Genomic DNA, 461,373 nt, shown 5'->3' with positions numbered 1-461,373 from the left:
AAGACTTTAAATCTCGTTACCCTTCAAAAGCATTTCATCCGACATATACTTCTTATCCAGTTCTGCCCAAATTACAATTGAAGAAAGTCCGATATTGGTAATATTTACGAGGATCATCAACACGTCAAATGACTGAAAATGAGTATACATAGCACCACACATGATCGCCATTTGGATGAGACTGGCTTTAACTCGTGTGGCCGGAATAAAAAGTCCTAAAACAGAAATGGCCTCTAATAACCCAATGAACATCATAAACTCGTAGCCGAGGCCATTGGCCATAAAATGTTCACACATTTGGCCTGTTAATTTAGCAAAAGCGGCTCCGAGAAACTGTACCGATAAAACCAGAATGATTATTCCCCGAAGCCACATTTTACTTTTCGTTGTCATATGAAGTTTTTACTACCTACACCTAATACGTAGAACTTTTCAGTCAGCTATTAAAATATGTTGAACGGCAAATTTTATAGGACAGATTACAATTTGATTGGCATTGGAGTTACCTCTTTCTGTATATTCACATAATGAGTTTGTTTAAAAAGTTCAGCTTTAAAGTAATTGTACGGATAAGTTTTATTCTTATCACCGTATTGCTACTCGCTTACATTTTCGGAGATGACCGCCTCTTCTTTAATCAGATTATTCTTTTTATTCTGCTGGTGTTACAGGTGTACGAGCTCATCCGATTTGTGAATTATACGAATCGCGAATTGGCGAAATTCATCCTCTCCATTAGACATAACGATTTCTCGATCAATTTCAGAAGGTCGAAAATTGGCAAATCTTTTGAAGAGCTGCACGATGCCTTTGATGATATCATTCAGTCGTACGAAGAAGCCAAAATTGAGAAGCAGGCTCAGTTTGAGTACCTGAGATTGGTGGTAAATAACATGAACATCGGTATTATCTCGCTTGAGAATAACCAGAATATAGCCTTAATGAACAAATCGGCTGAACGGATACTTGGTGTGAAAGGCATTAAGAACTGGAGAATTTTGGAAGAAAAGAGTCGCTCGTTTACAACTAAAATTAATGAAATGAACGAGTCTGGCAGGCGATTAATAGAAATATCAATCCAAGGTCAAAGCCATACACTTTCAGTGGATGTAGTTTTGATAAAGATGTTAGATACGCAATACAAGCTCATCACCTTTCAGGATATCCATGGCGAAATTGAGCAAAAAGAAATTGAGGCCTGGCATAAACTCATTAAGATTCTTACACATGAAATCATGAACTCTGCCACTCCTATTTCTTCGCTTACAGAAACCATGCAGTCAGTCATTGAAGCTGATGGTAAAGCCAAAAAAGTAACTGAGCTGGATGATGAAACGATTGAAGATTTATTGTTCTCATTAAAGACAATCCAACGTAGATCGAACGGTATGCTCACTTTTATTGATGATTACCGCAGACTCACCAAAGTAGCTAAGCCTAAACTTGAAAAGGTGAACATACAGGAGTTTTTAGGTTCGATTGGCGATTTACTGCATGCACAACTACAAAAGGACAACATTAGTTTTGAGTATTCAGTGGATGGCATTGACGAGTTGACGCTCGATAGCGCCTTGATAGAGCAAGTGCTTATTAATATGGTGAAGAATGCCACCTATGCTTTGCAAAATATACGAGACCCAAAAATTGTAATAAAAGCTTACATAGAAAATGGTAAAAAGACGATTGAGGTTACGGATAATGGAGCAGGCATCCCTGAGAAGGAGATTAGGGAAATTTTTGTACCATTCTTCTCTACCAAGAAAGATGGCTCAGGCATAGGTTTGAGTTTATCCAAACAAATCATGCACCTCCACAATGGCAATATTCGAGTAAAATCGGAGGAAGGAAATGGCACTAGTTTTTATTTGGTTTTTAATAATTAAGAGATCTAATTTCTTATTCTTTTAAAATAAGAACCACTTAAAATTTCCTTAACAATTAGTATTAGAAATTGTGGAATAAAAATTAATAAATTAAAAATAGTTCCGTTGTAAACGATTGGAAAAAATCTATTTAAAATATAGTTTCGCGAAAAATTTAATTGCTCAACCATATTTATGACTAAAATATTACAATCTTCATTAATCATTTTATATTTCATCGGTATAGCCATATCTTCAACAGCTCAAGATTTTACCATAGCACAAAATGTTACAGGGAATAGTAATTCAACTATTCGTGGGCAGGTGTTCAAGCCGGCAATTCAAGAAGATGGCTCAGGAACAATTACCTCAGAAGATGCTGTTTACTTGACCAGCTTTAATGTGATTTATTCAGGAGGCACAGAAGCGCCTATTATGTACATATATAGTAGCTTACCCAGTACAACGGCCAATCTTGATGATGGTAGTGGAGGAGTGCTGGTAGGAGAAAGCACCACAAAAACCGATGGTGAATTCCCTTATACCAATTACACATTTGATTATTTGGAATTAGATAAAAACACGACCTACTATGCGGTTTTTAGACAAAACGTTGAGCTAGAATTTGGAGGAAGTGGTGATGCTGCTGGACCATATGGCGGAGGTAAAATGCTTAAGAATGATGGTGTAAACGTCATTGAAAATGACTTTGCCGCTTTGAAGTTTGTAGGAGAATTTAATAATAACCCTATTCCCCACCAAAGCGATGTTGATGCATTAGTAGCGTTATACAATGCTACTGATGGTGATAATTGGACCAACTCGTGGGATATAAACGGCAATCCCTATGAATGGGAAGGAGTATCTTGGGATAATTCAAGAGTTAGTCGTCTATATTTCTATGGCAATAATTTAAACGGCTCTCTGCCAGAAGAAATTGGAAATTTAACTGCATTAAAATCTTTAAATATTGGCAACAACAACTCTCTATCTGGCGATATTCCAAGCTCAATAGGTAATCTATTGAGTCTAGAATATATAGATTTTTTCCAAACTTCAATATCAAGTATCCCGCCTGATATTAACAAGCTAGTGAATTTAGTGAGTTTAGAATCAACATTCAGCAACATAACGAGTTTACCAGAAGAGCTATTCTCTCTAGTAAACCTAACAGAACTTAATTTGTTTTCTAATAATTTAAATGGGGAAATTCCCACTCAAATAGGAGAATTAAGTAATTTAATCTACTTGAATTTGGGCAATAATGATTTCAATAATGCAACTCTTACTTCTGAAATTTTAAAACTTACTAAATTAGAAAGACTGGATCTTCGTGGCTGTAGTATTACCAACCTACCACAGAACTTTTCTGAATTAACTTCTTTAACAAACTTAAACTTAAGTAACAATTCTTTTGAATCTATTCCGGATGTGATTTGGGAATTAAATCAGCTTACCTTTCTTGATTTAAGTAATAATGATTTTAGCCCATCTCAATTTCCTATTGACATAGTCAATCTGACAGCTTTAAAAGGTCTCTATTTAAGTAATGCAAATTTAACAGGCTCAATACCTGTTGAATTAAGCCAAATGCAAACTCTAACAGGAATTAGATTAAGTGATAACGAGCTCGAGGGTGAGATTCTATCAACATTGTCGAAAATACCCGGATTATATAATTTAGAAATTTCAGGGAATAATTTTGAAGAAGTGATTCCAAATGAGTTGCTCGACCTTGTTAATGTTCAAGCAATTGATATATCTGATAATAATTTCACTGGAATATTCCCTTCTGAATTTGGTTCAAGGGATAATTTTTATCAATTGGATCTATCCGGGAATGATATAACTAGTATTCCTGATTTTAGCGCAGCACCATCTTTTTATAGATTAGTAATTTATAATAACAGAATTGAATTTGGAGATATTGAAAAGAATATTACAAATAGTAATATTGATTTTTATTATTCTCCACAAAAGAATCTTCATGTAGATACAAATATGATAATAAAAAGCATTGGAGAATCTGTCAATTTAAATGTAAATGTTACTGGTGATAACAATCTATATCAATGGTTTTTAAACGGTACTCCTGTATCTGACAAATCCACATCATCCGATTATGTCATTTCTTCAGTTTCAGAGGCTGATTATGGCAACTATTATTGTGAAATTACTAATGCAGTAGTAACAGATTTAACATTACGAACCGAAGACATTATACTTTCAACTCCAGTTGAATTTACAAATTCACCAACAGTCATTGTGCAAAATGCATTATCATTAGAACTAGAAACCACTGTAAACAAAACAGGTATATTGTATTATTTAGCTTTACCTGCAGGAAGCAGTGTACCAACAGAAAAGCAAATAATTGAAGGCACTAATGCTTTAGATGAAATAGTAGCCAACGCAGCTAATGTCGTTATTACAAAAGATGAACCAATTCAATTTACTATTTCAGGCCTTGAAATCAACAGTAGCTATGATATTTTTTGTGTTGCTGTAGATGGGGAAGGCGAAGGAATAAATACTGTCATGGATAACTTAACTTCTTCCACTACTGTAGGAATAGAATTTATTGAAGGATATCCCTCTTTATTAACGATAAATGCTACTAATATTATATGTAATATTAATACAACTAGAGATGGAAGTATTTATTACTCCGTTCTTGATCAAGGAGATGCTGCTCCGACTGCAGAGCAAATAAAAGCAGGGAAAAATTCAATTGACGATCCAGCAATCTTTAATGGCTCACAAAACATTTTATCAGAAACTGTTGCTGAATTAACTGTCCGTGGGCTAAACGGTCAAACCAGTTATGATATTTATTTAGTTGCACAGGATAAGGAGGAATTCTTTAGTAATGTGGCAAAAATACAGGTTGAAACGATAACAAGCATAGATAGCCCATTTTCTATCAATGAGTTGAAGGTATATCCTAATCCAACTAATGGCCATGAACTCAATGTTATCTTTACTACAAACGAGTTGTTCGATATACAAATTGTGAGCTTAGAAGGTAAAAAGATGTTTGTGAAAAAGGATATCCAAAACATGACAAAGCTAAACCTTCAGTTCTTGGAAGAAGGGACATACTTAATTAATATAAAATCTAATAAGCGAACGGGTTGGATTCGTTTTATTAAAAATTAAGATTGTTGTTTTGGATAAAGTAGTCTTGTTAAAGCCGCGAAATACTGACGGTCAAAAATTTTCTATACTTGAATAAACAGCAAACTATATAAACTGTATCAAACTTGAGACTAAAAAAGGGGGCAGGTTCAATCTTACAAAAGCGTTTAGAATTTTTCAAATACTTTGGCTACTAACAAAGTTAGGATTGACACTGTTGGTGTATGCAAGAATTCAAAGTTTTAATAGAATAAGTTACTCAAACTCTAAAAAACCTCCACCCCTACATTCACGATCACATCAGAATCATGGCAGATAGTTTTCTGTAGTCCGCGGCAGCGAGACATCTCATATTTATAGAAGTAGTCCAGCGTATGGAGCTTGCTTTCTTTGAAGGCTGTATCTTCAGCCATGGCGGCTAATCCCATCTTCAGCCACTGCCAGCCAATCACTACCGTACTAAACAAGTCCATAAAAATGGTAGCATCTGCCAGGTAGCGCTCATGGTTGCCCTGCATAGCGTAAGGCAACAGGTGTGTCATACACGTCTCTATCAACTTGGCATTCTCACCTAACGAAAGTGCGTAGCCACTCAGCTGGTCATGCTGCATAGCAGCAGCAATAACTTTCTCAATCTCCTTAGCCAACAGCTTCATAGCTGCACCTTCCATCATGGTCACTTTTCTTCCCAGCAAGTCCAACGACTGTATGCCAGTTGTACCCTCATAAATGGAGATAATTCGGATATCACGATAATACTGCTGCAGGATAAAGTCCATCATATAGCCATAGCCACCCAATACCTGCAAACCAGTATCCACAGCATCTTTACCTGCTTCGGAAGGGTACGTTTTAGCAATGGGAGTCAGTATTTCTGCCAATAAGTGGTAGTTATTTTTCTCATTACTCTCGGTAGTCAACTGTTTATCAATGTAATAAGCACATTGCATCACCAGACTTAAGCTGCCTTCTACAATCGCTTTTTGGTGGAGCAGCATGCGCTTTACATCAGGGTGGTTGATGATCAACGTCTGCTCTTCGCTCGGATCTTTCTTACCCGAGCTTTGAAGCTTACGGCCTTGCGGTCTTTCTTTGGCATATTGCAAAGAAGCATAATACGCTGCTGAGGCAATCCCCGCTCCCATTCTGCCTGTAGCTATACGCGCTTCGTTCATCATCTGAAACATATAATTCAGCCCTTTATTGGCATCACCAACCAAATACCCTATGCTCTCGCCACTGTCCCCAAAGGCAAGGTGATTGGTACAATACCCGCGCTGTCCAAGCTTTTCAAACTCCCCTACTACATCTACATGATTGTAATCTCCCAGGCTGCCGTCATCATTTACACGATACTGCGGCACTGCAAATAAGGAAACGCCTTTTGTTCCTGCCGGTGCGCCTTCCAATCTGGCCAGCACCAGGTGGATGAAGTTATCCGCAAACTGATGATCACTAGCCGAGATAAATATCTTTTGTCCTTTTATTGAAAATGATCCATCACCCAAATCTTTGGCTGAAGAAGTAATATCTGAAAGCGAGCTTCCGGCCTGTGGTTCTGTAAGGCACATGGTACCGCCCCACTGCAAGTCCAGCATCTTGGGCACGAATTTCTTTTTGATCTCTTCAGATCCGAACGTTACTATCAGGTTGGCTGAGCCTGCTGTCAAACCCATATAACCTGTTACATGATTATTAGCCGCCTCCATAATAAAGTACAGCGCATTAAAAACCGTTATCGGCAATTGAACGCCACCATCCTTTTCATCCATAAAAGCACCTACCAAACCCATTTCACCAGCCTTCTTCAGTATCGGGCCAAACTGCTCATGCACAGTTACTCTTCCATCTTTAAAAACAGAAGGCTTTTCGTCCATCTCCTTTATGTAAGGAAAAAGTGAGGTATCACTAAAATCTTTAACTGCCTCAAGGAGGAGATCAATAGATTCCTTATCATAAGCAGCATAGCGCTCATGCTTAAGCAGCTCGTCAAGGTGGTGAACTTTAGACAAAAGGAAAGACAGCGTTTTCGGATCGTAGTATTGCATAGGGTTTTGGGGTTAACGTATTAAATTAAGCAATACATTCTCATCTGCCAATCTTAGTGTTTCCAATTTCGGGGAATATCTTATTATCCCAATAATTAAGGTTAGCTTTGCAACTTATTTTGAAAGCACAGCTATGAAACGTATCAACGAATACAAAAAACTTTTTAATGTAACAGGAGCAATTGACTTGAAAGAACTTAAAACTTCTTACAGAAATTTGGTGAAAGAATGGCACCCTGATAAGTTTCAAGCTGGAAACCCACTAGCAGCAGAAGCAGAGATAAAAAGTCAGCAGATTATCGATGGCTATCACTTTTTGGTAAGCATCGCCCCTGAGACCAAAGCGGCTAATTTGGAAGCATACAACGCGACAATCAATGAATCAGGTATCGCTGATTTTAAGCATAAAGGACTAACATTGGAAGTTACCTTCCAGGATGGCAGTGTGTACGAATACTTTGGTGTAACCCGTAGTCTTTACATTAAATTCGTGAACGCTGATAAACCTTTGCGATTTGCTAAGCGAAATATCTTTCATACGTTTCTTTACAGAAAATCAAAAAGAGCTGAGGTAGCAGCCTGATAACACCCTTCATTACTCATAATTGATTAATTTTAGTAGTGTATCATACATCCACTATTAAAATAGATTATGAGTTATCAAAAAGACACAGTGCATCTGGGTGATGTTATTAAAAATCACTCTCAGGACATGACCAATAAAGTAGTAGCAATTACAGGTACTACGAGTGGCACGGGCTATGTGTGCGCCAGAGAAGTAGCAAAAAAAGGAGCTTCCGTTATCCTCCTCAATCGTGAAAGTGACCGATCAGCTAAATCATTAAAGCAGTTACAAGAAGAAGTACCTAATGGTAAATTCGAAGCCGTGGCGTGTGATCTTCAAAATTTTGATAGCGTTAGAAAAGCAGTCGAAGCCATCAAGGCAAAACATGATGTCATTGATGTATTGGTAAACAATGCAGGTGTGATGGCACTGAAAGATTATGCGACTGGTGATGGCTATGATGTGCAGATGCAAACCAATGTGATTTCTCATTTTCTATTGACGAAAGAGCTCTTTCCATTGATTAAGAAAAGCAAGCAAGGCAGAATTGTAAATCACACTTCTATGGCAAGAATGGGTGTGCAATTAAAGCCTGAATATTTTGGTAAAAATGGTGGCAACCTTGGCGGTGATGGTACTGATGAAGAAAGTCAAAGCTTTCAGGGCCCTAGATGGGAGCGTTACAGACAAACCAAATTGGCCAACTGCGGCTTTACGTATGGACTGAAAGAAAAGCTGGAAGCAGCAGGTATTACCAATGTACTTCCACTATTAGCTCATCCGGGATTAGCAAGAACTAATCTTCAAGTAACTACGGCCAAAGATGGTGGTATGGAAAAAGATTCTGATTTGATGCAACATGCACAAACGGCTGAAGATGGAGCAGCAGGAATTACCAGAGCTGCTATGGATCCTAGTTCAAAATCCGGTGACTTTTATGGTCCATCTGGTCAGGGCTGGCAAGGCTTCCCGGAAATCCTTACTCCTGAGGAGCATATCAACAGTGCTGATACGATTAGAATAAATTGGGAAGGTTGTGAAAAGGCAGTTGGGAAGTTTGAGATTTGAGGTGGTATAAGAAAAGCCATCTACTTTATTAGCGGCTTTTTCTCTTTGCGAAAATCGCCTTATAATACTTTTGATATAATTCTGGCTTAAGTCAACTTCTACTCCTAATTGTCTTCCATAATTATGTATTACAATAAACAACATTGTACTTTGCCACTAAATCATTGTTAAATACATATTTTTCTCGGCTCTGTTTTAATATTTAACTAACATTGCAACCTTAAAATATTAATGCATTCCGTGTACCGTTATTTATTAGTCTTAATTCTCTTCAGCTTATCATTCAGTAGTATAGCTCAAAAAGTTGATCAAGAATCAATTAATCAGGCAATTCAGCTTAGCAAAATATATGATGATGACTTAGTTATTTTAAAGTCATTGGCCACCTATACCTTTTATATAGATAAAAAGACCAATAAGCCGATGGTCAAAAAGAAAGATAAAGTTGAGTTGTTGGCTTTGAAAAATAACGTTACTTATATAATGTCGATTGGCTACAATGATAATAGCTCAATTGCTGATTTTTCGCTAAAAACTGACAGAAACAAATCCTACGATTACGAAAAGGCATGCGGTCATGTTAAATCTGGCGAAATCTTTTACTCGGACGCTCAATTTTGCGCATACAAAATTGACTTTAATCTTCGAGGAAGGTCATTGGTTTTTGAATCGGAAGTAATTTATGAAGACCTGAAATATCTTACAAAGGCTTTCTTTCATTCAGATGCACCGACATTAGAGAGTGAAATCATATTTGAAATCCCAAAGAATATTAATGTTGAGCTAGCTGAATTTAATTTTGATAACTACGAAATTAACAAAACCACAAGCTCAGGAGAAATAAATAAATACACTTATAATCTTAAGAATCTTGAATCGACAAAGTTTGTAGATAACGCTCCTGGCAGATTGCATTACTTGCCTCATTTATTAATACTTACTAAGTCATATGTTGAAGATGGTGTTTCAGTAAATATTTTAAGTTCAACTGATGATTTATACAAATGGTATAAAATGCTAACTCAAAACTTGAACTACCGCTCAACCACTATTGAACAAAAAGTAAAAGATATAACGAAAGATTTAACAACGGACAAAGAAAAAATCGAGTCGATATATTATTGGGTACAAGACAATATCAAATACATTGCTTTTGAAGATGGTTTAGCAGGATTTCAACCAGAAGATGCTGAAAAGGTGTTTTATAATCGTTTTGGTGATTGTAAAGGAATGGCAAACCTTTTAAAAAGCATGTTAATTTCTGCAGGCTATGAGGCTAAATTGGCTTGGCTAGGGACATCAACTATACCTTACAGTTATGATATCCCTTCATTAGCTGTTGATAACCATATGGTTTGTTCAGTTCAACTTGGAGAAAAAGAATATGTTTTAGATGCTACAGAAAAATTCAATCAAATAGGATACAATGCTGAAAGAATACAAGGCAAACAACTTATGGTTGAAAATGGCAATGACTATAAAATTTTAAATATCCCTGTTGAGCCAATTAATAAATACTTGGAAAAGTCTACCATAAATTATAGCATAGTTGACGGTGCTTTGATGGTTAAAGGTGAGACGATAATCAATGGTGAAAAGAAGAAAAATTTACTCTATTATATCAATAATACTAAAAAAGATGAGGTACAAGATTTTGTTAAATCCGAAATCAGCGGTAATCAATCACCAGACAAATTCAAACTCATAGACTATTCAGCTGTGGATAGAAATAATCCATTTATCATAAAATTTGAAGCAGCATTAGACGACAATCTAAGCAGTTTTGGAAACGAAATTTACATAGACCTTGATTTTACGGAAGACTTTAAAAATGAAAAAATAAAAGATGATCGTATAGTTCCTTTTTCATTTGGAGAAAAAATATTTAAAAAATGTACCTACAGCCTTATTGTTCCAAGAGAATATAAGATTGTTAACCTTCCAAAAGACTTCTCCTATTCGAATGAATATTATTCTTTTCAATTTAAATATGAACAAGAAGATGATAAGCTATTCTATCGCAAAGAAATTAAAATATTAAACCCTATTCTTCCTAAAACAGAATTTAACAACTGGAATACAACAATTGAGCAAATCAATAAATTTTATAATGATCAAATCATACTTGAAGCGGCAGACTAAGTCAACATTAATTCTCTTAGGATTAATTATTTATTCAACTACATCTTTTGCAACTGATAATTTCAATTCTGAAAAGGCTAAGGAAATAAAATCAAAAATGTGGGATAACCCCAGCAAAGATTTTACAATAACAGAAATACCAGAAAAATGGAATAATGAATCTGCCGTTTATATAGCCAAAACTCATGATCTATCTTACCGAAAAGCTCCGATTATTAATGAGCTTTACTATGATAAATCTTTCCACCACAGAATCAAATTACTTGATAAATCTGCTGTTGAAAAATACTCAGAATTCAGCTTTGCTGAAAGTGGTTATTATGGCGACATGAAAATTGATATCTATCCAGGATTTAAAATTATTAAACCAAATGGAGAAGAAATTGAGGTCTCAATTGAAAATGCAGTAAAACAAAAATTAGAAATAGAAAGGCAGGGATATAATACATATAAATTGGCCATACCTAATTTGGAAATAGGAGATATTGTTGATTTTTACATAGCAGAAGAACGCACTATTAGAATCTACACTAAGCTTTATAACTTCGATGCCATAATTTTTCAGTTAAATGACGAATACCCCATTCTGAAGCAAAAAATCTCATTTGATGTATTAAGAAGGTGTTTTATAAATTTAAAAAGCACAAACGGTGCTCCAGAGTTTCAGCTCACTCAAGATTATAAAGGCGACAAAAATCAGTACACCTTAGTGGATGAGAATAGAGAAAGTATTAAAGAATTAAGATGGTTTTATCCTAACAGACAGCTTCCAACCGTTAAATTCAAAGTATCTTATGCGTCATCTATGATGGCATCTGTTTCACCAACCTTTCTAGGTGAACCAGGTCAATTGAAATCCAACGTATCTAAAGCTGAACTTGAAAAGTTAATTAAATACATTTTTGAAAGAACAAGTTATAAAGGGGCTGAACTTAAAAAGTACATGAAATCACATTACAAAAAAACCCGTGATTTAAATGTATTAGCTCGAAAAGGATATTATGCTTACAGAAACATGAATGAAGTAAAATTTGCTGAATACAGAATGCTATCTGAGAATTCAACAAATCAAGATTTAACCGTTACTGATGCCAATAATTTATCATACTATTATAGATCAAAAAATATTCCACACGAAATTCTAATTGGTGTTCCAAGATCAATTTCTACTATAGACGAGTTGATACTCGAGAATGAATTAACAGTAATGATGAAGGTAAATACTTCAAGCCCCTTTTACATAAGTGATTGTTCTGAGATTTCTAATTTAGGCATGATCACTCCTGACCTTCAAAACACAGAAGTTTACTCTTTTAATGCTACAAAAAATGTTTCGGATTGGTTTGCAACGAAGACCATGGTACCTGCCGAAAAATCAGAGCAAAATTTAACCTACACCGAAAGTATAGTTGAATTAGAAAACTTGGAAGAAGATAAATTGATATTAAATGTAACGAAAGAAATTAATGGTAATCCTAAGCCATTCTTTCAAAGAAATTTAATGGATGTCTATGACTACCTTGCTGATGAAAGAAAAACTTATGAAATGGATGATTTTATTGAAAGTCTCGCAAGATCAAGTCGTAAAGAGCTGTATGCTAAGAAGAGTGCTTATATGGATAATAGAATGAAAAATATTTATGATGTTCTCTTAAACATGACAAAGAATGATTACCAATTTGAAATAAAGGAAGTTACAGACTTGTCCATTCAACAAACCGGAAGAAAAGAGAACGAAGATAAATTCATTTATACCTTTAAAATAGAAGCAAATGACGCTGTAAAGAAAGTAGGGCAAAATTATCTCATCGACATTGGAAAACTTATTGAAGGTCAGGTAAACCTTAGTGATGATGAACTGGATAGAGAATATGATGTTTATCAACCATATGCTAGAAAGTTTAAATATGACATTAAAATGAAAATACCTGAGGGTTACGAACTTCAAGGATTTGATGAATTAAACTTTAATGTTGATAATGAAACTGGCTCATTTAGAAGCTTTGCTTCTATTGATAACAATGAACTTATAATTAGAACTATTAAAGACTACAAGAGTAATTTTGTTAAGAAGGAAGATTGGCCACTAACGGTGGAATTCTTAAAAGCAGCCTATAAATTTACTCAACAGAAAGTTCTGTTAAGAAAAATTTAATTCTTGGTCTGACAGTTTATTATGTAATTAAAAGGCCAACGAATTAAAATAGGATTCAACAGATACAAATAAAACCCATCCACTAGCTAGTGGGTGGGTTTTTCGATCTATATAATTGGCCTTTCTGGCTCTTAGTTTAAACCTGGCTCAATCCACCATCAACTTCTAGCTCCACTCCATTTACAAATGATCCATCATTAGAAGCTAAGAACAATACTGCATTCGCTAGTTCATCAGCAGAGCCAAATCTTCCCAATGGAACCTGGCTGGCAAACCCTGCACCCATTTCTTGCACTGCTTCTTCAGGCATTCCTAGTTTACCGTAAATTGGAGTTTCTATCGGACCAGGAGCTACACTAACCGTTCTGATTTTCTTAGCTTTCAACTCACTGGCTAATACTCTTGTTAGTGACCTCAAGGCTGCTTTTGTCGCACTGTAAACGCCCGTGCCGTCAAAGCCTTTTTGCCCTACAACTGAGGTGTTTGAAATGATTACGGCACCTTCTGGTAAATGAGGCAATGCTTCTTTTACTGTAAAGAATGGATTCTTCACATTAATATTGAATTGCGTATCAAAGTGATCTTCATCAATCGCATCAATTGGCAAGAAGTACGCAACACCAGCATTTAAGAAAAGAATATCTATTCTTCCGTGTTTAGCAACTGTAGCATCCACTACCTTTTTAGCTGAGCTCACTATGGCTGCATCCGCTAGTACATAATCAGCGCCATTTCCAATTTGTGCAACAGCATCCTTTAGTGCATCTTCTCTCCTGCCTGATATTACTACCTTTGCCCCTTCTTTAGCAAATAATTTTGCTGTGGCTAAACCAATTCCACTATTTCCACCAGTTATTAAAGCCACTTTGCCTGCCAGACGGCCAGGCTGGTTATCTAATTTTCCCATTGTTAAGTTGTTTTAAAATTTTATTTGAAACGTTTGTTTCAGATAACAACAATATTGAAACGATTGTTTCAAATAAATTAAATAAAAATGAAATTATTTTATAACTCGTTGATATACAGAGATATTAAAGAACAGACAACACCTGATCTGCAATGCCTTTGATGTGTTTCTTGTTGCCATCAATCATAGAAGTAACCCTTAAACCCTGGAGTGAGGAGAATAGATAATGCGCTAATACCTCGGCATCTTTAGAAGAATCAATCTCACCAGAATCCTGCGCTTGTTCTATCAATGATTTAAATGTAGTTACAACAGCGCACTTATTATCTGAAAGAAATCCTTTGATTTTTGGGTCAGCATTACTCATTTCGGTAGCACAATTAGATAAAAAACAGCCCTTGTTATGTTCTTCATGCAATTGCTCCCAAGTGGCGTTGAACAACATCTCAATGGCCTTCTTAGGTGACTGGGATTTCTGTGCAGCCGTAGACAATAAATCATTTTGTTGTGCCTGATAATGCTTCAAGGCGGCAACAAACAAGTTGTATTTATCACCATAGGTATTATAAATACTTGATCTATTCAGCCCGGTGGCATCTACCAAATCCTGCATAGAGGTAGCGTTATAACCCTTCTCCCAAAAAAGATCGGTCACTCTGCTAATTACATTATCTCTATCAAATAGTACTGACTTAGGCATATATTGAAACAAACGTTTCAAACAAAAATAAGTTCAAAAATCAAGATTAACCAATTAACTGCTAAGTTGTTATCTCTGCGTGTCAGAAGCAGTTACAATTGTCTGGTTGAAGAGAGACCTTCGTTTGAGGGATCACGCAGCCTTGTTTGATGCAGCAAAGTCGGGCAAGGCGATACTTTTTCTATATGTGTACGAGCCTATCCTATTAAATCATGATCATTACTCCGAAAGGCATTTTCAATTTATCCAGCAATCGTTAGAAGAGCTGGATAAACAACTCGCTAGTTTTAATACGGAGGTTTTAAAGTTGCGAGGTGATTTTATTGATGTGTTTGACAAGTTAAGTAGTCAAATTCAAATTGATTCTATTCACTCTCATGAAGAAGTTGGTGTGAAGGTCACTTTTGATCGTGATTTGGAGTTTAAAGCTTACTGTACTCAAAACAATATCAAGTGGATTGAACATCCTGATAACGGCATTATCCGTGGTTTAACTAATCGCGAACAGTGGACAAAGCATTGGTACAAGTTTATGTCGCAGCCAGTTTATAGAGTGGATATGGCTTCTACTACATTCTTCACCTCAGAGCAAATTAATAGGCTCAGCAGAGTATCCAAATCCAACTTATCTAAAACGCATATTGCAGATACTTTTCAGGTCGGTGGCGAGTTGCAAGCACATAAAGTTTTGAAGTCATTTACCTATAGCCGTATCAAGGAGTATTCAAGAGGTATTTCCAAACCGGAAATGAGTAGAACTAGTTGCAGCCGGTTATCTCCTTATCTGGCCTGGGGTAATATTTCAATCCGGCAAGTATATCAGGCTTTACAAGATTTAAAAAAAGAGGGCAAGAACAAATCTCAAATTTCAGCGGTCTCCTCAAGGTTAAGATGGCGCAGTCATTTCATGCAAAAATTCGAAAGTGAATGTAGTATGGAATTCGATTCCGTAAATAAAGGCTATCGCACATTAGCGAAACACTCGTCTAATGAAAAGTTGAATGCATGGAAATCCGGCAAAACTGGCTACCCATTGGTTGATGCCTGTATGCGCTGTCTCAATGAAACAGGCTACATCAATTTTCGGATGCGAGCGATGCTAACATCTTTTGCTACTCACTTGCTATGGCTTCCTTGGCAAGATGTTACTCCTCATTTGGCACAGCAATTCTTAGATTTTGAGCCCGGCATCCATTTTCCTCAAATTCAAATGCAAGCTGGAGTCACTGGCACAAACACTATTCGAATTTACAATCCTATTAAGCAATCAAAAGATCATGACCCGCAAGGCACATTCATTAAACGATGGGTACCCGAATTAAAAGAATGTCCGGAACAATTTATCCACGAACCCTGGCTCATGACTACCTTGGATCAGCAGCTATCAAACTTTTATCCGGCACAAGAATACTATCTTCCATTGGTTGATCAGAAAGAAGCATCTAAACATGCCAGACAAAAGATTTGGAGCCACAGAAAAAATGAATTGGTGAAAGATGAAAAAAAGCGCATCTTGGCGAAACATGTGATTCCGGGCCGTAAAAATGCTTAATACTCAAAATCTCACACTTAGAAAAATATCTTTTGATGATGCTTTATTCATTCAAAAGCTGGTCAATAGCGCAGGCTGGTTACAGCATATTGGCAACAGAAATGTGCACGACATCCATTCTGCAAAAACCTTTATTCAATCATGGGCTATTGAAAGATATGAAAAGTATGGTTTTGGTCCATACCTTGTAGTTTTAAACAAAACAAAGGAACCTATTGGAGTATGCGGCCTATTCACGCGTGATTATTTAGATGCGCCTGATATTGGCTTTGCTATTCTTCCGGAATATATGGGTAAGGGTTTTAGTTATGAAGCTTCAGTGGCTGTTATCCAACAAGCCAAAAAACTGAACCTTAAAACCGTTTACGCCATTACCTCCACCAACAATTTAGCCTCTCAAAAACTGATTAAGAAATTAGGTTTTGGTACCAGCACACAAAAAATTCCTACTAAAGACCTGTTATTTGAACTGCAATTAACAGATTCATAAAATCAATATTCATTAGCTTTACCATGTTTAAAAAATCATTAAAACATGGAAAAAGCGAATTGGAAAATAGCTAAAGAATATACTGATATTACCTATAAGAAATCTGGTGCTGTGGCCAGAATAGCCTTTAACAGGCCAGAGGTAAGAAATGCATTCAGACCGAAAACCACCGCGGAATTGTATGATGCATTTTCCGATGCAAAAGAGGACAGCTCTATTGGTGTAGTACTTCTTTCATCGGAAGGACCTTCACCAAAAGATGGTGTTTATTCATTTTGCTCCGGAGGTGATCAGAGAGCCAGAGGCGAATCAGGATATGTTGATGATGGTGGTGTTGGTCGCTTAAACATACTGGAGGTTCAGCGCTTAATTCGCTTTATGACCAAGCCCGTAATAGCAGTTGTTTCAGGTTGGGCAGTTGGTGGTGGCCATAGCTTACATGTTGTGTGCGATTTAACGTTAGCAAGTAAAGAACATGCCATTTTTAAGCAAACCGATGCTGATGTTACCAGTTTTGATGGAGGGTATGGGTCTGCTTATCTGGCTAAAATGGTAGGTCAAAAGCGTGCCAGGGAAATCTTCTATTTAGGTAGAAACTATTCTGCACAAGAGGCGTATGATATGGGCATGGTTAATGCCGTTGTTCCACATAACGAATTAGAGGATACTGCTTATGAATGGGCTCAGGAAATTTTAGCAAAGTCGCCTATGTCTATTCGTATGCTAAAGTTTGCCTTCAACTTAACTGACGATGGTATGGTTGGCCAGCAGGTGTTTGCTGGTGAGGCCACTCGTCTAGCGTATATGACGGAAGAAGCCAAAGAAGGAAGAAACGCCTTTTTGGAGAAAAGAAAACCTGATTTTAGTAAATTCCCAAGGGTTTCCAATTAAAACTATGTCGTGAATCAGAAGCTAAAAATCCAATGTCAGAAATGGGGGATAATAATTATCGCATGGATTTTCATTGGAATTTGGCTAGCCGTTTATGATCACCTTGCCCTTTTTACTGATTTTTCAAAAGGACCTTCGGAATACTACAGCTTTACTGATTCACTTCTATTTCATGTTTCCGCAGCATTCATGGGCTCCGTTTTAGGAGGAGCCTGGCTTGTGTTCTATGTAAATGAAAAGCTGCGAGACAAACCCTATTCACACAGCATCTTTGCTGTCTTAATATCCTTTTTTGTCATCGTTCTCTTTATCACAGCCATCCTAGGTGTGGTGTATCTACCCATGGTAATTGGCGTGGAACTTGGCTCGCCTTATGGCAGATCTGCTTATTACGCATACATGGTGGATTTTAACCATATTAAAAACATCATGTTTTGGATCGTGGTAACCTTCCTCACTCAATTTATTCTTATCATAAACGATAAATTCGGCCATGGCACACTCTGGAAAATAATCATCGGAAAATACCACGTAGCTGTGCAGGAAGAACGCATTTTTATGTTTGTTGATATCCGCTCATCGACCACCATTGCAGAAAAACTGGGTAATAATAAATATTATGAGCTCTTGAAGGATTTCTTCTCAGATATTACTGATGACATTATTTCAAACCATGGTGAAGTGTATCAATATGTAGGCGATGAAATAGTAATCAGTTGGCCAGTAAGAAATGGAATCAAAAATGCCAATTGCCTCAATTGCTATTTTGATATGCGTAAAACCATTCAGGGAAAGAAAGAAAAGTACATGGCCAAATATGATCTAATTCCTGAATTTAAAGCAGGCATCCATTTTGGTGAAGTAACGGCCGGTGAAGTTGGCATCATTAAAAGAGATATAACTTTCTCCGGAGATGTTCTCAATACAGCTTCAAGAATTCAGGGCTTGTGTAATGTGTACAAAGTAGATTTTCTTATTTCTAACGACTTGCTGAGTATCATCAAACATAATTTTAATGCTCGCCCAATAGGTTTTATTGAACTAAGAGGTAAGGAATCTAAAGTGGAGCTAAGTACGCTATCCTTCTGAAGGACTACCAAACAATTTTTTCTTTCGCCTATTACGCCAAGTGTTAAATAATGGCATTACCAAAGAGTACAACCAGTAGGTAAAACCACTTAACATAAATGAGTACTTGCCTCCAATCATTGCAATAAAAACTGATAATAGAGGAATACTAGCCATTATAAAATTATCGTACATGCTTGTTTTCGTATGAAAGACTTCGATTGGCGATAACTCAAGTGCATGTCTGCGATTGAAAGCAATCAAATACATAAGCCCAAGCACGATAAAGACAGCAGCAGCACCAAAGCCATAAATAATCATCAAAGAGTCAGTTTCATCTAATGCTATCATTTCTGTGAACGTATAGTCGATCAAATTCTGATCCCTCGTAATTAATGCAACGTTTATCTGGTAAAGTATAGTAAATAGAAATTTGAGTGGGTATACATATATGAGAATTAGGAAGAGAAGTAAAGCATTGATAGCCACAATTTTAACATCTCTGAAGCCATATCTGATAAAGAAAATATAATGCTGATACCAGATAATCATCAGTAGTATGATACATATCCCAAAGGGAACAATATTCGAAAAGGAATCTACTAACTCTTTAAATGTTTCGGGAACTGAAGAAGATAAAACAAGTAATGTTACGGCCAATGCAAACACTGCATCACTAAATGTTTCAATTCTGGTTTGCTCTTCTCCCCTGTTTTTAAACTCAGGGTTCATGCCAAAGTCAGTGCCTTTTAAAGATTGTCGCATTGTTGAAAATAGTGATTAATTCAAATGCAACAAAACTTTAATAATTTCTGAGCCATCAATACTATCAAAATATCTGGTTATAGCGAGCAGCAGCGAAGCAATCTCAGAACATAGTGTTTATCGCCCAGATCGCTTCGTTACCTCGCGATAACCATTCCAATTTGGGCTTTCAGTAGTAAAAAAGCCTGACTCTTATTTGAGTCAGGCTTTTCATTTCTACAGCATCAATTAATGCTTCATAGAAAATGTAAGAACCGGCCGCTTAGAATGGTTAACTACTTCTTCAGCAATACTGCCTGCCACTAGATGTGCTAAGCCTTTTCTTCCATGAGTAGCCATCACAATCAAATCAGCATCAATTTCATCAGCAAAGTGAATGATGCCTTCTTCCTCCGTTACATCATTGAAAATTCTTACATCGTATTTTTGAATACCGCTTTCCTTCGCATATTCATGCAGTTCGCGTACAGAGTCTACATCAGTTTGGAAATTGTTTGGAGTATTGATTCGTACTATGTGAGTATTCACATCGAAGAATTCGCTGATTGTTTTAATGATTTCTATGTGTTTGCCTTGTGCATCTTTCAAACCTGTAGCAAAGGCAATATTTTTTAATTTATTGATATCGGCCTTGCCATGAACAGTAAGTACCGGGCATTTAGCATGCCTTACCACCTTTTCGGCATTAGATCCAATGAACAATTCTTTGGCGCCAGATGCTCCTTTGGTACCCATCACCACTAAATCAATATTATACTCACCCACCATATCCTGTACACTGTAATACGGATTACCTACTCTTATCTCCTCCTTAATTTTTACTCCTTTATGTTTATCCTTCACCTCATCGAATTCATGTTTGGCGTTTTCAATGAGTTTATAGATGAATAATCTGTCCTGCATATTTGGCATTGCCAATTCACCGGTATATTGTACCGAAGCAACTGAAGCATCCTCTACCACATGAAGTAAGATTATTTCGGCATTGACTTTTTGTGCGAGATTAGCTGCAAGGTCTGTCGCATTTTTTGCCAGCTCTGAAAAATCGGTAGGAACGAGTATCTTTTTCATGATTAATATCTTTTGTTAATACAATATTGAGAAACTACAATCTAGATTCGTATGCTCTAAATCACGCTCTCAACTGATCTTAATCAAATTATTAAATTAATTGCCCTATTCCAAAAAGGACTACAAACAACAACGTAGACAAAGCCATTTGTTTAAGATAAGGGTCCAATTCATTAGGGTTCATCTTGGTTTTCACTGCTTTTATGTTGGCGATGAATAGCGGTACCATAATTACAAACGAAAACTGGGTGATTGATGTGTAATTCAAAAGTATGTATGTGCATGCTGAGGCAACTCCAATAAAAATAATAGCCACATGATAATTAATTGCTGCAGACCTTCCTATCCTCACTGGCACAGAGTATTTACCGGCCTTCTTATCTGATTCTATATCACGAATATTATTCACATTTAATACCGCCACAGAAAAAAGTCCACAGCTAATTGCAGGCAATAACAGATCCCATTTAAATGTGTTGGCGTATAAATAATACGATCCGACCACTCCAACAATACCAAAGAAAATAAATACTGAAAGGTCGCCCAGGCCAATATACCCGTAGGGTTTTCTACCAGCGGTATACGCTATAGCGGCCAATATAGCTCCTATGCCAACAGCAAAAAAGAATAGGAATGCCTGCCAGTTTAAACCAAATGATACATACAATAACAAAATACCACTTATCAACGAAAGTAAGACAAACACAAACATAGCCGCCTTCATCTGATTTAAGGTAATGGCACCTGACTGAACCATACGACTAGGGCCTTGTCTTTCATTATGGTCAGCTCCGTTTACTGAATCGCCATAATCATTCGCCAAATTAGATAGTATTTGCAAAAAAATGGTGGTTAAAGCACACAGTGTGAATATTGCTACATTGAAGACTCCCTCAGCAGCGGCAATAAAACTGCCCATTCCTATGCTTGATAATGCTAAAGGCAGCGTACGTAATCTAAATGCCGTTAACCATTTTTTCATTGTAGTTGTTTTATAAATAATGTAAATTATAGAAGCAAAAATACAACGCCATGGAAAAGAAACTGTTATTATTCGTGTTAATTCTATTATCTACTAATAGTTGGGGGCAAATAAATAAGTACTTTGAAAAAAAGGAAGTGAGTAATTTGATTACTAAACCAGAATTTACTTTTCCTGATTTCCGTCAAAACTATACGCTTGAGTTCTCAAGCTTACAATTTGTGGAATCTGGTAATATTTGGGATGTTCAAGTACCATTTGTACCTGTCAATCAATCATGGATTGGCACCACGCAAGAAAGTAACTTTATGTGGAACAACAGGCCGATAAAAACGACCTATCAATTTGATGTGAATGGACGATTAAGAAGCTCATCTATGAGTTTTAAGCTTAATAAATAACTACATTAGTAATATGAAATTTTTAACAATAGTTATTGCTATAAGTGTATTTTTGAATATCAATTCAGTTCACGCTCAGGTTAACCCAAATTTGAACAAGGCTCAAGTAACTAACTTAACGGAAGCTAACCTTAGCAATTACAATTTAAATCTTGATAATGCTCCACTATTATTTCAATACCCAATCGCTTATCAGAGTAATTTAAAAACAGCTTTTGATCCGTCTCAACTTCCAGAACCAATTAACTATGGTTACGAAACAGATCAATTTGAACAGCCAGGTGTTACCATTAGAGTAAAATCTAAATGGTTTGGTCGAATTAAATTCCCAATTTCTCCATAAAATGATACACTTAGTATTCGGACCACTAATGACAGTCATGGGTCTTTTATTTTTAAATTTCCCGCCAAAGAGTAACAATGCGTTCTATGGCTACAGAACTCCCATGTCAAGAAAATCGCAAGAAACATGGGATTTTGCGAATCAACTATCTGCTAAAATGATAGTTGGAATAGGAATAATTACCAGCTTGTTTCAAATCCTATTGATATATTCCTTACCCACAGAATCAGCAATAAATTTCTCAGTAATAACGCTCATCGTGCTATTAATAGCACATATACCCTATGTCGAACATAGGTTGAGAAATGAATTTGACAATAACGGCAATCCTATAAATTGATTACATTCTCTCCGGAACTGTAATGCCTAATAGTCCCATTGCTTTCTGAATAGTTTCCGCCACTACTTTTGAAAGTGCTATTCTAAACTTAAAGGCAGCTTCGTTTTGCTCATTGAAAATCGATATTTCCTGATAAAAACGATTATACTCTTTTGCTAACTCATATACATAATTGGCAATGGTATCAGGTGAATAGTGGTCACCAGCTTCCTTAATTTTTTCGGGATAATCGTTCAATAGAAATATCAGATTCCTTTCAGAGCTCTGTAGCCCTTTATCAAGGTCAAAGTCAGCCGCGGTGGGCACAACACCTAATTGATTGGCTTTTCGCAGTATCGCTGAGATTCTTGCGTGCGTGTATTGAATAAATGGTGCTGTATTTCCCTGAAATTGAATGGATTCCTGGGGATCAAACAACATACGTTTTTTAGGGTCAACCTTCAATAAAAAGTATTTCAATGCTCCGAGCCCCAACGTATTATATAGTTCCTCTGCTTGCTCTTCTGTGAAATCGTCTACCTTGCCCAGCTCTTCTGTATGTTCTTTTGCAGTGGTCATCATTTCCTGCATCAAATCATCGGCATCTACCACTGTACCTTCTCTTGATTTCATCTTGCCGGTAGGCAGATCTACCATACCATAGGAAAGATGATAGCATTCTTTCGCCCACTCATAACCTAGTTTATCTAGAATCAGAAACAAAACTTTGAAGTGATATTCCTGCTCATTACCGACTGTATATATTTGTTTTGAGATTTTAGGGAAATCCTTAAATCTTAAAATGGCCGTTCCAATATCCTGAGTCATGTACACAGAGGTGCCATCAGCTCTTAAAATCAGCTTTTCGTCAAGACCATCTTCCGTCAGGTCTACCCAAACCGACCCATCATCTTTTTTAAAGAAAATACCTTTGTCTACCCCTACCTGTGCCTGATCTTTCCCCAATAAATAGGTATCAGATTCATAATAGAGCTTATCAAAATCAACGCCCATTTGCTTATAGGTAGCATCGAAGCCTTCATATACCCAGCCATTCATCTTCTCCCATAGCTCGTAAACTTCAGGGTCTTTTTTCTCCCATTTTAATAATAAGTCCTGAGCTTTTTTAAATATAGGCGCTTGCTTTTCAGCCTCCTCTTTAGTCATGCCTCCTTCAACAAGCTCAGCGATTTGCTTTTTATATTCTTTATCGAATTTCACATAGTAATCACCCACCAGTTTATCGCCTTTCTTCCCTGTTGATTCAGGAGTTTCACCATTACCGTAATCCAGCCAGGCAATCATTGATTTACAGATATGAATGCCTCTGTCATTAATGATCTGTACTTTATGCACTTTATTACCATTGGCCTTTAAAATTTCAGCCACTGACCAACCCAAAAAGTTGTTTCTCAAATGTCCTAAATGCAAAGGCTTGTTTGTGTTTGGTGACGAATACTCCACCATCACCTCTTCTCCGTTCGATGGAAAGAAACCGAAGTTTTCAGCTCCATGAATATCTTTAAATACGGCTAACCAAGTAGCATCAGAAAGCTCAATATTTAAGAAACCTTTTACCACGTTAAAATCGGCAACTATGTCGCAGTTGGATTTTAAGTACTCCCCGATGGCCTTCCCTGTTTCCTCAGGATTCTTTTTGGATAAGCGAGCATAAGGAAAGCAAACAAAAGTGTGTGAACCTTCAAATTCTTTTCTTGTCGGCTGAAGGCTGATTTCACTTTCACTTAGAGATGCATTAAATAGCTCACTAAATGCCTTTGAAATGGATTGTACTAATGTGGTTTCTATGTTCATTTATTTTTTCAATTTCACCTCATAGAGGTCTTTTCGTCTATCGTTTAGGTTTCTTACACTACCATGCATATTCAAATGTTTAAGATCATTCAAATCAACATCGCAGATAATGGTATTTTCTGTATTGGGTGTGCCTTCAGCAACTGTTGCATTGGATGGAAAGGCAAAGTCAGAAGGTGAAAAAACCGCTGATTGACCAAACTGAATATCCATATTCACTACTTTAGGCAAATTACCCACACTACCAGATATAGCTACATAGCATTCATTTTCAATGGCCCTTGCTTGCGAGCACAATCGAACTCTTAAATACCCATTCTGCATGTCGGTGGCAAATGGCACAAATAATATTTGCATACCTTGATCGGCCAAGATCCTGCTCAACTCAGGGAATTCTGCATCATAGCAAATTAGGATACCTATTTTACCTGCATCAGTATCAAAAGCCTTGATTTTATTGCCCCCGGTCATTCCCCAATCGGAACGTTCAGCTGGCGTTACATGTATTTTTGGTTGTACTTCCCATGTTCCATCCCTTCGGAGCAAATAAGCCACGTTGTAAAGCTTATCGTCCTCATACACAGGCATACTGCCCGCTATAATGTTGATATTGTACTCCAAAGCAAATTGAAGCATTTTATCTCTTATCTGATCTGTATAACCAGCTAGATTTCTGATAGCGGTAGCGGCATTATCCTCATTAAATTCAGCCATTAAAGGCGCATTAAATAGCTCTGGAAAAAGCACAAAATCTGCTTTATAACCACTTACGGCATCCACAAAGAATTCAACATTATCAAAAAATGACTCTAAGTTTCTAACCGCACGCAACTGCCATTGAACTACACCAATTCTGGCATGAGACCTTCCTGATCCGATGTCAATGCTATCCTGATAGTAAATATTATTCCACTCAATGAGTACGGCATTCTGTGCACTTTCCTTATCATCTGGCAGGTATCTCTTTAATACCTTTTTTACGTGAAAATCATTGCTCATCTGAAAGTAAAGCACAGGATCATAAATTTCCTTGTCCCTCACTTTTTGTATGTACTGTCTGGGTGTTAGCTCCTCACTATGCTTATGATAATTAGGCATTCTTCCACCTGCTATTATTGATTTAAGGTTCAGATTCTCGCACAATTCCTTTCGAGCGTCATATAAACGTCTACCCAGTCTTAGGCCTCGGTAATCTGTATCAACACACACATCTATACCATACAACACATCCCCTTCATCGTCATGTGTCTTAAAAGAGGCTGCTTTGCCACCAATGATTTGGTCGTACGTGTGATTGTCTCCAAACTTTTTATAATCAACAATGATTGAAAGAGCAAAAGCTACAAGCACACCATTATCCTCCACACATATCTGACCCTCAGGAAAAATATCAAGTAGCTTCTTGATGTTTTTCTTTTCCCATAAATCATCGCGCATGGTGGGGTAGCTCTTGTGCATGACCTCAACAATCCTTTCATAGTCGTCTAAAACTATGTTTCGAATCTTGAGTAGATAGGTAGAATTGTCTTGTGTTTTAGCTTCCATATTACCAGCCCAAAACGTATCCAAAAATGAGTGGTGCAACAATAGTCGCATCTGACTCCACAATGTATTTAGGTGTATTAATATCTAGCTTGCCCCAGGTAATTTTCTCGTTTGGTACAGCTCCTGAATAGCTACCGTAACTAGTGGTAGAATCAGAAATCTGACAGAAATAACTCCAAAATGGGGTATCTTCTCTTTCCATGTCCTGATACAACATTGGAACCACGCAAATAGGAAAGTCTCCAGCAATACCTCCGCCAATTTGGAAGAATCCTATTCCTTTATCTTCAGCATTATCTGTGTACCAATCGGCCAACCACATCATATATTCAATACCAGATTTCATGGTTGAGGCCTTCAGCTCGCCTTTAATGCAGTAGGAAGCGAAAATATTTCCCAGTGTAGAATCTTCCCAGCCTGGAACTACCATTGGTAGGTTCTTCTTGGCAGCTTCAACCATCCAGCTATTTTTAGGATCAATCTCGTAGTATTGTTCCATAATGCCTGAATTTAGTAGTCTGAACAGGAATTCGTGTGGAAATAGTCTCTCACCATTATCTTCAGCATCTTTCCAAATTTTGAAAATATGTTTTTGTATTCTTCTGAAAGCTTCTTCTTCCGGGATGCACGTATCTGTTACTCTGTTTAATCCTTTTTCTAACAAATCCCACTCTTCCTGTGGAGTTAAATCGCGGTAATTGGGAACCCTTCTATAATGTGAATGCGCAACTAAATTCATTACATCTTCCTCCAGGTTGGCTCCTGTGCATGAAATAATATGTACTTTATCCTGCCTGATCATTTCAGCCAATGACTTGCCTAGTTCACCGGTACTCATTGCTCCGGCAAGCGAGATAAGCATTTTCTTATCTTCTTCAAGATGCTTTTTATATCCTTTTGCAGCATCAACTAAAGCAGCAGCATTAAAATGTAAATAGTTATTGTCAATAAAGTTTGATATAGGACTTGTTGCCATGATAATGTCTTTTTAATTGAATTTCAAAGTTACACTATAATCTTTTGGGCAAAAATATTTCTGCCATCATACAGCGAGCACTGCCCCCACCTAGTGCTTCAATGGTATCAAGTGAACTGTATAGTATTGAGCAGTACTTTTCAATGTGCTTTATTTGAGATGGTTCTAATGATCGATAAGCTGCCTGACTCATAATTAAGAAAGGTTTGCCTTCTCTATTTCTAACTTGAAGCATATTGCCTGCAAAATGCAGCTTTTGACCTTCAGTAATCTCAATAATTTCTTTATTGGTCTCTTTTAACTTGGAAACAACCTGCTGCTTTTCTTCTACATTGTCAATTGACTCTAGGCAGATAATACAAAAATCCTCTGCTACACACATCATCACATTTGTGTGATAAATTGGTTTTCGTTGATTATCAACGGTCTGATTTGCCACAAAAGTTACTGCTTCATAACCAAAGGCCTTGCAAAAATCCTCTAGCGGCTTGCTGTTCGTTCGTTCAGATAAAGCAGCGTATGATAGTTTATTCACTCTATCTAAAATCATACTTCCTGTACCTTCCAGAAATTGATTTGAGCTTTCAAACTCCGTGAAATCTACAAGAGCTTTCACATTGTGGGTCTCCCTGATTTTCTCAATGATATCTGAACGCCTTTCTTGTCTCCTATTCTCGGCATACATCGGATATATACCTACTCTCCCATCTTCATGAAATGATATCCAGTTATTGGGAAAAATAGAATCTGGTGTATCAGGTGAAAGTGTATCTTCAACAACAATCACTTCAACTAAATGAGATCTTAGTTTTTCAACAAATGAATCAAACTCACCCAGAGCTTGCTCCTGAATTTGCTCAGCAGTTAAATTCTCTATGGCTCGCTGGTAGTAATTATTTAATGCTGTCTGCTCGTTCATTCTAAAACGTGCCGGACGAATCATTAATATGGTATCCGTTATTTGTTTGGCCATTGCTTAACCAAGCATGCTATTGGTAGTTTCTTCCAATATTTCAAAAGCAGTTTCTGCCATTTTGTTTTCAGTATCCAATGTTGGATTTACTTCCACCATCTCCCAGCCTACTAACTTTGGAGATTTTACTAACTCGCAATTCAAAATTTTAGCCTCTTCTGCAGTTAATCCATTTTTTACTGGTGTACCGGTACCAACAGAAATCTCTGAGTCCATACTATCAACATCAAAAGAAACGTAAATAATGTCGCAGTTATCAAGACGGTCTAATGCTTGTTTGGCCACTTCTTTGGCGCCAAGCTTTCTAACCTCATCAGTAGTGAAGTTTTTAATTGAGTATTTATTCAGCAAGAACTGTTCTGGTTCTTCCAGGTCGCGGGCTGAAATGAATACAATGTCAGAAAGGTCAATTTTCGGGCCTTTGAAACCGATATTTTTTATTTTTTCCCACAATTCAACAGTTTCCTTTTTTGGGTTGTTGATTCGACAATCCATATTATCTAAAGAACCAACCATAGCTAACGGCATACCGTGCATATTACCTGAAGGGGTAGTGTAAGGTGTATGTAAATCGGCATGTGCATCAATCCAGATTACACCAAGTCGTTTGTTTTTATAGTGATTTTTAATGCCCATGATTGTGCCGGCCGCAGTGGAATGATCGCCAGCAAGTACTAATGGAAAATTATCTTCATCCAGCACCTTTTTCACCATTTCAGAAACCCTTGACTCCATCGTATAGACGCCATCAATAAACTTAGCATGTGGATGCTCAAAACCATCAAAAAGAATTTCGTTAACCGTCTCAACTTCTTCTTCATCAAATCTTGTGAAATAATCAGAGTTAAGGTCTAAGCTTGCTATTTTAAGGGCATCTATACCTAAACTGGCTCCTCTTGTACCTGCTGCAATTTCTGATTTCACCTGTATGATTCGTATCCTATCTTCGGAAATATTCTTTTCCATAATTGTTTTTTATTAACTTATCAGTAGCCTCAAGAAATTTGGCTTTGCAAAGATTGCTAATTTATACCAATATTGCATGGTAATGTTAAAAGACAGAAAAGCACCAGATGCATGAAGAAATACGTTGATTTAATAGAACAAACATTTTACTTTCCTCAGAAGGAATTCCAGGTTATTAATGATGAACTACATTTTCATGATGTGCCTTTGATGGACATCATTAAAAAATATGGAACGCCTCTTAAATTAACTTATTTGCCAAAAATTGGCGAAAACATCAGGTATGCTAAAAAGTTGTTTGCCGATGCTTTCGAAAAACATAAATATGAAGGCTCATACACCTATTGTTATTGCACCAAATCATCGCATTTCAACTTTATTCTTGAAGAAGCTTTAAATAATGATATTCATATTGAGACTTCATCATCTTATGATATTCCCATTGTTAGAAAACTACATGAGAAGGGAAAGATCAATAAAAACACATACATCGTTTGCAATGGTTTTAAAAGGCCACTTTACCGTGAATACATTTCAGGCCTATTGAATGATGGTTTTAAAAACTGCATTCCGGTGCTTGATAACCTGACGGAACTCAGTCACTATGAAGAGCATGTGAATGGTGAATATCATGTTGGTATTCGTGTGGCTGCAGATGAAGAACCAAATTTTGAGTTCTATACTTCTCGGTTAGGAATCCGATATGGTGATATCAACCATCTGTATAAAGATCAGATTAAGCCAAGCAAAAAGGCTAAACTTAAAATGCTTCACTTTTTTATTAATACAGGCATTAAGGATACCGCCTACTACTGGAGTGAACTAAGCCGATTTATTTTCAAGTATTGTGAACTTAAAAAGGACTGCCCCGAGTTAGATACTATTGATATTGGTGGTGGCTTTCCTATCAAAACTTCATTGCACTTTGAATATGACTACAAGTACATGATCGAGCAGATTGTAGAAAATATTAAGTGGATTTGCGGCAAGAATAATGTTCCAGTACCAAACATTTTTACTGAATTTGGAAGCTTTACCGTTGGCGAAAGTGGTGCAGTGCTATACTCCATCATGAATGAAAAGCTGCAAAATGACAAAGAGTTGTGGTATATGATTGATGGTTCTTTCATCACTCATTTACCTGATGCATGGGGTCTGAACCAAAAATACATCATGTTGCCATTGAATAAATGGGATAATATGTATCATAAGGTGAATATAGGTGGTTTAACATGTGATAGTATGGACTATTATAACTCTGAGGCACATACCAGTGAGGTATTCTTGCCAATGTTAGAGTCTAATGAGACAGACCCATTGTATATTGGATTTTTCCATACTGGGGCTTATCAAGAGTCGCTAGGTGGCTATGGGGGTATACAACATTGTTTAATACCCGCACCTAAGCATGTTTTAATTGATAAGGATAAAAACGGTAAGGTTACAACTAAGCTATTTGCCGATGAGCAAACCAGCGATTCAATGCTTAAAACGCTTGGCTATTAACCGAAAATAACTTCTACCGCATCAGGTAGATCTTTTACCTTATAATCAGCGTTGATGCTGTCTGAATGATCTACCTGGATAGTTTTAATCCCTAGTTTTTTGGCTGGAATCAAATCTCTGTCTTTATCACCTATCATCCAAGATAGTTTTGTATCGATGTTGTACTTCGCAATGGCTCTTTCAAACATTAACGAACCTGGCTTGCGCGACAAGGTTTCTGAAAAACTTGGATGGCCAGGAGCAAAGTAAAAATCATCGATGGCGTTATCCCACTTTTGTTGCATAATGTCGTGCACCTTATGCATATCTTCTTCTGAATAAATTCCTTTCGTAATTCCTGATTGGTTGGTGATTACTATAATCAAGTATCCTGCATTTTTTAGTGACTTTAGTGAATCCTCCACCCCAGGAAGGATAAATAACTTATCCTCAGAATACACATAATCAACAAAATCCTTATTTAAAACACCGTCTCGGTCAAGAAAAATACATTTATTCAAAATCCATGAATTTTAGTAAAACAAAAGAGGGGTAAAAATAGTATAATGATTAGAAATTCAAATCTTATAAAATAAGATTGGTTTGGATTTACTATTTTTGAGATTCATAGCAACTACAAAACTTGAACGACAGCCTAGTAATTATACCTACCTATAATGAGAAAGACAATATACGTCTAATCATTGATGCAGTCGTTTCACTACCGAAAGCTTTTGATATTTTGATAGTGGATGATGGTTCACCTGATGGTACAGGTAATATTGTTAAGGAACTGCAACAAACTAATTTGGGTGAAACTACACTTCACCTGATTGAGCGTTCGGGCAAATTAGGGTTAGGCACAGCCTATATTACGGGATTCAAGTTCGCCATTGAAAAAGGCTACGATTTTATTTTTGAAATGGATGCCGACTTTTCTCACAACCCCAAAGATTTAATCAGACTTTACGATTCTTGTGCTAAAAACGGCAACGATTTAGCTATTGGCTCACGATATATTTCAGGTGTTAATGTTGTGAATTGGCCTATGGGCAGAGTGATAATGTCGTATTTCGCTAGTATTTACGTACGTTTTATCACCGGAATGCCTATAAATGACACCACGGCTGGTTTCGTTTGCTTTAGAAGGCAAGTACTGGAAGCCATTGATTTGGATAATATTAAATTCATTGGGTATGCGTTCCAAATAGAAATGAAGTTTACGGCATTGAAATTTGGGTTCAAATTAAACGAGGTTCCAATTGTGTTTACTGATAGAACCCGTGGAAAATCCAAAATGTCTGGCTCCATTTTTAAAGAAGCTTTTTTTGGAGTAATTCGAATGAAAATCGATAGTTTCTTCAAAAAATACATACCGGCTTCGGCCTCTTAATAAAAAAATATTTTATTTTTTTTATTCTAGCACCTACTGTTTTTACTAATTACACTTTTTGTTCGCAATTAGCTTAAAATCAACGTTTTTCAAATTTACGATTAGGTAAAATCACCTATTAAATTGATTGAAAACCACTAGTATTTAATACTCTCTTCCAAAGATCCCCACTTTACCCAGTCTACTTAATTGATTACAATTGAAGGGTCAAATGTATGAAGTAACGATGAATGTAGAATTAGACGAACTTTTAGACTTTGGGATTGTGGGTGAAAAGGCATATAAATCCAAAATTGAATATATACTTGCCACCAATAAGGGTGAGTTAAGCAGGATGAAAAATACGCAGGACAAAATAGATTACTTTATCAATCATTTTGTGATGACTGATTACGACACAAAGCAATTAAAAGCTTATCTCAACAGATATGGCGAAGAAGGTTTTCTTCAATTAATAGAAGAAATTATTATGAACAAGGGCTAACCTTTAAAATCCTCGGCCTTATGTGATCCATCGCAAAAAGGCTTATTCGCTGAGTGTCCGCATCTGCAAAACGCTGCTTTTTCTTTCGTTTCTTTAGTGCCATCTTTATGCGTGATTTCACATCCACCGGATACCATTAAAGGCCCGTTTTCTAAAACTGTTACTTCAATTTTACTCATCTCTTTTTTGTTTTCTTCGTTGTTCATGTAATAACTCAATGCACCTGAAGGGCATTTCTTCACCTGACTTACAATTTCATCGGTAGATGCTCCTTCCGCATCAATCCAGGGTTTTTCTTTTGGTTTAAAAACCTCTGGCAATCCGCGCCAGCATTTTTCTGAATGTATGCAAGTTTTTGGCTTCCAAACAATTGTTACTTCGCCATTGGTGTATTCTTTAACTGGTTCCATTCTTTTGCTTATTTAAGAGATATAAGTTAAGCAACGAAAAGTGGATACACCAATATTAATCGAATTTTATGCTCTTTATTGGCCTTATTCTGGAAATAAGTATGGTTGGAATGATAATAATTGCCGTTACTACCAGAAGTGTTAAAACATTAAGTGCCAGTACTATTTCCCAATTCCACCCTATAGGCACGTAGCTCATATAATAATCCTTGGGGTTTAAGGTAAATATTTTGAGATAGTACTGAATAACACAGATACCAATACCCAATAAATTACCAATCAAAAGCCCCTTCGCTACCAGTTGCACACCATTAAGACTAAAAATTCTACGAATAAGAGCATTCGTGCCTCCTAGTGCTTTCAACAAACCAATCATCTGAGTACGCTCCATGATCAAAATCAAAATAATGGATATCATATTCACACAAACAACAAAAAGGATTATCCCTAAAAAAATATTTACCTGGCGACTGATTAAATGAAGCCATTCAAATATCTGTACATATTTATCGCTCACCTTTTGCACCCATAAATCCAGCGGAACTGCTTCATTTAAAGCTTCTTCCACATAATCCATCTGATCAGGGTTCTTCACAAATACTTCTAATCCACCTGCTATACTATCGGGCCAATCATTCAATTTTTTAATTAGGCGGATATCACCAATCATAAACTTATCATCATAATACTCAGACAGGTTAGTTTCGTAGATCCCCACCACATCCAACTTTCTATATCTGGGCGGGTTCTGAAAAAAATGAACGATAATATCATCTCCTAAATTGATATCCAGCTTATTGGCCGTGCTTTTACTAATTACAATTTCTTTAGAGTAACTGGGATCACTAAAATCTATAAACCTACCCGATTTCAGGTTTTGTTTAAACCGTTCCTGATCAAACCGCTCACTCACCCCTTTAATTACCATTCCGGTAACGGCATCATCTGTTTTTATTAACCCTGCTTTGTGGCTAAATTCCTGCACATGATCTACATAAGGAAAAAGCTCCGGAGTATTATACAATGGTGTATTAATGGATATAGGATATTCTTCAAACGAATTGTCCAACGTATATTTTGTTACCTGTAGGTGTGAACTGAAACTGTAAATTTTATCGGTTACTGTATTTTGAAAGCCTTTTAATATCAGAAAAGAAACTATCATTGTTGCTAGTCCTACAGAAATACTTGCCACAGCAATCTTATGTACGGTAGAAGAAAATGTCTTGTCTTTATTCTGAGTGATTCTTCGGGCTATGAAATAGGACAGGTTCAAACGATTTCTTTATTTTTAACTTTCGACAAATGTAAATAAATGCAAAAACCCATCTTCTTATTTATCCTATTACTTACCAATCTTTCATGCATTGGACAAAATAATCAGCCCAACTCTGAAGCCATTGTAGTGGGTGCTGAGCAAACACAGCTTTATTTACCTCTATTGAATGATAAAAAAGTGGCTTTGCTTGCCAATCACTCGTCATTGGTAGGCGAACAGCATATTGTAGATGTTTTACTGGCCAATAAAGTGAATATAGTTAAAGTGCTCGCGCCTGAGCATGGCTTTAGAGGCGATAAATCCGATGGGGTGGATATTAAGGATGCTAAAGATGAAAAAACGGGCATTCCTATCGTTTCGATTTATGGTGATAACAAGTACATACCGGAAAAGCTTATCTCAGATGTAGATGTCTTACTGTTTGACATCCAGGATGTTGGAGTTCGGTTTTATACATTTATCACTGCCATGCATTATGCCATGGAAGCATGCGCCAAAACTGGAACAAAGTTTATCGTACTCGACAGGCCTAATCCCAATGGTATGTATGTTGATGGGCCGATTTTAGACCCTAAAAAGAAATCTTATGTTGGAGTGCATCCAATACCTATTGTTCACGGTTTAACCGTGGGTGAACTAGCGACTATGATTAACGGAGAAGGCTGGCTAGAAGCAGGAAAGTGTGAATTAACCGTTATCTTCGTGAAAGGATATACGCATTCCACTGTTTACTCATTGCCAGTAAAGCCATCACCAAATTTACCTAATGATCAATCGATAAAATTATATCCTTCACTGGCACTTTTTGAAGGAACGGCAGTGAGCGTAGGACGTGGCACTCAGCAACCTTTTACTATTATTGGTCATCCTGAGTTAACTGAGTTAAAGTACAGTTTCACTCCAAAGTCCATACCTGGAATGTCGGTTAATCCGCCATTGGAGGGCAAAAAATGCTATGGCTATGACCTCTCCAAAATAGATTTTAAACCTCATTTCACGCTCAAATACCTGTTAGAGTTTTATGAAATGTTTGATGAACAGGATCAGTTCTTCAAAGATTATTTTAATAAGCTTGTGGGCAATGATTCTACTATCCAACAAATTAAAGCTGGCTTGAGTGAAAGAGATATAAAGGCAACGTGGGCCAGTAAGCTGAATGCTTATAAGAAGATGAGAAAGAAGTACCTGCTATACAAAGATTTTGAATAGTGCTTTCCTAGCTTTGCAGCAATTAATCGAGTTATGCAGGATTTACGAATTATATACATGGGAACGCCTGATTTTGCAGTTCCCAGTCTGGAAATATTAATTGAAAATAACTTTAATGTTGTTGCTGTAATTACAGCGCCTGACAGGCCAAAAGGCCGCGGCCAGCAATTAGCTACATCACCAGTAAAAGATTGTGCTGTGAAGCATAATATACCAGTGTTGCAACCTACAAATCTGAAAAGCCCTGAGTTTATTGAAGAACTCAAAAGCTATAATGCCAATCTGCAGATTGTTGTAGCCTTTAGAATGTTGCCTGAAGTTGTTTGGAACATGCCAGAAATTGGCACCTTTAATTTGCATGCATCATTACTACCGCAATACCGTGGTGCTGCACCTATAAACTGGGCAATTATTAATGGCGAAAAAGAAACAGGTGTCACAACCTTTTTTCTGAAGCATGAAATTGATACCGGCAAAATAATTTTTCAGGAGAAAGAAACCATTCGAAATGAAGATACTGTTGGTGATTTATATGCAAGACTAATGGAAAAGGGTGCCGGGCTCGTACTAAAAACAACTCAGGCGATTGCTAATGAAGATTACCCTCAAATAGCACAAAATGAGGATCAGGAACTAAAACATGCACCTAAAATTTTCAGGGAGACTTGTGAAATTGATTGGAGCCAACCCACAGAAAAGGTGTATGATTTTATCAGAGGCTTATCGCCCTACCCTGCTGCATGGACAACCCTGAATGGTAAAAACCTGAAGATATACATCACTAAACCAGTGGTTAAACCTCACAGCAAAAATGCAGGAGAGTATAGTACCGATGGAAAATCGTATCTGCATTTCGCTACTAATAATGGCTTTATTGATGTGAAAGAGTTACAACTAGAAGGCAAAAAGCGTATGGAGATTGAGGAGTTTTTAAGGGGGAATAAATTATAATCCTGAAGGAATAAAGCAAAATACCATCTCATCTTGAAAGGATTAAATGAGAATAGAATCCAGTTTCATAGAAAGTATCCATGATGGGTTCAAACCCGTTAGGGTTTCAATTTTTTAGATTTTTAGATTTATTCACATTTAATCCCTCTGGGATTGATATTAGGTAAATTAATAGTAATTATTTCCAATCCATATTGTAAATGGCAATCAAAGTGTAACCAACGAATTGAAAGAGCGAATCCCAAGGGGATTCAACATAAATAGAAAGTTTAATATTATAGCAACCCTGAAAGGGTTTAACATATGAGCACCTACACACAGATTCTATATCAAATTGTATTCAGTACAAAAGGTCGAGAAAAATCATTATCAAAATTGAACAGAGAGAAACTGTTTAAATATATTTCGAGGTTATTAGAAAATAAGAAATGCCATTTGTATAGAATCAATGGAATTAAAGACCATATCCATATTTTAACCCATTTACATCCTACAGTTTCACTATCAAGTCTGGTTAAAGATATTAAACTTGCAAGCACGGCATTTATAAAGGAGGAAAAATTATTTCCAAATTTCAAAGGCTGGCAAGAGGGTTATGGAGCATTCACCTATTCAATCAAAGCGAAAGAAAGGTTAATTAATTATGTAATGAATCAGGAAAAACATCATTCTGAATCCTCTTTTTTGGAAGAATATAAGAATATGTTAATATCACATGAAGTTGAATTTGATGAAAAATATTTGCTATGATAGGTTCAACCCTTTCAGGGTTACAATTCGTTAATTTTAATTTTTTATTAATGTTTAATCCCTCCGGGATTATCAGCAATTCTTGAATAACAATTTAAACATCGCTAAGTCAGATAAGGTAAAAAGTTAAAAATGAAAATATCAATGATAGCGGCTGTGGCCGAAAATAGAGTAATAGGTAAGGATAATGATCTCGTATGGAGATTACCCGATGATATGAAATTTTTCATGACTAAGACTACAGGGCATCATGTAATTATGGGTCGCAAAAACTTTGAGTCGTTGCCTCCAAAGTTTAGTCCACTTCCAAACAGAACCAATATTGTAGTAACAAGGCAAAAGAGTCTTACCATTGATGGTGCTGAAGTGGTTAATTCATTGGAAGAAGCATTAGAAATTGCTCGGAAAAATGGCGAAAATGAAGCCTTTATTATTGGTGGTGGTGAAATTTATAAATTGGGTTTATCCGTTGCTGATACTATGTATATTACTGAAATAAAAGAATCTTTTGACGGTGATGCCTACTTTCCAAAATATGATACATCAGAATGGGTTGAAATTGATAGAAAGAACCATCCCACTGATGAAAAGCATAAACATGAATTTGACTTTGTAACTTACGAGAGAAAAAATGACAGATAAACCACTAAAAAAGGAATTCGAAGTTCAATGGTCAGATCTCGACCCTAATCGTCATATGCGTCACTCTGCTTATAACGACTATGCTGCTCATATGCGTTTGAAAATTTTTGAAGAAGCTGGCATTAACATCAAGTTAATGGAAGAGTTGAAGATTGGCCCTATATTGTTTAGAGAAGAAACCATCTTTTTACGTGAAATTGGTATGCAAGGTAATATCACGCTCACGGTGGCGCTATCAAAAATGCGAGAAGATGGAACCCGTTGGTCGTTTTACCATGAGATATTTAGGCCTGATGGTATTAAAGCAGCAGAATTAAACATAGATGGTGCCTGGTTAGATCTTGTACAAAGAAAGCTGGCGCATCCACCAAAAGAAGTGGTAGATTTATTAAAAAGCATGCCCAAAACGGAAAGTTTTGAACTTTCAAAAGCTAAGTGAAGGCTTCTTTTTTCCATGTACTATTTTGAACATTAATGTTTCATAATGAAACATTAAGTTTTTTAAAATGATACATAACAGGTCCCAATTGGAATTTTTAGTGGTGGCATAGTCATTGAACCATATGATTTAAAATTAAGTCATATCTATGAAATCTACCATAAATAATTCACCCACATTTTTAATACAGAATTACCTAAAAGTTGCACTACGTAATTTATTGAGAAATAAATCATACACGGCTATAAATGTAATTGGGTTAGCTATAAGTATTTGTAGCGCATTGCTTATACTCTTATTTGTACAGTATCAACTCGTATATGACAAGCACTTTCCAAAATCTGAAAATATTGTTCGTATAACTTCTAAAATTAAGTCAGCAAATACAGATGATATTAATCATCTAACTTATACACCGGGTTTATGGGGGCCAGAATTAACTCGTGAGTTCAAAAACATAGAGTCATACACCAGATTCTTTAAATACCGTGCCGACATTATAATTAACTATGAAAAAGAGGATAAGCAGTTTTTCGAAGGGCAATTTTTCTGGACCGACCCAACAGTTTTTGACGTTTTCGGATTTAAGCTAAAAAATGGAAACATTTCTGAGGCTTTAGTGAGACCCAATACCGTTGTTATTGATGAAAACATTGCTTTCAAATATTTTGGTGATTCCAATCCAATTGGCGAGGTAATTAATTATGTTAACGGTGATTCATCAATACCACTTGAAATAACAGGTATCATGCCGAGTGTTCCTGAACAATCGCATTTTCACCCACATTTTTTTGCCAGTCTTTCTACTATTGCCGATGAATGGTGGATTCAGGATTATGATCGAATGGATAGTTGGAGCACACCATTTTGGATTACTTATTTAAGAGTTAATAACAACAAAGATCCTCGATTAGAAGAAATGGTAAATGAGTATCTGGATCTTAAACTCCAACAAGACTCTTCGCGCTACACAGCATATTTACAGAATATTCATGATATACATTTGAAGTCAAATTTAGCCGGTGAGTTTGAAGATAATGGTGATGTTAAATCATTGTATATTCTGAGTTCCATTGCCTTTTTAATATTACTTATTGCATGCTTCAATTTTATGAATCTTGCTACAGCACAGGCATCACAAAGAACAAAGGAAATAGGGATTAGAAAAGCGTTAGGAAGTAGCCGAGAGCAACTTATCGGGCAGTTTATTGGTGAATCTCTCTTACTAGCTATTGTGAGTTTTATATTTGGTGTGATAGGTGTAGAAGTACTACTTCCATACTTAAATGAATTTGCAGGAACCCACATTGCCAATAGCTATTTACAGAATGATTGGTTCTGGGGCTATAGCACCATTCTTATTTTATTTGTTGGGATTTTAGCTGGTAGCTACCCTGCCTTTTACCTTTCTTCATTTAGCCCTCTCAACGTATTAAAAAATAATTTATCTGGTGTATTCAAAGGTGAACTTTTCAGACAAATATTGGTGGTTGGGCAGTTTACTATTGCTGTATTATTACTAATCGGGACAATTGTAATAACCGATCAGTTGGCATTTGTAAAAAACAAACCCTTAGGATTTAAGCAAGACTATATTATTACAATTCCTCTCCGAGGTGATGGTCTACAATCTCAGTACAGTAGACTGAAACGGGAATTAAACATACATCCTAACATTGCAAGTGTATCTGCTTCTTCAGCTATTATTATGCAAGGAAGGCACAGTGCACCCATATCGTTACCAGACATAAGGCCAGATGATCCGGTAAATTGGGAATTTCTAAATGTAGATCACACATATCCGGAAACTATAAATATTGAACTGTTAAGTGGACGATTTTTTGATGAAAATCGTGCATCAGATTCTTCAGCTGCAATATTAAATGAGGCTGCGGTTAAGGCTTTAGGTATGACAAATGAGTCTATTCTCGGAACCAGAATTCAAAATGGATGGGGTACTGACGGTAAAGTAATTGGTGTAGTTAAAGATTTTCATTACGCTACATTACATCAAGATATCAAACCGTTCGCACTTTTATTAAACTATGAGTTTGGTGTAAGATTCATAAATATAAAAATAGTAAATAATGATATTCAAGGATCAATATCACACATACAAAAGCTATGGGAGAAATACTCTCCAGGTACGCCTTTTAATTATTCATTTTTGGATGACAATATAGACCAGCTCTACAAAACGGAAGAAAAGGAAGGCAAGCTAATCACCTACTTCACTTCAGTCTGTATGATTATCTCATGTCTTGGACTATTTGGATTAGCCTCTTTCATGGTAGATAGAAGGATTAAAGAAATAGGTATTAGAAAGGTACTGGGTGCAACTGTGCAACAAGTTATGCTGCTGCTTTCTTTTGCTTTTTTAAAGCAAGTTCTAATCGGATTTGTAATTGGTGCGATATTGGCATGGTTAGTTATGGATTATTGGCTTAATGAGTTTGCTTATCGTATTAACCTGAATGTAAGTATTTTTTTAATTTCAGGGTTAATTACGTCTTTCATAGCACTACTTACAGTCGGCTGGAAAACTTTAAAAGCAGCACACACTAACCCAGCCAATACACTGAGGCAAGAATAATAACGCTTTATAAACTAGAATTAGTAAGATAGATTAAAGTGTATTGTCAAGTTTGTAACTTAATACATTCTTTTTATTGTGAATGATAGATGAAACTAGAAAACAAAGTTATATGGATCACAGGAGCATCTTCAGGCATTGGAGAAGCATTAGTTCATGCATTAGCTGAAAATAATCAGCTAATAATTTCAGCACGTAGGGAAAGTGTTCTCCAACAAATTCAGGCAAAATATCCGGAAAATATAAAGGTGTTGCCACTAGATTTAGGCGACCTTGATTCACTAAAAAGTAAAGCTGACTCAGCTATAAAACTTTTTGGAAAGGTTGACCTACTTATAAATAACGGAGGTATCAGCCAGCGCTCGTTGGCAGCAAAAACGGATTTATCCGTAGATAAAAAATTAATGGATGTAAACTATCTGGGCACAATAGCATTGACCAAAGCGCTTTTACCACATTTTCAGGAGAAGAAGGCCGGCCGCATAGCAGTTGTAACAAGTCTTGTAGGAAAATTCGGCACACCATACCGCTCAGGTTATGCGGCATCAAAACATGCTCTACATGGCTTTTTTGATGCATTAAGAGCTGAAGTTTATCAGGATAATATTAAGATTACAATGGTCTGCCCAGGCTTCGTGAAGACTAATGTGTCGGTAAACGCACTTACTGAGGATGGCTCTACACTTAACGAGATGGACAGCGCTCAAGCCAACGGAATGCCTGCCGATATTTTTGCTAAAAAAATGATTCGGGCTATCGAAAAAAATAAAGCTGAAGTAAACATTGGAGGTAAAGAGGTTTATGGAGTTTATCTGAAGCGATTTTTTCCTGCATTATTTAATAAAGTGGTACGAAGAGCTAAGGTGAGATAATTTCATTCCTAATTCATTTCTACGAATTCGTATTCGCATCTATTGATAGCATGGTTTGGTAAACTCAAAGCACAATACCCATTGGCATGAATTTATTATCTTTATTTCAATCCTGCTGAAATAAACACTTTGAAAATGGAACCTGCATTAAAAACTATGATTGACAATATGCCTGAAAAAACAGGCAAGTCATTGGACGAGTGGAAGAAACTGCTCAAATCAAAATCATTTGAAAAACATTCAGAAGCTGTAAATTTTCTAAAGAAAGAACATGGGGTAACTCATGGTTTTGCCAATACCATTGTTCTATTGTCTAAAGAAGATAACAGCTCAGAGGAAGACCTAGTTGCCAACCAATATGAAGGAAAAGAAAACCTGAAACCCTTCTACGAAGCGCTTTTAAAAGTAGTTACTAGTTTTGGAAAGGATGTAACAGTTACCCCGAAGAAAGGCAGTGTAAGCATCATCAGAAAAAGGCAATTTGCTTTAATAAAACCTGCTACAAAAACACGTATCGATTTAGGCCTGAAGCTTCCTGGAAAGGAATTTACAAATCGCCTTGAGCATTCAGGTCCGTTTGGAACCATGTGTACTCACAGAGTTCAAATTACTGATATTAAGAATGTTGATTCTGAACTTAAAGGCTGGTTGAAAGAAGCTTATGATTTATCCGTTTAGGAATTAATTTCTGCCCAAATTACTAATACCGGCAGCCCAGTAAAGTGTTGCTACATCTTTTTGGTAGGCCGATTTCAACTTAATCAGCTTCGACTGCGACTCAATGAGTTTATCCATCTGTACGTTTAGTTTAAACAGATCGCTCTCACCATTTTCTAAGTTGAGGCGCTCAGCCGTTAGGAGTAATTCATAATTATTCACCATTTCCTGCTGCTGCTCAAGTATGTTAGCCGTTGTCACCGCTTCATTATATTGAGCATTGATGTCATTCAATACCTGTCGTTCGGTAAAATCCAGCTGATAGCTGTTTTGCTCTAATTTGATATTGGTCTGGCTAAGTTTAGCTCTCTCTTTTCGTAAAAAGATAGGGAAAGCAAACTCCACTCCTACTTTATAGTTTTCATCAAAAATCAAATCATTCGTATTTCCTTCATAATCAAATGGCTGATCTAATAAATAGTAGTTAAGGTTTAACTTAGGCTTGATATTTTCTCTCGCCAACCTTCTATCTACCATTAGCGATTGATTCTTTAAATCCAATTTTCTTAACTCCGGATGGTTTTCAAGGGCCATATTAAGTAACTCAGAGAGCAATGATGCAGATAGTGTATTCACAAGTGGTTGCTCGGGTATTACATTCAATTCTAATTCCAGTGGTGCTCCGTCCGGTGTCCATAAATGATTAGATAAATTCAGGCCGGCCTTTATTCTATCTATGTTGGCTTGCTGCATTGCCGTAATTCTATTAAGCAAATTAATTTTGGCCTGCACTGTATCTATCGGAGCGGCCTCACCGTATTCGTGTGCCATTTTGGTTCGATCGAAAATATCTTGTGCCAGAGCAATACTACGCTGTAACAACTCATAATTGTTATAGGCGAAGTACCACTCCCAATAATCTTTTGTTGCCGTTAATAAAATTTTGTTAATGGCCTTTATCTGTTCGGCCTCAGCCATTTCCTGAAGTAATTGTGCTTGCCTGATGGTAGCTCTACGCTGATCGATAAACAACCCTTGACCAATAGGTACAGAAACCCCGGCATAAACCTGCTGGTAATCCGTTTCTTCTGATATGAAATTTTCTGAACTGAGATACTCGCCTAAATTTCTTTGCATCCCAACTACTGGATTAACAGGAAACCAGGTAGGTATCTTCAATGAGACATCGAGCTTGTTGTAATATTCTGAATCTTTAAACTCCTTAAAATCCCAGGTGCCTTCCAGTTTAGGGTCGAATGACCCTCTGGCTAACCTTAATTCCATTGCTGCGTCAGCAGTAAGGAGTTCAGACTGCTTAACAATCGGATGGTTGTTAATCACCAAGCTATAGTACTCATCAAAAGTGAGTACCACAGTAGTATCAGACTGTCCGTAGGCTGGCAGTCTCAGGCAAATGAAAAGTAAAACAACTACAATTCTCATTTTGTGGTTTTCTTTTCAACTGTTTCTTTCGCTTTCTGAGAATCCAAATCCAGCGGCTCTTCATATAAGCTTGGAGGGAAGCCATTCAGGTTTCGCCAGATTTCATACCAAATAGGCACATCATCCAACATTACCCAACCTTTGGTACCTGAGCCTATCCTGAGTATTGATGGCCATGGCTCATCTTCAGGATCAGGGGTCACTAATATTCTAAACTCACCGGCCCTGCTATTTACAAAGTCAATTACCTGCACCTCGCCACCAAATGTACCTACCGATACACTTGGCCATCCTGACACTTGCAGCGCTGGCCACCCATCAAATTCAACCCTCACTTTTCGTCCTTTTGACAATAGTGGAACATCCATAGCTTTAACATACATTTCCACCGCCATATCCGGGTTTTCCGGCATTATGGTAACTACAGCTTCTCCCTCTTTTATTGTCTCGCCAATACCTGCTTGCATGGCTTTAACCACATAACCAGATTGCGGAGCAATTAATTGATATTGGTCATTCCTAATTTGCATGTTTGCAAACTCGTTACGCGTTTTTGATAAATCTCCTTCAGATTCGTATAAACTTGCTAAAGTTGCATTTAATTCAGACTCAGACTTACTGATTTTATCCTGATATTCGGCCTGTACACCAGCCAGGTTTACTTGAGCATTAATAAGTTCGGCCTTTGTTTGTAAAAATTTATTTTCAGAAGAAACCACCTTCATTTTAGATTCCTGATACTTGGACTCTATATCCTGATATTTAGTCAATGCAATGTTTCCTGCTTCAAATAAAGTCTTATTTCTGGCGTATTGACTTTCAAAGTTTCTAAATCGGATTTGCTCAGCTTCATAATCAACGCTATCACTTACAAGCTTTAATTCCGTTTGCTTTAGTTTGTTCTGAGCCTGTTTGTACTTTACGTCCAATGCACTTCTTAAGGCTTTAATTTGCGTTTTTAAGGCCTCAGCTTTCAATCTTTTAGATTCTATGCTGCTCCTTTTGGCCTCTACCTGTTCCGATAACCTGGTTAGTAAATTAGGATCAAAGAACTTATCTTTTATTTCACTTAAAGTAACAATGGTGTCTCCCTTATTCACAAACTGTCCTTCCCTAATATTCCAACTGGAAATTCTACCTGGAATTGCCGATTCGACAGTCTGAGGCCTATTGCCAGGTGTAAAGGCTGTTACCTTTCCAGTACCTCTGATATTCTGCTGCCATGGGAGAAAAAGTAGAATGAAAAACAACCCAGACAGACCCATTAGCCATCTGGCCAAAGCTCTACCTGCACTTGGTGTTTTAAGTATCTTTAACGTATAAAGTTGATTGTCAGTAAGCTCGTCTTTTAAGTTCATGGCATTAATTAATGATTTTACTTAACTCATCAGATTTAACCAGGTCCTCAAACGGGCCTTCTGTCTTTATTGTTCCATCTTCCATTAGAATAACTCTGTCGCATGCAGCCATGATCACTGGATCATTGGAAACAACTATTAAAGTCCATGAATTTTCTTTATCTGCCAGCATACTTATTAGTGCTAATCGTTCGCTCTTTAAGAAGTCATTAAAAAAGTCATTCAATATCAACAAACTAGGATGCTTCGCTAAACATCTTGCCAGAATTATTTTATTCACCAAACCATTTGAAAGGCCCTTGCCGCCACTAAGCATTTGAGTATCCAGCCCCTCAGGCATATTATGAATTGCATCGGCAATGCCAACCTTCTCAATAGCCCACATTGCATCTTCAGATTTTGCATGTGGCTTTGACAATAAAATATTCTCAATGATAGTGCCCTCAAAAATATCTTCCTGACTTACATTTTTGCCAATCTTATCTCTCAAATTGGTTACATCTAAGTCTCTTAATGAGTAATTATCCATTGTGATGATACCTTCATAATTCATATTAAGGCCTGCAATGGTATTCGTAAACACGGTTTTACCCGATCCTCCACCTCCTGAAATACAGACTCGCTCACCACTTTGGATATTAATGTTTACATTGTTTAATGCATAGCCACTAGAACCCGGGAATTTATATTTTAAGTCTTTAACCCTTACATTAAATCCTTTTCCCTTATTTGTAGGTATATCCATACCGCCACTCTTTTCTAATGGCAAATCTGTTACCTGAGAAATTTTATCAACAGCCGTAAGCATATCATATACTACATCCATATACATGATAATTTTCTCAACAGAACTTAGTGTTAAAATGATGATTACCTCAGATGCTACAAACTGACCCAAGGTTATTTCTCTTTGAATCACCAAGATGGTACCGATTATTAATAACCCACCAGTAACAAGTGCTTTAAAAAGCAGGATAAATGCATACTGACTTATTAATATACCGAAGTGGGCCTTTCTGTTTCTTAAGTAGTTGTTTACATTGTAATCTGTTTTCCTAATTGGCAAAGGGGTATTTCCTGAGAGTTTAAAGGAGTTGATTGTTCTTGCCAGCTCCTCTAACCAATACACAACCTTATATTTATATTTTGATTCTTTGATGGATGACTGCAATCCTTTTGGCCCTGTGAAGTAGAAAATCATCACAAGGTTACCCACTAACACCAAACTGAAAAACACGAAAAACGGGTGATAGAATGAAAGTAATAACAAGCCAAAGGCAATTTGAATAACCCCTGCCGATAAGTCTATCAATAACTTTGGTAACCCTTTTTGAATGGTAAGCACGTCAAAAAAGCGGTTCATGAGTTCTGGCGGATAGTACTTTAATAAAGCCTCGGCCTTTATACGAGGTACTCTAAAAGCAAATTCAAATGCCGCTTTAGTAAATACCCGCCTTTGCAAGTATTCCACCAATGTAATCTGCATTACCTGCAAACCTCCTGTGGCCATTACGCCTGCTATTACTAACCCTATAAGTACGTAAACAGAACTAAATACTACACCACCAGATATTAGTGAAACTGTAGCCTGAATACCCAATGGCAGCGTTAAACTGATGAGACCCACCAACACTGCATATACATAGATGTAGAAAATATCTTTTTTCTCTTCAGAAAGAAGACGGATCAACCTCTGCACCGGATTTAACTTTCTTGTCTCTTCGCCATCTTCAGGATCGTCACTCACCAAACTTTGGTAAGAGAATACACCCATGAATTGAACCTTGCCATCTTCCTGATAAAGCTTTTTGCAATACTCTTGATCGTAATCGAATGTGTGAGAAACATCTTTACCCAAACGAAGAACTTGAAGTTCTCTATTTCGCTTGTAGAGAATAATCGGTACTAAATCCTTTCCACTATCTTCAAACGCAACGATGGGAATCTCAACTTGCTGAATAAAGGTGGTGAACTCATCGTAAGGAAGCTGATTATCCAGATATATAATACGCTGCTTGTTGGCAGCTTCAATAAGGTCTCTTTTGAACTCTGCTAGTTCTAAACGCTCATAGTTTCTTGGGCTCGAGTCTATATCGCTCAGCGCTAATCCATCGAAATCTTGCTTTAAGAGATTAGCTGAATCACGTATGATTTGAATTATCTGATTACTGTTCATGGATTAAGCTTTGATCGTTTTAAGAACCATATCCGTTAGGAAGAGTTTGCTTTGTTCGTGAATGTTTTCGTCACATTTCAAGTCAGTTAAGGCCGGTAGATGCTCGGCATAAAATAACTGATGATGTGCCGCCTGCAAAACCGTACTGATTAATGAATTTGGATGCCCGTAATTTGGGTTATATTCTTTAATATATGAAGCAATTCTGGTACATAATGATTTATAACCTCTGAATAACCCTTCCTTATTATCACTATCCACCTGCTTTGTAAGGTAGGTTTTGTCAGATTCTACTTTAACAATTCTGTATAAGGCCTCTTCGTCAATTTGAGGAAATGAACTATCCTGCTTTTTATCTTCAGAAACTATACGCAATGCAATTTCAAGTTTTTGAATGGGGTCATCTATGTTCTGAGTTCCATAATCGATTTTGTACTCAAGCCAATTCCAGTACCAGGCTATCAGATATACCAGGAGTTTATGTTTATTCTCAAAATAGCGGTAAATAGATGCCTCTGTTGATTCAATTTTTGCAGCTAGCTTTTTGAAGGTAAACTTTTCAAAGCCAAGCTCATCAATCATAGCAATACCTTCTTGAAGGATTTTCCTTCCCAGCTCCGTTTCCTGCGGATCGCGAAGAAAAAGCTTATCGCTCATTAATAATTGTAATACAGCCATTGTACTCTTAAAGATAAAACTTGAACTCTATTTTATAATAGTATTACTATTATTTACGATATACGTTTAACGATAATGCGATTAAAATGTTTTGAGAATTAGAAAATTAATTGAAAAAGGCAGTCAATAAATGACTGCCCTTACTTCAAACATCACCTTATTGAATCAAGCAAAGTTTAAAATGGCTTTAAAAAGGCTTTTATTTTCATCTATGAATGCACCTTCCTTGGCTACTATATAATATTTATCATCATTAAAATTCATTGAATAAGGTACTTTACCTAACAAGCCAGGTTGATCTTCCTTATTGGTAAACGCTCCCAAAACTATCAGTTGGCTGTTAGATTGTTGAATGGCTTCATTAACAGCTCTGTGGGGATCAATTCCCTTGGAAACTTTATAGTCGCTCACCTTCAAGTCATTTAAATGTGAATGGTCTGCAGTAAACCTTTCTCTTTTATGTTTTGAATAAGTATTTAGCTTGCCATTGAGCTCAATTCTCTCTTTAATCAATTCCTCTACTTCGTAAGGAGACTCACACACTTTTTGAATGTAATACGATGCATCTTTATAAAAATGAATAGCTTGTACATTCTCAATACTTAAATTCGTATCTAACGCATTCACTAGTTCCATGCTCAGCTCCGTTTGCTTAGAAAAGTCAATGGGAATGAAAATACTTTTAACATCTACTTTCTTTTCAGGAACAACCATTACGTGACACGGTGCTTCTTTTATTACTCTTGTAATTACTGAAGCAGAGCAAGTTGTTAAAATTAAATCCGACTGGTTTTCTGTGGCAACGTTTAAAATCTCAGCGAGCACATCTCCGATTTTGGCTGTCACACTTACTTCAATTTCCTTTGAAAGTTCGGAAGCTGCAAGTTCCATTACTTTTTCTGCCTGGCTTTTTATTTCTACTTGCTGCAAATCAGGGAATTCTGATTTAAGATCAGCAGGTAGCTCTACTTTCTTCGCCACATGAATAAAGTGTATTGTCTTTGGCTTTAGCTGATTAGCAAGCGACATTATGTTTTCCAGGGCTTCCGAACCTAACGTAATTGCGTTTAAGTCTATCAGCCAATTTTGCATTTTCTTCATAGTTCTTTTATTTATTCTCCCTGACCTAATGAAAATCCTCTTCTACCATCAAACTCGTATAAGTTCTCAGTCTTAATTACATCAAAGCCTGCATTATTTAGTTTTGATAATAAGTCAACCACCTGCTCAAAATTTACAGGCTGATACGTTGGTTCACCATCTGCTTTGCTGTCTATCGCCACGAACCTGCATCTCCAATGATCGGTGCAATAAGTTTCTTTTAACCCTTGCGGATATACCTTCACACCTCTATTAGTGATCATTTTTAGCTTTAGCTTGTAAGCCTCAATGTTGGATAATGCCTGGCCTATTTCTTCAGGATCATTCCCTTGCCAATCGATGAATGCATCAACTCCAACAAGCTCTTTCTTTTCCTGCTTGCGCTGATAAGCAGGAATCTTTATTTCTCCATTTCCTTTACTTAGTTCACTCATAGGAAGGTTCTCAGGCTGCAGACCGAGCCTTGCTATCACTTCATCGGCAAAATTATCTGTAGATACTTTATGTTTACTAATACCTTCCTGGTAAATATCAGCCGTATGATAGCCATGCTCTAATGTTGTTAACCAGGCATTTTTAATTTTATCGGCCACTTTCGCCTGACCTATGTGGGCAAGCATCATTACAGCGGCATTTAGCAACCCTGATGGATTTGCGATATTTTTTCCAGCTATATCAGGTGCAGAACCATGAATGGCCTCAAACATGGCTACATTGGTACCTATATTTGCCGAACCCGCCATGCCTACCGATCCGGCTATTTCAGCTGCGATATCTGAAATAATGTCGCCATACAAATTGGAGGTTACAATCACATCGTAGTTCTGAGGTTTAGCAGCTAATCTTGCAGAGCCGATGTCAATTATCTGAGTTTCAGATTGGATAGTAGGATATTCGACCGCGATTTCATCAAACACCTGATGAAATAAACCGTCAGTTAGTTTCATGATGTTATCCTTTACCATACAAGTTACTTTCTTGCGGCCATATGCTTTGGCATATTCAAACGCATACCTGATTATTCGCTCACAACCTGGGCGCGTGATCAGCTTTAAACACTGTACCACATCCTGAGTTTGCTGGTGTTCAATTCCTGCATATAGATCTTCTTCATTCTCACGAATAATCACCACATCCATGCCCGGAAAATGTGTTTGAATGTAAGGGTGCAAAGCGCTTACGGGTCTAACATTGGCATATAGGGCCAATGATTTTCTTAGTGTTACATTTAAGCTTTTATAACCTTTCCCTTGAGGCGTTGTAATGGGTGCCTTTAAAATAATCTTGCTCTTGTGGATGGTATCCCAAGAGTCTTGTGTGATACCCGATGTATGACCTGATAGATAGGCCTTCTCACCCAATTCGATATACTCAGGTTCGATTTTAGCACCTGCCGCCTGCATTATTTTTAATGTGGCGTTCATTATTTCAGGGCCAATTCCATCGCCTTTGGCAACAGCTATTTTAACCGCTTGGCTTGTTTTATTATTCTTTTCCTGTTGTTCTAATATTTGATTATTCATAAGAATATTGTTTTAGTAATTTTTAAATGACGAAGTGAGTAATGATCATGTAGTAAAAGGGTATTCCAATAATCACATTAATTGGAAACGTTATGCCCAAAGCCATAGGTAAATACAAACCCGGGTTGGCTGAAGGAACTGCATTTTTCATAGCTGCAGGTACCGCGATGTACGAAGCGCTAGCTCCCAATAGAGCAAATAACAACATGTTGCCGGCTGAATTGGTAAGTAATGACGCAAAATAAAGTGCCAAAAGACCATTGATGAATGGTATGACTGTTGAAAAGACTACTACAAATACACCGTTTTTAAATAGGCTCTTAATTTGAGCGCCAGCAGTAATTCCCATATCTAGAAGAAATACCGCTAAAAACCCTTTGAAAATATCTGTTGTAAAAGGCCTAATACCTTCTGCCTGTTCTTCGCTCGCCAGAAAACCGATGACCATACTACCAAGAATCAGAAGTACACTAGCATTATTTAAAGAATGCTTAATTATACTCGGCATTGAAGCATTCGTGTATTTTTCCTTTGCACATAAGTTTATGAGAAGTACTCCCACGATAATGGCAGGAGCCTCCATTAAAGCCATTACAGCAATCATGTGCCCGTTATAGGAAACTTGCTCAAAGTCAAGAAATGAAATTGCCGTTACAAATGTAACGGCACTTACTGAACCATAAGCTGCGGCAATGGCACCTGCGTTATCAATACTAAGTTTTGTTTTTAGAATAAAGAAAGTATACAGAGGTACTATAAGCGCCAAGAAGATTCCCAAAAGCATACTCCATATTATTTCGCCATCTAAGGCCGAGTGTGCTAATTCCTGCCCCCCTTTAAAACCTATGGAGAGGAGTAAATAGATAGAAATGAACTTTGAAGAGTTATCAGGTATCTTAAGATCACTTTTGACCTGCGAGGCAAAAATACCAAGCAGAAAAAAGAGCAATGCAGGATTTGTTAAGTTATCTAGCAATCTAGAACTAATTAAGAGATCTCTATGATGGTCTTCTTCGTATATTTAATCTCCTTACCCAACTCTTCAGCCTTCAAGACAAAAGTGTGAAGTGCCATCGGTGCTACCCCATTAATTTCTAGCGTATTGTCATCAATCCACTTTATATTTTTTCCTGACTCACTTTTCTCGTTAAGAGTTTCTTTTAGCAAGCTCTTTAAATCTGCATTGTTATCTGGTCTTTCCAATACATCTGTTCTTTCGCCTGAATAAGTAGAGTTAATGTAAATAGTCATAATGTATTAATTTTTGTTTATGCAAATGTGAAAAACATTTTTTATAAATTTTTATTTAATATATTTATACAATACATTAACTAATATTTATGCACTATACCCTTCATCAACTTAAAGTATTTGCCAAGGTTTGTGAACTAAAGAGTATTACAAAGGCCGCTGAGGCATTACATTTAACACAGCCGGCAGTTTCTATTCAGCTAAAAAAATTACAGGAGCAATTTGATGTACCCTTAACTGAAATTATTGGTCGACAGCTTTTTATTACTGATTTCGGTCAGCGCATTTATATATTAAGCGAAAGACTGCTTGAAGGTGCCGACCTGATTAATGATACAACTAATCAATACAAAGGGTTATTGACAGGCCGCATTAAAATATCATCGGTATCTACTGGTAAGTATGTTATTCCTTACTTTCTCACAGAATTTGTTCACGAGCACCCCAACGTTGATATTTCCATTGATGTAACGAACAAAAACCTGGTAGTTGAGAGTTTGGCTAAAAATGAAACTGACTTCGCGTTGGTATCTGTTTTACCGGAAATGGCTTTAGAAAGGATTGAATTGATGGATAATGTTTTACAGCTAGTATGCGGTAAGGCATATTTTGAGCAGATTAAAAAAATGGGACTTCAAAGCCTCGAAGATATTCCCTTAATATTTAGGGAGCAGGGTTCAGCTACCAGAAAGGCTATGGAAGGCTTTTTGGCTAAAAATAAGATACGGGCAAAGAGAACTATGGAGCTAACCTCTAATGAGGCGGTTAAGCAAGCTGTTATGGCTGGTTTAGGTGTTTCTATTATGCCTATGATTGGGTTGCGTCATTCCTTACAATTAGGGCTTTTACAAACAATTACACTCCCTGGCTTGCCCATTATTACTAATTGGAATTTGGTTTGGGCCTCTGGAAAAAATTTAACTCCAGCAGGAACAGCATTGGTAAAGCATATGGAAACTCATAAATCAAAAATTATTAGTGAATATTTTGAATAATAACTTAGCTACCCACTCCCCTTTGCCCTATTGTAGAGTTTGTTAGGTGGTACAAGAAAAATAGCAAAGTTTATATATGGAGCTGTTCTCGCCTCAATAGTAATTACGGCATCAGCTCGCCTGTCGCCAGGTTCAGATAAAAATATATTGATAGGAATTCGATAACCGGCAGTAAGGCCAAACCATAGCCAATCGTGTATTTCCCTTTCATAGGTAAGTGTAAAGCGAACAGACGACCTTCTAAACTCCAGCTCATTATAACTTTCCAAAACGCTATCCCTCAAGTAATAGCTGGCACCCTGAAGCTCCAATGTGGAAATAAAGTGATTCGAAACATTGGGTGAGTACCTTAACTTGGCACTTTTTGGCAATAGTAATTCATACCCCCAATGCAGAGAAAAATCATTATTTAACATAAATAGTGGAAAAACAGCAGGTTGACCAAAATCATAGCCAAAAGAAATGCCGTAACCAATCTCTTTATGAAGACCAATGCGCTTACCCTTTAATGTAGCAAGTGATATCTTTAATTGTGGTAGAAAATATCTAAACCTTGGCTTATCGCTATTTAAAGAACTATTGAAGTACATAAACAAGAATTTCTTTTCATTGAAATCATGCTTTAGGTAGCTGCTGAAAGTAACTCGCTTTAACGATTTATCATCAAATCTTTCGAACAGTGGGTAGTTTGCATCGGTCAGATTATTGAATTTAAACTGCTCGTGCCGATAGCCAAACCCACCGATGATATTCGTGCGTTCTTTCAATATAATTGGAAATTTAATCTTACCCTCTCTTATCAGGTTTTGAGACACATTAGCTTCCGCATTACCAATTTCATCTGAATTAGAAGTTACCGTGAAATTGTTAATAAACTCTGTTTCGAATACAAGGAACTTGGGGCGTGGTTTATATCGATTAGCCGCCTCTACTAATTCGCCTTCCTCTTCAATCACCAATGCTTCGTCTTGCTGACTATAAACCGAGTACTGGTTGCTAATGAGCAAAACTAAAATCAGAAAGATGTGATAACTGCGACTCAACTATAGTAGGTTCAATGAACAGATAATTTAACGAATTCCGCGGAATAACATTATAAAAATTCCATTGTGAACTATTGGCACAGATATGATACCTCTATTTAAAACTGTTCCAGCGTTTCAATACGTTTTTCAATAGGTGGGTGAGTAGCAAACAGAGTAGTGAAAAATGAGAAAAAGGATGTTTTCTTCTTCTTGGGGTGCTCAATAAACATTTGTGCCACATCGTCTCTTCTTACCGCTTCAATAAGCGGATCTTCTGAAATTTTGCGTAACGCACTAGCCAGCGCTTGAGGATTTTTTGTCAACTCAACCGCTCCGGCATCAGCCATAAATTCCCTTTTTCTGGAGATGGAAAACCGAATTAGTAAAGAGATAAGATAACTCACCAGAACTACTATTACAATGAGCGCGATACCTCCTCCACCACCTTTACCCTTTTTCCCATTGGAAGAAGAACTTGAGCTTCGTCTTGTTGAACTGCGCAAAAATGTACGCATCAAACCTTCGGCAATGAAAGAGAATATGCCAACGAATATGATGGAGATTACTAACAACCTAACATCCTTATTGATTATATGAGTTAATTCATGAGCAATTACAGCTTCCAACTCCTTATCGTCAAGCTTATTAATAATGCCACTCGACAGGGTTATGGTATAATTTTTCTCAGTGAGTCCGCTGGCAAAGGCGTTAAGCGAATCATCTTCGATAATGTTAATTTTAGGAGTGCGCATTCCGCGAGACATGGCCAGATTTTCCACCAAATTATACACCCGCATATTTTCTTTTCTTTCCAATGGCTTCGCACCTGTTGCTTTGCGAATCATGGCGCCTTGTGCAACCCAGGCAATTAAAAACCAGATGGTGACCCCGGCTATTACATAAGGTGCAGCGATGAGAAAATATTGATTAGCAAGATCAAGGGCGCCAATTTCATCTTTATTTAGGATGAGAATGATGCTCCAAACCATGCCTAAAAGCAATACAGGAAACCCAATTAAAAGTAATATGGAATGACGATTATTTCGCCAAATTTGAGTTTGTACTCCTACGTATTGCATCAATCAAAACTTATCTTGGGAGCGGTTTCGTGTGCTTTTCTATCCTCAGCAGCAATTTCAAACATTGGTTCTTTCTTGAAGCCAAACATACCTGCAAAAACATTTGACGGAAATGTCTGTACAGCATTGTTCAATTCCTTAGTAGCTGAATTGAAATATCTTCTTACTGCAGCCAGCTTATTCTCCACATCTGAGATTTCAGCCTGAAGGTTGCTGAAATTTGAGCTAGCTTTAAGATCGGGATAAGCTTCTACGGCCACTTTTAATCCACTCAAAGCATTGGTGAGCATATTTTCAGCACCAATTTTATCATTAATGGTATTTGCCCCCATGGCCGCAGCACGCGCCTCAGTTACTCGGGTAAGCACCTCGTTTTCGTGTTTCATATAACCGCGTACGGTATCTACCAATTGAGGTATCAAATCATGGCGTTGCTTCAGTTGCACATCAATATCTGCAAAGGCATTTTCACGGTTATTTCTAAGCTTAACAAGGCGGTTATAAATACTTACGACCCATATTACGAGTAAAGCAGCTATTCCTATTCCAATAAACATTTCCATGGTTGTTTGATTTAAAGCGAGATAAATATAATGAATTATCGTTTCTGTTTTTATGCTTAGGTAAAAAGTAGGCTTGCTGTAATATTTCCAAAATTCAATTTGTGTACAAAGTCAAAGAACAGGCTATAGCAATTAATATTGATTCCTATTATCTTGTCTTAAAATCAAAACACTTTTAATAAGATGAAATCTAAAATCCTTTTTGTTGTCTACCTGTTGTTTAGCTTAATGTTTATTAACGCTGGGCTTAATAAATTATTCAACTACATCCCCGTTCCAGAGGACCTTCCTGAAAAAGTACAGCAGATGAATGCAGCTTTCGAAGAGATATTCTGGCTAATGCCACTTATTGGAATTGTAGAAGCCCTTGGAGGCATACTTTTCATTTTTGCCAGAACAAGGCCATTAGGAGCTATTGTGCTCTTCCCTATTATGATTGGGATTATGATTGTGCATTTAACAGTTGCGCCATCCGGTTTGATATTGGCTTCTGTATTCTTCGCCATTAATATTTGGGCGATTTATGAAAACAGAGAAAGGTATATGCCAATGATTTCTCGTTGAAAAACTTACTGAAAAAACCTCCTAGGTTTATCTGCTGTGAGAAAATTAAACCTAGGAGGTTTCCTACGTTTTAAAAAATTTATGAAAATAGAGAAAAGTACTTACCACTAATTAATAATTAAATCGCAAGCCTATGTCAGAAAAAATCACTATTCAAGCCCAGGTTGCTGCACCCAGAAACAAGGTTTGGGAATGCTATACTTCGCCAGAACACATCACTAAATGGAACTTTGCTTCAGATGACTGGCATTGTCCATCTGCAAAGAATGATTTGAAGGTAGGTGGCCAATTTAACGCGCGAATGGAGGCCAAAGATGGCAGTTGGGGCTTTGATTTTATTGCCACCTACTCAGAAGTAACCCCCAACAAATCGTACACTTATACAATGGAAGATGGCCGTGTGGTTGATGTTTTGTTAAAAGATGAAGGAAACGGCACTCATATATAAGTGTGACATTCGACCCTGAAGACGAGAACCCAATTGAAATGCAACGAGACGGCTGGCAAGCAATTTTAAATAGCTTTAAGAAATATACAGAGGGTCTTTAGTTAAATTCGTAGTTCAACTTACAAATCATGAAAAAGCTAACCTATCAAACCTCAATAAAAGCTCAGGCTGATAAAGTATATCGGGTCATGTTAGGTCTGGATAATAAAAAGACCTATGAGCAATGGACGGCAGAATTTAATCCCACTTCCACGTATGAAGGCAGTTGGGATAAAGGCTCAAAAATACATTTTGTTGGAACCGATGAGAATGGAAACAAAGGCGGAATGGTTTCTGAAATTGTAGAGAACGCACCTGGCAAATTTGTTTCGATCAGGCATTACGGAATATTGCAAGGCGATAAAGAAATAACGGAAGGGCCACAAGTTGAACAATGGGCAGGTGGACATGAAAACTATAAATTTGAGGAAAGCAATGGCATAACAACATTAACTGTTGAAGTTGATACTGCAGATGAATATGCATCCTATTTTGATGAAACCTGGCCGAAGGCTTTTACCAAACTGAAGGAACTAGCAGAAAATTAATATAATATGAACGAAAGCGAAGAAAAGAAAGGGTTTAAGGATTTACTTTTTGAAGTAATCTTACCTAAAGTTGAATTGATAAGTTTAGTGTTGGTATTAGTGAGTATTGTTTTCAAAATGCTGCACTTGCAAGGCACCCCTGAACTACTTATGATCTCACTTTCCACTTATGCCGTTGTCTGCTTTTTAAGAGGATATCAACCCATTGATTCTGACAGTACACTTGATAAAATTATCGTAAAGTTTGGTGGTGTTGGCTCTGCGATATTGGTGATAGGTGTTCTTTTCCTTATGCTTTCATTACCGGGCTATTCTGAAATGCTATGGATTGGCGGAGTAACTTTTGGTATAACTATGGGGCTTATCATTGTTAAATCCTCAAACAGAGAGTCTGAACTATACAAAAAATTAGTGAGCCAGTATTTAAAAACATTAGCAGTGGTAAGTGTCGTCTATTATTCCAGTTATCTTCTTTAATTGAATAAAGCATAATATATTAGTAGTTACACACACTATTTTTATTATGCTGAGAGTTCTGATTATTGCGATCGCATTACTCGCGACATGTTTTAGTGCATTGTGCCAAGGACAACCTCAAAATGAGAGCACGAGTAAACCAATAGATATTTACAATGAGATTCTGACAACCAGAAACCCAAACACGGTAATTGAAATTGTCAATAAATTAAAAATTGAGGAAGTTGCCGAGGACTCTCTTAAATCCTATCTCTACTACTACAAAGGGTCTGCTTACGGCCAGTTATCAAAGTTTGACTCAGCGCTATACTTTATGGATAAGGCCAGTGAAGTACTGCCAAAAGATGAGCATCCCATGATAGAAATACAAATACTCCGTGCTTATGGTAACATAAACTGGGCTAAAAGTTTTTATCACATAGCACTTGAGTATTACGAAAAAGCTCTGGATATAAGTTATAAGCTAAACAATGCAGAATTTCAAATATCATTGTTAGGCAATATTGCCGGCATTTACAATAAGCTGGAAAACTTACCACTTGCTCTTGAGTATGCTCTTAAATCCGAAGAGATATCTGACAAAACAGGTGTTATACGCCCAAGAAGCCATATGAAAATTGGAAATTATCAAAATGGCCTTGGTGAATATGAGGCAGCATTAAAAAGCCTTGATAAAACGAGACGATTAATCCTTAAAGAAGGAAAAGACTCCATAGCCCTTGGGGTTAATTATGTAAACATTGCTACTACGCATTTATTTCTTAAAAATTATGACTTAGCTAAGAAGCATCTCGATTCAGCTGAAGTAATCTTAAACAAGTTTGGCTATAAGTATCAAGGATTATATCTGCAAAAAATTGAACACGCCTTAGGCACCAATAATTTAACCGGGGCACAAAAATTAATTGAGCAAGCAGCGCCACTTTTTACCAAGCAACAAGACTTGCAGGAAGTAAAAAGCCTCAAACTTTTAGCGAAAGAATTAGCGATGAAAAAAGGCAATTTAAAGGAAGCTATTCAATTACAAGATGAAATTTATGCGCTGAACGATACCATTAAGAATACCAATATGGTAAACCGTGTTTATGAATTGCAAACACAATACGAAACTGCCAGGAAAGAGGCTGAGATCGAAAAATTAAAACTTGAAAACAACCTGAAAGAATTGAGTCTTGCCAAAGCCAGAAATCAAACAATTGGCTTGTTTATTATCGGAATTATGCTGCTTGCCATTGTTGCTGTTTATTTCACACAACGAAACAAAAAGTTACACGCAGAAAAATTACAGCAAGAATTTCAGCTAGATGCCCTTAGAAAACGAATTGTAGAAATTCAAGCTGGCGATGCCATTTATGAAGAGTTGGAAGTAGATACCATTAACGAAAAGATTAATACACCCCTTACGGAAAGGGAACTGGAAGCTCTTAAACTAGTGATGCAAGGCAAAGCCAATAAAGAAATTGCTGATACACTATTTGTGTCGATTCACACGGTTAAATTTCATTTGAGCAATATTTATCAAAAACTCGGAGTTGCCAACAAAAAAGAAGCCTTGGAGTATGTGGTTAAATCTTCATAAGATTAGTGTTTTTTTATTGCTCTTCATTGTAACTCAAGCGCTTAATGCTCAGGGTATCGATGAAGTTGAACAACTCATCAAAAATTCTGAATACAGTGAAGCAATAGAACAAGCTAATCATCAATTAAATAATGCTAAAAACTTAGTTGATAAAGCCAGACTTATTCAACTGCAAGCTGATGCCTACTACTATTTAAATGATATTGATAAGTCATTACAGTATTACCAAAATGCGATAGATATTCATGAGCAAATCAGTCCAAAAAGCATCCTACGCTATTTAGAATGTGTTAGCCATGCAGGATTTTGTTATCGAGAATTAGGCATCTATGATAAGGCCCTCCTTCAATACCTTATTGCGCTGAAGTTAGCTCAAAACTTAGGTGACTCAACGGAGATAGCAGGCCAATATGCTAATCTCGGACTTATTTATGGGAAGCTTGGTGATATTGATGAAGCAACAGAATATCATATGAAGGCCTATAACATAGACCTGGCTTTGAAAGATACTGCCGGAATAGGCTTTGATTTGAGAAACATCGCTGATTTAAAAATAACTCTTGGCGACTATGCTGAAGCTATAGAAGACATCAAGGAGTCAATCGAACTGCTTGAATTAAGTAGTGGCAACCCAAACAGTTTAGCATTGCGTCAGGGTGTATTAGGTAAAACTTACCTGGCTATGAACATTTTAGACAGCGCGAATCATTACCTAAACTTATCGCTAACCCAGCACTTAGACATGAATGACAGTATTCATGTTGCACTAAGAAGGAACGATTTGTCACAATATCATCTAAAAACAAAGGAATATGAGCGCGCCATCACCTTAGCAAGCCAGGCTCGTCAATATCTGTTAACAAAAGATGAAACTCTACACATTGCCGCAACCAACTTAACGCTCATTAAAGCATATCTGGCACAAAAAAATGCCAGGATGGCACTTCAGATTAGCAGAGAAAATATAGCGCTATGCACTAATAAGCAATTACTTGTAGAATTAAGAGATACTTACAAATTACAATCCCAGGCATTTAAACTGAGCAATCAACCTTATGACGCATTAGCCGCTTTAAATTCTTTTCAACAACTGCAGGATTCTATTATCAATATCAATAATAAAAAAGCTGTTTCACTTCTCGAGATAAAGTATGAGGTGTACAAAAAAGAGCAGGAAAATGAATTATTGGCTTTAGAAAATATTTATAACAAAGAACAATTGGCTAGCCAACGTACTCAATACATACTTACCGCGGTCATATTTGTAATCATTTTAATTTCTTTAATCGTTATTGTTTGGGTTATCATTTCCAGACAAAAGCTCAAACAAAAGCTTCTAACCGCAGAGATTAATGACCTTAGAAATCAAATTAAAGTGGCTTTAGAGGGTGACACTTCCGGTTTAAACATCGATAAGCTTAATAAAGAACTTGAAAACCCATTAACTGAAAGAGAGGCTGAGATATTAAACCTCGCCCTCAGTGACATGAGCAACAGCGAGATCGCTGAAAAAACCTTTGTTTCGGTGAATACTGTTAAGTTCCACCTCAAAAAAATCTACGATAAAATAGGTGTAACCAGCCGCAAGGAAGCATTGCAATTCGCCATTAAATCTGGCAGATAAATTCTGAGTACCGTTCACTCTACACAGTATTCATGTAACTATTTTAAGATTATATAAAAACTACCCGGGTGGGTAGGTACAAAACTAGCCCTAGAGTCTAGGTAAATGGACATAATAATAAGTGTACTTCATGGCAATTATATAACTAACCCAAATTGTCATGAAAAAAATTACACACACAAATTTATTAGTGACATATATGATGAGAGGCCTAGCCCGTAATCATATATTTCATGAAGGTATTTTCAACAAACTTTTTACAAAGAGAATAATTCTCTCATTACTCACTGCCTTGCTATGCATGTCGAGTGTATTAGCACAGAATGTTAATATTCCTGATGCCAACTTTAAAGCTTATTTGGTAGGAAATACAGCTATCAATACTAATGGTGACACTGAAATTCAAGTGAGTGAAGCCAGTGCGTTTACCGGATTGATCGATTGTAACTTTTTGAACATTTCTGACCTAACAGGGATTGAGGCATTTACATCACTAACCAGCCTTAGCTGTTACTCCAACCAACTTACATCTTTGGATGTGAGTAATAATACGGAATTGACCTTTCTTCTCTGTTATAACAATCAACTTACTGCATTAGATGTTAGTAATAATACCAAACTAACTTGGTTAAATGCGGGAAATAATCAAATTTCTACTTTTGATGTTAGCTCCAATTCCGATTTAGAGTATTTGTACGTCAATACTAATCCTATTACTTCACTAGATATCAGTAATAATACATCTTTAATTTCCTTGATATGTAATAATAATCAACTTTCAACATTAGATGTGAGCAATCAGCCCAACTTAAGTGTGCTTCACTGCTTCAGCAATGAATTAACATCCTTGGATGTGAGCAACAACACATCCTTAACTCAACTGAGGTGCTATAACAACCAATTGACCTCATTGGATGTAAGCAACAATTTAGACCTAACTCAATTGTTTTGCCAGAACAATGAGCTTACTACTTTGGATGTATCACAACATGCCAGCTTAGTTGATTTACGATGTGGTAATAATTTGCTAACTGAAATGGATGTGAGCCAAAATTCAAGTTTAACTAATTTATATTGTGAGAATAATCAATTAGAAAGCCTAAATGTCGCCAATGGGAATAACTTAAATTTCACAGATTTCAGAGCCCAAAATAACCCTAACCTTACCTGCATACAGGTTGATGATGCCGCCTACAGTACTACTAACTGGACAGACATTGATGCGGGGGCTGACTTTAGTGAAGATTGCAGCGCTGCATGGTGCACGATTGATATCCCGGATGCAAATTTTAAATCTTATTTAGTCGGTAACACCTCGATTAATACTAATGGTGATGGCGAAATACAATGTGATGAGGCAAGTAGCTTCAGTGGGAGTATCATTGTATCATTCCAATCCATAACAGATCTTACAGGTATAGAGGCTTTTACTGCTTTAAATATGTTAGCTTGCGAAAATAACCAGCTTACTTCCCTAAACGTGAGCCAGAATGCAAACTTAACTTTTTTGAGCTGTGGAAGTAACCAACTTACTTCTCTAAACGTGAGCCAGAATGCAAACTTAACTTTTTTGAGCTGTGGAAGTAACCAACTTACTTCGCTGGATATAACTCAAAACACGGCATTAGAATCTCTGGATGTTTCTTTTAATCAGTTTACTTCTTTAGATGTGAGCCATAACACAGGATTAACTTACTTGAGGAGCCGCAATAACCAACTCACAACTTTGGATGTGAGTCAGAATACAGACTTAATCGAATTATATTGTAATAATAATCAACTTACCCAATTAAATATCGCCAATGGAAACAACACTAATTTCGTAAACTTTTATGCCACCAATAACCCCAACCTTACCTGCATACAAGTAGACGATGCTTCTTACAGCTCTTCCAACTGGCCAGAAAAAGATTCATGGGCAAGCTACAGTGAGGATTGTACTTCAGTATTGTGTATGATTGATATTCCGGATGCTAATTTTAAAGCTTATTTGGTAGGAAACATATCAATTAATACAAATGGGGATAGTGAAATACAGTGCAGTGAGGCAGAAGCTTTTACTGGAACTATAAATGTAGCAAATGGGTCTATTTCAGACTTGACTGGCATAGAGGCTTTTATTAACATAACCCGATTATTCTGTTCTCAAAATCAACTAACTGCTTTGGATATTAGTCAAAACACAGCATTAACGTTATTGAGTATCAGAGATAACCAAATCAGTTCTTTAAATTTAAGTAACAATGTTGCCTTAGAAGAAGTTGATCTTACCTCTAACCAACTTACGTCCTTGGATGTAACTAATTGTCCCGCTTTAGTGGATTTGGGTTTTGACAACAATCAACTTACATCAATTGATTTGAGTAATAATGCCTCATTAGCATACTTATTTTGCGAAAATAATCAACTTACTGAATTAGATGTGAGCAATAATACCAGTTTGATTGAACTGTTTTGCTTAGGTAATGAAATCACCTCTTTAGATTTGAGTCAACATGCGGATTTACAATATTTCGATTGTAATGACAATCAACTCACTGAGCTAAATATTGCCAATGGTAATAATGTAGACATTCAAAGTTTTGATGCAACTAATAACCCTAACCTTACCTGCATAACTGTGGACGATGTGGCCTATGCAGAAGCCAATTTCACAGATGTGGACGAGGCGGCCAACTTCAGCACCAACTGTAATAATACTGCCAATGACATCTTAACTTTCAGCTTTACAGAACAAGTTATAGATGCCATCATTGATACAGAGAATCATACGGTGGTTATTGATGTAGTATCAGGTACGGACTTTAGCAATCTTACTCCTACTTTCACCGTTTCTGCAGGTGCTTCGGTAAATCCGGCATCTGGTGTTGCTCAGGATTTTAGTAGTGCTTTTGTTTACACTATCACCGCTGAAAACCCAACCGCCATTCAGGAATGGACAGTGACTGTAAGGGAAGAAAACACGGCTCCTTCTGATATTGCATTGGATAACAATACGATAGATGAAAACAATGACATTGATGCAGTCATTGGCACTTTCAGCACAACTGATGTTGATGCTTCTGATACACATACCTATTCATTAGTAGTAGGATCAGGCGATACTGACAATGCCTCTTTCGATATTTCCGGCAGTGATTTAATCGCATTAGAATCTTTTGATTTTGAGACTAAATCAAGCTACTCAATCAGAGTACAAACGGATGATGGTCGTGGCGGTACTTTTGAAAAAGAGTTTACTATTTCAATTAATGATGTTGAAGACAGAAGGGAACAAACTATCACCTTCGAACCCATTGAAAGTCAATTTTTCGAAGCTGGTTCTGTTACACTTTCGGCTAGTTCCTCTTCTGGTTTAACAGTGAGTTTTGATATTGTAAGCGGAGCTGCAACGGTTAGTGGTAATGTAGTTACTTTCACAGATTTAGGAACGGTGGTAGTTAGTGCCAGTCAGGCTGGTGATTCAGAATTTCTTCCTGCAGTTTCAGTAGAACAAACTTTTGAAGTAATTACTGTAACTGGCTTTGAGGAAGCAGCCTCTGTCCTACTTGTTTACCCGAACCCTGCTTCTAATTTGATTACAGTTCAAACGCAACGAGAGAATATCACGCTCAGTTTACTGAATATTCAAGGAGCAGAAATTATGGAAGTTAGACCAAATGTGGGTAATGATATTTCTCAATTAGATAATGGAATCTACTTTCTGAGAATTTCTGATGCACAAGGCGTAACTACTCATAAAATCATTAAAAAATAAATACCCACCCCTAACCCCTCCAAGGAGGGGAATAAGTCTCCTCTCGGGAGGTGATTTAGAGATGGGTCCACTTAAAATATAAAATCATGAAAAATATAAAATATAGCATATTAGCAATAGTTTTTATCTGGGTGGCGACATTTACGAGTTGCAAAGACGACTCTGAATCAACACCAAGCGAAACAGATCAACAATTAATAACACTTCAAAACAACGGTACCAACTGGGTATTGGGTAGTGACGGAGTAACCAAAGATGGTTTTGATGTAACCAGTCAGTTTGCAGGATTTAAGCTAAATATTGGAAATAAAACCTATACCACAGAAAATGGTCTAAGCCCTGTTTGGGAACCATCAGGCAACTGGGATTTTATAGACAATAACCCAAGCCTAATTCTAAGAGATGGTGATACTCAGATAGTAGTGAGTGTTACTTCTAATGCGTTAACCTTAACATTTACTGCCGATGCAGTACCAACAGGTGGCCGAGTAGAATCGGTTTCCGGAGAATACCAATTTCACTTGGTAAGTGAATAGTGTGTGTATGTCAGCTAGCCTCTGCCTGTTTGGGTGGGGGTGCTGATATTCTTTTGACAATTCCTCTCTTCTTCCCCTACTAGTTACTTGCATCACTTCCAAGTTATTTCTTAACCAGGTAAACAAGCACCTTACCCATTAATGTATATTTCATTCTTTGTATAAAGGAATAATAAGTCATTGCTTCAAATACTAAACTAATCTTCTTTTACTTCACTTTTGCATGTGGTTATATAATTATACCAAGATTATATAAAAACTACCCGGGTGGGTAGGTACAAAACTAGCCCTAGAGTCTAGGTAAATGGACATAATAATAAGTGTACTTCATGGATGATTTTTAATTAAACCCTATAACCATGAACAAGTTTACACACACTTTATTTATGCTATTGGTAACATATGGACTGGCTCAAAGTCAGGCCTTTGTAACCACCTGGAAGACGGACAATCCCGGTTCTTCTAATGATAATCAGATAACCATTCCCACCACTGGCACTGGTTATAACTACACTGTGAATTGGGGTGATGGCTCCAGTGATGCGGGTGTTACAGGCAATATAACTCATACTTATACTTCACCGGGTATTTACACTCTTTCAATCTCGGGTGACTTTCCTAGAATATATTTTAATGATTCCGGAGATAAAGACAAAATCTTGACCATTGAGCAGTGGGGGGCTATTGAATGGACCAGTATGATGAATGCATTTTTTGGATGCTCGAATGTAACTAGTAATGCGTCTGATGCTCCTAACTTAACAAATGTATCAACCATCCAAGGCATGTTCTCAAAAGCTTCATCATTCAATGGCGACCTTAATAATTGGGATGTGAGCAACGTTTCCATAATGTACGCAACGTTTTTCCGTGCGAGCAGCTTTAATGGAGATATTTCCAATTGGGATGTAAGCAACGTTAATAATATGTCTTACATGTTTGCATACGCAAGTGCTTTTAATCAAAATTTAAATGATTGGGATGTTTCGAATGTATCAAATTTCGAAATGATGTTCAGACAAGCAACATCCTTCGACCAACCACTTGATGAATGGGATGTATCTAATGCCTCAAACTTCTCTCACATGTTTAGAGAAAGTGGTTTTAATCAAGACTTAACAACATGGATCACAACAGCCGCAACTAATATGTCTGCAATGTTCTTTGATAATAGCTCTTTTAATGGTGATGTATCAGGGTTTGATATGAATGGAGTAACAAACACTGCTTCCATGTTTTCATTTGCAGATAATTTCGATCAGAATTTAGCAGGTTGGGATGTGTCTACCATAACCAACATGACTGAAATGTTTAATAACTCTGGTTTATCAACCACCAACTATGATAATCTTTTAGTCGGATGGGCACCCCAGTCAGTTCAGTCTGGTGTTCAATTTGGAGCAAGTGGCACTAGTTTTTGTCATTCAAGCACGGAGCGAGATAATCTCATCAACGATCATGGATGGGTATTTACAGATGCAGGGCAAGAATGTCTACCCTTTATAACTACATGGAAAACCGATAATCCAGGTACATCTGCTGCTAACCAAATTACGATTCCTGTAAAAGGTGGTGTAATCTATAATTATGATGTGGACTGGGGAGATGGAAGCAGTGACACTGGAGTTAATGGCAGCATTACTCATACCTATGCCAGTGCCGGTACATACACCGTTCAGATTTCTGGGGATTTTCCTCACATCTATTTCAACTTTGGTGGAGATAAAGAAAAACTTCTAACGATAGAGCAATGGGGTGATATTAAATGGTCTTCCATGGAAGCTTCCTTTGGAGGCTGCACTAACCTTACAAGTGATGCAACAGATGCTCCAAATTTGTCAAACGTTACCTCCTTAGAACGAACCTTTACCAGCTGTTCAAATTTCAATGGAGATGTTAGTAATTGGGACACTTCTACCATCACTGAAATGATCAGAACATTCCATGGTGCCACCATCTTTAATCAAGACATTTCTGACTGGAACACTTCGAATGTCACTATTATGCAAGGTATGTTCCAAGAAGCCGTCATATTTAATCAGGATATATCTGGTTGGGATGTAAGTAATCTTGAACGTGCGAATTATATGTTTTACAAAGCAACCTCATTTAATCAAGACTTATCTGGTTGGAACATGAGCAAAGCCATTAATATAAATAGTATGTTTCATGAAGCTTCTTCTTTCAATCAGGACATAAGCGGATGGAACGTAAGTAATGCTGTACGAATGGATGAAATGTTTCATGATGCTTCCGCCTTTAATCAGGATTTGAGTAGTTGGGATATCAGCAGTGTAACACATATGCCAAACATGTTTGATGACAGCGGACTTTCTCAAATCAACTATGATAAAATTCTTCAGGGTTGGGCAGCTCAAACAGTACAACCCAATGTAACTTTAGGAGCACTCAATGTAGATTACTGCTTGGGCTCAACAGCACGAAACACTCTACTTGCAGGACCAAACAACTGGACAATCAATGACGGTAATGAAAATTGTGTCGTCAACATACCTGATGCCAATTTTAAAGCAGCCCTTTTAGCAAACGGATCAATCAACACAGATGGTGATCCTACTGAGATTAGTTATCAGGAGGCAGAGGTTATCAATAACCTACAATTAGCAGGTCTGAACATATCGGATTTAACTGGTATAGAAGCATTCACAGCACTTAATGTATTAGCTGCTAACAACAACAATCTCACTTCAATTGATCTAACTAATAATGAGTCCTTGGATTATCTCTCTTTAAGCGGAAATGATTTGACAGAGATAGACTTGAGCAATAACCCTACTCTTATCGAGGTAATACTAAGTAATAATCAACTTACAGAAATTGATCTGGGTAATAATGGGCAAATAACTACACTTTGGGTCGATCAAAATGATATAACTAGCATTGATTTATCCAACAATCTATTACTTGAAGATTTAAGGTTGGATAGAAACCCCAATCTTTCAGGGCTTAACATATCTGTTAATGATCAATTGACTGTCTTGCATGCATACAGTTGCAATATTTCAAATCTGAATGTATCCAATAACACATTACTCGAAGGCCTTTTTATCTACGGCAATCCAATTACAGCAATCAATTTATCAGGCCTTACCAACCTGGACGATCTAAGGGTTGGCGGGCTAAGTATATCAACGCTCGACCTATCTGATAATCCGAATCTTCGATTTTTGAGAGCTTCTGGTATGGGATTAACGTCTTTAACCTTAGAAGGCTCAAGTTTAGTTCAATTGTTTGTTCAGAATAATAACCTGTCCGGTGCCCTCGACTTAAGTATGTTTCCAAACTTGACAACTGTAAGAATTGAGCAGAATGATTTTAATGAATTGGACTTAAGAAATGGCAATAATGTTTCTATATCTAACTTTAACACTACAAGCAATCCAAATTTGACTTGCATTTCTGTTGATGATGTGGCTTTTGCTGAAGCGAATTTCACAAATATTGATGCACAAACTGAATTCAGTACAAACTGCAACGCTGTTCATATACCTGACACTAATTTCAAAACAGCTCTATTAGCCAATACAAGCATCAATACTATTGATGATGGTGAAATAACATTTGATGAGGCAGAGGCATTTACAGGCACTATTAATGTAGCAAATGGGTCTATTTCAGACTTGACTGGCATAGAGGCTTTTATTAACATAACCAGATTATTCTGTTCTCAAAATCAACTAACTGCTTTAGATATTAGCCAAAATACAGCATTAACGGTATTGAGTATCAGAGATAACCAAATCAGTTCTTTAAATTTAAGTAACAATGTTGCCTTAGTAGAAGTTGATCTTACTTCTAACCAACTTACGTCCTTGGATGTAACTAATTGTCCCGCTTTAGTGGATTTGGGTTTTGACAACAATCAACTTACATCAATTGATTTGAGTAATAATGCCTCATTAGCATACTTATTTTGCGAAAATAATCAACTTACTGAATTAGATGTGAGCAATAATACCAGTTTGATTGAACTGTTTTGCTTAGGTAATGAAATCACCTCTTTAGATTTAAGTCAACATGCGGATTTACAATATTTCGATTGTAATGACAATCAACTCACTGAGCTAAATATTGCCAATGGTAATAATATAGATATTCAAAGTTTTGATGCAACAAATAACCCTAACCTTACCTGCATAACTGTGGACGATGTGGCCTATGCAGAAGCCAACTTCACAGATGTAGATGAGGCGGCCAACTTCAGCACCAATTGTAGTAATACTACCAATGACATCTTAACCTTCAGCTTTACTGAACAGGCTATCGATGCGATAATTGACGATATAAATCATACAGTGGTTATTGATGTAGTATCAGGTACTGATTTTACTAACCTCACTCCTACGTTTACAGTTTCTGCTGGCGCATCAGCTAATCCAGCATCGGGCGTAGCTCAGGATTTTAGCAGTGATTTTGTTTATACAGTTACCGCTGAGAATCCGACAGCTATTCAGGAATGGACAGTGACTGTAAGGGAAGAAAACACGGCTCCTTCTGATATTGCATTGGATAACAATACGATAGATGAAAACAATGACATTGATGCAGTGGTTGGCACTTTCAGCACAACTGATGTTGATGCTTCTGATACACATACATATGCATTGGTGGCAGGAACAGGAGACTCAGACAATGCCTCTTTTGATCTATCGGGCAGTGATTTAATTGCTTTAGAATCATTTGATTTCGAAACAAAAGCATCTTATTCTATCAGAGTTCAAACAGATGATGGCCGCGGTGGTACTTTTGAAAAGGAGTTTACTATTTCAATTAATGATGTTGAAGATAGAAGCGAACAAACTATCACCTTCGAACCCATTGAAAGTCAATTCTTCGAAGCTGGTTCTGTTACACTTTCGGCTAGTGCATCCTCTGGTTTAACAGTGAGTTTTGATATTGTAAGTGGACCTGCAACGGTGAGCGGTAATGTGGTTTCGTTTACCGATTTAGGAACAGTGGTAGTGAGTGCCAGTCAGGCTGGTGATGCAGAATTTCTTCCTGCAGTTTCAGTAGAACAAACTTTTGAAGTAATCACTGTAACTGGCTTTGAGGAAGCAGCCTCTGCCCTACTTGTTTACCCGAACCCTGCTTCAGATGTGTTAACGGTACAAACACAACAGGAGAATGTTTCTCTTCGGTTATTAAACCTAAATGGATCGGAGGTGATGGAAGTAAGACCAAATGTAAGCAATGACATTTCTCAATTAGATAATGGAATCTACTTCTTACTTATTTCAAATTCTCAGGGTGTAATAACTCATAAAATTATTAAACAATAAAATTACCCACCTCTAAATCTCCTCCCAAGAGGAGACTTATTCCCCTCCCTGGAGGGGTTAGGGGTGGGTCTAACTTAAAATATAAAATCATGAAAAATATAAAATATAGCATATTAGCAATAGTTTTTATCTGGGTAGCGACATTTACAAGCTGCAAAGACGACTCTGATTCAACACCGAGCGAAACAGATCAACAATTAATAACTCTTCAGAACAACGGTACCAACTGGGTATTGGGCAATGATGGAGTCACCAAAGATGGCTTTGATGTGACGAGTCAGTTTGCAGGGTTTAAGCTAAATATTGGAAATAAAACCTATACTACAGAAAATGGCCTGAGTCCTGTTTGGGAACCATCAGGCAATTGGGATTTTATAGACAATAACCCAAGCCTGATCCTTAGAGATGGTGATACTCAAATAGTTGTGAGTGTTACTTCTAATGCTTTAACCTTAACATTTACTGCCGCTGCAGTACCTACAGGAGGCCGAGTAGAATCGGTTTCCGGAGAATACCAATTTCACTTAGTAAGTGAATAGTGTGTGTATGTCAGTTAGCCCCTGCCCGTTTGGGTGGGGGTGCTGATTACAATGCTCAATAATCAGGTCAAAACCGTTGAATAACAGTTTTTATGTTGATATTCGTCATGTAAAGTCCTCCTCTATTCCTCTAATTTAGATATCAACAAAACAGGGGAAATCATGACAACCACAGTAGTAGTAGGTGGCAGTTTTGCAGGCATGACTGCCGCAATCGAAATCAAAAGGAAGGGCAAAAAAGATCATCAAGTTATCCTCATTGATAAATCACCACTCTTTTTATTCATTCCATCCTTAATTTGGGTTCCTTTTAAAAGAAGAGAAATGAAAGACATCTCTTTCAAAAAAGAAAATATCTTGAAAAAGAAAGAGGTGGATTTTGTACATGCAGAAGCTTTGAATGTGGATACATTCAATCAAATAGTTACCACAACCAAAGGCGATTATCATTACGATAATCTCGTAATAGCAACAGGCCCAAAAGTAAAATACGATGTAGCACCAGGAGTAGCTGAACATGCGCATTATATTGGAACACCTAATGGCGCTATGAAACTCAGAGCCGCTTTAGATGAGTTTAAAAAGAACCCAGGCCCGATAGTAATTGGTGCAACCCAAAATGCTGGCTGCATGGGTGCTGCTTACGAATTTCTGTTTAATATGGAAAAGTGGCTTCGAGAGCAGAACATTAGAAAGAAAGTTGACCTTTATTGGATAACCCCAGAAGACTACCTCGGTCACTTTGGTATTGACGGCATGCCTATGGGCGAAACCATGCTAAAAGGCTTTATGAAAATGTTTCACATCCATTACGAAACCGGTGTAGCTGTTAAAGAAGTAACTGCTAACTCAATAATTCTGACTAATGGTGAAGTGATTGATAGTTCCTTAACCATGTTAATGCCTCCTTTTGTAGGCGTAGATTTCGTCAAAAACTCTCCTAACCTGCCTTCTACTGAAGTGGGTTACATTCCGGTAACAGAAAGTTACAGACATAAAGAATTGAAAAACGTGTGGGCCGCTGGTATTGCTGTTCATGTGGATTTACCATTTGAATGCAAAAACATACCTTTTTCTGCACCAAAAACGGGTTACCCATCAGATGAGACAGGAAAAATTGTAGCGGAAAACATTATTAGAACGGCTAAAGGACGGGAAGACCTAATCAAAAAGCCTTGGGGCAAAATACCCGGACTATGCGTAATGGATGCTGGTAAAAAAGAAGTCTTAATTTTATCTAACCACCTGTTCAAACCAAGAACATTTGCGATTATGATACCAAACATCTTTTATGACTTCACTAAAGTGTTTCTTGAAAAATACTTTTTATGGAAGTCTAGAAGAGGTTTGGCCTGGTTACCATAAAATTGATTTCTACCAGTTGTCTGATGAAGGCAATGCCTTACTTTAATTAGTAGGGCATTGTTGTTTTATTGCTCATCTTAGTTTGAAATTAACTTACTGATGAAGAAAAGTATCTCTACTATTCTATTTATTCTTTTTGCTCGCTGCCTTGTTGCGCAAGATGTCTTATCTAGCGAGATAACTTTCACGATTAAAAATGCTAGAATCAATGTAAATGGGAGTTTAGAGCTAGAAAAAGTCATAATGCAATTTAATCCTAACGATTTAAACAACAGTTTAATCAAGGGTTCCGTGAATGTAAAAACAATTGACACGGGAATTGGCTTGCGCGATAAGCACCTGAAAAAAGAAGACTATTTTGATGTAGAAAAATATCCCTTCATTGAATTGACATCGAAATCATTTAGTAAAGTTGGGCCCGATCAATTTGAAGGTCTATTTAATCTAACGATTAAAGTAACAACGAAAGAGTTAACCATTCCATTTTACATAGTAAAAGAAGAATCGACCGTTACATACAAATCGGACTTCGAAATTAACCGACTAGATTTTGGAGTTGGCAGCAACAGTTGGGTAATGGGCGATGAGGTGAAGGTAAGAATCGAATTAGTAGTTCAATAAATTCAGTATTTTGAATTATAATAATTGTGAAAACTATCAAAATGTGACCTTTGAGAATCCTATGGATTACAATAATTAAAGAACTTTGATGGAAGCACTAAACTCGTAATTATCCCTCTTTTATTTTAAGAGATAATGAAACAAAACAATTGACCATAAAAAGACATTATGAAATTCAATTTAGTTTATCTGATATTTCTATTTATCTATATAAGTGCTTGTGATGATAAAAAGGATGCATCAAATCTTCAACAAATCAATCCCCCATTTAATGGCTTTAATGTTAAAAGTAATAGTGTACAAATAGATCCAAATATCCATCAAATAGCAAGATTTGAAAATGGAGTAAGTTTGGATATACCTGCAAATACTTTTATAAAAGCAGATGGTTCGGCAATTACTAATAAGGTAACCATCGAAATCAAATCTTATAATTCAGTTTCAGAAATTATTGCTTCAGGTATTCCCATGACTTTCAATCATAATGACGAGGTTTTCAATTTCGAGTCTGCCGGCATGTTCGATATCAGAGGAACTTCTGATGGTGAACCCATTTTTATAAAAGAAGGCAGTAAATTAAACATTCATTATCCATCTACAGCCAATGGCGATTTTGATTTCTTTTATTTCAATGAAGAAAGCACGTCAGACTCAATAATGGCAGGTCAATGGAAAAAACTAACCGATGTTCAAGCAAATATAAATGCAGTCGACACAACAAAAATTATTGATAATTTCAACTTAAAATTTGCTTCTAAAGAATATCCTGAACTAGCTCCACTTGAAGACATAAAGTGGAAACTAGCTACTAATTATGCTAATCCGAAGTCTAATGAAAACAACTGGGTTCTAAAGGAAAATTGGTCTTCACTTTCTATTTCGCAACCAAAGTATGGATTTGGTAAAACGCTGATCAATGAAAAAATCTATTCTAATAATGACTCATGGTTTACTAATAATATTAAAACAATAAAGAATGGAAGCTTCATTATTATACCTGAAGAGACAAAAATTAACATCTGGAATAGATCGGGTGACTTTATAAGATCAATCCCGAAATCTGAAAGCAGTTATGGTGGCTACTATGACAATTTTGAAATTTGGGAAGATAATTATATTGTGATTAATGGTAAAAATGGTTTGTTCCTTTTCAATCATATAGGTGAATTCATCTGTAGGTTTGATTTTTCTTATGGCTATGAAATTATACCTTCTTATAAGAGAGTAATAAGTCAAATTAATTATGATAAAAGTCACATTAGAATTCAAGGATTTGATGGGAAATTAATTAAAGATGTTTATCTGAATTTTGACGACAGTTATGATAACAGAGGCATAATTGAAAATTGGCTAATTACACCAAATCAAAAACTAGTTACAAATTCTTATGATGGGATTAAAATCTACAATCTCGATGGTAATCTTTTTAATGAGAGACCAGGTAAATATAGAAATATCGAAAGTCTATCTCCTGACACTTTATTAATTCATGAATTAAATGGGACACTAACATTATGGGATTACATGAAAGATGAATCAATTAATTCAAAACAAAAGTTAATTATCAATACTAATTACAAGGAAAGAAATGAAAACTACTACAATTCCATAAAATCGGTTCATGGGACAAATAAACTTTTAGTTACAGAATATACCTATGAGGAAGAAGGTCGTAAAAATTTCAATTCACGGGTTTGGGATTTCAGGTCAAATACAGTTAAGGCTTTACCATTTGTTGAAATGTATTCTAATTACCATTCATTGCCAAAAAACGTAATTCCTGGTTACAGCCATCCTAATTCAACATTTCGCCTTTATGACCTAAGTAAAGAAAAGAATTTATTGACTATAAAAAATGCTGGTATATGCCTTCATTGTGATGTTTATGATTATTCAATTAAGATATCACCTAAAAAAAGTTACTTATTATTTGAGGGTAATTCTCAACAAAAGCTTTACACATTAAAAGGTCAAATGATTAGAGATCTTACAATGGTGGATTCTTTAATATTTACATCTGATTTTATAACAGATAGTACTTTTTATACCCTTTCCAAAGATGGGTATTTTCGATTATGGTCAGTTGAAGGAAATGAAATTGAAAGTAAAATATTAGGCACTTATGATAACTTCTATGCTAGAAAGTATGCAAATATGATAAAGGTATTTGAGATGGATTTGGAGAAAAGTAAATATTATAACCTGAATGGTCAATTACTTTTATCAACCAGCTCATTACCTATTTATGAAATATATGATTCTAGCCAAATACTTTATAAAGGCAACGATAATAATCTGGTTTTAAAAAACCTTTTCGAATTGAAGTCCTCAATATATCAGCTTGAGTTAAAGAAGGGAGAAAAAATATTTAATACGTATGTCTATCTTGACAAGAATGATTTAGAATTGATAAATCAATATCTTCCAAAAAAGCTAGCAAATTACAACAAAGAAAAAAAGCGTAAACAACAAGAGGCTAATGTATATAGAAGCTTTGAAATTAATAAATTCGGATTATACAATTGGGATAGGTTAATTAAAGAAGCTGGTAGTTTACAATTTACAGCGAACTTCGAATTTGATGTACCAAATGACTTTAATAATATTTCAGTATTTCACGTTACTTATATCAACGGTAAAAGTGTAATCAAATATCCCGTTCAGGATAATATAAGATTTGCATATAATCCAAATGTTTCAAATCAACTTCTTGCTGTACTACCTGATAACAAAGTAGCGATCTTTGAGGAAACAGATTTTAAAAACATAAGTACTGAGCAAATAAAGAAAGATGATACCTATACCTTCAAATTAAGATCAATCAATAAACCAATCAAGAGTATTCTAGAACTTGACTCAGTAATCAATATCCAATTATAATTGCAGATTAAAGTGGAAGGTGGTTTTAATAACGTCAATGTTTTAGGAAGCTGACAAAATTAATTCCAGGACAATTGCGTAACTATTGTTACAAACTAATTCTCTAAGTACCGTTAAAATTGTAAAAGTTAAATTTTAAAAAATGATAGACGCACTTAAAAAAATAATCGGAGGCTCCAATACTAACTACAAAGAACTAGTGGAAATAGGAGCCATTATTATAGATGTAAGATCTGCCGCAGAATATGCCGGTGGACATGTGGCAAATTCAATTAATATCCCATTAGATCAGCTAGACAAAAAATTAAATCAATTAGATAAAAAGAAACCTATTATTACTTGTTGTGCCTCAGGAATGCGAAGTGGCGTAGCAAAAGGTGTACTTAAATCTAAAGGGTTTGAAGAGGTTTATAACGGTGGGGGCTGGATGAGCCTGAATGGTAAGTTGGTAAAATAAATCGACATCCGGTACATTCTGGATTTTACCATTCAATCTCTTTTCTATCCCTTAAAAACTTTCCATTGGGTATGTCTTCAGCGGTAGCTAACCACACTGCTGTATCTGCCCCTTGTTCTACAGAACGTTGAGCACCTTTGCCTCCCATATCTGTTTTAACCCAACCGGGGCACATGCTGTTTATTTTAATATTCGTTTCTGACAAATCATCGGCAGCTATTTTCGTAAAAGCATTTAGACCAACTTTCGATAACCGATAGGCAGGATGCAAACCAGCCATCTCTATCATTGCTCCAAGTTCACTGCTAATATTTATTATCCTTCCTTCTTCACTACCTTTTAATAGATTAATGAGCGTTTTAGTTAAATCCATCGGGCCATAAAGATTTATCTGCACGGTTTTTCTAACAGTATCCATGGCAACAGATAACACATTCTCTCCCTGGTCTAAAAACACAGCGGCATTATTTATAAGCACATCTATCTTTTCATAGTCTGTGTATAAACCTTTGGCGAAATCATGAATACTCTCAGGGTTTTCTAAATCCAACTTCCTAAACTCAACTTGGTATCCTGAGTCTTTTAATTCAGTAGCGAATTGGCTGCCAGATTTGTTGTCCCTTGCCGCAATAATCAGATGATGCCCCATTTCAGCCAATTCTTTTACTATTTGCTTACCTATACCTCTATTCGCTCCCGTTACAACAACAGTTTTACTTTTCATTTTACTGTATTTATTTACTCATTGATTATACTTTTACTAAACTATAACAAGTCGATGTTTAAATAGATTAATTAGATGAAAGTTGTTCCTAATCCATTCAAAATAGTAGATTAGCGCATGACTGTTTGGGAGGCTCTATTATTATTAGGTACTGGCATTTTGGCCTCTTTTCTTAATGTTACTTCCGGTGGAGGTTCTTTGGTGTCACTTCCAGTATTAATATTTCTTGGCCTCCCTCCCACCATTGCAAATGCCTCCAATAGAATTGGCATAATCAGTCAAAATTTATTTGCAGTTGCCGGTTTTCGTTCAAAAGGTGTACATGCATGGCCATACAGTTTATACATTGCACTTTCAGCATTTCTGGGTGCCATCATAGGCGCAAAGATATCTGTCGATCTCAGTGATGATATTTTCCAAAAAGTAATTGCCATTGTTATGGTGGGTGTGGTATTACTCACGGTTTTTAACTCAAAAAAAACAAATACTATAATCAAGGAAAATATGAGTGTTAAGGCTCAGGTACTGGGTGTTATTGTTTTCTTTTTTGTAGGAATTTATGGAGGTTTTATTCAGGCTGGAGTTGGTTTTATAATGATAGCGGCACTTACAGGAATTAACGGATTCAGTTTAGTAAAAACGAACAGCGCTAAAGTATTTGTTGCTTTAATCTACACATTATCTGCCGTGGCTGTATTTATTTATGAAGATGTTATCAACTGGACTTATGGGTTAACTCTGGCAGCCGGAAACGCTATTGGCGGTTGGTTAACCAGCAGATGGTCTGTAAAAAAAGGAGATAAATGGATCAAAAGAATTTTGGTGATCACAGTAACAGCATTGGCCATTAAGCTCTGGTTTTATTAATTTAAACCTCTATGAAAATTATTAAAGAGTTTAGAGAGTTTGCCATTAAAGGCAATATGTTCGATATGGCTATCGGTATAATAATCGGTGTAGCCTTTAATAAAATAGTTTCCTCCCTTGTTAATGACATAATCACACCTGTTTTTGGACTTGTACTAGGTAAGGTTAATTTTCAGAATTTAAAGGTGGTTATACAGGAAGAAATTAAAACTTCTACGGGCGAAATTGAGCAGGAATTAATTACTCTCAATTACGGTATTTTCATTCAATCGATTCTGGATTTTTTGATTATCGCTATGACAGTCTTTCTTATTGTTAAAGGAATTAACAAGTTGAGAGCCAAGGCTGATAATGAAAAAGACGACTCGGTACCAACACCAAAAGACATTCAGCTCCTCTCTGAAATAAGAGATCTTCTTAAGAGCAACAAACAGTAGTAAATAGTATTGAATTAGCCAATTTTGAACATTAATCAACTTATTGGTGTTGATTATGCATGAAACCTAAAACATTAGAACAAATCGGATTAAAGTGGGGACTGATCGTATTTGGGTTACTCTCCGCATATTTTTTTGCGCTACAGGTACTTGGGTATGTCCACGAGATAGAACTCAGGTTATTCAATGGAGTGATCATGTATTTTGGTGTGTACAAAGCCATCAAAGAATTTAAAAACTCAGATCACGACTTCAATTATTTTCAAGGATTAGGTACGGGAATTATTACTGCATTTGTAGCATCCCTTGTATTTTCAGTATTCGGGTTATTATATCTGACAGTGATCAACCCAGCTTTTATGGAATCCATAAAGTTGAATGAACCACTCGGGTTATACATGAATAAATACGGTGCAGTATTTCAAATTTTCATAGAAGGTATGGCCTCTGGGTGCCTAATGAGTTTCGCTAATATGCAGCTGCTTAAAAAATCGCATATGGCGGGTGCCAATGAAATAGGTTAACTTACTAATTGTATTATTCAAGCCATTTGGTATCGCATCAAATGGTTTTTTTGTGGAAAATAATACACACTTATGTACCTCAATTCCCCATAATCTTACTAAATATTAGCTTTTAAGCTTCTTAGAGCATAGGAATGAATATTGCAGTATATAAGGTGATTGCTTCTAAACTCTAGAAGCCTTCAACGAATTTTAAAATACATAACTATGGAATTATTATTAGACGGAAAGTGGAAAGAAGTAAAAGGAAAACTAAAACAAAAATATGGTGAATTAACAGATGACGATTTAATGTACCAAAAAGGTATGGAAGATGAGTTATTCGGACGTATAGAAAAAAGAATCGGAAAAAGTAAAACCGATATCCGTAGAGAAGTTGAGTCACTAATCAACAAATAAATTTGATAATTATTTATAAAAGGCATTCGCTAGCTAGCGAATGCCTTTTTTTATCCTTTCGGCTTCAGCGGCCTTACCTCTATATCTACATGATGGTAATTAGCATCTGATTCCAAACAATGAACAATGGTGCTGGCAATATCTTCAGGCTGCATCATATTATCGTTAGCAGTAACGGAATCTATTGAATCGAAAAAGTTAGTTTGAACTGAGCCCGGATAGATGCAGGTGACTTTTACACCATCATTCCTCACCTCTTTATAAAGTGATTGAGAAAAACCTCTTACAGCAAACTTAGTCGCACAATAGCCAGACATACCCGGAATACCCGTTTGACCCGCAATAGAAGAAATATTTATTATATGTGCTTCACCTAACTCTTTCATTCCGGGTAGAACTTGCTGGGTACAATAAAATACACCATCCACATTGGTTCTAAACATGGTGCTCCATTGCTCTTCTGTTAGTTGTTCTAGCTCGCCTTCAAAGCCAAGGCCTGCATTGTTAACCAAAATTGAAACGTCATCACCAATGCTATTAATCGTACCGTGGTAAGCATTCTTAACCGAACTCAGGTCTTGAACATCCGTCTCAAAAAAGTAAAAATTGGTGTGCTGTATGTCTGGTGCTGTCCTGCCCCACCCTGCAACTAAACATCCTTTCTTGAGCAAAGCCTCTACTGTAGCCCTACCAATTCCTTTACTTACACCGGTAACTACAGCCACCTTATCTACTAATTCCATAAAATTATTTTGATCTCTCTATTGTGAATTGCACTAATTGCCCCAATGATTGTTTATAAATGGATTCTTCAAATTCATTGAGCAATTCCATTGCCTCTTCATAAAACTTGCGCATCACTCCCTGGGCATATTCCAGGCCACCTGATTGCTTTACAAATTGTATTACCTCAGCAACTTTCTTATTATCTTCAGAATGTTTTCTAATTATCTTTATTATCCGTTTTTTATCCGATCTGGATGCCTCCGACAAGGCTTTTATTAACGGAAGCGTCATTTTCTTTTCCTTAATATCGATACCCAGCGGTTTACCGATCTCATCATCACCATAATCAAATAAGTCATCTTTAATCTGAAAGGCCATTCCCACTTTCTCACCAAACAGTCGCATTTTCTCAACCTGCCCATTTTGAACACCTGCAGAACTCGCACCTACTGCACAGCAAGATGCAATTAAAGAAGCCGTTTTTTGTCTGATAATCTCGTAATATACATCCTCAGTGATATCTAAAACCCTGGCCTTTTCTATCTGCAATAACTCGCCTTCACTCATCTCTTTAACCGCAGAAGATACTATTTTCAACAACTCAAAATCATTGTTATCTACTGACAACAGTAACCCTCTCGATAGCAGGTAATCCCCAACCAATACAGCAATTTTATTTTTCCATAATGCATTTATCGAGAAAAATCCACGTCTATAATTGGCATCATCCACAACATCGTCATGCACCAACGTTGCCGTATGTAAAAGTTCAATTAATGACGCTCCTCGGTAGGTTGACTCTTCTATTTTACCACAAGTACCAGCGCTTAGAAATACAAACATAGGGCGCATCTGTTTTCCTTTGCGCTTTATGATGTATGTCATTATTTTGTCAAGAAGTAGCACCTTGGTTTTCATAGATGAACGGAATTTCTTTTCAAATTCCTCCATCTCGGTGGCAATCGGTGCTTTTATTTCTTTTAGATTTAAGGCCATCTATCGACTAGTTGGCTACAATATTAACTCCAACGGGGAGCTTATCAAAACAAATAGTATGGCGAATCAAATAAAACAGGATTTTGAGCTTATAAGTAAAAATGATAACCGTCCATTTCTTGCTGATTTAACAGCTAGAAAGGCAATCGGTTCTCTACCAGTAATACTATTTATTCACGGATTCAAAGGTTTTAAAGACTGGGGCCATTTTAACCTGCTGGCTCAAAAATTTGCTGAGCACGGGTTTGCTTTTTTTAAGTTCAATATGTCATTCAACGGCATTTCAAACGATGACCCTAACAACTTTACAGATTTGGAGGCCTTTGGAAATAACAACTTTACAAAGGAATTGAACGACATTGACACGATGATCGATTTCATCCACTCAAACCCTGTTCCCGAATTAAATGTAGATACTGACAAACTGTTTGTAATTGGTCATAGTCGTGGTGGTGGAATTTCCATCGTTAAAACTAAAGAAGACAAACGTATAAAGGGGTTAGCTACCTGGGCAGCTGTGAATGATTTTTCTATGGGATTCACTGATCAACTTGTTGAGCACTGGCGTAAAGAAGGTGTACATTATGTTGAAAATACCCGTACAAACCAGATGATGCCTATTTACTTCCAGGCTTATCACGATCTAATGAACAATAGGGACAGATATAACCCTAAAAAAGCAATAAGTGAGTTGGAGCAACCAGTAATCATTTTTCATGGCGATAAAGATCCGACCGTTCCTGTGCAGCATGCCTATGAACTGAAGGAGTTAAAACCGGAGGCGGAGCTGCATGTGGTTGCTGGAGCAGACCATGTGTTTGGTGGCTCACACCCTTTTACACAGGACGATTTACACCCTCATACATACGAGGTATTGAATAAAACCGTATCTTTCTTCAAGAATATTTAAAACATGGATATCGATTTTAACTCAGAAGTATGGCGCCATATTCTGGTGTCACTTATCATTTTAGTAATTGCATTTATTCTTACAAAAATACTGAGGTATTCACTAAATAAGTTTGTGAAAACTGCCTCTCAAAAACTTAATGTAGACCCTACCAAGTATAACTTCATTAAGAATGCAGTAAGCTTTATCATTTTCATTATTGCCATAATCATCATATTCTATCGAATACCTGAATTAAAAGATTATGGCGTAACAATATTTGCAGGTGCCGGTGTATTTGCCGCCATTATTGGTTTTGCATCGCAATCGGCCTTTTCAAATATTATTACCGGAATTTTCCTGGTAATCTTTAAACCATTTCGTGTGGGCGATCATATTAAAATAGGCACTGATTTAATGGGCGAAGTGGAAGACATTACTCTCAGACACACAGTAATTAATAATTACGAAAACAGACGAATCGTTATTCCCAACTCGGTGATAAGTAATGAAACTATCATTAACTCTACGTTGAATGAATTTGAAACTTGCATGCACATTCACGTTGGCATCAGCTATGACTCAAGTGTAGATGTGGCTACCAAAATAATTCAGGAAGAGGCTGAAAAACATCCTGACTTTTTAGATGCTAGAACACCTGAAGATAAAGCTAACGGTGTACCTGCTGTAAGAGTTAGGCTTATTGAGTTTGGAGATAGCTCGTTAAATTTAAGAGGCTATGTGTGGGCAAGAGATCCAATGGTTGGTTTTGCCATGAAGTGTGACTTACATAAGTCAATTAAAGAAAGATTCGATAAAGAAGGTGTGGAAATACCATTCCCGCACAGAACCATTGTTTATAAAGACAAAAAATAGTTTATGCAGTTTGACTTTCCTAACCCGTTTGATTTTCCAAAAATTAAGTTTCCAAGTCTGATTAAGTCATCAAAAACAGCTGGCTTACCTCCCGGCCAATTGGTGCACTTGGGCGAGAAACTCACAGACAAATCGTTAGTTGAACTGATCAGCTATAACGATAAAGAATTTAGAGAAGCTAGCAGTGGCAAGTCTAACGAAATAACTGAAGGGCTTTCAGCCGAAACTGTTAACTGGATTAATATCGATGGGTTGCATAATGTGGATCTTATTCGCGAGGTAGGTGAACATTTTGCCGTAAACTCCCTAATACTTGAAGATATACTAAACTCCGATCAGCGGCCTAAAGTTGAAGAGTACGAGGAACACTTATTTTTCACCTTAAAAACTCTTAATGCCTTAAATACTGAGAGCATCATTTACGAGCAAATGAGTTTTGTTTTAGGCAAAAACTATATTCTATCTTTTCAGGAAAAGGAAGGTGACCTTTTCGAAGGAATGAGAAACCGATTGAAGAATGATCCCAATAGTAAAGCACGGAAAAAGCATGCCGACTATCTTTTTTACAGGTTTATAGATACCATAGTAGATAGTTACTTTTTAATTCTTGAAAATATAGCAGAGCGTATTGAATTGCTGGAAGACGAGGTTTTTGTTAATCCAACTAAACGCACCCTACAAAAAATACAACAGTTAAAAAAAGAATTGATTTTTCTTAGAAAATCAGTTTATCCGGTAAGAGAGGCCGTGAGTAAAATTAGTAAAGGCGAGTATCACTTTATTAAAAAAGAAACCATACAGTACTTCAATGATGTGTACGATCATACGATACAAGTAATTGAAACAATGGAAACCTACCGTGATCTTACTACCAGTTTAATGGACATGTATATGACCAGTGTGAGTAATAAGATGAATGAGGTAATGAAAGTGCTAACCATCATTGCTACTATCTTTATTCCACTCACATTTATAGCAGGTATTTACGGAATGAATTTCGAATATATGCCGGAACTCCAATGGAAGTATGGCTATGCTGCGGTTTGGGGTTTGATGCTTACCACTTTAATGATTATGGTAATCTATTTTAAAAGGAAGAAGTGGTTTTGATTCAGTCAATCACAAGAAAAAATGAAATTACCACAATTGTTGATGAAGCGTTAAGTACTTCAAAATCTAACCATGAATTAGCTCATCGGCTATTTTCCAACTTGCTTAACTACAAAGTAAAGTTTCCATTATTAGAACATGCTTCGACACTTATTTATAACCAACTGGATTCCAAACAGCTGATTGATTTTTGTTTTGAAATTGAAAAGCTCAAGACTATTGGAGGGAATGTAATAATAGGTAAACTACTGGAGCATAAACTTCAAGATAATTTCAAAGAATCAATAGATACTGCAACTGAGATTATAGCACTTGCTGATGATTGGTATGTAACAGATATTATTGGTGAGCGAGTTTATGGTGTCGCTCTATTAAATTACCCTGAACTAATGCTAACAGAATTTCAACCAATTGCTAAACACCCTGTCAACTGGGTAGTTAGATCAATTGGTCCGGGAGTTCATAGAGCAGTTAAACATGGGTTAAGTTATGCTAACTCCGAGAAGGCGTTTCAACTTCTTCTTAGTTTGGCTGCGGCAAAAGACTACCATATTAAAACGGGAATTGGTTGGGCCGCTAAAACTATTGCGAAGTTCCATCCAGATATTATTGAGAAGTATGATGATGAGATTAACTCTGAAAGTGTAGGACAATGGTTTCGAGGAAAAGTGAAAATTGGTCTTTCAAGACATGATTATGCCAAAAAAAAGAAAGGCTAAATCGATATTAAACAAAACCAAACGCAGAGACGCATGGTTTCTGGATGATTATACAGTAAACCCTTATTCTGCTTGCTCTTTTAATTGCCTCTTTTGCTTTATCAGAGGGAGTAAATATGGTACTCACATGGGTACGGCATTAGAAATAAAAACGAATGCTCCCGAACTTTTAGAAAAACAACTTTCAATACGTGCACGTAAAAATGAGTATGGTTTTATTGTATTATCTTCAGCCACTGACCCGTATCTAAAAGCTGAAAGTGAGTACAGGTTAACTCAGCAAATGCTGGAAGTTATTTGGAAATACAAATTTCCCGTTCATATCATCACCCGGTCAGACTTAGTAATAAGAGATTTAGAAATATTAAACTCAATTAATGAAGACGCTATTCTGCCCTCAGATCTGGCTCAAAAGTTAAAAGGAACTTTAGTTACATTTTCATTTTCAACCATTGAAGATAGTATAGCCCAAATATTTGAGCCGGGTGCCACTCCCCCCTCAGCGCGAATAGAGGCTGTACAAAAAATCAAAGAATCTGGACTCAAAACCGGCATTAGCTTTATGCCTATGATCCCTTATATAACAGACACTACAGAGCAATTAACTGCTTCATTTGAGGTATTCAAAAAAGTTGATGTTGACTATATTCTACCTGCAACCATTGCGCTTTATGGCGAAGGAAAAGCAGATAGCAAAACATTGGTTCTTGGTGCTATAGAAAAGCATTACCCAGAACTAGTCCCAAAGTATCAGAGGCTATTTTCGAAGCATAACGAGCTGCCAGCCTACTATCGCGAAGCTTTTGATAAGAAAATGGATGAGATGTGTGCCACATATGGAATAAAGCGTGCTATTATTTAGAAACTCTTTCTAATCAAAACGTCCAACTGCAGTTGATTCAGAATAAATTGTTATTTTAATTGTATGAACGCAGGCTACTCAGGAACCCCACTAGCCAAAAAACTTGGAATTAAAGAAGGCTACAAAGTGCTATTTGTAAACCAACCTGAGCATTACTTTAACCTGTTTGCCGACTTACCTGAAATTGAAGAAGCTAAGAAAACTGATTCTGAATTAGACTTCATTCATCTTTTTGTATTTACACATAAAGAAATGGATGCTCATTTTAAATCATGCAAATCTCAACTAGCAAAAAAAGGAACTCTTTGGGTGTCATGGCCCAAAAAGGCATCAAAAGTACCAACCGATTTGGATGGCAATATCGTTCGCGAATATGGCCTGGCCAATGGTCTTGTAGATGTGAAAGTTTGTGCAGTAGATAAAACCTGGTCGGGATTAAAGTTTATGTATCGGATTAAAGATAGATAGCAGAAACCATCAAATAACACATTAAGGGCAAGTTCCAATTAACTTCAGTACAGCATTACACTTTGCAAAACACCACTCACTGCTAAACTATTTTCTGTAATAATGTCCCCGATTAAGTAACTTAATTGATATATAGGTGAACCAAAACACTTTATTGAAATGAAAGAATACTTAATGCTCATTAGAAACAATGCAGAGAATGAGAATGAAATGAGTGCTGAAGAAATGCAAAAAAGCATTGAAGCACATACTAATTGGGTGGCACAATTAATGGAAAAAGGTCATTTTAAAGGCGGCAACCCCCTCATGCCACATGGGAAATGTATCAAAGGAAGTTCTGCTATAGTTACAGACGGACCATTCATTGAGTTAAAAGAAAGTATCAGCGGTTATTATTTTTTATTGGCCAACTCTCTGGAAGAGGCTACTGAGATTTCTAAAGGTTGTCCATCTCTTAAAATGGATGAAGCAACATTAGAGGTTAGAGAAGTTATTGATGTTGAAAAACCTTAATGCCAACTGAAAAAATTAAACAATTAACAGCACATCTTTTCAGGGAAAATTCTGGAAAGATGATTGCTGTATTGTCTAAAATATATGGCCTGCATGTACTAGATGAAATAAGTGATGTGGTGCAAGATACCTTTGAAACTGCATTAACAAAATGGAAATACGGAAGCATCCCGGATAACCCACCGGCATGGCTGATGAGTGTTGCAAAAAATAAAGCCGTAAACTATTTTAAAAGAAATAGTCGTTTGGCTCCATTAGATGCATCCCAAGAAGTAGAAAGTAATTCAGAAACCCATGAGGTGTATTTGGAAAATGAAGTAAGTGATAGTCAACTTAGACTACTTTTAACTTGTTGTAACCCTTCATTCTCTAAGAGAAATCAGATTTTAATTACACTTCATATTTTATCAGGCTTCGGGCGTAAAGAATTGGCCAATGCACTTTTAATGGAAGAAGAAGCCGTTAAAAAAGCACTTACTCGAACAAAAAAACATCTAAGGGAAAAGGTGGTGGAAATGGAAAGCCGCACTTTATTACAATCAGAAGAACGCATAGGTGTAGTTCACACCGTGTTATACCTAATGTTTAACGAAGGCTATAAATCCACCCGATCTGATCAGGTTATCAATCATGATCTGTGTTTTGAATCTATTCGCTTAACGAAGCTTTTACTAGAACCAGATACTTCACTTAGATACGAAACGTTTGCTTTGCTGTCGATTATGTTTTTTGCCTTGGCCAGGTTTCCTGCCCGTTTAAACGATACAGGTGACATTATTACTCTTGAAAAGCAGAATAGAAGTTTATGGGATAAGAAATACATCAATGAAGGAATCTTCTTTTTGAATAAAGCCACCAAATCTCAGGAAGTAAGTAAATATCATTTAGAGGCCATCATTTCATCCATTCATTGCTTAAGTCCAAACTTTGAAGAAACCAACTGGAAGCAGATTGTTTATTTATATGAACAATTGGAAAAAATAGAATACTCACCGCTATCACAGTTAAATAAAATTGTGGCTAAAAGCTATGTGAATGGACCGGCTATGGCATTGCAGGAATTAGAAGCAACAAAACAATCAGGTATACTAAATAACCATTATCTGATTTATGCCCTCGAGGGTGATTTACTTGCACGATTGAACAAACCAAATTTGGCCAAACGAGCATTTAATAAAGCTCAGGAATTATCAAAGAATAGACGCGAACATGAATTTCTAGCAGTCCGCATCCATGAACTTTAACATAATAATTGAAGAACTATGAAAAATATAATAATCACAATTGTTTTACTATTTGGAATTACCTTGAGTATACGAGCTCAAGAAGTGAATAAGTATTTTGTTTTACATTATACGATAGGCGAAAAATGGGACGTCAATAAACCATACGCTGAACAACCATACTTTTCTGAACACTCACAATTTTTAAAAGACCTGCGAAGCAGAGGTATTATCAAATTAGGAGCTAGATATTCAGATATTGGTCAAATCATATTCACTGCTAAAGATCAATCAGCGGCAGACAGTCTAATTTCATTAGATGCATCCGTTAAAAACGGCATTTTTAAAGCTGACATTTACCCTTTCAATGTATTTTATTATGGAGAGATTAATCAATTAAATAAACAAAATGAAAAGATGATGAAAAGTGCAATTCAAAATTTTCAAATTCCTGTAACAGACTTTGAACGCGCCTATCTGTTCTATACAAAAATTTTAAATACTGATCTACAAAAATTAGAATATGAAGGATCACAATTAGCAATATTCCCATTTAATCCTGATTCAGGTGTTGGAGGGACATTAATTAAAAGTGAGGGGTTAATACCTTCTAAAGAAGGCACAATGGTATACTTACATGCAGGAGAAGATTTATCTCCTCATTTAGAAAGAATTAATAAAAATGGTGGTGAAGTAATCAATGAAAAAACATCACTGGGTCCTGGAAATGGCTATTTTGCAATTTTTGATGATACTGAGGGCAATAGAGTGGGTTTGTATTCTACACATTAAAAAAGGGGTATTCCTAGAGAAAACAAGTTTACTATAGTACTATAAATTTAAAAGAAGGTCCCTCAAAAGACTGGCCATCCAGAGGAAACGAGGGATCTTTCTCAGTTAGAAGCGAATACATTAATATCTGAGTAAGATTCTTCCTACGTCAGAATGACTCCATATTTAATTTGTCTACCTTTTCAGGTTCCCTCTTTTCATTTGTAGTTGCTACTACTGCATCGCATTGGCCATTACGTGATAGCGTGGATCTTCAATATCTTTCTCAATAACTGCCTCCAGTTTCGGAGAAGCCTTTACCATTAATCTCTGACACTCTTCGCTCAGGTGTCTTATTTTAACTTCTTTGCCTGCCGCCTCGTATTTCTCTACTAAGTTGAAAAGGGCTTCCAAAGCAGAATGGTCAGAAACTCTGGATTCTATAAAGTCAATAATTACTTTATCAGGATCGCCATTTACATCGAACTTGCTGTTGAATTGCTGAATGCTACCAAAAAATAACGGCCCCCAGATTTCATACACCTTGGTGCCATCTTCTAGTGTGTGTTTTCTCGCTCGAATGCGTTTTGCATTTTCCCACGCAAAAACCAACGCACTGATAATGATACCAGCGATTACAGCAATCGCTAAATCAAAAATTACTGTTAGCGCTGAAACAGCCACAAGTACAATGGCATCACTCAAAGGAATTCTATTGATAATTCTGAAACTACTCCATGCAAATGTGCCAATCACCACCATAAACATTACTCCAACTAAGGCTGGAATAGGTACTTGCTCAATTAGACCAGAGGCAAATAAAATAAATGCCAACAATGAAAGGGCTGCTACAATTCCTGAAAGTCTGGTTCGTCCACCGGATTTAATGTTAATGATAGACTGACCGATCATGGCGCAACCGCCCATTCCACCAAATAAACCAGTGACAATATTGGCACCACCTTGTGCCATACATTCTCTATTAGAATGACCTCGTGTTTCAGTCAACTCATCAATTAAATTCAAAGTCATTAATGACTCTATCAACCCTATGGCCGCTAGAATAACTGCATAAGGTCCTATAAACTTCAAGGTTTCCCATGTAAATGGCACCTTATTAAAAATGTCTATTTGAAACGTTGGTAAGCCCCCCTCAAGACCAGAACCACCTCCACTTCTGATAAAGCTACCTACTGTAGCTACATCCAAGCCACCAAATATCACGATTCCGGAAACCACAATAATGGCGATCAATGCCTCTGGTAATTTCTTATTTATGCGCGGCAGGAAGTGCATAATGGCCATGGTTAAAAATACCAAGCCAATCATCAAGCCTAAGTCCAGCCCTTGCAACCACACCTTTTGCCCATCTACTACTTCTTTAAACATCCCTAATTGCGAAAGGAAGATTACAATGGCCAAACCGTTTACAAAACCCATCATTACAGGATGAGGAATTAAGCGTACGAATTTTCCCAGCTTTAAAAGGCCTACGATCATTTGAATGATTCCCATCAAAATCACCGTTGCGAAGAGATAATAAAGCCCAAGATTTTCACCTTCAGCACCCATAGCATTTCCTTGAGCTACCAAAGTAACCATCACCACTGCTAAGGCACCTGTTGCCCCTGAAATCATCCCCGGTCTGCCACCAAAAATAGAGGTAATCAAGCCAATCATAAATGCAGCGTAAAGACCCACCAAAGGATCTACACCAGCCACAAAGGCAAAGGCCACCGCCTCCGGCACTAAAGCCAACGCAACGGTTAGCCCACTTAAAATATCATTCTTGGCGTTAGCCGTTCTCTTTATTATAAATTCTCTCATAGTTTCCTGGAAAAGGGTGCAAAGCTAGAGCTTTAAGTATAGAAGGGCAAAGTATTCTTATTTCTAAATTTTTCATTCCATATTGCAATCGTATGCAAGCAAAGCTACCCATCATTGTTCTTGCTCAATTCTATTGCACCTCATTGTGGTTTGCTACCAATGCCGTAATAGGCGGACTGGTAGAAGACTTTTATTTAGAAACTACGGATGTTAGCTATTTAACTTCTGCAGTTCAGTTCGGGTTTATTTCAGGAACGCTTCTCTTTGCTATTCTTAATTTGGCCGATCGATTTTCACCATCAAAATTATTTTTCTGGTGTGCCGTATCCGGATCATTGATCAATTTAGCATTAACAGTACACTCCAACACACTAGTATCACTTCTTATCATTCGATTTTGTGTAGGTGTGCTGTTAGCAGGTATCTATCCGGTTGGAATGAAAATAGCGGCAGACTACTATCAAAAAGGCCTTGGAACTGCTTTGGGGTATTTGGTAGGTGCTTTAGTTTTAGGTACAGCACTGCCTCACCTCATTAAGTTCTTCTCAGGAAGTTTAGACTGGCAAGTAGTAATCTATTGCACTTCAGCCCTCGCCTTTCTTGGTGGACTTAGCATTCTGCTTTTTGTACCTGATGGTCCATATCGTAAACCCGGTTTGCAAGTTAAATTATCTGCCTTCTTTGACGTTTTTAAAAATAAAGAACTCAAGTCAGCAGCCTTCGGCTATTTCGGACATATGTGGGAGCTGTATACCTTTTGGGCATTTGTACCTTTGATGCTTGCAGCCGTTTCAGAATACAGTAATTATGAAGTGAACATTTCAGGCTGGTCCTTTTTGATTATTGCCATAGGCGGAATTGGTTGCGTAATTGGTGGCTATCTATCCGTTTCTGGAGGTGTTAAACAAATCGCTTTTATTTCGCTATCAATATCTGGTATGTGTTGCCTGCTGTCACCCATCGCATTTAGTTATTTACCTACCGAACTATTTTTAACTTTCCTGCTCATCTGGGGTTTTACTGTAATTCCTGATTCACCGCTCTTTTCTACATTGGTAGCCACTCACGCAGAGGCTCAAACGAAAGGTACTGCACTTACTATCGTAAATTGCATCGGCTTTTCCTTAACCATCATCAGTATACAACTCACACAATACTTGCTTGACATTTTTGCAACACCACTGGTATTTTTAGTCCTTGTTATTGGGCCACTTTTCGGTTTGATGAGCCTGAAAAAAGTGCGTATTTAGAATTCTATTTGAACCGACTTCCCCACCGGTAGTATCCTGCCCGATATCTCTACACTATCGTTGGTATACGACTGCACATGGTCTTTATTAATTACAAACGACTTATGCGACCGCATGAAGGAATCCGGCAATAATTCTTCTGCTTCTTTTAATGAAATATAACTGATCAGTTTTTTATCATCCTTCAAATAAAAGATCACATAATTACCCAATCCCTCAATGTATCGGATGTCCTTTGGGTTAACCCGATAGTTTCTTTTCTCTGCACGTATTTCTATTAACTCTTCCAGAGCATCTTCCTTTTTCTCATGCTCTATTTTCCAATATTGAAATATTTTCAATGCTGATAGTAAAAGAACTGTGGTATTGATCAATACAACTGACTGTATAATTCCACCGATTGATAACAAACCATGTGTAGTTTCCAGTATCAATAACTCATAATAGAAATAAGTGAACAGCCGCTGAAGGATGCCACCGATAATGATCACCAACAAATAGTACATTCCGAACTTAACTTCCTTTTTTTTCAACAAGAAGTTCGGTATCAAGAAATACATTGAAATGTATGAAGCCGTAATTCTAATGGGCAGCAAAATAAACTCCAGCCCAAAGCTTTCATAATAGCTACCCTTGGCCCATATCAGACTAAACAGAATATAATAAGCAGCCCAAAATAATGTATGGGTTAATATTCTTGAACCAAATAAATAGCCGTTTCTAAACATCCGCAGTTTTAGAATATCATATTTTGAGAGTCATACGCATAACAAGTCGCATCGTTCACATAAATAAGAAAAATCAATGAGCTCTATTCTACAAATTGGCAGAAAAACAAGAAAACTATGCGGTCAATTACATTACTATTTTTAATTATCACAGTTGCTACTTCAGCACAGAAACTAACGCGAAGAGCGCAATGGCAAGCATCATTAAACAAAGTGGATGGAGCACCCGGTGCCATTCTAAAATCCATTGAAAAAGATAGCCCACTCGATAAGTCGGGCTTAATGATAGGTGATATTTTACTTAGTGTTGATGGAAGGTTAATCACAATACCTGAGGATATTACTTCCGTTACCTATGCCATAAGAGCCAACACCCCTACTGAACTGCTCGTGCGAAGAGGTGCCGATGTTTTTAATAAATCAGTAACTCTTAATGCCCTGCCACTCGAAGAGCATGAAGGTTTGCAAACTAATTATACTGAAATAATTAGTGACTATGGGTTGAGCCATCGGGCGATTATCACCAAACCGGAAAATAGCCAAGGTAAACTACCAGCTATATTTTTCGTGCAAGGTTTGAGTTGCAGCACATTAGAAACCTACACCGACCGAAGCCATAATTGGGCACGAATGATACGCACTGTTGTTGAGCAATCCGGAATGGTTGTAATGCGGGTAGACAAACCGGGCGTTGGTGACAGTGAGGGTGATTGTGCCTCGGGAGATTTTGAAATGGATCTGGCCGGCTACAAAGCGGGCATTAGAAAGCTGAAATCATTGGATTATGTAGATACCACCAAAATTATACTTTATGGTTCAAGTATGGGCAGCGCCCAAGCACCTATGCTGGCCAATGAGTTTAACCTTGCAGGAGTAATTTCAGATGGTACTTTCTTTAAAACCTGGTTTGAGCATATGCTGGAAATCGAACGAAGGCTTCAGGAAATGCAAGGGGTTGACGAGAGCACCATCATTAAGAAAATGAATGAAGGGTACATTCCGCTTTATTACAACATGCTAATTCTAAAAAAGAGCTATGGCGAAATTATTGATGAATATCCTGCTTTAGCCGAATACAATTACCACTCACCCAATCACATGTATGGCAGACCCATGGAATATTACCATCAATTGCAGGATTATGATTTAGCCGGAGAATGGGAGCGGCTAAAAGCACCTGTAAGGATATTAAGAGGCACCAATGATTGGATAATGTCAGATTTCGACAATGATATGATCATAGAAGTTTTGGAAAAAGCAGGCCATAAAGATCACGAATTGGTAAGGTATAAGGATTTGGATCATTGGAATACTATCCATGAGTCGCCAGATAATTCATTTTTTGGAAAGCCGGGTACATGGGATCCAAAAATGGCCGAATTGGTAGTTAATTGGGCCAGGGAAATGGCTGGAATGAAACCCATTAAGCTCAAATAAACGTATGAGTGGTATGGATAGAAAAACATTTATCAGAAACGGCCTGCTTGGCAGTGCCGTTTTTTTAACCCCAAACATGGTTAGCGCTGCTGATAACGAACCTTATAGCAGAGATATAGTAAAGGAGTTCGTAGCTGCTGGCCACAATAATCTCGATCGGGTGAAAGAAATGCTGGCCAATGACCCTAACCTCATTCATTGCCGGCACGATTGGGGAAGTGGTGATTTTGAGGAAGCCATTGAAGGTGCCGGACATGTTGGAAACAAAGAAATAGCCAATTATTTGATCGAATCAGGCAGCAGACTAAACATATTCGCTTTAACAATGCTAGGCAAAGCGGAGTTGGTAAAACCCGTATTGGAGATTTATCCGAACGCCATCCATTCTATAGGCCCGCATGGGTTTACCTTATTACATTATGCTAAAGTTGGTGGTGAAGAAGCTGCTCAGTTGTATGAATATCTTCAGTCAAAAGGTTTAAAAGAAACGAAAGTGAATATCAAATAGCGAAGGCGGATTACACCATGTGAATATTTGGGTCCACTACCTCTAGCTTTTTAGAATTCAACATATTTTTTGGAATGCTGGCAACGATGTGATCCATTAAAACACTAATCATATTTTCCTTATTTGTTCTGGGGCGTTTGATCAAACCTACTTCTCTTGCTTTCGTTTTTCCTGTATTTATTTCGCTAATATTTTCCTCTTGTTCTTCGTTAAGAATTAATGTAGTTAGCTCTGGCAAAATAGTCATTCCGCCTTTACTATCCACAATTCTGATGAGTGCATCAATGGAGTTACTTCTATAAATAAAATCTTTATTTTCCCTGATTTTAGAAACATTACAAAAATCATTCACCTGATCTCTAAAGCAGTTACCCTCATCTAAAAGCCATAGTTTACGGTAATCGATAGTAGATAATGTCCGTTGCCGTTTAGGAACCTTTGGAGAGGAATACAAAAAAAATTTCTCGTAAAACAACGGAAATGACTCCACACCTGAGGCATTGATGGGTGTAGATAAAATACCCGCATCCAGCTGGCCATCTCTCACGCCCACTACCGTTTTTTCGGTAATCACTTCATTAATGTCTAGTGAAATACCCGGATACTTTTCCTGAAAAGAATAGGCAAATAGCGGCACCAGAAAAGGAGCCAGTGTAGGAATAATTCCAATTTTTAAAGTGCCTGATAATGAATCTGATGTATTCAACGCAAACTCCTTTAAGTCATCTGCCTGATGCACCACTCCACTTGCTTTATCTAAAAATGCGCGGCCTTCAACTGTAGGCACTACCGGGCTCCGCGATCGATCAAAAATGAGTAGCCCCATTTCTTTCTCCAGCTTGCTTATTTGTAAACTCAGTGCTGGCTGACTAATTTTTAAATGATGGGCGGCCTCTCCAAAATTGCCATATTTCTGTAACTGTAAGGCATAGTTTAATTGCTGTAGTGTCATAATAAGAACTTATAAAGACATAAAACTAATAAATACAACTTATACTAAGTTAGAGGTAAACTTCTAAATATTACATAACCATGACCATTACAGAAGCACTGAGAAATAAAGACCTGGTTGCACTTAAAAATATTATTACCAACAATCCACAAGTCGTTAACCATCCGGATGGACGCGGTTTCACCCCATTAATTCTCGCTACTTACTTTGACGATGTTGATGCTGCCAAAATACTGCTTGAATCCGGAGCCAATATTAATGCCCAGGATGCGAGTGGCAATACAGCATTAATGGGTGTTTGCTTTAAAGGGTCAGAAAAAATTGTTAATTTACTATTGGATCATGGAGCCGATACCTCATTAAAAAATCATCAGGGGGACACAGCACTTGCATTTGCAGAAAAATATGATCAACCAGCAATTGCAAAATTGCTTAAAGAAAGAGTGAATAGTTAAAAGCAAAAAAGTATAGAAAAATTGGCTTGAGATGAAATTTATAAGCATACAGGGACCAGCTGCACCCGGCTTTTTCATGGACAATGAAAGATGCCAGCGATTCCATAGTTTGCTTCACTCCATGTTCGATAGCCAGTATTTTCTTACCAATTCAAAGTACAAAACGGATATCATTTACGAGAATTCGTTGAACTTGAATGACTATATTATCAATCAATTATTTAAATACGCTGATAAGCCATTCGATGGTAAATGTCGTAAGCATTTTTACACTTCTTCAGAAGCCAAAAACACATTAGAAGCATTTTTTATCCGGCTATATCATTTTACACAGCGTAAAGAGTGGTATGAGGAGTTTATCCAAAAATTTGATCAGGAGATAAGAGAAAACCCTCAAAACCCGATAGCAAGACATCTTCTCGGGTGCTTTAAACATATTGAATTGAGTAATTTCCAAAATCTGTATGAAGATGTATTGCAGCAAAAAAAGTTAACTATAGACCGCCACCAAACATATGGTCTGTTAGTAGAGTACCTTTCAAGGTTTAATGTGAATTAAACAGAGGCAAGCTCATCCGAATATAAAGGCAGATTCACTAAGAAGGTTGTCCCCTTCCCTTCGTCACTTTCAACTTCAATAGTACCTTGGTTCATTTTTACGAACTCATAAACGAGCTGCAAACCAAGACCTAGGCCCTTTTCCCCATCTGTGCCATAAGATGACTTACTACCCACCTGGTTGAACAATTGTGATAATTTTTCTTTGGGGATGCCTATACCCGTATCCGTAATTTTTATCTCAGCACTGTTCTCTAGTTGCGAAACAGATGCTGTAACACTTCCTCCTTCAGGAGTGAACTTGATCGCATTATTTACTAGGTTTCTAAAAATGGTCTGCGTAGAGTTTTTATCCACCCATACCTGAGCATCAGAATCAACATCTAATTGCAATTGGATATTCTTGGCTTTCGCACTATTAATAAACAATGTATTAATACCTTCAAATATTGATTTCAAAGAAACCTGTTGAGGTTTGTAATCCATTCTACCCTGCTGCTGCATGGCCCATTCTAGCATGCCATCTAACATTCCGGAAAGATCTTTAGACGTTTTTTCGACATGCTCTGCTATTTCTACTAACCCCTCTTTATCATTATCTTCTGCGGAGTATTTTATGAGCCTGCTTATGCCTGTAAATGCATGCACCGGCCCGCGCAAGTCATGTGAGATAATGGAGAAAAACTTGTCTTTAGTCTTATTCAGTTCTTCTAGCTGAGCCTTTTGATCTTCAAGAATGGCATTAATCCTGGTTTTGTCTCGGTTATTTTTGTAAATCAAGCCAACAAGAGCAAGTAGTAAGATTGCTCCTCCAGTACTTGCATAGAGTAATATTTTTTGAGTCTTCTTTTCTGCCGTTAGCAAGTCTACTTCTGCCTGCTTCTGCCCAACTTCAAATTCAGTTCTTAAATCACCTAGTTCACGAATTTTTTCTGCACTCATCAAGCTATCACGATATGCATAATATTTAGATTGATATTCAAAGGCCTTTTCAATGTAGCCTTTTATTTTATAAGCTTCTGATAAGTGCTTTGATGCATTCTGAATTTGTTGCTTAAGTCCGTGTTCCCGTGCAATATTATAACCCTCCTCAAGATTTTTAATTCCCAATTCTATTTGACCATTATCGATATATACCCCACCAATCTCTACTAAACAATCTGAAATAGCGTAGTAATCTTGATTATTTTCCATTATTACTACGGCCTCATTTAGTTGAGAAGTGGCTGCTGCTATTTGATTTGTTTTGGCAAGTACAAGAGCTAGATTACTTTTTGCATAAGATTTAACTCTATTACTTATTCCGTTTTTAATGGCACTTGCTTTATTTAAAACTTCAAGAGCTAGTTCAAATTGTTCTGCTTTATAGGCTGCATATCCATAATTAACAAATAAAACTGCAATTCTTGAAGGATCAACTTTGTTCCTATAGATGGCCTCAACCAATTTATAATATTCAATTGCTTTACCATAGTCTTCTTGCGCTGTATATAATGAAGCAATATTTGTATATGCATCACCAAGGCTAATTGAATCTGATTTTTGATTAGCAATTTTTACTGCATTAAGATAGGCCTCTAATGAAGAAGTATGATTGCCTAATAATTTTTGGGCAAACCCTTTACTGATATACCCTAGATAATGATATCTATAGTTTTTCTGTTTAACAGCTTCCTCAATTAGTAAATCAGCATACTTGGCCTTTTTATTTGGTTGGGGTACTTGATAACTTATATCATGTAAAATATCAAGCTTTGATTCCCCAACTTCTGTATTCCTGTCTAATATCTCAATGAGACTATCAGAGACATTGTATTTCTGAGCAACTAATGAATTCGAAAAGAAACAAAAAATGGCGATTATTATCGCCATTTTATTTCTTATCAAGAATATATTGTTAAGCTCCATCAGGCTGTTTGAGCTCTGGATCCTTTTCTTTATCACCATCTGCTGTCTTATACTTAATAGTATAGCCATTGTATTTAGGAGTATTATCCAAACCTGATTCAATAAGCCCTTGAAATGACTGACCTCCATCATTAGACTTTGGTTTTGTTTCCCAAATATCTGTTGACTTACGACCTCCCTTAGTTTCATTAACATTTATGTTGTTGATTTTCAGAATATTGCTATTAGAAGCAAGTCTCCAAACAACTGTATCACCAGTATCAACGCCAGTTACAGTATCTTCCTCTAAAGGACTAAAGTTGGTGTTATCCATAGAATAATACAAGTCGTCATTTTGGTACTTTAAGTACATAGTTATTGTAGCCATCTTATAAACTTTAATTAAACAATTAATTTGAAGGCTTGAATTTAAAACTTAATCGGTAAGTATTACAACAATTCTAATACAACTGCTGAATTAAAATTCTGAAAGTTTATATACCAAAATTCAGACTTAACTTATTTCAACGATTTGCCCTCCGTAGCTACCAGAATTTGATTAGAATTAACATTTTCATACCTATCCACCTGACCGGAAGGCCAAATCAGTTCTACTTTATCAATAGTTTTAGACTTATTCAATCCGAAATGAGCTCGTAAGTCGTTGATACCCAAAAAGGTAGCGTTAGAGCCAATTTCACGATACTGGGTAACGGCTTTACCATCAATTTTAGAAGTGAGTTTTATTTTGGTTCCTATTCCTGTTTTATTTGATTTTTCGCCCACACACTTAATAATAATCCAGTTGTTATTGTTATTGGTATCATTCCTGTAAAGAAAATTTACATCGCCCCCTCGTATGTAGCCAGTCTTGTTGGACACAAATAAATCTACTCGGCCATCATTATTATAATCTCCGGCACTTACACCCCACGTGTTTTTAGCAGTTTCTACAAAGTGTCCTTTTTCAATACTCGTGAAATTTCCTTTTCCATCATTTTCATAATATCTATTTGGCTGATTACCGCCATTTCCAACATACACATCAAGGTCACCATCATTATCAAAATCTGCCCACACATTGGCTAATGAAATACCAATGTCATTTACTATTGCTCCTTCATTCACTCGCACAATAGTATCGCCTTTATTCAGATACAAATTATTCTTAAATCCACCTTGTACACCGCCCCAGTTGGTCATGTAGGCATCTAAATCACCATCATTGTCAATGTCTATCCAATTCCATGTTTGTCCGTCCAAAGAATCATTAGCAAAAGTTGTGTTTCGTATTTGCTGAAATGATAACGCACCTGTCTCATTCAGCATATTTTTGTAATGAAAATCTGGGGCCAACGTTCCGTTAGCCGGACCGCTGCCTATGAACAAGTCTGAGTCGCCATCCATATCATAATCTACCCAATTGGCATTGGTAAAAGGTGCTGTTCGTCTAGTAACAGGTGTAGTTAATTCCTCTGTAAAACTCCCAAACTGATCTCCATTATTCTTAAACAGGAAATTTCCTGTTGTTGGCAAGCCTACAAACCCTCCGGCCGGGTGAATCACAGTCAGATCCAAATACCCATCATTATCAAAATCCCGCCAGCTGGCGGCAAAACCCATTACATTACTCTTCCCTGAATTGTAATTCTCATTTCGCTGAAACTTGTCGTTACCCAGATTTTTATAAAGAAGCGAGCCAATATTTGTAAAGGCGTTTACCACAAAAAGATCCAGCAACCCATCATTATCGTAATCACCCCAGGTATGGCCAAAAGAGACTGTCTGCATGTTAGTAACCTCTCCGGCATTTACTTTTTCAAACACGTCATTCCCTTGATTCTTATACAGCGTATTGAAACCAAACGGTGTATTGGCATTGGAAAGAAAAATATCCAGGTCGCCATCATTGTCATAATCGACAAAGCTGGCACCGTTGGTATTGGTGGTATCAGTGGCTATTTCGCCTTTTTCAATAAGCGTAAATTGTTGCGCGAATGTTTGTGAGCAAAAGGTGATAAGTAAAATTGCAAGAAGGTATTTCATGGTCTTTTTATTTGTAAATACCTTCTATTTCCTTTGTATGCAGGTAATTCCTATAATATTTGACTAAATGTTAATAGCTGAAAAGCAGTTTGTTTGTCATTCTGAACTTGATTCAGAATCTCTGCGCGATGGTGTGTTTCAGAATTAGGGATTCCAAATCAAGGTTGGAATGACGGTAGGCTTTTCAGCTTGGGGAATTCAACGCCTCGTATTCTTCAATGAATTCATAAATAATTTGAATCACCGAATTAATATTCTTCTTAACATCCATATCATCAAAACGCAAGAAGTTGAGTCCCATAGATTCAAGTATAGTCTGCCTTTGTGCATCTCTAATTGGTGCATCGCCATGATAATGAGAGGAACCGTCTACTTCAATGACGAGATTTAATTGCTTGCAATAAAAATCTACGATGTAATTGTTCAGAGGCTTTTGCCTGTTAAATTGATAACCCTTGATCTTCCGAGCTTTGATTTCATTCCAAAGAAGCACTTCAGAGAGTGTACTATTGTTTCTCAAATAGCGTGAAAATTGCTTCAGGTTTTTATTGTAAGGTAAGTAGTACATTGTTATCCCCCGTCCTTTGGACACCCCCTTTTCAAGGGGGACTTATTATTAACTAATTTATTAAAATACAATTAAATATTACACCAATTCTTATGTAGAAAGCACAATAAATCCCCCTTTTATAAAGGGGGTATGGGGGATTAAACTCACCTCGAAACCACAATACCCAGCACCTTGGCCAACTCCATTTCAGATTTTTTGAGGCGGTCGTGAATGATAAACAGCTTGTCTTGCTCTTCGGAGTCTTTTTCAACTTTCATTTTGGCAAGATTCTCTGTAATAAGCTTTTGAATGACTCTGAATTTCAGGCGAGCCACGTGTGTGTAAACTACTGTCTCCAATAAATCGTGTTCTGCAGGTATAAATATTTGATATTTATCATTCCAGTTCGGACTAATTTCTCTGCGTTCGGTCACAAGATCAATCACTTCTTTCTTAATAGCCTCAGAACCATTGGCTATTAAATACTGATCATCTATCACCTCTCCCTGATCTAAACGCTCTTTGAAGAGCTCAAATATTTCTTTGTAAACGGGAGTTACAAACTCAACATCCTCCAACTCATTGAGCAGGTAATTATATATTTTATACTCCTCCTCAATTTCATTCAACCCATAATTAACGAGTAACCGGATGCTTTCACGCTCCTGAATCCTAATCTGGTCTTTAACATCTATGGACTTAACCTCAGTTTCTGTGATCAGCTCATCTAAAAGCCTTTCTCCAGTAGCTTCTTCCTCCCTTTTTTTAGTATCTTTTCTTCTGTCCTTTATCAGGATTTTATTCAACTCAGCAACCAGCACTGATTCATCGATATCCAGAAGCTTCGAAGATTCTTTGAGGTAAACCGCGCGCTTGATCCCGTCCGGTATTTTACCAATAGAGCTTACGATCTCTTTGATTGATTCTGCCTTTTTTAATGGATCACGAGCAGATTCTTCGGCATACAAGCTTGTTTTAAAGCTGATAAAATCTGTAGTATGCTCTTTTAAAAAGGCTTTAAATTCTGATGTCCCAAGTTTTTTGGAATAGCTATCCGGGTCTTCTCCTTCAGGGAAAACCACCACGCGCACATTCATCCCGGCTTCAAGAATCATATCAATACCCCGAAGCGAAGCCTTCATTCCAGCAGCATCGCCATCAAATAGTACGGTTATATTCTGCGAAAAACGGCTGATAAGTTTAATCTGCTCGTCCGTTAGTGATGTGCCACTTGAGCTTACTACATTCTCAATATCAGACTGGTGAAGCGAGATAACATCCGTATAGCCTTCTACTAAATAGCAATTATCCTGCTGCCGTATGGCGCCTTTTGCCTGATACAACCCGTAAAGGATTTTGCTTTTGTGATAAACATCACTTTCAGGAGAGTTAAGGTATTTAGGTTTGTCATCTTTCTTGAGCGTTCGGGCACCGAAAGCCACCACCTTACCTGTTACATTATGTATTGGAAAAATTACTCTGCCTCTAAAACGATCGTACTTTTTATCGCCCTCCTTCCTTACAATCAGGCCTGCTTTTTCCAGCAAGTCTTCATTGTATGCGTTTTTAGTAGCATCCTGCAAAAGTGAGTCCCAGGCACTTTGGCTATAACCTAACTGAAATTTTTCAATGATGGGTGCATCATAGCCGCGCTCTTTAAAATAGCTTAAACCGATGGATTTGCCTTCATCTGTCTCCAGAAGTTGTTTTTTGAAGTATTCATTGGCATAATTAAGAACAATGTACAGACTGTCTTTTTCATTCTGTTCAGCTAACTGATCATCAGTCTGTTCATCTTCTATAATCTCAATACCATACTTTTTTGCCAGATGCCTGATGGTTTCCACATAATTCAATCCATCATGCTCCATTACAAAGTTGATGCTGTCTCCTGACTTACCACATCCGAAACACTTGTAAATACCTCTATCTGGAGTTACAGCAAAAGAAGGAGTTTTCTCATCATGGAATGGACAGCAAGCCCACAAGTATTTACCGCTACCCTTCCGTTTAAGGGTAACGTAATCAGATACAATATCTTCAATATCTGCCCTATCCTGAACTTCCTGTATGGTCTGTTTTGCTATCAATTTTTGTAGTTGGACATCAAAGTTAAATATAATCAAATAGAAAGGTGATTGACCACAACTTATTTTGTATTTCAATTGTTACTAAAAACGAACCAGAAAGGCTAAATTGCGCAAAAATTGAATTGAAGACGAGGGAATATGGCATTTAAGGAATCAGACGTACTAAAAGCACTATCTACAGTTGATGATCCGGATTTAAAGAAAGATCTGGTAACGCTCAACATGATCAAGGATATTGAAATTTTCAGTGATACTGTAAAATTCACTGTGGTGCTTACCACACCGGCATGTCCGCTGAAAGAATTAATAAAGAACAACTGTATAGATGCTATTCATAAGCATTTGGATAAATCATTGTCTGTGGAAATACACATGACATCGAATGTGACTACCACCCGAAACGATGGGCCAATACTTCCCGGAGTTAAAAATATTATCGCCATATCATCAGGTAAAGGTGGAGTTGGTAAATCTACGGTTACGGCCAACCTGGCTGTTGCACTTAAAAACAAAGGTGCCAAAGTAGGTATTATTGATGCAGATATTTACGGTCCTTCCATTCCTACAATGTTTAATTGTGAAGGTGAGCAGCCTGAGGTTAAACAAGTGAACGGTAAAAACCTGATCGTACCTCTTGAACAGTATGGTATCAAACTTATTTCAATTGGATTTCTTGCACCTGCAGATAATGCTGTAGTTTGGCGAGGACCAATGGCAAGTTCTGCCTTACGCCAGTTTATTGCTGATACAGAATGGGGCGAACTGGATTATTTACTGATAGACTTACCGCCCGGAACAAGTGATATTCACCTAACACTAGTGCAAACGGTGCCTGTAACCGGAGCTGTTGTAGTGACAACACCACAAAAAGTGGCTTTGGCAGATGCCAGAAAAGGATTGGCTATGTTCAAACAGCCACAGATCAATGTGCCTGTGTTGGGTATTATTGAAAATATGGCGTACTTTACTCCTGCAGAGCTACCAGACAATAAATATTACATATTTGGACAAGATGGTGGTTTGAACTTAGCGGAAAAACATAATGTCCCGTTACTGGGGCAAATACCTTTGGTTCAGAGCATTAGAGAAAGTGGTGATAGCGGGTTGCCGGTAGTAATGAAAGATGATGCAACAGCAGAATCCTTTAATCAATTGGCCGAAGCAATGGCTCGACAAGTAGCTATTAGAAACGCCAACATGGAAAAGACGAAAAAAGTGGAAATGAACGCATAATGGAAACATCAAATTTAGTGTCGGAGGAGTTAGTTTCAAGAATAGATAAGGCGTTGGATAGTATTCGCCCTTACTTAGAAACTGATGGTGGAAATGTTAAAGTAGTAGAAATTACTGATGACATGACTGTGAAGTTAGAATTATTAGGAGCGTGTGGCTCTTGCCCAATGTCAACCATGACGTTGAAGGCTGGTGTAGAAGAAGCTATCAAAAAGGCAGTTCCTGAAATTAAACATGTGGAAGCATTGAATATCACCTTACCGGATGATCCTAATGCCAAGCTTCCAGACAATATGATGTAAAAAACATCGTTTTCAACTCATTAATTAGTGAGAAGCTGAAAAAAATAAGAAATATCGAAATCATAAAGAGCCTGTTGATCGCAGGCTTTTTTTTCATCACTCTTTTAGGCGTTGAAGCGCAAGATCGTTGCGGTATTGAAATGTATCAGCAAATGCTCAAAGACAAAAATAAGGTGAGCGAAACCACCGAGCATTTTGAGCAATGGATGCAGCAAAGGCTATCAATACGCAAGAGTGAGACTAACCGGCAAGAACGCACCGAAGCCGAAGTGGTTACAGTACCTGTAGTAGTTCACATCATACACAAAGGTGAAACTATTGGAAGTGGCTTAAATATTTCCGATGAGCAAATTTTATCACAGATAGAAGTGCTCAATGAAGATTTCCGCAGAACCAATGCCGATCGTGACAACACCCCTACCACCTTTCAGCCCATAGCAGCAGATATCGAAATAAACTTTGAATTAGCCAGTAGAGACCCCGAAGGTTTAGCAACAACAGGTATCAATCGAATCGATGGCGGCAGAGATTTATGGTTTCTGGCAGATAATTATGAATTAAAATCTTTGAGCTACTGGCCTGCCGAAGATTACTTAAATATCTGGGTTACGGATTTGGGTAATGATTTTCTTGGCTATGCCCAGTTTCCCGTTTCCTCATCGCTGGAAGGGCTGGAAGAGGCAAGTAACAGCAGGCTTACCGATGGCGTAGTCATTGATTATCGAACATTCGGATCAAAGCTTAAATATCCGCCTGCAAATGTGAGTACCGCCTATGATAGAGGAAGAACTACCACCCATGAGGTAGGTCATTATTTTGGCCTAAGGCATATCTGGGGCGATGGAAATTGTAATGTGGATGATTTCTGTGATGATACGCCACTAGCCAGAACCGATAATGGCGGCCTGGGTTTGTGTGACTTCCCCGGCCCAAACAGCTGTAGTAATGATTCTCCGGATTTGCCTGATATGTTTCAGAATTATATGGACTACACAGATGATGTCTGTATGAACCTATTCACTTCGGATCAAAAAGACAGAATGCGGGTAGTAATTGATAATAGTCCTAGAAGAGCATCCTTAAAAAATAGTTTAGGCACAGTACCTCCAGTGATAGTAAGTAATGATTTAGGGATTAGAACCATTGTATCTCCAACGATAAGCATTTGTGGTGATTCATTTACTCCAATCTTGGCAGTGCGTAATTATGGCGATAACATCATAAGCACTTATGAACTCACAGCGTCAATTGATGGTGCTGAAGTAGCTACCAATACGTTTAACAATTCTCTCAACCTATTAGAAATTGACACAGTCACATTCGAGGAGTTGAGCCTCGCTAATATTGACCCAGGAAAATTTGAGTTAACATTTGAAATTACTTCGGTGAATAATACCACTGATGAAAATGGCTTGAATGATTTAGAAACTGTTGAACTTTCTCTGCCTCCCCTTGGCACTGCACCCATTGCTTTAAATTTTAATCAACCACCCGATTCATGGTTCACTTCCAATTTAGATGGACTACGCACCTGGGAATTGGTGGCCGCTGATAATGGTGAAATAAGTAATCAGGCCTTGTATGTTGAGTTTTACAGCTATGAAAATGAAGGTGCCATAGACTTGTTTAGCTCACCTGTAATAAGCCTGCGGGATAGAACCACAGCCAAGCTTTCTTTTGATGTGGCCTATGCCCGATACCCGGGAGTTGAATTAGAATCACTCACCGTAGTGATGGGCAGACAATGCGCCAACCCATTAACCGATGCAGATACCATTTACTTTAAGCAAGCAGCGGAATTGAGCACTGCGGGCAATTCCACTGGCAATTTCTCACCTGCTTCGGAAGCAGATTGGCGCAATGAATCTATTGACTTGGCAGAATATTTAGGTGAAGAGTCTCTTCAAATCACATTTATTGCTAAAAATGCCTTTGGCAATAATTTATACATCGATAATATAAGTGTAGATGATGTAGAGAACAGAATTGTTTCACCTTCACCGGTATCTTGTGTGTCAGACCAGGAATTAATTATTGAAGTAGTTAATGATGGAATTGTTCCTGTTTCAACGGTTGATATTGCCTATATACTGGATCGTAATACAGAACTCGCTCAAACATTCAATTTTACAAGCCCGCTGCAACCTGGTTTTAGCGAAAACATCAACATCCCTCTTTCCAACTTAGCCATCGGAAGTCACACGCTGTCAGTTACTATTCAACTTCCTAATACCGCTGAAACTTCAACCTTAGCTTATGAATTTTATATTGATGAAAGTAGTGATATTGTCCCGCTAAGGAAAGACTTTGATGACCTGGACTTCTCAGAATGGGTAGTGGTTAATCATGACCAAAGCAATACATGGGCCGCGGCTTCCAGCAATGGCAGAGAGTATGCGTTTATGGAAAATGCAGGCTATCCAGAAATTGGAGAACGCGATTGGCTGGTAAGCCCGACACTTGATTTTAGCAATGCCAGTGAGATTACCCTCACTTTTGATGTTGCCTACTCACGATTGAATAACACAGAAGACGGCCTTGCCCTACTTCTATCCACCAATTGCGGTGATGATTTTGACATTGTTCTTTACAACAAGGTTGGTGATGATCTGGCAACTGGACAATTCAATGGCAACCCGCCTACTCCATCTACATGGAGAACCGAGTCGCTTAACTTAAATGATTTCAGGGACTTAACTGAAGTGCGACTCGCCTTTGTGAATACCAATAGAAACGGCAATAATATCTACATTGATGATGTACAGATTTATACAACTGAAATTTTCCCGGATGCTGAATATTACCTGTTCCCCAACCCCAGCACTGGTGAATACAAACTGCGATTCGATTTAAAAGAGAGACAAAAAGTAAAGGTGCAAGTTGTGAATTTAAGCGGTCAGGAAGTGTATGCAGGAAACTTAGACAATATACTCAATCAGACGTTTGATTTTTCAATTGTGAATGAACCTGCCGGTATTTATCTCGTTCGGCTGGAAGGCGAAACCTTTTCTACCACCGAACGCATTATGAAGCTTAATTAATATTCAATAAGCTGTTTCTTTGCCTTATATTTGAGGCAATTATCAAACCTCAAAATGGCTATTAAATCAATCGCAATCATCTTTGGTGGGAAATCGGTAGAGCACCAAATATCTATTAATTCAGCACGCAATATTTTCGAGTACATCGATAAATCAAAATTTGCACCAATACCTATAGGAATTTCACCAAAAGGCGATTGGTTTTTAAAAACAACAGTAGATGACACATTTGAAGGTTGTGACCCGCTAGCCCTGATTTTGTCAACACAAAAACCGGGATTTAAAAACCTTGCTACCAATGAGGTAATCACTCCTGATATCATCTTTCCCGTACTTCACGGAACAGATGGTGAAGATGGTAGCATCCAGGGTTTGCTGGAGGCTTTTGAATTACCTTTTGTTGGCACAGGTGTATTGGGTTCTGCACTATCCATGAGCAAACTATATTCAAAGAAACTGCTTGAAAGTGCTAATATTCCAACAAGTAAGTTTCTCACTTACACTTTCAGTGAAAAAAATACCATTGATTTCGATTACTTGAATGCTACACTCGGTTTGCCATTTATGGTGAAGGCTGCCAACCTGGGTTCATCAGTAGGTGTGGCTAAAGTAAAATCAAAGGACGATTTTAACAAAGCACTCGAAGAAGCCTTCCGCTTTGATAATGTGGTTTTGTTTGAAGAATACATTTCCGGCAGAGAACTGGAATGTTCAGTAATGGGTAACAGAGAGCCTATAGCATCCTTACCTGCTGAAATTGTGATCAGTAAAGACTATGAGTTTTACACCTATGAAGCTAAATACCTGGACCCTAATGCCGTTGAATTAAAAGTACCTGCTGATGTGGATGATGTAGTAGCGAAACAGATACAACATCTATCATTAAGGGCTTATAAAGCGTTGGGTTGTGAAGATTTTTCCCGTGTAGACCTATTTTTAAAAGATAATGGTGAGATATTAGTAAATGAGATTAACACCATACCGGGTTTTACTAATTCAAGTATGTTCCCTATGATGTGGCAAGAACGAGGCATCTCCTTTACTGATTTGATTACCAAACTCATTGACATGGCATTAACAAAGTATCAGGAAAAGCAACGAGTGAGCAACGAATACCAACCATAAGGTTATTTTCTTCATCCTCAAACAAGATTTAGTTAAGTTTGACCGTTTGTTTATTAATCTAAATAAAAAGCATTGAAACTACCTTTCAATATTGAATCGGATACGATAAGAGGCTTTCTCATTCAACTGGGCATTGCCATAGTTATACTCATAGGTTCTACCTTATACTTTTTTTATGGCTATTTGCCTGCTTTTACAAATCATGGTGAAAGTATTACCGTACCTAATCTGGAAGGAATTCAGATGAAAGACCTGGAGGATTTTCTGTTAAAGCGTAATTTACGTTACGAGGTGAATGATTCAAGTTATTCAGAAAAACATCCGCCACTTACAATTCTGAAGCAGTATCCAAAACCTGGATCTCGAGTAAAAGAAAATAGGAAAATATTTGTGTCGGTAAACCGAGTAAAGCCACCAACAGTACCGGTGCCTGAATTGGTTGACAGGTCATTAAGAAATGCAGAAGCAGTATTAGCTAGTAATGAATTAAAAAGAGGTCAAATTACTTATCGCCCGAGCCAGTTTTTGAATTTGGTATTAGAGATGAGCAGCAACGGCAAGGTATTAAATGAAGGCGATCGTATTGATAAAGGTTCTACCGTTGATTTAGTGGTAGGTAATGGTTACGCTCAGAGTAATTTTAAAACACCTCGATTGACAGGTAACACCTTTGAAGATGCTCAATTTATTATTTTGGGCTCGAACCTGGGTGTTGGATTAGTTACAGTGGAAGGTGATACGGTAGGTCAAAAAAGTATCGTAATCAAACAAGACCCTGAAGAAGGTGCTGAAATTAAAATTGGAGATGTAATTAACTTGTGGATAGTACCCGAAAGCGATGTGGAGTTGAATTCAGAAATGGAAGAATGAGGTACTGCTTAGGTTTCATATTATTTTTTACCACACAAATACTTTTCGGGCAAATCACGTATTCGCCCATTGTTAAACCGACTAAGAAAAGTAAAAACACCAATGCTCGTACTGAAAACACGACCATCAACTTACCGTTTTGGGACGATTTTTCCTTTGCTATAGATAATGTACCCTCCGATAGTTTATGGTTTGAAAGTGATGGCGTGTACGTAGGAAACGGATTGGGTGCCAACCCTCCGAGTATTGGGGTAGCCAGTCTGGATGGGGTGAATGCTTCGGGTCAGGGCTATACCGGAAGCACTACCGGCCCTACAGATGCACTTACATCTTGCTTTATAGATTTAAGTTCACTCACAGTTGCCGATGAAGTTTTTCTAAGTTTCTATTACCAGTTTGGCGGAAATGGCGAAAACCCAGAAGATAGTGATTCAATAAGAGTGGAGATGCTTAATTCAAACGAAGAGTGGATTACTGTCTGGCCGAGAGGTAGTATATTGGATCGTTCGGGAGAATTTGTACAACAACTCATAAGATTGGACAGTGATAACTTTTTTCACGAAGCGTTTCAGTTCAAAATTCAGAGTTTTGGGAGACCTGTTGGCTTCTTTGATGTCTGGAATATCGATTATGTGTACATGAATAGTGACCGTAGTTTAAATGATGATAACTACCCTGATAGAACCATTGGCAAGCCACTAACGAGTATATTAAATGGATTTACTTCCGTACCTGCCAAGCACTATCGAACCAATCAAAATCAAATACCAGAATACGAGGTAACTTCAGTCGATAACCCAAATGATGAACGCCAACCTTACGATAATTTTTATTCAGCGCAGCTAATTACATGGCTTAATAATGTGGGCGATACATCTGAAATAGCACCTGTATTCAGAGATACGGAAAGTGTACAGGCTCCCAATAGAAACACTGAAAGTATTGATGACTTTTTTACGAATATTAACATCCCGGAAGATCAGGATTCCATATTTCTAAATGTAAAAACATTTATCAACCCAACTGATAATGTCCTTCCTCCTACCGGAGATTATGATTTAATATTTGATCCGATTGATTTTAGAATTAACGATACCGTCCGAAATCACTATGTTTTAAAAGATTATTATGCCTATGACGATGGTTCAGCAGAACTCACCGCAGGATTAAACTTTTCAGGAAACCGACTGGCCATTCAATTTCCCGTGCCTCCTACTGTCGAGGACACATTAATTGCCATAGACATGTACTTTCCACTTTCAATTACTGAGCCCGCTGGAAGATCGGTTGACGTGATTGTTTGGGATAAAGTGGATACCATTCCGGGTGATATTATTTACAGAGAGACATTCACCATTTTAAGAGATGCCAAGCCCAACAAATTTATTCGCTATGAATTTAGTAATCCCGTAGCTGTAGCTGATACTTTTTTTATTGGCTACCGACAAAACAATGAAGGTGTTTTGGGAGTGGGGTACGATATCGATAACAACTCCAATGATAAAGTATTTTTTAATATCGGTACGTTATGGCAACAGAAGCCAGCCGAAGATTTGAAAGGGAGTTTTATGATTCGTCCTGTATTCGGAAAGTTTGTTCCGGATGATGTCACCGGAATAGACGATCAATTATTTAAGAATACATTGATTTACCCCAATCCTACCACAGGCGTTATCCATATTGAAGGAGAAATTGATAGGGCTTCACTCTATGACCTTTATGGCAGGGCTATTGAAACCAGTAAGCCATCAGGAGATAAAATCACGTTCGACCTATCGCAGCAGCCTGCTGGTATCTACCTGGTGAACGTTATCAAATCGAATCAAACCAAAACGTTTAAAATCATCAAAAAATGAGTGTAATCAGTGCAACGGAATTAAAAAACCGGTTGACAAATGGTGAAAATTTAATAATCATTGATGTAAGAGAAGCCTGGGAATATGACGAGTTGAATATTGGTGCCGAAAATATTCCTTTAGCTGATTTACCACACTCGTTACATAAACTGGATTATTGCAGAAATAAAGAGGTGATCGTTCATTGCAAGTCCGGCTCCAGAAGTAATCAGGCTATGAAGTACCTCACACAACAGGGTTTTAAAAATGTAAAAAGCCTGCAAGGTGGTATTGAGGGGTATTTGGGGTGATTTACCTTTAACGTCATGCCGACATTAGGAGGCATCTTACTCAGTAGGGTCGACCATGTTCTTCGCTATCGCTGTTCTAATCTAGGAAGGTCCCTTGCACCTCAGAGTGCCTATTTATTGAGCCTGTCATGCCGACAAAAGGAGGCATCTTACTAAGTAGGGTCGACCATGTTCTTCGCTATCGCTGTTCTAACCAAGGAAGGTCCCTTGCACCTCAGAGTGCCTATTTATTGAGCCTGTCATGCCGACAAAAGGAGGCATCTTACTAAGTTCGATTGACGATGTTATTTATATTATTGAACTAATCAAGGAAGATCCTTCCTCCGTCAGGATGACTTTGAATTTGAGCGTGTCATACCATTCTTCGACAGGCTCAACATGACGATAGACTACATTTTTACTCAAAAATAATAGGTGCCGGACTCACCGAAATAATGAAAATGATTAGTGCCAACCAGCCTAAAAGTTTTCTTTCAGGGCTAAGAGCACGTTCGTCTACCGAAGGCGGGTGATAAATACCAATAAAGCGTCCTAGAATCAGTCCGAAAAACAGCCAGCCCGAATATCCTTTTATAGGAATAAACATGGGCACAACAAACTGAATCGAAAAGAGGATTAGCGCATACATCAATGTTTCTTGCTGCGTTTTCTTTAATCCTCGCAGTGTTATATATAGAAACCCGATGTAGATTGGTACATTCCACATGAGATTATCAATACCATCATACGGTGTGAGATAACCCATCCCAGCATAGAGCAAAAACCCTAGAAAGAACCATGTAGCAATTCGTTTATGCCAATGAAACCCCACCATGCCATAAAGCACATGTCCACCATCAAGCTGACCTATAGGTAGCAAGTTTAAAGCTGTCACGAGCAAGGCCAGAAAACCTGCCATCAGAATTGGGTAATGCATCATTTCACGTGAATTTGGAACCAGCTTTTGGTCGCTTACGAAAGACTCCATAAACAGCATTAGCAATGGCTTGCTAACAGAAATATTTGGTATTTCCGATTGCTTCTGAAATTCAGGGAATGACCAGCCATCAATTTTCCCATCATTTACAGCATTTAGGGAATCTTGAGTTCGGGTATCCAAATAGGCCTGATACATCATTTTTTCCTGAAACTCCCATGTATATACATGATCTTCGTAGTTCTCTCCAAACTGTTCGTATTCTGGGTGAATTTCGAACAGGTAATCTAGCTCGGGCAAGGTGCTATAGCCGTAAATAAGGGCACCTACAGCTATCACAAAACCCGCAATCGGGCCTGAGATACCAATATCAAAATGAACTTTGGTTGATTTAATGTGCTCCTTAATTCTGATGATAGCGCCCATTGTGCCGATTGACATTGGAAATGGTGGAATGGGAATATAAAAAGGTAGGGTGGTTTTTACTTTATGGTATTTAGCAGTGAAATAATGGCCAAATTCATGCACAGTTAAAATCAACAAGAAAGGTATAGAGTAAGCCATGCCTAGCTCAAAGTCTTTCCAGTTATAATCCGTGAAGAATAAGATTTTACCGTTGATCCACCATGTACCTGCTACCGTAGCAGTGAAAAAGGTGATTATAAATAGTCCGCTATGTATTAAGTACTTTTTTAGCTTATCGTCCATTGTTAAAGTATTCCATCATCACCAATGGCGAAGTTACATGAAGCGTTTGTAAACCAAGCCGGCTTGCGCCTTCAATGTTGGCTAAATTATCATCCAGAAAAAGAGTATGCTCAGGATTGAGGTTTTGCTCTTGAATTACCTGCTCAAAAATAGCAGCATCAGGCTTACGTTTACCCATGATATGGGAATAGTAATCTTGATGAAAGAGTGTATTAAACTCCGGATGCCCTGCCTCACTCCTCACTTCATTGACACGATCCATGTGAATGAAATTTGTGTTGCTTAACAAATAAATTGAATAGTCTTTTTTGAGCTGCTGAAGTAGTTGTATTCGCTCCAATGGCAAATCCAGAATCATTGCATTCCATGCTAAGTCTATTTGCTCATTGGTAATTTCCCTTTCGGCCATTTCCCGAATCACGTCTCTAAATTCACTATTGGAAATTTCTCCCTTCTCATACGCGTGAAAACCACTATGTGAAGTAGAAAATTCTATCACCCGATCTATTGATTTATTGGTGAGTTCCGCAAATGCTTTGATGGTTAATGCGGTATCCAGATTAATGATTACACCGCCCAAATCGAAGATTAAATGCTTAATAGATTGGCTACTCAATTTTAAAATTTTTGTTTGTGATATTGTAGGCAAATATCTAATATTGCAGTCCCAAAATCAATTAGCAATGGGCAATTAACAATGAGCAATTATTTGTTAATTGAACTTTGAAAATTGCTAACTGTAATAGGGCCTATAGCTCAGCTGGTTAGAGCACTTGACTCATAATCAAGGGGTCCCTGGTTCGAGCCCAGGTGGGCCCACCCTGAAAATCAAGCACTTACGTTAATACGTAGGTGCTTTTTTGTTTTAATTGCAAACAATTTGCAAACATTCAGATTAATTATTTCTTGTTATTTACTGATTTTAAAATAGAAGTTCATCCTGGTGGTAATTGAATAATACATTGAGTGAACTTTAAACAAACGAGTATAATTTCACATGAAGATATCTACTTCACTTACTAATATTAAACCCAAACCTCACAACTAACGGCTTATTATACACTCCAGCACTATTATCATGCGTAAAATTATAGAGTAATGCTACCTGTCCATTTAAGTTTTTAAACACTTTGAATTTTCTTCCTATACCGGCAAATAAACCCGGTATCCAGTCTTCACGAGATAATTCTTCAGATTTGTATTTTTTTCTTAGCATTTCAATCTCTGAGGCAAAGAAAAAATTCTTGGCAATGTCATAGTTAGCAAAAAGTCTACCGCCACTCACGGATATCGAATCTGCTTCTGCGATTCTATGTGAAGCTTGCAAACCTATCACCCATTTCTTAGATAATTTATACCCGATGGAGCCTGTTAAATCTAAAACCAATGGATTAGATTCAACGATAGTAAAATTACCTCCCAAAATTAGACGATCACCTATTGGCTCTCCTTCCAAAGAGTTTCTTTTCACTGCAGAACTTAAATCATTCGAATTTACAATTTTGCTATACTTACTTTTCAATCTCCCTATTTTACTAAAACCCGCTTGCTCTGTTGCTAGCTTCATTGCCTGTTCTTTAGCACGGTTTTTTAACTTTTCTTCATCTATGCCACTACTATCTATTGGTAATTCTCCTTGACCCAGCCACTCTTCCTTCATGGTTTCAGATTGTTCAGAGGCATTATTTAGTTCTTTGAACTCATCAGTATTGTTTAAGGTCTCCTTCCCTAATTGTTTCCCTTTTTGTTCAACTGCCGATACATTAGCACTATCAATGCCTGAAGTAATATCTATGCCTTCGATTGACATTAACTCCTGTGCCAACACAGGTTTTTCAGTTTTATTTAGTTCTTCTTTAGCCTTGTTTTTTAGCTGATCATCCCAAGTTGAATCAGGTTTAATGTCCGTAATCAAGTCTACCTCTGCTGGCTTTTCTATTTTATTTACAACCTCTTTCCCTTCTTCTACACCCACATTAAAAAATGAAGAGTCATTAGTTATTTTAGTGACCTTGTTTAGTTCTACTTCGCTCACTTGTGCGTCTACTGAATCAAGTAATTGAGTGTTAGTGTCAGATGAGTGTAGGAGACTATCTGCTTTATTTCTCCAGTATTTACGTTCTTTTTTTGCTTGCTTAGCGCTATCCTTGGAATAAAGCTTTTTGTATTTCTTTAACTTTTTTACTGGATCTTCAATGGCATTCACTTTATTAATACTCTTTTCTGAAAGAATACGATCAGTAATTCTTTCTGATTGAGCTGACAGATTGTAAAAACATAATACTATAAAAAGTGATAAAATTGGCTTCACAGAATTATATTAAGAATTTAGGCGGTTTTCTGTAAGGAGAAACTCGTAATATATTTGAAATTCTGGTTCTAAGTCTTTCAGCAAACGGGATGGAGATTTTATTCATTAATTCCAATTGTTTCTCAAGTAGCTTTTTCCTTGGATCTTCACCTGATTCTCTATTTTTCAATTCATAATCACTAGCCATTAAATAAGTGATATCATCAAACACGTAATACATTAGTTCGTTTAAGTCCTTAGCCAATTTACGTTCGTGTTCAATGCCACTCTCTTCATAAACCAAATAAAATTTTGAACCTTCAATTTTAACACATGGATGACCATCTCCTTTAGGAGTATTATATGTTGGTAAATAATCACTAGGCGCATTGATTATTAGAGCCAAAGTTAAAATATGCTTATCAATTTGGTCAATCTTAGACGTCAAATAATTTATATACTTTAGTTGTTTGTACCATAATTTAGAAAGAATAAGGCTATATAATATTGCAGTTCAATATCGCATTTTAAGGCAATAGGTCAGGAGGCAAAGTACGTGGACCTTTTGTAAAATTCTTATACCATCGATCATAAATATACACAAATTGATCATCTTTAGTATCTCCCTCTGCAAGGCCAATTGTTGTAGTCCGAGATATCTGCAATACTATCATAGGATGGTATTTAATAGGTGAGTTTTTCTTTAATGCTAAAATAGGACTACCTTTACTTGCCATTCGTTTTCTCTTTTCATACTGCCACTCCAAGTGTTCAATATTTTTTTTCAAAGTTTCTCCCAAATAGATACCTGCATCGAAACGAATGCGTTCCGAACCTGGGGAAAGCTTCTCATCCATTTCCCGGATCAAATCTGCCTGGAATTTAGTCATACCTCTTTCCCTTATCATGTTTTCTTTTTCATGCTCTTCAAACTTTCGCATTTTTACATGGGACTTTACCCATTTACCCAAATTAAACAAGGATTCACGCGTATAATCAGCCCGCCATGTTGGATAATCCTGATGGATTTCATTTTCCAAAATGGCCATCCTTTCGGGGATAATTCCAATAAACCACTCAAAGGTGATTCTACCCTCTTTTGGGGTCATTTCGTCAAAGGCTTTACCTACAGGAAATTCAATTATTGCGTAATCTTCCATAAGTAATCCTAACTCCTTCAATATTAATTTTTAACTCCTAAATGTTTGTCATAAAATTTTCTAGAAAAGAACACTATTAGAGCTTCATCTGGGCACATAAAATTGTACTCCCCACTTACAATTTCAAGTTCGCTAGCTGCAATGACAATACTTTTATGCTCAGAAAACTTAATTTCCAATCCTTTTGGATAAAGATCAGAAGGATTGTCCTGATAAAAATTATTGTATAAATAATCCCAAAGTACATCTACTTTAGACACTTGCTCATTTAAAAACTTAGTCCATTGATTATATTCAGATTGTATGATTTTTTTTGAATCGATATCTAAAGACTCTTCCACCTTTATGTCTAAAGTGTAATATCCTTGATTCTCCAAAAACTTCGAAGAGTCAAAAAAAGTGAAATATCTACCTGAAGCCATCTCTAATATCAATTTAGAAAGTGGTATATACTCAAACTCTAATTTCTTGATCTCTCGTGTATTAACAAATCCTTCAACATCAAATTGATAATAGACGTTAACAATAGCATCAGATTCAAGGCTTTGACTGACTCTTTCAAACTCAAGGGCTGCTTTATTCAATATCGTATTTTTCTGTTCTATTTTAATAAAAAAGAACTAAAATTTAATTAAATCCGGCCTATTCGCCTTAAAAAGCCCAATAATTTCTAGTTGAGCTTCCTTAGATAATTTGTTGTAAGCTGTGATATCAAATATTTCCTTTCTTAGCCACATGAATGCTATTGATTCTCCACAAGAACCTTTAAGCATTGAGATATCATCATCATCATCTCCAGGTATCTTAAACCCTTCACTTGCATACAATATTAAAGCTTCCAGTGCTTCGGGTTGATCATAATCTCTCAGATAATAAGGAGCATCATCTCGAGCATTTAAATCTGCAGAAATATCAAATAAAAGGCCTATAAGTGATTTTAGTTCTTTTTTCATCTCCACCACCAATTTATCTTTACAGGAGCAGGCTGTACTTTTGGGTAACTCTGTTGTAACGGTATATGATTACCTTGGGATGCAGGGACTGTCTGATTAATAAATGGATCAAAATACAGACCTTCCGCCAATCTTACAGAAGCTCTTGGGACATTACTTCCAGATTTCAAACCAACTCTAAAACTACCTTGTTGCTTTATCTTAATCCTCCAAGAGAAATTTCCATCTTCACCATATACCCCGTAAGTTTCTACGTTTTTATTCGGTCCTCTTTCCCAACCTTTAGAGCTAGCAAATTTTCTTAAATAATTAGTATTATCAGCTTGAAATTTGGTTGGCATAGCTTTTCCTGTCCATGGACTTATGCCTTGTTTCGTAGCCGAATAATAGGCACTTGCACTTGCGATGCCACCTCCTAAACTTGCACCAGTCTTTAAACCACTAAATCCATATTTGTTTGCTGCACTTAGATCTCCAGTTAATGCGTAACCCGCGGTAAAACCGCCTGCATAGCCACCCACTCCTCCACTTATTGTACCGTTAATGAATGCCGAAAATACTGGACTTTGTACATTCCAACTATTAATCAATGGCGAGGCTAAATTGTTAGAAGCCCAAGTTCCTGCACCATAACTCGCCACACCAGAAATACCGCCAACAGCAGCACTCATACCAACATCCCCCCAATTAACTCCATCTAACCCAACACCGTCACCCGTCTGAGCAATGACATTATTTGTGGCCCCAATTAGTGCTCCGCCACCTAAAGCAATAGCTACTGCACCTCCACATGTCCCACAGGCAGCAGTTGCACCGCCTACAGCTGCTCCAACACCAAAAGCAGCGAACCCCTCTCCAAAGCTATCAATATTATCTAAGTTAGTCAGTAAGTTGATTGTGCCACCAACAGCAGCACCAATTACAATATGCCAAACCCTTCCATCAGGATCAATACCTAAAATCGGATTATTACCCATACCATTGTATGGGCTGGCAAACTGCCCAGCTGGGTCTACCGCCAGAAACCTTCCGGTTCCCGGGTCATATAATCGAGCATGAAAATCATACAAATTTATTTCTTCTTCCAGCTTTTTGCTTTGGTAGAGGTACATTACATCCGTAAGTACTTGATTTTTATACAAATTACTCGGCATACCAAACGGATAATAATCTGCAGCGTGCGTTATCTGCATAGCACTGTTCACAGATTGATGAACAATCGTTAAGTCATCAAAATAAACATCAGCCGAAGGAACTGTACTTTCATTAGCCACATAAATAAATATAAAGCCTTTACCAGGACTCTCAATATCAATAGATAGCTCCATAAAGCTATTCTTCGCTTTGTCAGTTACCTCATGATAGCCAAATTGAGGGTTAGCAAAATTTTCATCCAAATAAATGTAATTCAAATAAGCTTTCGGTACATTTTCGTGTGTATCAACACCTGCAGAGAAACCCGGAATAGCAGAATTTAATGACGATATGGAGCCTAGTAACTCTGCATCTGCTAGCATGTTCATGGAAGAAGTTACTGCTCCGGCCAAATCACTAATTAACGCAGTATTACCTTCAGTAGAGTTAATATAGCTAGCAAATACTTTCATGGAAATTTTATCGCCTGCATTAACTTCAAGTACCTTTGCCGGCCCAACTGCATTGTTACCTCCGTTAAGTGTGGCAACGTTACTAGGATTTGTCACATCTTTACTTGGCACTGTGCGGTTAAAATCCGGAACAAATGACTTAGTAGAAACAATATTATCAAAATGGGAAACTTCCGTGCTTGAATAGGCATCTTCCATGGTTGCCTGATATACAAAGGTTTCAGGCAGCATACCAAATGAAACACGGTTATTACCTAAATGATCAGAAAGCTGATACTCATAATAAAAGTTATCATCAATTTTGATGGCTGTTCCATAATCGGTACCTATTGATACAATCTTCCCATCAACATATTGAATACCCCCCACCTGATCGATACTTTTTTCTAAATCTCCACCATTAAGGTATTTAGTAGAGATTTTATTTCCAGTCGCATCAAATATATAATCAATACGTTTGTTATCATGTGTAATAGACGTAGGGAGGTTCAGAATATTATATTGAATATTGGTAATTGAGCGGTTAAGATCATATTTCATATTACCGGCATTATCATATCCATAATCATCAATGCCCGTAGTGCCATTATTAAAACCTTGTTCACTGCCCGCATCTTCAACTTTAACGAGCTTATTGCCACTATAGGTAAGTGTTAGATCATCCAACAATTCTTTTGAACCGTTCAATTTTCCATAGCGCTTTAAAGATTCAATATTCCCATTTCTATCATATACAACATTCTTTACACTAAATAGACCTGCCTCACTTGTATATGAGGAGCCTGACGCATAGTAGGCATTTGTTAATTGATTCTCATCATCATATTTATATCCATATATTTGCTGTTTTTTACCATCATCTGGGAAATCAGTATTCCACTTCATTGCGGTAATTTGGCCATCATAATTTAAATCTATTGCAGTACCTTCTACATTTAATGCTTCATCCCCAAAAACTAACTCCATACCGAAAAGGTCATTTGCATCATTATTTACCGGAGACACCGAAAGTTGGGCGTTATTAATTGTCCTTAATCGCCCCTCTATGTCATAGCTATAATCAATAGATTGCAAATATTCATTAGATGATAAGCCATGTAAGTTGTTTTCAATTACCTGACCCAGCTCGTTATAAGCATAATTTGCCAATAGCGTTCTAGCACCGTTATCAATAGTATGATATGTGTTTAATAACCTTCCTGAATGATCGTACTCAAACTCCTCTAATATTGAGACCGCATCTGTGTTGCTTGAATGGTTTAGCAAACTTTTAATTAACTGTCCCTTAAAATCATATTGAAATGATATGCGATCTACGCCCGACAAATGATTCTCTGCTACCACCTGCACTAGCTCGCCATCGACATTAAAATAGGATACCGAATTTAACCAAGTATCTGTATCTAATATTCTTACCTTGTTACCGGTAGCATAATCATTTAATGTTAATGAAGTGGTTGTTTCATTGAAACCGGATGGACTTGCAAATGAAAAAATATGACCATCAGTATCCCAACTTGCATTTAACAGGAAATTATAATCATCATAGTGTGTGATTGATAGTAAATCTGATTCACTTATTGAGGTTGGATATGTTCTGTTAAGACTATAGCCAATGCTATTTGCCGACTTAATTTCATAGGCAACAGTGTGAGCGAGAGCTTCTGTTCGTAATTCTGATCGACTTAAACCTGTATTAAATACTCCGGACAGAACCACTCTATCAAACTGATCATACTTTACAAAAGACCATAAGCCGTCTTGTCTTAACCTGGCATCTTGTTGAAGCACAGGCCTTCCCCATTGATCATAGATGATATATTCCCAACCGGCACCCGGTTTTTTACTTTCAGTAATTCGTCCTTCGGTATCATGTTTAAATTGGAAGGCATAGGTATTTAAATCAGAAGCACTGATAGCATCTTGATTGGTGAGCAAGGGGGTAAGAATAAATTTAAGGTTATTGTATTGATCGTATACATAGCGTGTTTCTTTCCATGTTTCTACAGTGATAGTCTCAGTTATCGGTGGAGTTAAACATTTACCCGTTTCGAAGTCTCGAAGACATTCGCTCACCTGGTAAGTTCTTTGTTCTTCTCCTTCATATATACCCTTTAAGATTAATTTCCCATCTAAATCAGTATAAGTTCTCACTCGCTTGCCTTCATTGGTAATCACCTCCTGGTAGAATAATTCACCTTCGTCAAAAAAAGTATCTGCGGTTAATTCACTTCCATTAATTACCCACTTTTTGATTTCTACTTTACCACTAGTACCTGTTTTAGTGGTAGAATATTTGTTGTTATTTATGTAATAGCTTCCTACACCAAATGCCTTTTCGACTTTACCCCGTGTTGAAGCTTCATAAACAACTTTTGAAAAAGGTTTATTTTCTGCAGGAATTGTATTTTGGCCATTGTAGAAATTATTTAGGTCTGTAAGCCAATTAGTCTGATAATCTCCATCACCAGTATTACCAACATAAGGCAAATAGCCTTTTTCCTGTCTGCCAAGGTCATTAATACTGCCAGAACTTATAATATCATTTCCTGCCGGGGTGGCACCCAACGACAACTGTTGTATAGGCCTACCCAGTGCGTCAGTATATTGAATATTTCTTGAAACACTTTCTGATGGAAGCGTACCTACCACCGCTGGGTCAGTAACTGGTACAAGAGGTACCTCCACCTTGCTGATGTTTTTGGATTGCCCCAAAACTGCCAGGGGAGCACAAATTATTATAAATATTTTTAATATAGATTTCATACTTTTGACTCTACGGTTGTTCTCCTACTGGTAAAATTGGTTTTGGTTTTGGCGGGTTTGAAATAGTAACACCTGTACCACTAATACTTCTAGAACTAGTACCTGAAGTACTGTTACTCATAACGGTTACATTACCTCCATAGGTTATGTTTTCTGTTGGACTAAAAGTTATGGTGACATTTCGAGAAGATCCGGGAGCTATTGTTCCAGACCAATTTCCAGAAAATCCAGGCGGAGTTCTAACACCACTTACTGTTAGGGGACTATACCCATTATTATGTATTGTTAATGTTCTTGTCGCAGTTGCACCTCTGGCAAGTTGCCCAAATGAAAGGTTTCCAGATAAGGCAATTACCCTTGTTCCTCCTGCTTGACCACTTATACCTATAGTATGGGTTCCCCCTGTTTTATTTGAACTCACTGATAATGTTCCAGAATAATATTGCCCGGCAGTTGTAGGAGTAAATTGGATAGATACATACTTAACAGTTCCGGGATTTATTGTGCCACTCCAATTACCACTAAAACCTGAAGGGGTTGATATTGAATTGATAGTAATAGGTGAATTTCCATCATTCACAATCCCAACATTTCTGGAAAGCGTAGATCCAGGCTCAACTGTTCCAAAATCAAGATTCCCGGTTAAACGAATAATTCGTGTCTTTCTTCCATGCCCGGTAATAGTTAATGACCCAGAACCGGACGTCTTGTCTGAGAATATTGTTATCATCCCTGAATATTCTACTGGTTCAGTAGGTGTAAATTTTACTTCTAAAGACCTTGAGTAACCAGGTAAAATCATTACTTGATCAGTATAAGTAGGCCGTGTTCCGTCATTTATATCCTGAATGTTTCTAAAACCTCCAGAAAACCCGATTGGCATTCTTACCCCTGTAATATTAAGTGTGGAATTGCCCGTATTAGATATCACTACTGATTCTGTAACAGTAAAATTAAGATTAACAGTACCTACAGAAACTGAATTAGGCATCTCAATAATACGTGTCGGTAAAATATTAGCAGACGTAGAAATCGAATTTCCACCACTGGTTTTGTTTGACTGTACAATTATATTACCGCCATATGATTGTGGGTCGTTGGAATTAAACCGAACGCTTATGTCCACATCTGCTCCCGGAGCCAATACCAATCCATTGCTATTATATGGAACTGCTAATGAAGAGGTTGACGATGATGAAACTGAGGTCCATCCATAGAAATTACTCGGATAGGAAATTGAGTTGATGGTTAAATTAGAATTACCATTATTAGATATTTTAAGAGTTCTATAAGCATTAGTATTGGAGCTAACATCCCCAAAACTCATATTTCCTGAAAGGGCAATTATTCGTTTAATTCTACCCTGTCCACTCACAGGTACGCTTGATGTACCCCCTGTTTTATTAGAATTAACAACCAAGTTACCATCGTATGCAATAGGACTGGAAGGGCTAAAAGTAACAGGTACTACTTGGCTCCCACCAGGCGATATTGCACCACTCCAGCTTGACTGAAATCCACTTGGAGTGGTAATACTATTAACGGTTAAATTTGAATTACCATCATTGTAAATTGTTATGTTTCTTGTTGTGGAATTCCCAGGGTCAATCGTCCCAAAATCTAAATCCCCAACCAATCTTATTATTCGTGTAGGCCTACCTCTTCCTGTGATGTTAATTTTATTATTACCACTTGTGAAGTCACCGTTTATTGTGATTTGCCCATCATAAGTGATCGGCTGATCAGGGGTAAACCTTATCTCAATTGTACGAGCATACCCAGGATTAATAATAGCCTCACCTTTTAATAATTTATTATGGTCTATTACATCTTCTTCAGGATTGTTAAAGGGATTTTCAGGGTCGGTATACTCAGGCATTATATTCTTCCATCCATAATAATAACCGTCAGCTATACCTGTAAGAGATGAAATTGTTAATGGATAATTTCCTGAATTGGTGATTACAACATTTTGAATTTCAGTAGATCCAACATTTACAACTCCAAAATCTATATTCGAATCAAACGAAGCCGTTCTTATTTTTTTACCTTCCCCTTGAACATTGATCGTGTTAATACCTTCTGTAGAGTTACAATTAACAGAAATCACACCAGAATATGCAATTGTTTCAGTTGGTGTAAATTCAATAACCAAATCATAAAAACTACCCGGAGCGACTACAAATGACGTTGGCATAGAAGTTCCTTTTTTTATCAGCAGTAACGAGCCCTCTGGATCTTCTTCATCGATTATAACTCCTTCTTCATCAATTGTAACAAGTTGACTTATAATTACAGGCGCATATTCATAAGGACCAGTAAATGGTTCAGGGTAATCTAAATCATACACTTCAAGTGAACGATTTCCCTCATTTCTTACTCTTATTGTCGCTGTGTGGGTATTGTTAATATTAACATCTCCAAAATTCAATTCAGCTTTTTCTACGCCACCATCTAAATAAGTAACGCTAATTTCGCGTATAGCCCTTCCAACACCATAAAGAAATAGATCGTCTGTACCACTTGTGGCATTCGAACTTATAATGAAAGAGCCATTATATGACTTCTCAAGAACAGGATTAAAAGTAATAGGTATCTCAATACTCTGAGACGGTGATAGTGTTCCTGACCAAGTATTAAAACTAAATCCACTAGGTACAGAAATACTAGATATCAAAATATCTTCAAAACCTTCATTCACAAGCTTGATAACATTAGTTTTTGATTCATCTAATAAAACCTTGCCAAAATCTAACTGTCCATACACACCCAATCTTCTAAAGTCATTATGCAAGTATGTTTGGTGCTTTTCAATAATTGTATTATCATGATCTCTAACAAGGTTGAGCCTGTTAAGCTTATCATATTCATATTTGATAATTTCGTTATTTACCCCACAATTGGTAATTAAATTGCCTTGCTCATCATATGAGTTTGATGTAAACCTGGCATTTACTGGCATTAACCTTACCTGATCAATTTTAACATCACTTCCACCAATAGAAACATTACTGCTAATCGTTTCATTAATAAATTGCCATGCTTGAGTTCCATTCTTTTTCCAATACGTTAATTGATAAGTTCCGGAACTTGGAAGAGTAATGCTATAGGCTCCAGACCTTGATTTTCTACCAGTCTTGGACACGGTGCTGTTACCATTTTTTTCAAAGTCATCGAATAGAACTTTATTTTTTCTAGCATTGTAAACCGAATAGACTAATCTCCCATCATCGTCATAGCCGTTTGTTGTGTAAACTCCTTTTGCATCTTTTAACTCTTCCACTCTTCCATACGTGTCTTTCGCAGTATAAATCACATTGCTTCGCCAATTATTCCCCGGGTCAGAGCCAGCCGCCCAGCTTGAGAAATCAGGGCTTCCTGTTCTTTTCCACTCGAATGATTGATATATTGAAGGATTAGAAGCTCCTCCATTAAATACATTAACCGTGGAAGATAGTGTGACTCCATCCTTTATAGTTTTAGACTGTATAATTGGTGAAAGGATATTTTTTGATCTACTGGAGTTATACTCTTGCCACCAATATTTATGAACTACCTTAGTCTTATTTATTTCCGTACCATCAACAATATGGGCTGTTTCTATCTCCTTATTTAACCCTGTGTTGTCATCCAAAGTAAATCTTGTAACACTTTTTATATCTTCATTTTCCAAATTCAATTCGATTGGTCTTGCAAAATATACATTCGAATTCGAATTGGTTCCTGCAGGAACAGATTTGGTGAAAACTTTATAAGTTGTCAACTGACTGCTCAATAAATCATTAGAAGCATCATAAGTTTTTATTGCATAGGGCAACCCAGTTAGTAATGAATAATGGGAATTGCCATTACCTCCCCCTTTTGTCGGGTAACTTAAAGACACTTCCCCAGAATTTAAACCATTATAAAAGTAATATTCAGTTCTACCCAAAGGAGTCTCAACTCCATTATCACTACCTTGATATATGGTTACTTTATTGAATCGAGGAAGTCCATTTGATGAACTAGCGGTTGCCTGATCATACTTAATATAAACATTCATCGGATTCTCAATACCACTTATTGTAATTTTTTGAACGGGATGATTAATAACCTTTCCCTCTATTTTATCATTCTCTACTCTGTGAATTTTTAAGGTATTTACATCTTCAAAATTAATATTATCAGATGTCCCTAGCCATGAAACCACAGTTTTAGCTCCAACAACACGACTGCCATTGTTATCATTATTAATATTTATGCGACCTTCATATTCGAATCTGGCACCAAATTCACCATTTTTGTAAAATCTAATATCATCATCTCTTCCTACATCTGTAACTATATAGGAATTCTGATTAACTACCATAGATGGTTTCTTGCTATTTCTTGTGATAGAATTTACATGATAACGTGGAGTAGGACCTATATACTCCCATTTACCTGCAGTTGTTCGAGAATATCCTTTCTGGTTATATAAAAAAGTATTATTGGCAGGATATAAACCATCCAATAGTAAATCAGTATGAGAACCTAAATCAACTAATCTACTTAAGGACATTTTCTTCTTCCAAACATTCGAATTGGGATCAAACTCATAAAAATCAGTGTAATCTCCCACTGAGAAAAACATGTTATCATTCCCGTAAGAAATTGGAGACTGTATACCCGTTGCTAATTTCGAAACCCAATTGGTACCTGTATACCTGAAAACTTTCATCTGATTGCCTCCGAATAATCCAACCATAGAATTTCCAGTGATAACAACTGGTCCATTATCAGCGTAACCTACACCAGTATCTGTAATAACTACATTTTCAAAATTCTCATCCCAGTTATAAATAAATTCGTGACCTCCTTCAGCCATAACTGCAGCAAAACTTTCAGAAGAATGCCAGTAAGATTCTTTATCCGGGTGGGTATTCATTCCTGGATTATTAGGAAATGATTTTTCAACCCACTCCTTCATTTCATTGAGATACACTATCTCAACAAAGTCTGATGAAGTTGTAGAATGTCTCAATACATAATTAGTTGAGGATGTATAAAAAACTGTTTCTTTCCATGGTTGAGAAAACCCATGAACTTCATGATTCCATTGATCTCCATTCATAATGAATGTATGAAGGTCAGAATCATGCCTTTCTCCAACTGCAACAAAATTATCACCTGATAATAATTTTGGTTTCCCGTTACCAACATCTATAATATCGGTAGATACTATCCATTTAGATGTATTTTTAGGATCCTTCTTAAATAAATGTAATTTGTAATTATTCCCAGTATACATCGGTTTTAGAATTGCGAAAAAATCATCCTCTAGTTTAATTTCTATGTCCTGCTTAATTATTGCAGGACCCCAAGGACTTGTTTGAATATCACTCCGCCTAACCGAGCCAATTGAATTACTATATTCATACTCCAGCCACTCACCATCCCATCGATATACAAATACTTTAACATTTCTATCTGAATTGACATGTACTCCTCCAGAAAGCTGTCTCCATGTGACAACTACGAAATCTTTACCAACTTTTACAATAGGTTCAGCATACCCTGATGGTGCTGTTATCCTTAAATCAGCTTGAGAATGATTAATGAGAATTCCTTCTGTGTTATAGTGGTAATCTATCTCCGCACCAGTAGGAGTGCTTATTCGGTTCAAACCAAACGGACCATATTCAAAGCTTGTTTTCGGAAATGATGATTGAGTATAATTAACCTTTTGTATTGAGCTTAAAAGTCTTTTAGTAGTATTACCATCACCGGTAAATTCATATGCTAAATTAAAGTAGTGATTAAGTGATTGATCACTGTTCAAAACTTCTACTTTATCAAGATATTTTGTTTCATAAAATTCTTGATAAGCATCGTTTTTATTTCTGCCATTTTCTATGTGAGGTTCCATGAACTCATTAGGCTGTTTATCTTTGTAGATAAATTCTAGAGATCTCCCTAAAGGTTCGACTACCTTAGATAAGTAAGAAGCCTCCGTTTGATCTAGTCCTAAACCTGTTCCGACCTTTCTTGTTTGACTTATATATGAAAAATCAACTGACTTATTTTGTAAATTGATTATTTGAGATAAATTCCAAACATGAGCTAAATGTTGTTGCGCATTTGTATTTGAACTGTTACCAATCCAATTTCCCCATTTTACAATCCACTGTACTGTATTTCGTTGAGAGTTTTTATCACCATAAACATATTTAACTCCATTCTCTTTGATAATCTCCCATTTCTCAAGATTAGGGTAATAGTTAATTATCCAAAAATTATACCCTGTAGTAATAAATGATTTGGTGGTTGAAGTCTTGCTGGTTAAAATAAGTTTATTTGGCGACCCACCCTCAATTAAATAATATTCATCATCATGTACATTCCCAGTACCTTTGTGGTTTCTTACAATTTTAGGGACATCCATCGACCAACCAAGGCCCAAAATGCCAGTTGGTGCATCTAAATTCCATAGTGGGACTTGGTAGGCATAATTAGATGAATTGTATCGAAGGCTAACATTTATTGATAATCCACCTACTGACGGAATATTAACCAAATTCAATGGCAGGTTAACGCTACCATTAAAGAGGTTAACATTATTTTGAATAGTTGCTAATTGATTGGATGTGAGATTGAATGGATCTATTTCTGGAGCAACAGAAATATTCTGTGAATATAAATCCAATTGACAAGTCAAAAGAATAACACAGGCTACAAACTTGCGGATTGCAGTCTTCATTGTCTGGTTTAGGGTTAAGGTGGAAAACTTTGCAAGTATAGCCAGATGAAAAAGATCAAAAAAATCTAATTTAATACATATATTACATTATATTATTTTTATATTATAATGTATTATATCAATTGATTAATTGATTTTCAAGAGATTAGAAAACAATATATGTTTAATCTTTTTGAAAAAATTACATGATGTTTAAACAACGAATTCAATTATTAATTGATATTTTCATTGTCCTAACCACTAATCATTCAGAAACTTCTATAATCAGAGTCGTGTAATCTGTAAAACCATATTTTTCAATTGCGAATTGGCCTCTCAAAAATCAAGATAGTTATATACTCATTCGTGTTTAAAATATTACTTTGAGAATTATTGCCTGAATCTCCCTCATATGGCATAATGTGATTAGAAATTAAGCGCCATCCAAAACTGGCCATCCAATTGATCATTGCCGCGAGGTTTTTGAATTCTTCTTTTGTGTTGGAGTCAGCATATGCAAAACCTTGCACGCCTCCGGGCCTAGTAACTACTGGCTGGTGCAACACCCTAAAGAGGCAATCATTTTTAAGGAAACTGAAAAGACCTGGACAGAAATTAAGACTACTTAACAAACAACACTTAATGATCTAGTGATAGGTGAGTTGCCATCAGAAACAGATATAAATAACTCCATAAAATTAATCTCAAATTGGATAAGTGAGATTAAGTGGGATGTTAATAATAAAGATTATTAAATAAACTAGAATTAGTATATCACTAGTTTTCCATCTCACTAAAGGTATCCTTATCAAGCAAATTGTGAGGATTTATAATTGGAAGGATAACCCCATTAAAATCCGTAGTTTGTGTCCTATCTAGAATTATCCCTCTACTTGTAGAATATGAAATTCCAGCTATTGTCGCCCCTAAGTTAGCATCAACATTTATTTCAGTATCATCATTTTCAAATGAAACAAATTCACTCAAGTTCTCAACTATATAATGAAAATCAATATGGTATTCTCCTCTCACCCTAACTTGTTTCTCATTTTTATCAAATCCTTGAATTTTAATGTAAAGACGAAAAAAATGATACTTCTCGTCAACATTAAATGCCGATTCAGATTTACATCCAAGCTTTATATTCTCCACTAGTTCAGGCTCTTCTAATGCCGATTCGTCAACTTCAAAATAGGACTTTGTAATCCTCAGTCCTAACATATTAATTTTCTCAGGATCTACTTTTACTTGTGTCATTAGGCAGTTCTTAATCCTTTATTGAAAAATTGAATTTTTGATTTTTTCCAAATCGTTTGTTGGGTTGTCACCTTCTCTTTTACCACAGGTCTATTAATATTGGCATATACTACAACCGGAATCATTTTTAAACTAGAATATTCCTTATTAGCTTGATTTGGAGTAATAATTATTGACTCGCCAAGAACTACTTCCAATTTAGAAATACTCTTCAATGTGAAATTGTGAGTTCCCCTCATCCACTTGCTCACTTCTGACTCCCTTTTTTCCAGTAAAATAGCCAAGTCACGCTGAGTCATGCCTTTACTTTCCAATATTGCATGAATTTGATCAACGATTGCGAACGAGTGATCAACTTGTCTTTTGACTTCATCACTTACTTCAATAGAATCGAATATCATACTCATAGTTGTATTATTTAACAAAAAATGTCAGATCACCATTCAAGTCACTTCCATTCATTGTAATTTCTTCCTTCTGGATTTTTAAATTAATTATGTATGCTACTGAGTTCATTAGCTGAAAATGAGGGTATGCATCTGGACTGTCTTTCACTAATTGTGAAGTCTTTTTACCTCCGTTACCAAGTATTAAAATTTCATTTGTTATGCGAAAACCATAAAGTCGTAAACCCGATCGTCCTAGTGGGATCGCCACCGCATCATTTTCAGGCCTAAAATGCCTTTCCAGTACTCCGGTACTTCCAATTTTTGTAATCCAATATTTAATTGTTTGAATGTCCTCATTATGATCTGGATTATCTTTGAAACGAATAAGAAAGTCATCTGTCTCACTATATTCTGCATTTTGTTCATGAATAGTGTATATGGTAGCCTTTTCAAATGACTTAAATATTTCAATCTTATAACGCTTCACTTATAAGTTAAGTTTTCAAATGTAATAAAAAAATTAATTAAAACAATATTTATATAATTACCCAGTCAACTCATTCACTATCATCTCCCATTTCTTCAACACCATTTCTGTGGCAAGCTTCTGCATATCAAGTCAATATATTTAGTAGATTGTTCATCATGACAATTGATTACTGGAGAGATAAGGGTTTGTAATACTATATGCGCCATTGATATCTATTATATCCTGACAGAATACATTATCATTATTTATTTGATAAGAAATAACTACTTTACTGAATTCATTTAGTCTTGATGTGATAATTGAAATTGGGCCAACGATATCACCTTCCTTTCTTAATTTCAGAGTTCCATCATCTTCATTAAGAGCCCAACTAAATTGCTCATTTTTATGTGTATTAAGACCTATAAGTTTGCAATCTCCATAATACACTCTTAAAAACAATTTAGTCTCTTTATCTCCAATAATTAATTCTTCTACCTTATACTGCGGAATAAGCTTATCCTTATTGATAGCTCTTGTGAGTTCAACTAGTTCATTATGTGCCTTTGCACTAGACTCTAGTTGTTTACGGTTTTCCTCCAACTCCTTTCTTTGAAGTTTTAGTTCTTGGGTTTGAAGCAATGATGTGTATATAAGAAGGGAAAAAGCCAAAGCAGAGAATAAGGCATTTACCATTCCGAAACTATCTCCTATTTCCCCAGATTTGGATGTATTGAGGAAAATAAATGTGGAAGCCCATAACAGCACAACAACCAAGAGAGATGCCACCAGAATCGCACTCAGCTTAAGTTCACCATTTTTGTCTTTAAATAGGCTCATTTATTCTTCAGTAAAATCTTGTTCATCCTCTCCCAACTCCAAAGCCTTCACAGATTGTACAGCATTACCGGCAATGCCTTTGATAGAGCCATACATATCAATGGTATTGGTGATCACTTTATCAATCTGCTTTTCACGCTCTTTCCAGATGCGCTGCATCGATCTCTTCTCACTTTCTAGGGCATTCTTCATAGAGCTGAAGCCTTCTACTATAGCTTCTACCTGCATACGAAAGGTTGTGCTAGTCAGGAAGTCATAAAGCATATGCATTTTATCTCCTTTGCCCTCCTGTGTGGTGAGAGCTACACTCAATTGTATTACAGACTCTCTTAAAACTGCACAAAGGCCTTTGAACTCATCATAGCTACAAATCCAGACTCCATCACGAATGCCCATACGATCCATACCTGAAGGCATGGCCTCGGTTACTAATACACCAACATCTGCGCCTTTATCACGCATATCCGCTTTGAACTTTTCTATCCAACCAGGTTGAAAATCCTTGGTGCGCTTACTTTCATAATAGATGGTACCACAATTCTGACGGGCTCTTGTGTTTACTGTTTGGATGCAGTCTCCACCTCTGGCACCTTTTTTAATTTCTTCAATAGAATCTAAAGGAAATTGACTCATGAGCCATTCTTCTATGGCCAATTCCTGAATTTCTCCCTGTAGCTGCATAGAGCCCTGCTCCTGTTTACGTTTCATTTCTTCTGTAAGCTTCTTCTGATCTTCCAGCTGCTTTTGAAGTTCTTTGAAGCGCAATTCATTTTTATCTTCTTCGGCCTTTCTGATTTTATCCTTTTCTGCAGTAAGCAACTCATTCAATTTTTTCTGGGCTTCAGCTTCTGCTACCTCTTTTAATTCCTCCTTTTCACGCTTGAGTTTTTCAATTTCTGCCTTGGTGCGGTTAAGTTCCTTTACCTGCTCCGACTTTTCATTGAGCTCGGATTGTAAGGCTTTGAATTGCTCCTGATTTTCTTCTAATAACTTGAGTTTCAGCCTTTCTTCGGCCTCTTTGCTACGCTCCTTCAACTGCTTTTCCAAACGCTCTTGAAACAGTTCATTCTCCTTACGTTTCTTCTCTTCAAACTCCTGTTTGAGCTGAGCCAGTTGAGCTTCCTTTTGCTCATACTCCTTTTTAAACTGCTCTTCTACCTGATGGGCAAGAATATCCTGCACATCTATGGAAGTGCCACAGTTTGGGCATTTGATTTGGGTTGAGTTGTTCATGGACTAATTATTTATAAAATCAGATATTTGATTTAACCACATTACTATTTCATCAAATCCTTCTGTTTCTTGTAATCTAGGCACAGTCATTTTTGATATTGCATCGGTATTCAATCTCTGTTTAACTCTACTTATTTTACTTTTTTGTTTCTCAATTAGTAAACGAGGGTCAGAATGCATTTCTTCCCATGTACCTTCGCCATTAACAGAATGAACGGCTTTAGCAACTTCTAATGGCAAATCAGTGTCTTCCTCTATAGCCTCTAATGTAATGTCAATTCCTTTTTCCGCGTAACATTCTAAAATAGCATCAATATGTAGATAACTTTCCAATTCACGTTTTGTCGTATTAAATCCTATTTTACGAGGATTATTCTCAGCATTTAACTCTTGAACTTTTTGTACGTATTCGGGCTTATCTGAATCATATAAGTGAAATTGTGCTTGAGTCAATCCATCCAAATATTTCTTTTCAACATAGAACTTCAATTGAGACCCACCAACAGGTATAAAAGCTACACTTTCATTATTATCTAGGTTAAGAATATTGGCATCATGATTATTTAACATTTTACTATAATTAATCAACCCATTAACATCATTTTCACCCTCAACAAAAATTAAGACTTTTACTTTGTTTTTAGGATCAGGTAAGGCTCCCAGCGTTTCGATAATTCTATCTATTATTTCAACATTATCAGTTCCATCTTCATTTGTGCCTGATTCAATTTGGGTATTTCCATCTTCTTTGAATATATATCTTAGTGATGACTTAGGAATTTCACCAGCTAAATTTGAATTATGCGTAGTAAAAATAACCTGAGCATTTTCTGTCTCTGCTAATTCCTTCATTGAATTAACAATCATCATCTGAAAATCTGGATGTTGCGAGGTTTCAGGTTCTTCAAGTGCGTATATAACATTTGGCGCTTGATCTGTCTTTCTTCTATCAACCTGGGCTCTAAAAAAACTTAGTAAAACCAGTCTTCGAATTCCAGATCCTCTTTTGTTAAGTGAAATTCCCCTATCATCTTCTAGACTTAATTTGAAAATTGTATTCCATGAGGGTTCTTTAGGGAAATTTGAACGTAAGGTTTCTGCCAGAGTCACATCTAGTTCATTTACCTTTTCTATAGTTGCATCGGCAAGAACAGTTGAAGCACTCTGAATCTGTTCTTTTAGTTGCTCAAGTAGTGGTGCAATGTCAGGACGACCCAAAACCTCTTTTACGATTTCCTTCATCGGATCTTGAATGTCAGAATCCTGATCATCCAATTTCTTATCGACAAAAAATAAAGAGTATATAGGTAAATACTTACTAATACTTGCCCATATCTTTTTTCTATTATCTTCATTATCCAATTTACCCTCAATCTTTATCAGCTTTTGAGTAGTTTGAACTTCTTGACCTGGGTAATAATGATCGCGAATTGCCCTTCTCAAATCCTTACTTTGGGTTCTATTTACTCCCTCATGACCAATACCAAGTTCATCTAATTGCAACTTTAAAGTGTTCCTTTTTTTTGAAAGCAAATCATCTAGTGCTTCATTATCAGGGTATAAACATTTTATAAATGACTCTGCCGTTAACGTCCCAGCTCTTGAGAATTTGAATTGCTTAACTATTTCTAAATCTCCATCATCATTTAGCAAAAATTCACTTGCTAAACTTGTTGATACGGAATCGTCCAAAATCAAGCTATCCGGTAAATCGCTAAATACGCAGGTTATATCAATTTGTAATTCTCCTGCTCCTATCGATAAATCACTAAAATCTGGTTTTCCATTAAAGAATATATCCAAAGCTTCCATGATCGAAGATTTGCCAACATCATTCCTACCAATCAAAACATTCAAATCATCAATACGAATTTCAACTTCATTTGAATAACTTCTGAAGTTCCTGATTTTTAACAACTTTAATTTCATGATTAATTATTTTAAGTTGATCAAACTATATCAATTAGTAACCCTATCGATATCCGTTATCATAAATCTCAGCATGTCATATTCCTTGAGTGCTGTACTGTTGTTGCCCAAGTCTTTTCTTATTTCAAGCACAACATTTCCCAAAGCATGAAGCATCTTATATGGATCTAAATTAGATTCATTGTTATAGAGATATTGAAAAAAGTTATTGTAGGCATTTACAACTCCATCAGAGCCGAAAAGCATCAACTGAAATGCAGATTTCCTATACTCATGTGATTGAATCTGTTTAACAGCCTTAGCCATTTCAGACTTATTTTTAGCACCTGAAAAAACACGGATAATTGGCTCCAATATCTTCTCATAGTTTAGCCGTTTCTCTTCAATTAATTTCTCTCTTTGAAGCTTAAGTTTTTCTGACTTGTCCTTTAGGAACCAGGTAAGTAAACCAGTGGATACTACCAATAATGTTGGCAATATGTTTTGTATCCAATCCATATCAACTGCCCTCCACAATTTTAATTTCCTCTTCCGTCAACCCATACAACTCATACACCAACTGGTCTATTTCCTTTTCTAATTCTAAAGTATCTCTTGAAGGGTTTTCATTTTTATCATTTAGTATTTGGGTGACTTTATTTTCAATCAATGGATTAGTTTTATCAATTAAAGGCAATGCTTTAATTTCTCCTGCCTTTATTTTTGGGAACAGGTCGTCAAACTCATTATTAATATTCCTAAAATACCAAAAGATCAATTTTGAATTAAAAATTGCTAAATCATGAATTGGATTAACAGCATCGTTCTTTGGTTTTAATACATATGCAGTTTGATCTATAACAAAATCATCTTTGACTAAAGAAGTTACCAAAGAATCCTTACCAGGTATTTGCCGAATTAATAATCTAGTACCCAAAGAATATTTCACATCTCTCGGTTCTGCAAGCCATGATCCATAGCTGATGTATTCGTTATTCCATGAAAAAACGTATTTTCTTAAATTCTTACCTCTTAATTCAGGTAAATACGTTACATCAACTTTTGAGAATGAATTAAATACCTTGTTCTTTACTTGACTTGATGTTTGAGCAGGTTTTCCTTTTCCTACTTGATATTCCTTAATTCCTGAACTGCAATCATACTTGTCTTCAACATTAATGCTTTGACTTTCAATCTTCTGTATAATAGTATTTTCATTTGGAGAGAGTGTAGTTGTAAAATTGAATCCACGATTAGTTTTAAAAGATCCGGGGTTAAATTCATTTTGAACAATTATGCTTTGATTCTGACCTAAATGATTTATTGAAACTCCGTTAAACTTGGCTTTTGAAAATAAATATATTAAGACATCCACAGATGCCTCCTCAAATACATCATCCCTAATATCTACAAATGATAGTATTCCAAAATTGGAAAGTATGAATTCTCTTAACTTAAAAGTATTCTGATTTGCTAAAAATGCATTGGGTACAATAAAGGAATTGATGCCCTTTGAGTCAAGTATTTGATGAGACTTTTCAATGAAAAGATGATATAGGTCTAATTGATTTTCGGCCGTTAAATATCGTTCTGCTAAAAAAGATTGACTATCGTCCCGTACTCTTAAATAAGGCGGATTCCCAATCACCACATCAAAGCCTTTGAAATTACCTGCATCATCCAATACTTCTGGGAATTCAAATCGCCATTCAAAAGCATCCTCAAAAATTTGGTTGCTACGCACCTCTTCCAGCTCCTGCTCAAGCTTTTGCAAGGCTTTGGTTTTATCATTCACCTCTTTCTCCCAGGCTTTCTTCTTTGCCCCTACCAAGCCAAACAAATCCGTTTGTTGGGTGAGTTTCATCAATTCTCCTTTCAACTTTTGAGAGCGTATCAGTCGCTTGTCCTTTTTGCCAATCTCGGTTTCAAAGTCACCCTTTATGCTCTCAATCAATCGCTCAAACTCGCGCTTGTCCTCCTTGCTGGTCGCATTTTTATAGCTGTTTACCGCATTACGATACGTGGTAATATCCCATTTGCTTTTCTTTAGCGCCTCGCTAATATCAGTATCCAAATCAAAACGGCTAATGAGGCTATTGCCGGTTTTAATGTTGATGTCAATGTTGGGCAGGGTTTGTAACACCTCCCGCCCTTCGGGCACCCTCCTCAAGGAGGGATTGCCCACCCCTTTGTCCCCTCCCGAGAGGGGATTAATGTAGTAGGCGTTTTTAAGAAGCTCTATCCACAATCGTAAACGACAAATCTTTACCGAGTTCGGGTTAATGTCTACTCCAAAAAGACAGTTTTCAATAATAGTCTGCTTTTCATGAAAGAGCGTTTCTTGCACCCGTTGCTTCTCATTACTACCAACGGTATAATCAAAGAAGGCTCCATTGTCATCGGTAATGATCAGCTCATCGTTTTCAATGGTTATATCATAATCTCGTAAGGTTTTGCCTTCCTTATCTAACAAGATTCTTAGCTCAGATTTTATTGCAATGATTTCATTTAAAGCAGATACTAGAAAGTGGCCTGAACCTACAGCAGGGTCGCAAATCTTCAGGCTATTGATAATGTCATTCGCCTCTTTTTTGTCTTCAATCTTGTCGTATAACTGCTCAAAACTTTCAAGCGCCCAACCCTTAGCTTCATTAAACTTTTGTACAACAGCCCTTCTTATCGTTTCACGGCACATGTACATCGTAATAAAGCCAGGGGTATAAAAGCTGCCATCTTTATAACCATTAATCTTCTCAAAGATTAATCCTAATACTGAAGCGTTAATTAATGACTTGGACTCATCCTGAATGGCTTCCTTTCCCTCACTGGCAAAGTCATAGGCTTCCAAAAACTCAAAGAGGTATGTGAGTGGGTCTTTCTTTCCACCAATGCGTTTGCCCTTTTCATCCTTCAGGACCGTTTGGCTATATACCTCAATAGGTGTATCATGGCTGAGCATCGATATAGAAAGTACTTCTTCCAAACCCGTTGGTTCGAAAAGTGAACTGTTCAGATATGGGATATGCGCAAATAATTCCTTATAACGCTCGTGTCTATCCTGCTGCTTGCGTGCCAATACGCCAAAGAAGAGTCGGTCAAGTACATCATAATCAGGTATGGTTTTAGAGTCTAAAAACTTGTAGGTCTTATCTCCTTTATGATAACTCACTAACTGCGATTCTAACAGCTTGAGAAATAGCACACGATTCACCCAAGTAATACACAATTCTAAACCAACGTTATAGGCTTGCTCTTCTGCATTCTTACCAAAGTGTGAAGGTCGGTCAAGCATACGCAGTCGATCCCGCTCATCCATGATGAGCATGGCATTTTCCAGAAGAGATCCAGAATCTCGTTTACCCTTTTCTTTACGCTGGATGATTTTCTTACCCTTATCCTTTGTTTCTTCTAAACCAATGATATGCAGCAACTCATGATAGAATTGTTTGTTTAGGCTATTACTATCATTGGCAAAGGGCTGCTTTAGTAAGTGCACGGGTGAAAGCAACTTGTATAAACTAATCAGCTTAGTTGAGTCGCCCTCCTTCTTTAGTTCCTTTTCAAATTCACGAAAGTCAAACCAGGTATAAGTAAGTTGTTCCTTTAATTTATCGATGGCCGGGGCGGCAATATCTTTATAAAACAGCTCTGTTTTAGTAGTGTCTTTCTGCCCTGCATTCCATTGTTTAAACTCCTTTACAAGCGCTGAATTTTTATAGAAAGCTTCATAAAAAGTACTGGCATCAAACACAAACCATTCATATACATTCGTAACTACTAGGTGCTTGATGTCGGTATTTTCTTTTTCAATGCGTTCTCGTAAATAATACAAGACAAGTTCTTGAAGTGCCTTTGCATTCAACTTGTCTTTACTCACCATCTCACTTTTATTGGAGGGCTTCTTTACTTCTAATAAAACTCCTGCTGTGCTCTTCGTAGTTTTTTCATTATGGATGACCAGATCAGTTCGGTCTTTGGTGTTGATAGCAAAGTCTCCCTTATACCAGGTATCATTCAAGAATTGAATCACATCATTCTTCACATGCTCTTCACTCTCTTGCTCATCCAGCTCGCCCAAGAGTTTAGAGAGATTATTACGGAAGAGTTCGATATCCCCACTGTAGACTTTTTGTTTACGGTACGCCTTGTTTAACGCTTGTGTAGGTGTGATAAATGGTTTCTTTTCTCGGGCCATCCAACTAAGATAAATATGTAATGAGTACTGATAAAGATAGTATTTGCGTTCGCAACTTTCGTGAAAGTAGCGAATAAATTTATGCGTAATTTTAACGTATTAGGGGTTTTTACCTAATTTGATAGGGGTTTTTACCTAACTACCTCACATTTACTTTCGCATAAATTTTGAGGAAAATTAATAGAATCTTATCGAACTAAACTCACCTAAAATGGTGAGTTTTAATATTCAAGAGTTGAGTACCTTGCCAATAAAATGAGTTGCCATGAGATATGTAGTATCACTCGTCATTGCTTGTGTTTGTATAATTCATGTATCAGCACAGGAACCACCTGGTTCTTTTGAGTCGGCCAAAAAACTTCTGGCCGATCTGCACGAAGAAATAAATTATCAATTCACCTTGTATTGTGGCTGCCCATATTCACGAACCACAACTTCTGGTGGACAGGTTGATAGAGAAGCATGTGGAATTGAAGCGAGATCTAACGAAACCAGAAGTAAGCGCATAGAATGGGAACATGTTGTTCCCGCCAGTTGGTTTGGCCAAACCCGTGCCTGCTGGATGCTTAAAGAGATTGCCTACCCTGAAGAATGTGAAGGTAAAAGCGGCCGAGAATGCTGTGAAGCTGTGAATGAAGATTTTGAGCTTGCACACAATGACCCTAACAATCTCTTCCCAGCAGTGGGTGAAGTAAATGCTGACCGATCGAATCATCCCTATGGTGAAGTGCCAGGTGAGCCAAGAGTGTATGGACTATGTGATGCTGAAATTATTGAATTGCCCGATGGCAATAAGCTCTTCGAGCCTGCTGAAGGAAAGGTACGCGGCACGGTTGCTAGAGCAATGCTTTATATGGCTCAGGTATATGGCGTTAATGTTCAACTACCGATGGAAGAGATATGGTCATGGCATCAAAATAACCCTCCGGAAGCTTGGGAAATTGAACGTGCAAAACTTATTGCTGAAAGAACAGGGTTATGCAATGAGTGGGTATTGAGTAATTGTAATTCAGGGCACTAACAATACAATAGAAATGAGAGGGGATTTTACCTTTATGAAAAAACCAATAAAGAAATTTAATAATTCCAAATAAGTCTGGATCGATCAAATCCCTTCGGATTTTCAACATGCACATAACCTAATGGGTTCGAATAAAGCATTGTATCTCCAATTTGTTTTGGGAGCGAATTTGAATGACTATGGCCGTACACCCATGCGATTGCTTTACTTTCATGAATCAGGCCGTCAGACATTGATGCAAAGCCGGCATTTAAATCACTTCCGAGATACTGTTTGTCAATTAAAGAAAAACTAGGCAAATGATGGGTAATTACAATGACCTCATGTTGCCTTGGGTTATCTTCAATTTCAACACTGATGTATGCTTTGGCTCGCTTATGAAGTTCATTGTAACCCTCGGTTGTGAGCATTTCTCCTTTGAACTTACACCTCATAAAATCTGCAAATTCATTTTTTCTAAAACTGCTTGGCACGTAAGACCATAGTGTACTGAATATCACTTTATGATTATCAATGACCACAGAAGAATTGTTCAGCAATGTGATATTATCTCTAAGCTTCAGCTGAAACTCTCCTATTGAGTTATTGAGATCAAAACCATTGTAATATTCATGATTACCAGGGATGGCATAAACCTGCTCGAAGTCCTGAGATAACCGATCAAGAAAGGGTTCATACACATCGTCTACTGAACCATCGTCATTCAAAACAAGTAAATCTCCGGCAAGAATTAATGTATCTGCAACAGGGACTAATGGATATTCTCTTAAATACTCCCTATTTATAGGGAATTCGAGATGAAGGTCGGATGCGAATTGGATCATGAGCATTACTAAACAACACTAATCTTAAATATAGGAATTTACAAATAATGTTACTTATAAGTTCATATATTTAAATTCAATCAAATCCTTCACTAAAGAATTCTAGTGGCGTCATTTCAAATGCCTGAATTACTTTCATCAAGTTTACAAAAGTGATGTTCTCGCCTCTTTCATACCTGCCGTACTGTGCTCTGGGGATGTTATGCTCATAGGCAAAAGGCTCATAACTTGTATATCCCTTCTGTATTCGAAGAGCCTTCATACGAGCCCCAAGCTTTAGAAGCCATTCCTGTTTTTCAGCATCATCCATTTCACAAAAGAAATTTGAATAATACTTTTGTGTTACTACTTATATGTTCATATATTTAAATCATGAAAGTAGAAATGGAATACGAACCAGAAATTCAAGCCTTATTGCTTTACTTGACATATGCAGACATAAAGGATAGTGAAAAAAGAATGGCACTATTAACCCTTAGTAATTTGATGGACAAGCTCAAAGTTGTGAAAAATGACATCTGCTATTTATCAAAAAAAGTGCAAGGCATGGATCAATTTGGTAATGAAATAGCCGAAAAATATTTGACTGAAAGACAAGCTGAAAGGTATTTACAAAAAGGAGTAATAGACTAACTAAGCTTATATCCCCAGTTTGTTGCCTTTGTCATTATCATCATCACTATCTCGCTTTTTTCTGCGTCTATATTCAGCTTGTTTTTGAGAACCCTCAACAATATTAGTAAGTGATTTCAATGAAACCTTTTTAGAATCATATTGATCCGTTTTTAATTGTTTGAGGTTAGGTTGTTTAGTTTCAAGTGAATTCCCCTGAAATAAAATCGATAACTTTTCTTCCATTGATTTTCCATTTTTCAAAGTGTTTTGGTACTCAAATGTCTCATAGAATGATCTAGAATAATCAAACATTTTGTTGAACAATGTTTCAGATGTTTGTCTGAATTTATTTCTATTGAAACCATGGCTGATAGGTCCTTTACTTTTGCCCCTATGTGAAGTTCTAGGTGATAGTTTAATTTTATTTGTCTTATCCTTTCTACTAACAAGAACATGTACATGCCAATTGGGGCCTTCTTTACCCTTTCTAAACTCTTCAATCTTGGCAAAATAAAGCAAATCATCTGCTCTCAAACCTTTATCAAAATTCATGGCATAAACGTCCATCAGGTTTCTAGTGTAAAGTTTAATCTTCTCTTCACTACACCCAATATGCAATAATTCATTTTTTGATGGACTAATTATCAATTGAAAAAATTTAGCTTCATGTTTACACAACTTGGCCTTATTATTATCGAGTGACTCAACAACATAGCTCGACTTTATATTATCATTCGACTGGTCAAAAAATAATCTCTGATCTTTTATTAATTTCTCTTCATTTTCCTTCTCCAAATATTCTACAGCCGACACTGATGAACCTGTTCCACCTACTTCAATTTTGACGTACATACTTTTTACAGATTTTGAATTTTTTTAAATGCCATCCGATAAGCTTTATCAACTTCTGAAACATTCATAAGATTTGAGAATTCATTTCTGGTTTCGTGATAAACTTTTAAAGATTTAAGAGCCTGTCTTTTTACCTCAGTTTTTTTATCATTCGTGAAATTATTGTTGTTCGCGAAATTCACGAGATGCACTAAAGTCTGTTCCATATTTGATGTACTGTTATTAATAGCTATCAAATATTTCATTATATCCTCCTTAGTTGGAAGTTGCGACATTTGTTGTGAAAACCCTTTAACCACTAATCGAACGTCATTTGTTAATGGCTTTAAATGTTCTTTTTCATGAACCTTGAAGTAACCAACAACTTGATCCTTTAGTTTTTTCACTTGCTCTGTAGGGTCTCCCTCTCGATACTTTGAGGGATTTATTTTATTACGATCCATATATATAATGGCCTGTTCTATTATTGCCTTTTTAGACATATCAAGCCTGTTCTTCAACTTTTGAAGTATGTCATCATATCTATCTTCTATCTGTATATTTTTCATCTTATGTATACTGAAATGTATTTCAAAATGTATTTATCAAAGCTGATAATCAGCCAGTTATGCTCTTATATAATGTGCAAAATGCAGTTAAGGGGGGAGAAAATGTATATAAAAAGGGGTTTAAAGGTTATTTAAGCATTTTTTAAAAAGTTGGATTGGGCATTTGCCCCATCCCCACTTGCTCCCCCCTAAATACTCCCCGGCTATCATCAAAATCTTACCAATAGTATCAATCATTTTCTCAGAATAGGTTTGTCAAATAATAGATCTAGTGCCTCTTCAATTGCATCACGATAAGAGTATTCTGTATCGCCTGCCATTCTTCGTTCATTTCTGTAGAGCTTTAATCTCGCTCTATGTTTCAAAGACATTTGATAACCAATTGTCACGTAATCTTTTGCCTTACTTTTCCTTTTAGGGTTTTCTGAAATATTCCTAAGTTGTTCGCTATTTTCTTTTGTTACTTGAATTACTTGCTTTTCGCGAGACTCACTAGCTTCACTATTTTCTTGACTTTCCTGAGGATTGCTAGTTGCCTGATACTCTTGGTATACACGAGATTCAAGACCTTCGCTAGATTCTTTTTTCTCGCGACTTACTAAACCTTCTATGCTTTCGTTAGACGTACTATTGAACTTTTCTTTTTTATTAGACAGCGACTCTAATGATTCTAATTCTTCAAAAAAGTCTTTTTTAGGATTATCCCTCCGCCTTCTATTTATATTGAAATCCCTTGGCATATTACATCAAGTTTATTTGCTAATAAATTATAGTCTTGAGCTCCATTTGATTCTGGTGCGTAAGAAAATATATCTTCTCTATTACTTGGGGACTCTCGGAGTTTTGTGCATTGCCTGATATTAGATTCTAAAAGCAATCCTGGATACTCCTTATGAACTATACTTTCAGTCTCCTTTGTTACCAGCAGTCTATGATCATATCTAGTAAAAAATGCTCCTAAAAGTCTTAGGTCAGGATTCAATTTTTTAGAGAGCCTTTCAACAGATTCATTTACTAAATCAAGGCCATCAAGTGAGAACTCCATTGCCTCCAACGGTACAATTACATTGTCAGAGGCTAAATATGCATTGGTACTTATCAAGCCTAATGAAGGTGGGCAATCAATTAATACATAATCCACTATTGAATTTTCTAATAGTGATTCTAGCTTATCCCTAAGCAGAAAGAAACTATTTATGTCTGATCCATAATTCTTCTCAAATACTGGAAAATTCTTACTACCAGGAATCAGTAACAAGTTCTTTCTAATTTTAAACACAGCAGAGCGAATACTACAGTCTTCTATTAATAAGCCATAAATATCATTTTCACATTTTTCAGCTCCCAAACTCTTACTTAAATTACATTGGGGGTCCATATCTATTAGTAAAGTCTTTTTACCGGCAATTGCCAATGCTGCACCAATGTTTAATGTGGAAGTAGTTTTGCCCACTCCCCCCTTTTGATTTGATATTGAAATAACTCTTGTCATTTTTCTATTTTTAAATTGATAAACCTTTTTTTCCATTCAATTCCATATATAGTTTTCTCCCCTTTCTTAAACCGTATGAATAGTCATTTTTTGATCTTAACGAGAGAAGTAGATCTTTTAGATAATTAGGATTTTCATTGGCTAATATATAGCCATGATTTATGCCTTTAATTAGCAAATCATCATTGTTCTTAGAATCTATCATGAGTCTTTGACTTTATATATTGATTAATACTTTCTAGTGAGTAGATAATTGTTTTTGGAGTCACCTTAGCATAAGTAAGCTTACCTTGGTTTCTAAAGTTTTGAAGTGTAGTATCAGAACTTATTTGAAGCAATTCCTTAGCTTCCTTAGCTGACACCCAAGGAGACTTGGGTTTATCTTTATATGAAGGGCATGTCTGATCGATGATGTTTGTAACAGCCCTGATTACAAAATCTTTTTCTAAACATATTTGATTCATAATTGATGCTTTTAATTTTGAATCAAACATATAAGGCTAGATTTTAACCTGCAAAGACCTACGAACACCTACATTTAATAGTTCATACTCAATTGATTATCAATACGTTGTAAAATCATGACTTAATCCAAATTGATCGGTTAACAATGATTTCAATTATTTAGAGTTAGATCAAGACTTCATTCGTCAAACACTTTTTCAATATTTTCCATAATTTGGTAAAAAAATAACCATGGAATATTTCAAATTAGTTATTGTTATATCTCTAAGTCTATTGTTCGGTTGTAACGCTAATGAATCCAAAAAGTCAGAGACTGATACAACAAAACAATCACAATCTTCAGTAACTGAAAAAAAGGAACCTGTGTCCTTATTAACCACTTATCAAGATCAAATTAAGGAGTCCTTTTTTCATTATTTTAGAAAAGAAATGTATGGCTTGGGTAGTTATAATTTGATTAAATATGAAAGTATCGAAATAAATAATGACCAAGTAGAATATACGCTTGTCACAATACCGTATTCAGAAATTGAAGATTTTGTAATAGCATATGAGAATGGCATTTTAGAGGCTTCTCTTTTTAGCGCTTCCTCTTTTAAGATTACTGACACCAATTCTCAAAATGACACCATTATATATAAGGGTTCAATAAGTGTTTTGGATACTATTAGTAACAATGCTGAAGGTTCAATCTCATCAATTAAAATTGGATTTACTGGGAATTATTCTGGAAGTAAGATTGGAAGAAACCCTTACGAAGAACCAGGACGAATTTTCTATGAAGACCAATTCACAACTGGATTATGGGTCAATCCTGATGAGCCTCGAATGTATAATAGAGATGAGATGTTTCTTAAGGCTAGGATATTCAAATTAACTAAGGAAGAATTGAATGGCTACTCCAAGGATGATTTGGCTTATTTAAGAAATGAGATTTTTGCCAGACATGGTCATTTTTTCAAAACGGACAAAATGAAGAATTACTTTGCTAACAAGGAGTGGTACAAACCTTATGTTAATGATGCTACAGAATTCTTAAATGAAACAGAGAAGGATAACACTTTATTTATCAAAAATCTTGAGCAAAATATTTAATCTTCTCGCTCTTATTCTATTATTTGGCTGTCAATCAGGCACCACTTCCAGTGATCAAACAGAGTTAATTAAATCTCAGAATGATTCTTTAAATCTTCCTGAAATTGATGTAGACACCTTTTCAATTCTATCCAATAATAAGCTTGATTTAACCAAAGAGTATTTTACGAAGTATTACAACAAATCAATTTATACTATTGAGCCACAAATGATTGTAGTTCACTACACGGCTATTCCTACATTGGATGAAACACTAGATTATTTCAAATCAGATAGTTTAGACATTACCAGAAAGAATATTAGAAACAAAAGCATCCTTAATGTTGGAATACAGTATGTGGTTGATAAGAATGGAGACATATATAACTTAATGCCGGATACAGTGATGGCCAGGCACATAATAGGCTTCAATCATGTATCTATAGGAATTGAAAATGTTGCCAAAGATTCTACTGAACTTACTGATGAGCAGTTAGAGAGTAATTTGAAGCTTATCAATGTTCTGGCGATGAAATATAAAACCATTAACTATCTGATCGGGCATAATGAATATGATAATAAGACCTGGGCGCATTACTCTTTATTCAAATCTGCAGATTCAAGCTATGTGCCATATGAAAAGCCTGATCCGGGTGAGGAGTTTATGGCTAATTTAAGATTTAGATTAAAGAATGAGTATGACCTTGAGTTTAAAAGGTAATGCTTGGATAGGAGTTGGATTATTCATCCTTTCCTTTATTTTGAGATTAGCTGCACTGCTCCAAACTGACTATGCTAACGGATGGGATGGTTATTATTATGTGATGCAGTCACATAGTCTGATTGAATATGGACACATGCAGTCTCTGGACTACTCTTTAATCTATCCATATTTTACGCTACTGTCATTACTTATCAATGACTACGTCTTGGCAGTTAAAGTTGGTTCAGCTCTACTTGCCGCAGTTTTAAGTTTTTTAATCTATACGATAGTAACAAAAGTTTCATCCAACCGATATTTAGGGTTACTGGGAGCGTCATTTTCATTATTTAGCCCAGGCATCACCTTTATTACGGCCTCGTTTCCTAAAAACCTTCTTGGGATTATTTTTCTTCTACTAATGGTTGTGTTTTTAACTCAACGAAAATTTCTATTAGCAACTCTGTTCTTAATTCTTTCCTTGCTAACTCATAGAATGACAGCCGGTTTAGGCCTGCTGGCTTTTGGAATTATTTTACTCCCAAGTTTTAATATCAAATATCTAATCATTGCAATCCTTGGTCTTGTTGCGTTCTCCTTTTTACCTGGTATTTTTCATTGGAGTGACCTTGAAAGATTCAATGGGGTTTTTACAGCATTACCTCAACTTTCACCGTTATCCTTTTACCAATTGAATATTACACACAATAATACTTACTGGATCATTGAACTTTTTATACTTACATCTATCATTTGTTATTTGATAAGACTCCTCTACACTGAGTGGAAGACGATCTTTAAAAACAAGTCACTACAGCTCTATTGGATATTTTCATTGATCTTCTTTTTTCCTTTTTTTGAATTCGACTTTGGAAGCATGGGATTTCGCTTCTTCTTGGTGAGTAGTATTTCAGCGCCATTTATTTTACTCTTTGTATCTAAGAAAATATCAAACACCATTTTATTGTCGCTGAGTATACTATTTATTGCTTCTTCATTTATTAGTTACAAGTCATATAATCCAAAGTACCATGATGCACCAAACGAAACCTACTTTCGAATAACAGAAGGGTTAGTGAAAAACTTTACTGCCGAGGAGTACACTTTGGTCATTGCTCACAAATCTCTAGCAGAAGTTATCATTTACAAAACTGATTTTGATGCCTTAAATTGGGCTAAACCTGAAGACATAGAATTGGAGAAAGTATTAAGAATTGTACATGGTGTCCCAAAAGTTTCAATGATAGAATATTTAAGCTCTGAGGAAATTAATAAACTTATACAAGTTGAAAATCAATATTACATCCTACCAGAAAGCTTATGGTTGAAAGCTTATCAAAAAGCTGCAAATGCCAATGATGTAAAATTCTTAACATTGGTATCGAAAGGAAACAATCCAATGACTGAAAGACCAGACTATCTACTGAAAGGGAAAAATGATGAGTGAGATAATTCTGATTTTATATACAACCAAGTACCGAAAGGGAGGAGATAAATTCAAAAGAGTAGCTCGAACCATGAAAGATGAATTATCTAGCAATGGTTCTGAGGTAATAAGTCTTTCGATAGAATCGAAGGCTGAGATTAAAGAGATTTTCAAAACCTTAGCTAGTCAGAATAAATCAATAAAGGAATTTCATTTTATTGGTCATAGCGGAATGTATGGCCCAATGTATGGCACAGTTGCATATCCAGAGCAATTTAGTCCTTACGAGTTAAAAAAACTGGTTATACCATTTGCGCATAATGCTAAAGCTTACTTTCACTGCTGTAGGTCAGCAAGATGGTTTGCTCCTTATTTTTCGAGAGTGCAAAATGTTACAACATTCGGGTATCACTGGTATACCTCATTTTCTTCAAATAAAGCCCGGTATAAATTAGATGTGAGCAAAGATCCTTTCAAGCCATTATATTGTTTCGGCTGTCCAGGTAAAAAGTCACACGGTTATCTTACCTCGGTAAAAAAATATTTAGGACTTGTAAAAGCCGAACCACTAAAGGAGTTTAAACCAGAACAGGGGGAAATAGATAGTACTTACAATTCTGTGGCTGAATTGTATAATAATGTCTTTCAGGATATCAAAGTTAGGTCTGATGAGTATAAATGGATCATAAGTCACTTACCAAAAAATAAAGACATAAATGTGCTCGATATTGGGTGTGGTAACGGTGCTCTCTTAAAGGAATTGGCAAATAAAATTACTAGTGGCACTGGCGTAGATATCTCTAAAAACCTCATCCGGTTCGCAAAAAACAACAATGTAAAGCATTCGAATCTTCAATTCGAACAGCTAAATGGCCCAGAGCTTCCATTTAAAGACAATACATTCGATTTGGTTATTTCTATGTTGTCCTTTCGATATTTGGATTGGGATCCTATTATGAAGGAGATTCAAAGAGTCACTAACCCTGAAGGTAAATTATTGATTATTGATATGGTTACCGCTCCGGTTAAGTTGACGGAATATCCACAACTGTTGAGAAGTAAATTAAAACATTACATTCACAGAATTCGATACAAAGCATTCTATAAAAACTTAAGGAAGTTGGTTCATAATCCCAATTGGAAGGGCATGCTCAAGTATAATCCGATTAGAAGTGAGCACGAAATGAAGTGGTACATAGAGAGTAGATTTCCTGGAAGGAAAGTTGAAGTAATTAATATAGGTTATAATGCCAGAATCATTGCTTTTGATACAGAGTCCATGGAAAACATAAAGAATATTAATCTGAGCTACCCGTGATTAATAGATTGGCTATATATGATTATGGTATAGGAGGAATCGATTTATACCTACGAATTAAGGATGATTTCCCTGAATTAGGCATTACGTACTTTTCAGACTCAGGAGAAGTTCCTTATGGTAAGTTAGACAGCCCCACTCTTTCAAATCGAGTAAATAAAGTCATTGATTTTTTAGTAAATGATGGATGCACTTTGATAATAGTAGCCTGTCATTCTGCAAGTACTGTACTTGGTAATATTAGCAATAAACCTCTTAAAGGTATGTTGGATTTTACCAAAGAGAGCATTACTGTTGATGCCAAAAAACGACTAGGAATTATAGGCGGTGGACGCACAATTGAATCAAACATTTATGCCAATCATTTTGAATCATTAGGATTTGAAGTAGTTCAAAACAATGCCCAAATTTTATCAATATTAATAGAAGCTGGTGAGACAGATGCAGGTCTTTATAAAAATGAAATTATAAAGATTCTCCAACCATTAGGGGAAATTGATTATTTACTTTTGGCGTGTACGCACTACCCAGCACTCTTGAAACTCATTAAAGAAGTTCTAGATGAAACTTGCAAAGTAATTGATCCGATGGAGCACATGTATGCTCAGCTAAAATCTCAACTATTGGATTTTAACGCAGGCAAGGATGTTATTTATACTACAGGTGATAGGGATATAATGCATAAATCCATTGTATCAGTTTATAATTTGAAACTTAAAAGCATAAATCAACTCAGTGAGTTTTTCTAATTAAAGCAGATGAATAAAATACATTATTTAATTCTCATTTTAATAAGTACTTCTTCGTTATCATTTGGTCAAAGCCAAGAAACATTTGTTCCTTTCAGGGTTAATGATTTGTGGGGTTATTCTGATATTCAAGGGAATATACTAATTGAACCCCAATATTCTGAAGCTCACTTCTTCTATGATGATCTCGCAACTGTTAAACACAAGTATGGGAAGCAATATGTCATTGATAGAAATAATGAAGTCATTTTTAAGACCCCTGATTCATTAAAGATTGTTGATAATTTCTATGAAGGAATAGCCATTTACGAATCAAATAAAACTTATAAAAAAGGTTATATAAAGAAAACGGGAGAGCTTATTACACCAGCCATTTATTATCAGGCTGAAAAATTTATTGATGGTAAAGCCATTGTTAAATTAAAGTATGATCAGGTAGGTATTATAAATTCAGAAGGTACATATAAAATTGAGCCAATATATCAAACACTATGGCAAAGCAATAATGTATATGTAGTAAGGTTTAATGAAAAATATGGTCTGCTAAATGAAGAGGGCAATGTAGTTTTACCAATAACACACGAACATTACGATTATAACCTATCTGAAGATTTTCGTATTTACACATTTGGAAATAACGGTAAATATAAAGTATACGATCAGGAGGGTAAACAGCTGCTTTCTGAGCTAGTTACTGAACTTTATGTGATTAATGAAAAAAGAAAAATCATTGTTGCTAAAATTGATGATAAGTACCAACTCATAAATTTAAACAGTGGTCAGAAAAGAGAAATTCAAGCAGATCAAATCTTCGTAGATCAATACTCCAGGAACTTGAATGAAATTTATTTTACAGCCAAGCTGCAAAAGGAATTCCTCATATATAACCTCGATGGTCAAATCACAGGTAGATTAAACAATATTAAAAGAATTGATCACATGTCAGAAGGTATGGCACGTGTGGATATGGGAGATGTAAATAATTATGTAAACCACAAGGGCACATTCATTAGTGAAAAAATGTATCAAAGAAACCCGGGTGATTTTGTCAATGGTTTTGCTTCAGTTAGTAGAAATAACTTATTTGGATTTATTAATAAAGAGGGCAAAGAAGTAATACCTTGCCAGTTTAGTCGGGTTTCTGATTTTAACAAGGATGGTCATTCGATAGTAGAGACTATTAATCCGATTGATAATACAACTTATCATGGCATAGTTAATACTAAAGGTGATATAGTCCTGCCTCTGGAATATAGAGGAGATATTTATGATCCTAATCACTATTTAGGTGAAATAATTTCCGACTTTCCAAAAGACTTTTATTTCATTCAAAGGTACGGCTATGTTGGAAAAAACGGATTCAAGTATTTCAAATCAGACAATCAGGAAAAAGTAATTACCGAAGAAAGTGTTGTTGAATCAATAAGAGCTAAATTCTATCCTACAAATGCCAACATTTCTAAATTCAAAGAATATAGTACAACAATTGATGACACTTTATTTGTTGGACATTACGAAAATGATGTAATAAGAAAAATAACTGTCAAGAGCCCAAACAATACTAGTGAATACTACTACCATGAAGATTTAAATAGTTTTCATCCATACTTTATCTATAAAGTTGAGGGAAAAAAAGAACATCGATTTTATTACTACAATAGAAACCTAATCAGATACATTAACCCCGAAGGTGAAAATGAAGAAAGAGAATCATTTGACTCTATTGAGAAAGGTCTAATGCCGGGTATCAATAATAGTCTCGCCACAATTCAAGAAAAGTATCTTACGGAAAGCTACCCTTCATTATTTGAGGCAAAGAAAAAGTTTGATAGAATAAGTGATTCTTATCTACAGAATATTGAAAATTGGAAGAAAATTGAGGATAACTGTGAGGAATGCGAAGGAACCGGAGAAACCGCCAAAGACATTTATTATGTGAATAATGGAGATACGTTATTAATAAAGCATGAATATTGGACAGATCATCATTATTCAAAAATTTATAAGTTCTATTCAAAAGGCGAGCTTTTTCTGGAGCATTCATATAGTTCCTCATGGGGATTTACAGGGTATACCCCAGAAGGTCGCTCAACATCATCAGATCATTATGATGAATCTAAAACCTACTTCATTGATAATAAAAGATTAGTAGGAGAAAGGAGTATAACTGATCAAGAGTTATCCAAGTTCAAATTCAAATGGAAAATTTGGTAGTTCAATGTTGGAAGGAATCATTAAACGTTAAACATCTTTACGTTTTAGAGTCTAGAGATAATTAGTTTATCTATATGATTAGCTATGAGTACTTTTCAAACTATCATTTGAATAAATACAAATGAAAAATAATCTAATCATCATTCTAAATGAAAATAATAAAAGATCGGATTTTAAAACCAAAAATTAGATCTAGACTTAGAAGAAGTTTAGGTAAGATCTTTTATATAAATAAGCGCAGAATTGAATGGCTTAGAGAGTTCTCTAACTATTCAAAAGTGATTAGGAAAGATTACTTTGACCATAGTGTAGTTAGGCATAAATCTCTTCTATTAAGACCTCTTAAGGATGTTGATATGAGATTACAACATAATAAAGTCAAGAACCTATCTTTAGCTATTAACAAGATTGATGGCATAATTATAAAGCCAAACCAAGTATTTTCTCTATGGTACTTAATTGGGAAGCCTTCTGCAAGAAAAGGTTACTTACCGGGACTTGTATTGAATCAGGGGAAAATTGAAGAAGGTATTGGAGGTGGGCTTTGCCAATTGGGCAATTTACTCTGCTGGATGAGTTTACATACTCCATTAGAAATAAAGGAAAGGTATAGGCATGGTTATGATGTATTCCCAGATGTAAATCGAAAAATACCTTTCGGATCAGGAGCAACATTAGCTTATAATTATATAGATTTCCAACTAAGAAATACAACCCCACATACATTTCAAATAAAACTTAATCTATCTGAAAAGTATCTAGAAGGTGAGATTCTTTCCTCCGAAATAATACCTTCCAAATACGAGGTTTTTGAAGATAACCACCATTTCGTACAACAGTCATGGGGAGGTTATACACGGCACAATCAAATCAAGAGAAGAATTATTGAAGACAACAATGTGAAAGAAGAATTACTATTCGAGAATCATGCAATAATGATGTATGAGCCATTCTTGGAAAGCTAATTTTTCAGCAAAAATGAGGGTCTAATAGTATGTGGATTTTTCCAAGTATTGAATAGTTCATTGATCTCTTTTGATTCATTCTTTTGAATATTACGCATAAATGCTCTCCACTCACTTTCCTTCAAATAAATGTAATTGCTTGAAAGCTTTAAATAATTATCCTTCAAGTAATATTTTTGAAGTTGATTTAATGGAACATAAGCAATTCTGAATAATTGATCTTTTTCCACCTCATATTCAGGTATCCACGGCATAGCATCAGCATTAGTTTGAAATGTAAAGTATTCAGCCAATGACTTGTGCGCAATAATTAATTCCGGTCTATTATCGCACCAATGTGATTCAATTTTTTGAGTAATTAACGAAAACAATCTATAGGGCGGATCATGTATTTCTGGGTTGTAACTATGAAATGTAATAGTCGATAATCCCAGTAGTATAATCGAAAACAAGCTAGTGATTACATAGTGATACTTAAGCCGACAAAAAGCTGGTTGAAGAATAATGAACAATAGAGGAATTAAAATAGCACCATTATGAAAAAATCTGTACCCTGCCCCGTCCAATGAATAATTATATATTGGAAACCAAAGGGTCAAAAGAAGCATCCAAATTATTATATCAAATTTATCTGATGACCTTTTGAAGGCTTTTGTCAAAATAAAAAAGCCACTTATAACTATAACGGCAAAGTATATCCATAGCTCAGATTTCCAAACGATACTTACCTTTTCAAAACCCAATATGGATATGAACTCATTTGGCGGCAAAATTATATCTTTCCCAAAAAGTGCATTTAGTCTTTCAATATCATAAAATGATAAAAGACCCGGAGCGAAATGTAATACCGCTAGAATTAGCAGTAGTCCTAATGTTGAGATTAAAATAACTTTCACATTTAGATGGGGTATTACATACCAACCAACAACAGCAACTAAACTTATTACAGCTGTTAGTCGATGCCCAAAAAAACTTAGTATTAAAAATAGCAATGCCCATTTCCACTGATTTTTAGTCAGGAATAATAACATATAAACAAGTAAATTGAGACCGAGTAAATTCTTAGGCCATTGGGCGGCAAAGTAGGTTAGTTCCGGGCTAGCTATTGACCATGTCGCTATAAATAGTGCTAAGTAGATTGAATTAGTCTTGCTATAAGCAAGGAGTATAAGTCCCAAGGTTAAGGTTGCAGCAAGTAAGCTTGATACTATTTTTACAGCAATTACATAATCGAAAATTAAAGAAATAAACATTAGCAATGGATAAAACAAAGTCCATTCTTCTGAATGCATTCTACCTGTTTCAAAAATAGATTTAACCTGAACCAGATAGAAGTACGAGTCCCATCCGTTTGCAAAACTTGTTTGATTTAATGCAATGAATCGACAAATGAATGATAATAGAGTTGCTCCAATAGCAATCCATACAATGGTCTTTTTCATTCACATAGTGGCTGATCTGAAATTGAATACCTAGAATTTCCTCCAAAATTATAATGCCACCACTCTGTCCTTATTGAGTTAAAACCAAAGTGCTCCATAATACCCTTTAATATCTTCCTATTATTAAGAACTTGCTCAGAAAAACCTGTATAGGCATGATGCGCTTCTTCACCAAAGTGATCGAATTCTGTTCCCATATCTACAGGCTCACCATTTAGGCCTTCAATAGTTATATCAAGCGCGGCACCTTTATTATGAACAGAGCCGCTTTTATTTGGATTCGCCACATAACGAGCATCTGGATATATCTCCCACATTTTAAACTGTACTTCCACCGGTCTGAAGCAATCGAAAAACTTTATTCTATAACCGCGTTGCATTAAGCTATCATTGGCTTTAATTAGTGCCCGTGCTACTGCATAACGCATTAAGCAATTCTCACAATCATAAACGACCGTATCTAAGAAATTATTAGAAGTAGCATATCGCATATCAAATGCAAAATCACTTGAATAATCTTTAATATTTACAAAGCTTGTATCAGCAAGAATCTGTGACTTTGGCTTTTCTTGCTTCTCTTCAGATATGGAAGTCTTTATTGAATCAACAACCGCTATAGGACTATCCTCTACTACATCTTGTTGAACACTCTTTTCTTTGGAACTACAAGCAAATAGGATTGTGAGAATAGAAATCAAAATTCGGCTACTCATATTCCCCTAAGTTTACTATACCTGGAATAAACTTTCCTCCTTCAACCCCTTTAGAAGTTATGGTTATAAAATCTTGAAAGATTTGTTCAAAACTAGCTTGACTATCTCCCCCATAATAATCAAAGGTTTCGGACAATTTACTGTACTTCCCAAAAACTCTTATTTTGGCAGATTCAGTACTAATATCTTTTATTTCCCAATTACCATCCGCCACAATTTCTTCGCCTTGGTTCCCTTCGTAGGTTTTCTGATATGCCACAAAAGTATAATCCGAGCGTAAAATGATTGATTTATTATTAGTGTAGTCAACCATTTCTTCATTATTATCCAATCTTCTATCAATCACATTTTCAAGAACGGTTCCCTTAACTTTTGAAAGCGCATTGTTAATAATAGTTTCGGTCATATCTTCCCTAACAATCACATCCATTCCGTTATCGATCAACTTGAGTTCACTTATTACAAGATCTTGATATTTTGAGCCAGGGTAAGCTTCAAGTATTGTAAATGTGAAGTTGCTGCCCCTAAGTGGTTTGTCAAAAGTGATAACCTGCTCACCTTGTTTATCTACTACATTAAAGGTCAAATTATCACCAGAGTCCGAAGATACCTTCATAGATTTTAATCTTGAATTGGAGGTAAAGTGTTTATCAGATCTTTGAAATCCGTTGGATATTTTAATTCCAACTAAATCGATCTCTTTTTCTAAATTAACTGTAAACGACTCATTTTCACCATTTCCTTTGGCTCCCTCAACCCAAGCAAATTCTTTTCTGGAATCAAATAAATTTCTAACCCCATAGGATATTTCTGGCTCTAGAGTGGATGTCGCACTTACTTTGCCTTTCATTTTTAAAGGAAGTAGTAGATGCAATTTATTATCAGATTCAAAAATCTCCAATTCAGTAACCGCTGCAGACTTCGTTCGATCAAAAGAAGAAGCATATAATTCTGTATCACCTTTAAATTCGTTATTCATGTCTTTTAACCTTGCCAAACGAATATATAGTGATTTAACACCTTCTTGATCTAGCTCAATAATATTTTCAGTTACAGCCCTATATACAGGAGCATTGCCATTAGCATAGACCATAATATTTGTAATTTCAGAATATTCATCCCCCTCTTTCTGTTTCAATCTTATTCCCGAAATTTTCTGAGGTTCTTCGAAATAAATCATGATACCTTCGTCAGGCCCTGCACCAGGCATGGTAGCCCAAAAGGTGTTTTCATTTCCATCAAATAGTTGTTCATAACCATAAGAATTTTGAGGCATTTTGGTGGATGTAGCATAGACACCTTTTACCTGGACAGTTATATCATTACTGACAACCTGTTTTTCAGGTGCAGATTCTTCCTCTTTAATAGTTTCTTTGGTTTCACCACCACACCCTATAAAAAGAAGTGCGGAGAGGGTACTTATTAAAAAATTCTTCATTGTGATTTGATTTAACTCTAATTTATATGGATTTATAACCCAATCCAATTTTGATCAAATCGAATCTTATTTGTGTGTAACCAGAAGAATCAGAATAAATTATTAATAATCTAAAAAGGCTACAAATCATTAAACATCTCCTCATTGTATTTATCTAGAACTTCATTACCAAAGCTATTCAGGTAAGTTTGGGTCATTTCTTCGGTTTTATGCCCTAGCCCTTCTTGAATTGCCGCTGTTGGAGTACCGTTTCTTTTTAATGAAGTAGCATAAGTATGTCGTGCAGTATAAATAGTAAAGTGATCTATATTCAACTCCTCACCTATTTTCTTCAAAGCCTTATTCACTTTTTTCCTTTTATTAGCCATTCTATGTGCTGCAATCAGGTCAGGTTCATGATTTAATATCGGCAGTACAAACTCATTTTTCCCTATTTGTGATATTGACCTTCCCGATAGGTTTTCTATAATCTCTTTTGCCTGCTTAAAAAATTTAATACTAAATCTCTTTCCAGTTTTGTGACGAACATAGGTAATTCTCTCATAGTCAGAACTTATGTTTTCTCCCTTAAGCAAACACATGTCCATCCAGTTCATACCTTGTAAAAAGAAACTGAGCAAATAATAGTTTTTAGCATCTTCCAAAACCTTGCTTTCGAAAAAGCTGTCTATGAGCTTTTTCACTTCTACTTGACTTAATGCAGTTCTCTTCGCATCCGATTTTCTAATCGTGTATTGTTTGAATGGATAATCTTCTAGCTTGGCGACACCATTCTTAATAGCTTTATTATATACTGCACGTAGTGTTCTCATATATACACCAAGTGAACCTAAATTGGAGCCTTTATTGAGATGAACTTTCTCCAGGTCAGAAAGAAACTTATAGTCAATCTCATGAAATCGCAGTGTCAAATCTCCGTTTCTGAAATTCTTAATCTTATTGTATAAACTCTTGTATGAATCAGCGGTCCCAAATCTCCTAGCCTCTTTCAAGTCCTCAATCTGTTCCTTCAGAAAGATGAAAAATGAATCCTGCTTATTTCCAGTTTTCTTTTCTGCTTTCTCTTTTAGCTGAGCAGCGGTTAAATGAGAGAACCCTTTCGATAACAGATCGTAGATTGAATCATTTAATTCAGCTTTTTTCTTTATAAGTTCATTATTAAATCGAGACACATTCTCAACTCTTTTTGAACTAGACTTTAGCATTTCCTTAGTGTCATCCCACTCTTTGGGAGACAAATAAAACCCTGTTGAAATATGGGCACTCGATCGATTGTAAATCAACCTTAATTTCAATGGCCGGTCACCATTACTTTTAGTGGACCTCGTATCTAATACATATTTTAACGTAATACTCATTTGCAAACAATTTGCAAACAAATATAGGTTTCTTAAGGTCTCATCAAAATATAAATATGTATTTAAATCAAATTAAAGGATATTTTATACCACATCAAGCCAATAAATATTTGACTCATAATCAAGGGGTCCCTGGTTCGAGCCCAGGTGGGCCCACCACTAAAACCCTGCCTTAAGGCGGGGTTTTCTGTTTATGGGTATTGAAATCCTATTGAGATTCATGAACTACTGCTACATTTTATATAGCCCAAAATTGAATAAGTACTACATCGGCAGTACCAGCCTACTTCCTGAAGAAAGACTTGAACAGCATATTAATAAAAAATATGGCAACAATAAGTTCATCGCCAAGGTTTACGATTGGGAGTTGTATGTTGTAATTGAATGTGAATCAAAAAAACAGTCCATTCAAATTGAAAAACACATTAAAAGAATGAAGAGTAGAACCTATATTGCCAATCTAGTCAAGTATCCTGAAATCATTGACAAACTAAAATTGAAATATCTCTAGACTGGTTCGTCCCGATAGCTATCGGGACAAGTGGGCCCAAAGAAGTGGACAAAGCATCATACGAACGTGTGATGCTTTTTTGTTTTCATAAAAAGAATACTCACAACAGCACCATCACCTCGTGTAAAACCAATGTACCCCAAAACCAACCATGCTCCGGATTTCTTTTATTGAAAGCTCTGGATAAATTGCACTATAGTCAGTAGTCATTTGTTCGACATCAAAGTCTTTTACTTGCGCATATTTTGAGAGCGTTTTCTCAAAATATTTAGACCTACTAAGCAATCGTATTTCTTCTGAAAGGGCTTTCTTAAAACTTCTCACATAATTTACCCTGTTTTGATCGTAAGGTGCCAGATTATTATATTTTAACCTGCGTTTTATTTTAGCTTCCACAGTTTCCTGCTGGGTCTCATCATATTCATAAATGAGTTCCATGAACAAGATGTAATCATATGAGAAGCTTGTTTTTCCTTTCATAATACAATATAATGCAATTATTTCAAGTGGGTAGATTCTTGGATAATTTAACGATTTTCATTTGTCTTGCATCTTAATTCAAAAGCGGAAGTAGTTACGATGAGATCACAATTAATTACCCCGGAAGGAATGCAAAAGCTAAAGGAAGAATTAGATCACCTTTGGCGAGTAGAACGCCCTGACATCACCAATAAAGTAAACTGGGCCGCCAGCCTGGGCGACCGTTCTGAAAATGCGGACTACCACTATAACAAAAAACGCCTGCGACAAATTGATAGCCGTGTACTCTACCTCCGCAAATGCATCGATGACTTTAAAGTGATCAGCTACCACCCTAGTCAGGATGGAAAAGTATCATTCGGTGCCTGGGTAGAAATTGAAAATGATAAAGGCATGTACAAACGCCTGCGCATAGTAGGTTATGAAGAACTTATTGGTAACCCGGACTATATCTCCATGGACTCCCCCATGGCCAAAGCCTTATTAGATAAAAAGGAAGGTGACGAAGCCATAGTAAAAACACCTGCGGCAGAGTTTGTTTGGAAGATTAAAAAGATCGAGTACCAAAAATAACTTCATTTCTTCCCCTTTTATTGATTATAACCAACTCGCCACTACACAAATAAAAATCCCCGGCAAGGTACATGGCCAGGGATTACTATTACTTCTTTGAATAATAATGCGTCTCTTTCAACCTTCAGGTGTGTCGTTACATGTGCCATCTGTCCAAAACACCATTTCAGTCTCTACTGCTCCGGTTTCTGGTGTTACTCCTTTAATGACTATCAGATAAGCATTTCCTAACTCAAACGTGAGCTCTTCTTGCATAGGTATTTCAGAGCCTGTATGATATTCAATACCATCAATTTCAAAAATTATATCCTGAATATAGGCCAGCGTAAGCATAAAATCGGGACCACCAACATATACGAAATCTGAAAAAGTACCATTAAAGGCAGGTCTAAAATCTCCGCTTGACGCTTTAAATAACAAATTATCAATCTGATACTCTGTATCATTTACAACAGAAAAATTGATTCTATCCTGCTTAATGTCCCCATTAAATTTGATACATGAAAATCGAAGATCACCATCTTCTTCGCCACAGCTTATGGCAAATAATGAGATGAGGGCGAGTGATAACAAATTAAGTTTCATCTTCTGAGTGTTTATATCGTCTAAGACACTTCTTGAAACAAAAAGGTTGGAATTTGTAAATACAATTATCGCTGCAACTGCTTCACAGTTTTGGTTGAACCATCGGGGCTCCAGCCGGGTTCACCAAAAGTATACATAAAGGCCTCATACACACTGCTCGACTTCTTAATGTCGCGCCAAATGTTGGCATATTCGTGTGTTACAATGACTAACGGGTTGTAAGATTCAGGGTCATGAACAACGCCATACTCAATTTCTACATTCTCATCCAACTCCTTCCAGGTACCGAAGAGCTTATCGAAAATGTTTAAATAGCCACCATGGTTTTTATCCAGATATTCTAAATTTTTTGCATGGTGCACCTGATGTTGTGTATGTGTATTTAGAAATCTCTCTAAAAAGCCCAGTTTAGGCACAAACTGCGTGTGCAGCTGGAATTGCCATAACGCTTCAATACCTAAGCATACCAACACCATTTCCGGATGGAAGCCAATAGCAGGCAACCACATGTAGAAGAGTGGCTTGTATAAAAGGGTGAACCATCCGTTTCTTAAACCGGTTCCAAAATTGAAGTTCTTGGATGAATGATGTACAATATGCGCAGCCCACATAAACCGCACGGTGTGATTAAAGCGATGCAACCAATAATACGTAAAGTCATCTAAAAACTGGCAGATAAGCCAGATATACCATGCCCAACCGAAGGATTCATACCCCAGAATATTGGTGCGCACGCCATTTACTTCAGGGTTAAAAAGCTCGTACACTACATAAAAAATGGCTGCTGCAGAAATAAGTTTAATCAATGGGCCGATTAATACTGACCCCAAACCCATGGCAGAACTTGCCAACAGGTCTTTCCATTGGTACAGTTTTTTATCGTGAGTGTGACTATACGTAAGTTCTACTAAAACCAGAACTATGAATAAAGGAACACCCCAAACTAACGGATTGACAAATTCAAGATTCAAAATTAGACTTTTAAAGTGAAGGTTGATTTAACACAATACTACGCACTGTATTGTCTTTAACACAATAAACCACGAATAGTTGTACTATCAAAAAATTGTGCCTGCTTTATTATTGGTTATTGTAATGTGGTCGGATAGCCATTGTAAAAACCCGGCTGTTAAGTTTGTGTGGAAGATTAAGAAGATTGAGTATCAGAAGTAAAATTTGCTCGTTGATTCGTGATTCGTGAATTGAGAATTAAGTAAACAAAAAAGTGGGTGGAGGGTGTGCCGCAAAAACGTTATTGATTTCTGTTAAGCACACTCACGATTATATTTTTCACCGTTTCCATTTCTTCAGGTTTACTGGCTGCCACAAAGAGTGTTAGACTTGCCAGTGCTTCATTACTTATTAGTAGGTTTCCCTGCCGATCGTGCAATAGATTATTTTCTTTTAGAAAGAGTAGAAAGCAGGCTGCGCCAATTCTTTTGTTACCATCTACAAAGGCATGATTTTTAATAATAAGATATAAAAGCATGGCTGCCTTTTCTTCCAGACTTGGATAGAAATCTTCGCTGTCAAATCCCTTTTCAATCTGAGCTATCGCACCATAAAACCCTTCATCTTTTTCAACTCCGAATACAGCAGAATCGAAGTCCTTTTTCATCTCCTCAATAATAGCCTGATAAACCTCAGGTTTGGGGTAAGTAGCCTTTCGAAGTGTTATCCCCTTTTTATCCAGTTGCTCATGGTCATAATCATCGAGGAGTTCCAGCCCTTTGGCATATTGGTCCAGCCATTCAAAACCTGCTTCTTCTGCTTTGGATTCTATAGCACGACTTAGAATTTGAATGCCTGACTTGAGTAATTTAACTTCCTGTTGTGTTTGCTCAAGACGTTTTTGGTTAATGGCATAGCCCTGAACGAGGTAGTCTTTTAATCGTTGGGTTGCCCAAATCCTGAATTGTGTACCTCTTTTGGAATTAACACGATATCCAACAGAAATAATTGCGTCTAGATTGTAATGCTTGATCGTTCTTTTGACATTTCTACTGCCTTCTTTTTGAACTACCGAGTAATCCTCGGTAGTTGAATGTTCATCAAGCTCTTGTTCATTAAAAATATTTTTAAGGTGCAGGCCTATAGTATCTGTATCTTTCTCGAAAAGTGTGGCCATCTGCTTTTGAGATAGCCAAATGGTTTCTTCCTGAAATCGTACTTCAACTTCAGTTTGGCCATTAGCGGACTGAAAAATTTCAATTTGATTTTGATTACTCAATTTTATGTATCTATACTTATCTAACTCTATTCCTGTTAGTATTGTGGTATGTGCATTTGTTGCACTTACCACTTTTTGTTGCAATTCCCATCCTTGATTACATCAATCAGTATGAAGGCTGATTACACTTAAACCTTCTTACTACCTCTTTCTTTTTGAACTGTTGCATTTTTTGCAACAGTTGCATACTCCTCCAGCTCGCCTTCCTAGTAGATGTTTTTAATATGCCGAGAGATCACAGATTTGTCTCAATCGAAAAGAGAAGCGATCTGGTTTAAACTTAACCATAGAGATTCATCTTCATAGGTAACTTCTACCTCTACCTGATTATCGGACTCATAAATTAAAACTTCACTCATGGTATTAATGAAATCACTGACATCATACTTTACATCTACTAATAGGCGATATATCCAAAATTAAACTTTTTATATTGTGATAAGTGCATTTAGTGCACATACCACTTCATTAAAATTATCTTTACAACACACCCATGGCCAAAGCATTATTAGACAAAAAAGTAGGTGACCAAGCCATTGTAAAAACCCCGCAGCTGAATTTGTGTGGGAGATTAGGAGGGTTGAGTATGGGAAGTAGCCATACAACTGCAGGAGGTTGTGCTTATTAAGCAAAAATAGGCAAGTTTCGGTGGTAGAATATACTATGAGATGAAAGATACTTTTGGTTACTTTTATCAGTGCCAGCAATTCAAATACCTAAACCTCATTAATTCCGTTCCTATTTTTGAGTTTATGAGCATTTTATATGGTTCAAATAACTCATGCGTCATTCGAGCCTGCTCATTAAGAAATTTCTCATAAATGGAATTGTCGGTTTGATTATTTGATCTGCAAATACTCATACTAGTCTCATTAAGCAACTTACCTACCAGTTGAAAGCTATTAATAAAATCAACTTCTTTTAGTGCAAAAAAGAATGGAGGATCTAAAACCTTGCCTTCAACTAGTTTTTTAAATTCCTTAAAAATTGGATGTGCCACCCAAAATGAAACCCAATTTCCATTAACCTTATCTACAGATACTGGCTTTGCTCCTTGAATTAAAAAACTTTTATTATTAATATTTAAGACAAAAAGACCATTCTTCAATTCATTTGTTTTCACCTCCAAACTTTGAAGTAACTCCGATTTTTCCTTAAAATATGAGTCAGGCAAAAATAATTCATTAAGGAGGTTTACCATCTGTTCGTATATATTAAGTGATAGAGTTCCATGCAATGAGTTTTTTTCGGGATGCATTGAATAATTTCTGAGTCCACGAGCTACGTGTAAATGTCTACCTGGATTCTTAAAAACTTCCTTTTTGTCTAAATCATTGATCAGACGATTTAAATCCTTCTTTTTTTCCTTTTTGTCTTTAACCTTAAATTTTAATTCAATATCAATCTCCAAACACCTCATTTTAACTGCCATCTCCATAATACGAAGTAGTTTATTAGCTGCCTCATCTAGAAGAGGATAATGATAATAAGCCTGAGCCATAATGTGTTCTGCTGATTTATAAGCCTCAACAACATCCGTTGGCACTTGGCCATGGAATTTGCCCTTTATTATATATTTGGATTCGTACTCTTTGAATGAATTGACGTTAAACAAACTCCACCTCGAGTCAGGAGTTTCGTACTGGGACAATGACTCTTCCTTATCCATTATACCGTTTAAAATTACCAGCTTGAGCAAAAATCTCCTTATACAATTCACCTCGATCAACCTGAGGGTAATCATTTTCAGCACGTAAAATAGTTAGATAGGCTTTCAATAATCTTATCGGTTATTTCCTAAATAATAACTCTGTCGAACTGCCAGTTTATTAATTAAAATTCTGGTCAAATAATAAATCAATTAAGATTGTTCATCTGATTCTTCACCATCTTTTTTATTGCTCTTTTTTATTTTAAAACCTAGTAACCTTGCTAACTCATATATATTTTCATCTGAACTTCTTGCTTGAAGTCCCTCTCTAAAATCAGACTTTGAAGTAGTACTAGATTTGCTAAATAATATTTTTAATTGATCAGCATTTTCTTTCATGAGCCCAACTGAAATCGAATTATCAAGAAGCTCAGAATTAAAGATTGTGCGTACAGAATCATCTGGCTTTTCTATCAACTTACCAAAATCAACAACAGGCTTGAGCAATAAATTAAAAACCTCGGTTGATATGGAGTCGTTTAAAATCAATCTATCACGAATACTTTTAAATGTATTTTCAAGGCTCTTTCCACTGGACTTAAAACTTTCAATTAACCATTCTACGACTTCAATTTCTTCAATCTCAGATTCATCCACTATGTGTAAGAGCAGTGATTTAAATTCTTCCAAGGCGAACGCATTCCACTGATTAAAATTAATTGCTCTTAAATTATCAAAGGTTGAAGAGTTCAAATCAGAGAAAATGTCATTCCAACCTTCCTTAATCAAACCTTTAAAGTGATTAGTTAATAATTCGATTACCATATTGGCGGCTTTACTATCACTTTTAAAAAGTATTTCAAGGGTTTTACTGTCAAGTTTGAGTAACTCTTTTACTAAGTAATCCCCTTCAGGGAAATCCTCTAAAGAATTCAATATTTCCTCAGTATTCAACTCATTAACATCGGCAATTGGAATCAAATTTTTAATAATTGGTTCAATGCAATAAGATTCATGATTTCTTTCAATTAAAAGAAGTTGTTTTACAACAGACTTTACTAAGGCATTAGTAAAAGAAGTTGACCCAACAAGAAATTCGTGATAATTAATATACCATTCTAATTCCTGTGCAACTGAACTACTAAACTCATCATCATCAATATTCAGGACTTTACTATAAACACCTTGATATGAAGCATGGCTTTTGGATAATAAAGATAGACGCAGAGCTGCTAAATCTATCATCACCTCTTCATCGATTTGAGTGTTGCTGATAAGTGTGTAAATATCAGCATCAGCAAGAACCGTTGAAACGTCAAATTTATCCCGATCCACTAGCTTAAGCAGATCAATAATTCTCTTTACATGATCCTTATTATTTTTATTTTGTTGAAGATACTCATACAATTTTTTGGTGAATTTCTTAAAATCCCCTGCATTGCTCATATAATATATGAATTCAGCTTCATCAAGTTCACTAACAGCAAGGCCCTCTAAATATTCATCAATCTCAATACTCGAACAGGAAAGCTTATAATTCAAATATTCATCTCCTTTAAGCTCTACTAGCTGTTTTATATGCTCTACAGATACTTTTTTCTTTTCAACATACTTCAAAACATCTACATCCCAATCCATTTTGGAACAAGCCTCTCTTAATCCATCTATATTCTTCACATAGTCATCTATATTCAAACCTTCATTACCAACCCAAAAAGAGCTTAATATAAGCTTTAACCATTCTGTTTTGAATGAGCTTTTCAGCTTGCTTAAAAGTACAATTTGAGCTTCTTCCAATTTGCCGGTGCTTAATTGCCCTGCCTTGACCTGTGCATATATCGATTGCCAAATGTTATCTAACCTACTCTGAGAAACTTGTTTTGATACCTCTAATTCTTTGAGGACTAAAATGGGGTTTCCGTATTCCTTAATTTCATTTAAGACTGGTTTAATAATATGTGTAAATACTTGTGTCTTGGATATTTCAGTAAACTTTTCATTGTCCTTGTTCACCAAGCTATCTTTCAATTGTTTTCGATAAACTACCTCTAGAGCATTTTCAGGGTTTATTTGATAAGCTAGAGCTGTGATATACTCTGCATACTTGGTATCCTGTTCGTACAATGACTTTAATCCTCTGAGATAGTCTAAATTGTTTATTGCATTTAATGGGTGATTTAGTATAATCTCTCTATTAAGTAAAAATATAGCTATGTACCTGTCAGGAATTGATTCTTGAAGCAATTTAGTAGAAACACAATCATTTATAAATGCGACTATTTCTCTAGGGGTGATGTTGGGTCTTAATATTTCATAAGCAAGCTCCACTCTTTCATATTCATCTTCACTAAAACTTGGAAATGCATTTTTCCAATTAGTTTTAAAGAAGATTTTCCAACTTGAAAGAATTGGAGGTGCAACCCTAAACACTATATCAAAAGTTTTATTAATATAGTCATCGGCAAAATTTTCATTCTCAGATTCACCATTTAAATCCTTAAACGCATTTTTTATGTGTTTCCTATCAAATGGAATAATAACCTTGATATTCGTATATGTTTTTTCGGCAAAAAACACATGAATTGAAGACCAAACGTTTAGTATATGGTTCTTTGGTAACCTATCAAAATTGTCTAAAACTAAAACTAGTTTTTTATCTTTAAGATCTTTATCAATTTCAGACATCCAATCTTGAAATGCTTTAACTGGAGGTTCATATTCTGAAATTGTCTCAATTTTAGTTTCCTTTTTTTGCTTGTCAGTATAAACCTGAAATGTCTCTTGAAAGGCCGATTTTAACAACTCTCTAAATCCTTTAGAATTTTTCCGAGAATCAATTAAATGCTTTATAAATAGAGCGAAAACTATTAGCCAAGGCAATCCCCAAAGTAATACTTTCCAAATAATAGCAGGTATATATAACCAATCTTCAAAAGTAAATTCATCTTTAAACGCGAGTGCAGTGGGGGTGTAGATAACAGAAATTACAGAAGCTATGAATCCTGGGCTCAGATAAGGTTGATTTTCGGTTGTAACTTCCTTTTCCTTGGAAAGTAATTTTTTAAGCTTATTCTTCCATTTGGCTTCATTCTTTACCAAATTATTCTTTTCATCGCTTATAAATTCTGTTAATTCAACAAGTAATGATCTCCTTTGCTCATCTTCCTGATGACCCCAAACGTCATAGATAAAAAAGGAATAACCTTTGAGTTTATCATCAACAATCTGTACTAGGTTACTTTTACCAACTCCCCAGCCTCCATCTATTCCAATTACTTGAAATTGATTTTCTTTTATAATATCGCAAATAACCTTGGCAGTACTTTCTTGTGATTGACTTTCAAATAAGTCTTTTCCAAGCGGTTTGTTGTCAATGAAATTATACTTTTTACTCATTTCGATTTAATTACCTACTATAAAAATAGTTTAGCTGCTATTGTGCAAGACTTTGACCAAGGCCAAGTTTAGATTTAGCAGTTTAACTCTTCGCCTAGATAAAAGCCGTTTAGTTGTCATAAAATTAAATATAGCTTTTAAAGGTTTTACTAAATCGTAATATAGAAATAGATTTCTAATTTCATTTTTCAGCATTAGGTATTTTCACCTAATCAATTGAGCAAAATCCCCTAATCATCAAAACTAAAAAACCTCTCCAAAAGGCTACAATAAGGCTTTCTCAAAACATTCCCTCCGAAAAAACAAAATTTCATTCTTTTCAAATCTTTATATTCAAGGAAATTTTAGCAAATGAAAAACATCATTGTCTGCTGACATGGCACATCCAACAAATTCGGGGAGAATAACTCTAATGTGGTAATGCTCTATTCTTTACTTGAAAAAGGCATAGTGGATCAGGTATTATTTTAATCCCACTGTACGGGACTATCAATGATCTGTACGAAAATATAACAACGAGACCCAACCCATAAACCAACATTATATTATACTTAACAAGTCCTATTCCTTGGATTATAAAAACCTCTAAACCCCACTAACCTTCCTCCTACCCAACATAAACACAAGTAACCCGGAAGTTAGAAACATGATAATGCTATAAACCGCAGGAGTTATCGCATAGGCACTATTGTGTAGGATGGCGGTTGCTATGGTTATCGCTAGCGTACCGTTTTGGATTCCGCCTTCTATTGAGATGGAGATGCGTTGTGGTATTGAGAGTGACATGATCCGGCCAATAAAATAGCCGAAGCCCATAGTTAGTACATTTAAAATAAGCGCTGCAATACCCGCTTGTTGGAAAAAAGGGATGAGATTAGCTCTTTCTTTGGCAATCACTCCAACTAGCACCAAAACAAACACCAATGCCGAGGCTTTTCTAACGGGCTCTAACATACGGTCGGCAAAAGCCTCTTTGCGAGCACGAATCCACATTCCTATACCTACAGGCAGAATAACTATGACAAAAATTTGAGCTATGGTAGACACAACATTGAGTTGGATCAAAGTGCCTTGTCCCAACACCCTGTTCAAACCCATATTGATCAAAATCGGAATACTCAACAAGGTCACTAAACTGCTAATGGCAGTTAATGAAACAGATAAGGCTAAATCTCCTTTGGCTAAATGGGCTATCAAATTGGATGTTGGCCCACCCGGACATGCTGCCAGGATAATCAGACCAATGGCTATCTCAGCAGGCAAGTCCATGACAGAGATAATCCCAAACCCTATCACCGGTAATGCCACCAATTGGCAGAACAAGCCTGTCAGTATTGCTTTAGGATTGATAAATATGCGAGTGAAATCGGCAATGGTTAAAGACAAACCCATGCCCAGCATAATGATGATTAATGACAGGGCTAATATTGCAGTAGAGATAGAATCCATTGGAGATATTTAGTTGAAGATTATATGCAAATGCATAGTATAATAGAAATCAAACGACATGGCTCACCCCTGATGCTCCGCCCGCAACAAATCGTTCACTGTTTTTACCGGGTTGAAGGTTTCGATGGGAACTTCCACAAAAAGGGTTATCCAGTTGGACATGGCGCCATTCCAAAGTCCGGGCATTTCCAGCGCTTTTAAGTCTTTGCCGTTTTTAGATTTTTCGGTAATAAAACCAGTATCAGCATCTACAAACTTCAACAAGTCGAATTTCTTGCCCTGGTAATCTTTAAACGCACAGATTAAATCTACCGGGTTAAAATGTGTGGCTGAATTGAGCGCCTGTTCAGCAGCCTTATCATCGGGATTAAACTGAGAGGTTTCAACAATTTGAAGTGTTTTGGAACCATCTTTTTCTTCTATCCAGAATGGGCCACCACCAGGCTCACCTGTGTTGGGCACCATACCGCACACCCTTAGTGGGCGATGCAGAAGGCTTTTTAAATAGCTTACCTTATCGCCAGCGGAAAGTGTTTCAAACCCTTGCTTAAAGCTGAGCATCAACTCATTTTTGGCAAAACTTTCTATCGCTGCGATATCTCCTTCAGATGGGTTTTGAGTTAGCTTCTCCAGATGTGCGAATAGTTTCTTTTGCACCTCGATAAGCAACCCGCCCAGGGCTTTTTTATACACAATGGTCTTCTCCTTAAAATGATCAGGCACTACATTGTCTATGTTTTTAATGAATACGATATCCGCATCAATTTTATTGAGGTTTTCAATTAAAGCTCCATGTCCTGCAGGGCGAAATAATATACTGCCATCTTCCTCTCTAAAAGGCTCATTATCAGGAGTTACGGCAATGGTATCAGTGTCAGGGTTCTGTTGCGAGAATGAAACTTCGTAGTCCGTAAATGTTTTTTTAAGCTTCGCCACTTCATCATTAAAGGCTTGCTGATGCTCTGGTGAAACGGTAAAATGCAAGCGTACTTGTCCGCCCTTACCTTTAGCATACTTCTCCCCTTCCGAAAAATGTTCTGCTGTAGGTGTTTTGGCAGAATCATCATAAAGGTGGAATTCCAAAAGCCCTTTTGGCAACTGACCGTAGCCCAGGCCATCTTCATTCAACAATGCTTTTACTATCTGATGGTAGTTTTTATTCTTCTTGGCTTCCTCAATAGATGTGCCTTGTGCTTCCAGCTTTTTATTCAAAGAATTGTAGAATGCAAAATGCTCAATGCCTCCAAAAAACTTCTTCAGAAATTTAGAATCTTCAGATTCAGATTCATCCTCCGTTAAAAATTCAAACAGCCTTTTAAACATACGGCTGGCTGCGCCACTGGCAGGTACAAATTTGGTAATCTCATAGTTGCCCGCTTCTTTGCTGTACAATGAAATAAAATGATCGAGATCGGCCTCAGACAGTTTAATTATGCCATTACCTACCGTAGCAGGTTTCTTAATCGATAAAAATGGAAAGCCATTTTTAAATCGGTTCAACTGCTCCTCTACTTTTGCTGGAGATTTGCACAGCTGCTCTAATTCTTTCTTAAGATCTTCGTTCATTCTATTTGTTTCAATAGTTTAAAAAAGTGTCTCTGTGGCCTTTATATAACTTTTTTCGTATGCACTATACAAATTCTTCCAATCAAAACACTCAGATAAGTCTTCCGATTTATTCCGCATATCTATTCTTGCTCTGCTACTGTTTTGTATAAAGTTGAGCATAATATTGCATAAGGCTTCAGCCGATTCGTCAAAACTTTTATTGGCTCTTTTAACAATGAAAATGCCGTGCTTTTCATCTCCGATATCTACGTTTTTCATATAATCTCCAAAGCCCGATAAATCAGAGGTAACAGCTGCTACACCTCGTGCCAAACATTCTAATGGTGTATAACCCCAGGGCTCATAATAACTCGGGAAAACCCCCAGATGGCAGGCGCGCACAAAATCATTATATTCCATTCCAAACAAGGGATTGGTACTGGAAATAAAATCAGGATGGTAGACAATCTTCACCTTATCATCTCTATGGTTCACCAGGTTTGATGTGCGCAAGAAGTTTAAAATTTCATCCTTTTCATCATCTACCAAATTGTGTGTAACAACAGGTGGTAGCTCATTTGTTTTCCACGATTGGATAATCCTGCGGTGCCTTAACTTCAAGTAATCATCTACCATATCATTTAAGTTGGGTAGTTTATGATCGCCCTGGCTCGAGGCCGACTGGCGGATAAGCCGCTGTTTAATTTGTTCTACGATAGATTCGCTATTCGCATGAATTTTATCCAGCATCGCACGAGCGTTCAGCACATCAGGGTTTATGGAATGCACCGGCTGCTTTGTTATAAAAAACATGACCACCGTAAATGGCGAATTCGATTCTTTTAATCGATGGTTAAGTCTGGCAAGTGCTTCTAATGTTAGATCATACCCTTTATTCAAATACTCGAACCTGCCGGAAGTAAAAAAGTAAAGTGTTTTACCCAAGTCAAATGAATAGCTCTGGAAGAAATGTCCCATCACAAATTGCTCCAGCAACTGCTTATACTCGTGATGCAGGTTTTGTACTTCGTGCAACACAGAAAAACGCTCGATATTCAGTCCGTTAGGTAGAATTAAATCAGGACTTCTGCCGAGCAAGTGCATACATTCCTTACCAGTAACCTCACTCACAGTAGTAAACACATGAGCACCATGAACGCATGCTCGTTCCAACTTCACGTTGGCCTCAATGTTAAAATACTGAGCTTCTTTGAGCCAGTCCATAAATGGAAGATGGTCATAAAATTGAGGGTCGTTCATGGCCAAATAGCGGCCAAGTAAAGTAGCATGCGTTGTAAAAACTGTTTGCAATGGCACCTGATCTCTCCGTAAATTGGGCAAGGCCGAAGCGGCCATCCACTCATGGAAATGCGCAATCGGTTTAACCTTATGTTTTAATGCTACTCTGGTAAGCTCCGACAAAAACAAATGCACCATGTACCCAAATGCAAGCACTTCATCCAACAGAGGGTCGTGCTTATTAAAATCAATCGAATGGTCTTGCCAGTAGTAATACTTTATATTTCCCAGCTCGTGAAAAACAGAATGGTAATTAAAGAGAATAGTTTTTGGTCTGCCAGATACCAGCCAAAAGCCACACCTAATATCCAACCCTTTTTCGCGGCAATTATTAATAGCTTCTTTTAAAATAGGATGTTCAAATTCAGATTCCTCGAAATCTGTGCTGGCTTCTTTCTTAGCATAAGGGCCTACTAAAACATAATTTTTACCCCACTTATTTACCATGGTTGGTACTTTGGAGCGTATCACTGTATAGATACCACCCACCTGATTACACACTTCCCAGGCGATTTCGGCAAGTAGATGTTCTTCTGTATTTAATGCAGCCTCTTTAGACATGAAATCCTGTTGTTTTTAAAACGAGCCAATAAATTAATTCAATTTAAGTGCTTCAGTAAGTTTAATTTCAAAAATTAACAGATTTAGTGTTAAAAAGATAGTGCGGCAGCCTAAATAAATATACTTTACGATTGGTGTTTAAACATAATAAGTGTTTTAATTTGAATACGCTTTGATATTATCAAGGCGATATCAATGTGATAAGATGGAAGAACAGAAGAAAGAAACCATACAGGAAGAGCCTAACTTTGAAGGTAATTACATAGAAAAGTTCAAAGGCGTTGAAGAGCAGGAGTTTTATCCGGGTGAGCTGATAAGCTGGAAACTGAAGAAACAATCGTTAAAAATATATGCACAGCATTCTGTGCTGCAATTGAGTATCATCGATCAATCGATATTAAAATTCAGGTACTCTAACGATGGCTATTTTGAAGATGACTTTTCGTATGCCATTGATCCTGAATATTCGTATGGCGATGCACGCTATAAATTTAAAGATCAGAAAGATTACATTCTGGTTCGCACTTCCGTGCTGAAGTGCTATATCTACAAAAAGAACTTTACCATCAAAATCTGTAATGACCAGGACCAGGTAATTATGGAAGATGAGAAAGGGTATCATTGGAAGGAAGAGAAAAAGTATGGTGGCGATGTGGTGATCACCACACTCAAATCATCGCCCGACTATAAATACTACAGCCTGGGCGATAAAACAGGGAAACTAAACCTTAACGGCACCAGAAGGGAACTTTGGGGTACCGATTGCTACGGCTATGGAAATGAGACCGACCCTGTTTATAAAAACATTCCGTTTTTTACCGGTTTAAAGGATGGGCTGGGCTATGGCATATTTCTGGATAGCTCTTTTAGAACTTTCTTTGATTTTGGTAAAGAAAGAAAAGAGGCCTTAAGTTTTTGGGCGCAAGGTGGCGAAATGAGATATTATTTCATCTACGGCCCTAACCTCGTTGATGTTGTAAAAGACTATACTGAGCTTACCGGGTTTTCACCGATGCCTCCAAAATGGGCTTTGGGCTATCATCAGAGTAAATGGAGCTATTATCCTGAAAGTACGGTTCGTGAGTTGGCCGATAACTTCCGGTCCAAAAAGATTCCTTGTGATGTGATCCATTTAGATATCGATTACATGGATGGGTACAGATGCTTTACGTGGGATGAGAAACGTTTTCCCAATCCTAAAAAGATGATTTCAGATCTGAAAAAAGATGGCTTCAAAACCATTGTCATTATAGATCCGGGGATAAAGATCGACCAGTATTATCCAGTATATCAGCAAGGTGTGCATCATAACTATTTTTGCACCAGAATGGATGGCGCCAGATTTAAAGGCAGCGTTTGGCCGGGGCCTTGTCACTTCCCTGATTTTACGAACCCCGAAGCACGAAATTGGTGGTCGGGTTTGTTTAGTGGCCTGGTGAGCGATGGTGTAGCTGGAGTTTGGAACGACATGAACGAACCGGCCGTATTTGAAGAAGGCTCTTTCCCGAGGGATGTGAGGCATCATTACGAAGGGCACCCATGCAGCCACAGAAAAGCGCATAACGTGTATGGTATGCAAATGGCGCGTGCTACCTATGAAGGCCTGGAGCGCTTCAATGGCAATGAAAGAAGCTTTACAATAAGCAGATCAGCTTTTGCAGGTATTCAGCGGTTCAGCTCAGTGTGGACAGGCGATAATATGGCCACCTGGGAGCATCTAAAAATTGCCAACATACAATGCCAGCGATTGGCAGCTTCAGGTATTTCCTTTGCCGGCTCAGATGTAGGTGGTTTTATTGGTTCGCCTGATGGTGAGCTCTACACCAGATGGATTCAATTAGCTACTTTCCACCCGTTCTTTAGAACTCACTCTTCAGGAGATCATGGCGATAAAGAACCGTGGCAATTTGATGATAAGTATTTAAGTATTGTGCGTAGGTTTATAGAGCTACGCTATGAGCTGATGCCGTATTTGTATACCACCTATTGGCAATATGCAGAGTTTGGCAACCCGATGCTGAAATCAATATCATTAGCTTATCAAAACGATACCGAGACGCTTAACAGAGAAGAAGAATTTCTTTTTGGCGACCATATATTGGTTTGTCCTGTTTCAGAGGAAGGAGCAACAAGCAGAAATATGTATTTACCGGAAGGTAAATGGGTAAATTTCTGGACGGATGAAGTAGTGATAGGGAAAACAGAAATAACTGTAAATGCACCGCTCGATCAGTTACCGCTATTTGTTAAAAGCGGGTCTGTTATTACCATGCAGCCGAAAATGCAGTATGTAGATGAGTTTGAACCCGAAGCACTGACACTTCATGTGTATGCCGCTGAAGCAACCACTACTACACTATTGTACGAAGATGATGGGCACAGCAAAGATTTTGAACGTGGATTAAGTACTATCAGGAAGTTTATTCAAAAAACTGATGGTGTTAACTTCTCCATCTCTCAAACTATGGAAGGTGATTACCAGGCACCCTACCAAAGTTTTGACATTGTGTTACATGCCTATAAAGGTGTTCCTAAAAGTATACTGGTAGATGAACAGCCCGTTCATTTCGAGCAGCAAAACAATAACATAAAGTTTACAGTGAGCAAGCAATTTACTATGATAAAATTTGAAACTTAGTTAATCAAAAATCCATCAACCTATGAAGATATTAATGATAGGTCCTTCAAAGTCTGATAGCCAAAATTATGGTTTAGGTCTGGCCACAGAAAACATTGCCAAACAGCTTGGCGCAAAAGCTGATCTTACCATTGTTTCACCAGTTCATGCTTCACAAATGGCTATGAGTAATGAAAGTGAACAGATTAATGTGGCGGTTGAAGAAACCCTATTAGATGCTAAATCGGTTGATGCTACTGCGGTACAAATCAATGTAGAAACGATATTAACGCCCTATTTTTATCATCCTACAAGAGAAGAAACTAAAACTGAAGTTACAGATGCTGCTGTAGAAATTCAGCAGGCATTAAAAATGTATAGTGAGTCTGTGGTTGAGCAAGTTGAAAATCTGGAATACGATGTAATCTATGCTCACGATTGGCTTTCTATTGGTGCTGCCCTTCAATTAAAGGCCAAATACAAAAAACCATTGATGTTACACATCCATGCACTTGATTATGACAGGGTAGGAAAAAAAACCGATTCGTGGATTTATAAACTTGAAAAAGAAGGGATGGATAAGGCTGATGTGGTGGTGGCTGTAAGTGACTACCATGCGAACATCATGCAAAGCATTTATAAAATTGATAAATCGAAAATAAAGGTTGTTCACCTGGCAAGCCAGAAGGTAGAGCCAGTAAATTATACATCTCCTTTTGCAGAAGACATCATACTGTTTGCCGGACGACTAAGTCAGCAAAAAGGCATTTTTATGTTTATTGAAATTGCAGCGGAGCTTGTTAATAACCATAACGACTTAAGGTTTGTTGTGTCGGGTAATGGCGAGCTATCGCAAGAGGTAGTAAGCAAGGTGAATGAAAAAGGCCTTGCCGGCCACTTCAATTTCACAGGTTTGTTGGAAAGAAATGCCCTGCATGCCCTAATGAGGGAGAGTAAAGTATTGGTGATGCCCTCCATATCAGAGCCTTTTGGACTGGTAGCTATGGAAGCAGCTATTAATGAGCTGCCAATTATTATTAGTGGGAATAGTGGTGCAAAAGAGGTTTTAAAAGGAGCATTAATTCCTGAAAAAGAAACTGTAGCCTCCTATATAAAACTGATAGAAAAAGTATTGTCTGGCAAAGAGGTTATAACCAAAGGTGTTGCTCAGAATAAAGAAGCAGCTTCAAAAAGAACGTGGGAGATGGTTGGCAAAGAGATTTTTCAAATCTTAACTGCTTAATATGAATAACTATCAGGTTCTTCATTATCATTTTACTGTGCCAACAAAAGAAATTTCCTTTCTGGAAGTTAGTAATGAAGGAAATTTAATAGAGGAGATTAATATCCCCGATGCCATTAAGGAAGCGTTGGAACACAGCCTTCATTCTTTGTTAGATTTCTTAAAGAATAAAAATGAAGTGTTGGCATACTTCAGTGCTTCCTTTCTGGAAGTGTTGGAAAAAGAATATCCTGCTGAGTTAGAGAAGATTAAAGGCCACGTTGATAGTGGGAAAATTGAGTTAGTAGCTTCATGTGCGTATCATTCTTTCAGCTATTTATGCCACGCAGAGCTTTTTAAAAAGGAAGTTGAATTTCATAAAAATGCTTACAAAAAGCATTTCAATAAAGCGGCTGAGTTATTCATTAATACTGCAGGCTTATTTAATGATCAGCTTATTAATCATCTAAGTGATCAAGGCTTTAAAGGACTGATTGCCCCGGCCAATAGCTGGCACTTGAATGGTGTAAAATCATCTGATAGCTATCAAACTATTGGCGAAAAACCTATGAAAATTCTCCTTTCCAATGGTGATAGCAGTAGCAGCACTTATGTTGGTTTAGTGAATGGCTTTGGAAGTGGCTATGATGACAAAGAATTACTTTCATTATCCATTAAAGGGTTAAAAAAGATACTTTCCAGTACCACTAAAAAGGGCGAATATTCAGCAAGTATGCCATTGAACTCGCCAGAATGGTCACAGCCATTAGCACAGTATTTATCAGGTTCTTTACAAAAAGCACTTTTGGATGAATGTAAAAGGTTAATCAATAAGACACACGATCAGCTATCGGATGAAGACTGGAAAGTGATCATGCTTATTTGCCAGCCTGATAAATTGCTCCAGCTCAATACTAACTTATCAAGCGATGGATTTCAGCATTTCATTAATTGCATGAATCTGCTTACTGCGATTGGGTTGAGGTACAGATAATCCGTTTTGCGATGAGTCAGCGCAATGAATAAAGAAGTATTGTTACTAATTAGGGGACTGCCGCGTCCCATAGTCCTCGCAGTGACGTAATAATTTAGTTTATCTTTCTAAAACAAAGGCTGCCCTGTTTACCGCATAAATAGCAAGGTAGTTTTCCCCATTTTCCTCAAAACTTTCGTGCACAACTTTTTCATCTACGCGACCGTGCCCACCAAATTTCTTATCATCGGAGTTAAGCACGTATTTGTACTTTCCTTTCTTTGGTACCCAAAATTTATAGTCAGGAATTGAATTGGAAGGACTAAAATTAAAAATGAAGATGAGGTTGGCGCGCTCAAATATCAAAACCTGATTTGTTTCATCCATGTTTATTAGTTGAGCAGCAGGTGCGGCCAGTACTATCTTTTTATCCAACAGTTTTATCATCGCTTTGTCAAAGTCATTAAGGTAGATGTACTTCAGTTTCTTATTATCTACCAAAGACCATTGTCTACGTGCATACTTGTAGCTCCAATCATTACCCTCACGAGGGAAATCAAGCCACTCAGGGTGGCCAAATTCATTACCAAAGAAGTTTAAATAACCCTCGCCCCCAGCAGAGGCCGTCACTAATCGGATCATTTTATGCATGGCTATCCCACGATCGATCACAAGGTTATCATCGTCCTTACTCATATGCCAGTACATCTCTTTGTCCATGAGCCAAAAGGCTATGGTTTTATCACCTACCATGGCCTGGTCGTGCGACTCAGCATAAGCAATAGTTTTTTCTTTATATCTTCTGTTACTCAACACATTCCAAATTTCATCCATTTTCCAGTCTTCATCAGCTTTATGCTTTAGCAACTTAATCCATGAATCGGGAATACCCATCCCCAAGCGATAATCGAATCCCAATCCCCCCGCTTCTATTGGCTGGCACATACCCGGCATTCCACTCATATCTTCAGCTATGAGTATACAATCCGGTTTAACACTTTTTGCTACAGTAGAAGCCAGCTGCAGATAGCGTACTGAATCCCAGTCGACACCATCCTTGAAATATTTATCATAATGATCGAACCCGACACCATTTCCGTGATGGTGATAGAGAATACTTGTCACCCCATCGAAACGAAAGCCATCGAAATGGAATTCTTCCAACCAATAGCGCACATTAGAAAGTAAAAATCGCTCTACCTCCTCTTTGCCATAATCGAAAAGTTTTGAATCCCAGCCTTCATGATAGCCCTTACCTCCTTCATGAAAATACTGATGACCACTACCATCAAAATTATTCAACCCTTCAGCTTCATTTTTCACCGCATGAGAATGCACAATATCCATGATTACCGCTATACCCATATTATGGGCAGTATTTATTAATGATTTCAACTCATCGGGTGTGCCGAAACGCGATGAGGGTGCGAAGAAATTAGAAACATGGTAGCCAAACGAACCATAATAGGGATGCTCTGCGACTGCCATTAGCTGAATGCAGTTGTAGCCCAAAGCTTTTACCCGAGGCAGAACTTCTTTTTCAAATTCGGCATACGTGCCCACTCCCTCCTTCTCTTGAGCCATTCCTGTGTGACACTCGTAAATAAGTGGTGCTCCAATTTTTTTAAGGTTAAACTTCTGATCTGTCCATTGGAATTCTTCTGCTGGATGCCATAAGCATGCAGTGAAATCGTGTGTTTCAGGGTTTTGAACCGCATATTTAGTATAGGCAGGTATTTTATCTGCGAACCCGTGATCCGACTCTACCTTTACCTTTACTTGTGAAAGGTGCTTAAGCCCATCCTTTTCAGAAATAAATAATTCCCAAATACCATTTCCGACATTTGATAGTGGATGCTTACTTGCATCCCATTTGTTAAAATCACCAATAAGGCTTAGTGACTTAGCGGCAGGCGCCCACTCACGATAATGCCAACCCTTTAATTTTTTATCATAGTTGAAACCCAGTTCTTTATGTCTTAAGGCATAATTCTGGATGGATCCGTAATTTTTATCTATTTCGGCAGTTCGCTGTAGAAAATAGTCAAGGCGAGTTTGAAGGTTAGCTTCGTAAGGTTGTAACCATGGATCATCTTCAACGAGTTGTAGCATATATTTTTCAGGTAAGTTCTTCAGTTTGATAAGGTAACAAAAACTAACCTTCAATGATAGCTACTGCCAATAAATTATGGCAGGTATTTGTTAATTGAGCATTTTAAATTGAATATCTACTGAGCTAAAAGTCAACTTTTAAACTCTTTTATCAACTTATTCATTTTGGATTTTCCGATAAGTTCATCCAATTCATTTAATAGATTATCAGCATCTTTCACTGATTTGCGCATTTCACCCATTTCTACTTTACCGTGAGATTCATACTTTGACAAGATGTATTGAATGGTTATCAAGTCAGTATCTACCGCAGGTTGGTAGGCCTCCAAATCATTTTTGGTTGTCACTGATAATACACCACAATTAATTAGCTTACCAAGAACCTCATAAAGCAGTTGAGCAGGTACCTTCACATGCTCATTGACTTCCTGCAAATTTAAAGCAGGTTTTCCCTTTCTGAAGTTGTCAATAATGACAATGCACGCTGCAATTGCTACCTTCTTTTTAAAACGTAGACTAAATCCTTCAGCTTTAATATTGCTTTCGTAATTATCTATATTCTGTATTGAATAGGCTATTTCTGAACCAAACAATACAATAATCCAGCTTGTTTGCAGCCATAAAAGAAAAAGCGGTAATGCTGCAAAGCTTCCATAAATAGCATTATATCTCGACACACCTATTCCAGCTTTAAAGAGAAGTATCTCAAAAAATTGAAATATAGTACCGGCTACAATTCCTGATATCACAGCGGCCTTAAAACTGACTTTCGTATTTGGCATTATCATATACAACAATGTAAAGAGCAGCCAAATCAGTGCGAAAGGCAATATTCTTAACGTTGGCAAAATCAACCCTTTAAAGGTACCTAGCAACTTTATTTGTTCTGTTAACTCAGTAATTTGAGTGGCTAAATAGGTGGTTATTCCATTGGCAACAATAATCAGTATAAAACCAAAAATCATTACTGTAATATAATCAGTGAGCTTTCTGGTTAAGTCCCTTGCCTGATGCACATACCATATATCATTGAATGACTCTTCAATGTTACTTAGCAACTTCATTACAGAATAAAAAAGGAAGACTACACCAAACCCCGCTACTAAACCTCCACTAGTGGAATCCAGCAGGTTATGGGCAAAGTTCAGACTTTGTTGAAATACCTGTTCCTGCCCTTCGAAGTTTTCCAGAAGCTGGTCTTCTAGTACTTTATCCAAACCAAACCCTTTAGCTAAAGCAAATGCAATGGCCAAAAGTGGCACAAATGATAGTAATGAGAAGTAAGTAAGAGCAGAAGCCCTCAGAGCAATCTTATCTTCCTGAACACCTTTAGCAGCAAGAATAGTTACCTTAATTGTTTTGTATAAAAAGCGCTTAGAGGAAGAAATGGATTTGAAATCAACCTCCCAGATATCTTTTTTGAAAAAATTGATTAGCCTTTGAATTGCACCCTTGTTCATATAGCTAATTTACAATGTAAACTTTATGATTATCAATTTAATTTATGGCTAATAATTTCTCTACATTCTAGACATTGAGAAAGTGTTTTTTACTCCTTATCCTTAGATTCTTCAGCCTTTATATCAGAGAATTTGTTCGTGTTCCTATCAGTGTGTTCCTCTCGCTTCCTGCGTATAAGGTACATAACACCCATTATTACGATTAAAGGAATCAAGACATAGAGAGCAATAATTGTGATATTCATTTTATATTATTTATTATGTAATACTTGAATTCTAAAAAATACGACTTTATTGGTTAAAAATCATTATTAAATGAATCTGTTATTAAACCTTAATTATTGAAATGCTTGAACGCTTAAAAATATCTGCATTGGGTTATTGGGACTCTTTGATTGAACTTTTACCTGACCTCATACTTGCTTCCATTTGGCTGATAATGTTTACTGTGATAGGCATGTTATTGAGAAGCATTATTAGAAAAAGATTACTAAGGAATAGTAATGACCCACTCATCAGGAATTTTATTGGTCGAATAGTTCTTCTGCTAATGATAATTTTTGGTGTAATTATTTTTCTAAATCAAATTGGTTTAGGCAATGCAGCAGGTGGGCTGTTGGCAGGTGCAGGAGTATCTGCAATAATTCTGGGATTTGCCTTTAAAGATATTGGAGAAAATTTTTTAGCGGGTTTTTTTCTCGCTTTTAGCAGGCCATTTAAAATTGGTGACGTTATTGAAATTCAAAATTTACAGGGCACCGTTAATTCACTGAGCTTTAGAAACACACATATCAGAACTTTTGATGGTAAGGATATTTATATACCTAATGCAACACTGATTAAACAACCTTTAATTAATTACACCAGAGATGGTTTACAACGGTTCGACTTTCTTGTGGGCATAGCTTATGAAGAAAATATTCTAGCCGTGACTCAATTAATTTCACAGACATTAGATAAAATAGAAGAAATAAAACATGATACTGACTTATCACCATTTCTTGAACTGGAGGCCTTTGGGAGTAGCACAGTGAATATCAGAATATATTATTGGATTAATTCGTACAATTTCACCGAACCGCTTGCCATACTCAAAACAAAAGTAATGTATGAAATACTTAAGGCTCTTTCGGATAATGAAATAAACCTACCCGCTACCATAACAGAGGTGAAAATTTATGAAGACCAAAAATCCATACCGTTAATAATTAAAAATTCATCAGAGGACAAGGTTGATTAGAATATCATCTCATCGATAAAAAATAGAACTGAACTTACTTAACACTCAATCATATTTGAGTGAATAATTAATTTAACTAAAAAAGCCTCAAGAGATCTTGAGGCTTTTTACTGTCCTATTTTTGATTTTATCAATTCAAATCAAATCGATCTAAGTTCATCACTTTGTTCCAGGCGGCCACGAAGTCTTTTAAAAACTTCGCTTTGCCGTCAACGGTGGCATAAACTTCTGCCAAGGCACGAAGTTCAGTATTCGAACCAAAAATTAAATCTACACGGGAACCGTGCCACTTAACTTTGCCTGATTTTCTATCCTTACCTTCAAACACCTCTTCAGATTTATCTTTTGGTGCCCAGGTTGTGTTGAGGTCTAATAAATTAACGAAGTAATCGTTAGTTAAAGCACCAGGTTTTTCAGTGAATACACCATGGTTAGAATTATCATAGTTGGTATTCAGCACACGCATACCACCCACTAGTGCAGTCATTTCCGGTGCTGTTAGTGTTAGTAATTGAGCTTTATCTATTAGCAGTTCTTCGGCTTTGGCTCCGTACTTTTTATTTTTATAATTTCTAAAGCCATCGGCCATAGGCTCTAGCACAGCAAAGTTTTCAATATCAGTTTGCTCTGCTGAAGCATCAGCACGACCTGGCGTAAACGGAACGCTTACTGACTGCCCAGCATCTTTCGCAGCTTTTTCAATGGCTGCACAGCCGCCAAGTACAATTAAATCTGCTAACGAAACTTGCTTATTGCCTGACTGTGCTCCATTAAACTCTTTCTGTATTCGCTCCAGAGTATCCAGTACTTTATTTAACTGGGCCGGGTTATTTACTTCCCATTGGTTTTGTGGTGCTAATCGTACTCTTCCTCCATTTGCGCCACCTCGTTTATCTGAACCTCTAAAAGTTGAGGCAGATGCCCAAGCTGTAGAAACAAGTTCTGAAACGGTTAAACCGGAGTCAATAATTTTACCTTTCAACGATGAAATATCTTTATCATCAATGAGGCTATGATTCACGGCAGGAATAGGATCTTGCCAGATTAAATCTTCTTTAGGTACTTCAGGACCCATATATCTTACTTTTGGCCCCATATCTCTGTGTGTTAATTTGAACCAAGCTCTCGCAAATGCATCAGCAAACTGATCAGGATTTTCATAAAACCTTCTGGAGATTTTTTCATATTCAGGATCAAATCGTAATGATAAGTCAGTAGTAAGCATAAAAGGTGCATGCTTTTTACTTGGGTCGTGCGCGTCTGGTACCAAACCTTCGCCAGCGCCACCTTTTGGTTTCCACTGATGTGCACCTGCCGGACTTTTTGTTAATTCCCACTCATAACCAAATAAGTTTTCGAAATAGTTGTTGCTCCATTTCGTTGGTGTAGTTGTCCATGCTCCTTCTAAACCACTGGTAATTGTATTTACACCATTACCTGAACCAAGTGTATTTTTCCAACCTGTACCTTGCTCTGCAATGGTAGCTGCTGCAGGTTCAGGGCCCACATATTTACCAGGATCACCGGCCCCGTGGGTTTTACCAAATGTATGTCCCCCGGCTATTAATGCAACCGTTTCTTCATCATTCATAGCCATTCTACCAAATGTTTCTCTGATATCGCGGGCAGCAGCCACAGGGTCAGGATTACCATTAGGGCCTTCCGGGTTCACATATATCAAACCCATTTGTACTGCTCCTAATGGATTTTCTAAAGTTCTGTCGCCAGTATAACGTTTATCTCCAAGCCACTCGCTTTCAGACCCCCAATACACATCTTCCTCCGGCTCCCAAACATCTTCTCTACCTCCGCCAAAACCAAACGTTTCAAAGCCCATTGACTCAAGAGCTACATTTCCGGTAAGGATCATTAAATCTGCCCAGGAAATTTTATTTCCATACTTCTGTTTGATTGGCCATAACAGCATCCTTGCTTTATCCAGATTGGCGTTATCAGGCCAGCTATTCAAAGGAGCAAAACGCAATGTACCTGCTCCAGCTCCTCCTCTACCATCTGCAATACGGTAAGTACCAGCACTGTGCCACGCCATTCTAATAAAAAACGGACCATAATGACCATAATCTGCCGGCCACCACTCTTTCGAGTCAGTCATCAAATCATGTAAGTCTTTTTTAACGGCATTCAAGTCTAGCTTTTTAAATTCTTCAGCATAGTTGAATGACTCATCCATAGGATTAGACAATTTAGAATGCTGCCTGAGGATATTTAACTTAAGTTGGTTGGGCCACCAATCTCGATTTGATGTTCCTGTGCCTGCTCCTTGATTCAAGGGCCCATTTAAGAATGGACATTTGCTAGCATCATTTACATCGTAACTTGAATGTGCTTTATTTTCCATGTTGTTTTAATTAAGGTTAGAAGTTTATTCTATGAGTAAATATGAGATAATTTTTATTTATAATAATTATCTATTTATAAGCTAAGCTTATAGCAAAGAAGTCTGTTTAAGTTACCCAAAAGCCTCCACTTAAAAAAGACTTACTTGGTAAGTAAAAGGTTAAATAACGCGTTGTTAATGTTGGGTTAACCAAATAAACTTGTAGCATCTTTTAATCAGGATTATTATCTTGTTCATTCTAATAGGAATGAATCATGAATCTCACCACTGAACAAAAAAATCATTTAGAAAGTCTACTCAAATCTGGAGATGAACTAGCTGCAGTTCGTTATCTGCAAAACACCTTGGGCTTATCAGCCGAAGAAGCATTAAAACTTACTGAGGAGTTAGATAGAACAGTAGAAGAATCTCCCGATTTAAAAATGCGTGAGTTTATGGCTAAATCCAGTGCCAAGGCCATGAAGGATAGTAAGGTAAGCAAATGGGTAGGTGGCATCTTTCTTTTCTTTGGTTTGATAATGCTAGGTGTAGCAGTTTATATCTTTTATACAAACTACAAATTTGCAGAAACGGCCGTACCTGTAATTGGTAAAGTAATTGACCATGATACCTATTACAGCTCTGACGATGATGGAAACAGAACCTTAATGTATAGTAGTATTTTTGAGTACAACTATAATAATCAAACTTATACCCATACCAGTGATGTGGGATCTTCCAGCCCGGACTATGAAATAGGAGAAGAGGCAGAAATATTAATCGATCCTAAATTTCCTGGTAAGGCCTTGGTAAACACCTTCTGGGATCGTTGGTTTTCGATTGTTATTATAGGCTTTTTCGGAGTTACCTTTAGCGGTGCAGGTTATATGGTTTTGAGGTTGTTTTAATTACTTCCACAAGCCAAGAATCAGCCCCATAACTAAAAAGGAAAACACAAAGTACCCCGCATTAATAAAGAATAGCTTAGCCGACCTCCTTTCAAAGAGGTACAGAATACCAATGCTCATAGCTACCCAGCCAAACCCTGATAAAAACCCACCAATCAAACCCCATGTCCATTCTTCAAACCCACTAATAAATCCGGCCAGGTTAAATGCTATTATTAAAGAAAGGAGTAATGAACCACCAAAGATTTTCGCTTTATTACCACTTTGCACAAATTCAGGAGTAAAGCCGTTCTCTTTTGCCCATGCATTACCGAATAATATTGGTGAGTACCATAATCCACCAATCACGAACATGGAAAGTGCGGCTGCCACTACAGCTAAATAGTTAATGTCTACATTTTGCATATCAATTTTTATTTTCTAGTGTGAATAAACCCTTTTCTGTGTACCATTCTTTTATCCGATACGTGAATTTGCCAGCCATTACAGCTGGATCCTGATTACAGAGCTGTTCAGCCTCTGCGAAACTTGCCACATTTAAAATAAATAGTCCACCACCATCTTTGAATGGACCTGCCACCATTAGTCTACCACTTTCAGCCATGTGTTTAATATTAGCTAAATGCGCTAATTGAATACTGTCTAATTGTGACTTTTCATAAGCTGGCATATGAGTATTTGGCTGTAATTCCACATGGTAATACCGAACTATTTCGGATTGCGCCTGAACTTCGGAACAGGTGATTATTATGACAAATACCATCAATAGTAGAAATTCTGATCTCATAGAACCAATAAAGGAAGTTGTTCAATCGAGCTAGTTTAATTTACTGCGATACTCAATTATTATGATTTGAATTGCTGATTTATTGAATTAAAAACTGTCATTTAAGTTTAAGATTCCATTAATTTATCATGGATTCAGCACCAACGATATTCCATTGAGATTTGTAGTCATTTTATTATTTCTTTTTGTAAGAAACATCTCATCATCATTCTGTCAAGAGATATGCCTGCCGTTTGAAATCGGTAATGGCCTAACCTTCGCTACTTTAGATACTGTCTATATTTCAAAATCAACTGGTTTAGTTGATGAACGACAAAAGCCTATTTACCGAATTTACATGCATGTGCTGAATGAGGATAAATGGAGTGAGGCCATTGAAGTATCATTTTCTAATGGCAAATACACTGACTATCATCCGGAAATTTTCCAAGATAGCTTAATGATATTCATCTCCAGAAGACCTGAGCCAGGAACGAATGATCCTGTGCCGTATGGAAACTTATGGATGGTAATGAAATCAAATAATGCTTGGGGTGAACCACAATTTATTTCAGAACTCAATCACAAAGGGCATGACACCTACCCTACTTTAACTAAATCAGGCAGGCTTTACTTTAACTCTGACAGACCTGGTGGAAAAGGAAGTATGGATATTTATGTGAGTAATTATATGAATGGCAAGTTCAGTGACCCTACACCTCTGAATGCATTGAATACTACGGATAGTGAAAATGACTTAGTCATCGATCCTGATGAGAAATTTATCATTTTCAATCGTTACTCTTTCGAAACAGGGGAATTGGATTTATTTATTTCTTTCAATGAAGAAGGCAACTGGAGTGAGGCTCAGCCATTAACTCAAATCAATGAAAAAGGGGTGTTTGAACTTACTCCTACTCTTTCTACTGATAAAAAGTATTTTTATTATGAAGTAGAAGGACGTGTTCACTGTTTATTGCTTGAAACAATTCTCAAAAAATCATAAAGCGTTCCTTAATTCTCAATACATCAAAATTTATAGTATCCAATTCAAATTAATGTAAGTTAAAAGCCTGTGCACATAGCTTGAAGATATAATCGCTCATTCTTATACAATGAGATGCCTATTTCTACTAGTTATCATTTGTACCTTAGTTTCAAGCTGTCAGAATGAGCGAAAAGAAAGTACTGCTGAAATTTCTACTACTCAGTGCACTCCAAGTGAAATTTATGATTGTTTTATTTCCGATTCTATCTGGTTTGAGACTTACAGGCATATAAATAATAAGTTAACACGACCCCTACTTATAAATTCCTATAAAGCAGTAAATGAAAAAACGGGTTTAGACAACCGCGATTTGGCTCTATTATTTTTTTGTGCCTCTAATCTGGATAGTACGGGTTTTAATGCACCTAATTTTCAATTGAGATACCCCTTTGCCAACAGACTTCATATAACCGGACAGTTTAAAAAACTGGTAGAGGAGGGCCTTCTTGAATATGAAGATGCCCGATTCCATATTTCCGAAAAAGGTAAAAAAGTAATTCATGAAATTACTTCCTCAATTGCCCGTCAACAGATTGCTGAAATTAAACCTGAGGAGGTTGAGATAATCAATCACATTTTCGACCAAATCAGCAATTCAGATGAACTCGAGAATTTCCCTTCACCATTAGAACGAAAAAAATCATTACTATCATCTAAAAGTGTTTCAAATTACCTCAGATTAGTACTGCTGATGGACGACCTGGTGGCTATGCGAAATGATGCAAGTCACTATAGAATAAAAAGGTTAAATAATGAATTATCCGATACCATCTCTGTTTCATTTCCTGCCACAGAAATTTTGGCTTCACTGAGTTCAAAAGACTTCGTTTATTCAGACTACTCGAGCAGGCCAACATGGGGGCATTCTAAAGAAGAAACCAACCTATTTGAAGAAGAACTGATCGCACTGAATCTTGCTGCCAGAAAACATAATGGGGCACTGGAAATAACAGAATTAGGTCAAGCACTACAGAGCAAATCCGCATTGAATACAGAAGTTACTTTTTATAGACCTTGGTTAAATATTGAGAAAGAAGCATTAGCAAATTACAAGTCGATTTTACTGAAGCTGAAGAATTAAAAGTTTACAATTCTGATTATTCAGGGTTGTTGTTTGAGATGGCTCAGGCCGTGGTTGGCCTGGGCCTTTTTTATTTTATTACTTCCATATTTGTCCCCCGCTGGCGGGCTTAGGGGTGGATTTTGTAGATTTATGGCATGAACTCATCCACAAACCACTACTACAACAAAAACCTAAAAGTTAATGCACAAAAGTTGCGCTCAAACATGACGAAGGCAGAAGCCTGCTTGTGGAAATATGTTCTTAGGGCAGGCGGAATGAAGGGTTTTACCTTTAGGAGACAGCGTCCTGTTCTTCAATACATAGCAGATTTCATGTGCAAAGAACTTAAGTTAATTATAGAAGTAGATGGAATTACCCACACTTTTGAAGAAGTAGCAAAGAGAGACGAAATCCGACAAGCCAATTTAGAAAAGGCTGGATTTACCGTAATTCGATTTGCGGATGAAGAGGTGTTAAAACATATTAACTCTGTTCAATGGACAATTGAACAGCAAGTTGTTCGATTAATGAACGAACATGATGTTATTCCAAAAACAAGAAAAAGAAATTTACCACCCCCTACCCCCGCCAGCGGGGGATAATTTAAGCTCAAAAATAAAAATGCATTATAATTTGGAATATGCAGGATTTTATTCACCTGTTCCCAAAGAAGTAAGTGCCGACAATGCCTTCAGTCTCATAGTATATGGCACAAAAATATGATCATGATGAAATGCTACTACAATGTTGCAGGGAATACACAATGCATCGAGCACAAATGAAATTTTACGGGTAATTCCTGTTTCTGATAAGTTGGTAGTTGTAGGCAAGTAATCCAAGCAAATTTTTGAGTACCCAACTCCAATTCCATCTCAGGTTTGAGTTGACTATATTCAATAATGATAGTCAGACCTTACTCTTCTTTAAACTGCATGACGGGTTCTATGCCATCTGGAACTTGATCTACATCACATTTACAAAAAACGAATATGCCTTGATTAATTTTAAAATCTAATGTTTTCATTCATTTCCAATAGTAAACGAATAAAGTGTTCCATTCGAATTACCATAGATAAGCTGACCGTCATGCTTTAAGCCTTCTCCGGCAAATGCACCTAGAAGCAATAATAATTTTTCGGCCGCAGCTATGTTGCTACCGTACAACTGTAGCATATCTTTTCTAAAATAACCTTGTTCATTATAAATCAACGAATAATTTTCTTTGCTCGTTTGAGTTTGAAATACCACTTGAGAATCTCCCGTACTTGTATTTACCTGAATCACTTTTCCATCAAATGTTGTGAAATAAGCATTAGATTCAGCTGCAATTCCCTGCCCATAAATGCGCATAGTAGTAGTTGCAGACCAATTTTCTTTTAACGTATTTTTGTCAACTGACCTTACTTTTTGTGAGTCAGAAGTGCCAAATAAGAGATTGTTGCCAACTAGCACAGGAGCAGCAATTATCCAGCTTCCAGGCTCAAAAAACTCCGCATCCTTTGCTCCGGTTGTCTTATTAATTTTGTAAAGGAAATTTCCACGACAAGTCACATACACCCAATCAACATCAACCAGTGCCTTTTTCTGAATTTCACCATTGGGATAATTAGTGCTTCCTGCAGTATCAAACTTCCAGTTTAGTTCACCTGTGCTTTTATTCAAAGAATAAAGAAAGCCATCAAAACTGCCTATGAACAAACTACTGCCATCAATAACCGGAGTCGCATGTATGGCATCTACTGTTTTAAACGACCATATTATACGCCCATCACTTGCTGAAACGCATGTTACATTTCCATCTCCCAGCCCTACATAAAGCCGGTCATTTTCAATAAGCGGTGATGACAAATAGTAATCCCACAAATCATATTTCTTTTCTTCACCTAATTTCTTCTCCCAAATTATTGTGCCCTTTTTCGGGTTGATGGCATATAATATACCTTCACCGGTATTAATATAAACAGCTTTATTAGAAACTGCTGGTGTGGACTTGATCGATCCTGACAAGTTCACTTGCCAACGTTCTTCACCAGCCTGAGAAAGAGCATAAAACTCACCGCCTTCATTTCCAAAATAGATAGAACTTCCATCTGTTGCCGCACCGCCATAAATGGAGCTATAAGTATTGAATTTCCAACTTGGCTCTAATTGAGCGAATAGTGTTGTTGATAATAGGGCTAATGATAAAATGCCCACAAAAGTTTTAGCGTTGATATACATGATAAAAATCTTTACCTATTTTAAATGAATTGTCTTGTGGCTGCCACACCAAATAAAATCGAGTGGTGGCGGTTACAGTCTGGTTGTTTTGTTTAAATCTCAGTCTGGATACACCTATTTGATGACACTCTTCCCCCACCCAGTTTAATTCATGCGTTTCCAACTCCCAGCTAACGTGCTTGCCTTCTAATGACTTCCAATAATTATCAATGGCTGCTCTTCCTTCTACATCATTGCCATTAGGCCCATATAATTTTGCATTATCTGCATAAAATGAAGCTACTTTTAACATATCTCCGGAATTAAAAGCCTCCTCCATCGCCACATTTAAGTTTTCAATAATTTCATTTTTATCTACATACTTTTCATGATCACTTAAATAATGGAAGATGTTTAGTGCGAATTGCAAATTCTGCGGTGCGTGCGGGCTGTTGAATCCAACTTTAAATTGGTCATTCACAATTTGAGCGGTGATCATGGCAGCTTCGCCTAACGCCACAACCTTGCCCTTACCAAAATTGAAATAGGCACCTTGCTGCCATCCTTTGGAGTTGTACTTTTTAGTTTTTTCATTAAACCGCCAGGCTGTATCTGGCATAAGCACTTCGTGAGAATCATCAAATGCAAAGATAATAGTGGCATCCTTAGGAGCTTTGAATGCAGACCCTGTAAATGATGCGAGCTTTGTGATAGTCTCAAAATCTTCCTTACGCTTAGTTATTTCCGTTTCTTTTAAAGTACCACTCTCCAAACTAAAAGTGCTTGGTGGCCAATGCTGACCAGGTTTTATTACAAAACCATTATTCCATTCTATCCCCAACTTTGCGCCAAGGTCTTCTGCGGCTCCACCATAAGGCATATGATCCGCCACTAGTAAAAGTCTTCCACCATCTTTCACCCAATTAACCAACACATCCATCTCTTTTTCAGTAAAAGCCGAAGGATTAGGCACCACCCAATTACCAATATCAGATGAATGTAATGCATTAGCTATTACATAAATATCTGTGGATTTAAGTACTTCATCAGATATTGCCGATTCATTTGCTTTCACCTGATAACCATCTTTTTCCAAAGCCGTTACCAGAACTGACAGACCCCCATCCTTTTTATGCAGGTTATTGTGGCCTTCATCTATTGTAATAACCGGGCCTTCATTGGCTTGATATGCAGCCTTTACTAATTCAAAGGTAAAATCTGTGTCAGCCACCGGTTGCCCAAATGTAACATGGCCTAAAATTAGTATCAACAATGGAAGTGATCTGATAATAAACTGTTTCATTGAACTGTTATTTTTGAATTATGAACACATAACTAGGCCAATTCATATCTCTAAACATGTTTTTCGCCTAACTCATTTTCAATTAACTAAAAAATTAGTTTATTGATTTACATAAATCCCTTTTTTGATCAATTAGTCTGAATAATTGATGCGAAAGGTGCATATTATGATTTGAAATAAACGAATTAAACAGCCGTGTTTTAGAATTTTGAACAATGAAGCCATTTAAAATCATTGGTATCATTTGGAGTGGCACAAAACTCATCTCCATCTTTAGTGTAATGCTGTGGCTAAAATCCATTGGCGTTGAGCGTTCCATTATACGTGTGGCATCATCTCAAATTGGCAGCTGGCTATTAGGCCTTGTGTTTCTCTATTTCATAATCAATCTGCTCTTAAAAAAAGATTTACTCAGAAAATACTGGGTATATCATCTAAGAATTAACCTTCTGGGTATTGTCGTTTTTACTTTGCTTATGTCTGTATTTCCAATTTTAATGGAATACATATATAATAAACCCAAGCTACCTGAGCTATGGGAAATGTACCTGGCTAACCTGCCAAGTTTTTTTAGGGAAAGCTTTTTAACTTATAATTTTCTTATTGGCATTACCTATGGTTTAATTTATTATGATTCCAGGAAACAGGAAGAAGTCAAACGAGAGAAAGTAGAAAAGCAGCTACTTGAAACTCGCATGTTATATCTCAAATCTCAATTGCGGCCTCACTTTCTTTTTAACTCACTGAATGCCATTAGCTCATTGATAGATGAAGACAGTAAAAAAGCCCAGTCGATGCTGGTAGATTTGAGTGAATTACTCCGTAGCGTGTTGGAATTTGACAGTCGAAACAAAATTTCTTTACAAGAAGAGCTAAATATTCTTGAAAAATATATTCAGATTGAAATCACGCGCTTTTCTGACTCATTGATCATTAAAAAAAACATTTCTAATGACCATCTGACATGCCTAATTCCTTCATTTATTCTTCAACCCCTTGTTGAAAATTCCATTAAACATGGCTTCACAGAAAACAAGTTGGAAATTATCATTTCAACTGAATTAATCGATGAAACTCTTTGCATCAAAGTTTCTGATAATGGCTCGGGTTTGACTGAAAATTGGAAGTATGGCACGGGACTGTCCAATATAATTACCAGAATTAGCGAAACGTACGGTGAGAAATACGCATTTAAAATTTATAACAACACCAATCAACCAGGTCTGACTAATGAAATAATTTTACCAGCAGAAAAATGATCAAAGTAGGAATAATAGACGATGAACCGCTTGCACGTAAAAGAGTTAAGAAACTAGTAAAACAGCGTTTCGATATTGAAATCTCTTTTGAATGTGGTAATGTTGAAAGTGCTATTTCGAATATTGATGAGCTTAAACCAGATATTATATTTTTAGACATACAAATGAAGTCAAAGAATGGCTTCGATGTTCTCGATAAAATAAATTTCATACCCATTATTATTTTCATTACCGCCTACGACAAGTATGCAGTACGCGCCTTTGAGTATACGGCATTCGATTACCTGATGAAACCATTCAAAGAAGAGCGCTTTTTCTCTGTGTTAAATCGTGCCATTAGCCTGGTTCATACACGAAATATGGAAGCTGATCAACGACAAATCAGAGAACTACTTCAATTAATGTCGCATCAATCTGACCACAAGGCTGGCCTGTATAAAACATCTATCCCAATTAAACTCGCTGACAAAACCTATTTCATTCCTTGCGAAAGTATTGAGTACATCAAAGCTTCAGGATATTATGCTGAAATTATTGAAAGTGGCAAAAAGCACATTTTAAGACAATCACTCACTGAACTCATAAAAATCTTAGACCCATCAAAATTTATTAGGATACATCGATCATCCATCATAAACACTTCATTTTTAAAAGAAATTGTAAGTGTTGGCTTTGGAGATGTTGAAATAAAGATGGATGACAATACTACGCACCGGGTAAGTAAAACCTATAAAGAAGAGCTTTTCAAGCTGATGGGTATGAATTAAAACCAAATTGTAATCACGATGAAGCTACTTACTGCCTCCTTACTATTCTTCATATCAGTAACTATATCACTAGGGCAACCAAATAAAAAACCCGATATACTCATACTTGGAACCTACCATATGGCAACCACGACCAGTAATGTTGTAAACACTGAAATTGATGACATCAAAAACCCCGAGCGGCAAAAACAGCTTGATGAGTTGATCAATAAACTGGCTCAATACAAACCCACCAAAATTATGGTTGAAAGCCGATCGTACAATCAAGAAAAACTAGATAAAAAACTGGCTGATTACCTGGCTGGTAACTATGAATTAACCAGAAACGAAACAGATCAAATTGGTCTTCGATTGGCTAAAAAGTTAAATATTCAAAAAATTTATGCTGTTGACAGAATAGATCCTTTACCTGTTGACTCAACATACAATTATGAAAAATTTGCAGAAAGCAGGCCTGAAGTAAAGGCTTATCTGAAAAAAATATACGAGGATCTGAAAAACGAAGTAGAAACTGATGTCACACATCTAAGAACGCTAACAGTTACTGAACAAATGATATTTTTAAATAGCCAAGAACATATTGCCAACGACCATCAACGCTATTTCCGATTATTAGACATTGTTGATGATGACATCTATGCCGGAGCCAATTACTTATCGTGGTGGTACGGTCGAAATCTTAAAATATTCACAAATATCAAACAGAAAATTGACTCCAATGAAGACAGAATTCTAGTGATTTATGGTAACGGGCATAACTATCTTCTCACTCAAATGGCAGAAGAATCAGGTATGTTTAATGTTGTAAGCCCAATGAAATATCTGAAGTAAGTGGCTGTTAATCTACTTTAGATCAAAATTCAGTAAAACTGTATTATCTTGATCATCAACCTGTAGTTGACCATCTTTATATTTCGACCAAGGACTGTTTGCGATGTATATAAAATTATCACCGATTAAAACACCTTGTGTAGGCTCATCTAAAATTTCAAGTGCCTGATCGATCACTTCCGTGCTAACCACAGTAGATCCATCATTACTTAGGAAAAGTCGCCAAACTTTTTTTGGTGTAACTCCATTTTGAAGGGCAATAAGTGAGTTTTCGTAGAAGTAAATTCCATCGAAACCTTTGGAAATGATGTCTCCGGCAAGCTCAATTTTAACTGCTTCTTTATTTTGAATATCAATTCTGTAAAGGCCTTTAATATAATCAGCAACATATAAATACATACCATTAGAATGAAGTGTAAGGCCTTGTAACGAAAGCCCTCTATCCGAAAGGTCTTTAAAAGTAGATAAACCAGCATCAATGGAATAGTTGTAAATCGTGTTTGCCCTTCCATCTGAAATTAAAATCGAGCTGTTATCATCAAGTATTAAGTCCCCGAATAAATGTCCGCCTTGTTCATTATGTGTATTTATTACTTGCAGATCAGCATCCAGTAAAATAACTGATGAATTACCATCAACCTCCTCAGAATACCCCTTCATTTCAGGAAGTGCAGCACTGCATGCCCAAAGTTTACCTGTTTTCTCATCAAATTGTAACCCCATTACGGCATACATTTCAGGTATTGATTGGTAATCTATCCGCCCAATAATTTCTCCCTTGTTATTCACACAAACAATAGCCCTTTCATGAACGCCACCTAGATAAAATACTTTTCTTTCAGGATTGTAAGTAATAGCCTCCGGGTGAAACGAACCCAAGTCCAGTTCTATATAAGCTTTACTATTCATGCTGCTTTGCAATAGGCTTTGCTGAAGTTGAATAAGGTCATCATAAAAACCTGTTGTATTAAATTCCTGAAAAACAGAATCTTCAAGAATTTCGAGATTTGCATCCATCATCAGCTTTATTCTCAAAGTTTCATTGAGTTCTTTCCACTTATTATTTAACGCTTGAGCTTTAGCCAAATGATGAATTAATGTAGGATGATAAGGTCTGATTATGTCAGCTCTTTCAAAACTCTTTAGATAAAGTGTAGTATCTCCATTTTTTAATGCTGCTCTTCCCTGATCATAGTAAAATTGGAGACTGTCTTGAGAGAAAGACAACATACTGCTCAATACAAATACAACAGATAAAATATTTTTCATTGTGATAAAGTCTTGTTTATCATTTATTTACAAAACTTTCTGCCAAATTCGGCACAATAAGAATTGAATTCCACTAAATATGATGTAACTACTTTGATTGGTGAATCTTGTAAAATTATCATATAAACATCAATTAATTTCATGGCATAAGCGCATGATGCTATATGATTTGCTCAATATTTGAGGTTAGGTTACTAATTTTTAAATTATTGTTAGATGATTAAATTGAGTAACTTACTTAACTAATTCCTATCGATCAGAACTATTTAAATGGTTAAATCATTGAAACTGGTTCTGTTATGAGACTTACAATTCTACGCTGCTTAATCTTATTACCCTTACTTTTCGGATGCGATGATGATAGTGATGAGATGGCGCCTAATAATACCATTCCTGACCCTACAGAAGAAGTACCTGACGAGCCGGACTTACTTGAACCTACTGCATCTTGTGAAGTGATTGGGCAATTAGAGTTTGATCAGTGGGTATCAGATATATGGGGATATAGTGAAAATGACGAGAATTATGTGCTAATAGGTTTTGGTGCAGAAGGTTTAATTAATGATACTACTGGTGTTTATATTGTAAACGTAGGTGATCCAACTCAGCCTTCACTTGTGAAAAAATTCAACAATGTTGGGGGTTGGGATATTAAAACCTACCAGAACTATATGTACACGGTGAACGGAGTCGAAGAGGCCAAAGGAAGCGTGGTAGATTTGTCCGATCCAAGTAATCCTGTAAAGGTTGGTGAATTTGATGGAGCTCATAACATATTCATTTCTAATGGCTTACTGACCGCATCCCTACCAGGAATAAAAATATACGACATTAAAACAGACCCAACTAACCCTAGGTTGCTATGGACGGGTGGGCCATTAGATTCTGGCCATGAAGCCATGATAAAAGGTGATACTTTATTCGATTTTCACGGCAGTGAAGGAACTAAAATTTATGATATATCTGATCCTACAAAACCCGTTGCCATTGGTTATATAGAATCTCTCTTAATTAGGTTCCATCATAGCGGCTGGGTGACCAAAGATGGTAATTACTTGGTAATTAATGACGAACGACCGGCTGGTAGCGCGGAACTAGGAGACGACTTTACTGTTTGGGATATTTCCGATATAGCTCAACCTGTTCTTAAATACAAATACAAAGATCTAGCTTCTACCTTGCATAATGTACATATAGTTAACTATACTGCATATTTCTCTTATTATTCAGCCGGCTTACGAGCCTTTGATTTTCGAGACCCAGAGAATCCTGTTTTAATTTGCGAATACGATACTGATCCTGAAATTAGTGGCAAAGGCTATTTTCTTGGTGCATTTGGGGTATATGCCTTATCAGATAAACCTTATGTATATATTAGTGATGTGAAAAATGGATTATTTATTTTTGATAAGTAGATGGGTTAGATGCCCTCCATTCTCGCAATAATCCTGTCCATTTTACAGCAGAAATACTATCCTGAATAAGCCTTTTATTTTCTGAATCATAAACCTCTGCAAGCCGTAAACTATCATTTACAGCCAAACATGCAATGGCAGGTTCCAGATAAGGTTTATAGGATATCTCATTTTTGGGCTGATATAACTGCAACTTAATCAACCCACTCTTATCGATTATATATGTATTTACGCTTTCCCAACCAGGATATTTGATAAGTTTTGAAAAATCGTTTTCCTCCTTTGATCTTAGAATTACGGTATCACTTGACAATTTAATAAACTCAAGAATTTGTCTGTCTGGATTAAGCGCATAATCCCATCTTAAAAGCTCTGCTAGCTTGGATTTACTCATACCCTTTCCCTTTACCGAACCAAAATACAATTGATAGTCTTCCGCTAAATATGCTAAATGTTGAGATCGGGAAGTTGTGTTATAAAATTGATTAAGAATTAATTGATTTCTATTAGACTCATTAGAAGAACAGTCAAGTGTAGAAAGAGTAATTAGGAATAATAGGTAACGATTAATCATACACAAATTTCCATTCCCCTGTTTTTTGGCGCTTCCAGACTGTGTGAAAAATACCGGCACTTTCTATTGATTGACCGGTGGTATCTTTGGCCGAGAATGTAAACTGACCATAGGTATATGCCATATCACCTGATTCTGAGACATCAATAAACTCCGGCTGCCACTGTAATTGAACCTCTCGTAAAGTTTGGCTATCAAAATATTCTTCAATTTCTTTTTTGCCTTGAAAAACCCTACCTCTTCTGTTGATAACGCCATCTTCGGCAACAAACTCCAAAAATGCCGCTTTAACACCCTCTTTAGCTGCCATATCATTAAACGATTTTTCTACGCTTTCTATTTGTTGGACAAAATCAGCTTCACTTTGCTTTTCTGCATCATTACATGATAAAACAATAAGCAATCCAATCAATAGGTATAGATTTTTCATAATTCTCATTTTTAACAAGTCTAAGTGAAGGCGATAAATTTCATTATTCTGAAGTATGAATTTTAATCATGAGAGATGTGATTATTATTCATTTATGAGGATTGTAAAGATTTTAAATTTAAAACTCACTTAAAATAAAATCGATCACAGCATCTTTTCCATTAAAATAATCCTGCGCACTTGGTTCTAAATAAATATCAGGGGCAATCCAAGGCCTTTTATCCAACGAATTATTTGCACCTGGTTGATGATATCTGTTAGATATGACCAAGTATAAATTAGTGTAAGGCAAGTTTAGCACATTACTTTCACCAATAAAATTGGGGCTACACCCTGTTGGTTCTCCAACAAAAATTGCATTTGAGTGATATTCAATATCTCCAACAAGGTTAATAGCCGCTGAATAAGTATTACGTCCAATAAGTACAATTAAATTTTCATTGCTCAATTGATCAGACCGTTTTATTAGCCCATGAAGTAAAAACTTGTTATACTCCGAATTACCTCCTCCACAATGCCTTAAATCAATTACTAACTTAGAGCATTTGAGTGAATCGAATTCGCGAAGAGCCTCATTGACAAAAGCCTTAAAAGTTCGCTTATCATTATTTAGGATATATTTTATGTTCACATAAAATATTGAATCATTCAAGGCCGAGTATCCGAAATCCTCATAATTATTCAGTCTAATTTTGCTATCGGGAAGTTCGTATTTATATGGATATTTGATTTGACTTTCTATTTTTTCAATATGATAAAAAGGGACATGAAAAGACTGACTATCTGATTCAAAATTAAGAATAACAGAGTTATCCAATATTTGAGCACCTACCTCTTCTAACACTTCTCGCAAGACCATAAATCTTGGTGTTATTTTCTTATGATGCTGCAAGTTTTCATGACCTGCATACACAATTGAATGACCAAATATTTCATGAACTGATAGCCCGCCTATACTCACTAATTTTTTGCCAATTAGATCAGAAAATTCATCAGTAGCCGCATTGACAAAAAAACCTTCCTTGAATTGATACAAACTAATCGGAAGCTGGTGAAATGCATAATCTCCTTCCTCCGGATAAACTAACTTTGTATGACCGTCACCAGCCAGTGCTGCTAGTTTAATCAGCTCTAAAATAAATTCATGATCAGAATATTTTTGGACATTATTGATTACAGCATTTAACCGAGCTTCCCAAATTTCCTTGCTCGTTTTAGAATAAATATTATAGTGTATAGATTGCAATTTCTCTACCATAAAATTAAGATCCGCTAGACGCCTGTCAACCTTTTCACTTACTTCAGGGTATAATCCAAAATACTTTTTAAATCGAGGGTCAGAATTTATAGCCTCAAAAAAAATACTAGTCTTCAGCCTACGATAATCAGGCCATTTAAAGTCATAAACAGAACGGTCGAGCCAGTAAAATGCCGAATCTGGTTTATTCAAAGACATATAATTTGCAGCCAGGTAATAGCAATAAATGTCTGGCCATTTTCCATATTTTAAAGCCTCCTTTAATAAATTATTAGAAGATAAAAAATCGCCTGTTGATCTTAAAGACAAGGCTCCTTTGATAAGATATTCAGAGTTATAGGGATTATCTTCAGATAGTGCTATAAATAGTTGCCCTGCCTTGTCGTAAGATTTATTATAGTAATTATTAGTAGCAGATTCTCTCGTAGCCAGATTTTGAGAAAAACTTGATGTAATCATTACAATGCACAAAAGGCCGAATAAATATCTTATCTGATTTTTTTTCATACCCGAGATTATTGATAATTACGGAATCATTCAATTTCTATTAGTTTATTTCATATCATAGATGAATAAATCAAATATTATAATGCCTTTTTAAATGGAAATAAGGCACCTCAAATTAGTAGTAGAAGTATCCAAGCAAGGAAGCCTGACGAAAGCCTCAGAAACTCTTTTTGTATCTCAGTCAGCGTTAAGTCATCAATTAAAGGAACTGGAATCTGAATTAGGTATTGTTATTTTCAACCGTGTTAATAACCGACTGGAACTTACAAATAGTGGTGAAGTTTTCAGACAATATGCCCAGAAAATAATTCAACAACTGACGGAGTTGGAAAATGCCGTAAAGCATGGTTCTGAAGGTCGGTTAATAAAAATTCGATTTACACAGGAAGCTTACACTTCATACCAATGGATAACAGAAATATTGAAAGAAGTAAACAAATTATACCCATCTGCAGAGGTTAACCTGATAACAGAATCACCAAAAAAACCATTGAAATTACTACGCGATGGAAAAACTGATTTTGCCCTAATGGTTTTCGAGCCATTTGATTCAATGTATGACTCAGTGCCCCTTTTCAAAGATGAACTTGTGCTAATAATCAATAGAAATAACCCAATAGCTACTGCAGACTGGATTGACACAAATTTAATTAATACCCAAACAGTGATTACCCATGCCGGCCCTGATGAGCGACACATGATATTCGAAAAGGCCGGGCTATTTAAAGACCTTGAGCCAAAAAAATTCATTCAGATGGAATTTACAGAGGCCGCCATAGATATGGTTAAAAATGATCTTGGTGTAGCTATTATGTCTAAGTGGGCGGTACAGTCTTATCTCAATGAAGCATTAAAAATCATTCGAATAACTAAAACAGGAATTTATCGAAACTGGCATTTGGTAAGCCTCAAACATAGTGAATTGTCGGAACCACACATAAAATTTAAAAGCCTGGTAATTGAAGCACTTTCTGAAAAATAATTTCATCTCCACATTTCACGAATCAGGAGTTTGAGAGCTACAAACAGCTGTAAGATTGCTCAAAAAAACTCATGAAAAAATTAACATCATCCATTTTAGTATTATTAATCAGCTGTTCTGCATGGGCTCAGTTTCATACCATGAAAATACCACAGGCAAGTCCAAAAGTAGTTGAAACACAAACATTGGGAATTACAGATATCACCGTTGAATATAGCTCCCCGGCAGTAAGAGGGCGTGATGTTTGGTCCGATGTGATTGGTTCTTATTCAGATCCTAATCTGGCTTGGAGAGCTGGAGCCAATATGAACACTCGCATCAAATTTTCAACGGATGTGATGATAGAAGGACAACCACTGAAAGCTGGCAGCTATGGCTTTCACATTGATACCAAAGAAGATGCTCCGTGGACTTTAATGTTTGCCCACCACGATAACCAATGGGGAAGTTATTACTTAGATAAAGACAAGCATGTTGCACTAAAAGTGGAGGTAACTCCAACAACATGCCCACCTTCAGAACAACTAGATTATGAATTCATTAATCGATCTGAAAACGCACTTACAGTTGCATTAGAATGGGGCGAGAAAAGAATCCCGTTTGAAGTGTCTGTTGATTTAAACAAAACTGTAGTTGATAATTTCCGATACGAATTGCTAGGTATTAACACTTACCGATGGGAAGCATGGAATGATGCCGCAAACTGGTGTTTGAATCACAATACAAACCTTGAGGAGGCTTTAGAGTGGGCAAATAGATCAATTAATGGTGGCTACAATGGTTTTGCGGCTAATAAGAATGTAACTAACATGACCACAAAAGCTCGTCTGCTTCAGGCTCTAAACAAAGCCGATGAACTAAAAAGCGCTATTTCAGAATTGAAAGCCATGAATATGACTGCCTATGAAGCCAATGGACTGGGAATGTTCCTTCTAAGAAACAATATGCCAAATGATGCCTTTGAAGTGTCAAATAACGCACTAAAGGCCAGTCCGGATACCTGGTATTTAAAACTAAACAGAGGATTGAGCTATTATTTCCTAGGTAAGAAAAAATCTGCTCTGAAAGACTTAGAGTCTATACAAACTACTGCCCCTGAAGGTTTTAGAGGCAGATTAGCCGAAATAAAGAATGAAGTAGAACAAGGAACTTATAAGATTCCAGGTACTTAAGCTGATTGTAAGATTTGGGTTTGTTGGAAGGCCTTTGGACTTTGACCTGTGTACTTCTTAAATGCTGCATAAAATGCAGAAGGAGTGTTAAAACCAGCGTCATAGGCCAGGGCCTCTACCTTTATATCATCACCTAAACACAGTTTTTCCTTTACCTCCTCTACCCTGAAAGAATTGATGGCATCAGGGAAAGATTTATCATATAACTCTTTCACTGCCCGCGTAATTAAATAGGCCGGCACCTCCAATTCTTCAGATATCTGGGTAATTGTAATTCCCTGAGTTCTGTAAATTGCCCTTTCTTCAAATGCCATTTTAACTTTATCGATCACTTCTTGAGAAGCTTCTACCCTCATAGTGGGTGTAAAAACCAAAGGCGATTGCAAGGCTTGAAAGAAAATGTAATACAGAGGAATTGCTGCTATACCAGAACCGATAGCATAGCCCATTAATGAGTTCGCTAAATGTTGAAACACAAATGATAGCAAAACCAAGGTAACTGTTGCCAAAAGCTTTACATGCCACGACTTCAGTTTATCATTATCTGTTTTTTGAATGTAAACAGTCCTCCAGGAAAGCAGCACATATATAAAACTAAAAGCTGTCCCAGATTGATAAAAAAGAGAATCTAATGGTGTATTGAAAACAAAGTAACAGCCTATTGCACCAATGATTGGAAGCATTGCGTGCATCAAATGCATCTTCTTTGGTTTGAACTCTGCCTCACCGGAAGACACGTATAAATAGGTTAAAACTCCAATGCTGGCGAGGCCTAAAAAACCAATAGCCAAACCAATGGCTGCCATATCTCTAAGTATAAAAAAGGCTATTGATTTGCCTACTCTTAATGCGATAGCAAGAAAAATAAAGCCCAGCAGTCTATTTTTAAGAACTTGCTCTTTTCTGATGAATATTAAATAAGCAGCCAGAAAAATTCCGGTGGCTACCGCCACGCCTGCAAATACACCGAGCAAACCGAATTGATTCATTTGTTGAGGTCTTGAAACTGTAACTACGTTAATTATGAATGTTAGGTTTTATGCTCAAATTCGTTACTCCGACCTCAAAGATTTCACCGGATTAGCTAAAGCAGCCGCTATTGATTGATAACTTACTGTGAACAACCCAATGGCTAACGCGATAACCCCCGCAGCAATAAACGTAATGAGAGCTGAACCATCAAGTAACTCGATTTTATATTGAAAATCACCTATCCAGCTTTTTACGGCCAAATAAGAAAGCGGAAAAGCAATGACATTAGCAACCACGATGAGTAGTACAAATTCTTTTGATAGAAGCACTACGGCCTGCTTCACACTTGACCCTAACACTTTCCGGATTCCAATTTCTTTCCTTCTCTGCTCCGCCATGTATGCCGAAAGACCAAATAACCCGAGGCATGCTATAAATATTGCCAACCAGGTAAAGTTCATCACTAACACTGAAAATTCTTCATCAGCCTGAAACATTTGAGCGAACTCTTCATCAAAAAATTGATACTCAAAAGGATAGTCGGGGTACACCTCATTCCAAACACCGGCTACCTGAGAAACTGTTTCACTTATATCCGATTTAATTCTCATAGAGATATTGCCATTAGGGCCAGGATTGTAAAACATTATTAACGGTTCGATGGCATGGCGCATCGAAGCGAAATGGAAGTTTTTAACTACCCCAACTATTGTGCGCTCCTGATCATTGCCCATTGTTAGCTTTTTTCCAACAGCCTCATCCCAGCCAACCTGTTCTACAAATGCCTCATTCACAATAATTGCTTCCTGCTGATCTGTACCAAACTCCTGAGAGTAATTTCTGCCTTCCACTATTTCCATACCCATTACTTCAAGGTAATTCTCATCAAAAGACAATGCACTTACAATCCAGTTTTCTTCATCTTCAGGTACACCTTCAGGAGTTACTCCGGTTCTTCCAAATGTTCTTCCAGGCATGTTATTAGACATAGAAACAGCGGATATTTGATCGTATTGAACTAACTTATCCCTGAATGCCTGCATATTCTGGCTCAATCCGGGATCGTTCATTTGAATGGTGAGCACCTGATCCTGAGAGAATCCAAGATTTTTATTTTTGATAAATTCTAACTGTTTTGTGATGAAAAGAGTAGCAATTATTAAAGTCACCGATGCCACAAATTGTATTACCACCAAGATCTTTCGTAATAGAATACCACTCTTGCTAGTCTGAAACTTACCTCGCAAAATATTCACTGAATTGAAATTAGATAACACAAAAGCTGGGTAAATGCCTGCTAAAACACCAATGGCCAGCGTAATAAGTACAATCGTGATTAACAAACCCGGGCTAGACAATAGATGTAGCAAAATGTTACCTTCAAAACCAAGGTTCATGTAAGGAGAGCCCAATAAACAAAGTACTAGCGCTATGATTAGCGATATGAAACACAATAAAATAGATTCGCCCAAATGCTGACTCACCAACGATTGCTTTTGCGCACCCATCACTTTTCTAACTCCTACTTCTTTGGCTCTTGTAGATGATTTGGCTGTAGCCAGATTCATAAAATTGAAAGCCGCAATAAGTATCACAAATAGTGCAATGGCCGATAATGAGTATACATAAACTATATCTCCTTTATTCGCATTATTCCCATCGAATAAGATTCCGGATGATTTTAAATGAGCATCTGCCAATGGTTGCAGTTTGGTAATCCAAAAATCAGGCACATCATTCGAATGGGCTAATTCATTCATTTTACGCTCTACAGATTCTGCATTAGAAGGATCATTAATTTTAATGTAGCCTAGCATGCCCAAGCCGGCCCAGCCATTAAGGTATTGGGCCAAAGACGAATCTGCCTGAGTCGGATAAATTGACATGAGTAAATCCAGCTCTAAATGACTCTTTTCTTCCGAGTCTTTCATTACCCCAACTACTTCCCAATCTTCCTCATCAATTCTAAGTAACTTACCGATGGCCCTATCCGTTTTAAATGTCTTTTGAGCTAATGATTCAGTCATGATAAGTTTTCTGGGAGCATTAAAACGCGCAGTATCACTACCCTCAATTAAAGGGAAATTGAAAAGCTCGAAAAAACTACTCTCTCCATACTTCGCGTTTTCTGCATAGGTAACATCATCCCCATTTTCCATCCGCGTTCTTCCATTATTAAGCATTCTGGTAGAAGCAGTAATTTCTGAAAGGTTGTTTTTTGCTTCAACTGTCATTATTGGATTGGTAATACCTACATTGTTACTAGAAACACCCAAGGCCTCATCAATGGTGGTTACACGATAAATTTTCTCATAATCGTTATGGAAAGTATCATAGCTCAGTTCAACCTGGACGTAAACGAAAATCATGATGAAACAGGCAAGACCAATGGAAAGGCCTGCTATATTAATGATTGTTGCACTCTTGTTTTTGGAGAACCCTCGTAGGGCTACCTTGATATAATTTTTAAGCATATTTTGAGTTGTTGACCTGTGTAAATCTATCTATTTGATCTGAGTTAAATAGTTATTTAACATCCTTTAACACTAATTAACGAGAACCCTTATTGAATGCACGTTGAAATTATACGAAAGGGTTTTTGGCTCATTGCAATGGAAAGCAGCAGCCTTAAACAATTACTTCACCACTCAAATAAAACTCCTAAGAGGATTATAAAATAAATTGAATTTTAGCCCCGTGAAAAATATAATTCTACTACTTATTAGCACAATCTCATGGAGCTGCCAAAGCCAGAGCGCAACTGAAGAGCTATCTCCCGGTTATGTCAGGTCAGTAGTGGATAAAATAGGTGAAGCATTTGAAGAGGGGTACGTATTTGCTGAGAAGGGACAGAAAGTAAAACAGCAGCTTTCTAAAAACTTTGATTCAGGCGAATATTCAGGGCTGCAAAGCCATGATGAGCTGGCGCAAAGAATTAAAGAACATATTTTTGACATCTGCGAAGACAAACATGTTCAAGTCAATTATTTAGGCAATAAATCAGGTGCATCATATCAGGAAGGTAGCCGGGGCGATGACTTTATGAACAGTTTTAAAAACTTTGGCTTTACTAAGGCTGATGTTCTAAAGAATAATATTGGTTATATCAAACTGGATATATTTTACCCCATTTACAATAACAGACTTGCGGAGCAAACAGCAAGTGAAGCAATGCAAAAAATGGCCGATACCAAAGCTCTAATTTTTGACTTACGGGAATGTAGAGGTGGCAGCCCTGACATGCTCAATTATCTTATTAGCTACTTATATCCACCAAACAGCAATGTTCATTTAAACACATTCTATTACCGACCCACAGATTACACACGCAATACTTATACCCATGATCGGATAAAAGGAAAACGATTAGCAGATACTCCTGTATATGTACTAACAAGTGGCAAGACTTTTTCTTGTGGCGAGGAATTTTCGTATGATCTAAAGCATTTAGAAAGGGCTACACTTATTGGAGAAATAACGGGAGGTGGTGCTCACCCTATAGAACCTGTTAAGATTGATGATAACTTCGAAATCAACCTACCAATGGGCAGGGCCATTAACCCTATTACCGGCACAAATTGGGAAGGCGTTGGTGTGATACCGCATCATGAAATACCAGCCGATTTAGCATTAAATAAAGTACTCGAATTAATAAATAAGGAATGAAAACAATCAAATGTCTGGCAATACTATTTATTGCCGTATGCACAACGTATGCACAGGAAAACCTGCATTATACTATCAATTTAAATGATCAAACGGACGATACTTTTAAGGTTCTACTATCAGTAAATAGTTTAAGTCAGGAAGATTCTATTTACCAGTTCGCTTCCACAGCTCCGGGCACTTATCAAATTGAAGATATAGGTCGCTTTGTTAAAAATTTTGAAGTCTTTGATAAAAATGGGAAGCAACTATCAACCCTTAAAAAATCTGTAAATCAGTATCGAATTTCTGAGCCGTCAAAGGTAAGCACAATCAGCTACGAAGTATCTGACACATGGGACACCCCGGTAAAAGTAAATCCAGTTTATAAAATGGCCGGTTCTTCATTGGAAACAGATCATGCGTTAATTAATGCACATTGTATGATTGGCTTCCCTATTACTCGCCAAGCTGAGGCTGTTTCAATGGAACTAATTTACCCCGAAAATTGGGTTGTAGGCACAGCACTAAACAAGAATGATAACGGCTATTTTGTAGCAAATTCCTTCGATCATTTAATTGACTCACCTATTCTTTTGGGAAATTTAACTCAAGAATCAGTGATAATTGGCAATACGAAAATAGAAGTTTATACCTATTCCAAAACTGGTTTGATTAAGTCGGAAATGCTATTAAACGACCTAAAAGACTTGTTAATAGCTGCAGAAAAATTCTTAAAAGGATACCCTGTAGATCGGTACACATTCCTTTTCCACTTCGAAGATGAAACAGTAGGTGCCTGGGAACATTCCTATAGCTCAGAATATGTTTATCAGGAAAGTGAATACACTGAGGCATTCTCAAATAGTATAGTATCAGTTGTAGCACATGAGTTTTTTCATATTGTTACGCCTCTAAACATCCATAGTGAAATAATTGAGCAATTCAACTTTACAAACCCAACGCCATCCGTTCATCTGTGGCTTTATGAAGGAGTAACTGAATGGGCATCAGGCATAATGCAATTGCGCGGAAACATCCTTACGCTGGAAGAATTATTAGCGGAATATCGCCAAAAACTAATTTACAACGATTATTTCGACCCGAACTACAGTTTGCAAGATTTAGCTCTCACCTCGTTCACGCCCAAAGGTGCACAGCAGTACAGTAATATATACATGAAAGGTGCAATCATAGCGGCTCTATTGGATATAAGACTGCTAGAATTATCTAAAGGCAAACAAGGTTTAAGGGAACTCATATTACAGTTAAGTGCAAAGTATGGTAAAGACAAGGCTTTTTCAGAAGAAAACTTCTTTGAAGAGATTGTGCAAATGACACACCCGGAAATAAAGGAATTTATCGATAAATACATCGTTGAGGCAGACCCTCTACCAATACAAGAGTATTTCGATAAAATAGGTATCACTTATGTGAAAAATAAAAAGGTGAAAAAAGAAAGTGGTAAAGAAGAAACGATAAAGCACTATTTCGAAGTAAATAACGATGCCACCAAAAAACAAAAGAAATTAAGGGAGCTATGGCAGAGTAACAACTGAGTTCGTTGAAGCCGGGCTGACTAGGAAAATTGTTAGAAAATTGTTAACTTTTCTTTACAACGAACCCAATCAGAATTATGAAAAAGTTAGCAATTATCCCCTTTGTTTTTTTATGTTTCACATCCTTTGGCCAAAGTACTTGGGTGATTGATGCCACCCATTCTACCGTGGAATTTGAGGTATCGCACTTAACAGTATCTTCAGTTACAGGTTATTTTACTTCATTTGAAGGCAGTATCATAACAACCAAGAAAAATGAATTTCAGGATGCTAAAGTGAGTGCCACCATTGATGTAGAAAGTGTAACAACTAACAATTTAGAGCGTGATAAACACTTAAAAGAAGACGACTTTTTCAATGCTAAGAAATACCCTACTATTAAATTCACCAGCACTTCATTTGAAAAATATGAGGACGGTTCTTACTCTTTAACGGGTGATTTAACCATTAGAGATGTTACCAAATCAGTTGATTTGGAAGTTGATTTTGGTGGAATTGTGAGTTTAAATAATATGAAGCGTGCCGGCTTCACGGCAAAAGGAACTATCAACAGATTTGATTATGGCTTAAAGTGGGATGACGCACTTGATAGCGGGGGGCTTATCGTGGGTGAAAAAGTTGATTTAATTATTAACGTAGAAGCTGTAAAAAAGTAAGCTTCTATTATAATAGATGATTTAGCTCTGCTAACTTTTTATCTGTTAATGGCTTAGAAACAAACGCCACAACGTCTGGGTTAGCAGCTACTTTTTCTTTATCTCTAGCATTATCAGAACTAGTTAAAACAATTATTTTCGTATTGTTTCTAACAATGTCATCCATTTTAGAAAACTCAAACAAAAATTTGAACCCGTCTATGATGGGCATGTTTAAATCTAGGAAAATTACATCCGGAACATCCTCCTTGGTGGCATTATTGAGGGAATCTATGGCTTGCTGAGCTGCTTGGATGTTTACAATTTCAGAGGCGAAATCATTAAATTCTAATACCTTTTGGTTAATGAAAATATCAATTTCATTATCATCAATAAGCATTACTTTTTTCTTCTGCACTTTTTCCATTATTTCCATTGCTGCTTTTTATGTGAGAGCAATAAAACGAGCGATGATAGCATTTCCAGCGATTTGAAACAACATTGAGCTGATTAAAATTACTATTTATAAAAATAATACAATTTAATGATCATTTATATATAAATAAACATAATTAAATTGCTTCGAGAATTGTGACCTGCCCAATTCATTTAGGCGTATCTTATTTGTCAAAATAATACCTCGATATGTTTTATACGCAAAAAAAATATATTAAAATTGGACATTCATTATATACAACCATAAAACATTATGAACTTAACTAAACTTGGATACATTTCTACTCTAGTTTTATTTGTCTTCTGTCTGGCATCTTGTGGTTCTGAGAAAAAGAGCGAGCAAGCAGAAAGTTCTGAGGATTTTGAAAAAGCTGAGTCAGACTTAAAAGATCAAATTCAAGAAGTAGTTTACGAGATACCATCTCCTTCAGAAATTCCATTCTTACTTGAGGCTACGGGTGCTGAATATAATGGGTCTCTAATCCACGATAATAACAGAGCTTCTGAATACACTGCCTTGAACGATAAAGCAGCACTTAACTTGGGAGTTTATGCTACAGATATTGGTTACCTAGTTTCTTATGACAAAGTGCAAGAATCTCTAACCTATATGGGAACTGCTAAAAAATTAGCTGACAACTTGGGAATCAGTGGTTCGTTTGACACAAGCTTAATTAAGAGATTTGAAAATAACTTAAGCAGAAAAGATTCATTAGCTTATCTATTGAACTCTACCATTCAAAAAACTGAAACATACTTGAGAGATGATAACAGAAACAGACTGGCATCATTGGTAGTTGCCGGCTCTTTCATCGAAGGTTTATACATCTCTACCCAGTTAATTAAAACTTATCCTAAAGATATTCTTCCTGAAGATAGCCGTAACCTAGTGCTTACTCCATTAATTAGAGTAGTACTTGAGCAGGAAAAAGCAGTACAAGATCTTAACAATTTATTAAGCAGTCTTGATTCTTCAGACCCTGTAAGTAATTTATTAACTGAACTTTCACTTCTTATTAAGAGCTATGGCGTTCTGAATATTGAGGAGCAGATTAAAAACAACAGAGCTGATCTTGTTCTAACAGATAAGACATTGGCTGAAATTACTGACAGAGTAGCTGATATGAGAGCTTCAGTGATCAAGTAAATAATAAAAATATTAAGCTTACCGAAGGGGTTGAATTTAGATTCAATCCCTTTTTTTGTAATAGCAATCAATTATATTAGTAATTCTAACTCTCAAGTCAACCTAAACCTACATGAGCGAACCTTTACTGAAAGCCATTATACAACTGTTTGCGATTGTTGCAAAAGAAGATGAAGTAACCGCTCAGGAAAGAGAGCAAATTGAGGCTTTCCTTTTAGATCATCTCAACAAAAATGCAGTAAACAGATATTTAAAGGACTTTGATACCTACTGCGATTCCATTACTTCAGGCCCTGAAGTTAATAACGCAGAAGAACAGAAAAGAATAAAATCCATTTGCAGCCACATAAACACAGAGCTTACACAGAAGCAAAAAGTGGTAATTATTTTGGAGCTTATGGGCATTATTTTGGCTGACGGGCACATTTCTGAGCGAGAAGATGAATTGGTGAAAACTATTGGTTCAGAATTTAATGTTTCAGAAGAAGAAATAAGTGCAATCAACACTTTTGTAGTTGGAAAAACACCTGAAGAGTTAAATCTAGAGCAGATTCTCATTGTTGATGAAAATTCTCATAGCGATAAAAAATTTCAGCATGTATCCCGTAAAGGATTAAAGGGTTTTATTGCCATTCTTCACCTGGCCCAGGCCGATGCTTACTTTATTAAATACATAGGCACCTCGGATGTATTTCTGAATGGTGTACCATTAAAATCTCATAAGAATGTAGTTCTGGCTATCGGATCGACTATTCGAACAGAAAAGGCCAGCCCTATTTATTATGGCGATGTCATCAGTCAGTTTATGAAATCTGGCGATGAGAAGAAAATCTCGTTTGAGGCCAAAGACATTTCCTATAAATTCAAAGGCGGAAAACTAGGCCTAAGAAACATAAACATTGCCGAGGAGTCCGGCCGATTAATTGGCTTGATGGGTGCCAGTGGTGCTGGAAAATCTACTTTGCTACATGTACTTAATGGAACAGAAACACCTTCTGAAGGAGCTGTTTTAATCAACGGCATTGATATTCACAGAGAAGAAGAAAAGATCAAAGGTGTTATTGGTTTTGTGCCTCAAGACGACTTGCTAATTGAGGAGCTAACTGTGTATGATAACCTCTATTTTGCGGCTAAACTTTGCTTCGATCATCTAAGCGGAGACGAAGTGGACAAGTTGGTGATCAAAACATTGAATAACCTTGGCCTTCATGAGACTAAGGATTTAAAAGTAGGTAGCCCGTTGGATAAAACCATTAGTGGTGGCCAGAGAAAGAGATTAAATATAGGCCTTGAGCTACTTCGTGAACCGGCTGTACTTTTTGTTGATGAACCTACTTCAGGACTTTCGTCAAGAGACTCTGAGAATATCATGGATTTACTCAAAGAACTTTCTCTCAAAGGGAAATTGATCTTTGTAGTAATTCACCAGCCTTCATCAGACATTTTTAAGATGTTTGATAAGCTCATCATCTTAGATACCGGTGGGTACCAAATTTACTATGGAAATCCGGTGGAAGCGGTTGTCTATTTCAAAGACACCATCAACATGATTAATAGCGATGAGGGCGAATGCAGGGAATGTGGCAATGTAAATCCTGAACAGATTTTCAATATCATAGAAACAAGGGTAATTAATGAGTATGGTAACTTTACAACCGAGCGAAAGATATCCCCTGAGCACTGGAATCAGAAATATCTAGAAAATTTAAAGCCTACAACAGTAAAAACTGTTGAAGAGAAACCTGAGTCTACACTCAACATCCCAAATTGGGCGAAACAGTTGTACCTGTTTATTTCAAGAGATTTTCTATCGAAATTAAGCAACAAGCAATATTTGCTCATCAACCTGCTGGAAGCACCTTTGCTTGCATTCGTGTTGGCCTATTTAGTACGCTATCACAATACAAATAATACAATCACTATTGACTATCTCTTTAGCGCAAACTTAAACATACCTGCCTATCTGTTTATGAGCGTAATTGTTGCGCTATTTATGGGACTGACGGTAAGTGCAGAAGAAATTATTAGAGATAGAAAAATTCTGAAACGGGAATCGTTTCTGCACCTCAGCAGAAGCAGCTATTTAATGAGTAAAGTATTTATACTTTTCAGCCTCTCTGCTATTCAAACATTCTGTTTTGTACTCATTGGTAATTATGTACTGGAAATACATGGTATGCTTCTCTCTCACTGGCTTATCCTGTTTTCTACCTCTTGCCTGGCAAACATGATGGGTTTAAATATTTCATCGGCATTTAATTCTGCAGTAACCATATACATATTAATACCAATACTATTAATACCACAATTAGTGCTAAGTGGTGTGGTTGTACGTTTTGATAAGTTGAATCCTGATTTGGGTAATGAGGGCGAAGTTCCTTTGGTTGGTGATTTCATGGCCTCACGTTGGGCGTTTGAAGCTGCCATGGTTGCCCAGTTTAGAGATAATGAATACGAACGAATATTCTATCCGTACGAAAAGGTACTAGCAGAGTGTGACTATAAACGCATTTACTATATTCCCAGCTTGCAAACCAAATTAGAATATAGCTTTAACAATTATAGAAAAACTGATAGCCCGCAAAAACAAGAGAAAGTAAAAGATGCGCTAGAACTACTCCAAAGTGAAATTAATGAAGAGCTCACCTTTGCTGGTCATGATTTTGATGGCGCAAATGAGCTAACCATTGAAAAATTCGATTCGGCTGTCTATCGGAAAACCTACAATTTTCTAGAAGTAATGCGCCAATTCTACAGTAACAGATATAACAAAGCTGATCAGGCGCGAGACAAGCTTATCCGCACTATGACGGACACTCCTGAGAAAAGAGAAGCTTTCGAAGAAATGAAGGAGCGATACAGAAATGAAACTATTGTTGAAATTGTTAAAAACCAGAATGAGACACACCGAATTGTGGAAGAAGATGGAAAGCTAATTCAGAAGATATACCCAATATACAATGACCCGGAACCGGATCACTTTTTTGATTACCGCTCTCTGTTTTATGTTCCAACAAAGCATTTTGCCGGAATGTATATAGATACCGTTCACTTCAACCTGATTGTAATATGGTTTATGTCCGTGATTATGGGAATAACATTATATTATGATCTACTTAGGAAGTTCATTAGGGTTCTAGAGAATACAGCACGGAAATTTAAAAGAAGTGAAAATCCATAAAGACATAATTGCTTTAGGATTCTTCCTCATTACACTGATCATTCTTTGGTTGATTTTAGGGCTTTAGCTCAGACCAGTAATTTTGCCTTTATTGTCGATATCCATACCAACTGCCGCAGGTTTAGCAGGTAAACCAGGCATCCGCAGCATGTTGCCGGTAATAGGAATGCAAAAGCCTGCTCCTGAAGCAATTTCTATCTCACGCACCGTTAATGTAAACTTTTCTGGCTTGCCTAAAGCCTTCGGATCATCACTAAATGAGTACTGAGTTTTAGCTATACATACGGGCTTATCATTTAAACCAATTCGTTCTATCTTTTTAAGATTCTGCTTTGCTTTCGGTAGAAATTCAATATCCTTAGCTCCATAGATTTTACGAGCGATTCGTTCTATCTTCTCCTTTACAGATAGTTCCCATTCATATACAGGCTTATATCTCGTTGTGCAAGACTCTACGGCTTTCACAACCTCCTTGGCTAAATCCGTACAACCATCGCCTCCTTTTTCCCAGCCTTCACATAGGGCTACTTTCACACCCAATTCTTTACATCTGTTTACTATTATGTCAATCTCCTCATCCGTATCAGAAACAAATTTGTTAATGCTTACAACCCCCGGAAGGCCAAACGTTTTAATGTTTTCAATGTGTTTCTCCAGATTTTCCAAGCCTTTTACGAGCGCAACTGTATTGGGCTTTTTCAGATCTTCCAATGCCTGGCCACCGTGATATTTCAAGGCTCGGACGGTGGCTACCAGCACGATAGCTTTGGGACTCAGTCCGGAATAACCACATTTTATATCCAGAAATTTCTCCGCACCTAAATCTGCTCCAAATCCAGCCTCAGTAACTACATAGTCGGATAATGACATACCCATTTTCGTGGCTATCACAGAGTTTGTTCCTTGAGCAATATTGGCAAATGGTCCGCCATGAATTATGGCAGGATTTCCTTCAAGTGTTTGTACTAAATTTGGTTTAATGGCATCTTTTAAAAGCACAGCCATGGCGCCCTGTGCATTCAAATCTTTTGCAAAAACCGCCTTGCCATCATAGGTATCTCCAACATAGATATTGCCCATCTTTTCTTTAAGATCATCCATATCTTTTGCCAAGCATAATATGGCCATTATCTCAGAAGCTGCTGTAATATTAAAGCCTGTTTCACGCATCATTCCTCCGGGCTTCCCTCCCATTCCAGATACAATCTCACGCAACGATCTATCATTCATATCCATTACCCGCTTCCATTCTACTGTTCTGGGGTCTATGCCTAAATTGTCTTCCTTTGATTGAATGTTATTATCAATTAAAGCCGCCAATAAATTATTTGCCTTTTCAATGGCCGCGAAATCGCCAGTAAAATGAAGGTTTATATCTTCCATTGGAACGACCTGACTGTAGCCACCTCCTGCTGCCCCACCTTTCATACCAAATACAGGGCCCAGTGAAGGCTCTCTTAACACAACAGTTGTTTTCTTGCCAATCTTATTCAAGCCTTCAGACAATCCGATTGACGTTGTTGTTTTACCCTCACCTGCTGGTGTAGGTGTCATGGCCGTTACCAATACCATATTACTCTCGGCTACTTTGTCCTCATTAATCAGCTCAAGCGGTAGTTTTGCTTTATAGTTTCCATACATTTCTATGTCGCTATCGCTAATATTTACACTTTGCGCGATATCTTTAATATGCTTTAGCTTAGCAGCCTGAGCAATTTGCAGATCGGATTGATATTGTTTTGAGGTCATACATGTTCCTTTTGGTAACGTGAGCTAAATTAAAAAATATTGAAGAAGGACAAGGGTATATTTCAGTTTAAACAGTTTAGCGTAAGCCATAAAAATAGTACTATGCGCGTTGGTACTGATGCAGTAGTTCTAGGTTCCTGGGTAGATGTGACTGATCAATCTAATATTTTGGAGGTTGGTACAGGTTGCGGGATTATTGCATTAATGATCGCACAAAGAAATGCTAAAGCCACTATTGATGCCATTGATATTGACGATGGTTCTGTGGAAGAGGCACTATCCAATTTCAAGAATTCGGTTTGGTCTGATCGATTGACGGCTAAAAAATGTTCCTTTCAACATTTTGAACCAGCTAAAAAATATGATCACATTGTAAGTAACCCCCCTTTTTTCGGATCAGGCACCAAAAGTCCGATAAGTAAAAGACATAATGCAAGGCATACTAACACTTTAACTTTTGAAGAATTGGTAAAAAGATCTAAAGAATTGCTTAGTGCCAAAGGAAATCTTTCGATCATCATACCGCATGAAGCTCTGACTGAAATGTGTAAAATAATTGATGAACAGCATTTAGCCATTCAGAAACAACTAAACTTTAAAGCCAAAGAAGCGACTAAAATTGAACGAGTGCTGTTAACAATTGGAAGGGATATAACTACTTTAGAAGAAAATACGATGTATCAATACAATACAGATGGAACGTGGAGTGAAGAGTACAAAAATTTAACGAAAGACTATTATCTAAAATTATAAATATGGAAATAAAACACAGTTTAGAAGCGAATAAAGGCCGCTTTTACATGGAAGATGAGCAAGGAGTAGCTGCTGAAATGACTTACTCACAAGCTGGTGACGATAGGTTTATCATCGACCATACAGAAGTAGACGATCGGTTTAGAGGGCAAAATTTAGGATTAAAATTAGTGGAAGCAGCTGTGGAATATGCGAGAAAGAACACGATGAAAATAATGCCACTTTGCCCATTTGCTAAGAAAATGTTTGAAAGGCATTCAGAGTATAGCGATATATTATGGTAAAGTTATGTGTGCCCGAACGCTAGCATTAGTGAAAACCATCAATTATATTTGATTCAGGTTTCGAAGCGATACAATGATTGATTATTTAGGATTACCAAAAATGAGCTTTCATTATTTTCACTTTAAAAGCCATTTAATTAATCAATCAATATTACCATGAACATTTTCGTAGCAAAACTCAATTTCAAAACAACAAACGAGCAACTTCAGGCACACTTTGAAGCATTTGGTGAAGTATCATCTGCAAAAATTATTTTTGATAAAGAAACCGGCCGATCTAAAGGATTTGGCTTTGTTGAAATGCCTGATGATGCAGCAGCAAAAGAAGCAATTAGCCAATTAAACGAAACTGAATTTGACGGAAGAACTATCGCAGTGAAGGTAGCAAACCCAAGATCATAAAAAGTTAGTGTTAGTAGCAGTAGAAATATTGCTACTTTTTTAAAAATATTTTCGATGTTATAACATTAATGTTGTAACATCGTTTATATTTGTATCACAAAAAATTAAAACAGACTCAAATTATGAAAAAGTTAATTTTATCAATCGCACTACTTGTTGGTTTTACAGCCGCTAAAGCACAAACCAACTGGACTATTGACAAAGCCCATACAACAATTGGCTTTAACGTTACTCACCTGGTAATTTCTGAAGTAGAAGGCAAATTCAATGAATTTGATGCCAAAGTAGTAAGCAACTCTGAAGACTTTGCAGGTTCAGATGTTTCATTCACTTCTCAAGTAGCTTCTATTGACACTGACAACGAACAAAGAGATAATCACTTAAAATCAGAAGATTTCTTTGCTGCTGAAGAACACCCTGAGTTGACCTTCAACGGTAAAATCAAAAAAGAAGGTGAAAAGTATAAGCTAGTAGGTAAACTTACAATGAGAGGTACTACAAAAGATGTAACCTTTGATGTAAAGTATAATGGAACGATAAAAGATCCTTGGGGTAACATCAAATCTGGTTTTAAAGTAACTGGAACAGTAAATAGAAAAGATTATGGCCTTAAATGGGGTGCATTAACTGAAGCTGGTGGTGCAGTTGTAGGCGATGAAGTAGAAATCGTTTGTAATGTAGAATTACAAAAACAAAGCTAATAACCTTATATTTGGGGGTTGCATGAGATGCAACCCCTAACTTTATTATGGAGATGAAATTTGAAGAAGAGATTAAACAAAGGAAGTTTCGCAGCGCACAACAGAAAGCTACGCTAAACTTATTATTTACCTCTAACTGGTTATCTAATAAGCATAAAGACTTTTTCAAGGAATATGGTCTCACTCCTCAACAGTATAATGTGTTAAGAATTCTAAGAGGTCAATTTCCTAATTCAATCTCCACCTCAGATATTAAAAACAGAATGCTTGATAAGCATTCAGACACTTCGAGAATTGTAGACCGTCTGACACTTAAAGGTTGGGTAACCAAAAAAGAATGCCCGTCTGACAGACGTTTAGTCGATGTAATTATCTCTAAAGATGGCCTTGATTTATTGAGTAGAATGGATGAGGCAACCAATCAGTTAGATGAAACCATTGGCCTCACTGAAGATGAAGCAACCGAACTCTCTAAATTATTGGATAAGATAAGAGGTTAATAGTTCAGGATGCTTGATTGAGGTTAAATACTTAGTTTTAACCCATGCCTAAGGTTTCCAGTCAAGCAGATTACAAACAAAGAATGAATGCTGTGTTTCAATATATCGAAACACATCTGGAATCCGATCTGTCATTAACCAAAGTGGCCGAAATTGCTAGCTTCTCTCCTTATCACTTCCATCGCATCTTTAAGCATATTACAGGTGAGGCGCTTAATGAACTTATAATAAGAAAACGTATTGAGAAGTCTGCTGCAACACTGCTCCATAAAAGAGAGATTAGCATAACAGAACTGTCAATGCAAAATGGGTTTAGCAGTAACACTTCATTTACACGAGCCTTCAAAAAATTTTATGGGGTAAGTCCATCTGACTTTAGAAAGCAATATCCGCATAAGTTTAGCAAGATTGGTAAAGTATCGCCAAGTTATGAGCAATACATTTGTGTTATTGAAGAACTTAAAAACTGGGTAGAAATGAATGCTAAAATCAGAATAAGTGAAACGGGAAAAATCGAGGTGGCTTATATTTCCTGCATAGGTACACAAAATATAGAGAGGTCCTATGGTAAACTATTTGAGTGGGCGTACCCGCTCGGTCTCACTCCTTCTGAAGATATAAAGCCCATTATAATCTATCACGATAGCTTTAAAATTACAGACCATGATAAAGTGCGAATAAGTGCCGGCATTACGCTAAACATACCAGTAAAAGCAGCAGGCGAGGTAGGTCTCACTACCATACCTGCTGGTAAATATATAAGTGGAATGTATGAAATAAGCCTTAATGAGTTTGAAAAAGCCTGGACCGGTTTATTTCTATGGATGAATGAAAATGGATACCAAAAAGCAGATCGAAAACCCTTTGAAATACACCATAACAATTTCCATGAACACCCTCAAAAAAAGAGTATTGTGGAGTTGTTTATACCTGTGAAATAAAAATTTGTTGGATAAGAAATTCGACAAAATCTAAAACTATTGTTTTTAACAAAGCAATTCATTTACTTTGTATTTCAAAGTACTTTTAGATGAAAGAAAAATACATAGAAGATCTCAAAGAAATTAAAGATATTATGAATCGGTCCTCCCGATTCATTTCTTTAAGCGGACTTTCAGGAATTTCAGCAGGTTTCTGCGCTTTAATTGGAGCTTTCCTAGCTTACAATACAGTTTATCAAAATCAGAATTACCTGGGCTACCGAAAAGTAATTATCACGAGTGATAGTATTTCCACCCTTTTACTTATTGCGATAGGGACCATCGTTGTGGCAATTGGAAGTGTGATTTACTTTACTACCCGTGAAACAAAAAAGAGAAATCAGAAAATTTGGGATTATCAAACCAAACGTCTTTTAATTAATTTATCTATTCCGTTGGTAACAGGTGGTATACTTGCACTTATGTTTCTTTACAAAGGGTATATTGGAGTTGTAGCGCCACTTACTCTTGTATTTTATGGTTTGGCTTTGGTTAATGCAAGCAAATACACGCTTGATGAAATTAGAAGCTTGGGTATCATAGAAATTTGTTTGGGCCTAATTGCCATGCAATTTATCGGCTATGGTCTTATTTTTTGGGCTATTGGCTTTGGTGTGCTCCATATTGTCTATGGGGTGATTATGCAATTGAAAAATAAGTCGTGAAAGATATTCTTAAAGACTTAGATAAAGCCTTTGAAAATAAGGTGCGACTAGGCATAATGTCAGCATTGATGGTCAATGAGTTTATGGATTTTAATACGCTCAAAGACCTGCTCGATGTGACTGACGGAAACCTTGCAAGCCACCTAAAATCACTAGAGAAAACTGAATATATCACATATAAAAAAGAATTTAATGATCGAAAACCACATACTAAATACTATGCAACTGAAGCAGGAAAAATGGCCTTCACAAAACATTTAAATGCAATTGAACAGCTATTAAAATAAAAAATTTATCTCATTACTTTGTATTTCAAAGTACTTTTAAATCAAATAAATTATGAATACAGACAGAAACCCAATTGAAAAAGTAAATAACATGATTAAAACATCTGTTACACTTAAGCTTATCACAGTCACAATTTTGATGCTGCTCTTGCTGATACCAGCCTCAATGATTCAGTCCATCATTTCAGAAAGGGAGCAACTTAGTAAGTCCGTTATTGAAGAAGTCTCATCAAAATGGGCTGAAAATCAATTAATTAACGGCCCCATTCTCACTATTCCTGTTACTTATGAATATGAGAATGGCGATAAAACAACGACCGTTACTAAGAATTGGCATATTCTGCCAGAAGGTTTGAAAATTAATGGGGAAGTTAATCCTGAAATACTTAAACGCGGCATATATGAGGTAGTGGTTTACAAATCCAACATATCAGTCTCTGGCGATTTTAAAATTACCACTCAGCCTGATCTGGAAGACCTCAAAGATATTCACTATAATAAGGCATTTTTAACTATAGGCATTTCCGACTTAAGAGGTATTAAAAATAACCTAAAGTTTAATTGGAACGACAAAGAGCTAAAAGTGCAGCCAGGATCAAGGATATCAGACTTAGTCTATTCAGGCATAACATTGAATTTACCTGATCTGAAAGATTCGCTAAATGATAATTTCAATTTCAACTTTAAAATAGACCTACAAGGAAGTAAGAATTTATCTTTTACTCCATTAGGCAATACCACTAGTGTCACTATAAATTCACCCTGGCAATCGCCATCATTTAAAGGTAATTATTTACCTGATGATAGAACTATTGATGACAATGGATTCACCGCTTCATGGTCTGTTTTGCAGCTTAATAGAAACTTCGCACAGAGTTGGGTAGGGCCGGGTTATTCTAAATCAATTGAGGCGTCAGCGTTTGGTGTAGATTTAATTTTACCATTAGATGATTATCAGAAATCATATCGATCTGCCAAATATGCTGCCATGACAATTGCATTGACGTTTCTAATCTTTTTTCTAGTAGAAATTATCAACAAAAAGAAAATTCACCCATTCCAATATGCGCTTGTAGGTTTAGCCCTTTGTTTATTCTATACATTATTGGTTTCTATTTCAGAACACTCCAATTTTAATATTGCCTATGGAATTTCAGCCGTTGGTATTATTGGAATGATCACACTTTATTCATTTAGTGTTTTTCAAGTACGCAGGCTATCATTACTTCTTGTAGCAACCCTATCAGGTATTTATGGGTTCTTATTCGTGACGTTACAATTGGCTGATTATGCATTGCTGATGGGCAGCATAGGTTTGGCTATAATATTAAGCGTAACAATGTATTTTACCAGAAATATTAATTGGTATAAGTTGAATTTGGAGACGAAGTAATAGTAAAAGAAAAGCCCTGATTGATCAGGGCTTTTCTTTTCTTAAACTAAATCTTACAGCTTCTCAAGCTCTTCTTTCACAAACTCCATCAATTCTTTGATATACTTTTTACTGAAATCGAATTTAATATTGGCTGCCTCGTATACTTCGGGTATGGACTTAGTATAACCTAATTTCAAAGCATTCATGTAACCTTCCAACCCTTTCTTAGGATCTTCTTTATAGTTCTTCCAAACTGCTACCGCACCCAACTGAGCCATGCCGTATTCTATATAATAGAATGGCACCTCATAGAGGTGTAACTGCTTTTGCCACAAATATTTTTTATTCTCTTCTAACCCAGACCAATCGGTAACATCATCATAGAAATTCTCAAATATTTCTAACCAGGCGGCATGGCGCTCTTCTAATGTATGATCTGCATTTTCATAAATCCAGTGCTGGAATTTATCAATGGTTGCTACCCAGGGTAGTGTTTCAATAATTTGCTCTAAATGTTCCTGCTTTGCTCTTTTCATATCTTCATCATTGTCAAAAAACAGATTCCAATGATCCATCGATATTAACTCCATGCTCATAGATGCAAGTTCAGCAACTTCGGATGGTGTATGTTTAAAATCGCTTAATTCTAGATCTCTGGTAAGGAAAGAATGCACTGCATGACCACCTTCATGTAAAATGGTAATCATATCACGCAAAGTAGAAGTGGCATTCATAAAAATAAATGGGACACCAATTTCTGAAAGTGGATAGTTGTAGCCACCAGGTGCTTTGCCTTTGCGGGATTCTAAATCCAAATGCCCCATCTCATTCATTATAGACAAGCACTGACCTAAATAAGGATCTAAACGCTTAAAGCATTCAATAGTCTTTTTGGTGAGGTCTGCTCCGCCATCAAATGGCTTTAATGCTTCTTTGTTTTGTGGATCTACTGCCTTATCCCATGGTCTTAGTGAATCTACACCCAACTGTTTTTTTCTTTCAGTGGCCAGTTCATTCAGCATAGGCACTACCTCTTCCTTCACGGAGGCATGAAAATCAAAGCAGTCCTGCGGAGTGTAATCAAAACGGCCCATAGCCTTGAACATGTAATCTCTATAATTATCAAAATTTGTGTTCTTGGCCACCTTATCTCTAAAGTTAATCAACTTCGTATACAGTTCATCGAACTTCTCTTTATCAGCTAATCTTCTATCTGCTATTTTATGATAGACCTCCTCACGCTCTTTTCTGTCTGTCGACTGAAGTTTTACTGCCGCTTGCTGAAGAGTTAATTCTTTACCATCCAACTCAACTGTCATTGCACCACTCAGCTGCCCGTATTTCTGAGTTTCAGTTTGAATCTCGGTATTTAATGGAATATTCTCTTCACGAAATATCTCAATATCTTTTCGCATTTCACGAATCATGATATCGAAACCTGATTCTTTTTCTAAGTCTTTCAAAAAATCGGACGACACAGCCTTTTTATTCAAACGATCAGATATTGGAGCTATCTTCGGCTGTATTTCCTGAACAAAATACTGGTAGGCCTTCGTGTACTCCTCATTATCTGTATAACGAGTCATGTTAATATATCTCCAACCGGCATCTTCTGACAAAATAGATTCAATCTCGCTTCTATCTTTAAACCACTTTCGTAAATCTGATAACGAGTTTATTTCTCTCTTTTCAAGGTCTTCAAAAAATGATTTTAATCCTTCCCAATCCTTCACCTTAAAATCTTCAGGCACAAACTTTCTCTCCGGTCTTGACGGAATCTCTACTTTATCTATCATGTATAATGCTGTTCTTAATTCAAAAAAAATTATCCAATCTCAATCACCACGTCATCCGTTAGAGGGTGACCTACGCACGTAAGTACAAATCCTTCCTCTAATTCAGATTCAGATAGCCCCTCTTCTTCATCGAGCTTTACTTTACCTGATAAGCATTTACCTCTACAAGCAGTACACAAACCACTCTGGCAAGAATAAGGTAAATCTATTCCCAAATCCAATGCTGTTTCTAGGATAGGAACTCCAGGTTCTACAGTAAACTTATGCTCTTCACCATCATAAATAACAGTTACTTCGCGCGCTACATTCTCACCTTCACTAGTTTCTTTGGCTGCAGCTTTTTCCGCTTTATCGATTGTACCAGTTACAAAGCTTTCTTTGAAAACACGGTCTTTAGGGATTTTCTGCTCTTCTAACAAGTTTTCAACATTCTTCATCATCCCCTCAGGTCCACACATTAAATAAGTGGTTTTGTCCAATCCCCAATTAGGAATACGCTCAAATATCTTCACCAACATATCGTGGTTCAATAACCCACTATGACCTTGCCAGTTCATAGGAGCATCATCTAACACATGAATAACATGGAGCCTACCTTCAAAGTTGGTTTGCATTTTATCAAACTCTTCTCTGAAAATAATGCTATCGATATCTCTGTTACAGTATATTAATGAACAAACGCTATCCGGTTCCTGATTTAATGTAGACTTGATAATAGACATCATGGGAGTAATACCACTGCCACCAGCAAACATGATCACATGCCTTTTATTAGTAGAGTCGTATTCCGTTGTAAATACACCCATTGGCTCCATCACTTTCAGCGTATCACCTGCATCCAGGTTATCCGGCAACCAATTAGACATTAAACCACCATCTACCCTCTTTACTGTTACAGCTAAATCTTCATCAATAAATGGTGAGCTGCATAAAGAGTATGCTCTTCGCACTTCCTTACCATCTATTTCAGTAATTAAGGTTAAAAACTGACCAGATTTATAGCTGATTTTATCTTCAGGCTGATTAAATACAATCGTAATTGCATCTTTCGTTTCTTGAATGATATTCTTGATCGTTAAATCATGATATCTGCTGCCACCTGATGATGGTTTATCATTAGTATCCTTGTTCTTTTTAAAAATGCTGAATGCCATATCTTATAATTTTCTTGTATCAATTTTGAAGGTGCAAATTTAGCAAGTATTGTTCTATTCGCTGAACCAATAGATAGTTTTTACAAATCCTTACTTACAACTTACTATTTGATAACAACATTGCCTTGGCTTTTTGTTAGACACAAAGGCATATTTATCTATTTTTGCGCCTTCATTAATCAATACACCTTATGGACTTGAATAATTTAACAGCCTTATCTCCTATTGACGGTCGTTATAGAAGAGTAACTCACCCTCTCGCTACATATTTAAGTGAGTTCGGCTTAATTAAATATAGAGTTCAGGTAGAGATTGAATATTTTATTGCTTTATGCGAGTATGATTTACCGCAACTTAAGAGCGTTGATTCAGCGATTTTTCCTCAACTAAGAAAGATTTATCAGGATTTTTCTGAAAGCGATGCGTTGAAAATAAAAGAAATAGAGAAGGTTACTAACCATGATGTAAAAGCAGTTGAATACCTGATAAAAGAAAAATTTGATGAATTAGGGTTATCGGAACAGAAAGAATTTATACACTTCGGGTTAACCTCACAGGATATCAATAATACATCCATTCCTCTTTCATTAAAAGAGTCTATTACCACCGTAGTATTACCATTGATACATGAGGTTAATAATTTAATTAATCAGTTTGCTGATGATTGGAGAGATATTTCAATGCTGGCAAAAACACATGGGCAACCAGCCTCGCCAACACGTTTGGGCAAGGAGTTTAAAGTTTTTAGTGAACGAGTTAGCAAGCAATTAAATTTATTAGCACAGGTACCTTATTCAGCGAAATTCGGTGGTGCAACTGGCAACTTTAATGCGCATCATGTGGCGTACCCAAACAACAACTGGATAGACTTTGGTGATAATTTTGTTAAACAATATTTAGGATTAGAACGAAGCCATCCGACCACTCAAATAGAACATTACGATAATTTAGCAGCTCTTTTTGATGCTCTAAAGCGCATCAATACTATATTGATTGATTTGAGCAGAGATATATGGCAGTATGTTGCTTCAAATTACTTCAAGCAAAAGATAAAAGCCGGTGAAGTTGGGTCTTCAGCTATGCCACATAAAGTGAACCCAATAGACTTTGAAAACGCGGAAGGGAATCTAGGAATAGCCAATGCAGTTTTTGAACACTTAAGTGCCAAATTACCTATTTCAAGGCTTCAAAGAGACCTAACGGATTCTACGGTATTGAGGAATGTAAGTGTACCCTTGGCTCACACTGTTATCGCCCTAGAATCTCTGAAAAAAGGATTAAATAAGCTCGAGTTGAACAAAGCAGCCATTGATTTTGACCTGGAAGAAAATTGGGCGGTAGTTGCTGAGGCAATTCAAACTATACTCAGAAGAGAAGGGTACCCTAAACCTTATGAAGCTTTGAAAGAACTAACTCGTAAAAACGAGAAGATTACGAAAGAAAGTATTCATTCGTTTATAGAAACACTCAATGTGAGTGATGATATTAAATCGGAATTGAAGGTGATTACACCATTTAATTATACTGGAATGTAAATGTCTTTGATTGAAGAAATTAAAGCTTGTACTATATGCAGCCAATATTTGGTTGATGGAGTAAGGCCAGTTTTTTCTTTCAATGCTAAAAGTAAAATTGTTATCATTGGCCAAGCGCCAGGTCGTAAAGTTCATGAAAGTGGTATCCCTTGGGATGATAAAAGTGGCGAGAACCTTAGGAGTTGGCTTGGTGTAAATTCAGAGCAATTTTATAATCCCGATAATTTTGCCATTGTTCCCATGGGTTTCTGCTATCCGGGCACTGGCAAGAACGGAGATTTGCCTCCTCGCCCAGAATGCGCTCCTCAATGGCATTCCAAAATTCTCACCGAACTTAAGAGCCCTCAATTAATACTCTTAATCGGTTCTTATGCCCAAAGCCATTATTTACAAGGTAAAAACAAACCTACATTAACAGAAACAGTAAAATCATACAAAGAATATTTACCAAATTATTTCGTTTTGCCTCACCCATCTCCCCGAAATAATATTTGGAAAGCTAAAAATCCTTGGTTTGAAATCGAGCTATTACCTGAGCTTAAAAGAAATATCCAGTTGGTATTAAACTAGCCAACAAAATCACCCGTTTCGGCCCTACAGCGTTTACGCCATTTTTTAAGTTTAAACTTCCAGAAAGGGCCATTTTTTAAGGTGATTCTCAATTTAGCGAAAAAGTTATGCAGGTTTCGTTCAAAGCCATTATCGTTATACGCCTGGCCTTTGGGCTGCACTAAATATACAAAGCCCATCTCCTGAGTTATTTCTTCCATGCACGGATTGCCAATCAACAAGCCTTTGGAAGATTGCTTCACCCAATAAATAGGATGTTTGGTTTTATGATCTTTAGGATTGGATTTGTACTTAGGTGATTTAGTAGTGGTAGGTGTATCACCAAATACCAGTTTATCCTGACATAGAGCTGTACAGGTCAAGCATATGAAAAAAATGAAAGTCAATATGCTGCGCATACTCAAAAATAGGAAACTTTTATGGGGTTTATTGCTCTAAATCTTCATTATACAATAATTGATTATTGTAGAAGTCATATAAAGTTAATCTGCGCAGATCGTAATAGGCAGTCCAGAACGAACGCAAGGCATTCACATAGCTTCTCTTTGCATTGTCTTTTTCTGTTAGCGCTATATTTAAGTTGGTGATATCTATTTTGCCAATCAAGTACCTATTTTGAGCTACCTGATACCTTTCCTGGGCCACTTCATCTGATTTTTTAGTAATCTCTAACTGTACCATCAACACCTCAAATTGGCGAACCTTAGTTAGAATTTCTTGCTCGAAATTCTGTTCATCTTGCGCAATCACATAATCATTCAATTGCTGGTTTGCTAGTGCTGTTTTCATACGTGCTTTATTTCTACCCCAATCGATAAGCGGAATATTAAAGCTCACATTAAATCGTTGCTGATTATTTGGGTCAGTGTAAAGATCATTCACATCGCTACTGGCGTTATTCAATCCGTAGCTTGCCGTAAAATCTGTTTGAAATCGTTGTGCCCTTGCTTCTGCCACTTCGCGCTCAGCCTCAATTTTTCTACGTTCAAAAGCTATATAGTCTGCACGATTTTTTTGCGCATAATTTAAGGCATCATCGAAGTTTACCTTAAAAAGTGGCACCTCTTCAGGAAGGATAAGCATGAAATCTGATTCCTCATTATTTAGTCCTGTAAATGAACGAAGTTGCAAACGGGCGGTTTCCATATCTAATTGCGCCTGAGCAACATCTTGCCTGGATCTGAGCAATTGAAGTTCTACTTGTAAAAGTTTGTCTTTGGATGTTGTTCCAATATTATATCTGCCCTCTTCAATTTTATAAATAGTATCGTTATTAGCCAGGTTAAATTCTGCGATTTGTAGATTTATCTGCGCATCTAAAAATGAAAAAAATCGATCTACAGCCGTTCTGGCTATTGACTCTCTTTCTTCAACAAATTCCCTTTTTGACTCTTCGTAACGCAGTGGCTCGGTTCGCTTGTCCCATTTCAACGAATTAAAACCGAAGATGGGCTGATTCAATCGTATATTAAATAAGGTAGTGTTGTATTGTGATATATTACGATCGAGGTCATCAAAATAATTTAAGTTGGAGTTGATCGAAACATTACCTCCGGTAAAAAATAAGGGCTGCTCAATGCCTAAATTGGCAAATGAACTTACTTGCTCCCTACTTTGAAAAACGATAGTTCCATCGTCAATCCTATTGCTAAAAAAATCCCTGTTATAATCTGGTGCAGTACCATTCAATCGTAATTGTGGGTTGTAGTTGGATTTATAAAATCTGTACTGCCAGTACCTGTTCTCCTTTCGCGTTTCAGCCTGCTTCGCAGCTGGTGATTGATTCACAGCTCTGTCAATTACTTCTTCTAAGGTGAATTGTCTGTTTTGTGCCAATCCGTCAAGTTGAAAAAGGAGCAGTAGAAATAAGATGAAATATGAAAATTTATTCATAACGTAATGATGAAATGGGGTCTTGTTGTGCAGCTCTTCGGGCAGGTGCTATTCCAAAAATTAACCCTACTGTGGCAGCTACACCAAACGATAATACTATTGATGAAAAAGAAACGATTGTGGGAATTTCAGCCACAGCTGATACTGCATAAGCCAGTGAAATACCTAAGATAATTCCGATAATGCCACCGGAAACGCTAATCATCACTGCCTCAAATACAAATTGATAAATGATATCTAATTTTTGAGCACCGATCGCAAGCCTTAGCCCAATTTCCTTAATTCGCTCCAAAACAGAAGCTAGCATGATATTCATTATACCAATACCACCTACAAGCAATGAAATACCGGCTATTGCTCCTAATACAAAATTGAATATATTTTTAGTGCGTTGCTGTTGCTTAAGCAATAACTCGGGTATTGATATTTCGTAATCAATGGTTTGATAATGTCGTCTCTTCAATAAACGAGAGATAATTTCAGAAATACTCAACATCTGTTCCGTTTCCTCAACCTGAATTACCAGCCGATCTAACTGATGGTAATTCACGGCCTTTTGAGACTCTTGTTCGGTATTACCGTTTTGATTGTTATTATCATTATTTGAGGCCCTTTTTATTAGGGTTTCAGTAATCAAGGCTCTGTTTTTATACCTTATCAGTACCGTTTTTAATGGGGCATATACATCCATATTATAATTTCTGATGCCCAGGTTCGCCATACTCTTATCACTGATAAGTCGTTCTTTCAAAACGCCAACAATCAATAGCCAATGGGCACCAACCTTAATTCTTTTGCCAATAGGGTTTTCGGTACTAAAAAATTTGGTTTTAATGCCCTGACCAATCACACAAACAGCTTCCCCCATGTTTATCTGTTTGTCGTTGAAAAATTTGCCTTCGTCTAACTCAAAATTTGAAATATCGAAGTAGTTATTTTCAACCCCCACCAATTTAGCCGTGCGCCTAATGCCATTTTTAATAATGTAAGTTTCCAGCAAAACTTCAGGACTAATTTTACTGATGCCAGGTATGATTTCTTTGATGCTATTGGCATCTAACAAGGTAATGCCGGGTGAAAAATTCTTATCCTCTTTTTGGGAAGAATTGGCATCCACTTCTTCTTCAGATTGTTCAATAACCGGGGTAATAACTATGTTATTTACACCTACTAGTTTTATTTGCTCTAGAATTTCCTTTTGAGCGCCATTACCAATTGCCAACATAGCAATTACGGCTGCCACACCAAAAATTATTCCCAATGCCGTTAAAATAGATCTTACCTTGTTGGCAAGCACGGCATCAAAGGCAATATAAAAATTAGAAAGTAAGCTAGCGGTATTCACGAGTGGATTCAATTATCTGCTAATGAATTCTCCTCTTTTATAAATGCAATGGGCGCATCGTCTATGCCTTGCGGCACCGATAAATACAGCTTATCGCCTTCTTGCACACCTTCTCGAATAACCGCTTCATTGGCGTTTATTTCTCCTACTTTCACCTCGGTCTTTGCAAATCCTAACCCATCTTTCTTCACCACATAAGTGATTGAATCACCTTGGCTGTGCAAACATTCAAGTGGCACATACACCACATTTGGTATGGTTTCGGCAATAATCGTATTGGACGTAGTCATGGCCGGTCTAAGTGTTGTATCCGATTCGTTAATTAGAATACTAACCTGAAAAACTTTGGAGTCGGAGTTTGGTTTTTGCTCACCAATGTTGGCAACGTTAGTCACCTTACCGGAAAGTTTCTTCTCTGGAAATGCATCTAAGCCAATAACAACCTGCTGGCCAACGTTTATTGCTCGGATATCAACTTCATTGACATAAGTTTTGGATATCATAGTTGATAGGTCTGGCAAGGTGGCCACTACAGGATCCCAAGCTCTAATGGTAGAGCCTATCCCCATTTTAGTGCCGTTCCATTCACGGTGATACACCAGCATCCCGGATTCAGGCGCTGTAATCGTAAAACTCTTCTTCATCTGTTCCAGAAAATCATAGCCTGCCTGATCATCAGCTAATTCTGCTGCCGCCTCCTGCATTTGGGCTACCGCCTTTTGAGTTTTTAGCTTATAATTTTCTTTAGCTTGGCTGTATTCGCGTTTGGCTTTCTCGAGATTAATTTCAGCTTGCTTTATTGTTGCTGGCGGCTCGAATTTCGATTGAGACAAGATTATTTCCTTTTCTTCAACGGCATATCGGAGATTAATTAACTCATCTCTGGCAGCCCTAAGTTCTAGCGCAGTGTCCAGCTTGGTTTGTGTGAATTTTGATAGGCTTTGCTGAAGCTCATTGTACCGACTACCCATTTTATCTGAAAGTTCCGATTGATCTAACCGGGCAATGTAATCGCCTTTTTTAACTACCGTTCCTTCATCTACAATATGATCGATTTTTACTTGCCACAGTTGTGCTGCTCTTAACCCATTAGGGCCAAGTATTTTAACTGACTTTTCAGCCTCAAGCTCACCAGTGGTTGTAATTTCTACTTTAAATGTTCCTTTTTTGGCTTCAATGAATACCTCACCCCCTTCTACCGCAGTGCTACCCGAGAAAAACCATATGAGGATAATTAGAAGCAGAGTACCTGCTCCTCCGAGTATGACCTTTTTTTTCATGTGTTGTTATAAAGTTTCTAAACAAATTTATGTAAATAAACTATAAGCTTAGTTACTATTCATAAACGATAAACGCCTTATATATAAAATTAATTGTTGCATTGGCTCAGAAGACATTTCTATATTTGCGGCATCTTGAAAAAGCTGATAAGTTTCATTTTACGTAACGTTCCCAGGAAATACATTCAACTGGTAAGTGCACCTACACTAAAAATTGTGGGATTGTTTATGCGCGGTAATAATGTTACCTGCCCTATTGCGGAAAAAAGCTACCGTAAATTTCTGCCCTATGGAAGAGTAAATCCAAGACCAAACGCTCTATGCCCTGACTCTTTATCATTAGAAAGGCATCGGTTATTATGGTTGTATCTAAAACAAAAGACCAACTTTTTCCAAGAGAAATTGCACTTCTTACATATTGCACCGGAGCAATGTTTCATGAAAGCTTTTCAAAAGCAACATGGAGATGGCTACATAACAGCTGACCTGGAATCTCCACTCGCAAAAGTAAAAATGGATGTACACGACATTCCATTTGAAGAAAACACTTTTGACATTACAATGTGCAATCATGTAATGGAACATGTAGATGATGACATAAAAGCTATGTCAGAAATATACCGTGTACTAAAACCCGGAGGTTGGGCCATTATGCAGGTACCTTTCTTTGGCCCTGTTGGTGATGTTACTTATGAAGACAAAAACATTACAGACCCTAAAGAGCGCGAACATGTTTATGGGCAGGATGATCATGTAAGGCTTTATGGCAATGACTATCCGGATAGAATCAGACAAGCAGGCTTTGAGGTAATTGAAGACCGGTTTATTGATGAACTTGGCCCGGAATTAATTAAGAAATATGCACTTCCGCCAAATGAGACCATTTTCTTTTGTAAGAAATAAAACATGGCGTCATGCCGACAGAAGGAGGCATCTTCCTAATTCAAATACCAATTAAAATTTATTTGGTCAGCTTGATTTATGAATATCCCTCGATTCCTCGCGATAACACAGGTTACTTCAAATCCTCTGGGTCAATAAGCTTAGATTTCAACAACTCTTTCATCACCAATTCTGTCATATCGCTTTTAAAGGCAAACTCGTACCTAATATCGGCCACATAGGCCTTAAGTCGCATTTTTAAATAAGACCTGCGCTCTTTCACTTCATTAAAAAAAAGTACTGCAATAGGCTTGTTAAGGTATATGTATTTCGATACTTGTGCTGCTTCAATTGCCACTTGACGGACTTTAGTGGTATCAACCGTTATAGGAAGGTATATTTCAGCCACTACCTGACAATTCGGTTCACCAGCATTGGAATTTGAAACAGATGTGTTCATTACCTCAGAGTTTGGAACACTTACGAGAGAATCATCAGGTGTTACAATTCGAGTAGATCGTAAACCGATTTCCACTACCTCACCGTAAAACTTTCCTATTTCAATTTTGTCGCCCACTTGGAAAGGTCGATCGAACAAAATCATAATGCCTCCAAAAATATTTTTAATAATATCCTGAGCTGCAAAACCAATGGCAATACCCAAAGAAGCCGTGGCTGTAAGTACAGCGTTAATGGGTGGTTGAAATATCCCTGCAATTATGATAAACAAGATAAATGCCCAACCTAAAATTTTAAGTATTGGTATGAATCCCTTAATCGTGATACGGTAGGTTGTGCTTTTTTCTGCAAACTTTTCCAGCACTGTCCCGAGAAAACGTAGAACAAAATATCCTACTACCAGAAATACAATTGACCAAAAAATCTTGCCAATTGATATTAAGTCATGTATTGGGGGTACTTGTATTTTTTGTTCAGAATCTGTTTTTGCACTCACAGAATCCTTCTTTAATGTATCCTGACTAATGTTTTTCGCGCCTAATGTATCCACTAGAGAAATACTCTGTACTGTATCAATAGTCACAGAATCAGGACTTTGAGAATAGCCAAATAGAGTTAATAAGACTAAAACGAATGTGAGCAACTTTTTCAATGGATTATGTTTTTAGCCTTCAATAATGATACTGTTTGTCTGTATAAAAGAGGATTGATAAAATAGGTTAGTTCCGGCCTTATTATCACTCCATCTTCCAACAGTGTGTGTAATATACCTCTTGCCTTTTGTATACTCTGATTGGTAATATCAGCCACATGTTCTTCAGTAAGGCCATCATGCAATAACAAAATGGTGAGTACCTCCAGCTTTTGATTTGATAGCCCATTGATAAAGGAATAGTCAATATTACCAATAGATTTAATTCGAATTGTGTTTCCTTCACCAATATTGGTTGACCTAAGCCAATAGACGAGAGCGATGCTAATATTGCTCTTAGTTAGCTTATTTAACTCGTTGAAGTAATTTTTCTTTAAATAGGCCTGCTGTTCTTCGTACTCCATATTGGCAAACCGCTTATTATTTGCCTCGTCAGACCCTGCTTCGTAAACTAACTTGTAGCCACTCACTTTATGTCTGCGTTCTATAATATTGATAATATCATCAGCAGACAATTCTTCCATCTCAACCTTATAACTGAAATTTTCGGAAAAATTAATTGTCTTATCCAGATACTTGAATGCATATTGGGTACACCCTGTTATCCAAAATGTATTTCTATGAGTAAGTGAGATTAACTCTGCAAGTACCTTTACAACCACAAATCCTCCGATTTTTTTTTCGTAGAGGTTCTGAACATTTTCGAGAATAACGATCTTCTTTTTACCAGTATTCAAATATGTAACTAAGGCATTGAGCTCTAGCCGATTTTTACCTCCAATTGCCTCGTTAAAATAAAGAAGTAGGTCCTCTTCTCTACTAATATTTTGCTCAGGTCTGAGCCTTATAATCTCTTTATCTTCTTTTAAATTAAATAGAAATAAATTTAATAATGTAGTTAATCCTGAGCCTTTCTCACCAACAACAACTGTTGCTGCAAATCGTCCAGCATTCCAATTTGAATAAGCATTCTTTAACTGCTTATGCTCTTCCCTTCGCCCCTCAAAAAACTTATCATCTTCTAATGGGCGTGCTCTAAATAAACGCTGGTAAACTACTGGCAAAGACTCAATTACTGTTTCTGTTTCAGCTAAGAAATCTGCCATTTCAGTTGACACTGTAGATTTAACTCCTTGAATACCAAGTCGTTTTAACTTTTGTCTAAAAAGCTCATTGTACTTTTTATAACTAGCTTTGATGAATCTAATGGCAAGTGGCACGAAGTTTTTGACGGTATTAATAACATTCTCCTTGAGCTTTCTGCCACGGTCTATGGCCTTACCTTTTGCTATTCTTACTCTTAATTCAAGAATATTTTCATTGTTGGTAAATTTTATTAGGTTCTTGCAGTAGGTAATCAAACCTTCATTGAGTTCATTAGAAACATTAGCTTCAATCTCATCAAGCTGCTCCTTTGCATTGTCTAGCTGAGCGATGGTTCTATCCATACCTTCCAATGCTATGGATTTTGCTTCATCTAAATTCTTGCTGTCATCCGCTTTAGATGCAGCAGTTTCTAAATTAAATGAGAGGATTTGTTCCATCTGAAGCAATGTTGCTTCTGCCTTTGATAGGTTTTCATTCGTTGCAACTTTAATTGCTTCCGTAACCTTAAAAAACTGCGGTGCCGTTTCAAATTGAATCAACTCCGAAGGAGATATGTAGTTAATCTGTGCGCCTTTAACTGGTGCGTTGAAATCAACTCCTCTTGTAATCGCTCTTCTTTGGCTAATTTTTTCAAGAGATTCAATCGTTAGTTGTTCCAACGAATCAATAGTTTCAAGAAAGTCCTGATTGATAATATGATCCCTTGTATCATCTATTAATTTGCTCAGCTGTTTATTAATAGCTGGTAGTTCACTTACTATTAACTTCTTAAATGACTGGTCCGGCTCTTTTGATAATTTACTCTTCCACCCCTCCAAATGCTGTTTTACAGAAATGAACTTGTAATCATAAATAGTATTTAGCTTGTCGTTTATTGAGCTCTTTATCTCTATAATTTTATATAGAGACTCGTATATGATGTCATATAATTCAAGGTCAATTTGCCAGTCATCGTTAAGAACAAGGAGTGTGTTATTCCATCTGGTATTAACCCTCTTGAAGTTATTTGTAATCTTCTTATGAAGCTTTTTACTTTTTCGTTGTGAAAAACTTCGGTTTGAGCGCTCAATAGTGCCAGCTCTTTCTAAATTAAAACTGAACGATGCGCAGCTTTCTTTAAAACTTTTTTCAACCACTGCTTTAATTCGCTCTTTGGCAGCATCTAACTTTTTTAAATTCTCGTCAACTTCCGCTTGAGTTACTTTTTTTAGCTCATCTTCCTGTTCTAAGCCAAAGTTCTTTGATAACCTTTTATCAATTTGATCATCATAATACCATAGCGTTAATGCTGTAGCCGTTACTTCCTGATAGTATAAATCAATTGCCGGTTTTAAATCTTCAAGAAACTTTTCTTTTAAGTAGTAATTGGTGAGATCCCTGAAATTAACTTTATGATACCAAGACTTTAGAGGTACCTGGTCTTTACCCCTTAATTTTCGAATAACATTAGCCACTTTTTCGGGCCATTTTGAAATTAAATAAACTGCTTTTTTAGCTGGTTTAAGAATTTTAATGAACAGGCTGTCATCTGACTGAATATCAAATCGTTCTTTCTTTTGAACTAACTTTTTTGTTTTAACCTGAGACTTTAAGTGCACCTTAAACTCCTTCTCGAATAACTTAAACTCCGTCTCATAATCATTAAGACCGGCTTTTAATAAGTGTTCAGTGGCTTCTAATAAATTTGCCTTGTAAACGAATGCTTGTTTTAAGGCTTCAGGCTTATCAAGGTCTGACGAGTTTAAGTTTATTATTAGCTCATACGCCTTCTTTAGGAACTCCTTGTGATCGTCAAGCCTATGATTGAATGGTGTTAAAAAGGTGGAATGAATTACCTTTTTTATTATATCGAAATGTTCATTGTTTTTATTGGTCATTGAAATAACAAGATAGTTAAATTATTTCATTCCAATATGCATGAGCGCATCGCCCATATTCACTACCGGATAGTTGTTAATACCTATTACAACGCCATCCATAGGTGATTTTATCTTTTTCTCGAACTGACCATACGGATCAGTAATTACACCCAATAATTGATTTTTCTCTACTTTACTACCATTACGCACGTAACTATGATGAAGCCCCGCATACTTGGCTCTTACCCAGGTCGATTCTTTAATGTAAATCGTTTCTTTATCTGGTTCTGGTGCATCATCCCGCATTCCCAAATATTTCATAACACGCAATGCACCCTCAACGCCTGCATCAATAGCCTGTTTACGCATTCTCAATGTCTCTCCACCTTCAAACACCAAAACAGGCACACCAGATTTGGCAGCAGTTTTTCGCAACGATTTATCTCTGAACGGGGATTTTATAATTAATGGTGGTGCAAAGGCTTGTGCCAGCTCCATTTCCTGTGGCAATTCAAGGGCACTTCTGAGTTGCGGATAGTTGTTATGACTGGCACCCCCTGTATGAAAATCGAGGCCGTAATCAATCTGTGGTAAAATCTCACTTGTAAAGAAATTAGCTACTCTACTGGCTAATGAACCAGTTTTTGATCCTGGGAAAGACCTGTTTAAATCCTTACCGTCAGGCAACCCGCGTTCATGATTAATAAAGCCATAAACATTAAAGACTGGAATGGCTATCACCGATCCTTTTTTTGGTATGTACGATTTAGAGGCAATTAGCCTTCTTAATATTTCTACACCGTTCGTCTCATCACCATGTACTCCTGCCATGATCAACAAGGTAGGTCCATCCAATTTAGCTCTGGATACAAAAACCGGAATGTTGATAGGTGTTCTGGTCGGCAATCTGGCAATTAATGCATTAATCTGTAAATTCTGTCCGGGTTCTATCTTATGCCCGTCAATCACCATTTGCTTCATATATCAGGCGTTAATTTTATCCTTTTGAATCCTCTTTTTAGGTTTGGCGACATTATGCTCCAGAAATTCAACAATCTTACCAGCTATATCAATATTCGTAGCTTTTTCAATACCCTCTAGTCCTGGAGAAGAATTTACTTCCAAAATCAAAGGCCCTCTTTTTGATTGAAGCATATCCACACCAGCAACTCCTAGTCCCATTTTCTTTGCGGCATTGATTGCAGCAGCTTTTTCTGAACGAGAAAGTTTAATAATAGCAGATGTACCTCCTCTGTGCAAGTTAGAGCGAAATTCACCTTCTTTCGCTTGTCGCTTCATGGCTCCTACTACCTTTCCATCAACTACAAATGCTCTGATATCTGCACCGCCTGCTTCTTTAACAAATTCCTGAACTATTACACGTGCTTTTAAACCATGAAAAGCCTCTATAACTGAGGCTGCCGATTTTCGATTATCAGCCAATACTACACCAAGGCCTTGCGTGCCTTCCAATAGTTTAATGATTACCGGAGCTCCGCCCACAGCATTTAAAATCGAATCTGTGTCTCGTGAATAGTTCGTGAAAACCGTTTTAGGTAATCCTAAACCAGCCCTGGAAAGTATTTGAAGACTTCTCAGTTTATCGCGAGATCTAATGAGTGCCTGCGATTCTACAGCCGTAAAAACCTTCATCATTTCAAACTGGCGCACAACAGCAGAGCCATAAAACGTTACGGATGCACCTATTCTGGGAATTATAGCATCAATATCATCCAACGTATGACCATGATAGATAATACTGGGTTTGTTCTTTTCCATGACAATCGTACATCGAAGATGATCTACAACTACTGCCTCATGGCCCCGCTCTTCGCAAGCTTCTACTAATCTTCTTGTGGAATATAAATTCGCGTTTCGGGAAAGTACTGCTACTTTCATTTTTTGTTGGATTTTAATGATAAATTCTTTTTTGATGTGTCTACTATAAAATGCTTATTTAAAAGCTTACGACCAAGCAATAATGGGAATTTTAAATTTCCACGATCACTAAGTGAAAATTCTGTTTGAATGTCTTTATCAAATATTCTTATGGTAGCCTGAATGATATAACGCTCCTCACTCTGGCCGAATGAGTTCTTGATCTTTTTAGTTTTGAATTGTTTAAAGTAGAAGCTTTTATCGTTATACTCTTCATGCGATGGATCTAACAAAGTAAAATGCAGTACATCTTCACCATCTTTCTTAATTACTTCTGCATGGTGATAATGAATGGCTGACGTATATGCACCTGTATCTACTTTTGCCCTAAGTTGAAATAATTCCATCTCAGGCAAGTCTACTATTTCGTTTCTTCCGATAATTTCTTTTTTCAAATTCAGAATAGTTTTTCTCTAATATAAAAAAAGAGGCTGTTAATTAATTAACAGCCTCTCAATTCTATTAAAGTTAATTCTATTTAGAAACGCTAAATTTTACCAAAGTTTTTTCCCAGGCAATCGTTACACCATCTTCTACAACATTAATGATAAAAGTTTCCACCATGTCTGTTTTACTTGGCTTCACTTTAACTCTTAACGCATCATCAGACTCTACATAATTATAAGCGCCCCATTGTTTATGCGTTTTGTTAAAAATAACAGTCCACTCATTTTCATTAGGAATAGTAAATAATGCATACTTACCTTTTGCTAATGTTTGTCCTTCTATTTTAACATCTTCACTAAATTCTATTGTTGTAGCATCATTTGCTCCAGTTCGCCATACTTTGCCATAGGGAACTAGTCCATTCATTATTTTCCGCCCTTTAGCAGATGGTTGGTGATATTCAATAGTTACTGCTACCCCATCAATAGTACCTTCTGCTGTAGCAGATGGACTAGCTTTTTTTTGTGCACAACTTACAGTTACGAATGCCATCAATACGATCGCTGATAATAAATATGTCTTCAATGATTTCATGGATTATTTAATTTATAGGTTTGAAACAACTAACGGCACAAAGGTGGAAACAGTTTTAAAAGTGTCTATAAAAAAGGAGAGGTGCCTAACACTTTTGTAGACACCTCTCGTATTTTCAACCTGTAAACCAATCATTTGTACGATCGTGCCTACATTTGGTTGCAATGTTCTGTAAAAAAATCTTAAAAAAGTTAAAATGCTTCGGCAAATGCGAAATAAAATCCACTCACACCATCCCCAATACCATAATCGAATCGGATATTTGCTCTGTCTGATTTATTCACCATAAATCGAATCCCTCCTCCGGCAGCCCATTTAAAATCGCCTATATCGAATTTAGAAAACTCATTGGCTACATCACCTACTGATGAGAAAACAGTAAACCCTAACCTCGGTAAAACCTGATATCTGTACTCGCCTTGCAAGGCCATTTGCTGGTTATCTCTATAACGGCCGTTGTAATATCCCCTCATAATCATATCTCCACCCATTAACGCCATTTCCCTAAATGGTACGTTAGAGCTATTAAACTCCCCGAAAAACTGAGTGGCTAATACTGATTTATCAGAAATGCCCCAGAATTTTCTTAAGTCTACCGTATATCTGTTATAAGTAAAGTCACTACCAAATGCCTTTTGATGATGGAATGAGGCCACATTTAGAAACATTCCTTCTGATGCATTTAACACATTATCTCTGTTATCATAAACTACAGAAAAACCTACCGCTGCATTTTTACCTGTTTGAGATTCAAGAATGGGTTTGTCAGCCAATAAAAACTCAGGTTCAAAAGTTAAATCATATAAGTCGGTATACCTTATCTGAAGCCCGGCAAACAAATGATTACGAACCTTTTTTAAAACCCGCTCTCTGAATTCAAACACCTGGTATTGCAAATCCTCCTCAAAATCTTCATTAGTATCATTGCCAATACCATAGTAGAAAATGGGGAAGTCATAATAATTCAATGCACCATTAAAAACCCATTCTTCATTTTTTGTGAAGATATTATGCCTGGTTTCGAAAATTATTTGATCATTTAAAGTGTACGCACCAAGCACCTGCACATTCGATGCCCTGGTATTTTCTTTATCACCTAAATTGAAAATTCCCGTTGTGAGCGCACCGTAACCAAGGCGTGTTTCTGGTGTATAAAAAATAGCAGGCAATGGAATTATTCTCAGTTTCTTTTCAGCGCTAAGAGAATCACTATCCTGAGCCAAAGCATTAAATGAAGAAGCTAAGCAAAAAGCTAAGCTTAAAACTATTATTCTCATTGCTGTGCACTCATTAGTAGTACCTTCCAGGCATTCATTACTTCACCTTCCAGCAGATAATTCTTAGCAATTTTATGCGCCTCTAATTCATCTTTTATCTTAAGATCGGCTGTAAACTCTTCAATCTCTTCTTTAGTAGGCAATTCTTCAACATTACCTAATTTACCCAAATCATTGCCCGTAAGAATAGTGCTGTTTCTAATTTTAGATGGAATAGCATCAACCCCAACTCCAAGCGTGGTCAATGGTTTTGCGATTTCAAACAGTGAATCGCCATTGGCACGCGCATACCAATTGCCGCCCATTCGAGCTACAGCATCCAACTTAAATGGATCAATAGAGCCATTTTCATCCAAAATATCTTCGTTTATATGTGCCAAAAGAACTTCACAAATAACTAAGTTACCTGCTCCCCCCTGATCTCCTAATGGTTTAACTTCAATCACCTTACACTCAAAACTTACAGGTGCTTCCTTTACTCGTGGCGGTTTAACCATCTCGGATTTTTCTTCTGTAAACCCAGCCTTCTCGAATTCATTTGTGCCTTTTGGATATTCCGTACTTGAAAGTGACATCTGCTCCACCATTGCATAGTTCACAATATTGATCACAACCTCATCTACTTCCAGTACATTTTCATAGGTATGCTTGGTGGTATTATCTCGGCCCCTTCTGGCAGGAGAAAAAACTAGTATTGGCGGATTAGCTCCGAAACAATTGAAAAAACTAAAAGGACTTAGGTTAACATTCCCCTCTTTATCAATGGTACTGGCAAATGCGATAGGCCGTGGCGCTACTGCTCCCAGCAGGTATTGGTGCATTTTCGGAACTGCAATTGCTTTGGGATCAACACGTAACATAGTCATTATTTTGCGGGTAAAACTTTACTGGCCACTTCACCAAACCCTATTCTAACGCCATCTTTTTCTGCATGGCCGCGCATAATCACTGTGTCGCCATCTTCGATAAACTTTCGCTCAGAACCATCACTAAGTTTAATTGGCTTAGTGCCTTTCCAGGCCAGTTCTAACATTGAGCCATAAGAATCTTCCGTAGGCCCGGATATAGTCCCAGACGCATACATATCACCCACCTGAATGTTACAGCCATTCACAGTGTGGTGAGCTAACTGCTGATTTACATTCCAGTACATGTACTTGAAATTACTTTTACAAATCAGGTTTTCTTCACCACCTTCTGGCTGTAGGTAAACCTCTAAATTGATATTGAAGTTTTTATCACCTTTATATTCTAAATAGGGTAAAACAGCAGGTTCTTGTTTTGGAGTAGGTACCCTGAATGGCTCCAAGGCATCCATAGTAACAATCCATGGAGAAATGGATGAAGCAAAATTCTTCGCAAGAAAGGGCCCTAATGGCACATACTCCCAAACCTGTATATCTCTGGCTGACCAATCATTAAATAGAACAAAACCAAAAATGTATTCCTCTGCCTGCTCAGTTGAAACTGCATTTCCTAACCCATTTTCTTTACAAGTAATAAATGCCGTTTCCAATTCAAAATCTAACCTTTTAGATGGGCCAAAAGATGGAAGTTCTGCATCAGGAGCTTTGGTTTGACCCTTAGGGCGATGAATATTTACTCCTGAAGGCACGATAGATGAAGCTCTGCCATGGTAACCCACAGGTATATGTTTCCAATTTGGAAGTAACGCATTATCCGGGTCTCTAAACATCGTTCCAACATTGGTCGCATGCTCAACACTTGAATAAAAGTCAGTATAATTCTGAACCTTAATCGGCATAAGCATTTCAGCTTCACTTTTATCAATTAAAGCCAACTCTCGTGCTGGTTTGTTATCGCGTAATTCAGCATTATTTTCCTCTAACAATTCTGCAATCCTGTTTCTAACAGCACCTGTAACTTCTTTTCCAAGTCCAATAAAATCATTTAGATATTGCTGATTGAATACCCCCGAAGACAGTCCTAAACCATCAAAAAAACCATTCTCATGCAAGTAAGTGAGATCTACAATGTAGTTTCCTATTGCTACACCGGCACCAGGAGTTAGATACTCCGTTTTAAAGATTCCGAATGGCAAGTTTTGAATTGGAAAATCAGACTTTTCGGGTACTTCTACCCACGACTTCAAAGAAGGATCATTTGCGTTTATCATACTTATCTATTTTTGCCCTGCAAAGTTATAGTTTTAAGGATAGTATTAAAACCAGCTAGCTTGAATAGATGAACGGTTCTGTTCCTCTAAACATATTAATTCCCTAGTTTTGCAAACTCAAATTTTTACATTAAAAGTATATGTCATTATCAACAAAATACGACCCGTCATCGGTAGAAGATAAATGGTACAAGCATTGGATGGATAAAGGTTTCTTTCACTCAGAACCTAACCCTGATAAAGAGCCGTATTCAATCGTCATTCCGCCACCAAACGTGACTGGCGTGTTGCATATGGGGCATATGCTTAACAATACCATTCAGGATGTTTTGATCCGCAAAGCCCGAATGGAAGGTAAAGAAGCGTGTTGGGTGCCTGGCACGGACCATGCCTCTATTGCTACAGAGGCTAAAGTTGTTAGAATGCTTCGTGAGAAGGGTATTAAGAAAAGCGACCTTACGCGAGACGAATTTCTTGAACACGCCTGGGAATGGAAAGAAAAGTACGGTGGAATTATACTTGAACAGCTAAAAAAATTAGGTGCTTCGTGCGATTGGGAAAGAACATCTTTTACCATGGACGACCATTATTATAAAGCAGTTGTTCGTGTATTTGTTGATCTATATAACAAAGGATATTTGTATCGTGGTTTACGAATGGTTAACTGGGATGTGGAAGCTCAGACAACTGTTTCTAATGAAGAAGTATTATATCGTGAGGGTGGTGAAAAATCGAAACTTTATAAAGTAAAATATCAGATTAAGGACTCAGACGAGTTTGTGGTTATAGCTACTCAGCGTCCTGAAACCATAATGGGTGATACAGGAATTGCTGTTAATCCAACAGACGATCGATTTAAGCATCTAATTGGTAAAAAAGCGCTTGTTCCATTCATCAATAGAGAAATTCCAATAATTGGTGATGAGTATGTAGAGCTTGATTTCGGAACCGGTTGTTTGAAAGTTACACCTGCGCATGATCCTAATGATTATGAGATTGGTCAAAGGCATAATCTAGAAGTTATTGATACAATCAACTTAGATGGTACTTTAAATGAGAAGTGTGAGGTGCCAGCCTATGTTGGAAGAGATAGATTTGAAATACGAAAGCAAATCATTAAAGATTTGGATGAAGCAGGTCTTTTAATGGGTGATGAAGATTTTGTTACTCGTATTGGTAGGTCTGAAAGAACAGATAGCGTTATTGAGCCTAAGCTTTCTTTGCAGTGGTTCATCAATATGAAAGAAATCTCTAAAAAGGCACATGCCGCAGTAATGGATGATGATGTTGTGCTGCATCCTGCAAAATTCAAGAACACCTATCACCATTGGATGGAAAACGTAAAAGACTGGTGCGTTTCTCGCCAGTTATGGTGGGGACAGCGCATACCTGCTTATTATTATGGAGAAGGTGAAAATGATTTCGTTGTTGCTGAAACTATTGAAGAGGCGCTTGTGATTGCACAAGAAAAATCTGGAAAGAAAGATCTAACAATAAATGACTTAAAGCAAGATGAGGATGTACTAGACACATGGGCATCGAGCTGGCTATTTCCTCTAGAAGTGTTTAAAGGATTTGACGATCAATACTTTAAGGATGGAAAAATAATTGAAGGTTCTAATAAAGAATTAGATTATTATTACCCAACCTCTACACTGGTAACAGCACCGGAAATATTGTTCTTTTGGGTGGCGAGAATGATCATAGCGGGTTACGAGTATACCGGCAAGAAACCTTTTAAAGATGTTTATCTCACGGGTATCGTTCGCGATAAGCAACGAAGAAAAATGTCCAAATCTTTGGGTAACTCACCTGATCCTCTGGATTTAATTGCTCAATATGGTGCTGATGCTGTAAGAACGGGGATGTTATTCAGCTCGCCTGCAGGTAATGATCTTCTTTACGATGAAAAGCTAATAGAGCAAGGCAGAAATTTCGGGAATAAAATATGGAATGCTTTCAGGCTAGTTCAAGGCTGGGAAGTTGATAATAAAGTATCAGGAGATAGTAATAAAGCAGCCATCGTTTGGTTTGAGGCTAAATTCAACCAAACCTTAGAAGAAGTAGAAGATCATTTTAAAAAATTCCGGATCAGCGATGCTTTAATGGCAACTTACAAGTTGATATGGAATGACTTCTGTTCGTGGTATTTGGAGATGATAAAACCAGATTATCAAAAGCCTATTGATGCTGCCACTAAAGAAGCCACAATCACATTTTTTGAAAAAATATTGCGATTGCTTCATCCATTTATGCCATTTATCACCGAAGAACTATATCATGAATTAGGTGAAAGAAATGAAGATGATTGTATGATTGTTGCAGCTTGGCCAAAAGTTGAATCCTATAATGCCAACATTTTGAAAGAAGCTGAACTGGCTTTTGATATCATCGGAAATGTTCGAAATACAAGAAATGCTAAGCAGATTGCACCTAAGGAGCTCCTTAACCTGAAAGTAAAGACTTCTGACTTTGCTAAGTTTAATTCTTTTGCTGGTGTAATTAAAAAGCTCAGTAATCTTGATGTTTTTGAAGTAACAGAAGATAAAGTTGAGAACAGTTCAAGTTTTGTAATTAAAGGTGACGAGTTCTTTATTCCGCTTGCAGGTACAGTTGATATGGATGCAGAGCGAGAAGAAATGCAAAAAGAACTCGAATACACTAAAGGCTTTTTAAAGAGTGTCGAGAAAAAATTGAGTAACGAACGATTTGTACAAAATGCTCCCGAGCAAGTAGTTGCTATGGAGAAGAAGAAAATGGAAGACGCTCAGGCTAAGATTAAAGCTATAGAAGAGAGTTTAGCAAGTATGGCTTAATCAGAGAATGACATGATTAGAACTATACTAATTGCCATTTTAGTTTTATTGGTTAATGTGGGTAACGCTCAGACTAAAATAGAATGGAGCCCTGAAGTAGAACTTGGAATAGCAAATTTCAAATCTGAACAAACCGAAATTAATAGCGATTTAGAATCCAATTTCGTTCAAACTGGCGCTTATATGAATTTTAATTATCAAATGAGTAGTTATGAATTCATGTTCACAAAGAATTTTAATTCAAAAGTAAGTACAGAATTTGTTGAATCGGCTGCAGTTATATCAGCAGTTGATTCAACAACAGCAGACTTTATGGTAGATTTTGTCCAATATAATTTTGATTTGACTGAACTATATGCAAGAAAGTTTAGAAAGGAGATTTATGAAGAAAAAGGGGCGTTTTCTAGTTCAGATTTTTTCCTTCCAATTTTCGAAAAATATCAAAAAGAATTGACATCTGAAAATGCGCGTGTTTCCAAATTAACAGAGTTAGGTAAAAAATCAGAGTTACTTAAATCTGAAAGGCAAAGGGTTTTAAAGGAGATTGAGATTCTATCAGATTACTGCAAGTCTTGTAAACCTCCTAAATCAAAGAAAAAGAGAAACTAATGTTTAGTCGACTCCCTAAGAATCAATTCGGATACCAAAGGCTCGTGAGAAATCTTAGCATCTTTATTTTTGATCATTTTAAGTAAGTACTCAACCGATTTTTCTCCAATTTCAAAAAGGTGATGGCTCACAGTAGTTAACCGAGGCTCAACAATTTTGGAAACCGGATAGTTACCAAACCCAATCACTGATATCTGTTCAGGGATTTTATAGCCCATTTTCTTCAACACCAAAATCGCCTGAACTCCCAAATCGTCATTTACAGCAAAAACCCCATCGAGATCAGGATTTGATTTTAGGATTTTTTTCAATGCTCCCTCTACATTGTGCCTATCAAAATCACAGTTTTCTATCAGGTTTTGCTTAACTGAAATATCATTTTGCCTCAGAGCCTCCTTATATCCGTTGAGCCTATTCTTAGAATTTTGCATGTTCTTTGGCCCAGCTAAATGTGCAATATTTCTTGCCCCACCATCAATTAAATGTTTAGTGGCCAAAAAAGCGCCATTAAAATCGTCCGCTTCCACTTGGGTCGTATCAATAGAAGAGTCGGTTCTATCAAATAAAACAACAGGCATTTCCTCCATTACCTGCTTTACGTGATTTAGCTTATTTGTACCCTTAGAAATGGCCATCAAAATCCCATCAACCCTACCATTGGATAATGACTCCAGGTATTTAATCTCATTTGCTTCCTCCTCGTCAGTTTGACAAATTAAAAGCTGGTAACCTGCCTCTGAAGCGGCTTTTTGCATACCGCTTATTACTCTTGAATAGAAATAAATACCAATATTAGGCACCACCACGCCAAGGCAAAAGGTTTTATTAATTCTTAAACCTGCTGCTACATTGTTCCTCCGATAATTAAATTTTTTAGCAACGGCTTTTACGGCCTTAATAGTCTCATCATTAATTTGAGGACTATCATTGAGAGCTCTGGAAACAGTAGAAACTGATATTCCTAATGCTTTTGCTATGTCTTTTATTGTGGTAGCCATATTTTCAATTTTAATGTAATAGTAGCAATGAGAGGCTTAAAAATAAACTATCATGATTAAATTAATATTAAATTTTACGTAACCCAGGTTAAATTTAAACCCTGCAATCAATGAATAGTTTAAATTCTTAATAGCAGTCGCTAAAATCGAGCAGCCATTAAGAGACTCAGATCTTTATGCTTTAGACCAAATTTTCTCGCGATGTATTCATTGGTGAGACTGCCCTTGTAGGTATAAACACCTTTCATAAACCAGCTATGAGCGAAAATCATTTCTTCCACACCACCTTCTTCGGCAGCCCTAAGAATTGTAGGAGTGAAAATGTTGCTTAATGCACTTGTGGCTGTATGAGCCACTCTGGAAGCAATATTTGGTACGCAGTAGTGTATTACATCGTATTTTCTATACACAGGGTCTTTTAGGGAGGTCAATTCAGATGTTGCAATGCACCCACCCTGGTCTATACTTAAATCAATAATCAATGAATCCGGTTTCATGGCAGCCACCATTTCTTCAGATACCACATGCCTTGCCCTTCCTTTTTCTGCTCTCAGAGCTCCAATCACTAAGTCAGCAGACTTGAGAGACTCTGCTAAAGTAACTGTATCGATGGTGGAGGTATAAATTTGATGACTCAGTGTCTGCTTTATTCTTCTGAGCTTATAAATGTGGTTATCAAATATCTGTATTTCAGCCCCTAAACCTCGTGCAACACGAGCAGCATATTCCGCTACCGTTCCGGCACCAATAATCACCACTTTGGTGGGTGGCACGCCTGTAATACCTCCTAAAATTATTCCTTTACCGCCATTAGCACAGCTTAAATATTCTGAAGCGATGGACATCACTGTATTGCCAGCAATTTCGCTCATAGCACGAATAATGGGCATACCACCTACTTTATCCTGAATAAACTCAAAGGCTAAAGCAGTAATATTCTTCTTATTCAATGCGTTGATGTAATCCGGAGATTGGTTGCCCAACTGAATGGCTGATATTAATATCTTGCCTTTAGTTGTCAATTCTATTTCCTCAAGCGTTGGTGGTTCAATCTTTAGAATTACATCGGCCTTATAAATCTCATCTTGCGAGTAAACAATCTTCGCTCCTGCATCAGCGTATTGCTTATCTCTAAACTTGCTGCCAGCACCGGCATTTGTCTCCACCCAGATTTCATGGCCATTGTTCACCAACAATTCAACGGAATCAGGTGTAAGTGTAATTCTCTTTTCCTGCATGGAAATCTCATTGGGCAGTCCAATAAGAAACGATTTCTTCCCCTTTTTAACCTCCGCAAGCTTCTCCTGAGTGTAAAGGCTCGTTTTAGAAGCTAACTGTGCAAATCCTGATTGAGATTTTTTAGTCATGGCGTTTAAGTTCGATCACTCGCTGATCAGCATCCGATATTTCTATCGATACATTCAAAAAATTTTTATCAGGAAGAAGACTGGGGATTTTTGAAGACCACTCCACAAAACAATAATTGCCAGAATCAAAGTATTCTTCAACTCCTATATCCATGGCTTCCTCCTCATCATTAATTCTATAAAAATCAAAATGATAAATAGTCTGATTATTTCCTGTAAGGTACTCATTTACAATGGAATACGTAGGACTTGAAACATGATCTTGAACTCCTAGTTGCCTGCAAATTTCTTTGATGAGGGTTGTTTTTCCCGCACCCATCTGGCCATCAAAAATCCAAAATTTCAACCCATGTGAAAACTCAATAATTTGAGTCGCCACCTTTTCCAACTCTTCAATATCCCGACAAACCAATTTTAGCCCGGATAATGCACTATTTACCATATTTCGAATTTAAGGAAATTATTGGAATAATCATTTCCTCCATAGACACTCCGCCATGCTGAAAAGTATCCTTGTAATAGTTTACGTAGTAATTAAAATTGTTAGGATAGGCGAAAAAATTATCTTCCGTGGCAAAAACATAACTTGTGGATACATTGAGTTTTGGTAAAAAAAATCGTTCCGGTTTGGGCACCTCAATCACCTCATTACCCGAGGTATAACCCAGGTTTTTTCCCTGTTTATATCGAAGGTTAGTGTTGGTATTTCTGTCGCCAACAATTTTAAATGCTTTTTTTACTCTAATTGTACCGTGATCTGTTGTCACTATCAATTTTGAACCACTCTCTGCAATTAATCGAAGAGCCTCCAGCAATGGAGAATGTTCTATCCATGATTTTGTGATCGAACGGTAAGCAGATTCATCAGGTGCTAGTTCCCTTATCATGGCCATATCCGTTCTCGCATGCGAGAGCATGTCAACAAAATTGTAAACTATTACATTCAGGTCATTGGTAAGCATATTATTGATATTGTCAACCAGCTGCTTTCCTTCACTTGTTCTTTTTATCTTGTGATAGCTAAATTTTATAGTACTATTTAGCCTTCGCAAATGCTTTTCTAAAAACTTATCTTCATTATTATTCTTTCCTTCATCATCATCTTCACCCACCCATAAATCAGGATGTTTTTTCTCCATTTCTGAAGGCATCAATCCAGAAAAAATAGAGTTTCTGGCATAAGCTGTGGTTGTTGGTAAAATGGAGTAGTAGCTATCTTCTTCCTCCACATTAAAATATTCCGTTACAGCGGGTTCTATAATTTTCCACTGATCGTACCTCAAATTATCAATAACTAGAAAGAATACGGATTTTCCCTGCCCTACCTGAGGCAGCACTCTATTTTTTAACAGTTGATGTGATAATAATGGTTTCTCTACATCTGGGTCATTCAACCAGGACTCATAATTATCACTTATAAATTTTGTGAACTGATTGTTTGCCTCCTCCTTCTGCATATTTAGCACTTCATACATACTTTTATTTTCCGTGCTATCTATTTCCAGTTCCCAATAAATTAATTTCTTATACACCTCAGCCCATTCAGCAAAATCTAAGTCATCACCAAACGACAAACTTATATTTCTGAATTCTTGCTGATAACTCATATTGGTTTTCTCTGTGATTAGTCGCTTGTTATCTAATATTTTCTTCACAGAAAGTAGTATCTGACTGGGGTTCAACGGTTTAATGAGGTAATCGGCAATCTTGGCACCTATGGCATCTTCCATAATAGACTCCTCCTCATTTTTAGTGATCATCACCACAGGAAGGTTAGGCTTCATCGATTTGATGTGTGATAATGCTTCAAGACCTGACATGCCTGGCATGTTTTCATCCAAAAAAACTACATCAAAATGACTTTCTTCACAGCTTTCAACTGCATCGGAACCACTATTCACCGCTGTAATGTCATAGCCCTTATTTTCTAAAAAAAGTATGTGCGGCTTGAGCAGATCGATTTCATCATCGGCCCACAAAATATTATATCTTTGCATTAAATCACTTTTGGTTGAAAGAATTTCTTTTCACCTTCAATAACGGAAAAAGAACGCAATAGATTGAACAAAAAGAAAATTTTTAATGATCCTGTGTATGGATTCATCACAATAAAAAGTGATCTCATCTTTGATATTATTCAACACCCTATTTTTCAACGACTCAGGCGAATAAAGCAACTTGGGTTAACAGAATTAATTTATCCGGGAGCGCATCATACTCGTTTCCATCATGCAATAGGTGCCATGCACCTTATGTCAAGAGCATTAGACTCTTTGCGAGGAAAAGGTATTGAGGTGTCTGATCATGAATATGAGCAGGCTCAAATTGCTGTTTTACTTCATGATATTGGTCATGGCCCTTTTTCACATGCATTGGAGTTCAGCCTTTTAAAAGGGATCAAGCATGAGAGTATTTCATTTTTATTGATGAAAGAGTTGAATAACCAGTTCAGCAATGAGCTATCACTGGCCATAAAAATCTTTCAAAACACATATGACCGTCAATTTTTCCATCAATTAGTTTCCAGTCAATTAGATGTTGACAGGCTGGATTACCTAAAGCGTGACAGCTTTTTTACAGGTGTTTCAGAGGGAAGTATAGGGCTAGAAAGAATCATCTCTATGCTCAATGTTGTTGATGATAGAATAGTAGTGGAGGAAAAAGGGATTTATAGTATTGAAAATTTCCTTAATGCAAGAAGGTTGATGTATTGGCAGGTTTATTTGCATAAAACCTCGGTTAGTGCAGAAAAGATGCTTATCAATTTAATATTAAGAGCTAAGGAGTTAACCATGGCGGGGAAGCCTGTACAAGCTTCCAATTCGTTGAATTTATTTTTAAAAAATGATTTTGTGCTTGATGATTTTCAAGCAGACACTAAGCTCATTACTGCGTTCGGAGAATTAGATGATTACGATATTTGGGGAGCTATTAAATTCTGGCAAGATTCAGAGGATAGGATATTAGCTGAGTTAAGCCAGAAAATTTTAAAGCGGGATCTTTTCAAAATTAAACTTACAAACGAGCCATTAACCAAAAAAAGCCTGGAAGTTCTGAGGGCATCTTTAGTGGATCAATTTGACCTTCGGCAATCTGAAGCCAGATACTTCTTTGCACATGGTGAAGTAACGAATAAAGCCTATGCACCTGAAAGTGCCTCAATCGAAATACTTACCAAAAAAGGGAAGTTACTTAATATAGCTGAAGCCGCTGAATTGCCGAATATCAAAGCTATAAGCAAAATTGTAAAAAAATTCTATCTATGCTTTCCCAAAAATGTATCTTTACCACTTAACAGTTAATTAACATAGAATAAATAAATGGAGTTTACCGTCAGCCAAATTGCCGAGTTATTGGGCGGAAAAGTAGAGGGGAATGGTGAGGCGAAAATAAAAATGCTCGGAAAAATACAGGAGGCCAAGTCAGGTGAAATATCCTTTCTTTCCAACCCTAAATATGAGCCACATATTTATGAAACAAATGCTAGTGCAGTAATTGTTAAGAAAGGTTTTTCTCCTAAAAAGAAATTAAATACCTCTTTAATTCTGGTTGACGACCCCTATTCAAGTTTCACTGTTCTATTGGAAGAATATCATAAATTTATTTCGTTCCAAAAGTCGGGAATAGAAGAACCTTCCTTTTTAGGAACCAATTCCAAAGTGGGTGATGATGTATACAGGGGTGCATTCTCTTACATTGGTGAGAATGTGAAAATTGGTAATAATGTAAAAATCTATCCTCATGCATACATTGGCGACAATGTAGAAATAGGTGATAATACAATTATCAATGCTGGAGTAAAACTCTATGCCAATACAAAAGTTGGTCATCATTGCGTGATCCACTCCGGATGTGTAATTGGAAGCGATGGTTTTGGTTTTGCGCCTCAATCGGACGGATCTTATAAAGCCATCCCTCAAATGGGTAATGTGGTGATTGGTAATTATATTGATATAGGCTCAAATACTGTTATTGATTGTGCAACCTTCCATGGTGATTCTACCAAAATAGATGATGGTGTTAAAATTGATAACTTAGTTCAATTAGCGCATAATGTTAAAGTTGGTAAACATACCGTAATAGCCGCGCAAACAGGAGTGAGTGGCTCAACAGAAATTGGTAGCAATTGTGTTATAGGTGGACAGGTGGGAATTGCAGGTCATATTAAATTAGCTAACAAAACATCGGTTGGAGCTCAAGCAGGCATTTCTAAAGACACAAAAGAAGGATCTAAACTCTGGGGCACACCCGCAATTGATGTAATGAAATACCAAAGATCTTATGCCGTTTTCAAAAATCTTCCCGATTTAAATTTCAGATTGAAGCAACTTGAACAAAAAGTCTTAAATTTGCCGACATTTCGGGAGAGTGAATGAAAATTAAACAACACACAATCAAAAAATCCGTGACCCTATCAGGGGTTGGTTTGCATACTGGAGTAACTTCTAATATGACATTTGTGCCAGCAAAACCTGGCCACGGTATAAAGTTTCAAAGAACAGACTTGGAAGGGCAACCTACGGTGGATGCCGATGCAGACTTGGTAGTAGACCTTTCAAGAGGTACAACCATTGAGCAAAGTGGCGCAAGAGTAAATACTGTTGAGCACACATTGGCAGCATTGGTAGGCCTTGAAATTGATAACGTTCTAATCCAACTAGATGGTCCTGAGCCTCCTATTATGGATGGTAGTTCAATTCAGTTTGTAAATATTCTAAAAGAGGCAGGAACCGAGGAGCAAGATGCGCTTCGTGATTTTTTCGAAGTGCCTGATGGCATATTTTATCGTGAGCCGGAAAGAGATGTTGAAATAGCAGCACTTCCTTTAGATGATTATAGACTTACCGTAATGGTGGACTATAACTCTCCTGTATTAGGAAGTCAGCATGCTTCATTGACTAACATATCGCAGTTTGAAAAGGAAATAGCTTCATGCAGAACATTTTGTTTTTTGCATGAACTTGAAATGCTACATAAAAACAACCTCATTAAAGGTGGCGACCTTAATAATGCCATTGTTGTAGTTGATAGAATAGTAAAAGACAATGAATTAGATAGTTTAGCCAAACTATTTAATAAACCTAAAGTGGAGGTAAAGAAGGAAGGTATCCTCAATAACGTAGAGCTTAGATATAAGAATGAGCCTGCAAGACATAAATTGTTAGACGTTATTGGAGATTTAGCTTTAGCAGGGAGACCATTGAAAGCTCAGATTTTAGCTGCCAGACCGGGGCATGCTGCCAACGTAGCATTTGCAAAGAAATTAAAGAAAGCAATGGCTAAGTCTTCGAAATTAAACGTTCCGAAGTACAACCCGAACTTGCCTCCGGTTTATGACATCAATCAAATCACAAACATACTTCCTCATAGATATCCTTTCTTGTTAATAGATAAAATCATTCATTTGGATGACGAAAGTGTATCAGGGGTTAAAAACGTTACATTGAACGAACCATTTTTTCAAGGTCACTTTCCAGGAAACCCGGTTATGCCAGGCGTATTGCAAATTGAAGCCATGGCTCAAATCGGTGGTATTTTAGTATTAAATACAGTACCCGATCCTGAAAATTATTGGACATACTTCTTAGGAATAGAAGGCTTCCGATTCAGAAAAATGATTCTGCCAGGTGACACTTTAATAATTAAATGCGATCTTCTAGCACCGATTAAGAGAGGAATAGCAAAAATGACAGGACGTGCCTATGTCGGTAATACGCTAGTATGTGAAGGCACCATGACAGCAAGTATTGTAAGAAAAGATTCATGAACCAACCTTTAGCTTATATAGATCCGCAGGCAAAAATTGCCAGAAATGTAGTTATCGAGCCTTTTGCTACAATTCATAAAAATGTTGTTATTGAAGAAGGTACCTGGATAGGACCCAATGTAACAATATTTGAAGGTGCAAGAATTGGTAAAAATGTGAAAATATACCCAGGGGCGGTGATATCAGCTGTACCCCAGGATCTGAAATTTGCAGGAGAAGAAACTACTGCTATCATTGGTGATAACAGCACCATTAGAGAGTGCGTAACAATTAACAGAGGTACCGTTGATAAACATAGGACTGAAGTGGGTAAAAATTGCCTTATAATGGCTTATGTGCACCTGGGTCATGATTGTATTGTTGGTAACAATTGCATTCTAGGCAATGCATCACAATTAGCCGGACACGTTGTGGTTGATGATTACGTAATTTTTGGTGGCTCTTGCGCGGTGCAACAATTTACTAAAATTGGAGCGCACTCCTACATTGGAGGAGGTTCATTAGTTAGAAAAGATGTTCCACCATTCACAAAGGCAGCGCGAGAACCATTAACTTATGCTGGTATCAACTCTATTGGTTTAAGAAGAAGAGGTTATACTTCGGAGAAAATCAATGAAATTCAGGAAATCTACAGATACATTTTCTTAAAAGGCCTCAATAATTCAAAAGCACTTGATTTAGTAGAGCTGGAACTAGCCCCTTCAAAAGAGCGCGATGAGATCATCGATTTTATCAGAAGTTCAGACAGAGGAGTTATGAAAGGTTATACTTACTAAGACTTTTCATGGAAATCGTCCTGAAAGATGTAGCGAAGAGATTTAACAGGGAGATTTTATTCGAGAGCTTAAATTACACCTTTAAATCTGGTGAATCTACAGCAATAGTAGGACCTAACGGTAGCGGAAAATCCACTTTACTTCAATTAATTGCTGGAAATCAGCTTCCTTCCTCGGGTGAAATTAGTTACAATGATAATGGTTCCAATATACCTGTAGAAGACATATTCAATCACATTTCTTTTGCTGCTCCTTACCTGGAATTAATTGAAGAGTTCACATTATTAGAACAAATTCAATTTCACTTTAAATTCAAACCCATTAGAAGTGGGGAAACAATTAACTCTTTAATTGAGTATTCATTCTTTGATGATCACAAGCATAAGTTTATCAAAAACTTTTCTTCAGGTATGAAACAAAGGCTAAAATTGGCCCTTGCCTTCTTTTCCAACACAGAAATTCTGCTTCTTGATGAACCCACAACCAACCTAGACAAAAAAGGATCTGAGTGGTTTTTTAGTGAATTGAACAAAATGGATGGAAGTCGATTATTGATATTAGCTTCTAATCAAGAAATTGAATACAAAAATTGCCATTCTATGCTTAATCTGGCTGACTTCAAAGTTTGTTAAGAAATGGTTACTATTTTAAAAAAATGTGTATCTATTTATAGATACATATCAAATAATAATATTTATTGTTATTTTAGCATTTCGAATAAAAATGATAATTTCGAAAACTATAGTAAACCACAAATTCGATCTAATGAAAAAATTAAGTTATTTATTAAGTGCCGCAGTATTATCTCTGTTATTGTTTAGCGTAGGGTGTGACAGTGGTGGTGACGATGGTGCGCCTGCTGTTGATCAAGTTGGTAACACATTCTCTGGTACTTGGGCCGTAGATGCGACTCAAACAGGACAAGTCACTTTCGGTTCTCCAAGCCAGGATAGAACTGACGACTACAGCGATTTCGCTCTTACCATTACTTATACTGCAGGATCTGAAGGAGGTACAGCTTCAATTGTTGGAGGTCCTTCTGGTGTAAGACCATTTTTAGGTACAGACTCTTGGACTTTTACTCCAGTTCCAACTGATGCTTCTACTACTCAATTCACAGTTACTAGAGCAAGTGATGGATTACAAATCACTGTTACAAACTTTTCTGCTACAGGAATGACACTATCTTTCAGCTTAGCAGATGGTGGTTCAACATCTAGAACTGAAGCTGTTGTAGGTTCATGGACGTTTAACTTGGTTAAGCAATAAGTAACTTCAAATATAAAGAATTAAAAAAGGCCTCAAATGAGGCCTTTTTTAATTTAATGTAATTACAGTTATTCCTGCACCACCCCTTTCAATATGTTCATCTGCTACATTTGAAATAAAAGATTGTGTTTTACAGTAATTTCTTAACACTTCCCTTAGCACCCCATTTCCCTTACCATGCAATACTTTTACTTCACTGAGCCCGAATAAGATTGCATCATCTAAAAATTGATCAAGAATAGTAAGTACTTCCTCTACACGCTTGCCCCGGATATCTAATGTTGAATTAAACTCTGAAAATTTACTAGTCAAATTCATACCATGAGCACTTCCTGCACGCTCCTTTTTTATAGTTTTTTCTTTGCCTTTAGATATTTTAATAAGTCGATTCTTTTTGACTTTGGATTTTAACAAACCTATTTGAACTTCCACATCATTGCCTTTCATTGAAATAACTGTTCCCGTTACTTCCTGATCAATTAATTGAACGGTATCTCCCGGATTCAATTGTTCCTCAGTTGCTGCTTGAGCCTTCTTTATTTCTTTAGGTTCATCAACTTTTTGCTTCAGGTTTTGTAATCTCTCCCTCGCCCTTTTTGTTTCGGTTTTTTGGGCTTTATTAGACTTTATGTGACGAATTGTTTTTTCAATCTCTCGATTGGTATCCTTTAACAATCTGGCTGCTTCTTCTTTGGCTTTACTAATTATTTCCTTTTTGTTTTTATCAAGCTCTTCTTTTAGTGTTGAGTACTGATTCTGAAGATTAGCCGCTTGCAATTCCCGCTTTTTCAGCTCTTCATCACGCTGTTTTATTTGCTGCTTTTGTTTTTCCAACTGATTAAGTAACTGGTCTACATCAATAGCTTTATCTCCAATTAATTCTTTCGCATAATCAATTACTCCCGAGTTTAAACCAATCTTTTTCGCAATTTCCAATGAAAATGAACTGCCAGGTTTCCCTACTTCTAATTCAAACAATGGCTCAAGCTTTTGCATGTCAAACCGCATGGCTCCATTAATTATACCCTCAGTTTTCTCTGCAAAATGTTTGATATTACTGTAATGAGTGGTTATCACACCAGACACCTTTTTATTGTTCAATTCACTTAAAACAGCTTGTGCAATGGCTCCTCCAAACTGCGGATCTGTACCTGTACCAAATTCATCAATTAGGCATAAGGAAGTGGAAGTCCCATTCTTTAAGAACGACTTCATACTCTTTAAATGACTACTGTAAGTACTTAAGTCATTTTCAATTGACTGCTCGTCTCCAATATCAATCAATATATCTTCAAACATTCCAAGCTCAGACTCTTCACCTACTGGTATTGGTATCCCCGACTGAATCATGAATTGTAAAAGGCCAATTGTTTTAAGGCTTACTGATTTTCCTCCTGCATTAGGGCCTGAGATAATTAAGATTCTACTCTTTTCAGTCAATTGTACATTCAGTGGTACTACCTTTTTCCCCTCCTTCATAAAGGAAAGTAAGAGTAACGGATGCCGGGCATTCCTCAAGCTTACTGAGGCTGTATTTTTAATTTTGGGTACGATCGCCTCAATTTCATTGCTAAATTTTGCCTTCGCTCTTATGAAATCCAGCTTCGAAATAAAGGACAACCCAGACCTGATATCTGGTAAATTAATCCTCACCCTATTCGTTAAACCGGTAAGAATCTTTATTTTTTCGCGCTTTTCAGCGTATTCTAATTGTCTTATCTCATTATTACCTTGAAGCACATTAGTCGGCTCAAGGTATACAGTGTTACCCGATGCTGATTCATCATGGATAAATCCAGGTAATCTTCTTTTAAACTCAGCTAAAATAGGAATGACCATCCGACCATCCCTGACAGTAACAGAAGCTCCTTCCGGCACCCACCCTTCTTTTTCTGACTGCTTAAAAATTGAATAGAGGGATTTTCTAACTTGTGAGTACTTGGATCTTAATTCGCCCCTGATTCGCTGAAGCTCAGGGCTTGCGTCATCCTTTAAATTCCCCTCTTCATCGATGCATTTCTCAATTTGTTTTAAAAGACTTTTATCGATTTCAATCGTATTACAGAGGTCATAAAGGTGTGGGTAGTTATTGGAGTTATTAGAAAAGAAATCATAAGCCTTCTCAAAACTATTCAGGAACTTGCCGATCTGAAAAATCTCATTTTCACTGCAAAAGGTCCCCTCTGTTTTGCTCTTCTCCAGCGCTTCCTGTATGTCAGCGAATCCAAATAAACTTAATGAATCAGAAGAAATAAGAATATTTTGATACTCTTTGGTCTGAGCAAGAAGCTTGTTTATCAAATCATAATTAGACGAAAATTTTACTTTTTCAACTATTGATTTACCCAAATCAGTAGTACACTTTTCACTAATTAGTGCTCTAATTTTATCAAAACCCAGCTTCTGTTCGATATCGTGAGGGTATAGCACTAGTCTTTCTTTTTATTGAGCTCTATTTTGCGAATTGAATCTTGTTTAGCTTGTTTAGCTTCCTCATAAGCTTTAGCCTTCGTTTCGCGCAGGGCTAGAGAGTCTAGCATAGTTTCATATATTTTCTCAAGCTTGTCAGGATGGTCATAATAGTATGTGAGGCTTTTTTTATACACTTCTTCTTCTATGCCATGCTCGTCATAAATATATTGCTCGTATGTTTTAAATATTTGTATAGTCGTATCTCTATTCAATTTAAGCTCAGCAAGTTTTGCTTCTGCTTCATATACGTCTAACAAAATGCCAACCATTTTTTCATGACTGATAATATCTTCCGGGGTTTCATCTGTATTACATCTCATAAATAATATTGAGATCATCATGATAATTCCACAGATTATAGCGTTCTTCATTTTAATAATTTTTAACCGTTAGTACCCATCTTAAATCCATTGGGTTTGTTATTTTTCCAAACAAGTATTATTCCACAATTTTGCAATCCAAATACGTTAAAATTACACGTATGAAGAATCTTCTGAATAAGCTGCGAAAGTACGAAATACAAATAAGAAAGGCTATCAACAGCCAAATGCAGGGTGATTTTCACTCTATATTTAAAGGCTCTGGTCTTGAGTTTGACGATGTGCGTGCCTACCAGTACGGAGATGATGTGCGGACTATAGATTGGAACGTGAGTGCCAAAGGGCATGGTGCATTTGTAAAAACCTTTAAAGAAGAGAAAGAACAAACAGTTTTCTTTATTCTGGATGTAAGTGGCTCTCAGGAGATTGGCACCGAAGGAAAGCAAAAGGTTGATATTGGTAAAGAAGTGTGTGGTGTATTAGCATTGGCAGCTGCAAAAGAGGGTAGCCAGGTGGGGCTTGTTTGCTTTTCTGATCAAAAAGAATCCTACATCAAACCTGCCAAAGGACCCAAACAAGCTTATGAGATCATACACGAATTAGTAGAATTGAAACCTAAATCGGCTAAAACAGATTTAAGCAAAGCCACCTTATTTTCTTTGAATACCTTAAAAAGAAGAAGTGTGATGATCTTTATCTCAGACTTTATTGATGAAGGCTATTTTCACAATTTAAAAGGAATGGCAAAAAAACACGATCTGGTGGCCATTAGAATAACTGACAAGCGTGAAACGAATTTGCCAAAACTGGGCATAGTACCTGTATTTGATAAAGAAAGTAAAAAAACAGTTTGGGTGAATACCTCATTTGGCAATTTCAGATCTAACGTTCAAACCAATTATGCCAAGAGTGAAGAGGAGCTTGTGAAGTTTTCCAAAAAACATCAGATCAATTATGTATCCATTGATACTGATGAAGATTATGTTCCCAAATTATTAAAACTATTTAAAGTCAGAAACAAATCGTTGAAAAGTGTTTAGAAAGATAATTTTTGGCTCAATCTTACATTTTATTGCTCTTTTTTCTTTCGCACAAGATGTGCAGGTAAAGGGTTATTTTTTAGAAGATAGTATCAAAATAGGTGAGCCATCACCCTATGTGTTAACGGCAAGATACCCAAGTTCCATTGACCTGATTTTTCCTGATTCATTATACAATTACAACCCATATGAACTTGGAGAAAAGTGGTTCGCGGCTACTAAGACCATTGATGAGCAGAGTTATGATAGTGCTTTATATTATATACTAAGCTTTGAAGTAGATAGCGTCCAATATCTACAACTACCTGTTTTTCAGGTTGCCGGCAGAGATAGTATTCCTCTATACCCACAGCAAGACTCAATCATTCTTACTCATTTAGTAAAAGAAATTCCTGACTCAGTTGCAGCGGAGGCCATGCCGTTGATAGAAAACACAACTTACAGATACGTTGATTTAGCGCTAAATTATCCCTATTTAATTACTGGAATAGTGCTGTTCATCATTTTAGTAGTGATTGGGTACATCGTTTTTGGTAAGTCAATAAAGCGATGGTTTAAGTTAAGAAGACTAGAAAAGAAGCATTTGAAGTTTATGGAAGAATACAATGTTCAACTTCAAAGTAAGGAATCAATAAAACAGACTGAGAAAATACTTCTTGTTTGGAAAAAGTACCTGGAAAAGCTTGAAAAAACACCTTATACCAAAATGACAACCAAAGAGTTATTATCACATGAGCATATTGTGAGAATTGGTGATGAGCTAAAAAGTATAGATAAAGCCATTTATGGTGGCAAACAAGAAAGCATGCAGGAGACTTTTAAGAAGCTCCTAACATTTGCAGAGAACAGATATCTGGACAAAGTAAATGAAGTAAAACATGGTTGAACAATCGACTACACTTCCCTGGTATTCAATTCAAAATTTTTACCCAGGTATTCTTCAAGGGTATAGCTGGGAGAACAGCCTTGCGTTGTATGGTATACTGGCCATCCCTCTATTTTTTATAATCCGATGGGCATACAGATACTTTTTTAACCAAAAATTGCCCGTTGCATTTACACGAAGTCAGGTTATTTCTAACCCTCTTACAATAGTTCGTTTAGTTCCGGATTTTATCATGATGTTGATTGTGGCGCTTCTTATTGTAGCATTGGCTCGCCCACAAAAAACCAATGAAAAAGTAGTGCAATGGACTGAAGGAATAGACATTATGTTGGTCATTGATATTTCTCAGTCAATGCAAATTGAAGATTTTACCCCAAACAGACTGGAGGCTGCCAAACAAGTTGCTAAAGACTTTATAGATGGTAGATTACAAGATCGCATAGGCTTAGTGATATTCTCCGGTGATGCTTATTCACTTTCTCCACTCACAACAGACTATGACCTTCTTAAGACATATATCGATGACATTAATTTCGATATGATTGAGAATAGAGGTACCGCTATTGGCAGTGCTCTGGCCGTAGCTACCAATAGAATGACTGAGATGGAGTCGAAGTCCAAAGTATGCATTCTATTAAGTGATGGAGATAACACTGCTGGTAATATCGACCCGATTACTGCTGCTAAACTGGCATCTGCCTATGATATTAAGACCTATACCATCGCCATCGGAAAGGAAGGTAAAGTGCCGTTTGGTAAAGATTTTTTTGGCAGGCCAAGAATGGTTGAGAATACTATGGATGAAACTACGCTCAGAGAAATAGCTAAAATAGGGTCAGGTCAATTCTTTAGGGCTTCTGATAATCAAGCTTTGGAGAACGTTTTTAAACAAATCGATCAATACGAAAAGGCTGAAATACAGGAAACCCGATTCAAAGACACCACAGATTTTTATAGAAACTATATCATGTGGGCATTAGTATTATTTCTATTCTGGGTATTTCTAAAGTCCACCTTCATCAGCAATATACTTCAGGATTAACAGCTAGAGGTAATAGGTAGCCATTCTTATCGAAAAGGCAATCAATATGATGCCAACCAGAATATTCATAATGCGCATAACCTTAGATGTTATAAGCACGCTCAATTTGTTTGCTAAAAAAGCTTTGAGAAGGTCGGTTAAAAATACAACTGCAATAATGGTGGCGAAAAATGCGAATAAGGTAGTGCCTGAATAGTTATATTCTACAGTTGCTAAACTCATTGTGCCAATCCAAAATATGGGCACAAATGGGCTGATCGCATTAATTAACAGGCCTTTGAAAAAGAATCGGAAGAAGCCTTTTACTTCTGGGGTGGTATTAAGCTTAGGGTTAAATGGTCTTCTAGCTTTAATAATACTAGCCACACCAAAGAGGGCTAATATCACTGACCCAGCATATGCTATGATCATTTTATTCTCATTAAAACCAATGAGTTTTGACAAACCAAAGTAAGCCAATAAGATAAGTATAATATCTCCTACACTTACACCAACTGCCACAATTATTGCCTTAGAAAAGCCCTTTTCCAGACTAGTTTGAAGCAGTGTGAAAAATACCGGCCCCAACATAACGGCCAGTGTCAAACCAAAAATTAGTCCATTAAGTAAAGCCATTAAGAATTCTGGATGTATGTAGTCCACTCTTCCAGTAGCTGGCCCTTCAATACCCTTGGAAACTTATTCTGGCCGCCTACTTTACCTCTGGCTTCCATCCAATCGTAGAATTTCCTTACTGGGAGCACTTCTACTATCACATCTTTTAAAGCAGCTGTACGCTCAACAGCATAGTCATCATTCAAATCTTTAAGCTTTTGATCGATAACATCTCTTAACTCTGCCGGATTGACCTCGTTATCACTCGCAACATACCAGTGATGCGCGAATAATGTACCGTGAGGAATTCCCGCTACCGTAAACTCCGGTATTTCTATGTTCAGCTCATCAGCCGCCATTTCTATCGCCTTGTTCATATTATCCACTGAAAGATGTTCACCACAGAGACTTAGAAAATGTTTTGTTCGGCCTGTAATCACTATTTCTGATTCCTCTTTAGAAATAATTTTCACTACATCACCTATCATATAACGCCAGGCACCGGCATTGGTAGATAAAAGAACGGCATATTCTTTACCATTCTCGACCTCATCTATCATATATGTTTGGGCGTCAGCTTTCAACTCACCATTCTCATCAAAATTTTGATCCTCAAAAGGGATAAATTCGTAAAAAATGCCGTTGTTCAAAACCAATCGCATGGCACGATGATTTGGTTTATACTGGAAGGCAAGGAATCCCTCGGAGGCCAGATAAGTTTCTATGTAATGAATTGGTCTTCCTAACAGCTTTTCAAACCCTTTTCTGTACGGGTCAAAAGATACACCGCCATGAACATATACATTTAAGTTAGGCCATATTTCATGGATGTTAGAAACACTATGATGGGCGATAATTTTCTCCATGAGAATTTGTATCCAGGCAGGTACACCTACAATTATATTAATATTCCACTCTGGTGCTTTCGTGGCAATTTCATTCAATTTATCATCCCAATTCCTTGTTTTGGATATCTTCTTGCCCGGTTTGTAAAAATGCTGAAACCAGAAAGGAAGTTGCGCTGCTTGTATGCCACTTAAATCGCCTTCAAAGTAGCTGCCTCTTTTATTCAGGTGCGTACTGCCTCCCAACATTAGAATACCACCTTGAAAGAATTCAGGTGGCAGGTCATATTTAGAAAGTGTTAATATCTGCCGAATGCTCGTCTTCTGAATGGCCTTTTTCATATCCTTTGTTATTGGGATATATTTTGAAGCAGCTTCTGAAGTACCTGAACTCAGTGCAAAATATTTGACTTTGCCCGGCCATGTAACGTTTTTTTCTTCCCGTTTTGATTTGTGCCACCACTCGTTATACATTTTATTGTAATTATGAATGGGGACATGCTTCTTAAATGCTTCAAAGAAGGACTTGGGGTTGTTAGACTTAAAATGTGCTAATATCTCTGCAAATGAGTAATGCTTACCAAATTGAGTCTGATTAGCAGTTAATAGCAATTGTTTTAATTCGGTTTTTTGTAAATCATAGGGGTTAGTATAATCCTGTTCTAAACTTTCTCTAATTCTTATTCCCCTTTTTAACAAAGTACCCAGAATAGGCATAGTGTGTTATTTAAAATTTCTTACTTTGTTCCCAACCTTAGGAATGATAAAGTTATCAAATGGATATTAAAAATAACATCGAAGAATTGATCAATTCATTAGGCTCTTCAAATTGCAAGTTGGTTGCCGTAAGTAAAACAAAGCCAATTAGTGATATAAAAGAGGCTTATGATGCCGGACAGCGCATTTTTGGAGAAAATAAAGCTCAGGAAATGACCGAAAAACAAGGTGAACTTCCTGAAGATATTCAATGGCATATGATTGGACACCTTCAAAGAAATAAGGTTAAATACATTGCCCCTTATGTTAGTCTCATACATTCAGTTGATAGCCTCAAACTTCTAAAAGAGATAAATAAACAGGCCAAAAAAAATAATAGAGTTATTGATGTATTGCTTCAAATACACATAGCTGAAGAAGATACTAAGTTTGGGCTGCACAAAAATGAATTGTATGAGTTACTACATTCTGTAGAATTACCTGAACTCCATCATATTAAAATTGTGGGACTAATGGGAATGGCCACTTTCACTGATAATGAAGATCAGATAAGAAGAGAATTTAAATTTTTGGCTGACCTTTTTAATAGTACAAGAAGTGATATTCAAGTTGACAATGTAGAATTAACAGAGCTTTCTATGGGCATGAGTGGCGACTATAAAATAGCCATAGAAGAAGGCAGTACCATGATTAGAGTTGGGAGTGCAATTTTTGGAGAAAGAAATTATAATTAATGCATAAATCAATAAAAGCAGCTGCCATACTAGGTGTTTTAGCCGTATCCATCGGAGCATTTGGTGCACACGGACTCAATACATTTTTAACAGAAACAGGAAGGCTAGACACTTTTGAAACCGCAGTTAAGTACCATTTCTACCATACTTTAGCACTATTGCTAATTGGCCTTTTGCAACAAATGTGGAAAAGTAAATTTTTAGATTACGCTGCTAATTTATTTTTAGCAGGAATATTCATTTTCAGTGGATCTCTTTATGCCCTTTGTCTTTCTCAACTAACAATATTAGGTGCCATTACTCCCATTGGTGGACTAATGCTTATTGGCGGCTGGTTAATGTTATTTATTGCAGCAACAAAAAAGCCTGATCAAAACTGACCAGGCTTAAATATTTAATTTTTGTCTCGTCCTGAAATAGCGTTACACAAAAGAATGTGTAATGAGAGAATATGTAAAAAGAACCCAGAAGGACTACACCTTATCCTTAAAGCTTCAAGTAGTTAAAGAAGTAGAATCAGGCGAATTATCCACAGGAGCAGCTCAACGTAAGTATGGCATCCAAGCTAGATCCACCGTTATGAGCTGGTTGAGAAAATATGGTAGCTTTGATTGGGAAAACCAAACACCGTCCAATATGCCCAAGACCCCGGAACAAAAGGTGATGGAACTCGAAGCTAAGGTTAAGTTGCTTGAAAAGCAGAAAAAGCTATTAGAGCACCAACTGGCTCAATCAGATCAGAAGTCAATCATATTTGATATGATGATTGATTTGGCAGAGAAGGAATATGCTATCCCTATTCGAAAAAACTCTTCACCCGAACAGTCGACCTCTACAGAGAACAATACCAAGAAAGCTTAACGGCTACCTGTAGACTGTTTGGGGTAAACAGACAGGTTTATTATCGAGCAAAACGTTCAAGTGTTCAAAGAAAACAAACAGCTGAAAAAGTGATAAAAATGGTTGAAGAAATTCGAATACAACAGCCAAGGATTGGCACACGGAAACTGTATTATCTTTTAACCGATGAACTTAGAGTGTTAGGTGTTGGTAGGGATCGGCTCTTTGCCATATTAAAAGCAAATCATATGCTTATTAAGCCAAAAAGAGCTTATCATGTCACCACTAACTCTCATCATCGGTTCTGGAAACATTGAAATCTCATTGAAGGTATTACACCAATAAGACCGGAACAAATATGGGTCTCTGACATCACTTACGTAGGTAACAGAGACTATCCCATGTATCTGGCCTTAGTAACAGATGCTTATTCAAAGAAAATTGTAGGATATGACCTTAGTGATTCCTTAAAATCAACAGGAGTTTTAAAGGCATTAAAAATGGCCGTAAAGAATAGGAGTTACCAGGATCAGCCATTGATTCATCACTCTGACAGAGGTTTTCAATACTGTTGTGATGGCTATCAAAAGGCCTTAAAAAAGAATAATCTGCAATGTAGCATGACTGAAAGTTATGATCCTTATGCTAATGCTGTTGCAGAACGAGTTAATGGAATTATCAAGCAGGAGTTTTTACTTGATTACAAATTGAATATTGAAAATATGAGGCAGCTGATTAAAGAAAGTATATATACTTACAATAAGTTCAGGCCTCATTCTTCATGCATGATGAGAACACCTGTACAAATGCATCAACAATCTAGTATTAAAATAAAAACCTATAAAATGAAAAAGAGTAGCAAGTTAACACCTGCTACTCCTTATATTTAACTTTTAATTTATCCTAAAAACTGTAATGCTTATTTAGGACGGGTCATTTCAATTCCCTTAGTTTCCTTTTTCCTGAACCGGCTTTTCTTCGGCCTTCGGTAAAACGTTTGTGATGATGGCAACTTTACTGGTTGGAGTGGTTGCATTGGACACAACAGTTATCACTTTGTGCTGCCTCCCCATTTTACCTGTACTGTTAAATACCACCTTAATTTCACTTGACTGCCCTGGAGCTACAGGATCTCTAGGCCAGTTTGGAGCAGTACAGCCACAAGTAGTTTGAACATTTGTAATAATCAAAGGCTCAGTGCCTGTATTTTCAAATGCAAAAACATGTTCTACCTTATCACCTTGGTGTATGTCACCAAAATCAAACTGTTCTTCTTGAAATGTGATTTCCGGACCTGATACATTTTCATTCGCTTCTTGTGCTACTGCACCATAGATCATGAACACACCGAAAATAAATACTATAAAAGTTTTCATACTTATTAATTTAACTCGTCTACAAATATAATCTTACCTACAAACAAACAATAATCTTGCTAGTTTTTAACAAAACGTTAAGACTTCTGATAGCTTTTAACGAAGAACTGCCTATTGAAGTTCACAAGAAACAACTGCTTAGTAGCTCGTGTAATGGCCGTGTAAAGCCATCTGATAAAATCATGATCTACTGTTTCCTCTTTTAAATAACCCTGGTCAACAAATACCAAAGGCCATTGCCCGCCCTGTGCTTTATGACAGGTAATTGCATATGCAAATTTAATTTGCAATGCATTAAGGTAGGGGTCGGTTTTCATCGCCTCCTTTTTGTCTTTTTGTTTCAAATCTGCATAATCAAGTGCTACACTTTGGTAAAGTGCCTCATTTTGCTCTTGTATTAATGCAGGCGTTTCTGAATGAAGAGTATCTAAAATCACTTTTGCTTCAAAAGCTCTCAAGTCAGGATAATCTGTTAGTCTTAATTCCAATGTGGCGAACCTAAAGCCATGCATCTCTTCAAATGAGACGATCTTCATAACTTCCACAAAATCTCCATTGGCTAAAAATCCTCCACCTATTTCCTCAGGGCCAAACAAATAATTGTTTCTCACAATCATCAGGTATTCTCCTGCCTCTATTTCGGAGTCGTAGAAAAAAATTCTATTTCGAATATACTGATTGTAAGCATTGGCATTTTTGTTCGAGCGACATAGAATGGCCGTGTTTTCAACGCCTTCATTGTCATAGGCATATCGAATACCATCCTCCAGTTTTTGCCCTGTCATTTTAAAAATGTCAGAGAAGGATATGTCAATACCCACCTTGGGCGCCTTATTAGCCAGTTCTTGCCTCAAGTTAGTAGCATTATACAAAATGCCTGATTCCAACTCCTGACGCATCACCTCCGTGAGTAATACTTCAACAACATCAAGTTTATAATCTGAGGTGAGAACGTTAATATCCAATGCCGGGCTATCAATCTGACCTACCGGAGGGAGCTGGGCGTTATCACCAACCAGAATTAGCTTATTAGTAGGTTCTGAAAAAACATACTCCATTAAATCGGTCAGAAGACCCTTTTTCCCAAAACCAACATCTTCGTTGATCATCGAGGACTCATCAATAATAAAAATCGTCTTCTTAGAATAATTTTTTTGCCTTTTAAAGACTGGGCCCGATGCGTCTTTATTCGCTTGTTTGTAAATACGTTTATGAATTGTAAATGCCATTCTACCTGAATAGGAAGCCATTACTTTGGCGGCTCTTCCTGTAGGTGCAAGCAAAACGTACTTATAGTTAAATAATGGTAATACCTGCACCAGGGTGCTTATCAACGTGGTTTTACCTGTTCCTGCATATCCTTTTATAACCAGAGCATCTTTCAAATCGATAAGTGTATCAATGGCCTCAAAAACTCTAGCCTGATCAGATGTTGGCTCAAAAGGAAATTTTTGTTTTAATATTTCTGAAGGCTTAGGCACTATTTCTTAAAATCTCCAGGAAATATGGTAATCATACTTGCGGAAGCTTTGGCTATCAATACCCTTTCATCACCAGAAATACTCCATACTTCTGCTTCACAAAAGTTAATCTTCTTACCCTGTTTCAATACCCAGCCTTTTGCATAAAGCTCCTCGCCTACTCCAGGATTGAGATAAGATATTTTCAGTTCTCCTGTTACCACATGATGTTCTGGTGGAACTAATGAGTAAGCTGCAAACCCTGCCGTAATATCTGCTAGCGTAGCCACCAACCCTCCATGAGCAAACCCTCTTTGTTGTTTGTGATGTTCTTCAAGTTTTAATGTACCTTCCATGATACCAGGTTCTATCACACTTAATTGAAAGCCAATATGCTTCATGAAGTGCTGCTTTTCCAGATGTTGCTTAATGAGACTTTTATAATCAGGATTGAAAACTTGCATACTATTAGAATTTGCACAAATATAAAAGAACATTATGCCGAAGCCTTTTCATATCAGAATATATTGAATAATATTATTGTATGGATGTTGTTAATAAAACCTATGGTGATAAAGTTAGAATTCGAGTATGTGGCATATGTGTTCAAAATGACTCCATACTGCTTGTAAATCACAAAGGACTTAATTCAGAAAACGAGTTTTGGTCGCCACCTGGAGGTGGGATGATTTTCGGTGAAAACGCAGAAAAAACTTTGAACAGAGAGATAAAAGAAGAGACTGGCTTAACCTGTCGGGTAAAAGAATTTCTATTTGTAAATGAATATTACAAGAACCCACTACACGCCATTGAGTTATTCTTTGCCATTGATTTAAATGACTTTGAACCAAAAATAGGGTTTGATCCCGAGCATGATCAGAATGAACAAATTATACAAGATGTGCGATTTGTGACTTTTAAGGAATTAAGTGAATTACCTATTTCAAAAAAGCATACTATTTTACACAAGAATTTATCAGAAAATAAACTATTAAATCTTAGGGGCTATTTTAAATTATGGCAATAATTGCGGTAATTAGCGAGTAAAATCATTATGTTTTACTTTTCAAAAGACTTATAATTGCATTCTAAAATAAATACTAATGAACGTTACTAAAATTTTATCTATTGTTTTCTTAGTTGCCAGTTTAGGCATGGGTGCTTTCCTTGTTAATAGCGTAAAATCCACGATGGATGAGAGAGCTTTAATATCAGAAAGAGAAGCAGCTGTCATTAAAAAATTGCAATTTATCAGAGAAGCTGAAATCGTTTACCAGGAAGTACATGGTAATTATACAAGCGATTGGGATAAACTAATAGATTTTATCGAGAATGGTAAATTTCCAATTATTCAGAAAAAAGAAAGAGTTGTTACTTTAAGCTATGGTGCTGATAGTAGTATTATAACTTACGATACTTTGGGAATTATCACTGCTAAAGAAAGAATTTTTAAAACTACCCATAACGTTAATGCCGCCAATGATGGTGTATTCGTAAGGTTTGAAGCTGCTCCCGGTGATGACGCTGTTAAAGGTTCTCCGGCTTACGTGTTAAATCAAAATGGTAAAAACGTTACCCATAAATTCAAAGAGTCTGGTAAAGTTAAAAGTAGAAAAAGATATCAGCCTGGTGCTCAGATTACAAAAGGCGACCTTTTGATGTCTTTAGAAGAAATTAAATTTGATCCTAATATTGACATAAGCAGAATTGCATATGTACCTGGTTATGAAGACGTTAAATTCGATATTTATGCAGATGAGATTGAAAGAAGCAATCTTTTCGTGGATGTTATTGAAGTAAAGAACCCAAAACCATTTGACCCTACTCGTAAGGAAGATAATGAGTCTAAGAATAGAAAACCATTGAGATTTGGTTCTAAAACAGATGTAACTACTTCAGGTAACTGGGAATAATTCATTGAATACGACAACAGCAGGTTATAAGCTAATTAAAAAGATTAAGGATGCGAAGTTTGATGTAGACAACTTGCATCAATACAACCTGTTGCTTCAAATTGGAGTTAGAGACTTACAAGTTTCGATTATTGATTCCACAAACAATAGGGTATTACTCTTAGAGGATTATGTTTTAGCAAGCGTTAAAACTTATAAAGAACTTCAGCAAATGCTTGCTTCTCTTTTTGAGGGGCATCATTTGCTTATGGCAGGCTTCTGGAAAACTGTAAAGGTTAGTATAAAAAACACCAAGTTTTCGCTTGTTCCTTCTTCATTATTTGTGAAAGAAGCAGTTGTTGATTATTTGAAACTTAATTCAAAGATCAACACAGAGACCGAAGAAGTACTTTATTACAAGCACATACAATCAGACGCCATCTGCGTTTTTGCGATTAGCAAAATAATTTACAACTGGTTAAATCAGTTATATCCAAATGCTGAAATTGGCTTTGTTCATCAGTCAAGCTCTTTGATTGAAGGAGTAATTAACTTTTCTAAAAGCAATAAAAAGGATTCTATTTATCTATACATAGATCGTTTTAAACTGCACATTCTCTCATTAAAAAACGGTGAGTTAGAATATTATAATCAGTTTACAATTAAGCAGTTTAACGAGTATATCAGGTATATCTTATTAGTTATCAATGGATTAAGTAAATCACAAAAAAATACAGAGGTGGTTATGTGGGGCTACATTGGTAAGCAATCGCCTCATTACAATGAGTTTTACAAGTACATCAAAAACATTTCATTTGGCGACAGGCCTGAATATTTAAAATATGGCTTTGTTTTCGATGAAGTACAAGATCACCACTTCTTAGATTTATACAGCATACACTTGTGCTCCTGATCGATTCTAAATGAAAAAAGTCGCTATTTTTCCCGGTTCCTTTGATCCCTTTACAAAAGGGCACGAAGACATTGTATTAAGAGGATTAGAGCTTTTCGATGAAATTATTATTGGAATTGGTCATAACAGCAACAAGCATAATCGATATTTTGATATCGATAAGATGGTGGGCTACATCGAAAAGACGTTTGAGAACCACCCCAATGTCAGTGTTATCGTTTATAATGAACTAACAGCTCAATTAGCCAAAAAGCATGACGCTAAATTCTTATTAAGGGGATTAAGAAATACTACTGACTTTGAGTACGAAAACAGTATCGCTCAGGTAAATAGATATCTGAATGATGAATTAGAGTCTGTTTTTCTCATCACATCGCCACAGTTTGCAGCTATCAGCTCATCAATTATTCGGGAGGTTCATAAATATAAGGGTGGTGTAGAAGAATTTTTGCCTTATACGTTAGATTGAGTCTTTTCCGCTTCTTCCTTTATTCTGGCCTTCTCTTTTTCCTGCGCAAAGTATCGGTCAAAAACAAAACTTATTGATTTATAGGAATGCTCTAAGGCATGAAAAACTTCTTTTGGTGTCATCCACCTTACTTCCTCAATATCTTCTTCAATTTGAGGCATCATATCTTTATCTCTGACAATATCCATTGAGTACCATGTTGTTTTCTTAAGAATTTGCTTCTTTTTCATGGTATAAGTGTGCCAGGTAGTGCAAATCTTTTCACGTAGATTCACTTTAATATTACACTCCTCCTCTACTTCGCGTTGAGCCGCTTGTTTAGGCTTTTCATCTTTTTCAAATTTACCTTTCGGTAAATCCCACTTTTTAAGCCTGTAAATCATTAGTATTTTATCCTTTTTGCGCACTAAACCTCCGGCAGCTTTTATGATTTTAAATTTCTTTTTGAGAAAAGTCTTTACTATATCATAATGCTCTACCGTTAGTGTGAGCGAAATAAGGCCACTTAGGCTCGTGGTGTCTAACACATCTAAAATCTTCTCTATTTCATCAATTTTAGCATTCTTTACCCACACACGATGTAAAAGCTTGGCCTTAGTAATTGGCTCAACTTCAGCATTGATTATGGTATTAAAATCCCTTTTATCAGGTTTATGAAGAGCATCTAAAATCTGAACGGGAATGTCGTTGATGAAGAGATTCATCTATTTTTATTAATGATTATGACTCACAAATGAATGTAAAATTTATTAGCGTGCCAATAGATATTGATTTTTTTAATGAATAATTTCGCAACCATGTCAGCTAAGTCAACAGAATTAGAAATTGCCAGTAAGCTTCTGGAAATAGGAGCCATCAAATTAAAGCCACAAGAACCATTTACATGGGCTTCTGGTTGGAAATCACCAATCTATTGTGACAACCGCTTGTCGCTGTCATTTCCAGAAATAAGGACATTTATTAAAAATGAACTGGCTAAGGCCATTAAAAGTAACTACCCTGAAGTAGAATGTATTGCGGGAGTGGCAACAGCTGGCATACCACAAGGTGCTTTAGTGGCAGAAGAACTTGGTTTACCATTTATATATGTTCGTTCAAAACCTAAGGGTCATGGAATGGAAAACATGATTGAAGGAAAGGTAACACCGGGCCAAAAAGTGGTGGTTATTGAGGATTTGGTTTCTACAGGTGGAAGTTCTCTTAAAGCATCGGATGATTTGATTGCAGCTGGTTTTAAGGTGCTCGGCATGGCGGCTATTTTCACCTATGGATTTGATTTAGCCAAGCAAAACTTTGAAAGTAAGAATGTTCGTCTTGTTTGTTTGAGTAACTATAGTGCTATGATTGAGAAGGCATTGGAAATAGGTTATATCAAACAAAATGAGGTGGATACACTAAAGGATTGGAGACAAGATCCGGCCAATTGGGGCTAAATAATACCTATTTTTCTCTCCCTCTTGAGAGGGGAACTAAGTAAATATCTAAAACTTCTCCTCCACCCCCAGCCCAAACAAGGCGAAGTCATATTTCACAGGATCGGTTGGATCCAGCTCTTTTAGTTTTTCAGTTAACTCAACAGCTGTTTGCCAATCGGTTTGTTTTCTGGTAATTAGCCCTAGTTTTCTGGCTACTCTATCAACATGTAAATCACATGGACAAACCAACTGAGATGGTTTAATCTTATTCCATATCCCAAAATCCACGCCTTTGTTATCCTTTCTTACCATCCATCTTAAAAACATGTTTATACGCTTACAAGCAGAATTTCTGGATGGTGAAGCCACGTGTTTTTTGGTTCTTTCAGGAGCAAAAGGTAAAGCGAAAAATTGTTCTCTGAAATAAGATAGGCCTGCTTCTACATTTTTAGAATGTTGATCTATCCCAATGATAAAAGCGCTTTCCAAACTATCGTATTGCTGATATAAATTTTTAAAATACTCAATAAAATAGAGTGTATCAGTTGCATTAAAGGTTCTGTGCTTGAAATTTTCAAATCGCTTCAAGTCACTATCCTGATGATTGAGGATAAAATCGTGTGGAGCATTATCCATTAAAACAAAAAGCTCCGTGCATTTATTAATGATGGTAATGCGTTGTCCCCATGCTAAGGTAGCAGCCCAAAATCCTGAAATTTCTATATCTTGTTTTTTAGTGAATCTATGCGGTATAGAAATAGGATCGTTAACAATAAAACCTGGCTGGTTATATTCTTCAACCTTATAATTTAGAAACTCTTTGAGTTCGTCCGTCATTACGGGATATAAGAGATAGTGACTCTAAAGCGTGGGTCAATGGCACCAAGGCGCTCATAAGCAGTTTTTGATATTTTAATGACCATGTTATCATTCACACTCGTTTTCGGTAATGGCCCTATCACACGAACAAACACCTCCTGATCGTTCATTTCGTTTTTCACCTTAATGATCGTACCTATTTTGGCTGATTTGTGTAGAGCAAGATACTTTCTGTTATTTGATGAGCCTTCAATCTGCTCGGCTAAGCCTGACTCAATAATTTCTTCAAAATTAGGTGTGGGTAATGGTTTAACATTGTATCGTGTGGTGTCAATAGACTCTATTTCTTCTTTAGGCTCGTTGATCGTTACCTTAACCGGTGTATTGGTGTTAACTGATTCTTCCTTTGGCTTTTGTACTACCGCAGTATCTGCTGCCACCGGTTTTTCCACAAATAGCATTTGCCCAATACTTATTTCATTAGACACTAGCGAATTCCAATTTTTGATATCCGTCACGGTAACATTGTACATTCTTGAAATAGAAAATAATGTCTCCGATGGTTTCACCTCGTGCTGTTTGGCAGAGAAGCTAATACCAGTAGTTTCTTGTTTTTTGCCTTTCCTGATTATAAGCACCTGACCAATATCCAGACTATTGGAAGTAAGTCCGTTCCATGATTTTATCTCATCTACTTTCACATCATATATTCTCGAGATTGAAAATAGCGTTTGCTTTTCTTCCACAATGTGTTTTACTTCTTCCGTATTAGTTTTAACTTCTACAGGAGGCCTTTCTTCTCTCATTGGGGGCTTGGCCACTGCTTCTGTTTGTTGCTCTACCTGTGGTTCTTCATCTCTGATGATGGCCAACGTGGCTTCTTTCTTTGCCTCTTTTTTCGCTAATCTGGGAATTCTCAAAATTTGACCTTTTTCTAAGCCAAATTCAGTTGGAGGGTTATGCTTAATAATTTCATAAATAGGTACATCATACTTTCTTGAAAGCGAGTAAAGTGTTTCATCGTCCTCAACTTGATGAACTATGTATTCAGTACCATTTTCAGTTTTATGACCTATTGAATCTATTAAAACTGACTCAGCTAAAACAAAATGACCTACTGCGCAAAAAAGTAGAATGAAAAAACTACGCATCTTATTCATATTGATATATAAAAATCTCACAATTATCTTTTACAAATATAAGCTTGTTACCGTCAACTGTGAACGTATCCTGCCCGATTCCCAAAAGATTAATTCCCAGCTGTTCATGAACGACAATTTCCTTATTATTATTCACTACAAGCAAAAAGTTAGCCATGCTTTTTTCTCCAGTGTAATACGAAACCACCACATAATCGTTCCATTCCAAATATTCAATTCCTTTATTATTGGGCTCATCATTTGTTAATGATTTTATAAATGAAACGAGTAATGGATAATGCTCATTGATGGCCGTATATAACGATGGAGATATTAATCTATTTTCGGTACGGTTTACATTTGTATCTGAAGGTAATACTTTTGTGCTAGCTAAGTTGCGATCCCAACTTAATATTGATTGAATAACCGGATTTGCACCAGCATCATACTTTTTAAAGTAAATCTGATCTTCCTCTATTTCAAACAATGTTGTTCTAAAATCTGATTCATTAAGATTAATTTCAACTAGTCGTTTCTCTACTAAATCATAATAAGTAAACCTAACTTCATCTGATTTATCAGAGCGTAATTCGAAGACTAAAAAAGTACCAGATTGACTAATGACATATTTCCATATTGATAGTTCAAATTTGTAAGAAAAGATGAGGTTCAGTTTTCCTGCCAAGAGTTATTATCATTAATTTAGACAAAAATACATGCTATGAGACAGCGTAAAAGCTTTGCCTTTATTATTTCATTTTTATTAGTTCTTAGTGCTTTCGCACAAGAAAAGCCAAAAGTTATGGTTATGGAGCTAAAGGCTGAAATTGACCCCCGCACAAATAGGTATACAGAGCTTGCGCTGGAGCATGCCAAAGAAATTAAGGCCGATTATGTGATTATTGAAATGGACACCTACGGTGGCGCTGTAACTGATGCTAAGGACATTGTTGAGCGCATTATGGACTTCGAGAAGCCAATTTGGGTTTTCATCAATAAAGATGCAGCCTCTGCAGGTGCTTTAATCTCTATCGCATGTGATAGTATATATATGTCGCCAGGTGCAAATATTGGTGCTGCAACGGTGGTTTTTCAATCAGGTGAAGCTGCACCGGACAAGTATCAATCCTACATGCGAAGCACCATGCGTTCAATCGCAGAAGAAAATGGACGAGACCCACGAATAGCGGAAGGAATGGTAGACGAAACCATTGAAATAGACAGTATTTCAAAAGCAGGTAATGTAATTACATTTTCAACCTCTGAGGCGATAAAATATGGCTTCTGCGAAGCAAAGGTAAGCAGCATTGAAGAAATACTTGAAAGAAATGGCGTTGAGAATTACGAACGTATCGATTATGAATTAGGCACATCTGAAGAGATAATAGCCTTTTTCTTAAACCCTTTTATTAGTGGTATATTAATAATGGTAATTGTAGGTGGCATATGGTTTGAACTGCAAACACCCGGAGTAGGGTTTCCAATTGCAGCCGCCTTACTTGCACTAATACTATACTTTGTGCCTTACTACTTAAATGGGTTAGCGGAAAACTGGGAAATCATAGCATTTTTTGTTGGGTTGGTGCTCATTGGGTTTGAAGTCTTTGTAATCCCCGGCTTTGGGATAGCCGGAATATTGGGTATTACTTTTACACTAGGCTCACTGATTTTAGTTATGCTCAATAATGATGCTTTTGATTTCACTTTCGTAGATATTGACGATATTGTGATAGCTGCAGTTGTGGCTTTTATTGGAATTTTTGGAGGGCTAGCTATGCTCTTTATTGTGGGTGTTAAGTTTACGGATTCAAAATTCTTCGCGAGAGTTGCACTCACTGATACAATGAATAGAACTGAGGGTTACACCAGCAGTTTCCATAAGGAATCCATGGTTGGCAAAATAGGAATTGCACATACAGTTTTAAGACCAAGTGGAAAAATAATAATTGAAGATGAGCTATATGATGCCTACACACGCGGAGATTATATAGATAAAGGATCGGAAGTAGTAGTTATTAGTGATGAAGGCACCTCATTAAAAGTAAAATTGAAGGCTTAATGAAGATTGTAGGAATAATACCCGCACGATATGCATCTACTCGCTTTCCTGCAAAGGCATTAGCAGATATTGGTGGTAAACCGATGGTTCAAAGGGTGTTTGAGCAGGCTTCAAAAGCGCATTGTTTATCTAAAGTAATAGTAGCCACTGACCATCCGGATATTGAAAAGGTAGTGAAAGATTTTGGTGGGAATGTTTGCATGACGAGAGCTGATCATCAAAGTGGCACAGATCGCTGTAATGAAGTTCTTCTAAAAGAGGCGGGTTTCGATTATGCGATAAACATCCAAGGTGACGAGCCTTTTATTGATCCCAAGCAAATTGAGCTACTTGCTTCGTTACTCGATGGCGATACAGAATTGGCCACTTTGGTTAAGAAAATAGATTCTGAAGAAGAACTATTTGATCCAAGCGTTGTAAAGTGTGTGAAAGGTGTAAATGGTCAGGCACTATATTTTTCAAGATCGGCAGTGCCTTATGACAGAAGAAATGCAAAGTCAGATTGGGTAGGACAAAATAATCATTTCAAGCATATCGGTATTTATGCCTACCGAACTGATATATTAAAAATTATTGCTAACCTGCCTCCCTCGCCTCTCGAAAACATTGAATCATTAGAGCAACTCAGATGGCTGGAAAATGGTTATTCTATCCATGTTGCTGAGACAGATATTGGCTCCATAGGCATCGACACTCCGGAGGATTTAAAGAAGGTGTCCCAATTTTTATAAAGATAAATTTCAATGTATTTTCGCAGCCAAATTTAAAAGGCGTGCGCAAAACACTTTTTACACTATTAATTCTGCTTGCAGGTTTTAATGGCTTCTCACAAGATGGTGAAGGGGTTAATAGATCTATTGGCCTTGAAGTGTTTAGAGGGTTTATTTATGAACATAAACCACAAATTACGCACTTAATTACCGATCACCCGATGGGTTTTCGAGTAGTATATAATCGCCACTCGCACGGTAATGAAGCCTGGCAGCAACGATATAACTTTCCCGATGGAGGGTTAACCTTTATCTACATGGATTACCGTGATGCTCGACTTGGAAAAACATTGGCTCTTCTACCCCATTTTAATTTTTATTTGAGAGGTAAACGCGAAGCCAAAAGCCAGTTTCAATTTAAAGCCGGTTTTGGTGCAGGTTATACCACTGAAAAATATGATCGGGAAACTAACAATCAAAACAATGTGATTAGCACCGATCTGACAGGCGCAGTTCTATTTCAGTTCGCTCACCAATATCAGCTTAGTGAACGACTTGCATTAAACTCTTCCTTATCGGTAACTCACTTTTCAAACGGTGCAATAAAAAAACCTAACTCTGGTATTAACATTTTCGGTGCCAATGTGGGCTTACACTATACCTTTGATTACCAAAGAAGAGCTTTCAACTATATGGAAGAACCTAAGTTGGAAAACAGGCCTATTGGTTACTCAGTAATACTCATTGGTGGTGCTCATGAAAGTTTGAAAATTGGTGCCGGCACAAAGCCATTCTTTGTTTTAACTGGTATTGTTGACAAAAAAGTAAATCATAAAAGTAGATTCGGTGCCGGATTAGAGCTCTTCTATTCAGAATCATTAAAAGAAGAAATAAAATATGACGATGAAGTGGACCCTGACACCGATTTCAAGCGCGTTGGTTTAGTGCTGAGCCATGAAATGATGGTGAATGAGTTTTCAATAATGATGCAGGCCGGTTATTATGTGTATGATCCATACAAAGCATTTCAACCAGTTTATGTAAGGTTAAAACTCCGAAGATATTTTGGGGATCACATATTTGGGTCGATTGGTGTGAAATCACATTCAGCGAAAGCGGAGGCCATGGAGTTTGCCATAGGTTACAGAATTAAATGAGAGGAATTTTCGCCATCATATTAACCATTTTGTTCTTTGGCTGTAATGATGCCGATTCACCTGATTGCCTTAAATCAAGCGGAGAAGGTGTAACTCGTACTATTGATATTGGAGATTTCAATTCACTACTCATAAATAATGAGTTCAATGTAATTTTAACTGAGGGGCCAACGAGAGAAGTAAAGTTAACCATCGGAGAAAACCTTTTAAATGATATTGATTTTACCCTTTCCGGCTCATTATTAGAAATAACAAATCAGGTAAGCTGCAAATGGACTAGGGATTATAATTATCCATTACTCGAGATTACTCACCCTAATATCAGTTTTATTGAAATAATTGGTGGTAGTATTATTCGTTCGAATGGAACTCTTACTTACCCTAATTTGAGTCTCAAATCGAAGGCCAGTAATGGTATTATTGAGCTATCCTTAAATAGTGAGAGCCTTTCCATTGATTCTAATGAAATTACTAATTACTTACTAGATGGTAATGTGAGTGATTTGAACTTATTATTTTCTTCGGGTGACGGACGTTTTGAAGGTGCCAATCTTATCTGCACAAATGCACGAGTCATTCATAACTCTTCTAATGATATTATTGTTAATGTGACTAATCAATTAACAGGAGAACTCAATTCCACAGGTGATTTAATTTATGTTGGTCAAGTGCCGGCAGAAATTTCTGTAGAGGTTAAGGACAGAGGTAATTTAATTAACGGAACAAACTAATGGAGAAAATTACTATTGTGTGCGGTACAAACAGAAACGACTCTGTAAGTTATCAAATAGCCAATTTGTATAAGGGTTTGTTAGATGCTGTTAACTGTCCTAACGAGTTAATAGACTTATCTGATTTACCTAACGACTTTGCCTTTAGCGCCTTATATGAAATGGCTGGCAAAAATGAGCATTTCAACCATTTCAGAGAGTTAATGGCTGAAACGAAAAAATTCGTTTTTATCGTGCCAGAATATAATGGTTCTTTTCCAGGTGTGCTCAAAACATTTATTGATGGCCTTAAATTTCCAGATACGTTTAAAGGTAAGAAGTGCGCATTAGTAGGTGTTTCTTCTGGCATACAAGGTGCAGGGTTAGCGCTAAGTCACTTAACTGATATCTTCCATTACTGCGGCACAGAGGTACTTTCCCTGAAACCTAAGCTTTCCCATATCGAAAAGAATTTTGAAAATGGCAAAATCACCAACCCACTATACAAAGCCTTGTTGGATGAGCAGGTAGAGAAGATTATTGGTTTTTAGATTTAATCCTTTGTAACTCTTCGATATCTGCTTTATCTCTAAATCTACCGGCAGCTTTTTTTGCTACAATTAGTTCTCGATAGCTGATTACCTTACATTCCAAATTTTCATCAAGTTTAAATTCAATTGCATTCTGGTAAGCTTCATCAAACGTAATTCCTTTACAAGCAGTTAGAACATCTATTTGAACCGGCGCTACACCGTAGGTAAAAACATCAAATTTCTTCGTATCAAGAAAATTATCAATATTCTCCATATCACCCATATGCATACCAAAATCAGCATGAACTCTTCTCAGTAACAAATGATTAGTTTTCGTTGGGTTTACAAATATATCCATATCACCAGTAGAGCGCCTATAGCCGTGAATATTGACAGCCATTCCGCCAACTAATACATATTCAACTCCATGTTTATTCAGGAGTAAAATGTACTCTTTGAAATCACTATTAAATATGCTCATGAAGATCTTTTACTGGCTGAAATAGGTCGCCTCTCCATCCTTGCAGTATTTGGATCTAATTGGTGATTCAAACAATTTAACCTCCATGACTCCTCAAGTCTTTGAATTGCCGTTTTTTCATAAGCCCAAAAAAGAATGTCTTCTTCATCTTTATTGGCTGACTTACCAGAAAATGTAGGCTTTCGAATCATTCTCATTGTTTAAAATTAGAATAATTATACAAATTAATCACTTCACCTCTTCCCTACCATCTGCATGGATGGCGAACCTGCCTTTTTCTCTTGCATGAACATGTTCAGCTTCGGGCCAAGGCCAACCACCAAACTGATCTTTTTGATAGTCCATCATAGCCTGTTGAATTCCCTCTTGCGAGTTCATCACAAACGGACCGTATTGAACAACGGGTTCATTAATAGGTCTGCCCTGAAGCAGCAACAATCTGGCTGGTTGATCACCATTTTTAAGGACAGATTCTTTTTCTGAGTACAATTCCACCCCGTTATATGATGGAATTTCTTTGTCATCTACATTTAAACCATCACCTTCAAAGTAATATATTGTTCTATTGAGCCCTTCGCTGGCAGCTGGAATAGTCCATTCGGCATTTGGTTCCATATCTATAATCCAGACTGCCACCTCGTTATTAGGATCAGCAGCCCATGAGTTAGGTGGAATTTGTGGACCACTATAATCATCTAAATTACCAGCAATTAATGTGACCTGAGTGCCATTATCATTCTCATCGGAATAATCAATCTTATCGATCGTTTCATTCCAAAGCATACCAAAGTGTGGTTCCACCATTTTACTTTTTGCTGGCAGATTTAGCCAGATTTGAAAAAGCTCTAAAGGATTTGGTTTATCTCTGTTTAATAGTGGAAACATTTCCGAATGTTGAAGCCCTTTTCCGGCCGTCATCCACTGCACATCACCATTACCAAACCTTGCCGTGGCACCTAATGAATCTGAATGATCTATAAAACCTCTGGTCACTACAGTAACAGTTTCAAAGCCTCTGTGTGGGTGTGGTGGAAACCCTGGAACCTTACTTCCATGATACATTCGCCACCCATCTTTGATTGTAAAATCCTGACCTATATTTCTGCCTGCTAGAGATGCATCAGGACCCATAGCTTCATTGCCTTTCGGGTAGTTATCAGCATGATGCACGCAGAATAAAAATGGGTCGCTTGTTTCCCATGGAAAATTGAGAGGTTTTACCTTTTTGATAGATGACATAGTTTTCGATTTGATATTTAAACATGTAAGCCATCACTAAGTTAATAGATTCCTTTTGTAAAATTCTACTTGTTTAAATTAGCTCTATTACTAACTTAGTTTCATGGACAACGTCTATGCAAACTTTGTTTATGCCTTAGTTGGGGTGATTCTTTACAATGTAAAAAGCAAGCATGCCAATTACTTAAAAGTACTTTCAGGGCTATACCTTATCCTTTTTCTGGGTGATATTATTTACCAGGATGTGGATGAAGCTGCAGCCAAGGCCATGTGGTTTTTTGTGAGTTTTAGCATTCTTACCATTTCGATATTAAGAGTTAGATCTAAAGAAAAGATAACAGCCTTTGAGTTGATTAAAATTCTGGCGGCAATGTTGATCCTAACCATGCCAATTACATTTTACGATATTGCGGGCTTATGGGGCAAACAATGGGTTATTGTATTGCACACATCCATCGTTCCCATTCTATTTTCTATTTATGTGTACGATCGATTTATTCTCAATTATGATGAAGTAGGAAACAGAACCTTAACCATGCTCATCATCCAAACTATTATGATTATTGGCTTGCTGGTATACGCTTTTGATAAAAGTACACAAATGGAGTTTAAGAAAATTGAGCATAAGGATGCGCTCTATAAAAAAGACCTGGAAATTGATAGACTTCAAAACGATTTGGAAGATTGCCTGGAAGAGTCGATTACTTCTACGTCTAATTAAAATTTATGGATTCTAAATCTCTGGTAGAACTTTGGTTTAAGAAATGGCGGGAGGGTGATTTTAAATTTAATGTGAGCGAGTGATATTATTTTAAGGATAATTTAATTGAAAGTATAATCGCTCATTATTATATCGGGGAAATAACGGAGAGTAGTAAAATAAATTAACGAAAAAACCATTTATCAATTTGATAAATGGCTTTCAATTATTTTAGTCTCATTATTTTAGTCTTTTTTCAGAAATTCAACTGTCCAGCTAAGGCCGTTAAAACTTTCGAATAGTGGGAGACTCAATTCACCTGTTTCATGATTCCACGAGCCTTGTCCCACTTGGGTTGTACCTCCGAATGTATTTGCTGGCAGCATAATAGGTTTACCACATTCATCTAAATAAATATCAGCTGGATAAGCTCGCCCTCCAAATGGCACATAAGCTAAGGCCGTTACGTCACTAATTTCGTATCTGTATGGCTCTGGTCCTTTAAACTTAATTAATACCTCGGCATTTGTTGAATTAATAAACCCACCATAATTTGACTCCGTAATCATGCTAGTATACTCACCTTCTACCGAAGTTTTATCCGAATTACACCCTACGTAGACATCAAAAGATTTAATGTATTCGTTTTGATTTAACCCAGTTAATTCAGTGTCTTGTAGAAAAATAGCACCCTCCACTAAACTTGTCTTAAAACTTACACTTAATGAATCTCCATATTGTAAATTCCCCGGATCAGAAATTGAAGGCAAAGCAGTAGCTATTGTTTGAGAAGACAATTCCAAGGCTAATAATTCACCATTATTAAACTCGTTATAGTTCCAGATATATATGGGAATTGTATCTGATTGAAAAGTTCTATCAGGGTTAGCATAACTTAAATTTAATTCTACTACCGCTATTTGATCTATATTAGCCTTAAGATCATAAATCAATTTTGCATTATCTATATCAGACGCATCCAACAATTGGTGATCGTCAATGAATGAAATGCTTAGAGCTGATTGATCAACAATATTTAATGATGCTAAGCATCCGTTAAAATCTATTACTTGTGCTAAAAAATTCCCTTCATCACCGACAGAAAATGAGCCTATTTCTTTAAATAATTGACCATCAATAGTGTAAGTGTATGGAGCTGTTCCACCTGAAGCTTCTAGATTAATAATATAACCTACTTGTGTTTTTAATATTTCAGCTGAAAGCTCAATATTAGCACATTGACTCAAGCTTGGTAATTTAGCTGTTGAATTACAGCCATTAGCATCTCTACTTGTTAATGTATATTCCACATCACTATCAACACTGAATCTATTTGATGTTTGAAAGGTAATTCCATCGATTGAATACTCATATGGTTCCAAACCTTGACTGGCTATTACTAATATTTCAAAACCTTCATCGGTAGCCTCTACATAGGCTTCGGTTTTGAACGTGGAGCATTTTTTAATATCTATTGGACTAGAAACACCTGTACAGCCATTTGTATCTTTTGCAGTTATCACGAAGTTATTACCTCCTGTAACTACAAAATTTGTATTTGGTTGAAAATTAATTCCATCAATAGAATAAGTATATGGTTCATCACCTCCATTAGCTTTGGCATCTAGTTCAATAAATGATCCATTATTAATAATGGATGATTCAACATTAATCGTAACATTGGCACAAACGTCAATTTCGTCATCATCACTACTACAAGAAATTAACGATGAGAAGATATAAGTTAGTAGAACAGTACCTCTAAAAATTGTGTTTTGCATAATTATTTTTGAAAAATGAATATTAAATAATTTGCAAGTATAATCACGCTAGCACAAAATTCACTCATTGAATATTCACATTTAAAATAAGTGATGTAACAAAAAATTTAAAAAATCAGTATTTGCATTTTATTGTTATGGTTAATATTAAATATGTTATAATTTTTTAGTTTTTTATATGTATGAGTTAATTTTTAATTATTTCATCATATTTATATCAGTGTAAGATAAACTTACAACTAACATTATTTCTGAATTCATTTTAATGTACTAACAAAGAATACTTCTTCAATTTGTCAGTAAATAAAATTCAATTACTTTCTCAATTTCTTATTAATTACATTTTAAAATAATTCTAAAAAGGAAATTCGGAAAGATAGAAAGCTTACCTAACACCATTTCAGGCATACATTTTTAATACAAAGACTAACTTCTTAAATTCAGACTCTATTTTACAAACCCAGAAAAATGAAAGTATATTATTTCCTTATCCTCTTTCTTGTAGTCACAGCCTGCACATCACAAAAAGAAGAAACCACCCCTTCGAATAACCCATTCATTACGGAGCTAAATGAGCCCACTGATTTTGCCGCTGTATTGCCTGCACATATTGAAGAATTTGCAGCTTTAACCATTAAACAGACCGTTGAGGGGGTAGAAAAAATTAAGAATAATGCCGAGCCTACCTTCGAAAATACATTTGTTGAATACGATAGAATTGTAGAAAATATTGGAAAGGCTTCTAATCGTTTCTTTTTATTGTATTGGACATCACCAGATTCATTAATTAGGACTACTGGTTTAGCCAGCTATCAAAAATTAGATTCTATTGGCAACCTATTTGGATTAGATAAGGAGCTGTATTCCAAAATGAAATCGTTCACCAAAACCGAAGCATACAACACCTTTACTGGGCATAGAAAGCGTTTTATCGATCAGGTTATTGAAGATTTTGAGCAGTCAGGGATTGGCCTTCTAGAGGATAAGATGGAGAAATTCAAAAGCCTCAATTCTGAAATTACCAAATTAACGTCTGACTACTCTACCAATATGAACACCGCTAACCGTTCAATAACAATAGATGAAGAAGGTGCAGAAGGACTGCCAGAGAATTTCAAAAAAACCTATGCAGTTGGAGAAAATTCATATGAAATACCTGCCATCAATGCCACGAACAGCCAATTGATGAGTAATGCAGCTAAAGAAGCAACCCGAAAAGCCTATTACATGGAATTTACGAATCGAGGTGCAGAAGAGAATTTAGAGATATTGAATGAGCTGGTGCAAAAGCGATATGAAATAGGAAAATTGATGGGTTATGATTCATATGCTGGCTATAATCTTAGTTTTAAAATGGCTGCTAATCCAGATCGTGTATGGAGTTTTATTAATGATCTGGTTGAAAAATCTAAGCCCAAAGCATTAGAAGAAGAACAAATGCTTATTGATTTTAGGAATAAATTAACTGGTGAGACTTCTGATGAACCTGTAGCCTCATGGAATTACTCGTATTACAGAAATCAACTTCTTAAAAACCAATACAGTGTAGACGAAGAAAAGATTAGAGAATATCTCAATATGGACGACTGCCTGAAAGGCATGATGGAAATCTATCAACAACTGCTCGGGTATGAATTCAGAAAAGTCGAAAATCCATCGGTGTGGCATGAAGAGGTGGAAATGTATGAGGTTTATGAAAATGACACGTTAAGAGGTCAGTTTTACTTAGATCTTTATCCAAGGCCCAACAAGGAAAGCTGGTTTTATGGCGTGCCGCTTTCTTCTGGCAGGCAAACTGATGAAGGCTATGAAATACCCGTAAACATGCTATTAGGTAATTTCCCTCGTCCAACTGATGAACTACCGTCCTTAATAAGCCATGGTCAACTGAGCACCCTATTTCATGAATTTGGTCATATTATGAATGGAATGGCCTATGAAGGCGAGTTTGCCTACCAGAGTAGAACCAAATCTGATTTTGGCGAAGCAATGTCGCAAATATTTGAAAATTGGATTTGGGATTATGAAATGTTAAGCAGTTTTGCCAAGCACTACGAAACAGGTGAAGTATTTCCAAAAGAAATGTTTGATAAAATGGTTGCAGCTAAGAATGTAACTTCAGGTCTTTCAGCAATTGGCAGTTTAACCCGATGCACCTACGACATGATGCTGTATGATAAATACGACCCGGAAAACCCTTACGATACCGATAAATTATGGAGCACTGTTTATGATAAAATAGGTGTAAATGATAGTTATGTCGAAGGTACACATCCACAGGCAAACTGGATTCATATTAACACGCATCCTGTATATTACTACGGTTATCTGTGGTCGGATGTATTCGCCCAGGATATGTTCACCCAATTTGAGAAAAATGGCTTATTGGATCAGAAAACAGGCGTAAGATACCGAAATATTATACTGGCTAATGGCATTCAAAGACCAGTATTGGAAGCGGTAGAGGATTTTCTTGGCAGACCGTCTAATAATGATGCGTATATAAAAAGCTTGGGGCTTGAATAAGGAATTAGGAATATAAAGATCTGAAAAGACACTTCAATGCCTGTTCCGTTTTCACATAAAACAACATTAGCCTATGAAGAATGACTTTTTCGGTCTTTGAGACACAGTCCGAGAATGAGGATGCTTATATTTATCGAGCCTGTCATGCCGACATCAGGAGGCATCTTACTAAGTTGGATTGACCATACTTTTCGTACTCGTTGTTCTAACTTAGGAAGGTCCTTCGTGCCTCAGGATGACTTTAAATTGGCTCAACATGGCTAGACTTATTCTTGGTCTGTGTCCACCTATTACTGTATTAGTCTATGAAGAATGACTTTTTCGGTCTTTGAGACATAGTCCGAGAATGAGGATGCCTATATTTATCGAGCCAGTCATGCCGACATAAGGAGGCAACTTACTAAGTTGGATTGACCATACTTTTCGTAATCGTTGTTCTAACTTAGGAAGGTCTTTCGTGCCTCAGGATGACTTTAAATTGACTCAATTAGTTCTATTATTAGTAACCTTTCAATACACCGCGATAAATTTATTTAAATAGCTAAACTATTTATCCTAAGTTTCGTTTTCAATGTTTAAACATTAATTAACTATAAACCAACAACTATGGCTACTCTTTTTGATTCCTTCAAGGCTGGAGGATTAAACTTGAAAAATAAAATAGTAATGGCTCCAATGACAAGATCAAGAGCCACAACAGATCATATCCCTACTCCTATTATGGCCGACTACTATGGCCAGCGTTCAGGTGCCGGACTCATTATCACTGAAGGTACCAGTCCATCACCTAATGGTGTGGGTTACCCTCGCATCCCGGGCCTTTACAATCAGCCGCAAGTAGATGCCTGGAAAGTTATCACTGACCGTGTTCATAAAGAAGGAAGCAAAATATTTCTTCAAATTATGCACACGGGCCGTATTTCTCATCCCTTAAATTTACCTGAAGGAGCTGAAGTATTAGCACCTTCTGCAATACCTGCATCGAACACTAAAATGTATACTGATCAGGAAGGTGAAAAAAACTTGCCTACACCAAAGGAAATGACGGATGAAGATATTGCTTCTGCCATTAATGAATATGTTAATTCTGCTAAGCTAGCCGTTGCTGCCGGTTTCGATGGGGTGGAGTTACACGCTGCCAACGGTTATTTATTAGAGCAATTTATTAATCCAGGATCAAACCAAAGAACTGACAATTACGGTGGCTCGGTAGAAAATCGTGCTCGCTTTGTTATAGAAGTTGCAGAGCAAACTGTAGAAGCCATTGGTAAAGATAAAGTGGGAATCAGATTATCTCCCGGTGGAGCTTTTAATGATATTATGCCATTTGAAGGGCAAGAAGAAACTTATAAATACCTTGCAGAAGAATTAGGGAAAATTGGTTTAGTTTATGTTCATCTGGTAGACCATTCATCTATGGGCACTCCAGAAGTCCCTAAGTCTTTAAAAGAAACAATTAGAGATGCTTTCGGTGGCACAATTATAATTTCCGGAGGTTATGATAAAGCAAAAGCTGAAAAAGATTTAGCAGATGGCTTAGGGCACCTGGTAGCATTTGGCAGACCATTTATCTCCAACCCAGATCTGCCTGAAAGAATGAAAGAAGGAGCTGAATTAGCAGACCCTGACTTCTCAACATTTTATACACCCGGAGAAAAGGGCTATACTGATTACCCAACCTTACAGAAAGCATAAAATACATAAAGGGTTGTATCCTAAGCTTATGAACTTTCTATAATTGTCACATTGAGCCTGTCGAAATGTGCTGGAGCACTAATTAATTAACTTCGACAAGCTCAGTTCGACATCATTTTCTTGTGATACAACCTTTATCTTTTTTTTAAACAACTCACTACTCATGTCATGCATTCCAAAAAATTAAAAGAGTTAGATAAAATAATTTCTCCCCTATCAGCTACGAAGAAAATGCCTGTTTTATTTCTAGGTCATGGAAGCCCAATGAATGCCATTGAAGAAAATGAATTTGTAAGGTCGTTTAGAAGAGTTGGCCAGGAAATAGCTATTCCAAATGCCATTCTTTGTATTTCGGCACATTGGGAAACAAAGGGAACTTACGTTACAGCAATGGAGCACCCCAGAACAATCCACGACTTTGGTGGCTTCCCAAAGGAATTATTTGAGGTTCAATACCTTGCGCCTGGAAGCCCGGAACTGGCCGAAGAAACGAAAGACATAATCAAGAACACTGAAGTTGGATTAGATTACAACTGGGGGCTAGATCATGGTGCCTGGAGTGTTATTAAACACCTCTATCCAAAAGCTAACATTCCAGTTGTTCAGATGAGTATTGATTATACGAAGCCCGCACAATACCACTACGAATTAGCTCAACAACTTTTAACTCTGAGAAACAAAGGTATTCTCATAGTAGGTAGCGGAAATATGGTGCACAACCTAAGAATGGTGGCTTGGGATAAACTAAGTGGTGATCCGTTTGCTTACGACTGGGCAATGGAAGCTAATGAAAAGATGAAATCCTACATTATGGATGATGACCACCAAAGCCTCATTAATTTCGATAAACAAGGGAAATCATTTGAATTGGCCATACCTACACCGGAACATTACCTTCCGCTTATTTACACCCTCTCATTGAAAGACAGCAATGAAGAGATTGAAATATTCAACGACCAACCTGTAGGCGGTTCGCTCACCATGACATCAGTGAAGATTGGAAATAGTTAGTATAAATTAAGCCCGACATATGCTGGGCTTAATTTATTCAGCTAAATCACTATTCTAGTTCTTAATAAATCTACTTTGTAAAAGTCTACTCTCAGTTTGTATTTCTAACAAATACGCTCCTTGCTTTAACTCTGAAACATCCACTTCAATAAATTGTCCATTAACTAAAAAGTTTGATCTAATGCCTGATTTCGTTCCATTTAAACTTATAAAGCTAATGCCAATAACTTTTTCATTAACTTGAGACAATTCAATTTTTACAATGTTAGCAGCAGGGTTAGGATACATTTGAAAATCAGAAGCTATTTCTAAATCAACTCCGGTTACTTCCTCCTCACCAATGCCTGAAATATCAAACGTATAAGTTCCTTCATCTGAATCATTACTTATCACCTCAATAGTGGCAACTCTAGCGCCAGCCGATGATGGGTTAAAAGTTACTGTAAATGTTGTGCTTAAGCCTCCGTCAATATCAAACGGTGTCGTAATATCGCTTATGGTATAATCAGAAGCATTTGTACCAGATATGGTGACGCTACTCACATTAAGGCCTAAATCACCAGTATTTTGGATGGTATAAACAGTACTTGCTGAAAGTCCCACAGTAACAGTACCAAAATCTGTATTGTCTCCGGCATCAGGTGTGTCATCCCCATTAACAATATCAATTCCTCCACCTTGAATATTAATATCTCCAGGTGTTTGGCCTAATGCTGCTACTGTGAATGTAAAGCTTCCATCTTCAGGATCATCACTAATAATAGTAATGGTAGCAGTTCGAGTACCTGAAACAACGGGTGTAAATAAGACATCAAAAGAAGTACTCTCACCTCCAAGTATTACAGCTGGTGTAGTTATAGCATTAATAGAAAATTCTGAAGCATTTGCTCCGCCAACAACAAATTCACTTACTGTTAATGTAGCCTCACCTAAATTTTGGATATCAAAGGCTGTACCTGATGTAAATCCAATAGTAATAGGCCCAATATCAGTACCATCAGAAGTGTCTGGCGTGTCATCTCCATTTGCGATATCAATATCTAATCCCACTCCCTGCAAATTGATTTGTGCAGGTGTTTGTCCAACACCAGTAACATCAAAAGTATAGATTCCTTCATCTGCATCATCATTTGTTATTTCAATTGTAGCCGTGCTTATGCCAGAGGCAGCTGGATTAAAAGTTACACTAAACGATGTAGAACCGCCACCTGAAACTGCAAGAGGAACTGTTATGCCGTCCACTGAAAAATCAGCCGCATTAGCCCCACTTAGAGTAATTGCACTTAAATTTAATTCTGATTCTCCGCTATTCTGGATAGTGAATGTTGAGCTAGTTGAAGAACCAATCGTAAGAATACCTAAATCTGTACCGTCAACTGCATCTGGGGTATCATCACCACTTGTAATATCATTACCATTTCCCTGAACATTAATTTCAGCAGGTGTTAAACCCACTCCGGAAATATCAAATGTATAAGTGCCTTCGTCTGCGTCATCACTTGTAATTTCAATAGTTGCTGTTCTGCTACCTGAAGCAGATGGACTAAACACAATATCAAATGTTGCATTAGATAAGCCACTAATAGTTGTAGGCAATGTTATGCCGCTATGTGAAAAATCAGTAGCATCGGCCCCAGTAAACTGTATATTAGAAATTTCTAAAGTCTCCGAGCCCGTATTTTCTATTGAAAATGTACTTAAACCTGATGAGCCAATCGTTACTGATCCCATATTCGTACCGTCTAATAAATCAGGAGTATTATCTCCATTTGTAATTCCATTTCCATCACCTTGAATATCAATTTCTGCGGGTGCTACATATACTACTCCAAACCTTTGAACAGTAGCATCACCATCTAAACTGCTGAAATTACCACCCAGATAAATGTAATCTCCACTAGATATCATATAGTTAATACTACCACCATTGTCTAAAGACCAAGATTCATCAGTTGCACCAGTTCCAGTGGTTGTAATTCTAGCTAAACGGGTCAAAGCCACTCCACCAATTGATGTAAAACCGCCACCTGCATATAAATCGGTTCCGATTGAGGCGATTGCTAATGCATTTCCATTTCTTGGTTGTGGATTAGGATTCCAGGTAGCATCAACAACTCCTGTAGTTCTATCAACCTTAGCTAAACTTTTAATACTCTCACCACCAATATTGGCATAAATACCGCAAATAATAATATCATTGGTTCCAACCAATTCCAGGTCATAAACGACTCTGTCAGGGTCTGGAGTCCAGGTTTCTGCACTTCCATCTGTAATATCTAATTTTGCTGCATTACTAATGGTAGATGCTCCAACACGGTTAAACCCTCCACCAACGTATAACGCTGAGTTAGCTTCATCACTCACCATTGTCCAAATAATTCCCGGCCCGGTTCCGGCATAAGCACTTTCTACTCTAATATTCGCATTAAAACCTGTATCATGATTACCCGTGTTCAAATCGAATTTGGCCACAGCATTTCTTGCAGTTGCACTAATATTGGCAAAATTACCTCCCACAAATATTGCGTCTGAAGTAATTTCAATTGCTCTAACGGGTGCATCAGGAGCTGGGTCCCAACTTTCAAGGGTAGGTGTTCCTCCAGACTTGTTAATTTTTGCCAGATTATTTCTGGTAGACCCTAATACTGATTCAAAATCACCACCTATGTATAAAAAATCACCATCTATTGCCATTGCATATACACGATAGTCAACCTGAAGATCCCAGGTTTGATCAAGTGTAAAAGTGGTTTTATCAAATCTTGCTATTGCAACCAAGGGGACATCATTAGTTCCATCACTAAAGTTTGTAAACTGTCCACTGATATAGATGTAATCAGCATCTTCCACAATGCACTGAACAGTGCTATTGGGATAATAATCACCTGAGTTCATAACCACCTGTGCAAAAGAATTGCCAGCTGCTAGAAAACATAAAAAACCAACAATACATATTATTGCTGATTTATAAATTTTGTAACCAATTTGATAGACGTGCTTCATAAGTACAATATTTTTTCAAAGTAAGTTAGGCAAAATTATCTTCTGGTTCAACAAACAATTACATCAAGTGCAGAATGTAAGTTTATTTGGTGTTTTAATATGTTAGACGATACTAACAATTTGATAATGAGAGTACTATGAGTTTATTGTTTGGCACGAGCATACCGTAAAAATCGAAAGCTTTGTCCTATTTATTATTAAAAAGAAGTTAGGAAATTAGCTTATCTACATTGAACAGAAACATACTTTAATATGATAGGGATCATATTGAAATGAACCGTCATCCACTACTTTTGATCCACCAATCAATAACTGATTAAGTAATGAAAGCCGGCCTCATAGCTCTTATCATAATCCACGGGCTCATTCACCTCATGGGCTTTTTAAAAGCTTTTAACCTGGCCAAAATTGACACTCTGAATAGTTTCATTTCTAAACCTGTCGGAATAACTTGGTTTATTGTGTGCCTCTTATTCATCCTGACTGCTGTTTTGTATCTAACTGATTATGACGTGTGGTGGGGCCTTGCCATAGTGGCCATCATTTTATCTCAGGTTCTTATTATTTCTGTTTGGAAGGAAGCAAAGTTTGGCACTCTTGCAAACCTACTCATTTTGACACCTGCAATAATAGCTTGTGCTACCTTCTACTTCAACAAAATGGTGGCCAATGAACGAGCGCTAATCATAGCTCAAAGTCAAACCCACACAATTTCAGATAGAAAAATTAGTGATTTACCGCCCGTAGTTCAGCTGTGGCTCACTAAATCTGGCGTAACGAATACAAGAATACCCAATCAGGTGAATGTTATTCAGAGCCTGCAAATGAAACTGGATGAAAGCCAGGAAAATTGGGTTCCTGCTAAGGCCACTCAATTATTTACACCAACTGCACCAGCATTTAACTGGCAAGTAAAATTAAAACCAAACCTTTTTATGCCCATAGTTGGCAGAGACGAATACTTTGAAGGCAAAGGAGGCATGCTCATTAAACTACTGGGCATGTATCCGATAGTTGATGTTGCTGACAACAAAAGAATAAATGAAGCTGCGCTGCAGCGGTACCTGGCTGAAATCTGCTGGTTTCCCCAAGCAGCCCTGAGTGAATTTATAACCTGGAGGGCGATTGACAGCCATAGTGCTGAAGCCACCATTCACCATTTTGGCACAATTGCAACAGGCATTTTTCAGTTTGACGATACCGGTAATTTCCGTGCCTTTAAAACTATGCGCTACAAGGGTGTAGAAGAAGGTGATGAAAAAGTAGAGTGGACAGTGAGTGCTGTTGAACATCAAACAATAAATGACATTAAAGTACCCACTAAGCTTGAGGCCGAATGGAATTTACCCACAGGTAAATGGAAATGGCTCAAACTTCAGGTAGATTCCGTGTCATACACCTTTGAATAATCCAGAGTTTATTTCAATCAAAGCGGCCTTTATATAACGCCTCAAACACTTGTCTTTACTTTCGACTTATAATCGTGTAACTTTTAGAATAATTCGAAACTATGAAACGGTTATATATCGCATCCACTTTATTGTTTATAGTGCTGGCATCATGTTTTTCCTCTGATGAGGATAAATCTGTGTCCAACTCCAATGCCCTGGGTATTAACTTACCTGATGGCTTTAAAATAGAAGTATTTGCCGAGGTTGATAATGCACGATCGCTGGCTGTTAGTCCTTCGGGGGTAGTGTATGTAGGCAACAGAGCAAGTGACAAAGTATATGCTTTGCGCGATACAGATGGCGACTGGAAAGCCGATGAGAAATTTGTAATCGCATCTGGCCTGAACATGCCTAACGGTGTGGCCTTTAAGGATGGAGCTTTGTACGTGGCTGAGGTGAGCAAAATATGGAAATACCCCAACATCGAAGCAGATTTAAACAACCCACCTAAGCCACAGTTAATTACTGACGATTATCCCACAGAAGGCCATCATGGCTGGAAATACATTGCCTTTGGTCCAGATGGTAAATTATATGTACCTGTGGGTGCACCTTGTAACATTTGTGAAAGCGATGAAATTTATGCGTCCATCACCCGAATAAATCCTGATGGTAGTAATCGAGAAATTGTAGCCCATGGCGTGCGTAACACCGTTGGTTTTGATTGGCACCCTGATACAAATGAATTATGGTTTACCGATAACGGACGAGATAGAATGGGTGACGAATTTCCACCCTGTGAACTCAATAAAATTTCAAGTAATGGCCAGCACTTTGGCTATCCTTATTGCCATGGTGGCGATATTGCTGACCCTGAATTCGGTTCGAAAAGGCATTGTAATGATTTTGTTCGCCCACAGTACAATTTTAGAGCGCACACAGCCCCACTCGGCATGACATTCTATACGGGCGAGATGTTCCCTGCCGAATACAAGGGCGATATTTTTGTGGCCCAGCATGGTTCGTGGAACCGTTCTACCAAAATTGGGTACCGTGTAATGCGAGTGAAAGTTGAAAATAACCGTGCAGTGGATGCAGAAGTGTTTGCCGATGGTTGGTTAAATGATGCTACCCAAAATCAAACAGGACGACCTGTAGATGTGCTACAAATGGCAGACGGCTCGTTACTCTTATCTGACGATTATGGGAATAAGGTTTATAGAATTAGCTATGAGTAAATTGATTAATTAAAATGAAAACAACAGATGTACAGAATCAACGTATAGCCCAAATGACTTTTTCATCGGTATACCCGCATTATGTTATTAAGGTGGAAAATAAAGGCCGCACAAAACAAGAGTTACATGAGGTAATTGAGTGGCTCACTGGTTTTAGTAATAAAACGCTCAATCAACTCATTGAAGAAAAAGTAACTTTTGAAAAGTTCTTTGAACGTGCATCGCTTAATCCGAATGCTAAACTCATTACCGGAGTAATTTGTGGTTATCGGGTGGAAGAAATAGATAATCCGCTAACTCAAAAAGTGCGTTACTTGGACAAGCTGGTAGATGAATTAGCCAAAGGCAGGAAGATGGAAAAGGTCTTGAGGTCTTAGGGATCACTCTTTCAATTATTTGTCATTCCGGCCTTGAGCCGGAATCCCTTCATAATAGCAATGCCTGTGATCTACAGACAGCACTCCGTTTCCAAGAGACCCTGAATCCCCGCCTGACCGGACGGGCATGAAGTTCAGGGTGACAAACCTGTTAGTTACCGGCATTGCCTGCCTGTCGACAGACAGGCGATGAAGCAGCGTAGCGAATGAAGAAACAATCTTTCTAATTAGGAGACTGCCACGTCCTATCGTCCTCGCAGTGACGATACTTTTTTTGTGCGGTCATTTCGCAGGTGAGAGCTCGAGCCGGAGAAATCTTCTGCGGCAACACGAGTACTCACCTTTCATCATGGCAAAGATCCCTACGGGATGACCAACTAATGACGAGACTGCCACACCGCCTACTGACGGTTCGCTGTGACAATACAGGTAGAAACACCAAATAAAGGTGAAAGCCATTCTTAGAAGTGTATATTAGAGAATATGAGCCATTGATATGGCACATATTCATTTGCTAGTGGCAATGCTGACCTACAGCGTGAACCACAATAGCAATGAAATAGCACCACACCTTCAGAAAGTTCTATTATGAGATCAGACCCCATTGACAATATTTTAATAAACCCCATTAGCAGATTTATTAATAATTCAACGTCAAGTGGAATTGTATTATTTGCTACTGCCGTAATAGCCATGATTCTCGCTAATTCTCCTTTGAAGGATGCTTATCATCATTTTTGGGAGCAAACTTTTTCAATGGGATTTAACGAATATGTAGTGTCTAAATCTTTACACCATTGGATTAATGACGGGCTTATGTCCATTTTCTTTTTTGTGATTGGCTTAGAGCTTAAAAAGGAAATAATGATGGGCGAACTTTCAAAGCCTAAAAATGCTGTACTACCTATTTGTGCTGGCTTGGGCGGAATGGCAATCCCTGCACTATTGTACATAGCGATAAACTCATCTGGTGAGGCTTCTGCCGGATGGGGAATACCAATGGCCACTGACATTGCATTTGCACTAGGGATACTCTACATGTTAGGAGATAGAATTCCTGTATCGCTTAAAGTATTTTTAACGGTACTGGCCATTGTTGATGACCTCGGTGCAGTGTTGGTAATCGCCCTTTTCTATACCTCAGATATCTCCTTAATGAGCTTATTATATGGCGGTGGGTTTCTTGTTATTCTTGTGGTTTCTAATTTATTGGGTGTACGCAATACGGTTTTTTATGGAATAGTAGGAATTGCAGGCTTGTGGATGGCATTTTTACTTTCCGGAGTTCATGCCACTGTTGCGGGGGTAATTGCAGCACTTACCATTCCGGCAAACGTAAAAATCGAAGACAAAAAGTTTGTTGTGAAAATGAATGCCCTCACCAATGATTTTGAAAAGAGTACCCCTAACAATGTTAGTCTTCTAACATACGAACAGCTACACATCGTGGATAGAATAAGGTTTTATTCAAAAGCTGCGTTAACGCCCCTTCAGCGACTAGAGCACTCCATGGCACCATTGGTGGCTTTTGTAGTGATGCCTATTTTTGCTATTGCCAACGCAGGCATCACTTTTTCTGGAGATTTTTCCGATAACCTGTTTAGCAATGTTAGTATGGGGGTAATATTGGGCCTTGTACTAGGAAAATTTATTGGAATTGTTGCGATTTCAAAGATATTGGTCAAACTTAAATTAGCGGTGCTTCCCACCGGACTTCAATGGCGGCACATCTATGGAATAGGAGTACTTGCAGGTGTTGGGTTTACTATGTCCTTATTTATTACGGACCTTGCTTTTGTTACTTTAGCGCCTATTCTACAAGCAAAAATTGGAATTTTCGTAGCTTCCATAATCTCTGGCACCGTTGGTTTTTTGATACTACGTAAGGCCTAACAATCATAGCTTTAGTTACAATTGTTTATTATTCACAGCTAGCGCAAGTCTGTGACTTGGGCTATAAAATGAAATTGAGAGTCTGTGACTCGGCTAGTTTTCGATTAAAGTTATCGGGTTACAAACCCTTGGGATCATTAGAAAGGCACAAGTTATAAACTTGCGCCAGTTGAGGTATATCAGAATTTTGCGCCATAAATGACTAATATTCATTTGTTGGCTTCAATTTCAATAATACGTCTACAGTAAACTCCATTGTTTACTTTTTTTGTTATTTGTAAACATATATATTGACTTTTTTATATATTTGTAATCATATAAGTTTACTTTTAATGACTTTTGTAAACTTAATGAGTTACATAAAATGAGAAACAAGCGAAAACTTTTGGTTGAGCAGTTGGACAAGAAGCTACAACCATTCTTTGAATCAAGAAAGGTCCTGACCCCAGAGCGTGGATGGATAAATACAATTCGGACTACACTTAACATGACTATGGCCCAACTTGGTACCAAATTAACTATAACAAGACAAGGCGTAAAAAGAATTGAAGAAAGCGAAGCCAATGGACGAATAACACTCAATTCCTTAAGAGACGCAGCCAATGCAATGGACTTAAAATTAGTATATGCACTGGTGCCAAAAAATGGAACCATTGACGATCTAATACAAACTAAAGCAGAAAAGTTGGCTCAAAAGATAGTGTTACGCACTAATCAAAATATGAAATTAGAGGACCAAGGAATAGGAGATGAAAAGATGGCAAAAACAATAAAGGAGCTTGCTGAAGAACTAAAACGAGAGATGAGAAAGTCATTATGGGATTAGATTTCGATTATAAAGATGGACAAACCCCATTAGACGAAGAAGAAAAGGAAGGACTTAAAATAAAGTCAATAACTACTCAAGAAGAATTGGATGAATTTGAGCAATTGAACATTGAAAAGGCAGTAGAATGGACTATTCACACAAAATTAATGCCTGAAAATATTCTCACCGAAAAGTTTATTAAAGACTTGCACAAAAGAATGTATAGTGATGTATGGAAATGGGCAGGTGAATTTAGAAAAACTGAAAAAAACATCGGGATTCCATGGACACAAATTGGAATTGAATTAAAGAATTTACTGGACGACACAAAGTATTGGATTGAAAATAAAACCTATTCTCCTGAAGAAATTGCTATTAGATTTAAACATCGAATAGTATCTATTCATTGTTTCCCCAATGGAAATGGAAGGCATTCAAGATTGATGGCGGATATAATTATTGAATCACTATTTGGTGAAGAAATATTCTCGTGGCATCAGTCAAATATGGTTAAAGCTAACGAAACAAGAAAAGAGTATATCGATGCCTTAAAAAAAGCTGACAACGGAAAAGTTGAACCATTAATTAAATTTGCAAAAAACTAAAGCCAACAATGGCTAAACCCACAGCTAGCGCAAGTCTGTGACTCGGTTAGTTTTCGATTAAAGTTATCGGGTTACAAACCCTTGTGATCATTAGAAAGGCACAAGTTATAAACTTACGCCAGTTGAGCAATGCCTGTGATCTACAGACAGCACTCCGTTTCCAAGAGACACTGAATTCCCGCCTTACCGGACGGCAGGAAGTTCAGGGTGACAGGTGTATTAGTTATAGTCATTGCCTACCTGTCGGCAGACAGGCGATGAAGCAGCGTAGCGCATAAAGAAGCAATCTTTCTAATCAGGGGACTGCCACGTCCTATATTCTACATAACGTTATTACAAGTTCAAGTGTGTGAAATAAAAACGCTCAGCTTTAATTATATTTGCTTTATGCGTTCAACAGCGGAAATATTAAATCAGCTTAAAGACCTTAAGGTAGGTTTAATGAAAACTTACCCTATAGCTTCTATGGCTCTCTTTGGATCATTTGCTCGCTCTGAACAAACCCCAGAAAGTGATATAGATATTTTGGTTGAACTTAATGGCCAAGTGGGCTCAAAATTCATTGATTTAGCTGAGGAACTGGAATTGTCCTTAGGTAAAAAAGTTGATTTAGTCTCGAAAAAGGGTATCAAACCTCATTATTTTAAGTCAATACAGTCTGATCTGATCTATGTCTAAAAGAGATAACCACCTTCTTATCCTTGATATGCTCGAATCTGCATCAAGAATCATGACGTATACTGAAGGATTGAGTTATGATGAGTTTATTAATGATCAAAAAACGCTCGATGCGGTAGTTCGTAACTTTGAAATTTTAGGAGAGGCTTCTAATCGTGTTTTACCCGACTTTCAAATTGAAAACCCTCAAATTCCTTGGAAACAACTTAAAGGGTATAGAAATCGGTTAATTCATGAATATTTTGGTGTTGACTATCAAATTGTATGGGAAATCATCCAAAGCGATTTGGATCATTTAATAGAAGAATTAAGGGAAATTAAAAATTCTGGCTCTAACTGATCGGTCTTGAGAAGCTGCGATGAAACAGCGTAGCGAATGAAGAAGCAATCTTTCTAATCGGGGGACTGCCACGTCCTATCGTCCTCGCCCGCCTAACCGGACGGACAGGCAGTGACGATACTTTTTTAAGCCGTCATTTCGCAGCACAGCGGAGAAATCTTCTACAGCAACACAAGCAACCGACTTTCTATTTGGCAAAGATTCCTACAGAATGACTTACTAATTTTCATTGTCATTGCGGACATGCCTGCCCGACCTTTGACGGGATCCGCAATCACATGGAAGGTGGAGATTCCGGCTCAGGGTCGGAATGACGTTCTTATTTAGTTCGCCTTTGCCAATTGCCACATTGCCACAGCTAGCACAAGTGAGTGGCTTGGGCTATTGAATGAAATAGAGAGTCCGTGACTCGGTTAGTTTTCGATTAGCCTTACAGGGTTGCAAACCCTTGAGATGATTAGAAGGCACAAGTTATAAACTTGAGCCAGTTGAGCACCTCGGGGTTTTGCCTTTGAAAAAATTCCATATCATTGTCTTTTTGTAAACTCTTGTCATTTTTAAATTCTAATGGAAAACACTAAGTCTCTCTTCACTGAAAAACAAGTGAGTGTCGCTGCCTTTTTAGGCGGGCCAATACCACCAAGTATTCTAATTTATAAAAACCTTGTAAGACTAGATAAGATTAAAGAAGCCTATATTGTGCTGGCAGCAACACTAATATTTACACTTGGTCTATTGTATACATTAATTGCCATTCCAGATGACGTGTACAATAATATTCCTAGTCAGCTTATACCTACAATTGTAGGACTAATCGTATGGGTGCTCTATCATTTTCTATTATCTCATTATGTAAAAGATTCGCTAGAAGCTGGGAGTGCAACGGAGTCCAATTGGAAAGTAGCTGGTTTCACTGTTTTAGGAATAGTAATTTATCTATTTATGGCATTTATTGTGGGTATTTCTCAACCACCATTCCCTGGAGAAAAAATGGTGTTTAACAGAAATGAAATCTACTATAATGACAGAACATCTAAAGAGGATGTACAAAAGGTGGCGGATGTTCTCTACGAATTTGAATACTTCTCAGATGGCTATCAAAGCATTGCAAAGTTAGAAACCTGGCCTTATGGCTATGAATTGACACTTCCAATTATTCAAGACTATTGGAATGATCCTGCTGTAGTGAATGACATACAAATACTTAAAGAACTGCTAAAGGAGAGACTTCAAAAAGATGTAACAATCATTTTGGAAGACTACAAGCTGAATGGCGACACCATTGTTAAAAGATTCTAGTTTGTATTGTTTAACTAACCAGATATTCTAAAATCTTAAAGTATGAAAAGGTTGTCACTAACAACTGCTATTCTTTTTATAATATACCTGAGTAGTAAAGCCCAAGAGGTTAAATATTTTGAAAATTTCTTTCATAAAGAATCATCTGAAATCACACCATTCAAGAGAACTTATGAAAAAATAGAAGATGGGATTTTCGTTAATCAATTTGAATTTGATACTCTCAAATTATCGGCATCAATTAAGAAAATTAGCAGTTATGAGCAAACTGATGAATTTCTCAAATATTTTAATAATCAGTTTGCCGAATGGAACTATAAGCCATACTTCGATAAGATATCAGCAAATATTAAAGTGATTAACGATAATGACTATGTCTTAAACTCAATTTTTAAAAACAATTCGAATAAGTATATAAATGTTTTAACACCTGACAGTATTAATATTCTCAAAAATGGTTCAGGTGTAATGAGTTATACACTAAAGTTGAAGTCAGAAGTAGAAGAATATAAAACTGTATTTAAAGATTCGCTTCTCTTTTCGAATTTAATCTTGAGAACATCAAAAAATGATACGATTCATGCAAAAGTAGACATCAAAGCTACTCCTTATGAAGGCTTAGAGAATTTCTACAAGCAGTTTGTTCAATCCATGAACTATCCATTTTTGAAAAGGTTAGCTGGAAAAGAATCAAAAATTTACATTCAATTCGTTGTAGATGAAAACGGCCAATTGACTGACTTTGAAGCTTTATCACGAAACTTTGATCGCTTTGAAAAGAAGACTATTAACAAGCTGTCAAAACTACCCAATTGGAAGCCAGCAATATTTGATGGAAAAAAAGTTAAATCAAGGTTTGTATTGCCTGTAACTTTTGATTTAACTCACTAAAAACCAAAATCCCCGAGGCGCACCCCGGGGATTTGTATTTGAAAAAATTGACAGGCAGCACCGGCCAAAAAATTTACAACCAACAACCACTACGAATTGGAAAGTAAGCCGGCTTTAATGCTGCGATGTCAACCAGTGGATCTAGTCCACGTTATCGTGTAAGAACTTGTTGTTACCCAAGATCTGATTATCGTCATTTAAATTATACTTACTCACATGCGGCTCGCTAGAGTGGGGCACGTTAGATAGCTTCACATCTTTGCGCAAAAATGCGGGTACATCTAATTTTTCCTTAAACTCATGCGTATTCATCTCCGCTTTGTTGTTTCCTTTTAATCGGTTTAAACGTTCTTCAGCTTGCTTTTTAAGGCGCTCTTTCGTGCTGCGCACGTCCATCATGCCATCTGCATTTATTTGCTGGTCGCCTTCATCATCTCCTACTATTTCAAACTCATCGTCCAGCTCATCAAACAAACCATCATCGCCATCTTCATCGTCTTCTATTCTAGATTCTGGCTTGGCAAATGAGTAGCGTGCCGAGAAAGAATCTTCTTCCTCTTCTTCAGTAGTGCGAGAAGTAAGCTCAGAGCTGTTATCGTTATTCACTGAGTTATCAGTTTCAAACATGTTTATCTGCTGTGGCTTTTCTAAGTCAAACACCTTGCGCTCATCGGCCTGTGTGTTATTATTATTTGGTGAGCTAATAGGCTCAGCATGCGAATAGCTTCTGTCAAAACCCGTAGCAATAACCGTTACGCGAATGCTTTCTTCCAGGCTAGGGTCTACACCGTGGCCAAATATCACCTCAGCATCTTCACCTGCCTGCTCCTGAATGTATTCGGTAATTTCAGTGAGTTCATCCATCTGTAGCTCTGCCTGATCTCCCGAGATAATCGAAAGCAAGATTTTCTGAGCTCCAAGAATGTCTCTGTTATCCAACAATGGAGAAGCTAAGGCTTCTTCTGCTGCTCTGCGTGCTCTATTGTCGCCTTTAGTAAGTGCAGAACCCATTACGGCAGCACCTGCATTGTACATTACGGTGCGCACATCCTGGAAATCCACGTTCACATATCCGGCAACGGTAATAATCTCTGCTATACCTTTAGCAGCAGTTGTTAATACATTATCGGCCTGGCCAAACGCACTTCCTATAGAGAGGTTACCATGGATTTCTCTCAGCTTGTCGTTTAATATTACCAGTACGGTATCGCAATTCTCACGAAGTGCTTTAATACCTTCCTCGGCCTGTGCTCTTTTCTTTTTACCTTCAAAACCAAACGGAGAAGTAACAATCCCTACAGTAAGGATGTCCATCTCTTTGGCAATTTTGGCAATAACAGGAGCCGCACCCGTTCCTGTACCTCCACCCATTCCGGCAGTAATAAATACCATTTTGGTATCTGTGCCTAACAGGTCTCTTATATCTTCTTTGCTCTCTAAAGCGGCATTTTTACCAACTTCAGGGTTAGCACCCGCACCTAAACCTTCCGTAAGGTTTACCCCTATCTGAATTTTTGCAGGTACTGAGCTAGATTTTAATGCTTGTGAATCGGTGTTACATACTACAAACTCAACATCTTTAATGCCTTGGCTGTACATGAAGTTTACGGCATTGCTACCGCCCCCACCTACACCAATCACCTTTATAATCGATTTATGGTGTTTGGGAATTTCGAATTTATATCCATTATCTTCCATTACTTTAGTATTTAGTGGTTTCTAATTTTTTGATTAGTAGTCTTTACTACCATCTAAGTCGTCAATTAAAAGGCCTTTGGTTTTATTTAAGATTTTCGCGAAAAAATCACCTCCGGCTTCGCGTTTCTTTGCAGTTAACTTACCGCCTCCCTTAGCTTCTTTGTATCTGTCTTCTCTGTTATCCAAAGCTCTGAATCCGCTAAGTACCAGCCCTACTGATGTTGCGTACATCGGGCTCTTCACGCTATCCACTTTACTTTTGCCTAAATGCTCGTTCGGGTACCCGATGCGCGCATCCATGCCTGTCATGTATTCTACCAGTTGCTTCAGGCTGTTTAGCTGAGAACCACCACCGGTAATTACTATACCGCCAGCCAGTCTGTTCTCAAACCCTGAAGTAATAATTTCTGTGTGAGCGAGCTCCACGATCTCTTCCATTCTGGCTTCAATGATATTGGCCAGGTTGCGGATAGAAATTTCTTTTGGCGGCCTGTTTCTAATACCGGGTATCGCCACGATCTCGTTAGGGCTCGCTTCTTCGCCAATGGCCTTACCAAATTTCGTTTTCAGCAATTCCGCCTGGTGCTGCATTACCATGCAACCCTGCTTTATGTCTGATGTAATGATGTTACCTCCGAAAGGTATTACAGCCGTATGGCGGATGATATTGTCATGGAAAATAGCGATATCTGTTGTACCACCCCCAATATCAATCAGGCAGATGCCTGCTTCTTTTTCTTCGTCACTCAATACTGCCAGGCTAGATGCTAGCGGCTCTAGTATTAAATTTTCAATTTCTAAGCCTGCACGCTTCACACATTTGTTAATGTTATTGATGGCGTTGGTTTGAGCGGTAATCACATGGAAGTCAGCTTCCAGCTTAACGCCACTCATACCTACAGGGTCTTTAATGCCGTCTTCATAATCTACCGTATAATCCTGAGGCATCACGTGAATAATCTCGCTGCCCGGTGGAATTACGATACGATACATATCGTTGTTCAGACGGTTAATGTCTTCAATGGTAATCTCATCATCATTGGTGTTTCGCGTAATGCTTCCATGATGAATTGAGCTTTTAATGTGCTGGCCTGCGATTCCAACGTTTACCACCCGGATATCGATACCCGATTGGTCTTCAGCCTCTTTCACGGCCTTTTCAATTGCATTCACAGTTTTGTCAATGTTGGTAACGATGCCCCGGATTACACCATCCGATTCAGCTTTACCCATTCCCAAAACTTCAAGTTTGCCAAACTCATTCTTGCGACCCACAATTGCGCAAATTTTTGTGGTTCCAATATCGAGTCCGACTACGATTTTGTCATTTTCCATGGTTGTAAATCTATTTTTAGTGGTTGTTTAATACTTTCTTTTCGTCTAAGCTTTAAGCTATTAGCTACAAGCTTCAAGCCTTTTGCTTAGAGCTTACAGCTTACGGCTTATAGCTTTATTCAGCTATCACCTGATCTTTATATTCCAGGTTAATTCTGCTGTAGGTATTCCACCCCTTCTGAGGGAGTACCTTTTTGTAAAAAGCCTTTAGCTTCTTAAACTTCTGCTTCACATCCTCAGGCTTCCCAAACTCCACAATCTGCTTTGTTACCTGTGGGTAAAGCGTTACATACAAATCCTTGCTTATATCGATTTGTGCTATCTGAGCGCTCCAAAACTTATCGTTATAGATAAATTGTAGCAGCTCATAAATTTTCTGCCCCTCTTCCGTTTCTGTTAAATCGTGCTGCATCATCTCTTTCATATAGCTTCCACTTAAAATCACAGCTCTCGATGTGTATTTTGTAGATGTTGGAAGAATCGCACCGTCCAATGCCACATAACCATTGGCCTTACCAGGCTCCAGTATTCTGGCAAAAGGTCTTCTTAACTCTGCGTTTACCAGCAGATTGCCTTTTAAGTCTTTATAGATCTCGGCTTTTTTAATAAACTTTTGAGTTTTCACTCGGCCTTCAATCTCTTTTAGTTTGATGTCTTTAAAATGTGTGCCCAGCAGTACTTCTTCACCATTTTTTGTCATCATTCGCATGATGTCATTTTCATCTATAAAGAAGTTGTTTTGCTGATTCGTGAGCTTGATAATAATATCCTGACACTTTTCGCCCTCTTGCTTTCTGCTACCAAAGCTGATTAGGGAGAGCATCAAAATGGATACCACAGCAACCTTCACCCCTTTACCTATTTTCAGTTTTTTAAGCATGGTATTTCTCGTTTAAATGTTCTTTAATCGGTTCTACCAGTTTGTCGATATCGCCCGCACCGATGGTGGCGATCACTTCATAGTTTTCATTTTCAAGGTGGTTGAGCAACTCTTCTTTGTTGATCAATACCTTCTCCGTTTGCATCTTGTCGTAAATAATTTTTGATGTTACCCCTTCAATAGGCTCTTCCCTTGCCGGATAGATATCCAGTAATATCACTTCATCAGCCAGGTCAAGGCTTTCGGCAAAGCCGTCTACAAAATCTCTTGTTCTGGTAAAAAGGTGCGGCTGAAATATGGCCGTCACCTTTTTATCAGGGTACATGAATTTGAGTGATTTAAGAAAAGACTCTATCTCCGTTGGGTGGTGAGCATAGTCATCCACAAAAATTATTTTCTCTGATTTGATGATGTACTCAAATCTTCTTTTTACACCACGGTAGCTTTCAATGCCCGCCCTTACTTCCTCTGGGCTCAGCCCTAAATCAAGGGCTACAGCAATGGCTACAGTAGCATTTTCAACATTATGAAAACCGGGAACGCCAAGCATAAGATTATTAATATTGCACTGCTCATCACAATAATTGAATTCAAAAAAACCATTACACATGGTAATATTGCTGGCAAAAAATTGCCCCCGGTTTATGCCATAGGTATGTGCTGATCGATTATAATCATCACTTACTAATTCTTTGGCTATTTTTTCATTAATAAAGAGTTTACCAGAGGCTTTCACCTGCTTGATAAACGCCTTAAAAGAATCTTCTAATTGTGTTTTATCTCCATAGATATCCAGATGGTCTGCATCAGCAGAAGTAACAACTGCCACATCCGGATGAAGCGTTAAAAACGATCTGTCAAACTCATCTGCTTCCACCACGGCAATAGACTTACCGTCTTTGTTTTGGTTGGCGATGTAGTTAGACTCATAATTGGTAGCAATGCCTCCTAAAAATGCCGTGATATCTCTGCCTGCATGTTTCAGCAAGTGGGCGATCATGGAAGAGGTCGTAGTTTTTCCGTGCGTTCCCGCAACTGCTACCAAATGAAATTCTGAGGAAATCATGCCCAGCACCTGCGAGCGCTTGAACAGCTCAAAGCCATTATCTTTAAAATAATTTAGCTCTTTTTGATGCTTAGGTATGGCTGGAGTAATGATAATTAATGACTCCTCTTTGTTTTGTTTTACCGCATCAGGAATATTGGCTACATCATCATCAAAATGAATAGCTATTCCTTCCTCAATAAGCTTGTTGGTTAAAGAAGTAGGCGTACGGTCGTAGCCGGATACTGCAAAGCCGTTATGGTTAAACCATCTGGCCAAAGCACTCATCCCGATACCTCCGATACCGATGAAATAGACGTTATGGTATTTATCTAATTTCAATTGATAATTCGCATTACTTCTGATACTATATCTTTTGTAGCATTAGGCTTCCCCATTTTTTTAAGGGCTGCGCTAAGACTCGCTTGTTTTTCTTTATCACCTAAAAGGTCTACTACATTGTTCATCAGGCTTTTTTCTGATTCACTATCACGGATTAAAATAGCTGCACCGTTTGTACATAGCGACCTCGCATTTTTTGTTTGATGATCTTCAGCCACATTGGGTGAAGGCACCAGAATGGTAGGTTTGCCTACCAGGCACAGTTCGGAAATGGACAAAGCCCCGGCTCTGGAAACCACTACATCTGCCGAGGCATATGCCAAATCCATTCTCTTAATAAACTCGTGCACTTTTATGTTGCTACCATAATCAGCAGCCACATTTTTCATATCGTTATAATAAAATCTGCCTGTCTGCCATAGCACCTGGAACCCGCCTTTCACTACCTTATCTAAATGACCGGCAATACTTCTATTGATTGTTCTGGCTCCAAGGCTTCCACCCAACACTAATACTGTTTTCTTATTCGGATCTAATTCAAAATGCTGAATAGCCTCATCTCTTTTGTTTTCTAAAGAAAGAATATCGCTTCTCACCGGGTTGCCAGTAAACTTGATAACATCTTTAGGGAAATATTGCTCCATCCCCTCATAAGCCACACAAATGCTTTTAGCCTTCTTACCAAACTTCTTGTTAGTTAGGCCTGCATAAGAATTCTGCTCTTGAATTAAGGTTGGCACTTTACGAGAATTTGCCGCAAACATCATGGGCCCACTTGCATAGCCGCCAAAACCAAGTACTGCATTAGGGCTGAACTTTTTAACAATACCAATTGCCGAGAAGAAACTATGAATAACTTTAAATGGTAAAAGTAAATTTTGAATGGTTACTCTTCGTTGCAATCCGCTAATCCAAAGCCCTACAATTTTATAACCTGCCTCTGGCACTTTGGTCATCTCCATTTTACCCTGAGCACCTACAAACAAAATTTCAGAATCAGGGTGCTGACTTTTTATCTCATTAGCCACCGCCAATGCAGGATAAATATGTCCGCCTGTTCCGCCTCCGCTTATGATGAATCGATATGGTTCTTTACTGGTCAACTGGTTACTTGTTTCTGGTTTCTGGTTTCTGGTTATTGGTTATTGGTTATTAGTTATTAGTTAATTGCTCATTGTTAATTGTTCATTGTCACGCTGCCCTTGCTATGTTTTTAATTTCTCCACCTGCACTCTCCCATGATGAGTCAGTCTCGCCTCTGCTCACGCTTAAAATAATTCCGATTGAAAGTCCTGTAAATAATAAGGAAGTACCACCCATACTGATTAATGGAAGTGGCAAACCTGTAATTGGACCCAAGCCCACCACTACACCCATGTTTACCATGGCTTGCAGTACTAGTGCAAAGCTTAATCCGGCCGAAAGCAAGCCACCAAACGCTCGTTCACTATTGGTGACTGCCTTCATGCCTCTGGCTAAAAGAATTAAGTATAGAATGAGTACTACTACCCCTCCCACAAGGCCATATTCCTCAACGATAATGGCATAAACGAAATCGGAATATGGGTGTGGAAGAATATTTCTTTGTTGGCTATTACCCGGACCTTTGCCTAAAATGCCACCTGTAGCTACTGCTATACGTGCATGTTTTGCCTGGAATGGTAGTTCATCACCATTAATAAAGCTTTCAATCCTGTTCTTAGCTGTTTCGCCTCTTACACCAAAAGTTAATGCTACGCTACCAGCCATAATACCTACAAATACAAGCATTGCCAGATATTTGATTGGCACCCTACCTATGAACATGATTAGCATGCAAGTAGCAAAAAGTAAGATGGCAGAAGATAAGTTGGTTAATGCAATTAAGCCGCATATCACTCCACACCAGATTAATATTGGAATGAAAGACTCTTTAAAGTCTTCAATGTTCTGCTGACGCTTGGAAAGCATACTTGCCAAGCTGGTTATCAGGGCCAAACTGGCTAGATCAGAAGGCTGAAAAGATGCATTGATAATTGGTAACTGAATCCAACGAGAGGCATTATTCAAGCTAACACCGTTGGTAAATGTATAAATCAACAACGGGACACTAATCCACAATGCAAATCTTGATAGTTTAGAATAGTATCTGTAGTCGATCTTATGGGCAAACCACATAGCTCCCAAGCCTACAAACACTAATAGAGTGTGTTTAATCAGGTAAGATTCCGGATTGATCATTCGCTTAAACGCCAATGTTCCGGTGGCACTATACACTACCAAAATACTAATAAGCGATAGTGCAAATACTACTACCCAGATTACCGGATCGCCTTTTAAATTATCGTCTACCCAAGCTTTTATCTTATTCATTGTTCTAAAGCTTTAGTCTCAAAATCATTTTTCAATTCTCTTACGGCCTGCTTAAACTGCTCGCCTCTGTCTTCATAGTTTTTAAACAAATCGAAGCTTGCGCAAGCAGGAGATAATAGAACCACATCATTCGTTTGCGCATATTCCAATGCTGACCTCACGGCCTGATGAATGCTATCTGTTTCGAGCATATTCACTATTTGATTGTGAAATGCATCTCTCAATTTCGAGTTATCCTTACCAAGACACACCAGTGCTTTTACTTTGGCATTTACTTCGTCCATGATCAGGCTGTAGTCATTGCCTTTATCTACACCGCCTGCTATCCACACCAAAGGCTCAGTAAAGCTTGCCAACGCATATTTTACAGCATCTACATTCGTGGCTTTGGAGTCGTTGATAAATCGTACGCCATTGATGGTATCAACATACTCCATTCTATGTGGAGCATTTTTAAAGGTTTTTAGTCCTTGTCTGATATCAGCTTCACTTACGCCCATGATTAAGGCAGCGTGTATGGCCGACATCATATTAATGGCATTGTGCATACCTAAAAGCACTGTTTCACTTTGAGGTATCTGAATTTGGTCATTGATTTTCATCACCATTTGATCAGATACATCATCGAGTGTAATTGGAACTCGCTTTACAGGCGAAATATATCTTGATAATTTATCAGCAATCAGCTCATTATCAGCGTAATAGATAAAGTGATCATTCTGGCCGGCCTCTTTTATAATTCTAAACTTGGAGCTTACGTAATTCTCAATTTTATACTCATACCTGTCCATATGGTCTGGAGTGATATTGAGTAAAATGGATATATAAGGCTTCAATAAATAGCAACCATCCAATTGGAAGCTGCTCATCTCTACCACGAAGTAATCGTATTTGTCTTCTATTACCTGCTTAGCCAAACTATGACCCACGTTACCTGCCAAGCCCACATTCAGACCAGCCTCTTTTAAAAGGTGATAGGTTAATAATGTAGTGGTAGTCTTACCGTTAGTGCCTGTAATGGCGATAATTTTTGCTTTGGTATAAGAAAAAGCAAATTCAATTTCATCAACAATCTTTATTCCTGCCTCTCTTATCTTTTTTACTATTTTGGCTGTTTCAGGAATTCCTGGACTTTTAATAACTAGACGTGATTCAAGAATCTTCTTTTTAGAATGACCACCTTCTTCAAATTCTATCCCTTTCTCAACTAATTGAGACTTGTATTTATCGGCTATTATTCCATAGTCTGAAACAAACACATCATACCCTTTAGCTTTAGCCAGTAAGGCTGCTCCTGTTCCGCTTTCTCCTGCTCCTAATATGGTTACTAAATGTCCTATTTTTTTAGTTGTTAGTTGTTAGTTGTTAGTCTTTAGTCTTCGTTATTCGTTATTCGTTATTCCTACCTCAATTTCAATGTGGCTAGGGTCAAAATCGCTAATAATATTCCTACCATCCAAAACCGTGTTACGATCTTTGATTCATGTATTTCTAATTTTTGATAATGATGATGCAATGGAGACATCAGGAAAATTCTTCTTCCTTCTCCGTATTTCTTTTTTGTGTATTTGAAATAGCCCACCTGCATCATGACAGATAGACTTTCAATTAAGAAGATGCCACATAATAATGGCAGCAATAATTCTTTACGTACAATTAGGGCAAGTACAGCTATCACTCCACCTATCGTTAAGCTTCCAGTATCACCCATAAATACTTGTGCTGGATAAGAATTGTACCAAAGGAAACCAATGCACGCACCTACAAATGCCGCACAGAAAATTACCACCTCACTGAGGTTAGGGATGTGTAAAATATTTAGGTAATCACTAAAGTCAACACGGCCAGAGAGATAAGCGAAAATGGCTATTGTGAGACCAATGATTGCCGATGTGCCGGCAGCAAGCCCATCTATTCCATCGGTCAGATTAGCTCCGTTAGAAACAGCAGTAATAATGAATATCACCACAAACACATAAATAATCCATGTGAAGTCGTGCGATAAAAACGGCACTAATGCATCATAATCAAATTCATTATCCTTTAAGAAGGGAACAGTTGTTTTAGTAGATTTTACATCTTGATATTCTCTTACTACTTCATTTTGTTCGTTTACTGTAGCCTCATCGTACTCTCTCACCACCACGTTTTGGTTAAAGTAAAGAGTGAGACCAACGATTAAGCCTATCGAAACCTGACCTACGATTTTGAATTTACCGGCCAGTCCTTCTTTGTTCTTTTTGAATACTTTAATGTAATCATCCATAAAGCCGATAAAGCCCAATGCCAGTGTAACGCCAATAAGAAGCATGACATATACATTCTCTAGTCTGGCAAAAAGTAGCACCGGAATAAGAATAGCGCTGATAATGATGAGCCCACCCATGGTTGGTGTACCTTTTTTGGCCATCTGACCTTCCAGACCTAAATCTCTGATGCTTTCGCCAACTTGCTTTTTCCGTAGAAATTCAATTAACTGCTTTCCAATTAAAATGGTAATTACCAAAGACAAAACTGCGGCCATGCCGGCTCTGAACGAGATGTATTGAAATACACTCGCCCCTATCAGACTATATTGTTGTTCTAAATAATCAAATAGGTAGTAGAGCATAGTTAATTAGCAAAAAGGTTTAACATTCGTCCTAAAACTTCTTTATCATCAAAAGGGTGTTTCACTCCTTTGATCTCCTGATACTTTTCATGGCCTTTACCTGCCACTAATATGATATCATTGTCACCAGCCAACAGACAAGCTGTTTTTATAGCTTCTTCTCTATCGACTAGCACTACAGTCTTTTTATAATCAGCAGGGCTAATGCCCTCTTTCATATCTTTTATTATTGCTTCGGGATCTTCATCACGAGGATTATCAGATGTAAAAACCACCTTGTCGCTTAGTTTGCAGGCAATTGCCGCCATGAGCGGTCGCTTCGAAGTATCTCTATTGCCGCCACAGCCTACCACTGTAATTACTTTCTCATTCCCTGTTCTGAATTCAGCGATGGTTTCCAATACATTTTTCAATGCATCCGGAGTGTGCGCATAATCTACAATAGCTGTGATTTTTGCATCCGTTTCCACCACTTCAAAACGGCCTTCTGCACCATCTAAAGATGATAGTGCCGTTAGTGTATCTTCTGAATCCTCACCAAGCAACACTGCCGCACCGTATACAGCCATCAGATTATAGGCGTTAAAATCCCCTATCAACTTGAACCAAACATTCTTATTATCAATCTCCAGCTCTATGCCTTGAATAGTATTCGATATCATTTTAGCCTTAAAATCGGCTACACTTTTAAGTGCGTAAGTTTGTTTACTGGCCTTTGTGTTTTGAAGCATAATGGCTCCACGCTTATCATCAGAATTTACCAAGGCAAAGGCATCGCTACTTAATCCATCGAATAACTTTTTCTTAGCAGTGATGTAAGCATCAAATGTTTTATGATAGTCTAAGTGGTCGTGCGAAATGTTGGAGAAAATGGCTCCTGTAAAGTTCACTCCGGCCACTCTGGATTGATCTAAAGCGTGTGAACTCACTTCCATAAAGGCATAATCACAACCACGATCAACCATATTTGCTAACAGTTCATTCAACTGTAATGCATCAGGCGTTGTGTGACTTGCCGGAATAATATCATCATCAATTTTATTCTCTACTGTTGATAATAAACCAACTGCATAGCCCAACTTGCGATAAAGCGTAAATAAAAGCGTGGCGATGGTAGTTTTACCATTTGTGCCGGTAACACCCACCAATTTTAACTTACTGCTAGGGTTACCGTAAAAATTAGAAGCAATGATACCAAGCGCAGCAGCACTATCCTTTACGGCAACATAAGTGGCTGAAGAACTTATTTCCTCTGGTAAGTTTTGGCAAACAATAGCAACAGCACCTTTAGCAACTGCCTTGGTTATAAAATCATGACCATCTGCTTGAGTACCTTTAACAGCAACGAATAAAGAGCCCTTTTCTACTTTTCGAGAATCAAAACACACAGATTTAATATCCATAGTCATATCTCCTGATGCAGAAATCAGTGATACTTTATATAATATGTCTCTTAATTCGGCCATTAACTCAATTCAATAACTATTCTGCTTCCTTTAGAAATTCTTACTCCTGGCAGCTTAGATTGTCTAATTACTCTACCTTTTCCTTTTACTTCAACCTGCAATCCGTTGCTTTCTAATACAAAAAGTGCATCTCTCAATGTCATACCATTTACATCTGGCACCAGGTTTTCTGCCATTTTATTTTCTTGCCATTTTAAGGAGTTGCCGTAAACCTGAGTTCTTACCCAGTCCTTTTCAGTTGCTGAATGATTAGAAATTCCTAATTCGTTGCACAGCAATTTCAAGTCTTGATGATTGCCTGAACGAATGACAGGGAAAATGCCGGCTTCAGCTATAAATTCTTCCGGAAGAGGCTCATGCATATCCACATCTCTTGAATAAATATTATCAGCTATTTCTTTGAATACAGGGGCAGCCACATTGCTACCGTATTGCCTCCACCCTTTCGGATTCTTAATTACAACTACAGCACTATATTTTGGCTGGTCAGCCGGAAAATAACCGGCAAATGAGGTGATGTATTTCTTTGTATATCTGCCATTTTCAAGAATCTGGGCGGTACCCGTTTTACCGGCAATTTTATAGTGATCATTCTTAATATTCATGGCAGTGCCTCTTTCCACCACACCTTCCAGCATCAATCGAAGTTTAATTAAAGTCTCGTCCGAACAGATTTTATCATTCAATACAACAGGCTCATATTCTTTGATAGTCTTGTCAGCTCTTTTTACTTCTTTCACGAATATTGGGCGAATCATTTTGCCACCATTCGCTACAGCATTGTATAGTGCCAGAGTCTGAATTGGTGTTAACTCTAAGCCATAGCCATAAGCCATCCATGGCAGCGTAATGCCACTCCAGTCTTTATCGGTTGGTCTTTTAATTTTAGGAATACCCTCACCTTTAATTTGTAAGCCCAAAGGCTGCGAAAGGCCTATTCTGTCAATTTCATTCACAAATACGGATGGATTCTTGCTGAAGTATTTATCTACCAACTTAGCCATGGCCACATTGGAAGAAAGCTCAAAAGCTTCTTTAACAGTGATAGTTCCATAACCGCCTTCCTCGTGATCTCTAACCGTATTTTTATAGAATTTCTGAACACCCTTTCCAGTATTAATGGTATCCTCTAATTTGATATCGGTATTCTCGAGCAGGGCAATCATTGTTGCCAGTTTGAATGTAGAACCAGGCTCTCTTAGTCCGCCAACTGCATAATTATAACGCTCGTAGTAATACCCTTTGCTGTTTCTGCTCAAGTTGGAAATGGCCTTAATCTCACCAGTTTTTACTTCCATTACCGCCACTACACCATAATCTGCTTCATGGTAATCCAAAGCTCTAAGCAAAGCGGTTTCACTTACGTCTTGCAGGTTAATATCAATGGTAGTTTCAATATCATACCCTTCTTCAGACTTGATTTCCGTCCCGTCAAAAACTGGTTTCCAGCTGCCTCCGGCTATTCTCTGATAAAGTGCTTCCCCGTCAGTTCCTGCTAACTCTTTATTAAAGCTATACTCTAAACCAGCACCTCTGTCGTTTTCATTTACAAAACCGATAGTTCTGAGGCTTAGATTGGAAAAAGGCCTGAAGCGTTTATCTACTTTTTCAAAAATGACTCCTCCTTTGAGTCTGCCTGCTCTAAAAATCGGCCATTCTTCCAGCAATTTCTTTTCTTGGTAACCTATGGTTCTATTACTCAGCACAGTGTATTGCCTGTTCGCTTCGCGCGCATTCCTAAGCTCACGTTTATACGCCTCAGCACTTTTATTTCTAAAGAATTTTGAAAGTTTTATCGATAAGGAATCCAAGCCGGCCACAAAAAGCTCATCAGAAGCTATAGTGGCATCAAAAGCCACCTTATAAAAAGGTAGAGAAGTTGCCAACAAGCTTCCGTTATCACTATAGATGTTACCTCTAGTTGCTTTAACCGGTCGGTACTGAAAGCTCATCTGATTTGATAGCTCTTTCCACTTATCGCCCTCAAAAAACTGAATGCGACCCACCTTAACGGCAACAGCGGTCGCAAATAGAAAGACTAGCAGAAATGCTATCCGTACTCTTAGTAATATGGATTTCTTAATGTTCATCCTTGAGCACTACTTTTTCGGGTGGTTGAAGACTTTCTTTAATTCCGAGTTCAGCGACATTTTTTGCCACCTCAGATTGTTTGCTGGCAAACATATAATCTGACTTAAGAGTAGTGTAATCTGCTCTCAAATCTTCCACTTCTTTTTCCAGCGCATCAATTTTTCGAACATTCTTTTCAGCAAAATGACTGTTGCCTATGTAGAATAAGGCAACACCTGCCAGAAACAACACATAAGGCATGTATTTAACAGGAATGCCGCTTTCAAAGGCAGCATCAATCTTCATCATATTTTCAACCCTCGAAAAGATGTTTCTTCCGTTGCTGCTCTTACTTTCGATTTTAAATCTATTTGCTGCCATTTTTATACTTTTTCAGCCACTCTCAGCTTAGCACTGCGAGCTCTGTTATTTTTACTTTTCTCTTTTTCAGTAGCCTCAATGGGCTTTTTATTAATTGCTTTTAATGGCTTTAAAACATTGCCATAAAAGTCTTTTTCCATTTCACCACTTACCTTGCCCTTCATTATATAATTCTTCACTAGCCTATCCTCTAAAGAGTGATAAGACATAACCACCAATCTCCCTCCTTCACGTAGTACCTCTCCCGTTTGCTCCAACATTTCCTCCAACACCTGCAGCTCACCGTTCACCTCAATCCTGATGGCCTGAAAAACCTGAGCGTAGTATCTATTTTCTTTACCCCTCTTCGCAAACTTTACAAGCACATCCTTCAAATCTTGTATCGTAGCTATTTGCTTGTTGATTCTTGCTGAACATATTGCTTCCGCAAGCGTCTTGGCATTTTTAACCTCACCATACATTCCAAAAATTTTATGAAGCTGTTCTTTGGAGTATTCATTAACTACAGTCTTTGCCGTCAACTCGGCCGACTGGTCCATTCTCATATCTAATTCAGCATCAAAGCGTGTAGAAAAACCTCTTGAGGCTTCATCAATTTGATGAGAAGAAATACCTAAATCAGCTAAAATTCCATCGACCTGTTTTACACCATAGGCCTTGAGGTACCTTTTCAAATACCGGAAATTGCCATCAATAAATGTGAAAGAACGTGTATCAAATTCATTGGCATTCTCAGCGGCATCTGAATCTTGATCAAATGCATAGAGGTGGCCATTATTTAATTTTTTTAGGATTTCTCTTGAGTGACCACCGCCACCAAAGGTTAAATCCACATAAATCCCATCTGGATTTATATTGAGTCCTTCGATGCATTCTTGAAGCATTACTGGATTATGGTATTCATAACCCTCCTGCTTACTCATCAAGGTACTTTTGAGCTAATTTTGAAAACTCAGAAGGGTCATTAATTAGATTCTCCTCGTAGAGTGATGGGTTCCAGATTTCCACTTTATTACCCATTCCCACCACTACGGCATCCCGGTCTAACTGAGAATAACCTAACATCAGTTTAGGAATAAGTAACCTACCGGCACTGTCCAATTCAACTACCGAACTTCCTCTAAAGAAATTCCTCTGAAGTTTTCTATACTCTTCATTGAATTCACTCAACCCGGCAATTTTTGAGTAGATTTTTTTATACTCTACCATTGGATAAAGTATTAGACAAGGCTCGAAACCTCTACGTATAACCAGCTCATTACCAGATGCTTCTGGTAAAGCAGACTTAATCTTTGCGGGTAGAACTAACCTACCTTTCGCATCGATCTTGCACTCATATTCGCTGGTGAAAAATGCCATTATTGATTGAATTCTATGATTCTAATAAACAAACATAGAAAAATATTTGACATAATCCACCACTTTCTACCACTTTACTCCACTTTTTTACATTTTCTTACATAAAAAGTACACCAAGCGTATAAAACCATCTTCAATGGCTAGAATTGAACTATTTCTAAGATGTAGCTTTAAATGCTAAATGAAGTAAATGGTCTTAAACAGGCAATTAAGAACCTTTTTGCTCTAACGATTTCAATATTTCTTGCGTATGCTGCCCCAGGTGTGGTGGTGGGAGAATGTGGGAGGAATTTTTTAATTGACCTGAATTTGCAATGAATGTTTTAAGTCCCTGAAGTTTATTTGATTCAAGTTTTATTAATTCGCCATACAAGTCAATAGCTTCTGACACCTTATTTACAATACCTGCTGGTATATTCTTTTCATTGAATGAGTTCATTAAATCAGAAGATGTGAATCTTAAAAAACTATCCTTCAAATAAGAATAAAGTTCATCTCTATTAGTTACACGAAGTACATTACTCGAGAAGTTTTCTTTTAATTCTAAATCCAGTACAGATAATAGCTTTGAGAATTGTTGATCACTTCCAATGGCTAGAATGATCTGTTTATCATCCATAGTTTTGAAGAGTTCTCCATATGGTGCAATATTCGGATGCTTAGACCCTTTCCTTTTTGGCTCTGCCTTGGCAACCATGTAATTAGTTGCCTGATTGGCCAGAGAGGCCAACCCAGCCTCGATTAAAGACACCTGAAAGTAGCTTCCTTTGCCTGTTTTTAATTTATTTATGTATCCGAGAAGTAATGCTTCTTTTAACTGATGCCCAGCTAATAGATCCATCATGGCAACAGGCATTTTAGTAGGCTCTCCCCCTTCTTCACCATTCATATTCATAAATCCAACTTCCGCCTGAATGATGGCATCATATCCTACTCTTTCGGCCAACGAACCATAACCAGTGATTTGGCCATAAATTAAATCATCATTAATATGCTTCAATGAGGCATAATCAACCTTTAGCTTCTTATCATCTCCAGGCTTATAACTGGTTATAACTATGTCAGCACCCTCAACTAATTTATAGAGTACCTCTAACCCTTCAGATTTAGTGATATCAAGTGCCAGGGATTTTTTACCCCAATTGATGCAAGCGAAATAGGCTGAAATATCATCTGTATTTTCGTTAGCACCTTTCCAGGATCTTGTCACATCCCCATTAGTTTTTGGATTTTCAACCTTAATCACTTCAGCACCTAGCTCAGCAAAAAACTGCCCAACACTAGGCCCGGCCAGCACTGAAGCAAGTTCTATTACTTTGAGGTCTTTAAAAAAGGATGATTGGTTTTCCATAAAATGCTATCTGCTTATTTGGTTTTGCTAACATAAAGAATAAAGCACTTAATTATAACAGAATATATTTTTTGACAATATCGAGAACCATTTGATCGATAATATCATTTAATCTTAATATATCTAACTTTGCATTATGAAAAGAGTGGTAGTCGGCATGTCCGGTGGTGTAGATTCAAGCGTAGCAGCATACTTACTTCAAAAACAAGGGTATGAAGTAATAGGTATGTTTATGAAAAACTGGCATGATGATTCTGTAACCATCAGTAAGGAATGCCCTTGGCTTGAAGATTCTAACGATGCAATGATCGTTGCCCAAAATCTCGGTATACCATTTCAGGCCATTGACTTAAGCAAAGAATACAAAGAGCGTATTGTAGATTATATGTTCGATGAATACAGTAAGGGCCGTACACCAAACCCTGACGTGCTTTGCAATAGAGAAATTAAGTTCGACATTTTTTTAAAAGCGGCCATGCGCTTGAAGGCTGACTATATCGCCACAGGACATTATTGTAGAAAAGGAGAAGAGGTAATTAATGGCGAAACTCGGTATAAGCTTCTTGCCGGAGTAGATGGAAATAAAGATCAAAGCTATTTTCTGTGCCAACTTACTCAGGAGCAATTATCAAAAGCACTTTTTCCTATAGGTGAATTAACAAAGCCTCAGGTAAGGGAGATTGCCAAGGAAATGAATCTTGTTACAGCCGATAAAAAGGATAGTCAGGGTTTATGTTTTATTGGAAAAGTACGCTTACCGGAATTTTTACAGCAGCAGCTCAAACCCAAAAAAGGGAAAGTAATTGAAGTACCGGCTGATTCTCCCATTTACAAAGAAAAAGCATTAGTCACAGACTCTACCCAACCAAGTTTAACAGAAATAACAGATGGGTTTACATATAAAGAGTCTGACGGCAAGGTAGTAGGTGAGCATTCTGGTGCGCATTATTTTACTATTGGGCAGCGTAAAGGTCTTAATATTGGAGGTACGCCTGAACCATTGTTTATTATTGAAACTGATACAGAAAATAATATAATCTATACCGGCCAAGGTGAAAACCATCCCGGACTTTACAGAAATGGCCTATTTATCACAAATGAGGATATCCATTGGATTCGTCCTGATTTAGAACTAGAAGTGGGTGAGTCAAAAGAGTTTGATTTACGTATCAGGTATAGACAACCGCTAGAAAAAGCCACTCTTTATAAAGAGCCCAATGGTATTTATGTTGTGTTTAATCAGCCTCAAAAAGCCGTTGCTCCAGGGCAGTTTGCCACTTGGTACAATGGTGAAGAATTAATTGGGTCTGGAGTGATTAACTAACTACTTCAGATCTTCCAAACCACTTACACCGCCACTTACAACGAACTTCATGGCTGCTGTTGAAGACATTTTTAAAGGAGTAATATATTCCTGCTTCACCAAAAATTGATTACCAGACCATGCATAAGAATGAGGCATATATACTGAAATATATCCCTCCATACCTAGCTTCTCTAAACTGTCGTTGGTAATAAACCCTACTTTTAATAGTATTCCAGATTCATCAACTTTCACCAACACGGGGCGGTTAAACTTCTTTTGATCTCCTACAAATGCACCAATCAAGTCTTTGAGTGATGTGTAAATTATATTCACCAACGGTATCTTGATAAAGTATCGCTCAAAAAATTCAAAGAATGGCCTTGTGATGAAGAAGGAAGCCAAGTAGCCAAGCAATGTTACTGCAGAAAGTATAACAACCAAGCCTAATCCGGGGATATCAATAGGTATTAAACCGTCAACCCAGTCTAAACTTTGGAATATTACATACACCGTAAGTGCAAATGGAACTACAAAGAGTAAACCTCTGAAAAAATAGGTAAGTATTCTATTTATCGTGAATTTGGACATGATTGAAACTTTTAGACATAAAAAAAGGGCTTATTAAAAGCCCTCTAATATCTGAAATATTTATCTCTTATATGGCTATTCCTATAAACGACTTAAAAGCAATACCCATTAATCCAGTAATAAGCATAGTGATACCAAGTCCTTTTAGCCCGTCAGGTACGTTAGAGTATTTTAATTTTTCCCTAATAGCAGCCAGTGCAATAATTGCTAGCGCAAAACCAGTTCCGGAACCGAAGCCAAAAACAGAGGCTTCAGCAATTGTGTAATCTCTCTGAACCATAAATAAAGACCCTCCAAGTATTGAACAGTTTACTGCTATAAGTGGCAAGAATATACCTAAAGATCCATAAAGTGCTGGCGATACTTTTTCAACAACCATTTCCACTAACTGAACCATGCCAGCAATAATGGCAATGAACATGATGAACTGTAAGAACTCCAGGTTGATGTCTCCAAATCCGGCTCCTAACCAGGTTAGTGCACCTTCTTTTAATACATACTCCTGTATTAACCAGTTAATTGGTACAGTAATACTCAATACAAATATTACAGCCGCACCAAGCCCTATGGCTGTGCTTACCTTTTTAGATACTGCAAGAAATGAACACATGCCTAAGAAATAGGCAAAGATCATGTTCTCAATAAATATCGATTTAATTCCTAAGCTTACTAATTCCATAATTATTAATGCTCTACGTAACCAGTTCTAGATCTCTGAACCCAAATTAAAATACCTAATATCATAAATGCACCAATGGAGTCAACCATCAATCCATTTGTTGGGAAGTTCATAATTCCTGCTGCCTCAAATACTTTAAAATCGAATACAGAACCAGAACCAAATAACTCTCTAAAAAATGCTACTGTCAGGATTATCCATGCATAACCAAAGCCACTTCCTAATCCATCAAGGATTGAATCGTATGGCTTATTGCCCATAGCAAATGCCTCCAAACGACCCATTACAATACAGTTGGTAATAATCAGACCAACAAAAGCTCCAAGAACTTTATACATATCGTAACTGTAAGCTTTTAACACTTCACTTACTAACGTAACAAGTGTAGCTACTACAGCTAATTGCACGATAATACGTACTCTACTAGGAATGATGTTTCTCATTAATGAGATAATCAGGTTGGAAAACACAATTACAAATACCACGGCAATAGACATGATAAGTGTAGGTTCCATTTTAACTGTTACCGCCAATGCAGAACAGATACCTAATACCTGAACCGTTATCGGGTTATCCTCATTAAGAGGGTCAGTGATTAATCTCTTTCTACGTTTCGAGAAAAGCTCTTCTTTTGGTGTTTGAACAGCTGTTTCTTGTTTTTCTAAAGTTTCAGTACTCATATTATCACTTTAACTTATGTCAAAATTATATTTTAGCCAGATTACCTGACTTCACTTTGTTGAAGTATGACTTGTAATACCCTAGATACTTCTCTAGCATGGCATTAACTCCTCTTCCGGTAATCGTTGCTCCAGACATACCATCCACCTGATGTTCAGTTAGACCTGAATTTCCTTCGCCTTTCACCATCGATACAGAAACTAAATTCCCATTGTCATCGAGTATTTCTTTCCCAACATACCTGTTCTGAATTTCAGGAGTTGATATCCTCGCTCCCAGACCAGGAGTTTCTTGCTTATGATCGAATGAAGCACCTGCAATTGTATTTAAATCATTTTTCAGAGCCACATAACCCCAGATTTTATCCCATAGCCCAGCACCATAAAGTGGCAGGATATAGGCATCAACCTTATTAGGATCATTTTCGTTCATATATTTAAAAACAGGATATTGTCTGTCTTCAGGAGCTTTTTTATAATTCTTCAAAATACTTACCTCTTCAGCTACAATGTCTCCTCCTCTTTCGTTCTTTTCAATTACTTCTCCATTGATGTCCACTACTAGTGACTTAATTCTTTTATCATACAAACTAAGTACTTCGTCTCTATTCAATTTAGCTAATTCTGCCCTGTCCATTACAGAAGAAAGTATCTGGCTCTTAGTATCAAGCTCTACAGACTTCTTTTGAGCAGGTGCTAAACCCTGAGAAGCTAAAGACAGTAACCCTCCAACAACTATTGTTAGGGCAGCTGTAAATAATATAATGTAACCGTTAGACTGTTGCACGTTGTAACCTCCTTTTCTTGTTAGCGTTCACTACAAAATAATCAATTAATGGGGCAAATACATTCATTAAAAGTATTGCCAACATAATACCTTCCGGATAAGCAGGGTTGAATACTCGTATTACCACGGTAAGCATACCAATTAAAATACCATAAACCCATTTGCCACTTTCAGTTTGTGATGCCGTTACCGGGTCGGTAGCCATATAAACTGCACCAAAAGCTAAACCACCTATAACTAAGTGATACTCAGCAGGCATCAGCATAAATTCATTCACTCCAATTGCATTCATTAAAAGACCCATCAGATAGGCTCCTCCAAATACACCGGTAATGATTTTCCAGCTACCAACACCTGTAATTATAAGGATAGCCGCACCAATTAAGCACATTAGTGTAGAAGTTTCTCCAATACATCCAGGAATAAATCCAAAAAACAGATTTGAAAAACTAAATAAGTTATCAGCCCATCCGGCTCCATAGCTTCCTAAAGAAGCAACAACGTTTTCACCATTAGTTACAGCATTGGCACCAATAGATAGCGGTGTTGCGCCTGAATAACCCGATACTGCTGATCCATCACCAAGGTATGTCCACACATCACCCGAAATTTGGCTTGGGTATGCAAAGTATAAAAATGCTCTTGCAGTAAGTGCCACATTAAGCACGTTCATACCTGTACCGCCAAAAGCTTCTTTCGCTATTACAACGGCAAATACAGTGGCTAATGCAACTTGCCACAATGGAATATCTGGTGGCATTACCAAAGGAATAAGCATCCCTGTAACCAGGAACCCTTCATTAATAGGGTGTTGCCTGATTGTAGCTATTGCGAACTCAGTACCCAAACCTACCACATAAGACACCACTACAATAGGAAGAACCTGGATTGCTCCTACCAGAATCATATCCATGAGAGCTGCCTCCTGGCCTAGTGCCAAAAAGTGCTGATACCCTACATTGTAAATACCGAATAATAAACATGGAATCATAGCGATGATCACGGTCATCATCATACGCTTCATGTCTATCGCATCTCTTATTTGTACACCTTTAGCCTTTGTTGTATGGTTAGGTGAAAAAAGTAATGTGTCGTGAGCTTCATAAATAAAGTAGAATTTCTCCCACTTACCACCTTTCTCAAAATGTGGTTTTATTTTATCAAGTTGATCTCTTAAAAACTGCATGCTTTACTTATTAACTATATTGAATAAGATCTAATCCTTCTCTAACAATGCTTTGTACATCGTGTTTAGAAACATCCACGAATTCACAAAGAGCCATGTCTTCTTCTATTATTTCATAGATACCAAGTGCTTCCATATCATCAAAATCTTCAGCTAAAATAGCTTTTAACAGATATGTAGGAAGAATATCCATTGGCATCACCTTTTCAAACACACCTGTTTGAACAAATGCTCTTGGTTCTCCTTTGGCATTGGTATCAACAACAAATTCTTTATTCTTATTTAGGAATGACAACAACCCAAATGCTCTTTGGAAACTTAACTTATTAGTTGTTGGCTTAATCCAACCAAACATCTCATAATAATCTCCTTCTGGTATTACCGTTACCTGATGATCGAAGAAACCAATATGTCCATTGTCTTCAATTTTTTCACCTGTAAGCACATTTCCGGAAATATATCTCACATTGTCGCTCTTAATATTGTTAGCGATCATGTTTTTGATAGATGCTCCAATGTATGTTTTGTAGTACTGAGGGTTACTCACTTCAGAGCCTGTTAAGGCAACGATTTTAGAAGCATCATAAACTCCATCAAGGAAAAGTTTTCCAATCTGAATTACACCATACGGATTGATAGTCCAAACAATATCTCCTTTATTAATAGGATCGATATGATGAATTTGTACTCCAACATTACCTGCCGGATGTGGCCCCGTTACTTTATTTAACGTGGCATTCTTGGCATGAGAGAAGATTTGTGAAACTTCATTCTCGCCATGAATATTTAGATGGATAGTACTCTCAGAGAATTTCTTAAGTATATCCAGACCTGCCTGAAAATATTGTTCATTTCCTTTAAAAAGCACATCATAGTCTGGTGCTAAAGGGTGTGAATCAAAGGCAGAAATAAATATTGACTTTGGTGACTCTGACGGATCAGCAATAACACCATAAGGTCTTTGTACGAGGTTTACCCAAGTTCCTGACTTGAGCATAATTTCCTGGGCTTCATCTCTTGATAAGTTGGTGATGTCAGATACAGAGAACTTTTTGTGCTCTACTGACTCCACTTTTTTATCTGCAAGAATTACTACTTCTAGTAACTTTCTTTTAGCTCCTCTTTTGATTTCAACCACTTCCCCACTTACGGGTGCTACGTGCATCACCTTATCATTCTTTTTATCAAAAAGAATGGGTGTTCCCGCTTTCACGTTATCACCTTCATCGACCATTAATTTTGGTCTCAAAATTCCGTGAAAACTGGTGGGTTTATAAGCGAAAGTTTCTGGTTGTTCTATATCGGCAACTTTCTTTTCTGCTTTGCCAGCTAGGTTAATATCAAACCCTTTTTTTAGCTTGATGAATTTAGACATGCTTTCCTGTTAGATTCAAATCTATCGATGAAAAATCGAAGTCAAAATTAATAATTTTTGCTACAATAAAAATCGATTAGTTTAATTTAAGTCAAATAAAATTCTACTCTTTTTCAAGTTCTAATTGTGTACTATCACCATCAAGTATTTTACTTAATGCAAGGTTTACTACTTCCTCAATTTGTTCTTCCAATGTTCTGAAAGTGGTATCTACAATGGTTGCATCTTCAGCCTTAACTAAAGGGCTTTCTTTTCGAGTGGTATCAATCCTGTCACGCTCTTTTAAGTTCTCCATTATTTCCTCCAAACCAATCATCTGCCCCTTATCAAGAAGCTCTTGTTGCCGTCTGCCAGCTCTTACATAAATATCAGCATCCATGAACAATTTTAGCTCTGCATCAGGAAACACAACGGTTCCAATATCTCTACCATCCATCACAACCCCTTTTTTCTTACCAAGCTTTTGCTGTTGGCTAACCATCTCTACTCGCACTTCCTTGATCATACTTACCTGACTTACCTGCTTGGAGATGTACATTTTACGAATTTCATCTTCCACATTAAGCCCGTTCAGATACGTCTCGTTTAAACCAGTTTTGTCATTAACAATAAAGGTGATATCAATGTTTTCCAGTGCTTTCTTAACTTCCTGAGTATTTGTAATACTCACATGGTTCCTATCAAAATAGAGAGTAACCGCCCTGTACATAGCGCCTGAATCTATATAGGTATATCCTAATACTGATGCCACTCCTTTAGCTGTAGAGCTTTTTCCACAAGCAGAATATCCATCTATAGCAATTACAATTTTCTTCATTAGCTAGCAGTCTTTTTGTGGACAAGGGATGGGTTTGCCTGGTTTTATTTTACCATTTCTTTTTTGTGTTGATGCACATGATAAAAGAAATAGGCTTATCAAAAAGGAAAGAATAATTTTTCTGGTTACCATCAATACAAATATAAGCACATGTAAACGGCTAAGGCAATCTCAAAGACTACAATTACTAATTAATCCAATTTCTGTTGATAGCTCATTTGAAAGCCTATCTTATAACCGCCACCGAGCGCTTGTGTTTTTTCTATTTTTTGATGTAACGATATTACTCGAATATCTGGAAATGGAGCCGTAACTAGATCATTATCAATGCATTGACTCATCACTAATTGTGAGACAATGTTCAAGTCTGTATTGGTTACAGGTTTTTCAGAAACATTTTCATACATAAAACTTAGCTGCCTCTCTCCTTCCACCAGAAAGTGATTTTCATAATTACAAAAGAGTCTGGCGATTAAATAACCTGGATCATTGAGCCGATTGTATTTGAATGAGTCTGCCATAAAATTATAAATATTAATCTGCCCCAGGTATTTACGCATTTCATTCTCTTGCACGTAAGGGCTTTTGTTATATCGATGGGCAGCATCCAAAACAATAATATTTGTATGCAGTATAAAAACCAATAAGTCTCCCGCTACCTTCACATGAAATTCCTGATCGTTAATCTTGGTTACTGATAGCGTAACTCCTTTATCTTTTTCGGTAAGCTCTTCATTTATTTGTTTAACCACATTCTTTGCTTCTTTTTCTAACGTTTTGAAGTTGTGGCATAAGTTGCGGTAAGTTTCCTGTTTAACAGAAGATTTAGTTTCTATTAATCTGGCTATATGTTTTATAGGATCTTGTTGTAATGACATAGCATGAAATTAAACTAAAAAATTATTTTACGTATACTTAACTATAATTAAGAGTAACAAGTTATGGGTAGACGACCAGAAGGAAAAGCCGAGCATTTATTTAAAAATCTGGGTAAGAAAATAGACGAACTAATTTCGGATATTAAAAAAGGAACTGATGATCCCAGGTTTAAGGACCGTTTTGAAGAATTAAAAAGAAATGGCGAAAAACTGAAAACTGAATTTAACAGCTTTAAAGATGATCATCATGAAATATTTGATGATATAGATAAGTCTTTTGAAAAGGCTGGCGAAGAAATTAGAAAAGCGTTTAGTGAAACATTTCGAAAAGGTTCTAAAAACAAAAAGGAGGCTTAAGCCTCCTTTTCAATTATTGATATTTAACCCCAGGTTTCCACTTCATCTTCAAAGCTTTCAAATTCTTCTATTACCGGAGCTAAGATATCCTCCAGTTTTTCTTTAGAACCATCAGCATATTTAACATAAGCGACATCATACTCTTCACCGTCTTCAATTTCAGTTACAAATACAATGTCTCCAATTTTATTATTATTGTCGAATAGAACAAGTTTCACAAAGTTGTTGTAGTCAACATTCTCAGAAGACTCAATACCCTCTACATTAATATTACCGGAAATCTTAAGGCTTCTATAGGTAACAGCACCTTCAAGGTTCTTAACTTCTTCTTTCGCTGTATTTACGAAAATTATTTTTGTACTGGTAGACATGATAACTTCTACTCCTTCTTTGATAGTAAAGTTAGCAGTTGTGCTTGCTGAACTACTGTCATCCACTGAAATGGCAAAGGTATATGGCATTAAAAACAAACTGATTGTTCCGGAGATGGGATCACCATCATTATTATATTCGGCTGAAAATACCAATTCAATTTGCTTAGTTCCATCAACAGATAAGTCAGCAGACACATCTGTTGGCATATAATACACTTCAAACTCATCTTCAAATTGTTCTTCTTCGAAAGATGTAATTCTTAATTGGGCGTTATTGGTTGCAGAGCCTTCTGCCGGGAACTTGATAACAATGATCTGACCTTCGCTGCTTGTTTTTTCAAACTCTTCAATAGAAGCATTCCATTCATAGACACCTACATTGGCGGCAAAATTAAACCCGTCTTCATCTGTTCTTGAAAAACCTACTTTTTTAGGTGAGAATATAGTTTTGAAAGAAGCCGCTCTGTTCTTAAACCATTCTTTTGTTGATTCGTGATCGACTCTACCATTAAAAGGATCACTTAAACTTGTGAGAGAGAACAATTCACCTACTGCTTCTATTCCCTCCGACTGGGTTATACTCACAATATCAGTCGTAAGATCATCGGAAAAATCATCCATTGATTCTTTAGCCTCAACAACACCTAATTGTGGTGTACCAGACTCATCATCATCACCACATCCTGTGGCAATAAGAGTCATTACGCAAAGCATATAAATGCTAAACTTTTTCATTTTTGTTTTTTAGTTAAAAAGTAACTTCAGAGCGTTTAAACGGTGATTTCAAGAAAATAGATATACAAAAAAAGGGACTTTATTAAAGTCCCTTGAAAATTTATATGAATTCTATTTTTATCCTATAGAAACTCTCTTGAATTCAGTTACTGTTAGGCCAGAGTGTACGCTATCTAAGTATTTAGCGATAGTTAAAGAGTTATCTTTTACAAAGGCCTGATTCAACAAAGTGTTGTCTTTGAAGAACTTCTGTAATTTACCTTGAGCAATCTTGTCAATGATATTTTCAGGTTTTCCTTCAGCTAATGCCTGCTCTTTTCCAATCTCAATTTCCTTGTTGATTGTTTCCTGATCAACACCGTCCTGATCAACGGCTACCGGATTCATAGCTGCGATTTGCATTCCTACATCTTTACCAGCTTCCTGAACGTCTGTTCCGTTTACATTTTTCAATGCTACCAGAACACCCAGTTTGTTACCAGCGTGGATATAAGGAACAACAGCTTCGCCTTTCAATCTTACGTACTCACTGATTTCGATTTTCTCACCAATCTTACCTACCATTTCAGTAATCTTCTCCTCTACAGTAAGACTTCCTACTTTTAATTTAAGTACGTCTTCTTTAGTTGGCGCATCGTTTTCGAACGCAACATCTAAAATAGACTGACCTAATGCCAAGAACTCTTCGTTTTTACCTACGAAGTCAGTTTCACAGTTAAGAGCTACTAAAATACCTTCAGTGTTATCAGCATTTGTTCTTACAAATACAGAACCTTCAGTAGTTTCTCTATCTGCTCTTGAAGCAGAAACTTTTTGTCCTTTTTTTCTTAAAATGTCGATAGCTTTATCAAAATCACCTTCAGCCTCAGTTAATGCTTTTTTGCAGTCCATCATTCCTGCACCTGTCATTTGTCTCAGCTTGTTTACTTCTTGTGCTGTAATAGCCATGGTTCTATTTAATTAAGATTTTAAAATTGAATATGTGTTTTAAAAAAAATTGAACATCAGCACTTGACCAATGTTCAATTTTCTAATGTATATATCAAGTGTGTTTATTTAGCTTCTTCAGCAGTATCAACGGCTTTTTTAGCCTCCTCTTCTTTTTGCTGACTAGCCTCATCCTTGTCTTTCTTTCTTTCAGCTAAACCTTCTTCTATTACTTTACCTATGTGACTGGTAATCAAAGAGATAGATTTAAATGCATCATCGTTTGCAGGGATTACAAAGTCAACTCCGTTAGGATCTGAGTTTGTATCTACCATTGCAAAAACAGGGATATTTAATTTTTGAGCTTCTTTTACAGCAATGTGTTCTCTCTTGACATCAATCACGAAAAGTGCAGCTGGAAGTCTGTTTAGGTCAGCAATACCGCCTAATACTCTTTCTAACTTTTCCTTCTCACGAGAGATCATCAAGCGCTCACGCTTTGCTAGGTTTAAGTAAGCTTCGTCCTTCATCAACTTATCAATTGAAGACATTTTCTTCAATGATTTTCTAATAGTTGCGAAGTTTGTCATCATTCCGCCTAACCATCTTTCTGTAACGAAAGGCATGTTAAGACGTTTTGCTTCTTCAGCAACGATGTCCTGAGCTTGCTTCTTCGTAGCTACGAATAAAACTTTTCTTCCTGATCTAACGATGTTCTTAAGTGCAAAAGATGCTTTTTCGAGGCACTCAAGGGTCTTATTTAGATCGATAATGTGGATTCCGTTTTTCTCCATAAAGATATATGGAGCCATACGGGGATCCCACTTTCTCGTCAAGTGTCCGAAATGAACACCAGCATCTAGTAAGTCTTTGTATTCTAATTTATTTGCCATTAATATTAATTGTTTTCTCTTCTGAGTTAGGTAAACGATTAACGCTTACTGAACTGGAATCTTCTTCTCGCTTTTCTTCTACCGTATTTCTTACGCTCTACCATTCTAGGATCACGAGTTAAGAAACCTTCTTTTTTAAGAGGACTTCTATGCTCAGGATCAATTTCCACAAGAGCTCTAGAAATAGCTAAACGGATAGCTTCTGCTTGACCAGCAGGACCACCACCATCTACATTTACTTTAATGTCGAAGTTTCCGTCTTGCTCTACGATATTCAAAGGCTGACGAACGATAGTCTGTAGAATTCCAGCAGGGAAGTACTCGTCTACACCTCTGTTATTTACAGTGATAGCTCCTTTACCTGCAGTAACATAAATTCTAGCTACCGAAGTCTTTCTTCTTCCTATTGAACTTATTACTTCCATTATTATAATTTAATTTCTTTTGGTTGTTGTGCAGCATGAGGGTGCTCTGCGCCTTCATACACATATAAATTGCCAAATAAGGCTCTTCCTAATCTGCTTTTAGGTAGCATACCTCTTACAGCACGCTCTACAAGAATTGTAGAAGACTTAGAATTCTTAACCTCGTTAGGAGTAGACTTTCTCTGACCACCAGGGTACCCAGTGTGAGATACATAAACCTTATCAGTCCATTTCTTACCTGTTAACTTTACTTTGTCCGCATTCACAACAATTACGTTGTCACCACAATCAACATTAGGAGTAAAGTCTGGTTTGTTCTTTCCTCTTATGATTTTAGCTACATCGCTAGCTAATCTTCCTAACACTTTTGATTCTGCATCAACAATAACCCAACCTTTGTTTACGGTTGCTTTGTTAGCAGAAATCGTCTTATAACTTAAATTATCCACGCTTTTAAAGCTTTATATTTTGACAATATATAGTACTCCCCTCAAAAAGGGATTGCAAAGATAGATTGATTCATTATTATATGCAACAGAGGCACTGAAATATTTAAATATTCTTCTCAAGCTGCTCGATAAGTACTCTCATATCCTTCGGATACTCCCCCTGAACCTCCACTTTCTCATCTTTTAAATTCAAAAATGTTAGTTTATAGGCATGTAGCGCATGCCTTTTGACCAATGGTTGCTCTTCTGTATCTTTCTTTAAATTGAATTTTTTCTTTACTGATGATAAATAGAATGGCTTGCCGCCATAATACGAGTCACCAGAAATGGAAGCTCCTATATTGGCAAGGTGGATTCTGATTTGATGCATACGCCCTGTTAATGGTTTACACTCTATTAATGTATGCAGCTTATAAGCTTTAAGAGTATTGAAGGTAGTCTTGGCCTCTTTTCCTTTCCTATCTATACGTACCGTACCATTAGAAAGCTTTAATATTTTATCTTCTACCACTTTATCATTAAAGTCGTGAATGCCATCTGCAACAGCATGATACACCTTGCCTATAGACCTTTTCTCAAATTGAATAGACACATGCCTGTAAGCCTCATCATTTTTGGCGATAATTAACAGGCCGGAAGTGTCTTTATCTAATCGGTGGCACACATGGGCATTCTCATTCTGTTGCTTAGCAAGGCCAAGGATGTTCACCGGATCATTTCTATCATCCAGTGTGGAAATAAATGGCGGTTTATTAATCACCCAATAGTCGCTATCTTCCCATATTACCAGATCTTTAAAATTAATTTTCTTGCCCATTGGGCAAAGGTATGAACTTTAGGAAACAATATTACTTCTGAAACAATGGTTCAGACTGGCCTTTCGCGAGCTTGAAGCTAAACTCAGAACCTTTACCATAGGTGCTCTTCACTTCAATTTTAGATTTATGCTCTTCTAAGATGTGTTTCACTATGGCAAGACCTAGGCCTGTACCCCCTTTTTCCCTTGACCTACTTTTATCTACCCTGTAAAAACGTTCGAATATTCTCTTCACATCATCTGAAGGAATACCTTCGCCATTATCTTTTACATAGGTAACAACATCATTTTTTAAAACCCTGAAGCCTAACTCTACTGCGCTATCTTCAGGAGAGTACTTAATGGCATTGCTTATCAGGTTATTTAATACCTGATTAATTCTTTGCCAGTCTCCATGAACAATCACCTGATCAGGCGTGTCTTTGGCAAAAGATAACGTAATGTTTTTACGCTCAGCCTTATTTTCGAATTGGTCGAGCACATCTTCCGCCAGGTTTTTAATATCAAAGTATTCCAGGTGCATTTTAATTTCACCTGTTTCTATTTGTGATAGGGTGAGAAGATCCTGCACCAGCATATCTAAACCATCTAAACTTTTGGCAGCTCGTTTCAAAAATTTCGTACGCACTGACTTATCCTTAACCGCACCATCTAATAAGGTATGAACAAAACCCTGTGCTGCGAAAATTGGTGTTTTCAGTTCATGGCTCACATCGGCAATAAATTCCCGCCTGAAGGCTTCCATTTTTTTAAGCTCGTCTATCTCCTTCTGTTTTAAAGCTGCATAGCTGAAAATTTCTTCATTAATTCTTTTCAGAGGATTTAGCGGATTAGATTTTTGATCATCCAGCACTTTAAGCTCTTTCTTTCTTAATTTTTCGAACAGCTGGTATATTTTATTGATCTCCCTGAAAATGAGGAATTCCAATATCATAAACCCCAACAAATAGGAAGCAGAAAAACTGATTAGAAATGTTACGATGAGCGCAGTGAAAGTTACCTCATCAAATAAAGAGAGGAAGGCCGTTGTTACTGCAGCAATACAGGCAGCCAGTAATAATGCAATTACCCGAGAGCTATTCACAGGCTATTAATTAAGGCTAAACTTATATCCTACTCCTTTTACTGTAGTGATATAGTCGTCTCCGATTTTTTCGCGGACTTTACGAATGTGAACGTCAACAGTTCTGGCCAGAACATACACATCTGAACCCCAAATATTTTGAAGAAGCTCATCTCTGCCAAAAACTTTATTCGGGTTTTGAGCCAGAAAGTATAGTAGTTCAAATTCCTTTTTAGGTAAGCTTATTTCTTTGCCATTCAGTGCAATCGTGTAGCTCGTCCTGTCAATTACTAAATCTCCGATGGAAATTTGGTTGGTAACAGATTGCTTTTGCACATCTCTTCTAAAATAAGCTGAAATACGGCTCATCAAAGCGCGTGGCTTAATAGGCTTTGTTATGTAATCATCAGCACCAACATCAAAAGCAGCAACTTCTGAGTATTCTTCTGATCTGGCCGTTAAAAATATAATAAATGCTGTAGTTAGCTCTGGTATCTCGCGCAACTGACGGCAGGTTTCCACACCATCTTGCTTTGGCATCATTATATCAAGTAAAATAATGTCTGGTAAAAATTTCTTGGCTACTTCTACACCTTTCACTCCATCAGGAGCAGTTTTTACTTCATAGCCTTCTTTCTCGAGATTATACTTAAGCAATTCTAAAATTGCTTCTTCGTCATCTACAACAAGCACTTTGTACTCTTGCTTGTTTCCCATAATTGAGGTGTTTAGTGTCTAATTTTTTCCAAAAAACGAGTCAAAAATATTGATTAATTGCTTTATTAAAAAATGGGTATTGTTTATTTAACAATTACTTAATGTCCCCTTTTTCGTACGATTGTATATCTACTTCCACCGCCCCCACAAACATTTGCGCTTTCACCTTAATGGGCACTTTATTGCGGTCGTCAGAAATCCAAACCCTTATCGAATTTTCCCCATCAAAAAGGCTGTTCTCCGGCATTATAGGAGACAGCACTAAGGATCGGATGGTGCCAATCTTGGTTTTCACTTCTTCCCTTCCTAAAAATCGGATATTAAAATCGTACACCTCATCATCAAAAAATGCTTTGAGCTGTATTATTTCGTTTTCCTTTAATTTGTCAAAGTCTAATGTACGCAGATAATAATAGCCACTGACCATATCCTGTACATAGGTTGGTGCTTCAAATTCCTTAGCGGGCTTCCATATCTCTTTATTCTTATCAAAGTCTATTACTTCTACCTTTTTGTTAAAGTGATGAAAATTGACAATCTCCTTTTTTCTGTATTTACCTTCTTCAATATATCTATAAGCCTTGTGCGGAATAATAGATGCCGTATCTAAATAGGTGCCCCAGTTATCACGGATTCTTAGAAATACATCAAACATGCCAATCGACTTGCCATATACATCAATTTTATAGCAATGACGATTATTTATTTTAAACAACTTGTCGCTGATCACCATTTTACCTTCGGCAGCATTGACAAAGCCATAATGAACTTTATAGTTGATAACCTCGCCAGGAATAAAGCTGGTGTTAGGCACACTCCGATAAGACTTATATTGATCGCTGCTTATGAGTAATGCAGATATGAAAATTAGCAATATGACTCCTCGCTTCATTTTAATCATTCTGCAGCATATTGTTGTTTGAAATATTCTATAAAGTTAATGAGATTGGAATCAAATTGAATAGTAAATATAGAATCTAATATTGGTTGCTTAGCGCGATACCTTTTGAATGACATAAAATAGGCGTTGTTTGGCTGATAACCCTTTAGTTTACTCAAATAGTTCGGATCGTTAAGAGTTAAAGTATCTAAAGCGTTCATAATTGAATCGATCATATTTGTTTTCAATAGCCTTTGCAGCTCGACACTCTTGTCACTATTCCTAATATATAAGGTGTCCAACTGTTGATAGCCTCTCAAAATATGGTTTACAAACTTCTGCTGATCTTCCTTGCTTCGAATATATTCCTCCAACCCTTTTTGTCCATCTACCTTTTTTAGATATTCTTCAGCGCCTTTATCGCCAATATAAGAAGCCAGGTTTTCATTAAACTCAACGCTATCTTTTACAAAAATGGTAGCATGCACTAATTCATGTACTATAAGATTGGCCAGCTCCCCGTCATTCCGTTTCAACATTTCGCTTAAAATCGGGTCTTTAAACCAACCTAGTGTAGACCACCCTCCTACTGTTCGAATATTAGTGTCTAATCCCAACTCGCTTAGTCGCTTAGCTTCTTCGTGAGCCAAGGCTTCTTCAAAAAAGCCCTTATATGGTACGGTGCCAACCACTGGAAATTTCCATTGATATGGCTCAAAACTGAAAGGTTTACAAGCAGTTACAACCCATAAAACGGGCTTGCCTTGCTGGTCATACATTTCTGTATAATTTTCAGTATCGCTCAGACCCAATTGAGAGACACAAAACTCACGTACATCCTGAACAAGGTTGAGTTTCTCTTTAGTGGATTGATCTACATTGGGATCGGAAAGAAATTCTTCCACTGGCTTGGCATTAGATACTATGTGCCACTGGCCCTTACCTTGCCGCAGACCATAAACGATCAGATCACTATAAACAAAAAATACTGCTACCAGTAAGAGGATGAAAACCAATAGAATTTTGTAGCCCCGCTTCATCCTACTTTTTGCCTTTTAATAGTCTGAAATCCGTGGTGTAATTCAGGTAAAAAGCATGTGAAAACTCAAAACGGTCGTTAAGCAAATCAAAATAAGGCTCAAATCGGCTGGATAAGGTGAGACCATCGGCAAGTTTCATATTATGCATGAAGCGAAATATTAACAACTCGCGATCTTCCTGAATTACGAATGGGTTTTTAACAGTACTCGATTCACTCGGATAAATCTGTCCGCCCTGTATTGATAAAAACTCATTTGCCTGCCAGTAGCTAACCATAAACTCCAGACCTATTTTGCTTTTCACCTCTGCATTGATATAAAAACCATCACCATCTTCGAAAGGGCGAAGTTGTTCGCCTGACGCATCGCTATACGTCACATAATAAGAGTCTAACCTCACACTATTGATTAAATTATTGTCGGGCCTCAGAAAATCCAGCGTAATACCAGTGGCTGTGTTTACATATGTTTGAAGCGGTTTATCACTCACATCTATCTGACCTCCGAGATGTTTTACCACTATCTGCGTGGGAATGGATACCCGAATAATCTTGTCAACCAAAAAATACCTGGCAGAAAGGCCACCTGTAAGCTCTTCCTGATCATTTTCACCAGCATAAAGCATATTTTGCCAGTCGAGCCATACATCGAAAAACAGCCAGTCGTTTATGGTATTGAACTGTAATCCGTTTTCTAAACGATTGACCAATACATTTTCAAAATCATACAACGGCTCAATTAATTGGTGTGATGTGGCCCCTTCCAGAGTTCCAAATATCAATCTGGAACTACCCATTTTATAGGTAAAGGTGAAAGTTGGTTGCACTTCTGTGTACTCATCGTTTCCAAAATCTTTTTGGGCGTACACTCCAACATCGAACCGTGTGTGTGCAGTGGGTAGAAATGCCAACGATGGATTAATCTGGTAACCAAAAAGCGTGTATCCATCGGCTATCTTACCAAAATATTCATTGTTTTTATTAAAGCCCAGCGCATTTAGGTTGAGGAACAGAGAGCCTGAATCCTGTTCATTTATCTGCTTTCGCTGATCGAACATGGTATTGTTTAACTGTGCTGATGCTGATAAACACCCTAAGGCAAAAAATAAAATTAAAACCCTCCTCATAGCTAAATTTTACGCAATATAGGAAGTGCGCAATCTAATGGCGACAGTTGTAAGAAAATTTATATGATTTTGCTAAAAATATTGGCAATTTAATTAACTTCACCGCCTAAAGTAATACTACAAATCCGAGATATAATGAGCGAGAAAGATCAAAAACTAAAGGCCCTTCAATTAACCATTGATAAACTAGAAAAAACGTATGGAAAAGGTACCGTCATGAAACTTAGCGATGAGCGAGTTCTTGATGTTCCGGCCATTTCAACAGGTTCTTTAGGTCTTGATATCGCGTTAGGTATAGGTGGAATACCGAGAGGTAGAGTGATTGAGATTTACGGTCCGGAGTCTTCTGGTAAAACCACCATTTCGATGCATTGCATTGCGGAAGCCCAAAAAGCGGGTGGTTTAGCCGCATTTATTGATGCGGAACATGCTTTTGACAAGGTATATGCAGAAAAACTCGGTATTGACACAGAAAACCTGCTAATCTCCCAGCCAGATAATGGTGAGCAGGCATTGGAAATAGCCGAGCATCTAATTCGCTCTGGAGCCATTGATATTATTGTTATTGATTCCGTGGCTGCGTTAGTACCTAAGGGCGAACTGGAAGGCGAGATGGGTGATAGCAAGATGGGTCTTCAGGCTCGTTTGATGTCGCAGGCTTTGAGAAAATTAACAGGTACAATTAATAAGACAGGCTGTTCTTGCATATTCATTAACCAGTTGCGTGAAAAAATTGGTGTGATGTTCGGAAACCCAGAAACCACTACGGGTGGTAATGCACTTAAATTTTATGCTTCTGTGAGACTAGACATCAGGCGTATTGGTCAGATAAAAGAAAGTACCGGTGAATTAACTGGTAACAGAACGAGAGTGAAAGTAGCCAAAAATAAAGTGGCCCCTCCTTTCAGACAGGTAGAATTTGATATTATGTATGGCAAGGGCGTTTCGAAAGTAGGTGAGATTATTGATTTAGGTGTTGAATTGGATATAATCAATAAAGCCGGCTCGTGGTTTTCTTATGATGGCAACAAGCTAGGCCAGGGAAGAGATGCCGTAAAGCAAATTATTGAAGATAACCCTGAGCTAATGGAAGAGTTGGAGGCCAAGATTAAAGCTAAAATTAAAGGTGAAGATTTGGATAAGCCTGTAGCTGCACAAAAGTAAGACCAATAAAATATAACAGCACCTTTTCGTATAACAGCACCTTTTGTTCCTGTTATACGGTTGTTAGCCACCATGATTTATGGAACTTAAAACTATAGACACTGCAAAAAGAAAGGTTGCAAATTTCATAGGTACTTACATCATTCCGGTTTTGATTTTTATTGATATAATTCTCATCTGGGGAGGTAAAAAGTCTGACCCTTTACTTGCAGATTTTGATGCTCCAATAGCCGTATATATAATTTGCTATTTACTCCTACCTATTTTAGGCATATTAGCATATCGGCTCTTTATGTTTTCCCCCGTTAATGGACATATAATTTTAAATGAAAGTAACATCAAGCTTTCAAAAAAGGACTTTGTTGAACATTTCAATATATCCGACATCAAGGAATTTAAGTTATATGTAAAACCTGAAAAACTATTTTTTCTAAATAAGAATTACCTCTTGATTAATAATGGGGTGCAAAAATTTGAAGTTGAGTTCTACTTGGATTCGATGAATACACAAAATGAATTACTTGCTTTATTCGAGAAGTGGCAAGCTATGAATCCGAATTTTAGAAGAACATGGACATGGGGTGGCTAACATGTCGTAAGAGCACATTTGGACTTCACCGTGCGAAGTCCTAAATGCTAGGGTGCGGCTTGCCCGCACGTTTTGGGTTAGCATTTCACATCCACTTTCATCTCTTAACTTGTGGACTACCTGTAAGGACGGGGTGTCTTAAGCTGCTTGCATTGCGACTAGGTTCTAAACCCAAATCGTGCTAGTTTTATGCCCTGTAAAAAAGTAAACAAACACGCCTTACAGGGGCGTTACCACCAATAATTGACAGATGACAAAAAATCTAATCTACCTCATACTGCTAAGTTGCTTATTCTCTTCTTGCAACAACTTAAAATTTCCAACGGACATTAAAGTGCAACTAACAGACAAGCACTTTCGAATGAAAAACACTCAATTGTTCGTGATTGCCCCAGAGGATTATACCTACTCAGAAGATATAAATTTATTTATGCACCCTGATTCAACTGTCATTTACTGTATGACAGCTCCGATAAATTTTTACACCTCTCTGAAAAACGATGAATTTGACTTCTTTTTTAATAATTCATTTGATGTTCTGAATGAACAAGAATTTACAATTAACGATTTACCTGGAATCTACTTTGAACTTCAAGAAGATAATAAGAAATACCATTATTTCTACTATGGTGATTCACTTGTGGAAAATAGAATACTTGGGGTAGTTCCGAATGGAAGTGATCAACTTGCAAGCATTATAGAATTTGTAACAACAAGTTATTACGATAAAGATGCAACTATTGACCCTTTGGAAAATGCTAAATTTAGAATTTATCCTTCTGCTATGGGGTTTCACTTTGAAACAAGTATGATGAATCAATTTGTCTATTTAGAGGAAGGGTACCAAAAATATACAGAGCAGGGAGAAAACTTTAATTCGATAAGTGTTTCTCAAATAGCACGGAGTTCTTCAATTGATAATATTAATGAAGTCTTTGAAATAATGGTTTCACAAATGGAGAATCAAGGCCTTCAAATAACTGACGTATTATTCAATGACACCCTGACTGTTGATGGGAATTATGCCAAGGCCATCGGTTTTCAAGCTACTTATGAAAACTCAACCCGCATTGTATATGTCTTAACGGCAGGGAAAAATAATACAATTGTTAATGTAGCTGGCAACTTTCATCATGATGGAATGGAATTAATTCCTCGAATTCATGCTGTAGCAAGTGAAATGAAGATAACTGGTGGTAACAAATGATATGAACGCATGCCTCCACCTGCCAACTTGAAAATGATCTGCAAATCGGCTACTTTAGAAGAAGTCAAAAAAGTCCAGAGGCACAGCGTCATATCTGGTCGTTAGCTGCAAAATTTGATGAGATTCGCATTTTTCATTATATTCTCAATTATCGCCCATATATCTTCATATGGTCAGCATTTATATAAATTCGGCACTGATACAGTGACATCAGATTCAATTCAAGTTCGCCTTGAGGTTAAAAAACACTTTGAAAATGATATTCCTGAACTAGTTCTAAGATATATCGTGAAAAACCTTGGCGTAGGAGATAAGATAATCGCTAATCCACTATATAACATTAAAAGCTCTATCGTATTCAACGAAAGCAACTTTAACGGACGTGAGGCCACTCTAGACCCCAGAGATAACGCATTAATTAACATTAAAGGACCGTTTCCTCAATATTATCCATTCCGTATAGACTCAATTGATTTAAATGACAGGATTCAACTGGACAAAACATACTTTGACATACTCGCGAGTACAAATAATATTATAATCTCAAGTAATGAGTCCTTGATAATGAACATGACTCTGCCTATTGAGAGCAAAGATCCATTCACTTTTCAGATTATTTTAAGATTGAGCTCCAAATTGGATAATATAATACATAGCATATTGACTGAAAGGAAAACTTTGTGACAATGCAGCTAACATAGGCTAGCAGCGCATATGCTTAAGTACTTTACTGGTTTTTGCCTACTCCTCGCCCATTCATTCTGTGTTTCCATTCTTGGCTTTAAGTGTAAAGTCTTCCTGCAGCTACTTTCAGGGTTCAAGCCCTCCAGCAGACTCGGGCGGCAAGGAATGCAGAAAGGTCTTTGCTAAAGTTTTCTGCAACTTGGCTCAAAACACAGAATTCATTACTTTGGGTGCAAATAAGCCTAGGTAGCAAACAGAGCGCTAGCCGGGCGTTACCCGCAAGTATTACTGCATTATGCAATTAAATCGAACATTGTCATATTTGGAAAACACGCAATTCAAAATTCGTGAACTTGTGAACAATCGCCTTGAAGGGTCTTATCATGAATTGCTAAAACAGGTAAATGAAATGAATTCATTTATTGCTGAAAATTATGGAAATAACTTAGAACTTATTTCTGAACTTAATAAACAGCCAGAACTTATCAAACCATCAATATTTAATCAAAATCAAAGTGAATTGCTGACAGTGGGATATCTTGGTGCACTTGCACCTTACATTTTGATAATTTTATTCGCACTGACTTTGCCATTAACACTAATATTTCTGGTAATAAGATGGCAAAATAAAAACAGAGTTATTGAGCAGCTTCGGCTTTTGGACTCTCATATTAATCGGCTAACAATGACGCTGAAAATGACAAGCGGGTAACATTTTGTAAGAGCGCATTTGGACTTCACCGTGCGAAGTCCTAAATGCTTTGGTGCGGCTAGCCCGCACGTTTTGGGTTAGCATTTCACATCCACTTTCAACTCCTAACTTGTGGACGATCAACAGGAACGCAGTGTCTTAAGCTGCTTGTTGTGGAGCTAGGTTCTAAACCAAAATCGTGCTAGTTTTATGCCCTGTAATCCCGATAGCTATCGGGAAAGTAAACAAACGCGCGTTACAGGGGCGTTACCACACAGGATCTATACTTCAGGAACTTTGAATTCAAATATTTCGTATATTAGGATATGACAAGAACTGAAGTAAAAAATAAAATCAACCAAATCATCGACAGACTGCCGGATCAAACTCTTGAAGCTGTTTACGAGCTGTTTAAGAAAGCTGACAAGGATCAAAGTATTGATCTAAAAGGCAATCTTGACAAGGTTTTAAAGGATGACTTTGGACTACTTCAACGTCTAGCCAAATAAGCATGCTTGAAATTAAGGACGTTCTTTCAATCCATGAAAGACTTATTCAAGAATTCGGTGGTGCAAGCGGACTTAAAGATAAACCTCTTCTAGAGTCAGCTATTTCAAGACCTTTTCAAACATTTGATGGAAAGGATTTATATCAAACCCCAGAAGAAAAAGCCTCAGCCTTACTTGAGAGCATTCTGATTAACCATCCTTTTGTTGACGGAAATAAAAGAACAGGCTATACATTGTTTCGACTAATTCTTCTTTCCTCCAACATGGACATTGATGCAACAGAAGATGATAAGTATGACATGGTTATTTCTGTAGCAGAAGGAAAAACAGACTATGCTAAAATTTTGGAATGGACTAGGAAGAGAATAAAACCCGTGTGGTAACATAATGTAATAGCGCATTTGGACTTCACTGTGCGAAGTCCTAAATGCTTTGGTGCGGCTAGCCCGCACGTTTTGGGTTAGCATTTCACATCCACTTTCATCTCTTAACTTGTGGACTACTTGTAAGGATGGGGTGTCTTAAGCTGCTTGCATTGCGACTAGGTTCTAAACCCAAATCGTGCTAGTTTTATGCACTGTAAAACAAGTAAACAAACGCGCCTTACAGGGGTGCTGTGCACAATGCCTTCAGAACGGAAATGACACCAACGGAGGAACATATCAAAGAAATAGCAGAGCTTCTGGACTGTGGACATGTCTGCTTTTTTCACGAACAGACTGGGACGATTGAATACTATCCCAACCCAGACAGTGAATATTTCGACCCCGAACCTTGGCAAGAAACTATTGACCGAATTGACGCTGATTTGGATAACTATCTCCCGTTTGAGAAAATGGATTCCCGACAGGGATTTCAAATGATGGAAGATTTCGCACACTCATTGACAGACACCGACTTTCGGGAGAGGTTATTCAAGTTGCTTTCTGAAGGCAAACCATTCAGCAAATTCAAATGGGCAATTGACAATTCAGAATATCGGCAGGACTGGTTCGATTTCAAGAAGCAAGCAAACATCAATTGGGTTCGTAGTCAAATTGAATAATGTAAAAAGTGCATAACTAGCGGTAAGTACGCATTAGCAATTCACGTTGCGAAGTCCTAGATGCTTTGGCACAGTCAGCCCGCACGTTTTGGGTTAGCATTTCACCTCCCCTTACATCTCTTAACTTGTGGACAATTTATAAGGACGGGGTGTTTCAAGCTGCTTGTATCTCGACTAGGTTCTAAACCCAAATCGTGCTAGTTTTATGCCCTGTAAAACAAGTAAACAAACGCGCCTTACATGGGTGTTGTGCACAATTAGAATGCAAAAATTAATACTTACAACTTCCATTATGCTGTTTGCCATTTCATTTGACGTATTTGGCTGTTCATGCTCTGGAAACAATACAATAGAAAGTGAAATAGATAATTCCAGTTCAGTAATTCTTGGCAGAATAATTAGCGAAGAAGAAATAACACTCATTGACTCGGGAAACTCAACTTTACCTGACAGCATATTTGTTGATGCCTTTCTAAGTTCCCAAGTCATTAAAAAATTTCAAGTAGAGCTAATTAAAGCTTTCAAAGGTAATTTTGATTCTGAAATTATCGCCATCTATTCTGGACGGGGTGGTGGTGATTGTGGGTATCATTTTGAAATTGATAAAACCTACGTGATTTATGCAGATGATATTAGTTATTTTGAACATGATGAGTCTACAATGCCATACCCTAAGGGTAAGAATATTGCATGGACTAACATTTGCGATCGAACTAATTTTTCTAAGCAATCTGAAATTCATCGAATCGAAAAATATCTGAAAACAGAATAAACTGTGCACAACATACTTTAAGAGCGCATTTGGACTTCACCGTGCGAAGTCCTAAATGCTCGGGTGCGGCTCGGCCGCACGTTTTGGGTTAGCATTTCACATCCACCTTCATCTCTTAACTTGTGGACGACCAACAGGAACGCAGTGTCTTAAGCTACATTATATGGAACTAGGTTCTAAACCCAAATCGTGCTAGTTTTATACCCAGTAAAACAAGTAAACAAACGCGCCTTACAGGGGCGATATCCATGATAAAAACAAGTAGTTTGTCTACTTTTTATCCAATTTCTCTACATAAGGTGTTCCTCGTTTTACCACTGCCACTATTCGATGTAGTAGTTTATTTCTCACAGCGTTAATAGCACTCATTTTCCCTTTTCCTTCTTCCACTTTTCGCAGGTAATATTCCCTAAGTTCCTGATGACAACGAATGGCATTCATTGAAGCCATATGCAAATGACTCTTCAATATCTTATTGGCAAATTGTGACGTGCCTGACGGGGAATGAATACTTGTACCACTCCGATACTCAAAAGGTGCCACACCACAATAGCAGGCCAACTTCCGACCATCTAGCATTCTAGTAAACCCATGGGTATAGACTATCAAGTCTATTGCCAATACTTTACCAACACTCTTTACCGATGTTATCAATTCGTAAAGTGCTCGTACTTCCCTATCGATACTCACCAGCTCCAACATCTTTGCCTCTACTTTAGCTAATGATTTATTCAGACCTTCTAGCGCCTGACGACACATCATGCGCATCTCACGTCCCGCTTTCTTATCAAAGTATTCCATTTCATTAATGGCCTTCTCCTGGCTCTGCAATCCTTTCATCAAACGCACTCGTGTACGCATTAAGTACTGGAGCCTGTCTAGGGTAGCGTGTGTCATCGTTACCAATTTAGCCTCTTTTTGGTGTGTATAGGCAAACATTGCAATCCGCTCAGCATCAATCTTATCGGTCTTGCCTCGTACTAGACCCATACTCCTTTTAATATGAAGTGATGACTCCATCCAAACTTTACACCCCCTACTTAGTAAGTACTTGACCAGATTACGGGTGTAAATACCGGTGTGTTCCATACAGAACAGAGTCTGGTTATCTACATCATTGCCTAAGCGTTTCATCCATTGTTTTAGCTTCATATAACCTTCCTTGGTGTTGGTCAATACTTTGCTCTCACAGCGATCTTGCGCTGTGTCGATCATGCAAACATCGATACTCTCTTTGCTTACATCTACTCCTACGATATAGGGGTAAAGGGTTTGGGTTAAAGCTAGTTTCTTCATAATTTCATTTAATTAATTCTAAACCTTGGTATTGGGACTACGCGGTGAACGTTCCCGGATATCCATTTGAACATGTAAATGAGAAGCAGGTTGCCAAATCGCCCCATAGGTCATTAACCTGGTTAGCGCATGGTTCCTAACCTGCTTCTTTTTTTAAAGTGTATTTATGGATAACTCTTTCGAGTTACCCACAAGTTCACTTTACAATAACCATAATGGATATCTTTGAATAATTATATCGACTCAATCTAAAGGTTAGCCGCCAGTGTCCAACTTCAAATCAAATGAGTTACAGCAGAGTTTTTCGCTTAATATTTCAGGTTTTTTATAGAAGGTGGCCGAACGATATTCCCCATTGGAACACCTCAATTATTCTATCATTGATTGTCCTATTAAATGCTGGCTGGATTATTTCAATTTTAATCTCATTGCTTAACATTGAATTACCCGCGAACGCTCCAACTTGGGGTTTAGTTTTATACATAACTTTAGTTCTTGCCAACTATTTGACTTTCATTAAATCTAACCTCTACGAAGAATTCAAGAGTGACTTTAACAACCTTGAACCGGCTGCTAAGAAGCAACAACTAAGAAATGGGGTAATACTTCTAATTGTTGGTTATATTCTTCCAATTCTAATGATAGGATTTTTGTTGAAATTTTAAAGTCGGCTAACAAGTTGTAATAGCGCATTTGGACTTCACCGTGCGAAGTCCTAAATGCTTTGGTGCGGCTTGCCCGCACGTTTTGGGTTAGCATTTCACATCCACTTTCATCTCTTAACTTGCGGACAATTTATAAGGACGGGGTGTCTTAAGCTGCTTGTTTTGCGACTAGGTTCTAAACCCAAATCGTGCTAGTTTTATGCCCGTAAAACAAGTAAACAAACGCGCCTTACAGGGGCGTTGTGCAGAATATTGGCAATTATGAGTGAACTTGACGTTAAACACTATTTGGAAGTGTATAAGGGTAGACTGGAAATGCAGAAAAAAGGCATCACAAATCCTCCTGAAGAAATTAAACTCTTGACTCGCCAGTTAGTGGAAATATTATCGGACAAAAATCCTGAAGAAGAAATAGTTGTTAATAGTTCAGAAAACGGCATATCTCTAATTGATTCCAGTGGCAAAATTTTAGTTACTTTTCCTAAACAACTGGATTGACATTAAAATTAACTCTGCACAACATGTTTTAAGAGCGCATTATGACTTCACCGTGCGAAGCCCTAAATGCTCAGGTGCGGTTTGTCCGCACGTTTTGGGTTAGCATTTCATAGCCACTTTCATCTCTTAACTTGTGGACGACCAACAGGAACGCAGTGTCTTAAGCTGCTTGTATCTCGACTAGGTTCTAAACCCAAATCGTGCTAGTTTTATGCCCTGTAAAACAAGTAAACAAACGCGCCTTACAGGGGCGTTGGCGATAATTTTCTGCATTAGGTAAAGATTTAGGAGAATAAATGACGGTTGATTTTTTTTATAACCTAGACAGCGCTGGTTGGGCTGATGCAACAATTAGTGAGGGAACAGACTCAGAAACAATGACTGTCTCATACCTGCATGACTCACTTGGTGAACTTACTGATGCAATGAACTTACTTTTAAAAGGTGGTAAGGAGTCTCAAACCATCTTCATGAGTGAACCTGGTGAACATCTAATGTCACTGATTAATCCAAAGGATGATTTACTTGAAATCGAAGTCCGTTGGTTTAAAGATTGGGCTAGCTGGAATATGCATAGTAAAACAGATTATGAAGTTGTTTTTAAGCGAACTACCTCATTGTTTGATTTTGCTAACAAAATCTGTGATAATCTTGAACGAATTTACATTAAAGAAGGAATTGAAGGGTACAAAGAAAAGTGGGTTGAACATGATTTTCCGATGAACTCCTACTTGAAGCTCAAGAAACTTCTAGGAAGGAAATAACTATCGCCAACATGATGTAATAGCGCATTTGGACTTCACCGTGCGAAGTCCTAAATGCTTTGGTGCGGCTGGCCCGCACGTTTTGGGTTAGCATTTCACATCCACTTTCATCTCTTAACTTGTGGACAATTTATAAGGACGGGGTGTCTTAAGCTGCTTGTATTGCGACTAGGTTCTAAACCCAAATCGTGCTAGTTTTATGCCTTGTAAAACAAGTAAACAAACGCGCCTTACAGGGGCGTTAGCCACAATTCATGAGATCACTTTTAATTCTTTCTGTAATCATATTTTCATGCAGCAGTCCTGAAAGTAAATATAATGACATTTCTGAGAGTGCTATTCATTTGAAATATCAGGGCAATATTGATGAAGTAACTCAAGATTCGCTCCACCTACTGCCTAAGAATGTAGTGTCCATCGACTTAAAATTACCTGAACCTATTAGGACAAATCTTTACAGTCAAATTCTAAAAAATATTGACTCAAATCAACTTGACTCATCTTCAATTATTGAAAAGATTTATGAAACTAATTATGACATAAAAGTATTCGATGTAACTTATAAAACGAAAGTAAAGATCTATCACTTTACCGGACTCTTTAATGACAAAACCTATACATACATTGCAGATATAATTGATGGTTCGTCTATTACTAATTTTGACATTTATAATGTGACATATAACAAGGACTATCAAATTACAACCACTTGGGATTTTCCAGATACGATAGCTCTATTTGTAAGGCACACTTCAAAAGATACGCTAGATCAGTTTGTCTTTTACAAAACTAATTATTGGTAAAACCTGTGGCTAACATGGCGTAAGAGCGCATTTGGACTTCACCGTGCGAAGTCCTAAATGCTTTGGTGCGGTTAGCCCGCACGTTTTGGGTTAGCATTTCACCTCCCCTTTCATCTCTTAACTTGCGGACAATTTATAAGGACGGGGTGTCTTAAGCTGCTTGTATCTCGACTAGGTTCTAAACCCAAATCGTGCTAGTTTTATGCCCTGTAAAACAAGTAAACAAACGCGCCTTACAGGGGCGATATCCATGATAAAAACAAGTAGTTTGTCTACTTTTTATCCAATTTCTCTACATAAGGTGTTCCTCGTTTTACCACTGCCACTATTCGATGTAGTAGTTTATTTCTCACAGCGTTAATAGCACTCATTTTCCCTTTTCCTTCTTCCACTTTTCGCAGGTAATATTCCCTAAGTTCCTGATGACAACGAATGGCATTCATTGAAGCCATATGCAAATGACTCTTCAATATCTTATTGGCAAATTGTGACGTGCCTGACGGGGAATGAATACTTGTACCACTCCGATACTCAAAAGGTGCCACACCACAATAGCAGGCCAACTTCCGACCATCTAGCATTCTAGTAAACCCATGGGTATAGACTATCAAGTCTATTGCCAATACTTTACCAACACTCTTTACCGATGTTATCAATTCGTAAAGTGCTCGTACTTCCCTATCGATACTCACCAGCTCCAACATCTTTGCCTCTACTTTAGCTAATGATTTATTCAGACCTTCTAGCGCCTGACGACACATCATGCGCATCTCACGTCCCGCTTTCTTATCAAAGTATTCCATTTCATTAATGGCCTTCTCCTGGCTCTGCAATCCTTTCATCAAACGCACTCGTGTACGCATTAAGTACTGGAGCCTGTCTAGGGTAGCGTGTGTCATCGTTACCAATTTAGCCTCTTTTTGGTGTGTATAGGCAAACATTGCAATCCGCTCAGCATCAATCTTATCGGTCTTGCCTCGTACTAGACCCATACTCCTTTTAATATGAAGTGATGACTCCATCCAAACTTTACACCCCCTACTTAGTAAGTACTTGACCAGATTACGGGTGTAAATACCGGTGTGTTCCATACAGAACAGAGTCTGGTTATCTACATCATTGCCTAAGCGTTTCATCCATTGTTTTAGCTTCATATAACCTTCCTTGGTGTTGGTCAATACTTTGCTCTCACAGCGATCTTGCGCTGTGTCGATCATGCAAACATCGATACTCTCTTTGCTTACATCTACTCCTACGATATAGGGGTAAAGGGTTTGGGTTAAAGCTAGTTTCTTCATAATTTCATTTAATTAATTCTAAACCTTGGTATTGGGACTACGCGGTGAACGTTCCCGGATATCCATTTGAACATGTAAATGAGAAGCAGGTTGCCAAATCGCCCCATAGGTCATTAACCTGGTTAGCGCATGGTTCCTAACCTGCTTCTTTTTTTAAAGTGTATTTATGGATAACTCTTTCGAGTTACCCACAAGTTCACTTTACAATAACCATAATGGATATCTTTGAATAATTATATCGACTCAATCTAAAGGTTAGCATTAATTATGAATCGAAAAGTTGGGGTAGCACTATTAATCATTGGACTGGGCATACTTGGATATTCCCAAACTCTAAATGGCTATACTGACAGACAAGAATTTGAAAATCAGGTAAACGAATTGATGAACTCTGAGAATAAATCAGAGGAATTTCATCAACTAAGAATTGAATATCTGACACCCAAATATTCATTAGAAAATTACAGCATTATTCTAATTACCATTGGATTTGCCATTTTAATAATTTTACCTAAAAATGGATTCAATATAAAAGTGCCTAAAAACAAATGGTTAATCGTAATTATTGGATTGCTTGCCACATTAATCACTGTCGGTGGATATGTAGGTGATTTATTACTAGAAATGCACAGATATCGATATCCACCATGGGCCGACTCAGTTGGAATTCCAATGATGGCTGTTCCTCTACTTTTTGTAACATTCTTAGTGTGGTTTTTACTTAATTTAATTGGCTTAAAAGAGCCATTTAAAACGAATTCTAATCTTTCTGAATTTGATTTTAGTAAAGTAAACTATTGGTATCTTTTTCTGGCATTAGTTACTTTCTTCATAACGATTTATTTAATATACGAAGGTGACTTTTGGTGGACTGCTGCTGGCGTTGCATGGATGTATTTCTATGTTTCAATATTAATTGGACGAATGAATGGGAAAAATAATGCTAACACGGTGTAAGAGCGCATTTGGTCTTCACCATGCGAAGTCCTTAAATGCTTTGGTGCGGTTTGCCCGCACGTTTTGGGTTGGCATTTCACATCCACTTTCATCTCTTAACTTGTGGACGACCAACAGGAACGCAGTGTTTCAATCTGCATGTTGCGGAACTAGGTTCTAAACCCAAATCGTGCTAGTTTTATGCCCTGTAAAACAAGTAAACAAACGCGCCTTACAGGGGCGTTGTGTAGCATCTAAACTTAGAGAGTGGAAGTATATCAAGTAAAAGAGAGGAGAGAATTACTTTTTTTTAAGTGGCTTAAATTAATTGCATTTTGGCTGGCAGCTTGGTGGGGTATATGGGGTTTATTATTCATAGTTGCCTATACAAAAACAAGAAGAACAGGATTTTCTGGTATCAATGAAGAAAATAACAGACAATTTATTGCTGACCATTGGGACGTCATTACAACAACAATACCTTGGTTAGCCGTAGCGGTTGTCGCCTACTATGTTATTTCAACTGCATGGTTTGACAAAATTGACCGTTTCGAATTCGATGACGAGAAGGAAGAACTAAGAATGTTTTGTTATGGATATTTTACTCATCTTCCCGGGAATGTTTTTATTCCATATAGAAATCTCAGTTCTGAACTCTATACGGACAGTAATTTTGTTTATGGTGACTTCATAGTTTTAAAAATCAAGAGAAGCTCACATACGGAGGCAAGAATAACAGGTTCTTCATCACACTGGCAGAAATTGCCAAACACTATTCATAGAGTTCATGAGAAAATTGAATCAATAACGCTACACAACATTTTGTAAGAGCGCATTTGGACTTCACCGTGCGAAGTCCTATATGCTTTGGTGCGGCCAGCCCGCACGTTTTGGGTCAGCATTTCACATCTACTTTCATCTCTTAACTTGCGGACAATTTATAAGGACGGGGTGTTTCAAGCTGCATTTTGCGGAACTAGGTTCTAAACCCAAATCGTGCTAGTTTTATGCCCTGTAAAACAAGTAAACAAACGCGCCTTACAGGGGCGTTGTGGGGCATTTTGACAAATAAAATGAGATACGTATTCTTATCATTTCTGGCATTTTTCATCACTTCATGCAATGAGAATAATAAAGTAACTGAAACTGATATTTTAGATGATCTTTCAATCGGACTAGTAGAAGCATGGAGCGAATCAATAAGTAAGAACCATGTTCCCTCATTCAATTATAATATAGGTGATACAGTTGAAGTCTTTTATGAGATTTTCCTTTTTAAAGAGACTACGGACACACTTATTTCTAGCTATCCTGATTGTCCTGAATGCTATCATAAAGTGCCGAATGGCACCAAATTCCGTGTTACTAATTTGGCAGAACACACAGTTAACTTAGAAACGGTTTTTGATAACTCCTCGACAATAAAAAAAGGATTTCTTCCCAAGGATGAACTTCTAGAAGCAGCCAATCCCGGTATCCATTCCCAGAGAAATAGACTTCTCCAATATTTTGAAAATAAAAGAAATGAGCTAAAAGCCAGACTTATGGATAAGTACGGTTTAACAGAAGATGAATTTTATCGAATTGTAGGTGCCAAATACTCTGAAAAAACTGGCAATCCAGGTTTCAGTTATTAAAATAATACGACCCCACAACATGATGTAATAGCGCATTTGGACTTCACCGTGCGAAGTCCTAAAATGCTTTGGTGCAGCTAGCCCGCACGTTTTGGGTTAGCTTTTTACATCAACTTTCATCACTTAACTTGTGGACTACTTATAAGGACAGGGTGTCTTAAGCTGCTTGCATCGCGACTAGGTTCTAAACCCAAATCGTGCTAGTTTTATGACCTGTAAAACAAGTAAACAAACGCGCCTTACAGGGGCGTTGTAGGGTATTAAAAACTGATATGAAGAAACAATTGATTAAAACTTTTCTACTTTTTGGTCTAGTGTTATTGAACAACTTTGGCGTAGCACAGACATCGAATGACGCATCTTTATCTGAAAATGCACCAACCGATAAGCCTCATAGCATTAAAAACAGTGAGCAACTAAAAAGATATGAAGAGTTAATTGAACCGTATGTTCAGCAAGCTAAAGCCTCACTCCCTGATGCAAAGGAGAAATATTTAAATGGCTTGAAAGATGGTCAAGCATTTTTCTTAACAACTAGAATTTATGATGCAAATGGAAATTATGAACAAATCTTTGTTCGAGTAACAAATTGGGGAGATTCAAACATAACTGGCACCATTGCGAATGAGCTTAATACAGTAAAAAACTACTCTTATGGTCAACTTATTAAATTCCCTGAGAATGCTGTTTTGGATTGGTTGATAACAAATCCAGACGGAACTGAAGATGGAAATTATGTGGGTAAATTTTTAGATTCTTTAAATGCCTCTAACAACGACCAGCATAACAGATATGAAATGCAAGGTCACTCAATAAGTGTTGCACTTCCAGATGACTGGCTTTTCACTAGTTTATCTGGTGGCGCAGCATTCAAAGCTCAATCAAATTGTAGCGGCAAAGAATTCTGTAATAACATAGTTTTTACGTTTATTGGAAACTCAACAAACTCAACTGAAGAGGAATTCGGAAGAATGCTTGTATCACAACTTCCACGTCAATTTCAAAAGTATGAACTACATAATCAATCGGACACAACGGTAAATAATATCAAATACAGAGTTATTGACTATTCAGTGGTGCAACCAGATGGGAACTACAACTCAACATCACTTATAAAATCCTATAAACAACGTGTAGTAATCATCAATTATACTGCCAAAGCCAAGAAGAAAAAAAGCTACAAGGAGGACAGGGATCTGTTCTTTTCAGTAATTGAAACTATTGAAATTGAGGAGTAGTTAAAACACCCTACAACATGGTGTAGAAAAACATATGCTTAATCACCTTGAAGCTTCGGGAAGTGCAACTCACCCGCATTTTATGCTTGCATTCCATAGCGGGACGACCAACCAGAACGCAGTAGTATCTTGAAAGAATTAAGCTGTTTTTGCCTTATGTGCGTTGAGAAAGTTAGCAGAAAATGCTACGTTTAGTTTTTTATAGCCTCGTGTGGCATATGTTTTCTACACAGGCGTTACCAGCAATTAGAAACATAGAACTCGCATAATATTGATGAAAAAGACAATCGTAGATTTTGAAGTGCTGGTTGATGATTTTTTTCTTAAAATTCTTCCAGAATCCAGTTTAGTACCAGCCGAAAAGAAAAAACTACTGAGCATAATTAACGATTATCAGGACGGCAAATGGAGATACGGAAAGTTTCAATCTTTTGTATGGGATAATATCACCGAAACATCCTTATCGCTGAAGGATAGGCAAGCATTACTTGATCGATCTCAATCGAGCTTAACTGAAGCTGCAAAAAGACTTAGGTTAACAGATTTAAAAAAAGATCAAGATGGACAAGGGAGTGAATTGGCGGAGATAGTCCTTTATGGAATTATGAAGCATAATTATAATGCACTTCCCGTGGTTCCAAAAATCTTTTACAAACAAAACTCCCAAGACAATGCAAAAGGAGCCGATAGTGTTCATATCGTAATTGAGGATGAAGATTCATTTTCTCTATGGTTTGGAGAGGCCAAATTTTACAATAGCATTGAGGATGAAAGGCTCTACTCGATTGTGAATTCAGTTGAAAACTCACTTCAAACTGAAAAGTTGGAAAAGGAAAACAGCATCATTACTAATGTAAATGATCTAAAGCATTATCTAAAGGACAATAAAACGCTATATGATAAAATAGTTTCATTTATCCGAAGTGGCGTTTCAATTGATAATCTCAAACCTAAATTACACATACCTATTCTTATCCTGCATGAATGCTCAATAACAAAATCTTCTAAAGAGTTAACTGATGAATACCGATATAAAATAATCGAGTTACATAAAGAAAGGGCAGAATCTTATTTCAAGAAACAAATTAACAAGGTAGGCAAGTCTATTTTTAAGTATGATGAAGTTCACTTTCATCTAATACTATTCCCAGTAGCAGAGAAAAAACCGATTATTGATTCATTTGTCAAGAATGTTCAACATTATAAAGAACAAGCGTCTTAATCATGGATATCTTTGAAACTTGTAATATTATAAACGATCATCTCTTTGAAAACCGCGATAATGCAGCTAGAAACGAGCTGATAAAACTCTTGGATTATCACGAGCAGGAGGGAATTAGATATTCAGAGTTAGTTAATCATTTAATTAGAGAAACAGGGCTTTACCCTTATTTAGATACAGACACGGCTAATTGGCAAGACAGATTTGTATATGAGGCATTTAAGGTAGATACAGGTGAAGAGGAAGAATTAACACTTCATCGTGAGCAATCCGCACTGTTAAAAAAGCTTGTCAATCAAGAAAGTATTGCAGTCAGTGCTCCAACGAGCTTTGGCAAAAGCTTTGTCATAGATGCATACATAAAAATAAATAAGCCCTCTAATGTGGTAATTATTGTTCCTACCATCGCTTTAACAGATGAAACAAGAAGGAGACTGTACAAGAAATTTGCTAAGGAATACAAAATAATTACAACAACGGAAGTACCTCTTGCTGAAAAAAACATTTTCATTTTTCCTCAAGAGCGAGCCATAAATTATGTTGATAAAATTCCTAATCTCGATATACTCATCATTGATGAGTTTTACAAAGCGAGTTCTAAATTTGACTCAGATAGATCACCAACCTTAATTAAGGCAATCTTAAAGCTCGGACAAGTTGCTAAACAAAAATACTTCCTCGCACCAAACATTAGCAGTTTAGGAGATAATCCATTTACACAAGGAATGGAATTTGTCCCATTGGATTTTAATACCGTTTACCTTGACAGAATTGACTACCACAAGGAAATAGGCAAAGATGAAAGCAAAAAGAGTCAGTATCTACTGGATATACTTAATGTAAAAAAAACCAAGACATTAGTTTATGCTGGAACATACACAAATATTGAAAGCGTTTCGACACTTTTGTTAGCAAGCCTACCAGAAAAGCAAGATGGCTTATTAGATAATTTTTCACTTTGGTTAGGAGAAAACTACGACTATAATTGGTCCTTGACCAAATTGGCCAGACGAGGGGTTGGAGTCCATAATGGTAGGTTACATCGATCTTTAAGTCAAATTCAAGTTCGTTTATTTGAAAAGGATCAACCACTAGATACTCTAATCTCGACATCCTCCATTATTGAGGGAGTAAATACATCAGCCGAAAACGTTGTTATTTGGGCTAACAGAAGTGGAAAAGGTAAAGCTCGATTAAATGATTTCACCTATAAAAATATAATGGGGCGTGGTGGACGAATGTTCAGACATTTCATTGGTAAAATATACATTCTTGATGAGCCACCTTCAGAAGAAAAAACTCAGCTAGACATACCTTTCCCTGACCAAATTCTAGGTGATCTGGATGAAAAGAAGTTTCAAAATGACTTAACCAAGGAACAGGTAGCTAAAATCATTTTGTATAAAAAAGAGATGTCAGAAATTATTGGCGAAGATGCTTATGAACGATTACAAGCAGAAAACATTTTTCAATCAAGTGATGCAGAACTAATAAAGAAGATAGCTATTGATATGAAGACCAAACCTAATGATTGGAATGGTTTAAGCTATTTAAACTCTGTATACCCAAAGGACTGGGATCGAATGCTGTATAAGGTGATTAGATTACAACCCGCGGGTTGGGAATCTGAATTCACTCCATTAGTTGAATTCACTAAGGTCTTAAGAAACAACTGGTTCAAGTCTATCCCTGACTTACTTAGAGAATTAGAAAGGTATGAAATTGGAGTAGATGACTTTTTCAAACTTGAACGTAAAGTGACTTTTAAACTTTCTACTCTTTTAACTGATGTAAATATCCTCCAAAAGGAAATACTGAGGGAAAAAGGATATGATATTTCTCGGTTCATTAGTCTAGCATCTCATGCATTTCTACCATCAGTTGTCTATCAATTAGAGGAGTTCGGAATGCCTAGAATGATTTCAAAAAAACTCCATTCACATAAGCTCATTAACTTCTATGATAAAGAACTAGATATTCATAAAGCTTTAGCACAACTAAATGAGGTCGGCATGGAAAGGACGCTTTTAGTGCCCGATTTAAGTCCCTTTGATAAATACATTCTTGAATACTTCTTTGATGGAATAAGTACTAACTAAGTATAAAATGCTGGTAACAAACACTAAAATGAATATGCGAACTGAGCAGTTGGAAGGGTCAATGCAAAACAGAAGAAATTTAATCATGTCTAGCAAATGGGACGCATACTCATTTTAGCTAGACGTTGGCACACATACGGTCATGAACCAAGATGAATTAACACATAAGATTTTAGAAGTTATTGTAGAATCAGACTTTCAATCTATTTCAGATGTTGAATTATCTAAAACTCTTCGAATAGACTCCTCATTCATTAGGCAGGCATGTCTGACACTAATTGATAATGACGATGTCAGGGACTGTAGAACTAAAGACGGGTTTTCCATTGGTACCAAACAAGCAACAGCCGATGCTTTTTATACAAAAAAATACCTCACACAACCTGACGTGAATAATCCTTCTTTTAATATCTCTGCAACTAATGTGAATATCGGTGATAACCACGGAACATTTACTCAATCATCAGGTTCAGACACTCATGAAGGAACAACGACTGCAAAGAAGATTGGAATATCCATTATCGTTGGAATAATAGTTTGGCTGTTAACTCAGTTTATCTTGCTACCAATTTTAACATGAATAAACTCAGCATAATATCAATTATATTCAGCATAACTGGAATTATCCTAATTGTCAGGGGACAATATTATTTGGGAATAGCTTATGAATTTGCAGATGGCAAAACTCAAGCTTTATATGGATTGAAAACATTAGACGAACTGAAACTAATTGGCTTTGGACTTATTGGGTTATTTCTTTCTATTGTCTCAGCAATCAAAAAAGAGCAAAGAAATAGAGTCTTGTTGACATCGATAATTGCACTTGTAGCAGTGACACTACCTTTTTTAAACCTTTGGCAAATATGGAAATGAAAAACGTGTGCCAACATGGCGTAAGAGCGCATTTGGACTTCACCGTGCGAAGTCCTAAATGATTTGGTGCGGTTAGCCCTCACGTTTTGGGTTAGCATTTCACATCTACTTTCATCTCTTAACTTGTGGACGACCAACAGGAACGCAGTGTTTCAAGCTGCTTGCGGTGGAACTAGGTTCTAAACCCAAATCGTGCTAGTTTTATACCCTGTAAAACAAGTAAACAAACGCGCCTTACAGGGGTGTTAGCAGATATGACTAGGCCACCTATATCATGAACTATGAACTAATCATTTATTCTACAATTCTCCTGATTTTAGGTATATGGTTTGATCGACTAGGAATGAGAGACTTCTACGTCATATTTGCATATCTACCGACTTGGGGACTAATGTTTCTACTGGCGACCAAAAAATACGTTAAGTCTTCAACCAAATATGTATTGATTGGTACACTTTTATATATATTGTTACATTATGTGGCCTTATTTATTCGGCCTGTGGAAATTATCGCAATAGTAACTAGTTCTGGAGCCGTTCTAATTTTAATTCTATTCAAAAAGCTGAAAGAATCAGTAGAACTTAATAATTCAGATTTTCTTATCGTCTTTGTACTAGGTGGCCTTGCTTTTACACCCTGGATAATTGCCAATAATATGACGAACGCTTCTATCTCTGTTTTCTTCTGGCACTTAACTGTAGGACATTATCTAACTTATTTAACAAAACGGCAAACATCTGCTAACATTCCGTAAGAGCGCATTTGGACTTCACCGTGCGAAGTCCTAAATGCTTGGGTACGGCTCGCCCGCACGTTTTGGGTTAGCATTTCACATCCACTTTCATCTCTTAACTTGTGGACAATTTATAAGGACTGGGTGTCTTAAGCTGCTTTATCTCGACTAGGTTCTAAACCCAAATCGTGCTAGTTTTATGCCCTGTAAAACAAGTATACAAACGCGCCTTACAGGGGCGTTAGCCATTATGAGTTATTCATGAAAATTACCGAATATACATATTGCAATTTTGAACCTGGACAGGATAATACTAAAAACCTTACCTGTGAAAAGTTCACAGTCAGTGAATTAAAAACAATACAAGAGGAAGAAGCTATTGGATGGCATAAAACAATAAAAATTTATAAATGCCGCAAATGCAATAATTACTGGAAAATTTTTGAAGAATACGACAGTCATCATGGTTATGTTCGTGAAGCCTTGAAACTCAACGAAAAAGCCATGATTTGGAATGAACAACAAGATTTTAACACCAGCGAGATAATTGAATTCTTGCCCGAAGCGTAGAAAAACAATGGCTAACATGGTGTAATAGCGCATTTGGACTTCACCATGCGAAGTCCTAAATGCTTTGGCGGGGCTTGCCCGCACGTTTTGGGTTAGCATTTCATAGCCTCTTTCACCTCTTAACTTGTGGACGACCAACAGGAACGCAGTGTTTCAAGCTGCTATCGGTGGAACTAGGTTCTAAACCCAAATCGTGCTAGTTTTATATCCTGTAAAACAAGTAAACAAACGCGCCTTACATGGGCGTTAGCCACAATAGAATTACATGAAGATTAATCAATTATTCTTTATTATTCCGCTCTTTTGGTCATGTACAAATCAGGCTGAATGCACGGAAAAAGTTAATGAGCCCGATACTATTTACGCCTATCATCGCAAAGACTATCACAGTAGTTTACCTATTGTGGAGTTTTCATCAAAGACATACCTAAAATTCAAAATTGGTCAGGCAGATACAGTAACTATTAAAGTAAAGAACTTCTCCAATTATGAATCTGAATTAAGGAATGAAATAGGTGCTTCAGTGAAGAAAATTGACAATCATTTATATTCAATCAAACCTCTGGACTCAATCTTTAATTTCGAGATATGGCAGAATTATGATTCCGGACTCGTAGTACGCAAGGTTGTTGACAATTCAGGAAAAGAAGAAGTTATTGACTACAATGGCTGGCATTTAATTGGAAAGGAAGAATTTACTGCAGAATAATGTGGCTAACATGGCGTAAGAGCGCATTTGGACTTCACCGTGCGAAGTCCTAAATGCCCGTGTGCGGCTTGCCCGCACGTTTTGGGTTAGCATTTCATAGCCACTTTCATCTCTTAACTTGTGGACAATTTTTAAGGACGGGGTGTCTTAAGCTGCTTGCATTGCGACTAGGTTCTAAACCCAAATCGTGCTAGTTTTATACCCTGTAAAACAAGTAAACAAACGCGCCTTACAGGGGCGTTGTAAGGCATACAAAATGGAATTTACTGGCATAATTTATCACAATACAGACATTTCTGACAAGTCAACTTTTGACAAGCTACCAAAGGAACTCCAAGATTTCTTTTCGCAAGTCAACGGAATTATTGCCTATAATGGTGGACTACAGATTCGTGGATGTATCAATGAACCCGAATGGATTTCACTTGAAGCAATTTGGTCTGATTTACACAAAACGTACGACTGTTTGACAAAAGAGGATATTCCATTTGCTCAAGATGCATTTGGCGACCAATTCATTTGGAGAAACGGACATATTCATAGATTAAGTGCAGAGTTTGGGGAATTAGAAGATTTAGAACTTGACTTTAGTTCATTCCTTGAAAAAGAAACAGAAAATCCAGTTGATTTCTTAATGCTTGAATCCTTTAATCAACTGTATGACAGCGACATTAGACTTTCTCCTGGACAGCTTATGAATGTGTATCCGCCATTTATGTTTGACACCAATGACAACAGAAGTTTCAAACCTGTTCCCGCCAAGGAACAAATTGACTTCCTTAAATCCATCTATTTGCAGACTAAAGATTTGCCTGATGGTCAACAAATGAAGATTAATATTGAATAACGCCTTACAACATGCCGTAAGAGTGCATTTGGTCTTCATAGTTAGAAGTCCTAAATGCTTCGGTGCGGCTTGCCCGCACGTTTTGGGTTGGCATTTCACATCCACTTTCATCTTTTAACTTGTGGACAATTTATAAGGACGGGGTGTCTTAAGCTGCTCGTATCTCGACTAGGTTCTAAACCCAAATCGTGCTAGTTTTATGCCTGTAAAACAAGTAAACAAACGCGCCTTACAGGGGCGATATCCATGATAAAAACAAGTAGTTTGTCTACTTTTTATCCAATTTCTCTACATAAGGTGTTCCTCGTTTTACCACTGCCACTATTCGATGTAGTAGTTTATTTCTCACAGCGTTAATAGCACTCATTTTCCCTTTTCCTTCTTCCACTTTTCGCAGGTAATATTCCCTAAGTTCCTGATGACAACGAATGGCATTCATTGAAGCCATATGCAAATGACTCTTCAATATCTTATTGGCAAATTGTGACGTGCCTGACGGGGAATGAATACTTGTACCACTCCGATACTCAAAAGGTGCCACACCACAATAGCAGGCCAACTTCCGACCATCTAGCATTCTAGTAAACCCATGGGTATAGACTATCAAGTCTATTGCCAATACTTTACCAACACTCTTTACCGATGTTATCAATTCGTAAAGTGCTCGTACTTCCCTATCGATACTCACCAGCTCCAACATCTTTGCCTCTACTTTAGCTAATGATTTATTCAGACCTTCTAGCGCCTGACGACACATCATGCGCATCTCACGTCCCGCTTTCTTATCAAAGTATTCCATTTCATTAATGGCCTTCTCCTGGCTCTGCAATCCTTTCATCAAACGCACTCGTGTACGCATTAAGTACTGGAGCCTGTCTAGGGTAGCGTGTGTCATCGTTACCAATTTAGCCTCTTTTTGGTGTGTATAGGCAAACATTGCAATCCGCTCAGCATCAATCTTATCGGTCTTGCCTCGTACTAGACCCATACTCCTTTTAATATGAAGTGATGACTCCATCCAAACTTTACACCCCCTACTTAGTAAGTACTTGACCAGATTACGGGTGTAAATACCGGTGTGTTCCATACAGAACAGAGTCTGGTTATCTACATCATTGCCTAAGCGTTTCATCCATTGTTTTAGCTTCATATAACCTTCCTTGGTGTTGGTCAATACTTTGCTCTCACAGCGATCTTGCGCTGTGTCGATCATGCAAACATCGATACTCTCTTTGCTTACATCTACTCCTACGATATAGGGGTAAAGGGTTTGGGTTAAAGCTAGTTTCTTCATAATTTCATTTAATTAATTCTAAACCTTGGTATTGGGACTACGCGGTGAACGTTCCCGGATATCCATTTGAACATGTAAATGAGAAGCAGGTTGCCAAATCGCCCCATAGGTCATTAACCTGGTTAGCGCATGGTTCCTAACCTGCTTCTTTTTTTAAAGTGTATTTATGGATAACTCTTTCGAGTTACCCACAAGTTCACTTTACAATAACCATAATGGATATCTTTGAATAATTATATCGACTCAATCTAAAGGTTGTGCATCATACTCCTTGCTATTAAAAAGCTCCTTATGAACAAACTCAAAATGCTTTCAATTCTTTTAATAGTTCTAGTATCATGTGATAAGGAGGACAGTCCTAATCCAGACCTTTCTAAACCAGGTTTTATATCTAAAGTAATCGGTAACTATAATTATTTACTCAAGGAGAAAGATTACAAAGCAGCATATTGTGAATACCTTAATGAGAAAATTACCTTGTTAGTTACTGATCTTGATGGAAAAATCATCTCACGTGATTTGAAACTGCAACTATCTGATACAACAGGTAGAATATTTAATAGGAGCAATACTCCTAGTGATACTAGTGTTTTTCAATGGAAGTTAGGATATAAATCAAAGAATCAAAAAGTTGAAATTTTAGACATCGTATCGGAAGAGAAAGTGTTTGAAATTGAGGCGACAGTATCGGAAGACAACTTATCATTAAATTGGATTTCACCTTGTATTCCAAAAGAAATAGAAAAGAGCTATCGCTTTTATTTTAATAATAACATATTTCTTGTGTTTGGTGATGGCTATGTATATAGCAGCTTGGATCCACTATTAATGAACTGGAAAAAAGTGGAGTACATTACAGGAGGAGGTTTTTTTAGTTTATTAAGTACAAATGAAATATTTAATATTTATGACAGGGGCATTGACCAGCCTAATATAAGCTATGTGCTATTAGATCCAATTACCGGTAGCATTCAATATATTTCTCCCTTAACCACCGATATTGTAATACCTCATCGAATGGTGGTTACTGAATCAGGCGAGTACTTTATGTATAATAACGATATCCCATATGGAGTACTTTATAAGAGTGCTGGAACTCTGTTAGACTTTAATGAGTATCAAAACTTTGAGGAATATGGATACCTTGCCGGTATGACCACAAAGGGCGATGTGGTTTACATACTTACTCAGGAATTCTATTTGATAGAAATTGATACACAGTCTGGGAATACTAAGATTAAACAAATTGACCAAACAGCATTTCCTTCAAACATTCGTTTTAATGGTATCACAGTCTTTGATAACCGAATATTTATCAACTCTTACGTTCCCTGGAGCACTGATGATGATAAAATTTATACAGTAGATCTAATCGACTATGCGATAAATGTTTTTGATCTTGCATTAACAATTGATAGAGATATGAATTTCAGATTTAGTGTATCCGGTGGAAATTTGTATATATGGACTGGATCACCTAATAATTGGACTGGATTTGGAAACATTAGACAATGGGACGGTGAACAATTCAATTCAATTAACTTCCCAGATTTCGATTTTTACACTCCGGGAGAGTTACGTTACAGTAATTTATACTTGCCTAATAAGAAAATGGTAGGTTTTTACCGAGGTCTTCCTATTATCGTAAATGGTGATGGACAGATCTTTTATTACCCTAAATAAATCAAAGTCTTAAAATAAACTATTTGTAATTAACGGTTTTTAAATTTGAAACGCTGCACAACATCACCTATGAATGAATGGGGTTTTATCGGTAAGGATATTTTCGTAGGGATTGGAAAGTCCACCACAAGTTTTAAATTTAAATCAAGGCGTGGCTATGTGCGAGACACGAGGTTAGTACTTTCTAATCCCCACTCATCATAGCTGGACGTCAGCAAGTAATACATGGACTCAGCTGAATTCATCGGAAAACTCAAACAACGTTTTAACTCTGTGACTTTTGTACAGAAAGAGACTGAGTATGAACTTGATGTACTTGTATTAACCGCAGAAAAGAAACCATATGACTTCTATATCTGGATTGATAACGATTGGGCATTTATGGATATAGGAGCAACATTAAAGTCTGAACCAAATAGATATTTCTGGTATCAATCATGGGAGAATTTAAATGGCCTAGACTCGGATTGGATAAATGAACTTTTTGACGACTCAAATGAATTACTTAAATTACTGTTAAAACATCCAACACGAATAATACAGTGTAAAGGAATTTTTTCATCATCATTTGAATGTCAATTCCTTGATACCGACTGGAAAAGAATAAGCAAGAACAGTGTTTTGCATACGAACTTCAACATTCCCAAAATTAATGGCCGAACGAAGATATACGAATGAAAGCTGATAACATAAATTGTGTCAAATATCAACTTAATTAAGTACTTGCGTACCCCTGTAGTCAGAATGAAATGGCCCCACTTGTAGCGATCGCAAATGCCTGTTTTATTTCTTCCTAAACTATAGCCAAAACAACTTGTTTTAAAGCTAAGTTTGAAACAAGTAATGAAATACTACTTACCATATATTCCCATCGTTGGAATGATTCTTTATTTAATCGTTTTCAGCATTGCTGCAACCGATTATCCGGGTGGCTCCGTGAATCATTCAATGGCTGATGGCTATAGCTTCTTCCATAACTTCTTGTGTGATGTGATGAACCCAGTTACCCAAGGCGGAAAGGAAAATAGTGCAAGAGGCTTAGCTATCATTTCTCACCTGATCTTGAGTGTAACAATGATCTCCTTCTTCTACATTCTTCCAAATATCTTCTCATTCCAAAACAAGAATACTCGAATGGTCAGGAGTTTCGGAGTACTAACAATGGTAGTGTTCGCTTTCATGTTCACAAAATATCATGATCTTATCGTAACAGTTACTGCGATACTAGGTACTGTAGCATTGGTGCCTTTCTTTTTAGAACTTAGAAAATACCCCAATAAAGGACTCAAACAACTCGCCTATTTATGTTATTTACTGAGTGTTATTGTATTTTTTATTTTCGTAACTAAAATTGGTTTCTACTACCTCCCCTTCTTGCAAAAAATAACTTTTGCTGTTGATGCCTGGTGGGTAATTTGGGTAAGCTTGATAATAATCAAAAAGAATCAATCGGTTAATCCTCTCTTCCATTAAGATCTTAACTCTTTGTTCTTCCATACAAGCCCCATAATTCCCGTTCTTCATTAAATTAGCAAGCCAGGGTAACAGGCTGTTAATTTTATCGTCTGAAAGAAGAACTTAAATAGGACATTATGAACTTACAAAAAGTAGGCGGGCTAGCCGCCATTGCTGAAGCAATCTTTTATGTGTTTGCCTTTATCATATTTGGAGCTGTATTGGAATTTTTACCAGCAGGCTCAACAGCTTCCCAAACGATTGAGCATTTATCAGAGAATCAATTATTACTTTCAGTCACTAATTTCGTTATTTATGTTCTGTTCGGCATAGTGCTCTCCATTTTAGTATTGGCCATTTATGAAAGAACTAAGTCAGAATCAGCCATCAGCAAATTAGCAGCCGTTTTTGGTTTTATTTGGGTAGTACTGGTTATTGCCAGCGGCATGATTTTTAACATTGGCTTAGCTGCTGTAATTAAAAACGGTGCGGTCAATCCTGAGGAAGCAGTTACACTTTGGAAGATGATAAACATTATAGGTGATAGTTTAGGGGGTGGAAATGAGGTAGTTGGTGCTGTATGGCTAATTTTACTAAGTATTGCTGGTTTAAAATCCAACACGTTGCCAAAAGGCCTGGTGTACTTTGGCTTACTGGTGGGAGCTTTTGGTGTTGGCACCATTTACCCTTATGGCATCTTTGCTGAACTATTTGGAACCACTCAAATTCTATGGTTCATCTGGGTAGGTGTTGTACTGTTAAAATCAAAAAAGTTAGCTTGAATTGGTGATAACCAAAATCAACTTTCAATTGGAAGAAATGCCTTCGCTTGAGTAAAAATGACAATCTGATTTTTTCTACAAAAAAAGCCTCTGAAGTTCAGAGGCTTTTAATTTATATTTTTAATCAGGAATTACTTTCCTAATGCTTTCAACATGGTTTCTCCAATATCCGCTGGAGATGCAACTACGTGGATTCCGCACTCACCCATAATCTTCATTTTAGCTTCTGCAGTATCGTCAGCGCCACCGATGATAGCACCAGCGTGGCCCATTCTTTTTCCTTTAGGAGCAGTTTGGCCAGCAATGAAACCAACAACAGGCTTAGGATTACCTTGTTCTTTTATCCATCTTGCAGCTTCTGCCTCATAGTTTCCACCGATTTCACCAATCATTACGATGGCTTCAGTCTCAGGGTCGTTCATTAACATTTCAACGGCCTGTTTTGTAGATGTCCCAATAATGGGGTCACCACCAATACCAATAGCAGTTGAAATTCCTAACCCAGCTTTTACTACCTGGTCTGCAGCTTCGTAAGTTAACGTTCCTGATTTAGATACAATACCAATTTTACCTTGCTTGAAAACAAAGCCCGGCATAATACCTACTTTAGCTTCTCCCGGAGTAATTACCCCCGGGCAATTAGGCCCAACTAAAACAACATCCTTACCTTTTAAGTAATTCTTAGCTGTAACCATATCTTTTACCGGAATACCCTCAGTAATAGCTATAATTACTTTGATGCCCGCATCAGCTGCTTCCATAATGGCATCAGCCGCAAATGCAGGTGGAACAAAGATAATGGACACATTAGCGCCAGCTTGTTCTACTGCATCTTTTACAGTGTTGAATACAGGTTTATCAAGGTGTTTTTGTCCGCCTTTTCCAGGAGTTACACCACCTACTACATTTGTACCATATTCAATCATCTGACCGGCATGAAATGTACCTTCTGAACCGGTGAATCCTTGTACGATTACTTTAGAATTTTTATTTACTAATACGCTCATGTGTCGCTAGATTAATTTTTGTGCAAAAATAAAATTTTATGTGGCTTAACCAAAGATAAATCTGTGGCATATGCGATTCCTAACTACAAAAATAATTACCAAAAAACGCAACCTTTTTACTCGTACAGGAGCGATCGAATAGTGTTCACAAACGAACAAAAGCCAAATCATAAATATACACAACCTATTGTATTTCAATACATTAACTACTTGGCATGGCTGTTGGTATACTTATATTGGTCAAAAATGGCTCTAAAGAGTTTAGGGCAATTTCAAAATAAAACAACAACGGTCATGAAATTTATCAGAACAAACAAAAGGGTTATTGCCGGTGCATTGGCATTAATCTTTACCGCCCCGGTTTTCGGTGGCACCATGGAAATCAAACCCAAAGAAGAAGAACTCAAAGACAAGATGAGTAAAATGGAATCAGATCCATTTTTTAAAAAGAGTTTGGAAAATCAAGAATCAACTACTTACAAAATTTATAATCAGCAGGATGAATTAGTGTATGAAAGCACTCAGAACGCAACAGGTAACCCTGATGTAAAATTGGTGAAGCTTCTTAATGGAAGTGACTTTCTTGCCTCTGATGAAACAATTTCATATTTCAGATTAAACGAATAGTTTTTTCAAAGTTTAGGTTGAATGAAAAAGGGGCTTATAGCCCCTTTTCTATTATTATAACAATAAGCAATTACTTATTTGCTGAATATCTCTTACTTACTTCATCCCAATTTATCACATTGAAGAAAGCAGAAATATAATCTGGTCTTCTGTTTTGGTAGTTTAAGTAATACGCATGCTCCCAAACATCTAAACCTAAGATAGGAGTACCGCCACAGCCAACACCCGGCATAAGTGAGTTATCCTGGTTAGGACTAGAGCAAACTTCTACTTTACCTCCTTTATGAACGCAAAGCCATGCCCAGCCTGAGCCAAAACGTGTAGCTGCAGCATTAGAAAATTCCTCTTTAAACTTATCGAAAGAACCATAGGCAGCATCGATAGCATCAGCTAATTCGCCCGAAGGTTTTCCTCCACCATTAGGTGACATTACTTTCCAAAATAAGCTATGGTTATAAAATCCACCACCGTTATTTCTTACAGCATTGTTGTCAGAATGGTTAGCCAATAAATCTTCGATTGACTTTCCTTCTAAATCTGTTCCTTTAATGGCATCGTTAAGTTTTGATGTATATCCCGCATGATGCTTACCATGGTGAATTTCCATTGTTTTAGCATCTATATGTGGTTCAAGCGCATCGTGCGCATATGGTAAATCTGGCAATTGAAATGACATATTTTTGATTTTTAGTTTAACAATTTAATTCCTGCCCGACTTTCAGACTGGTACTCCAAATATAACCATCGAAGCGCGAACATAAAACCGAAACCGATACTCAAAATCAATTATAATATTGGGGTAATCTATCGGGGCGGAGAGCTTAGGGATTAGGGATTAGGAGGCAGTGGGTTATGGGCTATGGGCATAGTGGCTGGTGGCTGGTGGCTGGTGGCTGGTTTCTGGTTACTTGGTTTTTGGATTATGGTTGTTGGATACGAGTAACTAGAAACCAGAGACAAGAATCAAGTAGCTAGCTCTCTCTCAACCTCTGGAAGAACTGAGTAACCAAAGCCCCGGCTTCATCGGCCATTAAGCCATGGCTAATTTTTGTTTTAGGATGGATGATCTTCTTATTCAAGGTGCTGAAGCCTCTTTTTTCGTCACTTGCTGCATAAACCAACTTACCCAATTGTGACCAATACAAAGCACCTCCGCACATACCACACGGTTCCAACGTCACGTACAATGTGCATTCATTCAAATATTTAGTCCCTAAATAATTACAGGCAGAGGTAATAGCAAGCATTTCTGCATGTGCTGTAGGATCATTTAATACTTCAGTTTGATTGTACGCTTTAGCGATGATTTGTTTATTGGCCACTACCACTGCGCCTACAGGTATTTCTCCCTGTTCATAGGCTAGTTTGGCCTGCTTGAGCGCCTCCTTCATAAAATGCTCATCGCTATGGATAGATAAACCCATTAGATATTAGGCTTTACTTTTATACTGTTCATCACTTCAGGCACAGTATCAATCCATTTCTCTTTGATTTGAATTGGTACATTAAAACTAAATACAATGGTTTTTCCATTAATCAACAAATACATCATATAAGAGTACTTTCTTATAGCATCCTGCTGATCAAGAGAATATTTATCTCCATTAATTCGAGAATCGAATTCAAAAATGATGTAGCGCATATTGTTAACCACCTCAATTTTTTCCGTTTTAAAATCAACACGGTCGTATAATTCTACAATACTTGCCTTGAAGAAATCTTTTGCTATTTCAATATCGGTTGACCTCCAACGTGTAGCAGAAACATTGACACTAAAATCTACCAAACGGTCTTCATTTGTGTAAGCACCAATAGGCTGCCTTACCGAAGGGTATCTTTGGGACATGTCTTGAGGCGACATTGGATAAAAAGTTGAAGGTAGATTAACGGTGATATCATCACCTACTTTGGTTTTTACCAACTTAATATCTGATGAGACAAGAACAACTAGTAATGTAAGAATTGCTGCTATTTTCATTTATACTTAACGAATTTTATACGTTATATTTTCGTGCAAACTTAATACCATTAACTTTGCGCCTTCAAAATTAGAAATTTAAAATGCTTAGGACACACACTTGCGGAGAATTAAGAATTGAAGATGTAAATAAGGAAGTAACACTTTCTGGTTGGGTGCAAAAAACTCGTGATAAAGGAAGTATCATTTGGGTTGACTTACGCGATAAGTACGGTATTACTCAACTTATTTTAGAAGAAGGTGTGTCTGATGAGGCATTACTTAAAAAAGCTGCGAAGCTTGGTCGTGAGTTTGTAATTCAGACTAAAGGAACAGTGGTTGAGCGTTTGAGCAAGAATGATAAAATACCGACTGGAGATATAGAAATAAAAGTAAGCTCAATTGAAGTGCTTAATCCTTCTAAAGTACCTCCATTTACCATTGAAAATGATACCGATGGTGGTGAAGACCTAAGAATGAAATACCGTTACCTTGACCTTAGAAGAGAAACGGTTAGAAAGAAATTACAGCTTCGCCATCAGTTGATGAGAGAAACACGTGCCTACTTAGATGGTGTGAATTTTATTGAGGTAGAAACTCCTGTATTAATCAAATCAACACCTGAAGGAGCAAGAGATTTCGTAGTGCCTTCAAGAATGAATCCGGGTGAGTTTTATGCATTGCCACAATCACCTCAAACGTTTAAACAGCTATTAATGGTTTCTGGTTTTGATAGATACTACCAGATTGTGAAGTGTTTCCGTGATGAAGATTTAAGAGCTGACCGTCAACCAGAGTTCACACAGATAGATTGTGAACTTTCTTTCGTAGAGAGAAAAGATGTGTTAGATACTTTCGAAGGATTGGTAAGGCATTTATTTAAAAATGTAAAGGGGATAGATATTGGTGAAGTGCCTCATATGGCATATGATGACGCCATGAAATACTATGGCTCTGACAAACCGGACATTCGTTTTGACATGAAGTTTGTGGAACTAAATGATGTAGCCCAAGGGAAAGGTTTCCAGGTATTTGACTCTGCAGAGCTAGTGGTAGGTATTAACGCGAAAGGTTGTGCCGAATACACTCGTAAGCAGCTAGATGCGCTCACTGACTATGTGAAACGTCCGCAAGTTGGTGCCAAAGGCTTGGTGTATGTGAAGTATAATGAGGATGGTACATTCAAATCTTCTGTAGATAAATTCTATTCACAAGAAGATCTAAAAGCCTGGGCTGATAAAATGGATGCTAAGCCGGGAGATTTACTATTGGTTCTTAGTGGTGATACAGATCATACGCGTAAGGCAATGAATGAATTGCGTCTGCACATGGGTAGTGAACTAGGATTAAGAAAGAAAGATGAATATAAATTGTTATGGGTTGTGGACTTCCCATTATTAGAGTGGGATGAAGAATCTCAGCGTTTCCACGCGATGCACCATCCATTTACGTCTCCAATACCTGAAGATTTGGATAAATTGGAGCACACTCCTGGCGATGTAAAAGCCAATGCCTATGACTTGGTCGTAAATGGCGTGGAGCTAGGCGGTGGATCGATAAGAATACATGACAGGGCAGTACAGCAGCGTATGTTCAAGGCATTAGGCTTCACCGAAGAAGAAGCGCAAGCTCAGTTCGGCTTCTTATTGGAAGCTTTTGAATATGGAGCTCCTCCTCATGGTGGTATTGCCTTTGGTTTTGACAGATTGTGCGCACTCTTCGGTGGCTCTGATTCCATCAGAGATTACATTGCCTTCCCGAAAAACAATTCAGGTAGAGATGTGATGATCGATACACCAAGTGTTATTGATAATGCACAATTGGAGGAGTTGAGTTTGAGGTTGAATTTGAAGGATTAATCATAACTCAAAGCATAATCCAAAATACTATCTTCCTCAGAAGTTACGCAATCCTTGATATAGTTATCTGGTGAAATACCATTTTCATAAAGTGACTTATCAACTCCAAAAAAGAAATTGCCAATCACAATTTTAGCGAAGTAATTGTAATTGTGTAATGGTCTTGTTAATTGCAATGAATTCTGAGGAGTAGTTTTTTCACCAATTAAGAATCCGATATTATTAAATTTTAACGCACCAGCTACAACATTCGCACCTGAACTAGTACCATTATTAATTAGTACTAAAATTTTAGCATTTTTAATAACTGGAGAATAAATCGATTTTCGTTTTTCAATTTCTTTTCCAAATGTCGATATCCTAACTATTTCAGAATTCTTTTTTGTGAAAAAATCTACCAGATTAATTAATTCTTGAAAAACTCCTCCTTCAAAATTCCTTAAATCCAAAATCACTTTTTCAATGTTATCCTTGCTTTGTGATAATGTATTTAGAAGCTTGCTTGTATCCCCATTCTCTAGAAAGGAGTTGAGTTTGACAATCAAAGTCGAGTTCTGATAAACCTCAGTCAGAATAGGCTCAGGTCTTGCATTAACTAGGCTTTCAAAAACCTTATATTTTAGCGAATCATTGGCGCTTGACTTCAGCTCAAGTTCAATTTTGCGGTTTGTATTTAGAATGGTATTAATTAGCCCATTTGGCAATAATCTGACAGGATAAGAGTTAATTTTCACTATCTCATCACCCTCATTTATATCATTTGAACTGTTACAATTTAAATTCTTAATTCCAGATATTCTTACTTTACCGCTATTGTCTCTATGATAACCAAAAGGCTTTATAATACTCGTACTCAAACTGTCATAGTAACTTTGCTCTACGACCATCGAATACTGATAACCATTAGTAGAAGAGATATAAAAGTCACTCAAATAGATATCCATATTTACAGATATACCATAATCCTCAAGTTTAGAGCGAATCTTGGATTCTTGAGAACTAAGCGCAATTAAATAATTCTCAATATCCACTTCATTTTCAATTCTATTTAAGTCCTGATCAATATCTAATTCGAATGTTTGCGAAAGTTGTTTGTTGAATGCCGTAAACAACTCTGTAAAAGTTGAGCTTGAATAATAATCAACTTCTAAGACAAGAGATTTTAGGGAAGGATAGACTTGCGCAAAAGATAAACTAGAAACGAAAAACAATGAGATTGTCAAAATATTTTTTATCGACATTAAGAATATAGATTGTGACTAGCTGCTAAAACTACAGAGAAATTACTACTCATTCCTCAAAGTATCAACCGGATTAAGCAGCGCAGCCTTTATCACTCTATAGCTTACGGTTATGAGTGCAATGGAAACTGCTAATAAACCTGCAATCAGAAAATAGCTCATGTTGATTTCTTTGCGATAGGCAAAGTTGTTAAGCCATTGGTCCATTACATAGAACGATAGAGGAATTGCAATAATCAGGGAAACCAATACTTGTTTAGTAAAGGTTGCAGAAAGAATAATCATCAGGTTTACTTCTGAGGCTCCTAATATTTTTCTAATTCCTATTTCTTTGGTTCGCTTTTGAACAACGAATGACGCAAGTCCAAACAGCCCCATGCATGCAATTATCATTGTTAGTCCTGCACCGATACTAAAAATAGACTGGGCCTTTTGCTCTGTTCTGTAAAACTGGTCAATTTGTTCATCCAGAAAATGGAATTCCATGGGGGTAGTATCATCAAACTGTTCATGCACTTTTTTAGCATCAGCTACTACCTGTTGCAGACTAGCACCTTTATTTATTTTTAGTGAAAAATAATCGATAACGGCTACTGTGTTAAACCAGTGCCCAATCACCAATGGCCCAATTTCATTATGCAGCGATTGGAAATTAAAGTCTTCAACAATGCCAATTACTTTAATAGGATAATCAGCTTCAGGAAATCTCAATTCGTCACCTATAGATAAATCGCCAAGAATTTTTGCTGCCCTCTGATTAAGAATAACCGTACTCGAATCTTCTGCCAGATTACCACTAAAATTTCTTCCTTCTAAAAGATTCAAATCATAGGTAGCCATCATAGCCTCATCAAAGCCCATAAAAAAACAGGTAGATGAATCATTTTCGGCATTTCTTACCATCACTTCTCGAATGTTCTTCCATTCGCCAGGCACTCTGCTTGATGAAGCCACATGAGTAACACCATTTATCTTCGAGAACTCGTTTTTCATCGCTTCAAAGCTGTTGCGCACATTCCCATTGTTAATATCGATGACCAACATACGGTCTTCATCAAAGCCCAAATCCTTATTTTTCAAGAATTGCATCTGGTTAGTGACTACCACTGTAGCGACAATCATAAATATCGATAAGGTAAACTGAGTAATAACCAGCACCTTTCTTAAGCCTGCCCCACCCACTTGTGAATTAGATGATTTCAAAGATGCTGCTGGCTGAAGCCTTGATAAATGGATAGCGGGATATATTCCGGAAAACAAACCTATAAACAATGTTAATCCACCCAAAAGCAACAGATTTTCAATTGTAAATGCTGTGATAATGGTGGACTCCGTTATCTCACTGAATATTGGTAAGACTAAATCGATACACAGTAACGAAAGAAAAAATGATATCAAGGAAATTGCAACAGATTCGGTTAAAAACTGAGCAATTAGCTGATTACGATAGGCACCAGAAACCTTTCGAATACCTATTTCCTTAGCTCTTTCCATCGATTTTGAGGTGGCCAAGTTAATATAGTTGATGCAGGCAATAACAATTAAAAATATGGCGAGAGCACCAAATAAATATAGGTTTTCCTTACTGCCAGATACGGTACAAAAGGCAAATTCCACATTATCCGTACTTAAATATGCCTCCTCCATTGGCTGAAGCATGAGCTTTCTCGTCTCATTATATTCTTGGTCTCGATTTTCAGAAGCCCATTCACCTAATCGGCTAGCTACATCTTGAATTGACTCGGGCTGGTCGAACACAAAATAGGTCGAGGCAACTAAAGATTGAGGTGAGGTTGTAAGGCGCTCCCACCATGGAAAATTTTGAATGGCAGAATTCATAGTGATCATCACATCAAACTGAAGATGAGAATTGTAAGGCGCATCTTCCAGTACGCCTGTCACGAGCATAGGCTCCATACCACTGAATTCTATTATTTTACCTACTGGAGATTCATTGCCATAGTATTTCTGTGCTGACGATTGGGTGAGTATGGCCGAATTTGGCTTGTCTAATGCAGTCCGCCTATCTCCTTCTAGCAGATGAAAGTCAAAAACATGAAAGAAGGTGCTATCTACTAAAATCCACTTACGTTCACTAATTCGTTCACCATTCCAAATAATATCCAGATGACCGAACGGCTGAAGAATCCTAGTTTGCTCTTCAATTCGATCAAATTCATTTAAGAGCTCTGGTCCAGTTAAATAAGATGTTCTGCCAATTAAACGTGAATTATTCTGTGTCGTTTGCTCCTCAACGATACGAGCAATTCGGTCTGATTTAGAATGAAATTTATCGAAGGAAAGCTCATTTTTGATATGCATGCTCAACAAACAGGCACCTGTGAGACCAATGGTTAAGCCAATAATATTAATAAAAGCATATGCTTTACTTCTTTGTAAATTTCTTAAGGCTACTTTAAAATTGTTCTTAAACATGGCGTTGTTGTTTGAGTTTATTCTGTTTTGAGCGTCTCAGCAGGATTTAATCTGGCCGATTTAATGGCATGGATACCAACCGTTATGACCGTTATAATAGTTGTTAAAAGAGTTCCAATAATGAATGGAAGAATATTGAATTCAATCTTCCTATGGAAATTATCCAGCCAATTATTAAGTACATAATAGGCAACCGGTGCTGCTATTATTATTGATATAAGTGCAAGAAGAATATATTCTTTTGACATTAATTTGATAATGCTCTGCACTGAAGCGCCAAGCACTTTCCTTATTCCAATTTCCTTAATTCTCTTTTGTGTGCTATGTGCTGATATGCCAAACAGACCAAGGCTAGATATGATTATTGTTAAAATAGAGCCGATAGAATATATTCTTTTTGTGCGGACGGCACTGCTATATCTTGTATCAAGATCATCATCAACAAAATTCATCTCAAATGGATAATCTGGGCTGTGTTTTTTATAAGCCGCTTCTAGCGTTCCTGCCACTTCAATCCCTTGAGAACTATTTACTTTAACTAAAGCTTTACGCCACTTTTCTACATTAGAAATTCGTATCACAACAGGGCTAATATCCTCGTAAGCTGACCATAGCATAAAATCATCAACTATACCTGTTATTTTTCCTCCATCTAAAACGCTTCCAATTATTTCATCCTCCCTCCCCTTGAAATCAGGAAGCATTTCTTGATAAGCCTTTTTGTTAATTATATGGTAATAAGAAGAATCATTATTCAACAAGTATGGTACTTCGCCCTCTACAAGCTTTATTCCTGATGTAGTAAGAAAGTTTGGACTTGCACTGATCATATCAAAAATCACCTTGTTATCTGGGTTTTTACCTTCCCAATTAAATGTTCCTCTGGAGCTAACTCCACGCGGAAAACTTTTGGTAAAAGCCACCCGTTCAACAACACCTAATTCACTCAGGGAGTTATCCAGCGCTTGAATATCCGATTGAAGATCACCATAAAGATTAATAGTAACTAATTCATCCTTGTCAAAGCCCCAGTCTAAATTTTGGACGTATTTTAGCTGATCGGTAACTACAAACATTCCGATCACAAAAACCATCGCCACAGCAAACTGACAAATAATTAAAACATGTGTAATCAAACCATTTGCACCAAAATTCATTTTATTATGTGTTGCTTGTGCAAAACTAACCTTGGTAATAAGGAGAGCAGGGTATAAACCTGACAGAAGCCCACATAATAGGATAAAGCCAGCCATTGAGATAATCAACCAGAAAATATTAACCTGATTCAAAAATTGTTGAATAGTTAAATTCACTTCCAGCAATTGATTGAAAGTTGGAAGAAGCAGGTCTGCAACTAGCAAGGCGAAAGCAGTTGCCAACAAAACATAAAAGGTGGATTCTAATAAATACCCAAATACGAGTTGAACACGGGATGCTCCAATAGCTTTTTGTAACCCAACATTTTTTATGCGTTTTACATAAATGCTGATGCTCAGATTAACAAAATTAATGATAGCAATAATCAATATGATACCTGCAATACCTAAATATATTTTTAGTAAACGAAGACTACCGAGGTTCTTTAATCCACCACTCAAATTATCATTAACCTCACCAGTAATAGTATTAATGCCCCAGTGGATATCGAGAATATTTTGTGCATACATCTGCCCAACTTTTTGACCATCTCTTTCCTCATTTAAACCTGCTACTAAGTTGTCGAGGTTTTCATTGAATGAGTTCAAATCATTTTTAGCATCAAGCAAAACGTAAGTGAATGAAAATATTCTTCCCCAGCTATCGAGCTGCCGTCCCGATTTTTCAACGTGATCAAAGGGTAATAAATAGTCAAACTCGAAGTTGGAATTGGTTGGCAAATCGTTGATTACAGCCAGAACCTGATAGCAGTTCTCTTTGTCAAGACATATGGTTTTACCTATGGCTGTCTGATTTCCAAAATATTTTACTGCCAGTTTATCTGTAAGAATAATTTCATTCGATGTGGTAAAGCCCTTTTCAATTGAGCCTGCTAAAGTTTGAAATGTGAACATATTTAGAAAGTCTGAGTCAACAGCATACCCAAACTCTTCAATAAATGACTCATCTTCCGATGATAACATAGCATTGGATATCTTATACAACCTTGATGCCTTTTCTACACCCTCAAATTTCTTGACTTCATTAGTCAACAATGCAGGAGTTTGTGGCAATTCCAGAACACGGTTTCCAAATTCTAATTGATAATTAACAATATAGAGACGTTCCGCTTGTGCATTATGCCGGTCATAAGAATACTCGTGAAAAGCAAATATTGCTATGAGCAAGCAACAAGTAATTCCTAAAGAAAGACCTATAATATTTATCAGACTAAAGACGCGTGATTTTAGAAATCTCCGGAATGCAAGAACCAAATAACTCTTTATCATAATCTATTTTTGATAAACACGGCTACCATTGCTATGCCATGATTTTTAAACAACTCATTATCAATACATTACAATCAAACCTCCATATCTAATTTACGAAACTGTCCACGCATACAACACCATAGTGTCCATTTATGGGCAGTTAGTTAAGTAATTGCATGGTTTTTCTATAGCTTTATTCCTTGAATATTAAAACTTGATTTAACCTTACCAAGCCTTTGAGGCTTAGTAAGGTTTTTCGAAGTCCATTATTCTAAACAATATATCTAGGGAATCTTAAATGCCAGACTATCATTCAAAATTCGAAATCGACAACTATTACCACATTTTTAACCGTGGAAATAATAAAGAAGATATTTTTAAGTCAACAGATAACTATATCTATTTTCTTCAAAAGTGGAATAAATATATAGCACCTTTTGCTGACACGCTGGCTTATTGTTTATTACCCAATCATTTCCATTTTCTTATGCGCGTAAAGGCTGTAAATGCTAAGAACCTTACTAAGACTCAGAGGCTTAGTAAGGTTGGTGAAGTGCAAGAAACACAGATTGAGGTTAATACGATTTTAGAAGAACAATTTAAGAGGCTATTTATGAGCTATGCTCTATCCTTTAATAAACAGCACAATAGAACCGGCTCACTATTTCAAAAAAGCTTTAGACGTATTCAAGTAAATTCTGATTACTACCTGACCAGATTGATCCATTATATTCACCATAATCCTATTCACCATCAATTTGTAAAGGAATATAGTCAATGGAAATTCTCTTCATACAATGCCTTTATTAGCAAAGAAACAACTCGTTTAAATCGAGATGAAGTACATAGCTGGTTCGGTGGAAAAGGTGCATTTATTGAATTTCATAATCAAAACCTTGAATTAAATGAGCCTGATAAAGAGTTGAAAAATTACGTTGTGGATTTTTAAATAAATCTTACCCCGGCTTAAATGCTTGGCAAGGTTTGGAATTGAATTTGATTTAAAGAACTGAAGTGTAGGGTTAAAAAAAGTCTCCTGTATTTAACCTTACCAAGCCTTTAAGGCTTAGTAAGGTTTGAATCGTAGTTGCTAATTGATAAAAAAATGAAACTAAAAGGCAATATTCTAATTGTTGATGACGATGATTTGATTCTGTTATCTGCTCAGCTTCTTTTAGAGCAGCATTTTACCACCGTAAAAAAGATTAACAACCCTAATCAGATTACTGAAGCTTTTAAGGAGCATTCTTTTGATGTGGTTTTGTTAGATATGAACTTCAGGCAAGGGGAAACCACCGGTGCTGAAGGTTTGAAATGGCTCAAAAAAATAATAGAAATCAGTCCGGATACTCATGTAATTCTCATGACTGCCTATGGCGAAGTGGATATTGCTGTAGAAGCCATGAAATCTGGCGCCATAGATTTTATTATTAAGCCCTGGCAGAATGATAAACTGATCATCACAATTAAAAATGCACTAGAGCTCTCCAACAAAGAGAAAAGGGTAAAGCAATTGGAGTCACGCGAGAAAATGATCAGCTCTACTATCGATCATCAATTTGGTGAAATGATTGGCTCATCGCAAGCTATGAAAGACATTCAAAAGCTTATTACCAAAGTAGCACCAACGGATGCTGATGTTTTAATACTTGGTGAAAATGGAACCGGCAAGGAAGTAGCTGCACGTGCTATTCATAAAAACTCCGCTCGGGCTAATGAAGTGTTTATAACAGTAGATTTAGGCACAATTCCAGAGAGTTTGTTTGAAAGCGAACTATTTGGTCATAAAAAAGGAGCTTTTACAGATGCTCGAGAAGATAGAATTGGACGGTTTGAGGCGGCCACTGGCGGAACTATATTTTTAGATGAGATAGGCAACTTACCTGCCAACCTTCAGACTAAACTATTAACAGTATTACAGAGAAGACAAATCACGAAAGTGGGATCTAATGTTCCTAAGGAAATAGATGTGAGAGTAATTTGCGCTACCAATCTTAACCTCAAAAAGGCTGTTGAAGAAGGGAAATTCAGGGAGGATTTATATTATCGCATCAATACAGTTGAATTACACTTACCCAGCTTAAAAGATCGCATCTCAGATATTGATGAATTGATTCATCACTTTTTAAAAAAGTACGAAAGGAAATACCACAAAAGTGTATTTACTCTGGAGGATGCAGCAATTCAAGAATTAAAAAAGCATCATTGGCCGGGTAATGTTCGAGAACTGCAACATGCAGTAGAGCGGGCAGCAATTTTAGCCGAAGGGTCGAAGCTGACAGCCCGGGATTTTGGGTTTTTACAAAACAAAAATCAAGAGATTAATGAATTCGATAATTATGATCTTGAAAATATCGAAGCTTGGGCTATTCAAAAAGCTATAAAAAAGCATAACGGCAATATTAGTCATGCATCAAAAGAACTAGGTTTGTCGCGTGGCGCCATGTATAGAAGAATGGAAAAATATAATTTATGATTCGCAATTTCAGACTCAACATTCTTCTTAGGATATTAATCATCACCACCATTATTGGTCTGCACATCTATTTTCTTCTTGTTGACACTCGTTACTTAAGGTCAGTTTATCTAATCATTTTTTTAGTTATTGCTATTATTGAGTTTGTCTGGTATGTAGATCGTACCAATCGTGATTTTACTTCATTTCTACTGGCACTATTGCAAAATGATTTTACCACTAAATTTTCAGAGAGCGGAAAGGGTAAGTCATTCAATAAATTGTATTCGGCCTTCAATAAAATTACTCAGCGTTTTGAGCTCATAAGTTCGCAAAAAGAAGTCCAGCACCTGTATTTAGAATCATTGGTAGATCATGTTAAAGTAGGGATTCTCAGTTTCGATAGAAACGAGCGAATACATTTAATGAATAGAGCTTTGCAAAAATTGCTGGCTAGAAAACAAGTAGCCTTTTTAAATAATTTTAGTTCTGTTGACCCTGAATTACCAGACTTCTTACGAGAAATTAAGCCTAACGAAAACAAACTGAAGAAAATACAAATAGGTGGGCAGTTACTTCAACTTTCTGTGCATGCCACTGAGTTCAAATTGGGTGAAGATTACTACAAACTTATCTCATTCCAGAATATAAAGAATGAATTAGATAGTTCTGAAATGGAAGCCTGGCAAAAACTTATTCGCGTACTCACCCATGAGATCATGAACTCGGTAACCCCAATTACTTCGCTTTCTGAAACCCTTAAAGTAATTGCAGAAAATGCTCATGGCCAGCCTGAAGAAATGAACAAGCTTTCCCAGGGATTGGATGCCATACATCAACGGAGTGCCGGATTACAAAACTTTACTGAGGCCTATAAAAAGCTGACTAAAATTCCAAAGCCCAATTTTCAAAAGGTAGAACTAAAGCCGCTTGTAGAACGTGTTTTGCTACTCTTTCAAACTGAATTAAAAAGGATGAAGTATAAGTTGATTATTGACGATAACGTTTCACTATTAGCTGATAGTGGACTTTTGGAGCAAGTTTTCATCAATTTAATTAAGAACGCGCTGGAAGCCCTTGAAGAAGTTGAAGAGCCTCAACTAATCATTAGAGCTTTTGGCGATGATAAAGTGAACATCTTAATTGAAGACAACGGTACAGGCATTTCTGATGATAAAATCGACCAAATTTTTATTCCATTCTTCACAACCAAAGATGAAGGTTCTGGTATTGGCCTTGCACTTTGCCGACAGATTATCAGGCTTCATAATGGAACAATTTCAGTAAGTTCAGAGCAAGGTAAAACGGTTTTTGAAGTGATTATATAATCTAATTGAATTCTATTAGATTATATTCATTTGTGTTCAGTGCAAAAATTAACATGCATTTCACACAGAACATTGAGAAATTAAAAGCGTTCGTAAGTTAAAAGCAACAACTTGAAGCGAATCGAAATAAAAAAAGGTCAAATTCTGCAAAGGATAGGGGAATTGAATAGCAAGGTATATCAAGTAGAATCTGGCCTGTTAAGAAGTTATGCAATTAGTGATAATGGAAAAGAGCATATTTTTATGTTCGCTTCAGAAGGTTGGATTATTGCAGATAATGTGCCACCAGATACGCCAAGTGATTTATTTATCGATGCATTGGAAGACTCCGTTGTTTGGCAAAAACAAAAAGATACTCATAAGGAACATGACGTTCAGAAGTTAATCAAACGCCTCAATGTTTTACAGAAAAGAGTGATTATGCTAATGTGTGCTTCTGGAATTGAACGCTATGAGCATTTTATAGCAACTTATCCTAACATTGTACAGCGTGTGCCTCAAAAGATGATTGCGTCCTACCTAGGAATAACTCCAGAAGCCCTGAGTAAATTAAAGAGGGAAAGATATAAATAAGATAACCCTTTATATTTCTTAATCTACATTAATGGATGGCCACTTTTTAATCTGGAAATTTGACTAAACTATATTTCCAATAAAATGAATAAATCATCCATACTACTAAAAACTTCTAGCCTACTTTGGATCATCTGGGGTTTAGTGCACATGCTAGCCGGAGTGATGACTATGAAAGGTGTTCTTATTGAGGATATTAGTGCGTCTTTTATTGGAATTGCTGATGCAGTTAATCCTGAAGTTTTAGTGTTAGACTATCCTAAAGCTGTAGGTGCTGTGGTTGGCCAGCACGGGTTCAATCTGTTTTGGATTGGCCTAGTTACCTTTATATCAGCATTTTTTATCTGGAAGGGTAATACCAGTGCGATATTTTTAGCAGCATTAACCGGAGGCCTGGCCGATTTAGGGTATTTTCTATTTTTAGATCTTGGTGGGTTCGTAAATTTTGTGCCAGGAACTATCATGACCATTATTTCTTCGCTTGCCATCATTACGAGCTTTTATGTGCAATTCAAAAATAAAACAACTCATTAATTGCTTTAGAGCTAGGTTGGACAACTAAAAGATTTGAATATGTTGTTTCAAATCAAACGAGTTTCAGTATTTTAAGATAAGGCCTTCTCTAAATACTCTTTTGGAGTTATTTTTTCATGGCTTTTAAATACTCTATAAAAAGTTGCTCTGGAATTAAAACCGGCCATATTGGCCAAGCCTTCTAAATTGTAAATCTGACTGTTATTTTGCTTGACCAAATATTTGAATTCTTTAATTCTTAGCTCATGTAAATAATCATGAAAGCTGCGTTTTTCATGCTCTCTAAAATAGGAACTGATGACCGATTCATTGATATTGAAATGGTTGGCTGCTGCTTGAAGATTAAAGTCAGGATTGGTATATAACTTATTGGAAACAATTTGATCCGTCAGCTGATCTTTGAGCTGCGACTTTTCTTCTCGTAATCGGGCATCTAATGTAACCTTCTTCGTTAACAGTGAATTCCGCATCAGACCAGACTCTGATAACAAATAAAATAGTAAAGCTGACCCATAGATAATAGTAAGGCCGATGGAGTATTGGTAATAATTGGCAAGTGAAGTGTTTTGCTCATCGACATACCCCAGCTCTATCGAGAATAAAATAATAACCTGGACAAATAAATAAATGATTTCAATTGCATTGAATAACAGAAAAAATGAAATGTATTTAATTGAAGCTGAGCGAATTAGCTGATACCTTATTTCATAGCGTGCTTTGTGAATTCCTGAAATGAAGTACACAAGAAAGTATATGAAACAAGTTATGTAATGAATTGCATTAATCGGCCCTCGGTTTTGCAAATAGAAAGATTCACCAACTGTCTGTAGAATTAGAAACATGAAAATGTAAATACCTGGGAAAATGAGATGTTTAGTAAGTTTTCGATCCTCAGAGATGTGAATTAATAGGTAGGAATATAAAAGAGGTGGCAACAGCATATATTTCTTGCCTGCAAATACAATTTTCAGCAAAGTACTATCTGCGATATCTTCCTGAAACCATGGATAAAGGAAACTTAAGGTGATGATTAACCCAATAACACCCAATAGTTTATGTTTTCTTTCCCCACCAAAAAGCAACAAAACAGATACTGCCAGTATTTGAGAACCAATTACAATAGACGAAGCAGTAAAGAAAACATCCTGAGTCATAAGTACTTTTTAGCAGGTTTAATTGCCTGTAATTCAAATTGAAAGATAGTTAAATAGTACTAAAGGTTTCTCAAAACCTTTTTGAGACATAATGAAAATGGCATGATTTAGAGGCATGTCTCATATTAGTTCTCAAATACAGCCATCTAATTTTATGTTTGAACATTACGGATCTTTAATCACAAGCTATGCCCTTGCTACCATAGTATGGTATGTGCTTTATAGCTACACTTCATTCGGGAGATTCTGGAAGGATGATGCGAACCCAGAAATGCAAAAACCTTCACTGGAGCTCTTGTATGCCACCTTCGCAATTATAGGCATAATAGGTGTCGGACAGCTTTATGTAAATAACTTGCTTATCCCTAATTCAGGTAATTACAAGCTCATTGATGCGCTTAATCAAGCCTTAATATTTTCACCCGTTTTTATTCTTCTTCTGATTCGAAAACAATCAACCGAAACCATTTGGTTGAGTAAAAGAAATGTAGGAATAAGAATAGTAATTGGCTTTGGTATCTCTCTAATAGCATTATTGGTCTATCATCTTGAAAGAAATAATACTGCACCAATCGGAGAAATGCTTGGTAATGTCTATCAACCTCGAAACATATCTCACTTAGTTCAAGTGTTTATGGAAGATTGCGCTATTGCACTCTTATTCTTCAGGTTATCAGCTTGGGTAGGTCAAAAATGGAGTATAGCAATCGTTGCCTTTCTTTTTGCTGCGGCTCATATTCCAAGTTTAATTTCCACTGGCGCCAGTATTCAGGAGTTTCAAAATCTCTTTTTAGACACACTCATTGGTACGATTGTATTTACTGCATTGAGCAAATCAAAAGATATCGCATGGTTCTTTCCGCTCCATTTTGCTTTGGATATGACTCAGTATTATGGTGGGCAATAATTTAAATACTTATCAATTATGATGACAAGATTAATTACGCTTTTAATACTCTCATCTATTTATACCTCCTGTGAAAAAACAGCTATAAATGCCTCAAAAGGAAGTGCTGTTAACAAAGCTATTGAGAACTTACCCCCTCAATTAACAAAATATAAGCATAAGGTGATGGTGTTGGGCACTTTTCATTTTAACCGTAGCGGTGATGGCAGCGATGTGGTAGCTAAAAACCACCTTGATATATCGACCAATGAAAGTCAAAATCAAATTGAGGTGTTAACCGATAGTATTGTTCATAACTATCAACCAACCATTATAGCCGTTGAGTGGCTGCCCAAATATCAACCTACCATTGACACACTTTACAATTACTACTTATATAATAATTGGGAGCTTAAAACCAACGAGGCTTTTCAACTAGGCTTTAGAATTGCTAAAAAAGCCGGATTAAACAAGGTTCATTGTATTGATAATAGGCCACCACAACCCGAAACCGTGGTGAGTGTAGATGATTGGGAAGCTTACGGTGATAGTTTAGATCAAATGAGTATTTGGCAGGAATATGATCAGGTTAATAAAACCTATAACACCTATATGGATAGCTTGCTGACAAAGCTCAGTTTAAAAGAATACCTTTCTCTGATCAACAGCTCGGAGGTGCTGAAAAGAAATAAAATGCTGTGGTTAACAGGTCTTGTTAATCTTGGTTATGGAGACAAATATATTGGTGCAGACCTTACACGCCATTGGTACAGGAGGAATACAAGATTATTTGTGAATACTCGGAATTTATGCAAAACAGATGAAGAGCGAGTACTTATTATTTACGGTCAAGCGCATAAATGGATTCTAGATGAGTTATTTGAAGCTTCTCCGGAATTTGATGTTGTACAACCTAATTTTAATTTTTAACTTATTTTATCAATAAATAACTAAACCATGAAACTAGGAGCATTTTCAATTAGCTTAAGTGTAAAAGACTTGGCAGCCTCAAAAGCATTTTATGAAAAAATGGGATTTTCCGTTTTTGGAGGTGACATGAAACAGAATTACCTGATTATGAAAAATGGAAACTCTTTAATTGGACTGTTTCAGGGAATGTTTGAAGGTAATATTCTCACCTTTAACCCCGGCTGGAATGAAAATGCCGAAAACCTGGCTGACTTTGATGATATTCGTAAAATTCAGCAAACGCTGACTGAAGAAGGAGTTGACACCGGTGAAAAAATTGATAGCTCAAGTTCAGGCCCGGCAAGTTTCACCATCACCGACCCCGATGGTAACGTTATTTTGATTGACCAGCATAGATAGCAGCTTAGTAAGTGATGGGTCAATTAGAAATTAAACTATATTAATGATTAATTGACTTATAAAAATACAATGGCGTATATTTGACAGATAGTGCGAATATAAACCACTAAGCCAATAGTGAGTATGTGTAATAGCGCATGTTCGGTTGTTGTAACCTATTTAAGAATCAAAATCCTCAAAACATAATGATATTACGTTTTTACCTTCTGTGGCTGGTTTTCATTACTATAAAAACTAATTGCTTATTCGCACAGGAAGAATTGAGCGCTGAAAAATTATTAGAGTATTCCTATCGTTTCACCATTAACGATAAGAATACGTTTTCTGAAAGTACTAAGGCGCTATGGAAAAATCTTATCGGAGAAAGCCACTTTGTTGGTGTAGCCGAGAAGCACCACTCCACAGAACTGAGCAAGTTTACAGCTGCACTACTACCTGTTTTGAATGAGATTGACTTCAACACTTTTGCTCTGGAGTTAGGCCCTAATTCAGCTGAAATTCTGAATGAATATGCAGAGGATTCTGTGAGGTTAAGTCAATCTATTCGTTACCTCAATAGAAAATACGGAAAAAAACGGGCATCAAAAACGCCATTAGTTTTCGTAAACAGAGAAAGCGATGCTCTTTTCATGGATAGAGCTCAGTATTTGAATTTTGAATTCTGGGGGCTTGATCAAGAGTATGCCTATTCTTATGAAATGCTTTTGGACAGAATTCAATCTCTGGCTTCCAACGGAACCAACCAGGAGCTTTATAAAGAAGTGAAAGAAGTAATTCATAAAAACCTCTTTAAATCTAAAATTAAACGTGAACCTATTTATTGTTGGTATCAATCAAATAAACTAATAAACGAGTATTTTGAAGGTGTTCAAGAAAATCAGAATGCTTTAAAAGTTATTGAAGATTTAAGACTTAGTTGGGAGATTTATTGCAAAGAAGCATCTGGTATTTATAGTAGTCAACAGCGCGCTGACTATTTGAAATCCAATTTTGACTTCCATTTCGAAAAAAGAAAACCGAAAAAAATTCTTTTAAAAATGGGCAATGTTCATCTCACGCATGATATTTCACCTTTTGGCGTAAACGACCTTGGAAAGCATATCACAGAAAAAGCTATAAAAGAAGGACTTGAGTTTGTTAACATTCGATTTTTCAACCCCTATTTAAATGGTAAGTACAAGGGTAATAATTCTTCTCTCAAAATGTTGCAATCAATCGGGCTTAAAGACCAATGGACAGTAGTTGATTTACGTCCTATTCGCAAGCTCATTATCAATACAGAAATACAAACCAGTGACCCGTACCTATATGAAGTGATGAATTATGACATCCTCATACTTGCTCCGGACGATAAGTACGATAATGATAACAACTATTAATGCAAAATTGCTTCATGATTAAAACCAACTTGAATTATATGACATTAATAAAGCCAAGCAGATGGCCTCTCTTCATTACTATTTCTTTAATTCTTCTTGCGTGTGTGAGGCCTTCTAATAATGGAAAATCCAGTCAATATTCAGAATATAATTTCACAACTGAATCGGCTGTAAAGGCAATAGAAATAGCCAAATTATTACAAGCAAACAAAAACGTTTCAGACGAAGAGTGGGAAAGTCTTTTTAATTCTGAAGGTTACAGTAACTATCTAATTTATTCAAATTCTCCCTCCCAAAAGAGAGAAATAAAAGCTGCGGTTGAAACAGTTTTTAACCCTGCATATGAAGATAAGCTAGATAGTCTCATGAATATCCCTCTTCTTATGGATCAGGACTATTTTAAATTATCCCTCATTCGAAATTTTCGCGACCTTAAAAACAACTTTGATAAGGCACAAATTTTTCTTGAATCAACAGATTTTAATGAACTGATAACTTCTGGAGACTCTCTGGCTAGAACATATCTTCCAAAGCGAGTACTGGACTCACTACCTAAATTATATGATATTCATTTGATACTATCAGACCCTGATGCAAAAGTGATGGAAAATGCCATAGTCTTCGACTTGAATATGGCCTTGAACCGAGGTACAGATGATCTCATTAAAATTATTGCACACGAGTTTCACCACAATTACAGAGCTCTAACGGCAAAGCGTTATGAACACCCATTGATGATACAATTGAACAAGATTCATCAAGAAGGAGTAGCTGATTTAATTGATAAAGATGAGCCTCCTATTCAAAAACTGAGCCTTTACCCAAAGACAATAATCGATATGTATAATTCCGATTATGAGAACACGCCAAAGAAATTGAAAAATCTAGACTTGCTAACCAATACATTCCTAAATCAAGAGATTGATTCGCTAACTTACTATGGTCGGTTAGAAAATTTCTTCGCATTTGGCGGACACACCAATGGATTCTATATGTCTCTAAAAATTGCAAAAAAAAAGAATCTTCAAATACTAATTGACAATTATGATGACCCTATTCAATTTATCGAAATCTATAACGAAGTGACTCAAGAATCGGCTGGTGATCATGTTTTCTCATCTGAATTTATTGACTACCTAAAAAAAATTGAATAACAGGTTACAACAAAACCTATTCGCAATACCCTTCGGGATCCTGCGCATAGCCAAACCGTTGTGGTGCTTCAAAGTCATTCATGAAGACTGTTGAATGGAAAATACATCTTAGTTCAAGTCCAGAAGTAGTTTTTGAGTTTCTTACAACTACGAACGGGAGAGAGCAATTCTGGGCTGAAAAAGCACCAGAAAGGGATGGTGTCATTCATTTCCTATTTCCCAATGGTGAAACATACAACAGTAAAATCCTTCATATACATCCAAACCAAGAGTTTCACATTGATTATTTTAATTCTAACTTAAAAATAACTGTAGCTCCTTCTGAAGTTATGGGAACAGATTTGACTTTAATCAATGAAGGGGTTCCAGACTCAGAGTATTTAGAAACTCATGCAGGTTGGGTTTCTGTTCTATTGAATCTTAAGGCGGTAGTTGATTTCAAAAGTGATTTGAGAAACCATAATAAAAATAAAACGTGGGATCAGAACTACGCAGATAATTGAATATAATGCACGACAACACTGTACTACAAATGGATATAATCAACTCGTTTTTGTGCTTTAGCTGTGGAGTCCATAAGTTCTCCTTTTTGAAATAATTTCTATGTGTATTTTCATGAATCAGACTCAAAAAATAATTAAAGGCATGATTAAAGACACTTTTTCCAGCACCTTGATTGAAATTTTGTTTTAATAAACCCTTTATTAATAGCTGCATTTCATAGCCTAGCATATAAAATGGGTATTATACGGGTGCTGCAGCTATCCCACCTCACCCATCATCTACCAAATATCTATTCCAAAAAACTTAATTAAATTGTATTTTTATTGTTTATAGCCGATAAATACAAACCAACTAGCATGAACTATTTAGCGCCACTTCTCATCCTATCAATTTTTACTTCGTGTATACAAGTGAAACAGGAAAAGCCAGCAGAACCCCCATTGGACATTCAGGCTGAGCTCGAGAAAATTGAACAGGTGAGAGCGTCATTTCAACAGACTGTTAAAGAAAAACGATATAATGAACTCGGAAAATTTGTAACACCGGATCTTATATCCGTAGGGCCGGGCAGTGAAGATTGGGTAGCCTATAGAAAACTGAGAGAACTACATGGCAATAAGTTTAGGTATGATAGCATTATCATGAGGCCCAAAGAAACCGTTATCTTATCCGATACCATGGCCTATGATTTTGGTGTAAGTTCAATGTATTACACTGATGAAAAGGGGACTGTTCATGAACTTGAGGACACGTTTTTAGTGCTTATGAAGAAAACGAAAGATGGTGAATGGAAGCTCTACAGAGAACTGGCCTCTTCATTAGTAAAATAAATTTTCACCCTTAAATAATGTGTTTAATAATTGCAATATAACCATGAACCAAAAACCATTAGCAGAATTAACTGATGACGAGTTATTGAAACTCGCTAAAAAACAGAAATCAACTAACATTATCAATGCCTTTATCATAGGCTTTCTGGCTGGTATTGTCATCTACAGTATTGCTGTAAATACCTTCGGGTTTCTGATGATCATCCCTTTGTTTTTAGCCTATAAACTGATTAATAAATCAAAATACGAACGTGAAGAGTTAAAAGCTCAATTGAAAGCACGTAACCTTAGTTAACAATAGTTTATTAACAAAAAGGCTGATTTGAATTCAAATCAGCCTTTTTAATGTATTAAGTAAATTCTATTTATTTAGAGATACTTGCTACTCCAGAGCCGGTACCTATTTTAATTTCTATCCCACTATTATCAAACTTTTTAGTTTTTACCAGTGTCACATTTCCGTAAGATTTGTCCTCTTCTTCCTCAGTATCAAAACTAAACGGAGCATCTATTCTTCCCTTTTTCTTATCGGCTTTCATCACCACTTCACCTGTAAAATCATTGCCATTAAAGTCTAATTCAGCATCACCACTGCCACTATTCACGCTAAGATCCGCTAAAGGACCTTTAGAAAGTTCTACTTCCACATCTCCAGAGCCGGAGTTAAACCCACTATTATCTGTTACCTCTACGACATCGGCCTTAATATCACCGCTACCCACATTGGCATAAATACCTCCAATTGCTCCTCTAATAGAAATATCACCACTTCCAGCATTTAGTTTTACATCTCCCTTTATTGAGTTTACTTCCATATTACCTGAACCAGTATTCACTTTTAGGTCTCCATCATATTTATCCACAAACAAATCTCCAGAGCCTGTATTTACCCTTAAATCTCCACCCATATTTTTCAATGATATATCACCAGAACCTGCGTTCATATCTATAGAAGCTCTTAGGTCTGATGCTGTCATATCACCAGAGCCAGTGTTCATTCGAACATCTACATTATCCGGAATCGTGATGGTCCAGATCGGGCTCTTACCACTATAACTGCCTCTACTTTCTTCCTTAATCACTAACGTGCTGCCTTGCTGCTCAATGGTTGGGGAATAGTTGTCAGAATTATAATAGTGTTCTAATACCACTTTCACTGATTTATCAGCTGATTTTTTCAGAATGCAGTCGCCCGAACCTGTGGCTAACTTCACATTTTCAATGCCCGTAAAATTCTTTTCTATTTTCTCCTGAGCATATACACCCAGTGAAACGAATGCCGCCAATATTGTTAATTTGAGTTTCATGTTGTTTTTATTTGATTTCACCTATTAGACATAAAAAAAGGGTGATGGTTGCACCCTCACCCTTACATTCATGAAACAATTTCTAATATAATTTCAACCAGGTTATTCTGTACTCGTCATATTCATCACCTAGCGCCACCTCTTTAATTAGATCAACCGAAGGAGACACAACTTTGGTCTTTCTTATCAACGTATCTAGCAAACCCAATTGCAATGTACCGTTGAAAGTTTGTGTTCTTCGCATGATAATTTCTTTAGGCTCATCTTTTATTATCTCCCATCCTCTTTTTTGAGGATCGCGAATTACAAAATTCGCAACCTGCTGCAACGCTTTCATCATCTCAATGGGCGAACTGTTTTCATTTACCATTTTCTGAGCAACCATGCTTTGATAGGCTGTTTCGCCAATTTTTCTACCTAGCAGCCGAGCATTCGCTTTACCTACATTATGCTCTATCCAATTACACATTTTGTTATAAGTTTCCATTGGTACGTGTTTCATCGGATCTTGCAGACTTAAATCTGAGGCCATATTTTTTAGAATGGTTTGATCAGATTTACCTTCGTAAAGATTAATAACATCGGAAACAAATGCCGCTATTAAGGTTACACCTTCTGTTGAATGATTCATTTTTAATGAAGATTTTTAGAGTGTTTTAATGATTATAGGGCAAAAATAACTACCCTAACTCTCTCATTATTAATGGGGTAACTTTTTCATTGAAGTGAAGTTGTGTAGTGTGAATAAAGCAATATCATACCCAGAACTTACGTTACAGGCTTTAAATGATCATCTGGTAGTTTTAGAAATTTGCCAAACTTTACACTAGGAGTTAATGTTTAATGATAATTATCTTTGGTACGAATCAAGTCAGAGAAATAAACTTAATGAACAAGCGATGAAAAAATTACTCTTGATAGTTTCACTGATTTGGATAACTAGTTGCAACGAAGAAGAAGAGGTATCTGACTATACCGGTAATCAGGTAACCTATGACCTAATACAATCCTCAGACTTTCCGATACAAGGCACAGCCACATTTAGGGAAAGAAGAGATTCAAATATTGAACTCCTCATTGAATTAACCGGAACAGAAGGTGAGATAGAACACCCTGCACACTTACACTATGGCGATGTTTCTACATCAGATGCCGAAGTTGCCAAACTTTTATTGCCAGTGCGAGGTACGTCAGGGAAAAGTGTTACTATTTTTAATAGACTCAATGATGAAACCTTAATTACCTACAACGATATGCTAACTTTCGATGGACACATTAAGGTGCACCTTGATGGTGGAGCAAATAAAAGTACGATACTGGCGTCAGGCAATATTGGAAGTGCGTATACTAAGAACCCTTCTACTGGCAGAAAAGATGTCTCTGATTGTAAAATGGAGTAGATGAAACCTCGCGATTTAATTAAAGAATGGGTTAAAACCTTTAATGCGGCAAGTGCCGATGCCATGGCCGAATTTTACCATGATGATGCCATTAACCATCAGGTAAATCAAGACCCCACCATCGGAAAGAAAGCTATTAGACAAAAATTTGAGGAGGAATTTGCTACTGCCGATATGGTGTGCATTATCGAAAATATTTTTGAAGACAATGAATGGGCCATTCTTGAATGGAAAGATCCATTAGGGTTAAGAGGTTGTGGTTTTTTCCATATAGTTGAAGGAAAGATAAAATTCCAAAGAGGTTATTGGGACATGCTCTCTTTTTTAAGGCAACACAACCTGCCCATACCTCAGAAATAATTAACTTGGCTGAATGAGTTTTCAGCTAAACCTCGTTCAGGTTTTTGTGATCGGGTAATCTTAGAGTAATGTAACCTTTCTAATGGCAGTAAGTCTAAAAACAAATTCAAAAGACTTATGATCGGACTTAGTGAAGGGAAATATTTCGGCAGTAGCAGTGAGTATTTGGAAACGGAACACTTTATTTTCAGCATCACGAACCACAATCCTCATCACCACATTGATGATCATTATCATGATAATCCCTACTTAAGTGTGTTGCTTTCTGGCAGTTATTCAGAATTAAATGGCACTGACAACACTTTGGTAAACCCAGGTGATATCCTTTTTAGACCCGAGGCCTATACTCACAAAAACACTTTCAATGAAAAGCCTGGAAAGTGTTTCAATATTGAGTTTAAAAAGCAAAACGGCAAGTCTAATATGACTGAAATGAGTTCGCCCAATACTTTTCTCCAGTTCAAAACCAGCCAACAAAAGTCCATTTACCAACTGATCGTTAACTTCAAAATTCACCAAAACCCCGATGCAGCTGAGGAGTATATGTTCGATTGGTTGAATGAGTTTAGCACTGATTGCAATCAATTACATACTCAGTCAATTAATAAAGCAATTAAGATATTAGATAGCGAAACCGATCAGTTTCATAGACTTAATGATATAGCAGATAGAGTTTGTATTCATCCGGTCTATTTATCAAGGCTATTCAAGCAGAAAACAGGCAAAACAATTTCAGAGTATCAGCTAAATAGCAAAGTACAACAGGCGGTTAAATTACTGCTTAATACAAAATATTCCATCAGTAGAGTTTCACAAGAACTGGCCTTTTTTGACGATGCCCATTTTATCAAATCATTTAAGGCGATACTTGGCCTACCTCCACACCAATTTCGATTGGCACTAAAAAGTTAAAATCATACAATTTTAGTTGATTAAGCACCTGCATCTTTACATAAAACTCAGAATAATGAAAAAGATGACAACAATTTTAGCCGTTCTTGGCGCAACTGTGTTTAGCAATACGCTAATAGCACAGGAGGAAAAGAGTATTCCATACAAAAAGATATTTGCCTATGGGTTAGATGCTAACGTTCAACCCGCACTTAACATTTTAGACAGCATTTCTTATAGCCAGCTGAATGATGAAGATAGCATCTTTAAATATGAATTCGAGCAGCGGTTTAAATATGAAAATGACCGGGGAAAATATCAGGTGGATAATGAAAAAATAGATCAATTGTATAGTATGTTTAGATCGTACTGGAGACAGTCAATGCTGAACCCTGAGGAAACTTTCGATGGTCAATTAGCAGGGCAGGTAGTTCCTTTCCTTCTCCGAAACTTTCCTGAAATGCAAGGAAAAAGGCCGAGCAGAGATAGTATTGGATTCATCCTTAGTTCTTTTATAACTAGTGAAGGTTTACATACGCGAAGCAAAGTTGACAGAGTTGGTCGATTACCGGATTTGCCCATTTGGCAAAATGAGCAGGACACTCTGATAACAGTAAACCTACCTGAGGAAAGTTTCGAGGTAGAGGTGGTATTTATGCAGGATTTTATCTCTTATGGTTGGAGCAGTTATGCCACACTGAATAACAGGCGTTCAGGAGGTTGGGCAGAGCAAAATAAATTGTTTTGTGCTATAAAGCTGTATGATCTTAACTCTGAAGACTTTCGAGTCAGCTTTCTGGCACATGAAGCTCGACATTTAGTGGATATGAAGTTATTTCCTAAACTTAAAAGTCCCGATTTGGAGTATCGAGCGAAACTAACAGAATTAATCCTGGCAAAGGAGACTCTTTTTGATACTGTTGAATCGTTTATCAATGATGCCAATGCTAACAGTGAAAACAGTCACCCTTTAGCCAACTATTATGTGATTCATCATCTTTCTAAAAAACTCTTTAGTGAAGATTTCTGCTCTGATTTAAGTAAGTGGAAAAAAATTAAGGTTAAAAAAATCAACCAAGCGGCAGATGATTTATTAAAAGAAAATACAGCTAAATTAACTAGTCTTGGCCCTGATGTTGAAAAATTAATTAATACAAAATAGATAGTATATATTGGGGCTAATTAAGCGACAGGAAACTCCACAATAAAATTGGCCCCATTACCCTCCTCGCTCTCACACCAAACGTTGCCATTCAGCGCCTCAACATAGCGCTTAACGATTGACAAACCAAGGCCTGTTGAGTCTTCGCCTGCGGTTGGGCGCGCGCTCAACTTATGAAACTTGCCGAAGAGTTTTTTCATGTCTTCTTTACTAATCCCCTGCCCCTCATCTTTAAATTCCATTCGAACATAACCGTTTACTTGAGATGCTTTTACCCTTACTTTTTTACCTAATGGTGAGTATTTAATCGAATTAGACATCAAATTCTCCAGAACTTCCGAAGCATAGCCTTCATCCACTTTTATACTAGGTAAATTACTGTCCACCTGCCTATCAATTGTGATTTCCTTCTTTTCAGCAGCAGGCTCAAAACGGTCGATAATTTCAGTAAGAAATGTTGTTGTAGCTACCGAAATAATATTCATGTTTAAAGACTTTGACTCAATCGCATTTACATCCAAAATCTGAGTAACCATGCTCTTCATTCGTTTGGCCGACTTATCAATTTTTTCAACAAGTTCTTTTTGATCATCATCCTTGTCACTAGCAGTCATCTTAATAATATCGAGCATGCCTGCTATTTGGTTCAGTGGACTCTTCAAATCATGAGCTACAATACCAATTAAATCATTCTTTTCTTCATTCAGCTCTACCAGATTTTTATTGATCTTTTCTATTTCTTGTTTCTGCTCATTAATTTGCTCATACTGAGTTTTTAGCTTTGTATTTACTCGTTGCTGATAGATATACCCTCCGAATATTAATATCAAAATTATTAAGAATAACCCCGCAACATAATACAGATTTCGTTGCCTTTCCCGGCTCGTTTCCAGTTGCGACTCTTGTAGTTCCAATTTAGATTTTTGCAGCTCTATCTCCCTCAAACGCTCTTTTTCTTCCAAATTTTTCTTCTGCAACTCTACCGACTGTAACTCCTTTGTTTGCTCCAGAAGCTGTATCTCCTGATCCTTTTGTTCAGTCTCGATTTTCTCTTGTTGCAACAACAACTTTTGAAGCTGCCTTTCTTTGGCCAATTGCTCATTTTGCAAGGAAATATTTTTGACTTCCTGTTCTCTTAACATCAACTCAACGGCCTGCTTCTCCTGCTCCGCCTTTACTTTCTCATTCGTTAATTCCAGGGTTTTCATCTCCTGATCGATGATATTTAGCTTGGATTCTTTTTCGGTAGTTTCAGCAATAAACTCTTTATACTTCTCATTTTCTTGTGCAAGCTGATCTTTAAACAAGATGCTGTCTTTAAGCACAGTATATTTTTTATAGCTGGCCAACGCCTCTTGGTAGCTGCCCATTCGCTGCATTATTTCCGATTGCTTTTTGTAAACACTTGCCAGCAATCTCTTATTATCACTGTTTTCAAGCAGCCCGATGGCCTCCTCACAATGATCAAGTGCTTCTCTATTTTTACCCAGATTGTAGTTAATGGAAGCGAGATAATTATGCATAACCGCCACTTCCACAGGCGATCCACTCTCCTCTTTAATCTCCAGAGCATTTCTAAAGCTTTTCATCGACTCGCGGTAATCGCCTAGTGATTGCTGAACCACACCAATATTGATCAGGTTTGAAACAATATCATCATTCTTGGCGCCATTTGTGTTCAACTGTTGATTTAACTCAAGTGCCCGTTCAAAATACTCCAATGCTTTCTGTTGTTGATTTAGATCCCGATAGAGAAACCCAATAGAGTTAAGAGTAACAGCAGTATTATTCTTGTCATCGGCAGCCTGATTTTTTTCAAGGATTTTCAAATTCGTGTTCAACGCATAATTAGGCTCTTTCATTAAAGTATAAACCGATGAAATTTTCTTCAATGTTCGAACTTCAGCCTCATAATTATTTCGTGTTTCCTGCCTTCTCAATAGCTGCTGGTAATAACTCAACGTTTCGGAATAATTCCTTAACTGAATATGTGTTTCAGCTATTTCATTTAGCAACTGATCGTCCGTTTTCTTTTCTTTTTCGGAAATTCTTAGCGCCTCCTCGAAATATAAAAGGGCTTTTTCAGGTACGCCCCAGTCATAAAATAACTGACCTAGCTTTTCATTGACGAACAATTTATATTGAGTACTCCCTAACTTCTCAGCTTCAGAAAGCGCCTGTAAATAATTATTCAAGCCTTCGGTAAAATCAGATTTTTGTTTTCTTGATTCACCAATAATCATCAGGCTCTCAATTATCCCTGTTTTATAATCTTCATTAAGGGCATCTTTCAAAGATTTCGAAGCCAGGCTAATCGCTTTATCATGATTAAACCTGACCATTTCAGACTTGGCCTGGTCTATTATGCCATCAATATTATCTTTTGAAGTAGTTTGTTGACTGTAGGAGGAATTGATTAAGAATAGGCAAAAAGTGAATGATAGAATGAATCTTCCAGCCATTGAGAACCTTATTAAATCAACTAAATAAAGCCAATACATAGGCATAAGGTAAACATATTACTTGGATATATAAACAAAAAAGCCGCTTCTAAGCGATTTAGAAGCGGCTTAGGTTTATTTGCTATACGTTATTTAAAGCAATCCGTTTGTTTTCTTAACAGCATCTGCGCTTTCAGCTAATTTTGCTTTCTCTGCATCATCCAGCTCAATCTCAACAATTTTCTCAATACCGTTTCTGCCAATAATTGCCGGAACACCAATACAAATGTCAGATAAGCCATATTCGCCATCAAGCATACATGAGCTAGGGAACATTTTCTTAGTGTCGCAAGCGATAGCTTGAACCATAGCCGATACAGCTGCTCCAGGAGCATACCATGCAGAAGTGCCTAATAATTTGGTAAGCGTAGCACCACCCACTTTAGTTTCTTCTAACACATAATTCAATTTATCGTCAGATAAGAATTTAGAAACAGGGACACTGTTTCTAGTTGCAAGCCTTGTTAATGGAATCATTCCGGTATCGCTATGTCCGCCAATTACCATACCATCTACATCTGAAGCAGGACAATCCAATGCCTCAGCTAATCTGTATTTAAATCTTGCTGAATCTAGTGCGCCACCCATCCCGATAATTCTGTTCTTAGGCAGACCAGTTGCTTTGTGGGCAAGGTAAGTCATGGTGTCCATTGGGTTAGACACAACAATGATAATTACGTTTGGTGAATGTTTAATTAAATTTTCAGCTACTGATTTTACAATGCCAGCATTCGTAGAAATTAACTCTTCTCTTGTCATTCCTGGCTTTCTTGGAATACCGGAAGTAATCACGGCAATATCACTATCAGCAGTTTTGCTATAGTCATTGGTTGTACCGGTTATTTTCGTATCGAATCCGTTTAAAGAGGCAGTTTGCATCAAATCCATGGCCTTACCTTCAGCAAAACCTTCTTTGATATCGATTAAAACCACTTCAGAAGCGAAGTCTTTAATGGCAATGTATTCAGCGCAGCTGGCTCCTACAGCACCCGCTCCTACTACAGTAACTTTCATATTATTATGCTTTAGATGATTAAATTTTTAAGACAGCGCAAAGTTAGAAATTAGCCCTTATTTAGCTAAAAATAGGCCGTATTTTTCGGTTAGTCTTTCCTATAAACCAACTGCAAATTAAAGAAGCCGGAAGCGGCTCTGTATTCTGAAAAGAGGCTTGAGTTGTACTCATTATAGATCTCAGCTAAAGCCTCTAACATTTTACTCTTGATCTTCAAATTATCTTCAAAAATAGAACGGATATTTTCCTGGGGGATTACGTAAAATTCAGCTTTCTCTGATGAAACCACCGCATTTAATTGCCGCTTAGCCTTTTTCAACAAGCACGATTCTCCTAAAGAATTGCCTGCTTTCACTTCCGTTAAATGTTCGAATGTATCATTGATATCTATATTCAATGAAACTTCTCCTTTCCTCAACAGATACAATGCGTGACTGGGATCATTCCTAAAAAATACAACCTCATCCTTTTCATAAGTGCGTTCATGCAGGTGGGGAATGAAGTGTGCCATCTGCTTATAATTCAGTTCAGAAAACAATCGCATGTTGGCAAGAAATACAAAAATATTGTACTCTCGTTCTGTGTAAGTTTTCTTGAATGGATTAATCATTTACTATCTGAATTTGAAGTGCCTTTTTGCTCTTATTGGTCAGTTTAAATCGATCGTCAATTCTATAGCCTATAACACTCACGATCTGTCCATCACTTTCCAAAACCAGCACTGATGATTTCAAGTTTAGAGGAATTTTCTCATCAATCATAAAATCACTTAACTTTTTTTTGCCCTTCATACCTAGTGGTTGAAACGAATCCCCTTCCCTCCAGCTCCTAACTTTCATCGGTAGTTTGAGTTTATCTAAGTCAACCTTTTCAATGCCACTTATCCTGGCAATTGATAAGTCACTGGTAGACTTAAATGTGATATGTACAGAACCTATTCCTTTATTACAATCAAAGGAATCTATCACCTCTTCAATAGATAAAGTTTTACTTATTTTAGTTAAAAAAGCTGTCTCTCTGTCAACGGTAATTTGATAATTGGTAGAGGTGATAATTTTACCTGAGTTTGTGCCTACAGCCAGCTGCTTCAAACTCTGGCATTGTTGAAAGTTAAATCCAAATGGTTTCAAATACTCTTCCAAAACTACCAGTTCAACTCTGAGAATTGATTTTAGTGGTATCTCCTTAATATCACCATCCCCCACAATTTCAGTATTTAAATCTTTCACAGCTTCTTGTAAAAGCCTCTCCAATGAAGATAATCTGCTAGCAGAAACCTGGTATGTGCCTAACAAATTCTCATTAACTGATTTGAGCTTTGGCACTACTTCATGTCTCAAGTAATTTCTATGATAGTCCGAACTTTCATTGCTTGAATCCTCGCGCCACTCAATAGCATTCTCTACAGCGTATTCATCAATCATTGATTTGGGGAAATTGATAAGCGGCCTTATCACATAATTGTGTTTCGGTTTAATTCCACGCAGCCCCGCAACACCGGTGCCTTTTACAAAATTGAACAATGCCGTTTCAAATGAATCGTTTAAATGATGCGCTGTTAGAAGGTAATTGAAACCGTTAGCTTTCATTAGTTCATCAAACCAATTGTATCGAAGTTCGCGAGCGGCCATCTGGGTTGAAACACCCTTATTGCTGGCATATTTTTTGGTATCGAAAGAGGTAGAATAAAAAGCAACCTTCATTTTCTCGGAAATGCCCTTTACAAAAACTTCATCACCATCCGATTCATTGCCTCTAAGCCTAAAATTACAATGCGCTATTGAAAAGTTGAATCCAAGCTTATTGAGTAAATGCACCAATACAACAGAATCTTTGCCCCCACTTACCGCCACAAGCAGCTTGTCTGTTTTCTTGAACAACCTTTCACTATTCACAAAAGTCAAAAATTCGTTTACCATACAGGTACGAAGTATTTTTAATTAGTTTTGCACTCCAGATACAAACATGATAAAATTAGTAATAAAATATTCATTCATTCTGCTGGCAATTTGCCTTGCTTCGGTCACACAAGCTCAAAAAAAAGTGAAGCTTAAAAAAGCCGATAAGTTGATTGGTGGGGTAGATAAATCCGGCAAGCGCTTCGACCGCTTCGTAGGTAACGTTGTTTTTGAGCAGAATGAAACTACCATCTACTGCGACTCTGCAATCCTTTACAAAAAAGAAAACATCGTAAATGCCTTTGGTCATGTGCGTATAACGGAAGGCGATTCTGTAACTATCACGTCAAAACGCCTAACCTATACAGGCGATAATAAAATGGCCAAATTGAGAGAAGACGTGGTTTTTAAAAAATTAAAAAGTGTAACTCTCTACACTGATTTTCTTGATTACGACCGTATCCGGCAGCAGGCCAGATATTATAACGGTGGTAAGTTAGTGGATTCAGCCAATGTGCTTACAAGTGAAAAGGGCTATTATCAGGTAAATACCAATATGGCTTCCTTTAAAAAGAATGTGGTAGGCAAAAATCCTGATTATACGCTTGAATCTGACACGCTTCAGTATCACACCAAAACTAACATTGTTTATTTCCGCGATCATACTGTTCTCACAGATGTTGAGGGAAATGTATTTGAATATGAGGAAGGCGAGTATAATACTAACATTCGTAAATCTAACCTTGCCAAAGGCGAAGTAGAAACTGAAACGTACACTTTAACAGGCAATCAATTATTTCTGGATGATATCAGGAAACTGTATCGGGCTGTTGGCGAAGTAGAAATGATTAGCAAAGAGCAAGATGTTATCATCACGGGTGAAAACAGTATTTACTATCGCGATAAGGGAATTGCAAAAGTCTATGGCAAGGCGCTGATGAAAAAAATCATGGATTTGGATACGTTGTTTCTAACTGCAGATACCTTGGTAGCAATAGAAAGTAAAGATCCGGCCAAAAAGCGCCTGTTAGCCTACAAAAACGTTCAGATTTATAAATCCGATTTACAAGGTATTGCAGATTCGCTGGCTTATGTGACTGCAGATAGCATGCTTTTCTTTTATGATGATCCCGTGCTTTGGACGGAAGGAAATCAGATGACTGCGGATTCAATCAATGTTGTCATCGCCAATAACAGTATCGACCGATTGAACATGGATCAGAACTCCTTTGTAGTATCCACTGATAGTATTGACAATTTCAACCAAATCAAAGGCAGGGAAATGGTAGCCTTTTTTAATTCGGGAAAAATAAAAAAAGTGGATGTTACAGGTAATGGTGAGAGCCTATTTTTTGCATTGAATGATGAAGAAACAGCCTTGGTTGGTATGAACAAAATATTTTGCAGCTCCATGACCATCAATTTCAAACTAAATAAAGCTGATAATATTTCATTTTACGTGAATCCTGATGCTTCTTTCATTCCACCTCATGAACTAAAAGCACCTGAAACCAGATTGAAAGGGTTTAACTGGCGCATAGAACAAAGGCCTGTAAAAGAGGAAATTTACGCATTGGATCACACCAGAAATAAAGAAGAGGTAGACAACACCCCGCCCGTTACTAAGCCTACCAATGTTGAGATTCCGGGTGAAGTTCAAATGAAATCAGCCCCGATATCAAGAGAACCAAAAAAGACCCCGATCAAAAAGGACAATTAGCACTAATTATAGTTGAATTAATTTCATTTTTTTCATAACTTAAAAGACTAATTTAAGTTATTATGTAGCTATAAACTTATGCGTGCATTAATCACATCAGCTCTATTACTTGTGTTTGGCTTTTCCAGCCATGCACAGAGCTTCGAGGTGGTTGGGTCAGGCAAAGTTTTCACGGGCAAAGTGGGTGAAAAGGTAGCTGCAGAAATCCCCATAAGAAACCTCACAAACAAACCTATTCAGATTGTCATTCGAAGGTTGGATAAAGTAATTGGAACCAGTCAAAGCACTTACATCTGCTGGGGAGAAGATTGTTTAAACAAGGATGATGATCAAATTCCGCTTTCTAAGAGAATTTCTGCGCAAGAAGTTTCTCAAAAGTTTGTGAGCACATTAGAAGCAGGATTGGTACCTGGAATAAGCTCAGTAAAATACCTCATTTATAATCGAGATAACCCTTCAGATGCTATTGAATATGAAGTAAATTATACCATCGAGGAGGCTGTTGATGAGAAGTTTTTATACGAATCAGAAGAAATTCAGTTAAAGGAGATCTATCCAAATCCAGTATCTGAATTTGCTGTTTTAAATTACAACTTGAAAGATGAAAATGTGAATGCCGAAATTGTTTTGCATAATGTATTGGGTAGCATTATTGGCCGGTATGATTTAATCCCTTTTGAATCTAAATTGAAAATTATTACAGAAGACTTTAATCCAGGAGTTTATTTCTACACACTTTACATCGATGGTGATGGCGTAACCACACACAAAATTGTCATCAGAAAATAAATCCAAAAAACATCCAATAATATTATCAGAAACTAGTTTTAAGAAAACTACGTTAAGTTGATTATTAGTAAATACTAGCTATATTTGCAGGCTTATGTTGAAAAGAGGGTTAATGCGCCATTTCTTACTTATTATCATCATTTTTTTAGTAGCATCTTGCAGCAAATTCAGGAGGATTGAAAAAAATCCTGACTGGAAAGTGAAGTACGATGCCGCTATGAATTATTATGAGAATAAGGACTACTACAGATCAAGCATTTTGTTTGAGCAAATTTTACCAATCATCAGAGGTTTACCTGAGGGTGAAAAGGTGCAGTTTTACCTGGCCTATGCACAGTACTATCAAGAGTTTTACCTATTGGCAGCGCATCATTTTAAGACATTTTACGAAACGTACGCACGAAGCGAGTTTGCTCAGGAGGCAAGGTACATGAGGGCTTATTCATTGTATGTTAATTCTCCTGAATACAATTTGGACCAAACTTCCAGTATAGAAGCGGTTGTTTCAATGCAGAATTTCATTAACAGATATCCGAATAGCGAGTTCAGAGATGATGCATCAAAAGTAATTGACGACATACAGCAAAAATTAGAAAAAAAGGCATACGAGAATGCCAAACAATATTATAAACTGGAGTATTTCAAAGCTGCTGTGGTAGCATTTGAAAGTTTCGCCAATGACTACCCTGATTCTGAATTTAACGAGGAGATTTCTTTTCTTAAATTTATGGCTCAGTACAGGTTGGCAGAAAAAAGTATCTACTCCAAGCAGGAAGAGCGATATAGAAAAGCGAATGAGTTCTATCTGGAATTCTTAGACCTATATCCTTCAAGTGCTTACTTAAGAGAGGCAGACAAAAAATATGGCGACAGCCTGAGTAAATTAAATCAACTAGCAAAGAATAATTAAATTAGAGTAATATGGCTATTCAAGCATCAATCGTAACAAGAGACACAGATAAAATTGCTGAGAAATCTGGCAACATCTATGAGTCAATTGTAATCATCGGAAAGAGAGCAAGACAGGTTGCAGTAAATGTAAAAGAAGAATTAAATGCAAAACTTGCTGAATTCGCTTCTACAGTAGATAACCTGGAAGAAATCTTTGAAAACAGAGAACAAATAGAAATTTCTAAGTTCTACGAAAGACTACCTAAGTCTACTAACGTGGCTATCGAAGAATTTCTTGAAGATAAAGTGGACTTCCGTTACAGAGAAGAAGAGGAGAATAAATTAGAACTATAATAGCTCTCACATGCTCCAGGGTAAAAAAATAATTATCGGAGTATGTGGAAGCATTGCCGTATATAAGTCTGCACTACTAGTCAGACTATTGGTAAAAGCAGGTGCAGAGGTTAAGGTAATTATGACCGACTCTGCACTTGATTTTATCACCCCACTCACACTTTCTACACTTTCCAAAAATCCTGTTCTCAACAAGTTTAGTAATTCAGAAACTGGAGAATGGACAAACCATGTAGATTTAGGCCTTTGGGCTGATCTGATAGTCATTGCTCCCGCAAGTGCTAATACCATCGCTAAAATGGCAAATGGCTATTGCGACAATCTATTACTTGCTACATACCTATCTGCCAAATGCCCTGTTTTTGTTGCTCCAGCAATGGATTTAGATATGTATGCTCACAAAAGCACGAAAGAAAATTTAGCCAAATTACAATCGTATGGCAATAAGGTAATTGTTCCTGCCAGTGGCGAGCTCGCCAGCGGATTGGTTGGTGAAGGGAGGATGCAAGAACCTGAAGAAATTGTTGAGGAATTAGAAAAAAACTTTTCAAAAGGAAAATTAGCTGGTAAAAAAGTATTGATAACAGCTGGCCCAACGTATGAAGCACTCGACCCGGTACGATTTATCGGAAATCATTCTTCAGGCAAAATGGGTTATGCTATTGCCCATGAAGCAGCAAGTCAGGGTGCTGAGGTCATTCTTGTTTCGGGTCCAACGCACCTTTCCGTAAGTAACTCTGCAATACAGCTTATATCTGTAAGTTCAGCCGATGAGATGTTTACTGCCTGTAAAGAGCACTATAGCAAAGTTGATATTTGCATACTATCTGCTGCGGTAGCCGATTACAGACCAAAAATAAAAGCGGATCAAAAAATAAAAAAGAAGGGTGAAGAGATGACCCTTGAATTGGTTAAAACATTTGATATTGCAGCAGAACTAGGGAAGCTTAAAAAGAAACATCAAATAAATGTTGGATTTGCCCTTGAAACAGAAAACGAAAGTAGCAATGCATCCTCAAAGCTGAAATCGAAAAATTTCGATCTTATTGTTCTTAATTCTTTGAATGATAAAGGCGCGGGTTTTGGGCATGACACCAACAAAATCACTATCATTGATAAGAATAATAATTCTAAAGCGTTTGATCTTAAAAGCAAACAAGAAGTAGCAAAAGATATCATTAATTCTATCATTGATGTTAAATAAGTTCATAGGGCCTTTTATAGTAACTCTCCTACTTTTCAGCACACTCAACGCACAGGAGCTTAACGTTCGTGTAGCAGTGAATGCTGATCAGGTACAGTCGTCAGATAGAACAGTATTCAAGGATATGGAAACTGCTTTTGCCCAGTTTTTAAATTCAAGGCAATGGACTACTGATGTTTATGAATCCTTTGAAAAAATTAACGCCAACATCATTATTACGCTACAAAACCCAAAAAGTATTGGTGTCTTTGAAGCTACAGTACAGGTACAGGCGGCACGGCCGGTATACAACACCAATTACGAATCTATCCTCCTAAACTTTGCCGACAGAGATTGGCAATTTGAGTATGTCGATTCTCAGCCATTGGAATACAACGATCAAACCTACATTAGCAATTTAACTTCTCTCCTTGCCTATTATAGTTATATGATCTTAGGTATGGATTACGATTCTTTTAGCGAGTTAGGCGGAACAGACTATTTTCAACAGGCACTCAATGTGGTGAACAATGCCCAACAATCTGGTAGAGCAGGTTGGGATGCATTAGGAAGTACAAGAAATAGGTATTGGTTAGTAGAAAACCTTACAAATCAGCAAATTATCCCGTTTAGAAGATCGCTTTACAGGTACCACAGACTGGCACTGGATACGTTTGATAAAGATCCTGAAAATAGCCGAAAAATCATTTTGGAAGTATTAAAGGAAATGCGCAAGGTTAAGAATGCTTTTCCAAACTCCATATTAGTAATAGCTTTCCTTGATGCTAAAAGAGATGAGTTGATAAATATTTTCTCAGAAGGAAGTATAGCCTTACGTAGAGAAGCCTATGATATTCTTGCTGCTGTAGATCCTTCAAAAAGTGGTGATTATGAAAAGATGATAAAGTAATCATCATGGCTAGCAAAACCTCACGCTATCCAATCAAAATCATTCAAGAGTCTAAGGAAGATATTCTTGGCAAAAAAGCTAATATTGTACTTAAAGATGGTAGTGTTCTCTTTGCTGTCATAAGCAGTATTTCTTCTGATTTTATGACTGTTGTAAATTTGAGAAATAAAAAGCAGCAAGTGAACCTAACGGATTTAACTGAAGTAATTATTGACTCAAAAGTCTAAATGCTCAAACAGCTTTTCATAAAAAATTATGCACTTATTCAGGAACTGAAGATCACTCCTTCAGAGAAACTGAATATTATTACGGGTGAAACTGGTGCCGGAAAATCTATTATGTTGGGTGCTGTGGGACTTATGCTTGGTAACAGGGCAGATATTAAGTCTCTTTTGAATACTGACAGTAAGTGCATCGTAGAAGGTCATTTCGACTTATCACTATATAAGTTGGAATCGCTATTTAAAAAGGAAGATTTAGATTACGAAGCCACCACAATTATACGAAGAGAAATAAGTCCATCAGGTAAATCCAGGGCCTTTGTAAATGATACTCCCGTTACTCTTGATGTGTTGAAGAAATTGGGCATCAAACTGATGGATGTTCATTCACAACATGAGACACTTCAACTAGGTAAAAACAGTTTTCAACTAAAGTTTGTAGATGTATTTGCTAATACGCTAACTCTCAGAAACGAGTACTATCGCTTGTATCAGGATTACAAAAAGGAGCTCATATACCTCAACGGATTAAAAGAAGAAAGCGCGAAAGCCACCCAGGAGTCTGATTACAATTCATTCTTGCTTCAAGAGCTTGCTGAAGCGAACCTTCAGCCCGATGAACAAGAAGAATTGGAAGAGCGTGTTAAAGTGGCAGAACATGCAGAAGAGATTAAACTTAAGCTGAATGAAGGTCTGGCTATTTTAAGCAATGACGAGTTTTCGGTGGCCTCCGGCATGCAACAACTAAGACAGGCGCTTAGCCAGCTAGCAAAATACAGCGACACATATAAAAATCTGGCTGATAGAATTGAAAGCGTACAAATTGAAGTTAACGACCTTACTTCAGAGATAGAAAGGGAAGAAGAGAAAGTTAATTTCGATCCCGAAGAAGCACAAATGTCGCAAGAAAGATTGAGCCTAATTTATCAGTTACAACAAAAGCATCAGGTAGTTGATATTGCTTCACTAATCGAAATACAGTCTAATCTTGAAGAAAAAGTCTCACGCACACTCAACTTAGATAATGAAATAGCAACTTCTACTAAAAAGGTAGAAAGTCTTCTACAGGAATGTACTGCAAAAGCATCAGAACTGAGTAAGAAAAGAGTAGCATGCTTTGACAAACTTTCTGATGAGCTTACAAAATTGTTAGCGGAGGTAGGAATGGGTGATGCTTCTGTAAAAATAGAACGGAGTGAAATTCCATTGGAAAATTCGGGTTTTGATGAGATTCAGATACTGTTCAGCGCCAATAAAGGAATTGCTCCTCAGCCATTAGCTAAAGTTGCCTCAGGCGGAGAGTTTTCGAGGTTTATGTTCTGCATCAAATATATTCTGGCAGAAAAAATTGCTATGCCAACAGTTATTTTTGATGAGATAGACACCGGAGTGTCAGGAGAAATCGCTTTAAAGCTGGGTTCATTAATGAAAAAAATGGCTGAAAATCATCAGTTAATTACTATCAGCCACTTACCGCAAATAGCTGCCAAAGGCGATCAGCATTATTTTGTATATAAGGATACCAGTTCTGATAAGGCAGTAAGTAAAATTAAATACCTGGAAGAAAGTGAACGAATAGAGGAAATAGCCAAGATGATCGGGGGCGATAACCCTTCTTCTATTGCCTTTGAAAATGCCAGGGAATTGATGCAGTCTTCCTAATTATTTCGTAAACTAGGCAAATGGATCAAATGCCAAAAATAATTGAAGGGTTCACTCATACAGAATACCTTACTGTATTTAGTGCAATAATATTCGGTTATGTAGGTGCTGAATATTTCCAAGGTTGGGGAGCCCTATTACGAAACAGACGCATGGTTAAGGCCTATTGGCAACACACCTTATGGACCATCTTTGCATTTACTCTTTTTATACAAAATTGGTGGGGAATTTGGCCAAGGACGAAATTAATTAATGAAAGTATTTTTTACTTCTTTTATTCACTCGTCCCGATATTTCTCTTCTATATTATTAGTGTAATTCTATTTCCCGACTTCAGGTCGATAGAAAAAAATACTACTACTGACATGAAAGAGTACTTTTATTCCAATACCCGATACTTATTTGGTCTATTTGCTCTTTATTTTGTATTCACCATCGTGAGTTCTTTCGTGTATCCTGATATTGGAAACGTGTTTGTTCAGAATTTAATAAGGGCGTTTGGAGTAGCATTAGCAATCGGAGCTGCGTATTTTCATCAAAATAAAATAATACATACTATCTTTCTAATTATAGGGTATGCAGCATTGGTTAGATTCTTCCTTGCCCTGCCAAGTTAGAAATGAATAGAAAATCAATAGGTCTTGTACTCGGCCCGCTTCTTTTTGCTATTACAACTTTAGTTGGAAAAGTCTATTTAGGCGAGACAACATTAGTTATTGCAACTGCTTTTTGGATGATTACATGGTGGGTAACTGAGGCCGTGTCAATTCCTGTCACAGCACTCTTGCCATTGATATTATTTCCACTCTCAGGCGTATTAAGTATTTCCGAAGCTGCTGCGCCATATTCCAGTCCAATCATTTTTCTGTTTATGGGTGGTTTTATGATTGCCCTAGGACTGGAAAAACATAATCTTCACATGCGCCTGGCATTAAACATTTTGAAAATAACTGGGTCATCGGGCAATGGTGTAATACTGGGTTTTATGATATCTACTGCGATACTAAGTATGTGGATAAGCAATACAGCCACTGCCGTTATGATGCTACCAATTGCAGCATCAGTGGTACAATTGCTAAGTAAAGATGGGTTTGTCCAATCAGAAAGAACATTCGCTTTAGCACTGATGCTGAGTATAGCCTATTCAGCTAATATTGGTGGCACAATGACATTGATAGGCACACCGCCAAATGTAGTGATGGCTGGCTATTTAAATCAGATACTAAATTTTACCATTGGGTTTAGTGAGTGGTTAATGTTGGCTGTACCCATTGGACTATTGCTCATCTTCATCACTTATTTACTTCTCACAAATGTGCTCTTCAGAAACAATATTAAAAACGTAGAAGGATCTGAGGCTTTAATTGATGATGAATTGAAAAAGCTGGGAGCAATTTCACTAGAGGAAAAACTGGTGATATTCATATTCGGATTAACAGCTTTTGGGTGGATTTTTAAAGGTCAGATAAACGCATTACTTGGCGCTCCATTGCTAACAGATCATATTACTGCCATGATTGGCGGTTGTCTGATGTTCTCCACTCCACTCGATCTTAAAAATACTAAGAAGCTCATCGATTGGGAGGATACAAAACGCTTGCCTTGGGGAATACTTCTGCTATTTGGTGGCGGTATGTCTTTAGCCAATGCACTGGCTCATGTAGGCCTAATAGATCGCATAGGAGAATTGGTATCTTCTTACTCAAATGTAGAACTGATAGTACTTATGGTGCTTGTAACAGGGCTTGTGCTTTTTATGACAGAATTTATGAGCAACGTTGCGCTGGTCACTATTCTTATTCCAGTAATTATTGCCGTTAGTGAAGGGATTTCCATAGACCCTTTATTTCTGGTAGTTCCAGCTACACTGGCATCTAGTTGTGCCTTTATGATGCCTATCTCCACACCACCGAATGCGATTGTATATTCAAGCGGGCATATAAAAATGTCAGAAATGATAAAAGCAGGCTTTTTTCTAAACCTGCTTTCAGTTGTTATCTTGACCTTAATGTGTTATTGGGTAATACCGCTATTGTTTTAATTAGCCCTCGCCCTTATTTTTCTTCTCTTCTATGAGATAGGATAAGCCCAGCCCTATTCCTCCAAACACAAAAATCATAGAGAAGTAGGCCACATCATCCATGCGAGTGTTAATGTCTAGCATATAACCAACTACAAGGCCTGTACCACCACCTATTAATAATAGTGCAAAACGTAAGGGCCAAGATGTATTTCTGATAATTTTCATATCAGCGGGGTTCATCCCTTTATCTATCATTGACATTCTTTCTTCGTTCTCGAATTTTCTTAAATAAATTACTAAAACTGAAATGGCGATGATCCCGACTATCGGAATGAATACGCCTACCATAGCTACATCCATATTATTTGTTTTTTGACTGTATAAATTAAATTCAGCTCTTTGACTCTATCATTAACTTTAAGGTTACAGCCAAATCAAAAAAAATATTTCATGAATTATCTGTAACTTGATTTAACTAATGAAGTCAAAGGGTTGTGAATCATTTAACTGATGACGTTATTATCTCGAAAGTACTGCAAGGGAATAAAGATTCCTTTGGGTTGCTTGTGGATAGATATAGAAGCTATTGTTATACAATAGCGTATAATGTCGTTAAAAATGATGAAGAAGCGGAAGAAATAGCGCAGGAATCTTTTATTAAAGCATATAAGAGTCTGGCAAAATTTAATCAGGATTCGAAATTCAGCACATGGTTGTATCGGATAACATTTAACACGGCATTAACTGCTCAAAAAAAAGCAGCTAAATATCAAAAGACTGAATTCGATAATAGAATGCATTCTCCGCTTGATTTTCAAAGCAATATAAGTGAACAAAAAGATCAGCAGAAATATGTGGCAAAGGCCATGGACCAATTGTTGGAAGCAGATAAAGTAGCCTTAACGTTATTTTACTTTGAAGAAATGTCACTTGAGGAAATATGTGAGGTGACAGGAATTACCTTATCAACAATTAAGGTGAGACTACACAGAGCTAGAAAAAGGTTTGCACTGGAATTACAGAAATTATTAAAAGAAGAAGCTATAAACTTATAGTTATGAAAAATATTGAAGAATACGATGACTTGTTATGGAGCTATTTAGACAATAGCCTTTCATCCAAGGAAAAGAAAGAATTAGAAACTAAATTATCAGAGAATAAAGCTTTGAGTTTAAGACTTGAGGAGTTTAAATCGCTCACCAACTTTACAAAGAAGAATATTCTAGCAACACCGAGTGAGAGATTCACTCAAATTGTTATGTCTAAAATTGATGATTTAGGGTTTCAACCTAAGAAATCCCATTGGTTATTGGTGATCACTGTAATTATGACAGTGATAGGTTGTAGTTTTTATATATCCCAATACGATACAACAATGCAGCTTAACTTACCTTCTTATGAGTTACCTCTTCTTGAGTCGTACTTACCTTCAGAAGGTTTGAACTTCACGAAGAATATAAATCTTGATATTGTAAGTAAAGTGTTACTTTATTCAGTAACATTTCTAGGATTACTACTTTTCGATAGAGCCATTCTCAAACCTTACTTTAAATCAAGAAGACTAGCCAGCTAATAAAAAAGGCCATCCACAAGATTACGGATGGCCTTTTTTGATAATTATATTTACTATTAGTATCTGTAATATTCAGGCTTGTATGGGCCTTCTACAGTTACACCAATATATTTAGCTTGCTCTTCAGTAAGCTCTTCTAGTTCAACACCAATTTTAGCTAAGTGAAGTTTTGCCACTTTCTCATCTAAATGCTTTGGTAACGTGTATACTTTGTTTTCGTAGCTACCGCTATTTGTCCAAAGTTCTATCTGAGCTAGTGTTTGGTTAGTAAATGAGTTAGACATTACAAATGAAGGGTGTCCAGTAGCACAACCTAAGTTCACCAATCTACCTTCAGCTAATAAGATAACATCATTACCGTTCGCCAACTTATATTTATCTACCTGAGGTTTGATTTCGTCTTTCTCAGCATTTTTGTTTAACCAAGCAACATCAATCTCATTGTCGAAGTGACCTATGTTACATACGATCGTTTTATCTTTCATCGTTTCGAAGTGCTCACCTCTGATAATATCTTTGTTACCAGTTGCTGTAACTACAATATCAGCTTCCTTAACTGCATCGCTCATTTTCTTTACTTCGAAACCATCCATTGCTGCTTGTAAAGCACAAATAGGGTCAATCTCAGTAACAATAACTCTCGCGCCAGCTCCTCTTAATGAAGCAGCAGATCCTTTACCAACATCTCCATAACCACCAACAACAGCAACTTTACCTGCCATCATCACGTCAGTAGCTCTTCTAATTGCATCTACTAAAGACTCTTTACAACCGTATTTGTTATCAAATTTAGATTTAGTTACAGAGTCGTTCACGTTAATAGCCGGCATTACAAGCGTTCCATTCTTTTCTCTTTCGATCAATCTGTGAACACCAGTTGTAGTTTCTTCTGATAATCCTTTAATACCATCAACATATTGAGGATATCTGTCAAATACCATGTTAGTTAAATCACCACCATCATCTAAGATCATATTCAATGGCTGACCGTCAGGGAACAATAATGTTTGCTCAATGCACCAGTCAAACTCCTCTTCAGTCATGCCCTTCCAAGCATATACAGGAATACCGGCAGCAGCAATAGCAGCAGCAGCGTGATCTTGCGTTGAAAAAATGTTACATGAAGACCAAGTAACATCTGCACCAAGCTCTACTAGTGTTTCAATCAACACAGCAGTCTGAATTGTCATATGAAGACAACCAGCGATACGAGCACCCTTCAATGGCTTTGAAGCACCGTACTCTTCTCTTAATGCCATTAGACCTGGCATTTCAGCCTCTGCTAATTCAATTTCTTTTCTTCCCCAAGCAGCTAAAGAAATGTCTTTAACCTTGTATTTTAATTTTTCGTCAATCATGATAGTATAAGAATAGTGATTAATTCATTTTGAGTGCACAAAGTTAGTAAAAAAGACTCTTACAACTTACAATCAATGTAAATTCAGTATAATTTCCTAAATTCATATATTATTCAGGATTTATTCCTGCTTTATAGTTTTACACAATAATTAATTAGGAAATATTCCCATGCCTTCATCTTTAGATAATGTCGATCATCAAATACTCAGGCTACTGCAATCAGATGCCAAACTGAACGTAAATGAAATCGCTCAGAAATTAAACTTAACTAAAACCCCAATCTACGAAAGGATTAAAAGGCTCGAGCGCACTGGTGTGATTGATAAGTATGTGGCACTTGTAAACAGGCAAAAGTTTACTCCTTCGATTATCGTCTTTCTTACAGGTTCATTAAAAGTGAGTGAATTTGAGCAGACACAGGAGTTTTATGATGCCGTTACAAAAATTGACGAAGTACTAGAGTGCTATCTTTTAGGTGGCGATAAAGACTTTATGCTAAAAGTTATTGCCAAAGATTTAGACTCCTACCATGAGTTTTATTCATCAATGATAGCATCTATTCCACATGTTGGTGAAATAAGAAGCTCGTTTGTACTTAAAGAAGTGAAGTACTCTACGGCAATACCAAATATGAATCTTGAGTAAAGCTAGGCCGCCACTCTGCCGAAATATCTCAATGTTTTATAATGAGACTTAAGCGCTTTGATAAAAGTTTTATTCTCAATATATGGCACTCCATGGTCTTTGGCTGTTTGCTCCACAATTTTTGAGATAGCCGGGTAATGTATGTGACAAATATTAGGGAATAAATGGTGCTCTATCTGAAAGTTTAAGCCTCCACATAAAAAGGCAGCCATTGGGCTTTTTCTTGAAAAATTAGCCGTTGTTCTCATTTGGTGTACCGCCCATGAATCTTTCAGCTGACCATCTTTATCAGGTTTAGGGAAGTCCATTCCTTCTACCACATGAGCCAATTGGAATACAAGCCCCATCACAAACCCTTCAGCCAAGTGCATGGCAATAAAACCTACTAAAAATTGAACCCATGTAATATCCAATACGATCAATGGAATAACAATGAACACTGTATAGTACAATGCCTTAAAGAAGAATAAGTTAAAGTATTCTATTTTTGGCCTTTTTGAGTTATCAGTTTCACCAATTTTATCTTGAAAAAACTTTACATAGTCTTTTCTAAAAACCCATGAAAGAGAAGCCAATCCATACAAAAAGAACGCATAGTATTGCTGATACCTCATGATTGGTTTCTTTGGCTCATCGGGTGAAACGCGAACTAAGCCTGGAGCAACCTCTAAATCCTCATCGTGGCCGGGTATATTTGTAAATGTATGATGCACCTTGTTATGTGCAACACTCCAGACATAGGCATTAGCACCAATGATATTAAACCAATAGCTCATTAATTTATTTACAGTACTATTTGAGGAATAAGATCCGTGAATGGCGTCATGTGCTACATTGAATCCAATAAACGCCTGAACCATACCCAATAATATCGCTAACCCCAACATGGTAACTAAAGAGAAGTTACCTAGTAAGATAAGCAGGTATAATCCAATTAATGATCCTAAAAAGAAAACCGACTTGAAAATCATAAGTCCGTTAGCATTCTTGCTAATGTTGTTAGACTTAAAATATTCGTCTACCCTCTTCTTTAATTCTGGATAAAATTCAGATTGACTCTTACCGTTAAACCTTACTTTCATATACTCGTGTTTATTCAAATTTAATTAGGAAATAAAAATACGTCCTAATAAGAACATACAAAAGTACTCGTTAACTATCTGTAATTGAAACTATTTGATCTTTATTAAATCATTATGCCCTTTCTTGGCTATCAAGCAGGTTTTTAACAGAATTAGGAATATGCAGCTCTTTAGTCATCTTTTCATCTACAATAGGAGCCTGGAATAGATGTTTCATAGGAATTACACCTGCCCAGATATCTAAAATATAGTCGGGCTCATCGTCTACTGGGCCGCCTTCGCGAATCTTAGCAGAAGCTTGATCAATTGTTAATTCTAAAACAGCCGTAGCCTTCAGCTCTTTGCCGGTTGGTTGCCTTACTTCTTCCCACCGGTCAGGAATGATATGGTCTGATATCACTTTTAGTGCTTCATTTTTGCCCGAGTCAGCAACAAGTTTAGCTTTACCGAATACCACTACTGATCTATAATTCATCGAATGATGAAATGCAGATCGTGCCAACACTAGACCATCGATATGTGTAACTGCCAGACACACCTCTACACCCTGTTCAAGGTTTTTGATTAGTCTGCTTGAAGCAGCCCCGTGGAAATACAATTTATTTTCGTGCCGGCCATACAAGGTGGGTATAACAAATGGCTGACCATCCATCACAAAACTTAAATGACAAACACACCCATCATCTAAAATTTTATATACAGTTTCTTTATCGTAAAACCCCCTCTTAGGTACACGTTTTACCTTATTCCTATGGTCTATTACGTAATTATCAGTGCTCATGGTATTTTAAATATTGATTGATAGGGTAAAAATATCGTATAACCGGATTATATTACGGAGCCATTTTTAAAATACTAAAGGGTCCGGTTATGTTTCCATGGAAGTCAACACTAGCTATACAAAGTTCAAGTAGCAAGCCTATATACCTGCAACTAACAGAGCAAATTATTCAAGAAATTTCAGCTGGTAGACTTACTCCTGGGTTGAAATTACCTGGTACTCGACACTTATCAGAGATTCTAAATGTCAACAGAAAAACCATTCAGAATAGTTATGATGAATTACTTGCGCAAGGTTGGTTAGTTACAAAACCTTCTTCTGGTACTTATGTATCGCATTCATTACCTATTTCTAGTTTCGAAACGCTGGATAATAATGGCCTCATCAAATCTTCCACCGTCACGCTTTCTAATCGGTTTAACCTGGAGTTTGTGCCTAAATATAACCCCACCAAGGCAAGGCTCGCTTTTGACGGTGGCTCTCCCGACTCACGCCTCGCTCCCTGGAAATGGATTTTCAGAGAAAGTCAATCCATTTTGCTATCAAGAAAGAATAGAAGTGTGGCTAACTATTCGGATGCTAAAGGGGATGCTCACTTTAGAGAAATACTAACCAAGTATTTGGCCGAATCAAGAGGACTGAATATTACCAAAGATAATTTGCTTATTACGGAAGGTAGCCAAATGGGTATTTATTTGAGCCTTCATGGTTTACTCAACCCTAATGACGCTGTCGTAGTTGGAAATAGCTCTTATGATGCAGCTGATTGGACAATACAAAGCTGCGGAGCTGAAATTGTGAGAGTAAGTGTGGATGATGATGGTCTTAATATCGATGAACTGGAATCTATTTGTAGCCAAAAGAAAATAAAGCTTGTGTATATCACTCCTCATCATCATTACCCTACTACTGTGACTTTATCGAATGAAAGGCGAATAAAATTATTGAATCTTTCCTCCCAATATGGTTTCACTATCTTGGAAGATGATTATGACTACGACTTCCATTATTCCAGTAATCCAATACTACCACTTGCCAGTTTGAATCCGGTTGGCAACGTTATTTACATTGGCTCATTCAGCAAATTATTGGCGTCTAATGTAAGAGTAGGCTATGTAGTTGCTCACAAAGATTTAATTGAATCATTCAGTAAGCATAGAAGAATTGTAGGCAGACAAGGAGATCATTTAATGCAACATGTGATTGGCGAGGCAATCATTTCAGGAGAACTCAACAGACATCTCAAAAAAAGTAACCAAACATATAAGCAAAGAAGAAACCTCATGGCCAGTATACTTACTTCGGATATGAGCGACTACATTCAATTCAAACTTCCGGAAGGTGGCATGGCAATATGGGCTCATTTTCTAAATTCCGATCTAACCAAACTTCATGAAGCCATTAATATGAATGGGCTGAATCTTGATATTGATAGAGACCTTAGCAGAAGATTTAATTCAGCCAGAATCGGTTTTGCCTCAGTAAACGAAAATGAAATTATTGAAGGAATGGAAATCTTAAATAAGAGTCTTAGGCAGCTCGCATCTTGAGCTTTTTCTTTAACTCTTCAATCTGATTCTTAAAATTAGCATCTACATCCATCATGTCATTGACAGACTGTACAGCATGAATTACTGTACTATGATCTCTTCCTCCAAAGTGATAACCGATGCCCTTTAATGAGTGGTTTGTATATTCTTTTGCAAAATACATTGCAACCTGTCTTGCAATTACAATCTCCTTCTTCCTGATTTTATCTTTCAGCAGATCAACATTCACTTTATAGTATTCTGCTACTGTTTTCTGGATGTAATCAATGCCCACCTCTGTTTCAATATCGTGTACGATATTCTTCAATGTTTGCTTAGCCAGCTCAAGATCTAACTCCACTCTGCTCAGTGATGCATGAGCGATTAAAGAAATTAATACTCCTTCAAGTTCGCGAACATTGGTATCCACAGAATAAGCAAGGTATTCTATCACATTGTCAGGAATATGAATACCATCTGCCTGCATCTTTCTTTGAATTATGGCAACACGCGTTTCATAATCCGGTTGCTGTAAATCTGCAGTAAGTCCCCACTTAAATCTTGAAAGCAATCGCTCCTCTAATCCTTTCAAATCTCTTGGAGGGCAATCACTCGTCATAATAATTTGTTTACCAGCCTGATGCAAATGATTGAATATATGGAAGAATATTTCCTGAGTTCTTTCCTTACCTGCCAGAAACTGTACATCATCGATAATGAGTACATCCACCTGCATGTAGAAATTCTGATACTCTTGAATATTATTGCTTTTTACGGCCTCAATAAACTGGTTCGTGAATTTTTCTGAAGACACATAAAGTACAAACCTATCTTCCAGATTTCCTTTTATCTCATTTCCGATAGCTTGCACCAGGTGTGTTTTACCTAGTCCAACACCACCGTACAACATCAACGGGTTGAAAGATGTAATACCCGGTTTCTGAGCCACTGCAAATCCGGCAGATCTTGCTAACCTATTACAGTCACCTTCTATGTAAGTATCAAAAGTATAGTTCGGGTTAAGTTGAGATTGTTGGTACAAATTATCTACTGACTTCAACTTAAATGGAGAAACATACGCCTCTTTACCTGATTTCTGATTATTGCTTGATCTTGAATTTGGCAAATTAACAGACAAGGGCGCAGAGCTACTGTTTCCTTTATCTACAATTACAGAATATTCAAGTCTGGCCTTTTCACCTAGCACAGACTTTATAGCCTTTTTCAAAACCTGAACGTAGTGCTCTTCCAGCCACTCATAAAAGAACTGACTAGGCACCTGAATCGTTAAAATCTCACTATTACACTTAAGAGGTACAATTGGCTTAAACCATGTATTGAAGCTCTGCTCGGCAACATCTTCTTTAATCACCCGAAGGCAATCGCTCCACACAGTCTCCTTGTCAATTTCCATGTACACGGTTTGAGATAATTTATTTAAGCCTTGTAATTAGTGTTGTAAAAAAGGGAGTCAAATTTGGGGAAAAAATCACGAAGATGAAAGCAGATAATCTGCCTAATTGTCAATAAATTTTTATTTAATAAAAAAGGTACACGAATTCTTTAAAATATTAAAAGTGAATTTCTTACAGAACCAAATTACCGCAATCGATTGAACATATTCAGAGCAATCACTTAACTTTACTCATCTTATCAATAATGTACATAAATTCCTGAAATGTTTGAAGAGTTTAAGAAATCTACCAAAAAGGATTGGGAAGAAAAATCCAAGTCTGACTTAAAAGGTGAAGACGTATATTCAAAATACAAATGGAATATTGGCGACTTAGACATCTTGCCAATGTACGATGCCTCTGACATCGAAACCCTGGGTTACCTGGATAATTTCAACAATGTGCTAGCCAAGGATAATGATCCTTCGGGAGATGTGAGAGTATGGAAAAATATCCAAAAAATTGATGTTTCTGATTCTAAAGAGTCTAATAGGAAGGCCCTGGAAGCATTGAACAACGGTGCAGATGGTGTTCATTTTAACTTTAACAAAAGTTCGGACAATTTAAGCGCATTGCTTGAAAATATACTCCCTGAATACTGTTATCTAGAATTTAGCGGACTTTCTAAAAGTGAGATAGGTAAAGCATTAGAATCAATTCAAGCATCAAAATCTTATCATGTACTATTTCACGCTAGTGTGGATGATCAATATGATTTGATCAAGCAACACTCTATTAAAAAAGACTCAGGTTTAAGGTTTGCTTCAATCGAAATATCCTCTGTAAGTGAATTAGATGATCAGGTTGCTGAGGCACTAACGCAACTCAACAGATTAGTGCGATCACTTTTAATTAAAGGTCTGGATATAGAAACTGTTGCAAATTCAGTTGTTCTAATTACTAACCTCGGTACTGATTACTTTGGAGAAATCGCGAAAGTAAGAGCCATTAGAAATCAGGCCTTTCAATTGATACGTTCATACGGGTATGAAGAATTCAACCCTGAGGATGTGAAAATCAAATGTACGTCATCACCATGGACAAACGAAAAATATCAACCACATGCAAACATGCTAAAAGGAAGCACTGCTGCCATGTCAGGCATTTTGGGTGGTTGCGATATACTTGAAATTCAACCTGAACAGGATAATTCATTGTCGAATAGAATAGCTCGCAATGTTTCCAGCGTTCTGAAGGAAGAATCATATTTAGCAAAAGTGGCAGATCCTGTGGCAGGTAGTTATTATCTGGAATCGCTCACCGATCAGATATCAAAATCTGCCTGGAATAAATTTATATCATCACTTGAAGATTAATTCATCAAATTCATGAAACCAGATTTCAAGAATATATCATACAACCAATTTAAACCTTCAAAAAAGAAGGTAGCTAATTCATCTTGGGATACCGCTGAGAAAATAGCTGTTCCTGGAATTATTTCGGATGACAAATTTGAGCACCTGGGATATACTGCTGGAATTCCACCTTATTTGAGAGGACCTTATTCTACCATGTACGCGGGTAGACCGTGGACCATCAGACAATATGCAGGATTTTCTACAGCGGAAGAGTCCAATGCTTTCTATCGAAAAAACCTTGAAGCTGGGCAGAAGGGCTTATCAGTAGCATTTGATTTGGCTACTCACAGAGGCTATGACAGTGATCACCCACGAGTAAAAGGCGATGTTGGTAAAGCAGGAGTGGCCATAGATTCGGTTGAGGATATGAAAATTCTTTTTGATCAAATTCCTCTTGACAAGATGTCGGTTTCGATGACCATGAACGGGGCTGTTATACCAATCATGGCATTTTACATTGTTGCCGCGGAAGAACAAGGTGTTGACAAATCTGCTTTAAGCGGAACAATACAAAACGACATCCTGAAAGAATTTATGGTGAGGAATACCTATATCTACCCGCCTCTACCATCGATGAGATTGATTGCTGATATTTTTGAATACACCTCCAAAAACATGCCTCGCTTTAATTCGATAAGCATAAGTGGGTATCACATACAGGAAGCTGGTGGCACAGCTGATATTGAACTAGCCTACACATTGGCAGATGGAATGGAGTATTTAAGAACAGGCATTCAAGCAGGTATGGATATCGATGGGTTTGCACCAAGGTTATCCTTCTTCTGGGGAATAGGCATGAACCATTTTATGGAGATTGCCAAGATGCGAGCTGGCAGATTATTATGGTCGAAAATCGTTAATAAATTCAATCCTAAGAACCCTAAATCACTGGCACTTAGAGCTCATTCTCAAACTTCAGGTTGGAGTTTAACGGAGCAAGACCCTTACAACAATGTTACTCGAACTTGTGTAGAGGCGCTCGCAGCAGCTTTGGGTCATACACAATCGTTACATACCAATGCATTGGATGAAGCAATTGCATTGCCAACAGATTTCTCAGCGAGAATTGCTCGTAATACACAATTGTATCTGCAAAACGAAACCAACATTACCAAAGTTGTTGATCCATGGGCAGGTTCGCATTATGTAGAATATTTAACAGATCAGCTTGTTAAAAGGGCATGGACTCTCATTGAAGAAGTAGAAGAACTGGGAGGAATGGCCAAAGCCATTGAAAGTGGATTACCTAAAATGCGTATTGAAGAGGCTGCTGCAAGAAAACAAGCCAGAATTGATTCCGGCAAGGACGTAATTGTAGGTGTTAACAGGTATCAAACAGATGAAAAACCTGATTTCGACACACTGGAAGTAGATAATACAAGAGTGCGCGAAAGTCAGGTAAATAGAATAAACAAAATACGATCTGAGCGTGACAATGAAGCAGTAAATGGTGCGTTAAAAAGAATAACTCAAGCGGCTAAATTGGGCAATGAAAATATTCTTGAACTAGCTGTTGACGCTGCCAGATTACGTGCCACCTTGGGCGAGATTTCCGATGCATTGGAAGAGGTGTATGGCAGGCATACTGCAACAATTAGATCAATTTCCGGAGTATATTCAGGTGAAGTGAAAATGGATGAAAATTTTAAAAAGGCAAAGCAACTATCGGATGAGTTTGCATCATTAGAAGGCAGAAGGCCTAGAATAATGGTGGCCAAAATGGGGCAAGATGGCCACGATAGAGGCGCCAAAGTGATAGCTACCAGTTTTGCTGACCTGGGATTCGATGTTGATATAGGGCCTTTATTCCAAACTCCAGCCGAAGTTGCAAAACAGGCGGCAGAAAATGACGTTCACATCATTGGTGCATCCAGTTTGGCTGCAGGCCACAAAACATTAATACCAGAATTAATTGAAGCACTCAAAGATTTGGGCCGCGAGGATATAATGGTAATAGCCGGAGGTGTTATACCACCAAAAGATTACGATTTCCTGTACAATGCAGGAGTTAGTGGTGTGTTTGGTCCGGGTACAGTAATTGCCGAAGCAGCCATCGACATATTGAAAAAGTTAATAGAATCAGAATAACCAGTACTATTTGTATTTTTGAAGTAATCAACAAACACTACAATCATGTATAGTTTCGTGAAACCATTGTTTCTTACACTGTGCCTAGGCTTGATATTCTCGCCATCTTTCAGCCAGAATTGGGATAAGTATTTAGATAAAGCTGATGAACAATATGAGGAAGGTGATTATGAAAAGGCGAAAAAAACGCTAGACAAATTCAAAAAGAAAGTTATAAAAAAACTTGGGGCAAGCAATGAGTATATGCCCGGCTATCACCTTCGTTCTGCTAAATTCAATTTAGCCCTGGGCTACCTATCCGAATTTGAAAATGGAGTGGAAAATGCCATTCAAAGTAGCATAGCAGCCAACGGTGAGAATAGCTCAGCGCATGGCCATAACCTAATTGCAATTGCTGAGATTGTTGCTCATTATGGCAACTATCTTGAATCAAAAAAGTATTTGGATAAAGGTGTGAAAACCCTTCAGGAGACTAATTCCTATGATGAAAACACAAAAGCTAAAACTGAATTAACAACAGCAGAAATACTAACCGGGCAGGGTTATTACACTGAGGCACTCAAGTATATTGAAGAGCATCTGGAATACTTCAGGTCAAGGGCGGTAACAAAGGAAAGTTATGTTGATGAAGATGGTAAACTAAAAACACGAAGGCTTGAAGATGAAGAGGTTAAGGAAAGGTTAGGAGATTATGCCAACCTATTAACCCTTAAATCAAATGCATTACGATTGAAAGGTAGTTTCAAAAGTGCCGATAGTGCCTTTGTGCGTTCCGAAGCATGGATTTCTTCGAACCTTGGTAAAAAAGATATAAGATATGTAAAGAACCAATTTCTACATGGTAAGCTACTCGTAGAAAATGGGTTGGATGTTGACAACATGCCAAAAGAAACCCGATTCGATAAAACACTAGATATCTTAAAAAGAGATTATGAAGAGTCTCATTATCTGGCTTTTGATTTATACGAAACACTTTTAAAACAGTATTTATATACCAATCAAAAAGCAAAATACAAGGGTGTAAAAATTGAATACGAAAAAGCAATTAAGAAGAATTTTAGAAAAACCAGTCTCCACTATTTAAACCTCGAAACGATTGAGTTTGACTCTAAACTCACAAAAGACCGAACCAGAAACCTGGAAGCAGAGGCAAATGCTATTCTTACCACCACACGTGCCTTGCCTAAATATCACCAAAAGCGTATATCTCTTTTAGAATTTCTTTACCGTTTAGATATCCAAAAAAGAAATTTTACACATGCCGAGCAGAACTTAAGAGAGATACTTGAAATTGAGAAAAACCTATATGGCGAGGAATCACCTGCTTACCATTTAGGAAAGATAGAACTTGCTAATCACTTTGTGGAATATACAGACAATTTTGAAGAAGCTAACAAAATCTACCAGGAGAGCTTCTTTAAAATAATTGATAAAGAGATTGATACATGGCATAAAGATTATGTCGAGATATTAAATCACCTTGCCACTTATTACGAAATAACCGACCAGTACAAATTAGCATCAGAAACCTTGGATAAGGCGCTCTTCGCATCTAGGGCAAAGTATGACAATCAAGACCCTGATTACGGTGTTGAACTGACTCATATTGCTGACTTACAATTAAAACTGGGGCAATATGAAAATGCAGAAAAAAACTTGAAAGATGCCGTTTCCATTCTGGAATCTGTTAGAAAAGATGAGTATCGTGTAGTAGACTATGTAGATGCAATACAAACACAAGCTAAGCTATATTCAGTTCAGGGATTATTTGACGATGCAGAAGCGAACATAAACAACTCCGGGAGATTATTAAGAAGGGCAAAAGAAACTGTTGTGTACGATGAGCTTGCAGCTGGAGAAGAGTTAGCCAGTTTGTACATTACCTTAGGTAGGTATTCAGAAACAGAAGATTTGCTTGACGAATTAATTGCAGGTTATCAAACCAGATATGGCTCTTCTTCCAGAAGGCTAATTAGCCCACTAGTAAACAAAGGCAAGCTTCAATTAATAAATGGAGAATACCCTAAAGCTGAACAAACTGCGAAGCAAGCACTCTCAATTGCAAATAGTACGTTCGGAGAAAAGTCTTCAAAAACCGCACCTGCTTTAAAGTTATTATCTGAAGTAAACTCGAGTATTGGAGATTTTGACAATGCCGAAGAAAATATAAACAAAGCGATTACAATTCAGCGAGCACAATTTGGTAATAACCATGTGGATGTGGCTAAATCGTTGACAGATTTAGGTTTGATTAAATTTCACAACGGTGAGAATTTAAAGGAAGCGGAAAAGATCATGGAAGAAGCCAAAGGTATTATTGCTGCTAAATTGGGCAACAGAAATCCTACTTACGCCAACATTTTAACTGACTTAGCGAAGGTTTACATTTCAGAAAGACGTTATGACGATGCCTTTAACTCACTCACATTAGCTGAGAATATTTGGGTAGCAAAGGTTGGTAAGCGCAATAATATAAATGCAGCTGCCATATACACTCTTATTGGAGATATATATTACCTACAGCGAAATTACGATCTGGCCGAAGAGCAGTATGAAAAATCAAAAAAGTTGTATGAGCGTTTCTTCAACAAAAACCATCCGGAATATGTAAAAATAATCTCCAAGTTGAGCAAGGTGTATTATATGGAGGGCGATACAAAACAATCGCTAAAGAACATAGAAGAAGCATTAGCCAACTATCAGAATTTCATTAGAGATTATTTCCCAGCATTAAGTGAGAGAGAGAAAGCTAAGTATTGGAACACAATAAAATCTGATTATGAATTTTATAACACACTGGCATTTTCAAACATGCAAGATGATGCCGAACTGGTGGGTGACGTATATAATAACGCTCTCTTAACGAAGGCTATACTTCTAAACTCTTCCATTAAAATCAGGGAAAGGATTTTGAATAGTAACGATGAAGATCTAAAAAATAAATACAACAATTGGATAGATAAGAAAGAGCAACTAACAAATGCCATTTCGATGAGTGCTGAGCAATTGGCTGAAAATCAGATAGATCCTGGCGCTCTCAGCAATCAGGTAGAAGCTCTTGAAAAAGAATTGAGTCAAAAATCAGAACTTTTCTCGCAAAGTTTTGAAGACAAAAAAATTCAATGGGAAGATGTTCAAAAAGTATTAAAACCTAATGAAGTAGCTATTGAAATGGTTCGCTTCAGATACTTTGATCATACTTTTTCAGATTCTGTAGTGTACGCTGCAATGTATGTTAAGAACGACAAGGACTTTAAAAATCCTAAAGTAATACTCATCAACAATGGTGAAGAACTTGAGAATAGGTATTTCAAGAACTACAGAAACAGCATCATTTTCAGATTAAAAGACTCATATAGTTACAATCAATATTGGAAACCCATTGAAGATGTGGTAGGCCAGTTTGCCACTGTTTATTTAAGTGCAGATGGCGTTTACAACCAGATTAACCTGGAATCTGTTCCCACAAATGATGGCAAATATGTGATTGATCGATCAAACATTGTACTGGTTAGTAACACAAAAGATATTTACATCCGTCAGGTAAAAACACAGTTGATACAGGAAGAGAAAAGAGCATCGATGTTCGGGAATCCTAACTTTTACCTGACTGCAGATGCTGGTGAAATAAACCCACTACCAGGCACAGAGCTGGAGTTGAAAGAATTGAGAAAAGTACTCAAAAATGAGGGTTGGATCGCCAACGTGTATAGTGAACAGGCAGCCAGAGAAGAGCAAATAAAAAAACTGGACAATCCTAGAATATTCCATATTGCCACTCACGGTTTCTTCTCTCCTGCCAAAGAAATTAAAGCAAATGATGAATTGACACTTAGTGAATCTCAGGCGTCACAAAATCCACTTTTAAGAACCGGCTTATTACTTACTGGTGCTGGTGACTTGCTGAACAAAACTTCTTACAACTATAATATTGAAAATGGAATTCTAACCGCATACGAGGCCATGAACCTCAACTTAGATAAAACCGATTTAGTAGTGCTCAGCGCATGTGAAACGGGACTTGGTGAGCTAGCTGTGGGTGAAGGTGTTTACGGTCTGCAAAGGGCATTTATTGTAGCGGGTGCTAAAACACTTATCATGAGTATGTTTAAAGTAGATGATGCCGCCACACAGGAATTAATGGTAAAATTCTATACCAAATGGTTACAAACAGGTAAGAAGCGTGAATCCTTTGTAGAAGCTAAGAAAGAACTTAGAATAGAATACCCTGACCCTATATTTTGGGGTGCCTTTATAATGATTGGATTGGATTAAGTTTTGTAACATATCCTACAAAGCGACTTCCAACTAGGTAGTCGCTTTTCTTATTCTATGTCCAAAATCAAAAGCTATTGTTATCATGATTATTACTAAATGACTTCAGGGCAGCAGATGTTCACTAGATTAACATCAATTTGTTAATAAGTTGTTAAAGTTCCATCCCTTCTATCGTGCTTGCGTATATTCCACTCTATCAAACCCAAACATGAATGAAAAAGATAATTACCACATTATTGACTGCTGCTATATTGGCGAGTTGTTCCTCTAAGCAGAACCCGAATAATTACAGCTTAGAAATTACCAAACAAGATACAACAGATTTAAAGCACTTGAAAACTACTCTTTGGCCAACCTCATATCATCAGGGTAAACCTGAAATGCTGGATCAGATTCTACATGAGTATTTTGAAATGATTGGCCATAGTGGTGAAGTATCTGATAAGCGATTCGAACTAGAATGGGTAAAAAACAATCATGTTGCCCCGGACTCCTTTTATTATGAAATTAAACGGTTGGATATCTTTAATAACGGCACAGCTGTTATTGCTGGCACTGGGCATGTTTTTAATGACAGTACAAAATCGACTTATGAATCGAGTAATGTATTAATTAAAGAGAACGGAAAGTGGAAGGCCATTTTGTCTCATGTTTCAGGAGTGAAATAAAAAAGCCCCTTTTCAGGGGCTTTTTTGTGACCTCGGCAGGATTCAAACCTGCAACCTCTTGAGCCGTAATCAAGTGCACTATTCAGTTATGCTACGAGGCCATTTTTAAGAAGTGGCAAAGTTATATAATTAATTCTCTCAAAAAAAGGTACTTTTTTAAAAAACACTATCTTTGCGCGCTACAATAACAAAGCAAATTTTTTGTTAATACATTATGAGAAACGCACTTCTAGTATCCATATTTTTTATTTATTCAGTATCTGCGCTCGCAACAGGTAGTCCGGAAGAGAGAAAGCCAGCAAAAACACACAAGAAAATGGCTCAGCCAGATGTACCAGGCACTTTAGTTATTGATTTTGGGTTTAATATTCTTCAAAATAACGACCCTGAAATTGCTACGGAACTGTTAGGTTCAAGAACCATCAACTTCTATTACTTAAGAGATTTTAGAATAGCTAACACCAAGTTTTTTATCCTTCCCGGAATTGGCTTGGGACTAGATCGCTACAAATTTGATGAAGATGTAACACCTGTAAAAGGCTTTGATGCGGATGGTCAAGAAACTATTGCCTTCGATACCATTTTTGGTGGTGGAATGAAAAAATCTATGTTAGTAACAAACTATATAGATATTCCTGTAGAAGTTAGATTTTATGCCAACCCATCTGACACAAAAAGAAGCTTTAAAGCGGGTGTTGGATTTAAGGTAGGGTACTTATTCAATTCTCATACAAAAATTAAACAAGACGTTGATGGTGAGATATATAAAACCAAAGTTCATAATGATTTTAACCTGAGCAAATTCCGATATGGCGTAACTGCCAGAGTAGGCGTAGGCGGATTTAATGTATTCTACTACCAAAGTTTAAACACTCTTTGGAATACAGATGATGGGTTCGCAGGTTCAGAAGTAAATAATGCGACAATAGGAATCTCCTTCACGGGATTTTAAAACAATTAATATCATTAAAAAAAGGCCTCAAATGAGGCCTTTTTTATTTTCCTTTAAAATTAGCTTTTCGTTTCTCTAAAAAGGCATTAACACCTTCTTTGTAATCTTCACTACTACCTGCAATTTCCTGGCAATAGGCTTCGTAATCAAGCATCTCATCTAAAGAGCTATTACCCGCTTTATTTAACATTTTCTTCATCATACCTATCGCCTTGGTAGGTGCCGATGCATAAAAATCAGTGTATTCTTTTACTGCTGCATCTAACTCAGACAATGGTACTACTTTGTTCACCAGACCCATTTCGAAAGCTTCTTTCCCCTTTACTCGAGTTCCCATAGTACTCATTTCAAATGCCTTAGCAGAACCTACCAACCTTGGCAAGAAGTAAGACGACCCTGAATCTAATACCAAACCTATATTCACAAACACTTCCACCAACATAGACTCCTCGGCAGCAACAACAATATCACATGCCAATGCCAATGAGCAACCAGCTCCTGCAGCAACACCATTTAATCTACCTATAATAGGCTTAGGCATATTTCGCATAGCACGAATAATCGGGTTATATCTTTTATGGAGTGAATCTATAAACGACCTCTTTTCTGCTTTAGAAGAAGCCTTTAAATCCTGACCGGAACAAAAGGCTTTGCCTTCGCCAGTTATCACAACAACTCTTACAGAGTCGTCTCTGGTGGCTTGCTTTAAAGCATCCTGAAGCTCGTAACTCAAGCCATCGTTAAATGCATTATAAACTTCTGGTCTATTAAGAGTGATTGTCGCCACCCCATAATCTAATTCGTATTTAAGAAATTCAAACATCTTGCTAAGTTAAAAAGTAAATAGACCCAAAACAGACAAAAAAGCCCATTAATGAACCTAGAATCACTTCATTTAAATTATGTTGATTTAATAATAATCGTGAAGAATTAATTATTCCTGCCATCACTATTGCCAAAATAATGGGGAAAAATAATCGACTATCCGGGTATTTAAAATTCAAGGCTGTCATAAAGCCTACCATACCCCAAGCTCCGGCACTATGTGCGCTAATCTTATAAAAGTTAGAGATAATCGTCACCAATAAAATAATTAGTGTAATGGTTGAGAATATGATTATCAGAGTATACCCTAAAACCACTTTGCTAGCAAAGAGATAGGTTGTTAACCCATAATAGATAGTCACAAAGAAGAAGGGCATTACCCGCTCCCTTCTATTAGAAAGTTTTATGCTGGAAATATTCGAAGTGACTTTTAACATACCTATGCTTATCAAGGGTATGACATAGGTAAGAATGAATACCATTAGCAGTATTGGCCTAATTGATTGTTCGCTAATAGGTTGTATCACTGATGGCGCAAACAAGTACAATATCGCCAACAAGCCTGTGGCCATAATTAGTGGATGAAAAACATAAGATATGAAATTTGCCAGTCTACGTTGCACTACAATTCTTTTCTCAATCTTGCTACCGGTAAATTTAATTGTTCGCGGTACTTCGCCACAGTTCTTCGTGCAATATTATAGCCTTTGGCTTTTAGTAGTTTCTCTAACTTGTCATCAGATAGCGGTTTCTTCTTATCTTCCCCTTCTATAATGATTTTAAGCTCATTTTTCACCTCTCTACTACTCACATCTTCACCTGAATCAGTAGCAATTCCCTCAGAAAAGAAATACTTGAGTGGAAAGATGCCAAAGTCTGTTTGAATGGATTTACTATTGGCGACTCTGGAAACAGTAGAAATATCCATCTTAATAATATCCGCAATGTCTTTTAAGATCATTGGCCGAAGCTTGCTTTCATCACCCTCTAAGAAATACTCATACTGATAATCCAAAATAGCTCGCATAGTATTCAAAAGCGTATGTTGGCGTTGTTTTATAGCATCGATAAACCATTTAGCGGAATCGAGCTTTTGCTTCACAAATGAAACGGTATCCTTTAACTTTTTATCTTTTTTATCGCTCTTATCGTATGCTTTCAGCATCTCAGAATAAGAACGGCTAATTCTAAGTTCGGGAGCATTACGCGAATTCAGTGCCAGCTCCAGCTCACCATTATTATTTTCTAAAATAAAATCCGGAATCAAATATTGGGTTCTGGCCAATCCAGTAGAAGATCCTCCCGGCTTTGGGTTTAACTTCCTGATCAACTCAATCGCATCTTTCACATAATCTTCGTCTTCAAGATCGAGCTTCTTCATAATCTTCGAATAGTGCTTTTTGGTAAACTCATCAAAGCACTGCTCAATAATTAATTTAGCTACGATAACATCAACATTCTGATCATCTGCACGTCTCTCCAACTGAAGCAGCAAGCATTCCTGTAAGTCTCTGGCGGCAATTCCAGGAGGATCAAAAGATTGAATTTTACGGAGTATCTCCTCCACTTCATCAATATCCGTTTCAATATTTTGAGAGAAAGCCAGATCATTAATAATGGCTTCAATTTCTCTTCTTATATAGCCATCTCCTTCAATGCTGCCGATTAGTTGCTTACCAATTGTATACTGACGATCATCTAATTTTAAGTAGCCGAGTTGATTGATAAGTTGTTCGTTAAGCGTGCTGTAGGTGGCGATAGGCATTTCCTTATCCTCATTATCGCCATCACCTTGCATTTTGTAGCCGCTGAAGTCATCATCCCGCAAATAATCATCCACATCCAGATCATCATCACCTGATTCTGCGTCATCATATTCTTCATTATCTACTTCATCAGATTCTTCTTTCCCTTCTTCCAACGTAGGGTTATCTTCCAACTCCTCCTCCACACGGGCTTCAAGTTCAGCCGTAGGTATCTGCAGCAGCTTAATGAATTGTATTTGCTGCGGAGATAATTTTTGTTGTAAACTTTGGGTTAAACCAAGTTTTTGCATGCGCTAATTTTCCTATTTTTTGACCCTAACTAAATATAAATCAAAGTTATTATATTTCCTCTATTCTTTGATAAAAAGCTTTATTTATCGTTTTTTTGCGCTCATTTTTAATTAACCATCACTTAGCAAGAATAGCAAAAAACGCTATGAAAAGAACAAAAATTATTGATGTACTTGATGGTGCCAAAGTAGGCACACAAGTGAACGTAAAAGGTTGGGTAAGAACGTTTAGAAACAACCAATTCATAGCCATAAATGATGGCTCAACAATCAATAATGTTCAGGCCGTTGTTGACTTCAATTCTTTTGACGAGAAGCATTTAAAGCGAGTAACAACTGGCGCATGTATCTCCGTTAATGGTGAGGTTGTAGAATCATTAGGTAAAGGCCAATCTGTTGAAATTAAAGTGGCAGAGTTAGAGATTTTAGGGGATGCAGATCCTGAGAAATTTCCATTGCAGCCTAAGAAACACTCTTTGGAGTTCCTTAGAGAAATTGCGCACCTAAGAGCAAGAACAAATACTTTCGGTGCTATTTACCGCATTCGTCATGCGATGATTTTTGCCGTACATAAATTCTTCACAGACAAAGGGTTCTTCAATATTCATACACCCATAATCACGGGATCTGATGCGGAAGGTGCTGGTGAGATGTTTAAGGTTACTAATTTCGATCTTGATTCTGTGCCTAGGACGGAAGATGGTAGAATTGATTATAAAGAAGACTTTTTTGGTAAGGAGACCAATCTAACTGTTTCTGGTCAATTAGAAGTTGAAACAGCATGTATGGCTCTTTCTGAAGTATACACTTTCGGCCCAACATTCAGAGCTGAAAACTCAAACACTTCCAGGCATCTGGCTGAATTTTGGATGATTGAGCCTGAAATGGCCTTTTATGAGTTGGAAGATAACATGAATCTTGCTGAAGAGTTTTTAAAGTACCTGGTAGGATATGCTTTAGAAAACTGCAAAGATGATTTAGCTTTCTTAGACAACAGGGCTCAGGAAGAGGATAAGGCGAAGCCTCAAAACGAGCGTGCTGAAATGACTCTTTTGGAAAGACTTCAATTCATTGTTGATAATGAGTTTGTGAGATTATCATATACTGAAGCCATTGATATCCTCAGAAATTCTAAACCAAACAAGAAAAAGAAATTCCAATACTTGATTAATGACTGGGGTGCCGATTTACAGTCTGAGCATGAGCGATTTTTAGTGGAGAAACATTTCAAGAAACCGGTAATACTTTTCAACTACCCGAAGGAAATCAAAGCCTTTTATATGCGCCACAATGATGATGGTAAAACAGTAGCTGCAATGGATGTTCTCTTTCCAGGCATTGGTGAAATCATTGGTGGATCTCAGCGTGAAGAACGGTATGATGTGCTAAAGGCTAAAGTAGAAGAGCAAGGCATACCTGAAGAAGATTTATGGTGGTACCTCGACTTAAGAAAATTTGGCTCAGCACCACATAGCGGTTTCGGTCTTGGTTTCGAACGTATGATTCAGTTTGTAACCGGCATGGGAAATATCAGAGATGTGATTCCATTTCCAAGAACACCGGATAATGCAGAGTTTTAATAATCAAAAAACCCTGGCCAGTTGGCCAGGGTTTTCTATTTCAATAACCTTATAAACTATCGTTTCAAGAATTTATAAGTCTCTTTGAACACGTTTTGTTCGTCTTTTATAGCTAGTAGATAATAACCTGGTGAAAGGTCTTCTACACGTAGTCTAAATTTGTCGTCTGATACTTTTTCCACTTCCACATTCACTACGTTTCCAATGATATTGTGAACAGTGAACGAAACATCTTTTAATGTGGAATTGTCAATTTTCACTTCCAGAAAATCAACACTTGGGTTAGGAAAAAGTTTTATTTCATTTTTTACCGATAAAGACTCATTGCTGAATCTATTTAACTCACCAGATTGCGCCAACCCATCAAGGCTTACAGTGCAAATGATTAGAATGATCGATATGTATTTTAAAAATTTCATCAACTATTTCCTGAGCAATAATCGAACCAAATACAATAATTAAATTAGTAATTCGTTATCAAAAAGTTAATACGAATAACCCTACCTAAGGTTACCGCTTCAAAGAAACTAAATTCAAAATTCGGATTTTTAACCCTGTTTACGGGATAATATTGTGAAGCTTAACAATAAATTAACAGATGTGAGCGTATGCTTCGGGTATGAAATTTATTAAATCCCCCGATTTCATAGCAATTGAACCTAATTGATTTTTGGCGAAATCACCAGCGGAGCCATGAAGAAATACCCCCAAAATTGCAGCATCTCTTGATGAATAGCCTTGTCCTAAAATGGAGACAAGCATACCTGTTAAAACATCTCCGCTGCCACCTTTAGCCATTCCTTCATTACCTGTAGAGTTAAAGTAAACTTCGCCATTCGGTAACGAAATTGAACTATGTGCTCCTTTTAATATGATAATAGACTTTAATTTTTTGGAAAGTTCCTTTTGCTTATCCAGTCGTTCGAAATCATTCTGCCAGCTTTCACCTAAAAGTCGTTTGAATTCTTTGGGATGTGGTGTAAGAATCGAATTTTCAGGTATTAATTCCATTAAAACTCTATTGTCACTTAAAATATTGAGTGCATCCGCATCTAAAACGAGTGGTTTTTGATAATCGGTTAAAAAATTGCCAAGAGCTTTTACTGTAGTTGAATCCGTACCCAAGCCAGGGCCTATAGCTATGGCATTGTACCCATCAGAAGTAATAGAAGAAATCAGATTTTCCTGATCATCTAAAATGGTCATTGCTTCAGGAGCAGCAACCTGAAGAATAGAATTACCAACTCTAGGCACCTGTACTGTAAGTAAACCTACTCCAGAACGAAGGGCTGCCTTGGCTGCTAAAACAGCTGCCCCTATTTTTCCAAGACTACCTCCCACAATTAATGCATTGCCGTTCATACCTTTATGATCAAATTTGCCAGTTTGCTTGATTAGGCTCTTAACGAAACTTGCCGTGATATAGTAATTCGAAGTTTCTTGTTCTGAAATGAATTTCTGGCTTAATCCAATATCTACCGTATGCCAGTTGCCAACATATTCATACGTTTCGGGCAGCATAAATGCCAGTTTTGGTAATTGAAAGCTTACGGTGGCATTAGCCCTTACAATTGATTTTCCTTCAGTTGTCCGATCAGCGAATAACCCTGAAGGCATATCAATACTAGCCACCTCTGCGCCTGATTCATTAATTTGCTCAATTAAAATGGCGTACTTACCTTCTGCCGGTCGCGAAAGACCTGATCCAAATATAGCATCAATGATAATATCTGCTTTCGGGAGCTTTGCCTCGGAATCGAATTCAAAAACTTGGGTAGAAAGTCTTTTTAGATTTGTTTTAAAATCATCGGAACCAGAATCTTTATTTCCGATAATTACTACCTTGACCTGATACTTCTTGTCGTGAAGCATACGTGCAACTGCCAGGCCATCACCACCATTATTTCCTGTGCCTGCTACCACTAAAATGCTCTTGTCACTCGTTACCTTTGAAACAAACCATTGAACAAAAGCCTTAGAAGCACGCTCCATTAAATCGAAAGATGATATGGGCTCATGCTCTATGGTATAGGCATCTAAATCTCTGATATTTTCAACGGATAAAATCTTCATTTATCTATCTACTTCTCCTAATACAATATCTATTGAACCTAAAATGGCCACTAAATCGGCTATCATGCCGCCTTTGGCCAGTTCATTAATCACAGATAAATTCACAAAGCAACATGAGCGTGCTTTGCAGCGAAAAGGTATATCACTTTTACCATCTGCGCGAAAGAAAAAGCCGAGCTCTCCTTTCGGGTTTTCTGCTCTAACATATAAATCCTGCGCTTTAGGTCTGATTTTCTTTGGCACTAGTGCCTGCGGGTCAAATTCTTTATCGCGTTTGTAATCTGTCTTCAGTTTTTCGAGACATTGCTCGATTATTTTAACCGACTCATGAACCTCTAAAACCCGTACATACGTTCGATCCCAGCAATCTCCTTTGCTACCCATTTTGCCTTCACCAATTGGAATATCAAAATCCAACTCAGGGTAAACTGAATAACCATCTACTTTTCTCAAGTCGAATTTAAGACCCGAGGCCCTGAGCATAGGCCCGGTAACCCCATAATTTATAGCCAGATTCAATGGGAGCACGCCCACATTAGCTGTACGATCTATGAAGATTTTATTGTCAGTTACTACAGTTTCGAGCTCTTTCAATTTTGGCTTGAGGTAATTGATAAAATCTGTGCATCTATCCTCAAAACCAACGGGAAGATCATAATACAAACCTCCTACCCAAATATAGTTATAAAGCATTCTTGCTCCAGAAGCCCATTCCAGCAGCCGTTGAATATGCTCACGGTCGCGCATCATCCAAAAGAAGGGCGTAAATGCACCAATGTCCATTGCATAGGTTCCAATGGCTACAAAGTGCGATGCCAACCTGTTAAGTTCGGCCACCAGTACGCGTATATATTCAACTCTTTTAGGTATTTGATCAGCAATGCCCAACATCTTTTCTACACCCATCGCATAAGCATGCTCGCTATTCATGGCAGCGAGGTAATCCATACGATCTACATAAGGGATAATTTGATTGTAAGGCAAAGACTCAGCGTGCTTTTCAAAGCAACGATGCAAATAGCCCAAATGGGGAATCACTTCTTTGATTATCTCATTATCTGTAAGCACCTCTAAGCGTAACACACCATGAGTTGATGGATGTTGCGGACCAAGGTTAATTACCAATTCATCTGATTGAAGATTTTCCTGTTTGAACTTATTAGGCTCTGACTTTACCAGATTTTCAGGTGAATATTGATATTGTATCTTACTTTCCAAGCTTAAGATTCCTTTTCCTTGTTCAAACTATCTTCATGTAGCACTGTAATGCCATGATACGTATCCTGCTCTTTATAATCTTTCTTTAGCGGATGGCCAATCCAATCATTAGGAAGTAGTATTCGCCTCAGGTCTGGATGGTTGGTAAATTCTATGCCGTACATATCAAAAACCTCTCTCTCCAGCCAATCTCCTGTTTGCCAGATGTGTGAGACGGTATCAATTTTTGGGGCATTTCTATCTAGCTTTACTTTTACCATCAGGTGATGATCAAAAGGGATAGAATACAAATTATAAATGACCTCCATGCTGCCATCTTCGGGGCCATTATCTAAACCGGTAATGCAACTGAGCATATCAAAATACAATTGATCATTCTCAAAAAGAAAATTCATTGTATTGACTAACTCTTTAGCAGAGATTTCAACTGCTTTAGGTGTAGCATTTTCATCTTCGGAAATGATTACATCTCCTAGCTGCCCTGTGATTAACGATATTATATCTTCAAAACTCATGCTTTTTCCATTAGTTTTTGAACGGCTTTAGGTGCCATGAGCGTTTCATTTCTGATTTTTTCCTGCAATTTCAAAAATCCGCCAATCAATGCTTCTGGTCTTGGAGGGCAACCTGGCACATATACATCCACGGGTATTATTTTATCAACACCCTTCACCACATGATAGCCATGCTCCCAGTAAGGTCCACCACAGTTTGAACAAGAGCCCATTGATATAACATACCTCGGTTCGGCCATTTGCTCATACAATCTTTTTATCCTGTCGGCCATTTTAAAAGTGACCGTACCCGCCACGATCATCACATCAGACTGGCGTGGGGTTGCTCTAGGTGCCATACCAAACCGATCCATATCGTATGCTGATGTTCCTGTACTCATAAACTCGATGGCACAACATGCGAGCCCAAAAGTCATGGGCCACATAGAAGAAAGTCGTGCCCAGTTGATCAAGTCATCAACTTTGGTTACGATAACACCACCGCTATTAAACTTAGAATCCAGTAAACTCACTTAGAATATTTTTTATTGATCTCCTCATACAAATTCATTGGAACAGGAGATGTAAACTCATTTTTTTGAATCTCGCTTTTAGGCCAATCGAGGAAGCCCTTACGCCAAACGTAAGCCAATCCTAAGCCCAAAATACCTATAAACACAAACATCTCAATTAATGAAAACCAGCCCCAAAGACCATTGGTGCCATTTATTAATTCCTCATTACCAAAAACCGTAGCCCAGGGGAACAAAAAGATGATCTCTACCTCAAATAGTAGAAAAATAAGGGCTATCACATAAAAACGAGTATTCACTCTGCCTCTTGCTAAACCCATAGGATCCTCCCCACTCTCGTAGGTTGTTAGTTTTTCATCATTCGGACGGCTGGGGCGCACCAGCTTGGCAGTGATAAGCCCACCGGCTATAAACCCGAGCCCACCAAGAAAAAAGATGACTATGTCCCAGTAATTGTCCATTGGAATCAAATATAAGTATTAAGCTTTGGGTAAGCGAGCAAATTACACGACACATTATAACTATAATCTATGCAAGTATAATAATTATCAATTTTACTTATAATAACCTTTCCACTACTTTTGTCAAACACAAAAAGATGAAGCTATGGATAACAAACAGATAATAGATAAGTTGAATATTTTGTTGGCAGATTATCAGATTTACTATCAAAATTTGAGAGGATTCCATTGGAATATTCAAGGGAAGCATTTCTTTCAATTACACGATAAATTTGAGGAACTATATACTGATTCTGCATTAAAAATAGATGAAGTAGCGGAGCGAATATTGACCATAGAGGGAGCACCACTTCACTCCTTTGACGATTACATAAGTGCTTCTACCATTTCACCGGTGAAAAATGTACATGACGGTGAAAAATCAGTTAAGACAGTTGTGGATAATCTACGAGAACTGCTGTCATTGGAAAGAGAGATTAAAGAAATGGCCATCAAAGCAGGTGACGATGGTACAGAAGACCTGATGTCGGATTTTATTGACGAGCAGGAGAAAACGCTTTGGATGATGAAGGCGTGGCTTAAGTAGTGAAAAATTCAAAGTTTTAGGTTCAAAGTTAGACTACAGACCAACTTTGAACTTCTAATATTGCATTGATTACACCGCCTAACCTTCTATATCTAGACTTCTATATTCAATGTATTAGGCGAGATATTCTTATTAAAACTACAATAGCTTAAAATGTTATTTGCCTTTTATTCTTACCATCAGGATCAATTACATATAATACCTCTTTAGTGATATTATCATTGGCTCCACTGTATACAATTTGATTGGAAACTGACCAAGATGGATATGTCCCATATGCGACCTGTCTCTGATTTGTTCCATCCTGATCCATAATGGTAATTTGAACATTTCTGCTCCATGCAATTTTTAAATTATCAGGTGACCATGTAGGGTATCGATCATCAATATTATCAAGTGTCAATCTTGTTTCTACATTATTTAATAGGTCATATTTGGCTATTTCTAAGGAACTGTACTCAACAGAACCTTTCATATAAACCAATTGATTGCCATCAGTTGAAAACTCCACATCTCTTACATTAATAAAAGAATCATTAAATACCTCAGGTGTGCTATCAAATAATATATTGGTAACCAACAAACTCCCATTTTCATTATTCAGTCTATCGAATAAAAGGTGAGATCCGTCAGGATTATAATCAGGGTAATAATAACTATCAACATCTGAGCTCAATATCCTCTCATCTAGTGAATTTAAATTGATTGAAACAAGCCTTCCTCCAGACATAAATGTTATCGATAAGCCATCTGGAGACCATGTTGGATTATTAAAACTTCCTTCTCTAATTATCTGCCTATTAGTGCCATCTTTATCAATCACATAAAGTCCAGATGGATAATCAGTGGGCTCAGGAAATACCCCGCTTAAATGACTGTAAGCAATTTGACTACCATCCGGAGACCAAGATGGGTATTGATCCCTTTCTGTTACATATAAATCATAAAACTGAGGACTGGGCTCTGGATCTCCTTGTTTTAAATCACAAGAACTTAAAATTATCAATGATAATATTCCGAAAAAGATCAATAAACGTTCAATTTTTATCATCGATGTTCTAAATGTTGATACCGTAATAATATTTCCGAAAAATAATTTATCCAATTGCAACTTTGAAGGAAATCACCCCGCCCAACCTTCTCTATCCAAACTTCTGTATTGAATGGCTTCGGCTAAATGTTCGATTTGAATTTCTTCAGAATCGGCTAAGTCGGCAATGGTTCGGGAAACTTTAAGTATACGATCATAGGCTCTTGCCGATAGCCCTAGTTTCTCCATGGCAGTTTTAAGCAATGTTTTACCTGCCTCATTTATTTGGCACACATCTTTCAACATCTGCGAAGGCATCATGGCGTTGCAATGGATTTCTTTTATATCCTTGAAGCGGTCAATTTGCCTATCTCTGGCAGCTACCACGCGTTCTCTAATATCTGCACTTGACTCTGACTTTCTATTGGCCGTCATTTGATCAAACGAAACAGGAGTTACCTCCACGTGTAAGTCTATACGGTCTAACAAAGGCCCGCTGATCTTACTCAAGTATTTCTGAACAACACCTGGCGCGCACACGCACTCTTTTTCAGGGTGGTTATAATACCCGCATGGGCATGGGTTCATACTGGCAATAAGCATGAAATTGGCCGGATAATCCAATGACACTTTTGCCCTTGAAATAGTTACCTTACGATCTTCCATAGGCTGGCGCATTACCTCTAGCACGGTTCTTTTAAACTCTGGCAATTCATCCAAAAAGAGTACTCCGTTATGTGCCAACGATATTTCACCGGGTTGTGGATTTCCACCACCGCCAACTAAAGCCACATCACTAATTGTATGATGGGGGCTTCTGTATGGCCTTGTGGCTATGAGTGATGCGTTATCACCCAAGCGGCCAGCCACGGAATGTATTTTTGTTGTTTCTAATGCCTCATGCAGACTTAAAGGCGGTAAAATAGAAGCCAGTCTTTTGGCCAACATGGTTTTACCTGCACCCGGAGGGCCAATCATAATGGCATTATGTCCGCCAGCAGCAGCTATTTCTAAAGCCCGCTTAATATTTTCCTGCCCTTGAACGTCTTTAAAATCGGCACTATAGGTATTTACCTCGGTCATAAATACATCTCGTGTATCTATATCCAAAGGTTTTATATCAATAACTCCTTCAAAAAAATCAATAGCTTCTTTTAACGACTCTACGCCAATAACTTCTAAATCATTAACAATGGCCGCCTCTCGTGCATTTTCTTTAGGTAAGATAAACCCTTTGAATTTATTTTTTCGAGCTTCAATAGCTATAGGTAACACTCCTTTGATTGGTCGTAATTTGCCATCGAGTGCTAACTCGCCCATTATTAAATACTCTTCTAACTTTTCAGCACTTATTTGATCTGACGCTTTGAGAATGCTCAGTGCTATCGGTAAATCGTAAGAGCTGCCTTCTTTTCTTATATCGGCAGGAGCCAAATTTACCACCACCTTTTGCCGTGGCATCCGTAAACCATTTTCCTTAATGGCTGACTCAACACGATGCTCACTTTCCTTTACGGCATTATCAGGCAGGCCACTCATATGGAACTTTGTGCCCTGACCAACATTTACTTCAATAGTGATTATTCGTGCATCGACACCATAAACGGCTGCACCAAAAGATTTAGATAGCATTTAAGCAACTAGTTTTTCAACGAGTAAAATAAGAATATGAATGATTTTGATGTGTACTTCCTGCACCCTATCGGCATAACCAAAATGGGGAACACAAATCTCCACATCAGCCATGCCCACCATTTTACCACCACCATTACCAGTAAGTGCAATCACCTTTGCTCCTTTTTTCTTGGCAGCTTCTATCGCATGAATCACGTTTTTTGAATTACCGCTAGTGCTAATAGCTAATAGCACATCTTTATCGGTTGCCAAGCCCTCCACAAATCGAGAAAAGACATAATCAAAACCATAATCGTTACCCACGCACGACATATAACTTGGGTCTGAAATAGCTACAGCTGGCAAAGGGTTACGATTATCTCTAAAACGACCGGTTAACTCCTCAGCAAAATGCATGGCATCGCAATGAGAGCCTCCATTACCACATGAAATAGCTTTACCACCAGACTTTATACTGTTAGCCAATAAGTCAGCGGCTGCCTCAACATTAGCAATGCATACCGGATCTTTAATAAATTTCTCTAAAACGTCTTGTGCGTGTAATAGCTCCTGAGTAATAATGAGCTTCTTGTCCATACCTATATTATTATTCGTCTGCCCCTGAATCCTCTTTTTCTTCACTTTCCCTCACCTCAGGCTTAGCCTCTTTCTTCTTTGGGGTACTTGTTGCCTCTTGCAAATCGAACATTTTTGCTTTCAATGCATTTACCTCTTGCTCTAACGCTGATTTCTCTTTGGAATGACTACGGGCATCTAGTCCTGAAATAAGAACATTTACAAAAAAGAGTATCATGCCAATGGCTGATACATATACCATCAAATCCATTTTTCCTCTTAGCCACAGCAAGAATTCAAAGTCTTCTGATCTGTAGTTCACATAAATTGAAACAACCAGCAGTAAAACATGAAAAATGAAATAGATGATTAAAAATATAGATTTAGGCTTTTTCATAGAAGTATCAATATCTCGACAAGAGTTGGCTTTGGTTGAAATTAAAGCTACAAAAAATTAAACTAAGTATTTTGCATGGCGTTCAGTTTTTTATAAATCCCGCCCTTAGCCAGAAGCTCTTCATGGCCTCCTCTTTCAATGATTTCGCCACTCTGAATAACAATAATTTCATCGGCATGCTGTATTGTGCTTAATCTGTGCGCAATAACTACAGAAGTTCTATTCTTCATTAAGTTAGCCAGTGCTTCTTGCACCAGTTGCTCAGATTCAGAATCAAGTGCAGAAGTTGCCTCATCTAAGATTAGAATTGGCGGGTTCTTTAAAACCGCTCTTGCGATACTTATTCGCTGCCTTTGTCCACCGGAAAGCTTCATGCCGCGCTCACCAATATTAGTTTGATATCCGTTTTCCAGATCGGAAATAAAATTATGTGCATTGGCAATTTTAGCTGCATTGATCACATCTTCTTCATTAGCCTCATCAAGACCAAAAGCTATGTTATTAAAGATGGTATCATTAAACAGAATAGATTCCTGTGTTACAATACCCATCTGTTTTCTTACGGAATCCACTTCGCAATCCCGGATGGATATGCCATCAATTTTAATATCGCCATCAGTAACATCATAAAATCGCGGTATCAAGTCTGCTAATGTAGATTTACCCCCGCCTGACTGGCCAACTAGAGCCACTGTTTGCCCTTTTTTAATTTCGAGGTTGATGCCTTTCAGTACATAATTGCCAGGTTCGTAAGCAAATGATGCATTTTCAAATGTCAGGCTATTCTCAAAGCCGGTTAACACCTTAGCATTTGGCTTATTCTGTATGGCAGGCACATTATCAACCACCTGAAAAATTCTTTCCCCAGAAACTATACCCTTTTGCACTCCAGAAATACCTTGTGAAAATGCTTTGGCTGGTGAGATAATCTGTGAAAAAATAGCCAGATATGTTATAAACTGAGCGGCATTTATGGAAGACTCATTATCCAATACCATTGAACCACCAAACCATAAAATAACCGTAACAATACCGATGCCTAAGAACTCTGAAATAGGCGAACCCAATTCTTTTCTATATGAATAGGATAAGTTAACTCTTCTGTAATAATCTGTTTCCTGATTGATTTTATCGCTCACATAATCACGTGCATTGAAAGCTTTGATAATTCGCATGCCGCCTAATGTCTCATCCAAAATGTTTACAATACGACCCAATGACTCCTGACTTTGAACGGCTTTTCTTTTTAGTTTCCTCACCAAATAACCAAGGGCTCCACCTGCTGTTGGAAGTATTAATATTGTAAATAAAGTAAGCTCTACAGAAATAGTAAAAAGTGCAATGAAGTAAATGATGATCGTCATTGGTTCTCGGAACATCGACTTCGGACTGTTTAATACAGATACTTCTACCTCTTGGACATCGTTCGTTACCCTGGAGATTAAATCCCCTTTACGTTCTGTACTAAAGAAGCCCAAATGCATGCGTGATACTTTATCGTATACATCCATACGTAAGTACTTCACTACATCCAACCTAATCTTTGCACTTATAATAGCTGCCAGGTACCTGAAAATATTAGTAAAGAACACAGACACTAAAACAATGGAGCAAACAAACAGAAGCGCATCCTTTGGCCCATAGTTGATGATTATTTGTGAAAAGTGATAGTTGAATGAATCCGTTAAATACGATGTGCTTAATTCAAAGCCTTCCGGCTTGGCGTATACTACAGTTTTTTCCTGCCCGAAGAGAACATTTAAGAGCGGTATTAATAATGCCAGGTTAAATACGCTAAAGGTTACGCTCAGAATTGTGAAGATCACATATTGAGGGACATAAAGTCTTAAATTTTTGGCGTAACTGAATATTCGAAAAAATACTTTCATATAATGTGCCGCAAAGTAGCGGATAAAAGTTTAAACCCGAATGATGCTTTTAGCATAATTTACCCCTTTGAGTGACGAGTAATTGTTAACAACATGATTTATGAGTTTTATAAATAATCAAATGCAACACTGTTGCATTTAAAAAAATCTTCTTTTACATTAGCTACCTTGAAACGGCTTGTAATCATATCACATCTGTTTTTAGCCAGCTATTTTCTGCTGCTGCCATTAGTATACGCATTACACAGCAAAACACATACTCATGAATATGAGGTTGACAATCAATTAGTTTTTAAAACTGCTGAGCTGTCTACTGAATGTAGTTTCTGTGATTATTATCTCAAAAAACAAACTGAAACATTTGAAAAGGCCTTTCCGCTAAATCAAGATTTAATAATAGAAACCATTGCACTTTCAAGCCATTGTGATCTAATCATATTAGCTAGTTCAGTTGCTTCATCCCGCGCACCTCCGGTGTTCGTATAATCTACCTTTTATCTATTAATACCCATCCAAAATGGATGGCTTACTCTGTTTAACATTAATCATAACAATTATTCCAATGCTGGAAGAAGTTGTCTTGTATACTTCAGATAATCTATGACTGAAAAATCTATTTGGATTGACAAATTAGGGATCTGTCTTTCCTTATGTTGTGGTGTGAAATGCTTGGTTACCACCATTATTTTAGGTCTAGGCACATTTGACATTTTTAATTTCATACTCAATGAACAAGTAGAGTTAGCCATATCTGCGAGCCTATTACTTATTGGCATCACAGCAATGCTGCCTCAGTTCATTATACACCATAATTATGGTTTCATGGGACTTTTTATTGGTGGTTTCGTCCTATTAAAAATCAGTGAAAACATAACCATGCTATGGGTGCAATTGGTCCTTCTATTCCTGGGAGTTCTTGTAATCATTGGAGCCCATTATTTAAATCTAAAATCAAAAAGAAAACATGCTGAATATATTAAAGCGGTCAAAAAAGCTACCGGTTACAGTTCTTAGTGGATTTCTAGGAGCCGGTAAGACTACGCTCCTCAATCACATACTTAACAACCGTCAAGGATTAAAGGTAGCTGTGATTGTCAACGATATGAGTGAAGTAAATATTGATGAAAAGCTCATAGCTAATGGTGCCAAACTTTCGAGAACGGATGAAAAGTTGGTGGAAATGAGTAATGGTTGTATTTGCTGCACACTTCGTGAAGATTTGATGATCGAAGTGGAGAAACTAGCAAAAATGAACAAATTCGATTATTTATTGATTGAAAGCACCGGTATCTCTGAACCTATTCCGGTGGCTCAGACTTTCTCTTTTGCTACAGGCGATGAGTTGTATGATCTCACCAAGTTTAGTAAACTGGACACTATGGTAACGGTAGTTGATGCCTTCAATTTCTTTAAGGATTTTGGAAGTGCCGATACTGTTTTGGATCGCAACATGACTGATGATGATCAAGACCATCGATCCATAGTTAATTTACTTACAGATCAGGTTGAATTTGCCAACGTGATTTTACTTAACAAAACTGATCTGGTCAATGAAGTTCAGCTTGGATTACTAGAAAATACAATTCATAAACTAAATCCAACTGCCAAGATTATTCGAACATCAAATAGCCAAATAGACCCGAAAGAAATTCTCAATACGGGATTATTTGATTACGATGTGGCAGAACAATCAGCTGGATGGCAAAAGGAATTAGAACTAGCGCAAAAAGGAATTTCGCATAGCCCTGAAACAGAAGAATATGGTATAGGCTCATTCGTTTATCGACAAGCTAAACCATTTCATCCACAACGATTTTTAGAATATGCGGCCCGCAGTTTTCCGCCATCTGTGGTTCGTAGTAAGGGCATATTCTGGTTAGCCTCAAGACCTGAATATGCCCTCCTGTGGAGTCAGGCTGGAGGCTCAATGAAAGCCGAAATATATGGAAGGTGGTGGGTCAGTGTCTCCATGCGAGAACGTGCCATGAATCCTAACTATCTAGAGCATCAGGAAGAGTTACAGGCCAAATGGGATAAAAAATGGGGCGATCGCATGACCGAGCTTGTGTTCATCGGCATGGATATGGATAAAGAAAAAATTGTATCTGAATTAGATCAATGCTTGTTGAGTGAGGTGGAGATTAAGGAGATGGAGGAAGGAATTGGATTTGAAGACAATTGGCCGTTATGAAATTCTTCTATTACGTTTTTTTGACTATTGTGTTTTTCAAAACTATCACTTGTTTTGCTCAAGATGACCAAAATTTCCCACCTCCACAAAACCCACCTTCTGTTACAGCACAAAAAGCAACCGGACAGATTAAAATTGATGGTAAGCTTATTGAGGGTGATTGGCAAAACGCAAAGGTTGTAAAAGAGTTCTTTCGTATGGAGCCTAGACAGGGAAGAGATTATCTATACGATACGGAAGTAAGACTGCTTTACGATGAAAAAAATTTATATATTGGAGCATTTTGCAAGGATTCTTTAGGGAAAAGCGGTGTTAGGGTTCAGGATTTAAGGAGAGACTTTGACTCTAATGAAAACGATATTTTTTTTGTACAGCTAGACCCACAAAACCTGAAACAGTATTGTGTTTCTTTCCAAACAACACCTTATGGTAACCAAAGAGACCTTCAAAATTTCAATGACAACAATACCGATAATGACTGGAATGCTCTGTGGTCAGTTCGAACTCAACGAACAGATTCCGGATATTATGCTGAATTTGCCATCCCATTCAAGTCTATCAGATATGAAGATACCGGGCAAGACACACAGCCTAGTTGGGGGATTACATTCAGCCGATTAGCTCGAAGAGATTATGAGCAAACTGTATTTCCAGCCATTCCTCAATCATTCTCACCTTATCGCATGACCTATGCCGCTACGTTAGAAGGGCTTGAGCTTCCTGAACCAAGTGCGAACATAAGAGTAGAACCTTATACTCTTTTTCAATACGACAGGATTGAAGATGGTGATGGCACCTCAACCAAAAGCGATATGAAATTTGGAGGTGATGTAAAGTGGGCTATTAATCCTCAATCAGTATTAGACCTTACTTTTAACACTGACTTCGCCCAAGCTGATGTGGATCGGGCGGTTAATAACCTGGAGCGATTTAACATTTTCTTCCCAGAAAGACGGCAATTCTTTCTGGAGAATTCGGGCATTTGGGCGGGGGCAAATAATAGAGCTGTTGTTCCATTTTTTAGTAGAACCATTGGCTTGCAAGGGAACTTCAACGCTGAGCCTGCCAGAATTAATGCCGGTGGCCGCTACACTATGCGCAATGAGAACAGGTCTATTGCAGGATTATATATCAATCAGGCCGAAACGGAGAATTCAGCTGGAGCCAGCTTTATGGTAGGCCGTTACCTTCAAAACTATGGGAATGAAAACAACATCGGTGTAATGGTGACCCATCGCCTCGATCAACAATCACAAGAATTAGGCGTTCGCCAAAGTGACAATACAACCATAACTTTAGATGGGTTTGTAAGACCAAAAGATACATGGAATGTCTCCTACCTTGTATCAGGCTCGAGAGATAATTCTAATGACACATTAGGAATTGCCGGACGGATTGCCGTGCAGACCCGTACCAATAAGTACTATTTGGGATATATTACTGATATAGTATCGGAAGACTACAACCCAGATATGGGTTTTGTATTTCAGAAAAATGTAGTTCGCCACAGTCCCGGTGGGTACTACATTTGGCGCCCAAAAAAAACACCTTGGATTAGACGATCAGACCCGGGATTTTTTTTTAATTACAATCATGATTTTAATGACCCTAGCCAATTTCAACAAGCAAGCATCTACATTTTTCCAGTATACACATGGTTTAAAGACAATAGCTTCGTAGAAGTTTCAATGACACCAACATGGCAAAATATAAATTTTGAATTTGCTCCTCTCGGGATTCCAATTCCGCAAGATCAATACTTTTATACACGTTATTTAATTCGGTATAATACCGATCAATCTAAGAAGTGGTCATTATCAGGTACTTATGATTTTGGTAATTTCTATAATGGGCAGAGACAGACCTTTAGTGCTTTTGGCCGTTTAGCCCCTATTCCACATATCGCTATAACAGCCTATTATGAGCGTAATGATCTTACTAGTCTCGGTGAGAATCGCGAAGATTTAACCACACATCTCACCACCATTGGTTCTCGGTTTGCTTTAAATCCCAGAGTGCAGTTATCGGCTTTTTATCAGTACAATACCTTTGATGAGCAAGGTCGATGGAATGTGCGGGCAAGCTGGGAGTATCGACCACTTTCATTTATTTATCTAGTATTCAATGATACCCGAATCGATCAGTTTGAAACTCCGTTTGAAGAGCAACAATTCATAGGTAAGCTGACTTTTCTCAAGCAATTTTAATATATTGTAATTATCAATTAACAAAACAATCTAAAACATGAAAAGAAAATCCTTTATTATAGCATTATCTCTGGGTGTCGCAATGTTTTTTGCTGCATGTAGCTCAAATCCTGCCGAATCAGAGGAACATAAGAATTTAGTAAGCGACCATGAATCTATGGAAGCGGCACATGAAGAGATGGAAAAGCTTCATTCAGAAATGGAAAGCTTACATGAGCAGATGTTAGCAGATCATCAGGCAATGTCAGGTGATGCACCAGACAGCCTTCACATGGCAATGGAAGCATCTCATGGTGCAATGATTTCCAAACATGAGGAATTGATAGCCTCACACAAAACTTTGTTAAATAGCCACAAAGAATTGGAAGATAAGCATGCAGCCGGAGAGGTAGACATGGAATCAATGATGAAGGAACACGAAAACATGAAAGCCGAACATGAAACTATGAAGGCTGATCATGAAGCTATGGTCAGCGAACATGAGAAAGTAAAAGCAGATCATGAAAACATGAAAAGTGAGCATCAATCAATGCCGGTAACTGAAGAAAACGAGGACTAATTAATTTGAAAAGAACCTCTCATAGCAATATGAAGGTTCTTTCTTTACTCTATTTAGGAATACCAGCTACATACTTAACTTTCCAATACCTATTCCAATCATCTGAAAATTCCACTAATCAAATTCTATCAGACTTGATACCGGATTAAAACTCGTGAAGCCTTTGTGGAATATTCCAGCGTACGCTAAGCGATAAGAAATTTGTATCTGAATCCGCTGAGGCAATATCTGTGGACAAATTTCTGCTCACAAGCTTACCATCAATAAAAAAGTTATGCTTAAACATATAACTGGCCGTTAAATCAATATATGTTAATTCTGCTTTCTGGCCTTGGGCTATTTCGTTACCAAAATCCATTTCTCGAGAAACATTATTTAACAAAATATTACCACCCCAATTTTCGCCAGCTCCATCAAAACCATACTGAGCATAAATAAGCTTTCCCGTTAGATAAAGCCTATCAATTGGTTGATATCTCACGATACCTATTCCTTCATAGAAATTTGCTCCTAATGGATGAGCTAAAGACTGTCGGTAGTGTGAATAACTACCATATTGTGAGCTGTGAGAGTATGTATAAGGTCTTGCCAGGTTAGCCTCTGCTTGCAAGTCCAGGTTATTAATTCCAAAAGCATCGATATACTCTGCACCTAACTGCACTGCAAACTTGTTTGCCCACCAGCCAGAACCTTCTTTTAGGTTTTCAAGTAGAAATTCATCCAGCGTGAATTGTCCGTAAAAGGAAATGCCTTTTGCTGCCAGCCATTTAAAATCGAGCCCTAACAGAACATTATCAGTACTGCCGTTTTGCTGCTCCACGGCTCTATAGAATATGATCGGATTTAAGTACCTAATATCTATATTATGATTTCCAAGAGAATCTGTACGATCGAAAATAACAGATTCAAAAACACCGATATTTAATTTTTTACCTATGTTGATACCTAAGTGGTGAAATGCCATGTATTTTTCAGGATAGCCATTATTGGCAGTTAGGCCTCCAGCATTGCCAAAAACATCTGAAGTTAGATTAGCAAAAATATTCGTGTAATTAATCTTCCAAACCTGTGTATTCAACTTCAAAAAGAGGTAGGCAGGGGCATTATCTGAAAGTATCATAGATCGGTGTCCGTTTCCAATTGTGAACCGATCATGTCCAAATTGAAGGTTAATATGTTTGGTGGCATTAAAGGTTATATAACCTCGGGCAGTAAAAAAATCTACACCATCATCTTTATACCCCTTCCAAAACCCTTCGTGCGGTACTACAAAATTGCTTGCAATATTTTGCCGAACATAGAATGGGTTTATAATTTGATTTTCGCCAATGTAAGAATAGAAACCAACCTTATTATCTACCACACCACGAATTTGTACTCCACGCGTATTAGTTTGAGTAGTGACATCATCTTCAGACTCTTTGCCACCACTTAAGTGTAAAACAGGGTTAATATGAAGATCAAAATTCTTTTCTCTTACATGGTATAAGTCTGACTTTGACCTATAAAAATGTTTTAGAAATGGTTTTCTGCTTACATTCTCTTCCGTGCCGGTCCATTCCCAGTTATCATTTCTTAAATACTCCAGGTTAAACTTATCCTGATGCGACAATTGCTCATCTGCATTTAAAAGAGAATCGGCATACTGACCAATGGAAGATCTTGTATAACCTTTCAAACTGGTATGAAAATATGGGTTTAATTGTCCGTACTTTATTTCATATCTATCTATGAGATGATAATAATCTTCATTTAGTGGTGCTAAACTACTTTGTGCAGTAGCAAATTGATAGAACGATAACGCCAAAAAAAGTGTTAGAATGATGCTTTTACCCATATTTTGCAAAATACATAAAAAATGGTTTTATCTTTGAAGAATAAAGTAAGGAAAAGTTTTGTTGTTATTCATCAAACTTTTAATTTTGTGCCTCTTTTGAGAAGAACGAGTTAGAAAAGGTTACTACAATGAAAAAAGATATACATCCTAATTACAGAGAAGTTATTTTCCACGATACTTCAAGTGATTTCAAATTTATGACGAAATCTACCATTGACACGAATGAAACAATGAAGTGGGAAGATGGCAATGAATACCCTTTAGTAAAAGTGGAAGTAAGCTCTGCTTCTCACCCATTTTACACTGGTAAGAAATTATTCGTTGATACTGCTGGTAGAGTAGAGAAATTCAACAAAAAATATAAGAAGTAAGAAACACAAGTTTCTACTTTATAAAAGTCTTCAAGATGAGCTTATCTTGAAGACTTTTTTATTTTTGTGGGCATGAACATAATACTGTTTGATGATCCGACCATCAGAAAATCGCTTTTGCCTCTAACTTATACCAGGCCTGTTTCTGAAATACGTGTAGGAATACTAACAATTACTGAAAAATGGCAGAAGAGATTTGATAATCCTGTTTCTTACAGAACGGAAGATTATCTCTCAGCCAAATACCCTGAAGTAACTGAAGAAAAGAATTTATTTATTAATGGTGCTTTGTGTCCGGATGGAAAACTAATAGCTGCAATTAATAAACTTGGAGATAACGAAGCTTTAATAAAAAACAGAACAACATTAGCAGCAAAATGTAGCGAACTGAATTTAGCCGACCTTTCCTCATTAAAGACAACAGAATATGAAATTGAAGTTGCTTTGATCAACCAGCCATGGAAGATTTTTAAACAAAACGCTGCTCAAATTCAGGAAGACTTTACCTTAATAACAAAAGGAAGATCATCAGCAACTATCACAGATTTACATACCGTTACATACGGGAAAGAAAATATATTTATTGAAGAAGGCGCCTCTATTAGATCTGCCATCATCAATGCTGAAAATGGCCCTGTTTATATTGGGAAGAATAGTCATATTCACGAAGGCGCCATTATTAAAGGTTCATTTGCGCTTTGCGAAGGTGCCCACGTAAATATGGGAGCTAAAATTAAAGGTGACAGCACCATAGGCCCATTTTCTAAAGTGGGTGGTGAAGTAAGCAACTCGGTAATTTTTGGGTATAGTAATAAAGGACACGATGGTTTTATAGGAAATACAGTCATTGGCCAATGGTGTAATTTGGGTGCCGATACCAATACCTCCAACCTCAAAAACAACTATGACACCGTAAAGCTGTGGAGTTACGAAAAAGGTGGATTTAAAGATTCTGGTGAGCAATTCTGCGGGTTAATTATGGGTGATCATTCTAAATGCGGCATCAATACCATGTTCAATACTGGAACGGTAGTGGGTGTGTCTTCCAATATTTTTGGTTCTGGCTTCCCGCGTAATTTTATACCTTCTTTTGCTTGGGGCGGAGCAGCAGGCTTTACTACATTTCAAAAACCAAAAGCTGATGAAGTAGCAGAAAGAGTAATGGCCAGAAGAAATATTGATTACACAGAGCAGGAAAAGGAAATCATGCATCACATTTTTGAATTATCTGCTGACTACAGAATTTGGGATAAGAAATGAGATTTTCTGAAATAGCAGGTTTAGAGGAAAAGAAAAAGCAGCTCATTGGTGCAGTAAAGAATAATAATGTAGCTCATGCTCAATTATTTGCTGGCAAGGAAGGTAGCCCCAACTTACCAATGGCTATAGCTTATGCATCTTATCTTAATTGTGAAAGCCCAACAGATGATGACTCGTGTGGTGAATGCCCGAGTTGTTCTAAAAACTCAAAATATGTACACCCTGATGTGCATTTTGTGTTTCCGGTAAGTGCTACAAAAGATATAAAGTCTGATGAAGCGATAAGCGAAAAATTTATGCCCGATTGGCGTAAATATTTAACCTCTACACCCTTTGGAAATCTGGATGCCTGGACGGCAGTTTATGGCGGGGAGAACAAACAGGTAAATATTTCAAAACGTGAGAGTAGAGAGATCATCAAAAGACTTTCATTAAAAGCATTTGAAGGTAAGTACAAAATAATGATTGTTTGGCTACCGGAATATATGCACACTACTGCTGCTAACGGCATTCTAAAAATACTCGAAGAACCACCAGAAGATACGGTATTCATTCTGGTATCTAATGACTACGATAGGCTTTTAACTACCATCACTTCAAGAACTCAGATGGTAACAATTCCGCCATTTGATGATTCTGCCATCATAGAATTATTGGTAAAGGAGGGCATTGATCAAGAGCAGGCAAATAAAATTGCCCCTGTGGCAGATGGCGACCTAAACACAGCACTTCGCATTGCCAATAACTTAGAAGATGATAGTCATGAATTATTTGCTAACTGGATGCGCTCTTGTTTTAAGCGTGATTTTGGCTCACTCGTTCAGCTTTCTGAAGATTATCACAAAACTAGTAAGCTATCGCAACGTAGTTTATTTAAATATGCACTTTCCATTTACAGAGAGGCTTTAATTTATCAGAATGCCCCTCAAATAAATAAAGTGAATGGGCAGGTTTTAGAATTCACCAAGAAGTTTAGTGCAGCATTGGATGAAACCAAAATTTCTAAAATCTCTACATTAATAAGCGAAGCGTTGTATCATTTAGAAAGGAATGGAAGTCCTAAAATGATATTCCTTGATTTATCACTTCAAATAGCCGGAAGCATTAAATAATGGATAAAATAAAAATAGGAACGAGGGGAAGCAAGCTCGCATTATGGCAAGCTTATCACATTCAAGACTTGTTAGCTGCGGCAGGATTAGAATCTGAGATTATCACCATTGAAACCATAGGCGATAAAATACTTGACGTAAGTATTGCTAAAATTGGAAGTAAAGGTGTGTTTACCGAAGAAATAGAAGAGCAGTTAAGCATTGGCACAATAGATATTGCTGTGCATAGTGCCAAAGATATGCAGTCGGTTTTACCTGATGGATTTGAGCTCATTGCATTCACTGAGAGAGAAGTTGTTAATGATGTTTTAGTTAGTGAAAAATCAGATATAAGCCTTAGCGATGAAAACCTAGTGATTGGTACTTCTTCCACAAGGCGCGTAGCACTATTGAAACACTACTATCCGCATATTAAGACTGTGCCTGTAAGAGGGAATCTGCAAACAAGAATCCAGAAAATGAAAGATGGTGCTTGTGATGCTTTACTATTGGCGTATGCAGGAATGCATCGAATGGGTTACAGCTCATTAATTAGAAAAAGGCTTGACCTTGATGAGTTTATTCCAGCGGTTGGTCAGGGTAGCGTGGCTATTGAATGTTATAAATCAATAAATCCTGAGAAAAAACAAGCAATAAAAAAGGCCGTTTCCCACCCTCAAACTGAAATAAGATTGGAAACCGAGCGTGCATTTTTGAGAACACTGGAAGGCGGCTGTAGCATACCAGTATTTGGACTCGCGGATCTCGATAACAAAACAGTGAAAATGAAAGGCGGTATCGTTAGTCTGGATGGGCAAGAAATAATAATTAAGGAAGTGACAGGCTCCGCTGAAGATGCCAAGAGCCTGGGCGAAAAATTAGCCAATGAGGTATTAAATGCTGGTGGAGCGGAAATTTTAAAAGAAATAAAAGAAGAATTAAAGAAGTAAGAGCAATGAAGAAAGTAATCTATTTAGTGATTTTGGTTGTACTAGCCTCTTGTGCTACAGACAAGGATTATATCGTTACTATCCACACTACGCATGGCGATATGAAAGCGGTATTATTTGATGAAACTCCAAAACACAAAGAGAATTTTATCAAACTGGCTAAAGAAGGTTACTTCGATAGCACATTGTTTCACCGTGTTATCAAAGACTTTATGATTCAGGGTGGTGACCCTAACTCTAAAGGAACTGAGCCTGGCGCTAGACTTGGAAATGGCGGGCCTGGTTATACCGTCCCGGCAGAATTCAATAAAGATTTATTTCATGTGAAAGGTGCATTATCAGCCGCCAGACAAGGCGATCAGGTAAACCCTAAAAAAGAATCTAGCGGAAGTCAATTTTATATTGTGCAGGGTAAAGTTTGGAGCGAAGAAGAGTTGACTGTTGACATGAACAAATTGGGCAGAGCTGGCCAACAGATGATGCAAAAGCCTAAAAACGATTCGATCAAAAATATGCTTATCAACATTTATCAAACTGAAGGGCCGAATGCTTATGGTAAAAAACTTGTGGAACTGAAAGATTTCATTGAAGAAGACATGCAAGTAGATGTAGATAAAGAAATTCCGCAAGAGCGACTAGATGCATATACTACAATTGGTGGTGCTCCGCACTTAGATGATGAGTACACTGTATTTGGTAAAGTAGTAGAAGGGCTCGATGTAATTGATAAAATAGCTGCTGTAGAAACAGATAGAACCGACAGACCAAAAGAGAATGTAGTTGTTACTATGGAAGTTGAAGAACTACCAAAGAAGAAAATTACAAAACTCTACGGATACGAATATCCTGCTGAAGAGAAATGAAAATATTAATTACGGGCAGTAATGGGCTTTTAGGCCAGAAACTTGTAAAGCTTCTCATTGAAAATAATGAAGAAGTTATTGCTACTGCCCATAATGGAAATCGCCTTCCTGCTAAATATTCCGGCTACACCTTCGAGGTAATGGATATTACAGATCCTGTTAGCGTACAGAAGGTACTGCAAAAACATAACCCTGAAGCTGTTATTAATACAGCAGCCATGACTAATGTGGATGAATGCGAGAAGGATAAAGAAGGTTGTGATTTATTAAATGTAGAAGCTGTCAAACATTTAATTGAAGGATGTAATCATATACATGCACATCTAATTCATCTTTCAACTGACTTTATATTTGATGGCAGTCATGGCCCGCTGGCCGAAGATGAACAGCCCAATCCAATCAGCTATTATGGCGAGAGTAAGCTGAAATCAGAACAACTGGTCAAGAAGGATAGTAAAAAATGGAGCATTATCAGAACGGTTTTAGTGTATGGTATTGCTCATGACATGAGCCGATCAAACATTATACTTTGGGTGAAGAATAGTTTGGAAAATGGCAAAAACATTCAGGTAGTGAATGATCAATGGCGAACTCCTACCCTGGCTGAAGATTTGGCCGAAGGCTGTTATTTAGTTACCAAGAATAAAGCGGAAGGTATCTTTCATATAAGTGGAAGCGACATGCTTACTCCCTACGAAATAGCGATAAAAACTGCTGATTTTTTCGATTTAGATGCTAGTCTTATTGAAGAAACCGATGGTTCGAAGTTTACACAACCGGCAAAACGACCGCCCAAAACAGGTTTTATTATCGAAAAAGCTAAGAAACAACTCGGCTATCAACCCCATAGTTTCACAGAAGGTCTAAAAGTTTTGGCGGGTCAATTACAAAGCAGCTAAGGAAAATTGGTATATTGAAGGTTAGATTTACTTCAATAAAATTGACATGAGAGCTGTTAAAAAAATCTTCCTAACTCTACTTGTAGTTGTATTTATTCTTGCCATCGCCTTTACTTTTTACTTATCGGGCTTGAAGCCAACTTATGACGGTCAGCTACAACTGCCCAATCTGAGTAGTGAAGTAAAAGTACATTTCGATAACCATGCCATCCCACATATTTATGCAGAAAACACGATGGACGCATATAAGGCTTTAGGCTATGTACATGCTCAGGAGCGCCTTTTCCAGATGGAGCTTATGCGAAGAATTGCCCCTGGAAGGCTCTCAGAAATGTTTGGAAAAGACTTATTGGAAACTGATAAATTCTTCAAAACAGTAGGTATCCATCGTATGGCAAAGGAAGAAGCAGCACGACTAAAATCTTCAAACTCTATAGAATTTCAATTGGCGCAATCATATTTAGATGGTGTCAATTATTTTATAAAAAATGGTCCCACTCCTGTTGAGTTTACTTTGTTGGGTTTAGACAAAAGTGAATACACCATTGAAGACATTTACAATGTAATGGGGTATATCTCATTTTCTTTTGCTCAAGCTCAAAAAAGCGATCCTATCGTTACTGCCATAGCTAAAAATTTAGGGCCTGAATATGTAGCTGATTTAGACTTAGCAGGGCATGGTAAAACTGAAATGATTAGAAACTATCCGCAAAATGCTACCATGGAAAAACTGTCGGCCAAAGCTGATGAGATTATGAATTCATTACCTGCTCCTACCTGGATTGGAAGTAATAGCTGGGTGGTCAATCCAACGAAATCAGCTACTGGTGCGGTTATCTTTGCGAATGACCCACATATGGGATTCAGTCAACCTTGTGTTTGGTTTGAGGCACATGTTGTAACGCCAGAATGGGAAAGATATGGCTACCATGCTGCCCTATTTCCTTTTGCCCTGTTGCTTCACAATAGAAATTATGCCATTGGGCTTACCATGTTTGAGAACGATGACATTGACTTTTACTATAATGTTGAGCCAACAGCAACCATTAAAGAAGAAATTAAAATCAAAGATGCTGACCCCGTAACTATTGAGGTTCAGATTTCAGAGTTTGGGCCAATTGTTAGCGATGTTATTGATGGATTAGAGGACAAACCTATTGCCATGTGGTGGACGTATTTGCAAACAGAACAGGAATCAATGGAAGCAATTCATCTTTTAAACCATGCCAAAAACATGGATGACGTTAGAAAGGGAGCTTCTAAAATTAAAGCTCCGGGTTTAAACGTTATGTATGGAGATAAGGATGGAAACATTGCCTGGTGGGCCAGTGCAAAGCTTCATTTACTCGGGGATAATGTTGACAGAAATCTTGTTTTAAATGCCAAAGATTCTACCCATACTAATTTCCGATGGTTAGATTTTACTGAAAACCCACAGGCAGAGAATACACCTTGGAATTACGTTTATAGCACGAATAACCAACCAGATAGTATCAGAGGTGGCTATTACCCCGGGTATTATGCCCCGGAAGATCGGGCTCTTAGAATCACCAGCCTTCTTGAAAGTAAAGAGAAAATTTCTGTTGATGATTACAAGGCTTTCTTTCTGGATAACACCTCTACAGTATCAGCAAAAATAGCACATGAGTTTGCGAGGCAAATAGAGCCTCAAAACGAGCTACAAAAAGAAGCAAAAGAACTTTTGGCTAATTGGGATGGTAGTCATTCAAGAGAATCTAAAGCGCCAGTTATCTATCAAAAAATTATCTACCACTCACTTAAGTTAGCGATGGAAAACAAGCTGGACTCTGGTCAGTTTGAAGGATGGCTAAATACCCATTTAATGAAGCGAACTTTTGATCCTTTATTCCATAATGACTCTTCTAAATGGTGGGATGATCTTAAGACGGAAGCTAAAGAAACCAGAAAACAAGTATTTAATAAAGCTTTTGTGGTGAGTTTGGAAGAATTAACCGCTCAGCTGGGTGATGTGAAAAAATGGAAATGGGGGAATGTGCATACGCTTGAACACCCCCACCCCATTGGAAAAGTGGAAATGCTGAGAGAATACTTTAATGTAGGTACCTTTAAAATGGATGCAAGTGACGCTGTTTTGAATAAATTATCCTTCGTAAGAACCTCTACTGGCCTTTACCCTATTACATCTGGTCCTTCAACCAGAAGACTGATCAATTTTGCTGATATTGAAAATTCACAGAGTATTTTACCAACTGGTCAAAGCGGAAATCCATTAAGTGATTACTATGATGATCAGGCAGAGTTTTATACCAAAGGCAAATGGCGTAAAATGATGATGAACAAAGAAGAAATCGAACAAAAAGCGATGGGGACCGTGATTTTTAAATCAGAAAATTAGGATGCCCGGTTTTGCCGAATTTGGTTGAAGAAATTGAGCCAATCTTGTTCGGTATTAATATTTACAGCGGCATTATCAAACTGCACTCCATGAGAACCAAATGCTGAAGTTAAGGTAAAAAGATTTTCATCATCTTTTAATTTAAAGATGTCTTTAAAGTGATTCTTCCCGATCAATATAGGCATGTATATTATTTGGTTATTTATCGATGAGACGATCGAATTTGCTTCACCATGAGCATTCATTATTTTCCTAATCAACTCAGAATCCACATAAGGTTGATCGCAATTAAGAAATAAAACTCCTTTTAAATAAGGGTAATGCTTATGGATATAGTTAAACCCTTCTTTAATGGAAGTTGCTACACCTTTATTCCAGTTTAAATTAAAGACAACCTCTACGTCCAATCCCTTTGTTTCCTTTTCAAATCGATTGTAGTTATATCCCAAAACACAAACCACTGGTTGAGTGACTCGACTTGCCATTGATAAAGTGCTTCTCAAAAACGATTCATTATTAACTTCCAGCAATTGTTTGGGAAAACCCAATCGTTTACTTGCTCCCGCAGCTAATACGACTATACCATACTCATTCATAGGGATAATTATACCCATTATCGGGTATAACTAAATGCCCCAAAAAGGGGGTAATTTGCAAGAATTTTAATCGGTTAAATACATAAGCTTAATAGTGGGGTAACGACTAATTATTAACTTAGTAGATTATAAAAGAAACTACATGATTCAAAGAGGATTAGCTATACTGGTTTTCATTTGCGGTGCAGGATTTTCAGTTCAGGGACAGGATTGGGTGAGTATGTATAATACCTCTCTTCAGGAATATAATGGTGGCAATCTTGAATCAGCATTGGTAAGTGCCAAAAACTGTCTTAAAACTTATCAAAGCCAGGATGGCTCTCTCTCCGGCAATTACGAGAGCATTTTAAGACTCCTTACTGATATCTCATTTAGCATTGGCAACTATGAAGAAGGTTTAGAGTATTGCAAAAAAGAACTTGATGTTAAAAGCAAAACAGGAAACTTAAATAATCTTGAGCATGCCAATGCATTATACAACAAGGGTTCTTTAGAGTTAATTCTTGGTAAAGTAGAAGAGGCTTTAGCCACCTTCAATAGTGTAAATGATATTTACCAACAGTTTTATACCGCGGCAGATCAGGCCTTGATTGACTGTCAGTGGAAAATAGCTAACTGCCAATATATTCTAGGTGAAACTGAAAATGCATATGAAATTTACAATGCTACGGTACCAAACTACAACATAGATGAAGGATTATCTATGGACTATGTGCAAGCCACTTATGATTTCTCTAATATTTTAATAGATAGGAATAATTACACTGAGGCTTATCGCTACATTCTTATTTTGGAAAGTGTATATGAGCAATTGGGTGATGGCACAGAGTATGAGCAAGCGTTAATTCATACAAATAAAGGATTGTGCCTACACAAGGCGAACGACTATAAAGGAGCAGAAGAAGCTTACCTTGAAGCAGATAACTTATTTAGAAGTATCAACGAGGAGAATAGTCAGGCTTATTTTAACATGATAAACCTGAGAGCAGTAAACTTCGAGAAGCTAGGTGATCCTAACCGAGCGGCCAAGTTATTAGAATTGATTGGCGATTCGGGTGATGACGCCTCTAAAAGCTTGGCAAGCACTAATGAAGGCATGATGCGCATGCAGGAAGGTAAATATGAAGAAGCCGAAAATTCTTTTTCAAATGCCCTTTCCTCTATCGATAAAACAACCAACCCTAAAGGCTATGTCGAAACCTCTATAGATTTAGTAAGTGCGAAACTGGCTCTCAACAAACTTGAAGAAAGCAAGACCATCTTAGATGAGATTAAGCCGGCAGTTGATGGACTTAATACAAATGATGAATTGCGTGCTAAATATTTATATCACTCAGGTATTTACAAAAATGCTATTGGCAGCTGGAATGATGCATTAACAGACTTTGAAAGTGCGCTAGCCATTTTAAACACTACATCAAATACAGGCACTTTAAAAATGAATACATTAAGTGCCATCGCTGTTGTTCATCAGGAAAATGGAGCCTATAAAAATGCTGAGAACTACTTTATGCAACAATTGCAGCTGATGGATCAAAACAACTTAAAAGGTACTCTATCCTATGCCATCACATTAAATAATTTAGGTATTGTAAAGCAAAACCAGGCAGAGTTTCTGGATGCACAAAGTTATTTGGAGCGATCAAAAAGCATAGTTACTCAACAGGCAGGCACCAATAGCGATGAGTATGCAGGAGTAATTGAAAACCTGGGGTTAACGCTTACACAACTTGGCGAATACAGCAGAGCTGAAGAATTAATAAATCAAAGTATCCAAATCAGAAAAAGCAATGTAGGTGATGCACACCCGGCATACGCAAATGCATTGCAGAATTTGGGTAGACTAAAGCAGCTTAAAGGAAGGTATCAGGAAGCAGAACCGCTTTTTGCGCAAGCTCTGGAAATGAAGAAAAAAGCCTTTGGTGAATCTCACCCTGAATATGCCAATGCATTAAACAGCTCTGCATTATTGTATCAAACCATGGGTAACTTTGAAAAAGCCGAGCCACTATTCATTAAAAGTGCCGATATATTTAAAGCCAGATATGGCTCCAATCACCCTGAATATGCAACAGCATTAGAAAACTTAGCAACCCTCTACAAGCTTGAAGGTAAAAATGAGCAGTCTTTACAACTGCTAGAAACCGCACTTGAAATCGACAAAAATATTTACGGAACCAACCACCCAAGGTATGCGACTACTCTGCACAACCTGGCCTCATTATACGAAGGTTTAGGCAACGTGGAACAAGCAAGTAGCTTATATCAACAGGCACTGGATATTGACAAGGCCGTTTATGGAGAAAAACACCCTGCATACGCGTCAACGCTTTACAATCTGGCAACGCTAAATCAGCAGTTGCAACAGTTTGATCAGGCGGAAACGAACTTTAAAAAATCATTGGATATCAGAAAAGAAATTTTGGGTGATAATCATCCAGACTATGCGTATTCATTATATGGTTTGGCAGGGCTTTACCATGGTACTAAACGACTGAAACTAGCCAAACCTTACTATGATGAGGTGATCGTAAATTACTTATCACAGATCACTGAATTCTTCCCTTCACTGAGTGAGAATGAAAAAGGAGCATTCTATGCCAAAATCAGACCTGTAATTGAGTCGTATCAAGATTTTTGCATTGATTATGCACGTGGCTCAGAGCCTGATGCTAAAAGTGCTATTGGAGACTTGTACAATCTACAGCTAAGAACCAAAGCCCTACTCTTGCACTCTTCTAACAAAGTGCGGAATAGAATATTTTCAAGTAATAATCAGCAGTTGATAGATGAGTACTTGTCATGGACCGAGCTGAAAGAGCGCCTTTCTAAATACCTGGCTTATTCTGAAGAGGAGCTAAGAGAACAACAAATCAATATTTCAGATCTCTCCAATGAGATCAATAGCCTTGAAAAGTCACTTTCACAACGGTCCGAATTATTTGCCGAAGATGTAGATCAAAAAGCATTCAAATGGCAAGACATTCGCGATGTATTGAATGAGGGCCAAGCTGCTCTTGAGATAATCCGAGTAAAGAAACGATTTGCTAAAGACTCTGTATTGTATGTTGGGTTAATCGTAAAGAAAAATAGCATAGAATCACCAGAAATGGTACTACTAAAAGATGGTGAGAAACTAGAGAATCGCTTTTTTAATTATTATAGAAATGCCATAAAATTTACTGTGGGCGATGATATCTCTTACAAAGAGTTTTGGCACCCATTTGATAAATATCTTGACGATGTAAGTCAGGTGTATGCCTCAACGGATGGTATTTTCAACAAAATCAATATCAATACCTTATGGGACACTGATAATAGTGAATATGTGATTGATGAATATATTGTAAGAAACATAAGTAATACTAAAGAAATATTAATAGCAGATAATGATGGATTCATTGCTGATAACACTGCTCAGGTATTTGGTTTTCCAGATTACGATTTGGCAAATGAAACCGAAATTGACAATACATTAGCTAGAACAAGGGCAAGTGAATTTGGATTTAGTGATATTATACCTGAATTGCCAGGTACCAGAGATGAAGTAAACAAACTAAACGAGCTATTAGGGGAAAAGGCCTGGGACGCCAATTTATACCTAAGAGAAGATGCCAGTGAAAACAAATTAAAAAGTATTGAGCCACCTAAGCTTCTACACATTGCTACACACGGTTTCTTTAAAAGCGATGTAGTTTTTGAAGAATCTTTAGATGAGCAAGCTAGCTTTAATAATGCAGAGAAAAACCCTTTATTTAGATCAGGTTTACTTTTTGCAGGTTCTGCACAAACCACACAGGCTAGTAATAATTTTGATCAGGAGGATGGGGTTTTAACAGCTTATGAGGCCATGAACTTAAACCTTGACAATACAGAGCTTGTTGTATTGTCAGCTTGTGAGACTGGTATTGGCGAAGTAAAAAATGGTGAAGGTGTGTATGGCTTACAGCGGTCGTTTATGGTGGCAGGTGCTAAAGCAGTTATTATGAGTTTGTGGCAAGTAGATGATAATACTACTCAGCAATTAATGGTTAATTTTTACAAGAACTGGTTAAGCGGAACTAACAAATTCGAATCTTTTAAAAATGCGCAATTGGAACTTAAACAAAAATATGCAGACCCATTTCATTGGGGAGCATTCATCATTATCGGAACAGACTAAAGGATAACTACATATGGTTAAAAATTTATTTTTAATGCTATGCCTTATCCTTTTTACGGGCATGGAACAAATTGCTGTAGGTCAAGCAGATACTGTCGACTACTCAAAAACAAAGCGGATTATAGAAAACCTCAGTGACCCTGCAGCAGTTGAGTATGCTCCGTCAATTTCTGCTGATGGAAAAACAATCATCTTTGAAGCTAACAAAGGTGGCAGCTACAAGCTGTTTGAGTCTAAATTTATAAATGATGATTGGCAACTTCCTGAACCCATCGAAAACGTAAATAACTTTGGGGACTCCACTGACTTGATAGGGGGACCTAGTATAAGTTTTGATGGCAATACCCTTTATTTCTTTGCATCTATTGGTTTTGGTAACAGTTCTGATATCTATTATTCCACAAGAGATAAATCCGGTTGGAGTGTACCACAAACTATTGGGGCAGCTATCAACACGGATGGCTACGAAGCCTTTCCTTCTATTTCTGCGGATGGTAAATACTTATATTTTGTAAG

426 protein-coding genes and 2 tRNA genes (1 of these 428 only partly in view) are annotated in these 461,373 nt (G+C 37.1%); 230 read left to right on the top strand and 198 right to left on the bottom strand.

From position 1 onward, the window contains the following. Nucleotides 1–6: 6 nt before the first annotated feature. On the bottom strand, nt 7–393 hold the full coding sequence (locus JR347_RS09525) for a DoxX family protein (protein ID WP_205720372.1): 387 nt from the start codon (nt 391–393) through the stop codon (nt 7–9). A 134-nt stretch (nt 394–527) separates the two neighbouring features. On the opposite strand from JR347_RS09525, the gene JR347_RS09520 reads away from it, so the two are divergent. Then, nucleotides 528–1,883 carry a sensor histidine kinase gene (locus tag JR347_RS09520; protein ID WP_205720371.1) on the top strand — a complete coding sequence of 452 codons (1,356 nt, stop codon included), beginning with the start codon at nt 528–530 and terminating at the stop codon, nt 1,881–1,883. Nucleotides 1,884–2,057: 174 nt separating this feature from the next. Next, a complete protein-coding gene (locus JR347_RS09515) occupies nt 2,058–5,021 on the top strand; it encodes a T9SS type A sorting domain-containing protein (protein ID WP_205720370.1) in 2,964 nt (987 codons plus the stop codon). A gap of 245 nt (nt 5,022–5,266) precedes the next feature. On the opposite strand, the gene JR347_RS09510 is transcribed toward JR347_RS09515, so the two are convergent. Further along, a complete protein-coding gene (locus tag JR347_RS09510) occupies nt 5,267–7,048 on the bottom strand; it encodes an acyl-CoA dehydrogenase (protein ID WP_205720369.1) in 1,782 nt (593 codons plus the stop codon). Nucleotides 7,049–7,181: 133 nt separating this feature from the next. Between JR347_RS09510 and JR347_RS09505 the strand changes: the two genes are divergently transcribed. The 4 genes from JR347_RS09505 (at nt 7,182) to JR347_RS09490 (ending at nt 12,978) form a co-directional block, all read left to right on the top strand. Continuing rightward, nucleotides 7,182–7,631 (top strand): KTSC domain-containing protein, encoded by a 450-nt coding sequence (locus tag JR347_RS09505; RefSeq protein ID WP_205720368.1) that lies wholly within the window; start codon nt 7,182–7,184, stop codon nt 7,629–7,631. Nucleotides 7,632–7,700: 69 nt separating this feature from the next. Further along, nucleotides 7,701–8,681 (top strand): SDR family NAD(P)-dependent oxidoreductase, encoded by a 981-nt coding sequence (locus tag JR347_RS09500; RefSeq protein ID WP_205720367.1) that lies wholly within the window; start codon nt 7,701–7,703, stop codon nt 8,679–8,681. 240 nt (nt 8,682–8,921) lie between these two features. Next, on the top strand, nt 8,922–10,823 hold the full coding sequence (locus JR347_RS09495; RefSeq protein ID WP_205720366.1) for a transglutaminase-like domain-containing protein: 1,902 nt from the start codon (nt 8,922–8,924) through the stop codon (nt 10,821–10,823). Then, nucleotides 10,792–12,978 carry a DUF3857 domain-containing protein gene (locus tag JR347_RS09490; RefSeq protein WP_205720365.1) on the top strand — a complete coding sequence of 729 codons (2,187 nt, stop codon included), beginning with the start codon at nt 10,792–10,794 and terminating at the stop codon, nt 12,976–12,978. The genes JR347_RS09495 and JR347_RS09490 overlap by 32 nt, the downstream gene beginning before the upstream one ends. Before the next feature lie 136 nt (nt 12,979–13,114). Here the strand turns inward: JR347_RS09490 and JR347_RS09485 are convergent, their stop codons facing one another. Together JR347_RS09485 and JR347_RS09480 are read right to left on the bottom strand one after the other, a co-directional pair. Continuing rightward, nucleotides 13,115–13,885, bottom strand: coding sequence for an SDR family oxidoreductase (locus tag JR347_RS09485; protein WP_205720364.1), 771 nt, complete (start codon nt 13,883–13,885; stop codon nt 13,115–13,117). A 124-nt stretch (nt 13,886–14,009) separates the two neighbouring features. Next, nucleotides 14,010–14,585, bottom strand: a complete 576-nt coding sequence (locus JR347_RS09480; RefSeq protein ID WP_205720363.1) for a TetR/AcrR family transcriptional regulator — start codon at nt 14,583–14,585, stop codon at nt 14,010–14,012. 79 nt (nt 14,586–14,664) lie between these two features. Here JR347_RS09480 and JR347_RS09475 point away from each other — a divergent pair, with 79 nt between their 5' ends. The 4 genes from JR347_RS09475 to JR347_RS09460 are packed head-to-tail and all read left to right on the top strand — an operon-like array spanning nt 14,665 to nt 18,607. After that, nucleotides 14,665–16,137 (top strand): FAD-binding domain-containing protein, encoded by a 1,473-nt coding sequence (locus JR347_RS09475; protein WP_205720362.1) that lies wholly within the window; start codon nt 14,665–14,667, stop codon nt 16,135–16,137. Continuing rightward, on the top strand, nt 16,130–16,627 hold the full coding sequence (locus tag JR347_RS09470) for a GNAT family N-acetyltransferase (protein ID WP_205720361.1): 498 nt from the start codon (nt 16,130–16,132) through the stop codon (nt 16,625–16,627). The genes JR347_RS09475 and JR347_RS09470 overlap by 8 nt, the downstream gene beginning before the upstream one ends. Before the next feature lie 45 nt (nt 16,628–16,672). Continuing rightward, nucleotides 16,673–17,518 carry a 1,4-dihydroxy-2-naphthoyl-CoA synthase gene (locus JR347_RS09465; protein ID WP_205720360.1) on the top strand — a complete coding sequence of 282 codons (846 nt, stop codon included), beginning with the start codon at nt 16,673–16,675 and terminating at the stop codon, nt 17,516–17,518. 9 nt (nt 17,519–17,527) lie between these two features. Next, a complete protein-coding gene (locus tag JR347_RS09460) occupies nt 17,528–18,607 on the top strand; it encodes an adenylate/guanylate cyclase domain-containing protein (protein WP_205720359.1) in 1,080 nt (359 codons plus the stop codon). On the opposite strand, the gene JR347_RS09455 is transcribed toward JR347_RS09460, so the two are convergent. The 3 genes from JR347_RS09455 to JR347_RS09445 form a co-directional block, all read right to left on the bottom strand. Beyond that, a complete protein-coding gene (locus tag JR347_RS09455) occupies nt 18,596–19,351 on the bottom strand; it encodes a TMEM175 family protein (RefSeq protein WP_205720358.1) in 756 nt (251 codons plus the stop codon). The genes JR347_RS09460 and JR347_RS09455 overlap by 12 nt on opposite strands. 228 nt (nt 19,352–19,579) lie before the next feature. Then, on the bottom strand, nt 19,580–20,422 hold the full coding sequence (locus tag JR347_RS09450) for a universal stress protein (RefSeq protein WP_205720357.1): 843 nt from the start codon (nt 20,420–20,422) through the stop codon (nt 19,580–19,582). 91 nt (nt 20,423–20,513) lie between these two features. Further along, complete coding sequence (locus tag JR347_RS09445) at nt 20,514–21,404, bottom strand: 1,4-dihydroxy-2-naphthoate polyprenyltransferase (RefSeq protein ID WP_205720356.1); 891 nt, start codon at nt 21,402–21,404, stop codon at nt 20,514–20,516. 50 nt (nt 21,405–21,454) lie between these two features. On the opposite strand from JR347_RS09445, the gene JR347_RS09440 reads away from it, so the two are divergent. From JR347_RS09440 to JR347_RS09430, 3 genes are read left to right on the top strand one after another with little or no spacing between them, the layout of a single operon-like run. Continuing rightward, nucleotides 21,455–21,805 carry a hypothetical protein gene (locus JR347_RS09440; RefSeq protein WP_205720355.1) on the top strand — a complete coding sequence of 117 codons (351 nt, stop codon included), beginning with the start codon at nt 21,455–21,457 and terminating at the stop codon, nt 21,803–21,805. 13 nt (nt 21,806–21,818) lie between these two features. Beyond that, nucleotides 21,819–22,148, top strand: a complete 330-nt coding sequence (locus JR347_RS09435; RefSeq protein ID WP_205720354.1) for a hypothetical protein — start codon at nt 21,819–21,821, stop codon at nt 22,146–22,148. 1 nt (nt 22,149) lies between these two features. Continuing rightward, nucleotides 22,150–22,488, top strand: a complete 339-nt coding sequence (locus tag JR347_RS09430) for an SdpI family protein (RefSeq protein WP_205720353.1) — start codon at nt 22,150–22,152, stop codon at nt 22,486–22,488. Here the strand turns inward: JR347_RS09430 and argS are convergent, their stop codons facing one another. From argS to rocF, 5 genes are read right to left on the bottom strand one after another with little or no spacing between them, the layout of a single operon-like run. Continuing rightward, a complete protein-coding gene (gene argS / locus JR347_RS09425; RefSeq protein WP_205720352.1) occupies nt 22,489–24,282 on the bottom strand; it encodes an arginine--tRNA ligase in 1,794 nt (597 codons plus the stop codon). Beyond that, entirely contained in the window at nt 24,283–25,827 is a 1,545-nt protein-coding gene (locus tag JR347_RS09420) for a GNAT family N-acetyltransferase (protein WP_205723877.1), read from the bottom strand. Between the two features lies 1 nt (nt 25,828). Continuing rightward, nucleotides 25,829–26,803, bottom strand: coding sequence for a deoxyhypusine synthase family protein (locus JR347_RS09415; protein ID WP_205720351.1), 975 nt, complete (start codon nt 26,801–26,803; stop codon nt 25,829–25,831). Between the two features lie 34 nt (nt 26,804–26,837). After that, nucleotides 26,838–27,776 (bottom strand): citrulline utilization hydrolase CtlX, encoded by a 939-nt coding sequence (gene ctlX / locus JR347_RS09410; protein WP_205720350.1) that lies wholly within the window; start codon nt 27,774–27,776, stop codon nt 26,838–26,840. A gap of 3 nt (nt 27,777–27,779) precedes the next feature. Further along, a complete protein-coding gene (gene rocF, locus JR347_RS09405; protein ID WP_205723794.1) occupies nt 27,780–28,742 on the bottom strand; it encodes an arginase in 963 nt (320 codons plus the stop codon). A gap of 111 nt (nt 28,743–28,853) precedes the next feature. Here rocF and JR347_RS09400 point away from each other — a divergent pair, with 111 nt between their 5' ends. After that, complete coding sequence (locus JR347_RS09400; protein WP_205723793.1) at nt 28,854–30,248, top strand: type III PLP-dependent enzyme domain-containing protein; 1,395 nt, start codon at nt 28,854–28,856, stop codon at nt 30,246–30,248. Here JR347_RS09400 and JR347_RS09395 read toward each other — a convergent pair. Beyond that, nucleotides 30,245–30,748 carry a D-glycero-alpha-D-manno-heptose-1,7-bisphosphate 7-phosphatase gene (locus JR347_RS09395; RefSeq protein WP_205723792.1) on the bottom strand — a complete coding sequence of 168 codons (504 nt, stop codon included), beginning with the start codon at nt 30,746–30,748 and terminating at the stop codon, nt 30,245–30,247. The two genes, JR347_RS09400 and JR347_RS09395, sit on opposite strands and share 4 nt — an antisense overlap. Nucleotides 30,749–30,870: 122 nt before the next feature. Here JR347_RS09395 and JR347_RS09390 point away from each other — a divergent pair, with 122 nt between their 5' ends. Then, a complete protein-coding gene (locus tag JR347_RS09390) occupies nt 30,871–31,620 on the top strand; it encodes a polyprenol monophosphomannose synthase (protein ID WP_205723791.1) in 750 nt (249 codons plus the stop codon). A 199-nt stretch (nt 31,621–31,819) separates the two neighbouring features. Then, the gene (locus JR347_RS09385; protein WP_205723790.1) at nt 31,820–32,104 is read left to right on the top strand and encodes a hypothetical protein; all 285 of its coding nucleotides are present in this window, start codon (nt 31,820–31,822) and stop codon (nt 32,102–32,104) included. On the opposite strand, the gene JR347_RS09380 is transcribed toward JR347_RS09385, so the two are convergent. Both JR347_RS09380 and JR347_RS09375 read right to left on the bottom strand, forming a co-directional pair. Continuing rightward, nucleotides 32,101–32,514, bottom strand: coding sequence for a (4Fe-4S)-binding protein (locus JR347_RS09380; protein WP_205723789.1), 414 nt, complete (start codon nt 32,512–32,514; stop codon nt 32,101–32,103). The two genes, JR347_RS09385 and JR347_RS09380, sit on opposite strands and share 4 nt — an antisense overlap. A gap of 55 nt (nt 32,515–32,569) precedes the next feature. Then, the gene (locus JR347_RS09375) at nt 32,570–33,790 is read right to left on the bottom strand and encodes an ABC transporter permease (RefSeq protein WP_205723788.1); all 1,221 of its coding nucleotides are present in this window, start codon (nt 33,788–33,790) and stop codon (nt 32,570–32,572) included. Between the two features lie 39 nt (nt 33,791–33,829). Between JR347_RS09375 and JR347_RS09370 the strand changes: the two genes are divergently transcribed. The 8 genes from JR347_RS09370 (at nt 33,830) to JR347_RS09335 (ending at nt 41,927) form a co-directional block, all read left to right on the top strand. Beyond that, complete coding sequence (locus JR347_RS09370; protein ID WP_205723787.1) at nt 33,830–35,002, top strand: exo-beta-N-acetylmuramidase NamZ family protein; 1,173 nt, start codon at nt 33,830–33,832, stop codon at nt 35,000–35,002. 33 nt (nt 35,003–35,035) lie between these two features. After that, a complete protein-coding gene (gene fmt / locus JR347_RS09365) occupies nt 35,036–35,953 on the top strand; it encodes a methionyl-tRNA formyltransferase (protein WP_235689789.1) in 918 nt (305 codons plus the stop codon). 303 nt (nt 35,954–36,256) lie between these two features. Continuing rightward, entirely contained in the window at nt 36,257–36,703 is a 447-nt protein-coding gene (gene tnpA / locus JR347_RS09360) for an IS200/IS605 family transposase (RefSeq protein WP_205723786.1), read from the top strand. 132 nt (nt 36,704–36,835) lie between these two features. Next, nucleotides 36,836–37,345: a dihydrofolate reductase gene (locus tag JR347_RS09355; RefSeq protein WP_205723785.1), complete on the top strand. Its 510-nt coding sequence runs from the start codon at nt 36,836–36,838 to the stop codon at nt 37,343–37,345. Continuing rightward, complete coding sequence (locus JR347_RS09350) at nt 37,335–37,784, top strand: acyl-CoA thioesterase (protein ID WP_205723784.1); 450 nt, start codon at nt 37,335–37,337, stop codon at nt 37,782–37,784. Before JR347_RS09355 ends, JR347_RS09350 begins: the two co-directional genes overlap by 11 nt. A gap of 148 nt (nt 37,785–37,932) precedes the next feature. Continuing rightward, nucleotides 37,933–40,377: an FtsX-like permease family protein gene (locus JR347_RS09345; RefSeq protein WP_205723783.1), complete on the top strand. Its 2,445-nt coding sequence runs from the start codon at nt 37,933–37,935 to the stop codon at nt 40,375–40,377. An 89-nt stretch (nt 40,378–40,466) separates the two neighbouring features. Next, nucleotides 40,467–41,249, top strand: a complete 783-nt coding sequence (locus JR347_RS09340) for an SDR family oxidoreductase (protein WP_205723782.1) — start codon at nt 40,467–40,469, stop codon at nt 41,247–41,249. Nucleotides 41,250–41,384: 135 nt separating this feature from the next. Then, entirely contained in the window at nt 41,385–41,927 is a 543-nt protein-coding gene (locus JR347_RS09335) for a DUF4287 domain-containing protein (RefSeq protein WP_205723781.1), read from the top strand. Between the two features lie 3 nt (nt 41,928–41,930). On the opposite strand, the gene JR347_RS09330 is transcribed toward JR347_RS09335, so the two are convergent. The 8 genes from JR347_RS09330 to JR347_RS09295 form a co-directional block, all read right to left on the bottom strand. Beyond that, nucleotides 41,931–43,349 carry a TolC family protein gene (locus JR347_RS09330; protein WP_205723780.1) on the bottom strand — a complete coding sequence of 473 codons (1,419 nt, stop codon included), beginning with the start codon at nt 43,347–43,349 and terminating at the stop codon, nt 41,931–41,933. Beyond that, nucleotides 43,346–44,707, bottom strand: a complete 1,362-nt coding sequence (locus JR347_RS09325; RefSeq protein ID WP_205723779.1) for an HlyD family secretion protein — start codon at nt 44,705–44,707, stop codon at nt 43,346–43,348. The genes JR347_RS09330 and JR347_RS09325 overlap by 4 nt, the downstream gene beginning before the upstream one ends. Nucleotides 44,708–44,711: 4 nt before the next feature. After that, the gene (locus tag JR347_RS09320; RefSeq protein WP_205723778.1) at nt 44,712–46,883 is read right to left on the bottom strand and encodes a peptidase domain-containing ABC transporter; all 2,172 of its coding nucleotides are present in this window, start codon (nt 46,881–46,883) and stop codon (nt 44,712–44,714) included. 3 nt (nt 46,884–46,886) lie between these two features. Beyond that, nucleotides 46,887–47,561 carry a TetR/AcrR family transcriptional regulator gene (locus tag JR347_RS09315; protein WP_235689788.1) on the bottom strand — a complete coding sequence of 225 codons (675 nt, stop codon included), beginning with the start codon at nt 47,559–47,561 and terminating at the stop codon, nt 46,887–46,889. A 165-nt stretch (nt 47,562–47,726) separates the two neighbouring features. Further along, the gene (locus tag JR347_RS09310) at nt 47,727–48,662 is read right to left on the bottom strand and encodes a universal stress protein (protein ID WP_205723777.1); all 936 of its coding nucleotides are present in this window, start codon (nt 48,660–48,662) and stop codon (nt 47,727–47,729) included. A gap of 11 nt (nt 48,663–48,673) precedes the next feature. Next, nucleotides 48,674–50,185 (bottom strand): NADP-dependent isocitrate dehydrogenase, encoded by a 1,512-nt coding sequence (locus tag JR347_RS09305; protein WP_205723776.1) that lies wholly within the window; start codon nt 50,183–50,185, stop codon nt 48,674–48,676. A gap of 22 nt (nt 50,186–50,207) precedes the next feature. Then, complete coding sequence (locus tag JR347_RS09300; RefSeq protein WP_235689787.1) at nt 50,208–51,161, bottom strand: sodium-dependent bicarbonate transport family permease; 954 nt, start codon at nt 51,159–51,161, stop codon at nt 50,208–50,210. Nucleotides 51,162–51,172: 11 nt separating this feature from the next. After that, the gene (locus JR347_RS09295) at nt 51,173–51,436 is read right to left on the bottom strand and encodes a hypothetical protein (protein WP_205723775.1); all 264 of its coding nucleotides are present in this window, start codon (nt 51,434–51,436) and stop codon (nt 51,173–51,175) included. Nucleotides 51,437–51,525: 89 nt separating this feature from the next. Between JR347_RS09295 and JR347_RS09290 the strand changes: the two genes are divergently transcribed. Then, nucleotides 51,526–52,431 carry a LysR family transcriptional regulator gene (locus JR347_RS09290; RefSeq protein WP_205723774.1) on the top strand — a complete coding sequence of 302 codons (906 nt, stop codon included), beginning with the start codon at nt 51,526–51,528 and terminating at the stop codon, nt 52,429–52,431. Between the two features lie 8 nt (nt 52,432–52,439). On the opposite strand, the gene JR347_RS09285 is transcribed toward JR347_RS09290, so the two are convergent. The 3 genes from JR347_RS09285 to JR347_RS09275 form a co-directional block, all read right to left on the bottom strand. Further along, nucleotides 52,440–53,438 carry a hypothetical protein gene (locus JR347_RS09285; RefSeq protein WP_205723773.1) on the bottom strand — a complete coding sequence of 333 codons (999 nt, stop codon included), beginning with the start codon at nt 53,436–53,438 and terminating at the stop codon, nt 52,440–52,442. Between the two features lie 134 nt (nt 53,439–53,572). Beyond that, entirely contained in the window at nt 53,573–54,535 is a 963-nt protein-coding gene (locus JR347_RS09280) for a M48 family metallopeptidase (RefSeq protein WP_205723772.1), read from the bottom strand. Continuing rightward, nucleotides 54,535–55,098, bottom strand: a complete 564-nt coding sequence (locus tag JR347_RS09275; RefSeq protein ID WP_205723771.1) for a LemA family protein — start codon at nt 55,096–55,098, stop codon at nt 54,535–54,537. Before JR347_RS09275 ends, JR347_RS09280 begins: the two co-directional genes overlap by 1 nt. Nucleotides 55,099–55,281: 183 nt before the next feature. Between JR347_RS09275 and JR347_RS09270 the strand changes: the two genes are divergently transcribed. From JR347_RS09270 to JR347_RS09205, 14 genes are all read left to right on the top strand, one after another. After that, nucleotides 55,282–55,662 carry a DoxX family protein gene (locus JR347_RS09270; protein ID WP_205723770.1) on the top strand — a complete coding sequence of 127 codons (381 nt, stop codon included), beginning with the start codon at nt 55,282–55,284 and terminating at the stop codon, nt 55,660–55,662. 133 nt (nt 55,663–55,795) lie between these two features. Further along, nucleotides 55,796–56,110, top strand: coding sequence for an SRPBCC domain-containing protein (locus tag JR347_RS09265; RefSeq protein WP_317192619.1), 315 nt, complete (start codon nt 55,796–55,798; stop codon nt 56,108–56,110). Between the two features lie 128 nt (nt 56,111–56,238). Then, nucleotides 56,239–56,697 (top strand): SRPBCC domain-containing protein, encoded by a 459-nt coding sequence (locus JR347_RS09260; protein WP_205723769.1) that lies wholly within the window; start codon nt 56,239–56,241, stop codon nt 56,695–56,697. Between the two features lie 6 nt (nt 56,698–56,703). Beyond that, nucleotides 56,704–57,174 (top strand): hypothetical protein, encoded by a 471-nt coding sequence (locus JR347_RS09255; protein WP_205723768.1) that lies wholly within the window; start codon nt 56,704–56,706, stop codon nt 57,172–57,174. A 46-nt stretch (nt 57,175–57,220) separates the two neighbouring features. Continuing rightward, on the top strand, nt 57,221–58,753 hold the full coding sequence (locus JR347_RS09250) for a helix-turn-helix domain-containing protein (RefSeq protein ID WP_205723767.1): 1,533 nt from the start codon (nt 57,221–57,223) through the stop codon (nt 58,751–58,753). Beyond that, complete coding sequence (locus JR347_RS09245; protein ID WP_205723766.1) at nt 58,734–60,377, top strand: LuxR C-terminal-related transcriptional regulator; 1,644 nt, start codon at nt 58,734–58,736, stop codon at nt 60,375–60,377. Before JR347_RS09250 ends, JR347_RS09245 begins: the two co-directional genes overlap by 20 nt. Before the next feature lie 160 nt (nt 60,378–60,537). Beyond that, the gene (locus JR347_RS09240) at nt 60,538–64,134 is read left to right on the top strand and encodes a T9SS type A sorting domain-containing protein (RefSeq protein ID WP_205723765.1); all 3,597 of its coding nucleotides are present in this window, start codon (nt 60,538–60,540) and stop codon (nt 64,132–64,134) included. An 86-nt stretch (nt 64,135–64,220) separates the two neighbouring features. Then, nucleotides 64,221–64,670, top strand: a complete 450-nt coding sequence (locus tag JR347_RS09235) for a hypothetical protein (RefSeq protein ID WP_205723764.1) — start codon at nt 64,221–64,223, stop codon at nt 64,668–64,670. Nucleotides 64,671–65,029: 359 nt separating this feature from the next. After that, entirely contained in the window at nt 65,030–69,970 is a 4,941-nt protein-coding gene (locus tag JR347_RS09230; protein ID WP_205723763.1) for a BspA family leucine-rich repeat surface protein, read from the top strand. Between the two features lie 89 nt (nt 69,971–70,059). Then, on the top strand, nt 70,060–70,509 hold the full coding sequence (locus JR347_RS09225; RefSeq protein WP_205723762.1) for a hypothetical protein: 450 nt from the start codon (nt 70,060–70,062) through the stop codon (nt 70,507–70,509). 162 nt (nt 70,510–70,671) lie between these two features. Continuing rightward, on the top strand, nt 70,672–71,874 hold the full coding sequence (locus JR347_RS09220; RefSeq protein ID WP_205723761.1) for an NAD(P)/FAD-dependent oxidoreductase: 1,203 nt from the start codon (nt 70,672–70,674) through the stop codon (nt 71,872–71,874). Between the two features lie 99 nt (nt 71,875–71,973). Next, entirely contained in the window at nt 71,974–72,495 is a 522-nt protein-coding gene (locus JR347_RS09215; protein ID WP_205723760.1) for a YceI family protein, read from the top strand. 168 nt (nt 72,496–72,663) lie between these two features. Then, on the top strand, nt 72,664–75,375 hold the full coding sequence (locus tag JR347_RS09210) for a WD40 repeat domain-containing protein (protein ID WP_205723759.1): 2,712 nt from the start codon (nt 72,664–72,666) through the stop codon (nt 75,373–75,375). Nucleotides 75,376–75,517: 142 nt separating this feature from the next. Further along, nucleotides 75,518–75,832: a rhodanese-like domain-containing protein gene (locus JR347_RS09205; protein ID WP_205723758.1), complete on the top strand. Its 315-nt coding sequence runs from the start codon at nt 75,518–75,520 to the stop codon at nt 75,830–75,832. A gap of 25 nt (nt 75,833–75,857) precedes the next feature. Here JR347_RS09205 and JR347_RS09200 read toward each other — a convergent pair whose 3' ends face one another. Next, a complete protein-coding gene (locus tag JR347_RS09200) occupies nt 75,858–76,556 on the bottom strand; it encodes an SDR family oxidoreductase (protein WP_205723757.1) in 699 nt (232 codons plus the stop codon). A gap of 117 nt (nt 76,557–76,673) precedes the next feature. On the opposite strand from JR347_RS09200, the gene JR347_RS09195 reads away from it, so the two are divergent. The 4 genes from JR347_RS09195 to JR347_RS09180 all read left to right on the top strand — a co-directional run bounded on the left by JR347_RS09195 (nt 76,674) and on the right by JR347_RS09180 (nt 78,783). After that, the gene (locus tag JR347_RS09195) at nt 76,674–77,423 is read left to right on the top strand and encodes a sulfite exporter TauE/SafE family protein (protein ID WP_205723756.1); all 750 of its coding nucleotides are present in this window, start codon (nt 76,674–76,676) and stop codon (nt 77,421–77,423) included. Between the two features lie 11 nt (nt 77,424–77,434). Next, the gene (gene mscL / locus JR347_RS09190) at nt 77,435–77,860 is read left to right on the top strand and encodes a large-conductance mechanosensitive channel protein MscL (protein ID WP_205723755.1); all 426 of its coding nucleotides are present in this window, start codon (nt 77,435–77,437) and stop codon (nt 77,858–77,860) included. A gap of 59 nt (nt 77,861–77,919) precedes the next feature. After that, the gene (locus tag JR347_RS09185) at nt 77,920–78,384 is read left to right on the top strand and encodes a DUF4199 domain-containing protein (protein WP_205723754.1); all 465 of its coding nucleotides are present in this window, start codon (nt 77,920–77,922) and stop codon (nt 78,382–78,384) included. A gap of 207 nt (nt 78,385–78,591) precedes the next feature. Further along, nucleotides 78,592–78,783 (top strand): CsbD family protein, encoded by a 192-nt coding sequence (locus JR347_RS09180; RefSeq protein WP_205723753.1) that lies wholly within the window; start codon nt 78,592–78,594, stop codon nt 78,781–78,783. Nucleotides 78,784–78,833: 50 nt separating this feature from the next. Here JR347_RS09180 and JR347_RS09175 read toward each other — a convergent pair whose 3' ends face one another. Beyond that, entirely contained in the window at nt 78,834–79,526 is a 693-nt protein-coding gene (locus JR347_RS09175; RefSeq protein ID WP_205723752.1) for an SDR family oxidoreductase, read from the bottom strand. Nucleotides 79,527–79,530: 4 nt separating this feature from the next. Beyond that, nucleotides 79,531–80,505, bottom strand: a complete 975-nt coding sequence (locus JR347_RS09170; RefSeq protein ID WP_205723751.1) for a polyprenyl synthetase family protein — start codon at nt 80,503–80,505, stop codon at nt 79,531–79,533. A gap of 58 nt (nt 80,506–80,563) precedes the next feature. Here JR347_RS09170 and JR347_RS09165 point away from each other — a divergent pair, with 58 nt between their 5' ends. The 9 genes from JR347_RS09165 to JR347_RS09125 all read left to right on the top strand — a co-directional run bounded on the left by JR347_RS09165 (nt 80,564) and on the right by JR347_RS09125 (nt 87,957). Further along, a complete protein-coding gene (locus tag JR347_RS09165) occupies nt 80,564–81,415 on the top strand; it encodes an alpha/beta hydrolase (protein WP_205723750.1) in 852 nt (283 codons plus the stop codon). 3 nt (nt 81,416–81,418) lie between these two features. After that, entirely contained in the window at nt 81,419–82,270 is an 852-nt protein-coding gene (locus tag JR347_RS09160; RefSeq protein WP_205723749.1) for a mechanosensitive ion channel family protein, read from the top strand. A 3-nt stretch (nt 82,271–82,273) separates the two neighbouring features. Next, the gene (gene corA / locus JR347_RS09155) at nt 82,274–83,380 is read left to right on the top strand and encodes a magnesium/cobalt transporter CorA (RefSeq protein ID WP_205723748.1); all 1,107 of its coding nucleotides are present in this window, start codon (nt 82,274–82,276) and stop codon (nt 83,378–83,380) included. Further along, nucleotides 83,377–84,099 carry a DNA alkylation repair protein gene (locus tag JR347_RS09150; protein ID WP_205723747.1) on the top strand — a complete coding sequence of 241 codons (723 nt, stop codon included), beginning with the start codon at nt 83,377–83,379 and terminating at the stop codon, nt 84,097–84,099. Before corA ends, JR347_RS09150 begins: the two co-directional genes overlap by 4 nt. Continuing rightward, nucleotides 84,077–84,961 carry an SPL family radical SAM protein gene (locus JR347_RS09145; protein WP_205723746.1) on the top strand — a complete coding sequence of 295 codons (885 nt, stop codon included), beginning with the start codon at nt 84,077–84,079 and terminating at the stop codon, nt 84,959–84,961. Before JR347_RS09150 ends, JR347_RS09145 begins: the two co-directional genes overlap by 23 nt. A gap of 63 nt (nt 84,962–85,024) precedes the next feature. Continuing rightward, a complete protein-coding gene (locus JR347_RS09140; RefSeq protein WP_205723745.1) occupies nt 85,025–85,429 on the top strand; it encodes a DUF3052 domain-containing protein in 405 nt (134 codons plus the stop codon). A gap of 159 nt (nt 85,430–85,588) precedes the next feature. Further along, a complete protein-coding gene (locus tag JR347_RS09135) occupies nt 85,589–85,942 on the top strand; it encodes a YciI family protein (protein ID WP_205723744.1) in 354 nt (117 codons plus the stop codon). Further along, nucleotides 85,942–87,186, top strand: a complete 1,245-nt coding sequence (locus tag JR347_RS09130; RefSeq protein WP_205723743.1) for an RNA polymerase sigma factor — start codon at nt 85,942–85,944, stop codon at nt 87,184–87,186. Before JR347_RS09135 ends, JR347_RS09130 begins: the two co-directional genes overlap by 1 nt. Nucleotides 87,187–87,204: 18 nt before the next feature. Continuing rightward, nucleotides 87,205–87,957: a VOC family protein gene (locus tag JR347_RS09125; RefSeq protein WP_205723742.1), complete on the top strand. Its 753-nt coding sequence runs from the start codon at nt 87,205–87,207 to the stop codon at nt 87,955–87,957. A gap of 213 nt (nt 87,958–88,170) precedes the next feature. On the opposite strand, the gene JR347_RS09120 is transcribed toward JR347_RS09125, so the two are convergent. Further along, entirely contained in the window at nt 88,171–89,763 is a 1,593-nt protein-coding gene (locus JR347_RS09120) for a SulP family inorganic anion transporter (protein WP_205723741.1), read from the bottom strand. Nucleotides 89,764–89,855: 92 nt separating this feature from the next. On the opposite strand from JR347_RS09120, the gene JR347_RS09115 reads away from it, so the two are divergent. After that, a complete protein-coding gene (locus JR347_RS09115) occupies nt 89,856–91,013 on the top strand; it encodes an MFS transporter (protein ID WP_205723740.1) in 1,158 nt (385 codons plus the stop codon). Here the strand turns inward: JR347_RS09115 and JR347_RS09110 are convergent. Continuing rightward, nucleotides 91,010–91,741 (bottom strand): LytR/AlgR family response regulator transcription factor, encoded by a 732-nt coding sequence (locus JR347_RS09110; RefSeq protein ID WP_205723739.1) that lies wholly within the window; start codon nt 91,739–91,741, stop codon nt 91,010–91,012. The genes JR347_RS09115 and JR347_RS09110 overlap by 4 nt on opposite strands. Nucleotides 91,742–91,858: 117 nt before the next feature. Between JR347_RS09110 and JR347_RS09105 the strand changes: the two genes are divergently transcribed. Then, nucleotides 91,859–93,178, top strand: coding sequence for an alpha/beta fold hydrolase (locus JR347_RS09105; RefSeq protein ID WP_205723738.1), 1,320 nt, complete (start codon nt 91,859–91,861; stop codon nt 93,176–93,178). A 13-nt stretch (nt 93,179–93,191) separates the two neighbouring features. Further along, nucleotides 93,192–93,686 carry a hypothetical protein gene (locus JR347_RS09100; protein ID WP_205723737.1) on the top strand — a complete coding sequence of 165 codons (495 nt, stop codon included), beginning with the start codon at nt 93,192–93,194 and terminating at the stop codon, nt 93,684–93,686. A gap of 10 nt (nt 93,687–93,696) precedes the next feature. On the opposite strand, the gene JR347_RS09095 is transcribed toward JR347_RS09100, so the two are convergent. Continuing rightward, nucleotides 93,697–94,638, bottom strand: a complete 942-nt coding sequence (locus JR347_RS09095; RefSeq protein ID WP_205723736.1) for a hydrogen peroxide-inducible genes activator — start codon at nt 94,636–94,638, stop codon at nt 93,697–93,699. Nucleotides 94,639–94,718: 80 nt separating this feature from the next. On the opposite strand from JR347_RS09095, the gene JR347_RS09090 reads away from it, so the two are divergent. Both JR347_RS09090 and JR347_RS09085 read left to right on the top strand, forming a co-directional pair. Then, nucleotides 94,719–95,093 carry an ankyrin repeat domain-containing protein gene (locus tag JR347_RS09090; protein ID WP_205723735.1) on the top strand — a complete coding sequence of 125 codons (375 nt, stop codon included), beginning with the start codon at nt 94,719–94,721 and terminating at the stop codon, nt 95,091–95,093. Nucleotides 95,094–95,124: 31 nt separating this feature from the next. After that, nucleotides 95,125–95,652: a hypothetical protein gene (locus JR347_RS09085; RefSeq protein WP_205723734.1), complete on the top strand. Its 528-nt coding sequence runs from the start codon at nt 95,125–95,127 to the stop codon at nt 95,650–95,652. On the opposite strand, the gene JR347_RS09080 is transcribed toward JR347_RS09085, so the two are convergent. The 5 genes from JR347_RS09080 to dnaG form a co-directional block, all read right to left on the bottom strand. Further along, the gene (locus JR347_RS09080; protein ID WP_205723733.1) at nt 95,649–97,523 is read right to left on the bottom strand and encodes a tetratricopeptide repeat-containing sensor histidine kinase; all 1,875 of its coding nucleotides are present in this window, start codon (nt 97,521–97,523) and stop codon (nt 95,649–95,651) included. The two genes, JR347_RS09085 and JR347_RS09080, sit on opposite strands and share 4 nt — an antisense overlap. Nucleotides 97,524–97,548: 25 nt before the next feature. Beyond that, complete coding sequence (locus JR347_RS09075; RefSeq protein WP_205723732.1) at nt 97,549–97,926, bottom strand: hypothetical protein; 378 nt, start codon at nt 97,924–97,926, stop codon at nt 97,549–97,551. Between the two features lie 131 nt (nt 97,927–98,057). Continuing rightward, complete coding sequence (locus tag JR347_RS09070; RefSeq protein WP_205723731.1) at nt 98,058–99,584, bottom strand: CRTAC1 family protein; 1,527 nt, start codon at nt 99,582–99,584, stop codon at nt 98,058–98,060. A gap of 184 nt (nt 99,585–99,768) precedes the next feature. Next, nucleotides 99,769–100,152, bottom strand: coding sequence for an endonuclease domain-containing protein (locus JR347_RS09065; RefSeq protein ID WP_205723730.1), 384 nt, complete (start codon nt 100,150–100,152; stop codon nt 99,769–99,771). Between the two features lie 146 nt (nt 100,153–100,298). Then, nucleotides 100,299–102,224 carry a DNA primase gene (gene dnaG, locus JR347_RS09060; protein ID WP_205723729.1) on the bottom strand — a complete coding sequence of 642 codons (1,926 nt, stop codon included), beginning with the start codon at nt 102,222–102,224 and terminating at the stop codon, nt 100,299–100,301. A 138-nt stretch (nt 102,225–102,362) separates the two neighbouring features. Here dnaG and JR347_RS09055 point away from each other — a divergent pair, with 138 nt between their 5' ends. The 7 genes from JR347_RS09055 (at nt 102,363) to JR347_RS09025 (ending at nt 110,941) form a co-directional block, all read left to right on the top strand. After that, entirely contained in the window at nt 102,363–103,457 is a 1,095-nt protein-coding gene (locus tag JR347_RS09055) for an Mrp/NBP35 family ATP-binding protein (protein ID WP_205723728.1), read from the top strand. Then, nucleotides 103,457–103,759, top strand: coding sequence for a NifU family protein (locus JR347_RS09050; RefSeq protein ID WP_205723727.1), 303 nt, complete (start codon nt 103,457–103,459; stop codon nt 103,757–103,759). The genes JR347_RS09055 and JR347_RS09050 overlap by 1 nt, the downstream gene beginning before the upstream one ends. Nucleotides 103,760–103,833: 74 nt before the next feature. Then, nucleotides 103,834–106,800, top strand: a complete 2,967-nt coding sequence (locus JR347_RS09045) for a T9SS-dependent choice-of-anchor J family protein (protein WP_205723726.1) — start codon at nt 103,834–103,836, stop codon at nt 106,798–106,800. Between the two features lie 54 nt (nt 106,801–106,854). Further along, complete coding sequence (locus JR347_RS09040; RefSeq protein WP_205723725.1) at nt 106,855–107,925, top strand: D-alanine--D-alanine ligase family protein; 1,071 nt, start codon at nt 106,855–106,857, stop codon at nt 107,923–107,925. A gap of 72 nt (nt 107,926–107,997) precedes the next feature. After that, the gene (locus JR347_RS09035; protein WP_235689785.1) at nt 107,998–108,795 is read left to right on the top strand and encodes a PASTA domain-containing protein; all 798 of its coding nucleotides are present in this window, start codon (nt 107,998–108,000) and stop codon (nt 108,793–108,795) included. Next, nucleotides 108,792–110,651, top strand: a complete 1,860-nt coding sequence (locus JR347_RS09030; RefSeq protein WP_205723724.1) for a T9SS type A sorting domain-containing protein — start codon at nt 108,792–108,794, stop codon at nt 110,649–110,651. The genes JR347_RS09035 and JR347_RS09030 overlap by 4 nt, the downstream gene beginning before the upstream one ends. Continuing rightward, the gene (locus tag JR347_RS09025) at nt 110,648–110,941 is read left to right on the top strand and encodes a rhodanese-like domain-containing protein (protein WP_205723723.1); all 294 of its coding nucleotides are present in this window, start codon (nt 110,648–110,650) and stop codon (nt 110,939–110,941) included. Before JR347_RS09030 ends, JR347_RS09025 begins: the two co-directional genes overlap by 4 nt. Nucleotides 110,942–111,338: 397 nt before the next feature. On the opposite strand, the gene JR347_RS09020 is transcribed toward JR347_RS09025, so the two are convergent. Beyond that, on the bottom strand, nt 111,339–112,565 hold the full coding sequence (locus JR347_RS09020; protein WP_205723722.1) for a site-2 protease family protein: 1,227 nt from the start codon (nt 112,563–112,565) through the stop codon (nt 111,339–111,341). Next, a complete protein-coding gene (locus JR347_RS09015; protein WP_205723721.1) occupies nt 112,555–113,181 on the bottom strand; it encodes an HAD family hydrolase in 627 nt (208 codons plus the stop codon). Before JR347_RS09015 ends, JR347_RS09020 begins: the two co-directional genes overlap by 11 nt. Before the next feature lie 129 nt (nt 113,182–113,310). On the opposite strand from JR347_RS09015, the gene JR347_RS09010 reads away from it, so the two are divergent. Further along, a tRNA-Ile gene (locus JR347_RS09010) sits at nt 113,311–113,384 on the top strand. A 193-nt stretch (nt 113,385–113,577) separates the two neighbouring features. Here JR347_RS09010 and JR347_RS09005 read toward each other — a convergent pair. The 15 genes from JR347_RS09005 to JR347_RS08935 all read right to left on the bottom strand — a co-directional run bounded on the left by JR347_RS09005 (nt 113,578) and on the right by JR347_RS08935 (nt 138,329). Next, nucleotides 113,578–114,876 (bottom strand): hypothetical protein, encoded by a 1,299-nt coding sequence (locus JR347_RS09005; protein ID WP_205723720.1) that lies wholly within the window; start codon nt 114,874–114,876, stop codon nt 113,578–113,580. Nucleotides 114,877–114,880: 4 nt separating this feature from the next. Further along, the gene (locus tag JR347_RS09000; protein ID WP_205723719.1) at nt 114,881–115,261 is read right to left on the bottom strand and encodes an Imm63 family immunity protein; all 381 of its coding nucleotides are present in this window, start codon (nt 115,259–115,261) and stop codon (nt 114,881–114,883) included. 121 nt (nt 115,262–115,382) lie between these two features. Continuing rightward, a complete protein-coding gene (locus JR347_RS08995) occupies nt 115,383–116,036 on the bottom strand; it encodes a hypothetical protein (RefSeq protein ID WP_205723718.1) in 654 nt (217 codons plus the stop codon). Between the two features lie 2 nt (nt 116,037–116,038). After that, nucleotides 116,039–116,599: a hypothetical protein gene (locus tag JR347_RS08990; RefSeq protein WP_205723717.1), complete on the bottom strand. Its 561-nt coding sequence runs from the start codon at nt 116,597–116,599 to the stop codon at nt 116,039–116,041. Nucleotides 116,600–116,635: 36 nt separating this feature from the next. After that, the gene (locus tag JR347_RS08985) at nt 116,636–116,968 is read right to left on the bottom strand and encodes a hypothetical protein (RefSeq protein WP_205723716.1); all 333 of its coding nucleotides are present in this window, start codon (nt 116,966–116,968) and stop codon (nt 116,636–116,638) included. Beyond that, nucleotides 116,965–121,341, bottom strand: a complete 4,377-nt coding sequence (locus JR347_RS08980; RefSeq protein ID WP_205723715.1) for a DUF6443 domain-containing protein — start codon at nt 121,339–121,341, stop codon at nt 116,965–116,967. Before JR347_RS08980 ends, JR347_RS08985 begins: the two co-directional genes overlap by 4 nt. A 10-nt stretch (nt 121,342–121,351) precedes the next feature. Then, nucleotides 121,352–128,059, bottom strand: coding sequence for a choice-of-anchor D domain-containing protein (locus JR347_RS08975; RefSeq protein ID WP_205723714.1), 6,708 nt, complete (start codon nt 128,057–128,059; stop codon nt 121,352–121,354). A 756-nt stretch (nt 128,060–128,815) separates the two neighbouring features. Further along, nucleotides 128,816–129,295, bottom strand: coding sequence for a hypothetical protein (locus JR347_RS08970; RefSeq protein WP_205723713.1), 480 nt, complete (start codon nt 129,293–129,295; stop codon nt 128,816–128,818). Beyond that, the gene (locus tag JR347_RS08965) at nt 129,295–129,702 is read right to left on the bottom strand and encodes a helix-turn-helix domain-containing protein (RefSeq protein WP_235689783.1); all 408 of its coding nucleotides are present in this window, start codon (nt 129,700–129,702) and stop codon (nt 129,295–129,297) included. The genes JR347_RS08970 and JR347_RS08965 overlap by 1 nt, the downstream gene beginning before the upstream one ends. A 7-nt stretch (nt 129,703–129,709) precedes the next feature. Then, nucleotides 129,710–130,171 (bottom strand): hypothetical protein, encoded by a 462-nt coding sequence (locus JR347_RS08960; RefSeq protein ID WP_205723712.1) that lies wholly within the window; start codon nt 130,169–130,171, stop codon nt 129,710–129,712. Nucleotides 130,172–130,327: 156 nt separating this feature from the next. Next, nucleotides 130,328–130,993: a hypothetical protein gene (locus JR347_RS08955; protein WP_205723711.1), complete on the bottom strand. Its 666-nt coding sequence runs from the start codon at nt 130,991–130,993 to the stop codon at nt 130,328–130,330. Continuing rightward, nucleotides 130,994–132,226 (bottom strand): DUF2130 domain-containing protein, encoded by a 1,233-nt coding sequence (locus tag JR347_RS08950; RefSeq protein WP_205723710.1) that lies wholly within the window; start codon nt 132,224–132,226, stop codon nt 130,994–130,996. It lies immediately after the preceding gene. Between the two features lie 3 nt (nt 132,227–132,229). Continuing rightward, nucleotides 132,230–134,155, bottom strand: coding sequence for an ATP-binding protein (locus JR347_RS08945; protein ID WP_205723709.1), 1,926 nt, complete (start codon nt 134,153–134,155; stop codon nt 132,230–132,232). A 30-nt stretch (nt 134,156–134,185) separates the two neighbouring features. Next, on the bottom strand, nt 134,186–134,653 hold the full coding sequence (locus JR347_RS08940) for a hypothetical protein (RefSeq protein ID WP_205723708.1): 468 nt from the start codon (nt 134,651–134,653) through the stop codon (nt 134,186–134,188). A 1-nt stretch (nt 134,654) separates the two neighbouring features. Further along, nucleotides 134,655–138,329, bottom strand: a complete 3,675-nt coding sequence (locus JR347_RS08935) for a DUF7149 domain-containing protein (RefSeq protein ID WP_205723707.1) — start codon at nt 138,327–138,329, stop codon at nt 134,655–134,657. Between the two features lie 265 nt (nt 138,330–138,594). On the opposite strand from JR347_RS08935, the gene JR347_RS08930 reads away from it, so the two are divergent. Continuing rightward, nucleotides 138,595–139,350 (top strand): endonuclease, encoded by a 756-nt coding sequence (locus tag JR347_RS08930; protein ID WP_205723706.1) that lies wholly within the window; start codon nt 138,595–138,597, stop codon nt 139,348–139,350. Between the two features lie 56 nt (nt 139,351–139,406). Here the strand turns inward: JR347_RS08930 and JR347_RS08925 are convergent, their stop codons facing one another. Continuing rightward, entirely contained in the window at nt 139,407–140,180 is a 774-nt protein-coding gene (locus tag JR347_RS08925) for a metallophosphoesterase (protein WP_205723705.1), read from the bottom strand. 70 nt (nt 140,181–140,250) lie between these two features. Next, nucleotides 140,251–140,484 carry a helix-turn-helix domain-containing protein gene (locus tag JR347_RS08920; protein ID WP_205723704.1) on the bottom strand — a complete coding sequence of 78 codons (234 nt, stop codon included), beginning with the start codon at nt 140,482–140,484 and terminating at the stop codon, nt 140,251–140,253. A 62-nt stretch (nt 140,485–140,546) separates the two neighbouring features. Here JR347_RS08920 and JR347_RS08915 point away from each other — a divergent pair, with 62 nt between their 5' ends. Then, the gene (locus JR347_RS08915; RefSeq protein WP_205723703.1) at nt 140,547–140,807 is read left to right on the top strand and encodes a hypothetical protein; all 261 of its coding nucleotides are present in this window, start codon (nt 140,547–140,549) and stop codon (nt 140,805–140,807) included. 6 nt (nt 140,808–140,813) lie between these two features. Here the strand turns inward: JR347_RS08915 and JR347_RS08910 are convergent, their stop codons facing one another. From JR347_RS08910 to JR347_RS08885, 6 genes are all read right to left on the bottom strand, one after another. Then, complete coding sequence (locus tag JR347_RS08910) at nt 140,814–141,641, bottom strand: DUF5712 family protein (protein ID WP_205723702.1); 828 nt, start codon at nt 141,639–141,641, stop codon at nt 140,814–140,816. 5 nt (nt 141,642–141,646) lie between these two features. After that, on the bottom strand, nt 141,647–142,189 hold the full coding sequence (locus tag JR347_RS08905) for a BfmA/BtgA family mobilization protein (protein WP_205723701.1): 543 nt from the start codon (nt 142,187–142,189) through the stop codon (nt 141,647–141,649). A gap of 233 nt (nt 142,190–142,422) precedes the next feature. Beyond that, nucleotides 142,423–142,929, bottom strand: coding sequence for a hypothetical protein (locus tag JR347_RS08900; RefSeq protein ID WP_205723700.1), 507 nt, complete (start codon nt 142,927–142,929; stop codon nt 142,423–142,425). After that, nucleotides 142,908–143,717, bottom strand: coding sequence for a ParA family protein (locus JR347_RS08895; RefSeq protein WP_205723699.1), 810 nt, complete (start codon nt 143,715–143,717; stop codon nt 142,908–142,910). Before JR347_RS08895 ends, JR347_RS08900 begins: the two co-directional genes overlap by 22 nt. Beyond that, nucleotides 143,692–143,886 carry a hypothetical protein gene (locus JR347_RS08890; RefSeq protein WP_205723698.1) on the bottom strand — a complete coding sequence of 65 codons (195 nt, stop codon included), beginning with the start codon at nt 143,884–143,886 and terminating at the stop codon, nt 143,692–143,694. The genes JR347_RS08895 and JR347_RS08890 overlap by 26 nt, the downstream gene beginning before the upstream one ends. Continuing rightward, nucleotides 143,873–144,145, bottom strand: a complete 273-nt coding sequence (locus JR347_RS08885) for a helix-turn-helix domain-containing protein (RefSeq protein ID WP_205723697.1) — start codon at nt 144,143–144,145, stop codon at nt 143,873–143,875. Before JR347_RS08885 ends, JR347_RS08890 begins: the two co-directional genes overlap by 14 nt. Before the next feature lie 232 nt (nt 144,146–144,377). Here JR347_RS08885 and JR347_RS08880 point away from each other — a divergent pair, with 232 nt between their 5' ends. The 7 genes from JR347_RS08880 (at nt 144,378) to JR347_RS08850 (ending at nt 152,592) form a co-directional block, all read left to right on the top strand. After that, nucleotides 144,378–145,241: a YARHG domain-containing protein gene (locus JR347_RS08880; protein ID WP_205723696.1), complete on the top strand. Its 864-nt coding sequence runs from the start codon at nt 144,378–144,380 to the stop codon at nt 145,239–145,241. Further along, a complete protein-coding gene (locus tag JR347_RS08875) occupies nt 145,225–145,941 on the top strand; it encodes an N-acetylmuramoyl-L-alanine amidase (protein WP_205723695.1) in 717 nt (238 codons plus the stop codon). The genes JR347_RS08880 and JR347_RS08875 overlap by 17 nt, the downstream gene beginning before the upstream one ends. Further along, on the top strand, nt 145,919–147,367 hold the full coding sequence (locus JR347_RS08870; RefSeq protein WP_205723694.1) for an EpsG family protein: 1,449 nt from the start codon (nt 145,919–145,921) through the stop codon (nt 147,365–147,367). The genes JR347_RS08875 and JR347_RS08870 overlap by 23 nt, the downstream gene beginning before the upstream one ends. After that, nucleotides 147,357–148,664, top strand: coding sequence for a class I SAM-dependent methyltransferase (locus JR347_RS08865; protein WP_205723693.1), 1,308 nt, complete (start codon nt 147,357–147,359; stop codon nt 148,662–148,664). The genes JR347_RS08870 and JR347_RS08865 overlap by 11 nt, the downstream gene beginning before the upstream one ends. Continuing rightward, the gene (locus JR347_RS08860; protein WP_205723692.1) at nt 148,661–149,413 is read left to right on the top strand and encodes a glutamate racemase; all 753 of its coding nucleotides are present in this window, start codon (nt 148,661–148,663) and stop codon (nt 149,411–149,413) included. Before JR347_RS08865 ends, JR347_RS08860 begins: the two co-directional genes overlap by 4 nt. Nucleotides 149,414–149,422: 9 nt before the next feature. Then, nucleotides 149,423–151,627 (top strand): WG repeat-containing protein, encoded by a 2,205-nt coding sequence (locus tag JR347_RS08855; protein ID WP_205723691.1) that lies wholly within the window; start codon nt 149,423–149,425, stop codon nt 151,625–151,627. 149 nt (nt 151,628–151,776) lie between these two features. Beyond that, entirely contained in the window at nt 151,777–152,592 is an 816-nt protein-coding gene (locus JR347_RS08850; RefSeq protein ID WP_205723690.1) for a VanW family protein, read from the top strand. Here JR347_RS08850 and JR347_RS08845 read toward each other — a convergent pair. The 4 genes from JR347_RS08845 to JR347_RS08830 all read right to left on the bottom strand — a co-directional run bounded on the left by JR347_RS08845 (nt 152,589) and on the right by JR347_RS08830 (nt 157,543). Further along, a complete protein-coding gene (locus tag JR347_RS08845; protein ID WP_205723689.1) occupies nt 152,589–154,034 on the bottom strand; it encodes a hypothetical protein in 1,446 nt (481 codons plus the stop codon). The genes JR347_RS08850 and JR347_RS08845 overlap by 4 nt on opposite strands. Continuing rightward, complete coding sequence (locus JR347_RS08840) at nt 154,031–154,747, bottom strand: M15 family metallopeptidase (protein WP_205723688.1); 717 nt, start codon at nt 154,745–154,747, stop codon at nt 154,031–154,033. Before JR347_RS08840 ends, JR347_RS08845 begins: the two co-directional genes overlap by 4 nt. Next, complete coding sequence (locus JR347_RS08835; protein WP_205723687.1) at nt 154,740–156,185, bottom strand: discoidin domain-containing protein; 1,446 nt, start codon at nt 156,183–156,185, stop codon at nt 154,740–154,742. Before JR347_RS08835 ends, JR347_RS08840 begins: the two co-directional genes overlap by 8 nt. A gap of 119 nt (nt 156,186–156,304) precedes the next feature. Continuing rightward, a complete protein-coding gene (locus tag JR347_RS08830; RefSeq protein WP_205723686.1) occupies nt 156,305–157,543 on the bottom strand; it encodes a site-specific integrase in 1,239 nt (412 codons plus the stop codon). 253 nt (nt 157,544–157,796) lie between these two features. On the opposite strand from JR347_RS08830, the gene JR347_RS08825 reads away from it, so the two are divergent. Then, complete coding sequence (locus tag JR347_RS08825; RefSeq protein ID WP_205723685.1) at nt 157,797–158,054, top strand: GIY-YIG nuclease family protein; 258 nt, start codon at nt 157,797–157,799, stop codon at nt 158,052–158,054. A 114-nt stretch (nt 158,055–158,168) separates the two neighbouring features. On the opposite strand, the gene JR347_RS08820 is transcribed toward JR347_RS08825, so the two are convergent. Continuing rightward, nucleotides 158,169–158,534 (bottom strand): hypothetical protein, encoded by a 366-nt coding sequence (locus JR347_RS08820; RefSeq protein ID WP_205723684.1) that lies wholly within the window; start codon nt 158,532–158,534, stop codon nt 158,169–158,171. Between the two features lie 99 nt (nt 158,535–158,633). Here JR347_RS08820 and greB point away from each other — a divergent pair, with 99 nt between their 5' ends. Then, nucleotides 158,634–159,107 (top strand): transcription elongation factor GreB, encoded by a 474-nt coding sequence (gene greB / locus JR347_RS08815; RefSeq protein ID WP_205723683.1) that lies wholly within the window; start codon nt 158,634–158,636, stop codon nt 159,105–159,107. A gap of 117 nt (nt 159,108–159,224) precedes the next feature. On the opposite strand, the gene JR347_RS08810 is transcribed toward greB, so the two are convergent. From JR347_RS08810 to rhuM, 3 genes are all read right to left on the bottom strand, one after another. After that, nucleotides 159,225–159,692, bottom strand: a complete 468-nt coding sequence (locus tag JR347_RS08810) for a hypothetical protein (protein ID WP_205723682.1) — start codon at nt 159,690–159,692, stop codon at nt 159,225–159,227. 65 nt (nt 159,693–159,757) lie between these two features. Then, on the bottom strand, nt 159,758–160,663 hold the full coding sequence (locus tag JR347_RS08805; protein ID WP_235689782.1) for a sterol desaturase family protein: 906 nt from the start codon (nt 160,661–160,663) through the stop codon (nt 159,758–159,760). Nucleotides 160,664–160,944: 281 nt separating this feature from the next. Beyond that, entirely contained in the window at nt 160,945–161,994 is a 1,050-nt protein-coding gene (gene rhuM, locus JR347_RS08800; RefSeq protein ID WP_235689780.1) for a virulence protein RhuM/Fic/DOC family protein, read from the bottom strand. A gap of 421 nt (nt 161,995–162,415) precedes the next feature. Here rhuM and JR347_RS18370 point away from each other — a divergent pair, with 421 nt between their 5' ends. Continuing rightward, entirely contained in the window at nt 162,416–162,550 is a 135-nt protein-coding gene (locus JR347_RS18370; protein WP_235689779.1) for a GreA/GreB family elongation factor, read from the top strand. Nucleotides 162,551–162,616: 66 nt separating this feature from the next. Here JR347_RS18370 and JR347_RS08795 read toward each other — a convergent pair whose 3' ends face one another. The 5 genes from JR347_RS08795 to JR347_RS08775 form a co-directional block, all read right to left on the bottom strand. Next, nucleotides 162,617–163,591 (bottom strand): hypothetical protein, encoded by a 975-nt coding sequence (locus tag JR347_RS08795; RefSeq protein ID WP_205723681.1) that lies wholly within the window; start codon nt 163,589–163,591, stop codon nt 162,617–162,619. A 192-nt stretch (nt 163,592–163,783) separates the two neighbouring features. After that, entirely contained in the window at nt 163,784–166,969 is a 3,186-nt protein-coding gene (locus tag JR347_RS08790) for a P-loop NTPase fold protein (RefSeq protein ID WP_205723680.1), read from the bottom strand. Between the two features lie 585 nt (nt 166,970–167,554). Continuing rightward, nucleotides 167,555–168,418: a bile acid:sodium symporter family protein gene (locus tag JR347_RS08785; protein WP_205723679.1), complete on the bottom strand. Its 864-nt coding sequence runs from the start codon at nt 168,416–168,418 to the stop codon at nt 167,555–167,557. A 63-nt stretch (nt 168,419–168,481) separates the two neighbouring features. Continuing rightward, on the bottom strand, nt 168,482–169,984 hold the full coding sequence (locus JR347_RS08780) for a DUF4301 family protein (protein ID WP_205723678.1): 1,503 nt from the start codon (nt 169,982–169,984) through the stop codon (nt 168,482–168,484). Between the two features lie 18 nt (nt 169,985–170,002). Continuing rightward, nucleotides 170,003–171,826, bottom strand: coding sequence for a glycosyltransferase (locus JR347_RS08775; protein WP_205723677.1), 1,824 nt, complete (start codon nt 171,824–171,826; stop codon nt 170,003–170,005). Between the two features lie 205 nt (nt 171,827–172,031). On the opposite strand from JR347_RS08775, the gene JR347_RS08770 reads away from it, so the two are divergent. From JR347_RS08770 to JR347_RS08760, 3 genes are read left to right on the top strand one after another with little or no spacing between them, the layout of a single operon-like run. Next, entirely contained in the window at nt 172,032–174,464 is a 2,433-nt protein-coding gene (locus JR347_RS08770; protein WP_205723676.1) for a glycoside hydrolase family 31 protein, read from the top strand. Between the two features lie 22 nt (nt 174,465–174,486). Beyond that, a complete protein-coding gene (locus JR347_RS08765; RefSeq protein ID WP_205723675.1) occupies nt 174,487–175,686 on the top strand; it encodes a glycosyltransferase family 4 protein in 1,200 nt (399 codons plus the stop codon). Between the two features lies 1 nt (nt 175,687). After that, on the top strand, nt 175,688–176,659 hold the full coding sequence (locus tag JR347_RS08760; protein WP_205723674.1) for a polysaccharide deacetylase family protein: 972 nt from the start codon (nt 175,688–175,690) through the stop codon (nt 176,657–176,659). A 99-nt stretch (nt 176,660–176,758) separates the two neighbouring features. Here JR347_RS08760 and JR347_RS08755 read toward each other — a convergent pair whose 3' ends face one another. Continuing rightward, entirely contained in the window at nt 176,759–178,750 is a 1,992-nt protein-coding gene (locus tag JR347_RS08755) for an alpha amylase C-terminal domain-containing protein (protein WP_205723673.1), read from the bottom strand. Between the two features lie 131 nt (nt 178,751–178,881). Then, nucleotides 178,882–180,210 (bottom strand): YihY/virulence factor BrkB family protein, encoded by a 1,329-nt coding sequence (locus JR347_RS08750; RefSeq protein ID WP_205723672.1) that lies wholly within the window; start codon nt 180,208–180,210, stop codon nt 178,882–178,884. Nucleotides 180,211–180,556: 346 nt separating this feature from the next. Between JR347_RS08750 and JR347_RS08745 the strand changes: the two genes are divergently transcribed. Further along, nucleotides 180,557–181,450: a mechanosensitive ion channel family protein gene (locus JR347_RS08745; protein WP_205723671.1), complete on the top strand. Its 894-nt coding sequence runs from the start codon at nt 180,557–180,559 to the stop codon at nt 181,448–181,450. Between the two features lie 130 nt (nt 181,451–181,580). Here the strand turns inward: JR347_RS08745 and katG are convergent, their stop codons facing one another. Continuing rightward, a complete protein-coding gene (gene katG, locus JR347_RS08740) occupies nt 181,581–183,809 on the bottom strand; it encodes a catalase/peroxidase HPI (protein WP_205723670.1) in 2,229 nt (742 codons plus the stop codon). A gap of 254 nt (nt 183,810–184,063) precedes the next feature. Here katG and JR347_RS08735 point away from each other — a divergent pair, with 254 nt between their 5' ends. Continuing rightward, nucleotides 184,064–184,696, top strand: coding sequence for a DUF3592 domain-containing protein (locus tag JR347_RS08735; RefSeq protein WP_205723669.1), 633 nt, complete (start codon nt 184,064–184,066; stop codon nt 184,694–184,696). On the opposite strand, the gene JR347_RS08730 is transcribed toward JR347_RS08735, so the two are convergent. Both JR347_RS08730 and JR347_RS08725 read right to left on the bottom strand, forming a co-directional pair. Further along, entirely contained in the window at nt 184,697–185,101 is a 405-nt protein-coding gene (locus tag JR347_RS08730; RefSeq protein WP_205723668.1) for a DUF1761 domain-containing protein, read from the bottom strand. 1 nt (nt 185,102) lies between these two features. Next, complete coding sequence (locus JR347_RS08725; RefSeq protein WP_205723667.1) at nt 185,103–185,483, bottom strand: YciI family protein; 381 nt, start codon at nt 185,481–185,483, stop codon at nt 185,103–185,105. Between the two features lie 154 nt (nt 185,484–185,637). Here JR347_RS08725 and JR347_RS08720 point away from each other — a divergent pair, with 154 nt between their 5' ends. The 3 genes from JR347_RS08720 to JR347_RS08710 all read left to right on the top strand — a co-directional run bounded on the left by JR347_RS08720 (nt 185,638) and on the right by JR347_RS08710 (nt 188,175). Further along, nucleotides 185,638–186,468, top strand: coding sequence for a TolB family protein (locus JR347_RS08720; protein WP_205723666.1), 831 nt, complete (start codon nt 185,638–185,640; stop codon nt 186,466–186,468). 109 nt (nt 186,469–186,577) lie between these two features. Next, nucleotides 186,578–187,591 (top strand): hypothetical protein, encoded by a 1,014-nt coding sequence (locus JR347_RS08715; protein ID WP_205723665.1) that lies wholly within the window; start codon nt 186,578–186,580, stop codon nt 187,589–187,591. 137 nt (nt 187,592–187,728) lie between these two features. Further along, nucleotides 187,729–188,175 (top strand): endonuclease domain-containing protein, encoded by a 447-nt coding sequence (locus JR347_RS08710; RefSeq protein WP_205723664.1) that lies wholly within the window; start codon nt 187,729–187,731, stop codon nt 188,173–188,175. A 48-nt stretch (nt 188,176–188,223) separates the two neighbouring features. On the opposite strand, the gene JR347_RS08705 is transcribed toward JR347_RS08710, so the two are convergent. From JR347_RS08705 to JR347_RS08695, 3 genes are all read right to left on the bottom strand, one after another. Continuing rightward, complete coding sequence (locus JR347_RS08705) at nt 188,224–188,412, bottom strand: hypothetical protein (RefSeq protein WP_205723663.1); 189 nt, start codon at nt 188,410–188,412, stop codon at nt 188,224–188,226. A 181-nt stretch (nt 188,413–188,593) separates the two neighbouring features. After that, nucleotides 188,594–189,793 carry an outer membrane protein assembly factor BamB family protein gene (locus tag JR347_RS08700; RefSeq protein ID WP_205723662.1) on the bottom strand — a complete coding sequence of 400 codons (1,200 nt, stop codon included), beginning with the start codon at nt 189,791–189,793 and terminating at the stop codon, nt 188,594–188,596. Continuing rightward, a complete protein-coding gene (locus JR347_RS08695; protein WP_205723661.1) occupies nt 189,777–191,075 on the bottom strand; it encodes a DUF4350 domain-containing protein in 1,299 nt (432 codons plus the stop codon). Before JR347_RS08695 ends, JR347_RS08700 begins: the two co-directional genes overlap by 17 nt. Before the next feature lie 215 nt (nt 191,076–191,290). Here JR347_RS08695 and JR347_RS08690 point away from each other — a divergent pair, with 215 nt between their 5' ends. Genes JR347_RS08690 through JR347_RS08680 form a run of 3 tightly spaced genes read left to right on the top strand, consistent with a single transcriptional unit; the run spans nt 191,291 to nt 193,932 of the window. Further along, nucleotides 191,291–192,334 (top strand): sensor histidine kinase, encoded by a 1,044-nt coding sequence (locus tag JR347_RS08690; protein ID WP_205723660.1) that lies wholly within the window; start codon nt 191,291–191,293, stop codon nt 192,332–192,334. Continuing rightward, the gene (locus tag JR347_RS08685) at nt 192,331–193,101 is read left to right on the top strand and encodes a LytR/AlgR family response regulator transcription factor (protein WP_205723659.1); all 771 of its coding nucleotides are present in this window, start codon (nt 192,331–192,333) and stop codon (nt 193,099–193,101) included. Before JR347_RS08690 ends, JR347_RS08685 begins: the two co-directional genes overlap by 4 nt. An 18-nt stretch (nt 193,102–193,119) precedes the next feature. Continuing rightward, nucleotides 193,120–193,932, top strand: a complete 813-nt coding sequence (locus JR347_RS08680) for a DUF5694 domain-containing protein (protein WP_205723658.1) — start codon at nt 193,120–193,122, stop codon at nt 193,930–193,932. Between the two features lie 12 nt (nt 193,933–193,944). Here JR347_RS08680 and JR347_RS08675 read toward each other — a convergent pair whose 3' ends face one another. After that, nucleotides 193,945–195,201 carry a hypothetical protein gene (locus JR347_RS08675; RefSeq protein WP_205723657.1) on the bottom strand — a complete coding sequence of 419 codons (1,257 nt, stop codon included), beginning with the start codon at nt 195,199–195,201 and terminating at the stop codon, nt 193,945–193,947. Between the two features lie 299 nt (nt 195,202–195,500). Here JR347_RS08675 and JR347_RS08670 point away from each other — a divergent pair, with 299 nt between their 5' ends. After that, nucleotides 195,501–196,616, top strand: coding sequence for an LVIVD repeat-containing protein (locus tag JR347_RS08670; RefSeq protein ID WP_205723656.1), 1,116 nt, complete (start codon nt 195,501–195,503; stop codon nt 196,614–196,616). On the opposite strand, the gene JR347_RS08665 is transcribed toward JR347_RS08670, so the two are convergent. The 3 genes from JR347_RS08665 to JR347_RS08655 form a co-directional block, all read right to left on the bottom strand. Next, nucleotides 196,600–197,190, bottom strand: a complete 591-nt coding sequence (locus JR347_RS08665; protein WP_205723655.1) for a hypothetical protein — start codon at nt 197,188–197,190, stop codon at nt 196,600–196,602. The genes JR347_RS08670 and JR347_RS08665 overlap by 17 nt on opposite strands. Further along, the gene (locus JR347_RS08660; RefSeq protein ID WP_205723654.1) at nt 197,183–197,620 is read right to left on the bottom strand and encodes a YybH family protein; all 438 of its coding nucleotides are present in this window, start codon (nt 197,618–197,620) and stop codon (nt 197,183–197,185) included. The genes JR347_RS08665 and JR347_RS08660 overlap by 8 nt, the downstream gene beginning before the upstream one ends. Before the next feature lie 118 nt (nt 197,621–197,738). Next, a complete protein-coding gene (locus tag JR347_RS08655) occupies nt 197,739–199,385 on the bottom strand; it encodes a S41 family peptidase (RefSeq protein ID WP_205723653.1) in 1,647 nt (548 codons plus the stop codon). Nucleotides 199,386–199,479: 94 nt separating this feature from the next. Between JR347_RS08655 and JR347_RS08650 the strand changes: the two genes are divergently transcribed. Beyond that, entirely contained in the window at nt 199,480–200,367 is an 888-nt protein-coding gene (locus tag JR347_RS08650) for a LysR family transcriptional regulator (protein ID WP_205723652.1), read from the top strand. 71 nt (nt 200,368–200,438) lie between these two features. Further along, complete coding sequence (locus tag JR347_RS08645) at nt 200,439–201,539, top strand: DUF2911 domain-containing protein (protein ID WP_205723651.1); 1,101 nt, start codon at nt 200,439–200,441, stop codon at nt 201,537–201,539. Here JR347_RS08645 and JR347_RS08640 read toward each other — a convergent pair. Continuing rightward, nucleotides 201,536–202,528: a helix-turn-helix domain-containing protein gene (locus JR347_RS08640; protein WP_205723650.1), complete on the bottom strand. Its 993-nt coding sequence runs from the start codon at nt 202,526–202,528 to the stop codon at nt 201,536–201,538. The genes JR347_RS08645 and JR347_RS08640 overlap by 4 nt on opposite strands. Before the next feature lie 63 nt (nt 202,529–202,591). Continuing rightward, the gene (locus JR347_RS08635; RefSeq protein ID WP_205723649.1) at nt 202,592–204,985 is read right to left on the bottom strand and encodes an ABC transporter permease; all 2,394 of its coding nucleotides are present in this window, start codon (nt 204,983–204,985) and stop codon (nt 202,592–202,594) included. A 223-nt stretch (nt 204,986–205,208) separates the two neighbouring features. Between JR347_RS08635 and JR347_RS08630 the strand changes: the two genes are divergently transcribed. The 3 genes from JR347_RS08630 to JR347_RS08620 all read left to right on the top strand — a co-directional run bounded on the left by JR347_RS08630 (nt 205,209) and on the right by JR347_RS08620 (nt 208,371). Beyond that, nucleotides 205,209–206,177 carry a S41 family peptidase gene (locus tag JR347_RS08630; RefSeq protein ID WP_205723648.1) on the top strand — a complete coding sequence of 323 codons (969 nt, stop codon included), beginning with the start codon at nt 205,209–205,211 and terminating at the stop codon, nt 206,175–206,177. Beyond that, nucleotides 206,174–207,715 carry a M61 family metallopeptidase gene (locus JR347_RS08625; RefSeq protein WP_205723647.1) on the top strand — a complete coding sequence of 514 codons (1,542 nt, stop codon included), beginning with the start codon at nt 206,174–206,176 and terminating at the stop codon, nt 207,713–207,715. The genes JR347_RS08630 and JR347_RS08625 overlap by 4 nt, the downstream gene beginning before the upstream one ends. Before the next feature lie 77 nt (nt 207,716–207,792). Beyond that, a complete protein-coding gene (locus JR347_RS08620; protein WP_205723646.1) occupies nt 207,793–208,371 on the top strand; it encodes a YceI family protein in 579 nt (192 codons plus the stop codon). Between the two features lie 7 nt (nt 208,372–208,378). On the opposite strand, the gene JR347_RS08615 is transcribed toward JR347_RS08620, so the two are convergent. After that, complete coding sequence (locus JR347_RS08615; protein ID WP_235689778.1) at nt 208,379–208,786, bottom strand: response regulator; 408 nt, start codon at nt 208,784–208,786, stop codon at nt 208,379–208,381. A gap of 273 nt (nt 208,787–209,059) precedes the next feature. Here JR347_RS08615 and JR347_RS08610 point away from each other — a divergent pair, with 273 nt between their 5' ends. Continuing rightward, entirely contained in the window at nt 209,060–209,953 is an 894-nt protein-coding gene (locus JR347_RS08610; protein ID WP_205723645.1) for a hypothetical protein, read from the top strand. 112 nt (nt 209,954–210,065) lie between these two features. Next, complete coding sequence (locus JR347_RS08605; RefSeq protein ID WP_205723644.1) at nt 210,066–213,134, top strand: ATP-binding cassette domain-containing protein; 3,069 nt, start codon at nt 210,066–210,068, stop codon at nt 213,132–213,134. Nucleotides 213,135–213,197: 63 nt separating this feature from the next. Here JR347_RS08605 and JR347_RS08600 read toward each other — a convergent pair whose 3' ends face one another. Then, complete coding sequence (locus JR347_RS08600) at nt 213,198–214,883, bottom strand: formate--tetrahydrofolate ligase (protein ID WP_205723643.1); 1,686 nt, start codon at nt 214,881–214,883, stop codon at nt 213,198–213,200. Nucleotides 214,884–214,922: 39 nt separating this feature from the next. Here JR347_RS08600 and JR347_RS08595 point away from each other — a divergent pair, with 39 nt between their 5' ends. The 9 genes from JR347_RS08595 to creD all read left to right on the top strand — a co-directional run bounded on the left by JR347_RS08595 (nt 214,923) and on the right by creD (nt 220,848). Further along, nucleotides 214,923–215,636: a tRNA1(Val) (adenine(37)-N6)-methyltransferase gene (locus JR347_RS08595; RefSeq protein ID WP_205723642.1), complete on the top strand. Its 714-nt coding sequence runs from the start codon at nt 214,923–214,925 to the stop codon at nt 215,634–215,636. Nucleotides 215,637–215,638: 2 nt separating this feature from the next. Next, nucleotides 215,639–215,920, top strand: a complete 282-nt coding sequence (locus JR347_RS08590) for a GNAT family N-acetyltransferase (protein WP_205723641.1) — start codon at nt 215,639–215,641, stop codon at nt 215,918–215,920. A gap of 156 nt (nt 215,921–216,076) precedes the next feature. Next, the gene (locus JR347_RS08585) at nt 216,077–216,322 is read left to right on the top strand and encodes an RNA recognition motif domain-containing protein (protein ID WP_205723640.1); all 246 of its coding nucleotides are present in this window, start codon (nt 216,077–216,079) and stop codon (nt 216,320–216,322) included. A gap of 122 nt (nt 216,323–216,444) precedes the next feature. After that, nucleotides 216,445–217,023, top strand: a complete 579-nt coding sequence (locus JR347_RS08580) for a YceI family protein (protein WP_205723639.1) — start codon at nt 216,445–216,447, stop codon at nt 217,021–217,023. A gap of 53 nt (nt 217,024–217,076) precedes the next feature. Next, a complete protein-coding gene (locus JR347_RS08575; protein ID WP_205723638.1) occupies nt 217,077–217,523 on the top strand; it encodes a MarR family winged helix-turn-helix transcriptional regulator in 447 nt (148 codons plus the stop codon). Nucleotides 217,524–217,567: 44 nt separating this feature from the next. After that, the gene (locus JR347_RS08570) at nt 217,568–218,464 is read left to right on the top strand and encodes an AraC family transcriptional regulator (protein WP_205723637.1); all 897 of its coding nucleotides are present in this window, start codon (nt 217,568–217,570) and stop codon (nt 218,462–218,464) included. A gap of 89 nt (nt 218,465–218,553) precedes the next feature. Continuing rightward, complete coding sequence (locus JR347_RS08565) at nt 218,554–219,168, top strand: hypothetical protein (protein ID WP_205723636.1); 615 nt, start codon at nt 218,554–218,556, stop codon at nt 219,166–219,168. Then, nucleotides 219,165–219,455: a winged helix-turn-helix domain-containing protein gene (locus tag JR347_RS08560; protein ID WP_205723635.1), complete on the top strand. Its 291-nt coding sequence runs from the start codon at nt 219,165–219,167 to the stop codon at nt 219,453–219,455. Before JR347_RS08565 ends, JR347_RS08560 begins: the two co-directional genes overlap by 4 nt. 52 nt (nt 219,456–219,507) lie before the next feature. Further along, nucleotides 219,508–220,848, top strand: coding sequence for a cell envelope integrity protein CreD (gene creD / locus JR347_RS08555; RefSeq protein ID WP_205723634.1), 1,341 nt, complete (start codon nt 219,508–219,510; stop codon nt 220,846–220,848). Nucleotides 220,849–220,901: 53 nt separating this feature from the next. Here the strand turns inward: creD and JR347_RS08550 are convergent, their stop codons facing one another. Both JR347_RS08550 and JR347_RS08545 read right to left on the bottom strand, forming a co-directional pair. After that, nucleotides 220,902–222,626 carry a M3 family oligoendopeptidase gene (locus tag JR347_RS08550; protein WP_205723633.1) on the bottom strand — a complete coding sequence of 575 codons (1,725 nt, stop codon included), beginning with the start codon at nt 222,624–222,626 and terminating at the stop codon, nt 220,902–220,904. Nucleotides 222,627–222,655: 29 nt separating this feature from the next. Beyond that, nucleotides 222,656–223,780, bottom strand: a complete 1,125-nt coding sequence (locus JR347_RS08545; protein WP_205723632.1) for a ferredoxin--NADP reductase — start codon at nt 223,778–223,780, stop codon at nt 222,656–222,658. A gap of 191 nt (nt 223,781–223,971) precedes the next feature. Here JR347_RS08545 and purB point away from each other — a divergent pair, with 191 nt between their 5' ends. Continuing rightward, entirely contained in the window at nt 223,972–225,315 is a 1,344-nt protein-coding gene (purB, locus tag JR347_RS08540; protein WP_205723631.1) for an adenylosuccinate lyase, read from the top strand. Further along, nucleotides 225,316–225,885, top strand: a complete 570-nt coding sequence (locus tag JR347_RS08535; RefSeq protein ID WP_205723630.1) for a uracil-DNA glycosylase family protein — start codon at nt 225,316–225,318, stop codon at nt 225,883–225,885. It abuts the gene before it with no gap. Here JR347_RS08535 and JR347_RS08530 read toward each other — a convergent pair. From JR347_RS08530 to JR347_RS08515, 4 genes are all read right to left on the bottom strand, one after another. Beyond that, nucleotides 225,882–226,247, bottom strand: a complete 366-nt coding sequence (locus JR347_RS08530) for a hypothetical protein (protein ID WP_205723629.1) — start codon at nt 226,245–226,247, stop codon at nt 225,882–225,884. The genes JR347_RS08535 and JR347_RS08530 overlap by 4 nt on opposite strands. Before the next feature lie 64 nt (nt 226,248–226,311). Further along, nucleotides 226,312–227,778: a TolC family protein gene (locus JR347_RS08525; protein WP_205723628.1), complete on the bottom strand. Its 1,467-nt coding sequence runs from the start codon at nt 227,776–227,778 to the stop codon at nt 226,312–226,314. Next, the gene (locus JR347_RS08520) at nt 227,771–229,123 is read right to left on the bottom strand and encodes an ABC transporter permease (RefSeq protein WP_205723627.1); all 1,353 of its coding nucleotides are present in this window, start codon (nt 229,121–229,123) and stop codon (nt 227,771–227,773) included. Before JR347_RS08520 ends, JR347_RS08525 begins: the two co-directional genes overlap by 8 nt. An 8-nt stretch (nt 229,124–229,131) precedes the next feature. Next, nucleotides 229,132–230,403 carry an efflux RND transporter periplasmic adaptor subunit gene (locus tag JR347_RS08515; RefSeq protein ID WP_205723626.1) on the bottom strand — a complete coding sequence of 424 codons (1,272 nt, stop codon included), beginning with the start codon at nt 230,401–230,403 and terminating at the stop codon, nt 229,132–229,134. 135 nt (nt 230,404–230,538) lie between these two features. Between JR347_RS08515 and JR347_RS08510 the strand changes: the two genes are divergently transcribed. Further along, nucleotides 230,539–231,306 carry a class I SAM-dependent methyltransferase gene (locus JR347_RS08510; protein ID WP_205723625.1) on the top strand — a complete coding sequence of 256 codons (768 nt, stop codon included), beginning with the start codon at nt 230,539–230,541 and terminating at the stop codon, nt 231,304–231,306. Between the two features lie 112 nt (nt 231,307–231,418). On the opposite strand, the gene JR347_RS08505 is transcribed toward JR347_RS08510, so the two are convergent. From JR347_RS08505 to fahA, 9 genes are all read right to left on the bottom strand, one after another. Continuing rightward, a complete protein-coding gene (locus JR347_RS08505; protein WP_235689777.1) occupies nt 231,419–232,396 on the bottom strand; it encodes a mechanosensitive ion channel family protein in 978 nt (325 codons plus the stop codon). Continuing rightward, nucleotides 232,393–235,380 carry a hypothetical protein gene (locus JR347_RS08500; RefSeq protein ID WP_205723624.1) on the bottom strand — a complete coding sequence of 996 codons (2,988 nt, stop codon included), beginning with the start codon at nt 235,378–235,380 and terminating at the stop codon, nt 232,393–232,395. The genes JR347_RS08505 and JR347_RS08500 overlap by 4 nt, the downstream gene beginning before the upstream one ends. 21 nt (nt 235,381–235,401) lie before the next feature. Continuing rightward, nucleotides 235,402–236,343 (bottom strand): succinylglutamate desuccinylase/aspartoacylase family protein, encoded by a 942-nt coding sequence (locus JR347_RS08495; protein ID WP_205723623.1) that lies wholly within the window; start codon nt 236,341–236,343, stop codon nt 235,402–235,404. Nucleotides 236,344–236,346: 3 nt separating this feature from the next. Then, nucleotides 236,347–237,261, bottom strand: a complete 915-nt coding sequence (gene rimK, locus JR347_RS08490) for a 30S ribosomal protein S6--L-glutamate ligase (protein ID WP_205723622.1) — start codon at nt 237,259–237,261, stop codon at nt 236,347–236,349. After that, nucleotides 237,258–237,695, bottom strand: coding sequence for an ATP-dependent zinc protease family protein (locus JR347_RS08485; protein ID WP_205723621.1), 438 nt, complete (start codon nt 237,693–237,695; stop codon nt 237,258–237,260). The genes rimK and JR347_RS08485 overlap by 4 nt, the downstream gene beginning before the upstream one ends. 79 nt (nt 237,696–237,774) lie before the next feature. Further along, a complete protein-coding gene (locus JR347_RS08480; RefSeq protein ID WP_205723620.1) occupies nt 237,775–238,281 on the bottom strand; it encodes a DUF2911 domain-containing protein in 507 nt (168 codons plus the stop codon). Between the two features lie 191 nt (nt 238,282–238,472). Then, complete coding sequence (locus JR347_RS08475; RefSeq protein WP_205723619.1) at nt 238,473–239,558, bottom strand: BamA/TamA family outer membrane protein; 1,086 nt, start codon at nt 239,556–239,558, stop codon at nt 238,473–238,475. Further along, nucleotides 239,555–240,418: a flavin reductase family protein gene (locus JR347_RS08470; protein ID WP_205723618.1), complete on the bottom strand. Its 864-nt coding sequence runs from the start codon at nt 240,416–240,418 to the stop codon at nt 239,555–239,557. The genes JR347_RS08475 and JR347_RS08470 overlap by 4 nt, the downstream gene beginning before the upstream one ends. 5 nt (nt 240,419–240,423) lie before the next feature. After that, entirely contained in the window at nt 240,424–241,695 is a 1,272-nt protein-coding gene (fahA, locus tag JR347_RS08465) for a fumarylacetoacetase (protein WP_205723617.1), read from the bottom strand. Nucleotides 241,696–241,835: 140 nt separating this feature from the next. Here fahA and JR347_RS08460 point away from each other — a divergent pair, with 140 nt between their 5' ends. Both JR347_RS08460 and JR347_RS08455 read left to right on the top strand, forming a co-directional pair. Further along, entirely contained in the window at nt 241,836–244,511 is a 2,676-nt protein-coding gene (locus tag JR347_RS08460; protein WP_205723616.1) for a valine--tRNA ligase, read from the top strand. A 12-nt stretch (nt 244,512–244,523) separates the two neighbouring features. Next, nucleotides 244,524–245,120 carry a hypothetical protein gene (locus tag JR347_RS08455; protein ID WP_205723615.1) on the top strand — a complete coding sequence of 199 codons (597 nt, stop codon included), beginning with the start codon at nt 244,524–244,526 and terminating at the stop codon, nt 245,118–245,120. Here JR347_RS08455 and JR347_RS08450 read toward each other — a convergent pair. The 4 genes from JR347_RS08450 to porX form a co-directional block, all read right to left on the bottom strand. Further along, a complete protein-coding gene (locus tag JR347_RS08450) occupies nt 245,117–246,118 on the bottom strand; it encodes a LacI family DNA-binding transcriptional regulator (protein WP_205723614.1) in 1,002 nt (333 codons plus the stop codon). The two genes, JR347_RS08455 and JR347_RS08450, sit on opposite strands and share 4 nt — an antisense overlap. A gap of 140 nt (nt 246,119–246,258) precedes the next feature. Beyond that, complete coding sequence (locus tag JR347_RS08445) at nt 246,259–247,485, bottom strand: alanine dehydrogenase (RefSeq protein WP_205723613.1); 1,227 nt, start codon at nt 247,483–247,485, stop codon at nt 246,259–246,261. Next, nucleotides 247,478–247,927 (bottom strand): tRNA (adenosine(37)-N6)-threonylcarbamoyltransferase complex ATPase subunit type 1 TsaE, encoded by a 450-nt coding sequence (tsaE, locus tag JR347_RS08440; protein WP_205723612.1) that lies wholly within the window; start codon nt 247,925–247,927, stop codon nt 247,478–247,480. The genes JR347_RS08445 and tsaE overlap by 8 nt, the downstream gene beginning before the upstream one ends. Next, entirely contained in the window at nt 247,917–249,482 is a 1,566-nt protein-coding gene (gene porX, locus JR347_RS08435; RefSeq protein WP_205723611.1) for a T9SS response regulator signal transducer PorX, read from the bottom strand. Before porX ends, tsaE begins: the two co-directional genes overlap by 11 nt. 63 nt (nt 249,483–249,545) lie before the next feature. On the opposite strand from porX, the gene JR347_RS08430 reads away from it, so the two are divergent. From JR347_RS08430 to JR347_RS08405, 6 genes are all read left to right on the top strand, one after another. Then, nucleotides 249,546–250,787: an HD domain-containing protein gene (locus tag JR347_RS08430; RefSeq protein ID WP_205723610.1), complete on the top strand. Its 1,242-nt coding sequence runs from the start codon at nt 249,546–249,548 to the stop codon at nt 250,785–250,787. 18 nt (nt 250,788–250,805) lie between these two features. Further along, nucleotides 250,806–251,861, top strand: coding sequence for a UDP-3-O-(3-hydroxymyristoyl)glucosamine N-acyltransferase (gene lpxD, locus JR347_RS08425; RefSeq protein WP_205723609.1), 1,056 nt, complete (start codon nt 250,806–250,808; stop codon nt 251,859–251,861). Beyond that, entirely contained in the window at nt 251,858–253,252 is a 1,395-nt protein-coding gene (locus tag JR347_RS08420; RefSeq protein WP_205723608.1) for a bifunctional UDP-3-O-[3-hydroxymyristoyl] N-acetylglucosamine deacetylase/3-hydroxyacyl-ACP dehydratase, read from the top strand. Before lpxD ends, JR347_RS08420 begins: the two co-directional genes overlap by 4 nt. Beyond that, nucleotides 253,249–254,028 (top strand): acyl-ACP--UDP-N-acetylglucosamine O-acyltransferase, encoded by a 780-nt coding sequence (lpxA, locus tag JR347_RS08415; protein WP_205723607.1) that lies wholly within the window; start codon nt 253,249–253,251, stop codon nt 254,026–254,028. Before JR347_RS08420 ends, lpxA begins: the two co-directional genes overlap by 4 nt. A gap of 8 nt (nt 254,029–254,036) precedes the next feature. Continuing rightward, a complete protein-coding gene (locus JR347_RS08410; protein ID WP_205723606.1) occupies nt 254,037–254,660 on the top strand; it encodes an ABC transporter ATP-binding protein in 624 nt (207 codons plus the stop codon). A gap of 133 nt (nt 254,661–254,793) precedes the next feature. Beyond that, nucleotides 254,794–255,297 (top strand): hypothetical protein, encoded by a 504-nt coding sequence (locus JR347_RS08405; protein ID WP_205723605.1) that lies wholly within the window; start codon nt 254,794–254,796, stop codon nt 255,295–255,297. 48 nt (nt 255,298–255,345) lie between these two features. Here the strand turns inward: JR347_RS08405 and JR347_RS08400 are convergent, their stop codons facing one another. Beyond that, the gene (locus tag JR347_RS08400; protein ID WP_205723604.1) at nt 255,346–257,727 is read right to left on the bottom strand and encodes an endonuclease MutS2; all 2,382 of its coding nucleotides are present in this window, start codon (nt 257,725–257,727) and stop codon (nt 255,346–255,348) included. Beyond that, nucleotides 257,727–258,140 (bottom strand): DUF4296 domain-containing protein, encoded by a 414-nt coding sequence (locus tag JR347_RS08395; RefSeq protein ID WP_205723603.1) that lies wholly within the window; start codon nt 258,138–258,140, stop codon nt 257,727–257,729. Before JR347_RS08395 ends, JR347_RS08400 begins: the two co-directional genes overlap by 1 nt. A gap of 110 nt (nt 258,141–258,250) precedes the next feature. On the opposite strand from JR347_RS08395, the gene JR347_RS08390 reads away from it, so the two are divergent. From JR347_RS08390 to JR347_RS08380, 3 genes are read left to right on the top strand one after another with little or no spacing between them, the layout of a single operon-like run. Further along, nucleotides 258,251–259,129 (top strand): DUF58 domain-containing protein, encoded by an 879-nt coding sequence (locus tag JR347_RS08390; RefSeq protein ID WP_205723602.1) that lies wholly within the window; start codon nt 258,251–258,253, stop codon nt 259,127–259,129. Further along, entirely contained in the window at nt 259,122–260,015 is an 894-nt protein-coding gene (locus JR347_RS08385) for a hypothetical protein (protein WP_205723601.1), read from the top strand. Before JR347_RS08390 ends, JR347_RS08385 begins: the two co-directional genes overlap by 8 nt. Further along, the gene (locus tag JR347_RS08380; RefSeq protein WP_205723600.1) at nt 260,008–261,057 is read left to right on the top strand and encodes a vWA domain-containing protein; all 1,050 of its coding nucleotides are present in this window, start codon (nt 260,008–260,010) and stop codon (nt 261,055–261,057) included. The genes JR347_RS08385 and JR347_RS08380 overlap by 8 nt, the downstream gene beginning before the upstream one ends. A 3-nt stretch (nt 261,058–261,060) precedes the next feature. Here the strand turns inward: JR347_RS08380 and JR347_RS08375 are convergent, their stop codons facing one another. Further along, nucleotides 261,061–261,699 (bottom strand): LysE family translocator, encoded by a 639-nt coding sequence (locus JR347_RS08375; RefSeq protein ID WP_205723599.1) that lies wholly within the window; start codon nt 261,697–261,699, stop codon nt 261,061–261,063. Next, nucleotides 261,672–263,213, bottom strand: a complete 1,542-nt coding sequence (locus tag JR347_RS08370; protein WP_205723598.1) for a GH3 family domain-containing protein — start codon at nt 263,211–263,213, stop codon at nt 261,672–261,674. Before JR347_RS08370 ends, JR347_RS08375 begins: the two co-directional genes overlap by 28 nt. Before the next feature lie 59 nt (nt 263,214–263,272). Here JR347_RS08370 and JR347_RS08365 point away from each other — a divergent pair, with 59 nt between their 5' ends. From JR347_RS08365 to JR347_RS08350, 4 genes are all read left to right on the top strand, one after another. Further along, nucleotides 263,273–263,947 (top strand): YggS family pyridoxal phosphate-dependent enzyme, encoded by a 675-nt coding sequence (locus tag JR347_RS08365; RefSeq protein WP_205723597.1) that lies wholly within the window; start codon nt 263,273–263,275, stop codon nt 263,945–263,947. After that, nucleotides 263,947–264,327, top strand: coding sequence for a DUF423 domain-containing protein (locus tag JR347_RS08360; protein WP_205723596.1), 381 nt, complete (start codon nt 263,947–263,949; stop codon nt 264,325–264,327). Before JR347_RS08365 ends, JR347_RS08360 begins: the two co-directional genes overlap by 1 nt. A 61-nt stretch (nt 264,328–264,388) precedes the next feature. After that, the gene (locus tag JR347_RS08355; protein WP_205723595.1) at nt 264,389–264,808 is read left to right on the top strand and encodes a helix-turn-helix domain-containing protein; all 420 of its coding nucleotides are present in this window, start codon (nt 264,389–264,391) and stop codon (nt 264,806–264,808) included. Nucleotides 264,809–265,110: 302 nt separating this feature from the next. Then, a complete protein-coding gene (locus tag JR347_RS08350) occupies nt 265,111–265,677 on the top strand; it encodes an IS3 family transposase (protein WP_205723867.1) in 567 nt (188 codons plus the stop codon). Nucleotides 265,678–265,734: 57 nt separating this feature from the next. On the opposite strand, the gene JR347_RS08345 is transcribed toward JR347_RS08350, so the two are convergent. The 3 genes from JR347_RS08345 to JR347_RS08335 form a co-directional block, all read right to left on the bottom strand. Then, nucleotides 265,735–266,163, bottom strand: a complete 429-nt coding sequence (locus tag JR347_RS08345; protein WP_205723594.1) for a DUF1573 domain-containing protein — start codon at nt 266,161–266,163, stop codon at nt 265,735–265,737. Between the two features lie 77 nt (nt 266,164–266,240). Beyond that, a complete protein-coding gene (locus JR347_RS08340; protein ID WP_205723593.1) occupies nt 266,241–267,644 on the bottom strand; it encodes an ATP-dependent DNA helicase in 1,404 nt (467 codons plus the stop codon). Beyond that, nucleotides 267,644–268,087: a PaaI family thioesterase gene (locus JR347_RS08335; protein ID WP_205723592.1), complete on the bottom strand. Its 444-nt coding sequence runs from the start codon at nt 268,085–268,087 to the stop codon at nt 267,644–267,646. Before JR347_RS08335 ends, JR347_RS08340 begins: the two co-directional genes overlap by 1 nt. Before the next feature lie 80 nt (nt 268,088–268,167). Here JR347_RS08335 and JR347_RS08330 point away from each other — a divergent pair, with 80 nt between their 5' ends. The 4 genes from JR347_RS08330 to coaD all read left to right on the top strand — a co-directional run bounded on the left by JR347_RS08330 (nt 268,168) and on the right by coaD (nt 270,897). Then, a complete protein-coding gene (locus tag JR347_RS08330; protein ID WP_205723591.1) occupies nt 268,168–268,650 on the top strand; it encodes an NUDIX domain-containing protein in 483 nt (160 codons plus the stop codon). 76 nt (nt 268,651–268,726) lie between these two features. Next, a complete protein-coding gene (locus JR347_RS08325) occupies nt 268,727–269,536 on the top strand; it encodes a hypothetical protein (RefSeq protein WP_205723590.1) in 810 nt (269 codons plus the stop codon). Between the two features lie 4 nt (nt 269,537–269,540). After that, a complete protein-coding gene (locus tag JR347_RS08320) occupies nt 269,541–270,428 on the top strand; it encodes a DUF3822 family protein (protein WP_205723589.1) in 888 nt (295 codons plus the stop codon). A gap of 10 nt (nt 270,429–270,438) precedes the next feature. Then, nucleotides 270,439–270,897 (top strand): pantetheine-phosphate adenylyltransferase, encoded by a 459-nt coding sequence (coaD, locus tag JR347_RS08315; RefSeq protein WP_205723588.1) that lies wholly within the window; start codon nt 270,439–270,441, stop codon nt 270,895–270,897. Here coaD and JR347_RS08310 read toward each other — a convergent pair. After that, nucleotides 270,882–271,601, bottom strand: coding sequence for an NUDIX hydrolase (locus JR347_RS08310; protein WP_205723587.1), 720 nt, complete (start codon nt 271,599–271,601; stop codon nt 270,882–270,884). The two genes, coaD and JR347_RS08310, sit on opposite strands and share 16 nt — an antisense overlap. Before the next feature lie 93 nt (nt 271,602–271,694). Here JR347_RS08310 and pyrE point away from each other — a divergent pair, with 93 nt between their 5' ends. Further along, entirely contained in the window at nt 271,695–272,330 is a 636-nt protein-coding gene (pyrE, locus tag JR347_RS08305; RefSeq protein ID WP_205723586.1) for an orotate phosphoribosyltransferase, read from the top strand. Nucleotides 272,331–272,378: 48 nt separating this feature from the next. Here the strand turns inward: pyrE and JR347_RS08300 are convergent, their stop codons facing one another. From JR347_RS08300 to JR347_RS08290, 3 genes are read right to left on the bottom strand one after another with little or no spacing between them, the layout of a single operon-like run. Further along, nucleotides 272,379–273,149 carry a TIGR02757 family protein gene (locus JR347_RS08300; protein ID WP_205723585.1) on the bottom strand — a complete coding sequence of 257 codons (771 nt, stop codon included), beginning with the start codon at nt 273,147–273,149 and terminating at the stop codon, nt 272,379–272,381. Continuing rightward, entirely contained in the window at nt 273,149–274,282 is a 1,134-nt protein-coding gene (locus JR347_RS08295; protein WP_205723584.1) for a LysM peptidoglycan-binding domain-containing protein, read from the bottom strand. The genes JR347_RS08300 and JR347_RS08295 overlap by 1 nt, the downstream gene beginning before the upstream one ends. A gap of 1 nt (nt 274,283) precedes the next feature. Further along, entirely contained in the window at nt 274,284–274,955 is a 672-nt protein-coding gene (locus JR347_RS08290; protein WP_205723583.1) for a hypothetical protein, read from the bottom strand. A 36-nt stretch (nt 274,956–274,991) separates the two neighbouring features. On the opposite strand from JR347_RS08290, the gene JR347_RS08285 reads away from it, so the two are divergent. The 5 genes from JR347_RS08285 to JR347_RS08265 are packed head-to-tail and all read left to right on the top strand — an operon-like array spanning nt 274,992 to nt 279,457. Continuing rightward, the gene (locus JR347_RS08285; RefSeq protein ID WP_205723582.1) at nt 274,992–276,329 is read left to right on the top strand and encodes an NfeD family protein; all 1,338 of its coding nucleotides are present in this window, start codon (nt 274,992–274,994) and stop codon (nt 276,327–276,329) included. Continuing rightward, entirely contained in the window at nt 276,329–277,060 is a 732-nt protein-coding gene (gene kdsB, locus JR347_RS08280; protein WP_205723581.1) for a 3-deoxy-manno-octulosonate cytidylyltransferase, read from the top strand. Before JR347_RS08285 ends, kdsB begins: the two co-directional genes overlap by 1 nt. Before the next feature lie 41 nt (nt 277,061–277,101). After that, on the top strand, nt 277,102–278,196 hold the full coding sequence (locus tag JR347_RS08275) for an acyloxyacyl hydrolase (protein ID WP_205723580.1): 1,095 nt from the start codon (nt 277,102–277,104) through the stop codon (nt 278,194–278,196). After that, nucleotides 278,193–278,927, top strand: coding sequence for a head GIN domain-containing protein (locus JR347_RS08270; RefSeq protein ID WP_205723579.1), 735 nt, complete (start codon nt 278,193–278,195; stop codon nt 278,925–278,927). The genes JR347_RS08275 and JR347_RS08270 overlap by 4 nt, the downstream gene beginning before the upstream one ends. After that, nucleotides 278,927–279,457 (top strand): NADPH-dependent FMN reductase, encoded by a 531-nt coding sequence (locus tag JR347_RS08265; RefSeq protein WP_205723578.1) that lies wholly within the window; start codon nt 278,927–278,929, stop codon nt 279,455–279,457. The genes JR347_RS08270 and JR347_RS08265 overlap by 1 nt, the downstream gene beginning before the upstream one ends. Here the strand turns inward: JR347_RS08265 and JR347_RS08260 are convergent. The 3 genes from JR347_RS08260 to JR347_RS08250 are packed head-to-tail and all read right to left on the bottom strand — an operon-like array spanning nt 279,444 to nt 281,159. Next, entirely contained in the window at nt 279,444–279,920 is a 477-nt protein-coding gene (locus JR347_RS08260; RefSeq protein ID WP_205723577.1) for a nucleotidyltransferase, read from the bottom strand. The two genes, JR347_RS08265 and JR347_RS08260, sit on opposite strands and share 14 nt — an antisense overlap. Further along, nucleotides 279,917–280,111: a hypothetical protein gene (locus JR347_RS08255; protein ID WP_205723576.1), complete on the bottom strand. Its 195-nt coding sequence runs from the start codon at nt 280,109–280,111 to the stop codon at nt 279,917–279,919. The genes JR347_RS08260 and JR347_RS08255 overlap by 4 nt, the downstream gene beginning before the upstream one ends. 37 nt (nt 280,112–280,148) lie before the next feature. Next, nucleotides 280,149–281,159: a pirin family protein gene (locus JR347_RS08250; protein ID WP_205723575.1), complete on the bottom strand. Its 1,011-nt coding sequence runs from the start codon at nt 281,157–281,159 to the stop codon at nt 280,149–280,151. 103 nt (nt 281,160–281,262) lie between these two features. On the opposite strand from JR347_RS08250, the gene JR347_RS08245 reads away from it, so the two are divergent. Then, a complete protein-coding gene (locus JR347_RS08245; RefSeq protein WP_205723574.1) occupies nt 281,263–281,880 on the top strand; it encodes a hypothetical protein in 618 nt (205 codons plus the stop codon). Between the two features lie 224 nt (nt 281,881–282,104). On the opposite strand, the gene JR347_RS08240 is transcribed toward JR347_RS08245, so the two are convergent. Further along, entirely contained in the window at nt 282,105–283,640 is a 1,536-nt protein-coding gene (locus JR347_RS08240) for a hypothetical protein (protein WP_205723573.1), read from the bottom strand. A 468-nt stretch (nt 283,641–284,108) separates the two neighbouring features. On the opposite strand from JR347_RS08240, the gene JR347_RS08235 reads away from it, so the two are divergent. From JR347_RS08235 to ygiD, 3 genes are all read left to right on the top strand, one after another. Continuing rightward, nucleotides 284,109–286,166, top strand: coding sequence for a M3 family metallopeptidase (locus tag JR347_RS08235; RefSeq protein ID WP_205723572.1), 2,058 nt, complete (start codon nt 284,109–284,111; stop codon nt 286,164–286,166). A 606-nt stretch (nt 286,167–286,772) separates the two neighbouring features. Beyond that, nucleotides 286,773–287,861: an alkene reductase gene (locus JR347_RS08230; RefSeq protein ID WP_205723571.1), complete on the top strand. Its 1,089-nt coding sequence runs from the start codon at nt 286,773–286,775 to the stop codon at nt 287,859–287,861. 168 nt (nt 287,862–288,029) lie between these two features. Next, nucleotides 288,030–288,872, top strand: a complete 843-nt coding sequence (gene ygiD, locus JR347_RS08225) for a 4,5-DOPA-extradiol-dioxygenase (RefSeq protein ID WP_205723570.1) — start codon at nt 288,030–288,032, stop codon at nt 288,870–288,872. A gap of 54 nt (nt 288,873–288,926) precedes the next feature. On the opposite strand, the gene JR347_RS08220 is transcribed toward ygiD, so the two are convergent. After that, a complete protein-coding gene (locus tag JR347_RS08220; protein ID WP_205723569.1) occupies nt 288,927–291,875 on the bottom strand; it encodes a choice-of-anchor D domain-containing protein in 2,949 nt (982 codons plus the stop codon). A gap of 323 nt (nt 291,876–292,198) precedes the next feature. On the opposite strand from JR347_RS08220, the gene JR347_RS08215 reads away from it, so the two are divergent. The 10 genes from JR347_RS08215 (at nt 292,199) to JR347_RS08170 (ending at nt 301,395) form a co-directional block, all read left to right on the top strand. After that, the gene (locus JR347_RS08215; protein ID WP_205723568.1) at nt 292,199–293,284 is read left to right on the top strand and encodes a DUF6920 family protein; all 1,086 of its coding nucleotides are present in this window, start codon (nt 292,199–292,201) and stop codon (nt 293,282–293,284) included. A gap of 101 nt (nt 293,285–293,385) precedes the next feature. Next, nucleotides 293,386–294,504: a PQQ-dependent sugar dehydrogenase gene (locus JR347_RS08210; protein WP_205723567.1), complete on the top strand. Its 1,119-nt coding sequence runs from the start codon at nt 293,386–293,388 to the stop codon at nt 294,502–294,504. A 14-nt stretch (nt 294,505–294,518) separates the two neighbouring features. Beyond that, nucleotides 294,519–294,881, top strand: a complete 363-nt coding sequence (locus JR347_RS08205) for a DUF2200 domain-containing protein (protein WP_205723566.1) — start codon at nt 294,519–294,521, stop codon at nt 294,879–294,881. 588 nt (nt 294,882–295,469) lie between these two features. Then, nucleotides 295,470–296,774 carry a Na+/H+ antiporter NhaA gene (gene nhaA / locus JR347_RS08200; RefSeq protein WP_205723565.1) on the top strand — a complete coding sequence of 435 codons (1,305 nt, stop codon included), beginning with the start codon at nt 295,470–295,472 and terminating at the stop codon, nt 296,772–296,774. Nucleotides 296,775–297,138: 364 nt separating this feature from the next. Further along, complete coding sequence (locus tag JR347_RS08195) at nt 297,139–297,600, top strand: mobile mystery protein A (protein ID WP_205723564.1); 462 nt, start codon at nt 297,139–297,141, stop codon at nt 297,598–297,600. Next, nucleotides 297,591–298,187 (top strand): mobile mystery protein B, encoded by a 597-nt coding sequence (locus JR347_RS08190; RefSeq protein ID WP_205723563.1) that lies wholly within the window; start codon nt 297,591–297,593, stop codon nt 298,185–298,187. The genes JR347_RS08195 and JR347_RS08190 overlap by 10 nt, the downstream gene beginning before the upstream one ends. A 387-nt stretch (nt 298,188–298,574) precedes the next feature. Continuing rightward, a complete protein-coding gene (locus JR347_RS08185) occupies nt 298,575–298,865 on the top strand; it encodes a nucleotidyltransferase family protein (RefSeq protein WP_205723562.1) in 291 nt (96 codons plus the stop codon). Continuing rightward, on the top strand, nt 298,858–299,205 hold the full coding sequence (locus tag JR347_RS08180) for a HepT-like ribonuclease domain-containing protein (RefSeq protein ID WP_205723561.1): 348 nt from the start codon (nt 298,858–298,860) through the stop codon (nt 299,203–299,205). Before JR347_RS08185 ends, JR347_RS08180 begins: the two co-directional genes overlap by 8 nt. A 567-nt stretch (nt 299,206–299,772) precedes the next feature. Then, on the top strand, nt 299,773–300,504 hold the full coding sequence (locus JR347_RS08175; RefSeq protein WP_205723560.1) for a hypothetical protein: 732 nt from the start codon (nt 299,773–299,775) through the stop codon (nt 300,502–300,504). Between the two features lie 42 nt (nt 300,505–300,546). Continuing rightward, nucleotides 300,547–301,395: an energy transducer TonB gene (locus JR347_RS08170; protein WP_205723559.1), complete on the top strand. Its 849-nt coding sequence runs from the start codon at nt 300,547–300,549 to the stop codon at nt 301,393–301,395. Nucleotides 301,396–301,536: 141 nt separating this feature from the next. Here JR347_RS08170 and ftsZ read toward each other — a convergent pair whose 3' ends face one another. From ftsZ to JR347_RS08100, 14 genes are all read right to left on the bottom strand, one after another. Beyond that, nucleotides 301,537–303,093, bottom strand: coding sequence for a cell division protein FtsZ (gene ftsZ / locus JR347_RS08165; RefSeq protein WP_205723558.1), 1,557 nt, complete (start codon nt 303,091–303,093; stop codon nt 301,537–301,539). A 33-nt stretch (nt 303,094–303,126) separates the two neighbouring features. Then, nucleotides 303,127–304,428: a cell division protein FtsA gene (gene ftsA / locus JR347_RS08160; protein WP_205723557.1), complete on the bottom strand. Its 1,302-nt coding sequence runs from the start codon at nt 304,426–304,428 to the stop codon at nt 303,127–303,129. Nucleotides 304,429–304,543: 115 nt separating this feature from the next. Beyond that, nucleotides 304,544–305,308: a cell division protein FtsQ/DivIB gene (locus tag JR347_RS08155; protein ID WP_205723556.1), complete on the bottom strand. Its 765-nt coding sequence runs from the start codon at nt 305,306–305,308 to the stop codon at nt 304,544–304,546. Next, nucleotides 305,301–306,695: a UDP-N-acetylmuramate--L-alanine ligase gene (murC, locus tag JR347_RS08150; RefSeq protein ID WP_205723555.1), complete on the bottom strand. Its 1,395-nt coding sequence runs from the start codon at nt 306,693–306,695 to the stop codon at nt 305,301–305,303. Before murC ends, JR347_RS08155 begins: the two co-directional genes overlap by 8 nt. Further along, complete coding sequence (gene murG / locus JR347_RS08145; RefSeq protein WP_205723554.1) at nt 306,692–307,798, bottom strand: undecaprenyldiphospho-muramoylpentapeptide beta-N-acetylglucosaminyltransferase; 1,107 nt, start codon at nt 307,796–307,798, stop codon at nt 306,692–306,694. Before murG ends, murC begins: the two co-directional genes overlap by 4 nt. A gap of 88 nt (nt 307,799–307,886) precedes the next feature. Next, a complete protein-coding gene (locus JR347_RS08140) occupies nt 307,887–309,047 on the bottom strand; it encodes an FtsW/RodA/SpoVE family cell cycle protein (RefSeq protein WP_205723553.1) in 1,161 nt (386 codons plus the stop codon). Continuing rightward, entirely contained in the window at nt 309,044–310,330 is a 1,287-nt protein-coding gene (gene murD, locus JR347_RS08135) for a UDP-N-acetylmuramoyl-L-alanine--D-glutamate ligase (RefSeq protein WP_317192622.1), read from the bottom strand. Before murD ends, JR347_RS08140 begins: the two co-directional genes overlap by 4 nt. Before the next feature lie 119 nt (nt 310,331–310,449). After that, entirely contained in the window at nt 310,450–311,658 is a 1,209-nt protein-coding gene (gene mraY / locus JR347_RS08130) for a phospho-N-acetylmuramoyl-pentapeptide-transferase (RefSeq protein WP_205723552.1), read from the bottom strand. Between the two features lie 2 nt (nt 311,659–311,660). Continuing rightward, nucleotides 311,661–313,124, bottom strand: a complete 1,464-nt coding sequence (locus JR347_RS08125) for a UDP-N-acetylmuramoyl-L-alanyl-D-glutamate--2,6-diaminopimelate ligase (protein WP_205723551.1) — start codon at nt 313,122–313,124, stop codon at nt 311,661–311,663. Further along, entirely contained in the window at nt 313,124–315,214 is a 2,091-nt protein-coding gene (locus JR347_RS08120) for a penicillin-binding protein (protein ID WP_205723550.1), read from the bottom strand. Before JR347_RS08120 ends, JR347_RS08125 begins: the two co-directional genes overlap by 1 nt. Further along, complete coding sequence (locus JR347_RS08115; RefSeq protein WP_205723549.1) at nt 315,204–315,575, bottom strand: FtsL-like putative cell division protein; 372 nt, start codon at nt 315,573–315,575, stop codon at nt 315,204–315,206. Before JR347_RS08115 ends, JR347_RS08120 begins: the two co-directional genes overlap by 11 nt. Before the next feature lie 2 nt (nt 315,576–315,577). Then, nucleotides 315,578–316,498: a 16S rRNA (cytosine(1402)-N(4))-methyltransferase RsmH gene (rsmH, locus tag JR347_RS08110; protein WP_235689776.1), complete on the bottom strand. Its 921-nt coding sequence runs from the start codon at nt 316,496–316,498 to the stop codon at nt 315,578–315,580. Further along, entirely contained in the window at nt 316,491–316,934 is a 444-nt protein-coding gene (gene mraZ / locus JR347_RS08105) for a division/cell wall cluster transcriptional repressor MraZ (protein ID WP_205723548.1), read from the bottom strand. Before mraZ ends, rsmH begins: the two co-directional genes overlap by 8 nt. Before the next feature lie 208 nt (nt 316,935–317,142). Further along, a complete protein-coding gene (locus tag JR347_RS08100; protein WP_205723547.1) occupies nt 317,143–318,285 on the bottom strand; it encodes a CaiB/BaiF CoA transferase family protein in 1,143 nt (380 codons plus the stop codon). Between the two features lie 136 nt (nt 318,286–318,421). Between JR347_RS08100 and mnmA the strand changes: the two genes are divergently transcribed. Further along, nucleotides 318,422–319,609, top strand: a complete 1,188-nt coding sequence (gene mnmA, locus JR347_RS08095) for a tRNA 2-thiouridine(34) synthase MnmA (protein ID WP_205723546.1) — start codon at nt 318,422–318,424, stop codon at nt 319,607–319,609. On the opposite strand, the gene JR347_RS08090 is transcribed toward mnmA, so the two are convergent. The 8 genes from JR347_RS08090 to JR347_RS08055 all read right to left on the bottom strand — a co-directional run bounded on the left by JR347_RS08090 (nt 319,610) and on the right by JR347_RS08055 (nt 326,581). Then, nucleotides 319,610–320,179 carry a DUF502 domain-containing protein gene (locus JR347_RS08090; RefSeq protein ID WP_205723545.1) on the bottom strand — a complete coding sequence of 190 codons (570 nt, stop codon included), beginning with the start codon at nt 320,177–320,179 and terminating at the stop codon, nt 319,610–319,612. A 67-nt stretch (nt 320,180–320,246) separates the two neighbouring features. Beyond that, nucleotides 320,247–320,858, bottom strand: coding sequence for an NADH:ubiquinone reductase (Na(+)-transporting) subunit E (gene nqrE, locus JR347_RS08085; RefSeq protein WP_205723544.1), 612 nt, complete (start codon nt 320,856–320,858; stop codon nt 320,247–320,249). Nucleotides 320,859–320,863: 5 nt separating this feature from the next. Next, nucleotides 320,864–321,538 (bottom strand): NADH:ubiquinone reductase (Na(+)-transporting) subunit D, encoded by a 675-nt coding sequence (locus JR347_RS08080; protein WP_205723543.1) that lies wholly within the window; start codon nt 321,536–321,538, stop codon nt 320,864–320,866. 25 nt (nt 321,539–321,563) lie between these two features. Then, entirely contained in the window at nt 321,564–322,325 is a 762-nt protein-coding gene (gene nqrC, locus JR347_RS08075) for an NADH:ubiquinone reductase (Na(+)-transporting) subunit C (protein ID WP_205723542.1), read from the bottom strand. Further along, a complete protein-coding gene (locus JR347_RS08070) occupies nt 322,312–323,511 on the bottom strand; it encodes an NADH:ubiquinone reductase (Na(+)-transporting) subunit B (protein WP_205723541.1) in 1,200 nt (399 codons plus the stop codon). The genes nqrC and JR347_RS08070 overlap by 14 nt, the downstream gene beginning before the upstream one ends. Nucleotides 323,512–323,521: 10 nt before the next feature. After that, nucleotides 323,522–324,886 (bottom strand): Na(+)-translocating NADH-quinone reductase subunit A, encoded by a 1,365-nt coding sequence (locus tag JR347_RS08065; protein ID WP_205723540.1) that lies wholly within the window; start codon nt 324,884–324,886, stop codon nt 323,522–323,524. Nucleotides 324,887–324,989: 103 nt separating this feature from the next. Beyond that, complete coding sequence (gene cmk / locus JR347_RS08060) at nt 324,990–325,703, bottom strand: (d)CMP kinase (RefSeq protein WP_205723539.1); 714 nt, start codon at nt 325,701–325,703, stop codon at nt 324,990–324,992. Nucleotides 325,704–325,894: 191 nt separating this feature from the next. Then, nucleotides 325,895–326,581: a hypothetical protein gene (locus JR347_RS08055; RefSeq protein ID WP_205723538.1), complete on the bottom strand. Its 687-nt coding sequence runs from the start codon at nt 326,579–326,581 to the stop codon at nt 325,895–325,897. A 63-nt stretch (nt 326,582–326,644) separates the two neighbouring features. Between JR347_RS08055 and JR347_RS08050 the strand changes: the two genes are divergently transcribed. Further along, nucleotides 326,645–326,938, top strand: a complete 294-nt coding sequence (locus JR347_RS08050; protein ID WP_205723537.1) for a hypothetical protein — start codon at nt 326,645–326,647, stop codon at nt 326,936–326,938. Between the two features lie 23 nt (nt 326,939–326,961). Here the strand turns inward: JR347_RS08050 and JR347_RS08045 are convergent, their stop codons facing one another. The 11 genes from JR347_RS08045 to JR347_RS07995 all read right to left on the bottom strand — a co-directional run bounded on the left by JR347_RS08045 (nt 326,962) and on the right by JR347_RS07995 (nt 336,384). Beyond that, on the bottom strand, nt 326,962–328,047 hold the full coding sequence (locus JR347_RS08045; protein WP_205723536.1) for a hypothetical protein: 1,086 nt from the start codon (nt 328,045–328,047) through the stop codon (nt 326,962–326,964). Nucleotides 328,048–328,164: 117 nt separating this feature from the next. Further along, the gene (tsf, locus tag JR347_RS08040) at nt 328,165–328,995 is read right to left on the bottom strand and encodes a translation elongation factor Ts (RefSeq protein ID WP_205723535.1); all 831 of its coding nucleotides are present in this window, start codon (nt 328,993–328,995) and stop codon (nt 328,165–328,167) included. A gap of 104 nt (nt 328,996–329,099) precedes the next feature. After that, on the bottom strand, nt 329,100–329,867 hold the full coding sequence (rpsB, locus tag JR347_RS08035) for a 30S ribosomal protein S2 (RefSeq protein ID WP_205723534.1): 768 nt from the start codon (nt 329,865–329,867) through the stop codon (nt 329,100–329,102). Nucleotides 329,868–329,905: 38 nt separating this feature from the next. Beyond that, a complete protein-coding gene (gene rpsI / locus JR347_RS08030) occupies nt 329,906–330,292 on the bottom strand; it encodes a 30S ribosomal protein S9 (RefSeq protein WP_205723533.1) in 387 nt (128 codons plus the stop codon). A gap of 2 nt (nt 330,293–330,294) precedes the next feature. After that, entirely contained in the window at nt 330,295–330,741 is a 447-nt protein-coding gene (gene rplM / locus JR347_RS08025; RefSeq protein WP_205723532.1) for a 50S ribosomal protein L13, read from the bottom strand. Between the two features lie 103 nt (nt 330,742–330,844). Continuing rightward, nucleotides 330,845–331,558, bottom strand: coding sequence for an RluA family pseudouridine synthase (locus JR347_RS08020; protein WP_205723531.1), 714 nt, complete (start codon nt 331,556–331,558; stop codon nt 330,845–330,847). A 31-nt stretch (nt 331,559–331,589) separates the two neighbouring features. Beyond that, on the bottom strand, nt 331,590–332,642 hold the full coding sequence (locus JR347_RS08015) for a sensor histidine kinase (protein WP_205723530.1): 1,053 nt from the start codon (nt 332,640–332,642) through the stop codon (nt 331,590–331,592). Between the two features lie 6 nt (nt 332,643–332,648). Then, on the bottom strand, nt 332,649–333,338 hold the full coding sequence (locus JR347_RS08010; protein ID WP_205723529.1) for a response regulator transcription factor: 690 nt from the start codon (nt 333,336–333,338) through the stop codon (nt 332,649–332,651). A gap of 94 nt (nt 333,339–333,432) precedes the next feature. Further along, on the bottom strand, nt 333,433–334,230 hold the full coding sequence (locus JR347_RS08005; RefSeq protein WP_205723528.1) for a DUF3108 domain-containing protein: 798 nt from the start codon (nt 334,228–334,230) through the stop codon (nt 333,433–333,435). 5 nt (nt 334,231–334,235) lie between these two features. Then, nucleotides 334,236–335,258 (bottom strand): aminopeptidase, encoded by a 1,023-nt coding sequence (locus JR347_RS08000; protein WP_205723527.1) that lies wholly within the window; start codon nt 335,256–335,258, stop codon nt 334,236–334,238. A 1-nt stretch (nt 335,259) separates the two neighbouring features. Continuing rightward, nucleotides 335,260–336,384: a hypothetical protein gene (locus JR347_RS07995; RefSeq protein ID WP_205723526.1), complete on the bottom strand. Its 1,125-nt coding sequence runs from the start codon at nt 336,382–336,384 to the stop codon at nt 335,260–335,262. Nucleotides 336,385–336,519: 135 nt separating this feature from the next. Here JR347_RS07995 and recA point away from each other — a divergent pair, with 135 nt between their 5' ends. From recA to JR347_RS07950, 9 genes are all read left to right on the top strand, one after another. Then, nucleotides 336,520–337,548 (top strand): recombinase RecA, encoded by a 1,029-nt coding sequence (gene recA / locus JR347_RS07990; protein WP_205723525.1) that lies wholly within the window; start codon nt 336,520–336,522, stop codon nt 337,546–337,548. 79 nt (nt 337,549–337,627) lie between these two features. Next, nucleotides 337,628–338,137: a hypothetical protein gene (locus JR347_RS07985; RefSeq protein WP_205723524.1), complete on the top strand. Its 510-nt coding sequence runs from the start codon at nt 337,628–337,630 to the stop codon at nt 338,135–338,137. A gap of 361 nt (nt 338,138–338,498) precedes the next feature. Then, nucleotides 338,499–339,344 (top strand): hypothetical protein, encoded by an 846-nt coding sequence (locus JR347_RS07980; protein WP_205723523.1) that lies wholly within the window; start codon nt 338,499–338,501, stop codon nt 339,342–339,344. 117 nt (nt 339,345–339,461) lie between these two features. Further along, entirely contained in the window at nt 339,462–340,028 is a 567-nt protein-coding gene (locus tag JR347_RS07975; RefSeq protein WP_205723522.1) for a hypothetical protein, read from the top strand. Nucleotides 340,029–340,437: 409 nt separating this feature from the next. After that, on the top strand, nt 340,438–340,740 hold the full coding sequence (locus JR347_RS07970) for a hypothetical protein (protein WP_205723521.1): 303 nt from the start codon (nt 340,438–340,440) through the stop codon (nt 340,738–340,740). Nucleotides 340,741–341,045: 305 nt separating this feature from the next. After that, nucleotides 341,046–341,228 carry a hypothetical protein gene (locus JR347_RS07965; protein ID WP_205723520.1) on the top strand — a complete coding sequence of 61 codons (183 nt, stop codon included), beginning with the start codon at nt 341,046–341,048 and terminating at the stop codon, nt 341,226–341,228. A gap of 2 nt (nt 341,229–341,230) precedes the next feature. Beyond that, nucleotides 341,231–341,611 (top strand): type II toxin-antitoxin system death-on-curing family toxin, encoded by a 381-nt coding sequence (locus JR347_RS07960; protein ID WP_205723519.1) that lies wholly within the window; start codon nt 341,231–341,233, stop codon nt 341,609–341,611. Nucleotides 341,612–341,844: 233 nt separating this feature from the next. After that, on the top strand, nt 341,845–342,273 hold the full coding sequence (locus JR347_RS07955; RefSeq protein WP_235689775.1) for a UPF0158 family protein: 429 nt from the start codon (nt 341,845–341,847) through the stop codon (nt 342,271–342,273). Between the two features lie 262 nt (nt 342,274–342,535). Next, nucleotides 342,536–343,045 carry a hypothetical protein gene (locus JR347_RS07950; protein WP_205723518.1) on the top strand — a complete coding sequence of 170 codons (510 nt, stop codon included), beginning with the start codon at nt 342,536–342,538 and terminating at the stop codon, nt 343,043–343,045. 270 nt (nt 343,046–343,315) lie between these two features. On the opposite strand, the gene JR347_RS07945 is transcribed toward JR347_RS07950, so the two are convergent. Further along, the gene (locus JR347_RS07945; RefSeq protein WP_205721738.1) at nt 343,316–344,341 is read right to left on the bottom strand and encodes an IS110 family RNA-guided transposase; all 1,026 of its coding nucleotides are present in this window, start codon (nt 344,339–344,341) and stop codon (nt 343,316–343,318) included. A gap of 926 nt (nt 344,342–345,267) precedes the next feature. On the opposite strand from JR347_RS07945, the gene JR347_RS07940 reads away from it, so the two are divergent. From JR347_RS07940 to JR347_RS07930, 3 genes are all read left to right on the top strand, one after another. Then, nucleotides 345,268–345,504 (top strand): hypothetical protein, encoded by a 237-nt coding sequence (locus tag JR347_RS07940; RefSeq protein WP_205723517.1) that lies wholly within the window; start codon nt 345,268–345,270, stop codon nt 345,502–345,504. A gap of 296 nt (nt 345,505–345,800) precedes the next feature. After that, on the top strand, nt 345,801–346,268 hold the full coding sequence (locus JR347_RS07935) for a hypothetical protein (protein ID WP_205723516.1): 468 nt from the start codon (nt 345,801–345,803) through the stop codon (nt 346,266–346,268). Between the two features lie 254 nt (nt 346,269–346,522). Further along, nucleotides 346,523–347,071, top strand: coding sequence for a hypothetical protein (locus JR347_RS07930; protein WP_205723515.1), 549 nt, complete (start codon nt 346,523–346,525; stop codon nt 347,069–347,071). A gap of 272 nt (nt 347,072–347,343) precedes the next feature. On the opposite strand, the gene JR347_RS07925 is transcribed toward JR347_RS07930, so the two are convergent. Then, complete coding sequence (locus tag JR347_RS07925) at nt 347,344–348,369, bottom strand: IS110 family RNA-guided transposase (RefSeq protein ID WP_205721738.1); 1,026 nt, start codon at nt 348,367–348,369, stop codon at nt 347,344–347,346. A gap of 267 nt (nt 348,370–348,636) precedes the next feature. Here JR347_RS07925 and JR347_RS07920 point away from each other — a divergent pair, with 267 nt between their 5' ends. The 12 genes from JR347_RS07920 (at nt 348,637) to JR347_RS07865 (ending at nt 359,233) form a co-directional block, all read left to right on the top strand. Further along, nucleotides 348,637–349,326: a hypothetical protein gene (locus tag JR347_RS07920; protein ID WP_205723514.1), complete on the top strand. Its 690-nt coding sequence runs from the start codon at nt 348,637–348,639 to the stop codon at nt 349,324–349,326. 246 nt (nt 349,327–349,572) lie between these two features. Then, nucleotides 349,573–350,133 carry a hypothetical protein gene (locus JR347_RS07915; RefSeq protein ID WP_205723513.1) on the top strand — a complete coding sequence of 187 codons (561 nt, stop codon included), beginning with the start codon at nt 349,573–349,575 and terminating at the stop codon, nt 350,131–350,133. Between the two features lie 245 nt (nt 350,134–350,378). Further along, the gene (locus JR347_RS07910) at nt 350,379–350,942 is read left to right on the top strand and encodes a hypothetical protein (RefSeq protein WP_205723512.1); all 564 of its coding nucleotides are present in this window, start codon (nt 350,379–350,381) and stop codon (nt 350,940–350,942) included. Nucleotides 350,943–351,214: 272 nt separating this feature from the next. Beyond that, nucleotides 351,215–352,180: a DUF2314 domain-containing protein gene (locus tag JR347_RS07905; RefSeq protein ID WP_205723511.1), complete on the top strand. Its 966-nt coding sequence runs from the start codon at nt 351,215–351,217 to the stop codon at nt 352,178–352,180. A gap of 274 nt (nt 352,181–352,454) precedes the next feature. Beyond that, complete coding sequence (locus JR347_RS07900; RefSeq protein WP_205723510.1) at nt 352,455–353,402, top strand: HamA C-terminal domain-containing protein; 948 nt, start codon at nt 352,455–352,457, stop codon at nt 353,400–353,402. Between the two features lie 2 nt (nt 353,403–353,404). Then, nucleotides 353,405–355,501 (top strand): DEAD/DEAH box helicase, encoded by a 2,097-nt coding sequence (locus JR347_RS07895; protein WP_205723509.1) that lies wholly within the window; start codon nt 353,405–353,407, stop codon nt 355,499–355,501. A 142-nt stretch (nt 355,502–355,643) separates the two neighbouring features. Continuing rightward, complete coding sequence (locus JR347_RS07890) at nt 355,644–356,081, top strand: hypothetical protein (RefSeq protein WP_205723508.1); 438 nt, start codon at nt 355,644–355,646, stop codon at nt 356,079–356,081. Beyond that, on the top strand, nt 356,078–356,374 hold the full coding sequence (locus JR347_RS07885) for a hypothetical protein (RefSeq protein WP_205723507.1): 297 nt from the start codon (nt 356,078–356,080) through the stop codon (nt 356,372–356,374). The genes JR347_RS07890 and JR347_RS07885 overlap by 4 nt, the downstream gene beginning before the upstream one ends. Before the next feature lie 274 nt (nt 356,375–356,648). Continuing rightward, on the top strand, nt 356,649–357,128 hold the full coding sequence (locus JR347_RS07880; RefSeq protein WP_205723506.1) for a hypothetical protein: 480 nt from the start codon (nt 356,649–356,651) through the stop codon (nt 357,126–357,128). 240 nt (nt 357,129–357,368) lie between these two features. After that, nucleotides 357,369–357,677 carry a hypothetical protein gene (locus tag JR347_RS07875; protein WP_205723505.1) on the top strand — a complete coding sequence of 103 codons (309 nt, stop codon included), beginning with the start codon at nt 357,369–357,371 and terminating at the stop codon, nt 357,675–357,677. Nucleotides 357,678–357,942: 265 nt separating this feature from the next. Continuing rightward, nucleotides 357,943–358,386: a hypothetical protein gene (locus JR347_RS07870; RefSeq protein WP_205723504.1), complete on the top strand. Its 444-nt coding sequence runs from the start codon at nt 357,943–357,945 to the stop codon at nt 358,384–358,386. Between the two features lie 187 nt (nt 358,387–358,573). Next, complete coding sequence (locus JR347_RS07865) at nt 358,574–359,233, top strand: SMI1/KNR4 family protein (RefSeq protein ID WP_205723503.1); 660 nt, start codon at nt 358,574–358,576, stop codon at nt 359,231–359,233. Between the two features lie 268 nt (nt 359,234–359,501). Here the strand turns inward: JR347_RS07865 and JR347_RS07860 are convergent, their stop codons facing one another. Continuing rightward, a complete protein-coding gene (locus JR347_RS07860) occupies nt 359,502–360,527 on the bottom strand; it encodes an IS110 family RNA-guided transposase (protein ID WP_205721738.1) in 1,026 nt (341 codons plus the stop codon). 291 nt (nt 360,528–360,818) lie between these two features. Between JR347_RS07860 and JR347_RS07855 the strand changes: the two genes are divergently transcribed. The 4 genes from JR347_RS07855 to JR347_RS07840 all read left to right on the top strand — a co-directional run bounded on the left by JR347_RS07855 (nt 360,819) and on the right by JR347_RS07840 (nt 364,447). Continuing rightward, entirely contained in the window at nt 360,819–362,210 is a 1,392-nt protein-coding gene (locus tag JR347_RS07855; protein WP_205723502.1) for a hypothetical protein, read from the top strand. A 225-nt stretch (nt 362,211–362,435) separates the two neighbouring features. Next, nucleotides 362,436–362,888, top strand: a complete 453-nt coding sequence (locus JR347_RS07850) for a hypothetical protein (RefSeq protein ID WP_205723501.1) — start codon at nt 362,436–362,438, stop codon at nt 362,886–362,888. A 165-nt stretch (nt 362,889–363,053) separates the two neighbouring features. Further along, the gene (locus JR347_RS07845; RefSeq protein ID WP_205723500.1) at nt 363,054–363,683 is read left to right on the top strand and encodes a hypothetical protein; all 630 of its coding nucleotides are present in this window, start codon (nt 363,054–363,056) and stop codon (nt 363,681–363,683) included. A gap of 119 nt (nt 363,684–363,802) precedes the next feature. After that, nucleotides 363,803–364,447: a hypothetical protein gene (locus JR347_RS07840; protein WP_205723499.1), complete on the top strand. Its 645-nt coding sequence runs from the start codon at nt 363,803–363,805 to the stop codon at nt 364,445–364,447. Between the two features lie 131 nt (nt 364,448–364,578). Here JR347_RS07840 and sucD read toward each other — a convergent pair whose 3' ends face one another. Next, nucleotides 364,579–365,454: a succinate--CoA ligase subunit alpha gene (sucD, locus tag JR347_RS07835; RefSeq protein WP_205723498.1), complete on the bottom strand. Its 876-nt coding sequence runs from the start codon at nt 365,452–365,454 to the stop codon at nt 364,579–364,581. Between the two features lie 294 nt (nt 365,455–365,748). Here sucD and JR347_RS07830 point away from each other — a divergent pair, with 294 nt between their 5' ends. After that, nucleotides 365,749–366,081, top strand: a complete 333-nt coding sequence (locus tag JR347_RS07830) for a hypothetical protein (protein ID WP_205723497.1) — start codon at nt 365,749–365,751, stop codon at nt 366,079–366,081. A gap of 70 nt (nt 366,082–366,151) precedes the next feature. On the opposite strand, the gene JR347_RS07825 is transcribed toward JR347_RS07830, so the two are convergent. The 3 genes from JR347_RS07825 to JR347_RS07815 form a co-directional block, all read right to left on the bottom strand. Continuing rightward, on the bottom strand, nt 366,152–366,757 hold the full coding sequence (locus tag JR347_RS07825; protein ID WP_205723496.1) for a superoxide dismutase: 606 nt from the start codon (nt 366,755–366,757) through the stop codon (nt 366,152–366,154). Between the two features lie 295 nt (nt 366,758–367,052). Next, on the bottom strand, nt 367,053–367,505 hold the full coding sequence (locus tag JR347_RS07820; protein WP_205723495.1) for a nucleoside deaminase: 453 nt from the start codon (nt 367,503–367,505) through the stop codon (nt 367,053–367,055). Beyond that, nucleotides 367,505–368,059, bottom strand: coding sequence for a hypothetical protein (locus JR347_RS07815; RefSeq protein WP_205723494.1), 555 nt, complete (start codon nt 368,057–368,059; stop codon nt 367,505–367,507). Before JR347_RS07815 ends, JR347_RS07820 begins: the two co-directional genes overlap by 1 nt. Nucleotides 368,060–368,142: 83 nt before the next feature. Here JR347_RS07815 and aspS point away from each other — a divergent pair, with 83 nt between their 5' ends. Beyond that, complete coding sequence (gene aspS / locus JR347_RS07810; RefSeq protein ID WP_205723493.1) at nt 368,143–369,897, top strand: aspartate--tRNA ligase; 1,755 nt, start codon at nt 368,143–368,145, stop codon at nt 369,895–369,897. On the opposite strand, the gene JR347_RS07805 is transcribed toward aspS, so the two are convergent. The 3 genes from JR347_RS07805 to JR347_RS07795 are packed head-to-tail and all read right to left on the bottom strand — an operon-like array spanning nt 369,894 to nt 375,898. Further along, complete coding sequence (locus JR347_RS07805; RefSeq protein ID WP_205723492.1) at nt 369,894–371,138, bottom strand: S41 family peptidase; 1,245 nt, start codon at nt 371,136–371,138, stop codon at nt 369,894–369,896. The genes aspS and JR347_RS07805 overlap by 4 nt on opposite strands. A 45-nt stretch (nt 371,139–371,183) precedes the next feature. Next, complete coding sequence (locus tag JR347_RS07800; protein ID WP_205723491.1) at nt 371,184–373,574, bottom strand: ABC transporter permease; 2,391 nt, start codon at nt 373,572–373,574, stop codon at nt 371,184–371,186. Between the two features lie 17 nt (nt 373,575–373,591). Beyond that, entirely contained in the window at nt 373,592–375,898 is a 2,307-nt protein-coding gene (locus tag JR347_RS07795; RefSeq protein WP_235689774.1) for an ABC transporter permease, read from the bottom strand. A 382-nt stretch (nt 375,899–376,280) separates the two neighbouring features. Between JR347_RS07795 and JR347_RS07790 the strand changes: the two genes are divergently transcribed. From JR347_RS07790 to JR347_RS07770, 5 genes are all read left to right on the top strand, one after another. Beyond that, a complete protein-coding gene (locus JR347_RS07790; protein WP_205723489.1) occupies nt 376,281–376,931 on the top strand; it encodes a hypothetical protein in 651 nt (216 codons plus the stop codon). Between the two features lie 156 nt (nt 376,932–377,087). Beyond that, nucleotides 377,088–378,458 (top strand): sigma-54-dependent transcriptional regulator, encoded by a 1,371-nt coding sequence (locus JR347_RS07785; RefSeq protein WP_205723488.1) that lies wholly within the window; start codon nt 377,088–377,090, stop codon nt 378,456–378,458. Beyond that, complete coding sequence (locus tag JR347_RS07780; RefSeq protein ID WP_205723487.1) at nt 378,455–379,765, top strand: sensor histidine kinase; 1,311 nt, start codon at nt 378,455–378,457, stop codon at nt 379,763–379,765. Before JR347_RS07785 ends, JR347_RS07780 begins: the two co-directional genes overlap by 4 nt. 111 nt (nt 379,766–379,876) lie before the next feature. Then, on the top strand, nt 379,877–380,338 hold the full coding sequence (locus tag JR347_RS07775) for a Crp/Fnr family transcriptional regulator (RefSeq protein WP_205723486.1): 462 nt from the start codon (nt 379,877–379,879) through the stop codon (nt 380,336–380,338). An 84-nt stretch (nt 380,339–380,422) separates the two neighbouring features. Further along, nucleotides 380,423–380,872: a hypothetical protein gene (locus JR347_RS07770; RefSeq protein WP_205723485.1), complete on the top strand. Its 450-nt coding sequence runs from the start codon at nt 380,423–380,425 to the stop codon at nt 380,870–380,872. Nucleotides 380,873–380,943: 71 nt separating this feature from the next. Here the strand turns inward: JR347_RS07770 and JR347_RS07765 are convergent, their stop codons facing one another. Next, nucleotides 380,944–382,026 carry a helix-turn-helix domain-containing protein gene (locus tag JR347_RS07765; protein ID WP_205723484.1) on the bottom strand — a complete coding sequence of 361 codons (1,083 nt, stop codon included), beginning with the start codon at nt 382,024–382,026 and terminating at the stop codon, nt 380,944–380,946. A 115-nt stretch (nt 382,027–382,141) separates the two neighbouring features. Between JR347_RS07765 and JR347_RS07760 the strand changes: the two genes are divergently transcribed. The 8 genes from JR347_RS07760 (at nt 382,142) to JR347_RS07725 (ending at nt 388,403) form a co-directional block, all read left to right on the top strand. Continuing rightward, nucleotides 382,142–382,933, top strand: coding sequence for a hypothetical protein (locus tag JR347_RS07760; RefSeq protein ID WP_205723483.1), 792 nt, complete (start codon nt 382,142–382,144; stop codon nt 382,931–382,933). A gap of 18 nt (nt 382,934–382,951) precedes the next feature. Beyond that, entirely contained in the window at nt 382,952–383,842 is an 891-nt protein-coding gene (locus JR347_RS07755) for a DUF5694 domain-containing protein (RefSeq protein ID WP_205723482.1), read from the top strand. A gap of 27 nt (nt 383,843–383,869) precedes the next feature. After that, the gene (locus tag JR347_RS07750; protein ID WP_205723481.1) at nt 383,870–384,241 is read left to right on the top strand and encodes a VOC family protein; all 372 of its coding nucleotides are present in this window, start codon (nt 383,870–383,872) and stop codon (nt 384,239–384,241) included. Between the two features lie 185 nt (nt 384,242–384,426). Beyond that, entirely contained in the window at nt 384,427–385,620 is a 1,194-nt protein-coding gene (locus JR347_RS07745) for a hypothetical protein (RefSeq protein ID WP_205723480.1), read from the top strand. Nucleotides 385,621–385,658: 38 nt separating this feature from the next. Next, nucleotides 385,659–386,774, top strand: coding sequence for a DUF5700 domain-containing putative Zn-dependent protease (locus JR347_RS07740; protein WP_205723479.1), 1,116 nt, complete (start codon nt 385,659–385,661; stop codon nt 386,772–386,774). Nucleotides 386,775–386,854: 80 nt separating this feature from the next. After that, nucleotides 386,855–387,277: an SRPBCC domain-containing protein gene (locus JR347_RS07735; RefSeq protein WP_205723478.1), complete on the top strand. Its 423-nt coding sequence runs from the start codon at nt 386,855–386,857 to the stop codon at nt 387,275–387,277. Between the two features lie 357 nt (nt 387,278–387,634). Beyond that, nucleotides 387,635–388,108 carry a YybH family protein gene (locus tag JR347_RS07730; protein WP_205723477.1) on the top strand — a complete coding sequence of 158 codons (474 nt, stop codon included), beginning with the start codon at nt 387,635–387,637 and terminating at the stop codon, nt 388,106–388,108. Between the two features lie 43 nt (nt 388,109–388,151). Continuing rightward, nucleotides 388,152–388,403: an FUSC family protein gene (locus JR347_RS07725; RefSeq protein ID WP_205723476.1), complete on the top strand. Its 252-nt coding sequence runs from the start codon at nt 388,152–388,154 to the stop codon at nt 388,401–388,403. 70 nt (nt 388,404–388,473) lie between these two features. On the opposite strand, the gene JR347_RS07720 is transcribed toward JR347_RS07725, so the two are convergent. After that, nucleotides 388,474–389,415, bottom strand: a complete 942-nt coding sequence (locus JR347_RS07720) for a DUF4097 family beta strand repeat-containing protein (RefSeq protein ID WP_205723475.1) — start codon at nt 389,413–389,415, stop codon at nt 388,474–388,476. Between the two features lie 82 nt (nt 389,416–389,497). After that, nucleotides 389,498–390,046 carry a hypothetical protein gene (locus JR347_RS07715; protein ID WP_205723474.1) on the bottom strand — a complete coding sequence of 183 codons (549 nt, stop codon included), beginning with the start codon at nt 390,044–390,046 and terminating at the stop codon, nt 389,498–389,500. A gap of 268 nt (nt 390,047–390,314) precedes the next feature. Here JR347_RS07715 and JR347_RS07710 point away from each other — a divergent pair, with 268 nt between their 5' ends. The 4 genes from JR347_RS07710 (at nt 390,315) to JR347_RS07695 (ending at nt 393,228) form a co-directional block, all read left to right on the top strand. Continuing rightward, a complete protein-coding gene (locus tag JR347_RS07710) occupies nt 390,315–390,815 on the top strand; it encodes a hypothetical protein (protein WP_205723473.1) in 501 nt (166 codons plus the stop codon). Next, complete coding sequence (locus JR347_RS07705; RefSeq protein WP_205723472.1) at nt 390,816–391,175, top strand: nuclear transport factor 2 family protein; 360 nt, start codon at nt 390,816–390,818, stop codon at nt 391,173–391,175. 117 nt (nt 391,176–391,292) lie between these two features. Further along, entirely contained in the window at nt 391,293–392,087 is a 795-nt protein-coding gene (locus tag JR347_RS07700; protein WP_205723471.1) for a helix-turn-helix domain-containing protein, read from the top strand. 55 nt (nt 392,088–392,142) lie between these two features. Next, complete coding sequence (locus tag JR347_RS07695) at nt 392,143–393,228, top strand: hypothetical protein (protein ID WP_205723470.1); 1,086 nt, start codon at nt 392,143–392,145, stop codon at nt 393,226–393,228. A 20-nt stretch (nt 393,229–393,248) separates the two neighbouring features. Here JR347_RS07695 and JR347_RS07690 read toward each other — a convergent pair whose 3' ends face one another. The 4 genes from JR347_RS07690 to tilS all read right to left on the bottom strand — a co-directional run bounded on the left by JR347_RS07690 (nt 393,249) and on the right by tilS (nt 398,663). Next, nucleotides 393,249–395,690 carry a tetratricopeptide repeat-containing sensor histidine kinase gene (locus tag JR347_RS07690; protein ID WP_205723469.1) on the bottom strand — a complete coding sequence of 814 codons (2,442 nt, stop codon included), beginning with the start codon at nt 395,688–395,690 and terminating at the stop codon, nt 393,249–393,251. A 132-nt stretch (nt 395,691–395,822) separates the two neighbouring features. Beyond that, complete coding sequence (gene mdh, locus JR347_RS07685) at nt 395,823–396,743, bottom strand: malate dehydrogenase (protein ID WP_205723468.1); 921 nt, start codon at nt 396,741–396,743, stop codon at nt 395,823–395,825. A gap of 89 nt (nt 396,744–396,832) precedes the next feature. Next, nucleotides 396,833–397,354: a Crp/Fnr family transcriptional regulator gene (locus tag JR347_RS07680; RefSeq protein WP_205723467.1), complete on the bottom strand. Its 522-nt coding sequence runs from the start codon at nt 397,352–397,354 to the stop codon at nt 396,833–396,835. Continuing rightward, the gene (gene tilS / locus JR347_RS07675; RefSeq protein ID WP_205723466.1) at nt 397,347–398,663 is read right to left on the bottom strand and encodes a tRNA lysidine(34) synthetase TilS; all 1,317 of its coding nucleotides are present in this window, start codon (nt 398,661–398,663) and stop codon (nt 397,347–397,349) included. Before tilS ends, JR347_RS07680 begins: the two co-directional genes overlap by 8 nt. Before the next feature lie 46 nt (nt 398,664–398,709). Here tilS and JR347_RS07670 point away from each other — a divergent pair, with 46 nt between their 5' ends. The 10 genes from JR347_RS07670 (at nt 398,710) to JR347_RS07625 (ending at nt 408,413) form a co-directional block, all read left to right on the top strand. After that, the gene (locus JR347_RS07670; RefSeq protein ID WP_205723465.1) at nt 398,710–400,362 is read left to right on the top strand and encodes an OstA-like protein; all 1,653 of its coding nucleotides are present in this window, start codon (nt 398,710–398,712) and stop codon (nt 400,360–400,362) included. A 78-nt stretch (nt 400,363–400,440) separates the two neighbouring features. Then, nucleotides 400,441–401,151, top strand: coding sequence for a T9SS type A sorting domain-containing protein (locus JR347_RS07665; RefSeq protein WP_205723464.1), 711 nt, complete (start codon nt 400,441–400,443; stop codon nt 401,149–401,151). Between the two features lie 112 nt (nt 401,152–401,263). Then, entirely contained in the window at nt 401,264–402,061 is a 798-nt protein-coding gene (locus JR347_RS07660) for an outer membrane protein assembly factor BamD (RefSeq protein ID WP_235689773.1), read from the top strand. Nucleotides 402,062–402,072: 11 nt separating this feature from the next. Beyond that, nucleotides 402,073–402,396, top strand: coding sequence for a DNA-directed RNA polymerase subunit omega (locus JR347_RS07655; protein WP_205723462.1), 324 nt, complete (start codon nt 402,073–402,075; stop codon nt 402,394–402,396). 10 nt (nt 402,397–402,406) lie between these two features. Further along, complete coding sequence (coaBC, locus tag JR347_RS07650; RefSeq protein WP_205723461.1) at nt 402,407–403,600, top strand: bifunctional phosphopantothenoylcysteine decarboxylase/phosphopantothenate--cysteine ligase CoaBC; 1,194 nt, start codon at nt 402,407–402,409, stop codon at nt 403,598–403,600. Next, nucleotides 403,590–404,489, top strand: coding sequence for a type IX secretion system protein PorD (gene porD / locus JR347_RS07645; RefSeq protein ID WP_205723460.1), 900 nt, complete (start codon nt 403,590–403,592; stop codon nt 404,487–404,489). The genes coaBC and porD overlap by 11 nt, the downstream gene beginning before the upstream one ends. A 5-nt stretch (nt 404,490–404,494) precedes the next feature. Continuing rightward, on the top strand, nt 404,495–404,716 hold the full coding sequence (locus tag JR347_RS07640; RefSeq protein WP_205723459.1) for a hypothetical protein: 222 nt from the start codon (nt 404,495–404,497) through the stop codon (nt 404,714–404,716). Further along, complete coding sequence (gene recN / locus JR347_RS07635; protein WP_205723458.1) at nt 404,717–406,372, top strand: DNA repair protein RecN; 1,656 nt, start codon at nt 404,717–404,719, stop codon at nt 406,370–406,372. Between the two features lie 29 nt (nt 406,373–406,401). After that, entirely contained in the window at nt 406,402–406,989 is a 588-nt protein-coding gene (locus JR347_RS07630; protein ID WP_205723457.1) for a hypothetical protein, read from the top strand. Between the two features lie 2 nt (nt 406,990–406,991). After that, nucleotides 406,992–408,413, top strand: coding sequence for an SLC13 family permease (locus JR347_RS07625; protein ID WP_205723456.1), 1,422 nt, complete (start codon nt 406,992–406,994; stop codon nt 408,411–408,413). On the opposite strand, the gene JR347_RS07620 is transcribed toward JR347_RS07625, so the two are convergent. Continuing rightward, nucleotides 408,414–408,755, bottom strand: a complete 342-nt coding sequence (locus JR347_RS07620; RefSeq protein WP_205723455.1) for a DUF6249 domain-containing protein — start codon at nt 408,753–408,755, stop codon at nt 408,414–408,416. 134 nt (nt 408,756–408,889) lie between these two features. Between JR347_RS07620 and JR347_RS07615 the strand changes: the two genes are divergently transcribed. Both JR347_RS07615 and JR347_RS07610 read left to right on the top strand, forming a co-directional pair. Then, a complete protein-coding gene (locus JR347_RS07615) occupies nt 408,890–409,450 on the top strand; it encodes an RNA polymerase sigma factor (RefSeq protein WP_205723454.1) in 561 nt (186 codons plus the stop codon). Nucleotides 409,451–409,452: 2 nt separating this feature from the next. Further along, nucleotides 409,453–409,968 carry an anti-sigma factor family protein gene (locus JR347_RS07610; RefSeq protein ID WP_205723453.1) on the top strand — a complete coding sequence of 172 codons (516 nt, stop codon included), beginning with the start codon at nt 409,453–409,455 and terminating at the stop codon, nt 409,966–409,968. Nucleotides 409,969–410,024: 56 nt separating this feature from the next. Here JR347_RS07610 and ahcY read toward each other — a convergent pair whose 3' ends face one another. Next, nucleotides 410,025–411,326 carry an adenosylhomocysteinase gene (ahcY, locus tag JR347_RS07605; RefSeq protein WP_205723452.1) on the bottom strand — a complete coding sequence of 434 codons (1,302 nt, stop codon included), beginning with the start codon at nt 411,324–411,326 and terminating at the stop codon, nt 410,025–410,027. Between the two features lie 169 nt (nt 411,327–411,495). On the opposite strand from ahcY, the gene JR347_RS07600 reads away from it, so the two are divergent. Further along, nucleotides 411,496–411,972 carry an Lrp/AsnC family transcriptional regulator gene (locus JR347_RS07600; protein WP_205723451.1) on the top strand — a complete coding sequence of 159 codons (477 nt, stop codon included), beginning with the start codon at nt 411,496–411,498 and terminating at the stop codon, nt 411,970–411,972. 2 nt (nt 411,973–411,974) lie between these two features. Here JR347_RS07600 and JR347_RS07595 read toward each other — a convergent pair whose 3' ends face one another. Further along, entirely contained in the window at nt 411,975–413,054 is a 1,080-nt protein-coding gene (locus JR347_RS07595; protein ID WP_205723450.1) for a fatty acid desaturase family protein, read from the bottom strand. A gap of 112 nt (nt 413,055–413,166) precedes the next feature. Beyond that, nucleotides 413,167–413,835, bottom strand: coding sequence for a pyridoxamine 5'-phosphate oxidase family protein (locus JR347_RS07590; RefSeq protein ID WP_205723449.1), 669 nt, complete (start codon nt 413,833–413,835; stop codon nt 413,167–413,169). Nucleotides 413,836–413,924: 89 nt separating this feature from the next. Between JR347_RS07590 and pdxR the strand changes: the two genes are divergently transcribed. After that, entirely contained in the window at nt 413,925–415,385 is a 1,461-nt protein-coding gene (gene pdxR / locus JR347_RS07585; RefSeq protein ID WP_205723448.1) for a MocR-like pyridoxine biosynthesis transcription factor PdxR, read from the top strand. Here the strand turns inward: pdxR and dnaA are convergent. Further along, nucleotides 415,366–416,778 carry a chromosomal replication initiator protein DnaA gene (dnaA, locus tag JR347_RS07580; protein ID WP_205723447.1) on the bottom strand — a complete coding sequence of 471 codons (1,413 nt, stop codon included), beginning with the start codon at nt 416,776–416,778 and terminating at the stop codon, nt 415,366–415,368. The two genes, pdxR and dnaA, sit on opposite strands and share 20 nt — an antisense overlap. 264 nt (nt 416,779–417,042) lie before the next feature. Here dnaA and JR347_RS07575 point away from each other — a divergent pair, with 264 nt between their 5' ends. The 4 genes from JR347_RS07575 (at nt 417,043) to JR347_RS07560 (ending at nt 425,210) form a co-directional block, all read left to right on the top strand. Next, nucleotides 417,043–418,134 carry a methylmalonyl-CoA mutase family protein gene (locus JR347_RS07575; RefSeq protein ID WP_205723446.1) on the top strand — a complete coding sequence of 364 codons (1,092 nt, stop codon included), beginning with the start codon at nt 417,043–417,045 and terminating at the stop codon, nt 418,132–418,134. Between the two features lie 12 nt (nt 418,135–418,146). Further along, nucleotides 418,147–420,264: a methylmalonyl-CoA mutase gene (gene scpA / locus JR347_RS07570; protein ID WP_205723445.1), complete on the top strand. Its 2,118-nt coding sequence runs from the start codon at nt 418,147–418,149 to the stop codon at nt 420,262–420,264. A 45-nt stretch (nt 420,265–420,309) separates the two neighbouring features. Beyond that, nucleotides 420,310–424,539, top strand: coding sequence for a CHAT domain-containing protein (locus JR347_RS07565; protein WP_205723444.1), 4,230 nt, complete (start codon nt 420,310–420,312; stop codon nt 424,537–424,539). 215 nt (nt 424,540–424,754) lie between these two features. Then, nucleotides 424,755–425,210: a DUF4440 domain-containing protein gene (locus JR347_RS07560; protein ID WP_205723443.1), complete on the top strand. Its 456-nt coding sequence runs from the start codon at nt 424,755–424,757 to the stop codon at nt 425,208–425,210. A gap of 27 nt (nt 425,211–425,237) precedes the next feature. Here the strand turns inward: JR347_RS07560 and JR347_RS07555 are convergent. After that, nucleotides 425,238–425,311 (bottom strand) — tRNA-Arg (locus JR347_RS07555). A 113-nt stretch (nt 425,312–425,424) separates the two neighbouring features. Here JR347_RS07555 and JR347_RS07550 point away from each other — a divergent pair. Beyond that, nucleotides 425,425–426,162 carry a porin family protein gene (locus JR347_RS07550; RefSeq protein WP_205723442.1) on the top strand — a complete coding sequence of 246 codons (738 nt, stop codon included), beginning with the start codon at nt 425,425–425,427 and terminating at the stop codon, nt 426,160–426,162. A 43-nt stretch (nt 426,163–426,205) separates the two neighbouring features. Here JR347_RS07550 and JR347_RS07545 read toward each other — a convergent pair whose 3' ends face one another. Genes JR347_RS07545 through rpoN form a run of 3 tightly spaced genes read right to left on the bottom strand, consistent with a single transcriptional unit; the run spans nt 426,206 to nt 429,043 of the window. Continuing rightward, the gene (locus JR347_RS07545; protein ID WP_205723441.1) at nt 426,206–426,985 is read right to left on the bottom strand and encodes an enoyl-CoA hydratase/isomerase family protein; all 780 of its coding nucleotides are present in this window, start codon (nt 426,983–426,985) and stop codon (nt 426,206–426,208) included. A gap of 4 nt (nt 426,986–426,989) precedes the next feature. After that, nucleotides 426,990–427,559: a phosphatase PAP2 family protein gene (locus JR347_RS07540; RefSeq protein WP_205723440.1), complete on the bottom strand. Its 570-nt coding sequence runs from the start codon at nt 427,557–427,559 to the stop codon at nt 426,990–426,992. 50 nt (nt 427,560–427,609) lie between these two features. Beyond that, nucleotides 427,610–429,043 (bottom strand): RNA polymerase factor sigma-54, encoded by a 1,434-nt coding sequence (rpoN, locus tag JR347_RS07535; RefSeq protein WP_205723439.1) that lies wholly within the window; start codon nt 429,041–429,043, stop codon nt 427,610–427,612. A gap of 146 nt (nt 429,044–429,189) precedes the next feature. On the opposite strand from rpoN, the gene asnS reads away from it, so the two are divergent. After that, entirely contained in the window at nt 429,190–430,623 is a 1,434-nt protein-coding gene (gene asnS, locus JR347_RS07530; RefSeq protein ID WP_205723438.1) for an asparagine--tRNA ligase, read from the top strand. 56 nt (nt 430,624–430,679) lie between these two features. Here asnS and JR347_RS07525 read toward each other — a convergent pair whose 3' ends face one another. The 6 genes from JR347_RS07525 to JR347_RS07500 form a co-directional block, all read right to left on the bottom strand. Then, nucleotides 430,680–431,042, bottom strand: a complete 363-nt coding sequence (locus JR347_RS07525) for a T9SS type A sorting domain-containing protein (RefSeq protein ID WP_205723437.1) — start codon at nt 431,040–431,042, stop codon at nt 430,680–430,682. A gap of 172 nt (nt 431,043–431,214) precedes the next feature. After that, entirely contained in the window at nt 431,215–432,696 is a 1,482-nt protein-coding gene (locus JR347_RS07520; protein WP_205723436.1) for an NAD(P)H-hydrate dehydratase, read from the bottom strand. Continuing rightward, on the bottom strand, nt 432,697–433,914 hold the full coding sequence (locus tag JR347_RS07515) for an NADH-quinone oxidoreductase subunit D (protein ID WP_205723435.1): 1,218 nt from the start codon (nt 433,912–433,914) through the stop codon (nt 432,697–432,699). A gap of 2 nt (nt 433,915–433,916) precedes the next feature. Then, nucleotides 433,917–434,429: an NADH-quinone oxidoreductase subunit C gene (locus JR347_RS07510; protein WP_205723434.1), complete on the bottom strand. Its 513-nt coding sequence runs from the start codon at nt 434,427–434,429 to the stop codon at nt 433,917–433,919. Continuing rightward, nucleotides 434,426–434,941, bottom strand: coding sequence for an NADH-quinone oxidoreductase subunit B (locus JR347_RS07505; protein ID WP_205723433.1), 516 nt, complete (start codon nt 434,939–434,941; stop codon nt 434,426–434,428). The genes JR347_RS07510 and JR347_RS07505 overlap by 4 nt, the downstream gene beginning before the upstream one ends. Beyond that, on the bottom strand, nt 434,938–435,402 hold the full coding sequence (locus JR347_RS07500; protein WP_205723432.1) for an NADH-quinone oxidoreductase subunit A: 465 nt from the start codon (nt 435,400–435,402) through the stop codon (nt 434,938–434,940). The genes JR347_RS07505 and JR347_RS07500 overlap by 4 nt, the downstream gene beginning before the upstream one ends. A 145-nt stretch (nt 435,403–435,547) precedes the next feature. Here JR347_RS07500 and JR347_RS07495 point away from each other — a divergent pair, with 145 nt between their 5' ends. Continuing rightward, entirely contained in the window at nt 435,548–435,988 is a 441-nt protein-coding gene (locus tag JR347_RS07495) for a Dps family protein (RefSeq protein WP_205723431.1), read from the top strand. 148 nt (nt 435,989–436,136) lie between these two features. Here JR347_RS07495 and JR347_RS07490 read toward each other — a convergent pair whose 3' ends face one another. From JR347_RS07490 to JR347_RS07470, 5 genes are all read right to left on the bottom strand, one after another. Continuing rightward, a complete protein-coding gene (locus tag JR347_RS07490) occupies nt 436,137–437,039 on the bottom strand; it encodes a TolB-like translocation protein (RefSeq protein WP_205723430.1) in 903 nt (300 codons plus the stop codon). Nucleotides 437,040–437,111: 72 nt separating this feature from the next. Continuing rightward, complete coding sequence (locus JR347_RS07485) at nt 437,112–438,650, bottom strand: YifB family Mg chelatase-like AAA ATPase (RefSeq protein ID WP_205723429.1); 1,539 nt, start codon at nt 438,648–438,650, stop codon at nt 437,112–437,114. After that, nucleotides 438,651–439,229, bottom strand: a complete 579-nt coding sequence (gene lpcA / locus JR347_RS07480; RefSeq protein WP_205723428.1) for a D-sedoheptulose 7-phosphate isomerase — start codon at nt 439,227–439,229, stop codon at nt 438,651–438,653. It lies immediately after the preceding gene. Nucleotides 439,230–439,239: 10 nt separating this feature from the next. After that, on the bottom strand, nt 439,240–439,605 hold the full coding sequence (locus JR347_RS07475) for a hypothetical protein (protein ID WP_205723427.1): 366 nt from the start codon (nt 439,603–439,605) through the stop codon (nt 439,240–439,242). A 62-nt stretch (nt 439,606–439,667) separates the two neighbouring features. Continuing rightward, on the bottom strand, nt 439,668–441,494 hold the full coding sequence (locus tag JR347_RS07470) for an ABC transporter ATP-binding protein (protein WP_205723426.1): 1,827 nt from the start codon (nt 441,492–441,494) through the stop codon (nt 439,668–439,670). A gap of 600 nt (nt 441,495–442,094) precedes the next feature. On the opposite strand from JR347_RS07470, the gene JR347_RS07465 reads away from it, so the two are divergent. The 4 genes from JR347_RS07465 to JR347_RS07450 are packed head-to-tail and all read left to right on the top strand — an operon-like array spanning nt 442,095 to nt 446,451. Continuing rightward, entirely contained in the window at nt 442,095–442,508 is a 414-nt protein-coding gene (locus JR347_RS07465) for a MerC domain-containing protein (RefSeq protein ID WP_205723425.1), read from the top strand. Then, the gene (locus tag JR347_RS07460; RefSeq protein WP_205723424.1) at nt 442,459–443,685 is read left to right on the top strand and encodes a GTP-binding protein; all 1,227 of its coding nucleotides are present in this window, start codon (nt 442,459–442,461) and stop codon (nt 443,683–443,685) included. Before JR347_RS07465 ends, JR347_RS07460 begins: the two co-directional genes overlap by 50 nt. Further along, entirely contained in the window at nt 443,682–445,892 is a 2,211-nt protein-coding gene (locus tag JR347_RS07455; protein ID WP_205723423.1) for a DUF5916 domain-containing protein, read from the top strand. Before JR347_RS07460 ends, JR347_RS07455 begins: the two co-directional genes overlap by 4 nt. A gap of 37 nt (nt 445,893–445,929) precedes the next feature. Next, complete coding sequence (locus JR347_RS07450; RefSeq protein ID WP_205723422.1) at nt 445,930–446,451, top strand: hypothetical protein; 522 nt, start codon at nt 445,930–445,932, stop codon at nt 446,449–446,451. 145 nt (nt 446,452–446,596) lie between these two features. Here the strand turns inward: JR347_RS07450 and JR347_RS07445 are convergent, their stop codons facing one another. After that, nucleotides 446,597–448,288, bottom strand: coding sequence for a hypothetical protein (locus JR347_RS07445; RefSeq protein ID WP_205723421.1), 1,692 nt, complete (start codon nt 448,286–448,288; stop codon nt 446,597–446,599). 128 nt (nt 448,289–448,416) lie between these two features. On the opposite strand from JR347_RS07445, the gene JR347_RS07440 reads away from it, so the two are divergent. From JR347_RS07440 to JR347_RS07410, 7 genes are all read left to right on the top strand, one after another. Beyond that, nucleotides 448,417–448,659: a type B 50S ribosomal protein L31 gene (locus tag JR347_RS07440; protein WP_205723420.1), complete on the top strand. Its 243-nt coding sequence runs from the start codon at nt 448,417–448,419 to the stop codon at nt 448,657–448,659. A 72-nt stretch (nt 448,660–448,731) separates the two neighbouring features. Beyond that, entirely contained in the window at nt 448,732–449,919 is a 1,188-nt protein-coding gene (locus JR347_RS07435; protein WP_205723419.1) for a GlmU family protein, read from the top strand. Further along, nucleotides 449,916–451,031, top strand: coding sequence for a DNA polymerase III subunit (locus tag JR347_RS07430; protein WP_205723418.1), 1,116 nt, complete (start codon nt 449,916–449,918; stop codon nt 451,029–451,031). The genes JR347_RS07435 and JR347_RS07430 overlap by 4 nt, the downstream gene beginning before the upstream one ends. Further along, a complete protein-coding gene (hemC, locus tag JR347_RS07425; protein WP_205723417.1) occupies nt 451,031–451,960 on the top strand; it encodes a hydroxymethylbilane synthase in 930 nt (309 codons plus the stop codon). Before JR347_RS07430 ends, hemC begins: the two co-directional genes overlap by 1 nt. Before the next feature lie 5 nt (nt 451,961–451,965). Next, a complete protein-coding gene (locus JR347_RS07420; RefSeq protein WP_205723416.1) occupies nt 451,966–452,823 on the top strand; it encodes a peptidylprolyl isomerase in 858 nt (285 codons plus the stop codon). Beyond that, nucleotides 452,820–453,722: an SDR family oxidoreductase gene (locus JR347_RS07415; protein WP_205723415.1), complete on the top strand. Its 903-nt coding sequence runs from the start codon at nt 452,820–452,822 to the stop codon at nt 453,720–453,722. Before JR347_RS07420 ends, JR347_RS07415 begins: the two co-directional genes overlap by 4 nt. 46 nt (nt 453,723–453,768) lie before the next feature. Then, on the top strand, nt 453,769–456,099 hold the full coding sequence (locus JR347_RS07410) for a penicillin acylase family protein (protein ID WP_205723414.1): 2,331 nt from the start codon (nt 453,769–453,771) through the stop codon (nt 456,097–456,099). Here JR347_RS07410 and JR347_RS07405 read toward each other — a convergent pair. Next, nucleotides 456,096–456,713, bottom strand: a complete 618-nt coding sequence (locus JR347_RS07405) for a nucleotidyltransferase family protein (protein WP_205723413.1) — start codon at nt 456,711–456,713, stop codon at nt 456,096–456,098. The genes JR347_RS07410 and JR347_RS07405 overlap by 4 nt on opposite strands. 124 nt (nt 456,714–456,837) lie before the next feature. Here JR347_RS07405 and JR347_RS07400 point away from each other — a divergent pair, with 124 nt between their 5' ends. Together JR347_RS07400 and JR347_RS07395 are read left to right on the top strand one after the other, a co-directional pair. Further along, nucleotides 456,838–460,857 (top strand): tetratricopeptide repeat protein, encoded by a 4,020-nt coding sequence (locus JR347_RS07400; protein WP_205723412.1) that lies wholly within the window; start codon nt 456,838–456,840, stop codon nt 460,855–460,857. A 34-nt stretch (nt 460,858–460,891) separates the two neighbouring features. Beyond that, a protein-coding gene (locus JR347_RS07395; protein ID WP_205723411.1) for an OmpA family protein crosses the window boundary here: on the top strand, nt 460,892–461,373 show its beginning. The gene runs 1,534 nt beyond the window's last position; only the first 482 of its 2,016 coding nucleotides appear in the window; its start codon is at nt 460,892–460,894; the stop codon falls past the right edge of the window.

The sequence above is a fragment of the Fulvivirga lutea genome (assembly GCF_017068455.1).
Lineage (GTDB): Bacteria > Bacteroidota > Bacteroidia > Cytophagales > Cyclobacteriaceae > Fulvivirga > Fulvivirga lutea.
This window is presented reverse-complemented; position numbering and strand designations above follow the sequence as displayed.

What these genes read in the sequence shown, in the direction of transcription:
- JR347_RS09140 (WP_205723745.1), top strand. Translation starts at nt 85,025, where the DNA reads ATGAACGCAGGCTACTCAGGAACCCCACTAGCCAAAAAACTTGGAATT.
- JR347_RS09175 (WP_205723752.1), bottom strand. Translation starts at nt 79,526, where the DNA reads ATGGAATTAGTAGATAAGGTGGCTGTAGTTACCGGTGTAAGTAAAGGA.
- JR347_RS07680 (WP_205723467.1), bottom strand. Translation starts at nt 397,354, where the DNA reads ATGATTAATCCATTCAAGAAAACTTACACAGAACGAGAGTACAATATT.
- JR347_RS08260 (WP_205723577.1), bottom strand. Translation starts at nt 279,920, where the DNA reads ATGAGCATATTTAATAGTGATTTCAAAGAGTACATTTTACTCCTGAAT.
- JR347_RS07845 (WP_205723500.1), top strand. Translation starts at nt 363,054, where the DNA reads ATGAAATACTACTTACCATATATTCCCATCGTTGGAATGATTCTTTAT.
- JR347_RS08665 (WP_205723655.1), bottom strand. Translation starts at nt 197,190, where the DNA reads ATGATTAATCGTTACCTATTATTCCTAATTACTCTTTCTACACTTGAC.
- JR347_RS09400 (WP_205723793.1), top strand. Translation starts at nt 28,854, where the DNA reads ATGAAGAAATACGTTGATTTAATAGAACAAACATTTTACTTTCCTCAG.
- JR347_RS08775 (WP_205723677.1), bottom strand. Translation starts at nt 171,826, where the DNA reads ATGTCTAAAGAGGCTGCATTAAATACAGAAGAACATCTACTTGCCGAA.
- JR347_RS08310 (WP_205723587.1), bottom strand. Translation starts at nt 271,601, where the DNA reads ATGAATCTCTTCATCAACGACATTCCCGTTCAGATTTTAGATGCTCTT.
- JR347_RS09440 (WP_205720355.1), top strand. Translation starts at nt 21,455, where the DNA reads ATGGAAAAGAAACTGTTATTATTCGTGTTAATTCTATTATCTACTAAT.
- JR347_RS09380 (WP_205723789.1), bottom strand. Translation starts at nt 32,514, where the DNA reads ATGGAACCAGTTAAAGAATACACCAATGGCGAAGTAACAATTGTTTGG.
- JR347_RS07475 (WP_205723427.1), bottom strand. Translation starts at nt 439,605, where the DNA reads ATGAAAAAGCCTAAATCTATATTTTTAATCATCTATTTCATTTTTCAT.
- JR347_RS08480 (WP_205723620.1), bottom strand. Translation starts at nt 238,281, where the DNA reads ATGAAATCATTGAAGACATATTTATTATCAGCGATCGTATTGATGGCA.
- JR347_RS07920 (WP_205723514.1), top strand. Translation starts at nt 348,637, where the DNA reads ATGAATCGAAAAGTTGGGGTAGCACTATTAATCATTGGACTGGGCATA.
- JR347_RS08495 (WP_205723623.1), bottom strand. Translation starts at nt 236,343, where the DNA reads ATGAAGCAAATGGTGATTGACGGGCATAAGATAGAACCCGGACAGAAT.
- JR347_RS09170 (WP_205723751.1), bottom strand. Translation starts at nt 80,505, where the DNA reads ATGGCCTTAAATCTAAAAGAAATAAAAGCACCGATTGCCACCGAGATG.
- rimK (WP_205723622.1), bottom strand. Translation starts at nt 237,261, where the DNA reads ATGAAAGTAGCAGTACTTTCCCGAAACGCGAATTTATATTCCACAAGA.
- recN (WP_205723458.1), top strand. Translation starts at nt 404,717, where the DNA reads ATGCTCAAACAGCTTTTCATAAAAAATTATGCACTTATTCAGGAACTG.
- JR347_RS07705 (WP_205723472.1), top strand. Translation starts at nt 390,816, where the DNA reads ATGAAACCTCGCGATTTAATTAAAGAATGGGTTAAAACCTTTAATGCG.
- JR347_RS08915 (WP_205723703.1), top strand. Translation starts at nt 140,547, where the DNA reads ATGAAAGTAGAAATGGAATACGAACCAGAAATTCAAGCCTTATTGCTT.
- mdh (WP_205723468.1), bottom strand. Translation starts at nt 396,743, where the DNA reads ATGAAAGTTACTGTAGTAGGAGCGGGTGCTGTAGGAGCCAGCTGCGCT.
- JR347_RS07640 (WP_205723459.1), top strand. Translation starts at nt 404,495, where the DNA reads ATGGCTAGCAAAACCTCACGCTATCCAATCAAAATCATTCAAGAGTCT.
- JR347_RS08000 (WP_205723527.1), bottom strand. Translation starts at nt 335,258, where the DNA reads ATGAAGCGGGGCTACAAAATTCTATTGGTTTTCATCCTCTTACTGGTA.
- JR347_RS08900 (WP_205723700.1), bottom strand. Translation starts at nt 142,929, where the DNA reads ATGCCAAGGGATTTCAATATAAATAGAAGGCGGAGGGATAATCCTAAA.
- JR347_RS08500 (WP_205723624.1), bottom strand. Translation starts at nt 235,380, where the DNA reads ATGACCAATAAAAACAATGAACATTTCGATATAATAAAAAAGGTAATT.
- JR347_RS09275 (WP_205723771.1), bottom strand. Translation starts at nt 55,098, where the DNA reads ATGGAAATGTTTATTGGAATAGGAATAGCTGCTTTACTCGTAATATGG.
- JR347_RS08590 (WP_205723641.1), top strand. Translation starts at nt 215,639, where the DNA reads ATGGAAATAAAACACAGTTTAGAAGCGAATAAAGGCCGCTTTTACATG.
- mnmA (WP_205723546.1), top strand. Translation starts at nt 318,422, where the DNA reads ATGAAAAGAGTGGTAGTCGGCATGTCCGGTGGTGTAGATTCAAGCGTA.
- nqrE (WP_205723544.1), bottom strand. Translation starts at nt 320,858, where the DNA reads ATGGAATTAGTAAGCTTAGGAATTAAATCGATATTTATTGAGAACATG.
- ahcY (WP_205723452.1), bottom strand. Translation starts at nt 411,326, where the DNA reads ATGATTGACGAAAAATTAAAATACAAGGTTAAAGACATTTCTTTAGCT.
- JR347_RS09100 (WP_205723737.1), top strand. Translation starts at nt 93,192, where the DNA reads ATGGATAGAAAAACATTTATCAGAAACGGCCTGCTTGGCAGTGCCGTT.
- JR347_RS08170 (WP_205723559.1), top strand. Translation starts at nt 300,547, where the DNA reads ATGAAAAGGTTGTCACTAACAACTGCTATTCTTTTTATAATATACCTG.
- JR347_RS08220 (WP_205723569.1), bottom strand. Translation starts at nt 291,875, where the DNA reads ATGAAGCACGTCTATCAAATTGGTTACAAAATTTATAAATCAGCAATA.
- aspS (WP_205723493.1), top strand. Translation starts at nt 368,143, where the DNA reads ATGCTTAGGACACACACTTGCGGAGAATTAAGAATTGAAGATGTAAAT.
- JR347_RS09080 (WP_205723733.1), bottom strand. Translation starts at nt 97,523, where the DNA reads ATGGCGATAATAATCGCCATTTTTTGTTTCTTTTCGAATTCATTAGTT.
- JR347_RS09525 (WP_205720372.1), bottom strand. Translation starts at nt 393, where the DNA reads ATGACAACGAAAAGTAAAATGTGGCTTCGGGGAATAATCATTCTGGTT.
- JR347_RS09515 (WP_205720370.1), top strand. Translation starts at nt 2,058, where the DNA reads ATGACTAAAATATTACAATCTTCATTAATCATTTTATATTTCATCGGT.
- JR347_RS07975 (WP_205723522.1), top strand. Translation starts at nt 339,462, where the DNA reads ATGAGATTCGCATTTTTCATTATATTCTCAATTATCGCCCATATATCT.
- JR347_RS08820 (WP_205723684.1), bottom strand. Translation starts at nt 158,534, where the DNA reads ATGAAAGGAAAAACAAGCTTCTCATATGATTACATCTTGTTCATGGAA.
- JR347_RS09085 (WP_205723734.1), top strand. Translation starts at nt 95,125, where the DNA reads ATGAAATTTATAAGCATACAGGGACCAGCTGCACCCGGCTTTTTCATG.
- JR347_RS07945 (WP_205721738.1), bottom strand. Translation starts at nt 344,341, where the DNA reads ATGAAGAAACTAGCTTTAACCCAAACCCTTTACCCCTATATCGTAGGA.
- JR347_RS09055 (WP_205723728.1), top strand. Translation starts at nt 102,363, where the DNA reads ATGGCATTTAAGGAATCAGACGTACTAAAAGCACTATCTACAGTTGAT.
- JR347_RS09255 (WP_205723768.1), top strand. Translation starts at nt 56,704, where the DNA reads ATGAACGAAAGCGAAGAAAAGAAAGGGTTTAAGGATTTACTTTTTGAA.
- JR347_RS08370 (WP_205723598.1), bottom strand. Translation starts at nt 263,213, where the DNA reads ATGCCTATTCTGGGTACTTTGTTAAAAAGGGGAATAAGAATTAGAGAA.
- JR347_RS08470 (WP_205723618.1), bottom strand. Translation starts at nt 240,418, where the DNA reads ATGTTACGTGTTGATCCCAAAGCAATTGCAGTTCCGAAAATGCACCAA.
- JR347_RS09420 (WP_205723877.1), bottom strand. Translation starts at nt 25,827, where the DNA reads ATGGAAGCTAAAACACAAGACAATTCTACCTATCTACTCAAGATTCGA.
- JR347_RS07600 (WP_205723451.1), top strand. Translation starts at nt 411,496, where the DNA reads ATGCCTTCATCTTTAGATAATGTCGATCATCAAATACTCAGGCTACTG.
- JR347_RS07430 (WP_205723418.1), top strand. Translation starts at nt 449,916, where the DNA reads ATGAGATTTTCTGAAATAGCAGGTTTAGAGGAAAAGAAAAAGCAGCTC.
- JR347_RS09260 (WP_205723769.1), top strand. Translation starts at nt 56,239, where the DNA reads ATGAAAAAGCTAACCTATCAAACCTCAATAAAAGCTCAGGCTGATAAA.
- scpA (WP_205723445.1), top strand. Translation starts at nt 418,147, where the DNA reads ATGAAACCAGATTTCAAGAATATATCATACAACCAATTTAAACCTTCA.
- JR347_RS08780 (WP_205723678.1), bottom strand. Translation starts at nt 169,984, where the DNA reads ATGAACGAAGATCTTAAGAAAGAATTAGAGCAGCTGTGCAAATCTCCA.
- JR347_RS09445 (WP_205720356.1), bottom strand. Translation starts at nt 21,404, where the DNA reads ATGAAAAAATGGTTAACGGCATTTAGATTACGTACGCTGCCTTTAGCA.
- JR347_RS09415 (WP_205720351.1), bottom strand. Translation starts at nt 26,803, where the DNA reads ATGGCAACAAGTCCTATATCAAACTTTATTGACAATAACTATTTACAT.
- JR347_RS08735 (WP_205723669.1), top strand. Translation starts at nt 184,064, where the DNA reads ATGAATCTCACCACTGAACAAAAAAATCATTTAGAAAGTCTACTCAAA.
- JR347_RS09450 (WP_205720357.1), bottom strand. Translation starts at nt 20,422, where the DNA reads ATGAAAAAGATACTCGTTCCTACCGATTTTTCAGAGCTGGCAAAAAAT.
- JR347_RS08410 (WP_205723606.1), top strand. Translation starts at nt 254,037, where the DNA reads ATGGAAATCGTCCTGAAAGATGTAGCGAAGAGATTTAACAGGGAGATT.
- porD (WP_205723460.1), top strand. Translation starts at nt 403,590, where the DNA reads ATGTTAAATAAGTTCATAGGGCCTTTTATAGTAACTCTCCTACTTTTC.
- JR347_RS08625 (WP_205723647.1), top strand. Translation starts at nt 206,174, where the DNA reads ATGAAAACAATCAAATGTCTGGCAATACTATTTATTGCCGTATGCACA.
- JR347_RS09290 (WP_205723774.1), top strand. Translation starts at nt 51,526, where the DNA reads ATGCACTATACCCTTCATCAACTTAAAGTATTTGCCAAGGTTTGTGAA.
- recA (WP_205723525.1), top strand. Translation starts at nt 336,520, where the DNA reads ATGAGCGAGAAAGATCAAAAACTAAAGGCCCTTCAATTAACCATTGAT.
- JR347_RS08205 (WP_205723566.1), top strand. Translation starts at nt 294,519, where the DNA reads ATGAAAACAACAGATGTACAGAATCAACGTATAGCCCAAATGACTTTT.
- JR347_RS09195 (WP_205723756.1), top strand. Translation starts at nt 76,674, where the DNA reads ATGACTGTTTGGGAGGCTCTATTATTATTAGGTACTGGCATTTTGGCC.
- JR347_RS08570 (WP_205723637.1), top strand. Translation starts at nt 217,568, where the DNA reads ATGCCTAAGGTTTCCAGTCAAGCAGATTACAAACAAAGAATGAATGCT.
- JR347_RS09245 (WP_205723766.1), top strand. Translation starts at nt 58,734, where the DNA reads ATGTGGTTAAATCTTCATAAGATTAGTGTTTTTTTATTGCTCTTCATT.
- JR347_RS08755 (WP_205723673.1), bottom strand. Translation starts at nt 178,750, where the DNA reads ATGCTACAACTCGTTGAAGATGATCCATGGTTACAACCTTACGAAGCT.
- JR347_RS07790 (WP_205723489.1), top strand. Translation starts at nt 376,281, where the DNA reads ATGCCAGACTATCATTCAAAATTCGAAATCGACAACTATTACCACATT.
- JR347_RS08360 (WP_205723596.1), top strand. Translation starts at nt 263,947, where the DNA reads ATGCATAAATCAATAAAAGCAGCTGCCATACTAGGTGTTTTAGCCGTA.
- JR347_RS07450 (WP_205723422.1), top strand. Translation starts at nt 445,930, where the DNA reads ATGAAAAGAAAATCCTTTATTATAGCATTATCTCTGGGTGTCGCAATG.
- JR347_RS07405 (WP_205723413.1), bottom strand. Translation starts at nt 456,713, where the DNA reads ATGGGTATAATTATCCCTATGAATGAGTATGGTATAGTCGTATTAGCT.
- JR347_RS07930 (WP_205723515.1), top strand. Translation starts at nt 346,523, where the DNA reads ATGAGATCACTTTTAATTCTTTCTGTAATCATATTTTCATGCAGCAGT.
- JR347_RS08245 (WP_205723574.1), top strand. Translation starts at nt 281,263, where the DNA reads ATGGACAACGTCTATGCAAACTTTGTTTATGCCTTAGTTGGGGTGATT.
- JR347_RS08710 (WP_205723664.1), top strand. Translation starts at nt 187,729, where the DNA reads ATGAACTCATCCACAAACCACTACTACAACAAAAACCTAAAAGTTAAT.
- JR347_RS08125 (WP_205723551.1), bottom strand. Translation starts at nt 313,124, where the DNA reads ATGGCCGAATTAAGAGACATATTATATAAAGTATCACTGATTTCTGCA.
- JR347_RS07700 (WP_205723471.1), top strand. Translation starts at nt 391,293, where the DNA reads ATGATCGGACTTAGTGAAGGGAAATATTTCGGCAGTAGCAGTGAGTAT.
- JR347_RS09435 (WP_205720354.1), top strand. Translation starts at nt 21,819, where the DNA reads ATGAAATTTTTAACAATAGTTATTGCTATAAGTGTATTTTTGAATATC.
- cmk (WP_205723539.1), bottom strand. Translation starts at nt 325,703, where the DNA reads ATGAAGAAAATTGTAATTGCTATAGATGGATATTCTGCTTGTGGAAAA.
- tilS (WP_205723466.1), bottom strand. Translation starts at nt 398,663, where the DNA reads ATGGTAAACGAATTTTTGACTTTTGTGAATAGTGAAAGGTTGTTCAAG.
- JR347_RS08790 (WP_205723680.1), bottom strand. Translation starts at nt 166,969, where the DNA reads ATGAGTAAAAAGTATAATTTCATTGACAACAAACCGCTTGGAAAAGAC.
- JR347_RS08925 (WP_205723705.1), bottom strand. Translation starts at nt 140,180, where the DNA reads ATGCTCATGATCCAATTCGCATCCGACCTTCATCTCGAATTCCCTATA.
- JR347_RS08295 (WP_205723584.1), bottom strand. Translation starts at nt 274,282, where the DNA reads ATGCGTAGTTTTTTCATTCTACTTTTTTGCGCAGTAGGTCATTTTGTT.
- JR347_RS08920 (WP_205723704.1), bottom strand. Translation starts at nt 140,484, where the DNA reads ATGGATGATGCTGAAAAACAGGAATGGCTTCTAAAGCTTGGGGCTCGT.
- JR347_RS07460 (WP_205723424.1), top strand. Translation starts at nt 442,459, where the DNA reads ATGCTGAATATATTAAAGCGGTCAAAAAAGCTACCGGTTACAGTTCTT.
- JR347_RS08970 (WP_205723713.1), bottom strand. Translation starts at nt 129,295, where the DNA reads ATGACACAAGTAAAAGTAGATCCTGAGAAAATTAATATGTTAGGACTG.
- JR347_RS08955 (WP_205723711.1), bottom strand. Translation starts at nt 130,993, where the DNA reads ATGAGCCTATTTAAAGACAAAAATGGTGAACTTAAGCTGAGTGCGATT.
- mscL (WP_205723755.1), top strand. Translation starts at nt 77,435, where the DNA reads ATGAAAATTATTAAAGAGTTTAGAGAGTTTGCCATTAAAGGCAATATG.
- JR347_RS08255 (WP_205723576.1), bottom strand. Translation starts at nt 280,111, where the DNA reads ATGATTCGAAAGCCTACATTTTCTGGTAAGTCAGCCAATAAAGATGAA.
- JR347_RS07900 (WP_205723510.1), top strand. Translation starts at nt 352,455, where the DNA reads ATGAAAAAGACAATCGTAGATTTTGAAGTGCTGGTTGATGATTTTTTT.
- JR347_RS09455 (WP_205720358.1), bottom strand. Translation starts at nt 19,351, where the DNA reads ATGCGACAATCTTTAAAAGGCACTGACTTTGGCATGAACCCTGAGTTT.
- JR347_RS09485 (WP_205720364.1), bottom strand. Translation starts at nt 13,885, where the DNA reads ATGGGAAAATTAGATAACCAGCCTGGCCGTCTGGCAGGCAAAGTGGCT.
- JR347_RS09295 (WP_205723775.1), bottom strand. Translation starts at nt 51,436, where the DNA reads ATGACTATTTACATTAACTCTACTTATTCAGGCGAAAGAACAGATGTA.
- JR347_RS07420 (WP_205723416.1), top strand. Translation starts at nt 451,966, where the DNA reads ATGAAGAAAGTAATCTATTTAGTGATTTTGGTTGTACTAGCCTCTTGT.
- JR347_RS07485 (WP_205723429.1), bottom strand. Translation starts at nt 438,650, where the DNA reads ATGCTATCTAAATCTTTTGGTGCAGCCGTTTATGGTGTCGATGCACGA.
- JR347_RS09345 (WP_205723783.1), top strand. Translation starts at nt 37,933, where the DNA reads ATGAAATCTACCATAAATAATTCACCCACATTTTTAATACAGAATTAC.
- JR347_RS08910 (WP_205723702.1), bottom strand. Translation starts at nt 141,641, where the DNA reads ATGTACGTCAAAATTGAAGTAGGTGGAACAGGTTCATCAGTGTCGGCT.
- JR347_RS07720 (WP_205723475.1), bottom strand. Translation starts at nt 389,415, where the DNA reads ATGAAACTCAAATTAACAATATTGGCGGCATTCGTTTCACTGGGTGTA.
- JR347_RS08535 (WP_205723630.1), top strand. Translation starts at nt 225,316, where the DNA reads ATGTCTTTGATTGAAGAAATTAAAGCTTGTACTATATGCAGCCAATAT.
- JR347_RS09480 (WP_205720363.1), bottom strand. Translation starts at nt 14,585, where the DNA reads ATGCCTAAGTCAGTACTATTTGATAGAGATAATGTAATTAGCAGAGTG.
- JR347_RS09130 (WP_205723743.1), top strand. Translation starts at nt 85,942, where the DNA reads ATGCCAACTGAAAAAATTAAACAATTAACAGCACATCTTTTCAGGGAA.
- JR347_RS09205 (WP_205723758.1), top strand. Translation starts at nt 75,518, where the DNA reads ATGATAGACGCACTTAAAAAAATAATCGGAGGCTCCAATACTAACTAC.
- JR347_RS09315 (WP_235689788.1), bottom strand. Translation starts at nt 47,561, where the DNA reads ATGGCTGTATTACAATTATTAATGAGCGATAAGCTTTTTCTTCGCGAT.
- JR347_RS07470 (WP_205723426.1), bottom strand. Translation starts at nt 441,494, where the DNA reads ATGAAAGTATTTTTTCGAATATTCAGTTACGCCAAAAATTTAAGACTT.
- JR347_RS07885 (WP_205723507.1), top strand. Translation starts at nt 356,078, where the DNA reads ATGAATAAACTCAGCATAATATCAATTATATTCAGCATAACTGGAATT.
- JR347_RS08635 (WP_205723649.1), bottom strand. Translation starts at nt 204,985, where the DNA reads ATGCTTAAAAATTATATCAAGGTAGCCCTACGAGGGTTCTCCAAAAAC.
- JR347_RS08285 (WP_205723582.1), top strand. Translation starts at nt 274,992, where the DNA reads ATGAGACAGCGTAAAAGCTTTGCCTTTATTATTTCATTTTTATTAGTT.
- JR347_RS08380 (WP_205723600.1), top strand. Translation starts at nt 260,008, where the DNA reads ATGGTTGAACAATCGACTACACTTCCCTGGTATTCAATTCAAAATTTT.
- JR347_RS07690 (WP_205723469.1), bottom strand. Translation starts at nt 395,690, where the DNA reads ATGGCTGGAAGATTCATTCTATCATTCACTTTTTGCCTATTCTTAATC.
- JR347_RS09095 (WP_205723736.1), bottom strand. Translation starts at nt 94,638, where the DNA reads ATGACACTACAGCAATTAAACTATGCCTTACAGTTACAGAAATATGGC.
- JR347_RS09165 (WP_205723750.1), top strand. Translation starts at nt 80,564, where the DNA reads ATGGCGAATCAAATAAAACAGGATTTTGAGCTTATAAGTAAAAATGAT.
- JR347_RS08945 (WP_205723709.1), bottom strand. Translation starts at nt 134,155, where the DNA reads ATGAAATTAAAGTTGTTAAAAATCAGGAACTTCAGAAGTTATTCAAAT.
- JR347_RS08355 (WP_205723595.1), top strand. Translation starts at nt 264,389, where the DNA reads ATGAGAGAATATGTAAAAAGAACCCAGAAGGACTACACCTTATCCTTA.
- JR347_RS07630 (WP_205723457.1), top strand. Translation starts at nt 406,402, where the DNA reads ATGCCAAAAATAATTGAAGGGTTCACTCATACAGAATACCTTACTGTA.
- JR347_RS08455 (WP_205723615.1), top strand. Translation starts at nt 244,524, where the DNA reads ATGATTAGAACTATACTAATTGCCATTTTAGTTTTATTGGTTAATGTG.
- corA (WP_205723748.1), top strand. Translation starts at nt 82,274, where the DNA reads ATGCAGTTTGACTTTCCTAACCCGTTTGATTTTCCAAAAATTAAGTTT.
- JR347_RS08730 (WP_205723668.1), bottom strand. Translation starts at nt 185,101, where the DNA reads ATGCAAAATGTAGACATTAACTATTTAGCTGTAGTGGCAGCCGCACTT.
- lpxD (WP_205723609.1), top strand. Translation starts at nt 250,806, where the DNA reads ATGGAGTTTACCGTCAGCCAAATTGCCGAGTTATTGGGCGGAAAAGTA.
- JR347_RS09050 (WP_205723727.1), top strand. Translation starts at nt 103,457, where the DNA reads ATGGAAACATCAAATTTAGTGTCGGAGGAGTTAGTTTCAAGAATAGAT.
- lpxA (WP_205723607.1), top strand. Translation starts at nt 253,249, where the DNA reads ATGAACCAACCTTTAGCTTATATAGATCCGCAGGCAAAAATTGCCAGA.
- JR347_RS08795 (WP_205723681.1), bottom strand. Translation starts at nt 163,591, where the DNA reads ATGGATAAGGAAGAGTCATTGTCCCAGTACGAAACTCCTGACTCGAGG.
- rocF (WP_205723794.1), bottom strand. Translation starts at nt 28,742, where the DNA reads ATGGAAAAGAATATTTCCGAAGATAGGATACGAATCATACAGGTGAAA.
- JR347_RS08660 (WP_205723654.1), bottom strand. Translation starts at nt 197,620, where the DNA reads ATGAAAAATCTATACCTATTGATTGGATTGCTTATTGTTTTATCATGT.
- JR347_RS07655 (WP_205723462.1), top strand. Translation starts at nt 402,073, where the DNA reads ATGGCTATTCAAGCATCAATCGTAACAAGAGACACAGATAAAATTGCT.
- JR347_RS07440 (WP_205723420.1), top strand. Translation starts at nt 448,417, where the DNA reads ATGAAAAAAGATATACATCCTAATTACAGAGAAGTTATTTTCCACGAT.
- rpsI (WP_205723533.1), bottom strand. Translation starts at nt 330,292, where the DNA reads ATGGAAGTAATAAGTTCAATAGGAAGAAGAAAGACTTCGGTAGCTAGA.
- JR347_RS08845 (WP_205723689.1), bottom strand. Translation starts at nt 154,034, where the DNA reads ATGAAAAAGACCATTGTATGGATTGCTATTGGAGCAACTCTATTATCA.
- JR347_RS08335 (WP_205723592.1), bottom strand. Translation starts at nt 268,087, where the DNA reads ATGCAAGTTTTCAATCCTGATTATAAAAGTCTCATTAAGCAACATCTG.
- dnaA (WP_205723447.1), bottom strand. Translation starts at nt 416,778, where the DNA reads ATGGAAATTGACAAGGAGACTGTGTGGAGCGATTGCCTTCGGGTGATT.
- JR347_RS08580 (WP_205723639.1), top strand. Translation starts at nt 216,445, where the DNA reads ATGAAAAAGTTAATTTTATCAATCGCACTACTTGTTGGTTTTACAGCC.
- JR347_RS08140 (WP_205723553.1), bottom strand. Translation starts at nt 309,047, where the DNA reads ATGAATAAGATAAAAGCTTGGGTAGACGATAATTTAAAAGGCGATCCG.
- tnpA (WP_205723786.1), top strand. Translation starts at nt 36,257, where the DNA reads ATGAGCACCTACACACAGATTCTATATCAAATTGTATTCAGTACAAAA.
- JR347_RS08460 (WP_205723616.1), top strand. Translation starts at nt 241,836, where the DNA reads ATGTCATTATCAACAAAATACGACCCGTCATCGGTAGAAGATAAATGG.
- JR347_RS08325 (WP_205723590.1), top strand. Translation starts at nt 268,727, where the DNA reads ATGAACGTTACTAAAATTTTATCTATTGTTTTCTTAGTTGCCAGTTTA.
- rsmH (WP_235689776.1), bottom strand. Translation starts at nt 316,498, where the DNA reads ATGAGTAAGCAGGAGGGTTATGAATACCATAATCCAGTAATGCTTCAA.
- JR347_RS09225 (WP_205723762.1), top strand. Translation starts at nt 70,060, where the DNA reads ATGAAAAATATAAAATATAGCATATTAGCAATAGTTTTTATCTGGGTA.
- JR347_RS07935 (WP_205723516.1), top strand. Translation starts at nt 345,801, where the DNA reads ATGACGGTTGATTTTTTTTATAACCTAGACAGCGCTGGTTGGGCTGAT.
- JR347_RS07970 (WP_205723521.1), top strand. Translation starts at nt 340,438, where the DNA reads ATGAATTCATTTATTGCTGAAAATTATGGAAATAACTTAGAACTTATT.
- JR347_RS07925 (WP_205721738.1), bottom strand. Translation starts at nt 348,369, where the DNA reads ATGAAGAAACTAGCTTTAACCCAAACCCTTTACCCCTATATCGTAGGA.
- JR347_RS07415 (WP_205723415.1), top strand. Translation starts at nt 452,820, where the DNA reads ATGAAAATATTAATTACGGGCAGTAATGGGCTTTTAGGCCAGAAACTT.
- creD (WP_205723634.1), top strand. Translation starts at nt 219,508, where the DNA reads ATGAATACAGACAGAAACCCAATTGAAAAAGTAAATAACATGATTAAA.
- JR347_RS08115 (WP_205723549.1), bottom strand. Translation starts at nt 315,575, where the DNA reads ATGGCAGCAAATAGATTTAAAATCGAAAGTAAGAGCAGCAACGGAAGA.
- katG (WP_205723670.1), bottom strand. Translation starts at nt 183,809, where the DNA reads ATGGAAAATAAAGCACATTCAAGTTACGATGTAAATGATGCTAGCAAA.
- JR347_RS07715 (WP_205723474.1), bottom strand. Translation starts at nt 390,046, where the DNA reads ATGAATCATTCAACAGAAGGTGTAACCTTAATAGCGGCATTTGTTTCC.
- coaD (WP_205723588.1), top strand. Translation starts at nt 270,439, where the DNA reads ATGAAAAAAGTCGCTATTTTTCCCGGTTCCTTTGATCCCTTTACAAAA.
- JR347_RS08905 (WP_205723701.1), bottom strand. Translation starts at nt 142,189, where the DNA reads ATGAAAAATATACAGATAGAAGATAGATATGATGACATACTTCAAAAG.
- JR347_RS09280 (WP_205723772.1), bottom strand. Translation starts at nt 54,535, where the DNA reads ATGCAATACGTAGGAGTACAAACTCAAATTTGGCGAAATAATCGTCAT.
- JR347_RS07510 (WP_205723434.1), bottom strand. Translation starts at nt 434,429, where the DNA reads ATGAGTTTTGAAGATATAATATCGTTAATCACAGGGCAGCTAGGAGAT.
- JR347_RS08640 (WP_205723650.1), bottom strand. Translation starts at nt 202,528, where the DNA reads ATGAATCAATTCGGTTTGCTCGGTGTATTTGCAGGCGTGGCGGTAGCC.
- JR347_RS07610 (WP_205723453.1), top strand. Translation starts at nt 409,453, where the DNA reads ATGAAAAATATTGAAGAATACGATGACTTGTTATGGAGCTATTTAGAC.
- JR347_RS08760 (WP_205723674.1), top strand. Translation starts at nt 175,688, where the DNA reads ATGAATAACTATCAGGTTCTTCATTATCATTTTACTGTGCCAACAAAA.
- JR347_RS08390 (WP_205723602.1), top strand. Translation starts at nt 258,251, where the DNA reads ATGAAGAATCTTCTGAATAAGCTGCGAAAGTACGAAATACAAATAAGA.
- JR347_RS08880 (WP_205723696.1), top strand. Translation starts at nt 144,378, where the DNA reads ATGGAATATTTCAAATTAGTTATTGTTATATCTCTAAGTCTATTGTTC.
- JR347_RS07740 (WP_205723479.1), top strand. Translation starts at nt 385,659, where the DNA reads ATGACATTAATAAAGCCAAGCAGATGGCCTCTCTTCATTACTATTTCT.
- JR347_RS07620 (WP_205723455.1), bottom strand. Translation starts at nt 408,755, where the DNA reads ATGGATGTAGCTATGGTAGGCGTATTCATTCCGATAGTCGGGATCATC.
- JR347_RS08525 (WP_205723628.1), bottom strand. Translation starts at nt 227,778, where the DNA reads ATGAATAAATTTTCATATTTCATCTTATTTCTACTGCTCCTTTTTCAA.
- hemC (WP_205723417.1), top strand. Translation starts at nt 451,031, where the DNA reads ATGGATAAAATAAAAATAGGAACGAGGGGAAGCAAGCTCGCATTATGG.
- JR347_RS08850 (WP_205723690.1), top strand. Translation starts at nt 151,777, where the DNA reads ATGAAAATAATAAAAGATCGGATTTTAAAACCAAAAATTAGATCTAGA.
- JR347_RS08675 (WP_205723657.1), bottom strand. Translation starts at nt 195,201, where the DNA reads ATGAAAAATATTTTATCTGTTGTATTTGTATTGAGCAGTATGTTGTCT.
- JR347_RS08055 (WP_205723538.1), bottom strand. Translation starts at nt 326,581, where the DNA reads ATGTCATTACAACAAGATCCTATAAAACATATAGCCAGATTAATAGAA.
- JR347_RS07435 (WP_205723419.1), top strand. Translation starts at nt 448,732, where the DNA reads ATGAACATAATACTGTTTGATGATCCGACCATCAGAAAATCGCTTTTG.
- JR347_RS07875 (WP_205723505.1), top strand. Translation starts at nt 357,369, where the DNA reads ATGAAAATTACCGAATATACATATTGCAATTTTGAACCTGGACAGGAT.
- JR347_RS08235 (WP_205723572.1), top strand. Translation starts at nt 284,109, where the DNA reads ATGAAAGTATATTATTTCCTTATCCTCTTTCTTGTAGTCACAGCCTGC.
- JR347_RS08090 (WP_205723545.1), bottom strand. Translation starts at nt 320,179, where the DNA reads ATGTCCAAATTCACGATAAATAGAATACTTACCTATTTTTTCAGAGGT.
- JR347_RS08975 (WP_205723714.1), bottom strand. Translation starts at nt 128,059, where the DNA reads ATGAAGACTGCAATCCGCAAGTTTGTAGCCTGTGTTATTCTTTTGACT.
- JR347_RS08265 (WP_205723578.1), top strand. Translation starts at nt 278,927, where the DNA reads ATGGAGAAAATTACTATTGTGTGCGGTACAAACAGAAACGACTCTGTA.
- JR347_RS07950 (WP_205723518.1), top strand. Translation starts at nt 342,536, where the DNA reads ATGCAAAAATTAATACTTACAACTTCCATTATGCTGTTTGCCATTTCA.
- JR347_RS08610 (WP_205723645.1), top strand. Translation starts at nt 209,060, where the DNA reads ATGAACTTAACTAAACTTGGATACATTTCTACTCTAGTTTTATTTGTC.
- JR347_RS08550 (WP_205723633.1), bottom strand. Translation starts at nt 222,626, where the DNA reads ATGATAGATAAAGTAGAGATTCCGTCAAGACCGGAGAGAAAGTTTGTG.
- JR347_RS07980 (WP_205723523.1), top strand. Translation starts at nt 338,499, where the DNA reads ATGAAAAACACTCAATTGTTCGTGATTGCCCCAGAGGATTATACCTAC.
- JR347_RS08330 (WP_205723591.1), top strand. Translation starts at nt 268,168, where the DNA reads ATGGATGTTGTTAATAAAACCTATGGTGATAAAGTTAGAATTCGAGTA.
- JR347_RS08785 (WP_205723679.1), bottom strand. Translation starts at nt 168,418, where the DNA reads ATGGATTCTATCTCTACTGCAATATTAGCCCTGTCATTAATCATCATT.
- JR347_RS08005 (WP_205723528.1), bottom strand. Translation starts at nt 334,230, where the DNA reads ATGAAGCGAGGAGTCATATTGCTAATTTTCATATCTGCATTACTCATA.
- JR347_RS08445 (WP_205723613.1), bottom strand. Translation starts at nt 247,485, where the DNA reads ATGACTAAAAAATCTCAATCAGGATTTGCACAGTTAGCTTCTAAAACG.
- lpcA (WP_205723428.1), bottom strand. Translation starts at nt 439,229, where the DNA reads ATGGACAAGAAGCTCATTATTACTCAGGAGCTATTACACGCACAAGAC.
- JR347_RS08185 (WP_205723562.1), top strand. Translation starts at nt 298,575, where the DNA reads ATGCGTTCAACAGCGGAAATATTAAATCAGCTTAAAGACCTTAAGGTA.
- JR347_RS07940 (WP_205723517.1), top strand. Translation starts at nt 345,268, where the DNA reads ATGAGTGAACTTGACGTTAAACACTATTTGGAAGTGTATAAGGGTAGA.
- ftsA (WP_205723557.1), bottom strand. Translation starts at nt 304,428, where the DNA reads ATGGAAAATGACAAAATCGTAGTCGGACTCGATATTGGAACCACAAAA.
- JR347_RS07825 (WP_205723496.1), bottom strand. Translation starts at nt 366,757, where the DNA reads ATGTCATTTCAATTGCCAGATTTACCATATGCGCACGATGCGCTTGAA.
- JR347_RS07545 (WP_205723441.1), bottom strand. Translation starts at nt 426,985, where the DNA reads ATGTTTGAATTTCTTAAATACGAATTAGATTATGGGGTGGCGACAATC.
- JR347_RS07495 (WP_205723431.1), top strand. Translation starts at nt 435,548, where the DNA reads ATGGATAACAAACAGATAATAGATAAGTTGAATATTTTGTTGGCAGAT.
- JR347_RS08210 (WP_205723567.1), top strand. Translation starts at nt 293,386, where the DNA reads ATGAAACGGTTATATATCGCATCCACTTTATTGTTTATAGTGCTGGCA.
- JR347_RS07860 (WP_205721738.1), bottom strand. Translation starts at nt 360,527, where the DNA reads ATGAAGAAACTAGCTTTAACCCAAACCCTTTACCCCTATATCGTAGGA.
- JR347_RS09350 (WP_205723784.1), top strand. Translation starts at nt 37,335, where the DNA reads ATGACAGATAAACCACTAAAAAAGGAATTCGAAGTTCAATGGTCAGAT.
- JR347_RS09120 (WP_205723741.1), bottom strand. Translation starts at nt 89,763, where the DNA reads ATGAGAGAATTTATAATAAAGAGAACGGCTAACGCCAAGAATGATATT.
- JR347_RS09355 (WP_205723785.1), top strand. Translation starts at nt 36,836, where the DNA reads ATGAAAATATCAATGATAGCGGCTGTGGCCGAAAATAGAGTAATAGGT.
- JR347_RS08965 (WP_235689783.1), bottom strand. Translation starts at nt 129,702, where the DNA reads ATGAGTATGATATTCGATTCTATTGAAGTAAGTGATGAAGTCAAAAGA.
- JR347_RS09510 (WP_205720369.1), bottom strand. Translation starts at nt 7,048, where the DNA reads ATGCAATACTACGATCCGAAAACGCTGTCTTTCCTTTTGTCTAAAGTT.
- JR347_RS07770 (WP_205723485.1), top strand. Translation starts at nt 380,423, where the DNA reads ATGAATAAATCATCCATACTACTAAAAACTTCTAGCCTACTTTGGATC.
- JR347_RS07765 (WP_205723484.1), bottom strand. Translation starts at nt 382,026, where the DNA reads ATGACTCAGGATGTTTTCTTTACTGCTTCGTCTATTGTAATTGGTTCT.
- JR347_RS07755 (WP_205723482.1), top strand. Translation starts at nt 382,952, where the DNA reads ATGATGACAAGATTAATTACGCTTTTAATACTCTCATCTATTTATACC.
- JR347_RS08405 (WP_205723605.1), top strand. Translation starts at nt 254,794, where the DNA reads ATGAAAAAATTAAGTTATTTATTAAGTGCCGCAGTATTATCTCTGTTA.
- JR347_RS07455 (WP_205723423.1), top strand. Translation starts at nt 443,682, where the DNA reads ATGAAATTCTTCTATTACGTTTTTTTGACTATTGTGTTTTTCAAAACT.
- JR347_RS07445 (WP_205723421.1), bottom strand. Translation starts at nt 448,288, where the DNA reads ATGGGTAAAAGCATCATTCTAACACTTTTTTTGGCGTTATCGTTCTAT.
- JR347_RS08620 (WP_205723646.1), top strand. Translation starts at nt 207,793, where the DNA reads ATGAAAAAGTTAGCAATTATCCCCTTTGTTTTTTTATGTTTCACATCC.
- JR347_RS09065 (WP_205723730.1), bottom strand. Translation starts at nt 100,152, where the DNA reads ATGTACTACTTACCTTACAATAAAAACCTGAAGCAATTTTCACGCTAT.
- JR347_RS07525 (WP_205723437.1), bottom strand. Translation starts at nt 431,042, where the DNA reads ATGAAATTTTTAAAATACATATCGATCATTCTAATCATTTGCACTGTA.
- JR347_RS07870 (WP_205723504.1), top strand. Translation starts at nt 357,943, where the DNA reads ATGAAGATTAATCAATTATTCTTTATTATTCCGCTCTTTTGGTCATGT.
- JR347_RS07850 (WP_205723501.1), top strand. Translation starts at nt 362,436, where the DNA reads ATGGACTCAGCTGAATTCATCGGAAAACTCAAACAACGTTTTAACTCT.
- JR347_RS07890 (WP_205723508.1), top strand. Translation starts at nt 355,644, where the DNA reads ATGAACCAAGATGAATTAACACATAAGATTTTAGAAGTTATTGTAGAA.
- JR347_RS08750 (WP_205723672.1), bottom strand. Translation starts at nt 180,210, where the DNA reads ATGAACAAGGGTGCAATTCAAAGGCTAATCAATTTTTTCAAAAAAGAT.
- JR347_RS08365 (WP_205723597.1), top strand. Translation starts at nt 263,273, where the DNA reads ATGGATATTAAAAATAACATCGAAGAATTGATCAATTCATTAGGCTCT.
- JR347_RS08195 (WP_205723564.1), top strand. Translation starts at nt 297,139, where the DNA reads ATGAGAAACAAGCGAAAACTTTTGGTTGAGCAGTTGGACAAGAAGCTA.
- JR347_RS09110 (WP_205723739.1), bottom strand. Translation starts at nt 91,741, where the DNA reads ATGTTTAGAAACGGCTATTTATTTGGTTCAAGAATATTAACCCATACA.
- JR347_RS07995 (WP_205723526.1), bottom strand. Translation starts at nt 336,384, where the DNA reads ATGAGGAGGGTTTTAATTTTATTTTTTGCCTTAGGGTGTTTATCAGCA.
- JR347_RS07590 (WP_205723449.1), bottom strand. Translation starts at nt 413,835, where the DNA reads ATGAGCACTGATAATTACGTAATAGACCATAGGAATAAGGTAAAACGT.
- JR347_RS08240 (WP_205723573.1), bottom strand. Translation starts at nt 283,640, where the DNA reads ATGCAAAACACAATTTTTAGAGGTACTGTTCTACTAACTTATATCTTC.
- JR347_RS09125 (WP_205723742.1), top strand. Translation starts at nt 87,205, where the DNA reads ATGAAAAATATAATAATCACAATTGTTTTACTATTTGGAATTACCTTG.
- sucD (WP_205723498.1), bottom strand. Translation starts at nt 365,454, where the DNA reads ATGAGCGTATTAGTAAATAAAAATTCTAAAGTAATCGTACAAGGATTC.
- JR347_RS09250 (WP_205723767.1), top strand. Translation starts at nt 57,221, where the DNA reads ATGCTGAGAGTTCTGATTATTGCGATCGCATTACTCGCGACATGTTTT.
- JR347_RS08345 (WP_205723594.1), bottom strand. Translation starts at nt 266,163, where the DNA reads ATGAAAACTTTTATAGTATTTATTTTCGGTGTGTTCATGATCTATGGT.
- JR347_RS08230 (WP_205723571.1), top strand. Translation starts at nt 286,773, where the DNA reads ATGGCTACTCTTTTTGATTCCTTCAAGGCTGGAGGATTAAACTTGAAA.
- JR347_RS08585 (WP_205723640.1), top strand. Translation starts at nt 216,077, where the DNA reads ATGAACATTTTCGTAGCAAAACTCAATTTCAAAACAACAAACGAGCAA.
- JR347_RS07785 (WP_205723488.1), top strand. Translation starts at nt 377,088, where the DNA reads ATGAAACTAAAAGGCAATATTCTAATTGTTGATGACGATGATTTGATT.
- JR347_RS07410 (WP_205723414.1), top strand. Translation starts at nt 453,769, where the DNA reads ATGAGAGCTGTTAAAAAAATCTTCCTAACTCTACTTGTAGTTGTATTT.
- JR347_RS09020 (WP_205723722.1), bottom strand. Translation starts at nt 112,565, where the DNA reads ATGGACGATAAGCTAAAAAAGTACTTAATACATAGCGGACTATTTATA.
- JR347_RS07565 (WP_205723444.1), top strand. Translation starts at nt 420,310, where the DNA reads ATGTATAGTTTCGTGAAACCATTGTTTCTTACACTGTGCCTAGGCTTG.
- JR347_RS08725 (WP_205723667.1), bottom strand. Translation starts at nt 185,483, where the DNA reads ATGAGATCAGAATTTCTACTATTGATGGTATTTGTCATAATAATCACC.
- JR347_RS08215 (WP_205723568.1), top strand. Translation starts at nt 292,199, where the DNA reads ATGAAAGCCGGCCTCATAGCTCTTATCATAATCCACGGGCTCATTCAC.
- JR347_RS08985 (WP_205723716.1), bottom strand. Translation starts at nt 116,968, where the DNA reads ATGAAAAAAGAACTAAAATCACTTATAGGCCTTTTATTTGATATTTCT.
- JR347_RS08835 (WP_205723687.1), bottom strand. Translation starts at nt 156,185, where the DNA reads ATGAAGAATTTTTTAATAAGTACCCTCTCCGCACTTCTTTTTATAGGG.
- JR347_RS08020 (WP_205723531.1), bottom strand. Translation starts at nt 331,558, where the DNA reads ATGGGCAAGAAAATTAATTTTAAAGATCTGGTAATATGGGAAGATAGC.
- JR347_RS07800 (WP_205723491.1), bottom strand. Translation starts at nt 373,574, where the DNA reads ATGTTTAAGAACAATTTTAAAGTAGCCTTAAGAAATTTACAAAGAAGT.
- JR347_RS09030 (WP_205723724.1), top strand. Translation starts at nt 108,792, where the DNA reads ATGAGGTACTGCTTAGGTTTCATATTATTTTTTACCACACAAATACTT.
- pdxR (WP_205723448.1), top strand. Translation starts at nt 413,925, where the DNA reads ATGTTTCCATGGAAGTCAACACTAGCTATACAAAGTTCAAGTAGCAAG.
- JR347_RS09310 (WP_205723777.1), bottom strand. Translation starts at nt 48,662, where the DNA reads ATGAAGAAAATGCAAAATTGGCTGATAGACTTAAACGCAATTACGTTA.
- porX (WP_205723611.1), bottom strand. Translation starts at nt 249,482, where the DNA reads ATGCAAAGATATAATATTTTGTGGGCCGATGATGAAATCGATCTGCTC.
- JR347_RS09470 (WP_205720361.1), top strand. Translation starts at nt 16,130, where the DNA reads ATGCTTAATACTCAAAATCTCACACTTAGAAAAATATCTTTTGATGAT.
- JR347_RS07780 (WP_205723487.1), top strand. Translation starts at nt 378,455, where the DNA reads ATGATTCGCAATTTCAGACTCAACATTCTTCTTAGGATATTAATCATC.
- JR347_RS09465 (WP_205720360.1), top strand. Translation starts at nt 16,673, where the DNA reads ATGGAAAAAGCGAATTGGAAAATAGCTAAAGAATATACTGATATTACC.
- JR347_RS08695 (WP_205723661.1), bottom strand. Translation starts at nt 191,075, where the DNA reads ATGAAACAGTTTATTATCAGATCACTTCCATTGTTGATACTAATTTTA.
- JR347_RS09105 (WP_205723738.1), top strand. Translation starts at nt 91,859, where the DNA reads ATGCGGTCAATTACATTACTATTTTTAATTATCACAGTTGCTACTTCA.
- JR347_RS08270 (WP_205723579.1), top strand. Translation starts at nt 278,193, where the DNA reads ATGAGAGGAATTTTCGCCATCATATTAACCATTTTGTTCTTTGGCTGT.
- nhaA (WP_205723565.1), top strand. Translation starts at nt 295,470, where the DNA reads ATGAGATCAGACCCCATTGACAATATTTTAATAAACCCCATTAGCAGA.
- JR347_RS08065 (WP_205723540.1), bottom strand. Translation starts at nt 324,886, where the DNA reads ATGTCTAAATTCATCAAGCTAAAAAAAGGGTTTGATATTAACCTAGCT.
- JR347_RS08930 (WP_205723706.1), top strand. Translation starts at nt 138,595, where the DNA reads ATGAGATATGTAGTATCACTCGTCATTGCTTGTGTTTGTATAATTCAT.
- JR347_RS08420 (WP_205723608.1), top strand. Translation starts at nt 251,858, where the DNA reads ATGAAAATTAAACAACACACAATCAAAAAATCCGTGACCCTATCAGGG.
- JR347_RS08300 (WP_205723585.1), bottom strand. Translation starts at nt 273,149, where the DNA reads ATGACGGACGAACTCAAAGAGTTTCTAAATTATAAGGTTGAAGAATAT.
- JR347_RS09265 (WP_317192619.1), top strand. Translation starts at nt 55,796, where the DNA reads ATGTCAGAAAAAATCACTATTCAAGCCCAGGTTGCTGCACCCAGAAAC.
- JR347_RS07660 (WP_235689773.1), top strand. Translation starts at nt 401,264, where the DNA reads ATGCGCCATTTCTTACTTATTATCATCATTTTTTTAGTAGCATCTTGC.
- JR347_RS07895 (WP_205723509.1), top strand. Translation starts at nt 353,405, where the DNA reads ATGGATATCTTTGAAACTTGTAATATTATAAACGATCATCTCTTTGAA.
- JR347_RS08870 (WP_205723694.1), top strand. Translation starts at nt 145,919, where the DNA reads ATGACCTTGAGTTTAAAAGGTAATGCTTGGATAGGAGTTGGATTATTC.
- JR347_RS09240 (WP_205723765.1), top strand. Translation starts at nt 60,538, where the DNA reads ATGAAAAAAATTACACACACAAATTTATTAGTGACATATATGATGAGA.
- JR347_RS08575 (WP_205723638.1), top strand. Translation starts at nt 217,077, where the DNA reads ATGAAATTTGAAGAAGAGATTAAACAAAGGAAGTTTCGCAGCGCACAA.
- JR347_RS09500 (WP_205720367.1), top strand. Translation starts at nt 7,701, where the DNA reads ATGAGTTATCAAAAAGACACAGTGCATCTGGGTGATGTTATTAAAAAT.
- asnS (WP_205723438.1), top strand. Translation starts at nt 429,190, where the DNA reads ATGAAAAGAACAAAAATTATTGATGTACTTGATGGTGCCAAAGTAGGC.
- JR347_RS08895 (WP_205723699.1), bottom strand. Translation starts at nt 143,717, where the DNA reads ATGGAAAAAAAGGTTTATCAATTTAAAAATAGAAAAATGACAAGAGTT.
- JR347_RS07665 (WP_205723464.1), top strand. Translation starts at nt 400,441, where the DNA reads ATGCGTGCATTAATCACATCAGCTCTATTACTTGTGTTTGGCTTTTCC.
- JR347_RS09090 (WP_205723735.1), top strand. Translation starts at nt 94,719, where the DNA reads ATGACCATTACAGAAGCACTGAGAAATAAAGACCTGGTTGCACTTAAA.
- JR347_RS07750 (WP_205723481.1), top strand. Translation starts at nt 383,870, where the DNA reads ATGAAACTAGGAGCATTTTCAATTAGCTTAAGTGTAAAAGACTTGGCA.
- JR347_RS08155 (WP_205723556.1), bottom strand. Translation starts at nt 305,308, where the DNA reads ATGCTTAAAAAACTGAAAATAGGTAAAGGGGTGAAGGTTGCTGTGGTA.
- JR347_RS08190 (WP_205723563.1), top strand. Translation starts at nt 297,591, where the DNA reads ATGGGATTAGATTTCGATTATAAAGATGGACAAACCCCATTAGACGAA.
- JR347_RS07760 (WP_205723483.1), top strand. Translation starts at nt 382,142, where the DNA reads ATGTCTCATATTAGTTCTCAAATACAGCCATCTAATTTTATGTTTGAA.
- JR347_RS08770 (WP_205723676.1), top strand. Translation starts at nt 172,032, where the DNA reads ATGGAAGAACAGAAGAAAGAAACCATACAGGAAGAGCCTAACTTTGAA.
- JR347_RS09200 (WP_205723757.1), bottom strand. Translation starts at nt 76,556, where the DNA reads ATGAAAAGTAAAACTGTTGTTGTAACGGGAGCGAATAGAGGTATAGGT.
- JR347_RS08690 (WP_205723660.1), top strand. Translation starts at nt 191,291, where the DNA reads ATGAAGCCATTTAAAATCATTGGTATCATTTGGAGTGGCACAAAACTC.
- pyrE (WP_205723586.1), top strand. Translation starts at nt 271,695, where the DNA reads ATGTCAGCTAAGTCAACAGAATTAGAAATTGCCAGTAAGCTTCTGGAA.
- JR347_RS08045 (WP_205723536.1), bottom strand. Translation starts at nt 328,047, where the DNA reads ATGAAAAAGTTTAGCATTTATATGCTTTGCGTAATGACTCTTATTGCC.
- JR347_RS08810 (WP_205723682.1), bottom strand. Translation starts at nt 159,692, where the DNA reads ATGAAACTTAATTTGTTATCACTCGCCCTCATCTCATTATTTGCCATA.
- JR347_RS09335 (WP_205723781.1), top strand. Translation starts at nt 41,385, where the DNA reads ATGGAACCTGCATTAAAAACTATGATTGACAATATGCCTGAAAAAACA.
- greB (WP_205723683.1), top strand. Translation starts at nt 158,634, where the DNA reads ATGAGATCACAATTAATTACCCCGGAAGGAATGCAAAAGCTAAAGGAA.
- JR347_RS09075 (WP_205723732.1), bottom strand. Translation starts at nt 97,926, where the DNA reads ATGGCTACAATAACTATGTACTTAAAGTACCAAAATGACGACTTGTAT.
- JR347_RS07550 (WP_205723442.1), top strand. Translation starts at nt 425,425, where the DNA reads ATGAGAAACGCACTTCTAGTATCCATATTTTTTATTTATTCAGTATCT.
- JR347_RS07830 (WP_205723497.1), top strand. Translation starts at nt 365,749, where the DNA reads ATGAAATTTATCAGAACAAACAAAAGGGTTATTGCCGGTGCATTGGCA.
- JR347_RS09235 (WP_205723764.1), top strand. Translation starts at nt 64,221, where the DNA reads ATGAAAAATATAAAATATAGCATATTAGCAATAGTTTTTATCTGGGTG.
- JR347_RS08010 (WP_205723529.1), bottom strand. Translation starts at nt 333,338, where the DNA reads ATGGGAAACAAGCAAGAGTACAAAGTGCTTGTTGTAGATGACGAAGAA.
- JR347_RS09180 (WP_205723753.1), top strand. Translation starts at nt 78,592, where the DNA reads ATGGAATTATTATTAGACGGAAAGTGGAAAGAAGTAAAAGGAAAACTA.
- JR347_RS07965 (WP_205723520.1), top strand. Translation starts at nt 341,046, where the DNA reads ATGACAAGAACTGAAGTAAAAAATAAAATCAACCAAATCATCGACAGA.
- JR347_RS07960 (WP_205723519.1), top strand. Translation starts at nt 341,231, where the DNA reads ATGCTTGAAATTAAGGACGTTCTTTCAATCCATGAAAGACTTATTCAA.
- ftsZ (WP_205723558.1), bottom strand. Translation starts at nt 303,093, where the DNA reads ATGGAAGATAATGGATATAAATTCGAAATTCCCAAACACCATAAATCG.
- JR347_RS09145 (WP_205723746.1), top strand. Translation starts at nt 84,077, where the DNA reads ATGCCAAAAAAAAGAAAGGCTAAATCGATATTAAACAAAACCAAACGC.
- JR347_RS09215 (WP_205723760.1), top strand. Translation starts at nt 71,974, where the DNA reads ATGAAGAAAAGTATCTCTACTATTCTATTTATTCTTTTTGCTCGCTGC.
- JR347_RS08120 (WP_205723550.1), bottom strand. Translation starts at nt 315,214, where the DNA reads ATGAACATTAAGAAATCCATATTACTAAGAGTACGGATAGCATTTCTG.
- JR347_RS08475 (WP_205723619.1), bottom strand. Translation starts at nt 239,558, where the DNA reads ATGAGAATAATAGTTTTAAGCTTAGCTTTTTGCTTAGCTTCTTCATTT.
- JR347_RS08950 (WP_205723710.1), bottom strand. Translation starts at nt 132,226, where the DNA reads ATGAACAACTCAACCCAAATCAAATGCCCAAACTGTGGCACTTCCATA.
- tsf (WP_205723535.1), bottom strand. Translation starts at nt 328,995, where the DNA reads ATGGCTATTACAGCACAAGAAGTAAACAAGCTGAGACAAATGACAGGT.
- purB (WP_205723631.1), top strand. Translation starts at nt 223,972, where the DNA reads ATGGACTTGAATAATTTAACAGCCTTATCTCCTATTGACGGTCGTTAT.
- JR347_RS09025 (WP_205723723.1), top strand. Translation starts at nt 110,648, where the DNA reads ATGAGTGTAATCAGTGCAACGGAATTAAAAAACCGGTTGACAAATGGT.
- JR347_RS08450 (WP_205723614.1), bottom strand. Translation starts at nt 246,118, where the DNA reads ATGGCTACCACAATAAAAGACATAGCAAAAGCATTAGGAATATCAGTT.
- JR347_RS07400 (WP_205723412.1), top strand. Translation starts at nt 456,838, where the DNA reads ATGATTCAAAGAGGATTAGCTATACTGGTTTTCATTTGCGGTGCAGGA.
- JR347_RS08670 (WP_205723656.1), top strand. Translation starts at nt 195,501, where the DNA reads ATGAGACTTACAATTCTACGCTGCTTAATCTTATTACCCTTACTTTTC.
- JR347_RS08250 (WP_205723575.1), bottom strand. Translation starts at nt 281,159, where the DNA reads ATGTCATCTATCAAAAAGGTAAAACCTCTCAATTTTCCATGGGAAACA.
- JR347_RS08700 (WP_205723662.1), bottom strand. Translation starts at nt 189,793, where the DNA reads ATGTATATCAACGCTAAAACTTTTGTGGGCATTTTATCATTAGCCCTA.
- JR347_RS09115 (WP_205723740.1), top strand. Translation starts at nt 89,856, where the DNA reads ATGCAAGCAAAGCTACCCATCATTGTTCTTGCTCAATTCTATTGCACC.
- ygiD (WP_205723570.1), top strand. Translation starts at nt 288,030, where the DNA reads ATGCATTCCAAAAAATTAAAAGAGTTAGATAAAATAATTTCTCCCCTA.
- JR347_RS07910 (WP_205723512.1), top strand. Translation starts at nt 350,379, where the DNA reads ATGAGATACGTATTCTTATCATTTCTGGCATTTTTCATCACTTCATGC.
- JR347_RS08615 (WP_235689778.1), bottom strand. Translation starts at nt 208,786, where the DNA reads ATGGAAATAATGGAAAAAGTGCAGAAGAAAAAAGTAATGCTTATTGAT.
- JR347_RS07670 (WP_205723465.1), top strand. Translation starts at nt 398,710, where the DNA reads ATGATAAAATTAGTAATAAAATATTCATTCATTCTGCTGGCAATTTGC.
- JR347_RS07595 (WP_205723450.1), bottom strand. Translation starts at nt 413,054, where the DNA reads ATGAAAGTAAGGTTTAACGGTAAGAGTCAATCTGAATTTTATCCAGAA.
- JR347_RS09520 (WP_205720371.1), top strand. Translation starts at nt 528, where the DNA reads ATGAGTTTGTTTAAAAAGTTCAGCTTTAAAGTAATTGTACGGATAAGT.
- JR347_RS09340 (WP_205723782.1), top strand. Translation starts at nt 40,467, where the DNA reads ATGAAACTAGAAAACAAAGTTATATGGATCACAGGAGCATCTTCAGGC.
- JR347_RS08565 (WP_205723636.1), top strand. Translation starts at nt 218,554, where the DNA reads ATGAAAGAAAAATACATAGAAGATCTCAAAGAAATTAAAGATATTATG.
- JR347_RS07730 (WP_205723477.1), top strand. Translation starts at nt 387,635, where the DNA reads ATGAACTATTTAGCGCCACTTCTCATCCTATCAATTTTTACTTCGTGT.
- JR347_RS07465 (WP_205723425.1), top strand. Translation starts at nt 442,095, where the DNA reads ATGACTGAAAAATCTATTTGGATTGACAAATTAGGGATCTGTCTTTCC.
- JR347_RS07575 (WP_205723446.1), top strand. Translation starts at nt 417,043, where the DNA reads ATGTTTGAAGAGTTTAAGAAATCTACCAAAAAGGATTGGGAAGAAAAA.
- JR347_RS09210 (WP_205723759.1), top strand. Translation starts at nt 72,664, where the DNA reads ATGAAATTCAATTTAGTTTATCTGATATTTCTATTTATCTATATAAGT.
- JR347_RS07560 (WP_205723443.1), top strand. Translation starts at nt 424,755, where the DNA reads ATGAAAAAGATAATTACCACATTATTGACTGCTGCTATATTGGCGAGT.
- JR347_RS09325 (WP_205723779.1), bottom strand. Translation starts at nt 44,707, where the DNA reads ATGAACTTAAAAGACGAGCTTACTGACAATCAACTTTATACGTTAAAG.
- mraZ (WP_205723548.1), bottom strand. Translation starts at nt 316,934, where the DNA reads ATGGCATTTTTCACCAGCGAATATGAGTGCAAGATCGATGCGAAAGGT.
- JR347_RS08885 (WP_205723697.1), bottom strand. Translation starts at nt 144,145, where the DNA reads ATGAATCAAATATGTTTAGAAAAAGATTTTGTAATCAGGGCTGTTACA.
- JR347_RS09070 (WP_205723731.1), bottom strand. Translation starts at nt 99,584, where the DNA reads ATGAAATACCTTCTTGCAATTTTACTTATCACCTTTTGCTCACAAACA.
- JR347_RS07805 (WP_205723492.1), bottom strand. Translation starts at nt 371,138, where the DNA reads ATGTCGATAAAAAATATTTTGACAATCTCATTGTTTTTCGTTTCTAGT.
- JR347_RS07710 (WP_205723473.1), top strand. Translation starts at nt 390,315, where the DNA reads ATGAAAAAATTACTCTTGATAGTTTCACTGATTTGGATAACTAGTTGC.
- JR347_RS08100 (WP_205723547.1), bottom strand. Translation starts at nt 318,285, where the DNA reads ATGGAAAACCAATCATCCTTTTTTAAAGACCTCAAAGTAATAGAACTT.
- JR347_RS07905 (WP_205723511.1), top strand. Translation starts at nt 351,215, where the DNA reads ATGAAGAAACAATTGATTAAAACTTTTCTACTTTTTGGTCTAGTGTTA.
- JR347_RS08655 (WP_205723653.1), bottom strand. Translation starts at nt 199,385, where the DNA reads ATGAAAAAAAATCAGATAAGATATTTATTCGGCCTTTTGTGCATTGTA.
- JR347_RS08890 (WP_205723698.1), bottom strand. Translation starts at nt 143,886, where the DNA reads ATGATAGATTCTAAGAACAATGATGATTTGCTAATTAAAGGCATAAAT.
- JR347_RS08715 (WP_205723665.1), top strand. Translation starts at nt 186,578, where the DNA reads ATGAGATGCCTATTTCTACTAGTTATCATTTGTACCTTAGTTTCAAGC.
- JR347_RS08050 (WP_205723537.1), top strand. Translation starts at nt 326,645, where the DNA reads ATGGGTAGACGACCAGAAGGAAAAGCCGAGCATTTATTTAAAAATCTG.
- JR347_RS08935 (WP_205723707.1), bottom strand. Translation starts at nt 138,329, where the DNA reads ATGGCCCGAGAAAAGAAACCATTTATCACACCTACACAAGCGTTAAAC.
- JR347_RS08070 (WP_205723541.1), bottom strand. Translation starts at nt 323,511, where the DNA reads ATGCAGTTTTTAAGAGATCAACTTGATAAAATAAAACCACATTTTGAG.
- JR347_RS07815 (WP_205723494.1), bottom strand. Translation starts at nt 368,059, where the DNA reads ATGAAAATAGCAGCAATTCTTACATTACTAGTTGTTCTTGTCTCATCA.
- JR347_RS18370 (WP_235689779.1), top strand. Translation starts at nt 162,416, where the DNA reads ATGGCCAAAGCATTATTAGACAAAAAAGTAGGTGACCAAGCCATTGTA.
- JR347_RS09370 (WP_205723787.1), top strand. Translation starts at nt 33,830, where the DNA reads ATGCAAAAACCCATCTTCTTATTTATCCTATTACTTACCAATCTTTCA.
- JR347_RS08545 (WP_205723632.1), bottom strand. Translation starts at nt 223,780, where the DNA reads ATGGCATTCAGCATTTTTAAAAAGAACAAGGATACTAATGATAAACCA.
- JR347_RS09505 (WP_205720368.1), top strand. Translation starts at nt 7,182, where the DNA reads ATGAAACGTATCAACGAATACAAAAAACTTTTTAATGTAACAGGAGCA.
- JR347_RS09490 (WP_205720365.1), top strand. Translation starts at nt 10,792, where the DNA reads ATGATCAAATCATACTTGAAGCGGCAGACTAAGTCAACATTAATTCTC.
- JR347_RS08395 (WP_205723603.1), bottom strand. Translation starts at nt 258,140, where the DNA reads ATGAAGAACGCTATAATCTGTGGAATTATCATGATGATCTCAATATTA.
- JR347_RS08830 (WP_205723686.1), bottom strand. Translation starts at nt 157,543, where the DNA reads ATGAGTATTACGTTAAAATATGTATTAGATACGAGGTCCACTAAAAGT.
- JR347_RS09330 (WP_205723780.1), bottom strand. Translation starts at nt 43,349, where the DNA reads ATGAGAATTGTAGTTGTTTTACTTTTCATTTGCCTGAGACTGCCAGCC.
- JR347_RS08645 (WP_205723651.1), top strand. Translation starts at nt 200,439, where the DNA reads ATGAAAAAATTAACATCATCCATTTTAGTATTATTAATCAGCTGTTCT.
- JR347_RS07880 (WP_205723506.1), top strand. Translation starts at nt 356,649, where the DNA reads ATGAACTATGAACTAATCATTTATTCTACAATTCTCCTGATTTTAGGT.
- JR347_RS08175 (WP_205723560.1), top strand. Translation starts at nt 299,773, where the DNA reads ATGGAAAACACTAAGTCTCTCTTCACTGAAAAACAAGTGAGTGTCGCT.
- JR347_RS08650 (WP_205723652.1), top strand. Translation starts at nt 199,480, where the DNA reads ATGGAAATAAGGCACCTCAAATTAGTAGTAGAAGTATCCAAGCAAGGA.
- JR347_RS09270 (WP_205723770.1), top strand. Translation starts at nt 55,282, where the DNA reads ATGAAATCTAAAATCCTTTTTGTTGTCTACCTGTTGTTTAGCTTAATG.
- JR347_RS09160 (WP_205723749.1), top strand. Translation starts at nt 81,419, where the DNA reads ATGGATATCGATTTTAACTCAGAAGTATGGCGCCATATTCTGGTGTCA.
- JR347_RS08855 (WP_205723691.1), top strand. Translation starts at nt 149,423, where the DNA reads ATGAATAAAATACATTATTTAATTCTCATTTTAATAAGTACTTCTTCG.
- JR347_RS08605 (WP_205723644.1), top strand. Translation starts at nt 210,066, where the DNA reads ATGAGCGAACCTTTACTGAAAGCCATTATACAACTGTTTGCGATTGTT.
- JR347_RS09230 (WP_205723763.1), top strand. Translation starts at nt 65,030, where the DNA reads ATGAACAAGTTTACACACACTTTATTTATGCTATTGGTAACATATGGA.
- JR347_RS09135 (WP_205723744.1), top strand. Translation starts at nt 85,589, where the DNA reads ATGAAAGAATACTTAATGCTCATTAGAAACAATGCAGAGAATGAGAAT.
- JR347_RS08840 (WP_205723688.1), bottom strand. Translation starts at nt 154,747, where the DNA reads ATGAGTAGCCGAATTTTGATTTCTATTCTCACAATCCTATTTGCTTGT.
- JR347_RS08745 (WP_205723671.1), top strand. Translation starts at nt 180,557, where the DNA reads ATGCTTGAACGCTTAAAAATATCTGCATTGGGTTATTGGGACTCTTTG.
- coaBC (WP_205723461.1), top strand. Translation starts at nt 402,407, where the DNA reads ATGCTCCAGGGTAAAAAAATAATTATCGGAGTATGTGGAAGCATTGCC.
- JR347_RS08180 (WP_205723561.1), top strand. Translation starts at nt 298,858, where the DNA reads ATGTCTAAAAGAGATAACCACCTTCTTATCCTTGATATGCTCGAATCT.
- JR347_RS09185 (WP_205723754.1), top strand. Translation starts at nt 77,920, where the DNA reads ATGAAACCTAAAACATTAGAACAAATCGGATTAAAGTGGGGACTGATC.
- JR347_RS08600 (WP_205723643.1), bottom strand. Translation starts at nt 214,883, where the DNA reads ATGACCTCAAAACAATATCAATCCGATCTGCAAATTGCTCAGGCTGCT.
- JR347_RS08080 (WP_205723543.1), bottom strand. Translation starts at nt 321,538, where the DNA reads ATGAGTACTGAAACTTTAGAAAAACAAGAAACAGCTGTTCAAACACCA.
- JR347_RS07840 (WP_205723499.1), top strand. Translation starts at nt 363,803, where the DNA reads ATGAACTTACAAAAAGTAGGCGGGCTAGCCGCCATTGCTGAAGCAATC.
- JR347_RS07745 (WP_205723480.1), top strand. Translation starts at nt 384,427, where the DNA reads ATGATATTACGTTTTTACCTTCTGTGGCTGGTTTTCATTACTATAAAA.
- fmt (WP_235689789.1), top strand. Translation starts at nt 35,036, where the DNA reads ATGCAGGATTTACGAATTATATACATGGGAACGCCTGATTTTGCAGTT.
- mraY (WP_205723552.1), bottom strand. Translation starts at nt 311,658, where the DNA reads ATGCTCTACTACCTATTTGATTATTTAGAACAACAATATAGTCTGATA.
- JR347_RS09320 (WP_205723778.1), bottom strand. Translation starts at nt 46,883, where the DNA reads ATGAACAGTAATCAGATAATTCAAATCATACGTGATTCAGCTAATCTC.
- JR347_RS09430 (WP_205720353.1), top strand. Translation starts at nt 22,150, where the DNA reads ATGATACACTTAGTATTCGGACCACTAATGACAGTCATGGGTCTTTTA.
- JR347_RS07695 (WP_205723470.1), top strand. Translation starts at nt 392,143, where the DNA reads ATGAAAAAGATGACAACAATTTTAGCCGTTCTTGGCGCAACTGTGTTT.
- JR347_RS07725 (WP_205723476.1), top strand. Translation starts at nt 388,152, where the DNA reads ATGAACCAAAAACCATTAGCAGAATTAACTGATGACGAGTTATTGAAA.
- JR347_RS08680 (WP_205723658.1), top strand. Translation starts at nt 193,120, where the DNA reads ATGAAGCTACTTACTGCCTCCTTACTATTCTTCATATCAGTAACTATA.
- JR347_RS07625 (WP_205723456.1), top strand. Translation starts at nt 406,992, where the DNA reads ATGAATAGAAAATCAATAGGTCTTGTACTCGGCCCGCTTCTTTTTGCT.
- rpsB (WP_205723534.1), bottom strand. Translation starts at nt 329,867, where the DNA reads ATGGCAAATAAATTAGAATACAAAGACTTACTAGATGCTGGTGTTCAT.
- JR347_RS08940 (WP_205723708.1), bottom strand. Translation starts at nt 134,653, where the DNA reads ATGGATTGGATACAAAACATATTGCCAACATTATTGGTAGTATCCACT.
- JR347_RS08765 (WP_205723675.1), top strand. Translation starts at nt 174,487, where the DNA reads ATGAAGATATTAATGATAGGTCCTTCAAAGTCTGATAGCCAAAATTAT.
- fahA (WP_205723617.1), bottom strand. Translation starts at nt 241,695, where the DNA reads ATGATAAACGCAAATGATCCTTCTTTGAAGTCGTGGGTAGAAGTACCC.
- JR347_RS07540 (WP_205723440.1), bottom strand. Translation starts at nt 427,559, where the DNA reads ATGGCCACAGGCTTGTTGGCGATATTGTACTTGTTTGCGCCATCAGTG.
- JR347_RS09040 (WP_205723725.1), top strand. Translation starts at nt 106,855, where the DNA reads ATGGCTATTAAATCAATCGCAATCATCTTTGGTGGGAAATCGGTAGAG.
- JR347_RS08865 (WP_205723693.1), top strand. Translation starts at nt 147,357, where the DNA reads ATGATGAGTGAGATAATTCTGATTTTATATACAACCAAGTACCGAAAG.
- JR347_RS07820 (WP_205723495.1), bottom strand. Translation starts at nt 367,505, where the DNA reads ATGGGTTTATCTATCCATAGCGATGAGCATTTTATGAAGGAGGCGCTC.
- JR347_RS09305 (WP_205723776.1), bottom strand. Translation starts at nt 50,185, where the DNA reads ATGAATAATCAAATATTAGAACAACAGGAAAAGAATAATAAAACAAGC.
- JR347_RS09220 (WP_205723761.1), top strand. Translation starts at nt 70,672, where the DNA reads ATGACAACCACAGTAGTAGTAGGTGGCAGTTTTGCAGGCATGACTGCC.
- JR347_RS07490 (WP_205723430.1), bottom strand. Translation starts at nt 437,039, where the DNA reads ATGATAAAAATTGAACGTTTATTGATCTTTTTCGGAATATTATCATTG.
- argS (WP_205720352.1), bottom strand. Translation starts at nt 24,282, where the DNA reads ATGAACATAGAAACCACATTAGTACAATCCATTTCAAAGGCATTTAGT.
- JR347_RS08980 (WP_205723715.1), bottom strand. Translation starts at nt 121,341, where the DNA reads ATGAAATCTATATTAAAAATATTTATAATAATTTGTGCTCCCCTGGCA.
- JR347_RS08515 (WP_205723626.1), bottom strand. Translation starts at nt 230,403, where the DNA reads ATGAAAAAAAAGGTCATACTCGGAGGAGCAGGTACTCTGCTTCTAATT.
- JR347_RS07500 (WP_205723432.1), bottom strand. Translation starts at nt 435,402, where the DNA reads ATGGACAATTACTGGGACATAGTCATCTTTTTTCTTGGTGGGCTCGGG.
- ctlX (WP_205720350.1), bottom strand. Translation starts at nt 27,776, where the DNA reads ATGGCCAAACAAATAACGGATACCATATTAATGATTCGTCCGGCACGT.
- JR347_RS07520 (WP_205723436.1), bottom strand. Translation starts at nt 432,696, where the DNA reads ATGAAGATTTTATCCGTTGAAAATATCAGAGATTTAGATGCCTATACC.
- tsaE (WP_205723612.1), bottom strand. Translation starts at nt 247,927, where the DNA reads ATGGTAAATAGTGCATTATCCGGGCTAAAATTGGTTTGTCGGGATATT.
- rpoN (WP_205723439.1), bottom strand. Translation starts at nt 429,043, where the DNA reads ATGCAAAAACTTGGTTTAACCCAAAGTTTACAACAAAAATTATCTCCG.
- JR347_RS08685 (WP_205723659.1), top strand. Translation starts at nt 192,331, where the DNA reads ATGATCAAAGTAGGAATAATAGACGATGAACCGCTTGCACGTAAAAGA.
- JR347_RS07985 (WP_205723524.1), top strand. Translation starts at nt 337,628, where the DNA reads ATGGAACTTAAAACTATAGACACTGCAAAAAGAAAGGTTGCAAATTTC.
- JR347_RS07855 (WP_205723502.1), top strand. Translation starts at nt 360,819, where the DNA reads ATGAACAAACTCAAAATGCTTTCAATTCTTTTAATAGTTCTAGTATCA.
- kdsB (WP_205723581.1), top strand. Translation starts at nt 276,329, where the DNA reads ATGAAGATTGTAGGAATAATACCCGCACGATATGCATCTACTCGCTTT.
- JR347_RS07735 (WP_205723478.1), top strand. Translation starts at nt 386,855, where the DNA reads ATGAAGACTGTTGAATGGAAAATACATCTTAGTTCAAGTCCAGAAGTA.